The organism is Amycolatopsis sp. WQ 127309, assembly GCF_023023025.1.
Lineage (GTDB): Bacteria > Actinomycetota > Actinomycetes > Mycobacteriales > Pseudonocardiaceae > Amycolatopsis.
Genome location: NZ_CP095481.1, coordinates 5430823 through 5887457, shown reverse-complemented (window position 1 = coordinate 5887457; position 456635 = coordinate 5430823). Strand labels below are relative to the sequence as shown.

At 71.7% G+C, this 456635-nt stretch carries 422 protein-coding genes, 1 pseudogene and 1 riboswitch (2 of these 424 only partly in view); of the genes and pseudogenes, 177 read left to right on the top strand and 246 right to left on the bottom strand.

Annotation, left to right across the window (positions count from 1 at the left end):
- Together MUY22_RS27755 and MUY22_RS27750 are read right to left on the bottom strand one after the other, a co-directional pair.
- Positions 1-191, bottom strand: partial view of a TIGR01777 family oxidoreductase gene (locus tag MUY22_RS27755; protein WP_247049287.1) — the start only. 1168 nt of this gene lie to the left of the window's left edge; only the first 191 of its 1359 coding nucleotides appear in the window; it begins with the start codon at positions 189-191; the stop codon falls past the left edge of the window.
- A gap of 105 nt (positions 192-296) precedes the next feature.
- Positions 297-824 (bottom strand): hypothetical protein, encoded by a 528-nt coding sequence (locus tag MUY22_RS27750; RefSeq protein ID WP_247049285.1) that lies wholly within the window; start codon positions 822-824, stop codon positions 297-299.
- Positions 825-982: 158 nt separating this feature from the next.
- Here MUY22_RS27750 and MUY22_RS27745 point away from each other — a divergent pair, with 158 nt between their 5' ends.
- A complete protein-coding gene (locus tag MUY22_RS27745; RefSeq protein WP_247049283.1) occupies positions 983-2572 on the top strand; it encodes a cytochrome bc complex cytochrome b subunit in 1590 nt (529 codons plus the stop codon).
- Positions 2573-2585: 13 nt separating this feature from the next.
- Here MUY22_RS27745 and MUY22_RS27740 read toward each other — a convergent pair whose 3' ends face one another.
- The 3 genes from MUY22_RS27740 to MUY22_RS27730 form a co-directional block, all read right to left on the bottom strand.
- A complete protein-coding gene (locus tag MUY22_RS27740) occupies positions 2586-3437 on the bottom strand; it encodes a MerR family transcriptional regulator (RefSeq protein WP_247049281.1) in 852 nt (283 codons plus the stop codon).
- A 63-nt stretch (positions 3438-3500) separates the two neighbouring features.
- Complete coding sequence (locus MUY22_RS27735; RefSeq protein WP_247049279.1) at positions 3501-4373, bottom strand: oxygenase MpaB family protein; 873 nt, start codon at positions 4371-4373, stop codon at positions 3501-3503.
- 214 nt (positions 4374-4587) lie between these two features.
- Positions 4588-5967 (bottom strand): glycosyltransferase, encoded by a 1380-nt coding sequence (locus tag MUY22_RS27730; RefSeq protein WP_247049277.1) that lies wholly within the window; start codon positions 5965-5967, stop codon positions 4588-4590.
- Between the two features lie 53 nt (positions 5968-6020).
- Here MUY22_RS27730 and MUY22_RS27725 point away from each other — a divergent pair, with 53 nt between their 5' ends.
- The 3 genes from MUY22_RS27725 to MUY22_RS27715 all read left to right on the top strand — a co-directional run bounded on the left by MUY22_RS27725 (position 6021) and on the right by MUY22_RS27715 (position 10496).
- Positions 6021-8078 (top strand): glycosyltransferase family 4 protein, encoded by a 2058-nt coding sequence (locus tag MUY22_RS27725; RefSeq protein WP_247049275.1) that lies wholly within the window; start codon positions 6021-6023, stop codon positions 8076-8078.
- Positions 8079-8167: 89 nt separating this feature from the next.
- A complete protein-coding gene (locus MUY22_RS27720; protein ID WP_247049274.1) occupies positions 8168-10003 on the top strand; it encodes a GAF domain-containing SpoIIE family protein phosphatase in 1836 nt (611 codons plus the stop codon).
- A 127-nt stretch (positions 10004-10130) separates the two neighbouring features.
- Positions 10131-10496: an STAS domain-containing protein gene (locus tag MUY22_RS27715; protein WP_247049273.1), complete on the top strand. Its 366-nt coding sequence runs from the start codon at positions 10131-10133 to the stop codon at positions 10494-10496.
- 516 nt (positions 10497-11012) lie between these two features.
- Here the strand turns inward: MUY22_RS27715 and MUY22_RS27710 are convergent.
- Positions 11013-13838, bottom strand: coding sequence for a PQQ-dependent sugar dehydrogenase (locus tag MUY22_RS27710; protein ID WP_247049272.1), 2826 nt, complete (start codon positions 13836-13838; stop codon positions 11013-11015).
- Positions 13839-14052: 214 nt separating this feature from the next.
- Here MUY22_RS27710 and MUY22_RS27705 point away from each other — a divergent pair, with 214 nt between their 5' ends.
- A complete protein-coding gene (locus MUY22_RS27705; RefSeq protein WP_247049271.1) occupies positions 14053-14664 on the top strand; it encodes a TetR/AcrR family transcriptional regulator in 612 nt (203 codons plus the stop codon).
- On the opposite strand, the gene MUY22_RS27700 is transcribed toward MUY22_RS27705, so the two are convergent.
- Both MUY22_RS27700 and MUY22_RS27695 read right to left on the bottom strand, forming a co-directional pair.
- Positions 14661-15002, bottom strand: coding sequence for a UBP-type zinc finger domain-containing protein (locus MUY22_RS27700; RefSeq protein ID WP_247049270.1), 342 nt, complete (start codon positions 15000-15002; stop codon positions 14661-14663). The two genes, MUY22_RS27705 and MUY22_RS27700, sit on opposite strands and share 4 nt — an antisense overlap.
- Before the next feature lie 68 nt (positions 15003-15070).
- Positions 15071-16027, bottom strand: coding sequence for a YafY family protein (locus tag MUY22_RS27695; protein WP_247049269.1), 957 nt, complete (start codon positions 16025-16027; stop codon positions 15071-15073).
- Positions 16028-16138: 111 nt separating this feature from the next.
- Between MUY22_RS27695 and MUY22_RS27690 the strand changes: the two genes are divergently transcribed.
- A complete protein-coding gene (locus MUY22_RS27690; RefSeq protein WP_247049268.1) occupies positions 16139-16597 on the top strand; it encodes a nucleoside deaminase in 459 nt (152 codons plus the stop codon).
- A gap of 35 nt (positions 16598-16632) precedes the next feature.
- On the top strand, positions 16633-17595 hold the full coding sequence (locus MUY22_RS27685) for an isopenicillin N synthase family oxygenase (protein WP_247049267.1): 963 nt from the start codon (positions 16633-16635) through the stop codon (positions 17593-17595).
- Here the strand turns inward: MUY22_RS27685 and MUY22_RS27680 are convergent.
- Positions 17592-18143 carry a dihydrofolate reductase family protein gene (locus tag MUY22_RS27680; protein ID WP_247049266.1) on the bottom strand — a complete coding sequence of 184 codons (552 nt, stop codon included), beginning with the start codon at positions 18141-18143 and terminating at the stop codon, positions 17592-17594. The genes MUY22_RS27685 and MUY22_RS27680 overlap by 4 nt on opposite strands.
- 66 nt (positions 18144-18209) lie before the next feature.
- Positions 18210-19481 (bottom strand): diguanylate cyclase, encoded by a 1272-nt coding sequence (locus MUY22_RS27675; protein ID WP_247049265.1) that lies wholly within the window; start codon positions 19479-19481, stop codon positions 18210-18212.
- A 237-nt stretch (positions 19482-19718) separates the two neighbouring features.
- Between MUY22_RS27675 and MUY22_RS27670 the strand changes: the two genes are divergently transcribed.
- The gene (locus MUY22_RS27670; RefSeq protein WP_247049264.1) at positions 19719-20678 is read left to right on the top strand and encodes a chitinase; all 960 of its coding nucleotides are present in this window, start codon (positions 19719-19721) and stop codon (positions 20676-20678) included.
- Between the two features lie 167 nt (positions 20679-20845).
- On the opposite strand, the gene MUY22_RS27665 is transcribed toward MUY22_RS27670, so the two are convergent.
- From MUY22_RS27665 to MUY22_RS27615, 11 genes are all read right to left on the bottom strand, one after another.
- Complete coding sequence (locus MUY22_RS27665; protein ID WP_247049263.1) at positions 20846-21346, bottom strand: hypothetical protein; 501 nt, start codon at positions 21344-21346, stop codon at positions 20846-20848.
- Positions 21347-21485: 139 nt separating this feature from the next.
- Entirely contained in the window at positions 21486-23267 is a 1782-nt protein-coding gene (gene murJ / locus MUY22_RS27660; RefSeq protein WP_247049262.1) for a murein biosynthesis integral membrane protein MurJ, read from the bottom strand.
- Between the two features lie 97 nt (positions 23268-23364).
- Complete coding sequence (locus MUY22_RS27655) at positions 23365-23664, bottom strand: hypothetical protein (RefSeq protein WP_247064165.1); 300 nt, start codon at positions 23662-23664, stop codon at positions 23365-23367.
- A 140-nt stretch (positions 23665-23804) separates the two neighbouring features.
- Complete coding sequence (locus MUY22_RS27650) at positions 23805-24407, bottom strand: TetR/AcrR family transcriptional regulator (protein WP_247049261.1); 603 nt, start codon at positions 24405-24407, stop codon at positions 23805-23807.
- Positions 24408-24410: 3 nt separating this feature from the next.
- Complete coding sequence (locus MUY22_RS27645) at positions 24411-25244, bottom strand: NAD(P)-dependent oxidoreductase (protein ID WP_247049260.1); 834 nt, start codon at positions 25242-25244, stop codon at positions 24411-24413.
- A 9-nt stretch (positions 25245-25253) separates the two neighbouring features.
- Positions 25254-26420: an acyl-CoA dehydrogenase family protein gene (locus tag MUY22_RS27640; RefSeq protein WP_247049259.1), complete on the bottom strand. Its 1167-nt coding sequence runs from the start codon at positions 26418-26420 to the stop codon at positions 25254-25256.
- Positions 26417-28366, bottom strand: coding sequence for a biotin carboxylase N-terminal domain-containing protein (locus tag MUY22_RS27635; RefSeq protein ID WP_247049258.1), 1950 nt, complete (start codon positions 28364-28366; stop codon positions 26417-26419). Before MUY22_RS27635 ends, MUY22_RS27640 begins: the two co-directional genes overlap by 4 nt.
- Positions 28367-28373: 7 nt before the next feature.
- The gene (locus MUY22_RS27630; RefSeq protein ID WP_247049257.1) at positions 28374-29972 is read right to left on the bottom strand and encodes an acyl-CoA carboxylase subunit beta; all 1599 of its coding nucleotides are present in this window, start codon (positions 29970-29972) and stop codon (positions 28374-28376) included.
- Positions 29969-31117: an acyl-CoA dehydrogenase family protein gene (locus MUY22_RS27625; RefSeq protein ID WP_247049256.1), complete on the bottom strand. Its 1149-nt coding sequence runs from the start codon at positions 31115-31117 to the stop codon at positions 29969-29971. Before MUY22_RS27625 ends, MUY22_RS27630 begins: the two co-directional genes overlap by 4 nt.
- Complete coding sequence (locus MUY22_RS27620; RefSeq protein WP_247049255.1) at positions 31114-32805, bottom strand: acyclic terpene utilization AtuA family protein; 1692 nt, start codon at positions 32803-32805, stop codon at positions 31114-31116. Before MUY22_RS27620 ends, MUY22_RS27625 begins: the two co-directional genes overlap by 4 nt.
- Positions 32802-33593 (bottom strand): TIGR03084 family metal-binding protein, encoded by a 792-nt coding sequence (locus MUY22_RS27615; RefSeq protein WP_247049254.1) that lies wholly within the window; start codon positions 33591-33593, stop codon positions 32802-32804. The genes MUY22_RS27620 and MUY22_RS27615 overlap by 4 nt, the downstream gene beginning before the upstream one ends.
- A 140-nt stretch (positions 33594-33733) precedes the next feature.
- On the opposite strand from MUY22_RS27615, the gene MUY22_RS27610 reads away from it, so the two are divergent.
- The 8 genes from MUY22_RS27610 to MUY22_RS27575 all read left to right on the top strand — a co-directional run bounded on the left by MUY22_RS27610 (position 33734) and on the right by MUY22_RS27575 (position 46458).
- Positions 33734-34564, top strand: a complete 831-nt coding sequence (locus MUY22_RS27610) for an enoyl-CoA hydratase-related protein (protein ID WP_247049253.1) — start codon at positions 33734-33736, stop codon at positions 34562-34564.
- Positions 34561-35160 (top strand): acetoacetate decarboxylase family protein, encoded by a 600-nt coding sequence (locus tag MUY22_RS27605; RefSeq protein ID WP_247049252.1) that lies wholly within the window; start codon positions 34561-34563, stop codon positions 35158-35160. The genes MUY22_RS27610 and MUY22_RS27605 overlap by 4 nt, the downstream gene beginning before the upstream one ends.
- 374 nt (positions 35161-35534) lie before the next feature.
- Positions 35535-38516 (top strand): ribonucleoside-diphosphate reductase subunit alpha, encoded by a 2982-nt coding sequence (locus tag MUY22_RS27600; protein WP_247049251.1) that lies wholly within the window; start codon positions 35535-35537, stop codon positions 38514-38516.
- 13 nt (positions 38517-38529) lie between these two features.
- Positions 38530-39603: a ribonucleotide-diphosphate reductase subunit beta gene (locus MUY22_RS27595; RefSeq protein ID WP_247049250.1), complete on the top strand. Its 1074-nt coding sequence runs from the start codon at positions 38530-38532 to the stop codon at positions 39601-39603.
- A gap of 48 nt (positions 39604-39651) precedes the next feature.
- A riboswitch (cobalamin riboswitch) is annotated at positions 39652-39846 on the top strand.
- A 98-nt stretch (positions 39847-39944) separates the two neighbouring features.
- The gene (gene metE, locus MUY22_RS27590) at positions 39945-42203 is read left to right on the top strand and encodes a 5-methyltetrahydropteroyltriglutamate--homocysteine S-methyltransferase (protein ID WP_247049249.1); all 2259 of its coding nucleotides are present in this window, start codon (positions 39945-39947) and stop codon (positions 42201-42203) included.
- 195 nt (positions 42204-42398) lie between these two features.
- Complete coding sequence (locus MUY22_RS27585; protein ID WP_247049248.1) at positions 42399-43859, top strand: cytochrome P450; 1461 nt, start codon at positions 42399-42401, stop codon at positions 43857-43859.
- 237 nt (positions 43860-44096) lie between these two features.
- Positions 44097-45914: a diguanylate cyclase domain-containing protein gene (locus MUY22_RS27580; protein WP_247049247.1), complete on the top strand. Its 1818-nt coding sequence runs from the start codon at positions 44097-44099 to the stop codon at positions 45912-45914.
- An 82-nt stretch (positions 45915-45996) separates the two neighbouring features.
- The gene (locus MUY22_RS27575) at positions 45997-46458 is read left to right on the top strand and encodes a peroxiredoxin (RefSeq protein WP_247049246.1); all 462 of its coding nucleotides are present in this window, start codon (positions 45997-45999) and stop codon (positions 46456-46458) included.
- Here MUY22_RS27575 and MUY22_RS27570 read toward each other — a convergent pair.
- From MUY22_RS27570 to MUY22_RS27555, 4 genes are all read right to left on the bottom strand, one after another.
- On the bottom strand, positions 46455-46982 hold the full coding sequence (locus MUY22_RS27570; protein WP_247049245.1) for a GNAT family N-acetyltransferase: 528 nt from the start codon (positions 46980-46982) through the stop codon (positions 46455-46457). The two genes, MUY22_RS27575 and MUY22_RS27570, sit on opposite strands and share 4 nt — an antisense overlap.
- Before the next feature lie 41 nt (positions 46983-47023).
- Positions 47024-48229, bottom strand: coding sequence for an LCP family protein (locus tag MUY22_RS27565; protein ID WP_247049244.1), 1206 nt, complete (start codon positions 48227-48229; stop codon positions 47024-47026).
- 104 nt (positions 48230-48333) lie between these two features.
- Positions 48334-49587, bottom strand: coding sequence for a cyclopropane-fatty-acyl-phospholipid synthase family protein (locus MUY22_RS27560; RefSeq protein WP_247049243.1), 1254 nt, complete (start codon positions 49585-49587; stop codon positions 48334-48336).
- 95 nt (positions 49588-49682) lie between these two features.
- Entirely contained in the window at positions 49683-50375 is a 693-nt protein-coding gene (locus tag MUY22_RS27555; RefSeq protein ID WP_247049242.1) for an alpha/beta hydrolase, read from the bottom strand.
- Between the two features lie 130 nt (positions 50376-50505).
- Between MUY22_RS27555 and MUY22_RS27550 the strand changes: the two genes are divergently transcribed.
- Positions 50506-51234 carry an SIS domain-containing protein gene (locus MUY22_RS27550; RefSeq protein ID WP_247049241.1) on the top strand — a complete coding sequence of 243 codons (729 nt, stop codon included), beginning with the start codon at positions 50506-50508 and terminating at the stop codon, positions 51232-51234.
- Between the two features lie 117 nt (positions 51235-51351).
- Here MUY22_RS27550 and MUY22_RS27545 read toward each other — a convergent pair whose 3' ends face one another.
- Both MUY22_RS27545 and MUY22_RS27540 read right to left on the bottom strand, forming a co-directional pair.
- A complete protein-coding gene (locus tag MUY22_RS27545; protein ID WP_247049240.1) occupies positions 51352-53223 on the bottom strand; it encodes an ABC transporter ATP-binding protein in 1872 nt (623 codons plus the stop codon).
- Positions 53224-53320: 97 nt separating this feature from the next.
- Positions 53321-53764, bottom strand: a complete 444-nt coding sequence (locus MUY22_RS27540; RefSeq protein ID WP_247049239.1) for a MarR family winged helix-turn-helix transcriptional regulator — start codon at positions 53762-53764, stop codon at positions 53321-53323.
- 72 nt (positions 53765-53836) lie between these two features.
- On the opposite strand from MUY22_RS27540, the gene MUY22_RS27535 reads away from it, so the two are divergent.
- Both MUY22_RS27535 and MUY22_RS27530 read left to right on the top strand, forming a co-directional pair.
- On the top strand, positions 53837-54688 hold the full coding sequence (locus MUY22_RS27535) for an LLM class flavin-dependent oxidoreductase (protein ID WP_247049238.1): 852 nt from the start codon (positions 53837-53839) through the stop codon (positions 54686-54688).
- A gap of 75 nt (positions 54689-54763) precedes the next feature.
- Complete coding sequence (locus MUY22_RS27530; RefSeq protein ID WP_247064163.1) at positions 54764-56089, top strand: glycosyltransferase 87 family protein; 1326 nt, start codon at positions 54764-54766, stop codon at positions 56087-56089.
- Here MUY22_RS27530 and MUY22_RS27525 read toward each other — a convergent pair.
- The 5 genes from MUY22_RS27525 to MUY22_RS27505 all read right to left on the bottom strand — a co-directional run bounded on the left by MUY22_RS27525 (position 56076) and on the right by MUY22_RS27505 (position 63776).
- Positions 56076-56285, bottom strand: a complete 210-nt coding sequence (locus MUY22_RS27525) for a helix-turn-helix domain-containing protein (RefSeq protein ID WP_003071237.1) — start codon at positions 56283-56285, stop codon at positions 56076-56078. The two genes, MUY22_RS27530 and MUY22_RS27525, sit on opposite strands and share 14 nt — an antisense overlap.
- Before the next feature lie 178 nt (positions 56286-56463).
- Positions 56464-58092, bottom strand: a complete 1629-nt coding sequence (locus MUY22_RS27520) for an ABC-F family ATP-binding cassette domain-containing protein (RefSeq protein WP_247049237.1) — start codon at positions 58090-58092, stop codon at positions 56464-56466.
- A 147-nt stretch (positions 58093-58239) separates the two neighbouring features.
- Positions 58240-58890, bottom strand: coding sequence for an acVLRF1 family peptidyl-tRNA hydrolase (locus tag MUY22_RS27515; protein ID WP_247049236.1), 651 nt, complete (start codon positions 58888-58890; stop codon positions 58240-58242).
- An 88-nt stretch (positions 58891-58978) separates the two neighbouring features.
- A complete protein-coding gene (locus MUY22_RS27510) occupies positions 58979-61858 on the bottom strand; it encodes a S8 family serine peptidase (RefSeq protein ID WP_247049235.1) in 2880 nt (959 codons plus the stop codon).
- A 349-nt stretch (positions 61859-62207) separates the two neighbouring features.
- A complete protein-coding gene (locus MUY22_RS27505; RefSeq protein WP_247049234.1) occupies positions 62208-63776 on the bottom strand; it encodes a deoxyguanosinetriphosphate triphosphohydrolase family protein in 1569 nt (522 codons plus the stop codon).
- A gap of 82 nt (positions 63777-63858) precedes the next feature.
- On the opposite strand from MUY22_RS27505, the gene MUY22_RS27500 reads away from it, so the two are divergent.
- Complete coding sequence (locus tag MUY22_RS27500; protein WP_247049233.1) at positions 63859-64209, top strand: PASTA domain-containing protein; 351 nt, start codon at positions 63859-63861, stop codon at positions 64207-64209.
- On the opposite strand, the gene MUY22_RS27495 is transcribed toward MUY22_RS27500, so the two are convergent.
- Both MUY22_RS27495 and MUY22_RS27490 read right to left on the bottom strand, forming a co-directional pair.
- On the bottom strand, positions 64206-64841 hold the full coding sequence (locus MUY22_RS27495; RefSeq protein ID WP_247049232.1) for an SRPBCC family protein: 636 nt from the start codon (positions 64839-64841) through the stop codon (positions 64206-64208). The two genes, MUY22_RS27500 and MUY22_RS27495, sit on opposite strands and share 4 nt — an antisense overlap.
- Positions 64838-65191: a helix-turn-helix transcriptional regulator gene (locus MUY22_RS27490; protein WP_247049231.1), complete on the bottom strand. Its 354-nt coding sequence runs from the start codon at positions 65189-65191 to the stop codon at positions 64838-64840. The genes MUY22_RS27495 and MUY22_RS27490 overlap by 4 nt, the downstream gene beginning before the upstream one ends.
- A 137-nt stretch (positions 65192-65328) precedes the next feature.
- Here MUY22_RS27490 and MUY22_RS27485 point away from each other — a divergent pair, with 137 nt between their 5' ends.
- A complete protein-coding gene (locus MUY22_RS27485) occupies positions 65329-66990 on the top strand; it encodes a GGDEF domain-containing protein (RefSeq protein ID WP_247049230.1) in 1662 nt (553 codons plus the stop codon).
- On the opposite strand, the gene MUY22_RS27480 is transcribed toward MUY22_RS27485, so the two are convergent.
- Genes MUY22_RS27480 through MUY22_RS27465 form a run of 4 tightly spaced genes read right to left on the bottom strand, consistent with a single transcriptional unit; the run spans position 66987 to position 70628 of the window.
- Positions 66987-68168, bottom strand: a complete 1182-nt coding sequence (locus MUY22_RS27480; protein WP_247049229.1) for a sulfotransferase — start codon at positions 68166-68168, stop codon at positions 66987-66989. The genes MUY22_RS27485 and MUY22_RS27480 overlap by 4 nt on opposite strands.
- An 8-nt stretch (positions 68169-68176) precedes the next feature.
- On the bottom strand, positions 68177-68959 hold the full coding sequence (locus tag MUY22_RS27475; RefSeq protein ID WP_371827689.1) for an SDR family oxidoreductase: 783 nt from the start codon (positions 68957-68959) through the stop codon (positions 68177-68179).
- A gap of 2 nt (positions 68960-68961) precedes the next feature.
- Positions 68962-70152: a hypothetical protein gene (locus tag MUY22_RS27470; RefSeq protein WP_247049227.1), complete on the bottom strand. Its 1191-nt coding sequence runs from the start codon at positions 70150-70152 to the stop codon at positions 68962-68964.
- Complete coding sequence (locus MUY22_RS27465; protein WP_247049226.1) at positions 70149-70628, bottom strand: nuclear transport factor 2 family protein; 480 nt, start codon at positions 70626-70628, stop codon at positions 70149-70151. Before MUY22_RS27465 ends, MUY22_RS27470 begins: the two co-directional genes overlap by 4 nt.
- A 39-nt stretch (positions 70629-70667) precedes the next feature.
- Between MUY22_RS27465 and cysD the strand changes: the two genes are divergently transcribed.
- From cysD to MUY22_RS27450, 3 genes are all read left to right on the top strand, one after another.
- A complete protein-coding gene (cysD, locus tag MUY22_RS27460) occupies positions 70668-71600 on the top strand; it encodes a sulfate adenylyltransferase subunit CysD (protein WP_247064161.1) in 933 nt (310 codons plus the stop codon).
- Positions 71600-73411 (top strand): adenylyl-sulfate kinase, encoded by a 1812-nt coding sequence (cysC, locus tag MUY22_RS27455; protein WP_247049225.1) that lies wholly within the window; start codon positions 71600-71602, stop codon positions 73409-73411. The genes cysD and cysC overlap by 1 nt, the downstream gene beginning before the upstream one ends.
- Before the next feature lie 107 nt (positions 73412-73518).
- Positions 73519-74673 carry a serine protease gene (locus tag MUY22_RS27450; RefSeq protein ID WP_247049224.1) on the top strand — a complete coding sequence of 385 codons (1155 nt, stop codon included), beginning with the start codon at positions 73519-73521 and terminating at the stop codon, positions 74671-74673.
- On the opposite strand, the gene MUY22_RS27445 is transcribed toward MUY22_RS27450, so the two are convergent.
- The 3 genes from MUY22_RS27445 to MUY22_RS27435 all read right to left on the bottom strand — a co-directional run bounded on the left by MUY22_RS27445 (position 74670) and on the right by MUY22_RS27435 (position 77283).
- Positions 74670-75323 carry a response regulator transcription factor gene (locus tag MUY22_RS27445; protein ID WP_247049223.1) on the bottom strand — a complete coding sequence of 218 codons (654 nt, stop codon included), beginning with the start codon at positions 75321-75323 and terminating at the stop codon, positions 74670-74672. The two genes, MUY22_RS27450 and MUY22_RS27445, sit on opposite strands and share 4 nt — an antisense overlap.
- Positions 75320-76537, bottom strand: a complete 1218-nt coding sequence (locus tag MUY22_RS27440) for a sensor histidine kinase (RefSeq protein ID WP_247049222.1) — start codon at positions 76535-76537, stop codon at positions 75320-75322. Before MUY22_RS27440 ends, MUY22_RS27445 begins: the two co-directional genes overlap by 4 nt.
- 203 nt (positions 76538-76740) lie before the next feature.
- Entirely contained in the window at positions 76741-77283 is a 543-nt protein-coding gene (locus tag MUY22_RS27435) for a snapalysin family zinc-dependent metalloprotease (RefSeq protein ID WP_247049221.1), read from the bottom strand.
- A gap of 184 nt (positions 77284-77467) precedes the next feature.
- Between MUY22_RS27435 and MUY22_RS27430 the strand changes: the two genes are divergently transcribed.
- A complete protein-coding gene (locus tag MUY22_RS27430) occupies positions 77468-79411 on the top strand; it encodes an AarF/ABC1/UbiB kinase family protein (RefSeq protein ID WP_247049220.1) in 1944 nt (647 codons plus the stop codon).
- Here MUY22_RS27430 and lepB read toward each other — a convergent pair.
- Both lepB and MUY22_RS27420 read right to left on the bottom strand, forming a co-directional pair.
- Entirely contained in the window at positions 79335-80045 is a 711-nt protein-coding gene (lepB, locus tag MUY22_RS27425) for a signal peptidase I (RefSeq protein ID WP_247049219.1), read from the bottom strand. The genes MUY22_RS27430 and lepB overlap by 77 nt on opposite strands.
- An 83-nt stretch (positions 80046-80128) precedes the next feature.
- Positions 80129-80461: a YnfA family protein gene (locus MUY22_RS27420; RefSeq protein ID WP_247049218.1), complete on the bottom strand. Its 333-nt coding sequence runs from the start codon at positions 80459-80461 to the stop codon at positions 80129-80131.
- Between the two features lie 18 nt (positions 80462-80479).
- On the opposite strand from MUY22_RS27420, the gene MUY22_RS27415 reads away from it, so the two are divergent.
- Positions 80480-81274 carry a DUF4184 family protein gene (locus MUY22_RS27415; protein WP_247049217.1) on the top strand — a complete coding sequence of 265 codons (795 nt, stop codon included), beginning with the start codon at positions 80480-80482 and terminating at the stop codon, positions 81272-81274.
- Here the strand turns inward: MUY22_RS27415 and MUY22_RS27410 are convergent.
- From MUY22_RS27410 to MUY22_RS27380, 7 genes are read right to left on the bottom strand one after another with little or no spacing between them, the layout of a single operon-like run.
- On the bottom strand, positions 81264-81659 hold the full coding sequence (locus MUY22_RS27410) for a metal-sulfur cluster assembly factor (RefSeq protein ID WP_247049216.1): 396 nt from the start codon (positions 81657-81659) through the stop codon (positions 81264-81266). The genes MUY22_RS27415 and MUY22_RS27410 overlap by 11 nt on opposite strands.
- Positions 81656-82105, bottom strand: coding sequence for a Fe-S cluster assembly sulfur transfer protein SufU (gene sufU, locus MUY22_RS27405; protein WP_247049215.1), 450 nt, complete (start codon positions 82103-82105; stop codon positions 81656-81658). Before sufU ends, MUY22_RS27410 begins: the two co-directional genes overlap by 4 nt.
- The gene (locus tag MUY22_RS27400) at positions 82102-83403 is read right to left on the bottom strand and encodes a cysteine desulfurase (RefSeq protein WP_247049214.1); all 1302 of its coding nucleotides are present in this window, start codon (positions 83401-83403) and stop codon (positions 82102-82104) included. Before MUY22_RS27400 ends, sufU begins: the two co-directional genes overlap by 4 nt.
- Before the next feature lie 43 nt (positions 83404-83446).
- Positions 83447-84217, bottom strand: a complete 771-nt coding sequence (gene sufC, locus MUY22_RS27395) for a Fe-S cluster assembly ATPase SufC (protein WP_247049213.1) — start codon at positions 84215-84217, stop codon at positions 83447-83449.
- Positions 84218-84249: 32 nt separating this feature from the next.
- On the bottom strand, positions 84250-85422 hold the full coding sequence (gene sufD / locus MUY22_RS27390; protein WP_247049212.1) for a Fe-S cluster assembly protein SufD: 1173 nt from the start codon (positions 85420-85422) through the stop codon (positions 84250-84252).
- 2 nt (positions 85423-85424) lie between these two features.
- Positions 85425-86873, bottom strand: a complete 1449-nt coding sequence (gene sufB, locus MUY22_RS27385; protein WP_247049211.1) for a Fe-S cluster assembly protein SufB — start codon at positions 86871-86873, stop codon at positions 85425-85427.
- Positions 86870-87709: a metalloregulator ArsR/SmtB family transcription factor gene (locus MUY22_RS27380; RefSeq protein WP_247049210.1), complete on the bottom strand. Its 840-nt coding sequence runs from the start codon at positions 87707-87709 to the stop codon at positions 86870-86872. The genes sufB and MUY22_RS27380 overlap by 4 nt, the downstream gene beginning before the upstream one ends.
- Positions 87710-87852: 143 nt before the next feature.
- Between MUY22_RS27380 and mptB the strand changes: the two genes are divergently transcribed.
- The 5 genes from mptB (at position 87853) to MUY22_RS27355 (ending at position 93364) form a co-directional block, all read left to right on the top strand.
- Positions 87853-89484 carry a polyprenol phosphomannose-dependent alpha 1,6 mannosyltransferase MptB gene (gene mptB / locus MUY22_RS27375; protein ID WP_247049209.1) on the top strand — a complete coding sequence of 544 codons (1632 nt, stop codon included), beginning with the start codon at positions 87853-87855 and terminating at the stop codon, positions 89482-89484.
- Between the two features lie 6 nt (positions 89485-89490).
- Positions 89491-90417 (top strand): ABC transporter ATP-binding protein, encoded by a 927-nt coding sequence (locus MUY22_RS27370; protein WP_247049208.1) that lies wholly within the window; start codon positions 89491-89493, stop codon positions 90415-90417.
- A gap of 53 nt (positions 90418-90470) precedes the next feature.
- A complete protein-coding gene (locus MUY22_RS27365) occupies positions 90471-91196 on the top strand; it encodes an ABC transporter permease (protein ID WP_247064159.1) in 726 nt (241 codons plus the stop codon).
- A gap of 229 nt (positions 91197-91425) precedes the next feature.
- The gene (locus MUY22_RS27360) at positions 91426-92397 is read left to right on the top strand and encodes a heme A synthase (RefSeq protein WP_247049207.1); all 972 of its coding nucleotides are present in this window, start codon (positions 91426-91428) and stop codon (positions 92395-92397) included.
- 49 nt (positions 92398-92446) lie between these two features.
- Entirely contained in the window at positions 92447-93364 is a 918-nt protein-coding gene (locus MUY22_RS27355) for an acyl-CoA desaturase (protein ID WP_247049206.1), read from the top strand.
- A 225-nt stretch (positions 93365-93589) separates the two neighbouring features.
- Here the strand turns inward: MUY22_RS27355 and MUY22_RS27350 are convergent, their stop codons facing one another.
- Positions 93590-94783, bottom strand: a complete 1194-nt coding sequence (locus MUY22_RS27350) for a hypothetical protein (protein WP_247049205.1) — start codon at positions 94781-94783, stop codon at positions 93590-93592.
- Positions 94784-94980: 197 nt separating this feature from the next.
- On the opposite strand from MUY22_RS27350, the gene MUY22_RS27345 reads away from it, so the two are divergent.
- Entirely contained in the window at positions 94981-95163 is a 183-nt protein-coding gene (locus tag MUY22_RS27345; RefSeq protein ID WP_247049204.1) for a hypothetical protein, read from the top strand.
- On the opposite strand, the gene MUY22_RS27340 is transcribed toward MUY22_RS27345, so the two are convergent.
- Positions 95164-96027 (bottom strand): RimK family alpha-L-glutamate ligase, encoded by an 864-nt coding sequence (locus MUY22_RS27340; protein WP_247049203.1) that lies wholly within the window; start codon positions 96025-96027, stop codon positions 95164-95166. It lies immediately after the preceding gene.
- Positions 96024-96329, bottom strand: a complete 306-nt coding sequence (locus MUY22_RS27335) for a hypothetical protein (RefSeq protein WP_247049202.1) — start codon at positions 96327-96329, stop codon at positions 96024-96026. The genes MUY22_RS27340 and MUY22_RS27335 overlap by 4 nt, the downstream gene beginning before the upstream one ends.
- Before the next feature lie 95 nt (positions 96330-96424).
- Between MUY22_RS27335 and MUY22_RS27330 the strand changes: the two genes are divergently transcribed.
- The gene (locus MUY22_RS27330; RefSeq protein ID WP_247049201.1) at positions 96425-97396 is read left to right on the top strand and encodes a quinone oxidoreductase; all 972 of its coding nucleotides are present in this window, start codon (positions 96425-96427) and stop codon (positions 97394-97396) included.
- On the opposite strand, the gene MUY22_RS27325 is transcribed toward MUY22_RS27330, so the two are convergent.
- The 6 genes from MUY22_RS27325 to MUY22_RS27300 all read right to left on the bottom strand — a co-directional run bounded on the left by MUY22_RS27325 (position 97386) and on the right by MUY22_RS27300 (position 102805).
- On the bottom strand, positions 97386-97592 hold the full coding sequence (locus MUY22_RS27325) for a cold shock domain-containing protein (RefSeq protein WP_247049200.1): 207 nt from the start codon (positions 97590-97592) through the stop codon (positions 97386-97388). The two genes, MUY22_RS27330 and MUY22_RS27325, sit on opposite strands and share 11 nt — an antisense overlap.
- Positions 97593-97631: 39 nt before the next feature.
- Entirely contained in the window at positions 97632-98192 is a 561-nt protein-coding gene (locus MUY22_RS27320) for an FKBP-type peptidyl-prolyl cis-trans isomerase (RefSeq protein WP_247049199.1), read from the bottom strand.
- Between the two features lie 10 nt (positions 98193-98202).
- The gene (locus MUY22_RS27315) at positions 98203-100455 is read right to left on the bottom strand and encodes an ATP-binding domain-containing protein (protein WP_247049198.1); all 2253 of its coding nucleotides are present in this window, start codon (positions 100453-100455) and stop codon (positions 98203-98205) included.
- Positions 100456-100557: 102 nt separating this feature from the next.
- A complete protein-coding gene (locus MUY22_RS27310; protein WP_247049197.1) occupies positions 100558-101235 on the bottom strand; it encodes a hypothetical protein in 678 nt (225 codons plus the stop codon).
- Positions 101232-101819: a hypothetical protein gene (locus MUY22_RS27305; RefSeq protein WP_247049196.1), complete on the bottom strand. Its 588-nt coding sequence runs from the start codon at positions 101817-101819 to the stop codon at positions 101232-101234. Before MUY22_RS27305 ends, MUY22_RS27310 begins: the two co-directional genes overlap by 4 nt.
- A 5-nt stretch (positions 101820-101824) precedes the next feature.
- The gene (locus MUY22_RS27300; protein ID WP_247049195.1) at positions 101825-102805 is read right to left on the bottom strand and encodes a heme o synthase; all 981 of its coding nucleotides are present in this window, start codon (positions 102803-102805) and stop codon (positions 101825-101827) included.
- A 293-nt stretch (positions 102806-103098) separates the two neighbouring features.
- On the opposite strand from MUY22_RS27300, the gene tkt reads away from it, so the two are divergent.
- From tkt to pgl, 6 genes are read left to right on the top strand one after another with little or no spacing between them, the layout of a single operon-like run.
- Positions 103099-105198, top strand: a complete 2100-nt coding sequence (tkt, locus tag MUY22_RS27295; RefSeq protein ID WP_247049194.1) for a transketolase — start codon at positions 103099-103101, stop codon at positions 105196-105198.
- A gap of 10 nt (positions 105199-105208) precedes the next feature.
- Positions 105209-106321, top strand: coding sequence for a transaldolase (gene tal / locus MUY22_RS27290; RefSeq protein WP_247049193.1), 1113 nt, complete (start codon positions 105209-105211; stop codon positions 106319-106321).
- An 8-nt stretch (positions 106322-106329) separates the two neighbouring features.
- Positions 106330-107967, top strand: coding sequence for a glucose-6-phosphate isomerase (locus MUY22_RS27285; RefSeq protein WP_247049192.1), 1638 nt, complete (start codon positions 106330-106332; stop codon positions 107965-107967).
- A complete protein-coding gene (zwf, locus tag MUY22_RS27280; protein WP_247049191.1) occupies positions 107964-109487 on the top strand; it encodes a glucose-6-phosphate dehydrogenase in 1524 nt (507 codons plus the stop codon). Before MUY22_RS27285 ends, zwf begins: the two co-directional genes overlap by 4 nt.
- Entirely contained in the window at positions 109484-110551 is a 1068-nt protein-coding gene (gene opcA / locus MUY22_RS27275) for a glucose-6-phosphate dehydrogenase assembly protein OpcA (protein WP_247049190.1), read from the top strand. Before zwf ends, opcA begins: the two co-directional genes overlap by 4 nt.
- Entirely contained in the window at positions 110548-111324 is a 777-nt protein-coding gene (gene pgl / locus MUY22_RS27270) for a 6-phosphogluconolactonase (protein WP_247049189.1), read from the top strand. Before opcA ends, pgl begins: the two co-directional genes overlap by 4 nt.
- Before the next feature lie 928 nt (positions 111325-112252).
- On the opposite strand, the gene MUY22_RS27265 is transcribed toward pgl, so the two are convergent.
- Positions 112253-112813 (bottom strand): TetR/AcrR family transcriptional regulator, encoded by a 561-nt coding sequence (locus MUY22_RS27265; protein ID WP_247049188.1) that lies wholly within the window; start codon positions 112811-112813, stop codon positions 112253-112255.
- 127 nt (positions 112814-112940) lie between these two features.
- On the opposite strand from MUY22_RS27265, the gene MUY22_RS27260 reads away from it, so the two are divergent.
- Both MUY22_RS27260 and MUY22_RS27255 read left to right on the top strand, forming a co-directional pair.
- A complete protein-coding gene (locus tag MUY22_RS27260) occupies positions 112941-114074 on the top strand; it encodes an NAD(P)/FAD-dependent oxidoreductase (protein WP_247049187.1) in 1134 nt (377 codons plus the stop codon).
- Positions 114075-114364: 290 nt separating this feature from the next.
- On the top strand, positions 114365-115564 hold the full coding sequence (locus MUY22_RS27255; RefSeq protein WP_247049186.1) for a sensor histidine kinase: 1200 nt from the start codon (positions 114365-114367) through the stop codon (positions 115562-115564).
- Between the two features lie 793 nt (positions 115565-116357).
- Here MUY22_RS27255 and MUY22_RS27250 read toward each other — a convergent pair.
- The 6 genes from MUY22_RS27250 to MUY22_RS27225 all read right to left on the bottom strand — a co-directional run bounded on the left by MUY22_RS27250 (position 116358) and on the right by MUY22_RS27225 (position 121745).
- Complete coding sequence (locus MUY22_RS27250) at positions 116358-116702, bottom strand: RNA polymerase-binding protein RbpA (protein ID WP_247049185.1); 345 nt, start codon at positions 116700-116702, stop codon at positions 116358-116360.
- Positions 116703-116811: 109 nt separating this feature from the next.
- Complete coding sequence (gene secG / locus MUY22_RS27245) at positions 116812-117042, bottom strand: preprotein translocase subunit SecG (RefSeq protein WP_247049184.1); 231 nt, start codon at positions 117040-117042, stop codon at positions 116812-116814.
- 126 nt (positions 117043-117168) lie between these two features.
- The gene (tpiA, locus tag MUY22_RS27240; RefSeq protein WP_247049183.1) at positions 117169-117954 is read right to left on the bottom strand and encodes a triose-phosphate isomerase; all 786 of its coding nucleotides are present in this window, start codon (positions 117952-117954) and stop codon (positions 117169-117171) included.
- Positions 117954-119168, bottom strand: a complete 1215-nt coding sequence (gene pgk, locus MUY22_RS27235) for a phosphoglycerate kinase (protein ID WP_247049182.1) — start codon at positions 119166-119168, stop codon at positions 117954-117956. Before pgk ends, tpiA begins: the two co-directional genes overlap by 1 nt.
- A gap of 5 nt (positions 119169-119173) precedes the next feature.
- Positions 119174-120175, bottom strand: coding sequence for a type I glyceraldehyde-3-phosphate dehydrogenase (gene gap / locus MUY22_RS27230; RefSeq protein ID WP_247049181.1), 1002 nt, complete (start codon positions 120173-120175; stop codon positions 119174-119176).
- A 388-nt stretch (positions 120176-120563) separates the two neighbouring features.
- Complete coding sequence (locus MUY22_RS27225) at positions 120564-121745, bottom strand: winged helix DNA-binding domain-containing protein (protein WP_247049180.1); 1182 nt, start codon at positions 121743-121745, stop codon at positions 120564-120566.
- A 72-nt stretch (positions 121746-121817) separates the two neighbouring features.
- On the opposite strand from MUY22_RS27225, the gene MUY22_RS27220 reads away from it, so the two are divergent.
- Positions 121818-122462, top strand: a complete 645-nt coding sequence (locus tag MUY22_RS27220) for a LysE family translocator (protein WP_247049179.1) — start codon at positions 121818-121820, stop codon at positions 122460-122462.
- Between the two features lie 55 nt (positions 122463-122517).
- On the opposite strand, the gene MUY22_RS27215 is transcribed toward MUY22_RS27220, so the two are convergent.
- The 5 genes from MUY22_RS27215 to MUY22_RS27195 are packed head-to-tail and all read right to left on the bottom strand — an operon-like array spanning position 122518 to position 130391.
- Positions 122518-122847: a helix-turn-helix transcriptional regulator gene (locus tag MUY22_RS27215; RefSeq protein WP_247049178.1), complete on the bottom strand. Its 330-nt coding sequence runs from the start codon at positions 122845-122847 to the stop codon at positions 122518-122520.
- Positions 122844-123635 carry a TIGR03620 family F420-dependent LLM class oxidoreductase gene (locus tag MUY22_RS27210; RefSeq protein ID WP_247049177.1) on the bottom strand — a complete coding sequence of 264 codons (792 nt, stop codon included), beginning with the start codon at positions 123633-123635 and terminating at the stop codon, positions 122844-122846. The genes MUY22_RS27215 and MUY22_RS27210 overlap by 4 nt, the downstream gene beginning before the upstream one ends.
- A 37-nt stretch (positions 123636-123672) precedes the next feature.
- Complete coding sequence (locus MUY22_RS27205; RefSeq protein WP_247049176.1) at positions 123673-128130, bottom strand: hypothetical protein; 4458 nt, start codon at positions 128128-128130, stop codon at positions 123673-123675.
- 9 nt (positions 128131-128139) lie between these two features.
- Positions 128140-128940 carry a hypothetical protein gene (locus MUY22_RS27200; protein ID WP_247049175.1) on the bottom strand — a complete coding sequence of 267 codons (801 nt, stop codon included), beginning with the start codon at positions 128938-128940 and terminating at the stop codon, positions 128140-128142.
- Positions 128940-130391 carry a hypothetical protein gene (locus MUY22_RS27195; RefSeq protein WP_247064157.1) on the bottom strand — a complete coding sequence of 484 codons (1452 nt, stop codon included), beginning with the start codon at positions 130389-130391 and terminating at the stop codon, positions 128940-128942. Before MUY22_RS27195 ends, MUY22_RS27200 begins: the two co-directional genes overlap by 1 nt.
- Before the next feature lie 86 nt (positions 130392-130477).
- Here MUY22_RS27195 and MUY22_RS27190 point away from each other — a divergent pair, with 86 nt between their 5' ends.
- From MUY22_RS27190 to MUY22_RS27180, 3 genes are all read left to right on the top strand, one after another.
- The gene (locus MUY22_RS27190) at positions 130478-130912 is read left to right on the top strand and encodes a PPOX class F420-dependent oxidoreductase (RefSeq protein WP_247049174.1); all 435 of its coding nucleotides are present in this window, start codon (positions 130478-130480) and stop codon (positions 130910-130912) included.
- Positions 130913-130965: 53 nt separating this feature from the next.
- Complete coding sequence (gene hemF / locus MUY22_RS27185) at positions 130966-131910, top strand: oxygen-dependent coproporphyrinogen oxidase (protein ID WP_247049173.1); 945 nt, start codon at positions 130966-130968, stop codon at positions 131908-131910.
- Between the two features lie 164 nt (positions 131911-132074).
- Positions 132075-134150: a PQQ-dependent sugar dehydrogenase gene (locus MUY22_RS27180; protein WP_247049172.1), complete on the top strand. Its 2076-nt coding sequence runs from the start codon at positions 132075-132077 to the stop codon at positions 134148-134150.
- A 46-nt stretch (positions 134151-134196) separates the two neighbouring features.
- Here the strand turns inward: MUY22_RS27180 and MUY22_RS27175 are convergent, their stop codons facing one another.
- Positions 134197-134571 carry a hypothetical protein gene (locus MUY22_RS27175; RefSeq protein ID WP_247049171.1) on the bottom strand — a complete coding sequence of 125 codons (375 nt, stop codon included), beginning with the start codon at positions 134569-134571 and terminating at the stop codon, positions 134197-134199.
- Between the two features lie 577 nt (positions 134572-135148).
- A complete protein-coding gene (locus MUY22_RS27170) occupies positions 135149-135757 on the bottom strand; it encodes a TetR/AcrR family transcriptional regulator (protein WP_247049170.1) in 609 nt (202 codons plus the stop codon).
- Between the two features lie 83 nt (positions 135758-135840).
- Here MUY22_RS27170 and MUY22_RS27165 point away from each other — a divergent pair, with 83 nt between their 5' ends.
- On the top strand, positions 135841-136716 hold the full coding sequence (locus MUY22_RS27165; protein ID WP_247049169.1) for a sterol desaturase family protein: 876 nt from the start codon (positions 135841-135843) through the stop codon (positions 136714-136716).
- On the opposite strand, the gene MUY22_RS27160 is transcribed toward MUY22_RS27165, so the two are convergent.
- The 5 genes from MUY22_RS27160 to uvrC form a co-directional block, all read right to left on the bottom strand.
- Positions 136717-137760, bottom strand: coding sequence for a glucosyl-3-phosphoglycerate synthase (locus tag MUY22_RS27160; RefSeq protein WP_247049168.1), 1044 nt, complete (start codon positions 137758-137760; stop codon positions 136717-136719).
- A 168-nt stretch (positions 137761-137928) separates the two neighbouring features.
- Entirely contained in the window at positions 137929-138924 is a 996-nt protein-coding gene (whiA, locus tag MUY22_RS27155) for a DNA-binding protein WhiA (protein WP_247049167.1), read from the bottom strand.
- Positions 138924-139916, bottom strand: coding sequence for a uridine diphosphate-N-acetylglucosamine-binding protein YvcK (yvcK, locus tag MUY22_RS27150; protein ID WP_247049166.1), 993 nt, complete (start codon positions 139914-139916; stop codon positions 138924-138926). Before yvcK ends, whiA begins: the two co-directional genes overlap by 1 nt.
- A gap of 1 nt (position 139917) precedes the next feature.
- The gene (gene rapZ, locus MUY22_RS27145; protein WP_247064155.1) at positions 139918-140775 is read right to left on the bottom strand and encodes an RNase adapter RapZ; all 858 of its coding nucleotides are present in this window, start codon (positions 140773-140775) and stop codon (positions 139918-139920) included.
- Positions 140776-140816: 41 nt separating this feature from the next.
- Positions 140817-142790 carry an excinuclease ABC subunit UvrC gene (uvrC, locus tag MUY22_RS27140; RefSeq protein WP_247049165.1) on the bottom strand — a complete coding sequence of 658 codons (1974 nt, stop codon included), beginning with the start codon at positions 142788-142790 and terminating at the stop codon, positions 140817-140819.
- Between the two features lie 166 nt (positions 142791-142956).
- Here uvrC and MUY22_RS27135 point away from each other — a divergent pair, with 166 nt between their 5' ends.
- Both MUY22_RS27135 and MUY22_RS27130 read left to right on the top strand, forming a co-directional pair.
- Entirely contained in the window at positions 142957-143688 is a 732-nt protein-coding gene (locus tag MUY22_RS27135; RefSeq protein WP_247049164.1) for a trypsin-like serine protease, read from the top strand.
- Positions 143689-143760: 72 nt separating this feature from the next.
- Entirely contained in the window at positions 143761-144540 is a 780-nt protein-coding gene (locus MUY22_RS27130) for an exodeoxyribonuclease III (RefSeq protein WP_247049163.1), read from the top strand.
- Between the two features lie 57 nt (positions 144541-144597).
- On the opposite strand, the gene MUY22_RS27125 is transcribed toward MUY22_RS27130, so the two are convergent.
- From MUY22_RS27125 to rpe, 5 genes are all read right to left on the bottom strand, one after another.
- Positions 144598-144993 carry a PH domain-containing protein gene (locus MUY22_RS27125; RefSeq protein WP_247064153.1) on the bottom strand — a complete coding sequence of 132 codons (396 nt, stop codon included), beginning with the start codon at positions 144991-144993 and terminating at the stop codon, positions 144598-144600.
- A gap of 59 nt (positions 144994-145052) precedes the next feature.
- Positions 145053-145559: a 6,7-dimethyl-8-ribityllumazine synthase gene (gene ribH / locus MUY22_RS27120; RefSeq protein WP_247049162.1), complete on the bottom strand. Its 507-nt coding sequence runs from the start codon at positions 145557-145559 to the stop codon at positions 145053-145055.
- The gene (locus tag MUY22_RS27115; protein ID WP_247049161.1) at positions 145556-146890 is read right to left on the bottom strand and encodes a bifunctional 3,4-dihydroxy-2-butanone-4-phosphate synthase/GTP cyclohydrolase II; all 1335 of its coding nucleotides are present in this window, start codon (positions 146888-146890) and stop codon (positions 145556-145558) included. Before MUY22_RS27115 ends, ribH begins: the two co-directional genes overlap by 4 nt.
- Positions 146883-147524, bottom strand: coding sequence for a riboflavin synthase (locus tag MUY22_RS27110; RefSeq protein WP_247049160.1), 642 nt, complete (start codon positions 147522-147524; stop codon positions 146883-146885). The genes MUY22_RS27115 and MUY22_RS27110 overlap by 8 nt, the downstream gene beginning before the upstream one ends.
- Before the next feature lie 87 nt (positions 147525-147611).
- On the bottom strand, positions 147612-148283 hold the full coding sequence (rpe, locus tag MUY22_RS27105) for a ribulose-phosphate 3-epimerase (protein ID WP_247064151.1): 672 nt from the start codon (positions 148281-148283) through the stop codon (positions 147612-147614).
- A gap of 121 nt (positions 148284-148404) precedes the next feature.
- Between rpe and MUY22_RS27100 the strand changes: the two genes are divergently transcribed.
- The 4 genes from MUY22_RS27100 (at position 148405) to MUY22_RS27085 (ending at position 153039) form a co-directional block, all read left to right on the top strand.
- A complete protein-coding gene (locus MUY22_RS27100; protein WP_247049159.1) occupies positions 148405-149604 on the top strand; it encodes a sensor histidine kinase in 1200 nt (399 codons plus the stop codon).
- Complete coding sequence (locus MUY22_RS27095; protein ID WP_247049158.1) at positions 149601-150260, top strand: response regulator transcription factor; 660 nt, start codon at positions 149601-149603, stop codon at positions 150258-150260. The genes MUY22_RS27100 and MUY22_RS27095 overlap by 4 nt, the downstream gene beginning before the upstream one ends.
- A gap of 156 nt (positions 150261-150416) precedes the next feature.
- Positions 150417-151808, top strand: coding sequence for an alkaline phosphatase (gene phoA / locus MUY22_RS27090; RefSeq protein WP_247049157.1), 1392 nt, complete (start codon positions 150417-150419; stop codon positions 151806-151808).
- 106 nt (positions 151809-151914) lie between these two features.
- Positions 151915-153039: a serine hydrolase gene (locus MUY22_RS27085; RefSeq protein WP_247049156.1), complete on the top strand. Its 1125-nt coding sequence runs from the start codon at positions 151915-151917 to the stop codon at positions 153037-153039.
- A 93-nt stretch (positions 153040-153132) separates the two neighbouring features.
- On the opposite strand, the gene MUY22_RS27080 is transcribed toward MUY22_RS27085, so the two are convergent.
- The 3 genes from MUY22_RS27080 to fmt are packed head-to-tail and all read right to left on the bottom strand — an operon-like array spanning position 153133 to position 155974.
- A complete protein-coding gene (locus tag MUY22_RS27080; RefSeq protein ID WP_247049155.1) occupies positions 153133-153630 on the bottom strand; it encodes a flavoprotein in 498 nt (165 codons plus the stop codon).
- Positions 153627-155051 carry an RsmB/NOP family class I SAM-dependent RNA methyltransferase gene (locus tag MUY22_RS27075; protein WP_247049154.1) on the bottom strand — a complete coding sequence of 475 codons (1425 nt, stop codon included), beginning with the start codon at positions 155049-155051 and terminating at the stop codon, positions 153627-153629. Before MUY22_RS27075 ends, MUY22_RS27080 begins: the two co-directional genes overlap by 4 nt.
- Entirely contained in the window at positions 155048-155974 is a 927-nt protein-coding gene (gene fmt, locus MUY22_RS27070) for a methionyl-tRNA formyltransferase (RefSeq protein ID WP_247049153.1), read from the bottom strand. Before fmt ends, MUY22_RS27075 begins: the two co-directional genes overlap by 4 nt.
- Positions 155975-156114: 140 nt before the next feature.
- Between fmt and MUY22_RS27065 the strand changes: the two genes are divergently transcribed.
- Entirely contained in the window at positions 156115-157074 is a 960-nt protein-coding gene (locus MUY22_RS27065; protein WP_247049152.1) for a GNAT family N-acetyltransferase, read from the top strand.
- A 25-nt stretch (positions 157075-157099) separates the two neighbouring features.
- On the opposite strand, the gene ggt is transcribed toward MUY22_RS27065, so the two are convergent.
- The gene (gene ggt / locus MUY22_RS27060; RefSeq protein WP_247049151.1) at positions 157100-158899 is read right to left on the bottom strand and encodes a gamma-glutamyltransferase; all 1800 of its coding nucleotides are present in this window, start codon (positions 158897-158899) and stop codon (positions 157100-157102) included.
- A gap of 212 nt (positions 158900-159111) precedes the next feature.
- On the opposite strand from ggt, the gene MUY22_RS27055 reads away from it, so the two are divergent.
- From MUY22_RS27055 to MUY22_RS27035, 5 genes are all read left to right on the top strand, one after another.
- A complete protein-coding gene (locus tag MUY22_RS27055; RefSeq protein WP_247049150.1) occupies positions 159112-159936 on the top strand; it encodes a GH25 family lysozyme in 825 nt (274 codons plus the stop codon).
- Complete coding sequence (locus MUY22_RS27050) at positions 159837-160700, top strand: Crp/Fnr family transcriptional regulator (RefSeq protein ID WP_371827688.1); 864 nt, start codon at positions 159837-159839, stop codon at positions 160698-160700. Before MUY22_RS27055 ends, MUY22_RS27050 begins: the two co-directional genes overlap by 100 nt.
- Before the next feature lie 93 nt (positions 160701-160793).
- Entirely contained in the window at positions 160794-161618 is an 825-nt protein-coding gene (locus tag MUY22_RS27045) for a hypothetical protein (protein ID WP_247049148.1), read from the top strand.
- Positions 161615-163492 carry a hypothetical protein gene (locus MUY22_RS27040; RefSeq protein WP_247049147.1) on the top strand — a complete coding sequence of 626 codons (1878 nt, stop codon included), beginning with the start codon at positions 161615-161617 and terminating at the stop codon, positions 163490-163492. Before MUY22_RS27045 ends, MUY22_RS27040 begins: the two co-directional genes overlap by 4 nt.
- A complete protein-coding gene (locus MUY22_RS27035; RefSeq protein WP_247049146.1) occupies positions 163489-164658 on the top strand; it encodes a hypothetical protein in 1170 nt (389 codons plus the stop codon). Before MUY22_RS27040 ends, MUY22_RS27035 begins: the two co-directional genes overlap by 4 nt.
- Here the strand turns inward: MUY22_RS27035 and MUY22_RS27030 are convergent.
- The 15 genes from MUY22_RS27030 to pyrR form a co-directional block, all read right to left on the bottom strand.
- Positions 164655-166772 carry a primosomal protein N' gene (locus MUY22_RS27030; protein ID WP_247049145.1) on the bottom strand — a complete coding sequence of 706 codons (2118 nt, stop codon included), beginning with the start codon at positions 166770-166772 and terminating at the stop codon, positions 164655-164657. The genes MUY22_RS27035 and MUY22_RS27030 overlap by 4 nt on opposite strands.
- Before the next feature lie 116 nt (positions 166773-166888).
- Positions 166889-168091, bottom strand: a complete 1203-nt coding sequence (metK, locus tag MUY22_RS27025) for a methionine adenosyltransferase (RefSeq protein WP_247064149.1) — start codon at positions 168089-168091, stop codon at positions 166889-166891.
- Between the two features lie 93 nt (positions 168092-168184).
- Positions 168185-169405: a bifunctional phosphopantothenoylcysteine decarboxylase/phosphopantothenate--cysteine ligase CoaBC gene (gene coaBC, locus MUY22_RS27020; RefSeq protein WP_247049144.1), complete on the bottom strand. Its 1221-nt coding sequence runs from the start codon at positions 169403-169405 to the stop codon at positions 168185-168187.
- Positions 169398-169667: a DNA-directed RNA polymerase subunit omega gene (rpoZ, locus tag MUY22_RS27015; protein WP_005152353.1), complete on the bottom strand. Its 270-nt coding sequence runs from the start codon at positions 169665-169667 to the stop codon at positions 169398-169400. The genes coaBC and rpoZ overlap by 8 nt, the downstream gene beginning before the upstream one ends.
- Positions 169664-170332, bottom strand: a complete 669-nt coding sequence (gene gmk / locus MUY22_RS27010; RefSeq protein ID WP_247049143.1) for a guanylate kinase — start codon at positions 170330-170332, stop codon at positions 169664-169666. The genes rpoZ and gmk overlap by 4 nt, the downstream gene beginning before the upstream one ends.
- A complete protein-coding gene (gene mihF / locus MUY22_RS27005) occupies positions 170329-170646 on the bottom strand; it encodes an integration host factor, actinobacterial type (RefSeq protein WP_013224622.1) in 318 nt (105 codons plus the stop codon). The genes gmk and mihF overlap by 4 nt, the downstream gene beginning before the upstream one ends.
- Before the next feature lie 107 nt (positions 170647-170753).
- Positions 170754-171602, bottom strand: a complete 849-nt coding sequence (gene pyrF / locus MUY22_RS27000; RefSeq protein WP_247049142.1) for an orotidine-5'-phosphate decarboxylase — start codon at positions 171600-171602, stop codon at positions 170754-170756.
- A complete protein-coding gene (carB, locus tag MUY22_RS26995) occupies positions 171599-174913 on the bottom strand; it encodes a carbamoyl-phosphate synthase large subunit (RefSeq protein ID WP_247049141.1) in 3315 nt (1104 codons plus the stop codon). Before carB ends, pyrF begins: the two co-directional genes overlap by 4 nt.
- Positions 174913-175524, bottom strand: a complete 612-nt coding sequence (locus tag MUY22_RS26990; RefSeq protein ID WP_247049140.1) for a DUF4276 family protein — start codon at positions 175522-175524, stop codon at positions 174913-174915. Before MUY22_RS26990 ends, carB begins: the two co-directional genes overlap by 1 nt.
- Positions 175521-176678: an AAA family ATPase gene (locus tag MUY22_RS26985; protein WP_247049139.1), complete on the bottom strand. Its 1158-nt coding sequence runs from the start codon at positions 176676-176678 to the stop codon at positions 175521-175523. The genes MUY22_RS26990 and MUY22_RS26985 overlap by 4 nt, the downstream gene beginning before the upstream one ends.
- Positions 176675-177796 (bottom strand): glutamine-hydrolyzing carbamoyl-phosphate synthase small subunit, encoded by a 1122-nt coding sequence (gene carA, locus MUY22_RS26980; RefSeq protein WP_247049138.1) that lies wholly within the window; start codon positions 177794-177796, stop codon positions 176675-176677. Before carA ends, MUY22_RS26985 begins: the two co-directional genes overlap by 4 nt.
- A complete protein-coding gene (locus tag MUY22_RS26975; RefSeq protein ID WP_247049137.1) occupies positions 177793-178287 on the bottom strand; it encodes a transporter in 495 nt (164 codons plus the stop codon). The genes carA and MUY22_RS26975 overlap by 4 nt, the downstream gene beginning before the upstream one ends.
- Complete coding sequence (locus MUY22_RS26970) at positions 178287-179573, bottom strand: dihydroorotase (protein WP_247049136.1); 1287 nt, start codon at positions 179571-179573, stop codon at positions 178287-178289. Before MUY22_RS26970 ends, MUY22_RS26975 begins: the two co-directional genes overlap by 1 nt.
- A complete protein-coding gene (locus tag MUY22_RS26965; RefSeq protein ID WP_247049135.1) occupies positions 179570-180502 on the bottom strand; it encodes an aspartate carbamoyltransferase catalytic subunit in 933 nt (310 codons plus the stop codon). The genes MUY22_RS26970 and MUY22_RS26965 overlap by 4 nt, the downstream gene beginning before the upstream one ends.
- Positions 180499-181101 carry a bifunctional pyr operon transcriptional regulator/uracil phosphoribosyltransferase PyrR gene (gene pyrR / locus MUY22_RS26960; protein ID WP_256474682.1) on the bottom strand — a complete coding sequence of 201 codons (603 nt, stop codon included), beginning with the start codon at positions 181099-181101 and terminating at the stop codon, positions 180499-180501. The genes MUY22_RS26965 and pyrR overlap by 4 nt, the downstream gene beginning before the upstream one ends.
- A gap of 249 nt (positions 181102-181350) precedes the next feature.
- Here pyrR and MUY22_RS26955 point away from each other — a divergent pair, with 249 nt between their 5' ends.
- Positions 181351-181839 (top strand): transcriptional regulator, encoded by a 489-nt coding sequence (locus MUY22_RS26955; protein WP_020422358.1) that lies wholly within the window; start codon positions 181351-181353, stop codon positions 181837-181839.
- A gap of 97 nt (positions 181840-181936) precedes the next feature.
- On the opposite strand, the gene nusB is transcribed toward MUY22_RS26955, so the two are convergent.
- Genes nusB through MUY22_RS26940 form a run of 3 tightly spaced genes read right to left on the bottom strand, consistent with a single transcriptional unit; the run spans position 181937 to position 184087 of the window.
- Entirely contained in the window at positions 181937-182392 is a 456-nt protein-coding gene (nusB, locus tag MUY22_RS26950; RefSeq protein ID WP_247049134.1) for a transcription antitermination factor NusB, read from the bottom strand.
- Entirely contained in the window at positions 182392-182955 is a 564-nt protein-coding gene (gene efp, locus MUY22_RS26945) for an elongation factor P (protein ID WP_247049133.1), read from the bottom strand. Before efp ends, nusB begins: the two co-directional genes overlap by 1 nt.
- A gap of 55 nt (positions 182956-183010) precedes the next feature.
- Positions 183011-184087: a Xaa-Pro peptidase family protein gene (locus MUY22_RS26940; RefSeq protein ID WP_247049132.1), complete on the bottom strand. Its 1077-nt coding sequence runs from the start codon at positions 184085-184087 to the stop codon at positions 183011-183013.
- 133 nt (positions 184088-184220) lie between these two features.
- On the opposite strand from MUY22_RS26940, the pseudogene MUY22_RS26935 reads away from it, so the two are divergent.
- Positions 184221-184625, top strand: a pseudogene (locus MUY22_RS26935) (B-4DMT family transporter); the annotation flags it as partial.
- Positions 184626-185302: 677 nt separating this feature from the next.
- On the opposite strand, the gene MUY22_RS26930 reads toward MUY22_RS26935, so the two are convergent.
- From MUY22_RS26930 to MUY22_RS26885, 10 genes are all read right to left on the bottom strand, one after another.
- Positions 185303-186616, bottom strand: coding sequence for a beta-xylosidase (locus MUY22_RS26930; protein ID WP_247049131.1), 1314 nt, complete (start codon positions 186614-186616; stop codon positions 185303-185305).
- Between the two features lie 1177 nt (positions 186617-187793).
- Positions 187794-188711 carry a GNAT family N-acetyltransferase gene (locus MUY22_RS26925; RefSeq protein ID WP_247049130.1) on the bottom strand — a complete coding sequence of 306 codons (918 nt, stop codon included), beginning with the start codon at positions 188709-188711 and terminating at the stop codon, positions 187794-187796.
- On the bottom strand, positions 188708-189139 hold the full coding sequence (gene aroQ / locus MUY22_RS26920) for a type II 3-dehydroquinate dehydratase (protein ID WP_247049129.1): 432 nt from the start codon (positions 189137-189139) through the stop codon (positions 188708-188710). Before aroQ ends, MUY22_RS26925 begins: the two co-directional genes overlap by 4 nt.
- Positions 189136-190245, bottom strand: a complete 1110-nt coding sequence (aroB, locus tag MUY22_RS26915; protein ID WP_247049128.1) for a 3-dehydroquinate synthase — start codon at positions 190243-190245, stop codon at positions 189136-189138. The genes aroQ and aroB overlap by 4 nt, the downstream gene beginning before the upstream one ends.
- 7 nt (positions 190246-190252) lie before the next feature.
- The gene (locus MUY22_RS26910; RefSeq protein ID WP_247049127.1) at positions 190253-190777 is read right to left on the bottom strand and encodes a shikimate kinase; all 525 of its coding nucleotides are present in this window, start codon (positions 190775-190777) and stop codon (positions 190253-190255) included.
- Positions 190774-191961, bottom strand: coding sequence for a chorismate synthase (gene aroC, locus MUY22_RS26905; protein ID WP_247049126.1), 1188 nt, complete (start codon positions 191959-191961; stop codon positions 190774-190776). The genes MUY22_RS26910 and aroC overlap by 4 nt, the downstream gene beginning before the upstream one ends.
- Positions 191962-192256: 295 nt before the next feature.
- Entirely contained in the window at positions 192257-192859 is a 603-nt protein-coding gene (locus MUY22_RS26900) for an A24 family peptidase (RefSeq protein ID WP_247049125.1), read from the bottom strand.
- Positions 192860-193056: 197 nt separating this feature from the next.
- Positions 193057-193716, bottom strand: a complete 660-nt coding sequence (locus MUY22_RS26895) for an anti-sigma factor (RefSeq protein ID WP_247049124.1) — start codon at positions 193714-193716, stop codon at positions 193057-193059.
- Entirely contained in the window at positions 193713-194225 is a 513-nt protein-coding gene (locus MUY22_RS26890; RefSeq protein WP_305879311.1) for a sigma-70 family RNA polymerase sigma factor, read from the bottom strand. The genes MUY22_RS26895 and MUY22_RS26890 overlap by 4 nt, the downstream gene beginning before the upstream one ends.
- A gap of 4 nt (positions 194226-194229) precedes the next feature.
- Positions 194230-194598, bottom strand: a complete 369-nt coding sequence (locus MUY22_RS26885; RefSeq protein ID WP_247049123.1) for a hypothetical protein — start codon at positions 194596-194598, stop codon at positions 194230-194232.
- Between the two features lie 112 nt (positions 194599-194710).
- On the opposite strand from MUY22_RS26885, the gene MUY22_RS26880 reads away from it, so the two are divergent.
- Complete coding sequence (locus MUY22_RS26880) at positions 194711-195148, top strand: ubiquinol-cytochrome c reductase iron-sulfur subunit (protein WP_247049122.1); 438 nt, start codon at positions 194711-194713, stop codon at positions 195146-195148.
- Between the two features lie 75 nt (positions 195149-195223).
- On the opposite strand, the gene MUY22_RS26875 is transcribed toward MUY22_RS26880, so the two are convergent.
- Together MUY22_RS26875 and MUY22_RS26870 are read right to left on the bottom strand one after the other, a co-directional pair.
- Positions 195224-195679: a PTS glucose transporter subunit IIA gene (locus MUY22_RS26875; protein WP_247049121.1), complete on the bottom strand. Its 456-nt coding sequence runs from the start codon at positions 195677-195679 to the stop codon at positions 195224-195226.
- A complete protein-coding gene (locus tag MUY22_RS26870; RefSeq protein WP_305879310.1) occupies positions 195676-195993 on the bottom strand; it encodes a PTS glucose/sucrose transporter subunit IIB in 318 nt (105 codons plus the stop codon). Before MUY22_RS26870 ends, MUY22_RS26875 begins: the two co-directional genes overlap by 4 nt.
- A gap of 164 nt (positions 195994-196157) precedes the next feature.
- On the opposite strand from MUY22_RS26870, the gene MUY22_RS26865 reads away from it, so the two are divergent.
- From MUY22_RS26865 to MUY22_RS26845, 5 genes are all read left to right on the top strand, one after another.
- Entirely contained in the window at positions 196158-196943 is a 786-nt protein-coding gene (locus MUY22_RS26865) for a GntR family transcriptional regulator (RefSeq protein WP_247049119.1), read from the top strand.
- Positions 196943-198181 (top strand): PTS transporter subunit EIIC, encoded by a 1239-nt coding sequence (locus tag MUY22_RS26860; RefSeq protein ID WP_247049118.1) that lies wholly within the window; start codon positions 196943-196945, stop codon positions 198179-198181. Before MUY22_RS26865 ends, MUY22_RS26860 begins: the two co-directional genes overlap by 1 nt.
- Positions 198182-198219: 38 nt before the next feature.
- Complete coding sequence (locus MUY22_RS26855) at positions 198220-198486, top strand: HPr family phosphocarrier protein (protein ID WP_247049117.1); 267 nt, start codon at positions 198220-198222, stop codon at positions 198484-198486.
- 81 nt (positions 198487-198567) lie between these two features.
- Positions 198568-199383, top strand: coding sequence for a serine hydrolase (locus MUY22_RS26850; RefSeq protein WP_247049116.1), 816 nt, complete (start codon positions 198568-198570; stop codon positions 199381-199383).
- Complete coding sequence (locus tag MUY22_RS26845; RefSeq protein ID WP_247049115.1) at positions 199380-200867, top strand: alpha/beta hydrolase; 1488 nt, start codon at positions 199380-199382, stop codon at positions 200865-200867. The genes MUY22_RS26850 and MUY22_RS26845 overlap by 4 nt, the downstream gene beginning before the upstream one ends.
- Before the next feature lie 198 nt (positions 200868-201065).
- Here the strand turns inward: MUY22_RS26845 and MUY22_RS26840 are convergent, their stop codons facing one another.
- The gene (locus MUY22_RS26840; RefSeq protein WP_247049114.1) at positions 201066-201995 is read right to left on the bottom strand and encodes a D-2-hydroxyacid dehydrogenase family protein; all 930 of its coding nucleotides are present in this window, start codon (positions 201993-201995) and stop codon (positions 201066-201068) included.
- A gap of 113 nt (positions 201996-202108) precedes the next feature.
- On the opposite strand from MUY22_RS26840, the gene MUY22_RS26835 reads away from it, so the two are divergent.
- Positions 202109-202555, top strand: coding sequence for a hypothetical protein (locus MUY22_RS26835; protein ID WP_247049113.1), 447 nt, complete (start codon positions 202109-202111; stop codon positions 202553-202555).
- A gap of 25 nt (positions 202556-202580) precedes the next feature.
- A complete protein-coding gene (locus tag MUY22_RS26830; protein ID WP_247049112.1) occupies positions 202581-203240 on the top strand; it encodes a TetR/AcrR family transcriptional regulator in 660 nt (219 codons plus the stop codon).
- Here MUY22_RS26830 and MUY22_RS26825 read toward each other — a convergent pair.
- The 13 genes from MUY22_RS26825 to MUY22_RS26765 form a co-directional block, all read right to left on the bottom strand.
- Complete coding sequence (locus MUY22_RS26825; RefSeq protein ID WP_247049111.1) at positions 203227-204483, bottom strand: GrpB family protein; 1257 nt, start codon at positions 204481-204483, stop codon at positions 203227-203229. The two genes, MUY22_RS26830 and MUY22_RS26825, sit on opposite strands and share 14 nt — an antisense overlap.
- Positions 204484-204541: 58 nt before the next feature.
- Positions 204542-205372 carry a shikimate dehydrogenase gene (locus tag MUY22_RS26820; RefSeq protein ID WP_247064143.1) on the bottom strand — a complete coding sequence of 277 codons (831 nt, stop codon included), beginning with the start codon at positions 205370-205372 and terminating at the stop codon, positions 204542-204544.
- 16 nt (positions 205373-205388) lie between these two features.
- Positions 205389-207563, bottom strand: a complete 2175-nt coding sequence (gene mltG, locus MUY22_RS26815; RefSeq protein WP_247049110.1) for an endolytic transglycosylase MltG — start codon at positions 207561-207563, stop codon at positions 205389-205391.
- Entirely contained in the window at positions 207560-208021 is a 462-nt protein-coding gene (gene ruvX / locus MUY22_RS26810; RefSeq protein ID WP_247049109.1) for a Holliday junction resolvase RuvX, read from the bottom strand. The genes mltG and ruvX overlap by 4 nt, the downstream gene beginning before the upstream one ends.
- Before the next feature lie 31 nt (positions 208022-208052).
- Positions 208053-210713: an alanine--tRNA ligase gene (alaS, locus tag MUY22_RS26805; RefSeq protein WP_247049108.1), complete on the bottom strand. Its 2661-nt coding sequence runs from the start codon at positions 210711-210713 to the stop codon at positions 208053-208055.
- Between the two features lie 80 nt (positions 210714-210793).
- The gene (locus MUY22_RS26800; protein ID WP_247049107.1) at positions 210794-211099 is read right to left on the bottom strand and encodes a hypothetical protein; all 306 of its coding nucleotides are present in this window, start codon (positions 211097-211099) and stop codon (positions 210794-210796) included.
- Entirely contained in the window at positions 211096-211482 is a 387-nt protein-coding gene (locus MUY22_RS26795) for a DUF948 domain-containing protein (protein ID WP_247049106.1), read from the bottom strand. Before MUY22_RS26795 ends, MUY22_RS26800 begins: the two co-directional genes overlap by 4 nt.
- Before the next feature lie 161 nt (positions 211483-211643).
- Positions 211644-211886 (bottom strand): hypothetical protein, encoded by a 243-nt coding sequence (locus tag MUY22_RS26790; RefSeq protein ID WP_247049105.1) that lies wholly within the window; start codon positions 211884-211886, stop codon positions 211644-211646.
- Positions 211887-211890: 4 nt separating this feature from the next.
- On the bottom strand, positions 211891-212184 hold the full coding sequence (locus MUY22_RS26785) for a hypothetical protein (protein WP_247049104.1): 294 nt from the start codon (positions 212182-212184) through the stop codon (positions 211891-211893).
- Between the two features lie 297 nt (positions 212185-212481).
- Positions 212482-213330 (bottom strand): NAD(P)-dependent oxidoreductase, encoded by an 849-nt coding sequence (locus MUY22_RS26780; protein WP_247049103.1) that lies wholly within the window; start codon positions 213328-213330, stop codon positions 212482-212484.
- 113 nt (positions 213331-213443) lie between these two features.
- Positions 213444-213821 (bottom strand): VOC family protein, encoded by a 378-nt coding sequence (locus MUY22_RS26775; RefSeq protein ID WP_247049102.1) that lies wholly within the window; start codon positions 213819-213821, stop codon positions 213444-213446.
- A 148-nt stretch (positions 213822-213969) separates the two neighbouring features.
- Complete coding sequence (locus tag MUY22_RS26770) at positions 213970-215589, bottom strand: metallophosphoesterase family protein (protein ID WP_247049101.1); 1620 nt, start codon at positions 215587-215589, stop codon at positions 213970-213972.
- A 101-nt stretch (positions 215590-215690) separates the two neighbouring features.
- Entirely contained in the window at positions 215691-217067 is a 1377-nt protein-coding gene (locus MUY22_RS26765) for a replication-associated recombination protein A (RefSeq protein ID WP_247049100.1), read from the bottom strand.
- Positions 217068-217198: 131 nt separating this feature from the next.
- On the opposite strand from MUY22_RS26765, the gene MUY22_RS26760 reads away from it, so the two are divergent.
- From MUY22_RS26760 to MUY22_RS26750, 3 genes are all read left to right on the top strand, one after another.
- Entirely contained in the window at positions 217199-217894 is a 696-nt protein-coding gene (locus MUY22_RS26760) for a TetR/AcrR family transcriptional regulator (RefSeq protein WP_247049099.1), read from the top strand.
- Between the two features lie 31 nt (positions 217895-217925).
- Positions 217926-219137, top strand: a complete 1212-nt coding sequence (locus MUY22_RS26755) for a cytochrome P450 (protein WP_247049098.1) — start codon at positions 217926-217928, stop codon at positions 219135-219137.
- 61 nt (positions 219138-219198) lie between these two features.
- Complete coding sequence (locus MUY22_RS26750) at positions 219199-219927, top strand: metallophosphoesterase (RefSeq protein ID WP_247049097.1); 729 nt, start codon at positions 219199-219201, stop codon at positions 219925-219927.
- On the opposite strand, the gene MUY22_RS26745 is transcribed toward MUY22_RS26750, so the two are convergent.
- From MUY22_RS26745 to MUY22_RS26680, 14 genes are all read right to left on the bottom strand, one after another.
- Positions 219899-220765 (bottom strand): SGNH/GDSL hydrolase family protein, encoded by an 867-nt coding sequence (locus tag MUY22_RS26745; protein ID WP_247049096.1) that lies wholly within the window; start codon positions 220763-220765, stop codon positions 219899-219901. The two genes, MUY22_RS26750 and MUY22_RS26745, sit on opposite strands and share 29 nt — an antisense overlap.
- A gap of 1139 nt (positions 220766-221904) precedes the next feature.
- Positions 221905-223089 carry a phosphotransferase gene (locus MUY22_RS26740; protein ID WP_247049095.1) on the bottom strand — a complete coding sequence of 395 codons (1185 nt, stop codon included), beginning with the start codon at positions 223087-223089 and terminating at the stop codon, positions 221905-221907.
- A 353-nt stretch (positions 223090-223442) separates the two neighbouring features.
- Positions 223443-225221: an aspartate--tRNA ligase gene (gene aspS / locus MUY22_RS26735; protein ID WP_247049094.1), complete on the bottom strand. Its 1779-nt coding sequence runs from the start codon at positions 225219-225221 to the stop codon at positions 223443-223445.
- A 105-nt stretch (positions 225222-225326) separates the two neighbouring features.
- Positions 225327-225929, bottom strand: a complete 603-nt coding sequence (merB, locus tag MUY22_RS26730; RefSeq protein ID WP_247049093.1) for an organomercurial lyase — start codon at positions 225927-225929, stop codon at positions 225327-225329.
- Between the two features lie 340 nt (positions 225930-226269).
- Positions 226270-228198 carry an intein-containing Rv2578c family radical SAM protein gene (locus MUY22_RS26725; protein WP_247049092.1) on the bottom strand — a complete coding sequence of 643 codons (1929 nt, stop codon included), beginning with the start codon at positions 228196-228198 and terminating at the stop codon, positions 226270-226272.
- 59 nt (positions 228199-228257) lie between these two features.
- On the bottom strand, positions 228258-229670 hold the full coding sequence (gene sthA / locus MUY22_RS26720) for a Si-specific NAD(P)(+) transhydrogenase (RefSeq protein ID WP_247049091.1): 1413 nt from the start codon (positions 229668-229670) through the stop codon (positions 228258-228260).
- Positions 229671-229734: 64 nt separating this feature from the next.
- Entirely contained in the window at positions 229735-231048 is a 1314-nt protein-coding gene (locus tag MUY22_RS26715; RefSeq protein WP_247064142.1) for a glutamine synthetase, read from the bottom strand.
- Complete coding sequence (locus tag MUY22_RS26710; RefSeq protein ID WP_247064140.1) at positions 231045-232727, bottom strand: IucA/IucC family siderophore biosynthesis protein; 1683 nt, start codon at positions 232725-232727, stop codon at positions 231045-231047. The genes MUY22_RS26715 and MUY22_RS26710 overlap by 4 nt, the downstream gene beginning before the upstream one ends.
- A gap of 53 nt (positions 232728-232780) precedes the next feature.
- Positions 232781-234067 (bottom strand): lysine N(6)-hydroxylase/L-ornithine N(5)-oxygenase family protein, encoded by a 1287-nt coding sequence (locus tag MUY22_RS26705; RefSeq protein ID WP_247049090.1) that lies wholly within the window; start codon positions 234065-234067, stop codon positions 232781-232783.
- Positions 234064-235509, bottom strand: coding sequence for an aminotransferase class V-fold PLP-dependent enzyme (locus tag MUY22_RS26700; RefSeq protein WP_247049089.1), 1446 nt, complete (start codon positions 235507-235509; stop codon positions 234064-234066). Before MUY22_RS26700 ends, MUY22_RS26705 begins: the two co-directional genes overlap by 4 nt.
- A 187-nt stretch (positions 235510-235696) precedes the next feature.
- Positions 235697-236077: a hypothetical protein gene (locus MUY22_RS26695; protein ID WP_247049088.1), complete on the bottom strand. Its 381-nt coding sequence runs from the start codon at positions 236075-236077 to the stop codon at positions 235697-235699.
- 62 nt (positions 236078-236139) lie between these two features.
- The gene (locus MUY22_RS26690; RefSeq protein WP_247049087.1) at positions 236140-237090 is read right to left on the bottom strand and encodes an LLM class F420-dependent oxidoreductase; all 951 of its coding nucleotides are present in this window, start codon (positions 237088-237090) and stop codon (positions 236140-236142) included.
- The gene (locus MUY22_RS26685) at positions 237087-239198 is read right to left on the bottom strand and encodes a S9 family peptidase (protein ID WP_247049086.1); all 2112 of its coding nucleotides are present in this window, start codon (positions 239196-239198) and stop codon (positions 237087-237089) included. Before MUY22_RS26685 ends, MUY22_RS26690 begins: the two co-directional genes overlap by 4 nt.
- A gap of 20 nt (positions 239199-239218) precedes the next feature.
- Positions 239219-240073 carry a PPK2 family polyphosphate kinase gene (locus MUY22_RS26680; protein ID WP_247049085.1) on the bottom strand — a complete coding sequence of 285 codons (855 nt, stop codon included), beginning with the start codon at positions 240071-240073 and terminating at the stop codon, positions 239219-239221.
- A 162-nt stretch (positions 240074-240235) separates the two neighbouring features.
- Between MUY22_RS26680 and rocD the strand changes: the two genes are divergently transcribed.
- The 4 genes from rocD (at position 240236) to MUY22_RS26660 (ending at position 244927) form a co-directional block, all read left to right on the top strand.
- A complete protein-coding gene (gene rocD / locus MUY22_RS26675) occupies positions 240236-241468 on the top strand; it encodes an ornithine--oxo-acid transaminase (protein ID WP_247049084.1) in 1233 nt (410 codons plus the stop codon).
- A gap of 102 nt (positions 241469-241570) precedes the next feature.
- Entirely contained in the window at positions 241571-242929 is a 1359-nt protein-coding gene (locus tag MUY22_RS26670) for a DUF2252 domain-containing protein (protein WP_247049083.1), read from the top strand.
- A gap of 84 nt (positions 242930-243013) precedes the next feature.
- Positions 243014-244312, top strand: coding sequence for a cellulase family glycosylhydrolase (locus MUY22_RS26665; protein WP_247049082.1), 1299 nt, complete (start codon positions 243014-243016; stop codon positions 244310-244312).
- Between the two features lie 63 nt (positions 244313-244375).
- The gene (locus tag MUY22_RS26660) at positions 244376-244927 is read left to right on the top strand and encodes a phosphatase PAP2 family protein (RefSeq protein ID WP_247064138.1); all 552 of its coding nucleotides are present in this window, start codon (positions 244376-244378) and stop codon (positions 244925-244927) included.
- On the opposite strand, the gene zapE is transcribed toward MUY22_RS26660, so the two are convergent.
- Positions 244881-245900, bottom strand: coding sequence for a cell division protein ZapE (zapE, locus tag MUY22_RS26655; RefSeq protein ID WP_247049081.1), 1020 nt, complete (start codon positions 245898-245900; stop codon positions 244881-244883). The two genes, MUY22_RS26660 and zapE, sit on opposite strands and share 47 nt — an antisense overlap.
- 100 nt (positions 245901-246000) lie before the next feature.
- Here zapE and MUY22_RS26650 point away from each other — a divergent pair, with 100 nt between their 5' ends.
- From MUY22_RS26650 to MUY22_RS26600, 11 genes are all read left to right on the top strand, one after another.
- Complete coding sequence (locus MUY22_RS26650) at positions 246001-246735, top strand: dihydrofolate reductase family protein (protein ID WP_247049080.1); 735 nt, start codon at positions 246001-246003, stop codon at positions 246733-246735.
- The gene (locus tag MUY22_RS26645) at positions 246732-247292 is read left to right on the top strand and encodes an RNA polymerase sigma factor (RefSeq protein WP_247049079.1); all 561 of its coding nucleotides are present in this window, start codon (positions 246732-246734) and stop codon (positions 247290-247292) included. The genes MUY22_RS26650 and MUY22_RS26645 overlap by 4 nt, the downstream gene beginning before the upstream one ends.
- Complete coding sequence (locus MUY22_RS26640; protein ID WP_247049078.1) at positions 247292-247693, top strand: hypothetical protein; 402 nt, start codon at positions 247292-247294, stop codon at positions 247691-247693. Before MUY22_RS26645 ends, MUY22_RS26640 begins: the two co-directional genes overlap by 1 nt.
- 91 nt (positions 247694-247784) lie before the next feature.
- On the top strand, positions 247785-248222 hold the full coding sequence (locus MUY22_RS26635) for an Asp23/Gls24 family envelope stress response protein (protein ID WP_247049077.1): 438 nt from the start codon (positions 247785-247787) through the stop codon (positions 248220-248222).
- Positions 248219-248479 (top strand): hypothetical protein, encoded by a 261-nt coding sequence (locus MUY22_RS26630; protein ID WP_247049076.1) that lies wholly within the window; start codon positions 248219-248221, stop codon positions 248477-248479. Before MUY22_RS26635 ends, MUY22_RS26630 begins: the two co-directional genes overlap by 4 nt.
- Before the next feature lie 39 nt (positions 248480-248518).
- Positions 248519-248695: a hypothetical protein gene (locus tag MUY22_RS26625; RefSeq protein WP_013224542.1), complete on the top strand. Its 177-nt coding sequence runs from the start codon at positions 248519-248521 to the stop codon at positions 248693-248695.
- On the top strand, positions 248692-249042 hold the full coding sequence (locus MUY22_RS26620; protein ID WP_247049075.1) for a hypothetical protein: 351 nt from the start codon (positions 248692-248694) through the stop codon (positions 249040-249042). Before MUY22_RS26625 ends, MUY22_RS26620 begins: the two co-directional genes overlap by 4 nt.
- Positions 249043-249044: 2 nt before the next feature.
- Positions 249045-249581, top strand: a complete 537-nt coding sequence (locus MUY22_RS26615; RefSeq protein ID WP_247049074.1) for a DUF6286 domain-containing protein — start codon at positions 249045-249047, stop codon at positions 249579-249581.
- Positions 249578-250177, top strand: a complete 600-nt coding sequence (locus tag MUY22_RS26610) for an alkaline shock response membrane anchor protein AmaP (protein ID WP_247049073.1) — start codon at positions 249578-249580, stop codon at positions 250175-250177. Before MUY22_RS26615 ends, MUY22_RS26610 begins: the two co-directional genes overlap by 4 nt.
- A 26-nt stretch (positions 250178-250203) precedes the next feature.
- Positions 250204-251283: an ATP-dependent DNA ligase gene (locus MUY22_RS26605; RefSeq protein ID WP_247049072.1), complete on the top strand. Its 1080-nt coding sequence runs from the start codon at positions 250204-250206 to the stop codon at positions 251281-251283.
- Between the two features lie 69 nt (positions 251284-251352).
- Entirely contained in the window at positions 251353-252897 is a 1545-nt protein-coding gene (locus tag MUY22_RS26600; protein ID WP_371827491.1) for an alpha/beta hydrolase, read from the top strand.
- 107 nt (positions 252898-253004) lie between these two features.
- On the opposite strand, the gene MUY22_RS26595 is transcribed toward MUY22_RS26600, so the two are convergent.
- Entirely contained in the window at positions 253005-253247 is a 243-nt protein-coding gene (locus tag MUY22_RS26595) for a DUF2630 family protein (protein ID WP_247049070.1), read from the bottom strand.
- Positions 253248-253336: 89 nt separating this feature from the next.
- Here MUY22_RS26595 and MUY22_RS26590 point away from each other — a divergent pair, with 89 nt between their 5' ends.
- The gene (locus tag MUY22_RS26590; protein ID WP_247049069.1) at positions 253337-253711 is read left to right on the top strand and encodes a co-chaperone YbbN; all 375 of its coding nucleotides are present in this window, start codon (positions 253337-253339) and stop codon (positions 253709-253711) included.
- A 66-nt stretch (positions 253712-253777) separates the two neighbouring features.
- On the opposite strand, the gene MUY22_RS26585 is transcribed toward MUY22_RS26590, so the two are convergent.
- Both MUY22_RS26585 and pruA read right to left on the bottom strand, forming a co-directional pair.
- Positions 253778-254707 carry a proline dehydrogenase family protein gene (locus MUY22_RS26585; protein WP_247049068.1) on the bottom strand — a complete coding sequence of 310 codons (930 nt, stop codon included), beginning with the start codon at positions 254705-254707 and terminating at the stop codon, positions 253778-253780.
- 13 nt (positions 254708-254720) lie between these two features.
- Complete coding sequence (pruA, locus tag MUY22_RS26580; protein ID WP_247049067.1) at positions 254721-256349, bottom strand: L-glutamate gamma-semialdehyde dehydrogenase; 1629 nt, start codon at positions 256347-256349, stop codon at positions 254721-254723.
- Positions 256350-256474: 125 nt separating this feature from the next.
- On the opposite strand from pruA, the gene MUY22_RS26575 reads away from it, so the two are divergent.
- Both MUY22_RS26575 and MUY22_RS26570 read left to right on the top strand, forming a co-directional pair.
- A complete protein-coding gene (locus tag MUY22_RS26575) occupies positions 256475-258037 on the top strand; it encodes a CdaR family transcriptional regulator (protein ID WP_247049066.1) in 1563 nt (520 codons plus the stop codon).
- Positions 258038-258055: 18 nt separating this feature from the next.
- The gene (locus MUY22_RS26570; RefSeq protein ID WP_247049065.1) at positions 258056-258709 is read left to right on the top strand and encodes a maleylpyruvate isomerase N-terminal domain-containing protein; all 654 of its coding nucleotides are present in this window, start codon (positions 258056-258058) and stop codon (positions 258707-258709) included.
- 112 nt (positions 258710-258821) lie between these two features.
- On the opposite strand, the gene MUY22_RS26565 is transcribed toward MUY22_RS26570, so the two are convergent.
- Both MUY22_RS26565 and MUY22_RS26560 read right to left on the bottom strand, forming a co-directional pair.
- Positions 258822-259802 (bottom strand): LLM class flavin-dependent oxidoreductase, encoded by a 981-nt coding sequence (locus MUY22_RS26565; RefSeq protein WP_247049064.1) that lies wholly within the window; start codon positions 259800-259802, stop codon positions 258822-258824.
- A 48-nt stretch (positions 259803-259850) separates the two neighbouring features.
- On the bottom strand, positions 259851-260243 hold the full coding sequence (locus tag MUY22_RS26560; RefSeq protein WP_247049063.1) for a DUF6221 family protein: 393 nt from the start codon (positions 260241-260243) through the stop codon (positions 259851-259853).
- Positions 260244-260587: 344 nt separating this feature from the next.
- Here MUY22_RS26560 and MUY22_RS26555 point away from each other — a divergent pair, with 344 nt between their 5' ends.
- Positions 260588-261211, top strand: a complete 624-nt coding sequence (locus MUY22_RS26555) for a hypothetical protein (protein ID WP_247049062.1) — start codon at positions 260588-260590, stop codon at positions 261209-261211.
- A gap of 1 nt (position 261212) precedes the next feature.
- Here the strand turns inward: MUY22_RS26555 and ligD are convergent, their stop codons facing one another.
- Positions 261213-262238, bottom strand: coding sequence for a non-homologous end-joining DNA ligase (gene ligD / locus MUY22_RS26550; RefSeq protein WP_247049061.1), 1026 nt, complete (start codon positions 262236-262238; stop codon positions 261213-261215).
- An 87-nt stretch (positions 262239-262325) separates the two neighbouring features.
- Between ligD and MUY22_RS26545 the strand changes: the two genes are divergently transcribed.
- From MUY22_RS26545 to MUY22_RS26510, 8 genes are all read left to right on the top strand, one after another.
- Positions 262326-263000, top strand: a complete 675-nt coding sequence (locus tag MUY22_RS26545) for a TVP38/TMEM64 family protein (protein WP_247049060.1) — start codon at positions 262326-262328, stop codon at positions 262998-263000.
- Between the two features lie 118 nt (positions 263001-263118).
- Positions 263119-264786: a serine/threonine-protein kinase gene (locus tag MUY22_RS26540; RefSeq protein WP_256476002.1), complete on the top strand. Its 1668-nt coding sequence runs from the start codon at positions 263119-263121 to the stop codon at positions 264784-264786.
- A 53-nt stretch (positions 264787-264839) separates the two neighbouring features.
- Positions 264840-265145, top strand: coding sequence for a hypothetical protein (locus MUY22_RS26535; RefSeq protein WP_247049058.1), 306 nt, complete (start codon positions 264840-264842; stop codon positions 265143-265145).
- 19 nt (positions 265146-265164) lie between these two features.
- Complete coding sequence (msrB, locus tag MUY22_RS26530; protein ID WP_247049057.1) at positions 265165-265587, top strand: peptide-methionine (R)-S-oxide reductase MsrB; 423 nt, start codon at positions 265165-265167, stop codon at positions 265585-265587.
- 87 nt (positions 265588-265674) lie between these two features.
- Positions 265675-266595 (top strand): TIGR04222 domain-containing membrane protein, encoded by a 921-nt coding sequence (locus tag MUY22_RS26525; protein WP_247049056.1) that lies wholly within the window; start codon positions 265675-265677, stop codon positions 266593-266595.
- 66 nt (positions 266596-266661) lie between these two features.
- Positions 266662-267582 (top strand): TIGR04222 domain-containing membrane protein, encoded by a 921-nt coding sequence (locus MUY22_RS26520; protein WP_247049055.1) that lies wholly within the window; start codon positions 266662-266664, stop codon positions 267580-267582.
- Positions 267575-268375, top strand: coding sequence for a DUF692 domain-containing protein (locus MUY22_RS26515; protein WP_247049054.1), 801 nt, complete (start codon positions 267575-267577; stop codon positions 268373-268375). The genes MUY22_RS26520 and MUY22_RS26515 overlap by 8 nt, the downstream gene beginning before the upstream one ends.
- Positions 268372-268710 (top strand): hypothetical protein, encoded by a 339-nt coding sequence (locus tag MUY22_RS26510; RefSeq protein WP_247049053.1) that lies wholly within the window; start codon positions 268372-268374, stop codon positions 268708-268710. Before MUY22_RS26515 ends, MUY22_RS26510 begins: the two co-directional genes overlap by 4 nt.
- Positions 268711-268738: 28 nt before the next feature.
- On the opposite strand, the gene MUY22_RS26505 is transcribed toward MUY22_RS26510, so the two are convergent.
- Positions 268739-269314, bottom strand: a complete 576-nt coding sequence (locus MUY22_RS26505; RefSeq protein ID WP_247049052.1) for a TetR/AcrR family transcriptional regulator — start codon at positions 269312-269314, stop codon at positions 268739-268741.
- Positions 269315-269406: 92 nt separating this feature from the next.
- On the opposite strand from MUY22_RS26505, the gene MUY22_RS26500 reads away from it, so the two are divergent.
- The gene (locus MUY22_RS26500; protein WP_247049051.1) at positions 269407-270339 is read left to right on the top strand and encodes an NADP-dependent oxidoreductase; all 933 of its coding nucleotides are present in this window, start codon (positions 269407-269409) and stop codon (positions 270337-270339) included.
- 1 nt (position 270340) lies between these two features.
- On the opposite strand, the gene MUY22_RS26495 is transcribed toward MUY22_RS26500, so the two are convergent.
- From MUY22_RS26495 to hemE, 4 genes are read right to left on the bottom strand one after another with little or no spacing between them, the layout of a single operon-like run.
- Positions 270341-271678, bottom strand: coding sequence for a CoA transferase (locus MUY22_RS26495; RefSeq protein WP_247049050.1), 1338 nt, complete (start codon positions 271676-271678; stop codon positions 270341-270343).
- Entirely contained in the window at positions 271678-272370 is a 693-nt protein-coding gene (hemQ, locus tag MUY22_RS26490) for a hydrogen peroxide-dependent heme synthase (protein ID WP_247049049.1), read from the bottom strand. Before hemQ ends, MUY22_RS26495 begins: the two co-directional genes overlap by 1 nt.
- A gap of 57 nt (positions 272371-272427) precedes the next feature.
- Complete coding sequence (gene hemG, locus MUY22_RS26485; protein WP_247049048.1) at positions 272428-273828, bottom strand: protoporphyrinogen oxidase; 1401 nt, start codon at positions 273826-273828, stop codon at positions 272428-272430.
- Positions 273825-274895 (bottom strand): uroporphyrinogen decarboxylase, encoded by a 1071-nt coding sequence (hemE, locus tag MUY22_RS26480; RefSeq protein ID WP_247049047.1) that lies wholly within the window; start codon positions 274893-274895, stop codon positions 273825-273827. The genes hemG and hemE overlap by 4 nt, the downstream gene beginning before the upstream one ends.
- Before the next feature lie 88 nt (positions 274896-274983).
- Here hemE and MUY22_RS26475 point away from each other — a divergent pair, with 88 nt between their 5' ends.
- The 3 genes from MUY22_RS26475 to MUY22_RS26465 all read left to right on the top strand — a co-directional run bounded on the left by MUY22_RS26475 (position 274984) and on the right by MUY22_RS26465 (position 278348).
- Positions 274984-275547 carry a DUF3000 domain-containing protein gene (locus tag MUY22_RS26475; protein ID WP_247049046.1) on the top strand — a complete coding sequence of 188 codons (564 nt, stop codon included), beginning with the start codon at positions 274984-274986 and terminating at the stop codon, positions 275545-275547.
- 763 nt (positions 275548-276310) lie between these two features.
- Positions 276311-277027, top strand: coding sequence for a response regulator transcription factor (locus tag MUY22_RS26470; protein WP_033261886.1), 717 nt, complete (start codon positions 276311-276313; stop codon positions 277025-277027).
- 100 nt (positions 277028-277127) lie between these two features.
- The gene (locus tag MUY22_RS26465) at positions 277128-278348 is read left to right on the top strand and encodes an HRDC domain-containing protein (RefSeq protein WP_371827687.1); all 1221 of its coding nucleotides are present in this window, start codon (positions 277128-277130) and stop codon (positions 278346-278348) included.
- 153 nt (positions 278349-278501) lie between these two features.
- Here MUY22_RS26465 and MUY22_RS26460 read toward each other — a convergent pair whose 3' ends face one another.
- Both MUY22_RS26460 and MUY22_RS26455 read right to left on the bottom strand, forming a co-directional pair.
- Positions 278502-278675: a hypothetical protein gene (locus tag MUY22_RS26460; RefSeq protein ID WP_247049044.1), complete on the bottom strand. Its 174-nt coding sequence runs from the start codon at positions 278673-278675 to the stop codon at positions 278502-278504.
- A 320-nt stretch (positions 278676-278995) separates the two neighbouring features.
- Positions 278996-279655, bottom strand: coding sequence for a TetR/AcrR family transcriptional regulator (locus MUY22_RS26455; RefSeq protein WP_247049043.1), 660 nt, complete (start codon positions 279653-279655; stop codon positions 278996-278998).
- Positions 279656-280075: 420 nt separating this feature from the next.
- On the opposite strand from MUY22_RS26455, the gene MUY22_RS26450 reads away from it, so the two are divergent.
- From MUY22_RS26450 to MUY22_RS26415, 8 genes are all read left to right on the top strand, one after another.
- Entirely contained in the window at positions 280076-280909 is an 834-nt protein-coding gene (locus tag MUY22_RS26450; RefSeq protein WP_247049042.1) for an urea amidolyase associated protein UAAP1, read from the top strand.
- Entirely contained in the window at positions 280906-281541 is a 636-nt protein-coding gene (locus MUY22_RS26445; protein ID WP_247049041.1) for an urea amidolyase associated protein UAAP2, read from the top strand. Before MUY22_RS26450 ends, MUY22_RS26445 begins: the two co-directional genes overlap by 4 nt.
- Positions 281538-285065: an urea carboxylase gene (uca, locus tag MUY22_RS26440; protein WP_247049040.1), complete on the top strand. Its 3528-nt coding sequence runs from the start codon at positions 281538-281540 to the stop codon at positions 285063-285065. The genes MUY22_RS26445 and uca overlap by 4 nt, the downstream gene beginning before the upstream one ends.
- Complete coding sequence (locus MUY22_RS26435; protein WP_247049039.1) at positions 285062-286657, top strand: allophanate hydrolase; 1596 nt, start codon at positions 285062-285064, stop codon at positions 286655-286657. Before uca ends, MUY22_RS26435 begins: the two co-directional genes overlap by 4 nt.
- A gap of 30 nt (positions 286658-286687) precedes the next feature.
- The gene (locus MUY22_RS26430) at positions 286688-287917 is read left to right on the top strand and encodes a hypothetical protein (RefSeq protein ID WP_247049038.1); all 1230 of its coding nucleotides are present in this window, start codon (positions 286688-286690) and stop codon (positions 287915-287917) included.
- A 30-nt stretch (positions 287918-287947) separates the two neighbouring features.
- Positions 287948-288190, top strand: coding sequence for a hypothetical protein (locus MUY22_RS26425; protein ID WP_247049037.1), 243 nt, complete (start codon positions 287948-287950; stop codon positions 288188-288190).
- A 107-nt stretch (positions 288191-288297) separates the two neighbouring features.
- The gene (locus tag MUY22_RS26420; protein WP_247049036.1) at positions 288298-289530 is read left to right on the top strand and encodes a thiolase family protein; all 1233 of its coding nucleotides are present in this window, start codon (positions 288298-288300) and stop codon (positions 289528-289530) included.
- Positions 289530-291641, top strand: coding sequence for a 3-hydroxyacyl-CoA dehydrogenase NAD-binding domain-containing protein (locus MUY22_RS26415; RefSeq protein WP_247049035.1), 2112 nt, complete (start codon positions 289530-289532; stop codon positions 291639-291641). The genes MUY22_RS26420 and MUY22_RS26415 overlap by 1 nt, the downstream gene beginning before the upstream one ends.
- A gap of 61 nt (positions 291642-291702) precedes the next feature.
- Here MUY22_RS26415 and MUY22_RS26410 read toward each other — a convergent pair whose 3' ends face one another.
- The 4 genes from MUY22_RS26410 to MUY22_RS26395 form a co-directional block, all read right to left on the bottom strand.
- Positions 291703-292221 (bottom strand): permease-like cell division protein FtsX, encoded by a 519-nt coding sequence (locus MUY22_RS26410; protein ID WP_247049034.1) that lies wholly within the window; start codon positions 292219-292221, stop codon positions 291703-291705.
- Between the two features lie 40 nt (positions 292222-292261).
- A complete protein-coding gene (locus MUY22_RS26405) occupies positions 292262-293386 on the bottom strand; it encodes a cell wall metabolism sensor histidine kinase WalK (RefSeq protein WP_247049033.1) in 1125 nt (374 codons plus the stop codon).
- Complete coding sequence (locus MUY22_RS26400) at positions 293383-294060, bottom strand: response regulator transcription factor (RefSeq protein ID WP_247049032.1); 678 nt, start codon at positions 294058-294060, stop codon at positions 293383-293385. Before MUY22_RS26400 ends, MUY22_RS26405 begins: the two co-directional genes overlap by 4 nt.
- 237 nt (positions 294061-294297) lie before the next feature.
- Positions 294298-295812, bottom strand: a complete 1515-nt coding sequence (locus MUY22_RS26395) for a PucR family transcriptional regulator (protein WP_247049031.1) — start codon at positions 295810-295812, stop codon at positions 294298-294300.
- Positions 295813-295919: 107 nt separating this feature from the next.
- Here MUY22_RS26395 and MUY22_RS26390 point away from each other — a divergent pair, with 107 nt between their 5' ends.
- The 4 genes from MUY22_RS26390 to MUY22_RS26375 are packed head-to-tail and all read left to right on the top strand — an operon-like array spanning position 295920 to position 301309.
- Complete coding sequence (locus MUY22_RS26390; RefSeq protein ID WP_247049030.1) at positions 295920-297371, top strand: sodium:solute symporter; 1452 nt, start codon at positions 295920-295922, stop codon at positions 297369-297371.
- The gene (gene speB, locus MUY22_RS26385) at positions 297364-298308 is read left to right on the top strand and encodes an agmatinase (RefSeq protein WP_247049029.1); all 945 of its coding nucleotides are present in this window, start codon (positions 297364-297366) and stop codon (positions 298306-298308) included. The genes MUY22_RS26390 and speB overlap by 8 nt, the downstream gene beginning before the upstream one ends.
- A complete protein-coding gene (locus MUY22_RS26380) occupies positions 298305-299960 on the top strand; it encodes a thiamine pyrophosphate-binding protein (protein WP_247049028.1) in 1656 nt (551 codons plus the stop codon). Before speB ends, MUY22_RS26380 begins: the two co-directional genes overlap by 4 nt.
- Positions 299957-301309, top strand: coding sequence for an aminobutyraldehyde dehydrogenase (locus MUY22_RS26375; protein ID WP_247049027.1), 1353 nt, complete (start codon positions 299957-299959; stop codon positions 301307-301309). Before MUY22_RS26380 ends, MUY22_RS26375 begins: the two co-directional genes overlap by 4 nt.
- A gap of 5 nt (positions 301310-301314) precedes the next feature.
- On the opposite strand, the gene dxs is transcribed toward MUY22_RS26375, so the two are convergent.
- Entirely contained in the window at positions 301315-303231 is a 1917-nt protein-coding gene (gene dxs / locus MUY22_RS26370; protein ID WP_247049026.1) for a 1-deoxy-D-xylulose-5-phosphate synthase, read from the bottom strand.
- Positions 303232-303412: 181 nt separating this feature from the next.
- Here dxs and MUY22_RS26365 point away from each other — a divergent pair, with 181 nt between their 5' ends.
- Positions 303413-304882, top strand: coding sequence for an aldehyde dehydrogenase family protein (locus MUY22_RS26365; RefSeq protein WP_247049025.1), 1470 nt, complete (start codon positions 303413-303415; stop codon positions 304880-304882).
- 184 nt (positions 304883-305066) lie between these two features.
- The gene (locus MUY22_RS26360) at positions 305067-305492 is read left to right on the top strand and encodes a hypothetical protein (protein ID WP_247049024.1); all 426 of its coding nucleotides are present in this window, start codon (positions 305067-305069) and stop codon (positions 305490-305492) included.
- Between the two features lie 120 nt (positions 305493-305612).
- Here MUY22_RS26360 and MUY22_RS26355 read toward each other — a convergent pair whose 3' ends face one another.
- Together MUY22_RS26355 and MUY22_RS26350 are read right to left on the bottom strand one after the other, a co-directional pair.
- Positions 305613-306800, bottom strand: a complete 1188-nt coding sequence (locus tag MUY22_RS26355; protein ID WP_247049023.1) for a class I SAM-dependent RNA methyltransferase — start codon at positions 306798-306800, stop codon at positions 305613-305615.
- The gene (locus MUY22_RS26350; RefSeq protein ID WP_247049022.1) at positions 306797-308872 is read right to left on the bottom strand and encodes an APC family permease; all 2076 of its coding nucleotides are present in this window, start codon (positions 308870-308872) and stop codon (positions 306797-306799) included. The genes MUY22_RS26355 and MUY22_RS26350 overlap by 4 nt, the downstream gene beginning before the upstream one ends.
- A 147-nt stretch (positions 308873-309019) precedes the next feature.
- On the opposite strand from MUY22_RS26350, the gene MUY22_RS26345 reads away from it, so the two are divergent.
- Positions 309020-309685 carry a TrkA family potassium uptake protein gene (locus MUY22_RS26345; protein WP_247049021.1) on the top strand — a complete coding sequence of 222 codons (666 nt, stop codon included), beginning with the start codon at positions 309020-309022 and terminating at the stop codon, positions 309683-309685.
- Positions 309682-310338: a TrkA family potassium uptake protein gene (locus MUY22_RS26340; RefSeq protein WP_247049020.1), complete on the top strand. Its 657-nt coding sequence runs from the start codon at positions 309682-309684 to the stop codon at positions 310336-310338. The genes MUY22_RS26345 and MUY22_RS26340 overlap by 4 nt, the downstream gene beginning before the upstream one ends.
- 69 nt (positions 310339-310407) lie before the next feature.
- Here the strand turns inward: MUY22_RS26340 and MUY22_RS26335 are convergent, their stop codons facing one another.
- Together MUY22_RS26335 and MUY22_RS26330 are read right to left on the bottom strand one after the other, a co-directional pair.
- Entirely contained in the window at positions 310408-311130 is a 723-nt protein-coding gene (locus MUY22_RS26335) for a DUF3159 domain-containing protein (RefSeq protein ID WP_247049019.1), read from the bottom strand.
- A 9-nt stretch (positions 311131-311139) separates the two neighbouring features.
- Positions 311140-311520, bottom strand: coding sequence for an OB-fold nucleic acid binding domain-containing protein (locus MUY22_RS26330; RefSeq protein WP_247049018.1), 381 nt, complete (start codon positions 311518-311520; stop codon positions 311140-311142).
- A 105-nt stretch (positions 311521-311625) separates the two neighbouring features.
- On the opposite strand from MUY22_RS26330, the gene MUY22_RS26325 reads away from it, so the two are divergent.
- Positions 311626-312369 (top strand): alpha/beta fold hydrolase, encoded by a 744-nt coding sequence (locus tag MUY22_RS26325; RefSeq protein ID WP_371827490.1) that lies wholly within the window; start codon positions 311626-311628, stop codon positions 312367-312369.
- Between the two features lie 27 nt (positions 312370-312396).
- Here MUY22_RS26325 and MUY22_RS26320 read toward each other — a convergent pair whose 3' ends face one another.
- Positions 312397-313056: a DUF3710 domain-containing protein gene (locus tag MUY22_RS26320; RefSeq protein WP_247049017.1), complete on the bottom strand. Its 660-nt coding sequence runs from the start codon at positions 313054-313056 to the stop codon at positions 312397-312399.
- Complete coding sequence (dut, locus tag MUY22_RS26315) at positions 313056-313559, bottom strand: dUTP diphosphatase (RefSeq protein WP_247049016.1); 504 nt, start codon at positions 313557-313559, stop codon at positions 313056-313058. The genes MUY22_RS26320 and dut overlap by 1 nt, the downstream gene beginning before the upstream one ends.
- Positions 313560-313583: 24 nt before the next feature.
- Between dut and MUY22_RS26310 the strand changes: the two genes are divergently transcribed.
- Entirely contained in the window at positions 313584-314066 is a 483-nt protein-coding gene (locus tag MUY22_RS26310; RefSeq protein WP_247049015.1) for a DUF3093 domain-containing protein, read from the top strand.
- Between the two features lie 136 nt (positions 314067-314202).
- Here MUY22_RS26310 and MUY22_RS26305 read toward each other — a convergent pair whose 3' ends face one another.
- Complete coding sequence (locus MUY22_RS26305) at positions 314203-314511, bottom strand: DUF4193 domain-containing protein (RefSeq protein WP_086676737.1); 309 nt, start codon at positions 314509-314511, stop codon at positions 314203-314205.
- Between the two features lie 516 nt (positions 314512-315027).
- Here MUY22_RS26305 and cei point away from each other — a divergent pair.
- Positions 315028-315711 carry an envelope integrity protein Cei gene (gene cei / locus MUY22_RS26300; RefSeq protein WP_247049014.1) on the top strand — a complete coding sequence of 228 codons (684 nt, stop codon included), beginning with the start codon at positions 315028-315030 and terminating at the stop codon, positions 315709-315711.
- Positions 315712-315855: 144 nt separating this feature from the next.
- Here the strand turns inward: cei and MUY22_RS26295 are convergent, their stop codons facing one another.
- Positions 315856-316677: an inositol monophosphatase family protein gene (locus tag MUY22_RS26295; protein ID WP_247049013.1), complete on the bottom strand. Its 822-nt coding sequence runs from the start codon at positions 316675-316677 to the stop codon at positions 315856-315858.
- Between the two features lie 64 nt (positions 316678-316741).
- Here MUY22_RS26295 and ppgK point away from each other — a divergent pair, with 64 nt between their 5' ends.
- The 3 genes from ppgK (at position 316742) to MUY22_RS26280 (ending at position 320085) form a co-directional block, all read left to right on the top strand.
- Positions 316742-317509 carry a polyphosphate--glucose phosphotransferase gene (gene ppgK / locus MUY22_RS26290; protein ID WP_371827686.1) on the top strand — a complete coding sequence of 256 codons (768 nt, stop codon included), beginning with the start codon at positions 316742-316744 and terminating at the stop codon, positions 317507-317509.
- Positions 317510-317739: 230 nt separating this feature from the next.
- Entirely contained in the window at positions 317740-319131 is a 1392-nt protein-coding gene (locus tag MUY22_RS26285; protein WP_247049012.1) for an RNA polymerase sigma factor, read from the top strand.
- Between the two features lie 102 nt (positions 319132-319233).
- Positions 319234-320085 (top strand): LLM class flavin-dependent oxidoreductase, encoded by an 852-nt coding sequence (locus tag MUY22_RS26280; RefSeq protein WP_247049011.1) that lies wholly within the window; start codon positions 319234-319236, stop codon positions 320083-320085.
- Positions 320086-320174: 89 nt separating this feature from the next.
- Here the strand turns inward: MUY22_RS26280 and MUY22_RS26275 are convergent, their stop codons facing one another.
- The 10 genes from MUY22_RS26275 to malQ all read right to left on the bottom strand — a co-directional run bounded on the left by MUY22_RS26275 (position 320175) and on the right by malQ (position 338812).
- Positions 320175-320567, bottom strand: a complete 393-nt coding sequence (locus MUY22_RS26275) for a hypothetical protein (protein ID WP_247049010.1) — start codon at positions 320565-320567, stop codon at positions 320175-320177.
- 156 nt (positions 320568-320723) lie between these two features.
- Complete coding sequence (gene glgB, locus MUY22_RS26270) at positions 320724-322934, bottom strand: 1,4-alpha-glucan branching protein GlgB (RefSeq protein ID WP_247064131.1); 2211 nt, start codon at positions 322932-322934, stop codon at positions 320724-320726.
- A gap of 5 nt (positions 322935-322939) precedes the next feature.
- Positions 322940-324313 carry a phosphotransferase gene (locus MUY22_RS26265; RefSeq protein WP_247063536.1) on the bottom strand — a complete coding sequence of 458 codons (1374 nt, stop codon included), beginning with the start codon at positions 324311-324313 and terminating at the stop codon, positions 322940-322942.
- A 5-nt stretch (positions 324314-324318) separates the two neighbouring features.
- Positions 324319-326127: a maltose alpha-D-glucosyltransferase gene (gene treS / locus MUY22_RS26260; protein WP_247063535.1), complete on the bottom strand. Its 1809-nt coding sequence runs from the start codon at positions 326125-326127 to the stop codon at positions 324319-324321.
- A gap of 57 nt (positions 326128-326184) precedes the next feature.
- Positions 326185-328167: an alpha-1,4-glucan--maltose-1-phosphate maltosyltransferase gene (locus MUY22_RS26255; RefSeq protein ID WP_247063534.1), complete on the bottom strand. Its 1983-nt coding sequence runs from the start codon at positions 328165-328167 to the stop codon at positions 326185-326187.
- 258 nt (positions 328168-328425) lie between these two features.
- On the bottom strand, positions 328426-330573 hold the full coding sequence (gene glgX / locus MUY22_RS26250) for a glycogen debranching protein GlgX (protein ID WP_247063533.1): 2148 nt from the start codon (positions 330571-330573) through the stop codon (positions 328426-328428).
- A gap of 70 nt (positions 330574-330643) precedes the next feature.
- Complete coding sequence (treZ, locus tag MUY22_RS26245) at positions 330644-332359, bottom strand: malto-oligosyltrehalose trehalohydrolase (RefSeq protein ID WP_247063532.1); 1716 nt, start codon at positions 332357-332359, stop codon at positions 330644-330646.
- A complete protein-coding gene (gene treY, locus MUY22_RS26240) occupies positions 332356-334632 on the bottom strand; it encodes a malto-oligosyltrehalose synthase (RefSeq protein ID WP_247063531.1) in 2277 nt (758 codons plus the stop codon). Before treY ends, treZ begins: the two co-directional genes overlap by 4 nt.
- The gene (glgX, locus tag MUY22_RS26235) at positions 334629-336749 is read right to left on the bottom strand and encodes a glycogen debranching protein GlgX (protein ID WP_247064129.1); all 2121 of its coding nucleotides are present in this window, start codon (positions 336747-336749) and stop codon (positions 334629-334631) included. Before glgX (MUY22_RS26235) ends, treY begins: the two co-directional genes overlap by 4 nt.
- 86 nt (positions 336750-336835) lie before the next feature.
- A complete protein-coding gene (gene malQ, locus MUY22_RS26230) occupies positions 336836-338812 on the bottom strand; it encodes a 4-alpha-glucanotransferase (protein WP_247063525.1) in 1977 nt (658 codons plus the stop codon).
- 145 nt (positions 338813-338957) lie between these two features.
- On the opposite strand from malQ, the gene MUY22_RS26225 reads away from it, so the two are divergent.
- Positions 338958-340412: an amino acid permease gene (locus MUY22_RS26225; protein WP_247064127.1), complete on the top strand. Its 1455-nt coding sequence runs from the start codon at positions 338958-338960 to the stop codon at positions 340410-340412.
- Here the strand turns inward: MUY22_RS26225 and MUY22_RS26220 are convergent.
- The 3 genes from MUY22_RS26220 to MUY22_RS26210 all read right to left on the bottom strand — a co-directional run bounded on the left by MUY22_RS26220 (position 340390) and on the right by MUY22_RS26210 (position 342498).
- Positions 340390-341172 carry a hypothetical protein gene (locus tag MUY22_RS26220; protein WP_247063523.1) on the bottom strand — a complete coding sequence of 261 codons (783 nt, stop codon included), beginning with the start codon at positions 341170-341172 and terminating at the stop codon, positions 340390-340392. The two genes, MUY22_RS26225 and MUY22_RS26220, sit on opposite strands and share 23 nt — an antisense overlap.
- A gap of 128 nt (positions 341173-341300) precedes the next feature.
- Positions 341301-341684, bottom strand: coding sequence for a VOC family protein (locus tag MUY22_RS26215; RefSeq protein WP_247063521.1), 384 nt, complete (start codon positions 341682-341684; stop codon positions 341301-341303).
- 10 nt (positions 341685-341694) lie between these two features.
- A complete protein-coding gene (locus MUY22_RS26210; protein ID WP_247063520.1) occupies positions 341695-342498 on the bottom strand; it encodes a DMT family transporter in 804 nt (267 codons plus the stop codon).
- A gap of 341 nt (positions 342499-342839) precedes the next feature.
- On the opposite strand from MUY22_RS26210, the gene MUY22_RS26205 reads away from it, so the two are divergent.
- Positions 342840-343016 (top strand): hypothetical protein, encoded by a 177-nt coding sequence (locus tag MUY22_RS26205; protein ID WP_247063514.1) that lies wholly within the window; start codon positions 342840-342842, stop codon positions 343014-343016.
- Between the two features lie 168 nt (positions 343017-343184).
- On the opposite strand, the gene MUY22_RS26200 is transcribed toward MUY22_RS26205, so the two are convergent.
- From MUY22_RS26200 to MUY22_RS26180, 5 genes are all read right to left on the bottom strand, one after another.
- The gene (locus MUY22_RS26200) at positions 343185-344366 is read right to left on the bottom strand and encodes an ROK family transcriptional regulator (protein ID WP_247063512.1); all 1182 of its coding nucleotides are present in this window, start codon (positions 344364-344366) and stop codon (positions 343185-343187) included.
- Positions 344367-344377: 11 nt separating this feature from the next.
- Entirely contained in the window at positions 344378-345841 is a 1464-nt protein-coding gene (locus tag MUY22_RS26195; protein WP_247063510.1) for a sugar ABC transporter permease, read from the bottom strand.
- Positions 345842-345861: 20 nt separating this feature from the next.
- Entirely contained in the window at positions 345862-346635 is a 774-nt protein-coding gene (locus MUY22_RS26190) for an ATP-binding cassette domain-containing protein (RefSeq protein ID WP_247063508.1), read from the bottom strand.
- A 235-nt stretch (positions 346636-346870) separates the two neighbouring features.
- Positions 346871-348010 (bottom strand): sugar ABC transporter substrate-binding protein, encoded by a 1140-nt coding sequence (locus MUY22_RS26185; protein WP_247063506.1) that lies wholly within the window; start codon positions 348008-348010, stop codon positions 346871-346873.
- A 1234-nt stretch (positions 348011-349244) separates the two neighbouring features.
- Positions 349245-350981: a DEAD/DEAH box helicase gene (locus tag MUY22_RS26180; RefSeq protein WP_247063504.1), complete on the bottom strand. Its 1737-nt coding sequence runs from the start codon at positions 350979-350981 to the stop codon at positions 349245-349247.
- 209 nt (positions 350982-351190) lie between these two features.
- On the opposite strand from MUY22_RS26180, the gene MUY22_RS26175 reads away from it, so the two are divergent.
- Together MUY22_RS26175 and MUY22_RS26170 are read left to right on the top strand one after the other, a co-directional pair.
- A complete protein-coding gene (locus tag MUY22_RS26175) occupies positions 351191-352369 on the top strand; it encodes a YihY/virulence factor BrkB family protein (protein WP_371827644.1) in 1179 nt (392 codons plus the stop codon).
- Between the two features lie 88 nt (positions 352370-352457).
- Entirely contained in the window at positions 352458-355613 is a 3156-nt protein-coding gene (locus MUY22_RS26170; protein WP_247063502.1) for an efflux RND transporter permease subunit, read from the top strand.
- 287 nt (positions 355614-355900) lie between these two features.
- Here MUY22_RS26170 and MUY22_RS26165 read toward each other — a convergent pair whose 3' ends face one another.
- The gene (locus MUY22_RS26165) at positions 355901-356737 is read right to left on the bottom strand and encodes a hypothetical protein (protein WP_247063501.1); all 837 of its coding nucleotides are present in this window, start codon (positions 356735-356737) and stop codon (positions 355901-355903) included.
- Between the two features lie 182 nt (positions 356738-356919).
- Positions 356920-357162, bottom strand: a complete 243-nt coding sequence (locus tag MUY22_RS26160) for a DUF3039 domain-containing protein (RefSeq protein ID WP_247063499.1) — start codon at positions 357160-357162, stop codon at positions 356920-356922.
- A gap of 67 nt (positions 357163-357229) precedes the next feature.
- On the opposite strand from MUY22_RS26160, the gene MUY22_RS26155 reads away from it, so the two are divergent.
- The 4 genes from MUY22_RS26155 to MUY22_RS26140 all read left to right on the top strand — a co-directional run bounded on the left by MUY22_RS26155 (position 357230) and on the right by MUY22_RS26140 (position 360671).
- Positions 357230-358018: a sporulation protein gene (locus MUY22_RS26155; RefSeq protein WP_247063496.1), complete on the top strand. Its 789-nt coding sequence runs from the start codon at positions 357230-357232 to the stop codon at positions 358016-358018.
- 251 nt (positions 358019-358269) lie between these two features.
- A complete protein-coding gene (locus MUY22_RS26150; RefSeq protein WP_371827685.1) occupies positions 358270-358887 on the top strand; it encodes an HD domain-containing protein in 618 nt (205 codons plus the stop codon).
- A 9-nt stretch (positions 358888-358896) separates the two neighbouring features.
- Positions 358897-359802: a pseudouridine-5'-phosphate glycosidase gene (locus tag MUY22_RS26145; protein WP_247063494.1), complete on the top strand. Its 906-nt coding sequence runs from the start codon at positions 358897-358899 to the stop codon at positions 359800-359802.
- Positions 359799-360671: a carbohydrate kinase family protein gene (locus tag MUY22_RS26140; RefSeq protein WP_247063493.1), complete on the top strand. Its 873-nt coding sequence runs from the start codon at positions 359799-359801 to the stop codon at positions 360669-360671. The genes MUY22_RS26145 and MUY22_RS26140 overlap by 4 nt, the downstream gene beginning before the upstream one ends.
- Here MUY22_RS26140 and MUY22_RS26135 read toward each other — a convergent pair.
- Both MUY22_RS26135 and MUY22_RS26130 read right to left on the bottom strand, forming a co-directional pair.
- The gene (locus MUY22_RS26135) at positions 360668-361003 is read right to left on the bottom strand and encodes a DUF3099 domain-containing protein (protein WP_247063491.1); all 336 of its coding nucleotides are present in this window, start codon (positions 361001-361003) and stop codon (positions 360668-360670) included. The two genes, MUY22_RS26140 and MUY22_RS26135, sit on opposite strands and share 4 nt — an antisense overlap.
- A gap of 17 nt (positions 361004-361020) precedes the next feature.
- Positions 361021-362286 (bottom strand): amidohydrolase, encoded by a 1266-nt coding sequence (locus MUY22_RS26130; protein WP_247064123.1) that lies wholly within the window; start codon positions 362284-362286, stop codon positions 361021-361023.
- Between the two features lie 28 nt (positions 362287-362314).
- On the opposite strand from MUY22_RS26130, the gene MUY22_RS26125 reads away from it, so the two are divergent.
- The 4 genes from MUY22_RS26125 (at position 362315) to MUY22_RS26110 (ending at position 367990) form a co-directional block, all read left to right on the top strand.
- Positions 362315-363814, top strand: coding sequence for a methyltransferase (locus tag MUY22_RS26125; protein ID WP_247063490.1), 1500 nt, complete (start codon positions 362315-362317; stop codon positions 363812-363814).
- Positions 363811-364236 carry a D-aminoacyl-tRNA deacylase gene (gene dtd, locus MUY22_RS26120; RefSeq protein WP_247063489.1) on the top strand — a complete coding sequence of 142 codons (426 nt, stop codon included), beginning with the start codon at positions 363811-363813 and terminating at the stop codon, positions 364234-364236. The genes MUY22_RS26125 and dtd overlap by 4 nt, the downstream gene beginning before the upstream one ends.
- A 286-nt stretch (positions 364237-364522) precedes the next feature.
- Complete coding sequence (locus tag MUY22_RS26115; RefSeq protein WP_247063488.1) at positions 364523-365551, top strand: sigma-70 family RNA polymerase sigma factor; 1029 nt, start codon at positions 364523-364525, stop codon at positions 365549-365551.
- Positions 365552-366328: 777 nt separating this feature from the next.
- Positions 366329-367990 (top strand): fumarate hydratase, encoded by a 1662-nt coding sequence (locus MUY22_RS26110; protein WP_247063486.1) that lies wholly within the window; start codon positions 366329-366331, stop codon positions 367988-367990.
- Positions 367991-368060: 70 nt separating this feature from the next.
- Here the strand turns inward: MUY22_RS26110 and MUY22_RS26105 are convergent, their stop codons facing one another.
- From MUY22_RS26105 to MUY22_RS26090, 4 genes are all read right to left on the bottom strand, one after another.
- On the bottom strand, positions 368061-368744 hold the full coding sequence (locus tag MUY22_RS26105; RefSeq protein WP_247063484.1) for a hypothetical protein: 684 nt from the start codon (positions 368742-368744) through the stop codon (positions 368061-368063).
- An 85-nt stretch (positions 368745-368829) separates the two neighbouring features.
- Positions 368830-370254 (bottom strand): DHA2 family efflux MFS transporter permease subunit, encoded by a 1425-nt coding sequence (locus tag MUY22_RS26100; RefSeq protein WP_256475982.1) that lies wholly within the window; start codon positions 370252-370254, stop codon positions 368830-368832.
- 84 nt (positions 370255-370338) lie between these two features.
- The gene (locus MUY22_RS26095; RefSeq protein ID WP_247063479.1) at positions 370339-370776 is read right to left on the bottom strand and encodes an SRPBCC family protein; all 438 of its coding nucleotides are present in this window, start codon (positions 370774-370776) and stop codon (positions 370339-370341) included.
- 14 nt (positions 370777-370790) lie between these two features.
- Positions 370791-371282 carry a hypothetical protein gene (locus MUY22_RS26090; protein WP_371827684.1) on the bottom strand — a complete coding sequence of 164 codons (492 nt, stop codon included), beginning with the start codon at positions 371280-371282 and terminating at the stop codon, positions 370791-370793.
- Positions 371283-371385: 103 nt separating this feature from the next.
- On the opposite strand from MUY22_RS26090, the gene MUY22_RS26085 reads away from it, so the two are divergent.
- Positions 371386-371928 (top strand): MarR family winged helix-turn-helix transcriptional regulator, encoded by a 543-nt coding sequence (locus MUY22_RS26085; RefSeq protein ID WP_247063475.1) that lies wholly within the window; start codon positions 371386-371388, stop codon positions 371926-371928.
- On the top strand, positions 371925-372287 hold the full coding sequence (locus MUY22_RS26080; protein ID WP_247063473.1) for a hypothetical protein: 363 nt from the start codon (positions 371925-371927) through the stop codon (positions 372285-372287). The genes MUY22_RS26085 and MUY22_RS26080 overlap by 4 nt, the downstream gene beginning before the upstream one ends.
- Before the next feature lie 72 nt (positions 372288-372359).
- Here the strand turns inward: MUY22_RS26080 and MUY22_RS26075 are convergent, their stop codons facing one another.
- From MUY22_RS26075 to MUY22_RS26035, 9 genes are all read right to left on the bottom strand, one after another.
- The gene (locus MUY22_RS26075) at positions 372360-372878 is read right to left on the bottom strand and encodes a hypothetical protein (RefSeq protein ID WP_247063471.1); all 519 of its coding nucleotides are present in this window, start codon (positions 372876-372878) and stop codon (positions 372360-372362) included.
- A 49-nt stretch (positions 372879-372927) separates the two neighbouring features.
- The gene (locus MUY22_RS26070) at positions 372928-373725 is read right to left on the bottom strand and encodes an ABC transporter permease (protein WP_247063469.1); all 798 of its coding nucleotides are present in this window, start codon (positions 373723-373725) and stop codon (positions 372928-372930) included.
- A complete protein-coding gene (locus MUY22_RS26065; RefSeq protein ID WP_247063467.1) occupies positions 373703-374554 on the bottom strand; it encodes a 2-aminoethylphosphonate ABC transporter permease subunit in 852 nt (283 codons plus the stop codon). The genes MUY22_RS26070 and MUY22_RS26065 overlap by 23 nt, the downstream gene beginning before the upstream one ends.
- On the bottom strand, positions 374551-375612 hold the full coding sequence (locus MUY22_RS26060) for an ABC transporter ATP-binding protein (protein WP_247063466.1): 1062 nt from the start codon (positions 375610-375612) through the stop codon (positions 374551-374553). The genes MUY22_RS26065 and MUY22_RS26060 overlap by 4 nt, the downstream gene beginning before the upstream one ends.
- Positions 375609-376613: a 2-aminoethylphosphonate ABC transporter substrate-binding protein gene (locus MUY22_RS26055; protein ID WP_247063464.1), complete on the bottom strand. Its 1005-nt coding sequence runs from the start codon at positions 376611-376613 to the stop codon at positions 375609-375611. The genes MUY22_RS26060 and MUY22_RS26055 overlap by 4 nt, the downstream gene beginning before the upstream one ends.
- Entirely contained in the window at positions 376610-377275 is a 666-nt protein-coding gene (locus tag MUY22_RS26050; protein WP_256475981.1) for an HAD family hydrolase, read from the bottom strand. Before MUY22_RS26050 ends, MUY22_RS26055 begins: the two co-directional genes overlap by 4 nt.
- Complete coding sequence (locus tag MUY22_RS26045) at positions 377272-378390, bottom strand: TIGR03364 family FAD-dependent oxidoreductase (protein WP_247063462.1); 1119 nt, start codon at positions 378388-378390, stop codon at positions 377272-377274. The genes MUY22_RS26050 and MUY22_RS26045 overlap by 4 nt, the downstream gene beginning before the upstream one ends.
- Positions 378391-378495: 105 nt before the next feature.
- Positions 378496-378660, bottom strand: a complete 165-nt coding sequence (locus MUY22_RS26040) for a hypothetical protein (RefSeq protein ID WP_247063453.1) — start codon at positions 378658-378660, stop codon at positions 378496-378498.
- Between the two features lie 271 nt (positions 378661-378931).
- Positions 378932-379708 carry a GntR family transcriptional regulator gene (locus MUY22_RS26035; protein WP_247063452.1) on the bottom strand — a complete coding sequence of 259 codons (777 nt, stop codon included), beginning with the start codon at positions 379706-379708 and terminating at the stop codon, positions 378932-378934.
- A gap of 80 nt (positions 379709-379788) precedes the next feature.
- On the opposite strand from MUY22_RS26035, the gene MUY22_RS26030 reads away from it, so the two are divergent.
- The gene (locus MUY22_RS26030) at positions 379789-381003 is read left to right on the top strand and encodes an APC family permease (protein ID WP_247063450.1); all 1215 of its coding nucleotides are present in this window, start codon (positions 379789-379791) and stop codon (positions 381001-381003) included.
- A gap of 125 nt (positions 381004-381128) precedes the next feature.
- Positions 381129-381935, top strand: coding sequence for a trypsin-like serine protease (locus MUY22_RS26025; RefSeq protein ID WP_247063449.1), 807 nt, complete (start codon positions 381129-381131; stop codon positions 381933-381935).
- A gap of 61 nt (positions 381936-381996) precedes the next feature.
- Here MUY22_RS26025 and MUY22_RS26020 read toward each other — a convergent pair whose 3' ends face one another.
- A complete protein-coding gene (locus tag MUY22_RS26020) occupies positions 381997-383097 on the bottom strand; it encodes a nitronate monooxygenase family protein (protein ID WP_247063447.1) in 1101 nt (366 codons plus the stop codon).
- Positions 383098-383109: 12 nt separating this feature from the next.
- Positions 383110-384726 carry an acyl-CoA synthetase gene (locus tag MUY22_RS26015; protein ID WP_247063439.1) on the bottom strand — a complete coding sequence of 539 codons (1617 nt, stop codon included), beginning with the start codon at positions 384724-384726 and terminating at the stop codon, positions 383110-383112.
- Positions 384727-384789: 63 nt separating this feature from the next.
- On the opposite strand from MUY22_RS26015, the gene MUY22_RS26010 reads away from it, so the two are divergent.
- A complete protein-coding gene (locus tag MUY22_RS26010; protein ID WP_247064119.1) occupies positions 384790-385578 on the top strand; it encodes a crotonase/enoyl-CoA hydratase family protein in 789 nt (262 codons plus the stop codon).
- A 163-nt stretch (positions 385579-385741) separates the two neighbouring features.
- Here MUY22_RS26010 and MUY22_RS26005 read toward each other — a convergent pair whose 3' ends face one another.
- Positions 385742-385975: a hypothetical protein gene (locus MUY22_RS26005; RefSeq protein WP_247063436.1), complete on the bottom strand. Its 234-nt coding sequence runs from the start codon at positions 385973-385975 to the stop codon at positions 385742-385744.
- Positions 385976-386114: 139 nt separating this feature from the next.
- Positions 386115-387662 (bottom strand): acyl-CoA synthetase, encoded by a 1548-nt coding sequence (locus MUY22_RS26000; protein ID WP_247063434.1) that lies wholly within the window; start codon positions 387660-387662, stop codon positions 386115-386117.
- An 87-nt stretch (positions 387663-387749) separates the two neighbouring features.
- Here MUY22_RS26000 and MUY22_RS25995 point away from each other — a divergent pair, with 87 nt between their 5' ends.
- The 4 genes from MUY22_RS25995 to MUY22_RS25980 are packed head-to-tail and all read left to right on the top strand — an operon-like array spanning position 387750 to position 391535.
- Positions 387750-388727: a Zn-ribbon domain-containing OB-fold protein gene (locus MUY22_RS25995; protein ID WP_247063432.1), complete on the top strand. Its 978-nt coding sequence runs from the start codon at positions 387750-387752 to the stop codon at positions 388725-388727.
- Between the two features lie 7 nt (positions 388728-388734).
- Entirely contained in the window at positions 388735-389748 is a 1014-nt protein-coding gene (locus tag MUY22_RS25990; RefSeq protein ID WP_247063430.1) for a thiolase domain-containing protein, read from the top strand.
- Entirely contained in the window at positions 389745-390908 is a 1164-nt protein-coding gene (locus tag MUY22_RS25985; protein ID WP_247063429.1) for a thiolase domain-containing protein, read from the top strand. The genes MUY22_RS25990 and MUY22_RS25985 overlap by 4 nt, the downstream gene beginning before the upstream one ends.
- Positions 390909-390923: 15 nt before the next feature.
- On the top strand, positions 390924-391535 hold the full coding sequence (locus MUY22_RS25980; protein ID WP_247063428.1) for a TetR/AcrR family transcriptional regulator: 612 nt from the start codon (positions 390924-390926) through the stop codon (positions 391533-391535).
- On the opposite strand, the gene MUY22_RS25975 is transcribed toward MUY22_RS25980, so the two are convergent.
- Positions 391510-392529 (bottom strand): YhjD/YihY/BrkB family envelope integrity protein, encoded by a 1020-nt coding sequence (locus MUY22_RS25975; protein WP_247063424.1) that lies wholly within the window; start codon positions 392527-392529, stop codon positions 391510-391512. The two genes, MUY22_RS25980 and MUY22_RS25975, sit on opposite strands and share 26 nt — an antisense overlap.
- Before the next feature lie 113 nt (positions 392530-392642).
- Positions 392643-393434 carry a transglutaminase family protein gene (locus tag MUY22_RS25970; protein ID WP_247063422.1) on the bottom strand — a complete coding sequence of 264 codons (792 nt, stop codon included), beginning with the start codon at positions 393432-393434 and terminating at the stop codon, positions 392643-392645.
- Between the two features lie 41 nt (positions 393435-393475).
- On the opposite strand from MUY22_RS25970, the gene MUY22_RS25965 reads away from it, so the two are divergent.
- Positions 393476-394039, top strand: a complete 564-nt coding sequence (locus MUY22_RS25965) for a dienelactone hydrolase family protein (protein ID WP_247063420.1) — start codon at positions 393476-393478, stop codon at positions 394037-394039.
- Here the strand turns inward: MUY22_RS25965 and MUY22_RS25960 are convergent.
- Positions 394030-395256 (bottom strand): cytochrome P450, encoded by a 1227-nt coding sequence (locus tag MUY22_RS25960; protein ID WP_247063418.1) that lies wholly within the window; start codon positions 395254-395256, stop codon positions 394030-394032. The genes MUY22_RS25965 and MUY22_RS25960 overlap by 10 nt on opposite strands.
- Positions 395257-395499: 243 nt before the next feature.
- Between MUY22_RS25960 and MUY22_RS25955 the strand changes: the two genes are divergently transcribed.
- Positions 395500-396657 carry a steroid 3-ketoacyl-CoA thiolase gene (locus MUY22_RS25955; RefSeq protein ID WP_247063416.1) on the top strand — a complete coding sequence of 386 codons (1158 nt, stop codon included), beginning with the start codon at positions 395500-395502 and terminating at the stop codon, positions 396655-396657.
- 526 nt (positions 396658-397183) lie between these two features.
- On the opposite strand, the gene MUY22_RS25950 is transcribed toward MUY22_RS25955, so the two are convergent.
- Positions 397184-397681 (bottom strand): pyridoxamine 5'-phosphate oxidase family protein, encoded by a 498-nt coding sequence (locus tag MUY22_RS25950; protein ID WP_371827643.1) that lies wholly within the window; start codon positions 397679-397681, stop codon positions 397184-397186.
- 11 nt (positions 397682-397692) lie between these two features.
- A complete protein-coding gene (locus MUY22_RS25945; protein WP_247063414.1) occupies positions 397693-398958 on the bottom strand; it encodes a polyketide synthase in 1266 nt (421 codons plus the stop codon).
- A 151-nt stretch (positions 398959-399109) separates the two neighbouring features.
- Between MUY22_RS25945 and asnB the strand changes: the two genes are divergently transcribed.
- A complete protein-coding gene (gene asnB, locus MUY22_RS25940; RefSeq protein WP_247063412.1) occupies positions 399110-400894 on the top strand; it encodes an asparagine synthase (glutamine-hydrolyzing) in 1785 nt (594 codons plus the stop codon).
- Here the strand turns inward: asnB and MUY22_RS25935 are convergent.
- From MUY22_RS25935 to MUY22_RS25925, 3 genes are read right to left on the bottom strand one after another with little or no spacing between them, the layout of a single operon-like run.
- Entirely contained in the window at positions 400891-401274 is a 384-nt protein-coding gene (locus tag MUY22_RS25935) for a RidA family protein (RefSeq protein WP_247063410.1), read from the bottom strand. The genes asnB and MUY22_RS25935 overlap by 4 nt on opposite strands.
- A gap of 31 nt (positions 401275-401305) precedes the next feature.
- A complete protein-coding gene (locus MUY22_RS25930) occupies positions 401306-402205 on the bottom strand; it encodes an SDR family oxidoreductase (protein WP_247063407.1) in 900 nt (299 codons plus the stop codon).
- Positions 402202-402957, bottom strand: a complete 756-nt coding sequence (locus MUY22_RS25925; RefSeq protein WP_247063405.1) for an SDR family oxidoreductase — start codon at positions 402955-402957, stop codon at positions 402202-402204. Before MUY22_RS25925 ends, MUY22_RS25930 begins: the two co-directional genes overlap by 4 nt.
- 76 nt (positions 402958-403033) lie before the next feature.
- Here MUY22_RS25925 and MUY22_RS25920 point away from each other — a divergent pair, with 76 nt between their 5' ends.
- Genes MUY22_RS25920 through MUY22_RS25900 form a run of 5 tightly spaced genes read left to right on the top strand, consistent with a single transcriptional unit; the run spans position 403034 to position 407212 of the window.
- Positions 403034-403783: an enoyl-CoA hydratase family protein gene (locus MUY22_RS25920; protein WP_247063403.1), complete on the top strand. Its 750-nt coding sequence runs from the start codon at positions 403034-403036 to the stop codon at positions 403781-403783.
- The gene (locus MUY22_RS25915; RefSeq protein WP_247063401.1) at positions 403780-404643 is read left to right on the top strand and encodes a CoA transferase subunit A; all 864 of its coding nucleotides are present in this window, start codon (positions 403780-403782) and stop codon (positions 404641-404643) included. The genes MUY22_RS25920 and MUY22_RS25915 overlap by 4 nt, the downstream gene beginning before the upstream one ends.
- Positions 404640-405362 carry a CoA-transferase subunit beta gene (locus MUY22_RS25910; protein WP_247063399.1) on the top strand — a complete coding sequence of 241 codons (723 nt, stop codon included), beginning with the start codon at positions 404640-404642 and terminating at the stop codon, positions 405360-405362. The genes MUY22_RS25915 and MUY22_RS25910 overlap by 4 nt, the downstream gene beginning before the upstream one ends.
- Positions 405359-406402 (top strand): nitronate monooxygenase family protein, encoded by a 1044-nt coding sequence (locus tag MUY22_RS25905; RefSeq protein ID WP_247063397.1) that lies wholly within the window; start codon positions 405359-405361, stop codon positions 406400-406402. The genes MUY22_RS25910 and MUY22_RS25905 overlap by 4 nt, the downstream gene beginning before the upstream one ends.
- 9 nt (positions 406403-406411) lie before the next feature.
- On the top strand, positions 406412-407212 hold the full coding sequence (locus MUY22_RS25900) for an alpha/beta fold hydrolase (RefSeq protein ID WP_247063395.1): 801 nt from the start codon (positions 406412-406414) through the stop codon (positions 407210-407212).
- Positions 407213-407512: 300 nt separating this feature from the next.
- Here the strand turns inward: MUY22_RS25900 and MUY22_RS25895 are convergent, their stop codons facing one another.
- From MUY22_RS25895 to MUY22_RS25880, 4 genes are read right to left on the bottom strand one after another with little or no spacing between them, the layout of a single operon-like run.
- The gene (locus tag MUY22_RS25895) at positions 407513-408715 is read right to left on the bottom strand and encodes an amidohydrolase family protein (RefSeq protein ID WP_247063394.1); all 1203 of its coding nucleotides are present in this window, start codon (positions 408713-408715) and stop codon (positions 407513-407515) included.
- Positions 408712-410124, bottom strand: a complete 1413-nt coding sequence (locus MUY22_RS25890) for a sodium:solute symporter (protein WP_247063392.1) — start codon at positions 410122-410124, stop codon at positions 408712-408714. The genes MUY22_RS25895 and MUY22_RS25890 overlap by 4 nt, the downstream gene beginning before the upstream one ends.
- Positions 410121-410324 (bottom strand): hypothetical protein, encoded by a 204-nt coding sequence (locus MUY22_RS25885; protein WP_247063390.1) that lies wholly within the window; start codon positions 410322-410324, stop codon positions 410121-410123. The genes MUY22_RS25890 and MUY22_RS25885 overlap by 4 nt, the downstream gene beginning before the upstream one ends.
- A 4-nt stretch (positions 410325-410328) precedes the next feature.
- Positions 410329-411522: a M20 family metallopeptidase gene (locus MUY22_RS25880; RefSeq protein WP_247063388.1), complete on the bottom strand. Its 1194-nt coding sequence runs from the start codon at positions 411520-411522 to the stop codon at positions 410329-410331.
- 86 nt (positions 411523-411608) lie between these two features.
- Here MUY22_RS25880 and MUY22_RS25875 point away from each other — a divergent pair, with 86 nt between their 5' ends.
- Positions 411609-412637 carry an Lrp/AsnC family transcriptional regulator gene (locus MUY22_RS25875; protein ID WP_247063387.1) on the top strand — a complete coding sequence of 343 codons (1029 nt, stop codon included), beginning with the start codon at positions 411609-411611 and terminating at the stop codon, positions 412635-412637.
- A gap of 707 nt (positions 412638-413344) precedes the next feature.
- Here MUY22_RS25875 and MUY22_RS25870 read toward each other — a convergent pair.
- From MUY22_RS25870 to MUY22_RS25855, 4 genes are all read right to left on the bottom strand, one after another.
- Positions 413345-414307, bottom strand: a complete 963-nt coding sequence (locus MUY22_RS25870) for an SCO0930 family lipoprotein (RefSeq protein WP_247063385.1) — start codon at positions 414305-414307, stop codon at positions 413345-413347.
- A 46-nt stretch (positions 414308-414353) separates the two neighbouring features.
- Complete coding sequence (locus MUY22_RS25865; protein WP_247063384.1) at positions 414354-415850, bottom strand: DUF1996 domain-containing protein; 1497 nt, start codon at positions 415848-415850, stop codon at positions 414354-414356.
- Between the two features lie 324 nt (positions 415851-416174).
- Complete coding sequence (locus MUY22_RS25860) at positions 416175-416969, bottom strand: zf-HC2 domain-containing protein (RefSeq protein ID WP_247063382.1); 795 nt, start codon at positions 416967-416969, stop codon at positions 416175-416177.
- Positions 416970-416975: 6 nt separating this feature from the next.
- On the bottom strand, positions 416976-417539 hold the full coding sequence (locus MUY22_RS25855) for a sigma-70 family RNA polymerase sigma factor (protein WP_247063381.1): 564 nt from the start codon (positions 417537-417539) through the stop codon (positions 416976-416978).
- A 230-nt stretch (positions 417540-417769) separates the two neighbouring features.
- Between MUY22_RS25855 and MUY22_RS25850 the strand changes: the two genes are divergently transcribed.
- Genes MUY22_RS25850 through MUY22_RS25830 form a run of 5 tightly spaced genes read left to right on the top strand, consistent with a single transcriptional unit; the run spans position 417770 to position 421424 of the window.
- Positions 417770-418363 (top strand): hypothetical protein, encoded by a 594-nt coding sequence (locus tag MUY22_RS25850; RefSeq protein WP_247063380.1) that lies wholly within the window; start codon positions 417770-417772, stop codon positions 418361-418363.
- Positions 418347-419147: a DUF4142 domain-containing protein gene (locus MUY22_RS25845; protein ID WP_247063379.1), complete on the top strand. Its 801-nt coding sequence runs from the start codon at positions 418347-418349 to the stop codon at positions 419145-419147. Before MUY22_RS25850 ends, MUY22_RS25845 begins: the two co-directional genes overlap by 17 nt.
- Entirely contained in the window at positions 419140-419757 is a 618-nt protein-coding gene (locus MUY22_RS25840) for a ferric reductase-like transmembrane domain-containing protein (protein ID WP_247063378.1), read from the top strand. The genes MUY22_RS25845 and MUY22_RS25840 overlap by 8 nt, the downstream gene beginning before the upstream one ends.
- A 1-nt stretch (position 419758) precedes the next feature.
- Positions 419759-419989, top strand: a complete 231-nt coding sequence (locus MUY22_RS25835; protein WP_247063377.1) for a ferredoxin — start codon at positions 419759-419761, stop codon at positions 419987-419989.
- Complete coding sequence (locus tag MUY22_RS25830) at positions 419982-421424, top strand: NAD(P)/FAD-dependent oxidoreductase (protein ID WP_247063376.1); 1443 nt, start codon at positions 419982-419984, stop codon at positions 421422-421424. Before MUY22_RS25835 ends, MUY22_RS25830 begins: the two co-directional genes overlap by 8 nt.
- Before the next feature lie 406 nt (positions 421425-421830).
- Here MUY22_RS25830 and MUY22_RS25825 read toward each other — a convergent pair whose 3' ends face one another.
- The 4 genes from MUY22_RS25825 to MUY22_RS25810 are packed head-to-tail and all read right to left on the bottom strand — an operon-like array spanning position 421831 to position 425508.
- Positions 421831-422985: an acetyl-CoA C-acetyltransferase gene (locus MUY22_RS25825; RefSeq protein ID WP_247063375.1), complete on the bottom strand. Its 1155-nt coding sequence runs from the start codon at positions 422983-422985 to the stop codon at positions 421831-421833.
- The gene (locus MUY22_RS25820; protein WP_247063374.1) at positions 422978-423583 is read right to left on the bottom strand and encodes a TetR/AcrR family transcriptional regulator; all 606 of its coding nucleotides are present in this window, start codon (positions 423581-423583) and stop codon (positions 422978-422980) included. The genes MUY22_RS25825 and MUY22_RS25820 overlap by 8 nt, the downstream gene beginning before the upstream one ends.
- A 9-nt stretch (positions 423584-423592) precedes the next feature.
- Positions 423593-424369: an SDR family oxidoreductase gene (locus MUY22_RS25815; RefSeq protein WP_247063370.1), complete on the bottom strand. Its 777-nt coding sequence runs from the start codon at positions 424367-424369 to the stop codon at positions 423593-423595.
- On the bottom strand, positions 424366-425508 hold the full coding sequence (locus MUY22_RS25810) for an acyl-CoA dehydrogenase family protein (protein ID WP_247063368.1): 1143 nt from the start codon (positions 425506-425508) through the stop codon (positions 424366-424368). Before MUY22_RS25810 ends, MUY22_RS25815 begins: the two co-directional genes overlap by 4 nt.
- Positions 425509-425580: 72 nt before the next feature.
- On the opposite strand from MUY22_RS25810, the gene MUY22_RS25805 reads away from it, so the two are divergent.
- The 8 genes from MUY22_RS25805 to MUY22_RS25770 all read left to right on the top strand — a co-directional run bounded on the left by MUY22_RS25805 (position 425581) and on the right by MUY22_RS25770 (position 433346).
- Positions 425581-427077, top strand: a complete 1497-nt coding sequence (locus tag MUY22_RS25805) for a FadD3 family acyl-CoA ligase (RefSeq protein ID WP_247063367.1) — start codon at positions 425581-425583, stop codon at positions 427075-427077.
- A complete protein-coding gene (locus tag MUY22_RS25800; protein WP_247063366.1) occupies positions 427074-427913 on the top strand; it encodes an enoyl-CoA hydratase in 840 nt (279 codons plus the stop codon). Before MUY22_RS25805 ends, MUY22_RS25800 begins: the two co-directional genes overlap by 4 nt.
- Positions 427913-429046, top strand: a complete 1134-nt coding sequence (locus tag MUY22_RS25795; protein WP_247063365.1) for an acyl-CoA dehydrogenase family protein — start codon at positions 427913-427915, stop codon at positions 429044-429046. Before MUY22_RS25800 ends, MUY22_RS25795 begins: the two co-directional genes overlap by 1 nt.
- Positions 429043-429927, top strand: a complete 885-nt coding sequence (locus MUY22_RS25790; RefSeq protein WP_247063360.1) for an acyl-CoA dehydrogenase family protein — start codon at positions 429043-429045, stop codon at positions 429925-429927. Before MUY22_RS25795 ends, MUY22_RS25790 begins: the two co-directional genes overlap by 4 nt.
- Positions 429924-430859 (top strand): acyl-CoA dehydrogenase family protein, encoded by a 936-nt coding sequence (locus MUY22_RS25785; RefSeq protein WP_247063358.1) that lies wholly within the window; start codon positions 429924-429926, stop codon positions 430857-430859. Before MUY22_RS25790 ends, MUY22_RS25785 begins: the two co-directional genes overlap by 4 nt.
- Positions 430860-431003: 144 nt before the next feature.
- The gene (locus tag MUY22_RS25780; RefSeq protein ID WP_247063357.1) at positions 431004-432023 is read left to right on the top strand and encodes an acyl-CoA desaturase; all 1020 of its coding nucleotides are present in this window, start codon (positions 431004-431006) and stop codon (positions 432021-432023) included.
- Positions 432024-432033: 10 nt separating this feature from the next.
- Complete coding sequence (locus MUY22_RS25775; protein ID WP_247063356.1) at positions 432034-433095, top strand: MBL fold metallo-hydrolase; 1062 nt, start codon at positions 432034-432036, stop codon at positions 433093-433095.
- Positions 433092-433346, top strand: a complete 255-nt coding sequence (locus tag MUY22_RS25770; protein ID WP_247063355.1) for a Smr/MutS family protein — start codon at positions 433092-433094, stop codon at positions 433344-433346. Before MUY22_RS25775 ends, MUY22_RS25770 begins: the two co-directional genes overlap by 4 nt.
- A gap of 16 nt (positions 433347-433362) precedes the next feature.
- Here the strand turns inward: MUY22_RS25770 and MUY22_RS25765 are convergent, their stop codons facing one another.
- Positions 433363-433953: a hypothetical protein gene (locus tag MUY22_RS25765; RefSeq protein WP_247063354.1), complete on the bottom strand. Its 591-nt coding sequence runs from the start codon at positions 433951-433953 to the stop codon at positions 433363-433365.
- Positions 433954-434074: 121 nt separating this feature from the next.
- Positions 434075-435154 carry a hypothetical protein gene (locus MUY22_RS25760; protein ID WP_247063353.1) on the bottom strand — a complete coding sequence of 360 codons (1080 nt, stop codon included), beginning with the start codon at positions 435152-435154 and terminating at the stop codon, positions 434075-434077.
- A 150-nt stretch (positions 435155-435304) separates the two neighbouring features.
- Here MUY22_RS25760 and MUY22_RS25755 point away from each other — a divergent pair, with 150 nt between their 5' ends.
- Entirely contained in the window at positions 435305-435865 is a 561-nt protein-coding gene (locus MUY22_RS25755) for a TetR/AcrR family transcriptional regulator (protein ID WP_247063352.1), read from the top strand.
- A 7-nt stretch (positions 435866-435872) separates the two neighbouring features.
- On the opposite strand, the gene hsaB is transcribed toward MUY22_RS25755, so the two are convergent.
- Genes hsaB through MUY22_RS25730 form a run of 5 tightly spaced genes read right to left on the bottom strand, consistent with a single transcriptional unit; the run spans position 435873 to position 440969 of the window.
- Entirely contained in the window at positions 435873-436403 is a 531-nt protein-coding gene (gene hsaB, locus MUY22_RS25750; RefSeq protein WP_247063350.1) for a 3-hydroxy-9,10-secoandrosta-1,3,5(10)-triene-9,17-dione monooxygenase reductase subunit, read from the bottom strand.
- Between the two features lie 5 nt (positions 436404-436408).
- Complete coding sequence (hsaC, locus tag MUY22_RS25745; protein ID WP_247063348.1) at positions 436409-437323, bottom strand: iron-dependent extradiol dioxygenase HsaC; 915 nt, start codon at positions 437321-437323, stop codon at positions 436409-436411.
- Positions 437323-438171, bottom strand: coding sequence for a 4,5:9,10-diseco-3-hydroxy-5,9,17-trioxoandrosta-1(10),2-diene-4-oate hydrolase (hsaD, locus tag MUY22_RS25740; RefSeq protein WP_247063346.1), 849 nt, complete (start codon positions 438169-438171; stop codon positions 437323-437325). Before hsaD ends, hsaC begins: the two co-directional genes overlap by 1 nt.
- Positions 438171-439334 (bottom strand): 3-hydroxy-9,10-secoandrosta-1,3,5(10)-triene-9,17-dione monooxygenase oxygenase subunit, encoded by a 1164-nt coding sequence (gene hsaA / locus MUY22_RS25735; protein ID WP_247063345.1) that lies wholly within the window; start codon positions 439332-439334, stop codon positions 438171-438173. The genes hsaD and hsaA overlap by 1 nt, the downstream gene beginning before the upstream one ends.
- A gap of 33 nt (positions 439335-439367) precedes the next feature.
- Positions 439368-440969, bottom strand: a complete 1602-nt coding sequence (locus MUY22_RS25730) for an FAD-binding protein (RefSeq protein ID WP_247063341.1) — start codon at positions 440967-440969, stop codon at positions 439368-439370.
- Between the two features lie 101 nt (positions 440970-441070).
- Here MUY22_RS25730 and kstD point away from each other — a divergent pair, with 101 nt between their 5' ends.
- The 6 genes from kstD (at position 441071) to MUY22_RS25700 (ending at position 446573) form a co-directional block, all read left to right on the top strand.
- Positions 441071-442735, top strand: coding sequence for a 3-oxosteroid 1-dehydrogenase (kstD, locus tag MUY22_RS25725; protein ID WP_247063340.1), 1665 nt, complete (start codon positions 441071-441073; stop codon positions 442733-442735).
- Complete coding sequence (locus tag MUY22_RS25720) at positions 442732-443868, top strand: Rieske 2Fe-2S domain-containing protein (protein ID WP_247063339.1); 1137 nt, start codon at positions 442732-442734, stop codon at positions 443866-443868. Before kstD ends, MUY22_RS25720 begins: the two co-directional genes overlap by 4 nt.
- Complete coding sequence (locus tag MUY22_RS25715) at positions 443865-444122, top strand: hypothetical protein (RefSeq protein ID WP_247063338.1); 258 nt, start codon at positions 443865-443867, stop codon at positions 444120-444122. Before MUY22_RS25720 ends, MUY22_RS25715 begins: the two co-directional genes overlap by 4 nt.
- Entirely contained in the window at positions 444115-445161 is a 1047-nt protein-coding gene (locus MUY22_RS25710) for a ferredoxin--NADP reductase (protein WP_247063336.1), read from the top strand. Before MUY22_RS25715 ends, MUY22_RS25710 begins: the two co-directional genes overlap by 8 nt.
- Positions 445162-445170: 9 nt before the next feature.
- Positions 445171-446016, top strand: coding sequence for a MaoC/PaaZ C-terminal domain-containing protein (locus MUY22_RS25705; protein ID WP_247063334.1), 846 nt, complete (start codon positions 445171-445173; stop codon positions 446014-446016).
- A 104-nt stretch (positions 446017-446120) separates the two neighbouring features.
- Entirely contained in the window at positions 446121-446573 is a 453-nt protein-coding gene (locus MUY22_RS25700; RefSeq protein ID WP_247063332.1) for a riboflavin kinase, read from the top strand.
- A gap of 12 nt (positions 446574-446585) precedes the next feature.
- Here MUY22_RS25700 and MUY22_RS25695 read toward each other — a convergent pair whose 3' ends face one another.
- The 6 genes from MUY22_RS25695 to MUY22_RS25670 form a co-directional block, all read right to left on the bottom strand.
- The gene (locus MUY22_RS25695) at positions 446586-447095 is read right to left on the bottom strand and encodes a DUF5134 domain-containing protein (RefSeq protein WP_247064115.1); all 510 of its coding nucleotides are present in this window, start codon (positions 447093-447095) and stop codon (positions 446586-446588) included.
- A 182-nt stretch (positions 447096-447277) separates the two neighbouring features.
- Positions 447278-448447 (bottom strand): lipid-transfer protein, encoded by a 1170-nt coding sequence (locus tag MUY22_RS25690; protein WP_247063330.1) that lies wholly within the window; start codon positions 448445-448447, stop codon positions 447278-447280.
- Positions 448444-448830 carry a MaoC family dehydratase gene (locus MUY22_RS25685; protein WP_247063328.1) on the bottom strand — a complete coding sequence of 129 codons (387 nt, stop codon included), beginning with the start codon at positions 448828-448830 and terminating at the stop codon, positions 448444-448446. Before MUY22_RS25685 ends, MUY22_RS25690 begins: the two co-directional genes overlap by 4 nt.
- Positions 448827-449744 carry a bifunctional MaoC family dehydratase N-terminal/OB-fold nucleic acid binding domain-containing protein gene (locus tag MUY22_RS25680; RefSeq protein WP_247063326.1) on the bottom strand — a complete coding sequence of 306 codons (918 nt, stop codon included), beginning with the start codon at positions 449742-449744 and terminating at the stop codon, positions 448827-448829. Before MUY22_RS25680 ends, MUY22_RS25685 begins: the two co-directional genes overlap by 4 nt.
- Positions 449741-450895, bottom strand: a complete 1155-nt coding sequence (locus tag MUY22_RS25675; RefSeq protein WP_247063322.1) for an acyl-CoA dehydrogenase family protein — start codon at positions 450893-450895, stop codon at positions 449741-449743. The genes MUY22_RS25680 and MUY22_RS25675 overlap by 4 nt, the downstream gene beginning before the upstream one ends.
- Positions 450896-450900: 5 nt before the next feature.
- On the bottom strand, positions 450901-451947 hold the full coding sequence (locus MUY22_RS25670; protein ID WP_247063320.1) for an acyl-CoA dehydrogenase family protein: 1047 nt from the start codon (positions 451945-451947) through the stop codon (positions 450901-450903).
- Between the two features lie 86 nt (positions 451948-452033).
- On the opposite strand from MUY22_RS25670, the gene MUY22_RS25665 reads away from it, so the two are divergent.
- Together MUY22_RS25665 and MUY22_RS25660 are read left to right on the top strand one after the other, a co-directional pair.
- Positions 452034-452918, top strand: coding sequence for an alpha/beta fold hydrolase (locus MUY22_RS25665; RefSeq protein ID WP_247063318.1), 885 nt, complete (start codon positions 452034-452036; stop codon positions 452916-452918).
- Positions 452919-452927: 9 nt separating this feature from the next.
- The gene (locus MUY22_RS25660; protein WP_247063316.1) at positions 452928-453428 is read left to right on the top strand and encodes a nitroreductase family deazaflavin-dependent oxidoreductase; all 501 of its coding nucleotides are present in this window, start codon (positions 452928-452930) and stop codon (positions 453426-453428) included.
- Here MUY22_RS25660 and MUY22_RS25655 read toward each other — a convergent pair.
- Positions 453409-454797, bottom strand: coding sequence for a wax ester/triacylglycerol synthase family O-acyltransferase (locus MUY22_RS25655; protein WP_247063314.1), 1389 nt, complete (start codon positions 454795-454797; stop codon positions 453409-453411). The genes MUY22_RS25660 and MUY22_RS25655 overlap by 20 nt on opposite strands.
- A gap of 64 nt (positions 454798-454861) precedes the next feature.
- Here MUY22_RS25655 and MUY22_RS25650 point away from each other — a divergent pair, with 64 nt between their 5' ends.
- Complete coding sequence (locus tag MUY22_RS25650) at positions 454862-456094, top strand: alpha/beta hydrolase (RefSeq protein WP_247063313.1); 1233 nt, start codon at positions 454862-454864, stop codon at positions 456092-456094.
- Between the two features lie 133 nt (positions 456095-456227).
- Here the strand turns inward: MUY22_RS25650 and MUY22_RS25645 are convergent, their stop codons facing one another.
- Positions 456228-456635, bottom strand: partial view of an SWIM zinc finger family protein gene (locus MUY22_RS25645; RefSeq protein ID WP_247063311.1) — the 3' portion only. It continues 753 nt past the right edge of the window; 408 of the gene's 1161 nt are visible here — the last part of the coding sequence; the start codon falls outside the window, past its right edge; it ends in the stop codon at positions 456228-456230.

Below are 456635 nucleotides of genomic sequence, written 5' to 3'. Positions count from 1 at the left end.
TGGGCCGCGACCCAGCGCAGGCCGGCGGGCAGGTTCAGCCGCGCCCGGCCGTCGCGCAGGGAAGCGGCTTCGGCGCCGACCTTGACGGGCTGCCACGGCGGCGTCAGCCGCACGATCGCCCCGGGCAGGCCGTGCCATGCGAACACCTCGTCGAGCGGGGCGGCCACCACGGTGGAGTACTCGAACGACACGCGATCACCTCCACGACGCAACTATGATCCGGATACCTGCGAAGCGTAAGTCGCCTACCGGGCCGTCGCACTCCAAATGCGATGCAGATGCGATGCAAACCGGGTTCAGACTTCGGACAAACGTGGTCGCCGCGCCACCACCGGCGGCCGTGACCACGGGGTGCGGCCCCAGGGCTTGGCGACCGACAGCCACGTCATGGCCAGGAAGGCGACGATGTTGAGCGCCGCACCGTAGGCGAGCGGGCCCGCCACCGGGCTCTCGACGCCCGCGGCGGCCGCGGCGATGCTCTGCTCGACCCACACCCCGAGGCCGAACGTGCTGTAGCCGATCACGGCGACGGTCAGCACCAGCTTCACCAGGACCCACCAGAACCGCGTCAGTCCCCACTTCGTCAACGCCCCCAGCACGATCCCGCCGACCAGGGTGGTGAAGGCCGCCGGGATGACCACGAAGTCGTCGATGCGCTCGATCAGCCGGTAGGCGACCTCGCGGACGCCGGGCTCACCGGTGTACCCGGCGGTCATCGCGAGCACGACGTTGGCCGCGCCCGCCCCCAGCCAGCCGACGGACACCGCTACGTGCACGAACACCATCACCTGCCGCAGCCGCTTCCCGGCCGTCCAACGCCCCATTTCCCCATCGTGACCGACGGCGGTCACGCCCGCAGCGCGATCCGGCGAGGACGCGCCGTACTCGCTCCAACTTCGATGCACGGGCCCGCTCTTCGTTGCGCCGGCGAGGCGGCGGTGTGACGATCGCCGAGCGGGCAACCGCCGGAGGAGGGTCGCCGATGAGTTCACTCACCACGCCGACCAAGGGGTCGAGCGCGATCGAACGGGCGGCAGGCGACGCCGCGGACAACGCCGATCAGCGTTACCGCCTGGCCAAGGGCCTGCGGCACCAGATGAACAAGGTGTTCCCGACCCACTGGTCGTTCCTGCTGGGCGAGATCGCGCTCTACAGCTTCATCATCCTGCTGCTCACGGGTGTGTACCTGACGTTGTTCTTCGACCCCTCGATGCAGGAGGTCGTCTACCACGGCAGTTTCACGAACATGCAGGGCCTGGAGATGTCGCAGGCGTTCCGCACGACGCTGGACCTCTCGTTCGACGTCCGCGGTGGGCTGTTCATGCGGCAGCTGCACCACTGGGCGGCGTTGATCTTCGTGGCGTCGATGGCCGTGCACATGCTGCGGGTGTTCTTCACCGGTGCGTTCCGCAAGCCGCGTGAGGCCAACTGGGTGATCGGTGGTCTGCTGCTGGTCCTGGGCTGCTTCGAGGGTTTCTTCGGGTATTCGCTGCCGGACGACCTGCTCTCCGGTACCGGTATCCGGGCGACGTTGTCGGGGATCGTGTTGTCGGTGCCGGTGATCGGTACCTGGATCCACTGGGCGTTGTTCGGTGGGGAGTTCCCCGGCGACCAGATCATCCCGCGGCTGTACACGCTGCACATCCTGCTGCTGCCGGGGATCATGCTGGCGCTGGTCGGGGCGCACCTGGCGCTGGTCTGGTATCAGAAGCACACCCAGTTCCCGGGGGTGCGCCGCAAGGAGACCAACGTCGTCGGTGTCCGGATCATGCCGTACTTCGCCCTCAAGGGCGGCGCGTTCTTCGTGATCGTGCTGGGCGTGCTGACGTTGATGTCGGGCCTGCTCCAGATCAATCCCGTGTGGAACTTCGGGCCCTACAACCCTTCCCAGGTCTCCGCCGGGTCCCAGCCGGACTGGTATATGGGCTGGGCCGACGGTCTCCTGCGCGTCTGGCCGGCCTGGGAGCTCTACCTCGGCGACCACACCGTGCCGCCGGTCTTCTTCGCCGGCGCCATCGGCATCGGCGTGCTGGTGACGGTCCTGCTGAGCTATCCGTTCATCGAGCGGAAGCTCACCGGCGACCACGCGCACCACAACCTGCTGCAGCGACCGCGTGACGTCCCGGTCCGCACGTCCATCGGCGCGATGGCCATCACGTTCTTCCTCGTGCTCACGCTGTCGAGCTTCAACGACATCCTCGCCTTCGAGTTCGACGTCTCGCTGAACGCCCTGACGTGGGCCGGGCGGATCGGCCTGCTCGTGGGACCGCCGTTGGCCTACTTCGCGGCCTACCGGTTGTGCGTCGGCCTGCAGCGGGCCGACCGCGAGGTGCTGGAGCACGGCGTCGAAACGGGCATCATCAAACGGCTGCCGCACGGTGAGTTCATCGAAGTCCACCAGCCGCTCGGCGGCGTCGACCGCCACGGCCACGCGATCCCGCTCGAGTACCAGGGCGCACCGGTGCCGAAGAAGATGAACAAGCTGGGCACCGCCGGCCACGCCGTGCCGGGTTCCCTGCTGCGCCCGGACCCCGACGACGAAACCCGCGCCCTGCAACGAGAACGCCGGTGATCACGCCGGCCGATCAGCTGCTGTAAACGTCCAACGCCGCCGCGAACGACGGCGGGAGCGGCTCGCCCACCGTCGGCAGCCCGTGCCACCCCGGGCCCGCCGGGCGCACCGGCACCCCTTCGGCACTCAGGACGCGCAGGAACCGCACGTCGGCCGACTGCGCGGTCATCGACCACACCACGACGTCGCGCGGGGTGAACCGGGCGGACATCGCCCGCAGGACGTCGACCGAGACCGGCCCGCTCAGGAACGCCGCCGCGGCGCCGTCGTCGCTCAACGCCGCGCTGAGCATCTTGACCGGCAGTTCGTGCCGCTCGGTCGGGCCGCAGACGAACAGCACGGGCGCCGAGCCCGGCAGCGCGGCCGCCGGGGCCGCGTACCGGTCGATCGCCGCCGAAGCCGTGGTGGCCAGCGCCCATTCGGCCACCATCGCCTGGCGGTCGTCGTGCTCGGCCCAGCGTTCACCGATCACGCGCAGCACCGGCGCGACGACCTCGGTCCACGTCTTGGCCACGCCCAGGCTGGTGAAGGCGTCGTCGACCAGCCCGCCGATCGTGGGCAGGTCGAAGGACTCCGCGGCTTCGGCGAGCCGCTCCCGGCGGCGCCGGACGGTCGTCTCGGCGGCCGAGCGCGACAGCACGAGCCGGGCCGCGTCACGTGCGCTGGTCCCCTGCGCCTGCAGCGCCCGCATCCGGCGCAGCCGCTCGACGTCCTCCGGGGTGTACCGCCGGCGGTTGTTGTCCTCCCGCTGGGCGGCGCCGATCCCGTACCGCTTCTCCCACGTCCGCAGGGTCACCTGGGACACCCCGAGCGTCCGTGCCACCTCGCTCGAGCCGAGCGAACGTGCTTCGGACGTATCGGTCACGTCGTCTCCCCGTGTTCGCCACAGCATACGTTGCATCGCGGCTGCATCGCCGGACGAAGAGGCTCAGGAGCCGGGCTCCGGCGCGGTCATGGCCCAGCGCACCGCCTTGACCAAGGCGCCGGCCGCCAGCCGGATGACCGTGGCCTCCGCCACCGGCAGGTACGGCAGGCGCAGCCGGGCCCGGGTCCACACCGGCAGCATCCCGACCGCGGAAGCCGCGAGCACGGCGTACGGAACCCTGGCGGGCCAGGGAATCGGCGGGGTGACGAGCAGGAACCGAGCCGCTTGGCGCGCGTCCGCGCTGCCCCGCAGCTCCGGCCGGTACGCGGCCAGCGCCTGGTCGAGCTCGTCCCGCGTCCGGGGTGGTTCGAGGACGCCGAGCTTCTCGGCGACCAGCGCGGTCTCCGCGACGTAGCGGTCACATCCGGCCTCGTCGAGCGGATGTGCGCCGTAACGCTGGTGGGCGCGCAGGAAGCTGTCCGTTTCCGCGACGTGCACCCACTTCAGCAGGTGCGGGTCGTCGGCCCGGTAGGGCTGCCCGTCCTCGGTGGTGCCGCGCACGCGCCGGTGCACGCCCCGCACGACCGCGACGGCCCGCTCGGCGTCGTCGGTGGTGCCGAAGGTCGTCACGGCGAGGAACGTGCTGGTGCGCTGCAGCCGGCCCCACGGGTCGCCCCGGTACCCCGAATGGGCGGCCACCGCGGCCATCGCCGACGGGTGCAGCGACTGCAGCAGCAACGCGCGCAACCCACCGACGAACATGGACGTGTCGCCGTGCACCTGGCGGATCGCGCTGTCCGGAGCGAACCAGCGCGGTCCGGGCGCGTGGTGGATCCGGTCCCGGTTGCGTGGCCCGTCCGGGCCGGCCACCCGCGCGAAAAGCGCGTCGCGAGCCCGTTCCCGCACCTGCGCCACGCTGGTCAGCGACATCGTCATGGGCCCTGGTCTCCGTCCTGCCGAACCGTCCGGCCGAGTCACCGCTTCGATGCAACTGCGATGCAGATTCGACCCGCCGTCGGCTCTCCCGCATCGCCCGAGCGACCTGTCCCCACTCAGCCTACCTGCCGAAACCCGGCAGTCAGAACGTTCCGGCGGGGACTCCGCGGTGGATCACCGCCGCCCGGGCGCGGGCGACCGCCGGATCTTCCACCTAGATTTGCATCGTCCTTGGATCGACGGCCGGAAGGTGACTCATGGCCGAGAGCAAGCTTCGAGCGGCCTCGCGCGGGCCACGCCCGGCGAGCAGCCGGTGCGCCGCCGCCCGGGTTCGATGAGCCGCCGCGAGCACGTCGGTCATGGCCTCCGCGACCGCGTGCGGGGTCAGGCCGTGCGGGTCGAGCACGCGACCGGCCGGGATGCGCTCCAGGTCGTGGGCGACGGCGAACTGGTCGCTGGAAAACGGCAACGCGAGCGCCGGTACGTCCGCCGCGAGGCACTCGGTGAAGGTGTTGTTGCCGCCGTGGTGCACCACGGCGGCGACCCGGGGCAGCAGCGCCCGCTGGGGCACCTGGTCTTCGACCTCGACCCGGTCGTCCCCGGCGAACGCCGCCCGCACCGGCGCGACGCGGTCTCCGGCCGCCACCAGGACCGCGACGTCGGGGATCCGGAGCAAGCCGGTCACGACGGTGCGGAGCACGTCGTCGCGGGCCGACAGGAACGTGCCGAAGGAAACCAGGACGAGCCGGCGCCGCCTGCCGTCGGTCAGTCGGTCAACCCGGCGCACCCAGTCGTCGGTCAGGCGGGTCTGCCCGACGTCACTGCAGTGCCCGGCGAACCGCAGCTCCGGGCCGCGCGGCAGGTCGGGCAGCCACGGCAGCTCGGGGTAGTTGAACAGCACCGCCTCCGGGGACGTCAGGCCGAACGCGCTGGGCGGCGCCGGCCGCGACGGGGCGTGCTCGGCCAGGAACGCCGTGAACAGCTCGGTGAACAGCCGGTCGTTGGCCTCGGCTTCGGCGCGGAGGCGAGCCAGCTCCCCGGCGCCCGGACGGATCGCGTCCGGCCAGTACGGCGGCAGCCCGAAGAAGCGCCCGGGACCGTCAAGGACGTAGCCGGGGTGACCGGGGCAGTAGGCCGCCCAGCGGCGGCCGAGGCCGTAGATCGACAAGGTGACGGCGTAGGCCAGCTGGTCCACGAGGTACCAGTCCGGCCGGAACCGGTCGTCGAACTCCCGCACCGAAGCCAGCACCGCGGCGGGGTCGGGCAGCATGTCGGCCCGCCGGTGCCGGGCCTGGGCGAGCAGCGCCGGGATCGCGCCCGCTCGCGTCGCGTCGAGGAACTCGGCCAGCCGGGCCGCTCCGGCGGCTTCCTGCCGCGTGCGCTCGGCGATGCCGGTGTTGGCGTTGTCCCCGAAGGCGAGCACGCCGAAGGGCAGCCCGTGTTCCCCGGCGAGGCCCGCGAACGCCGGTGCGCACGCGAAAGTCACGTCGGCGCCCTCGGCCGCGAGCGCGGCGCCGACCGTCGCGAGTGGACGCGCGTGCGACGCGAACGGCGGGCTCACCACCGCGATCCGCGGTCTCGTGGACGCGTTCATCCGCACCTCCTCCGTCTCCCCCGACCCTACGGCCTGAGCACAGGAGCCCAGCTGTGACGATCTCGGCGACCACGACCACCACGTACCCCACCGACGCGGTGGCCCGGCTGCGCGCGCTCGGCCCCGGGGCGTCCCCGGACCGGATCGACGACGTCCGCCGCGCCCTGCACCCGTCGTTCGCCGGCCCGGCGCTGATCGAGTACGCCGGTGTCGCTCCGGCGCGGCGCGACCCGGACTCCGCATCGGCCGCCCTGCGCGCACTCGCGCGCGCACCAGTCACCCCGGCACCCGCCGAAGTCCTCGCGGCCACACCGGAAACCGGCGACGAGCTGACCGACTCCCTCATGACGGCCGTTGCCATGGACGTCTTCGGTGACGCTGTCGACGGACACGGCTCGGCGGCCGCCGCGGCGGCGATCCGCGCGGCGTCGGCCGGTGCGTCACCGCGGCGCCGGATCCTGCTGCTGGACCTCGCCGAACGCCACGCGCTCCGCTGTTTCCCGGTGCCCGAGGTGGTCGCCGGACTCGACGGCGACCGCGGCTACCAGCACGCGGCGTTGCGCTACCTGTCCCAGTGCGCCGGCGACCCGGCGGCGGCCGAAGCCATCGCGTCGATCCGCGAACGAACCGACGATCCCTACGACCGCGTGCTGGCCTCGATCTGCCTGGCCCGGCTGGCCGACGTCCCCACCGGCTCTCCTTTGTGGACGGTCCCGCCGCCGGACCGGCCGGGGCTGACCGTGGCCCAGTCGATGCTGCTGGGCTCGTTCGACCACCCGGGCGCCGGCGCCAGCGGCGGGCTGACGGTCCTGCTGCGCCACCTCGGGCACGCCCTCCCCCGCCGGCCCGGGATCGCCCGGGTGGTGACCCTGACCCTGCTGGGCCGGGACCGGCTGGCCGAGCGGCCCGCGCTGGCCGAGCCCGACGGGACCGGGCACGTGGTGCTGCGGCTCCCGGTGGACGCGCCGGGCGCGCCGGCCCAGATCGACCTGTCCCGGCACCGCCCGGCGATCACGTTCCTGGCCCGGCAGCTGCTGTGGCTCTCGGGCTGCACCCCGGACGTCGTCCACGTGCGGTACTCCGACGACGGATCCGCCGCGATCGCCCAGGCCGCCCGCGCGCTCGGCGCCCGCACCGTGTTCACCCTCACCGCCGACCCGCACCGCTCGCTCGCCGAGCGGCACGCCGCCACCGGTCCCGCGGATCCCGGCGCCGCCCGGTTCGACCTGCACCGGATGTACACCGCCGACCGGCTGGTCGCGACCGCGGACACGCTGCTGGGGCTGCCCGGCCGTCCCGGCGGCGAGCTCGCCGGGTACTTCCCGCGGCTGCGGGGGCGTGAACCGGAGTCCGTCGCCGAAGGGATCCCGCTGCTGCCCCGCGTGCCCACGGCCGAAGCCCGCCAGCAGCTGCTCGCCGAGTCCCTGTTCGCCCCGTCCCCCGGCCGGCCGCGGCTGGGCGACGCCGCCCGCGGCCTGCCGGTCATCCTGTCCGTGGGCCGGCTGCACCCGGTCAAGCAACAGGACCTGCTGGTCGAGGCCTGGCTCACGCGCGGCCTGCACCGGCAGACCGCGCTCGTGCTCGTCGGCGGCGACCCGGCCGCCCCGAGCGCGGAGGAAACCCGCGTCCTCGACCGGATCCTGGCCCTGTGCGCCGAGCACCCCGAAGCGGCCGGCCGGCTGGCGGTGCTGCCCGCGATGGGCAACGAGGACGTCCGCCTGATCGAGCACGGCGTCACCCGGTGGCTCCCGGCGCCGACCCCGCACCTCTACGTGTGCCCGAGCCGCAAGGAGGAGTTCGGCATCGCCGTGCTCGAAGCGATGGACGCGGGCCTGCTGGTGCTCGGTCCGCGCCGCGGCGGGCTCGGCCACTACGTCGAGCACGGCCGCAACGGGATGCTGGCCGACACCGCGACGCTGAGCCGGTTCGCCGACGGGCTGACGGCGTTCGTGCGCGCCGCGGCCGGTGATCCCGTCCGGGCGCGGGCCGCCGCGGCCGCCGGGCGCTCGACCGTGGCCCGGCGGTTCGGCATCGACCGGGTCGCCGGGCGCTTCGCCGACGTCTACCAGCACAGCGCCGCCGCGCCGCGGCACAGCGTCCCGAGACGGTGAAGACCCTGCGTGGCCGGGACCTCGGTTGGGTATTTGGTCCTCGTCACGGTCCTACGAGCGAGGAAATCGACGGTGCAGGTGCTGCTGCGATGACCGAAGACGACGACGCCCGCGCGTCGCTGGCCGATCCCGGCCGGCTGGCCGCGCTGGCCGAAACCGGGCTGGGCAACGAATCCGACGCGGCGCTCGACGCGCTGGCCGAACGCGCGCGGCAGCGCGTCGGCACCCCCGTCGCGCTGGTCTCCCTGGTCACGGACCGGGAGCAGGTCTTCCCGGGCCTGGCGGGCCTCGGCGAGCCCTGGGCGCACACCCGCCGCACGCCGCTTTCGGCGTCGCTGTGCCGGCACGAGGTGGTGACCGGTGCGCCGCTGATCATCGAAGACGGCGCCCTCGACCCGCGGTCGCGGGACAACCCCGTCGTCGCGGACATCGGCATCGGCGCCTACGCCGGGCTCCCGGTCACCGACGCCGCCGGCCGCGTCCTGGGCAGCCTGTGCGTCATCGACCACCAGCCCCGCCGGTGGCGCGAGGACGAGCTGGCCGTGCTGGCCGACCTCGCCCACAGCTGCTCCCTCGAGCTGCGGCTGCGCATCGCCACCCGGGACGCCCACCAGGAACGCGCCCGCACCGATACCGCCGAAGCCATGCTGCGCGTGGCGTTCACCCGCTCCCAGCTGCTGCTGACCGCGTCCCAGGCGCTCGCCCACGCCGACGACATCTCGCAGCTGCGCGAAATCGTCACCGACCTGGTCTCCGGCGACCTCAAACCGGCCTACGTCGGGCTCACCCTCACCGAAAGCGACGGTGACCTGCACCGCATCGACGACCCCCTGCAGGCGCTCGGCCCCGAGTCCGGCGACGCGTTCTCCCACGTCGAGGACGACACCCCGATCGCGCTCACCGCCCGCGAAGGGAACCCGCAGCTCTACCCCGACCCCGAAGCCATCGCCGCCGCGTTCCCCGAGACGGCGCAACACCGTTACGCCGAACTGGGCCTGCACGCGATCACCTGCGTCCCGCTGCCCGGACCGGACGGCGTCGCCGGCGTCCTGCTGTTCGGCTGGGACACCCCGCACGACGTCGACGTCCACGAGCAGGCCGTGATCACCACCCTGGCCGGCTACGTCGGGCACACCCTGGAACGCGCCCGCTTCGTGGAAGACCGCGTCACCGTCGCGCGCGAGCTGCAGGAAGCCATGCTGACCCGGCTACCGGACCTGGCCGGCGTGCGGCTGGCCGCCCGCTACCTGCCCGTCGGACGGCACGAGCAGGTCGGCGGCGACTGGTACGACGCCATCGACCTCAACGCCGTCGACGGCGCCGACCGCGACGCCGTCGCGCTGGCCGTCGGCGACATCACCGGCCACGACATCCACGCCGCCACGCTGATGGGCCAGGTCCGCAGCATGGGCCGGCAGGCGACCTGGGAGCGTCCCGCCGGAGCGCCCTCGGCCGTTCTCGCCGCGATCGAGCAAGCCTGCGTCGCCACCGGGGTCCGCGCGACCGGCACCGTGCTGCAGGCCCACCTGCGCCCCGACGCCGACGGCCGCTGGCTGATGCGCTGGGCCAGCGCCGGGCACCTCCCGCCGATCGTGCGCCACCCCGACGGCACCACCACGGTCCTGACCGGCGTCGACCTGATGTTCGGCTACCCCGAGCTGCGCGAGGTCCCGCTCACCGATCACCAGGTGCGGCTGCGGCCGGGAGACACCGTCGTGCTCTACACCGACGGCCTGGTCGAACGCCGCGGGAGCGACCTGGACATCGGCATCCGCCGCCTGCGGGACACCGTCGCCGCGCTGGATCCCGCCGACCCGGCCCGGTTCGTCGACGAAACCATCCGCCGCATGCTGGGCCAAGGCACCCCGCACGACGACGACGTCGTCGTGCTCGCCGCGCACCTCCCCGCCACCGATCGGCGGTGACCGGCCGGGCGCAGTACCGTCGGAGTCATGTGGCGACACGCCCTTGCCGGGGAGGTCGCCATCCCGCCCGTCTCGCGGACCGCGCACCGCCGGTCATCGCATCCCCGGCCTGGAACGAGGTCCGTCCGTGACCGCCCCGGCTTTTCTCGGCTCGATCACCTTGCTCGACGGAGCCGTCGTGCTCGCCTTCACCGGCGAACTCGACCTCGCGACCGCCCCCGAAGCCCGCACCATCGCCGCGCAGGCGCACGAGAAGGCCGCCGCCGAGGCGGGCAAGAGGCTCGTGATCGACCTGCGCGCGGTCACCTTCCTCGCGTCCGTCGGCCTGGAACTGCTCGCCGACCACCGCAGCCGGGCCGAGCACACCGGCGTCACGATCGCCCTGGTCGCCACCACGCGGACGGTCACCCGGGTGCTGGAGGTGACCGGCCTCGACACCCGGTTCACCACCTACGCCGACGTCGAGACCGCAGTCGCCGGCCGGCTGTCCTAGCCGGTTCAGCTGGACCTCTGGTGGTTGTGCCCGATGGTCGGCCGGGGTGAGTTGACGGACAAGGCGTGGGCGGTGATCGAGCCGCTGCCGCCGCCGCAGCAGGCGGTGGCCGGCGGTCGTCCGGGCCCACCAGCTCTGCGCTGGGGCCCGGAAAGGGGATGCAGCGAGCAGATCGAAGCCCTCGCCGTCGACGGGCGTGGCCCGCCGATGCGGTTCCTGCTCACCCCCGGCCAGACCGGCGACAACCCACAGCTGGTGCCGTTGCTGGACGGCATCAGCATCGCCCGCCGCGTCGCCAAGGGCTCCCGCGGCGGGCGACCACCACCTACAGGACAGCTCCTCGCCGGTCCAGGTCCGGTCCCGGATCTCCGGCATGTCCTCCAGGTGCTCCCGGATGTAGCCGTGGTGGCGGGCGGGGTCGTGCTCGCCGGGACCTTCACACCGTCCGATCGCGGCGGCCCGTCGCCGTGCGGCGGGCCGGCTCCGGAAGGTCCGGAGCCGCCCCGCCCGGCCCGGTCACCAGGGGCGGTCGACGGCCCCGCCGGCGAGCGTGAACGTGATGTAGCCGCCCTGGAAGTCGCTGCGGTACACCCCGTTCACCACGTACTCGTCGGTCTTCGGGTAGTGCAGGTAGGAGTTCTCCCACCCGAGCGCCGCCCAGCGCTTGCGGATCTCGCCCTTCACCGCGTGCGCGCCCGTGGCCACCGTGTAGTAGATCGAGTGGCCGAGGCTGAAGTGGTTGTACCGGCCCGCACCGTCCGGCGTGGCCCCCTCGTCGGTCGTCGGGTAGCCGAGGCCGCGCTCGTAGTCCAGCGCCGCCCACTTCTTGCGGATCTCACCGAGGATCGCGTGGGCACCGGTCGCGTTCGTGTAGTAGATCGAGCCGACGTTGCCACCCTTGACGAAGTGGTTGTACCGGCCGACGCCGTCCGGTGTGCCGCCCTCGTCGGTCGTCGGGTAACCGAGACCGCGCTCGTAGTCCAGCGCCGCCCACCTCTTCCGGATCTCACCGTAGAGCGCGTGCGCGCCCGTCGCGGCCGTGTAGTAGATCGAACCGACGTTCCCGTTGTTGACGAAGTGGCTGTACTGCGCCACACCGTCCGGAGTGGACGCGGTGTCGCTCGTCGGCGGCCCGAGGACGGCGTGCCCGCCGAAGGCGAGGTACTTGGCCAGCACCTGACCGGTGAGGAACTTCGTGCCGCCCACCGCACTCCAGTACAGCCGGCCGTTGGCGTAGGTCCGGTAGTGGACCGTGCCGTCGGTGACCTCGGTGCCGGTCGGCGTGCCGAGCTTCGTCCGCAACGCCGCGTCGGCGTCGTAACGCTGGTCGATCGGCGTCGCGTAGTTCGCCGTCAACGTCATGTCACCCGCGCCGACCGTGACGATCCACGTGGTGTCCGCCGGACCGCCCTGCCAGCCGGTGAACTTCGAGACGCCGTCGATGCCCAGCGGAGCGGCCTCGACGTCGAAGCTGGCCCCCTCGGCGACCATCGCCGTGTTGACGCCGCCCTCGACGGGGATGCTCAGCGCCGCGGGCTGCGTGCTGACCAAGGTGATCCGGTGCTCGCGGGGCCGCGCCACGTAGGTCTTCGCCGCGGTCACCCCGGCGCTGTCGGTCACCGTCGCGGTGAACTCCTGCCGGGAGTCCGGGTGCTCGGTGAACGGCAGGCCGAAACTCGCTCCCGTCCCACCGGCGCCCGGGTGCGAGTGGCACGTCGCCTCGCTCGGGCAGTGCCGCACCGCCGACGTCCACGTGATCGGCAGCGCGCCGTCTTCGGCGTCGGTCGCGGTGCCGCTCAGGCCGACCTGCTGGCCCACCGCGAACGTCGCGGTGTCGCCCGGTGTCGTCACGGTGAGCTGCGGGGTGTGGTTGCCGGGCGCGACCACGACGGTGGTCGTGCCGGTGGCCCCCAGGGGATCCCGGACCGTGAGCTTCGCGGTGAACGACTCCGTACCCGCCGCGTAGACGTGGGTCACCTTCGGACCGGCGTCGGCCGCCGTCGTCCCGTCGCCGAAGTCCCAGTCGTACTTCAGCAGGTCGTTGTCGTAGTCGACCGACGCGGAACCGTCGAAGGAGACCGTCCGCGTGTCCGGATCGGTGGTCGACGACGCGGCCGCCACCGGCGCGGTGTTGCCGGCCGAATAGGTCAGCCGCCGCAGGTTGCCGGACAGGATGTCCGCGAAGACGATGTCGCCGTTGACCGCGGCCGCGAACTTCGTCGGGCCGCCGATGCCGGTGAAGACCGGCGGGTTCTGCGGAGCCTGCGTGAGCTTGCCCTGGTCGTCGTACCGCATCGTCCAGATCTTGTTCGTGACGTAGTCGCCGAAGAAGTAGGACCCGCGGTAAGCGGCCGGGTAGCTCGATCCATTGTAGACGATGCCACCGGTGACGCTGTTGCCCTGCATCGCGCCGTTGCCGTGCTGGTACTCGAAGATCGGCGGCTGGTTCGCCACGCCGGCGCAACCCGCGAGACCGCTGTAGCCCGGCGTCGGGTGGTTCCCTTCCCAGCACGGCCAGCCCAGGTTGGCGCCGCGCTGCACGACGTCGACCTCTTCCCAGCTGTTCCAGCCGACGTCCCCGGCGACCGGCAGGCCGAGGTTCGGGTCGATGCTGAACCGGAACGGGTTGCGGAACCCGCGCGCGAACACCTTGCTCGCGGTCGAGCCCGGGTTGGCCGCGTCGTAGTACGGGTTCCCCGGCACCCCGTTGCCGTCGGGGGTGAAGTGGAGGATCTTTCCGTAGGGCTGGTTGACGTCCTGGGACCGCAGCGCCCCCGGGTCCACCTTCGCGAAGTCGCCGTTGTCGCCGATGGACATCCAGAGCGTGCCGTCGGCGGCGGCGATGACGCCGTTGATGCCGTGGACGTCGTAGTTGCCGGGCACCTCCAGCAGCGGCTGCTCGCCGCTCAGCGCGGTGGGCGCGCCCGCGGTGTCCACGGTGACCGTGAACCGCGAAAGGCGCATGACGAAGCCGCTGCCGACGTTGAGCGACCGCGTCAGGTACACACTGCGCGAGGTCGCGTAGTCCGGCGCGACGGCGACGCCCACCAGGCCGAGGTCGCTGACGGAACGGGTCGGCAGCGTCGCGATCGTCCGGCCCGTCCCGGTCGCGGGCACCCAGCGGACCCGGCCGTCCTTGGCCGTGGCGAGGACGGAGCCGTCGGGCAGGTAGGTGAAGTCGGTCAGCTGGTACTGGCCGAGTCCGGTGTCGGTGTCCCGCAGGACGAAGCCCGACGGCAGGGCCGCCGCGGCCGCCGCCGTGGACATGACGGGCAGTAACGCCCCGGTCAGCACCACCGCCACCAAAGCGTGACGAAGCGCTCGAAGCTTTCTCAAAGCCATGACGAGTCCCTTCCAGGCAGTCGTCTATCGCCCGAACCGGGACGCCGGTTGCACCCGGTCGAGCGAATTGACCTTTTCGTGACCACCTGACCGAAGGGCCCACCAGGATGTATCGCCGGAACCCTCTCGGCTAAGCGGGCGCTTACACTCGACACGACCGGGGTGCGCCGTCTGGTCCGTCACCCGTGGGTGTGGCGTCTGAGAGGATCACCCGATGACGATGTCCCTGTCGGCCGAGCTGTGGCCCGATGTGCAGCCCGAGACCGCTCGACGGCTGATGCTGGCGGGGGTCGAGGCGTTCGCCGAGCGCGGGTACCACGCCACGACGACCCGGGACATCGCCGGCGCCGCCGGGATGAGTCCCGCCGCGCTCTACGTGCACTTCCCGTCGAAGGCCGCGCTGCTGTTCGCGATCAGCCGGTACGGCCACGAGCAGACGCTCGCGCTGGTCGAGAACGTCGTCGCCAAGGTGTCCGACCCGGTCGAGCGGATCCGGCTGATCGTCGAGGACTTCGTCGCCTGGCACGCGCGGCGCCACACCGTGGCCCGGGTCGTGCAGTACGAGCTGCAGGCGCTGCCCGAAGAGGAGTTCAAGGTGGTCGCCGAGCTGCGGCGCGGGATCGAGCGGATCGTGCGCGAGGTGATCGCCGAAGGCGCCCGCGTCGGTGCGTTCACGGTGTCGGACCCGCACGTCGCGGCCCGGGCGGTGCTGTCGCTGGGTGTCGACGTCGCCCGCTGGTACAGCGAGCGCGCCCGCCAGACCCCGGCCGCGCTCGGCAAGGAGTACGGCAGCCTGGTGCTGCGGATGCTCGGGGTCTCGGCCTAGCCGTTGAGGTGCTGCTGCCAGTCGCCGGGCAGCCGGTCGGCCGGGCCGGGGATCGGCTGGTCCTCGGGGTGCGAGTCCGGGGCGGTCAGCTCGGGTCCTTCGCTGACCGTCTCGGTCTCGAAGTTCCAGAACCAGGACTCGCCGGGCTCGAAGCTCTGGATGTAGGGGTGCCCGGACGCCTTGAAGTGCGCGGTCGCGTGCTGCGACGGCGAGGTGTCGCAGCAGCCGACGTGCCCGCACTGCGCACACCGGCGCAGGTGCACCCACCACCCACCGGCGGCGTCGCACTCGAGGCAGCCCACCCCCGTTGGCGCGACCGACGGATCGATTCCAGGCACCGAACTCACAGTCACCCTCCGGGGTTTCCGACGACCACTCGTGACGAGCCTACCCGGCACGGCGCCCCTCAGCCGACGGCGCGCGCGAAGCGGTCGGCGATCAGCCGGAGCCGCTCCACCAACCCCTCCGGCGCCTCCTCGACGACGAAGTCGTACCCCCACTGCGCCAGGTGGAACGGCACCACGTCCAGGTTGTTCGCCCCGGTCCGGACGCGGCAGCTGTGGTCGTCGATCGGCTCCACCACGCCGCTCGTGGGCGAGATGCGCGTCGAGACCTCCGACGCCGGTGCGGCCACCCGCACCACCAGCTGGTGCGGGTACGGCGTGGTCGAGATCGAGCGCGACACGTACGCCGCGATGTCCTCGGCCGGCGGCTCGCGCGGGGTGAACCGGAAGCTGGCCGCCGGCTCGCCGGTGATCCGGTCGACGCGGAAGGTGCGCCAGTCCTGTTTGCCGAGGTCGAAGGCGACCAGGTACCAGCGCCGTCCGGTGTGGACCAGGCGCAGCGGCTCGACCGACCGCTCGGTCTCCGCGCCGGCGCGGTCGCCGTAGCCGAAACGCAGGCGCTCGTGGTCCCGGCAGGCCGAGGCGATCACGGTGAGCACCCCGGCGTCGACCGTCGGGCCGCCGCCCGGCAGCGAGACCGTGGCCGCCCCCAGGGCGCCGACCCGCGGCCGCAGCCGGGCGGGCAGCACCTGCTCCAGCTTCGCCAGCGCGCGCACGGACGTCTCCTCGATGCCGCTGACCGTGCCGTTCGCGGCCGTGCGCAGGCCCACCGCGACCGCGACGGCCTCGTCGTCATCCAGCAGCAACGGCGGCAGCGCGGCCCCGGCGCCGAGCCGGTAGCCGCCGGCGACCCCCGGCGTCGCGTGCACCGGGTAGCCCAGCGAGCGGAGCCGTTCGATGTCACGGCGGATCGTGCGGACGTCGACGTCCAGGCGCGACGCGAGGTCCGAACCAGGCCAGTCCCGCCGGGCCTGCAGCAGCGAAAGCAGCCTGAGCAGTCGCTCCGAAGTGCCGTACATGACACGCAGTGTGCCAGACATCGAGGACAGTTCCGGTCCTCGATCGGCCGGATGGTGCAGTCGGATGGTCAAACACTTGCCAGGCACGGCTCCGGGCGGTGAGAGTGGCGCATGCCGATCGACCCTGCCGCCCTGCTCGCCGTCGCCCGTGAGGAAGCCGAACTGGGCCGCGACGAGGGCGGCGTGCCGATCGGGGCCGCGTTGTTCGACGCCACCGGCACCCTGCTGGGCCGCGGGCACAACCGGCGCGTGCAGGACGGCGACCCGTCGACGCACGCCGAGACCGCGGCGTTCCGCGACGCCGGCCGCCGCCCCCACTACCGCGACACGATCATGGTCACCACGCTCTCACCGTGCTGGTACTGCTCCGGGCTCGTCCGTCAGTTCGGTATCGGGCGCGTGGTCATCGGCGAAGCCGAAACGTTCCACGGCGGGCACGACTGGCTGGCCGGTCTCGGCGTGGAGATCACCCTGCTCGACGACCCCGCTTGCACCGCGCTGATGACGGAGTTCATCGCCGCGCGCCCGGACCTGTGGTTCGAGGACATCGGGGTCGAAAAGTCCACATAGGACATTGCTGGGATATTTCTGTGCGAGGAGCACGTATGCCGTCATCCGTTCCGCTCGTGGATCTCTCGCCGTGGTTCACGGGCACGTCCGAGGGCCGGGCCGAGGTGGCCGAACAGGTCGACCGGGCCCTGCGGGAGTCCGGCTTCCTATTGGTCACCGGGCACGGCGTGCCGGACGACCTGCGCGCCGGGGCCCGTGAGCAGGCGCAGCGGTTCTTCGCGCTGCCCGAGGACGTCAAGCAGCGCTACGCCGTCACCGTCGGCGGCCGCGGCTGGCTGCCGCCCGGCGTCGAGGCCAACGGCTACGCCGAGGGCACCGAGACCCCGCCCGACCTGAAGGAGTCCTTCTCGGCGGGCGCCGACCTCGGCGTCGGCGTGGCCGAGATCGACGGGTTCTGGTTCCAGCCCAACGTCTGGCCGGACGAGGTACCGGGGCTCGCCGAGACGGCCACCGAGTACATGCGCCGGATGCGGGCGCTGTCGGACCACCTGCTGGAGATCTTCGCCGCGGCGCTCGGCCTGGCCGAGAGCCACTTCACGCGGCACACCGCGCACCCGACGTACACGTTCAACATCAACTGGTACCCGCCGATGACCCACGTCGGCGCACCGGAGCCCGACCAGTTCCGGATCGGCCCGCACACCGACTTCGGCACGGTGACGGTGCTCGACCGCCAGGCGGGCGTGGGCGGCCTGCAGGTCTACACGGCCGACGGCGAATGGGAGGACGCGCCGTACCACCCGGACGCGTTCACGGTGAACATCGGCGACCTGATGGCCCGCTGGACGGGCGACCGCTGGCGCTCGACCCGCCACCGCGTCCTGCCCCCGGCGCCGACGGCCCCGGACGAGGACCTGGTGTCCCTGGTCTTCTTCTACGAGACCGACCACGACGCGCGGATCACGTCGCTAGCGCCGCCGCTGGGCAAGCGGATCTACCCGGAAGTGATCGCGTCGGACTACCTGAAGGACAAGCTCGACGCGATCACCATGAGCTAGGCCGGCGCGTAGATCAGCTCGAGGACCCCCGACGGGAAGGCCGTGCTCTTCACCAGGCGCAGGTTCAGCGGCGCGTCCAGCTCGGGGAACAGGGCCGCGCCCCGGCCCGTGGCGGCGGGCAGCACCCACAGGCGGTACTCGTCGACCACGCCGAGCTTGATCAGCGAGTGCAGGAACTCGGTGCCGCCGGCGGCGACGAGGTCCTTGCCCGGCTCGGCCTTGAGCTTGGCGATCTCCGCCGCCGTGTCACCGCTCGCGATCCGGGTCTCGGGCCAGTCGTCGGCGGACTCCAGGGTGCGGGAGAACACGACCTTGGGGATCTCGTTCATGGCCTTGGCGGACGGGTGGTCCGAGGTGGGCCAGAACCCGGCCATGGCCTCGTAGGTGACGCGGCCCATCAGGAAGGCACCCGCCTCCCACAGCCCGTCGACGAAGTACTTCTCCTGCTCGGGATCGTCGACGCCCATCATGACGTCCCGGATCCCGTTGTCCGCGTCGGCGCTCTTGCCGTCGACCGAACAGTAGAACCCCAAGATCAGCTTCCGCATCAGGTGCCTCCTCGCGCGTGTTCCTCGGGCGAGACGGTAGGCAGCCCCGGCGGGGACGGGTCCCCGCTAGGCCGGATCCGCGCAGAACGTCCGGTTGCGCCCCGCGGCCTTCGCGCGCAGCAACGCCGCCTCCGCGGCCCGGAGCGCGTCGGCCAGCGGCTCGTCGGCCGCGCAGCCCGCGACGCCGATCGACACCGTCACGCCGACGAACTGCGGGCCGTCGCCCGACGCCTTCAACGCCACCAGCGTCGAGGCGATCCGCAGCCGGATGCGCTCGGCGATCGCCATCGCGTCGAACCGGCCGGTGCCGGGAAGCAGGACCGCGAACTCCTCGCCGCCGGAGCGGCCCACGAGATCCGCGGCGCGGACCTCGTCGCGGAGGGTGTCGGCGACCGCGCGCAGCACGGCGTCGCCGATGCGGGCGCCGTAGCGGTCGTTGAGCTGGCGGAAGTGGTCGAGGTCGAGCAGCAGCAGGGCCTGGCCGGGCCCGTGCCGGCCGAGGCGCGTGACCTCGGCTTCGGCCGCGCCGCGCCACGACGCGGCGGTCAGCACGCCGGTGCCGGGATCGAGGGTGACGTGCTCGCGGCGGCCGCGGCCCAGGCCGCCGCGGTGCAGCACGACGGTGGCGCCGGCCAGGAACGGCACGAACAGCGGGGCGGCCAGCGCGGCCCAGCCGAACAGGACGCCGAACGCCGTCATCGCGGCGTCGAAGGCGTGCCCCGGAGCGGCGTCGCGGGGCGGGCGGGGGCCGTCGGCGGCGGTCACGAGCGCGGCGTTCACGGCGAGGAACGCCAGCCCGGCGAGGACGAGCAGGGCGACGGTGCGGGCGTCGAGGGTCGCGGCGAGCGGCTTGACCCCGGTCGCGGTGAGGAACGCCCCGGCGACGAGTCCCGCCAGCGCGGTCGACGCGGCGCCGAACACCTGGCGGTACACGGGTCTTCTGCGGACCCGGAACCACTGGTGCAGCGCGGCGAGCACGACCAGCGCGACGGCGAGCCCGGGACGGAGCACGACCACCCCGGCGAAGACCCACGGCGTGTCGACGCCGGGCCCGAGCAGCGTGTCCTCGCGGTGGCGTTCCACCGGCCGCGACAGCTCCGCGGTGACCAGCATCCCGCCCGCGAGCAGGGCGAACGGCGGCAGCATCGAGGCGAGCGGCGGGAACCGGACGGCGGCGAGGGCCACGGCGGCGACGGCGAGCACGTCCACCACGACGACGAAACAGACCTGGGTCCGGCGGGGCAGGCGCCACAACGCCCAGCGCTGCAGCGGCACGGCGAGCAGGGACCGGCCGGGTCGGCGTCCCCCGCCGGCTGCGACCGTGGAATCCCCCACCATTTCGGCAAACTAGCCGGAATGCCGCCCCCTGTCACTCCGCCTTCAGGGGAATCTCACCTCGCCGCCGATTCCGGGACGCACGGGAGCCGCACGCGCACGGTGCGTCATGTTTCCGACCGAAGAAGGGTTGACACGCCACATTGGTCTAGTCCACTGTGTGGTGGCACAGCGCTCCTCCCGGGATGATCCCGCCGCCTCAAACCGGAGGTGCTCCATCCTTTCCGTTTGGAGGACCCCATGAAATCAGTGCGCCGTTTGGTGACCCTAGCGGTAGCCGCCGGAGCCGCGATGGCGACGGCGGTGGGCCTCGCCCCGCAGGCCATGGCCGCGGTCGACCCGGTGCTCGCATCCCCGTACCTGTACCAGTGGGGCGGCCAGACCAGCCCCACCGCGGCGATGTCCGCGACCGGGGTGAAAGCGTTTACCCTCGCGTTCGTGCTGTCCGACGGGACGTGCAACCCCAAGTGGGACGGCAGCCGTTCGCTGACCGGCTCGGACAAGACGCTGATCACGAACATCCGCAACGCGGGCGGGGACGTCATCCCCTCCTTCGGCGGCTGGTCCGGCACCAAGCTCGGCTCGAAGTGCACGTCGGCTTCGGCGCTGGCGGGCGCGTACCAGAAGGTCATCGACGCCTACGGGCTCAAGGCGATCGACCTGGACATCGAGAACACCGACGAGTTCCAGAACAACACGGTGCAGGACCGCATCCTCAACGCCGTCAAGCTGACCAAGCAGGCCAACCCGAACCTGAAGGTCGTCATCACCATCGGCACCACGACGACCGGCCCCGACAGCTACGGGAAGCGCCTGATCAACCAGGCCAAGGCGATCGGCGCCCCGGTCGACGTCTGGTCGGTCATGCCGTTCGACTTCTCCAGCGGCGGTGACATGGCCGCCCTGACGAAGTCCGCGGTCGACGGGCTGAAGAACCAGCTCAAGACCACGTTCGGCTACACCGACGACACGGCGTACCGGCACAGCGGCCTCTCCTCGATGAACGGCAAGACCGACAACGCGGGCGAGACGGTCACGGTCGCCAACTTCACCTCCATCCGCGGCTACGCGACGAGCCACCACCTGGGCCGCTTCACGTTCTGGGCCACCAACCGCGACTGCAGCGGCGGCGGCGAGTGCAGCGGAATCACCCAGGACAAGTACGCGTTCACCAAGATCGTCGCCGGTTACACCGGCTGACACAGCGCCCGTAGTGGGGCAGTCGAGGGCCCTCTCACCGGCATCGGGGTCGGTGAGAGGGCCTTCGCGGTTTCGTTGGTTCCCGCTCAGCGGGAAGTGCCGCCGGATTCGGTTTCCGCTGAGCGGGACCCGAATTTCGTTTCGCGGGCCGGCGGAACGCTGCGGCGTCAGCGGGTGTGACCGCCGTGGTGGTCGCCGCCGCCGTAGGTCGAGTAGCCCGGGTTCAGCGTGCTCAAGTCCACTGTGGTCGGTGGTGGCACCGTGGTCGTCGGGGGCGGGATCACCACCGTCGACACGGCAGGTGACGGCGTCGGCGTCGGTGTCGGCGTCCGCTGGGCCTGCATGACCACCGGGGACGGCGTGGTCGTCCGCGTGGGCACCGCGAGCGCGCTCGAGGACGGCGTGCCGGTGGCCGGCTGCAGCTGTGGGAAGGGCGTGGTTCCCGGGACGGGGTCGGGCCGCACCACCAGCGCGAGCACCAGCCCGCCCAGCACCACGGTCACCGCCGACGCCAGGGCGATCCGGCTCGCCACGCCGCCCGGCTCGCCGTTGCGCCGGGCCGCCACCCGGGCCGAGCGCGAGCCCGGCTTCTGCGGCCGGACCCCCGCCTGCCGGAGCAGTTCGTCGACCGAGACCCGGTCCCGCCGCCTGCGCGCGCTGCGCGTCATGAACGACCTCCACCCCTTCGCTGATCCCGCTGGATATTAGGAACCGGCGCCGGAATTGTAAACGTGCTGATCGCAGCCCTCTCGTTATCGTTTCGAGACGTCCGGAACGCGATTCCGGCCGTAGTCGTCAACAAGGAGTTCAGCGACGCAGCAGCCCCGCCACCCGGCGGGTCACGGGCGTGAACTCGGGCAGCTTCACCAGCGCCAGGAGGCCGAACGGCACCGCGATCCCGAGCAGGCCCTGGATCGGCAGCTTCACCCACGCCGCGGGGATCACGCCGAGCGAGCCCGGCACGGCGTAGCCGGCGAGCACCGCGGCCAGCACCCCGAGCCCGCTCACGCCCAGGGTGATGAGCCCGACCCGCAGCGAGCGGCGGCTGCGCAGGTGCCCGAGCCGCACCCACAGCCAGACCTGGCCGAGCACGGCGCCGACGACGAACCCCGCGCCGTTGACCAGCATGACACCGTAGACGATGTGCTCGCCGTCGAGCAGCCCGCGGCAGAGGAACAGCAGCGGGATCTTCACCGCGGTCATCACGAGCATGATCAGCGTGGGCGTGCGGGCGTCCTTCATCGCGTAGAACACCCGCAGCTGCAGCATCACCAGCGCGTACGGCAGCAGCCCGACCGCGGAGACGGCGAGGGTCTGGCCGAGCCGCTCGGCGTCGTCGAGGGTGCCGCGGCCCCAGGTGAAGATCGCGACGCCGATCGGCGTGCCGACGACGGCCAGCGCGGCGGAGATCGGCACGAACAGCACCGTGGAGATCCGGGAGGCGAGCGAAAGGTCGCCGACGAGCCGCGCGGTGTCGCCGTCCGCGGCGGCCCGGCTCATCCGCGGCATCAGCGCGGTCAGCAGCGAGACGCCGAGGATGCCGTACGGCAGCTGGAAGAGCAGCGACGCGTAGCTGTAGGCGGTGACGCCGCCGCCGGTGCCGCCGGTCAGCACCCGGGTCGTGACGACGAACCCGACGTGGCTCACCACGACGTACCCGAGGATCCACGCGGCGAGCCCGCCGAACTCCTTCATCCGCGGGTCGAAGCCCCAGCGCCAGCGGAACCGGAAGCCGGTGCGCAGCAACGCCGGGATGAGCACCAGCGCCTGCACGACGATGCCGAGCGTGGTGCCGAAGCCGAGCACGAGCAGCTTCGGGTCGCTCATCCGCACCGGGTTGAGCGTCAGCTCCCCCGGCATCAGCGCGAACACGACCAGGGTGGCGGTGACGACGACGTTGTTCAGCACCGGCGCCCAGGCCGGCGGGCCGAACACGTTCTGGGCGTTGAGGATGGCCGACATCAGCGCGAACAGGCCGTAGAACAGGATCTGCGGCAGCAGCAGGTAGGCCAGCGCGGTGGTGAGCCCCGGGTTGGCCTCCGCTGACGATTTGTCGACGTAGAGCGCGGTGAACAGCGGCGCGATGGCCACCGCGACGGCCGTCCCGACGGTGAGCAGCACCAGCGCCATCGTGAGAAGCCGCTGGGTGTAGGCCCGGCCGCCGTCGGCGTCGTCCTGCGAGCGGACCAGCAGCGGCACCACGACACTGGCCAGCACGCCGCCGAAGAGCAGCTCGAACACGATGTTCGGCAGGGTGTTGGCGACGGTGAAGGCGTCGTTGACGATCCCGGTGCCGACCACGGCGGCGAGCAGCAGCTTGGCGACGAAGCCGGTGATCCGGCTGACGGTCGAGGCGATCGCCATCCGCCCGCTCGAGCGGGCCAGCGAAGCGCCGGCCCCCTCGCTGCGACCGGCCGAAACCGGCGACGCGGGTGGCCTCGCGACGATCTGGGTGGCGAACTCGTCGTACGGCCGCCGGGAGACGTCGAGGTCGCGGGTCGGCCAGTGGTGGCCGCGCAAGTCACTGGGGAGGAAGATCGTCGCTTCCTCGTCCCCCGGCTTCGTGGCCGGGGGGTCCTGATCCGCCATGGCACCACACTGCCAGGTCAGGGCCCTGAGCGGGGACGGCGGTGGTCACCGAACGTGCGAGCGAACAGCGCGACGCTCAGTGACGGCGGCTCCGGGCTCAGGCGGCGAGGGTGATCTCCAGCGCGGCCCGCCCGGCCTCGGTCAGTTCGGCCGGGACGCGCCCGACGGCGCCGTCGGCGGCAGGGCGGACATAGCCGCCGTGGGCCAGCGCGTGCGCGGTCATCTGATCGCAACAGGCGAAACCGTCTACGAAGAGGTCCGGTTCGCAGCTGCACGACATCTCAGCACGCCCGGCTGCCACCGCCCTCAGCATCGCCATCGCGCGGTGGGTGAGCTCGACTCCTGAACCGGACACCGGACTGCCTTTCTGCTTCGTGAACCTGCTACTACGAGTCATCGTCCATTGGGCCAATTGTGTTAGCTACAGCACTAGGACGTTTACTAGACCTTGGCGGTTCCGGCCAGTCGGCGGAGCGGGCCTCGAGCGCGGTCAACGGGCCGGAAAGTGGCCTGGACCAGTGCGTCAGTGCCGCCAGGTCAGCTCGCGGCTTCAGCCATGCGGAGTTCGAGGGTCTGCGCCCACTCGCGGACGATCTGACGCCGCCGCCGGGTGTCGTCGGTCAGCAGGTTCGCCAGGCCCAGGCCGCGGGCGAGGTCGAGCGTGGCCTGGACCAGCTCGCGCACCCCCGGCCGGGACTCGTCGACGCCCAGCAGCTCGACGGTCACCCGGTGCGCCTCACGGCCGACCCGGGCCTCCAAGGGCACCAGGACGTCCCGGAGCGCCTCGTCCGTGGCCGCGACCGCCCAGAGCTGCAACGCGGCCCGGAACAGCGGTCCGGTGTACAGGTTCAGCACCATCTCGACGACCCGCTCGATGCGCGACGACCCGCTGGGCAGGTCCGCGGCCTGCGCGCGCAGTTCGTCGATCTGGGCCTCACCCAGGAGGTCCACCGCCGCCGCGACCAGGTCTTCCCGCGTCGGGAAGTGGTGCTGCGCGGCACCCCGGGAGACGCCCGCGCGTTCGGCGATCACGGCGACCGTGACCCCGTGCCAGCCGCGCTCGCCGAAGCTGTCGAGCGCGGCCTCGATGAGCCGCCGCCGGGTGGTGCGGCTGCGTTCCTGCTGCGGTTCGCGGAGCATCGGCTACGCCGGGTCGACCCAGAAGTCGAGCTGGAGGTCGTCCTCGGAGCCCCCGATCCGGTACTTCGCGAAGTCGGTGACCCCTTCGGCGCGCAGGACCTCGTCGTCGAGGAAGAAGTTCCCGGTCGCCTCGCGGCTCGGCTTGGTGAGGATCGCGTACGCGGCGTCGGCCATGATCTCCGGCGTACGGCTGCGGTCGGCCAGCTCGGCGCCGACGACGTTGCGGATCGCCGCCGTGTCGATCGTCGTGCGCGGCCAGAGCGAGTTGACGGCGACGCCGTCTTCGCGAAGTTCCGCGGCGAGACCGACGGTCACCAGGCTCATCGAGTACTTCGCGATGCTGTAGGCGAGGTGGCCGGCGGTGAACCACTTCTCGTCGAGGCTGATCGGCGGCGACAGCGTCAGGATGTGCGCGTTCGCCGAGGCCCGCAGGTGCGGGATGGCCAGCTTGGACAGCAGGAACGTGCCGCGCGCGTTGATGTCCTGCATCAGGTCGTAGCGCTTCATGCTGACCTGCTCGGTCGGCGTCAGGTCGATCGCGCTGGCGTTGTTCACGACGATGTCGATGCCGCCGAACTGCTCCACGGTCTTCGCCACGGCCGCCGCGACCCCGTCGTCGTCCCGGACGTCGCCGAGGATCGGCAGCGCGTGCCCGCCGGCCTTCTCGATGGCCTCCGCGGCCGTGTGGATCGTGCCGGGCAGCTTCGGGTGCGGTTCGGCGGTCTTGGCGAGCAGCGCGACGTTGGCACCGTCGGCTGCGGCGCGGATGGCGATCGCCTCGCCGATGCCGCGGCTGCCGCCCGACATGATGATGGTCTTGCCGTCCAAAGTAGACATGGCGCCCTCCTAGTAGGACTTGGGCAGGCCGAGGCTGTGCTGGCCGACGAAGTTGAGCACCATCTCGCGGCTGACCGGGGCGATCCGGCCCAGCCGGACGGCGGTGACCAGCGTGCCGAGGCCGTACTCGGTGGCCAGGCCGTTGCCGCCGTGGGTCTGCACGGCCTGGTCGGTGGCGCGGATGGCGACCTCGGCGGCGGCGTACTTGGCCATGTTGGCCGACTCCCCCGCGCCGAAGTCGTCGCCCGAGTCGTAGAGCGAGGCGGCCTTCTGGGTCATCAGCTTGGCCAGTTCCAGCTCGATCTTGATCTCCGACAGTGGGTGCGCGAGGCCCTGGTGGGCACCGATCGGCGTGCCCCAGACCTGCCGCTGGTTCGCGTAGGAGACGGCCTTGGCCAGCGCGTACCGGGCGATGCCGAGGGAGAACGACGCGCCCATGATGCGTTCCGGGTTGAGGCCGGCGAACAGCTGCGCGATCGCCGCGTCCTCCTCGCCGACGAGCGCCTCGGCCGGGAGCTTGACGTCGTCGAGGAACAGCGAGAACTGGTTCTCCGGCGCGACGATGTCCATCGGGATCACGGTGTACTCGAACCCGGCCGTGCCCGTCGGGAGGATGAACAGCGCGGGCTTGAGCCGGCCGGTCTTCGAGTCCTCCATCCGGCCGACGACGAGCACCGCGTCCGCCTCGTCGACGCCGGAGATGTAGACCTTGCGTCCACTGAGGACCCAGCCGTCGCCGTCGCGCTTGGCGGTGGTGGTGATCTTGTGCGAGTTCGACCCGGCGTCCGGCTCGGTGATGGCGAAGACCATCCGCTTGCTGCCGTCGGCGATGCCCGGCAGCCACTGCTTCTTCTGCTCTTCGGTGCCGAAACGCGAGATCACGGTGCCGCAGATCGCCGGCGAGACGACCATGAGCAGCAACGGCGAGCCCGCGGCGGCCAGCTCTTCGAGCACCGCGGCGAGGTCGGCGATGCCCGCGCCCCCGCCGCCGTACTCCTCGGGGATGTTGACGCCGAGGTAGCCCAGGCGGCCGGCCTCGTCCCACAGCTCGTGGGTCTTCTCGCCGGCGCGGGCCTTCTTGGCGTAGTACTCGTGGCCGTACTTGGTGCCCAGCTCGGCGACGGCCTTGCGGAGCGCGATCCGCTCCTCGGGCTCGATGAAGTTCATCGCGTTCATGCTTCTTCTCCTACCACCGCAAGGATCGTGCCCACTTCGACCTGCTGTCCCACTGTCACCGGCAGCTCCGTCACCACGCCGTCCGCGGGCGCCGCAATCCGGTGTTCCATCTTCATCGCTTCGAGCCACAGCAGCGGATCGCCCGCCTTGACCGGATCCCCGGCCTGCACGGCGAGCCGGACGACGGTGCCCGGCATCGGCGCCACCAGCGAGCCCGCCGCCAGCGCCGCGTCCGGGTCGGCGAACCGCGGTGCCGCCGTCAGCGCGACCGAACCGAGCGCAGAGTCCACATAGGACACGCCGTCGTGCCGGGCGACGCCGAAGGTGCGCCGCACGCCGGCGACGTCCAGGACGACCCGGCCGGGCTCGGCGCCGACCAGCTCGGCGTCGTATCCCACGGCGCGCAGCCCGTCCCGGCCGAGCGTGTAGACGACCTCGTACTCGCGGTCGCCGATCGAGAAGACCTTGCGCTGCCCGGCGGAACGGACGTTGCGCCAGCCACTCGGCAACCGCCCCTGTGTCGTCGCCGACGCCCGGTTCGTCGCGGCTTCCGCCAGCGCGGCGGCCAACGCGGACAGGCGCTCGGTGTCCACAGTGGCCAATGGCGCGGCCAGCGTGTCGAGGCCGTGCCGATCGAAGAACGCCGTGTCGGTCTCCCCGGCCAGGAAGGCGTCGTGCCGCAGGATGGTGACCAGCAGGTCGCGGTTGGTGACGACGCCGTGGATCTTCGTCGCCGCCAGGGCCTTGGCGAGCCGTCGCGCGGCCTCGGCGCGGGTCGGCGCCCAGGTGATCACCTTGGCCAGCATCGGGTCGTAGTGGACGCCGACGACCGAGCCGCTGATGAACCCGGAATCCAGCCGCAGCCCTGGTCCGTGGGTGAAGGAACGGTCCACATCGGGCACGTCGAACGTGTGCAGCGTGCCGCTCTGCGGCTGCCAGTTCGCGGCCGGGTCCTCGGCGTAGAGCCGGACCTCGATGGAGTGCCCGACGGTCGGCGGCGGATCGGCGGGCAGCCGTTCCCCGTCGGCGACGCGCAGCTGCAGCGCCACCAGGTCCAGGCCCGTGACGTTCTCGGTGACCGGGTGCTCGACCTGCAGCCGGGTGTTCATCTCCAGGAAGTAGAACCGCCCGTCCGGCCCGGCGAGGAACTCGACGGTGCCCGCGCCGACGTAGTCGATCGCCTGGGCCGCCTTGCGCGCGGCGTCGAACAGCTCCGCGCGCAGGGCGTCGTCGACGAACGGCGACGGCGCTTCCTCGACGACCTTCTGGTGCCGGCGCTGGATCGAGCACTCCCGCTCCCCCACCGCCCACACCGTGCCGTGCCGGTCGGCCATGACCTGGACCTCGATGTGCCGCCCGGTCTCCAGGTACCGCTCGCAGAACACGGTCGGGTCGCCGAACGCGGACGCGGCCTCCGCGCTCGCGCCTTCCACGGCCTCGGCCAGCTCGTCGAGGGAGCGGACCACGCGCATCCCGCGGCCACCACCCCCGGCGGACGCCTTGACCAGCAACGGAAGATCCGCGTCGGTCACCGAAGCCGGGTCCAGTTCGGACAGCACGGGCACACCCGCGGCGGCCATCAGCCGCTTGGACTCCACCTTGGAGCCCATGGTCTCGATGGCCTCCGGCGGCGGCCCGACCCAGGTCAGCCCGGCGTCGAGCACGGCGCGGGCGAACGCGGCGTTCTCGGACAGGAAGCCGTAACCAGGGTGGACGGCGTCGGCGCCGGTGTCCGCGGCGGCCTTGACCAGCAGCTCGGCGCGCAGGTACGTCTCGGACGGCGCGTTGCCGGGCAGCCGGACGGCCGCGTCGGCTTCCAGCGCGTGGGGTGCGGCGGCATCGGCGTCGGAGAACACGGCGACCGTGCCGATCCCGGCGTCGCGACAGCTGCGGAAGACGCGGCGGGCGATCTCGCCGCGGTTGGCGACCAGCAGGTTCTGGATCATCGCTCACTCACATCCGGAAGACGCCGAAGCCTTCGGCGCCCTTCACTGGTCCATTGTGGATCGCGGACAGGCTCAGCCCCAGCACGGTGCGGGTGTCGCGCGGGTCGATGATGCCGTCGTCGTAGAGCATGCCGGAGAGGAACATCGGCATCGACTCGGCTTCGATCTGGCCTTCCACCATGGCGCGCATGGCCTTGTCGTTCTCCTCGCTGTACACCTGGCCACGCGCCTCGGTGGCCGCGCGGGCCACGATGGACAGCACGCCGGCCAGCTGCGCCGGGCCCATCACCGCGGACTTCGCACTCGGCCAGGCGAACAGGAAGCGGGGGTCGTAGGCCCGGCCGCACATCCCGTAGTGCCCGGCGCCGTAGGACGCTCCCATGAGGACGGACAGGTGCGGCACCTTCGAGTTCGACACGGCGTTGATCATCATCGCGCCGTGCTTGATGATGCCGCTCTGCTCGTACTCCTTGCCGACCATGTAGCCGGTGGTGTTGTGCAGGAAGACCAGCGGCGTGTGGATCTGGTTGGCCAGCTGGATGAACTGCGCGGCCTTCTGCGACTCCTCGCCGAACAGCACGCCCTGCGCGTTGGCCAGCACGCCGACCGGGTAGCCGTGGATGTTCGCCCAGCCCGTCACCAGGCTCGGCCCGTAGAGCGGCTTGAACTCGTCGAAGTCGGAGCCGTCGACGACGCGGGCGATCACCTCGCGCGGGTCGAACGGCACCTTCAGGTCGGTCGGCACGATGCCGAGCAGGTCCTCGGCGTCGTACACCGGCTCGGCGTACTCCGGCTTCGGCGTCGGCCCCTGCTTGGTCCAGTTGAGCCGCTTGATGATGCTGCGGCCCAGGCGGATCGCGTCCTGCTCGTCGACAGCGAGGTAGTCGGCCAGGCCCGAGGTCCGCGCGTGCATCTCGGCGCCGCCTAGCGACTCGTCGTCGGACTCCTCACCGGTGGCCATCTTGACCAGCGGCGGGCCGCCGAGGAACACCTTCGCGCGTTCCTTGACCATCACGACGTAGTCCGACATGCCCGGCAGGTACGCGCCGCCGGCGGTCGAGTTGCCAAACACCAGCGCGACCGTCGGGCAGCCCGCGGCCGAGGCGCGCGTGATGTCCCGGAAGATCCGGCCGCCCGGGATGAAGATCTCCTTCTGCGTCGGCAGGTCCGCACCGCCGGACTCGACGAGGTTGATCGTCGGCAGCCGGTTCTGCGCGGCGATGTCCGCCGCCCGGTAGGACTTCTTGGCCGTCCACGGGTTGCTCGCGCCGCCCTTGACCGTCGGGTCGCTGGCCGAGACCAGGCACTCGACGCCTTCGACCACACCGATGCCGGTGACGAGACTGGCGCCGACGCGGTAGTCGCTGCCCCACGCGGCCAGCGGCGAGAGCTCCAGGAACGGCGAGTCCTCGTCGAGCAGCAGCTCGATCCGCTCGCGGGCGAGCAGCTTGCCGCGCTTGCGGTGCCGTTCGACGTACTTGTCACCGCCGCCGGCCACGGCCTTGGCCTGCTCGGTGTCGATCTCGGCGAGCTTCTCCAGCATCGCCTCGCGGTTGGCGCCGAACTCGGCGGCCCGCGTGTCCACTGTGGACCTCAGGGTGGTCATGAGGTGTATCCCAATCGCTTCGCGGCCAAGCCGGTGAGGATCTCGTTGGTGCCGCCGCCGATGCCGAGGATCCGGACGTCGCGGTAGTGCCGCTCCACCTCGGCCTCGCGCATGTAGCCGAGCCCGCCGTGCAGCTGGACGGCCTCGTTGACCACCCACTCGGCGGCCTCGACGGCGGTGTTCTTGGCGAAACAGGCCTCGGCGATGACCTCTTCACCCGACACGTGCCGGATCGCGGTCTGCCGGGCGTAGGTGCGCGCGACGTCGGTCTTGCGCGCCATCTCGGTGAGCTTGTGCTGCACGAGCTGCCGCGAGATCAGCGGCCGGCCGAACGTCTCGCGCAGCCGGCACCAGTCGAGCGTCAGGTCGAGCGCGCGCTGGGCGTGCGCATACGCCTGCACCGCAAGGGAAAGCCGTTCGGTGACGAACTGGGTGGCCACCTGGGCGAACCCGCTGTTCTCGGCGCCGACGAGGTTCTCGACCGGCACCCGGACGTCCACGTAGGACAGTTCGGCGGTGTCGGAGCAGAGCCAGCCCATCTTCTCGAGCTTGCGCGACACGGTGAACCCGGGCGTGCCGCGCTCGACGACGATCAGTGACAACCCGTGAGCACCCTCGCCGCCGGTCCGCACGACGGTCGTCACGAAGTCGGCGCGGCAGCCGGACGTGATGTACGTCTTGGCGCCGTTGATGACGTACTCGTCGCCCTCGCGGACGGCGGTGGTCCGGATCCCGGCGACGTCGGAGCCGCCGTCCGGCTCGGTGACGGCCAGCGAGCCGATCTTGTCCCCGGCCAGGGTCGGGCGCACCCAGCGCTCGATCTGCACGGGGTCGTTCGCCTCGGCGATGTGCGGGACAGCGATGCCGCAGGTGAACAGCGACGCGAACAGCCCGCCGGACCCGCCGGCGTAGTGCATCTCCTCGGCGACGACGAGCGCGTCGAGGTAGTTGCCGTCCCCGCCGCCGATCTCCTCGGGGAACGCGACGCCGAGCAGGCCCAGGTCGCCGGCCGTGCGGTGCAGGTCACGCGGCAGCTCACCGGCGCGTTCCCAGTCGTCGAGGTGCGGCAGGACCTCCTGCTCGACGAACCGGCGCACGGTCTTGCGCAGCTCGGCCCGCTCGGGCGTCCTAAAAGGATCGGTCACAGGAGCACCTCGGGGATGTCGATTTCGCGGGACCGCAGCCACTCGCCGAAGGCCTTGGCCTGCGGGTCGAACCGGGCCTGCGACGCGACGCCCTGCCCGAGGATGCCTTCGACGACGAAGTTCACCGCCCGCAGGTTCGGCAGCAGGTGGCGCGTCACCGGCAGGTCGGCGGTCTCGGGCAGCAGCAGCTTGAACTCGGCGACGGTCAGCCGGTGCACGAGCCACCGCCAGGCCTCGTCGGACCGCACCCAGACGCCGAGGTTGGCGTTGCCGCCCTTGTCGCCGCTGCGCGCGCCGATGACGCTGCCGAGCGGCGCCCGCCGCACCGGCCCGTGGTCGAGCGGTTCGGGCAGCTCGGGATCGTCCACATCGGACAGTTCCACAGTGGACGCCGAAGGCGCTATGTCGACCCGCATCCCGTCCGGCAGCACGGCGACGTGCGGCACCTTCCCGGCGTCCACGTAGGCCGCCGTGTAGACGCCGTACGGCGAGGCGTCCGACGGCGGGGCGGTGACGTGGAAGCCGGGGTAGCTGGCCAGCGCTAGCTCGACCGCGGCGCTCGTGAACGCGCGGCCGGCGACCTTCGGATCCGCGTCCTTGACGGCGACGTGCAGCAGCGCGCTCGCGGTCTGCTCGGTGTCGGCGTCGACGTGGTCGGTCCGCGCCAGCGTCCATTTGACGTCGGCGGGCGGCCGGTCCTTCAGCGCGCCTTCGAGCTGTTCCTTCACCAGCGCGGCTTTCGCGTCGATGTCGAGTCCGGTGAGGACGAACGTCGTCTCGTTGCGGAACCCGCCGAGCTTGTTCAGCGCGACCTTGAGCGTCGGCGGCGGCGCCTCGCCGCGGACGCCGGAGATCCGCACGCGGTCGGGTCCGTCCTGGCTCACCGAGAGCGTGTCGAACCGCGTGGTGACGTCCGGGCCGGCGTAGCGGGCGCCGGTGATCTCGTAGAGCAGCTGGGCGGTGACCGTGCCGGTGGTCACCACGCCGCCGGTGCCCGGGTGCTTGGTGATCACGCTGGAGCCGTCGGCCTCGATCTCGGCGATCGGGAAGCCCGGCAGGCCCAGGGCGTGCTCGGTGAAGAAGGCGTAGTTGCCGCCGGTGGCCTGGGCGCCGCACTCGATGACGTGCCCGGCGGCGACGGCGCCGGCGAGCGCGTCGTAGTCGTCACGGCCCCAGCCGAAGTGCGCGGCGGCCGGCCCGACGATCACCGAGGCGTCGGTGACGCGCCCGGTGACGACGACGTCGGCGCCCGCGTTCAGGCACTCCGCGATGCCCCACGCGCCGAGATAAGCGTTGGCCGTCAGGGGTTTCCCGAGATCCAGCTCGTCGGCGCGGGCGACCAGGTCGTCGCCTTCGACGTGCGCGATCTTGACGTCGACACCGAGCTTGTCGGCCAGCTCGCGCAGCGCGCCGGCCAGCCCGGCGGGGTTGAGCCCGCCCGCGTTGGCCACGATCTTGACGCCGTTTTCCTTCGCCAGCTCGAGGTTCTCCTCCATCTGACGGAGGAACGTCTTGGCGTACCCGCGGTTCGCGTCCTTCAGCCGGTCGCGGCCGAGGATGAGCATGGTCAGCTCGGCCAGGTAGTCGCCGGTCAGGACGTCCAAGGGCCCGCCGGTGAGCATCTCGCGCACGGCGGAGAAGCGGTCGCCGTAGAACCCGGACGCGTTCCCGATCCGCAGCGCGGTCATGCGAACTGCCCCGCTTCCCGACCCGACCCCGGAGGCCCGGCAAACGCTTGCGCGACGGTCAGCCACTCCTCGACGTCGGGGCCCTGCGCCACGAGGTCGGTGTCGGCCGGGTGCCGCCGCTGGGTGACGACCAGGCAGAAGTCCACGGCGCTGCCGGTGAGCCGCTGCTCGGCGTCCTCGGGCCCGAACGTCCAGGTGGTGCCGTCCGGCGCGGCCAGCTCGACCCGGAACTCCTCGGTCGGCGGGGCGAGCGAGTTGAGCAGGTAGGCGAAGTCGCGGGTCCGCGTGCCGAAGCGGGCGATGTGCCAGAGCCGCGCGGTGGGCTCGCGGCGCAGGCCGAGCGCGTCGTAGACGTCCTGGCCGTGCGCCCAGGTCTCCATCAGCCGCGCGGTCACCATCGAGGCCGCGCTCATCGGCGGGCCGTACCAGGGCAGCTTCTGCCCGTCCGGCACCGCGGCGAGGGCCTCGGCCAGCCGCGCCCGCCCGGCGCGCCAGCGGTCGAGCAGCTCCTCCGGTGACAGGTCGGCGCCTTCGGCCGCGGCTTCGTCGACGTAGTGCTCGCCGACGGTGAGCAGGCTTTCGACCTCGGCCTGCCAGTCCTCCGGATGGGCCGTGGCGATCAGGGCCTTCCCGTCGGTCCAGGTCAGGTGCACGATCTGGTGCGCGACGGTCCACCCCTCCGCCGGCGTCGCGCGCGCCCAGCCGGACGCGGGCAGGTCCGCCACCACGTCGTCGAGTGTCCGTGATTCCGCGTCGAGATCCCCGAGGATCACGCCGAGGTCCGCCATCGCCGCCTCCTTGCGTACTGCCGCCCAGCGTGGCACCGGCCTCGATAAAAATCAAGCACGCCTGATTGTTTCACCCCGGACGCTGCGGAGACACTATTGACATCTTGCCAGTAGTGTCGGTCTGCCTTAGTTTCATCGCCATGGCCGAGACCACCTACGCCGTCGCGGACCGGATCGCCACGGTGACGCTGAACCGCCCCGAGGCGCGCAACGGCTACACGATCCGGATGGCCGACGAGCTCGGCGCGGCGATGGACCGCGCCGACCGCGACGAGGACGTCCGCGTGGTGGTGCTGACCGGCGCGGGCCCGGACTTCTGCGTCGGCGCCGACCTGTCCCAGGGCGGTTTCGACTTCGACCCGGCGACCGGGCCGGACGCGGCGTGGCAGGAACCCGCCGGCCGCTGCTCGAAGCGGATCTTCACGATGAACAAGCCGGTGATCGCGGCGCTGCAGGGTGCGGCCGTCGGCGCCGGCAGCACGATCACGCTCCCCTGCGACTACCGGCTCGCCTCCGAGGACTCGCGGTTCGGCTTCGTCTTCACCCGCCGCGGCATCTACCCCGAAGGCGCGTCGGCCTGGTTCCTCCCCCGGCTCGTCGGCATGGGCACCGCACTCGACTGGATGATCAGCGGCCGCGTCTTCCCCGCCGCCGAGGCCCTCGCGAAAGGCTTGGTGCACAAGGTTTTCCCGACCGGGACGGTGCTCGACGAGGCGTACGAGCTGGCCCGCGAGCTGATCGCGAACACCGCGCCGGTGTCCGTCGCGGTCACCCGGCAGCTGCTCTACCGGATGGCGAGCGCCGACTCGCCGTTCCCGGTGCACGAACTGGACTCGCGGCTGATCGGCGGCCTGGGCACGAACGCGGACGCCGTCGAAGGGGTCATGTCGTTCCTGCAGAAACGGCCGCCGTCGTGGGGCCTGCGCGTCGACAAGGACCTGCCTGACTACCTCCCCTGGCTGGACGCATGACCGCCTACCCGCCGCAGCCCTGGCACCTCGTCGCGGACGCGCGCGTGTCGATCTGGCGCGTCCCGGTGGCGGACCTGCCCGCGGTGCCCGCCGAGCCGCTGGTGATCGCCGGGCACGCGTCCGTGTTCACGGCGTGGATCGACTACACGCCACCCGGCCGGCTCGCCTACCACGAGCTGCTGGCGGCGGTGGCGGTCAAGGGGCGCCGGGTGTCGTGCTCGATCACCGAGATCTGGGTCGACAGCGAGGTCTCCCTCCACGGCGGCCGCGATCTGTGGGCAATCCCGAAGGACCTGGCCACGCTGGACTTCACGAGCGGCCGCACCTTCACGGCCACGGCGGCCACCGCGGACGACTGGATAGCGACGGCGGCGTTCAAGGGCCGCGCCGGCTTGCCGGTGCGGCTGCCGACGTCGTTCGACGTCGTCCAGGAGCGAGACGGTCTCCTGCGGACGCCGGTCGGCGCGAAGGTCCGCCCGCGTCCGGCGTCGGCGGACTGGAGCTTCAACCCGACCGGACCGCTGGGCTACCTCGCTTCGCGACGCCCGGTGACGAGCCTCGAACTCCCCGCGTCCGAATTGCGCTTCGGCTCCTGACCGTCTTCCGGCGTGCCCTCTCGCGCCACCCGATCAAGCTCAGCCGGGCCACCGTCCCACGTTCCGCCCGGCCGAGCGGCGTGTCGGGCGCTCCAGGCCGCCCCGGTCGAGGCTCGAACCGGCCTCCGAACTCCCTGTTCCGGGGCCTGAGCAGCACCTCTCGGTGACCGCGTAACCCGCGAGGGTGAGACCGCGACACGCCACCCATTGGGGCACGTGCAGCCTCCAACCCCTACATGTAGTCTCTGTGGACCGGCAACGCCCAGCGACGGGGAGACCGCTGCAGAGTACTGCCGGGCAGCTTCGAAGAACTTGCAGCACATGGCCTCATGAGACCCTGTGGCGATCCAACGCGTCCAAATTTGGAGACACGCATGTCAGTCGAAACCGGTCAGCGGCCGCCCGCCGCCGCCGACTCCAGCCCCACCGCGATCCGGGTCATCCGGCGGGACGGCAGCGTGTCGCCGTTCGACGCCGGGAAGATCTCGGTCGCGCTGACGAAGGCGTTCCTCGCGGTCGAGGGCGGCGACGCCGCCGCGTCCTCCCGCGTGCACCACGTCGTCGCCGAGCTCACCGAGCAGGTCGAGACCACCCTGCTGCGCCACGCCGGTCCCGAGACCGCGCTGCACATCGAGCAGATCCAGGACATCGTCGAGCTCGCGCTGATGCGCGGCGAGCACCACAAGGTCGCCCGCGCCTACGTCCTCTACCGCGAGGAGCACAGCAAGGCCCGCAAGGCGACCGAGCCCACGACGCCCGCCGAGGCCACGCTGAGCGTCAAGGGCGTCGACGGCGTGCTGCGTCCGCTCGACTGGGCCCGCGTGTCCCACGTCGTGGGCGAGGCCGTCGCCGGGCTCGACGACGTCACCGCCGAGCCGGTGCTGGCCGAGGCCAAGCGCAACCTCTACGACGGCATCAGCGCCGACGAGCTCGCCCTGGCCCAGATCATGGCCGCCCGCGTGCTGGTCGAGCAGGAGCCGAACTACTCCTACGTCAGCGCCCGGCTGCTGCTGGACAAGCTGCGCGGCGAGGCCCTGAGCTACCTCGCGAAGAAGCCGCGTCTGGCCAGCCAGGACGAGATGGCCGGCGAGTACCCCGCGTACTTCCGCGACTACCTGCGCCGCGCGGTCGAGCTGGAGCTGGTCGACGGCGAGCTGCTCTCCTTCGACCTGGACAAGATCACCGCGGCCATCGAGGCCAAGCGTGACCTCGACTTCGGCTTCCTCGGCCTGCAGACGCTGTACGACCGGTACTTCCAGCACCACAACGGCGTCCGCTTCGAGCTGCCGCAGGCGTTCTTCATGCGCGTCGCGATGGGCCTGGCGATCCGCGAGGACGACCGCGAAGCCCGCGCCATCGAGTTCTACGAGCTGCTCTCGACGTTCCACTTCATGGCCTCGACGCCGACGCTGTTCAACTCGGGCACCACCCGCGCGCAGCTGTCGTCCTGCTTCCTCACCACGGTGGACGACGACCTGGACTCGATCTTCCAGGCGTACAAGAACAACGCGCTGCTGGCTAAGTACTCGGGCGGCCTCGGCAACGACTGGACCCCGGTCCGCGGCCTCGGCGCGCACATCAAGGGCACCAACGGCCAGTCCCAGGGCGTCGTGCCGTTCCTCAAGATCGCCAACGACACCGCCGTCGCGGTGAACCAGGGCGGCAAGCGCAAGGGCGCGGCCTGCGCGTACCTCGAGACCTGGCACGTGGACATCGAGGAGTTCCTCGACCTGCGCAAGAACACCGGTGACGACCGCCGCCGCACGCACGACATGAACACGGCCAACTGGGTGCCGGACGAGTTCCTGCGCCGCGTCGAGGCCGACGCGCAGTGGACGCTGTTCTCGCCGAACGAGACCCCGGACCTGCACGACCTCTACGGCAACGCGTTCTCGCAGCGCTACGCCGAGTACGAGGCGATGGCCGAGCGCGGCGAGATCAAGGTGTTCCGCAAGATCCGCGCGGTCGAGCTGTGGCGCCGGATGCTCACCATGCTGTTCGAGACCGGCCACCCGTGGATCACGTTCAAGGACCCGTGCAACCTGCGCTCGCCGCAGCAGCACGTCGGCGTCGTGCACTCGTCGAACCTGTGCACCGAGATCACGCTGAACACCAACAGCGAAGAGGTCGCGGTCTGCAACCTCGGTTCGGTCAACCTGCTCAAGCACGTCACCCCCGAGGGCCTGGACACCCAGCGCCTCGAGAAGACCGTGCGCACGGCCGTCCGCATGCTGGACAACGTGATCGACATCAACTTCTACACGATCCCGGAGGCGCGCCGCTCCAACCTGCGTCACCGCCCGGTCGGCCTGGGCATCATGGGCTTCCAGGACGCGCTGTTCGAGATCGGCGTCCCGTTCGCCTCCGCCGACGCCGTGAAGTTCGCCGACGTCTCCATGGAGCACCTCTCCTACTACGCGATCTCGGCCTCGACCGACCTCGCCGAGGAGCGCGGCCAGTACCAGTCGTTCGAGGGATCGCTGTGGAGCAAGGGCATCCTGCCGATCGACTCGCTGCAGCTGCTCATCGACGCCCGCCGCGGTGACGGCCTCGACGTCGACACCTCCACCACGCTCGACTGGGCGCCGCTGCGCGAGCGCGTCAAGACCGTCGGCATGCGCAACTCCAACGTGATGGCGATCGCGCCGACCGCGACGATCTCCAACATCTCGGGTGTCGGCCAGTCGATCGAGCCGCTGTTCCAGAACCTGTTCGTCAAGTCGAACATGTCCGGCGACTTCACCGTCGTCAACCCGCACCTGGTCCGCTCGCTCAAGGAGCGCGGGCTGTGGGACGAGGTCATGGTCAGCGACCTCAAGTACTTCGACGGCAGCCTCGGCAAGATCGACCGGGTGCCGGACGACCTGAAGGCGCTCTACGCCACGGCGTTCGAGATCGAGTCGAAGTGGATCGTCGACGCCGGTTCGGTGCGCCAGAAGTGGATCGACCAGGCGCAGTCGCTGAACCTGTACATCGCGGCGCCGAGCGGCCGCAAGCTCGACGAGCTGTACCGCTACGCGTGGCACAAGGGCCTCAAGACCACGTACTACCTGCGGGCGCAGTCCGCGACGCACGTGGAGAAGAGCACCCTGCGCGGCACCGACGGCAAGCTGAACGCCGTCTCGGCCGGCACGGCCGCCGCCACCGCGGCTCCCGCCGCTGCCCCGGCGGCTCCGGCGGCCACCCCGGCCCCGGCCCCGGCGCCCTCGCCGGCCGCGGCCGTCCCGGCGGTCCCGGTGACCGCCCCGGCCGCCAAGCCGGAGCCGAAGGAGCTGCCGAAGACGGACGTCGACTTCGTCACCACCGAAGGCGCCGCCTGCCGCATCGACGACCCCGACTGCGAAGCCTGCCAGTAAGGAACCCGAGAACATGACCAACGTGGAGACGACCGGCGTCACCGGCCTCGGTGAGATCGAGGTCGGGGCGGCCCGGATCAACGTCGACGACAAGCGCATGATCAACGCGCGCGCCGACGTCAACCAGCTGCTGCCGATGAAGTACCGGTGGGCGTGGGACAAGTACCTGGCCGGCTGCAACAACCACTGGATGCCGACCGAGGTCGCCATGCAGGCCGACATCGCGCTGTGGAAGTCGACCGACGGCCTCACCGAGGACGAGCGGCAGATGCTGAAGCGCAACCTCGGCTTCTTCGCGACCGCGGAGTCCTTGGTGGCCAACAACATCGTGCTCGCGGTGTACCGCCAGATCACCAACCCCGAGTGCCGCCAGTACCTGCTGCGCCAGGCGTTCGAGGAAGCCGTGCACACGCACACCTTCCAGTACATCTGCGAGAGCCTCGGCCTGGTCGAGGGCGAGCTGTTCAACATGTACCGCGAGGTTCCGTCCATTTCGGACAAGGACGCGTGGGCGCTGAAGTACACGCAGCACCTGGAGGACCCGGACTTCGAGACCGGGACGCCGGAAGCCGACACGGCGTTCCTGCGTGACCTCGTCGCGTTCTACGTGATCTTCGAGGGCATGTGGTTCTACACCGGCTTCGCGCAGATCCTCTCGCTCGGCCGCCGCAACAAGATGGTCGGCATCGCCGAGCAGTACCAGTACATCCTGCGCGACGAGTCGATCCACCTGAACTTCGGCATCGACTGCATCAACCAGATCAAGATCGAGAACCCGCACCTGTGGACCGAAGAGTTCCAGGAAGAGGTGCGCGGGATGCTGAAGGACGCTTGCGAGCTGGAGGTCGCGTACGCGCGTGACACCATGCCGCGCGGGATGCTCGGCCTGTCGGCGCAGCTGTGCGAGCAGTACATGCACTTCATCACCGACCGGCGCGCGCAGCAGATCGGCATCCAGCCGATCTTCGGCGAGACCGAGAACCCGTTCCCGTGGATGTCCGAGGCGATGGACCTGAAGAAGGAGAAGAACTTCTTCGAAACCCGCGTCATCGAGTACCAGTCGGGCGGCGCCCTCGACTGGGACTGAGTTCTCCGGCTAGGCTCGGCCACGCCACTGGTTCGCCAGGGCGTGGCCGAGCTTTGTTGTGCGTGAGGTCACACCCTGTCGAGGCAACAGGGAACCCGGTGTGAATCCGGGACTGCCCCGCAGCGGTGAGTGGGAACGAAAGCCGTCATGTAAGCACTGAGCGCGAGCTTGGGAAGCGACGGCCGGTAGGCACGAGCGGTACGCCCACGAGTCCGAAGACCTGCCCGTGGTGCGTGCGCCGACGGCGTGCGCGAGTCCGGGCCTCGTGGGATGGGCACGCACCGAAACGCTCGCCGCCGCGCGCGTCCGGACTCCTCGAACGAGCTCGCGAGGAGAGAGCTGTGACCGAAATCGGCACCACTGTGCTGGGCTACCCCCGGATCGGTCCGGACCGGGAGCTCAAACGCGCCCTCGAGCGCTTCTGGGCGGGCAAGAACGACGAAGCCGCACTGCTGGCCACCGGCCGTGAGCTGCGGGTTCAGACGTGGCAAGGACTGCGGGACGCGGGGCTGGACTCCGTCCCGTCCAACACGTTCTCGCACTACGACCAGGTGCTCGACACCGCCGAGCTGTTCGGCGCGCTGCCCGCGCGCTTCACCGGGCTCGGCCTGTCGAAGCTCGACACCTACTTCGCGGCCGCCCGCGGCGTCCAGGACGCCCCGGCGATGGAGATGACGAAGTGGTTCGACACGAACTACCACTACATCGTCCCCGAACTGGGCCCGGGCACGACGTTCGCGCTCACCGGCTCCAAGCCCCTGGACGAGTACCGCGAAGCCCGCGCCCTGGGCGTCGAAACGCGGCCCGTGCTGGTCGGGCCGGTGACGTTCCTGCTGCTGAGCAAGGGCGACGACGGATTCCGGCCGCTGGACCTGCTCGACGGCCTGCTCGACGCGTACGCCGACCTGCTGCGGCAGCTGCACGACGAGGGCGTCGAGTGGGTCCAGCTCGACGAGCCGGCGTTCGCCGGTGACCGCTCAGAAGACGAGCTGAACGCGCTCATCCGCGCCTACCACCGGCTGGGCAAGGAGACCGCGCGGCCGAAGCTGCTGGTCGCGGGCTACTTCGGCGGCCTGGGCCGCGGGCTCGGCGTGCTGGCCCGCTCCCCCATCGAGGCGCTCGCCGTCGACCTGGTCACTGATGAGTCCTTTGTGGACGCCGTCGCGGCCGAAGGGGCGTTGCGGGACAAGGAGGTCCTGGCCGGGGTCGTCGACGGCCGCAACGTCTGGCGCACCGACCCGCAGAAGGCGCTGAGCCGGGCCGCGACCCTGCTCGGCGCGGCGGCGAAGGTCAGCGTCTCGACGTCGTGCTCGCTGCTGCACGTCCCCTACGACGTCGCACGGGAGGACCTCGACCCGCGGCTCAAGGGCTGGCTCGCCTTCGCGAAGCAGAAGGTCGACGAGGTCGTCCTGCTCGGGAAGGCGCTCGCGGGCGAGGACGTCGACCTGACGGCGGCGCGGCACGTCGTCGCCGATCGCGCGTCGGCGGCCGAGCTGGCCGACGACAAGGTGCGCGCGCGGCTCGCGGACCTGCGGCCCGAGCACACCGTCCGCGCGCCGTACGCCACACGGGCCGCGGCGCAGCAGGCGGCGCTGAACCTGCCGCCGCTGCCGAGCACGACCATCGGGTCGTTCCCGCAGACCGTGGAGGTGCGCAAGGCGCGGGCCGCGCACAAGGCCGGCGCGCTCGACGACGCCGGGTACGACGACGCGATGCGCGCCGAGGTCGAGCGGGTCGTCCGGCTGCAGGAGGAGCTGGGCCTCGACGTGCTGGTGCACGGCGAGCCCGAGCGCAACGACATGGTGCAGTACTTCGCCGAGCGGCTGGCCGGGTTCGCCGCGACCGACCACGGCTGGGTGCAGTCCTACGGCTCCCGCTGCGTCCGGCCGCCGATCCTCTACGGCGACGTCTCGCGCCCGGTGCCGATGACCGTGGCGTGGGCCCGCTACGCCCAGGGCCTGACGCCGAAGCCGGTCAAGGGCATGCTGACCGGGCCGGTGACGATCCTGGCGTGGTCGTTCGTGCGCGACGACCAGCCGCTGGGCGACACCGCCCGGCAGGTCGCCCTGGCCATCCGCGACGAGGTCCACGACCTCGAAGCGGCGGGCATCCAGGTCATCCAGGTCGACGAGCCGGCCCTGCGGGAGCTGCTGCCGCTGCGTTCCCGCGACCACCAGGCGTACTTCGACTGGGCGGTGTCGTCGTTCCGGCTGGCGACGTCCGGGATCGCCGACGCGACGCAGATCCACACGCACATGTGCTACTCGGAGTTCGGCGAGGTGCTGCCGGCGATCGACGCGCTCGACGCCGACGTCACCAGCATCGAGGCGGCCCGCTCGAAGATGGAGGTGCTCGCCGACCTGACGGCGGCCGGCTTCGGCCGCGGCGTCGGGCCTGGGGTGTACGACATCCACTCGCCGCGCGTGCCGTCCCCGGCCGAGGTGGCCGGCCTGCTGCGGACGGCGACGGGCGCGGTGCCGGCGTCGCGGGTGTGGGTCAACCCGGACTGCGGCCTGAAGACCCGCGGCTACGCGGAGGTCGAGCCGGCGCTGCGCAACCTGGTCGAAGCGGCCCGGCAGGTGCGCACCGAGCTGGGCTGAGGCTCGGCGCGGGCCGCCGCCCCCGTCATCCAGTTTACCGGCGGGGTCCGACAGAACCGCGGCTCCAAAGCCGTGAAGGACTCCTTACCGGCTCTTAGCGCCGGTAAGGAGGCCTTCACGGCTCACCCGAAAAGACTGTTGTCAGGTGGTCAACAAGGGTGCATCGTGTGAGGGGTAGCCGATCTCGACGGGGAGATGGTCACCTTGACGCGCACTGTGGGCCGGGCCGCCGAAACGTTGCGTGAGCGCGTGCCCCCGCTGACCTCGCTGCCCCTCCCCCGCGCCGTCGACCAGCGGTGGCTGCGGTCGCGCTGGCCCGTGCAGGAGCTCGCGACGCCGCCCGCCGGCAGCGGCCTCAAGCCCGTGCTCGGCGACGAAGGCCCGCCCGTGGTCGGGCACATGCTCGAGATGATGCGCTTCGGCCCCGCGTTCGGCCTCCGCCGCCACGAGCTCTACGGCCCGGTGTCGTGGACCGGCGGGTTCGGCCGTCGGATCGTCGCGCTGTCCGGGCCGGAGGCGACGCAGATCGCGCTCGTCAACAAGGACAAGACGTTCTCGCAGGAGGGCTGGAAGTTCTTCATCGAGCGGTTCTTCGAGCGCGGCCTGATGCTGATGGACTTCGGCGAGCACCACCTGCACCGCCGGATCATGCAGGAGGCCTTCACCCGGGCGCGGCTCACCGGCTACGTCAACGAGATGGGCCCGGCTCTGCGCGAAGGCGTCGCGACCTGGGGAACGAGCGAGCGGCCGCGGCTGTACTGGTCGCTCAAGCAGCTGACCCTCGACGTCGCGACGCGCGTGTTCATGGGCATGCGCAGCGGCGCCGACTCGCACCGGATCAACCGCGCGTTCGTCAGCTCCGTGCGGGCCGGCACCGCGCTGGTGCGCGTCCCGGTGCCCGGCGGCCGCTGGTCGGCCGGGCTGCACGGGCGGAAGGTCCTGGAGCGCTACTTCGGCGAGACCCTGCCCGCCAAGCGGGCCGCCGACGGCGACGACCTGTTCGCCGCGCTCTGCCACGCCACCACCGAGGACGGCGACCGGTTCTCCGACACCGACATCGTCAACCACATGATCTTCCTGATGATGGCCGCGCACGACACGACGACCATCACCAGCAGCGCCATGGCCTACTACCTCGCCAAGCACCCGGAGTGGCAGGAGCGGGCGCGCGCGGAGTCGCTGGCGCTGGGCGACGACGTCCTCGACATCGACGCCATCGACCGGCTGGAGACGCTCGACCTGGTGATGAAGGAGGCGCTGCGGCTCGTCGCGCCGGTGCCGTCGCTGACCCGCCAGACCGTCAAGGACACCGAGGTCCTCGGGCACTACATCCCGGAGGGCACGCTCGTCGGCGTCTCGCCGACGGTGAACCACTTCGACCCCGGGTGCTGGACCGACCCGTTCCGCTTCGACCCCGAGCGCTTCGCCGAACCGCGGCGCGAGGACAAGTCGCACCGGATGGCGTGGATGCCCTTCGGCGGCGGCGCGCACAAGTGCATCGGGCTCCACTTCGGCGGTCTCGAGGTGAAGCTGCTGATGCACGAGATGCTGCGGGCGTACCGCTGGTCGGTTCCGGAGAGTTACACCGCGCGCTGGGACTACGTCTCGCTACCGGTGCCCGCGGACGGTCTCCCGGTGCGGTTGACCCCTCGCTGACCCGCCACCCGTCCGGGTACCGATACACATGGTGACACGATGTCACCAATCGTGGAGGTCTGTCACTCGTTCAGCCGGTAGACACCCCGTTACACACGTGATGGCGTGGCATCGGCCGCGGCCGATGGGTACCCCGTGCGGGTTCCCGAACACCGGCACCGCGCCTGAACTGGCCAGACCTGTGCGTGAAGAAGGTGGAGAGTGTCTGAGCCCGGTGCCGCGCCAGGGTTGGTGGACGTGGCCCGCAGGTGGGCGGCGACGCTCGCCGACACCAAAGGAGTAACGCTTCCCCCGGAAGAGCTCGAACAGCTCCTGCTCGGGGTCGCGACGGACGCGGTCGACCACGTCAGCTCGGGGCACGACGGGGCGCTGCTGCGGTTCAGCGCGCTCTACGCCGCGTCGCCGATGGGGATCGCGCTGGCCGACCCGGACGGCGGGATCGTCGAGGCGAACCTCGCGCTGGGGCAGCTGCTCGGGTGCCCGCCGGACCGGTTGCGGGGCCGGCACATCACCGAGCTCGGCTCGACCGGCCACGACGTCTCCCGGCTCAAGGCCGGGCTGGAGCACGTGAACACCGGGGTCGAGCGCTTCCGGGAGCGGATGCTGCTCGACCACGTCGACGACGGCAAGCTCTGGACCGACGTCACGCTCGCCCGGCTGCCCGGCGACCGGCCGGGTTCGGTGTACCCGGTGCTGATGGTCTCCGACGCGAACGAGCTGCACCTGCTGCAGGAGCGGCTGGTGCACCAGAACATCCACGACCCGCTCACCGGGCTGCCGAACGCGTCGTCGTTCACCACCAAGCTCGAAGCGGCGCTCGGCGCCGGCGCGCGTGACGACATCGCGCTGATCTACCTCGACGTCGACGGCTTCAAGGTCGTCAACGACGGCCTCGGTGCCGGCGTCGGCGACCAGGTGCTGCGCGGCGTCGCGGGCAAGCTGTCCGCCGTGTTCACCGGCCACCACGACGGGTTCGTCGCGCGGCTGTCCGGCGACGGCTTCGCGGTGCTGCTGCGCGGCGAGCTCTCCGCCGCCGAGGTCGTCGAGCTGGTCGAGCGCGCGCTGGAGGACCTCAACGAGCCGATCTACCTCGGCGGGCACGGCATCGGCGTGAGCGCCAGCGCGGGCATCGTGGTGCGCGCGGCCGTCGAAGACGGGGCCGCGGAGCTGTTGCGAGCCGCGGAGATCGCGTTGCACCGGGCCAAGGAGGCCGGCAAGGCGCAGTGGATGCTGTTCGACCCGGAGCTGGACGCGCGCGACCGCGGCCGCTACCAGCTGGGCGCGGTGATCGCCGGCGCGCTGGAGAACGGCGAGTTCTCGCTGGTCTACCAGCCGACGGTGAAGCTCGCCGACCCCGGCCGGATCGCCGCGGTCAACGCCGGGCTGCGCTGGAACCACCCGGAGAAGGGCGAGCTCGGCTCCGAGGAGTTCTACCCGCTGGCCCAGACCACGGGCATGACGGTCCCGCTCGGCCGCTGGCTGCTCGCCGAGTCCCTGGCCGCCACGGCCCGCTGGCGCACCCGCCTGGGCGACGCGGCACCGGACGTCTGCGTCCGCCTGCCGACGCGGCTGGCCATCGACCCGGACCTGGTGATGCTGGTCCGCGAGCAGCTGACCAAGCACGAGCTGCCGGCGACGGCGTTGCGCCTGTGCACCGACCGCGACTCGGTCCTCGACCCGCGCGGCGAGGTCCTGGACTCGTTCGCGGTGCTGGCCGACCTGGGCACGCAGCTGGTGCTGACCATCTCGGGCTCGGCGGACCTGGAGCTGATCCCCCAGCACGGCCTGCCGGTGAAGCACGTGATCCTGTCGGGCCCGGTGATCGACGCCCTGGACGCGGAGGAGCCGGCCGAGTCCGACATCCGCCACCTGACCCAGCTGGTCACCCGGGCCCGCGAGCTGCAGCTGCGCGTGGGAGCGGAAGGCGTCCGCACCCACGAACAGGCGGCGCGGCTGCGCCAGCTGGGCGTGCTGGCGGCCCGAGGCCAGTTCGCCAACGACTCCGCCACGGGCGACGAGGTGGACGAGCTGATCGCGAGGCACCCGGCCACCTGACGCGGATCTCGACCAAGCCGGTCGTACGTCGGCTCCGAAGGACGGGCAGGATGGGTTCTGCCGCCGACGAGAAGGGACCTCCATGGACGCCGGAGACCTCGCCCCCGATTTCACGCTGCCCGACGACCAGGGCCAGGAGCGCAAGCTCTCGGACTTCCTGGCCACCGGACCGGTGGTGCTGTTCTTCTACCCGGCCGCGATGACCGGCGGGTGCACCGCCGAGAGCTGCCACTTCCGCGACCTCGCCGCGGAGTTCGCCGAGGTCGGCGCGCACCGGGTCGGGATCAGCCCGGACGGCGTCACCAAACAGCGGCAGTTCTCCGCGGCCAACGACTTCGACTACCCGCTGCTGTCCGATGTGGAGGGTGAGGTCGCCAAGCAGTTCGGCGTGTGGCGCAGGCTCCTGCCCCTGCACGCGAAGCGCGCGACCTTCGTGATCGGCGAGGACCGCCGGATCCTCGAGAAGATCAAGAGCGAGCTGAACTTCACCGTCCACGCCGATCAGGCGCTGAAGGTGCTGCGGGAGCGCAACAAGGTCTCCTAGGCCTCGAGCCGCCACACGTGGTTCGTGCCGGTGCACGACGGCGCCAGCGGCTTCTCCGCCGGTTCCTCGCGCACCTTCGTGAACCCCAGCCGGGCGGGCAACGCCCGGCTGCGCGCGTTCAGCTCGTCGTGCATGATCTCGACGTAGCCGGCGCCGAGGCGGAACGCCTCCGCCGTCAGCAGCGCGACGCTCCGGGTCATCAGGCCGCGGCCGGTCCAGCCCCGGGCCAGCCAGTAGCCGATCTCGGCACCGCCGTCGCGCGTCATCACGCCGACGCCGCCCGCCACCTCGCCGTCGACGCCGACCGCGTACTCGTACGCTTCGGCGCTCTCCCAGCGCTTCGCGGTCAGCCGGAGGAACTCCGAGGAGTCGTCCGACGTGTAGCCACCGGTCGCCCAGATCAGCCACGGCCCCAGCTGCTCGAGGGAGCCGCTGACGAGCGCGGTCAAGAGATCGCGGTCGCCGGGGTGCCAGCGGGTCAGCGTCAGGTCACCGTCGCGGTAGGTCTCGGCCGGGGTCTCCATCGATCCATGGTGCCCCGGCCGGGACCCGCCGCGCGCGCCATTTAGTTCACGATGACCGAATCGGGCACCTCGGTGTCGTTCTTCAGCGCGTCGAACAGCTGCTTCGACTTGTTCTTGTCCCAGTTCTCCGCCGACCCGCTGGTCACCGGGACCGTCGTGGTCACCACGCCGCCGGAGGAGATGCCGCGCATCGCGATCGCCAGGCCGGCGAGGTTGTGCACGTGGTCGCCGGAGTCCATGGTCAGCGCGTCCGGCGCCGCGGACAGCAGCGGGAAGAAGTCGAACGGGTTGAGCAGCGTGCCGGGGCTGGCGATCTGGCTGACCAGCGCGCCGATGAACTTGCGCTGGTTGGCGACGCGGTCGAGGTCCGAGCGCGGGGTCGCGTCGCTGTGGCGCATCCGGACGAAGCCCAGCGCCTCGCGGCCGTCGAGGGTCTGGGGGCAGCCGGCCTTGATGCTGATGCCCGTCACCGTGTCGTTCATGTCCTTGTCGATGCACATCTCGACGCCGCCGATCGCTTCGACGATCTTCGCGAACCCGCCGAAGCCGATCTCCGCGTAGTGGTCGATGTGCAGGCCGGTGGCGCCTTCGACGGTCTGCGCGAGCAGCTTCGGCCCGCCGAGCGAGAACGCCGCGTTGATCTTGTTCGTGCCGTGGCCCGGGATCTTCACCTGGGAGTCGCGCGGCAGGGAGAGCAGCGTCGGCTTCGTGGAGTTGTCCGGCAGGTGCGCGACCATGATCGTGTCGGTGCGCTGGCCGCCGGCGGCCGCGACGTCACCCGTGGCGAGGTTCTCCTCGTCGGCCGTGGTGAGGCCCTCACGGCTGTCCGAGCCGACGATCAGCCAGTTGGTGCCGGCCGCGGCGACCGGACGGCCGTCGTAGTCGGCCAGCGCGTCGACGCGCTTGATCGAGAACTCCAGGTAGACCCAGATGCCGGCGAAGAACACCACGAACACCAGCAGCAGCGTCAGCAGGATCCGGCCGAAACCCCAGCGGCGACGCCGGCGCGGCGGCCGTGACGGCGGGTAGTCCTCACCCCGGTTCGGCGGTTGCTGACGCGGCGGCGGGCCCTGGGGCGGCATGTACTCCGGCTCGCGGGTGCCCATCGGGCGGGTGCGCTCGTCGTAGGGGCTCTGGCCCCGGCCGGGCAGCGGCATCATCTGCGCGCGCTGGTGGTCCCGGGAGCGGCCGGCGGGCGGCCGCGGCGGGGGCATCCGGCGGCCGCCGTCATCGCCACGGTACGTCATCACCCATCACCCAATCCCGATTCGGACAAACGTGTCTTCGTCAGTCAACCGCACGTCCTCGCAAGGAGGACGTGCGGCACCGGGGTCGGGTTGGCCGCGGGAGGTTACTTGTCGGTCACCTCGTAACCGAACTGGTGGACCTTGAGGTAGCCGGAGCGGAACCCGGCCTCGGAATAGGCCAGGTAGAACTCCCACATCCGGCGGAAGACGTCGTCGAACCCGAACCCGGCGATGTCGGTCCAGCGGTGCAGGAACCGTTCGCGCCACAACCGTAGCGTGTGGGCGTAGTCCTGGCCGAACTCGCGCATCCCGGCCAGCCTGAGCCGGGTGTTCTCCACCAGGCCGTCCTCGATCGAGCGCACCGACGGGATGATGCCGCCGGGGAAGATGTACTTGTGGATCCAGGTGTAGGCGCGCGACGACGCCATCATCCGGTCGTGGTCCATGGTGATGGCCTGCAGCCCGAACCGGCCGCCGGGGCGCAGCCGCTCGCCGATGGTCGAGTAGAACGCCGGCCAGTAGGACGCGCCGACGGCCTCGATCATCTCGACGCTGACCACGGCGTCGAACTGCCCGCTCGACTCGCGGTAGTCGCACAGCTTCACCTCGACGCGGTCGCCGAAGCCCGCCGCGACGATGCGCTCGGTGGCCAGCGCGCGCTGCTCCTCCGAGATGGTGAGCGACGTGACGGTCGCGCCGCGCGCGGCGGCGCGGATTGCGAGTTCACCCCATCCGGTACCGATTTCGAGGACCTCGCTGCCCGCGCGGACCCCGGCGTAGTCCAGCACGCTGTCGATCTTGCGGTGCTGGGCGGCGGTGAGGTCGTCGGCCGGGCCGAACAACGCCGAGGAGTACATCATCGACTCGTCGAGGAACGTGCCGAACAGGTCGTTCGACAGGTCGTAGTGCCGGTGGATGTTGGCCCGCGCGCCTTCGAGGCTGTTCTCCTCGGACGGCGGCTGGGTGCGCTCGGCGATCTTCCGGAACTTCTGCAGCACCGGCGGCACGAGCGTGGCCATCCGCGCCGCGAACGGCGTCAGCACCTCGGCCAGGTCGGACGCGACCCAGTCACCCGCCATGTAGGACTCGCCGAAGCCGATCTTGGCGTCGACGCCGAGGCGGTGGAAGAAGGCCTCCGGGCGCAGGATCCGCATCTCGGGCGCTTCCGGCCCGCCGTTGCCCAGCACCGTCCCGTCCGGGAACGTCACCCGGACGTCGAGCGGGCGGACCGCGCGGCGGAACAGGCTCGCGGCGATCCGCGCGCGCAGTGCGGAGTGCGGCGGGGCGGCCAGCCCCGGCCACCGGTTTTCGTCGGGGACGTCCTGAGTCGACGCGCGGTCGACACTCGAGGTGGTCACGGGTTCTCCCTCCGGCCGGCCTGGTGCGCCGGTGCTCGATCCTAATTGCCGCACCCCCGCGGCGCCCTTCGTCGAATGCCCTGTTCGGGGTGGTGTCACACGGGTATTCGGAGCCGCTCGGGTCCCGGCGCGGCCCACGCGCCCGTGAGTGTGTCGTCGGTGCTCCCGGCGATTACTTCCATTGTGAAAGCAATTGCCAGCCGGGTCCAGACGGAAGAGCGGCGAAGCATCGCGTGGCCCTCGTTGGCGATCTCGAACCGGGCCACCCGGGCGGCGACGCCCTCGGCGCGTTCGGCGAAGGCGTGGGACTCGACCGGGCTGGTCATCCGGTCGCGGGTGCCGTGCACGACGAGCACCGAGCGCCCGGCGACGGCCCCGACCGGCTCGCCCCGCGGCGTCCACGGGGCCAGGGCGCAGACCCCGCGCACGGCCGGGTCGTCGGCCACGCGCAGCGCCACCCGGCCGCCCATCGAGTGCCCGACCAGCACCACCGGCAGGCCGGGGTGGTCGGCGTGGATGCGGTCGAGGGCCCAGCGGGCGTCCTGGATCGGGTCCATGGCGGGTGCGTTCCAGCCGTAGCGGCGGTTGCGCAGCAGCCGCACCTCGACGCCGTGCTTGCGCCCGGCCCGGTGCAGGGCGCGCGCGATCGGCACCATCCGCAGGTGGGCGAGCTTCCAGGGCGGGACGCCGCCCGTGCCGTGCTCCGCGCCGCCGTGCAGCACGAGCACGACCGCTTCGGTCCGCCCGCGCGCCGGCCACACCGCCACCGCCGGTTCTGCCTCGCTCACCCACGCCCTCCCACTGTCCGGGACTCGCTACCCGCATCCGGATCAACCTGGATACGCCACCCGGCTATTCCACCGCGTACCACCATCTTCGCGGTAGATTCGGCGCCCGATCACCGACGGAAGGGTGGGTGTGGTGAGCGCCACGGACATCTCGGGCAGTGTCGCCAAGCAGCTGGCGGACGTCGAGCAGGCCAACGCCGAAGCAGTGCGGGCCGCGGCCGATCTGGTGCTGGGGGTGATCCGGGCCGACGCACTGGTCTATACCGCCGGCGCCGGGCACTCGCTGGCGGCCGTCGCCGAGACGTTCTACCGGGCCGGCGGGCTGGCGTGCGTCTACCCGCTGTACCACCCGGAGCTGCTGCCGCTGCACGGCGCGGTGCACAGCACCACGACCGAGCGCCGCACCGGCCTCGCCGAGGAGGTGCTCGCCGAGCGCGCGCCGGGCCCGGACGACGTGCTGGTCGTGTTCTCGACGTCCGGGTCCAACCCGTACCCGGTCGAGCTGTGCATCGGGGCGCGCGAGCGCGGCGCGGCCGTCATCGCCATCACGTCGCGGGCCTGTGTGGCCGCGGCGCCGCGGCGATCGTCGAGCACGCTGGTCGAGCAGGGCACCGTGGTGCTCGACTCGCTGGTGATCCCGGGCGACGCGAGCTACCCGCCGGACGCCCCGCGCACCGCGCCGCTGTCCACTGTGGTCAACGCGTTCCTGTGGAACCTCGTGCTGGCCCAGGTCTACGACCGCGGCACCGCCGAGGGCCTCGACGTCCCGCTGTGGCGCAGCTCCAACGTCGAGGGCGGCGACGAGGCCAACAAGTCCCTGCTGGCCAAGTACAGCGAGCTGGTCCCCCAGCTCCGCTAGCCGGAACCCGGAACTCGCGTGATCAGAGCCGTGACCCGCGTGATCAGAGCCGTAACTCGCGAGTTACGGCTCCAATCACGTGAGTTCCGGGCTCGATCACGCGGGTTCCGGGCCTGATCACGCGACGGCGGGTTCCTGGTCGGCGAACTGGGTGGCGTGGAGGGTCGCGTAGCGGCCGTTCGCGGCCAGGAGCTCGTCGTGCGTGCCGCGCTCGACGATCTCGCCGTGCTCCAGGACCAGGATCTGGTCGGCGGCGCGGACCGTCGAGAGGCGGTGCGCGATGACCAGGGCCGTGCGGCCCGCCAGTGCGTGCGTCAGGGCTTCGCCGACCGCGGCCTCGGACTCGGAGTCCAGGTGCGCGGTCGCCTCGTCGAGGACGACGACCTTGGGCTGCGCGAGCAGCAGCCGCGCGATGGTCAGCCGCTGGCGCTCACCGCCGGAGAGCCGGTACCCGCGCTCCCCCACCGTGGTCTCGAGGCCGTCGGGCAGGGAGTGCACCAGCTCGCCGAGCCGGGCTCGCTCCAGCGCTTCCCAGATCTCGTCGTCGGTGACGTCCGGGCGCGCGTAGGCCAGGTTGGCGCGGATCGTCTCGTGGAACAGGTGCCCGTCCTGCGTCACGACGCCGACGGTGTGCCGCAGCGAAGCGAAACTCAGGTCCCGGACGTCCACATCGGACACCCGCACCGTGCCCGAGTCGACGTCGTAGAGCCGCGGCAGCAGCGACGCGATCGTCGACTTCCCCGCGCCCGACGACCCGACCAGCGCGACCATCTGGCCCGCCTCGGCGCGGAACGAGATGCCGTGCAGCACCTCTTCGCCGCCGCGGTGGTCGAGCGTGGCGACGTCTTCCAGCGACGCCAGCGAGTACCGGTCCGCGGCGGGGTAACCGAAGCGGACGTCGGAGAACTCGACCGAAACGCCTTCCGAAGGCGGCAGCACCAAGGCGTCCGGCTTCTCCTTGATCATCGGGTCGATGTCGAGCACCTCGAAGACGCGCTCGAACGAGACCAGCGCGGTCATCACGTCGACGCGGACGTTGGCCAGCGCGGTCAGCGGCGCGTAGAGCCGGGTCAGCAGCAGCGCCAGGGCGACGACGGTGCCCGGCGCCAGCTGGCCGGTCAGCGCGAGGTACCCGCCGAGGCCGTAGACCAGCGCCTGCGCCAGCGCCGAGACGAGCGTCAGGCTGGTCATGAACCAGCGGGTCAGCATCGCGGTCCGGATGCCGATGTCGCGCACCCGCCCGGCGCGCACGCCGAAGTCGTCGGCCTCCTGCACCGGGTGCCCGAAGAGCTTGACGAGCGTGGCGCCCGGCGCCGAGAACCGCTCGGTCATCTGCGTGGTCATGCCGGCGTTGAGGTTCGCGGACTCCCGCTGCAGCCCGGCCATCCGGCGGCCGAGCCGGCGCGCGGGCAGCACGAAGATCGGCAGCAGCACCAGCGCGACCAGCGTGACCTGCCAGGACAGCGTGAGCATGACGGCCAGCGACAGCACCAGCTGGATGACGTTGGTGACCAGGCCGGACAGCGTCGCGGTGAACGTCCGCTGCGCGCCGATGACGTCGTTGTTGAGCCGGGAGACCAGCGCACCCGTGCGGGTGCGGGTGAAGAACGCGATCGGCATGCGCTGCACGTGCTCGAACACCGCGCGGCGCAGGTCGTAGATGATGCCCTCGCCGATGCGCGCGGACTGCCACCGCTCGATCAGGCCGAAGCCGGCGTCGGCGATCGCGAGCCCGGCGATCACGATCGCCAGCCAGATCACGACGGACAGGTCGTGCCCGCCGACGATCGCGTCGACCACCTTGCCGGCCAGGACCGGCGTCGTCACCGCGAGCACCGCCGAGATGACGGTGAACACGAGGAAGATCAGCAACGACCGCCAGTGCGGCCGGGCGAAGCGGGCGACGCGCTTGAACGTGCCGCGGGTCAGCGCCTTCGGCACGTCGTTGGCGCGCATCGCCGAGCTGAGCAGTGCCCAGGTGTTGTCCACGGGAGACCCCCAGTTCCAAAACCTCTACCAAAGCTGAGGTTTTCTTCGGATATGACCTGGACAACGCGGTCGCCGTCCGATTGCTTCCCGATCGCGTTCACTCGCCGCGAACGACCAGGTACAGCGCGGTGCGCAACTGCTCCGCGGTGTCGCCCAGGGGTGCCAGCAGGAGCGCCTCGGCCTCGCGCGTCGCTTCTTCGCCCACCCGCCGCACCCGCTCGCCCTCGTCAGTCAACCGGACGAGGCGCTTGCGCCGGTCACCGGGCGCGACCTCGCGCCGGACCAGGCCTTTCACTTCCAGCTCGTCGACGAGCGCGACCATCGTCGTCCGGTCGATCCCGAGCCGCGCCGCGCCGTCCTGTTGCGACTGCGCCGGCCCCTCGCCGAACAACGCGAGCAGCGCCAGCTGCCGCCCGGTGATCCCGAGCGGCCCGTAGAGCGGCTCGGCCAGCTCGGCCAGCCGCTGCTGGGCGTGTTTCAGCAGGTAGCCGAGCCGACGGCCGACGGCGGCCGGTGGACCGGTCTCGAGGTCGCTGGACATGCGAGAACCTTACCCCTACGCTGATCGTCAGTCTTACTGATGGTTTGTCACACTGATAATCAGGAGCACATCATGACCACCGTGGGCCTCAAGCCACCCCAGCAGCACATCGGCGTCACCGCGCTGCGCGAGATCTGGGCGATCGCCGACGACGGCGGGTTCGACGGCTGCTGGGTGTTCGACCACCTCGCCCCGATGGGCCCGGACCGCACCGGCGACATCTTCGACGGCTGGACCCTGCTGGCCGCGATGGCCGAGGCGACGAAGCGCGTGCGGATCGGCTGCCTGGTCTCCGGCAACACCAACCGGCACCCGGGCACGTTCGCGAAGCTCGCCACGACCGTCGACCACCTCTCGGGCGGCCGGCTCGACGTCGGCCTCGGCGCGGGCGGCGACGTCCTGACCGACACGATGATGGGCACCCCGACGCCGCCGGCGCTCGAACGCGTCGAACGGCTCGCCGAAGCCTGCGAAATCCTCCGTCTGTTGTGGACGCGCCCGGTGACGGACTTCGCCGGGAAGCACTACACCCTCACCGGCGCGCTCGGCGATCCGAAACCGGTGCAGCCGCATCCGCCGCTGTGGCTGGGCAGCAGCGGCGAAAAGCGCGGCCTGCGCGTGGTCGCCGAATACGCTGACGTCTGGCTCAACGCGGCACTTCCCGGCACCGAAATCGTCGAACTGCGACGGCTTTCGTCGGTGCTCGACCGCCATTGCGCGGATGTCGGCCGTGACCCGGCGGAAATCCGCCGGGCCGTTCAGTTCCGGCTGCCGTCCGATGCGGACAGTGCGCTGCGGCTCGCGGAGAGCTACGTCGCGGCGGGGTTCACCGAACTCGTCCTGATGCCGACGGGCCACGCCGACGTCGTCCGCGCGTCCGAGGAAGCCGCGAAACTGCTTCCCCGCCTGCGCGACCTCGGCTGAACCGGGCCGCGGGCCCCTCGGTAGCCTGACCAGGTGGAAACGGAGGCGGGCCTGGCGCCCCGGCAGGGGCGCGTCGTGCGGTTCTTCACGGCACCGGCCCACTCCCCCGGCCCCGGCCCGCTGAAGTGGGATCTGGGGTTCTACCTGGCCTGCCTGGCTTTCGCGCTGCCGACCGCGCTCGTCTCCGAGTTCTACGGCTACCGCGTCTGGGGCAACTTCGCGACGGCCGCGTACGGCTTCGGCGCCCTGCACAGCGGCCGGCTGCTGCTGTCCGCACGCACGGGCCGTACGCCGCGCGGCGTACTCGGTTCCCGCTGGTGCGGGATCGCCGCGGTCGCCCTGTTGGCCATGATCCTTCCGTTGGCAGTCCTCGTGATTCGCCGACTGACCGGAGTGGACTGGCTGATCACGCCGATCTCGTGGGCCGCCCAGCCCGAGGTCTGGGTGATCGAGCGGTCCGCGGATCTGCTGCTGCACCACGGAACCCCGTACGTCGACGTCACCGCGCTCGGCCGCCCGCCCGTGGTAAACGATTACACGCCCTACGGTCCGGTGATGACGGTCTTCGGCCTGCCGCGGGCGCTGTTCGGCGGCACCCCGCTGACCGACGCGCTCACCGACGCCCGCTGGATGTTCGCCCTCGCGGCCTGCGCGTGCGTGCTGGGCACGCTGAAACTGCTGAAGTGGCCGAAAGTCCCGGTCGGGGCCGCGCAGCTCGCGCTGGCCTGCCCGCTGACCGCGCTCACCTGGGCCGTCGCCGGCCCGGACCTGGCGATCGTCGGACTCCTGGTGCTCGCGTGCGCACTCGCCGCCACCGGCCGGGGTGCCTGGTCGGGAGTCGTGCTCGCGCTGGTCGTCAGCGCGAAGCTGATCGTCGCACCCGCGGCCGCGGTCCTGGCGGTGTTCGTGCTGGTACGCGGGAAGAAACGCCTCGACTGGCCCGCGCTCGCGCGGTTCGCCACCGCGCTGGTGGCCACGACGGCCGTGCTGCACCTGCCGGTGTACCTGGTGGACCCGGCGGCGTTCGTGGAGCACGTCTTCCGGTTCCCGCTCGGGATGGGTGTCGTGCGGTCACCCGCGGCGAGCCCGTTGCCGGGCCACCTGATCGCCGAAACCGGGGCGATCGGCCAGGTGGCGGCCTTCGTGCTGGTCGGCGCCGCGGCCGTGGCGATGCTGGTCTGGCTGGTGCGCCGGCCCCCCGCGAACGGCTCCGGCGCACTCCTGCGCATCGCCGTCGGACTCGGCGCGTTGATCCTGCTGACCCCGGCCACCCGCTACGGCTACCTGGTGTACCCCCTGGTCCTGCTCGGGGCGTACCTGGCGTTCCGCGTGGCCGAGGAGCCTGCTGCGACAGTTCCCACTGCGCCCCCCGCGCAGCAGTCCTCGCCTACTTCTTCTTGACCCTGGTGGCCCCACCGCGCCCCCGCAGCTGGACCCCGGACTCCGAGAGCACCCGGTGGACGAACCCGTAGGACCGGCCCGTGGACTCCGCGAGCGCCCGGATGCTCGAGCCCTTCTCGTATTTCTTCTTGAGGTCAGCGGCCAGCTTGTCGCGCGTGTTGCCGGTGATCCGCGCGCCTTTCTTGAGATCAGCCACGTCGATCGCCTTCCCGCCGAGAGTGTTCTGGGCCACATATCGGCCCCTGCCGGGGCAATGATCGAACACTGAGCGCCGGAATGCCAGACGACAGCCGTAAAACGACCGAAACTGCGATCACATTGGGCCATTCCAGTGCCTCACCGGCAGTGATCTTGCACCCGAATGGACGCACGGCTCACGCAAGCTGGACAAGTTCCAGATAGTCGGCCGACCAATGGTCCTCGGTGCCGTCGGGCAACAGGATGACCCGCTCCGGCTCCAGGGCCTCGACCGCGCCCGGGTCGTGCGTCACCAGGATCACGGCGCCGGAGAAACTGCGCAAAGCATCCAGGACCTGGGCGCGGCTGGCCGGGTCGAGGTTGTTCGTGGGCTCGTCGAGCAGCAACACGTTGGCAGCGCTGGAGACCAGGCCGGCCAGGGCGAGCCGGGTCTTCTCGCCGCCGGAAAGGGTGCCGGCGGCCTGGTCGAGTTGTTCGCCGGTGAAGAGGAACGAACCGAGCAGGTTCCGCAACTCCTGCGCGCCGGTGTCCGGAGCGAGATGTCGGATGTTTTCCCACACCGACGCATCATGATCAAGAGTTTCGTGTTCCTGTGCGTAATAGCCCAAACGCATTCCGTGACCCGGGACGACCCCGCCGGTGTCCGGCGTTTCCATTCCGCCGAGGAGCCGGAGCAAAGTGGTCTTTCCGGCACCGTTCAGCCCGAGCACGACCACCTTGGACCCGCGGTCGACGGCGAGGTCGACGCCGGTGAAGATTTCGAGCGAGCCGTAGGACTTCGACAGCCCCTCCGCGGTGAGCGGCGTGCGGCCGCAGGGCGCGGGTTCCGGGAACTTGATCCGGGCGACCTTGTCGGCGTGCCGGGTCTCGTCCAGTGCGGACAGCATCTGCTCCGCGCGGCGCGCCATGTTCTTGGCCGCCACGGCCTTCGTCGCCTTCGCGCCGAGCTTCGCGGCCTGCTGCTGCAACGCCGACGCCTTCTTCTCGGCGTTGGCGCGCTCGCGGCGGCGGCGCTTCTCGTCGGTGGCGCGCGCGTCCAGGTACCGCTGCCAGCCCATGTTGTACAGGTCGAGCTCGCTGCGGGTGGCGTCGAGGAACCACACCTTGTTGACGACGTCGGCGAGCAGCTCGACGTCGTGGCTGATGACGACCAAACCGCCGTCGTGCTGCTTGAGGAAGGTGCGCAGCCAGGTGATCGAGTCGGCGTCGAGGTGGTTGGTCGGCTCGTCGAGCAGCAGGATCGTCTCGGACTTGCCGCCGGCGCCCGCTTCGGCCGCGGCGAACAGGATCCGCGCCAGCTCGACGCGGCGGCGCTGCCCACCCGAGAGCGTCCCCAGCGTCTGGGAGAGCACCCGGTCGGCGAGGCCGAGGTTCGAGCAGATGCGCGCGGCCTCGCTCTCGGCGGCGTACCCGCCCTGCGAGGAGAACCGCTCCTCGAGCCGGGCGTAGCGGTTGATCGCCTTGTCGCGCTGGGCGTCGTCGACCAGCTCCGCCATCGCGGTCTGCGCCTTTTCCATGTCGCGCATCAGCTTGTCGAGGCCGCGCGCGGACAGCACGCGGTCCTTCGCGGTGACCGACAGGTCGCCTTCGCGCGGGTCCTGCGGCAGGTAGCCGAGCTCGCCGGTGCGGCGGACCTCGCCCGCGTGCGCCTCGCCTTCGCCGGCGAGGACCTTCAGCGAGGTGGTCTTGCCCGCGCCGTTGCGGCCGACGAGGCCGATGCGGTCGCCGGGCTGGATGCGGATGCTGACGCCGTCGAGCAGGATGCGCGAACCCGCGCGCAGCTCAAGGCCGGTGGCCGTGATCAAGGGAAACTCCCGGTAAAAGGGGGTGAGTGAAGGGCAGCGTCAAGCGGACCGGCCAGGTCTGACCGGTGCGACGGCTCACTCCAGAAGGATCTCCACGCGACCAGTGTACGGGGCGGCGTCCACGGGTTTCTCTCGACGTGTGCTGACTCACCCGTCGCGCAGCGTGATCTCCACTTCGAGGGCCCGCGCGGCGGCGTCTTCCAGGACGCTGCGCCGCGGTTCGCCGAGTTCCAGCACGCGCGGTTCCGCGCGGGCGAACAGCGGCGCCAGACGGCGGTCCTCGCGCAGCTCGTCGAGGGCCCGCCGGTCGCCGCCGAGCACGACGGCGTCCACTTCGGACAGTCGCGGGACGAGCACCTCGGCCGCGTCCCGCGCGGCCGCCTGCAGTGCGTGACGCGCCTGGCCTTCACGACGCCGGGCGAAGCGCTGCTGCGACCAGCCGCCGGCCGCGGACCGGCCGTGCACGAGGTGGCGGCCGGTGCGCGAGACCTCGATCCGGCCGTCGAAGGAAACGCCGACGCTGTGACTGCCGAGCCGCACCAGCAGAAGCGCGATCCGCCGCGGCACCAGCGCGTGCGCGACGAGGCCTTCGAGCGACGGCGCGACGAGGAGTCCGAAAGGGACGGTCGCGATCGCGGTGGTGCCGTCGCCCGCGACCACCCGGACCTCGGCGGGCGTGGCTTCGGTCGTCACGACGCCGTCGTGCCGCTGCGCGAACCGGGCGAACCAGCCGGCCAGGCGTTCCGGCGGGACCGTCACCGCGCGCCCGCCACCCGCGACTTCCCGTGCCTTCGCCACAACACCGCACGCTACGGCAAAAGCCGTGAAGGCCTCCTTACCGGCTCTTATGGCCGGTAAGGAGGCCTTCACGGACTTCAGTGCGAACTTACTGCGGGTGCACCGGCCCGTTGTTCGTCGCGCCGTGCACGTTCGACGGCCGGCCGGCGGCGGCCGGCTGGACGAATCCGTTGATGTGCAGGGCGACCGAGCGGATCGAGCCGACGTCGCCGCCGGCCGCGTCGACCACCCCGAACGTCCAGGTGCCGTCGACGACGGCCCCGGCCAGGCTACCGAGGGCGTTCGCCGGCTTGTACGAGCCGGTGAACGGCGCGTTGGCCGACGTCACCGTGCTGAACGCGACCGCCGCGTCGTCGGCGAACACGACCTTGCACAGGTTCTTGCCCGAACCGCCGTTGCGCTGGAACACCGTGGCCTTGGCCCCGGACGGCGAGGTCAGCGAGCCGACCAGGTCACCGACGTAGGAGTGGTTCAGGCCGACCGCCGTCGAGAGCGGGTCGGTGCTGCAGGTGGTGCCGTCCACGGAGAACGACACCTTCGCGGCGCGGCCGACCCCGGTGACCGGGATGGTCACCGAAGCGCCGACCGGGCTGTTGTCCGGGATCGCCACCGGCGCGCCGGTGTAGGCGAAGTCCTGCGCGACCGGCGACGGGGTGCCGACCGGGAGCGAGAACGTCGACGTCGTCGGCGAGTGCGCGCCGGCGAAGGTGACCTTGGCGTTCAGCACCACCGGCACGCCGAGCTGCTGGCTCGCCGGGACGGTGATGGTGAAGTCGTTGACGCCGGTCTGTCCCGGGCTGATGGTGCCGTAGGACTTCGAGCGCGGCGCCACGGTCACGCCCGGGGTCGGGCTGGTGAGCACGACGCTGGTGGAGACGGCGGCGCCGTCACCGTCGTTGGTCACCGGCAGGGTCACCTTGGCGGTGTCGCCCGGGTCGAGCGACGAGCCGCCGTCGGTCGGGGTGACCGTCGGCTGCTTGGCCACGGCGAGCGGCTGCGGGCTGGCGCCGGTGTAGGCGAGCACCTTGTCGGCGAGGATGACGCCCGAGCCGGTGACGTTGTCGCGGCCCGGGGTCTCGATGTCGACGGCGGTGTTGATCAGCGCTTCGCGGACCTCCGCCGGCGGCAGGCCGGGGTTGCCCGAGAGCACCAGCGCCGCGATGGCCCCGGCGTGCGGCGCGGCGGCCGACGTACCGAAGAACGGGCTGAAGCCGGTCACGCTGGTCTGGACGCCGTCGGCCGCGGTGATCTCCGGCTTGTTCCGGACCTCACCACCGGTCGAGGAGACGTTGCCCGGGGTGATCGGGGTGCCGTCGGCCTCGTAGAACACACGCCGCGGGCCGTCGGAGCTGAACCGCTCGGCCTTGGAGGTGCTGCTGAACGAGCCCGGGAACGGACCGGTCGGGTTGGCCGGGTCACCCGGCTCGAGGGGCCGGCCGAACGCCGCGGCCGCCGGGGTGGCGGCCACGCTGAAGGCGTCGCGCGCGGCCGAGTGGCCGACCGTCACGCCCGGGGTGTTGTAGGCCTTGAGGCCGTCCGCCGAGTCCTTGAACCGCCCGCGCAGCGCGGACAGCGACAGGTAACGGCCTTCACCGGAGAACTTCACGACGGCCAGGCGCAGGCCCGTGCCGCCGAACGCCGGCGTCTGCAGGATCTCGAACGGGTCCTGGGTGCCGTCCTGGACGTCCTGGCTGAAGTCCACGACCGCGCCCGCCGAGTTCAGCAGGTAGAGGTCGTAGTCGTTCGACGAGGCGCCGAGCGGGTCCGACCAGTGCAGCGTCACCGGCACGCCGGCCGAGGACGCGTCGGAGAGGGGCTCGTAGATCTGGTTGCCCGCCGCGCCGGCGAAGTTGTGCGCGACACCGGCGAACTTGCCGACCGACTTGCCCGAGTCGACGAAGTCGCCTTCCCAGTGCCCGGCGGTGCCGTCGAGGACGTTGCCCTCGTTGCCCGCCGAAGAGAAGTACAGCGCGCCGTTGGCCGTCACGTCGTTCACGGCCTGGGCGATGATCCAGTCCTGGAACGGGCTTTCCTTGAAGTAGATGACGTCGTCGACGATGACGTCGCAGTGCGACTCGAAGCGGAGCTTGCGGATGTTGTCCGCGAAGCTGGCGTCGGAGTTGAACGCCGACGCGAAGCCGAGCGCGGCGTTGGGCGCGAGGTCGTGGATGATCTCGAGCATCGCGGTGCCCTCGTCGCCGTCGCCCTCCTGCCCGGCGATGACGTCGACGTTCGGCGGCAGCTCACCCTTGGCCTGCGAGGTGGCCAGCGAGTCGACGCCGTCCGACAGGGCGCACGCCTTGACGCCGACGCCGGTGACGCCGAACTGCTGGCGGGCGATGTCGGCGTTGTGCGCGCGGTCGCCCTGGCTGGTCAGCGTGGCGGCCGCGGCGGCGCTGCGCTGCTGGGTCTTGCTCGTCAGGGCCTTCTGCAGCTCACCCGAGATGCGGGCGGCCTTCTGCTGCTTGGTCTCGGCGGCCTTGCCCGGCGTCGTCGCGGGGGTGGCCAGTTCGCGGGCGGTCAGGGCCTGGTCGGCCTGCTCGACGCGCTTGACGTCGCCGCGGGCGGCGATCGCGCTGACGGCGGCCAGCGGCACCTCGGCCCGGATGCTGCCGTACCGGTCGGACACCGCGCGGATACCCGCCCCGGCCTTGGTGAGCCCGGAGATGAGGTCCGGGGAGACCTTGGTCGCGCGGATGTCGACCAGCACCGTCCCGGTGTTCGAGACAGCGGCCCCGGACTGCAGTGCGTTCAGCTGCTTCCCCACGCCCTTCTCGGCGACGAGCAGCTTGCTGTCTACTTTGGACTCGGCCCCGGTCTTCCCGGCCTTGACGGCCTGGAGCGCGGCGATCTGCTGCTGCGCGGTGGCGGTGAAAGTGTCCGGTGTGGACGTGGTGGCGGCGCCCGCGGCGGGCGGCGACACCAGACCGAGCGCGGCGAGCAACGCCGCCGCTCCGGCCGTGAGCACAGTGGATCTCGATCTGGTGGAACGGGTACGACGCACGTGCGCCCTCCGATATCTCCAGGCGCGTGCCCCGACTCACGCTGACCGACGCCGGTGATCACCGACGGGACCAAGCTAAGTACTGTGAGTTCTCTGTAAGCATCAGCCGTTCGAGTGACATCGGATGGGTAATTTCCTGAATGGACCGTAAGTCGTAGGCCGTTCAGGGGAACGGTGCATCCGTTGCAGGAAGAACGAAACGGACCAGTTGCGTCAAGCGGGCCCACTGCACGGGACGGCCCGATCGGACAAGAACCGGACAGGACGCTTCAGCGACGCCGAATCGCCACCTACCTACAGCAACGCTCACCCATCAGAGGACGAACGAGTCCGACCACGGTTGGGCCGACCGGCCGGACAAAGCGTCCAAAAGGGTCACCGCCTGCTTGTCCGTCAACGAGGCCACGAAGTCCACCACCGCCCGGCCGCGCGCGAGGTTGCGCACCGCGTCCCGGCCGGTCACCGGCTCGCCCGTGGCGCCGACAAGCAGTTCCGGCGCGGTGCGGGCCAGGCCCGTGTACTCGGCGCGGGCCAGCTCGACCAGGTCGTGCAGGCGGCGCGGGAGGCGGGAGACCTCGTCACGGTCCAGCAGCCAGGCGTCGAGCGCGTCGACCAGGCTCGCGACCACGCCGGCCTGGCCGCGCTGGTGCAGCGCGAGGTCCGGGCGCAGCAGCACGAACCGCCGGTGCACGAACTTCAGCACCTGGACCTCGTGCCACTGGGCCGTCGCGAGCGTCACGTGACCGGCGCGGGTGGACGGCGACGCGACCACGAACACGCCGTCGACCAGCCGGGCGGTCCAGTTCGCGGAGAACGCCGCCGTTGCCTGCTCGGCCTCGGTCGAGCCGTCGAAGGCGCCCGCCAGCAGCCCGTCGACGAGCTCCGCGCGCACCCGCGCGACCGCCGCGGCGAAGGCGTCGTCGTCGACGATCCACGCGTCCTTGGCGTGCATCCGGCGGCGCAGGCGTTCCAGCGACCGGCCCGGCCGGCGCAGCTCGGCGTAGAGCGTCTCGTCGTCGAGCCCGGCCAGCTCGTCGGCGTGCAGCAGCCACTCCCCCAGCTCCGCCGCGACCGGCGCGTGCTGCAGAACGCCGATGCGGTGGAAGTCCTGCAGGTCGTGGATGGCGTAGGCGATGTCGTCGGCGGTGTCCATCACGGACGCCTCGACGGTCTGCTGCCAGCTCTCGACGCGCCCGGCGAACGCCGCGCGCGCCTGCTCGAAGTCGTCCAGCTCGGTGGCGTAGGCGGAAAACTTGGCCGCGCCGGTGCCCGGGTGGTCCTCCGGCTCGGCGGCGCCGCGCGGCGGGACGGCCATCTCCGACGGGTGCGGCGCGGGGTGGTGCAGCCGCAGCCACGGGTACTTGAGGACGGCGGCGCGCACGGCGGTCGTGAGGTCGAGCCCGATCGCCGACGGCCCGCGCACGTCGGTCGTGGTGATGATGCGGAACGACTGCGCGTTGCCCTCGAAGCCGTCGGCGAGGCCGAAGCGGTGGCGCGCGATGCGGTCGAGCGTCTGCTCGCCGAGGTGCCCGAACGGCGGGTGCCCGAGGTCGTGCGCGAGCGCGGCGGCCTCGGCGACGTCCGGGTCGCAGCCGCCCAGCTTCGCGGCCAGGTCGGCTTCGGGCCCGGCGGTGATCCGCTCGGCGATGGCCCGCGCGACCTGCGCGACCTTCAGGCTGTGGGTGAGCCGGTTGTGCAGCAGCCCGGCGCCGCCGGCGCTGACCACCTGCGTCACGCCGCCGAGCCGCGCGAAGAACGGCGACGCGGCGATCCGGTCGCGGTCGATCCGGAACGGGCTGCTCGCCAGGTCGGTGAACCCGCCGGCGTTGGCCACCGGGTCCCGTCGAGCCGCGCGGGGGTCCGTTTCGGTGCCGTGATCCATACGCCCGACCTTATCCGGCGTCACCTGAACGGCGGGCGCGTGGCGGCACGGGCGTGGGTACCCCTGGTTCGAGGAGGTCACCATGTCCCGTCCGCTGACCGCGGCTTTTGTCGTCCTCGCCCTCGGCCTGACGGCGTGCGGCGTGCCTCCGGGCGACCCGGGCCGCACCACCACGCCCTCGACGCCGGCGGCTCCGACGTCCGCCAAGCTGATCAAGGTCCCGGACGTCTCCGGCATGAACCACCAGGACGCCCAGAACGCGATGCAGAAGGCCGGCCTCTACAACCTGCGCGAGGTCGACGGCACCGGCCAGGGCCGCGCGCTGCTGATCGACCGCAACTGGGTCCAGACGGGCCAGGACCCGGCGCCGGGCACCGAGGTCCAGCCCGACGCGGTGATCACCTTGACGGCGGTCAAGACCACGGAGCGTTAGGCCTCCGGCGGGGTCGTGTACGCCGCCAGGGTGCGGTCGGCGGCCGCGCGGGCGTTGACCGGGTCGGCGCCCGCCGCGACGTCGGCCTGGTACCAGGCTTCGCTCGACGCCGTCATGAACTCGATGCCCGACGGCGACATCATCCAGGCCATCGCCGCTTCCGGGTCGACGGCCTTGCCGGGGTCGGCCAGGTGCAGGACCAGGCCGACCAGCATGCCGTCCCAGCCGACGCCGACCGCGCCCGGGCCGAACTCGTCCCAGCGGTCGTCGACGTGCGCGACGTGCTCCAGCTCGAACCGCGTGCCCGCGCCCTCCGGCGTCAGCCGCACCTCGATCCAGCTGACGGTGTCGCCGAACTCCCACGTCGCGGCGAAGCTGTGCGGCGGCTCGCAGCGCTCGACCGTGCCGCTCGCGTTGCCCTCCAGCTGGTAGTGCCCGCCGAGCTTCAGCTCGCCGCTGACCGGCAGGAACCAGCGCGGGATGCGCTCGGCGTTCGTGCAGGCGTCCCAGAGGTCGTCGACGTCGGTGTCGTAGACCTGGCTGATGGTCAGGACGCGGGCGTCCTTCGCGTCGATCACCCGGTCGCCGAGCGTCCGGCGGACGGCGCTGATCTGGTGGCTGGAGTCGATCACGGAGAGTCTCCTTCTTCTTCGCGGAGGCGCCGGGCGCGCTTGCCGCGGGCGATTTCGGTGGCCAGGGCGTCGAGGTGCGGGGTCCAGGACCGGCGGAACCGGTCGAGCCAGACGTCGACGTCGCGCAGCGGCTCGTGCCCGACCGCGTACAGCCGGCGCGTGCCCTCCTGGCGGACGAGCGCGAAGCCGTTGTCCCGCAGCACTTTCAGGTGCTGGGACACCGCGGGCTGCGAGATGCCGAACTCGGCCCGGATCACCTCGGTCACCGCGCCGGCGGCCCGCTCGCCGTCGGCCAGCAGCTCGAGGATGCGGCGGCGGACCGGGTCGCCGAGGACGTCGAACGCGTGCACCCGGCCAAGTTACAAGCGGCCACTTATATAAGTCAAGCGTGATCTAGTAACCCGATGTGCGTAACCCGGGTGCCGCTGCGATGAACATCAGCTGACATGGGTTTCGTTTCGGCGCGCGACCGGCGAGCATCGGGAGCGTGAAGTCGCCACGCGCGGTCCGCTTCGCTTTCCAGCCGCTGTACAGCCTCCACACCGGAGGCGTCGTGGCTCACGAAGCGCTGGCCAGGCCGGGCCACGGCACCGTCGCGGAGCTGCTGACGCAGGCGCGCCGCGAGGGCCGGCTCGCCGAGGTGGACCTCGGCCTCGCGATCGCCGCCGTCCGGCAGGACGAGACGTCGCTCCCGCTGCACCTGAACCTCTCCGCCCGCACGCTCGGCGCGCCACTGGCGATGTTCGACGACCTCCTGGCCGAGCTCGGCGACGCCGGGCGCCGCACCCGCGACGTCGTCCTCGAGCTCGGCCCGCCGTTCTCCCCGCTGCCGGCCGAGCGCGCGCTGAGCGGGATGCGGGCGCTGGCCGACCTCGGCTTCCGGCTCGCGCTCGACGGCCTCGGCCGCGGCGACCTGCCGCTGAGCCTGCTGATCGAAGCGCCGGTCGACCTGGTCAAGCTGGACCGCACGGTGCTGCGCGGCCTGCCGGACGACCCGGCGTCGGTCGCCGTCGCCGAGGCGATGCTGCACTACACCACCCGCACCGGCACCCGGCTGGTCGCGACCGGCCTGGAGACCGACGCCCAGCTCGACGCGGTCCGCGGGCTCGGCATCCGGATCGCCCAGGGCAACCTGCTCGCCCCGCCGACGGCGGCCGGCCCGGCGCCGGCGTTGCTCACCCGGGCCCCCGCCGTCGCCGCCCCCGGCCCCGCCCCGTGCGTCGGCGACTTCCTGCGCCCGGCCACGACGTTGCCGGAAACCGCGACGTGCGACGAGGTCCGCGAGGTGCTCGCGGCCGCGGACGCGCCGTCGGGCGTCATCGGCGTCGACGAGCTGAACCGGCCCCGCTGGTCGGTCGACCGGACGCGGTTCCTGGTCGCCGTCACCGGGCCGTACGGCCACGCGCTGCACGCGAAACGCCCGGCGGCGCGGCTCGCGGATGCCCCGCACACGATCGAAGCGCGCGCCGGGGCGATGGAGTTCCTCGAGCTGGTCACCGACGCCGACTGGGGCCGCACCGGCGACGACGTCGTGGTGGTCGACGACACCGGCCGCTGCCTCGGCGTCGTGCTGGTGACCGAGGTGGTCCGCGGCGTGGCCGAGGCGAAGGTCGAGGCCGCGGCGGCGCTCAACCCGCTGACCCGGCTGCCGGGCAGCGACACGGTGGCCCGCGACGTCGCCCGCCGCATCACGATCGGCGAGGCGTTCGTGGCCGCGTGGCTGGACATCGACGCGTTCAAGACGGTCAACGACACGGCGGGTTTCGCCGCGGGCGACGACCTGATCCGCGAACTGGGCGCGGCGCTGACGTCCCTGTCCGGCGGCTTGCGGCGCATGCGGGTCAGCCACGTCGGCGGCGACGACTTCCTGGTGGTCTGCGACGTCGACGAGATCGCCACGGTGGCGGGAGCACTGCTGGACCGCCGCTGGTCGGCGGACGGCCTCCCGGTGACGGTCTCGCTGGCGACGCTGGTCTGCGGAAGCGGCTCGATCCGGTCGTACCAGGAGGTTTCGCGGCTGCTGGCGCCGCTGAAGAAGCGCGCGAAGTCGGTGCCGGGGTCGAGCTGGGTGCTGAGCCGCCCGGGCGCGGAACGCGTGGAAGTACTGCGCGGCATCGGAACCCGCGGCCTGCAGGCCGCCGCCGGTTAGCCCTCTGCCGCGGCTGGTCGTGACCCTTGCACCGCGCGGTAGTCGGCGAAACGCTCGTCGACTTCCTCCGCCGTCAGGCCGAAGTCCGCCAGGCTGTACTTGTGCACTGGCTTCGCCGAGCCCGTGCGGCTCGCCTCGTGCACCGACGTCATCGCGGAACGCGCCGAAGGAGTCAGCGACAGTCCGAAGTGGTCGTACACAGTGGACACCGTCCCGATCGGGTCCGCCACGAAATCTTCGTACGCCACGTCGTAGAACTGCGCCGCGTCATAACGGGAACGGGCCGCGTGGAACTCGTCGGCGCCGCGGGCCCACAGATCCAGCTGCGAACGCCCGATCACCTCGCCGCGGAACTTCGTCGACCAGCCGTCCGCGGCCTTCTCCGCCAGGCTGCACATCGAGCCCATGATGGTGCGCGGCGCGCGGTGGGTCTGGATCACCAGCGCGTCCGGGTACGCCGCCATCAGCGCGTCCAGCGCGAACAGGTGGCTCGGGTTCTTGAGCACCCACCGTTTGCCCGCGTCCGGCAGCCCGATCAGCTGCAGGTTGCGGCGGTGCCGGGCGTAGGCGTCCGTCCAGTCCTGCTTCGCCAGCCAGCGCGAGTAACGCGGCAGGTGCGCGAGGCACTCGAACGACACCGACCGCATCGACTGCCGCAGCAGCTGCCAGCACTCCTCCACCTGGTCCGCGGACATGTGGTGCACCCCCATGAACTCCGGGTGCTCGACGTGGTGGCGCTCGTAGCCGGCCTGGATCCCTTGGAACACCGGGTTTTCCGCCCACGTCTCGCGCGGCGGCCGCGGCTGCGGGATCTCGGCGAGCCACACCTCGAGGCCCTGGTGCGCGGGGTCCTCGACGAGCAGCCGGTGCAGCGCCGTCGTGCCGGTGCGGGGCAGGCCGGTGACGAAGATCGGCCGCTCGATCGCCACGGAAGCCGACGCCGGGTGCTGCTTCCAGCCCGTCTCGCTGAGCAACCGAGCCACCAAAGCGCCGCGCAGCATCGCGCGGTGCACCTTGTTCCCGAACGGCGTCAGGTCCTCGTCGGCCGCGAACGACTCCAGCAGCACACGAAGGCCCTCGACGTACTCGTCGCCGCCGAAGTCGTCGAGCCCGGTGAGCTTCGACGCCGAGGCGTGCAGATCGTCGAACGTGCCCAGGTCGGCCCGGCCGGGGAGCATGGATCCTCCTAGTGGTGGTACTCGCCGCCGTTGACGTCGAGGCACTGCCCGGTGATCGCGCGCGCCATCGGCGAGGCGAGGAACACCACCGCGTCGGCGATCTCGTCCGGTTCCGGCAGCTTGCGCAGGTCGATCGTCGACGCCGTCTCGGCGTAGACCTCCTCCGACGTGATCCCGCGTTCCTTGGCCAGGTAGGTGAAGTACCACTTGAGGTTCGGCGCCCAGATGTACCCGGGCGCGACCGTGTTGACGCGGATGCCGTCCGGCCCGAGCTCGCTCGCGAGGCTCTGCGACAGCGACAGCAGCGACGACTTCGCCATCTTGTACGCGCCGAACGTCCGCCGCGAATGTCGCAGCACCGCCGAGTTGATCATCACCAGCGAGCCCTTGCTCTCCTTGAGCGCGGGCAGGAACAGCCGGGTCAGCCGCAGCACGGAGATCGCCGCGGTCTCGAAGCCCGCGCGGACGGCGTCGAAGTCCACAGTGGCCAGATCGGTCAGCGGCGGGACGGCGAAGGCGTTGTGCACCACCGCGTCCACCCGCCCGAACGCCTCGACGGCCTCGCTCACCAGGTTGGCCGCGGAGTCCGCGTCGTCGATGTCGGTCCGGACCGCGACGGCCCGGCGTCCGAGGTCGGTGACCTCCTTCGCGACTTCGGTGAGCCGCGACTCGGTGCGCGCGGCGAGCACGACGTCCGCGCCCGCCATGGCGCTGCGCACGGCGATCGACCGGCCGAGCCCCGGGCCGATACCCGAGACGACGACCACTTTGTCCCGCAACAACTCCGACACGCTCACCCCAGCATCCTGGCGGCGACGGCGTCCTGCCGGGCCGCGATCCTCGCCGCCCACTCCGCGGGCGTCACCCGCGCTTCCACGTGGTAAGGCAACCTTTCCGCCAGGTCGTCCACCTTGACGACCTCGACGACCGGGCCGTCGGCCGGGCCGAAGTCCCGCGCGATCCGCTGCCAGCGGATCTGGACGTACCCGCGGTCGTGCCCGGTGCGTTCCAGCCAGTTCGCCAGGCCGGGGTCGCGTTCGCTGATGACGAACCGGATCTTGCCGTCCGGGTCGACGCGCGCCTGGTCGGCGGTGAGGCTCGTCTGGTGGTTGATGTAGTCGAGCGAGACGTACCAGAGGCTGCCGAGCTGGATGCCCTGGTACGGCGCGTCGGCGCAGCGCGGGACGGTGACGATCATCGCCTCGTCGTCGCTCAGCTCGTAGTGCCCGGCCGAGGAGAACTGCGTGGTCAGCCCGCCCGGCGTCGAGCGCGGCTCGGTCATCGTGTTCACCGGCAGGTCGTCGTAGAACCACTTCGGGAAGGCCAGGAACGTCTTCAGCCGGCTCAGCAGGATCTTGCCGGTGACGCCGTAGCGCTTGGCCAGCGCCGGCCGGTCCGGCACCGGCGGCGCCTGCCCGGCGGTGTCGACGCACTGGATGCGGATCTCGCCACGCCGTTCGGTCGCCCAGTCGCTGTGGACCTCGCGCACGACGAGCATCGACGAACCGGCGCCGAGCGTGAAGTAGTTCGGCCCGGGGTTCTCGCGCGCCGGGCCGAACCGCAGCTCGAACCGGCCGTCTTCGCCGATTTCGATGGCCCGGTCGTCGAACGCGGCGAGGCTGTCGGGCACCACCACGGGTGAGTAGTCGCCGTTGAGGATCTGGAAGCTCAGGTCGGCGGTGGTCCCCCGGACGCCGGTGACCAGGTACTCGCGGTCGTCGCGGATGTTCGCGTTGAAGTAGAGCGTGTCCGGGTTGTCCAGCCCCATCTTCGTGTACGGCCCGGTGGACGCCGTGAAGTACGGGAAGTCGCGCTGGTAGGCCCAGGCCATCTGCAGCGACGCGCGAATGCTGCCGGCGAGGTAGTCGTACCCCTCCAGGAGGTCCTGCTCGGTCTTCACGTGCGGCGCGCTCGCGAGCAGGTTTTCGGCCTCGACGATCGCCTCGGCGAACGGCCGCGTCAGCGAGAACTCGTTCTCGATCATGCGGGCACGGCCCAGCGGTTGGCGAGCAGCCGGAAGCCCGCGTCGCCCTCCCAGGAGGTCATCGACTCGTACGTCCGCGTGTAGCCGATGTGCGTCATCCGCCAGGCCCCGTCGGTGTCACGGCGGTAGGTGTCCTCGTAGAACGCGGCGCCGTCGATGATCACCTTGTGGTCCGGCACGATCACCTTGTCGGTGAACGCCCACCGCCCGGTCGCGGTGTCGCCGTCGACGTCGATCTCGGGCTGACCTGCGTGGTGCACGGTGATGATGCCGTTGCCGAGACTCTTGGTGAGGAACTCGAGGATCGCGTCGCGGCCGGCGAGCCGATGCCCTTCACGACCCGTGGCGCGGGTCCCGTAGTCGGCCGTGGCGTCGACGGTGAAGGTGTCGGCCACCTCGTCCCACTGCTTCAGGTCGACCGCGCGCAGGTAGCGGTACTTCAGCCGGCGGATCTCTTCGAGTACGACCAGGTCCATCGTCACAGGGTCCCGCACCGCTTGACCGATGACAAGAACATGTTCTACTTTTTTCGAGTGTCCGTGACCTCGTACGAGCTGTCGCACCTGGCCGCGCTCGAAGCGGAGGCCGTGCACGTCTTCCGCGAAGTCGCGGCGACCTTCGAGCACCCCGTCCTGCTCTTCTCCGGCGGCAAGGACTCGGTGGTGATGCTGCACGCCGCCGCGAAGGCGTTCTGGCCGGCACCGCTGCCGTTCCCGGTGCTGCACGTCGACACCGGCCACAACTTCGACGAGGTGCTGCGGTTCCGCGACGAGACCGTCGCCTCCCTCGGCCTGCGGCTGCACGTCGCGAGCGTGCAGGACGACCTCGACGCCGGGCGCGTCGTCGAGGAGACCGGCCCGCGGGCCAGCCGCAACCGCCTGCAGACGGCCACGCTGCTGCGTGCGATCCGCGAAGGCGGCTTCGACGCCGTGTTCGGCGGCGCCCGCCGGGACGAGGAGAAAGCGCGGGCCAAGGAGCGCGTGTTCAGCTTCCGCGACGAGCACGGCCAGTGGGACCCGCGGGCGCAGCGGCCCGAGCTGTGGAACCTCTACAACGGGCGGCACCGGCGCGGCGAGCACATCCGCGTCTTCCCGCTGTCGAACTGGACCGAGCTGGACATCTGGCAGTACATCCGCGACGAGCGGATCTCGTTGCCGCCGTTGTACTACGCGCACCGCCGCGAGGTCGTCCAACGCGACGGCATGCTGCTCGCCGCAACCCGGTTCCTGTCTCTTGTGGACGGTGAGGTGCCGTACGAGGCAACGGTGCGGTTCCGGACCGTCGGCGACGCGACGTGCACCGGCTGCGTCGAATCGCCGGCGGCGACACCGTCCGAAGTGGTCACCGAGGTCGCCGCGACGCGCATCACCGAGCGTGGCGCGACCCGCGCGGACGACCGGATTTCCGAGGCGGGCATGGAAGATCGCAAGCGGGAAGGCTACTTCTGATGCAGCTGCTGCGGATCGCCACGGCGGGCAGCGTCGACGACGGCAAGTCCACGCTGATCGGCCGGCTGCTGTTCGACTCGAAGGCGATCTTCACCGACCAGCTCGCCGCCCTCGAACGCACGAGCCGCGAGCGCGGCGAGGACTACCCGGACCTCGCGCTGCTCACCGACGGCCTGCGCGCCGAACGCGAGCAGGGCATCACGATCGACGTCGCGCACCGCTACTTCGCCACGCCCAAGCGGAAGTTCATCATCGCGGACACCCCGGGGCACCTGCAGTACACCCGGAACATGGTGACCGGCGCGTCGACCGCCGACCTGGCGCTGGTCCTCGTCGACGCGCGCAAGGGCGTCCTCGAACAGTCGCGGCGGCACGCGTTCCTCGCGTCGCTGCTGGGCATCGGGCACCTGGTGGTGTGCGTGAACAAGATGGACCTCGTCGGCTGGTCGCAGGAGCGGTTCGACGAGATCCGCGAGGACTTCCGGCGGTTCGCGATGAAGCTCGACGTCGCCGACCTGACGTTCGTGCCGGTCTCGGCGCTGCACGGCGACAACGTCGTCCACCGCAGCACCAGCATGCCCTGGTACGAAGGGACTTCGCTGCTGCACCAGCTGGAAGAGGTGCACGTCGCCTCCGACCGCAACCTGATCGACGCGCGGTTCCCGGTGCAGTACGTGATCCGGCGCTCGGACTTCCGCGGCTACGCGGGCACCATCGCCGGCGGCGTCTTCAAGGCGGGTGACGAAGTCGTCGCGCTGCCGTCCGGGTTCACCACCCAGGTGCGCGCGGTGTGGGGCCCGGGCGGAACGCCCCTGGAAGAGGCGTTCACCGGGCAGGCCGTGACGGTCGAACTGGCCGACGACCTCGACCTGGGCCGCGGCGCGATACTGTGCCGGCCGGGCAACCGCGCGGAGGCGGCCCGCGAGGTCGACGCGCTGGTCTGCTGGTTCTCCGAGCGGGCCGAGCTGACGCCGGGCGCGACCTACGTCGTCCGGCACACGACCACCGAGACGCGTGGTTCCGTGGAGAAGCTCGACTACCGCCTCGACGTCACGACCCTGCACCGTGACGAGACGGCGGAGTCGTTGCGGCTCAACGATATCGGCCGGATCCGGCTGCGCACCCGCGCACCCCTGCTGTTCGACGCCTACCGCCGCAACCGCGCCACCGGCGGGTTCCTGCTGGTCGACGAGCACACCGGCGACACGGTCGCGGCCGGGATGATCACCGGCGCCGCGGCGTCCCCGGTCGTCTGGCACACCACGGCGGTGCGCCGCGAAGACCGGCCGACCCACGGCGCGACGGTGTGGCTGACCGGGCTCTCGGCGTCGGGCAAGTCGTCGGTGGCGGTGGAGCTGGAACGCCGTCTCGTCGCGGCGGGCCGTCCGGCCTACCTCCTCGACGGCGACAACCTGCGCCACGGCCTCAACGCCGGTCTCGGCTTCAGCCCGGCGGACCGCGCGGAGAACGTCCGGCGCGTCGCGGAGGTCGCCAAGCTGTTCGCGGACGCGGGTGTCGTCGCGATCGCGTCGCTGATCAGCCCGTACGAAGCCGACCGGCGGCTCGCGCGGGAGGCGCACGGCGACCTGCCGTTCGTCGAGGTCTTCGTCGACACGCCCCTGGAGACGTGCGAGGCGCGCGACCCGAAGGGGATGTACGCGAAGGCGCGCGCCGGGGAGATCACCGGGTTCACCGGCATCGACGCGCCGTACGAGCGGCCCGCGTCCCCTGACCTGGTGCTTCGTCCCGGCGACGGCGACCCGGCCGCGATGGCCGCGGCGATCCAGGCCCTGCTCGACGACGTCGGCTGACCGCTGCCCGTCCGGGCGGACTCGCGGTCCGGATGTATTTTTGCGGCCTTCGGCGCGCTCTTCCGGACGAACCGCACACGGCGGTTCGGACCTGCGAGGGAGCGACCATGACCGACGGACCGTGGAGCCAGACCCGGCTGCTCGAATTCGAGCCCGAAGACGAAGGCGAGGACACCCGGCCCTGGGGTGTGGTGACCGAGTCGGCCCACGCCCTGTGGACCGGCGGCGGACGCGACGTCGAGGTGGTGCGGAGCGCCGCGTACGACGGCGCGTTCACCCTGCGCACCGACGGGCCCGTCCTGTACGGCCTCCCCGGCGTCGAGGCGAACGAGGGCGAGGTCCGCACCCGCACCGCGGACCAGCGCGCGGACCGCGCTCGTCGTCAGGCCCGGACCGACGCCCCCACGGGCGCGCCGCACCGGCCGAAGGGCGTCCCGCTGGGCATCCACCCGAAGACGACGACGTCGCTCGGCCCGACGCGGCGCGGCATCACCTCCCGCGGCACGAAGACCCTGTTGTCGGAGAACCACAGCACGATCATCGACGGCGAGTCCCGGTCGCTGGTCTACCCGTCGGCGTACCCGTACACGGCGGTCTGCAAGCTGTACTGCAGCTACCAGCCGACGCCGGGCGGGAGCTGGGTCACCACGTCCGAGGCGACCGGCTACCTGATCGGCCGGAGCACGCTGATGACCAGCGGTCACGTGGGCCCGCCGACCAGCGGGCCGTGGCAGATCAAGGTCATCCCGGCGTGCTGGAACGGCCAGTCCGTGTTCGGCGCCGGGCTGGTCAGCTACGTCCGGAGCTACTGGTCGTGGAACTCGGACTCGGGCAGCGACATCAAGGTCTGCCAGCTGTGGGACCCGATCGGGGACAACGTCGGCTACTTCGGCTACCGCGGGTACAACAGCGCCTGGGAGGACGGGGACTACTGGACCATGGCGGGCTTCCCGTACGACGTCAGCCTGACGTCGATGTCGTACGAGCCGGCCATCGCCGTCCGCGACGACGACGACGGTGACGACATCACTGTCAACGGCACGAGCTACGACACCACCCAGGTCGAGAGCGACGCCGACGAGGCGTCCGGCGTCTCGGGCGCGCCGCTGTGGGGCTGGTGGGACGACGGCCCGTACGCGATCGGCGTGCACCACGGCGTCGAGCACGACGGGACGATCTTCGGCACGGAGACGCTCTCGTGCGCCTCCGGCGGCGCGGGCTTCACCCAGGCCGCGAGCTGGGCCCGCGGGATGTGGGGCTAACCCGCCGGCGTCACGAACCCGGAGTCGTAGGCGCGAACGACGGCCTGGGTGCGGTCGCGGGCCCCGAGCTTGGCCAGCACGTTGCCGACGTGGGTCTTCACGGTCTGGATGCCCAGGTACAGCTCGGTCGCGATCTCCACATTGGACAGTCTGGCGGCCATCAGGCGCAACACTTCGCGCTCCCGCTCGGTCAGCCCGGCACTCATCAGGCCGTCGCCCGCCGGCGACGGCGAGTGCCGGGCGGCCAGCTTGCGGATCGCCGCCGGGAAGAGCAGCGACTCCCCCGCCACCACGGTCCGGATCGCCGCGACGATCTCCTCCGGGCGGGCCCGCTTGAGCAGGAACCCGCTGGCGCCGGCGACGAGCGCGTCGTAGACGTAGTCGTCGTTCTCGAAGGTGGTCACCACGATCACCTTCGGCGGACTATCCACAGTGGACATCAGGTGCGTGGTGGCGCGGATCCCGTCCACCGCGGGCATCCGGACGTCCATCAGGACGACGTCGGGGCGCAGCCGGGCCACCAGCCCGGGCACCTCGGCGCCGTCGGCGGCCTCACCCAGCACGGCGAGGCCGGCTTCGCTGTCGATGATGGCCTTCAAGCCGGCGCGGATCAGCGGTTCGTCGTCGACCAGCAGCACCCCGACGTTCATCGCCCGCTCCCCCACGGCACCCGCACCACGACCTCCCACCGCTCGCCGGACCGCCCGGCCGTCAGCTCGCCACCGAGCACCGCCGCCCGCTCGGCCATCCCGCGCAGGCCCCGGCGGCCCGCCCGCGGCGTCGCGCTGCCGAGCGGGTTGCCGACCCGGGCGACGAGGCCGGTGGCCGCGACGTCGACGTCCAGCGTCACCGGGACCTCACCGGCGTGCCGCACGGCGTTGGTCAGGCATTCCTGCAGGATCCGGTAGACCTCGCGCGACACCACCGGCGGCACGGCGGCCAGCTCGCCGTCGACGCCGGCGGTGACCTCGGTGCCGGCCAGCCGCGTCGCTTCGAGGAGGTTCGGCAGGTTGGTCAGCGACGGCTGCGGCGTCCGGCCCGCGGCTTCCTCGCGGAGCAGCCCGAGCACGTGGTCGAGGTCGTCGAGCGCGGTGCGGGCGGAGTCCTCGATGGCGCCGAGCGCGCGTTCGGTGAAGTCCGGATCCGCGCGCAGGGTCCGCCGGGCGGCGCCGGCCTGGATCGAGACGACGCTCAGCGCGTGCCCCACCGAGTCGTGCAGCTCCCGGGCCAGCCGGTTGCGCTCGGCGAGCTGCTCGGTCCGCCGTTCCAGCTGCGCGATCCGATCGGCGGCGGTCATCCCGAGCAGCCTCTTCGCGACCCGCCTCAACACGGCGCCGATCACCCACACGGCGTAGATCAGCACCACAACGCCCACCGCGAAGACGACAGGGATCCACGCGGAGGCCCACCCCTTCGGCACCGTGACCTCGGCCTCGCCTTGGATCAAGTTGCCGGTGAACACGGCGCTCACGGAGAGCCCGAACGCGACGGGCGCGGCGAGGCTGACCAGGCTGACACCGCACCCGACGAGCACGTGCAGCGCGAACATCACAGCGGCCCGGACCCGCCCCGGCCGGGTGTGCGGTCTTGCGGGCGCACCCGGGGCGGGATTGTCGAGCAGCTCCCGGACGGCGGTGGACTCGAGCACGTGCACGGCGGGCAGGAACGCGGTCCCGGCCACGACGAGCAGCGTGACGAGGCCACCGATCCCGGCGGCCCGGTCCAGCGTGGTGGTGAAGGGCAGCAACGACGGCACGGCCACGGCGGCGAAGAGCAGGTAGGGCACGCTGATCGCCCCGCCGAGGACGAGGTACACCCAGCGGCGGTAGGTAGCCCTGCTCACCAGCGGCCGGAGTACACGCACAAGCCGATCTTCGCAGCTCGCGGGGCCGGGCGCTTCCCTCTCGCGATGGAGGCGCCCCGAGCCGAAAGCAGCCCCCACCCTCTCCGGGGGGTCGGCCCCGCTTCCAGCGTATCGGGACCCACCGACGGGAACGCCGGAAAGCCGCCGGCGGCGCCTGGTTGTCCACATCTCGACCACCCTGTGGGCAACCAGGCGCGAAGCGCCTAGTACGCGACCTGGCGGGTCTCCGCCGTGCGGGCTGCCGCGAAGCCGTTCCTCCACAGCGACTGGACCTTCGCCGCCTCCGCCGCGGACGGCTTCGCGTTCTTGCACGCCGTGCCCGGGCCGTGGCCGGACATCAGCTCGGTGCACGGGCCCGTGTAGTCGTCCGGCAGGCCGAGGTTGTGGCCCAGCTCGTGCGCGGCGATGCGCGTCGGGTCGAAGCCCTCGGCGACCTGGCTCGTGTCGAGGTAGATGTCGCCGCGGCCGTGACCGTTCGTGTTGGTGTACGAGCCGCCGCTGTGGATCTCGTGGAACACCACCGTGGCACCGCTGCTGCGCTTGACCAGCTTGACGTCGGTGACCACCGCGTTCCAGTTGGCCGCACCCTGGTCGATCTGGGCGAGGTAGTCGGCCGCGCCGGACGAGTTGTAGTACACCGTCGTGACCGCGGCGGGCGCGGCGGAAGCGGTGGTGAGCCCGGCGCCCAGGGGCACCGCGACCGCGGCGGCCAGCACCAGGACCCGGCCGAGCAGACGTCCGTTCATCGTGTCTCCTTTTGTCCGTTTAGAGAACACTTCACCGTAGTTCGCGCGGTCAGGTTAGAAGTCAACGGCAACCTCGGGCCACGGCCGAAAGTAGCTCCCTCGCGGGAGGGAGCCGGGTCCCGCCGCTGCGTGAGCCCGCCGATGACGCCGCCGTGGTCTGCTCGGCCACGGCGAAAGGGAACCGATGAACTTCTTGCTGGGCCTGCTGACCCTCCCCGTGTACGTCCTGGTGCTGTGGCCGCTGGTCGCCGCGTCGCGCCGGGTGCTCGGCGTGCGCGTCGGCGCCGTCCGCGCGCTGTGCGGCGCGGCGTTCGGCTGGCTCGTCGCCGGCGGGGTCGCGCAGGCGTTCCCGAAGTCGTTGCCCGGCCACGGCGCGGCGTTCCTCGGACTGCTGATCCCGTTGGCGGGCAGCGCTTTCCTCGCGACGCTCGTCTTCCTGTTCGTCGCCGAGATGGCGTTCCCGGGCGGGCTCGGCCTGGGCCGGCTCCGCGCCGCGTACGCCCGGGTTTCGCGCGCCCGCCGGTACTCGCAGATCAGCCGGATCGCGATCAAGCACGGCCTCGGCCGCTACCTCGCGGGCCGTCGCGAACCCGGCCTGGCGCCGGGGCGGCAGGCCAAGCTCGCCCGCTCGCTGCGCCGCGCGCTCGAGGAAGGCGGCGTGACGTTCGTGAAGCTCGGCCAGCTCCTGTCGACGCGCACGGACCTGCTGCCCGCGGTCTTCGTCGAGGAGCTCGGCAAGCTCCAGGACCAGGTCGCGCCCGCGCCGGCCAACGCCGTCCGGGCGGTCCTGGAGGCCGAGCTCGGCGGCTCGCCCGACGACGTCTTCGCCGAGTTCGACCCGGAACCCCTTGCGGCGGCGTCGATCGCGCAGGTCTACAAAGCACGGTTGCGCAGCGGCGAAGACGTCGTCGTCAAGGTCCAGCGCCCCGGGGTGCGGGAGCAGGCCGAACGCGACGTCGACATCGTCCGCCGCGTCGCCGCCGCTCTGGAGGAGCGGGCGGACTGGGCACGCTCGCTGGGCGTCGCCGAACTCGCCGACGGCTTCGCCACGGCCCTAGCCGAAGAGCTGGACTTCACCATCGAGGCCCGCAACATCGCCGCCGTGGCGGCCACTTCCGGCCCGGACGTCGCGCTCCCGACCGTCCACAAAGCACTGTCCACTGAGCGCGTACTGGTGATGTCCCGGTTGCGCGGCAAGCCCTTGGAGACGGCGCCGGCGGCCGAGCGCGACCGGCTCGCGAAGTCGCTGCTGCGCTGCCTGCTCGACCAGGTGATGATCGGCGGCGTCTTCCACGCCGACCCGCACCCGGGCAACCTCCTGCTGCTGACCGACGGCCGCCTCGGCCTGCTCGACTTCGGCTCGGTCGGCCGCCTCGACGCCGGGCTGCGCGGCGGCCTGCAGAACCTGGTGCTGGCCCTGGACCGCGGCGACCCGTCGGGTCTGCGCGACGGGCTCCTGGAGATCGTCGACCGCACCGGCGACATCGACGAGCAGCGCCTCGAACGCGCACTCGGCGCCCTGCTCGCCCGCCACTTCGGACCCGGCCGCACGCCGGACCTCGCCCTGTTCACCGGCCTGTTCCGGGTGGTCGCGGACTTCCGGCTGAGCGTCCCGCCGCCGGTGGCCGCGGTGTTCCGGGCGCTGGCCACGGTCGAGGGCACGCTGTCGGCGCTCTCGCCCGGCTTCGACGTCGTGGCCGAGTCCCGCGCGTTCGCCGTCGAGCAGGTCGGCGCCGGACTCCGCCCGGGTTCGCTGGGCCGCACGGCGGTCACCGAGCTGACGGCACTGCTCCCGGTCCTGCGCCGCATCCCCCGCCGCGTCGACCGGATCGGCGCCGCCCTGGAGGAGGGCCGGCTGTCGGTGAACGTCCGGCTGTTCTCCGACGAGCGCGACCGCGACGTGGTGACGAGCCTGGTCCACGAGGTCCTGCTGGCCTTCGTCGGCGCGGCAACGGGTCTGATGGCGGTGTTCCTGCTGACCGGCACGACCGGCCCGCGGCTCCTGCCGGAGCTCACGCTGAACCAGGCCTTCGGCTACAACCTGCTGGTGATCAGTGCGCTGGTGGGGTTAAGGCTGCTCTTCGTCGTCTTCCGGCGCTCCGGACAGCGCTCACGATCACGCCGATGAGCCCGGCGACGAACAGCACGATCCCGCCGGCGATCCACCAGCGCAGGGTGGGGATCGTGGAGTCGGAGTACGGGGTTCCGGGCAGGCCCGCGTCGGTGAAAGCCGTCGTCGGGGTCAGCGGCCGCGGGGTGATCACGGTGCCGGTCGCGACGACGAACCCGATGACCCCGGACAACCGCACGGGACCGCTGAACCGCGAGTCGTCGGAGTTGCCGCGGTTGTCGCCCTCGACGAAGATCGCGCCGGCGGGCACCTTGGCGGAGAATCCGAAGAGCGTGTCGTCGCCGGGGTTGAGGTAGGGCTCGGTGATCGGCTTGCCGTTGATCGAGAGGTGGCGATCGGTGCAGCAGGCGACGGTGTCCCCGGCGATCCCGACCACGCGGAAGACGCTGACCCCGTCGCGACTCGACTGGGCGAACGCGCGGCCGTCCACAGCGACGAGGTCCCCGCGGCGCACCTCGGTGTCGGTCGCCCGGCGCACGACGAGCCGGTCACCGGGCACCAGGGTCGGGCTCATGGGCGCGCTCGAGAGCGCGTAGGCCTCGTACCCCAGCATGATCCGGCCGACCCCGTATACCCCGGCAGCCACCCCGAGCACCGCGACGACGATCATCACCACCAGCACCTTGGACACGCCGGAGCGCTTCGGCGGAGCCGGTGGTGCGGGCGGGAAAGCGGGTTCGGTCACGAAGATCTATCGGGACACAGTGGACAGCGTTACCCCGTCCGCGGCGCGTACATAATCACCGCGACGCCCGCGAGACACAGCAGCGCGCCGATGACGTCGTAGCGGTCCGGGCGGTAGCCGTCCGCCACCACTCCCCAGGCCAGCGAGCCCGCCACGAAGACTCCGCCGTACGCGGCGAGGATGCGGCCGAACTGGGCGTCCGGCTGGAGGGTGGCCACGAAGCCGTACAGGCCCAGCGCCACGATGCCGCCGCCGATCCAGATCAGGCCGCGGTGTTCGCGGACGCCCTGCCAGATCAGCCAGGCGCCGCCGATCTCGAAGACGGCCGCCGCGAGGAACAGCAGGATCGACCGCAGGAGCACACCGGGATACTAGCTCCCGTGCCGTTCACGCTGAGTCATCCCGCCGCCGTGCTCCCGCTGGCGAGACGGCCGCTGGTGTCCTCGGCGCTCGTCGCCGGGTCCGTCGCGCCGGACGTCTTCTGGTTCGTGCCACGGCTTCCCGGCGTCGGCCTCACCAAGACCCACGAGCTGACCTCGGTCCTCTGGCTCGACCCGCTCCTCGCGCTGGTGATCCTCGCGCTCTTCCAGGTCGTCCTGAAGCGGCCCCTGCTGGCCCTGGCCCCGAAAGCCCTGGCCGAACGGCTCCCCCGCGACTTCAGCTGGAAACGACCGGGCTGGATCGCCCTGTCGCTGGTCATCGGCGCCGCCACGCACGTCGGCTGGGACGCCTTCACCCACGAGAACGACGGGTTCCCGTTCCTGCGGATCCCGCTCGTCACCGGCGTCGACGTCGGACGCCTGATCCAGCTCGTCAGCACGATCGCCGGGGCCGGGATCCTCGGCTGGTGGCTGCGGAAGTGGTACCGCGGCGCGCCCACCAAACCGGCGCCGAGAGCCACTCGCCACCGCGGGCCGGTGGTGGCGCTCCTCCTCGCCGGCGCGCTGGCCGGCGTCCTGACGAGCGTCCTGCCGTTCCTGGCCCACCACGACCCGATGACCCGCGCGGGCGTCGTCGGCAACGCGACCTACCTGCTCGCCACCGGCGCCTGCACCGGGTTCGCCGTCGCCCTCGTTGTCTACGCGCTGACCTGGCACGCGCGATATAAGTCGTTATACACAAAGCGGGCCACCCCGGAGGGTGACCCGCTCGATGCGACGAAAGTCAGACGGTGAAGCCGAGGGCGCGCAGCTGCTCTCGGCCGTCCTCGGTGATCTTCTCCGGGCCCCACGGCGGCATCCAGACCCAGTTGATCCGGAAGTCCTTGACGAGGCCGCCCGACGTCAGCGCGGCCGACGTCTGGTCCTCGATGACGTCGGTCAGCGGGCAGGCCGCCGACGTGAGCGTCATGTCGATCGTCGCGCTGTTGTCCGGCTCGACGCGGATGTCGTAGACGAGGCCGAGGTCGACGACGTTGATCCCGAGTTCCGGGTCGACGACGTCGCGCATGGCCTCCTCGACGTCCTCGAGCTTCGCGAGCTCGATGTCCTGCGTCGCGGTGGTCTCGGCGTCGAGGTCGGCGGCGGTGCGCCCCTCACGAGTGGCGGTCTCTTCGGTCATGCTTTCTCAACTCCACTGGTGGTCCGGGCGACGGCGTCCTTGAAGGCCATCCAACCGAGGAGGGCGCACTTGACCCTGGCCGGGTACTTGGCGACGCCCGCGAAGGCGATGCCGTCCTCCAGCACTTCCTCGTCCGGTTCGACCTTTCCCTTGCCCTGCATCAGTTCGACGAAGGCGTCCATGGTGGTGAACGCTTCCTCGAGGGTGTGCCCCACGACCAGGTCCGTCATGACCGACGTCGAGGCCTGGCTGATGGAACAGCCCTGGCCGTCGTAGGAGACGTCGGCGACCTTCCCGTCGTCGAGCTTGACCCGCAGCGTCACCTCGTCACCGCAGGTCGGGTTGACCTGGAACGACTCGGCGTCGAACGGGTCCCGCAGGCCGCGGCCGTGCGGGCGCTTGTAGTGGTCCAGGATGATCTCCTGGTACATGCTTTCCAGGTTCACTGTGTCACCTCTTGGGCCACCCCGAAGAACTTCTGGGCCTCGCGAACACCCGCGACCAGGGCGTCCACTTCGGACAGCGTGTTGTACAGGTAGAACGACGCCCGCACGGTCGCCTGCGCGCCGCACGCGCGGTGCAGCGGCCACGCGCAGTGGTGGCCGACGCGGACGGCGATGCCGAGGCTGTCGAGCACCTGGCCGGCGTCGTGCGGGTGCACGCCGTCGATCACGAACGACACGGTCGCGCCGCGGTCCTTCAAGTCGGTGGGCCCGACGATCCGGACGCCCGGGATGGCCCCGATGCCGTCGAGGGCGGCCGCGGCGAGCTCGTGCTCGTGCGCCGCGATCCGGTCCATGCCGATGGCCGAGAGGTAGTCGACGGCCGCGCCGAGGCCGATGGCCTGCGACGTCATCGGCACGCCCGCCTCGAACCGCTGCGGCGGCGGAGCGAAGGTGGAGCCCTCCATGCGGACCATCTCGATCATCGACCCGCCGGTGAGGAACGGCGGCATCGCCGACAGCAGCTCGGTACGTCCGTAGAGGACACCGATGCCCGACGGGCCGAGCATCTTGTGCCCGGAGAACACCGCGAAATCGACGCCCAGCGCGTGGAAGTCGACGGCGAAGTGCGGCACCGACTGGCAGGCGTCGAGCACGGTCAGCGCGCCGACGGCCTTCGCCTTCTCGACGAGCAGCGAGACGGGGTTGACCGTACCGAGCACGTTCGACTGGTGCGCGAACGCGACGACCTTGGTCTTCGAGGTGATGAGTTCGTCCACATCGGACAGGTCGAGCCGACCGTCCGCGGTCACCTTGAACCACTTCAGCGTGGCCCCGGTGCGCTGGCACAGTTGCTGCCACGGCACGAGGTTCGCGTGGTGCTCCATCTCGGTGATGACGATCTCGTCGCCCGGGCCGACCCGGAAGCGCGCGGCTTCCGGACCGGCCGTGGCGGCGTTGCTCATCGAGTACGCGACGAGGTTGATGCCCTCGGTCGCGTTCTTGGTGAACACCAGTTCCTCGGGGTCGGCGCCGACGAACTCCGCGACCTTGGCGCGCGCGGACTCGTAGGCGTCGGTGGCCTCTTCGGACAGCTGGTGCGCACCGCGGTGGACGGCGGAGTTCGACGTGAAGACGTAATCGCGTTCGGCGTCGAACACCGGCGTCGGGCGTTGCGACGTCGCCCCGGAGTCCAGGTACACCAAGGGTTTCCCGTCGCGAACGGTGCGCGACAGGATCGGGAAGTCGGCGCGCAGCGCGGCGACGTCCAGGGGAACAGAGCTGGCCGAGGTGGTGGTCATCGGGCCGACTCCTCTCGTTCTCGGTGTAGTACTGGGAAAAGCGTCAGAGCGCGGCCGGCTCGGGCTTGCCGGCGTACTTGACGTAGCCGTGCTCCTCCAGCTCGTCGGCCAGCTCCTTGCCGCCCGACTCGACGATCTGGCCGCCGGCGAAGACGTGCACGAAGTCCGGCGTGATGTGCCGCAGGATCCGGGTGTAGTGCGTGATCAGCATGACGCCGACCTCGCTCGAAGCCTTGTAGGCGTTGACACCCTCGGAGACGACGCGCAGGGCGTCGACGTCGAGACCGGAGTCGGTCTCGTCGAGGATGGCGAACTTCGGCTTGAGCAACGCCAGCTGCAGGATCTCGTGGCGCTTCTTCTCGCCACCGGAGAAGCCCTCGTTGACCGAGCGCTCGGCGAACTCCTGCGAGATCTCGAGCTTGCCCATCTCCTCCTTGACCTCCTTGACCCACAGGCGAAGCTTGGGAGCTTCGCCGCGGACCGCGGTGGCCGCGGTGCGGAGGAAGTTGGACATCGAGACGCCGGGGACCTCGACCGGGTACTGCATCGCCAGGAACAGGCCCGCGCGGGCGCGCTCGTCGACGCTCATCTCGAGGACGTTCTCGCCGTCGAGCAGCACCTCGCCGGAGGTCACCTGGTACTTCGGGTGACCGGCGATCGCGTAGGACAGGGTGGACTTGCCGGAGCCGTTGGGGCCCATGATCGCGTGGGTCTCGCCCGACTTGATCGTCAGGTTCACGCCCTTGAGGATCTCCTTGGCGCCTTCGTCGGTGTTGACCGAGGCGTGCAGGTCCTTGATTTCCAGGGTAGCCATTCTTCGTTTCCTAAAGTCTGCGGTGGACGGCGTCAGGCGCCAACGGCTTCGAGCTCGGCCTCGATCGCGGCTTCGAGGCGCTCGCGCACCTCGGGGACGTCGATCTTCACCAGGATCTCGTGGAAGAACCCGCGCACGACCAGCCGGCGGGCGGCTTCTTCGGCGATCCCGCGCGACTGCAGGTAGAACAACTGCTCGTCGTCGAACCTTCCCGTCGCGCTCGCGTGGCCGGCGCCTTCGATCTCGCCGGTCTCGATCTCCAGGTTCGGCACGGAGTCCGCGCGCGCCCCCGGCGTGAGCACCAGGTTGCGGTTGAACTCGTAGGTGTCGGTGGCCTCGGCCGCGGCCCGGATCAGCACGTCGCCGATCCACACCGTGTGCGCGCCCTCGCCCTGCAGCGCGCCCTTGTAGCCCACGCGCGACTTGCAGTTGGGCACCGCGTGGTCGACGAAGAGGCGGTGCTCCTGGTGCTGGCCGCCGTCGGCGAAGTAGACGCCGAGCATGTCGACGTCGCCGCCCTTGTCGGCGAAGGTCGCCGTCGGCGAGACGCGGACCAGGTCACCGCCCAGGGTGATCACGGTGTGCCGCAGCGCGGCGTCGCGGCCCAGCTTCAGGTGCTGCTCGGAGACGTGCACCGCGTCGTCGGCCCAGTCCTGGACGCTGACCACGGTGACCTTGGCGCCGTCGCCGATGACGAACTCGACGTTGTCGGCGTAGGTGCCGGAGCCGACGTGGTCGAGCACGACGACGGCTTCGGCGAACGCTTCGGCGCGGACCTGCAGGTGCCCGTAGGCGACCTTGCCCTCGCCCGGGCCGTGGATGCGCAGCACGGACGGCTTGGACGCCTTCGTCTCCTTGGGCACCGTCACGACGGTGGCCTTGGTGAACGAGGAGTAGGCCTGCGCGGCGATGCGGTCGCTCGGCACGCCGGCCTGGCCGAGGCGCGCGTCGTCGCGGCCGACGGTCTCGATGGTCAGCTCGGGGGCGGCGTCGAGGTCGAGGGTGATCTCGCCGGTGGCGGGCGCGCTGCCGTCGTGCAGGCCGCGCAGCCGCTTCATCGGCGTGAAGCGCCAGTTCTCCTCACGGCCGCCCGGGACCTCGAAGGCCTCGACGTCGTAGGAGGTGAAGCGCTCCGCGCGGGAGGCGGCCGGAATGACCGCCCCCTCGCGGATCGCCTCGGAAACGTTGTTCTCGGTAACCGACATGACTAGCCGACGGACCCTTCCATCTGGAGCTCGATCAGGCGGTTCAGCTCGAGCGCGTACTCCATCGGCAGCTCACGCGCGATGGGCTCGACGAACCCGCGCACGATCATCGCCATCGCCTCGGCCTCGTCGAGGCCGCGCGACATCAGGTAGAACAGCTGCTCTTCGCTGACCTTGGACACCGTGGCCTCGTGGCCCATGGACACCTCGTCGTTGCGGATGTCCACGTACGGGTAGGTGTCCGAGCGCGAGATCGTGTCGACCAGCAGGGCGTCGCACACGACGCTGGAGCGCGAGTGGTGCGCCCGCTTCGCCACGCGGACCAGGCCGCGGTACGAGGTGCGGCCGCCGCCGCGCGCCACCGACTTCGACACGATCGTCGAGGAGGTGTACGGCGCGAGGTGCTCCATCTTGGCGCCCGCGTCCTGGTGCTGGCCCTCGCCCGCGAACGCGACCGAGAGGACCTCACCCTTGGCGTGCTCGCCCATGAGGAAGACCGACGGGTACTTCATGGTCACCTTGGAACCGATGTTGCCGTCGATCCATTCCATGGTCGCGCCCTCTTCGCACTTGGCGCGCTTGGTGACCAGGTTGTAGACGTTGTTCGACCAGTTCTGGATGGTCGTGTAGCGGCAGCGGGCGCCCTTCTTGACGATGATCTCCACGACCGCCGAGTGCAGCGAGTCGGACTGGTAGATCGGCGCCGTGCAGCCCTCGACGTAGTGCACGTAGGCGTCTTCGTCGACGATGATCAGGGTGCGCTCGAACTGGCCCATGTTCTCGGTGTTGATCCGGAAGTAGGCCTGCAGCGGGATGTCCACCTTGACGCCCTTGGGCACGTAGATGAACGAACCGCCGGACCACACCGCCGTGTTCAGCGCGGAGAACTTGTTGTCGCCGGCCGGGATGACCGAGCCGAAGTACTCCTCGAACAGCTCCGGGTGCGTCTTGAGCGCGGTGTCCGTGTCCAGGAACAGGACGCCCTGCTTCTCGAGGTCCTCGCGGATCGAGTGGTAGACGACCTCGGACTCGTACTGGGCCGCGACACCGGCCACGAGGCGCTGCTTCTCCGCCTCGGGGATGCCCAGCCTGTCGTACGTGTTCTTGATGTCCTCGGGCAGCTCTTCCCAGCTCGTGGCCTGCTTCTCGCTGGAGCGCACGAAGTACTTGATGTTCTCGAAGTCGATCCCGGAGAGGTCCGCGCCCCAGTTGGGCATCGGCTTCTTCTCGAAGAGCTTGAGCGCCTTGAGTCGTGCTTCGCGCATCCACTCCGGTTCGGACTTCTTCCCGGAGATGTCGGTGACGACATCCTCGTTCAGCCCGCGACGGGCGCTGGCGCCCGCTACGTCGGAGTCGGCCCAGCCGAACGCGTACTTGCCCAGGGACTCGATGGTCTCTTCCTGGCTCAAGGGCGCGGTGGTGGGAGTGCGCTGCTCGGCAGCGGCAGTCATGCGGGTTTCCCTCCATTCGGGATCCGTGCTGTGCGCCCGGAGGGCAGCGGCTCCGCCGCCCTCGAAGGCTTTGTGCTGACCGGCTCGGGATGGGCCGGTTGACCCGCCGAAGCGGGTACGTGGGTGGTGCACGCGGAATCACCGCGTGCGATGGTCGCCAGCCGCTGGACGTGGGTGCCCAGCAGCTTCGCGAACGCCTCGGTTTCGGCCTCGCACAGCTGCGGGAACTCCGCGGCCACGTGGGCGACCGGGCAGTGGTGCTGGCAGAGCTGGGCACCGACGTTCTGACCGGCTGCCGGGGCGCCTACTTGACGGGTCGACGCAGCGTAGCCCTCCCTGGTCAGCGCGGTCGCCAAGGCCTCCGCGCGCGCCGCCGGATCACTCGATCCGGTGATCGCCAGGCGGTGCGGTTCGACCAGCGACGCCACGCGACGCTCGGCGAAGGCGCGTACGGCGTCTTCGCCCGCGTGCTCGGCGAGGAAGCGGATGGCGGAGACGGCCAGGTCGTCGTAGGCGTGCCCGAACCGGGCGCGACCGGCCTCGGTCAGCAGGAAGAGCTTGGCCGGACGACCCCGGCCACGGGGTCCGCGCCGCGGCGCGTCCCGGGTCTCGGCTTCGCCATCCGCGAGAAGCGCGTCCAGGTGCCTGCGGACGGCCGCCGGGCTGATCCCGAGCTGCTCGGCGACGACCACGGCGGTCATGGGACCCTGTTCCAGGAGCAGCCGGGCGACCTCACTGCGGGTCTTGCCCTCGGCGCTGACCTGCGACGGGACGGCGTTGACCGCGGTGCGGGGCGTGTCGCCACCCACCTGGTCCGCTGCCGCCGTCTTTTTCACAACACAAGTGTGTCTTATTTCCCGGCGGACGGCAAAGGCGGGGTCTTCGGCAGTGACCCGACTCACGCCGCACCGGCGGCGATACCCTGGCTCCCGTGGCTGTGGGCGAACTGGGTGAACATCCTGCACGGCAGGACCGGCAAGTGGCGGACATCGTCACCGGGAGTGCGCATCCGGTGACGCTGTCGCCCGTCGAGCCCCGGGTGCCGCTCCCCCTGGAGGGTGACGAGCGGCGCGCGCTGAACGTCGTCCGGCGGTTCGGCACGGTCGGGTCCCTCTTCCTCGCGCTGGGCTCCCTCGGCGCCGGCGCCGCGCCGGTGATCAACCCGGTGCAGGAGATCCCGGTGCTGCGGCTGTTCACCCGCATCCCCACCGTGTCGCTGGCCATCGCCATCTCCGGCATGGGCATCCTGGTGCTCAGCTGGCTGATGCTCGGGAAGTTCGCCCGCCCGGACCGCGCGCGGCTCGCGTCGCAGGGCCAGCTCGCCCGCACGATCGCGCTGTGGGTGCTGCCGCTGCTGGTGATCCCGCCGCTGTTCTCCCGCGACGTCTACAGCTACCTCGCGCAGAGCGAGATCGTGCACCGCGGGATGGACCCGTACACCCTCGGCCCGGCGCAGGCCCTCGGCGTCGCCGACCCGTTCACCGCGGGCGTGTCGAACATGTGGCGCGAGACGCCGGCGCCGTACGGCCCGCTGGTGCTGCGCCTCGGCGGCTGGCTCGCGCCGATCTCCGGCCAGAGCATCGCGCTGGGCGTGCTCCTGCAGCGCGTGCTCGCACTGGCCGGGGTGGTCCTCATCGTCTGGGCGCTGCCGCGGCTGGCCCGCCGCTTCGGCGTCCAGCCCGCGACCGCGTTGTGGCTGGGCGCGCTCAACCCGCTGCTGATCTTCCACTTCGTCGCCGGCGCCCACAACGACGCGCTGGCCATCGGCCTGATGCTCGCCGGGCTGGAGGTGGGCATCCGGCGGCTGCCGATCCGGGTCAAGGGCGACACGCCACCACCGCTGGCGCCGGGCGAGCTGCTGTACATAGGGCTCGGCGTCGCGATCATCACGCTCGGCGTGGCGGTGAAGGTGCCCGCGGTGTTCGCCCTGCCGTTCTTCGCCGTGATGGTCGCGCGCCGCTGGCACGGCAGGCTGAAGGACCTGTTCCTCGCCGGGGCGCCGATGGCCGCGTGGTTCGGCGTCGTGCTGGCCGTCGTCTGCTTCGGCTCCGGGCTCGGCTTCGGCTGGGTCGGCGCGACGTTCAACACACCGGGCCTCGTCCGCGCCTGGATCTCCCCCACCGCGGAGCTGGCGAACCTGTCCGGGGTGCTCGGCATCGCGCTCGGGCTGGGCAACCACACCAACGCGCTGGTGCCGATCCTCGGCGCGCTCGGCTACCTCGTCGCCGTCGCCATCACCTTCAAGTTCCTCTGGGACAGCTTCAAGTGGCGCTACCGGCCGATCATCGGCCTCGGCGTCTCGCTGGGCGCGGTGATGATCCTGCAGATCAACCTGCAGCCCTGGTACGTGCTGTGGGCGGTGATCCCGCTCGCCGCGGCCGCCGGGACGTCCCGGTTCCGGGTGGCCGCGACGGTGCTGTCCGCCGCCCTGCCGTTCCTGCTCCCGCCCACCGGCAGCACCTTCGACGGCCGCCCGTACGTGCTGCCGTTCGCCTACGTCGCGGCGATCGTCGTGTGCGGCGCGGGCATGCTCGTCGTGCGGCGTCTCGCGCCCGTCCTGCTCTCCAGGCCGTCCCCGCGGCTGCCCGCGCAGGCCGACGCCGTATCGTGACGCGATGTGAGTGCCCCCGCCGTCGAGATCACCGGGCTGGTGAAAAGCTACGGCTCCACCTGCGCGGTCGACGGTCTCGACCTGCACATGGAGCGCGGCGGCCTGCTCGCCCTGCTCGGCCCGAACGGGGCCGGCAAGACCACCACCGTCGAAATCTGCGAAGGCTTCCTGAAGCCTGACGCCGGCTCGGTGCGTGTGCTCGGCCTCGACCCGCACCGCGAGTCCGCCGCCCTGCGCCCCCGGCTCGGGATCATGCCCCAGGGCGGCGGCGCCTACCCCGGCGTGCGCGCCGACGAGATGCTCAAGCTGGTGGCCTCGTGCGCCGCGTCGCCGTTGGACCCCGCCTGGCTGCTGGACATCCTCGGCCTGGCTTCGGTGCGCCGGACGCCGTTCAAGCGCCTCTCCGGCGGCCAGCAGCAGCGCCTTTCGCTGGCCTGCGCGCTGGTCGGGCGGCCCGAGCTGCTGTTCCTCGACGAGCCGACCGCGGGCATGGACCCGCAGGCCCGGCGCCTGGTCTGGGACCTGCTGGCCGCACTGCGCGCCGACGGCGTCTCGGTCCTGCTGACGACCCACCTGATGGAAGAGGCCGAAGCGCTGGCCGACACCGTGGTGATCATGGACCACGGCAAGGTCGTCGTGTCCGGCGCGCCGCACACCCTGACGATCGACGAGAGCGGCACCGCGGGCCTGCGGTTCAAGGCCCGCACCCGGCTCGACACCAAGCTGCTGACGGCCGCGCTGCCGGAGGGCTACGACGTGCGCGAGTCGGCGCCGGGCACCTACGTCGTGGTCGGCTCGGTCGACCCGCAGGTCGTGTCCACGGTCACCGCCTGGTGCGCCCAGCAGGGCGTGCTGCCGGAGGAGCTGCAGGTCGGCCGGCGGACGCTCGAAGAGGTCTTCCTGGAGCTGACCGGACGGGAGCTGCGGGCGTGAACTTCGAGGCCGGCACCTTCACCCCCGCCCCCGGGCGCGGGTCGTTGACGCGGATGCTGCGGACGCACGCGCGCGTCGAGGCGAGCCTGACCCTGCGCCACGGCGAGCAGGTGCTGCTGACCCTGCTCATCCCGCTGGCCCTGCTGATCGGCCTGTCGCTGCTGGACATCCTGCCCGCGTCCCAGCTCGGCTCGACGTCCAAAGTGGACTGGATCACCCCGCGGATCCTGGCGCTGGCGGTGATGTCGTCGGCGTTCACCGGCCAGGCGATCGCGCTGGGCTTCGACCGCCGCTACGGCGTCCTGAAGCGGCTGTCGGCGACGGCGTTGCCGCGCTGGCTGCTGGTCGCGGGGCGGCTCATCGCCGCGCTGGTGGTGGTTCTCCTCCAGGCCGTGGTGATCGGTGTGGTGGCGGCGTTCCTGGGCTGGTCGCCCTCGGTTTCCGGACTTGCTTCGGCGGTCCTGCTGCTGGTGCTGGGGACGTTGGCGTTCGGTGCGCTGGGCGTGCTGCTGGGCGGCGCGTTGCGCGCGGAAGCCGTGCTGGCGCTGGCGAACATCGTCTGGTTCGTACTGCTGCTGGCGGGCGGCATCCTGCTGGCGCCGGCTGCGCTGCCTTCGGGGATGGCGGTGGTCGTCGAGCTGCTGCCGTCGGGAGCGCTGGCCGAGGGCATGCGCGCGGCGCTGGTGGACGGGTCGTTCGCGCTCGGGCCGATAGTGGTGCTGGTGGTCTGGGCGGTGGTGGCGGGCGCGCTGGCTTCGCGGACCACGAAGCTCACCTGACGCCACTTGTCCACACGGCTCGGGCGATGTGGACAACTTCGGGCAGCCGGGCTCCACGAGCCGGAAACGTCGGTGACCGGCGATAGACTGAGCCTGGGCTCGTCCCCCCGGGAAGGGTGGGGGCCGCGTCCCGGGCCGGACGTGACCTTGGTCCCTTGTGCCCGCGTCGCCGTTCTGGGCGCCGGGACCTGCCGAAAGCCGGATTCCGGGGCGCTCTACCATCGATGCCGTGCCGTTCACCAGCCTTGTCGCCCGCCTGCCGTATCCCTCCGCCGCGATCCAGCGGGCCGTCGGGATCGCCGCGGTCTTGGCGCAGGCGCTGATCGGCGTCACCGGCTCCATCGTGCGCGTCACCGGGTCCGGGCTCGGCTGCCCGACCTGGCCGCAGTGCGTCGCCGGCAGCCTCGTCCCGAAGCACGACTCGGGCATCGACGCGCTCAACCAGTGGATCGAGTTCGGCAACCGGATGCTGACCGGCGTCGTCATCGCCGTCGCCGCGATCGCCGTCCTCACCGCGTGGCGCGTCCAGATCGACCACCCGTCGCGCAAGCGCCTGGTGAAGCTGGCCTGGACGATGCCCGGCGGTGTCGTGCTGCAAGCCGTCGTCGGCGGCATGACCGTGCTGGCGAAGCTCGAGTGGTGGACCGTCGCGATCCACTTCCTCGCCACCACTCCCCTGGTCTGGCTGGCCGTCCTGCTGCTGCGCGCGTTCCGCGAGGGCGACGAGCCCGCTCGGTCGCTGGTCCCGGCGTCGGGCCGCAAGCTGCTGGTCGTGCTCGCCGTCGTGATGTGGCTCGTGCTCGCGGCCGGCACCACGGTGACCGGCGCCGGCCCGCACAGCGGCGACATCAACACCCACCGCCTCGCCGTCTCGGTCGAGACGCTCGCCCAGATCCACGGCGGGCTGCTCATCGCCTACCTGCTGCTGCTCGCGGTGTTCGGCCTGCAGCTGGTGCGCGCCGGCGCGCCGAAGAGCCTGTGGCAGCGCTACACCTGGGTCTGGGTGGTCGCGCTCGCGCAGGGCGGGCTCGGGTCGCTGCAGTACGCGCTGGGCGTGCCGGAGGCGATGGTGTCGTTCCACGTGCTCGGCGCGATGACGGTGATCGTCGCGACGGCGTCCCTGTGGACCGGCAGCCGCGACCGCGGTCCGGTCGTCTCCCTGACGGCCGCGCCGAGCGAACCGGAACTCGCCACCGCCTGAGCAACAGTCGGCCACGCCGCTGTAACTCGGGCAGGCTACGGTTCGCGCCATGACGACGCGCTCCGCGCCCAAGCCACTCATCTCCCACAGCCGCGGCACCGGCGAGATGATCGTGCTCAAGACTTTCCTGCTGGTGCCGTTCGCGGCGCTGCTCGTGGCCGTGCCGCTGGTGTGGGGCTGGGGCATGACCTGGGTCGACCTGATCCTCGCCGCGGTGTTCTACGTCTTCGCGACACTGGGCGTGACCGTCGGCTTCCACCGCTACTTCACGCACGGCGCGTTCAAGGCGAGCCGGCCGCTGCGGATCGTGCTGGCCGTCGCGGGCAGCATGGCGGTGCAGGGTTCGGTGATCTTCTGGGTCGCGAGCCACCGCCGTCACCACGCCTTCGCCGACCGCGAGGGCGACCCGCACTCGCCGTGGCTGTTCGGCACGTCGCCGTCGGCGCTGCTGCGCGGGTTCTGGCACGCGCACATGGGCTGGATGTTCGGCCGCGAGGTGACCAACGCCGACCGCTTCGCCCCGGACCTGGTGGCGGACGCGGACCTGCGTGTCGTCAACCGGTTCTTCTGGCTGTGGATCACGCTCAGCCTCGCCCTCCCCGCGGCCCTCGGCGGCCTGCTGACCTGGTCGTGGTGGGGCGCGGTGACGGCGTTCTTCTGGGCCGGCCTGGTCCGCATCGCGTTCCTGCACCACGTGTCGTGGTCGGTGAACTCGATCTGCCACCTGATCGGCGAGCGCCCGTTCGCCAGCCGCGACAAGGCCGCGAACTTCTGGCCGCTGGCGATCCTGTCGATGGGCGAGTCCTGGCACAACTCCCACCACGCGGACCCGACGTGCGCGCGGCACGGCGTGCTGCGGGGCCAGGTGGACGTCTCGGCCCGGGTGATCTGGGGCTTCGAGAAACTCGGCTGGGCGACCGACGTGCGGTGGCCGCGGGTGGACCGGCTGGCCGCGAAGCGCGTCTAGGCTTCCACCCGGTGCATACGCCTCCGCAAACACACACGGTAATCTCCTTTCGTGGAGCGTAGTGCTCCGCTGAACAAATCCATAAAGGAGACGGAAGCGTGTACCGACATCACCACAATCGTGGCGGTGGCGGCGGAGAAGGCGGTGGCAACACCGGCAACTGATCCAACGTCATGTCTCCAGGGAAGGGGAAGCCGCATCGGCCAGATGCGGCTTTCACTTCACTCAGGTTCGGGGCCATCTGAAGGCGATCCCGTACTCCTCTCGCGGATGGCAGTAGCTCTCGAAAGTGTGCTGTACGAACCCATCGCCAACGTCGAGTAGGCGCGGATCTCCCGTGGGCGGCCTACGCACTTTCTCCGCCTCGAGCTGCTCCGCGTACCACCAGCAGGCTTCAGGCAGGCATTCCTCGTCGAAGTTCACGCGGATCGTTAGCCCGGCGACGGGTTTGCCGTTCTCGAACCTCCCCCTAGTCACACCATGGTGGTCGATGTCCACGCCGATCCACCGCCGCTCTTCATCAAGTCGCATGTCAACGGCCTCCGAGATGAAGCTGTAGGACTCGTTCATCCGCAATTTCCGCCGGAACCGCAGTCTGGCCAGAAGAGGAGCGCCCGGGTATGCGCCGGGCGAGGCGACGAGACGACAGTTCCACAGGGCCTTGATGGGAATGTCGATGAGATTTCCGGACCAACCGGTCACGGCGTGTACGTCATAACCATCAAGACCATCTTGACGCGCCACAATGACTCGTTTGGTGAAGCGACGCAACGCCGTACGCCGATGCATCACGACCGTGACGATCATCCGCTCCACGAAGACCGGCTGCGCGCCCTCCGATGGAGCCCGGCCCCCCTCCGAACTCCCGGTTCCGGGCAAGGGTCCAGCCGTGGCCGATCGCCCCGCCTCCACGTAGGGCAACCAGGCTTCCCCTTCGAGGTGCGCGAGCTTGCGCACCACGGCGGTGCAGAGCATCTCGAGCGCACTCGCCCAGGCTCTGTTCATCGGTGTGTCCGACAGAGGCTCCCTGCTTCCGAACAGGCCACGCACCTTGGCCAGCTGACGAAACCGGTCCTGGAGGGTCGGCGCCCAGCTCACGCTGCCGTCCGGCACCGGCGGGAGCCGAAATGCGGCCAGCAGGGTGAAATGCTCACGCCGCTCCACCACCGAGCTCAACTTGCCGATCTCGTCGACGATGAGCCCCCAGATCGCCAGCGCGCGCGCCTCCGGCGAGGCCGCTGGCAGCGAAGCGGTCGGTTCAACGAGACAGCCGAGCATGGCACCGGAACCGCTCGACGAAGATTCGATCGCGCGCCGGAGAGCTCCCAGCAAATCACCGTCTTTTCGTCTGGCCAGTGATCCCAGCGCAGCCTTTTCGGGGGGCGTCCCCAGACCCTCCTGATCCAGTTGCGCCCTCACGATGCCTCCTCCGCCCCGACCAAGGCCGAACAAAGATCGACAAACTGCGGAAAACTCGAACAGCAACAAAGAGAGAAACCCGCTGCTCCGACAAACAGAAACATCTCCGCACCACCAAAGATCATTTCCGGTCCCGGCTCTCACGAGGCACGCTGGAGGCCAGTGCGTACTAGTACACCATAGAGAGGGGCAGTACAGTGAGCGATGAAGAGAGCCGTCGACCCTCGCCTCGCCGTGACGATTCCGGGAGCCTGCGCAAAGTGATCAAAGTCGGACTGACCGGAGTCGGCGGGCTCTACCTGGTCTCCGGATCGATCTCCGTCACCGTGATCGGGGCCGTCGTCGCACTCGCGCTGGCCGCCGTACAGGTTGTTCGATGACTAGGCCAGCTGCTGGCGCACCGCCGAGGCGAACCGCATCGCCGCGGCCGGGTCCGTCTGGCGGAAGCCCAGTGACGGCTCCGTCAGTTCCAGCTCCAGCAGCAACGGCTTGCCGTCCGCGCCGCGGACCAGGTCCACCCGCGCGTACAGCAGCTCCGCGCGGAGGATGCCCAGCAGCGCCGAAGCCGCGTCCAGGACGTCCTCCGCCAGGGCGATCGCGTCGGCCGGCGGCTCGGCCTTCGCCAGCTGCTCGGTCAGGTACAGCCCGGAGTCGTCCATTGTGGACCCGAGCATCGCGCTCTTGGCGAAGGCGTGGGAGTAGATGCCACCGAAGTACGACAGGGCCAGCTCGCCCTCGGTGTCCACACTGGACTGGTACGGCTGGATCAGCGCGGTGTGGCCGTCGGCGTGCAGGGCAGCCACGTGGGAAGACGCGTCCGCGCCGGCGTCGAACCGGGCCGCGCCGCGGGAACCCGCGCCGACCGAGGGCTTGACCACATACGCCGACTTGGGGAATGTGGCCGGCGAGCCCGGCTCGACCAGCGTGGTCGGGACGACCGGCACGGCCGCGTCCAGCAGCTCCGCCAGGTACGACTTGTCGGTGTTCCAGCGCACCACGGCCGCCGGGTTGTACAGCGCGGGCACCGACTCGCACCAGTCGAGGAACTCGCTGCGGCGCTCCGGGTAGTCCCAGGTGGCGCGCAGGATCACGGCGTCGGCCGCGGCGAAGTCGACGCGGGAGTCGTCCCAGGCCGCCCACGAGACGTCGAAGCCCAGCTCGGTCAGCGCCGCCGGGACGGCGTGCTCGTCGCCGTCGCCCTCGGGCAGTTCGGCGCAGCCGACGAGGATCGCGGTGCGGCTCACCGGCCGGCCATCTTGCGGCGGTGCGCGGCACCGATCTTGGTGGCCTTCACCGTCTCCGCGTCCCACGAAGCGGTTTCGAGGTCCTCGACGGCCTCGACCAGCGCCTCGCCGGTCGCGACGGCCGGCACGACGACGTCGCCGAGCGCGCCGTCAGCCCCGACCAGCACGACCCGGGCGCCGGCGCGGCCGATGTTCTCCACCACCGCGCGGGACGGCTTGCCGTGCGCCTTCACGAACTTGCGCGCCGCGGTCAGCTGGGCCGACGTCGGCGGGGTCGTCTTTTCCTCGGTTTCCTCAGCCACGCCCCGAACAATACGACGCCGGGCGCCGGAACGCGGAACAGCGTGGCGTCGGCCATAGTTGTCCCCGGTAGAAGCCCGACCCCCGAGGAGGACGCATGCCCACCGCAGTGCAGGTGACGAAGACCGGCGGCCCGGAAGTGCTCGAACCGGCCGAAGTGGACGTCGCGGCCCCCGGCGCCGGCGAGCTGCTGGTCGACGTCGCCGCGGCCGGGGTGAACTACATCGACACCTACCAGCGCCAGGGCATCTATCCGATGGAGCTGCCGTTCGTGCCGGGCCTGGAGGGCGCGGGCACGGTCGCCGAGGTCGGCCCGGACGTCGACGGCTTCGCGGTCGGCGACCGCGTGGCCTGGCAGGGCTCACTGGGCAGCTACGCCGCCCGCAAGCTGCTTCCGGCGCCGGTGGCGGTGAAGGTGCCCGAGGGCGTCTCCCTCGAGACGGCCGCGGCGACCATGCTGCAGGGCGTCACGGCCCACTACCTGGTCGCGTCGACGTTCGAGGTGAAGGCGGGCCACGACGTGCTGGTGCACGCGGCCGCCGGCGGCGTCGGCCTGCTGCTGGTGCAGCTGGCGAAGGCGCGCGGGGCCCGGGTCTTCGGCACGGTGTCGACCGAGGAGAAGGCGAAGCTCGCGCGTGAAGCCGGCGCCGACGAGGTGATCCGCTACGACCGCGACGACTTCGCGAAGGCGGTCCGCGACCTGACCGGCGGCGAAGGCGTGGACGTCGTCTACGACGGCGTCGGCAAGGACACGTTCGACGCCAGCCTGGCGAGCCTGAAGGTCCGCGGCCTGCTCGCGCTGTTCGGCGCGGCCAGCGGCCCGGTGCCGGAGTTCGACCCCCAGCGCCTCAACTCGGGCGGCTCGCTGTACCTGACCCGCCCGACGTCGGTGCACTACGTCCGCACGCGCGAGGAGCTGGACTGGCGCGCGAAGGAGCTGTTCGACGCGGTCCTGGCGGGCGACCTGACCGTCCGCATCGGCGGCACGTACCCGCTCGCCGACGCCCAGCGCGCCCACGAAGACCTTCAGGGCCGCCGGACGACCGGCAAGGTGCTGCTCATTCCGTGATCCGGACCGCGCGCCAGTGGAACCCGTCCTGCTCGGCGCGCTCGACGGTGAACTCGACCTCGGCGCCCACGGTCAGCTGCCGGAACCCACCCGGCCCGACGCCGCGGCTGCCGGGGTCGACCATCGAATAGTGCACCCAGACGGGGTCGTCGAAGCCCGGTGCTTCGACGACCCCCAGCCGTGATCGACGTGCCATTCGCGCACGCGACCGCGATGAGTGTCCACGGACCCGGGACTACGAGGCCGGGACCGAGACCGCATCCGTGACGAACACCAGCGTCTCGTTCGGCTGGATGCCCTGGCCGCCCTGGCCGTAACCGAGGTCCGGCGGGATGATCAGCAGCCGGCGGGCGCCCTGCTTGATGCCGACCAGGCCCTGGTCCCAGCCCGGGATCACCTGGCCCGCACCCAGCTGCAGGTCGAACGGCTCGCCGCGGTCGAACGAGCTGTCCAGCTTCTGCTTGTTCGACCAGGTCACCAGCGTGTAGTTCATCTTCAGGTCCTGGCCGGCCTTCGCGCCGTTGCCGGTGCCGTCGGACAGGTCCTTCGTGATCAGCTTCTTCGGCGGGTCGCAGTCGTCGGGGATGGTGATCGTCGGCGCTTCGCCGAACTTGCCCGTCGACTTGACGTCGTCGGCGGTGCACTCGCGGCCCTTGCTCTGGGGCGCCTGCGCGGCCGACGACGACGGAACGGGCGGCCCCGCCGGTGCGGCCGTCTGGGTCTTGGTGTCCTGGCCGCACGCGGCCAGCGACAGCGCCGCCGCGGCGACGACCACGATCTTCCCGATTTTCTGCATGCCCGCGAGACTAGCCAAGCACGGAGAGTGCCGGTACTTCGTCACCGGTCCGGACCACACCGAGTCGCCGGGTCGCCCGCGTCAGGGCCACGTACAGGTCGTTGAGCCCGCGCGGCGAACCCGCGACGACCTCGTCCGGCGCGACCAGCACCACGGCGTCGAACTCCAGGCCCTTGGACCGCTCGACCGTCAGCACGCTCAGCCGTTCGTCGAAGGCGCCGAGCAGGCCCGAAACCTCGTCGAACCGGCTCGCGGGCACCAGCACCGCGACCGTGCCACCGTCCACTGCGGACAGCTCCGCGGCCACCAGACCCGGCAGCTCCGCCGCGAGGTCGGCCGGGTGCGCGGACCACGGCGGGACGCCGCTCTCCCGCACCGACGACGGCGCGCTCAGGCCCGCGTCGACCTCGGCCAGCACCCGCGCCGCGACCGCCATGATCTCGGCGGGCGTGCGGTAGTTGACGGTCAGCTGCTCGAGCCGCCACCGGTCCTCGACGTACGGCGAGAGCACCTCGCCCCACGACCGCGCGCCACCCGCGGCGCCGGTCTGCGCGACGTCGCCCACGAGCGTCATCGACCGGTTGGGTGAGCGCCGCATGAGCAGCCGCCAGTCCATCGCGGACAGTTCCTGGGCCTCGTCGACGATCACGTGCCCGAACGTCCAGGTCCGGTCCTGCGCCGCGCGCTGGGCCGCGGTCAGCTCGCTGCGCTCCACCTGGCGTTCGGCGAACAGCTCGGCGTCCAGGACGTCCGAGACGCGCAGCAGCTCCTCGTCGATGATCTCCTCGTCCTGCTCGAGGATGTCGAGCACGCCCTCGGCGTACGCGCGGTCCTCGCGCTCACGGCGTTTGCGCTCGACGCGGGCCTCGGTGTCGTCGACGCCGATCAGCTCGGCCAGCTCGTCGAGCAGCGGGACGTCGGCGGGCGTCCACGCGGCGTCGCGGCTGCTCTCCAGCAGCGCGCGGTCGGCGTCGGACAGGTGCTTCCGGGCGGCGCTGTCGAGGCGTTCGCGGTCGGCGAACAGGTCGTCGAGCACGCCTTCCGGGGTCAGCACGGGCCACAGCTCGTCCAGCGCGGCGATGATGTGCTCGTCCGCGGCCAGCTCGGCGCGGATGTCCTGCAGGTCCTGACCGTCCAGGAGGTCCTCCCCCAGCTTCCGCGAGGCCTGGCGGGTCAGGGCGTCGAGGACGTCGGAGACGAACAGGCGCCGCGCCGGGTTGTGCGGGCGCCGCGAGCGCCGGGCGCGGGTCCGGGCCTCGGTGCAGGTCTTGCGGTCGAGCTTGAGGACGTCGTGCTCGTACTCGATCTCCAGCACCGGGTCGGGCACGCGCTGGCGGTCGCGGACGGCGGTGGCGAGGACGTCGGCCATGACCAGCCGGCCCTTGACCTCCGCGGTCTCGCGCCGCTCGGCGCCGTCGGCGTCCAGGCCCGGGTAGAGCTGCCCGACGGTGGCGAGCAGCACACCCGTCTCGCCCAGCGACGGCAGCACCTGGCCGATGTAGCGCAGGAACGTGCTGTTCGGCCCGACGACGAGCACGCCGCGGGTCGTGAGCTGCTGGCGGTGGGTGTAGAGCAGGTAGGCGGCGCGGTGCAGCGCGACGGCGGTCTTGCCGGTGCCCGGCCCGCCCTGCACGACCATGACCCCGCCGAGCGGCGCGCGGATGATCCGGTCCTGCTCGGCCTGGATGGTCGCGACGATGTCGCTCATCTCACCCGTGCGCCGCTGTTCGAGCGCGGCGAGCAGCGCGGCTTCGCCGGCGAGCCCGAGGTCCTGCCCCTGGTCGGCGGCGGCGAGGTCGAGGATCTCGTCGTCGAAGCCGGTGACCTTGCGGGTCAGCGACCGCAGGTGCCGCCGCCGGCGTACCCCGTCGGGCGACGCGGCGGTGGCGAGGTAGAAGGGCCGCGCGACGGGCGCGCGCCAGTCGACCAGCAGCGGCTGGTAGTCGTCGTCCTCGTCGAACAGCCCGAGGCGGCCGACGTAGGTGGTCTCCTCCGTGCTGCCGGGCACGAAGTCGAGCCGCCCGAAGGCGAGGCCCTGCTCGACGGAGCCGAGCTGGGCGAGCCGGTCGGTGTAGAGGGTGGTCGCGACGTCGCGTTCGGTGCGGGCCTGCGGGGTGCCGCCGGTCAGCCGCAGCGTCTCGTCGAGGCGCCGCTGGGCGTCGACGCGTTCGGCGTCGAGCTTGGTGTAGAGGGTGGTGACGTACGCCTGCTCACGAGCGAGCTCGGCGGCGTGTGTGTCGTCCGGCGAGACGGACAAGAGCATCCTGCTTTCGCCTCAAGGAAAAGGGCCAGCCAAGTTTAACGGCGACCACGGCGGGATCATTCCGGCCTGAGGTCGCAGTAGGGGTAGACCTCGGTGCGGGAGTCATCGGCGGCGGCGGGAGCGCCGACGTACGGGACGACCCAGGTCTCCCGTTCTCCGGCCGGTGCGATCACGGAAGACCACGGCGGTGTCGCGGCTGGTCAGGGCCCGGCAGTTCGTGGACGTCTCGCGGTAGTGGACGTCCACGCTGACCGGGTTGTCCGGGTAGAAGCGCAGAGTCCGGAGGTAGGTGGCGCCGACCGGCCCGAGACTGCCCACGGCGGCGCGCGGCACCCAGGCGTTCGGGCCCACGGTGGTTTCGGCTCCGGCCACGGGGATTTCCCGCCGGTAGGCACCAGTTCCCGCACCGATCCGCTGGCCGGGCAGGAGCAGGGGAACCTCGACGCTCAGCTCGCCGGTCGTCAGTCCGGGAAGCTCGTGGTGCGCGGCGTCGAACAACCGGAACCGCACCGGAATCCGGCGGGCGACCTCGGTGCTGGTGTTCTCCAGAATGGCCCCGAGACTGACCAGACCGGACGGGCTCTGGCTGAACCCCTGCTCGACGACCTTGATCCCGCCCGGCGCGGACGCCAGTGTGCTCGCGGGGGCCCGGTCGGGGATGTCACAGCTGTCGTCCGAGGCGGATCTGCCGGTCCAGGGCAGCTTGCCACCCGCCGAGACGACGATGGCGGCGAGGACAACGACAACGCCGAGCACGGCCAGCACACGGTTTCTGCTCATCCGAGGTCACAGTAGGGGTAGACCTCGACACCCGCCCCAAGAGTGACCGGCAGCTCCCGGTCCCCCGGCGCACACGACACCCGATCGGCGGGCAACCGTTCCGCGCCCACGATCCGACCGGCGGCGTCGCGGTGCAGGACCGCGGCGCCTCGGCTGGTCAGCGCCCGGCAGTTCGCCGAGTGGTAGCGGACGCCGCCCGGGACGACCGTGGCCGTCACCGGCGTGAAGCCGCCCAACGACTCCGGCGACAGCCAGGTCACCTGGCCGACGGAGCCGACCTCGGCCACGCCGATGCGGGCTCCCGGGGTGAGCAGCGGCACCACCACCGGCCCGACCGGGATGCGGTACGCGACCTGGGTGCTCGTGTTCTCCAGCACAGTGCCGGACGACGACGTCTCGGCGATGCGGATCCCGCCGCCACCGGGGGCCGCGTCGGGCGCCGAAGAGACCGCCGTGACGTGCGAAGGGATCGCGCAGCCGGTGCCCAGCAGTGTGTTCTGGTCCAGCGACACCTTGCGGCCGCCGATGTAGAGCAACGCCGCGAACAGGACGATCACGACCAGCGCGACGCCTGCGCGCCTCACCAGGATCAGAAAGGGAGGCCGAGCGTCGGCAGGCCGATGGCCGAGTCGACGGCCAGCGCCACGAACACGATCATCAGATACGTGTTCGAACGGTGGAACAGCGCCATCGGCTTCGTCTCCTCGCCGCGGCGGACCGCGGCCTGGAGGCTGTGCGCGTAGAAGAGGAACCAGCCGCCGGCGAGGATCGCGAACGTGCCGTACAGCCACGACGTCACCGGGAGCAGCAGCAGCGTCCAGGCCACCATCACCCACGAGTAGATGACGATCTGCTTGGCGACGTGCTGGGCGGTGGCCACGACCGGGAGCATCGGGACGCCCGCGCGCTCGTAGTCGTCGCGGTACTTCATGCCCAGCGCCCAGGTGTGCGGCGGGGTCCAGAAGAAGATGACGCCGAACATCACGAACGCCGGCCACTGGACGGTGCCGGTGACGGCCGCCCAGCCGATGACCACCGGCATGCAGCCGGCCGCGCCGCCCCAGACGACGTTCTGCGACGTGCGCCGCTTCAAGCCGAGCGTGTAGACGAAGATGTAGAAGAGGATCGTGGCCACGGCCAGCACAGCCGACAGCAGGTTGACCGTGAAGTAGAGCACCACGGCCGAGGCGACGCCCATCACCAAGCCGAAGATCAGCGCGCCGCGCCGCGGCACCGAGTCCTTCACCAGGGGACGCCGCTTCGTGCGGTTCATCACCTTGTCGATGTCCGCGTCGATCACGCAGTTGAGCGCGTTCGCGCTGCCCGCGGCCATCGTCCCGCCCAGCAGCGTGGCCAGTACCAGCCACGGCGAGGGGATCTGACGGCCGGCCAGGAACATCGCCGGGATCGTGGTCACCAGGAGGAGCTCGATCACCCGCGGCTTCGCCAGCGCGGCGTAGGCGCCGACGACCTGGCGGATGCTTCGCCGGTCACCGTGCGGTCGATCACCGGTCGGGTGCACGGCGCTGGTGTCCTCACTGCGTCCGTGCGCAGCGTTCACCAACGACATTTCACTCCCTGCGTCAGGTTCGGGCGGGCCCGTTGCCGGAGGCGTGTGGTGCCGCTGAAAACCGCCGGTCTGAACCCTCGAACGATGTTAGACGTGGTGAATCCCGTGGGTGATCGCGGGTCCTCGACGGGCTCAAGCACTAGGCTGGCCGGGTCGGGCCGCGATTGCCCCTGCGCAGGGTCGCGAGCAGGAATATCGTCCCTTCGGGATCGATTGAGATAGATGACCCCGCGCACGGGTAACCGGAACGAGGAAGACCAGCCGCAACCATCATGACCGGGAGTTGGAGTTCAGTGTCCGAAACCGCCCCTACCAGCGAGAACAACCCACTCCTGCGGCGCAACACGCCCGCCGACTGGACCGACACCGACACCCGCGCCGTGGACACCGTCCGGGTACTCGCCGCGGACGCGGTCGAGAACTGTGGCAGCGGCCACCCCGGTACCGCGATGAGCCTGGCGCCGCTGGCCTACACGCTGTTCCAGCGCACGCTGCGTCACGACCCGAACGACCAGAACTGGCCGGGCCGCGACCGGTTCGTGCTGTCGGCCGGGCACAGCAGCCTGACGCTCTACATCCAGCTGTACCTCGCCGGCTACGGCCTCGAGCTCGAGGACCTCAAGCAGCTGCGCAAGTGGGGCTCGAAGACCCCGGGTCACCCGGAGTACCGCCACACCGACGGCGTCGAGACCACCACCGGCCCGCTCGGGCAGGGCCTGGCGAACGCCGTGGGCATGGCGATGGCCGCCCGCCGCGAGCGCGGCCTGCTGGACCCGGACGCCGCTCCCGGCGAGAGCATCTTCGACCACTTCATCTACTCCATCGCCTCCGACGGCGACATCGAAGAGGGCGTCACCGCCGAGGCGTCGTCCATCGCGGGCCGCCAGGAGCTGGGCAACCTGATCGTCTTCTGGGACGACAACAAGATCTCCATCGAGGACGACACGAACATCGCCCTTTCGGAGGACACGGTCGCGCGGTACGAGGCCTACGGCTGGCACACCCAGTTCGTCGAGGGCGGCGAAGACGTCGTCGCGCTCGAAGAGGCCATCAAGAACGCGAAGGCCGAAACGGGCAAGCCGTCGTTCATCGCGGTGCGGACCGTCATCGGGTACCCCGCGCCGAAGAAGATGGGCACCGGCAAGGCGCACGGCGCCGCGCTGGGCGCCGAAGAGGTCGCCGAGGTCAAGAAGATCCTCGGCTTCGACCCGGAGCAGTCGTTCCAGGTCGAGGACGACGTCATCAAGCACACCCGCCAGGCGCTCGAGCGCGGCAAGGCCGCCCACGCCGAATGGCAGGAGAAGTTCGCGGCGTGGGGCGAGGCGAACCCGGAGCGCAAGAAGATCGCGGACCGGATGTCCACCCGCACGCTGCCCGAGGGCTTCGCCGACAACCTGCCGAAGTGGGAGCCGGACGCCAAGGGCGTCGCCACCCGCAAGGCCTCCGGTGAGGTGCTCAACGCGCTCGCCGAGCCGCTGCCGGAGCTGTGGGGCGGGTCCGCGGACCTCGCCGAGAGCAACAACACCACGATGAAGGGCGCCGACTCGTTCGGCCCGGAGAAGGCTTCCACGGACATGTGGAAGACCAGCCCGTACGGCCGGACGCTGCACTTCGGCATCCGCGAGCACGCCATGGGCTCGATCCTCAACGGGATCGCGCTGCACGGCGGCACCCGCCCGTACGGCGCGACGTTCCTCATCTTCTCCGACTACATGCGCCCGCCGGTCCGGCTGGCCGCGCTGATGAAGGCGCCGGTCACCTACGTGTGGACGCACGACTCGATCGGGCTCGGCGAGGACGGCCCGACGCACCAGCCGATCGAGCAGCTCTCCGCGCTGCGCGCGATCCCGGGCCTCAACGTCGTCCGCCCGGCGGACGCCAACGAGACCGCGTACGCGTGGAAGGCCGTGCTGGAGGACATCCACCACCCGTCCGGCCTGGCGCTCACCCGCCAGAACGTGCCGGTGCTCGAGGGCACCAGCGCCGAGGGCGTCGCCAAGGGCGGGTACGTCCTCGCGGACTCGGACGGCACCCCGGACGTGGTGCTGATCGGCACCGGCTCCGAGGTCCAGCTCGCCGTCGAGGCGAAGAAGGTCCTCGAGGCCGACGGCGTCAAGGCGCGCGTCGTCTCGATGCCGTGCGTCGAGTGGTTCGACGCGCAGGACGCGGCCTACCGCGAGTCCGTCATCCCGGCCGGTGTGAAGGCCCGCGTGTCCGTCGAGGCGGGCATCGCCCAGTCGTGGCACCGCTTCACCGGTGACGCCGGCGTGAACGTCTCGATCGAGCACTTCGGCGCCTCCGCCGATGCCGGCACCCTGTTCCGTGAGTTCGGGTTCACCACGGAAGCAGTCGTCGACGCCGCCCGCCGCTCGATCGCCAACACCAAGAACTGAAGGGGACACAATGAGCAACGACAAGCTCGCGCAGCTGTCCGAAGCCGGCGTATCGATCTGGCTCGACGACCTCTCGCGGGAACGCCTGAACACCGGCAACCTCGCCGACCTGATCCGCGACAAGCACGTCGTCGGCGTGACGACCAACCCGACGATCTTCGCCAACGCGATGTCGAAGGGTGACGCCTACGACGAGCGGACGAAGGAGCTCGCCGCCCAGGGCGCCGACGTCGAGGCGACGATCCGGGACCTGACCACGACCGACGTGCGCAACGCCGCGGACCTGTTCCGCGACGTCTACGCCGCCACGAACGGCGTCGACGGCCGCGTCTCGATCGAGGTCGACCCGCGCCTGGCCAAGGACACCGACAAGACGGTGGCCGAGGCCAAGGACCTGTGGAAGACCGTCGACCGGCCGAACGCGCTGATCAAGATCCCGGCCACCGAAGAGGGCCTGCCGGCGATCACCGCCACGCTCGCCGAGGGCATCAGCGTCAACGTCACGCTGATCTTCTCCGTCGAGCGCTACAAGAAGGTCATCGAGGCCTACTTCGCCGGGCTGGAGCAGGCGAAGGCCAACGGCCACGACCTGCGCGGCATCCACTCGGTGGCGTCCTTCTTCGTGTCCCGGGTGGACACCGAGATCGACAAGCGGCTCGACGCGATCGGCACCGACGAGGCCAAGGCCCTGCGCGGCAAGGCGGCCGTCGCCAACGCCCGGCTCGCCTACGTCGCGTTCGAGGAGCTGTTCGCGACGGACCGCTGGAAGGCCCTCGCGGCCGACGGCGCGCACGCGCAGCGCCCGCTGTGGGCCTCGACCGGCGTCAAGAACCCGGACTACTCCCCGACTCTCTACGTCGACGACCTGGTGGTCAAGGACAGCGTCAACACGATGCCGGAGAAGACCCTCGACGCCGTCGCCGAGCACGCCGACCTCCAGGGCGACCGGGTGTCCGGCCACGGCAAGGACGCGCAGCAGGTCTTCGACCAGCTCGAGGCCGTCGGCATCGACATCACCGACGTGTTCCTGGTGCTGGAGAACGAAGGCGTCGAGAAGTTCGAGAAGTCCTGGACCGAACTGCTCGACACCGTCACCGGCCAGCTGGAAAAGGCGAAGGGCTGAAGCACGACATGACGACAGGGGAAAAGACCGGCGTCGAGATCGTGGACGCCGAACTGGCGGAGCGCGCCGCGCCGCTGGCCGAGCGGCTGGTCGCCGACCAGGCCGCGTCGAAGCTGGCCGCGAAGGACGCCACGCTCTGGGGACCGGACGCCGAATCCGAAGCGTCGATCCGGCTGTCGTGGACGACGCTGCACAAGTCGTCCCGGCCGCTGATCGGCGAGATCGAGGCGCTGCGCACCGAACTGCGGTCCGAGGGCGTCGACCGCGTGGTGCTCGCCGGCATGGGCGGCTCGTCGCTCGCGCCGGAGCTGATCACCGGGACCGACGACGTCGCGCTGACCGTGCTCGACACGACCGACCCGGGCCAGGTCGCCGACGCGCTCGCCGGTGACCTCGAGCGCACGGTGATCGTGGTGTCGTCGAAGTCGGGCGGCACCGTCGAGACCGACAGCCACCGGCGGATCTTCGCGAAGGCGTTCACCGACGCGGGGATCGACGCCGCGCGGCGGATCGTGGTCGTCACCGACCCGGGCTCGCCGTTCCAGGCACTGTCCGAAAAGGAGGGTTACCGCAAGACCTTCCTCGCCGACCCGCACGTCGGCGGCCGCTACTCCGCGCTGACCGCGTTCGGGCTCGTCCCGGCCGGGCTGGCCGGCGCGGACGTCGCGCGGCTGCTCGACCAGGCCGCTTCGGCGGCCGAAGAGCTGGCTTCGGACTCGGTGGACAACCCGGCGGTCAAGCTGGCCGCCGCGTGGGCCGCCGCGCACGAGCAGGGCGCCGAGAAGGTCGTGCTGGCCGACTCCGGTTCCGGTATCAAGGGGTTCCCGGACTGGGCCGAGCAGCTGATCGCCGAGTCCACCGGCAAGGAGGGCACCGGCCTGCTGCCGGTCGCGGTCGAAGGCACGGAGGCACCCGGCTTCGCCGACGCGAAGGCCGACGCCACCGCGGTCTCCGTCGGCAGCCCGAAGGGCGCGGCGAAGATCGGCGTCACCGGCTCGCTCGGCGCGCAGCTGCTGCTCTGGGAGTTCGCCACCGCGCTCGCCGGGCGGCTGCTCGGGATCAACCCGTTCGACCAGCCCGACGTCGAGACCGCGAAGAAGGCGGCGCGCGCGCTGCTGGACGACCCGGAGAAGCTCAAGGGCGGCGAGACGGCGTCCACTGTGGACGGACCGGTCGAGATCTTCGGCAGCGAAGGCGTTTCGACCGACGGGAAGCTCGTCGACGTGCTCCGCGCGTTCTTCGCTTCCGCGCCGGACGCCGGCTACGTCGCGGTGCAGGCCTACCTGGACCGGCTCGACGACGCGTCGACGGCGCTGCTGCGCGGCGAGATCGCCCAGCGCACCGGCCTGCAGACCACGTTCGGCTGGGGTCCCCGGTTCCTGCACTCCACCGGGCAGTACCACAAGGGCGGCCATCAGAACGGCGTCTTCCTGCAGCTCACCGGCGCGGTGGAGCGGGACCTCGACGTGCCGGACCGGCCGTACACGCTGGGGCAGCTGCAGCACGCCCAGGCCCTGGGCGACGGGCAGGTGCTCGCCGAGCACGGCCGCCCGGTGCTGCGCCTGCACCTGACCGACCGCGCCGCGGGCCTCGCGGCCGTTGTCCGCGCGGTGCAGGAGGTCGCGGTTCAGGAGGGGGAAGCATGACCTGGAGCAACCCGCTGCGGGACGAGCGGGACAAGCGGCTCCCGCGCATCGCCGGGCCGTCCAGCCTGGTGATCTTCGGGGTCACCGGCGACCTGGCCCGCAAGAAGCTGATGCCCGCCATCTACGACCTGGCCAACCGCGGGCTGCTGCCCGCCGGCTTCTCGCTCGTCGGGTTCGCCCGCCGCGACTGGGAGCACCAGGACTTCGGCGAGCTCGTGCACGACTCGGTCAAGGCGCACGCGCGCACGCCGTTCAAGGAGTCGGTCTGGAACCGGCTCGCCGAGGGCATCCGGTTCGTGCAGGGCACCTTCGACGACGACGACGCCTTCGACCGGCTCGCGCAGACGGTCAAGGACCTCGACAAGGAACGCGGCACCGGCGGCAACACGGCGTTCTACCTGTCGATCCCGCCCGGCGCGTTCCCGGTGGTGACCAAGCAGCTGGCCCGCTCCGGGCTGGCCAACGCGGACGAGAACACCTGGCGCCGCGTCGTCATCGAGAAGCCGTTCGGCCACGACCTGAAGAGCGCCGAAGAGCTCAACGCGATCGTCAACGACGTCTTCCCCGAGGAGTCGGTGTTCCGCATCGACCACTACCTCGGCAAGGAGACGGTCCAGAACATCCTGGCGCTGCGCTTCGCGAACCAGCTGTTCGAGCCGATCTGGAACGCCAACTACGTCGACCACGTGCAGATCACCATGGCCGAGGACATCGGCCTCGGCGGCCGCGCGGGGTACTACGACGGCATCGGCGCGGCCCGCGACGTCATCCAGAACCACCTGCTGCAGCTGCTCGCCTTCACCGCGATGGAGGAGCCGCTGTCGTTCGACCCGCGGGCCCTGCGCGCGGAGAAGATCAAGGTGCTCTCGGGTACCCACCCGATCGGGCCGCTGGGCAAGACCACCGCGCGCGGCCAGTACGCGGGCGGCTGGCAGGGCGGCACGAAGGTGCCCGGCCTGCTGCAGGAAGAGGGCTTCGCGAAGGACTCGAAGACCGAGACCTTCGCCGCGGTGACCCTCGAAGTGCAGAGCCGCCGGTGGGCCGGGGTGCCGTTCTACCTGCGCACCGGCAAGCGGCTCGGCCGTCGCGTCACCGAGATCGCCGTGGTGTTCAAGCGGGCGCCGCACCTGCCGTTCGATTCGACGTCGACCGAGGAGCTGGGGCAGAACGCCCTGGTCATCCGGGTCCAGCCGGACGAGGGCATCACGCTGCGGTTCGGCTCGAAGGTGCCGGGGACCACGATGGAGGTCCGCGACGTCACCATGGACTTCGGGTACGGGCACGCCTTCACCGAGTCCTCCCCCGAGGCCTACGAGCGCCTGATCCTCGACGTCCTGCTCGGCGAGCCGTCGCTGTTCCCGGTCAACGAAGAGGTCGAGCTGTCCTGGAAGATCCTCGACCCGGTCATCGAGCACTGGGCCAAGGAGGGGGCGCCGGAGCAGTACCCGCCGGGCACCTGGGGCCCGCCGTCCGCCGACGAAATGCTGGAGCGCACCGGCCGGAAATGGAGGCGCCCGTGATCATCGACCTGCCGTCCACCACGACTTCGCTGCTCAACAAGAAGCTGGTGGAGATCCGCGAACAAGGCGGGCAAGTAGCGCTCGGCCGGGTGCTCACGCTGGTCATCGTGGCCGACGACGACAGCCACCTCGAAGCGGCGATCGAAGCGGCCAACGGCGCGAGCCGCGAGCACCCGTCACGGGTGATCGTGGTCGCCAAGGGCGCGCGCACCGCGTCGCCGCGCATCGACGGCCAGATCCGCGTCGGCGGCGACGCCGGCGCGAGCGAGGTCATCGTGCTGCGGCTCTACGGCCCGCTGGCCGCCCAGGGCCAGAGCGCGGTCGTCCCGCTGCTGCTGCCGGACGCGCCGATCGTCTGCTGGTGGCCCGGCGCCGGCCCGAAGGACCCGGACAAGGACCCGCTCGGCGAGCTGGCCCAGCGCCGGATCACCGACTCGGCCGCGGAGAAGAGCCCCGTCAAGTCGCTGACCACGCGGGCGAAGGCGTACACCGCGGGTGACACGGACCTGGCCTGGACGCGGCTGACGCACTGGCGCGCCCAGCTCGTTTCCGCGCTGGACCTGCCGCCGTACGAGAAGATCACCGCCGCGACGGTGACCGGCGAGGCCGACTCGCCGTCGACCGAGCTGCTGGCCGCGTGGCTGGCCGAGTACCTGAAGGTGCCGGTCAAGCGGGTCAAGAGCTCGGGCGCGGCCGGGATCACCTCGGTCACCCTGGAGCGGCGGTCGGGCGCGGTGGAGCTGCACCGGCCGGACGGGCGCGTCGGCACGCTGACCCAGCCGGGCCAGCCGACCCGGCGGATCGCCCTGCAGCGGCGCAGCACGCAGGACTGCCTGGTCGAGGAGCTGCGGCGGCTCGACCCGGACGAGGTCTACGAGGCGGCGCTGCACGGCCTGGGCAAGATCACGTCCGGCACGAACGGCAAGACGGGCGCGCCGGCCAAGGCGGACGTCACCTCGCCGGCCGCGGCGGGCGCTGGTGCTTCGCCGGATCCTGCGCCTGCACCGGCTAAGCCCAAGGCTCCGGCCAAGGCGGGTGCCAACGGCAAGAAGAGCGCTTCATGAGCAAGACCGAGGTCGTCGTCCACGCGAACCAGGACCTGCTGGCCGCCGCCGCGGCGGCCCGGCTGGTCACGCGGCTCGTGGACGTCCAGGCGGCCAAGGGCTCGGCGTCGCTGGTGCTCACCGGCGGCGGCACCGGCATCGCGGTGCTGACCGAGCTGCGAAACTCGAGCGCGCGCGACGCGATCGACTGGTCACGCCTGGACATCTACTGGGGCGACGAGCGGTTCGTCCCGGCCGACTCGGACGAGCGGAACGAGAAGCAGGCCCGCGAGGCCCTGCTGGACCACGTCCCGCTCGACCCGAAGCGGGTCCACGCGGTAGCGGCATCGGACGGCGAGTTCGGCGACGACCCGGACGCCGCCGCCGAGGCGTACGCGCGGGTGCTGGCGGACAACGCGGGCCCGGACGAGGGTGACGTCCCGACGTTCGACATCATGCTGCTCGGCCTGGGCGGCGAGGGCCACACCGCATCGGTGTTCCCGGAGTCCCCGGCGGTGTACGAGAAGGAGCGTTCGGTGGTGGCGGTGCGCAACTGCCCCAAACCCCCGCCGACGCGCGTTTCCCTGACGCTGCCGGCAATCCGCCGAGCCCAGGACGTCTGGCTGATGACAGCGGGCGAAGCCAAGGCCGACGCGGTAGCGCTGGCACTGTCGGGAGCGGACGAAGCCCAGCTCCCGGTAGCGGGCGCCCGAGGACACCGACGGACGCTCTGGCTACTGGACCGCACGGCGGCGGGCAAGCTCACGAAGGTGGACCAACCACCGACGGCTTGACGGTCGTAGGTTCCGTGAAGGCCTCCTCCCCCTTGGGAGGGGGCCTTCACGGCGTCTGGGGGCGCGGTGCAGTACGGCGTTCAGCGGCCGTTCGCGGTGTTCAGCGACCGTTCGCGGTGTTCAGCGACCGTTCGCGGCGTTCAGGGCACCGAAACTGTCGTGGCTCCCGGGTAGCGTGGGAAACGGGGGCTGCTCACTCCGCCCGCGCCCTCGGCGGGCCAGACTTTGCTCGCCAACCCACCGCGGTGCAAGCGGAACCCGCCACCTCGATCGGCTGCTCACTCCGCCCGCGCCCTCGGTCGGCCAAGCCTTTCTCACCAATCAGCTGCGGTCCCAGCGGAACTCGCCGTCCCGATTGGTCGCTCACTCGGTCACCAGGCCTTACTCACCCAGCCCGCCGCGATCCAAGCGAATCTCGCGCCCCGGTCGGCTGCTCACTTCGCCCGCACCCTCGACCACCCAGGCCTTGCTCGCCAACTCACCGCGATCCGAGCGGAACTCGCCGCCTGATCGGCCACTCCGGCCTGCACCCCCGCCGGCCAAACCCTGCCCACCAATCCACTGCGATCCAAGCGGAACTCGCCACCCCGATCAGCGGCCCACTCACTCCGGTCTGCACCCCTGCCAGCCAAACCCTGCTCACCAATCTGCCGCGATCCGAGCGGAACTCGCCGCCCCGATCGTCCGCTCACTCCGGCCCGCACCCTCGACCGGCCAAGCCCTGCTCGCCAACCCACCTCGGTCCGAGCGGAACTCCCCGCCCCGATCGGCTGCTCACTCCCCCGCACTCTCGGCTGCTCAGGCCTCTCTCGCCAACTCGCCGTGATCCAAGCGGGATTCGTCGCCCCGGTCGGCTACTCACTTCACCCGCCGGCCGGGCGTCGGTGACCTCGTCGCGATCCGAGCGGTCTCGCCTGCCCTGGCCCGCTCACTCCGTCCGCCAGCCGCGTTCCAGGCGGGCGAAGATCTCCTCTGCCGCCCGGCGGGGGTTCTCGTGGCCCGCGATCAAGTCCCGCGATGCCAGCGCGAAGCGGGCCAGTGCCGCGCACGCCACGTCGTTCTCCGGGGCGCCCGACTCCGCCGCGATCGCGCGGGCCAGCGCCGTCTCGTGGCGCATCCACATCCGCCTGCCGTACTCGCGCAGGGCCGGGGTGCTCTCCGTGAGGCGGAGGAACGCGTCGCCCGGGGCGGCGGCCACGTCGACCAGGATGTGCTTGCGCAGCGCGTCCACGATCGTGTGCGCCGGCGGCCGGCCGCGGACCGCGTCGACCAGCGCCGTCTCGATGTCGGCCTCCTGGTCGAACACCAGGGCTTCCTTGCTGGGGAAGTGCTTGAAGAGCGTCGTCACGGAGACGTCGGCGGCGTCCGCGACCTCCTTCACCCCGACCTGGTCGAAGCCGCGCTCGAGGAACAGTTCGAGCGCCGCGTCGGCCAGTGCCTTGCGGGTCTGCGCCTTCTTGCGCTCACGGCGCCCGATCACTTCCGTCATGTCCGCCAGTCTACGTGATGGTGGACTCACTTCAAAAGTGTAGTCATTGCACTTTCGTAGTGAATCTGCTTTCCTGAGTTCATCGCCGCCGGAACGAACCGGCGGCCCGAACTTCCAGGGGGAAGCCATGAACACCACCACCAGCAGCACCACTGCCACCACCAAGATCGCGATCGTCGGCGCCGGCCTCGGCGGACTCGCCTGCGCTCGCGTCCTGCAGCTGCACGGCCACACCGTCACCGTCTTCGAGCAGGAGGCCTCGGCCGACGCGCGACCCCAGGGCGGCACGCTCGACATGCACGGCGACACCGGCCAGGTCGCCCTCCGCACGGCCGGCCTGCACGAGACGTGGCGTGCACTCGCCCGGCCCGAAGGCCAGCAGATGCGCGCGGTCGACCCGCACACCACGAACGTCCTCGTGGACGAAATCCCCGCCGAGGACGACGAGTTCAAGCCCGAGATCGACCGCGGCCAGCTCCGCGGCCTCCTGCTGGACTCCCTCTCCCCCGGCACCGTCCGCTGGGGCCGCGCCACCGACGACGTCACGCTGCTGCCGGACGGCACCGCCCGGCTGCGCTTCGCCGACGGCACCACCGAGGACTTCGACCTGGTCATCGGCGCCGATGGCGCGTGGTCCCGCGTCCGCCGCGCCCTGACCGGCGTCCGGCCGGAGTACAGCGGCGTCGCGTTCGTCGAGTTCGGGCTCGACGACGCCGACCGCCGGCACGCCGCGCTGGCCGCGTTGACCGGCCAGGGCACGATGGTGGCGAAGACCGGCGGGAACGCGATCTTCGCCCAGCGCAACAGCAACGGCCACATCCGCGGGTACGCCGTGTTCCACGCGCCGGAGGACTGGCACGCCGGCTTCGCCTTCGCCGACACGAACGCGGTGCGCGCGACGCTGCTGCAGCGCTACGCCGGCTGGCACCCGGAGCTGCTCGGGTTCCTGCGCGACAACGACGGCGCGTTCACGCACCGGCCGTTGTACGTGCTGCCGGTGCCGCACGCCTGGACGTCGACGCCCGGCCTCACCCTGCTCGGCGACGCCGCGCACCTGATGCCGCCGCTCGGGGTCGGCGCGAATCTCGCGATGCTGGACGGCACCGAGCTCGCGACCGCGCTGGCGACGTCGCCGACCGTCGGCGAAGCCGTCCGGACCTACGAGGCGCGGATGCTGCCGCGCTCGATCGAGACGGCGAAGGCCTGCCAGGAGGGGCTCGTCCACCTTCTGAGTGACGGCATCCGGACGGCAGCGGCCTGACGACCTATGCCGGGCGCCCACGGAGAGGTAACGTGATTCCCACGATGTGGTCATCCCGGTGCACGCTAGGCAGTGACAGATCCACTGTCAGTAGTGCGCCGACGACGCCATCGCCCGAACGGCGCAATCAAATGCGGAATCCGGACGTCAATCCGCCAACGGCGCGTGAAACTTACCGTCTTCCCACGCAACCTCGTTAGCATCCGCACATTTGTTCTCTGCTGCGCGTCCCGATCGGGCCCTGAGCACCTCTCACCATCAAGTCCACAAGACGAATGGGGTCGCCAGCGATGAGTACAGAGGGACTCTCGATTCCAGGCATCTCGATCGCCGGCTCGGGGCCATCGGCCGCCGAGCGGGTGCGAAGGCGTGGTCTGAGCGCGTTCGGCTCGTTCCCCCGCCCCGCTGTGGTCATGTTCGCCATCGAGGCGGCCGCGGTCATCCTGGCCGTGCTCGACGTCTGGCTGGTGATCCCCGAGAAGGCCCAGCCCTACTCGATCTACCTGTCCGGCGCGGCCTGCCTCGCCGTGGTGTTCCGCCGCAAGTTCCCGTTCCTCGCCGTGCTCGTCGCCGTCCCCGGCTTCCTGGCCGGCTGGGCGCAGCTGGCGAGCATGATCACGCTCGGCATGCTCGCCACCCGCCGTCAGCTGCACTGGCAGACCTGGGTCGGCGCCGGGCTGGTGTGGACGTGCCGGTTCGTGCAGTGGCCGCTGGAGGACTTCGTCCAGCTGAGCTGGCGCGAGCACATCCTCGACGGCATCTACGGCGTCCTCGTCGCCGGCATGCCGATCGCGATCGGCATGCTCATCGGCGCCCGCACCGAGGTCGCGAACAAGCTCGCCGAGCTGGCCACGAGCCGGGACCGCGAGCGCCGCTTCCACGCCGACGCCGTCCGCGCCGAGGAGCGCGCCCGGCTGGCCCGCGAGATGCACGACGTCGTGTCGCACCAGATCACGCTGATCGCGATGCAGGCCGGCGCGCTGCAGGCCCAGACGACCGACGCCCGGGCGATGGAGACCGCGCAGGTCATCCGCGGCCTGAGCAAGCGGACCCTCGAGGAGCTGCGGTCGCTGCTGAGCGTGCTGCGCGCGGACGCCGACGACGACGGCCCGCGCCCCGGGATCAACGACCTCGACCGGCTGATCCGGACGTCGGAGGTCCCGGTGCACCTGTCCGTGGAGCACCTGCCGGAGGCCCTGCCGAACCAGGTGTCGGCGGCGGCGTACCGCACGGTGCAGGAGTGCCTGACCAACGTCCACAAGCACGCCCCGGGCGCGACGGCGACCATCCGCATCCAGGGTGAGCACGGCGCGCTCAAGATCGAGGTGCGCAACGAGCGCGCCCGCCGGGCCGGCGAGGGTCTGCCCTCGGGCGGCCACGGCCTGACGGGACTGGCCGAGCGCGCCCGCCTGCTGGGCGGCAGCTTCGAGACGTCCGGAACGGAGGACGGCGGTTTCCGGGTCCGGGCCCGGTATCCGCTGAGCCACTGAACGACTGGCCCGGCCGGCGCTGCTGACCCGGCACTGTCGATCCGGCGATGCTGACCCACCCGGCGCTGAGCAGCCCCCGATTCCAGCCTACGGGCGGGGGCCGACAACTCCGGATCCGACGAAGCCGCGAGCGGCGCATTCAGGTCGTTGAAGGCCTGAGTGCGCCGCTCGCGGCTTTCCGGTTTCCGGGGTTGTCGGTGCTCGCCGGTAGCGTGGAATCGGGGGCTGCTCGGGCGGCCCGGCGGCCGACGCACGTACTCGGAGAGTCGGCTCGCGTACCTGGAGAGTCGGCTCGCGTACCCAGGTGGTCGAGGTGCGTACCCAGGCAGTCGGGTCACGTACCTGGACGGTCGGGTCGCATACAGGAAGATCGGTTCACGTACCTAGAGTCGGCTCGCGGGTCTGGGGGTCGGCTCATGTGCTTTGGGAAGTCAGCTCACGTGATCAGGAGGCTGGCTCGCGTGATCGGGACGCCAGCTCGCGTGATTGAGAAGTCAACTCGCGTGTTTGAAGGGTCGACTCGCGCGATTGGGAGTCGACTCGCGTGTCTGAAGGGTCGACTCGCGCGATTGGGAAGTCGACTAAGTGTCTGAAGGGGCGACTCGCGTGATTGGGGCGCCGGCTCGCGTGATTAGAGAGTCGACACGACGTGAGGGCCGTGTCGTCTGCCAGGCACGTGAGGCGGCTGCCAGGCACGTGGGTCGAGCTGGCCTGGAGGGTTGGGCAGGGCCCTGGGCGCGCGAGAAGCCACCTCGAGGGGGTTGCTCCTCGGGGTGGCTTCCGGCGGTGGCGCTTAGATGATCTCCCGGCGCTGGCGCAGGCGTTCCAGGGCCTCGGCGAGGATGGCCTCGCCGTCGGCGTCGCTGCGCCGCTCCTTCACGTACGCCAGGTGGGTCTTGTAGGGCTCGGTCCGGGGTGCGGCCGGGGGGTTCTTCTCGTCCTGCCCGCCGGGGAGCCCGCAGCGGGGGCAGTCCCACTCGTCCGGGATCTCCGCCTCCAGGGCGAACGACGGACGGGCTTCGTGCCCGTTGGCGCACCAGTAGCCGACCCGGCGCCGTGGCGCCGACTCACCTCGTTCCGATTCGCCCGTAGGTCCGGCACCCACCCGGGTGCCCCGAATCGCGTTACCGCCAACCATGAATCCTCACACCTATGGAATCGGCGGCGCGCCCCCCAATAGGCACGCCGAATCGCTGCGCACCCCGCTGGTGTGACCCGGTCTCGATCGCCGGCGGGGGCGCCGGACGTCACACCTTGAGCAGCAGGCCCAGCCCGATGATGCTGATCAGCCACACCGCGCCCAGCAGCAGAGTGATCCGGTCGAGGTTCTTCTCGGCCACGCTCGACCCGGCCAGGCTCGACTGCATCCCGCCACCGAACAGCGACGACAGGCCGCCACCGCGCCCGCGGTGCAGGAGAACCGCCACCACGAGGAAGACGCTGGTGACGATCAACAGGATTTGCAGGAACAGCTTCATGTCATCCTCTGGGCTCTAGGAGAATGCAGGGGCACGGCATGGTCGTGACGACCACCACCGTACCCCTGGACTCGTCCACTGCTGTGTGACGGACCGGATACACAGGTTACCCGGTCGTGGCCTCGATCAGGGCAGCGGCCCGCCCGCGGCGAGTGCGCAGAGTTTCGTGAACTCCTCGCCGTCGAGGCTCGCTCCGCCGACCAGGGCACCATCGACGTTTTCGCAGGCCACCAGGTCACTGATGTTGTTCGCCTTCGCAGATCCCCCGTAAAGCACCCGGACGGACGAAGCGACCTCGTCGCCGTACTTCTCCTGGAGGGTGGCGCGGATGGCCTTGCAGACCTCTTCGGCGTCCGCGGGGGTGGCGACCTTGCCGGTGCCGATCGCCCAGACCGGCTCGTACGCCACGACCACGCCGCCGACCTGCTCGGGCTTGAGGCCCTTCAGTCCGTCGATCAGCTGCGTCGTGGTGTGGTGGATGTGCTCGCCGGCCTCGCGGACCTCGAGCTTCTCCCCGATGCAGAGGATCGGCGTGATGCCGTGCTTGAGCGCGGCCTTGACCTTCTTGTTGACCAGCTCGTCGGTCTCGGCGTGGTACTCACGCCGCTCCGAGTGCCCGACGGTGACGAAGCTGCAGCCCAGCTTGGCCAGCATCACGCCCGACACCTCGCCGGTGTAGGCACCGGAGTCGTGCGAGGAGATGTCCTGCGCGCCGTACGTCAGCGACAGCTTGTCGCCGTCGATCAGGGTCTGCACGCTGCGGATGTCGGTGAACGGCGGCAGCACCGCCACGTCGACCTTCGCGTAGTACTTCTCCGGCAGCGCGAAGGCGATCTTCTGCACCAGCGCGATCGCCTCGAGGTGGTTCTGGTTCATCTTCCAGTTGCCGGCGATGAACGGCTTGCGTGCCACTAGTTCTTCTCCTCCAGGGCGGTCACGCCCGGCAGTTCCTTGCCTTCGAGGTACTCCAGCGAGGCACCGCCGCCGGTGGAGATGTGCGAGAAGCCGTCTTCGGGCAGACCCAGCTGACGCACCGCGGCCGCGGAGTCGCCGCCGCCGACGACGGTGAACGCGTCGCTCTCGACCAGGGCTTCGGCGACGGCACGGGTGCCGCCGGAGAAGGCCTCGAACTCGAACACGCCCATCGGGCCGTTCCAGAACACGGTCTTGGCGTCGGCCAGCTTGCCGGCGAACAGCTCACGCGTCTTCGGGCCGATGTCCAGGCCTTCGCGGTCGGCCGGGATGGCCGTGGCCTCGACGACCTCGTGCTCGGCGTCGGCCGAGAACCCGGTCGCGGCGAGGACGTCGACCGGCAGCACCAGTTCGACGCCGCGCTTCTCGGCCTCGGCGAGGAAGCCCTTCACCTGGTCGAGCTGGTCGGCCTGCAGCAGCGAGTTGCCGACCTCGTGGCCCTGGGCCTTGAGGAAGGTGTACGCCATGCCGCCGCCGACGAGCAGCCGGTCGACCTTGGTCAGCAGGTTCGCGATGACGCCGAGCTTGTCGGACACCTTCGCACCGCCGAGCACGACCACGTAGGGCCGCTGGACGTCGTCGGTGAGCTTCTTCAGCACGTCCAGCTCGGCCAGCACGAGGCCGCCCGCGTAGGCCGGGAGCACCGAGGCGACCTCGTAGACCGAGGCCTGCTTGCGGTGCACGACGCCGAAGCCGTCGGAGACGAACGCGCCGCCCGGGACGAGCGCGCCCAGCTCGGCGGCCAGCTCGGAGCGGTCCACGGCGTCCTTGCTGGTCTCGCGCGCGTCGAAGCGCACGTTCTCCAGCAGGACGACGCCGCCGTCGGCCAGGCCGGCGGTCAGCGTCTTGGCGGACTCGCCGACGAGGTCGCCGGCCAGCGTGGCCTCGGCGCCGAGCAGCTCGGAGAGCCGCTTGGCGACGGGCGCGAGGGTGTACTTGGGGTCCGGCTCGCCCTTGGGGCGGCCGAGGTGCGCGGTGACGACGACCTTCGCGCCCGCGTCGGCGAGCTTCTTGATCGTCGGCAGCGCCGCGCGGACGCGGCCGTCGTCGGTGATGCGATCCCCGTCGAGCGGGACGTTCAGGTCGGACCGCACGAGTACGTACCGGCCCTGAACGCCCTCGCCCAGCAGGTCGTCGAGGTTCTTGACGGTCATCCGGCTCAGAGCTTCGAGCCGACGAGCTTGATCAGGTCCGCGAGGCGGTTGGAGTAGCCCCACTCGTTGTCGTACCAGCCGACGACCTTGACCTGGTTGCCGATGACCTTGGTCAGCGGCGAGTCGTAGATGCAGGACGCCGGGTCGGTGACGATGTCCGAGGACACGATCGGGTCGACCGAGTAGCGCAGGATGCCGGCGAGGGGGCCCTCGGCGGCGGCCTGGTAAGCGGCGTTGATCTCCTCGACCGTGGCGGCCTTCTTCAGGGTCACCGTGAGGTCGGTGGCCGAGCCGGTCGGCACCGGGACGCGCAGCGCGAAGCCGTCCAGCTTGCCCAGCAGCTCCGGCAGCACCAGGCCGATCGCCTTCGCGGCACCGGTCGAGGCGGGCACCACGTTCAGCGCGGCGGCGCGGGCGCGGCGGAGGTCCTTGTGCGGGCCGTCCTGCAGGTTCTGGTCCTGCGTGTACGCGTGGATCGTGGTCATCAGACCCTGCTCGATGCCGAACGAGTCGTTGAGGACCTTCGCCAGCGGGCCGAGGCAGTTGGTGGTGCACGAGGCGTTGGAGATGATGTTCTGCGAGCCGTCGTACTTGTCGTCGTTGACGCCCAGCACGACGGTCAGGTCCTCGCCCTTGGCGGGCGCGGAGATGATGACCTTCTTCGCCCCGCCGGCGATGTGCGCCTTGGCGGCGTCGGCGTTGGTGAAGAAGCCGGTGGACTCGACCACGACGTCGACGCCCAGGTCGCCCCAGGGCAGGTTGGCCGGGTCGCGCTCGGCGAGGGCCTTGATGGTCTTGCCGTCCACGACGATACCCTCGTCGCTGACGCTGACCTCACCCGGGTAGCGCCCCAGGATCGAGTCGTACTTCAGCAAGTGGGCCATGGTGGCGACGTCGCCGAGGTCGTTGAAGGCGACGACCTCGATGTCGTGGCCGCTGGCCTGCACGGCGCGGAAGAAGTTGCGGCCGATGCGGCCGAAGCCGTTGACACCTACGCGAACGGTCACTGCTGCCACTCCTCTGAGGATCGGCCGGAGTCCCGGCCGTGACTTGCGGGCTCGCGGCCACCCTAGCGTGCGGGCATGCGCGTCCCTGACTGCCCTGACGAGACTTCCACCACTTGGCGAACGGGTCAAGAATCGATTAAGAAGCCTAGTGGATTCCGGGTGATCGGTTCACGTGTTCTTCACCTGGACCACGGTGGACCGGGAAGGCGCGTGGTCCGGCGGTTCGGGCAGGCCGCACGCGGTGCGGGCCGCCACCCGGCTGGTACTGGCCGGTAGCCGGCGCACGCGACTGGATCGTTCAAGCCACCACCGCGATCGGCGGCGGCTCCGGCAGGCCGGCGCACTCCCGGGTGACGGGCTCGATTCAGAGCCGGGACGCCCATCGCGCTCACTCCGCCAGCTCCCGCTCCAGCGGCGTCCGGAACCGAGGGATCACCCGGACCACGCCGAACCACTTCGCGCTGCGGTCCGCCGCCGCCTCGATCGCCGACTTCTCCTCCGCGCCGACCTCCTCCAGCAGCCGGAACACCACCTCGCCCGATTCGCGCTGGGCCCAGCCGCCGACGATGCGGCCGTTGGCCCAGACCGTCGGGCCGACGTTGCCGAAGCGGTCGAACAGGGCCGCCTTGTGCGGGCCGAGGAACCAGTCGCGGTCCTGCCAGCCCATCGGGGTCGGGTCGAGGCACGGGAGGAACGCCGCCCACGTCGGCGGCTCGGGCACCGGCTCGAGGTCGTCGGCCAGCGCCACCCCCGGGACGCCGCCGAGGTCGACGTCCACGGTGTCGAGCTTGGCCAGGGCCTTCCGCGTCTGGCCGAGCGTCCAGCCCGCCCACCAGCGCAGGTCCGTCAGCGGGGCCGGGCCGTACGCGCGCAGCCAGCGCCGCGCCAGCTCGACGCGGGCCTCGTCCGCCTCCCAGGCCGCGAGGCCCTCGCCCACCCAGTCCTCCAGCGGGTGCCAGACGTACTGGGTGCTGAGCCAGGTGCCGCGCGGGCGGCCGCGGACGATCCGGCCGTCGACCGCCAGCTGGAACAGCACCCGGCTGGTGACGTTGCCGATCGCCTCGTACGGCTTGCCCTTCGACATCTGCAGCCGTTGCCGCAGCCGGGGTTCGGCCTCGCTGAGCTGCTGCGCGGTCGCCGAGCCGAGGCCGCGCAACGCGGCTTCGACCGCCGTTTCGACGTCGGCCAGCCACTTTCCGGGCTCCGGCACGTTCTCCGGGTAGCCCTGCTGGCCGAGGTGCTGCTCCAGCAGCTTCCGCTGTTTCGCCGCGATGTCCGCCGAACAGCCGGCCTGCACGAGGGCCGCGGTCTCCAGGCCGGTGACGAACACCGTGCGGCGCATGCCGAGCAGCCGCAGCACCGTGCGGTCGTCGTACAGCGCGCGCTCGACGTCGGCGACCGCGGCGCCGTCGAGCCGGGCGGCCGCCGAGAGGTGGACGGTCGCCGGATCGGTGGCGTGCAGGGCGACGACGCCCGCGACGGCGTCTTCGACCGTGGCCGCGGGCGCGGCAAGGTGGTGGCGGGTGCCGAGGCGAGCCCGGCGCTGGGCGGTGGAGATGGTCGGAGGCACCCGGAATTCCTACCACCCGGCACCGACGAAAACGCGTGGTCGGTCCGGCGCCCCCGGCGTTAACCTCGCGGCATGGTCTCCAGCGCGCACCTCGCGGCCTTCGCCGCACTGACGTTCCTGATGGTCGTGGTCCCCGGGCCGAGCGTGCTGTTCACGATCAGCCGCGCGCTGACCGTCGGGCGGCGCGACGCGCTCCTCACCGTCGTCGGCAACTCCTTCGGGGTGTACACGCAGGTCGTCGCGGTCGCGTTCGGCCTCGGCGCGCTCGTGACGACGTCGGCCGCGGTGTTCACCGCGATCAAGATCGCCGGCGCGGTCTACCTGGTGTACCTGGGGATCCAGGCGGTGCGCCACCGCCGCCGGCTCACCGACGCGATGGCCGCGCGGGCCGGCTCGGCGCCCGGCCGGGTGGTCACCGTGCTGCGTGACGGCTTCGTCGTCGGCTTCGCGAACCCGAAGTCGATCGTGTTCCTGGCGGCGCTGCTCCCCCAGTTCGTCGACCCCGCCGCCGGCTCGGTGCCGGCCCAGATGCTGGTGCTCGGCCTGTGCCTGCCCGCCATCGCGCTGGCCACCGACAGCGCGTGGGCGCTGGTCGCGGGCACGGCGCGGACGTGGTTCGCCCGCTCGCCGCGGCGGCTGGAGGCGGTCGGCGGCACGGGCGGCCTGGTGATGATCGGCCTGGGCACGACGCTGGCGTTCACCGGCCGCGGCGACTGACCGCGGATGTCCGTGAAGGCCTCCTTACCGGCTCTTATGGCCGGTAAGGAGGCCTTCACGGCTTTGCGGCCGGGTCGCGGAGTACCAGGGCGAGCAGGCCGGGGAAGGCCGCGTCGAATTCCGGGCGGCGCAGGCGGTTCAGGCGTCGCGGGCCTTCGTCGCGCTGCTCGATCAGGCCCGCCGCGCGCAGCACGCCGAAGTGGTGGCTGAGCGTCGCCTTCGCCACCGGGAGGTCGAACGTGCCGCACGCCTTCGTCCACTCCGGCACGGCCGCCAGCTCGCGCAGGATGCTGCGGCGGACCGGGTCGGCGACGGCGGCCAGCGCGTCCTGCAGCGGGACGTCGCCGGGGAGCACGTGGGTCAGCCCGCGCGCCCGCGCGGTCACCGCAGGGCCTCGGCCAGCCGCGCCCGCCACTCGCGGGGCAGCCCGTCGAGCTGGACGACGACCTGGTCGGCGCCCGCGGCCCGGTACTCCCGCAGCCGCGCCACGACGGCGTCGAAGTCACCCCACACGGTGACGCCGTCGACGAGCCGGTCCGACAGGTCCGCGACGTCGGCGTCGGTGAAGCCCATCCGGCGGAAGTTGTTCGCGTACCCGGGCACCCCGGCCAGGAACCGCAGCGAACCGCCTCGGACGGCCTCCCGCGCCGCGGCGGCGTCGGTCTCGGCGACGACGGTGAGCAGCACCGCCAGCTGCGCGTCCGGCCCGAGGAGCTCCCGCGCCGACGCGACGTAGTCCGTCGTCACCAGGAACGGGTACGCGCCCGCCGCGCGAGCCCGCGACAGCTCCAGCATCTTCGGCCCCAGCGCCGACAGGATCCGCGCGGACGCGGGCACGACGTCCTCGATCTCGTCGAGGTAGTCGTTCAGCGCGGCCAGCGGACGCGGGCCGTGCGCCCCGCCCAGCCCGGCGATGAACCGGCCGGCGGGCAGGTCGAGGTAGGCCTGGGCCACCTCGGCGGCCGGGACCCGGTCGACCGAGAGGATCCCGCTGGCCACCGGGATCCGCTGCGTCCCGTGGACGACCCCGGCGATCAGCGGCAGCGAGTTCCCCTGCCCGCCGGGCAGCCACAGCGTGTCGTAGCCCAGTTCTTCCAGTTCGACGGCGGTCGCGAGGGCGACGTCGGTCTCGGCGGTGTTCAGCGCGGCGCCCAGCGCCCCCAGCTTCGTCATGCGCGGGTGAACCTCCGGCCGCCGCCCGATGTTCCCGTCACGCCGGCTGTTCGTCCTCAGCGGAATCCGGCGCGTCCTCGACGCGGGTGAACATCCGCGTCGCCGAGAGCCGCGCGACGCCGTCCGGGTCGCCCAGGTCGTCGAGGGAGTTGCGGACCGTCGAGTCCACCGACAGGTACTTCCGGCCCGCGCGCAGGTCGGCGTCGTTGCGCAGCCGGACGATCAGCGGGAACTCCGAGAGCGCGCCCGCGTCGAACAGGCCCGTCGTGTAGATCAGCTGGACGCCCAGCGCCTCGGCCACCGCCCGCTGCAGCTCCAGCAGGTACCCGGCGGACGCGCGGCCGATCGGGTTGTCCAGGAACAGCACGCCGGAGTGGCGGTTGCGGGCCTTGCCGCGGTTGTTGGCGCGCAACGCCGCGAGGGTGCAGTAGAGGATGATCGCCGCGGTCAGCTGCTGGCCGCCCGAGAAGACGTCGCGGATCTCCGAGACGCGCTGGCGTTCGGTCCGCAGCACCGAGTCCGGCTTGAGCATGTCGACGCGGAAGCCCTTGGGCGCCGCGGCCCGGACGCCGCGCAGGACCAGGGAAAGCCCGTCGCGCTTGACGTCGCGGCCGTCCGCGGTCTTGCCGACGGCGGCCTCGTCGACGACCTCGCCGAGCTTCTCGGTGAGCGCGTTGTCCTCCAGCTCGTGGAACCGGATGCGCAGGAACTCCTGCCCGGACCAGTCGCCGAGGCCGTCCGGCAGCCGCGAGACGCGCTGGGCCGAGCGCAACGTCCGGAGCGCGCCGTCGACCATGCCCTGCAGGCGGGTGATGATGCCGCCGCGGTGCCGGTCGATCTGGGCGAGGTCGTCGGTGAGCGAGCGCAGCCGCGGCCGCAGCGCCTCCGCCCACTCGGCGGCGTGCGCGGGCAGCTGGTCGCGCTTGACCGAGATGACCTGCTGCCGCACCGGCGTGCTCAGCTTCTCGAAGCGCTTCTCCGTCGCGTATTGGGCCAGCTGGTCCGCGGCCTCGCGCACCCGCCGGTCGCCCGCGTCGGCGGCGTCCTGGGCCTCGGTGAGCGTCGCGTTGAGCCGCGTGTGCTGGGCGCGCGCGGTGTCGACGTCACCGTCGTAGGCGTCCGCGTCCTTGTCGGTGACGAGGTGGGCCAGGGAGTCGGCGAGCAGCGAGAACCCGGACGCGGAGCTGCGCGCGGAGTCCAGGGTCTCCTCGGCCGCCGCCCGGCGTTCCTGCAGCTCCTCCCACTTCCGCGCGGCCACGGACATCTCCAGCCCGGCGGCGTCGATCAGCTCCAGGCCGTGCTCGATGTCGCGCGGCTTGTCGCCGGAGACGCCGTTCTGCAGCGGCAGCACGTCCAGCTCGGCGCGCCGCGTCGAGACCAGCCCGATGGCCTCGGTCCGCTCGTCCTCCAGGCCGTCGACGACGCGGCGGGCGCGCGCGAGGGCCGCCGCGCGGGCGGACGCGTCGGAGCCGTCGGGCGTCTCCAGCAGCTCGGCGGCGGTCGAGCGGACGGCCTCGTCCAGCGACTCCACGGCCGAACCCGCAGCTGCTTCGGCCGACTCGGCCTGCTCCAGCTCGGCCCGCAGGTCGCTGCCGACCTCGACCTTCGCGTACGACTCGGACGCCGACAGGTAGGTCCGGCGCAGGGCGTCCACCGGCTCGGCCGGCACCGGGCCGTCACCCGCATCGGCCGCACCTGGTACCTCGGCGAGTTCCGCGCGGGCGGTGGTCGCGGTCCGGCGGTGGCCGTCGGCGGTGCGCTGCTCCTCCCCCGCCTGCTCCCGCAGCCGCGCGGCCTTGCCCGCGGCGTCGGAGGCCTGCAGGTCGGCGCGCTCGGCGACCTCGGTGGCGCGCTCGACGTCCTCGGTCCACTCCGCGATCCGGGCGCTCCTCGTGCCCAGCTCGCCGAGCTTCCGCGCCCGCTCCTCGGTCTCGGCCGCCGCGGCCCGCAGCTCCGGGACGCGCTCGCGCAGCGACGCCGTCTTTTCGCTCAACCGGGTGAACTCCGCGTCGGCCTGCTGCAGGGCCGTGCGCGCGGTCTCGCGCGCGGTCCGGGCCGCCTGGGCCTGCTCGGCGAGCGTCGCGACGGCGCCGGGCGGGTAGTCCTCGCGCCAGGTGGTGAGCTTCCAGGTGAGGGCGCCGTCGGCGGACAGCTTGGCGGACAACGCTTCCAGCCGCCGCTGCCGCTCGGTGTTGCGCCGGGCGACGGCTTCGCGCTCGGCGTCCGCGGCTTCCTCGTCGTACATCGCGGGGTTCGGCGGCACGAGGAACTCGACGCCGGGCGCGGCCGCCGCGTCGGCCAGCAGGGCCTCGGTGGTGCCGACGGCGATGATCGCGGACGGCAGCAGCCGCCGTGACGTCAGCACCTCGCGGGCGCGGTCCGCGTGGGCGGCGTCGTTGAGCAGGACGCCGGAAACGAGCTGCGGCAGGCTTTCCAGGACCTCGGCGCGCCGCCCGGCGTCCAGTTTGGACAGATAACGCCAGCCGGACCACGCGGTGATCCCGGCTTCTTCCAGGGCGTCCAGCGCGGCTTGGACGTCCTGCGGGGGCGGCAGCAGCCCGCCGGAGCCGAGCGCGGTCAGGGCCCGCTCGTCGGCGGACTCTTCCATCCGCAGCGTCGTCTGCTCCTTCTCGACGGACGCGCTCGCTTCGCGCAACCGTTCCAGCAGCACCGGAAGATCGCTTTCGAGGGCGACGTCGTCCGCGCCGAGCAGCTCGACCAGCCGGCCCTCGGCGGCGAGCGCGTCGGTGCGGCGGTGGGCCCGGTCGAGGTCCTCGGTGGCGCGCTCGAAGCGGTCCAGGGTGGTGCCGGCGAGCTGGTGGGCCTCGTTCACGTTCCGTTGCGCCGCTTGGAGATCCGCCGCGACGCGGTCCAGCTCCTGCTCGCGGCGGGTCAGCTCGGCGGCCGCGGCTTCGGCCGCCGAACGCGCCGCCCGGGACGCGTCGGCGACGTCGGCGCCCGACGGCAGCAGCCCGCCGCGGACGGCGTTCTGGACCTCTTCGCGCAGCTCGGTGATCCGGGTGGTCAGCCCGCGGGCCTCGGCACGCCGGCCGGCCGCGAGGTTCGCGGCCTCGTCACGTTCGGTCTGCGCCTTCTCGGCTTCGGCGCGCAACGCGCCCGCGTGCGCCTCGGCCTTGTCGGCCTGGCGCTGGGCGTCCTGCGCCAGCGACTGCAGCCCCCGGGCCAGCGCGGCCGCGGCGGTGTTGCGCGCCTGCAGGGCCGGACGGGCCTTTTCCTCGCGGTTGCCGACGAGCTCACGCAGGTCCTTGGCCTTGCGGGCGGCGTTGAGCTGGTTGAGCACGGTCGCCGTCTCACGCCAGGCCTCGGCCGCCGTCTTCGCCTCGCCCAGTTCGGCGTCGACGCGCTTGCGGGCCTCCTGGGCCTCGTCCAGGCGCAGCACGGCGACGAGGCGCCGCAGCTCGGTGACGCCGGCCGCCAGCCGCCGGTGGTCGCCCTCGGCGAGCTTCTCCGCGGTCTTGACCTCATCGACGTGGTCTTCGAGGCCCGACAGCCGGGCGTTCTCCAGCTCGTTGCGCGCGACGACGCGCCCGGCCAGCGCGGCCATGTCGGCCCGCGCGGCGCCTGCGATCTTCCGCGACGCCGCCGCCACGCCTTCTTCGGTGGCCAGCGGACCCAGCAGGTCGAGCGCGCCGGCGACGAAATCGCGTTCCGACAACAGGTCCCCGCGCTGGGCGAGGTTGTGCGAGTAGGTCGAGACGACCTCGGCGAGGTCCTTCGGCTCGTCCTCGGAGACGACGGCGCGCAGCAGGAAGTCGACGAACGCCTCGTCGGTGCCGAACGCGAACGCGTCCGCCGCTTCACCTTCGCCGGCGTTCATCGCGCGCTGGTAGCGGAACAGCTCGGTGTCGAGGCCGAGGGTGTCGAGCCGGCCGGTCCACTCGTGGTGGCGCCGGGTCCAGGACAGCTCCAGCTCGGGCTCGGCCAGCTGGGCCGCGGCGAGCTTGTCGTGGAAGCCGGACATCGTGAGCAGCCGGCCGTCCTGCGTCATCGGCAGCGAGTCGAGGGCCAGCGCCGACGTCGGGCGGAAGCAGTACCAGGAGTCGGCCAGGTTCTCCGAGTCCGAGGAGACGACGTGCCCGCGCCACTCGGAGACCTTGCCGGTGATGATCCGGTGACCGGTCTCGACGTGCAGCCACTCCAGCACGACGTGCGAGACGTCCTTGGCGGCGACGAACTTCTCGAGCACCTTCGTGCTCGTGGTGCCGACGACCTGTCGGCGGCCGGGCAGCATCACCGAGAAGATCAGCTTGATGAGGACGGACTTGCCGCCGCCGTTCTCCAGGAACAGCACGCTCGCCGGGGACGGGCGGCGCAGCTCGGCCGGCCCGGTGGCGTGGATGCCGGCGCTGAACAGCGCGTCCTGCTGGGGTGCGGTGATCTTGGCGCCGACGCCGCTGAAGTCGAGCACGACGTCCTGGTAGCGGGCGCCCGCCGGGCCCACGGAATGCAGGCGGACCCGCGAAAGCTCGTACATCTACTCCCCTTAGAGCGTGTCGGAGGACGTCGCGCGCAGCGTGCCCCCGTCGTTCGCGACGGCCACGACGTCCAGCGCGAGCAGGTCGTCGAAGGCGGCGTCGGCGGCGAGTTCGCGGACCTGGATCTGGTAGCGCGGTGTGGTGCGGTAGGTGCCGCCCTGTTCGTCGCTGACCGGGACCAGGAAGCCCTGGTCGGCCAGGAAACGGAGGGCGCGCGAGACCATGCCGCGGGTGGTGTCGGCGGCGAGGCGGCCGTCCTTGGTGGCCGCCGCGGCGGGACGCCTCGTGTACGCGCGCCAGGCCTGCTCCAGCTCGGGCGCGTCGGCCAGCGGGTCGTTGTTGGCCTCGGCCTGGGCGGCGCGTTCGTCGAGCATGCGGGCGGCTTCGCGGACCATCGCGTCGACCTGTTCGACGCTGACGCGGCCGATGTAGGTGTCGTTGGCGAGGTCGTCCGGGCGCGGGTAGCCGAGCGCGGCGGCGGCGAGGTGGATCAGGCCGTGCAGCACCTTCTCGGTGTCACGGCGCTCGCGGATCTTGGCCTGGCGGGCGTAGGAGTCCATCTTGATCTCGAACACGGACTCGTCGGTGGCCGCGAGCACCGCGCCGGCCTGCTGGTTGACTTCGAGGACCATCAGCCCGAGCCCGGAGGCGACGGCGTGGGTGAGCGCCTTGAACGCGTTGTCCTCGCCGTAGCGGCGCACGAGGTCGCCGTAGACGACGTCGCGGGCGGGCAGCTGCTTGGGCCGCATGCCGAAGGCGACCAGCCGGGCCGCGGCCTCGGCGTCCACGCTGCTGTGGGACAGCGCCATTACGCGACTTCCTCTTCTTCGTCGGCACGCTCTACAGCGGCGGTGGACAGGAGCAGGTCGGCGCCGCCGAAGTCCGGGTCGTCGAGCAGCGTGCCGTCGTCGACGGCGAGCAGCACCGAGCGGTCCCCCTGGCGCCGCGCGGCGCCGATCCCGGGACTGTATGCGTGGACGGCGCGCAGCGCGACCAGGGCCGCGAGGCCGGGCTGGCGGCTGCGGCGGGCCTCCTCGAGCAGGCCGGACAGCCGCCGCGGCACCTCGGGCAGGTGGAGCAGCTCGTCGGCGCGGCGCCAGACGTCGTCGCCGAACTTGTCGGTGACGTCGGCGGGCATCAGCTCCGGTTCCGGGATCTCGCCGACGAGCTGGTCGCGCTCGGGCGCGGGCCGCAGCAGCAGCGAGACCAGGGCCGACAGCGACGGCACGACCGGCGCGGAGATGCCCGCGACGGCGTGGAAGAAGTGCTCGGCCGGGGTGACGGCGTCGGCCAGCGGCAGCCCGAGGGCCGGCACCAGGAGCTGGCCGAACAGGTCGAGCGTCGCGCGCTGGGGCGGGCCGGAGAACTGCTGGCGGTCCTGCTCGGCGCGGAACACCGCGCCCGCGTCGGCCAGCCGCGACTGCAGGCGCGTGTGCCGGCGGATGCAGTCGCCGACGATGTCGACGAGCTCGGCCGCGCGGCGCTTGCGGTCGAGGTCCTCGGTCTCGTCGCGGGCGGTGGTGATGTTCTTGAGGATCGCGTTCTCGGCGCGGAAGCGGGCTTCGATGTGCCCGAGCGCGGTGTCGAGCAGCTCCGGGACCTCGCGTTCCCAGTCGACCGACCGGACGTCGCGGCGGGTCGCGTCGAGCTTCGCGCGCAGCACCTCGCCGTACTGGACGGTCCGGTAGCGGGCCTGTTCGGCGGCCAGCTTCGCGTCGGCCAGCCGGCCCCGCGCGATCAGGTTCTCGAGCTTCACCTCGGCCGCGATCTGCGCCGACTCGACGTCGGTGTCGAGGGCGCCGACGAGCACGTTGATCGCCTCGTCGGTGGCGCGCAGGTAGACCTCGCCGTCCCGGGCGGCCAGCTCGACCAGCAGCTTGAAGTCGAACTGGCGGCGCTGGTAGCCGCCCGGCCCCATCGAGCCGTAGACGCGCCGGAAACCGCGGTCGGTGGTGCCCACGTTGATCAGGTTGTCCAGGACCCACTTCGCGACGCGGACGTGCTCCTCCGGCATCCGCGACGGCGCCTGCTGCGCGATGAACGGCAGCAGCCGGTCGATGACCTCGTCGTGGCCGGCGCCGGTGTCGAAGTCCATCGCGATGGTGACCTGGTCGATCGTGTGCAGCGCGATCTCGGCCATCTGGTAGACCGTGGCGTCGGCCCAGTCGAGCTTCGCCTTCCGCGCGTCCAGGTCGTGCAACGGCGCGGTGCAGGCGAGCGCCTTCAGCCGGCGGGTCAGCCCCTCGTCGGCCAGTCCCATCGCGGCCCTGTCGTCGTCTCGCACAGCAGGCCAGGCTAGTCGGCCACCCTCTGCACACGCGCGGGTGACAGGTTAACGTCGCTCTCATGCGTGAGATGAGCCGTGACGAGTGGTGGCAGTTCGCGTCCGAAGGCACCCGGACGGGCATGCTCGGCCTGGTCAGGAAGGACGGCTCACCGATCGTGACGCCGATCTGGTTCCTCCTGAACGAGGGCCCGGACGGCGACGAGCTGATCTTCACCACCGGCACCGAGACCCTCAAGGGCAAGGCCATCGCGCGCGACGGGCGGATCTCGCTGGCCGTCGACGACCAGCGCCCGCCGTTCTCCTACGTGCAGTTCACCGCCGAGGCGCGGCTGACCCAGGACGACGACATGCTGGCCTGGGCGACGCGGCTGGGCAGCCGGTACATGGGCGCCGAGCAGGGCGAGGCGTACGGCAAGCGCAACGCCGTCCCCGAAGAGTCACTCGTCCGGGCGAAACTCACGAAGGTGATCGCCCGCGCGGACATCGCCGGCTGAACCCGCCGCCCACCTGCGGATCGCTGCTAATCTCGCGGTGGGGGTGGGGGTTCATGCTTTCAGGTGGGAACAGCAGGCGCGAAGCCGTGACGGCGATGGTGAACGCCGGGCAGCGCGAACTGGTCGCCGAGCTCGAACGGCTGGACCGCGGGGCCCGCTTCGGCCGGTCCGGCTGGGAGCGGCCCGGCGGTGGCGGCGGGCAGGCGCGGCTGCTGGAGAACGGGGACGTCTTCGAGCGGGCCGGCGTCAACTGCTCGGCGGTGCACGGCGCCCGCCTGCCCGAGGCGGTCGCGCGGCAGCACGGGCTGGATCCGGGCAGCGCGTTCTTCGCGACCGGGCTGTCGGTGGTGATCCACCCGCGCAACCCGTACGTGCCGGCGTTCCACGCCAGCTTCCGGTACTTCGAGTCCGGTGACACGTGGTGGTTCGGCGGCGGCGCGGACCTGACGCCGTGCTACGGCTTCGCGGCCGACGCGACGCACTTCCACCGCACGCTGAAGACGTACTGCGACACCTTCGACCCGGCGTTCCACGCGCAGGCCAAGCGCGCCTGCGACGAGTACTTCACGCTGCCGCACCGCGACGAGACGCGCGGGGTCGGCGGCATCTTCTTCGACCACCTGCACCCCGAGGGCCCGGACGGCTGGCACCGCGCGGCCGCCTTCGCCGCGGCCGGCATCGCCACGATCGCGCCCGCGTACCTGCCGATCGTGCGGCGCCGCAAGGACCTCCCCCACGGCGACCGTGAGCGGCAGTGGCAGCTCTACCGCCGCGGCCGGTACGTCGAGTTCAACCTGGTCCACGACCGCGGCACCCGGTTCGGGCTGCAGACCGGCGGGTACGTCGAGGCGGTCCTGATGGCGCTGCCGCCGTTGGCGCGCTGGGAGTTCGAGCTGACGCCGGAGCCGGGCAGCCCCGAAGCGGCGCTCGCGGAGTTCCTCGTGCCGCGCGACTGGGCGGGTGAAGAGGCCCTCCCGGAGACCCGGGTGGCAGGCTGACAAGGGGTTCGCGCTGGGCCGTCCGGGCGCATCCGCCCCGCTGAGCGGGACGCCGGTTTTCACCGTGGGTGAGGGCGGGTGTCCGGTATTGACACGACCCGCTCGGACAGTGTGTGATCTCCTCCATAGATAGGAAACTTTCCTAACTATTTCTGGAGGTCCCCGTGGCACCCCGCCCCCCGTGGCGCGTGGCTGTGGCCGGTACCGCCGTCGCGGCGCTCGGCTTCAGCGCGTTCAGCCCCTTCGCTTCAGCGGCCACCGCCGCGGCGACGGACTACGAGTCCGAGAACGCCGTGATCTCCCAGGGCGTCGTCGAGTCGAACCACGCCGGCTACTCCGGCACCGGGTTCGTCAACTTCGACAACGTCGCCGGGAGCTACGTCGAGTACTCGGTGAACGCGGCACAAGCCGGGACGCACACGCTGACCTTCCGCTACGCCAACGGAACCGCCGACAACCGGCCGGTGAAGCTGATCGTCGACGGCGGTGACAAGGGCACCGTCGACTTCCCCGCCACCGGCGCGTGGACGACGTGGCAGACCGTCACCGCGACCGTGCAGCTGACCGCCGGGGTCAACAAGGTCCGGACCACCGCGACCACCGCCAACGGCGGGCCGAACGCGGACAAGCTCACCGACACCTTCACCGCGCCGAGCGACAGCGAACCGCCGTCGCCGCCGTCGAACCTGGCCGCCTCGAACATCCTGCCGACCGCCGCGACGTTCTCCTGGACCGCCGCGACCGACAACGTCGGCATCGTGCGCTACGAGATCAACCGCGGCGGCAACATCCTCAAGACCGTCGGCGGGACCACGACTTCGGCGACCGTGGACAACCTGACGCCGAACACCGCCTACGACATCTCGGTGGGCGCGTACGACGCCGCGGGCAACCCGTCGCAGCAGAGCAACGTCGTCGCCTTCACGACACCGCCGAGCACCGACACGACCCCGCCGAGCGTGCCGGGGAACCTGCGCTCCACCGGCGTCACCGCGAACAGCGTTTCCCTGGCGTGGAACGCTTCCACGGACAACGGCGGCACGATCTCGGCCTACGACGTCTTCCAGGGCGCCACGAAGGTCGCGTCCACGACGTCGCTCACCTCGACGGTGACGAACCTGAACCCGAACACGTCCTACACGTTCACGGTCAAGGCGCGGGACCCCAACGGGAACAGCTCCGCCGCGAGCAACGCGGTGACCGTGAAGACGAGCGCGCCGGGCGGCGCCGGCGGCATCCCGGAGTACGACAAGGACATCACGAAGGTCGATCTCGGCTGGGCGGTGGACTTCCTGCCGAACGGCAACGCGCTGGTGACCGAGCGGGACCGGTTCGAGATCCTGCTCGTGACGCCGGCCGGTCAGAAGACCACGCTGGGCACGGTGCCGGGCGCGGTGACCACCACCGGCGAAGGCGGCGTCCTCGGCCTGGCGATCTCGCCGAACTGGGCGAGCGACCACGCGATCTACGTCTACCACACGGCTTCCGGCGACAACCGGATCGTGAAGATGACCTACGACGGCACCACGCTGTCCTCGACGTCGACGCCGGTGCTCACCGGGATCGCGAAGAACCGCTACCACAACGGCGGCCGGATCAAGTTCGGCCCGGACGGCAAGCTCTACGCCACCGTGGGCGACGCGAAGAACAGTGACAACGCGCAGAACAAGAGCTCGCTCAACGGGAAGATCCTGCGGCTCAACGCCGACGGAACCGCGCCGAGCGACAACCCGTTCTACGCCACCGGCGGCAACGCGCGGTACGTCTGGAGCTACGGCCACCGCAACCCGCAGGGCCTGGCCTGGGACTCGCGCGGCCAGCTGTGGGCGGCGGAGTTCGGCGAGAGCAGCCTCGACGAGCTCAACCTGATCCAGAAGGGCGGCAACTTCGGCTGGCCCAGCTGCGAAGGCACGCAGGGCAGCTGCAGCGGCTTCATCGCACCGAAGAAGACCTGGCCGACGTCGCAGGCCGGGCCGTCCGGCGTGGAGATCGTCAACGACTGGATCTACATCGCCGGCGTCACGGGCAAGCAGCTGTTCGCCACGCAGATCACCGCGGCGGGCACCGGCGTCGGCACGGTGTCGACGTTGTTCTCCGGCCGCTGGGGCCGGCTGCGCTCAGTGACGAAGACGCCCGACGGCGGGCTCTGGCTGACGTCCACTAACAACGACATGAACGGCGGCACGCCGAGCGTCCTGGACAACGTGATCGTCCGGCTGAAGTTCCCCGCCGCCCACTGACCGCGGCTGGGGTGACCGGAGCGGCGCCGGTCACCTCAGCCGCGCTTCACACCGGCTCGGCAGTGACCTGCACGAGGTGGGCGTCCACGTCGAAGCCGTGTTCCTCCAGCCGGCGCCGGGCGAGCAGGCGTTCGTCGGCGGTGAACAGCGCTTCGTACTCCGGCCGGAGCATCGTCGCCTCGGAGCTGCGGGCGAGCTGGTTCTTCTCCCAGAGCAAGGCGAACCCGCCGGCGGTCCCGGCCCCGCGCAGCAGCCGGCGCGCGGCCTCGACGCCGCCGTGCTCGCGGACCATTCGTTCGAACTGGAGCGGCCGATAGCCGTAGTCGGTGGCGAGGACCCGGCAGCCGTCGAGCAGGTCATCCGTGAACCGCCGGGCCAGCCGCCGATCCGCGACGGGGATGGTTTCGGGCAAGTCGGACATTCGACACCTCTCGACGGGACACCTATCCCTTTGAGTCGCACGGGACCCCCGTTTCGCTACGTCGCGAGGGCGAAAACTGTCGGTCCCTTCTGCAAAGGTGGCCCCATGCGCACCGCGGTCGACGGCGAAGCCCATGTCCACTATGGACAGATCTACGTGCACAGCGAAGGAGGTGATCCGTTCGAAGGCGACCTGACGGCGTGATTCGCCGGGCAGCGCAACGGGTTGTGCGGCGCTGCCTTCCCGGGCACGTTGTTCCTGATCACCGGCCTGCACACCGGAAACGTCGGCTTCACCGCCGAAGTCCACGACACCGTGCCACCTCGAACTGTCACCGGGCGACTACCGCGTGCGCTACAGCGGGTCCAGGATGGACGCGGGACGCGAGCGCGACACCCGGTTCGACGGCGAACCCGCGCTGGACCGTTGTCTGCTGCAGTTCTGGCTCGCACCACTGGCGCCTGACATCGTTATCCGGCAAGGCAGCGCGATCCCGGGTACTGGCACGGTTTCGCCCGGGTGCAGCCGGCTCCCGACCGCCGGGAAGAGCGCGAGTAACCGGCCTCGGCGGCTGACGTCACCAGCCGAACAGGCGGTCCATGATCCGCGCGCAGCGGTCGGTCATCGCGGCCGCGTCCTCGTCCGGGCGGTCGATCCACCAGCTGATCAGCGAGTCGACCACGCCGGTCCAGACCTGCGCGACGGCCTCGATGTCGACCGGGTCGGCCAGCCCGCGCGACGTCATCAGCTGCGTCGCGCCCACCACCGCGAAGGCGTCCAGGCGGTGCCGGTAGCCGGCGGCCGCCGTGGCGATGTCGCCGCTGGCGGGCACCGTCGCGTCGCGCAGGAGGCGCCACGCGTAGCGGTCGTGGTCGAACGTCGCGAAGATCGCCGAGAGCACCTTCAGCGGCATCCGGTCGGGCTCGCCGCCGGCCGCCATGGTCGTCGCGACACCCTCGGTCAGCCGGTCGCCCGCGCGGTGCAGGCAGGCGAGGTACAGGCCGTCCTTCGAGCCGAAGTACTGGTACAGCAACGGTTTCGTGACGCCGACCCGGCGCGCGATCTCGACCATCGACGCGCCCGCGTACCCGGCCCGGCCGAACTCCTCGGTACCGGCGACGACGAGCTGCGCCTCGCGCTCCCCGCGGGGCATCCCCTTGGTCCCGACCGGTCTTGACTCCGTCACGTCCGAGACCCTACCGTGCGTAAAGTGACCCGAGGGTAAGTTACCGTCAGGTCAGATCCCAGGGCTGGATCTTAGGAGGCGATGTGGCCGAGTTCCTGGCGCACCTGCGCGACCCCGTGCTGTTCGCGATCCCGGTGTTCCTGCTGTTCGTGACGATCGAGATCGTCGCCGTGCACGTGCTCGGCCACGACGACAACGTGCTCGGCTACAGCCCCGCCGACACCCGCACGAGCATGCTGATGGGCACCGTCTCGGTCGGCGTCAACGCGCTGTTCCGGCTGGTGATGCTGGTCGTCTTCGCGGCGTTGTTCGAGCTGGCGCCGGTGAGGTTCGACCCGCGCGACTGGTGGACGTGGGTGCTCATGCTGCTCGGCCAGGAGCTGGTGTTCTACGCCTACCACCGGGCGAGCCACCGCGTCCGGCTGCTGTGGGCCGGGCACCAGGTGCACCACTCGAGCGAGCACTACAACTTCTCGACGGCGCTGCGCCAGAAGTGGACCCCGTACTTCCAGCTGCCGTTCTGGTCGGTGCTGGCGCTGTGCGGCATCCCGCCGTGGATGATCCTGACCGGCCTGTCGATCGACCTCGTCTACCAGTTCTTCGTGCACACCGAGAAGATCGGCAAGCTGCCACGCTGGTTCGAGTACGTCTTCAACACACCGTCACACCACCGCGTCCACCACGGCAGCGACGCCGAATACCTCGACGCCAACTACGGCGGCATCTTCATCGTGTGGGACCGGCTGTTCCGCAGTTTCGTCCCGGAGGGCAAGCGCCCGACGTACGGCCTGACGAAGAACATCACCACGTACAACCTGCTGAAGGTCGGCTTCCACGAGTACGGCTCGATCCTGCGCGACCTGCGCCGCGCCCGGACGTGGCGCGAGCGCGCGGGTTTCGTGTTCGGACCACCTGGTTGGCAGCCCACCGAAACCCGCGCGCTCGCGACCGCCGAGTGACTAAGCGGTGTCCTGCAGGTCCAGCTCGTTCTCCGGGCGCAGCGTCACCGGCAGGCTCGCCAGTGGCGGGCGCTGCGGGGACGTCAGGTCCGTCAGCACCAGTTCCCGCTCGACGCCGCCGGAAGACGCGCCTCGCTGGAACTGGGCCAGCATCGTGGCCGGCGGGATGGCCGTCACCAGCCTGCCGTAGCGCTCCAGGCGGTCGAACAGCGTCTGCATGATCTGGCCCGACATGCGGCCCAGCGCCTGGGTGCTCTGGTGGCGGTGCACGCGGTGGCCGAGGTCGACCTGGGCCAGCGAGTCGAGCCCGCGCAGTTCGAGCAGGTCGATCAGGTGGCCGATCTCGACGCCGTAGTTGACGACGAACGGGATGCTCTCCAGCACCTCGCGCCGGCCCGCGTACTCGCCCGCGAGGGGCTGGACGAAGCCGGACAGCTCGGGCCAGAACATGTTGATCAGCGGCCGCGCGACGAGCTCGGTGACCCGGCCGCCGCCTTCCGGCTCGCTGCCCGCCGCGCCGTTGAGCGGGCGGTGGTAAAAGCCCTTGACGTAGGCCACCGACGGGTCGGTGAGCAGCGGGCCCAGCAGGCCCGTGACGTAGTCGGTGGTGAAGTCGTAGAGATCGCCGTCGACGAAGACCACGAGGTCTCCGGTCGTCGCGGCGACGCCCTTCCAGAGGGCCTCGCCCTTGCCCTGCAGCCCGTCGAGGGCCGGGAACACGGCGTCCTGCGCGACGACGCGTGCGCCGGCCGCCGCGGCCACCTCGGCGGTGGCGTCGGTCGAGTGGCTGTCGACGACCAGGATCTCGTCGACGAGCCGGTGGTGCTCGCAGAGTTCCTCGCGGATGGCGGTGACGATCGCGCCGACCGTCGCTTCCTCGTTGCGCGCGGGGATGACCACCGAGACGGTCGTGCCGCGTTTGGCCTCGACCAGCTGGTCCGCCGTCCAGTCGTCGGCCCTGCTGCTGCGCCGGGCGAGCCAGGTGCCGACCTCCGGCGACACCTGCAGCTGCGCGCGGTCATTGCTGTTCCGGCTCGTGCGCATGCGTTCCCCTTCCCTCGTTCGGCGTACTCCCTCCCGACCGAGGTTCGACGCGGCGCGTTTCGGCGACCACTCCCCCGTGCTACCGCGGTGTTACGAGTTCGGCGCCGCGGCACCGATCCCGTTAACCGCACGGACGGAAAACGACCTGACCAGCGCGGCGGCGCCGGGTCAGGCGTCTTCCTCTTCCTCGAGCATCTCCGGGGTGACCGCGGACTCGGTGTCCGGGATGCTCAGGTCCTTCGCCCGCTTGTCCGCCATCGCCAGCAGGCGGCGGATGCGGCCGGCGACCGCGTCCTTCGTCATCTGCGGGTCCGACAGCTGGCCCAGTTCCTCCAGGGACGCCTGCCGGTTGGACAGCCGGAGCTTGCCCGCGGCCAGCAGGTGGTCCGGGGCCGTGTCGCCGAGGATCTCCAGGGCGCGCTCGACCCGGGCCGCCGCCGCGACGGCCGCGCGGGCCGAGCGGCGGAGGTTCGCGTCGTCGAAGTTGGCCAGCCGGTTCGCCGTCGCCCGCACCTCGCGGCGCATCCGGCGTTCCTCCCACTGCAGCACGCTCGTGTGCGCGCCGAGGCGCGTCAGCAGCGCGCCGATCGCGTCACCGTCGCGGACCACGACGCGGTCGGCGCCGCGGACCTCGCGCGACTTCGCCTGGATGCCCATCCGGCGCGCGGCACCCACCAGAGCCAGCGCCGCCTCCGGGCCGGGGCACGTCACTTCCAGTGACGACGAACGGCCCGGCTCCGTCAGGGAACCGTGGGCGAGGAACGCCCCGCGCCACGCCGCTTCGGCGTCGGCCACGCCGCCGGACACCACGGCCGCGGGCAGCCCGCGCACCGGCCGGCCGCGCTGGTCGATCAGCCCGGTCTGCCGGGCCAGCCCCTCGCCGTCCTTGACCACGCGCACCACGTACCGGGTGCCCTTGCGCAGCCCGCCGCTGGCGGTGATGACGTGGACGTCGGAATGGTGGCCGTAGAGCTCGTGGATCTCCTTGCGCAGCCGTCGCGCGACCGAGCCCGTGTCCAGCTCCGCTTCGACGACCACCCGGCCGGCCACGATGTGCAGCCCGCCGGCGAAGCGAAGCAGCGACGCGACCTCCGCCCGGCGCGGCCCGATCTTCGTGATCTCCAGCCGGCTCAGTTCGTCCTTCACCGCGGCGGTCATCGCCATTACTGCCCCTCCCTGCCTTGTGCTCCTCCCCCGTGCTCCCCGCCCCTGCCGAGACCGAGAGCCTCCCGCATACACCTCGCGAGCGCATCAGGATCATGCCGTCCCGCCACTTCCGGGTCGGCCACCGCCCCCAGGTGCGCCCGGCCGCCGAGCCGCTCGGCCGCGCGCCGGAGATTCGCCGGGTCGGGGACCGAATCGCGGTCCGCGATCACCGCGTCCACCCGCAGATCGGGCGCGTGCTCGGACAGGACGTCCAGGTGCCGCTCCGGGGAGAACCCCGCGGTTTCCCCCGGCTGGGGGACAAGGTTGAGCACGAGCACCTTCGTCGCGGTGGTCTTGACGAGCGCGTCGTGCAGCCCCGGTACGAGCAGGTGCGGCAGCACGCTCGTGAACCACGAGCCGGGACCGAGGAACACGACGTCGGCCGCCAGCACCGCGTCCACCGCTTCGGCGCACGCCTGCGGCGGCCGCCCCGACCGGCCCGGCGTGTGCAGGCTCACGCGCTGCACCTGCCCCGGCGTCGAGGCCACCGCGACCTGACCGCGGATCGTGCGCAGCGCCGCCGGGTCCTCGCTGTCGAGGCCGCTGACCTCCCCCACGATCTCCAGCGGCTCCGGCGACATCGGCAGCACCCGGCCGGAGACGCCGATCAGCCGGCACGCCTCGTCGAGCGCCGCCACCGGGTCGCCGAGCACCTCGAACAACCCGGCCAGCAGCAGGTTCCCCACCGCGTGCCCGGCCAGCGCGCCGTCGCCGCCGAAGCGGTGCTGGAACACCTCGGCCCAGAGCGTGCCGCCGTCTTCCGCGGCGAAGGCGGCGAACGCCTGCCGGAGGTCGCCCGGCGGCAGCAGCCCGAGCTCGCGCCGCAGCCGGCCGGACGAGCCGCCGTCGTCGGCCACGGTGACGATCGCGGTGACGTCGGGAGTCACCCGCCGCACCGCGGACAACGTGGCGTGCAGTCCGTGGCCGCCCCCGAGGGCGACCGCCCGCACGTTATTCACGACCAAGGTCGCGGTGCACCACCTTCACGGCCATTCCGTCCTCTTTGGACAGACGCTGGGCGAGCTCGACGGACAGCGCCACACTGCGGTGCTTGCCACCGGTGCAGCCCACGGCGAGGGTCAGGTACCGCTTGCCCTCGCGCTTGTAGCCGGCGCCGATGAGCCGCAGCAGCTGGTGGTAGCGGTCGAGGAACTCCTCGGCGCCTTCCTGCGAGAGCACGTAGTTGCGGACCTCGCCGTCGAGGCCCGTGTGCTCGCGCAGCTCCGGGATCCAGAACGGGTTCGGCAGGAAGCGGACGTCCATCACCAGGTCCGCGTCCATCGGCAGGCCGTACTTGTACCCGAACGACAGCACGGTGACGCGGGTCTGCGTGCTCGCCTCGGAGCCGAACGCGTCCTCGATCTTGGCGCGCAGGTCGTGCACCGACAGCGACGACGTGTCGAGCACCAGGTCGGCCTCTTCGCGCAGCGGCTCCAGCAGCACGCGCTCCGCCGTGATGCCGTCGGCGAGCCGGCCGTCACCCTGCATCGGGTGGCCGCGCCGGACGGCCTCGAAGCGCCGCACCAGCACGGCGTCGGTCGCCTCCAGGAACAGCACGCGCGGCTTGTACCCCCGCGCGTCCAGGTCCTTGATCACCGAGGCGAGGTCGTCGGTGAAGGCGCGCGAGCGCACGTCCATGACGACGGCCACCTTGGTGATCGCGCCGCGCGCCTGCGCGCCCAGCTCGACCATCGTGGCGATCAGCTCCGGGGGCAGGTTGTCCACGACGAACCAGCCCAGGTCCTCCAGGCACTTGGCCGCGGTGCTGCGGCCCGCCCCCGACAGCCCGGACACGACCGCGACCTCCATGCCGGAGCCGCGGACATCTTCTTGCGCACTCACTGTCTTTCCTACTCCCCTGTCTTCGTGCCCTGGCCCACGCCGGACTCCCCGGCCAGCGCGGCGACCACGGCCTCCGCGGTGCGCCTGCCGAAGCCGGGCACCGCCTCGATCTCTTCGATCCGGGCCTGCTTGAGCTTCTTGACCGAGCCGAAGTGCTTGATCAGCGCGGTGCGGCGAGCCTGCCCCAGCCCGGGCACACTGTCCAATTCGGACGCCTGCAGCCGCTTGGAGCGCTTCTCGCGGTGGTAGGTGATGGCGAAGCGATGCGCCTCGTCACGCAGCCGCTGCAGCAGGAACAGCCCCTCCGACGTCCGGGGCAGGATCACCGGATCGGGGTCGGCGGGCAGCCACACCTCTTCGAGCCGCTTCGCCAGCCCCACCACGGAAATGTCGGTGATGCCCAGTTCGGCCAGGACGTCCGCGGCCGCCGTGGCCTGCGGACCCGCGCCGTCGACGACCAGCAGGTTCGGCGGGTAGGCGAACTTGCGCGGCCGGCCGGTCTCCGGGTCGAGGCCCGGCTTCGACGAGTCGATCGGGACGTCGGCGCCCTCGGCCGTTTCCTTGAGGTAGCGGTTGAACCGCCGCCGGACGACCTCGGCGATCGACGCGACGTCGCCCTCTTCGGCCGCCTCGCGCAACGCGAAGCGCCGGTACTCGGACTTGCGCGCCAGCCCGTCTTCGAAGACGACGAGCGACGCCACGACGTCACTGCCCTGGATGTGGCTGATGTCGATGCACTCGATGCGCAGCGGCGCGGTGTCGAGGGCCAGGAAGTCCTGCAGCTCGGTGAGCGCCGCCGACCGCGCCGTGAGGTCGCCCGCGCGCCGCAGCTTGTGCTGGGTGAACGCCTCCCCCGCGTTGCGCTGCACCGTCTCGGCGAGGGCCTTCTTGTCGCCGCGCTGCGGCACCCGCACCTGCACCCGCGAGCCGCGCAGCCCGGTGAGCCACTCCGCCAGCGCGTCCGCGTCCGCGGGCAGCTCCGGGACCAGGACCTCGCGCGGGACCGCCGGCCCGGCGTCGACGTTGTCGCCGGCCTCGAGCTCGGCCTGCTCGCCGTAGAACTGCGTGATGAAGTGGTCGACCAGCGCCGGGACGTCCATCTCCTCGGCCTTGTCGATGACCCAGCCACGCTGGCCGCGGACCCGGCCGCCGCGCACGTGGAAGACCTGGACGGCGGCCTCGAGGTCGTCGTGGGCGAACGCCACGACGTCGGCGTCCGTGCCGTCGCCGAACACCACGGCCTGCTTCTCCATGGCGCGGCGCAGCGCGCCGAGGTCGTCGCGCAGCCGGGCCGCGCGCTCGAACTCGAGCTCCCCGGACGCGGCCGCCATCTCGGCTTCGAGGCGCTTGATCATGCCGTCGGTCTTGCCGGCGAGGAAGTCGCAGAAGTCTTCGACGATGTCGCGGTGCTCATCGGCCGAGACCCGCCCGACGCACGGCGCCGAGCACTTCTCGATGTAGCCGAGCAGGCAGGGGCGGCCGATCTGGCCGTGGCGCCGGAACACCCCGGCCGAGCAGGTGCGCGCCGGGAACACCCGCAGCAGCAGGTCGAGCGTCTCGCGGATGGCCCACGCGTGCGAGTACGGCCCGAAGTACCGGACACCCTTCTTGCGCGCGCCGCGGTAGACGAACAGGCGCGGGAACTCCTCGTTGAGCGTGACCGCCAGGACCGGGTAGCTCTTGTCGTCGCGGTAGCGGACGTTGAACCGCGGGTCGAACTCCTTGATCCAGTTGTACTCGAGCTGGAGCGCCTCGACCTCGGTGGTGACGACGGTCCACTCGACGCTCGCGGCCGTGGTCACCATCTGCCGGGTGCGCGGGTGCAGGCCCGAGAGGTCGGCGAAGTAGGAGTTCAGTCTGCTGCGCAGGCTTTTCGCCTTGCCGACGTAGATGACCCGCCTGGTCGCGTCGCGGAACTTGTACACGCCGGGGGCATCCGGGATGCTCCCCGGCGAGGGACGGTAGGTGGTCGGGTCAGCCACGCCCCCAAGACTATGGCTCGCCACCGACAGTTCTCGCACGCCCCCGGTTCGCCCGCCGGAAGTAGGGTGATCGCCGCCTTCCGACCTTCGTCGGTGTACCCCGGCGTGACGCGGTGGTTACTTTCCGACCCAGCAGGTTCGGGTCCCATCCGAAAGGATCACCGCCGTGAGCTTTCTCCGTGTCCTTGGTGCCGCTTCAGCGCTCTCGATGGCCGCCGTCGCCTTGACGCTCGCCGGTGGCGCCGCCGCTTCGGCCGGCGTCCAGCCGAACATCGTCGGCGGCGGCACCGCCCCGACGGTCTCCTGGGGCGCCCAGGTGTACGTCAACACGCCCGGGCGCGACTTCCAGGGCTTCAACTGCTCCGGCACGGTCATCGCGTCGCGCTGGGTGATGACCGCGGTGCACTGCCTCGACGAGGACGGCTCGGGCATGCACGTCAAGGTTGGCACCAACACGCTCTTCTCCGGCACGCAGATCGCCGTCGACGGCAAGTACGAGTCCCCGAACGGCGACATCGCGCTGCTGCACCTGGCCTCGGCGACCAGCGCCGGCCCGATCTCGCTGGGCAGCGCCGACCCGTCGACCGGCAGCACCAACCAGCTCTACGGCTGGGGCCGCACCACGCCGACCGGCCCGCCGGCGTCGGCGCTGAAGGTGGCGAACGTCCAGGTGACCGGCCGGTCGTCGGACGCCTACGGCGGCCGCGCGATCCAGAGCGTCGGCATCAACGGCTCGGCCTGGAAGGGCGACTCGGGCGGCCCCGAGGTCTCGAACGGCGTCCAGGTCGGCGTCGCCTCGACGGTGCAGAACCAGAGCGGGACCAACACGCGCGGCACGAACAACTACGCGAGCGTGGCGTCGAGCCGGTCCTGGATCCGGACGACGGCCGGCGTCTGAGGTTCTTTACTCGAAAGGGGCGGCCGCTCGTGCCGCCCCTTTCTTGTCGGTGCTGTGTGGGATGCTCGCGGCATGCGGATCGCCACCTGGAACGTGAACTCCATCCTCCCGCGGCTGCCGCGCGTCCTGGACTTCCTGGAGAAGACCGCACCGGACGTGCTGTGCCTGCAGGAGCTGAAGAACACGACGGAGAAGTTCCCGGCGGCCGAGGTCGAGGCACTCGGGTACGAGGTGGCCGCGTACGGGCTGGGCCAGTGGAACGGCGTCGGGATCGTCTCGCGCGTGGGCCTGTCGGACGTGGTGCGCGGGCTGCCGGACGAGCCGGAGTACGACGGCGCCGCCGAGGCCCGAGCGATCGGCGCGACGTGTGGCGGCGTGCGGGTGTGGTCGGTGTACGTGCCCAACGGGCGCGAGCCGGACAACCCGCACTACGCGTACAAGCTGGAGTGGCTGGAGTCCCTGCGGTCGCTGGCGGCGTCGGAGCTGTCGTCCGAAGGGTCGTTCGCGGTGCTGGGCGACTTCAACGTCGCCCCGACGGACGCCGACGTCTGGGACATCACGCTCTTCGCGGAGTCGACACACGTGACGCCCCCGGAGCGCGAGGCCCTGGCGCGGCTGCGGAAGCTGGGCCTGACGGACGTCTTCCCGAGGCCGCTGAAGTACGACCACCCGTTCACGTACTGGGACTACCGCGGGGGCAACTTCCCCAACAACAAGGGCATGCGCATCGACCTGGTGTACGGGAACGAAGCGTTCACGAGCGCGGTCACGGACTCCTACGTGGACCGCGACGCCCGCAAGGGCAAGCTCCCGTCGGACCACGCACCCATCGTGGTGGACCTGACCCTCTGACCCACGCCGCCCTTGCGCCCCAATGTGGCGTTGGGGGCCGGTGCTTGGGACCGGTGGTCAGCCGCCGGTGGCTGTGCGGTGCAGTTTTCGCAGTGCCCGGACCGCTTCCACCGCTCGGGTGCGGTCCACCGACTGGACCGCCATCACCGCGTGGTACTCGTCCTCCGGCAGCTCCAAGCGCGCCCACGACGCGCCGTCCGGGAAGCTCACCGACAGCACCTCGGTCCACGCGAAACGTCGCGTCATCAGGACGTTGCGGACTTCGATGCCCTCGGCGTCGGCCCGGACGCGGGCGATCGCGAACAGCATCACGCCCGCCGCGAGCAGGATGCCGATGCCCACCATCGCCGCCTGGTCCGAACGCTGGAAGTGCACTCCGGTGTTGCCGTTGCGCAGCAGGATCGCCACCACGATGAACACCGCCAGCAGCGCCACCGCGAGCACGCTGCACATGATCAGCGCGCGGCGCGGCCGGATGACCAGGGTCGCCGACGAAGATGAAGTAGCCACGCTCACACGAAACCCCGCTCGGTCCACGGCTGGCGCAGGCTCCGCAGCGCGTGCGCCGTGTCGAGCGCCGCGACCGCGGCCTCGTAGCCCTTGTCCTCCTTCGAGCCGGGGCGGCCCGAGCGGTCCAGGGCCTGCTCCTCGGTGTCGCAGGTCAGGACGCCGTTGCCGACCGGGGTGCTCTCGTCGAGGGCCACCCGGGTCAGGCCCGCCGTCACCGCGTCGCACACGTACTCGAAGTGCGGGGTGCCACCGCGGATGACGACGCCGAGCGCGACGACGGCGTCGTGGTTGCGGGCCAGGGCCTGCGCCACCACGGGCAGCTCGATCGCGCCCGCGACGCGCACGACCGTCGGCTCTTCTTCGAGTTCGGCCTCGCGGGCCGCGGCCAGGGCCCGCTCCAGCAGCAGATCGGCGATGGGCGCGTTCCACTTGGTGGTGACGATGCCCAGCTTCAGCGACTTGCAGTCGGAGAGGTCCAGCTTGACCTCCGGTCGGCCTTCACCGCTCACAGCGTGCCTCCCTCGGGGTGCTCGGTGCCGGCGCCGACCTGGTCGTAGTGCTCCAGCTGGGCCAGGTCGTGCCCCATCCGGTCGCGCTTGGTCCGCAGGTAGCGCAGGTTCTCCGGGTTCGGCGAGATCGGCAGCGGCACCCGCCCGGTGACGCGCAGGCCGTAGCCTTCGAGGCCGATCCGCTTGGCCGGGTTGTTCGACAGCAGCCGCATGGTGCGGACGCCGAGGTCGCAGAGGATCTGCGCGCCGGTGCCGTAGTCGCGGGCGTCGGCGGGCACGCCCAGCGCGAGGTTGGCGTCGACGGTGTCGGCGCCGTCGTCCTGCAGCTGGTAGGCCTGCAGCTTGTGCAGCAGGCCGATGCCGCGGCCCTCGTGGCCGCGGATGTAGAGCACCACGCCGCGCCCTTCGGCGGCGACGGCGGCCAGCGCCGCGTCCAGCTGCGGGCCGCAGTCGCAGCGCAGCGAGCCGAAGACGTCGCCGGTCAGGCACTCGGAGTGGACGCGCACGAGGATGTCCTGGCCGTCGCCGATCTCGCCGTAGACGAACGCGACGTGCTCGATGCCGTCGAGCAGCGAGTCGTAGCCGACCGCGCGGAACGTGCCCGCGGACAGCGGGATGCGCGCCTCGGCGACCCGCTCGACCTGCTTCTCGGTGCGACGGCGGTAGGCGATCAGGTCGGCGATGGTGATGATCGCCAGGCCGTGGTCGGCCGCGAAGACCTCCAGCTCGTCGCGGCGGGCCATGTCGCCCTCGTCCTTCTGCGACACGATCTCGCAGAGCACCCCGGCCGCGTTCAGCCCGGCCATCCGGGCCAGGTCGACCGACGCCTCGGTGTGCCCGGGACGGCGGAGCACGCCGCCCTCCTTCGCGCGCAGCGGGACGACGTGGCCGGGACGGCGGAAGTCCTTCGCGGACGACGCCGGGTCGGCGAGCAGCCGGATGGTGTGCGCGCGGTCGGCGGCGGAGATGCCGGTGCTGATGCCGTCGGCGGCGTCGACCGTGACGCTGTACGCGGTGCCGCGCGCGTCCTGGTTCGTGTGGTACATCGGCGGCAGGTCCAGCCGGTCCGCCTCGGCCTCGGTCAGCGCGACGCAGACGTAGCCGGAGGTGTAGCGGACCATGAAGGCCAGCAGCTCCGGGGTCGCCTTTTCCGCCGCGAAGATGAGGTCGCCCTCGTTCTCGCGGTCTTCGTCGTCGACCACGACGACCGCACGGCCCGCCGCGATGTCCGCGATCGCCCGCTCGATGGCGTCGGCGTCGAACACCGCCCCGGTGCCGCACGGGGTCCAGCCCGCTTCGGGCTCTGCCGCACTCGACTCAGGCTCACTCATGACCGCTCCGCTCCTCTGTGCCGCCGCCGTCCCGATTCTGCACCTGGTCGCGGATGTGTGCCTCGGCCAGCTTTTCGACGTACTTCGCGACCACGTCGACCTCCAGGTTGACCAGGTCGCCGGCCTCGCGGCCGCCGAGCGTGGTCACCTCCAGGGTGGTCGGGATCAGCGCCACCGCGAACCGGTCGCCGGTGATCGCGGCGACGGTCAGCGAAATGCCGTCCACCGCGATCGAGCCCTTCTCGACCACGTAGCGCGCCAGGTGCTCCGGCAGCGCGAACGTCGTGACGCCGTTCTCGTCGCGCGAGAGGAACACGCCCGTCCCGTCGACGTGGCCCTGCATGATGTGCCCGCCGAGCCGGCCGCCGGCCGGGGTGGCGCGCTCCAGGTTGACGCGGTCGCCGACCGCGACCTTCGCCAGGCTGGAGCGCTGGAGCGTCTCATCGACGACGTCCACGGTGAACTCGCCGCCGGCGACGTCGACCACCGTCAGGCAGACGCCGCTGACCGCGATCGAGTCGCCGTGCCCGGCGTCGCTCGTCACCAGCGGCCCGCGCACCCGCAGGCGCGCCGCGTTCGTCACCTGCTCGACCGCGACGACCTCGCCGATCTCCTCGACTATGCCGGTGAACACGTCCGCTGCCTCCTCGTAGCCGGGTCCCTCTCCATCCAACACCCGAGGCGCTCGAAGGGCTTCTCCGCCCGCGCCTCGGGCGGGGATTCAGCCCGCTCGGAAGCGCGCGGCCTGCTCGCGCAGGGCGGCGACGGCCTTCCCGGGGTCGCCGGCGCCGTAGACGGCGGACCCGGCGACGAAGCAGTCGACGCCCGCTTCGGCGGCCTGCTCGATGGTCTCGGCGTTGATCCCGCCGTCGATCTCGACGACCAGCTTCAGGTGCCCGGTGTCGACCAGCCGCCGCGCGGTGCGGACCTTCTCCAGGACGTCCGCGATGAACGACTGCCCGCCGAAGCCCGGCTCGACCGACATCACCAGCAGCGTGTCGTAGTGCTTGAGCGCGTCTAGCCACGGCTCGAGCGCGGTGCCCGGCTTGATCGACAGGCCGGCCTTCGCGCCCGCGGCGCGCAGGTTCTTCGCCAGCGCGACCGGGTCCTTCGCGGCCTCGGCGTGCACCGTGACGTTGTAGGCGCCGGCCTCGGCGTACCCGATCGCCCAGCGGTCCGGGTCGTCGATCATCAGGTGGCAGTCGATCGGCACGTCCGTGCTCTTGAGCAGCGCCTTGACCACGGGCAGGCCCAGGGTCAGGTTGGGCACGAAGTGCGCGTCCATGACGTCGACGTGCACCCAGTCGGCGCGGTGGTCGCCGGGGCCGGCCACGGCGGCGATCTCCTCGCCGAGCCGGGCGAAGTCCGCGGAGAGGATGCTGGGGGCGATCAGGGGTCGGTCTGCCACATCCCGAGTGTAGGAGGCTCGCGCTAACGGTCGCTAACCGGTTGTGACCAGAATCTGGCTCCCGAGAGGGAGGTCACCCCGCCACCGGCCGCCCTACGCTCGCCGCATGTCCGGATTCCTCCTGTCCCTGACGCGGATCGGCAGCTACCGCAGCCTGCTCCACGCCGCCGCGGGCGCCGCCATCGCGGTGCCGGTGGCCCCCTTCGCCCTCGCCGTGGCGGTGTCGGTCGACGTCGACTCCCGGCTCCGCGCGCTCATCGCCCTGCTCGCCCTGGCCGTGCTGATGGGGCTGCTGGGCCTGCTGGGACCGGTGCGGCGCCTCGGCGTCGGCCTGGCGAACACGCTGCTCGGCACCGGCGTCCCCACGCCCGAGCGGCACCCGGGTGCCGGGGCGCGGCTGCGCTCGGGCCTGTGGCTCGCGCTGCACACCGCGGCCGGCGGCATCCTGTTCACCGTGCTGGCCTTCCTGGGGCTCGGGGTGCTCGTGCCCGCGGTGTGGCTGGCGGGTGGCCAGGACCGGATCTCGCTGTTCTGGTCCGACGTCCCGCTCGGGGCGTGGACGCTCCCGTTCGGGCTGGTGGCGGTCGTCGCGGCGCTGGTGCTGACGGCGGCCACCACCCTCGGCCTCCGCGTCGGCGCGGCCGCGCTGCTGGGGCCGTCCGCGGCCGAGCGCGCGGCGCTCGCCGAACGCCGCGCCGCCATGCTCGCCCAGCGCAACCGGCTGGCCCGCGAGCTGCACGACTCGATCGGGCACACGCTGACGACGTCGACGCTGCACGCGGCGGCGGCCGCCGACCTGGTCGAGGCGGATCCGGCCCAGGTCCGGCGCGCCCTCGGCACGATCGAAGAAGCCTCGCGCAGCGCCCTCGAAGACCTCGACCACGTCCTCGGCCTGTTGCGCGACGAGCCGGCCGCGAAGGAGCCGACACGCACGTTGACCGAGGTGGACGTCCTCGCCGTCCGCGCCCGCGACGCCGGGCTCGACGTCCGGCTGACCGTCCGCGGCCCGGTCGCCGCGCTGCCCGCCACGGTGTCGCGCGAGGGCTACCGGATCGTCCAGGAGGGCCTGACCAACGCGCTGCGGCACGCCGGGCCGGGCCGGGTGGACGTCCGTGTCGAAGCCGGGCCGGACCGCCTGGAGATCGCGGTCGTCAACCCCCTGGACGGGGAACGCGCACGCTCGGGACGGCACGGGCTGGAGGGGCTCGCGGAGCGCGTCGAGGCCCTGCGCGGCGAGCTGGCCGCCGGACCGGACGGCGAGCGGTGGCGGCTGAGCGCGACCATCCCGCTGCGGGCGGGCACGTGAGCCCGACCGTCCTGCTGGCCGACGACGAACCCCTGGTCCGCGCCGGTCTGCGGGCCCTGCTGGAGCAGCAGGGCCTGACGGTCGTCGGCGAGGCGGCCGACGGTGCCGAGGTGCTGCCCGCCGTGCGCCGGACCACGCCCGACGTCGTGCTGATGGACGTCCGGATGCCCGGCACCGACGGCATCGAGGCCACCCGGCAGCTCCTCGGCGCGCTGGCCGAGCCGCCGAAAGTCCTCGTCGTCACGACGTTCGACAACGACGACTACGTGCACGAGGCGCTGCTGGCCGGGGCCAGCGGGTTCCTGCTGAAGCGGGCGCGCAAGGAGGAGATCGCGCACGCCGTGCGGACCGTCGCCGCCGGGGAGTCGCTGCTGTTCCCGGAGGCGATCCGGCGGCTGGTGAGCGCGCGGACGCCCGGCGGGGCGCACGCGCGGGCGGCGAAGAAGCTGACCCGGCGCGAAGCCGAGGTGCTGCGGCTGATCGCCACCGGACTGTCCAACCAGGACATCGCCGCCGCGCTCGTGATCAGCCTCGAGACCGTGAAGACGCACGTGGGCAACATCTTCGGGAAGCTCGGCGCGGGCAACCGCAGCCAGGCCGTGGTCATCGCCTACGAAGCGGGCGTCGTCCGGCCGGGACACCTCGCCGGTCAATAACCGACGTGCTCCCGGTCACCCGCGGGAAGCCAGGTGTTCGGCCAGCCGCCACCTGCCGCTCACCTCGCGTCCGTGCACGGCACACGTGCAACCGGACTAATGACCCGTGTCCGGAATCCGGACCTTTACTTCCCGAAGTCCCCGAAGAGGAGAAACATGGCTTCGCTGCTCACCGGCCGCCGCCGCTGGCTGGTCGCGGGCGCGCTCGGCGCCGCACTGGTCGCCGCCGCCCCGGTCGCCCTGGCCGCCACCGGCTCCGGCCCCGCCGACGCGCGCTCGGCCGGCACCGGTGACCGCACCAATGACGTCCGCTCCGCGATCCAGGGCGGCAGCGCCCGCAACGTCATCCTGTTCATCGGTGACGGCATGGGCCAGTCGGAGATCACCGCCGCCCGCAACTACGAGCGCGGCGCCGCGGGCCGGCTCGCGATGGACGAGCTGCCCCTGACCGGCGACTACACGACCTACGCCGTCGAGCAGAACAACCCCGGCAAGCCGAACTACGTGACCGACTCGGCCGCGTCCGGCACCGGCTGGGCCACCGGCACCAAGTCCTACAACGGCGCGATCTCGGTCGACGCCTACGGCAACGACGTGCCGACGATCCTCGAGATCGCCAAGCGCAACGGCCTGCGCACGGGCGACGTCACGACCGCCGAGGTCCAGGACGCCACCCCGGCCGTGCTCGGCTCGCACGTCGTCAGCCGCGACTGCAAGGGCCCGGTCGAGACGACCGCCAAGTGCGCCAAGAACGCCAAGGAGAACGGCGGCCTCGGCTCGATCTCCGAGCAGCTGGTGCAGACCCGCCCCGACGTCCTGCTGGGCGGCGGCGCGGCGTACTTCGACCAGAAGGTGACGGCCGGCAAGTTCAAGGGCAAGACGGTGCTGGAGCAGGCCAAGGCGGCCGGCTACAACGTCGTCAGCACCGCGGCCGACCTGGCGGCGGCGAAGAAGGGCAAGCCGGTCCTCGGCCTGTTCGCCAAGAACAACCTGCCGGTGAACTGGACCGGCCCGGCGGCGGTGCACGGCGGCACCGCGCCGGCCCGCTGCACCCCGAACGCGGCCCTGCCGAAGGCCCAGCCGAAGCTGGCCGAGCAGACCCGCAAGGCGATCGAGCTGCTCGAGGACCGTCGCAGCGACAAGGGTTTCTTCCTGCAGGTCGAGGGCGCGAGCATCGACAAGCAGGACCACGCGGCCGACCCGTGCGGCCAGATCGGCGAGACGGTCGACTTCGACGCGGCGATCGCGGCGGGCACGGCGTACGCCCGCAGCCACCCCGACACCCTGGTGCTGGTGACCGCCGACCACGGCCACAGCAGCCAGATCGTCGAGCCGACGGCCACCCCGGGCCTGACCGCGACGCTCGTCACCAACGAGGGCGCGAACATGACCCTGGCCTACGGCACCGCGGAGACAGGCGGCTCGCAGTCGCACACCGGCACCCAGGTGCGCATCGCGGGCCTCGGCCCGCAGGCGGCCAACATCGTCGGCCTGACCAACCAGACCGACCTGTTCGGCACGCTGAAGCGGGCCCTGCGCCTGCGCTGACGCTTCATGGTGGGGCAGGCCCCCGGATCCATCGGGCGGCCTGCCCCAATGCCCCTGACGCCGGTGCTCCCTAGGTTGGGGAGACCGAGACACAGGGAGTCATTTCATGCGGAAATCCTTGCGCGGCAAGCAGATCGTCGCGTGCGGCACGCTCGTCGCGCTCCTCGCGGCGACCACCGCGGCACCGGCGCTCGCCGTCACCACGAATCCGCTGCAGCGGGCGCTCGACCGCGTCACCGCCCAGGGCGGCGCGCCCGGCGCCGAAGCCGTCGTCACCGACCACGGCCGCGTCACCGAGACGCGCAGCGGGACCGGCGACCTGACCACGGGGAAGCCGTACCCGCACGACGCGAAGTTCCGCGTCGGCAGCGTCACCAAGACGTTCGTCGCGACCGTGGTGCTGCAGCTCGTCGCCGACGGGAAAGTGCAGCTCGACGCGCCGATCGAGCGCTACCTGCCCGGCCTCGTCGCCGGCAACGGGAACGACGGCCGGCAGATCACCGTGCGGAACCTGTTGCAGCACACCAGCGGGCTCTACAACTACACCGACGACGTGCTGACGGCGGACCCCGAGTCCCTGCGCCACCGCGGTGCCGAGCCCGGCGAACTGGTCGCGATCGCGCTGCGGCACCCGCCGCTGTTCGCGCCCGGCCGTGGCTGGTCCTATTCGAACACCGATTACATCGTCGCCGGGATGCTCGTCGAGAAGGTCACCGGCCGCAGTCTCGCCACGGAGATCGACCGCCGGATCGCCCGGCCGCTCGGCCTGCGCGACACGGCACTGCCCGGCCGCGGCGACGAACACCTGCCGGCGCCGCACCCGCGCGGCTACCTGTCGCTCGGCGGGCCCCCGGCCGACTTCACCGACTTCGACCCGTCGATCGCCGGTGCCGCGGGCGGGCTCGTGTCGTCCGGCCGGGACCTGGACACGTTCTTCAGCGCGTTGCTGGCCGGCCGGCTGCTGCCCGCCGCGCAGCTCGCGCAGATGCGGCGCACCGTCCCGGCACCGACCGAACCCGGTGCCGACTACGGCCTCGGCCTGATCCGCCGCACACTGCCGGACGGCACGCCGTACTGGGGCCACGACGGAGGCATCTTCGGCTTCGCCACCTTGGCCGGCGCCCTCGACGGCGGCCGGGCCGCCGCCGTGTCGGTCAACGAGCTCCCCGCGCCAGACGGCGTGCAGCAGAACACCCAGACGGCGTTCGAGGTCGCGCTGGCCCGCAGGTAGCCGGAACTGTCGGTGCCACCCGGTAGCGTGGAAATCGGGGGCGGCGCCCCATGCGCTGTTCGGCGAAACGGCTTGTTCAGGGCAGTGACCGGCTCAGGGCAGCAGGTCCAGCGCCTCGGTCCACGGCCGCCCGGCGTCCAGGCGGTGCAGCGTCACCCCGGCCTCCGCGAGGGTGCCGAGGTGGCGCCGCCACGCCGGGTGGTGCACCCGGGTGTCCTGGATCTGGTAGGCCACGACGATCGTGATCCCGGGCGCGCCGAGGACGTCACCGAGCACGGTCAGCGCCTGGTTGTCCGCGATCCCGAGCGCCAGCTTCGCCACCGAATTGGCCGACGCGGGCGCGAACAGGAACACCGACGGGTCCGGGTGCGGCCGGGGCTCCCCCGGCAGCCGGGATGCGCTGCGCACCGGCAGGTCGGTCGCCGACTCGACCTCCGCCAGGGCGCCGGTCGACTCGAGCCAGCGCATCGCCGTCGGCGTCAGGGTGATCGCCGTCCGCCAGCCGCGGGCGGCGGCGGGCCGGGCCAGCTCGGCGGCGAACCGGACGTCCAGCCCGCCGCACGAGCCGGCGACCAGCCCGAGATCGGTCACGGTTTGCGCAGCACGGCGCAGAACATCGCGTCGGTGCCGTGGCGGTGCGGCCACAGCTGCACGTACGGTCCGTCACCGAGCTCGGGCACGCCGGGGAAGAACTCCCGCGAGTCCAGCACTTCGGCCTTCAGCCGCCGTGCCGTCTCGCCCACCACGCCCTCGGTCTCGGCCAGGTGCGGCGAGCAGACGACGTAGGTGAGCGCGCCGCCGGGCCGCAGCAGGGCGTAGGCCGCGGTGATCAGCTCGCCCTGCAGCTTCGTCAGGTCCGCGACGTCGGAGGGCTGACGCCGCCAGCGCGCCTCCGGCCGCCGTCGCAGCGCGCCGAGGCCGCTGCAGGGCGCGTCGACGAGGATCCGGTCGTAGCCCGGTTCCAAGCCGCTTTCGCGGCCGTCGGCGACGTGCACCTTCACCGGCAGGCCGATCGTGGCCTTCTCGACCAGCTTCGCGCGGTGCGGCGCTTTCTCGACGGCGTCCACGGTCGCGCCGCTCAACGCCGCGAGGGAGCCGAGCATGACCGCCTTGCCGCCGGGACCGGCGCAGAGGTCGAGCCAGCGCTCGTCCGAGCCCTCGACCGGCACCTTCGTCGCGGCGATCGCGCAGAGCTGGCTGCCCTCGTCCTGCACCGCGGCGAGCCGTTCGCGGATCGGCTCGGCGTCGGCCGGGTCGCCGGCGCCCGCGGGCAGGCGCACGCCGTAGGGCGAGTACGGCGCCGGGTCGCCGCCGGTGATCGCGGCCAGCTCGTCGGCGGTGATCTCGCCGGGGCGGGCGACCAGGTGCACTTCGGGCCGCGCGTCGTCGGCTTCGAGCGCGGCCTTGAGGCCGGCACCCTTGTCCCCCAGCGCTTCGGCGAACGAGCGGGCGATCCAGCGCGGGTGCGCGGTGCGCAGCGCGTACGCGCCGATCGGGTCGGTCGAGTCGTCCGGCGCCAGCTCGTCGAGCCAGGCGGCTTCGTCCTTTTCGGACACCTTGCGCATGATGGCGTTCGCGAACCCCGTGGCCCACGAACCGGCTTCGGCGCGCACGAGGTCCACAGTGGACGTCACCGCGGCGTGCTCCGGGATGCGCGTGCGCAGCAGCTGGTAGACGCCGAGGCGCAGCGCGTCCAGCACCGTGGGGTCGGTCTTGGCCAGCGGCCGCTCGGCGTTGGCCTCGATGACGGCGTCGAGCAGGCCCTGCGCCCGCGACGTGCCGTACGCCAGCTCGGTGGCCAGCGCGGCGTCCCGGCCGCTGATCCGCCGCTCGCGCAGCAGGTCCGGCAGGACGAGGTTGGCGTAGGCGTCCTTCTCGCGCACGGCGCGCAGGACGTCGAACGCGGCCTGGCGGGCGGCGTCCACCTCCGGCGGGCGGCGCGGGCTTTCCTTGCGCGGGGCCGGGTGGCTCCGCTGCGGCCGTGACGGCCGGCGTTCCCTGTTGTCGTTCATCGGAGGCGTTCTCCCTGCTCGATCCGTGTTCCGCGAGCCCAGTCGGTGGCCGCCATCCGTTTCTTGCCGGGTGCCTGCACTTCGCCGAGCCGCAACGGCTTCGTCGCCGTCCCGACCAGCACCCGCTTGCGTTCCAGCACGATCTCGCCCGGCGGCGGGCCGGGTTCGTCGACCACCGTGACCGGGCCGAGCTTCAGCCGTTCCCCGCGGAACTCCGCCCACGCGCCCGGCTCCGGGGTGACCGACCGGATCTGCCGGTCGACCGCCGCGGCCGGGTCGGCGAACGACACGCGGGCGTCGTCGACCGTCACCTTCGGCGCGTAGCTGAGCCCCTCGGCGGGCTGCTCCTGCGCGCGCAGGGTGCCGTCGGCGAGACCGTCCATGGTGGACAGGAGCAGCTTGGCCCCGGACTCCGACAGCCGGCCGAGCAGTTCGCCCGCGGTGTCGGTCGCGGCGATGGTCTCGGTGACCACGCCGAAGACCGGGCCCGCGTCCAGCTCCTTGACGATCCGGAAGGTCGAGGCGCCGGTGATCTCGTCGCCGGCGCGGATCGCGGCCTGCACCGGCGCGGCCCCGCGCCAGGCGGGCAGCAGCGAGAAGTGCAGGTTCACCCAGCCGAGCGACGGGATGTCGAGCGCGGACTGCGGCAGCAACGCCCCGTAGGCGACGACCGGGCAGGCGTCCGGCGCGAGCTCGGCGAGGCGCGCGAGGAAGGCCGGGTCACCGGCGCGGGCGGGCGTCAGCACCTCGATGCCGTGCTCGTCGGCGAGGGCGCCGACAGGCGAGCGGACGACGTGACGGCCGCGCCCGGCCTGGGCATCGGGCCGGGTCACGACGGCGACGACCTCGTGCCGGCCGGAGTCGAGCAGAGCGCGCAGGGCGGGGACCGCCGGTTCGGGGGTGCCGGCGAAGACGAGCTTCATCGGCCCACCACCGGCGGGAGCAGGGATTCAAGTGGCTGGAACATCGGGCCTGAGTCTAGAAGGCCCCGGTGATCGTGGCGCGCCCGCGCCCGCCGGAAACCCCGGCGACAGCCCGGACAGGCCCGGCTAGCGTCACCCGCATGCCCGGACGATCTTCCGCACCGACGTGGCGCCCGCTGACCCGCGAGGACGCGCGGGCGTCGGCCGACCTCCTCAACGCCATGGAAACCGCAGACCGGATCGGCGAGCACTACACCGCCGACGACACCCGCACCGAGCTGGCCGACCCCTACGCGGATCTGGAGCGCGGCAGCCTCGCGGCCTTCGACGGCGACACGATGATCGGCTACGTCAAGATCCGCTTCAAGCCGACCGCCGACGAGGTCCACCGGGTATTCCTGGACGGCGGAGTCCACCCGGCCTGCCGCCGCCGTGGAATCGGCACCACGCTCGTGGAGGCCGGGGTGGCGGCGGCGAAGGTGCTCCACGAGCTGCACCACCCGGGCGCGAAGCTCATGGTCGACGTCCACCGGCCCGGGCACATCGCCGGCCTGGCCGAGCTGATGCGGTCACGGAGCTTCACGCCGGTCCGGTACTTCCGGCGCATGGAACACCGGCTCGACGACCTGGCGCCGGTGGACGAGCCACGGATCGGGCCGTGGTCGGCGGCGACCGACGAGGACTTCCGGCGGACCCGCAACGCGGCGTTCGCGGACCACTGGGGCGCGGTGCCGATGCCCGCGGACATGTGGCGGAACAAGATCACCAACCAGACGTTCCGGCCGGACGCCAGCTTCCTTTTCCGGGACCCGGACGGGGCACCGGCCGGCCTGCTGGTGACCCTGTCCTGGGACGCCGACACCGAGGCGACCGGCCTCCGCGACGCGCACTTCATGGTCGTCGGGACGCGGCCCGAGCGCCGGCGCCGGGGCGTCGCGACGGCACTGCTCGCGCACGCGTTGCGCGCGGCGGCCGAGCAGGGGTACGACCAAGCGAGCCTCGTCGTCGACTCGGCGAGCCCGTCCGGGGCGTCGGGCGTCTTCGCGAAGGCCGGGTTCGAGCCGAAGACGCGCTACGTCCGCTGGGCGCTCGAAGCCTGAACCGGAGTGCCCAGCGGACGTACCGTCACCAGTGCGTGGGCCACACCACCTGGGCCGAGCCGATGCCGCGGCGGACCGGTTCCGCCGCCGCCAGCCAGCGGCCGTCGCGCAGCCTCTCGACTCCGGTGGCCGCGCCGATCTCCGCGGGTGCCGTCGAGAAGCCCTGGCCGCGGGCCCTGAGCGCCGCCGTCTCGGGCAGGTTCAGGAACTCCTGCTCGACCTGGGCCTGCGCCGAGTTCCGCTGCGACGCGCGCGGCGCCGCGATGGCGTCCTCCAGCGAGAGGCCGCGGTCGATCCGGCCGGTCAGCACCTGCAGCACCGTCGTGATGATCGACGCCCCGCCCGGCGAACCCGTCGCGAAGAACGGGCGGCCGTCCTTGAGCACGATCGTCGGCGCCATCGACGAGCGCGGCCGCTTGCCGGGGCCGGGCAGGTTCGGGTCGGGCACCCCCGGCGTCACCGGGGTGAACGAGAAGTCGGTCAGCTCGTTGTTGAGCAGGAACCCGCGGCCCGGCACGACGATCCCGCTGCCGCCCTCCTGCTCGATCGTCAGCGTGTAGGCGACGACGTTGCCCCACTTGTCGGCGACCGTGAGGTGGGTGGTGTTCTCGCCCTCGTACGGTGTCGGGGCGCCGGTGGTCCCCGCCTGACACGGGGTCGGGTGCTTCGGGTCGGCCGGGGCGACCGGGCTGGTCGCGGCCTTGTCCTTCGAGATCAGGCAGGCCCGCGAGTCGGCGAAGCGCTGGCTCAGCAGCTGCTTGGCCGGGACGTCGATCACGGCCGGGTCGCCGATCCAGCGGTTGCGGTCGGCGAAGGCGAACCGCGTCGACTCCAGGAAGTACTGCAGGTAGTCGGCCTTGCTCGCGTGCTTGAGGTCGTAGTTCTCGAGGATGTTGAGCGCCTCGCCGACGGTCAGCCCGCCCGACGACGGCGCCGGCATGCCGTAGACGTCCAGCCCGCGGTACTCGGCGTGGGTCGGCGTGCGCTCGATCGCCCGGTAGTCGGCGATGTCCCGGGCGGTCAGCTTGCCGGGCCGCACGTTCAGCGTCGAGGCGGGATCCTTCGGCGGATTCTGCACGGTCTTCGCGATGTCCGCGCCGATCGGGCCCCGGTACAGCGCGTCGACGCCGCCGCGCTCCAGCTGCGCGTACGTCGCGGCGAGGTCCGGGTTCCGGAAGACGGTGCCGGGCGCGGGCGGCGCGCCGTCCGGCAGGTACAGCGAGCGCGTCGACGGGAACGCGGCGAACCGCGCGGCGTTGTTCGCGATCTGCGTCTGGAACGTCGGGTCGACGACGAATCCCTTGCGCGCCAGGTTCTCCGCGGGCTTCAGGGTCTTCGCCAGCGACCGCGTCCCCCACTTGCGGAGGGCCTCGGACCACGTCGCGGGCGTGCCGGGGACGCCGACGCTCAGCCCGCTCGTGACGGCGTCGTTGAACGGCAGCGGCTGGCCGTTCTCGACGAAGAGGTTCGCGTCGGCGGACTTCGGCGCGGTCTCGCGGCCGTCCAAGGTGTGGACGCGGCCGGTCCTGGCGTCGTAGTAGACGAAGAACCCGCCCCCGCCGACCCCGGCGGAGAACGGGTCGGTGACCCCGAGCGCGGCGGCGACGGCGACGGCCGCGTCGACGGCGTTCCCGCCGTCGCGCAGGACCTGGGTGCCGATCGCGGTGGCGTCGGCGTCGATGCTGGCCACGGCGCCGCCGAAGCCGGTGGCGACCGGTGTCTTCGGGGTGGGCGTGGCGGCGGTGGCGGGTCCGGTCGCGACGGTCGTGAGGAGCGCGGCCGTGGCGGCGATGACGAGGGTTCGGCGACTCCGGAGCGCGGGCATGCGGGCGAGTCTGCCCCCTGCGCCAGGCCGCTTCAAGCGCCAAAGGGACCCCGGAATCCCTTTCGTCCGGTCCGTTGCCGATTCACGGGCTCGGCCGCAGCGGGAAATTGAATCACATGGAGCAGTGACATCGCCTACGAAGATGTAACAGACTCATGCCGCGCGGCCCTGCACAGCCGCGCACAGCGAGGGCAACCCGAAAGGAACGCACGATGACAGCACAACGACGGGGGTGGCGACGCCTGTTCGGCGCCGCACTCGCGGTCTCGACCTCCCTGCTGGTCGTGACCGCCACCGGCGCGAACGCGGCGCCGGGCCTCCCGGACCAGGACGCCACCGGCAACCACGAGATGGGCGCCGCGATCCGCGCCCACGACGGCGTCGGCGTCGCCCCGGCCGGCTTGGCCCCGGCGTCGGTGGACGCGAGCGTCCCCGGCATCGACGTCAGCTCGTACCAGGGCAACGTCAACTGGGCGTCGTACTGGAGCGCGGGCAAGAAGTTCGCCTACGTCAAGGCGACCGAGGGCACCGGCTACGTCAACGCGTACTTCAGCCAGCAGTACACCGGTTCCTACAACGTCGGCATGATCCACGGCGCCTACCACTACGGCCGCCCGGACTTGGCGGGCGGCGCGGCCCAGGCCGACTACTTCGTCGCCCACGGCGGCGGCTGGTCGAAGGACGGCAGGACGCTGCCGGGCACACTCGACATCGAGTGGGGCCCGAACAACGCGTGTTATGGAAAGACCGCGGCGCAGATGGTCGCGTGGATCAAGGCCTTCAGCGACGAGTACCACAAGAAGACCACCCGCTGGCCGGTCATCTACACGGCGACGAGCTGGTGGAGCCAGTGCACCGGCAACACGGGCGACTTCAGCTCGACGAACCCGCTGTGGGTGGCCCGGTATGCGTCGTCGGTGGGGACGCTGCCGTACAAGTGGGGCTTCTATACGTTCTGGCAGTACAGCTCCACGCCGCTCGACCAGGACCAGTTCAGCGCGGACATCTCGCGCTTGAAGGTCCTGGCCACCGGCTGACACCCGGGTCGGGAGCACGCCACGCGCCGGGCGTGCTCCCGTTCGGAGCCTTCTCCGGGACAAACACCTGGATCCCATTGTGCATACGGCACGTGAGCGGTATATCACCTTTCGTGACACGTGGATTTCGCGCACTCCTCGGAGAGAGCCGGTGGAGCTCATTGCTGGAGTCCGGCGCCAACCGCGTATACCCACCCGGGAGTCGCGTCTTCCGGCAAGGGGAACCCGGGTCAACCGTCCTCGCGCTCATCTCCGGCCGGGTGAAGGTGCTCGGCGGAGAACGTGACGGCGGGCAGCTGCTGATCACCTTGCGCGGTGCCGGCGATCTCATCGGCGAAGTCGCCGCGCGGCGACTGTCAGCGCGGACGGCCACCGTCGAAACGATCGATACGTGCACGGTCCGCGTGCTCTCCGGCGATCGATTCAACGCCTTCCTCAGCGAACACGACGGACACTCGGTCCTGACCGACTATCTGGTGACGAAGCTTTCCCAGACGGTCCCGTACCAAGTCGAACTCGTGCACTTCAGTCCCGAACGGAAGATCGCGCGGCTGCTGCTCGAAGTCGTGGCTCTCGCCGACCGAGCCGCTACGAACCCGGATCAGGTGCCGTTCTCCCAGCAGGACATCGCCGAAGCCTTGGGGCTCGCCCGCAGCACCGTCGCGCTTCACCTCCAGCACCTCCGCAAACTCGGCGCGCTACGGCCTGGGCGACGACTCGAGGTATCGAATCTCGAAACGCTGAAGACTTCCGCAGGAGTGTGACGCGCGCCACTTTCAGACTGTCCGGCGCCGGACAACCCCGCCTCCCGTTTGTCGGCACCCTCGTGTTCGCAGCCCGACTACGAGGAGTTCGCCGTGACGCCAGCAGCCGCAGAACTACCGCCCTACCGAGCCCTGCTCGCCGTCGACATCCGCGACTTCAGCGGTGTACTGGCCAAGGACCACGCCCGGATCACCGACGCGATACCCACGATCCTCTGTTCGGCGTTCCAGCGTTGCGGGCTCAGCGAGATCTGGCACCGACAGCGATTCGGTTTCGGCACCGGCGACGGCTACGCGCTCGGCCTCCCGTCCACGATGCTCCCGTTCCTGCTGAACCCCTTCCTCGCGGCACTGCAGGAAGAACTCGTCTACCGCAGCGAAGTGCACGCCGACCCGGTCCCGCTGCGGATGCGCGTCAGCGTCCACATCGGACCGGTCACCGACTCGGGAGCCGATCTGCTCAGCGAAGGAAGCGGGACGGCGCGCATCGAAACGCACCGGCTGCTCGACGCCGGACCGGTCCGCGAGCTCCTCAACCGCTCCGGGCCGATGACCCGCGTGGCGGCCATCGTCTCGGAACAGGCGTACCACGACGCGGTGCTGTCGGGGTACGCCGCGGACGCGCCCGAGCACTACGTCCCCGCACCGGTCGAGGTCAAGAAGCACCGGGGCATCGGCTACCTCCGCGTGCCCTCCCCCAGCGGCGACCTGCTCCGCGACGGCTTCCTCCCGCGAGTCTCCGACCCGGCGGACACGGGGGCGGTGGCCCACGACCAGCAGAACGGCGAAGCAACTTCGACCGGCTCCGGACCGCAGAACACGGTCAACACCCACGGAGGGCCCGGGTTCCTCCACGGCGGCACCGGCGACCAGAACTACCACGCCCCCGCGCCCCGCGACGACCACCACCGGCCATGACCGCCCCGCGGAACACCGTCGACACCGGCGGTGGTCCGGGGTTCCTGCACGGCGGCTCCGGGGATCAGCACATCACCTTTTACGCAGCGGGATTCCGGCGCCGGCGCGCCGACCGGTTCGTGTCGGACGAACACATCGCCTGGCTCGCCGCGCGTTACGTCAGCCCGGAAGCGCCGCACGGACCGCTGTTCGGCGAGCACCGCACGATCGTCGTCACCGGCCCCGACGGTGCCGGGCGCCGGACTGCCGCGCTGATGGCCCTCACCGACAACGCGACCTTGGACGCCGGACGGCTCCGCGAACTGCCCGACCGCGCCGAGGACGACGAGCGTCCCCTCGACCCGGCCGAGATCAGGCCGGGCGAGCGGCTGTTGCTCGACTTGACTCGTACGGACGACCAGCACGTCCGCGACCTCCGCCGCGATCTGGAGGCTTTCCGGCATGCTGTCGACCATCAGGACGCCCGGTTCGCCGTCGTAGTCCGGGGTGAGCAACGCGCGCTGCTGCCCGAGTGGAACGCGGCCATGGTCAAGTCCATCGGGCGTCCGCCCGGCAGGGACGTATTCGAGGCCTGCCTGTCGGCGGAAGCCATCCCGCTGCCCACCACGTTCCAGGTACCCGACAACCTCGAGCCGTACTTGGCCGGGTCTCCGGTGCGAGAGGTGGCCGACCTCGCTTTCCTGACCGCCGAGGCGGCTCGACGCGGCGCCCGCGACACGCTCGCCGATTGGATGCGCGAAGCAGTCGCGGCCCATGTCGGGCGCGGGCACCAAGCCGCTTTGCTGTTCCGCGAACACCAGGATCCCACGCTGCGCGCGTTGCTGGTGGTCGCGGCGTTCCTTCCCGGGGCGTCCCTGGACGACATGGTGGCAGCCGAAAGCGCCTTCACGACGATCGTGAAACCTCCTCGAGAGGAACGGCACAGCCTCGGTGGCAGCTACCTCGCGGAGCGAATGGAGAAGGTCAAGCTCCACGTGGACGGGCGCAGGGATGTCGCGTTCACGGAGCTGGCTCTGGACAAGGCGGTCCGAGCGCACTTCTGGACGTACTTCCCCGATCTGCGCGGCCAGGTGTCCGATTGGGTAGCGCATGTGGCGCCCCGGCTCGACATGGGATCCGCCACGGGCCTCGTTGAATACTTCGCCGAGCATGCCCTGGCGACCGGACCGATCGAGCCCCTGTATGCACTGGCTCGTCGCTGGTCGGAGGGCGCCGGTCCGAAACCCCTCGCGCTCCAGGTGCTCGACGCCGGCTTGCGCGACGACACCCGGGCGCCGGAGTTCCGGCGGTTCGTCTACGACTGGGCGCGGAAATCCCATACACCGGCCGGATTCGCCACGGTGATGATCGAAGCGTGCACCGTGACGATCGCCCCGGCACGGCCGATCCAGGCGATGGTGCGGCTGCACTACTTCACCCGCAGCGACGACGCGTCGGTGCGAGACCTCGCGCGCGAACGCCTGCTCGAACTGGTCTACCGGCGAAACTTCGAACGTTGGCTGATCCACCGATTGGCCACTGTCGTTCCGCATCCGCCCGACCGGGCGATCCTGCTGGGACTGCGCGTCCCCGGCTGGGTGGCAGCGGGTGACAGAACGAGAAACCACCTGCTGTCGCTCTGGCGGCCCTTGATGGCCGAAGGCATCGGAACGCTGCCCGAGGAGCCGGTCCGGGCCTGGCTTGCCGAACACCCACTTCTGCTCGTCGAGGCCTGCGACCAACAAGTTCGCTTGCTCAGCCGGCTCTACGCGTTCGCTCGCGACCAGGTTCGGACCGCGGACGAAGAGTCCCGCGAAGCCCGTCTGCGCAGTGCACTCGCCCTCCAGCACCACATCGACACTCGAATGACCGCTGCACGCCGAGGAGAAGCATGAACAAGAACACCACCGGTGCGATCGCCGTCATTGCCGGCGCTCTGCTCGTGCCGCTGGGCGCCGGCCTCGCCGCCGACTGGCCTTTGTGGCTGACCATAGTGCTGATGACGGGCGCGCTCGTCATCACGCTGCTCGTGCTGCGCGGTTGGTACGACCACCGCGAGCAAGCGGAGCTCCGCGCCGAAACCGAGTACCGGCGGCAGATGGCAGCTCAACAAGCGCCCCCGCCACCGCCGCCTCCGGCCCCTGTGGCGCCACCGAGTCACGAGGTATCCTCCGGATCGCTGCCCAGTTCGCTGGACGGCATCCCGTTCAGGTTCGGCTGCACAGTGCACTGGGGCCCGGCCACTGCCCGGCCATTCGACAGCCACACCGACCAGGCTGCGATAGCCGCGGCAGCGGTGGTGCAGCGAGCCCAGCAGATCAGCCGAATGCACCACCCGGAAGACGACACCGTCCTCCATGCACTGGCGGCTTCGCTCGGGCAGCCCGCCACCAGTCCCGACGGGCTGCTGTCCGTCTGGGCGACCGACGTGAAGGCCGGTGTCGGCCAAGAGCATCGCGAACATCTCCGGACACTGGACGCGCTGCGCCGGCAGCAGCAGGTGCAGGAGCGGCAGATCGAGCACCAGCGGATGATGCGTGCCTATCTGGGCGACGAGGTGCTGACCAGCGTCGGCAGCACCGTGGTGTGGTGGCTCGCGCGCACCGACGAGAACGTGCGCGAGACGGTCGACCTCATCGGAACCTTGGCGCGGTTGTCCGCGGCCGCCAACAATGCCGAGGTGGACGAGCTGTTCCGGCACCTGCTGCCGGAACACCTGCGTGAGCCGGCCCCTGCACCGGCGTTCTTCACGCCGCCGTTCAGCCCGCCAGAACCGGCTTTCACGGTCGAAGACGCCGAGCAGATGACCGAACCCCCGGCCGTCCACGCCGATCTGCTGCCTGATCCCGAGGACGCCGACAACGGCTTGTTCGGGCACCAGCTCGCCGATCTCGTCGAACAGCACGGCCACTCCGACAAGGCGCAGCGGGTACGCGAGAGCTACCGGACGATCGACGCGGACGAACCGGAGAATGGAACCAACTCATCGCACGCCCAAGGCGCTTTCTTCGACGGCGATCCGGACGCGAACGAGAACCGGGACTGGGGCGCCGGTGGCTAAATGAGTTCCATCGGGTCCAGCTGGATGCGGATCGGTTCTGTGGCCTTTCGCGCGTCGCGCCGGGCTGCGGCTGCGTGGATTGCCGTGGCCAAGGCTTTGCCTTCGCTGCGGGAGACCCGGACCAGCGCTCGCTCTCGCTCCGCGTTGCCCTCCTCGTCCACCTCGCCCAGCGGGACCGGGCCCAAGACTTCGCCGGAGGGAGGTAACGGGAGGTCGTCCAGGACGCCTGCCACCGCGTCCGGGGTGCCCTCGACGCTGGCCATGCGCATTGCCGGGGGGAAGCCCAGTTCCCGGCGCTCGGCCAGTTCCTGCGATGCGTGCCATGCCGGGTCCCAGCGGACCAGGGCCTGGACCACCGCCATGCCCGCCTCGGCTCCGACTATGATCCGGCCGCCCTGGGCAGAAGGGCGGACCAAGGCCGCCGCGGCCATCCAGCGGCGGAGGGTTTCCTCGCCTGCTCGGAGGTCCTGGCGGCCCAGCAATGCCCAGCCGTCCAGCAGCAATGCCGCGCCGTAGCCGCCTTCGGCCACCGGTTCCGCTCCTGGTGTGCACACCACCAGTGCGGGTTTGCCCGGCACCGAAGCGAGCACCTCGGACGCGCCCGACGTGCGGACCGGGATGCCGGGGAACGCCCGGCCCAGTTCCTCCGCCGTGCGCTTCGCGCCGACGATCACCGCTCGCAGGCGGACCGAACCGCACGCCGAGCAGCGGAACGCCGTTTCCGGGACGCCGCACCAGCGGCACGCGGGCGGTTTCGGCTGGCCGTCGATCGAACCTCCCGGCAACGCCAACGGGCCGGCGCAGCGGCGGCAGTGGGCCGATGTGCGGCAGTTTCCGCAGGCCAGGCCCGGTACGTAGCCGCGCCTCGGGACCTGGATCAGCGTCGGGACGCCCGCCGCGAACGCCTGGCGGGCCGCTTCGAACGCGACGGCCGGGAGGCGGGCGACGCGGGCCGCTTCGTCGCGGGCGACGTCGAAGTCCTCGCCGACCGGGGTGACGCGGGGGGCCGCCGCGCGCAGGTCCGTGCGGTCCGCCAGGACCGGGGCCGCCCAGCCCGACTCGACGAGCAGCTGCGCCTCGGCCGTCCGGGCGAAACCGCCCACCAGCAGGGACGCCTTCGCCGTGTGCGCGCGGTCCATCAGCACGTCGCGGACGTGCGGGTACGGCGCGTGCTGGTCCAGGTGCAGGTCGTCGCCGTCGTCCCAGACCACGAACAGGCCGGGCTCGGCGACCGGCGCGAACATCGCCGCCCGCGTACCGACCACCACCCGCACCGCGCCGCGCAGCACCGCGAGCCAGCGCCGGTACCGCTCGGCGGGGCCGAGCCCGGCGATCAGCGCGACCACGCCATCGGAGCCCACGAGCGACGCGCACGCCTCGTGCACCCGCGTCAGGTCGCGGTGGTCCGGCACGACCAGCACGGCGCCGTGCCCGGCCGCGGCGGCGGTCGCCGCGGCCTCGGCCAGCCGGCGCGGCCAGTCTTCGCCCGGCAGGGCCTGCCAGACGGCGTTCGCGGGCTTCCCCTCGGCCAGCGCCTCCAGGAACGCCGGGCCACGCTGGTAACGCGCCCAGGCCGTGCTGTCGGGCGCCTCCGGGAACGCGGCTGCCGGGGCGGGCGGCTCGCCTTCGACTTTCGCGTGCCGTGGCGGGATCGCGAGCCGCAGGACGTCCGAGAGCGTGCCGCCGTAGCGGTCGGCCACCGCGCGGCAGAGGGCGTGCAACGACGGCGTCAGCACCGGCTCGGCGGAGGTGACGCGGTCGAGGAAGGCCAGTTTGCTGCCGTAGTCGGTCGTTTCGGCGCGTTCGACGAGGTAGCCGTCGACCAGCTGCCCGGCGAACCGGACGCGGACCCGGCAGCCCGGTACCGCGGTCTCGTGCAGCTTCTCCGGCACGCGGTAGTCGAAGGTGCGGTCGAGGTGGGCCAGTGGGATGTCGACGACGATCCGCGCCACGGACCGTTCGGGCGCGGGCTGCTGGGCGCCCTTCGCCTTCTCCCCCGGCTTCAGCGCCTTGGCCGGCTTCTTCCGGGCACGCGACGGCACCGCGGCTTTCGCGGCGGCGGGCGGCGGCCCCTCGGGGAGCTCCCAGAGGGCGGCGGGCTCGGAACTGCTCACCCGGAGATCTCTACCAGACCCCACTGACAGACTCCGACAGCCCCGACGCCAGAACGCCGTGAAGGGCACCTTCAGGGGTTATCTGTCCCTGAAGGTGCCCTTCACGGCACTACGGATCAGGCTCCCGCGGCCGACTTCAGGTCCGCGGCGCGGGCGGTGCTCTCCCACGGCAGGCCCAGTTCCGGACGGCCGAAGTGGCCGTACGCGGCGGTCGGGGCGTAGATCGGGCGCAGCAGGTCCAGATCGCGGATGATCGCGGCCGGACGCAGGTCGAAGACCTCGGTGATGGCCTGCTGGATCTTCGACGGGTCCACCGTCTCCGTCCCGAACGTCTCCACGAACAGACCCACCGGCGCCGCCTTGCCGATCGCGTACGCCACCTGCACCTCAGTGCGCGTTGCCAGCCCGGCGGCGACGACGTTCTTCGCCACCCAGCGCATCGCGTACGCGGCGGAACGGTCGACCTTCGACGGGTCCTTGCCCGAGAACGCGCCACCACCGTGACGGGCCATGCCGCCGTAGGTGTCGACGATGATCTTGCGGCCGGTCAGGCCGGCGTCACCCATCGGACCACCGATGACGAAGCGGCCGGTCGGGTTGACCAGCAGCCGCGCGCTGGAGGTGTCGATGCCCAGGTCTTCGAGCTCCGGGCCGACGACGTGCTCCTTGACGTCGACGCTGAGCATTTTGTCCAGGTCGATGCCGTCGGCGTGCTGCGAGGACACGACCACGGTGTCGAGCCGCACCGGCTGGTCACCGGCGTACTCGATGGTCACCTGGGTCTTGCCGTCGGGACGCAGGTACGGCAGCACACCGTCCTTGCGGACCGCGGTCAGCCGCTTCGACAGCCGGTGCGCCAGCGCGATCGGCAGCGGCATCAGCTCCGGGGTGTCGGAGCAGGCGTACCCGAACATCAGGCCCTGGTCACCCGCACCCTGGCGGTTGATCTCGTCCTCATCCGACTCGACCCGCGACTCGTACGCGGTGTCGACGCCCTGGGCGATGTCGGCCGACTGCGACCCGATCGCCACGTTGACGCCACACGAGTTGCCGTCGAACCCCTTCGCCGACGAGTCGTACCCGATCCGCAGGATCACATCCCGCACGATCGTCGGGATGTCGGCGTAGGCCTCGGTCGTCACCTCACCGGCGACGTGAACCTGACCGGTGGTGATCAGAGTCTCGACCGCCACGCGGCTGCGCGGGTCCTTCGACAGCAGCCCGTCCAGGATCGAGTCGCTGATGGCGTCGCAAATCTTGTCGGGGTGCCCTTCGGTCACCGACTCCGAGGTGAACAATCTGCTGCTAGACGCGGTCACGGTGGCCGTCACTTCCTCACCTTGTCGTCGGATGCCCCGAAACTTAGGCACCCCTTACCTGTGCAAGCGTACTGACTATCGCTCGGGGGACAGTCAATGCTTCATGAAGCCCACCACAGCGTCCCACAGGGTGGACGCGAGCTCCGACTTCTGAGCCAGAGGTATAGGGATTTCCGTGCCGTCGGCGGCCAGCAGCCAGCCCGAGTTGTCCTCGGTGCCGAACGCCTTGCCGTCACCGACCGCGTTGACCACCAGCAGGTCGGCGCCCTTGCGCTTGAGCTTCACGCGGGCGTGGTCGAGGACGCTGCCGTGCTCGTCACCGGTCTCGGCGGCGAAGCCGACGACGACCTGCCCGCGGCGCCGGTTCCGCACCAGCTCGGCGAGGATGTCGGCGTTGCGGTCCAGGGTGATGACCGGGTCCGGCCGGTCGTCGGACTTCTTGATCTTGACCTCGGCCCGGTTCGCCGGCCGGAAGTCGGCGACGGCGGCGGCCATCACGACGACGTCGGCCGAAGCGGCCGCCTCGTGCACCGCGACCCGCATCTCCTCGGCGGTCGACACGTGCTTCACGGCGCTCCCCGCCGGGTCCGGCAGCGCGACCGTGTGCGCCGCGACCAGGGTGACCTCGGCGCCGCGCTGCGCGGCGACGCGGGCCAGCGCGTAGCCCTGCTTGCCGGACGAGCGGTTGCCCAGGTAGCGGACCGGGTCCAGCGGCTCCCGCGTCCCACCGGCTGAGACGACGACGCGGACGCCCTCGAGGTCGCGCGGCAGGGCGCCGGGTTTGGCCAGCAGCAGCCGGGCGAGATCGACGATTTCGGCGGGGTTCGCCAGCCGGCCCTTGCCGGTGTCGACGCCGGTCAGCCGGCCGGAGTCGGGCTCGGCGACCACCAGGCCGCGGGACCGCAGCAGCGCGACGTTGTCGCGGGTCGCCGGGTGCTCCCACATCTCGGTGTGCATCGCCGGGAAGAAGGCGATCGGGCACCGGGCGGTGAGCAGGGTGTTCGTCAGCAGGTCGTCCGCGATGCCGTGGGCGGCCTTCGCGAGCAGGTTCGCGGTGGCCGGGACGACGATGACGAGGTCGGCCTCCTTGCCGACGCGGACGTGCTGCACCTCGGGCACCTCGGTGAACACGCCGGTGTGCACCGGGTGGCCGGAGAGGGCTTCGAAGGTGGCCGCGCCGACGAAGTTCAGCGCGGCTTCGGTGGGTACCACGCGGACGTCGTGACCGGATTCGGTCAGTCCGCGCAGGACCTCACAGGCCTTGTAGGCGGCGATGCCGCCGCCCACGCCCAGGACGACGCGGGGGTTACTCACCCTCGGTGTGCTCGAGCAGGCCACCGTGGATCTCGCGCAGCGCGATCGAGAGCGGCTTCTCGCGCGGGCCCGGCTCGACGAGCGGGCCGACGTACTCGAGCAGGCCCTCGCCCAGCTGGGCGTAGTAGTCGTTGATCTGGCGGGCACGCTTGGCCGAGTAGATCACCAGCGCGTACTTCGAGCTGACCTTCTCGAGGAGGTCGTCGATCGGCGGGTTGGTGATGCCCTCGAGCTCTTCGTGCAGGGTCGCCTGAGTCGTCACTCGTGGTGCTCCGAATCCTCTGGTCTACCGGCGGCAAACTGCGCACCGGTAATCAAGCTTAGCAAGTGCTCAGCGGCCTCTCGCACGTCGGCGTTGACGAGGCGCTCGTCGAACTCCCCGGCGGCGGCCAGCTCACGCTCCGCTTCCGCCAGCCGGGTCTGCACCGCGGCCTCGCTCTCGGTGCCGCGCCCGGTGAGCCGGCCGACCAGTTCCTCCCACGACGGCGGCATCAGCATCACGAGCCGGGCCTCCGGCATCGCCACGCGGACCTGACGGGCCCCCTGGAGTTCGATCTCCAGGATCGCCGGCCGGCCGTCGGCGAGCGCCTTCTCGACGGGCTCGCGCGGGGTGCCGTAGCAGTTGCCCGCGAACTCGGCCCATTCCAGCAGCCGGCCCTCGGCGACCATCGCGTCGAATTCGACGCGATCGACGAAGTGGTAGTGCGCCCCGTCGATCTCGCCGGGACGCGGCTTGCGCGTGGTGACCGAAACGCTGAAGTAGATGTCGGGCTCCAGCTTCCGCAGTTCGCCCACCACACTCGACTTCCCGACCCCGGACGGCCCCGATACGACGGTGAGCCGGTGCCGGGGGATGTCCCCCGCCACCGGCTCACTGCCGCGGTCGGCGTCCCGGCTCACCGGGTAGTCACGACCGGCGCCGTTCACTCGCCGCTGAACTCGGCCAGCAGCGCCTTGCGCTGCCGGTCGCCGAGGCCGCGGAGACGACGGCTGGGGGCGATCTCCAGTCGTTCCATGGTCTGCTGAGCGCGGACCTTGCCGACGCCCGGAAGGGCCTCGAGCAGAGCCGAAACCTTCATCTTGCCGAGGACTTCGTTCTCCTCGGCCTGCTTCAGCACGTCGACCAGAGTGGTACCGCCCCGCTTCAGCCGCTCCTTCAGCTCAGCACGGATCTTGCGAGCAGCGGCGGCCTTCTCCAGCGCCGCAGCGCGCTGTTCCTCTGTCAGCTGGGGAAGTGCCACGTTTTCCTCCGGTAGTTCTCAAATCTGGGTGGGTGACGCGACGGTACCCACCCGTGAGCACCGGCCACAATGCGGGGGTGGCTGGTGGGACCCGCTTCCGAGGCCTGCTATTGGCCGTTTTCCTGCGGGTCGGCCAGCAGTTCGGCGACACGTTCGACCGCTTGGCGCAAAGCGGGTTGCTCCGGTCCGTGACGCAGCAGGTCACGGGACGATGCGGGCAACACACCAGGCAGTTCCGGGCCGAAAAGGGCCCGCAAATCGGCCACAGTGGCTCCCTGGGCCCCGAAACCGGGCGCCAGCACGGGTCCGTGGAGCCGCGAGAGATCGAGTTCGCCCGGCGAAACCGTCGCGCCGACGACGACGCCCACATCGCCGAACGGCTCCGCTCCGTCGTTGAACGCCGCCGCGGAATCGACGATTCCCTGTGCCACGGTGCGTCCGTCGGGCAGCCGCGCGTTCTGCACGGCCGCCGCTTCCGGGTTCGAAGTTCGCGCAAGCACGAAGACGCCGCGCCCCGCGGACACCGCCGTCTCCGCGCATTGGGCCAAAGAGCCGAACCCGAGGTACGGCGAAACGGTGATCGCGTCCGCCGCGATGGCCGCGCCGTCGGCCACGTACGCGGCCGTGTAGGCCGCCATCGTGGAGCCGATGTCGCCGCGCTTGACGTCCAGCAGCACCAGCGCGCCGGCTTCGCGCGCCGTTTCCACCACCCGTTCCAGCACCCGGACACCCGCGGCGCCGAAACTTTCGAAGAACGCCGACTGCGGCTTCACGATCGCCGTGTGCGCCGCCAGGACCTCGGTGGCGGACAGCGCGAACCGTTCCAGGCCCGAGACGTCCACCGGGAGCCCCCAGGCCTCGATGAGGCCCGGGTGCGGGTCGATCCCGGCGCACAGCGGACCGCGGGCCGCGACGGCCTTCGCCAGCCGCGCCCCGAACCTCTCCTGGGCGCTCACGACTTCGCCTTCAGCGCCGCCTGCAGCTCCTGCAGGGACTTGACCCCGATGTCGCCCCGGATCAGCGCCTCGATGCCGTGCACGGCCGCCGCGGCGCCCTGCACGGTGGTCACGCACGGGATGTCGCGCGACACCGCGGCGGTGCGGATCTCGTAGCCGTCGATCCGCGGGCCGCTGTTGCCGTACGGCGTGTTGATGACCATCTCGACGCCGCCCGCGAGGATGAGGTCGACGATGTTCGGCTCGGCCTCGCTGGAGCCCTCGTAGTGCTTGCGCACCACCGTGCAGGCGACTCCGTTGCGCCGCAGCACTTCCGCGGTGCCCGACGTCGCGAGGATCTCGAACCCGAGGTCCGCCAGGCGCTTCACCGGGAACACCAGCGAGCGCTTGTCGCGGTTGGCGACCGACACGAACACGCGCCCGGACGTCGGCAGCGAACCGTAGGCCGCGCTCTGCGACTTGGCGAACGCCTTGCCGAAGGAGACGTCGACGCCCATCACCTCGCCGGTGGACTTCATCTCCGGGCCCAGCAGCGAGTCGACGCCGTGGCCTTCGGGGGTGCGGAAGCGGTGGAAGGGCAGCACGGCCTCCTTCACCGCGACCGGCGAGTCGGCCGGCATCCGGCCGCCGTCGCCCTCGGCCGGGAGCACGCCGCTGCCGCGCAGGTCCTTGATCGTCGAGCCGGTCATGATCAGCGCGGCGGCCTTGGCCAGCGGCACCGCCGTCGCCTTCGACACGAACGGCACCGTCCGCGACGCGCGCGGGTTGGCCTCCAGGACGTAGAGGACGTCGTCCTTGAGCGCGTACTGGACATTGAGGAGCCCGCGGACGCCGACGCCGCGCGCGATCGCCTCCGTGGAGCGGCGGACGGCTTCGAGGTCGGTGTGCCCGAGCGTGATCGGCGGCAGCGCGCACGACGAGTCGCCGGAGTGGATCCCGGCCTCCTCGATGTGCTCCATGACGCCGCCGAGGTAGAGCTCCTCGCCGTCGTAGAGCGCGTCGACGTCGATCTCGATGGCGTCGTCGAGGAACCGGTCGACGAGCACCGGGTGGTCGGGGTTGATCTCGGTGGCGCGGCCGATGTAGCCGGCGAGGGTCTGCTCGTCGTAGACGATCTCCATGCCGCGCCCGCCGAGGACGTAGGACGGCCGCACGAGCACCGGGTAGCCGATCTCGTCGGCGATCCGCTTCGCGCCCTCGAACGACGTCGCGGTGCCGTAGCGCGGCGCGGGCAGCCCGGCCTCGCTGAGCACCTCGCCGAACGCGCCGCGGTCCTCGGCCAGGTGGATCGCCTCCGGCGGCGTCCCGACCACCGGCACCCCGGCGTCCGCGAGCCGCTTGGCCAGGCCGAGCGGGGTCTGGCCGCCGAGCTGGACGATCACGCCGGCGACCGTGCCGGACGCCTGCTCGGCGTGCACCACCTCGAGGACGTCCTCGAAGGACAGCGGCTCGAAGTACAGCCGGTCCGAGGTGTCGTAGTCGGTGGACACGGTTTCCGGGTTGCAGTTGACCATGACGGCCTCGAACCCGGCCTCCCGCAACGCGATCGCCGCGTGCACGCAGGAGTAGTCGAACTCGATGCCCTGGCCGATCCGGTTCGGGCCGGAGCCGAGGATGAGCACCTTCGGCTTCTCCGTCTGCGGCGCGACCTCGGTCTGCGCGTCGGGATCGGACTCGTAGGCCGAGTAGTGGTACGGCGTGTTCGCGGCGAACTCGGCCGCGCAGGTGTCGACGGTCTTGAACACCGGCCGCACGCCGAGGCGGTGACGCAGCGCGCGGACGCCGTCCTCGCCGGCCAGCTCCGGGCGCAGCGCGGCGATCTGGCGGTCGGCCAGGCCGGTGCGCTTGGCGCGGCGCAGCAGGTCGCCGTCCAGCACGGGCGCGTCGCGGACTTCGGCGCCCACCTCGCCGATGAGCGCGATCTGGTCGATGAACCACGGGTCGATGCCGGAGGCCTCGTGCACCTGCTGCACGGTGCCGCCCAGGCGCAGCGCGCGTTCCACTTCGTACAGGCGGCCCTCGTGCGGCACGCGCAGGGCGTCCAAAGTGGACTCCAGCGTGGCGCCTTCGGGGTCGGGCAGCGTCCAGAACCCGGTGGCCTTGGTCTCGATCGACCGCATCGCCTTGCCGAGCGCCTCGGGGAAGCTGCGGCCGAACGACATCGCCTCGCCGACGCTCTTCATCGTCGTGGTCAGCGTCGGGTCCGCGCCCGGGAACTTCTCGAAGGCGAACCGCGGGATCTTGACGACGACGTAGTCCAGCGTCGGCTCGAACGCCGCCGGGGTCGCCTTGGTGATGTCGTTGGTGATCTCGTCGAGCGTGTAGCCGATGGCGAGCTTCGCGGCGATCTTGGCGATCGGGAAGCCGGTCGCCTTCGACGCCAGCGCGGAGCTGCGCGACACCCGCGGGTTCATCTCGATGACGACCATCCGGCCGTCTTCCGGGTTGATCGCGAATTGGATGTTGCAGCCGCCGGTGTCAACGCCGACCGCGCGCAGCACGTCGATGCCGACGTCGCGCATCACCTGGTACTCGCGGTCGGTCAGGGTCATCGTCGGCGCGACGGTGACCGAGTCGCCGGTGTGCACGCCCATCGCGTCGACGTTCTCGATCGAGCAGACGACCACGACGTTGTCGCTGCGGTCGCGCATCAGCTCGAGCTCGTACTCCTTCCAGCCGAGGACGCTCTCCTCGATGAGCACCTCGGTGACCGGCGACTCGTCGAGGCCGGTGGACGCGAGCCGCTCGAGGTCCGCGGGCGTGTGCGCCATGCCGGACCCGAGCCCGCCCATGGTGAAGCTCGGCCGGATCACCACCGGGAGACCCAGCTCCTCGACGGTGTCGCGCACCTCGTCCATCGTGGTGCAGACGCGGGAACGCGGGGTCTCGGCCCCGACCTCGGCGACGATGTTCTTGAACTTCTGCCGGTCCTCACCGCGCTGGATGGCGTCGATGTCGGCGCCGATCAGCTCGACGCCGTACTTGGCGAGCACCCCGCGCTCGTGCAGCGCGACGGCGCAGTTGAGCGCCGTCTGCCCGCCGAGGGTGGCCAGGATCGCGTCCGGCCGCTCCACCGCGATGACCTTCTCGACGAAGTCCGGCGTCACCGGCTCGATGTAGGTCGCGTCGGCGAACTCGGGGTCGGTCATGATGGTGGCCGGGTTCGAGTTCACCAGGGACACGCGCAGGCCTTCGCTGCGCAGCACCCGGCAGGCCTGGGTACCGGAGTAGTCGAACTCCGCGGCCTGCCCGATCACGATCGGCCCGGAGCCGATCACCAGCACGTGCTGGATGTCCGTCCTCTTCGGCATCAGTTTCCTTCTTTCACCAGGCGCCGCAGACCGTCGCGGAAGACCTGAAAGCTCTTGGATCGGTTGTTCTCGATGTCCATGTGGGGCGCGATCTCGCTCGCCGCCCGGACCTTCTGGAGGCCCTTCCGGTGGTAGCCGTGCTTCTGCAGCACGTGCTCCAAGCCCTCCCACGCACCGCCGGAGACGTTCTCCGGGTCGCGGAACTTCGTCTGGCTTCCCAGGCTCGGAGGCACCTTGGGGTAGGCCGCGTGCAGCGCGGGCACGTCGCCGAGAAACCACGCTTCGAGTTCCTCGATCACGATGCGGAACAGCGTCGCGTCAGCGGGCAGCCCCGCTTCGCGCGCGATCTCGACAAGACGGTTCTTGAGCTCGGCGCAGTCGTCGTCATCCCGGTCGAGCAGGACCACGATCCGCAGGCCCGTTTCGGCCCAGTAGTACGTGTAGTCCCGGAGCCGGACGGGCAGCTTGCGCAGCAGATCGCTCTTCCCGTTGAAGGGAATGATCTCGAAGGCGATACCGGGAACGATCTTCGGGAGAAGAGTTTTCAGCGCCTCTTCCGCGGACGGTTCCTCGACGAGCACTTCGAGGCGGCTGGGAGCGAGAACGGTCACGGGCGCTCCCCGAGCGGGTCGCCGAACCGGAAGTACCCCTCGGTCCACAGATCGCCGAGTGCTCCCCCGGACTCGACCATGCGGACGACGCCCGCTTCGTCGGAGGCTCGTTTGACCTCGGCGTAGCCGTCGTGTCCCCGGTCGAACGTCCAGACCTCGTCCGGCCGCAACGCATCGACGAAGCGAGGCGCGTGAGTCGCGATGATGACCTGGTCGGCTCGCGCACCGCGCGCGTCTTCGGCGAGCGAATAGTGGAGGCGCGGGTGGACCTGGTTCTCCGGCTCCTCGATGAGAAGAACCGAGGCAGTCGTGCGCAAGGCCACCAGGTAGCCGAGCAGCAGCAGCGTGCCGTCGGAGATGTTCTCCGGGGCGATGAGGTCTTCCTTGCCCTGCTCGCGCAACCGAACGATCCAGGCGCCGTTGCCCTGCTGGAACGGTTCGATGTCTTCGAATCCCGGGACGTATTTCCGCAGCGAAGCTCGGATGGCCTCCCATTCGCGAGGGAGCCCGTCGCGGAGGCGCCGGACGATGGCCCCCACGTTCTGGCCATCAGGCTTGAGCCGGGACGTCTTGTCGTCCCTCGCACCTTTGCGCATTGCGTCAAGATTCAGGTCCGAGAGGCGAATCCCGGTTACGAACCGGTGGAATCTCTGGATCTCGGCGTCGCCGGCGAGCTGGCTCACCACGCTCACGCCGAGCAGGTCGGGGCCGGACAGGTCGAAGGTCTTCCACGCGGAAGCACGATCGACTCCGCCCACTCCCCGCTGGAAGCGCAGTAGGTCGTAAGGAGCCTCGGCACCCTCCGGCTGCCAGGTCAGCTTCTCCTCCGCCACGACCGGCTCGTCATCATCGTGCTCGATGACGAGCCGGTACACACCCACCGCGTTCACGATGCGGCAGGTCAGTTCGATCTCGACGGGACCGGCCGCGCCGTGAGTAACGATGTCGGTGGCACCCCCGCGCTCGTCCCATGTCGAGCGGAGCCCGCCACGGAGCGACTCGGCCAGGAAGTCCAGGGCGTCGAAGACCGTGGACTTTCCGCTGCCGTTCGGGCCCAGCAGCGCCGTCACCGCCGTCAGGCCGTCCAGCTCGACGTCCCGGAGTACCCGGTAGTTCCGGATCCGGAGCCGCTCGATGCCGGTCGTCAGCGTCACGACCGCTTCTCCATGAGCGTCACGAAATCGTCGAACAGGGGCGCCGCGTCGTGCGGGCCGGCCGCGGCTTCGGGGTGGTACTGCACCGAGAACGCCGGGACGTCGAACGCCCGCAGGCCCTCGACCGCGCCGTCGTTCGCGCAGTAGTGGCTTACCTGGGCCGCGCCGAAAGGCGACTCGAAGCGCTGCCCCGGCTCGCCTTCGAGGGCGAAGCCGTGGTTCTGCGCGGTGATCGCCACCCGCTTGGTCACGACGTCGATCACCGGGATGTTGATGCCGCGGTGGCCGTAGCGCATCTTGTACGTGCCCAGGCCGAGCGCGCGGCCCAGGACCTGGTTGCCGAAGCAGATGCCGAACAGCGGGATCTCGCGGCCGAGGACCTGCTTGGTCAGCTCGGTGGCGTGCACCGTCGTGGCCGGGTCGCCCGGGCCGTTGGAGAGGAACACGCCGTCCGGCTCGACCGCCAGGACGTCCTCCAAAGAAGACGTGGAGGGCAGCACGTGCACCTCGATGCCGCGAGCCACCATCTGGCGCGGGGTGTTGGACTTGATGCCCAGGTCCAGCGCCACCACCCGGAAGCGCGTCTCCCCCGCAGGCGAGACCACGTACGGCTGAGGCGTCGAGACCTGGCCGGCCAGGTCCGCGCCCTCCATCTTCGGGCTCGCGAGGACCTCGGCGACCATCTCCTCGACGGTGCCCAGCGCGTCACCGGAGAACACCCCGGCGCGCATCGCGCCGAGCTCGCGCAGGTGCCGCGTCAGCGAGCGGGTGTCGACCTCGGCGATGCCGACGATCCCCTGGTTCACCAGCTCCTCGTCCAGCGTCCGGCGAGAGCGCCAGCTGGACGGCGTGCGCGCGGGGTCGCGCACCACGTAGCCGTTGACCCAGATCTTCGCCGACTCGTCGTCCTCGTCGTTCCAGCCGGTGTTGCCGATCTGCGGCGCGGTCTGCACCACGATCTGCCCGTGGTAGGACGGGTCGGTCAGCGTCTCCTGGTAGCCGGTCATCCCGGTGCAGAACACCGCCTCGCCGAGGCTCCGCCCCCGCGCGCCGTACGCCGCGCCGCGGAACACCCGGCCGTCTTCGAGCACCAGTGCGGCCTGAGCGCGCGCGTTCACTGGGCACCTCCCTTGATCTTCAGCTCTTCGATCCAGTGTGGGTAGTCGTCGAGTTCGTCACCGCGGAAACCGGTGTCGAGCTCGGTTTCGCCGGCGCGCCAGGTGATGACCAGCAGGGCGTCGGTGCCCATCACCTTCCCGGCGATCTTCGAGTCCTGCCTGACCCCGGTGACGGCGTCGCGCGGGATCCAGAAGTCGGGGGCGCCGCCGCGTTCGACCGCGACGCCGCTTTCGTGCAGCCGCCAGACCGCGCCGGAGCGCAAGCCGGCGCCGCGGGTGACGACCCGGTTCTGCCACTCCCCCGCGATCGTCGTCGCGATGTAGACGCCGGTGGATTCGAGCAGGACCTCGCCGGGCTCGGCGGGGATCTGCTCGAACGGCGGCACCCGCACGCTCTGCGAGCGCGCTTTGCGGCGCCAGCCGAGGTACATGCCCCACAGGCACAGCAGGAAGAAGGCGACGATCGCCAGCACCAGCCACAGGCGTTCCATCAGCAGATCTTCCCGTCCCGGGCGGTGACCCGCCCGCGCAGCAGCGTCGCGGTCACCACGCTGGGCAGCCGCATTCCCTCGTACGGGGTGTTGGCCGCGATGCTGGCCAGCTCGGCACCCCGGACCGTCCACTCGGCGTCCGGGTCGACCAGGGCCAGGTTCGCCGGCTCGCCCACCGCGATCGGCCGGCCGTGGTCGGCCAGGTTCCCGATCTCGGCCGGCCGCTCGCTCATGACGCGGGCGACGCCGCGCCAGTCGAGCAGCCCGGTGCGGACCATCGTCTCGGCCACGATGGACAGTGCCGTCTGCAGCCCGAGCATGCCCGGCCGCGCGGCCGCCCATTCCGTGTCCTTGTCCTGCACCGCGTGCGGGGCGTGGTCGGTGGCGACGCAGTCGATGACGCCCTCCGCCAGCGCCGCCCGCAGCTTCTCGGCGTCCGATTGGGTACGCAGCGGCGGGTTCACCTTGTTCACCGGGTCGTAGGTCGCCAGGCGCTCGTCGGTGAGCAGCAGGTGGTGGGGCGTGACCTCGGCCGACACCTTCGTGCCGCGGTCCTTGGCCCAGCGCAGCACGTCCGCGGTGCCCGAAGTGGACACGTGGCAGACGTGCAGCCGCGCGTTGGCGTGCAGCGCGAGCAGGCAGTCGCGCGCCACGATGGACTCCTCCGCCGCGGCGGGCCAGCCGGTGTAGCCCAGCCGCGCGGCCTGCTCGCCCTCGTGCGCCTGGGCGCCGACGGTCAGCCGCGGCTCCTCGGCGTGCTGCGCGATGACGACGTCCAGCGCGGTCGAGTACTCCAGCGCGCGGCGCATCAGCAGCGGGTCCGCGACGCAGAGGCCGTCGTCGGAGAACACCTTCACCCGCGCCTGCGACGCCGCCATCGTGCCGAGCTCGGCGAGCCGCTCGCCCTTGAGCCCGACGGTGACGGCGCCGACCGGGTGGACGTCGACCAGGCCGACCTCCTGCCCGCGCCGCCACACGTGCTCGACGATCACGGCGTTGTCGGCGACCGGGTCGGTGTTGGCCATGGCGAACACCGCGGTGTAGCCACCGAGCGCCGCCGCGGCCGAGCCGGAGTCGATCGTCTCGGTGTCCTCGCGGCCGGGCTCGCGCAGGTGGGTGTGGAGGTCGACGAAGCCCGGCAGCAGAACCTGGCCCGCGGCTTCGATGATTTCGGCGTCTTCGGGGACGTCCACGGCGCCGATCGCGGTGATCACGCCGTCCTCGACGAGGACGTCGACGGGATCACCCTCGCCGTAGGGCCGGGCGCCCTTGATCACGGTGCTCACGCGGCGGCTCCTTCACTGGCCAAGAGGTGGTAGAGGACCGCCATCCGGACGTGCACGCCGTTGCGGACCTGCTCGGTGATGGCCGAGGCCGGGGAGTCGGCGACCGCGCTCGCGATCTCCATCCCGCGCAGCATCGGGCCGGGGTGCAGCACGACCGCGTGGTCCGGCAGCAGCTTCTGCCGCCGTTCCGAAAGGCCGTAGGCGATCGAGTACTCACGTGCGCTCGGAAAAAACCCGCCGTGCATCCGTTCGGCCTGGACCCTGAGCATCATCACCGCGTCGACCGCGGGCAGCTCGGCGTCGAGGTCGTGCGAGACGGTCACCGGCAGGCTTTCGACGCCGTAGGGCAGCAACGTCGGCGGCGCGACGAGCACCACTTCCGCGCCCAGGGCCGAAAGCAGGTGCAGGTTCGAGCGGGCGACGCGGCTGTGCAGCACGTCGCCGACGATCGCGATGCGACGGTCCTTCAAGGACCCGAGCCGCTCCCGCAGCGTCGCCGCGTCGAGCAGCGCCTGGGTCGGGTGCTCGTGGGTGCCGTCGCCGGCGTTGACCACCGACGTGCCGGGCTCGGCCAGCCACTCCGACAGCCGCTGGGCCGCGCCGCTGGCGGGGTGCCGGACGATCACGCAGTCGGCGCCCGCGGCGGCCAGCGTCAGCGCCGTGTCCCGCAGGGACTCCCCCTTGTTGACCGAGGAGCTGGACGCCGAGACGTTGATCACGTCGGCGCTCATCCACTTCCCGGCGATCTCGAACGACACCCGGGTGCGCGTCGAGTTCTCGTAGAACAGGGTGATCACGGTGCGGCCGCGCAGCGTCGGCAGCTTCTTGACCTCGCGGCCGAGCAGCGTGTGCTTCAGCTCGTCGGCCGTGTCCAGCACGGCCGTGGCCAGCGCCGGGTCGAGCCCGTCCGTGGCGAGCAGGTGCTTCACGAATCTTCTCCAGGGACTTCTTCGCTTGCGCGGAGCAGCACCGAGTCGCGGCCGTCGATCTCCGCCAGCAGGACCGACACGCCCTCGGTGCGGGCGGTGGGCACGTTCTTGCCGACGTAGTCCGCGCGGATCGGCAGCTCACGGTGACCTCGGTCGACGAGCACCGCCAGCTGCACCGCGCGGGGGCGGCCGTGATCACGGAGGGCATCGAGCGCGGCCCGGATCGTGCGGCCGGAGAACAGGACGTCGTCGACCAGGATCACCACCCGGTCGTCGATCCCGCCGGGCGGCAGCTGCGTCTGCTCGAGCGCGCGGGGCGGGCGGCGGCGCAGGTCGTCCCGGTAGAGGGTGACGTCGAGGGCGCCGGTCGGCGGGCGTACTCCGGAGAACTCGCCGATCTTGCCGGCGAGGCGGGTCGCGAGGGGGGTGCCGCGGGTGGGAATTCCCAGCAACACGGGCGGGGTAGTGCTTTCCGCACCGTTCGCGGTCTTTTCGATGACCTGATGGGCCATTCGGGCGATCGTGCGCGCGACGTCGCCGGCCGTCAGGAGCTCGCGCTCCCCGGCCGAACCAGCCGCGTCACGGGGTCGTGACGACACTGCGGACTCCTTCCCCGCCTCACCGGACGGGTCCTTAAAGGACGTCTGTTCCCCTGCTGGTCGGGGCTTTCGCACCGACAGTAGCAGGCACTTTGCTCAGCCTTACGGGTGGTGTGGCGTGATTCGCGACAAGCTGCTGCTTGACCTGGTGACAACAATGCGTAACCATTACTCTGAGTATTCGACTCTCAGAGTCCCCTGGACCGGTCACCTCGACCGGGAAGGGGGTGAAGAACGGAGAACGACCAGATGGGCGATTACGCCAAGGCGCTCGGGGCCAAGCTCCGCGGGATCCGCCAGCAGCAGGGCCTGTCCCTGCACGGGGTCGAGCAGAAGTCCGGTGGGCGCTGGAAGGCCGTCGTCGTCGGCTCGTACGAGCGTGGCGACCGTGCCGTCACCGTGCAGAAGCTGGCCGAGCTGGCCGACTTCTACGGCGTACCGGTGGTCGAGCTGCTGCCCGAGGGCCGGGTCCCGTCCGGCGCGGAGCCCGCAACCAAGATCGTGATCAACCTGGAGCGCCTGCAGCAGCTGCCGGCGGAGAAGGTCGGCCCGCTGGCGCGCTACGCGGCCACCATCCAGAGCCAGCGCGGCGACTACAACGGCAAGGTGCTCTCGATCCGGACCGAGGACCTGCGGTCCCTGGCGATCATCTACGACATGACGCCGGGCGAGCTGACCGAGCAGCTCATCGACTGGGGTGTCCTGCCGCCCGAGGCCCGTCCCGCCAAAGAAGACTGATCCACTGTGTGCTGCCGACGCAGTGAGCGTTCCCCGGTGGGGCACCGGAGACGCTCACTGAGCCGTCGGGGGGCATCAGCACACCAGTGTTCTTCCGTCAGAGCACCGCGCGCAGGCGGTCGGCGATCGTGCCGATCCGGCCCAGCACGCCGTTGACGAAGCGCGGCGAGTCGTCCGTGGACAGTTCCTTCGCCAGGCCGACGGCCTCGTCGATCGCGACCGGGTCCGGCACGTCCTCGGCCCAGAGCAGCTCGAAGACCCCGACCCGCAGCACCGCGAGGTCGACCTTCGGCATCCGCTCCACGGTCCAGCCCTGCGCGTGCTCGGCCAGCAGCTCGTCGATCTGCGCGCGCCGGGCGGTGACGCCCTCGACCAGGCTGATCGTGTAGTCCCCGATCGGGTCGACCTCGGTCGCGCCGACGCGGTCGGCCAGCAGCGTCACCGGATCGGTGTCGCGCTGCGCGGCCTCGTAGAGCATTTCCACGGCACGGCGGCGCGCCTGCCTGCGGCTGATCGCGCCGCCGCGGTTCGGGTGGGGCTTCGACGTCGGCATCAGCTGGAGACGCGGCCCAGGTAACGGCCGTCGCGGGTGTCGACCTTGATCTTCTCGCCGGTGGACAGGAACAGCGGGACCTGGATCTCCGCGCCGGTCTCCAGCGTCGCCGGCTTGGTGCCGCCGGTGGAGCGGTCGCCCTGCAGGCCCGGGTCGGTGTGCTGGATCAGGATCTCGACCGAGGTCGGGAGCTCGATGTAGAGCGCCTCGTTCTCGTGCACCGCGACCTGGACCTCGGTGTTCTCCAGCATGTAGTTGGCGTTGTCGCCGACGACCGCGGGCAGCACGGTGATCTGGTCGTAGGTGTCGCCGTCCATGAACACGAAGTCCTGGCCGTCCTTGTACAGGTAGGTCATGTTCCGGCGGTCCACCGTGGCCGTCTCGACCTTCGTGCCCGCGTTGAACGTCTTGTCGACCACCTTGCCGGTGAGCACGTGCTTGAGCGTCGTGCGCACGAAGGCACCGCCCTTGCCCGGCTTCACGTGCTGGAACGCGGTGACGGTCCACAGCTGGCCCTCGAGGTTGAGGACGAGCCCGTTCTTCAGGTCGTTGGTCGTGGCCACGAGCTTGCAGTCTCCTGTGTCGATCTTCGGGTCGATCTTCGGTTCGGGGCCGCCGTCAGACGACCACGAGGTTCTTGGTGCTCAGGGTGAGGAGTTCGGGTTCCCCAGCCCGCACGACGAGCGTGTCCTCGATGCGCACGCCACCGCGCCCCGCGAGGTAGACGCCGGGTTCGACGGTGACCGCCATACCGGCGGACAGTGTACCGACGCCCGTGGCGGCGAGACTGGGCGCCTCGTGGATCTGCAGGCCGACGCCGTGTCCGAGGCCGTGCGCGAAGTGCTCGCGGTGACCCGCGTCCGCGATCACCTTCCGCGCCGCGGCGTCCACTTCGGACACCTCGGCGCCCGGCGCGACGGCGGCGGCCCCGGCCGCCTGCGCGGTGTGCACGAGGTCGTAGACCTCCCGCTGCCAGTCCGCGGGCTCGCCGAGGACGAAGGTGCGGGTCATGTCCGAGTGGTAGCCGTCGACGGTGGCGCCGAAGTCCAGCTTCAGGAAGTCGCCGCGCTTCAGCTCGGCGTGGGTGGGCCGGTGGTGCGGGATGGCCGAGTGCGCGCCGGTGGCCACGATCGAGGCGAAGCTCGGCCCGGTCGAGCCGTGCTCCAGCATCCGGTTCTCCAGGTCGCGGGCCACGTCCAGCTCGGTCCGCCCGGGCCGCAGGCCGCCGGTGGCCACCAGGTCGTCGAGCGCGCGATCGGCCGCGGCGCACGCCTGCCGCAGCGCCTCGACCTCGGCTTCGTCCTTGACCAGCCGCAGCCGCTCGACCAGGCCGGGGGTCCTCGTCAGCTCGACGTGCTTCCGGAGGTCTTCGTACTCTTCGACGCTCACGTGCTGGCTCTCGAAGCCGACCTTCCAGTCCTTGGCGACGCCCTTGACGAGCGCGGCGGCACTGGCCCGGTCGACGACCGTCTCGAGGTCGGGCACCTCGGCGGCGGCCTGGGTGGTGTAGCGGCCGTCGGTGCAGAAGAGCGTCTTGCCGTCGCCGCCCGCGTACAGCAGCACGGCGGCGTTCGAGCCGGTGAACCCGGTGAGGTAGCGGATGTTCAGCAGGTCGGTGACCAGCAGCGCGTCGAGGCCCGCGTCGGTGAGCGAGTCCCGCAGCGCCGCGCGGCGGCGTCCATGGGTTTCAGGCACTTCCCCACCCTAGTGGGGGCGGGGTGGGACCTTCGTCGGTTCCGTCCCCGGCCTCGCGCCGGCCGCTAAGCGACTCGCCAGTAGGCGGCCTAGAATCCGCAGGATGAGTGCCTGGGTGTTGCGCGGACTCGGGATGGCGGTGCTGCACGGCGCGGCCATCACCCTGCTGGCCAAGTACGCGGTCTACCACCCCACGGACCAGACGCTGGTCATCTCGATCGCCCTCGCCGTGCTCGTCGGGGCCGCCGCGCTGTGGAGCGCGCTGGACGCCTGGCGCGACCTGCCCGAGCGCGGCAAGGTCTGGTTCATCTCGGCGCTGATCGCGGGACCGGTCGCCGGGATCCTGTACGTCATCGGCCGCGCGGTGTTCGTGGACCAGACGGGCGTTTCCGAACTGGGCGGCGCACTGACGGGCGGTGCCGCGTTCTCGGCGTTGCTGGTGCTGATCCCGGCCGGGCTGGGGTTGTTCGTCGGCGCCCGCATCGGCGGCCGCACGCAGCCTGAGGACGCCGAGTCCGACGCGGCCGAGCCCGCTGCCGCCTCCCGCCGCGTTCGGTCCGGCCGCGCTGGATCCGCCGATGCCGAACCGGTCGCCGCTCGCTCCGGGCGCCCGCGGCCCTCCGAACCCGGCAGTACACAGACCGGCCAGTCCGCCGACGCTCCCCGCCGCCCACGGCCCGGCCGCGGTCGACTCGGCGACGCGGAAGCCGAGACCACGCAATTCAGCCGTGTCCCAGCCGATTCCGCCGAGTCCGGCAGTGCGCCTCGCCTCTCTCGGCTCAGCCGGGGCAGCCGTGGCGAGGCCGGCACCGCCGAGTCCGATGTTGCCGAATCCGCTGGTGCTCAAGCCGGGCGGCCCAGCCGCGGCCGCCCCGGCGAGGCAGACGCCAGCACCGCTGAATCCGGCGTGGCCGAATCCGCCGGTGCTCAAGCCGGGCGCCCACGGCCCGGCCGCGCTCGGTCCGGCACTGACGAGCCCGCCGGCACTCCGCCCGGCGCGGCCGAGTCCGCGAGTACTCAGGCCGTCAGCATTCGGCCCGGCATTGCCGAGTCCGTCGGTGCCCAGGGCTCGCGGCCCACCCGAGGACGTCCCGGTGAGGCCAGCACCACCGAACCCGGCACCGCCGAGTCCGCCGATGCTCAGCCCGGGCGGCCCCGTCCCGGGAGGGCCCGGCTCGGCCGTCCGCAACCCGGCGTCGCGCCGTCTCCCCGGGTTCAGCCGCCGAGTGAGGGGCCCGGCGCGTAGCCGTCCCACTGCGCCGTCGTGACGGTGTGCGGTGGTGAGCCGTTGTTCAGCGCCACGCCGCCGTCCGGTACCCGCCACAGGCGGTGGTCGTCGAGGACCAGCGCGAACCCGCGTCCCGGTGTCTGCACCGCTTCGGCGCCCGAGCCGAGCCGCGCCGCGACCGGCAGCACCGCCACCGCGGGCGGCGCCTTGTCCAGCAGCTCGCCGGCCAGCGAAAGCGCCACCACGCGCCGGTCGACCCGCACCCGCTTGCCGGCCCGGACCAGGTCCATCGTCCGTTCCGGGGACGGCATGGTGACGCCGTCGAACGTCGCGGCCACCCGGCCGGGGTTCCCGCAGGCCTGGCTGCCGAGCAGGTCGAGGCCGTAGTGCCGCAGGCCGGTCGGCGCGGCCGCCCCGCCGATCGCGGTGGCGCGCACGACGTCGAACGGCACCCGGTCGCACGGGTCGGCCGTCGACAACGGCGCGTGACCGTCCGAGCGGCGGACCAGGCCCGGCCCTTCCTTCCACGGCCCGGCGATCACGACCGGCTGGAACGGGTGCTCGGTGAAGTCGGCCGTCCAGAACGTGAGCGTGGTGCCGTCGTCGGTCTCGTGCGCGATGACCCACGCGTCGAGCGCGCCGGCCCACATCAGGTCCGCGCTGAAGCCGTCGACCACCGAGCGCGTGCGCGGGGTGGCGGTCGACGCCACCGGCACGAACCCGCCGACGTCGAGCGCCTGCACCCCGGCGGCGAACGCCGGGTCGTGCGAGCGGAGCACGAACTGCCCGGCGCCGTTCCAGCCCGCCGCGCGGCCGGTGGTGTCGGTGAACATCAAGTAGAACCAGCCGTCGAGGTAGACGGCCGAGGGCTGGCCGGCGCCGTAGACGTTGGCGCGGTGCACGTCGTGCGACGGCCCGAGGATCGGCTTCCCGCCGGCCGCGCGGGTCCAGTGGACGCCGTCGGGGCTGGTCGCGAGCCCGACGGCGTTGCCAAGCGCGTGGTCGCCCGCCGCGCCGGTGTAGTAGAGGTAGTACGTCGAGCCGACGCGCAGCACCGACGGGTCGCAGGTGTGCATGCCGTCGAAGTTCCCGGGCGCGCCGGAGAAGACGGCGGCCGGGATGCCGCCGCCGGGCCCGGTGAACGGGCCGTCCATGGACTGCGCCTGGGCGTAGAGGATGTCGTCGCCGGGCGGGCCGGCGCCGCCGTACTGGCTGCACCACCACATCCGAGTCTGCCCGCGGTCGAGCATCACGGTGGGCCCGTAGTTGTAGACGGCATCCGCGCCCCCGGCGGCGATCACACCGCCACTCTGCCGGGGGTCACCCGAAGCGAGCTTGACATCGGTGGGCCGAGACGGGTCGGTGGTCTGCCCCCCCGCGATGGCGGGCTTGTCCCCGGCGGCTTGAGGCTGGGCGTAACCCTCGGTACAGCCCGCGAGCAGGAGCCCGGCCAGCACGCCGGCGAGAAGGGCACGAGCGGGTCGCCGACCCCCACGACGAAACGGGCTCACGACGCCGAAGTGTAGCGAGACTCAACCCACCCGAGTGAGGACACTCCCTGTCGACGGTCCCCCGATCGCGGTCGGTTGACGCTTGAAGATCGTTCGTCACAAGCCTCTCGCCAGCGGTTTTCGATCACCGGTCCGCGGACGGTCGCCGGTCCGGCCAGGTCACGACGCTCGATCGGCGGCCCCATCAACCGGACCGGCCTCGCCGAGGTGCGACGCCCTTTGGCAGACCATCTTGTCCTCGGGCTCGATGGGCGGGCATTCGCCACCTGCCCCAGCGGAGTCATGCACCGGGCAGACGGCTGTCCCGTCCGGAGGGCCAGGTCGATTCCCTCGGCCGGTGGCCTTCAATCGCCTGCTCGGCCGGGCCACCATCTTGGCGGGCGGGTTAGCCATCTTGCCGTCCACGGCGCCCGGCCGCCTGCGGCGCCTGGCCGACAGAGCCACTCCCCTGGCCCGCAGCCGTCGCCGCCCAAGTCACTTCTCCTGGCCGGCGGCTTTCGTCCCTGTCGCCGCCGACCCACTTCCTCGGCCAGCGGCATCCGTCGCCAACCCGCGCCACTACCTCGGCCGACGACCTTCATCGCCTGCCGGAGCCGCGCCACTACCTCGACCGACGGCATCCGTCGCCAACGAGAGCTATTTCCTCTGTTCGCGCTGAACCCGGCCGCCCACGCTTGCGGCCCGCGCGCCGCTGCAAGCCGCCCGCCGCTCTTGACCAGCGGCCTTCATCGCCTGCCGGAGCCGCGCCATTTGCCTTGACCGGCGGACTTGCCACCTTGCCGACCACGGCGCCCTGGCCGCCTGCGGCACCTGGCCGAACGAGCAACTCCCCTGCCCGGCGGCCGTCGCCGGCACAGGTCACTTCCCTTGGCCGGCAGCTTTCGTCGCCTGCCGCCGGGCCGCTTCCCTTAGGCGGTGGGGGTTTGCCATCTGACCGCGCGCGACACCCGGCCGCCGGGTGGCTGGGTCAGTTTCGTTTGGGTGGTGGGCCTTCGATCGCGACCAGTTCGACCTCGAAACCGGCGTTGTTCTCCAGGTAGGCCGCGTAGTGGGCGTCGCCGCCCGCGTGTGGGTAGCGGTCCTCGAACAGCGGGCTCCAGCCGTGGTCGGGCGCGCGGGCCGCCAGGTCGTCTACCTGCTTGCGGGTGTCCACGTGCAGTGCCAGGTGGTTCAAGCCGGGGCGGGTGCGCTCGTGGTTCGGCGCGCTCATGGCGGGTGATGCCTCGACCACCAGGTAGGTGGCACCCAGGCGCCAGCTGACTCCGGCGGGCCAGCGCTGGAACTCGCGCCAGCCCAGTTCGGCCAGCAGCCAGCCCCAGCTCCGCTCGGCCGCCGCGAGGTCCGGTACCCACAGTTCGATGTGGTGCGGGCGCCCGTGGGTGGCGGGCAGCGCGACCAGCACGCGGTGCAGGTCGCCGTAGTGGACGCCGCTGCCGACGTCGAGGAAACCCAAGCGCCCGGCCACTTTCCGGCTCGCCGCGTTGTTCTCGTGCACCAGCGCCCAGACCGCGGGCAGGCCGAGGCCGTCGAGCCCGTGGTCCAGCACCGCGCGGGCGGCCTCGGACGCGAGGCCCTGTCCGGCGTGCGCGCTCGCGACGTAGTAGCCCAGCTCGGGCACGCCGCCCGGCAGTTCGGACGACGGGCGCAGGTGCGCGACGCCGATGACCTCGCCGTCGCGCTCGATCACCCAGTGGCCTTGGCCGGCCGGGCCGTCGTAGGCCAAGCGGCGGTCCACCATGCCGCTCGCCGCGGCCGGGTCGGAGAAGTCCGCGGCGAAGTAGCGGCTCATCTCCGGGTCGGAGAACACCTTCACGACGCTCTCGCGGTCGGCTTCGACCAGCGGCCGCAGGGTGAGCCGCGCGGTGGTCAGCGTCGGCAAGCTCATGCCGGGTGGGCGGCGAGCCAGCGCAACGCCAACGGGTAGCCGTCGACGCCGAGGCCCGCGATCACCGCCGTCGCGATGTCCGACAGCACGCTGTGGTGCCGGAACTCCTCGCGCTTGTGGACGTTCGAGATGTGCAGCTCGATCAGCGGCGCGGACAGCTGGGCGGCGGCGTCGCGCACCGCGATCGAGTAGTGCGTCCAAGCGCCGGCGTTGAGGACCACCGGGTTGCCGCCGTCGGCGGCTTCGTGCAGCCAGCCGACCAGTTCGCCTTCGTGGTCGGTCTGCCGGACCTCGACCTCGATCCCGAGTTCCTCGCCGGCTTTCACGCACAGCGCGGCGAGGTCGTCGTGGGTGGTCGAGCCGTAGACCGACGGCTCGCGCTTGCCCAGCCGCCCCAGGTTGGGGCCGTTGAACACGAACGCCTTCACAGCAGCACACTCCCGCCGTTCTTCGGAGCGTCGGCGGCGATCGACGAGTACGCGGCCGCGAGCAGTGAAGGATCCGGGCCCTCGAGCCTTCCGGGTTTGCCGAGGCCGTCGAGGACGACGAACCGCAGCACGCCGGAGCGGGTTTTCTTGTCGCCCTTCATGGTTTCCAGCAGCTGGGACAGCGCGTCGGCGTCGTACGTCGTCGGCAGCCCGAGCAGCTTCAGGACGGCCGCGTGCCGCTCCGCCGTGGCGTCGTCGAGCCGCCCGGCCAGCCGGGCCAGCTCGGCGGCGAACACCAGGCCGACGCTCACCGCGGCGCCGTGGCGCCACCGGTACCGCTCGCGGCGTTCGATGGCGTGACCGAGCGTGTGGCCGTAGTTGAGGATCTCGCGCAGGTCGGACTCGCGCAGGTCGGCGGCCACGACGTCGGCCTTGACCTGGATGGACCGGCGGACCAGCTCGGCCAGCACGTCGCCCGTCGCGTCGAGCGCCGCTGCCGGGTCGGCCTCGATCAGCTCGAGGATCCGCGGGTCGGCGATGAAGCCGGTCTTGACGACCTCCGCCATCCCGGCGACCAGCTCGTTCGGCGGCAGCGTCTCCAGCGTCGCCAGGTCGACGAACACCGCGCTCGGCTCGTGGAACACCCCGACGAGGTTCTTGCCGGCCTCGGTGTTGATACCGGTCTTGCCGCCGACGGCGGCGTCGACCATGCCCAGCAGCGTCGTCGGCACGTTGACCAGCCGGACGCCGCGCATCCAGGTGCCCGCGACGAACCCGGCGAGGTCGGTGACCGCGCCGCCGCCGAGGCCGACGACGACACCGCGCCGGTCCAGCCCCATCCGGCCGAGCACCTCCCAGCAGAAGCTCGCGACGGTGAGGGCCTTGCCGTCCTCGGCGTCCGGGATCTCCACGCGGTGCGCGTCGAGGCCGGCCGCGACCAGCTCCTCGCGGATGGCCTCGGCGGTGGTGGTCAGCGTCGGCGGGTGGATCAGCGCGATCTTGGAGGCGTCGGCCAGCTGCGCGGTGAGCTCGCCGAGCAGGCCGCGCCCGACCACGACGTCGTAGGGGCGGGCGGTGGCGACGGTGATGCGCACCGGTTCGGACACGGGTGACTCACTCCTTGGCTTCGGCGGGGACGACGAGCCCCGCGGCGAGGTCCGCGACGATCTCGGCGGGGGTCCGGTCGTCGGTGACGACCTCGACGGTGGCGACCTCGCGGTAGACCGGCACGCGCTCGTCGAGCAGTTTCTTGAACGTGGCGCGGGGGTTCACCCCGGCCAGCAGCGGCCGCGCGCTCGACAGCCCGGTGCGCTGCACCCCGGCGGCGAGGCCGACGTTGAGGAACACGACGGTGTGCGCGGCCAGCCGGGCGCGGGTGCCCGGGGTGAGTGGCGCGCCGCCGCCGAGCGAGAGCACTCCGCTGTGCTCCGCCAGTGCGGTGGTGACCGCTTCCTCTTCCAGCGCACGGAAAGCGGCTTCGCCGTCTTCGGCGAAGATGTCGGAGATGCTGCGCCCGGTGCGGGCGACGATGTCGGCGTCACTGTCGCGGAAGACCAGGCCGAGCGTCTCCGCCAGCAGCGGCCCGACGGTGCTCTTGCCCGAGCCCGGCGGACCGACGATGACCGCGCGCGGGCTCACCAGCGCTCCTCGAGGGCCTTCAGGTACGCCTCGGCGTTGCGCTTGCTCTCGATCAGCGAGTCGCCGCCGAACTTCTCCAGCGCGGCGTCCGCGAGGATCAGCGCCACCACGGACTCCAGCACGACCCCGGCGCGCGGCACCGCGCAGACGTCGGAGCGCTGGTGGATGGCGACCGCGGGCTCACCCGTCCGGACGTCCACAGTGGACAGTGCCTTGGGGACGGTCGAGATCGGCTTCATCGCGACGCGCACGCGCAGCGGCTCGCCGTTGGTGATGCCGCCCTCCAGACCGCCCGCGCGGTTGGACCGGCGGGTGACGCCGACCGGGCCGGAGCCGCGGTCGATCTCGTCGTGCGCCTGGCTGCCCCAGCGGCGGGCGGTGGTGAAGCCGTCGCCGACCTCGACGCCCTTCATCGCCTGGACGCCCATCAGCGCGCCGGCCAGCCGCGCGTCGAGCCGGCGGTCCCAGTGGACGTGCGAGCCGAGGCCCGGCGGCAGGCCGTAGGCGATGACCTCGATCACGCCGCCGACGGTGTCGCCCGCCTTCCGCACGGCGTCGACCTCGGCGACCATCGCGTCGGTGCCTTCCTGGCTGAAGGCGCGCACCGGGCTCTCGTCGATGGCGGGCAGGTCCGCGGCGACCGGCAGCGGGCCTTCGGGCGCGTCCGCGCCGCCGATGGACACGACGTGGCTGAGGATCTCGACGCCCAGCAGCTGCCGCAGGTAGTTCCGCGCGACGGTGCCCAGCGCGGTGCGCGACGCGGTCTCCCGCGCGCTCGCCCGCTCCAGGACCGGGCGCGCCTCGTCGAAGCCGTACTTCTGCATGCCCGGCAGGTCCGCGTGGCCCGGCCGCGGCCGGGTGAGCGGTTCGTTGCGGGCGAGGCCTTCGAGGATCTCCGGGTCGACCGGGTCGGCCGCCATGACCTGTTCCCACTTGGGCCACTCGGCGTTCTCGATCTGCACGGCGATCGGGCCGCCCTGGGTGCGCCCGTGGCGGACGCCGCCGAGGAAGGCGATGTGGTCGGTCTCGAAGCCCATCCGCGGGCTGCGCCCGAACCCGAGCCGGCGGCGGGCCAGCTGCCCGGTGACGTCGGCGGTGGTGACCTCCACCCCGGCGGGCATGCCTTCGAGCACGGCGGCCAGCGCGGGTCCGTGCGATTCACCTGCGGTGATCCAGCGCAACATGTCCTCAATCCTGTCACGGGCGCCGAGGGGACCGGAGCAGCGCCCCGGCCCCTCCCGCAGAGACAGCAGGAAGGGACAAGCGCACACATCCGGACGGCGGATGGCCACTCCGCCGAAGGGTTGCCGCGGCGGGTGCGGGACGGGCTGCGCGAGCCCCGGCGGCGAGGGCGCGCGGAGTCACGCCGCGGGTGCGGAGGGCGGGACACGGCCCTCGATCGGACAGCCGCTATTGCGAGCCTGAGCCGGGCAGCCGCCGACCATGGTGAGCCGGCCGGACACAGGTGGCGCGACTCCGTCACAACGCGAGCGGGAACAGCACACACAGCCACGCCGCGGCGAGGAGGGCCGGGCCGTGCGGGACGCGGTCCTTCCGGCTGACAGCCGCAATGGCGAGGGTGATCAGCGCGGCCGCGAGCGTCGCCAGGATCAGGGCGGGCCAGCCCGCCGCGCCCAGGACGGCGCCCAAGCTGCCGGACAGTTTCACGTCGCCCGCGCCGAGTCCGGCCGGGGCGAGGTGGTGGATCGCCGCGTGTGCGCCGCCGAACAGGAGTGCGCCCGCCGCCGCTCGGATGGCGAGCGACGGTCCGCCGCCGCCCAGGGCGGCCGCGCCGATCGCGGCGCCGAAGAGGGGGTACGCGGGCAGGGTCAGCACGTCGGGCAACCGGAGGTGGCGCAGGTCGGCGAGGGTCAGCGGGACCGCGAAGACGGTCAGCAGTGCCGGGACCGGGAGCCACCAGCCGGGCCAGCCACCGGTCAGCCAGCGGACGGCGACGGCCGTGGCGCCGAGGGTGGTCAGACCGGCGGCGGTGGCGACCGGGATCGGGGCGGCCGCGCGCCTCAGGGCCCAAGCCGCGATCGGCACGGAGATTGCGGTGGCTGCGACGAGGAAGAAGATCACCTCACCAGCCTGCTGCGGGCGAGTTGACCAGGGCAAATGCCGGGCGTCACGAACGGTCCGTTCGCGACGTTCCGGCGTTGGTTTCACTCCTGTGGGCGACAGGCCGACACGGGCACCGCATGGTGGGCGAGCGGGAGCGGAGGGTGGCTCATCCGGGACCCCCTGCGTCCCGGATGAGCCACCGAGGCCTCACGAGCTCACAAACTCAGCCGCAGCAACGCTCGTCCGCTTCCACCGCGGACTTCCAGCGCAGCCATGTCCGGGGTCTTCAACGCCGTGCCCACCACGATGCGGGCCGTGTTGTCCGGCAGGGCCTTCCACGTTGCCAGCTGCGTCTCCTTGCCGTCGCGGCCTATTGCCACCAAGGCGTAGTCGCCGCCGCTGCGGCCGCCCGTGTAGCTGCATGACATGTCGACTTCGGTGCCCCACTCGTGGACGCCCAGGCGCGCGTCGGCGCGGACCGGGAACTGCCCCAGGGCCGTCAGTGCCAGCGGCTGCGGATCCAAGGCCGGAGCGGCGGGCGCGGGTAACGCCGCCACCACTCCCAGCGCCACGCACGCCGCCACCGCCACCGCGGCCGACACCGACGTCACCGCGTTGCGGATCCGGCGGCCGCGGCGCACCCGCTTCAGCACCGACGACAGCAGGTCCGGCGGTGGCGGACCAGCGTCCGCTACCGCGCTGACCTGCGGTGGGCCGCTCTGGGCCAACAGCCCCGGCAGGCCCGCCAGCTCACGCACCGCGGCGGCACAGCGCTCGCAGCCGCGCAGGTGCTGCTCGAAGCGCTGGCGGTCCTCGGGGGACAGCGCCCCGAGCACGTACGCGGCGTCGAACGACGCGAACGGGTCTTCACTCACTGGGTCACCCCCCTCTCCTCGAGCACCAGGCGCAGCGCGCGCAACGCGTAGTGCGTGCGCGACTTGACCGTCCCCTCGGCCACCCCCAGCCGCACCGCCGCGTCCGCGACCGAATACCCCTGGAAGTAGCACAGCACCAGCACCTCGCGGTGCCGTTCCGAGAGCTCCGCGAGCGCCTCGGCGACCAGCCAGCCCTGCACGGCGCGGTCGGTGCCGTCCGCGACGGCCCGCTCCGGCGGCTGGTCGGTCATCACCTCCGAGCGCGCCGACGCCGAGCGCCAGCCGTCGATGGCGATCCGCCGGGCGACCGTGAACAGCCACGCCCGCGCCGAGCCCTGGGACTGGTCCAGCACCGTCGTCGACCGCCAGGCCCGCAGCAGCGTCTCCTGGACGACGTCCTCGGCGCGGATCCGGTCCCCGGAGGTCAGGTGGAGCGCGTACGACCACAGCGCGGCCGCGTGCTCCTCGTGCAGCGCGCGCATCAGCGCGTCCTCCGCGACTTCGCCCACGGGGTCAGACCGCGACTTTGCGCCGGTCCTTCACGACCATCAGCGCCAGCCCGCCGATGATGCAGATCACCTCGGTGATCACGCCCCAGTACTCCGGCTGGCTGTTGAACTGGTCGTGGTTGCCGGCGAAGCCGACCGTCGCGGCCAGCACGTACGCACCGAGCGTCAGCGCCCCGAAACCGAACGCGCCCAGCGCGGGCAGCCAGTGCCGCCAGGCCAGCACGGCGATCGCGAGCACCAGCCCGGCGATCGCGTCCAGCAGGAACAGCGGGCCGACGATGCCCGGGTAGTCCTCCGTCCACAGCACGTAGTGCACACCCGCCGAACCCAGCAGCGCCACCGCCGTGACGATCCGCAGAACCCAACCCACCATGATCGTTCCTCCGCTCCACACCCACTCGGGTAATACACGGAACAGGGGGCGTTCCGGTTCACCCGCCCCGGTGGGAATTGAACCGAAGCGATGTCGATCTCGTTTAAGAGGCATGACTGCCGAACTGCACTCCCGCCGCACCGTCCTCACCACCGGTGCCACAGTCGCCGGTGTCGCCGTGGGCGCCGTCGCGCTTTCCGCCTGCGGATCCTCGGACGACTCGAAGCCGGGAACCGCCCAGGCGCCCATCGCCGCAGGTACCCCGCTCGTGGCGCTCGCCGACGTCCCGGTCGGCCAGGCCAAAGCGGCCAAGGCGCCGGACGGCTCCGACGTGATCGTGGCCCGCACTTCGGACTCGGCCGTCGCCGCGTTCAGCGCGATCTGCACGCACCAGGGCTGCACGGTCGCGCCGAAGGGCGCCGACCTGGTCTGCCCGTGCCACGGCTCGGTGTTCAACGCCCTCACCGGCGAGGTCAAGCAGGGACCGGCCAACAAGCCGCTGCCGGCCGTCGCGGTGAAGGTCGAGAACGGGAAGGTCGTCACCGGCTGACGGGCCGGGAGACAGCGAAGGGCCCTTGTGGACGGTGATCGTCCACAAGGGCCCTTCGTGTGTGACAAAAGCGACTCAGGCGTCCCAAGCGAACAGGCGCTCGCCCGCCGTGACGTCGCGGTCGCCGTCCAAACCGGACAGCACCTCCGCGCCGGCGTCCAGCGCGACGACGGGCACGATCGCCGAGTAGCCCGCCGCGGTCACCGCCTCCGGGTCCCAGCTGACGATCGGCTGCCCGGCCCGCACCTGCTCGTCCTTGACGACGTGCAGCGTGAAGCCCTCGCCCTTCTCCTTCACCGTGTCGATCCCCAGGTGCACGAGCACGGCCTGGCCGTCGTCGGTCTGGACGACGAAGGCGTGCGGGTGCAGCGTCTTGATCGTGCCGTCGACCGGCGAAACCGCGTCCGCACGGCCACCCGTCGGCTGGACGGCGATGCCCGGACCCACCATGGCCTGCGCGAACACCGGGTCCGGGACCTCGGTGATCGCCACCACGTGCCCGGCGACCGGGCTGAGGATCTCCAGGCTCACAGCAGGTCCTCGATGTCGCTGGCGATCGTGTCCGCCTCCGGCCCGACGATCACCTGCAGCGCCGTGCTCCCCATCTTGACGACGCCCATCGCGCCGGCCTTCTTCAGGGCCGCCTCGTCGACGAGGCCCATGTCCTCGACCTCGCACCGCAGCCGTGTGATGCAGCCCTCGACCTCGGTGAGATTGCCCGCGCCGCCGAGTGCCGCGAGGATCTTTTCCGGCCTGTCATCCGCCATCGCGGTCTCCTTGTTCACTGTTTGTTCCCAACCTGACGCGAACCGCGTGTCCACCTGTACTACGCCGTTCGTCGGCATGCACGCCGCCGCGGGCCACGAACGGATAACGGTGGGTTGACACCCGTCCGCGCGGCGGAGCATCCTGCCCCATCAGATCATTGGTCTAGACCGGAACGTACCAATGTTCCGGACCGGACGCGAGCACCGGTCCCCGGGGACCGAGAACGAGGAGGGTGACGCCGATGAGCGCGGCCGCGCACGTCCCGCCACCCGACCGGGTCGTCAACGGGCCCACGCCCAAGCACGCCCAGCTGCGGGAGATCCTCCGCCGCACGGTGGAGCGCGAGCTCCCGCCGGGCGCGCCGATCCCGTCGGAACGCGAGCTGGCGCAGCGCTACGGCGTGTCGCGGCTCACGGTCCGGTCGGCGATCGGCAAGCTGGTCGAGGAGGGCCTGCTCGCCCGGGTCCGCGGCAAGGGCACCTTCACCGCGGCCCGGCGGATGGAACTGCAGCTCTACCTGATGTCGTTCACCGACGACATGCGGCGGCGGGGGCTGACCCCGACGACCGAGGTGGTCTCCGCGGCCACCGAGGTCCCACCCACCGCCTCCGCGCACGCCCTCGGCCTGGCCGAGGGCTCCACCGCACACCACCTCGTGCGGTTGCGCCACGCCGACGGCGTACCCCTCGCCGTCGAACGCGGCTGGTACCACGCGGGCCGGGCTCCCGGCCTGCTCGAGCTCGACCTGACCCAGTCGCTCTACGCGCAGCTGGCCGAGACGTACGACGTGCGTCCCGACCAGGCGTGGCAGACGGTCTGGGCCGAAGGAGCGGACCGCGAGACGGCCCGGCTGCTCGGCATGCGCGCCGGCAGTCCCCTGCTCGTGTTCCGCCGGGTCTCCAGCGCGAACGGCGACCCGATCGAAGACATCACGTCCTGGTACCGGGGAGATCACTACCAGGTGACCATGCAGTTGGACCGGAACACCCCGGAATCCGGTACCCCACCCCACTATGGAGGTTCCTGATGAGCTCCACCACCGCGGAAGGGGCGACGAAGCGCAGCGGCAGCGGTCTTGCCGGTCTTCAGCGCTTCGGCCGTAGCCTCATGCTCCCGATCGCCGTGCTCCCGGCGGCAGGGATCCTGCTGCGTTTCGGGCAGGACGACATGCTCGGCAAGGACGGCCTGGGCTGGAACAAGGTCGCCTCGGTGCTGGGCGCCGCGGGTGGCACGCTGTTCAACTGGCTGCCCCTGCTGTTCGCGGTCGGCATCGCCGTCGGCTTCGCCCGCAAGGGTGACGGCTCGACCGCCGTCGCCGCCGTTGTCGGCTTCTTCGTCTTCAGCGCCGTCATCCAGGTGTTCGCCCCGCTGGCCGACCTCCCCGGTTACAAGGCCGGTGCGACCGAGCTCGCGCCGATCAAGTGGCCCTACTCCGTACTCGCCGGCGTCGTCGTCGGCATCGTGGCGGCGTTGCTGTGGCAGCGTTATCACCGCATCAAGCTGCCGGCCTACTTGGCGTTCTTCGGCGGCCGCCGGTTCGTCCCGATCATCACCGCGCTGGTCATGGTGATCCTCGGCGTGATCTTCGGTCTGGTCTTCCACTGGGTCGACCAGGGCATCCAGGCCGCCGGTGACGCGGTCACCGCTTCCCCGATCGTGGGTGGCGGCATCTACGGCGCGTTGAACCGGCTGCTCATCCCGGTCGGTCTACACCAGCTGCTCAACGTGCCGGTGTGGTTCATCTTCGACGGCGGCGACATCAACAACTTCGTCGCGGGCAAGCTGTCGGCGGGTGCCTTCACCACGGGCTTCTTCCCGATCTTCATGTTCGCGCTGCCCGCCGCGGCCCTCGCCATCTGGCAGACGGCCCGTCCGGCGCAGAAGAAGGTCGTCGGCGGTGTGATGATCGCCGGCGCGCTGACCTCGTTCCTCACCGGTGTCACCGAGCCGATCGAGTTCTCGTTCATGTTCGTGGCGTGGCCGCTGTACCTGTTCCACGCGGTCATGACCGGCACCTCGCTGGCCCTCACGAACGCGCTGGGCATCCACCAGAGCTTCAACTTCTCCGCCGGCGCGATCGACTACCTGCTCAACTTCAACGCCCCGGCCGCGCAGAAGCCGTGGCTGCTGATCCCGATCGGGCTCGTCTACGCGGTGATCTACTACGTGGTGTTCCGCTTCGTGATCACCAAGTGGAACCTGCGCACGCCGGGTCGCGAGGACGAAGCCGTCCAGGCCGACCTCGACGCGACGGCCGCGAAGTAAGATCGAGAACGACGTAACCCCGTAGCGAGAGGACGAACATGCCGGAGAAACGCGTCGCCGTCGCGAGCAAGGTGGGCCTGCACGCCAGGCCGGCCGCGCTGGTGGCGAAGGCGGCCGCGGCGCAGCCCGTCGCGGTGCAGATCGCCAAGGCCGGGGGAACCCCGGTGGCCGCCGGCAGCGTGCTCAACCTGATGACACTCGCCGCCGGATACGGTGACGAGGTCGTCATCAGCGCCGAGGGCGAGGGCGCCGAGGAGGCCGTGGAAGCGGTCGCCCAGCTGGTCGCCACCGACCTCGACGCCTGAGGAGACAACCACCGCGAAGGCCCCCGCACCGGTCCCCGACACCGGTGCGGGGGCCTTCGCGGCGTTTCGTAGGGTGGACGCATGGAAAGCGTGCGCCTGATCGACGAGTGGCCGGTGGACAACGCCGCGACGGCCGTGGTGACCGCAGACGGTACTGTCCGCGGCCGCCACGGCGACACCACGCGGAAGTTCCGGCTGGCCTCGGTCAGCAAGCCGCTGACCGCCTACGCGGCGCTGATCGCGATCGAAGAGGGCGTCGTCGAGCTCGACACCCCGGCCGGCCCCGAGGGCTCGACCGTGCGGCACCTGCTGTCCCACACCTCCGGGCTCGCGTTCGACGCGCACAAGGCGATGGCCGCGCCGGGCACCCGCCGGCTCTACTCCAACGCCGGTTTCGAGCAGCTGGCCGACGCGCTGGCCGAGCACTCCGGCATCCCGTTCGCGCGGTACCAGGCCGAAGCCCTGTTCGGGCCGCTCGGCATGACCGGCACCACCCTCGACGGCTCGCCCGCGTCCGGCGCGGAGTCCACTGTGGATGACCTGGTCGCGTTCGCCGCCGAGCTGCAGGCGCCGAAGCTGCTCGACCCGGCCACCGTGGCCGAAGCCACGAACGTCGTCTTCCCCGGCCTTTCCGGTGTGCTGCCCGGGTTCGGCCACCAGAAACCCAACGACTGGGGCCTCGGCTTCGAGATCCGCGACCACAAGAGCCCGCACTGGACCGGCGCGAACAGCTCGCCGCGGACCTTCGGGCACTTCGGGCAGTCGGGCACGTTCCTCTGGGTCGACCCGGACGCCGGGGCGGCCTGCGTCGCGCTGACCGACCGCGCCTTCGGGCCGTGGGCCGCCGACGTCTGGCCGCGCTACACCGACGCCGTGCTGGCGGACCTGGGCGCGTGAAACGGCTTCTCCTCGCGTCACTGCTCCTGCTCGCCGCCTGCAGCGCCCCCGAAGCCGCGCCGGCCCCGTCGTCGACGCCGCGATCGACGACGGCCGACGCTCCCCCGGCGCTCGGCACCAACGGCGCCGCGGTGCCCACGCTGCGCTGGACGCCGTGCCGCGGCGGCTTCCAGTGCACGCCCGCGGCCGTGCCGCTGAGCTACCGCGAGCCGAAGGGCCGGGCGATCACGCTCTCGGTGATCCGGCTCCCGGCGAGCGACCCGGCCCGGCGGATCGGCTCGCTGTTCTTCAACTTCGGCGGCCCGGGCACCGACGGCGTCGGCGAGCTGACGCGGTTCGCCGCGCGCTACCCCGACGAGCTGCGCGCCCGGTTCGACCTGGTGGGCTTCGACCCGCGCGGGATCGGCGGGTCGGCGCCGATCAGCTGTCCCGGCGCGGACCACCCGCCGGCGATCCCGTCGCCGCTGCGGCAGCCGGACGGCTTCTTCGCGGCCGGCGCGGCGCCCGGGAAGGCGTGCGCGGCCGGTTCCGGCGACCTGCTGAGCCACCTCTCGACGGCGAACGTGGCGCGGGACATGGACTTGCTGCGCCAAGCCGTCGGCGATCCGGCGCTGAACTTCTACGGCTACTCCTACGGCACCTACCTCGGCGGCACGTACGCGAACCTGTTCCCGGACAAGGTCCGGGCGATGACCCTCGACGGCACGCTCGACCTGGTCGCGAACGCCACCGGGAAACCGGGGCAGGAGCAGCAGCCGGTCGACGTCCGGGCCGACGTCGCCACCGCGCAGCAGCAGGAACTGGACCAGTTCTTCACGGTGTGCGCCGCGGCCGGGCCGAAGTGCGCGTTCTCCGGCGGCGACCCGAAGGCGAAGTTCGCGGGTGTCTTCGCCCACGCGTCGCGCGGGCCGGGCGTGTCCTCGCTGATGCGGACGATCGACAGCGCGTTGTACCAGTCCGGCCGGTGGAAACGCCTGGCGGAGACCCTTTCCGCGCTTCCGGCGGACTCCGGAGCCGCCGCGCCGGTGCTCGACCCGTACGTGCCGACGCACTCCCCGAGCTTCCTGGCCGTCCAGTGCGTCGACAGCGACAACCCCACGGCCCCGGCCGGCTACGCGGCGCTCGCGGCGAGCGAAAGCAAGCGGCAGCCGTACTTCGGGCTCGGCGCGGTGTTCTCGATGGCGCAGTGCGTCGACTGGCCCGCGCACGACGCCGACCGGTACACCGGCCCGTGGAACCGGGCGCGCAAGAACCCGGTGCTGGTGCTGAACAACCGGTTCGACCCGGCGACCCCGCTGCACAACGCCCAGGCGACGGCGGCCGAACTGGGCGACGGCCGGGTCCTGGTGGTCGACGGCTACGGCCACACGTCCCTGGACGTCCACAGCGCCTGCGCGACGGCGGCGGTGGTCCGGTACCTGGCGGACCTGGCCGTGCCGGCGGTGGGGACGAGCTGCGCCCCGGACACGGTGCCGTTCCCCTGACACCGCGGTCGTGAGCGGAAAACCGGGTTGGGACCCTGTTTCTCACTCACGACCCGGTTGTGCGCCGCGTTCAGCCGGATGGCCGCGCGGGGCAGGGTCCAACGGCCCTGCCCGGCGCGCGGGCCGGGTGGTGTCATCTAGGGGTGCGGGCCCGCCCGGGCCGGTGCGGGGACCTCGGGCCCCGGCGGGCCGCACGCCCTACTCCATGACGCGGATCGGGGAACCCGCCTGGTAGGCCGCGATGTCCTCGACCGCGTCGCCGTAGAAGATCTCGTAGACCTCCCGCGTGACGAAGCCGATGTGCGGCGTCAGCGTCGCGTTCTCGAGCGTCCTCAGTGGATGGTCCGCCGGGAACGGCTCGGTGTCGTAGACGTCGATCGCCGCGCGGATCGTCTTGCGCCCCAACGCGTCCAGCAACGCCGCCTCATCGACGATCGGGCCGCGCGAGGTGTTCACCAGCAGCGCCCCCGGCTTCATCGCCGCCAGTTCCTCGGCCCCGACCAGGCCGCGGCTGCGGTCGCTGAGCACGAGGTGGATCGACAGCACGTCCGAGCGGGCGAACAGGTCCTCTTTGGACACCGCGGTGACGCCGTGCGGCTCGGCCTTCTCCGGCGTCAGGTTCTGGCTCCAGGCGATGGTCTCCATCCCGAAGACCTGCCCGATCTTCGCCGCGCCCGCGCCGAGCCGGCCGAGGCCCAGCAGACCGAGCGTCTTGCCGTGCAGCATGGTGCCGACGCTCGTCTGCCAGCCGCCTTCGCGCATGGAGCGGAACTCCTGCGGCAGGTTCCGCGACGCCGCGAGGATCAGCGCCCACGTGTGCTCGGCCGTCGGCTCGCCGATGTACCCGGTGGCCGTCACGACGACGCCGTTGCGCCGCGCCGCCGCGACGTCGATGGCGGCGTTGCGCTTGCCGGTGCTGACGAGCACCTTGAGGTCGGGCAGCCGGTCGAGGACCTCGGCGGTGAACCGGGTCCGCTCGCGCATCGCGACGACGGCTTCGAACCCCTGCAACTGTTCGACGACGTCTTCCAGCGGCTCGGTGAAGACCGTGATGTCGGCCCCCAGTGAGTCCCAGTCCCCGAAGGTGAGGGCGACGTTCTGGTAGTCGTCGAGAATGGCGATCCGCATGATCTCACCGTAGCCCGGCGCCGCCCTTCCGGCCGACGTGACCCCGCTCTCTTGAACGCGTTCAAAACAAGGCCTACAGTCTGTCTTGAACACGTTCAAAACTTGGAGGGACCATGGAACCCGTCGTTGTCGCCTACGCGCTCTACCTGCTGATCAGCATCCCGTTGACGGTGCTCGTCGCCCGGACGCTCAGCAAGCACGGCCGCACCTTCCTCACCCAGGTCTTCGAGGACAGCCCCGGCCTGGCCAACGCCGTCAACCAGCTGCTGGTCGTCGGCTTCTACCTGATCAGCCTCGGTTTCGTGACGCTCTTCCTGACCAGCCGGGCCGACGTCGGCACCGCCCGCCAGGTGTTCGAGGTGGTCTCGGTGAAGGTCGGTGTCGTCGCGCTCGTGCTCGGCGTGATGCACCTGTTCAACGTCCTGGTGTTCAACGGCATCCGCCGCCGCCACCTCGCCCCGAAGGCCGCTCCCGCACCGCAGCAGCCGGTCTTCGCCGGCCGGCCCGTGCCCTACCCCGGCGCGCCGGGCCCGCAGGTCCCGCCCTTCCCCGCGCCCTGACGTGCCCGCCGCTAACGTGCAGACCGTGCCGAAGAGCGAGGAAACGCGGTCCCTGATCGTCACCACCGCCATGCGGTTGTTCACCGAGAACGGGTACGACCGCACGACGATGCGCGCGATCGCCGCCGAGGCCGGGGTCTCGGTCGGGAACGCGTACTACTACTTCTCCTCGAAGGAACAGCTGATCCAGGGGTTCTACGACGAGATCGCGCGGCTGCACCTCGACGCCGCCCGCGCGCGGCTCGGGCACGAGACCCGCTTCGCCGACCGCTTGAAGACGGTCCTGCTGTGCTGGCTCGAGCTGGCCGAGCCCTACCACCGCTTCGGGACGCAGTTCTTCGTCAACGCGGCCGACCCGGAGTCCCCGCTGAGCCCGTTCAGCGAGGAGTCCTCGGCCGCCCGCACCGCGTCGATCGAGCTCATGCGCGAGGTCGTCGACGGCTCCGACGTCAAGCTCGACCCCGAGCTGCGGGCGCAGCTGCCCGAGCTGCTCTGGTTGTTCCAGATGGGCGTGGTGCTCTTCTGGGTGCACGACCGCTCGGCCGGCGAGAAGCGCAGCAAGATGCTGGTCGAGCGCAGTGTCCCGCTGCTCGCCCGGCTGGCCGCGCTCTCCCGGCTGCGGGTGTTCCGCCCCGTCAGCCGGGAGATCGTCGACCTGATCCAGGACCTGGCTAAGCGGGATTGACCGCCCGGAAGTAGAGGAACCGCGGCTTGGTCCGCAGGTTCTTCGCCCACTTCGGGTCGGCTTCGTCGGCCTCGGGCACCGGCATCGGCTCGACCAGCCGGTCGACGGCGAACCCGGCGTCGCGGACCGCGCCGAACACCCAGCTCAGCGGCCGCCGGTAGAACCGGACCGGGTGCGGCCGCCCGCCGAGCCCGAAGTCGTCTTCGAGCAGCTCGACCTCGAAGTAGTTCTCCTTGTCGAACCAGTGCCAGTCCTCGCCGGGGTGGTGCACCGAGAACACCAGCGCGCCCCCGGGCTTCAGGACCCGGCGGAACTCGGCCAGGGTGGCGTCCCAGTCCTTCAGGTAGTGCAGCACGAGCGACGCGGTGATCACGTCGATCGAGCCGTCCGCCAGGTCGAGCGGCCGGGAGACGTCGGCGTGCTCGAACCGCGCGACGTCGCCGAACTTCCGGCGCGCGACGGCGACCATGCCCGCGCTGGCGTCGACGCCCACGACGTCGGCACCCCGCTCGGCCAGCAGCGCGCTCAGGTGCCCGGCCGCGCAGCCGACGTCCAGCACGCGCTTGCCTTCGACGTCCCCGGCCAGCTCCACGATCGCGGGCCGGTCGTAGAGGGCGTTGGTGACGGACTTCCCGGCGTGCTCGGCGTAGGCCTCGCTGTAGTCGTCGTACTGCTCGGCGCGGGCGCGGCCGAGGATCTCCTCGACCACCTCGGTCTTGGCGTCGGCGTAGTTCTGGACGTACTTCCACTCCCGCGCGGCCAGCTCGCGCTTCTTCGCGGCGTAGAGCTCCAGCTCTTCCGGGTGCGACCGCAGGCGGTCGCGGAAGAGCCGGTAGCGCGCCGCCTGGCCGTTGCCCGGCGAGTACGTGTGCAGGTTGACGTTCGTGTCCGGGCCCTTGAAGCAGCGGTGCTTCTCCCAGTCCGGCTCGCGGATGACGAGCCGGTAGCCCGCGCCTTCGAGCGCCGGGACGTAGAAACTCTCGTCGTCGGAGTCCGGCACCTCGAGGTAGATGTCGACGCACGGCTTGGCGCACAGGCCGGGCACCGACGTCGACCCGACGTGCTCCAGGGCGAGCACCTGCTCCCCCAGGGCACCGCGGATCCGCTCGGCCTCGCGTTCGAAGGCCTTCGGCCACTCCGGGTCGTAGTCGACGAGCGTCACGGTCGAGTCGAGCTTGGGCGGCTCACCGCCGACCCAGGCCCTCTCCAGCTGGTCGTCGTTCAGCGCTTCTTGGCTGGTCATTCCGGTAGACCCCCTTGTTCAAGGCAGTCGGCCAGAATATCAACCTGGGGCAAGCGGTTTACCCGATCGGCAGCGGCAGCAGGTTCCCGGTCGCCTCGCGCAGCGCGTCACGCATCGCCGCGCGCGGGGCCGGCCGGCCGGTGAAGTGCTCGGCCTGGCCGAACGCCTGGTGCAGCAGCATGTCCAGCCCGGTCGCGAGCTTGCCGCCGCGGACGGCGACGGCGTCGGCGAGCGGCGTCGGCCACGGGTGGTAGATGACGTCGAGCACGTGCGCGACGGCCGCGAGGTCGGCGACGTGCGCCAGGACCGCGTCCGGCGGGACGGTGTTCACCAGCACCGCGGCTCCGGCGGCCAGCGCGGCGAAGTCCGTTTCGGCCCACCGCAGCACCTCGACGTCGAGCGACGCCCGCTTCGCCGCGTCGAGGGTTTCGCCGGCCCGCGCGGGTTCCCGCACGACCAGCCGCACCTGACGCACACCCAGCGCCGCCAGCCCGACGACCGCCGCGGCCGCGGTACCACCCGCGCCGAGCACGATCGCCGTGTCCGACGGCGACGGCGTGTACCCGCCCGCCGCGCGCAGGGCGCCGGTGACGCCCTCGACGTCGGTGCAGTCCGCGAGCCAGCCCTTCGCCGTGCGGACCAGCGTGTTGGCCGCGCCGACCGCGGCCGCCCGCGACGTCACCTCGTCCGCGTGGTCCAGCGCCGCGCGCTTGCCCGGCATGGTGACCGAGAGCCCGGCCCACTCCGGGCCGAGGCCCCCGACCAGCGCCGGGAGCTCGTCGGCGGCCGTCTCGATGCGCTCGTAGGTCCAGCCGGTCAGGCCGAGCGCGGCGAACGCGGCGCCGTGCAGCACCGGGGACAGCGAGTGCGCCACCGGCTTGCCCAGCACGGCCGCCTTGCGCGGCTCAGATGACACCGCGTTCCCTGGCCAGGTCCCGGTTCTTGTTGTGCTCGTCGTTGGTGACCGCGAAGCAGGACAGGCCGTTCTTCTCGCACTTGACGAAGTAGACCCAATCGCCCGCGACCGGGTGCACCGCGGCCTGGATGGCCTCGGGGCTGGGCACCGAGATCGGCGTCGGGGTCAGCCCGGTGTTCTTGTACGTGTTGTACGGCCCGGCCTTGATCCGCTCGGTCTCGTCGGTCAGCAGGGTCGGCTTGTCCAGCACGTAGTTGACGGTGGAGTCCATCTGCAGCCGCATGTTGATCGCCAGCCGGTTGTAGATCACCCGGGAGAGCTTGCCGAAGTCGGCCTTCACCGCTTCCCGCTCGATGATCGAGGCGATGATCAGCGTCTGGTACGGCGTCATCCCCGGACCGGTCGACTGCGGGCTCAGCCCGGCGTTCTGGATCGCCTCGGTCGAGCTGCGGACCAGCTGGCCGATGATCTCGAGCGCGGTCGCCCCGGGCTTGACGTCGTAGAGCCCCGGCGCGATCAGGCCCTCCAGCCTGCGGTCCTTGCGGTCGGCCTTGTTGGCGTCGGCGACCGCCCAGTCGGGCACGCCGAGCGTCTTGAGGTCCGCCCCGTCGACGGCCTTGCGCAGGTCGTCGGTGGTCACGCAGGTGCTCTTGCCGTCGATCTGCGCGCACGACGCCTTCGCCATCAGGCTGTACACGCCGGGCGTGATCTTGCCGTCGGGCTGGGTGATGTCGTCGAACTGCGTGTACGGCCGGACCTCCAGCTGCCCGACCCGCGAGGTCGGCGCGACGATCCGGTCGACCGCGCTGGCCCCGGACATGTGCGACTTCATGACGTAGAAGCCGTGCTGGATCTTCGACAGCTTCGGGTTGTCCGCGCCGGCCTTCACGAAGGCCTTGCTGCTGGCGACGACGCCCGCCGTCGTGAGCTTGGCGCCGATCGCCGACGTCGAGTCGCCGTCGTCGACCTGGAACAGGACGTCGCCGTCGCCGGCGCCGTCGTAGTCCGCGTAGCCGAAGAACCGGTTGAAGCCGTAGTAGGCGCCGCCGGCGAGCAGGACGATCACCGCGACCGCGGCGATCCAGCCGAGCGCGCGCTTGCCCTTCTTCTTCCGGGGCTTCGCCGGCTCTTCCTCGTAGTCGTCGTAGTCCTCTTCGTACTCCGGCTCGCCGTAGCCGTCTTCGGCGTACTCACCGTCGTCGTCGTACTCCGCGTACTCGTCGTACTCGTCCTCGGCGAAGAGGGCGTCCCCGGCCGGCTGCTCCTCGCGCGGCGCGCGGACGGGCTCGAGCGCCGGGGGCGGCGCGGTCTGCGCGGGGATGATGTCGGTGACCGGCTCCTCGCGCACCGGCGGGGGCGGCGGGCGGCGCCGGCGCGGCGGCTCGGCGCCGGGCGCGGGCACGCCGGCAGGGCGGTCACCCGGCTGGCCGGACCGTCGCACGGGCGGTTGGACGGCGGCGGGCGGCTCGGCGGCCGCACGACGGCGCTGCGGAGCCTCGCTTTCGACCGGTTCCGGGGCGGCACGACGCCGTCTCGGGGCTTCGGCCGGCTCTTCGGGTTCCGGGCGACGACGCCGTGGCGCCTCGGCCACCTCTTCGGGTTCCGGGGCCGGACGACGTCGTCGTGGCGGCTCGGGAGCCTCTTCCGGCTCGGGAGCGCGGCGCCGGCGGGGAGCCTGGACCTCGGAGCCCTCGTCGAGACCGTGCCGGGCGTGGGCGGCGCGCGCCGGGGCGGCCCGGCGGGCCTGCGGGTCGAGCTCGTCGTCGACCGGGGGCAGCGCGTCCGGCGGTTCGAGCCGGCGACGGCGCCCGGTCGGCGGCGCGTCGCGGCGGGGGTCGGCGGCCGGGGGTTCGGCGGGCCGGCCCTGCCGGGACGGTTGCGGCAGATCGTGGTAACCGCTCGGCTGCTGCTGCGCACGCCGCGGGGGCACCTCGTGCCGGTCGCTCGGCTGCTGCGGCCGCCGGGACGGCTGGGGCAGCTCGTGGTAACCGCTCTGCGGCTGCTCGTGGTAGCCGCTCTGCGGCTGCGCACGGCGTTGTTCGGCCGCCCGCGGGTCGCGCGGGTCGGCTCGGCGGGGCGCGGGTCGGGCCGGCGGCGGGGCCGCGTCTTCCGGCTCCCGCAGCCTCCGGCGGCCTCGCGGGCGCTCAGGCTCCTCGTCGTTCATCGGTCTCCCTCCCGGGCGCGGTGCGCAGCAGCGGCGTCGATCCAGGCCTGCAGGATCTCGACGGCGGCGGCCTGGTCGACCACCGCTCGCTGCTTGCGGCCTTTGACCCCGCGCTGGGAGAGGATGCGGGATGCGGTGACCGTGGTCAGCCGCTCGTCGCCCAGCCGGACCGGCACGGGCGCGACGCGCCCGGCCAGACGTTCAGAATACGCGATCGCCAGCTCGGCCGCCGGACCCTGCCGGTTGGCGAGCGTGCGCGGCAAGCCCACGATCACCTCGACCACCTCGTGCTCGGTGACGAGGGCGGCCAGCTGGTCCAGATCACTGTCGTCGGTCGCATCGCGGGAGAGGGTAACCAATGGCGACGCGAGCACGGGGGCCGGATCGCTCAGAGCGACCCCGACCCGGACCGAGCCGACATCCACACCGAGGCGCCGGCCGCGGCCCGGATCGGACACTCCGGGCCGATCCGGACCCCGGTTTCCGCGGTTAACCAATGCCGGCGATCGCCGCGCGCAGGGCCGTGACCGCGTCGGCCGCGCCGGCCGGGTTCGTGCCACCGCCCTGGGCCATGTCGGGCTTGCCGCCACCGCGGCCGCCGATCTTCCCCGCGAACGACGGGACGAGCTTGCCCGCGGCGACACCCTTGTCCTGGGCCGCCTTCGTCGTCGCGACGACGAAGCTGAGCTTGTCGCCCGCCGGCGAGAACAACGCCACCACGCCGGGCCGCGAGCCGAGGCGGCCGCGCAGGTCCGAGGCGAGCGCGCGCAGGCCGTTGCCGTCGACGTCCGGGACGACCTCGGCGACGACCGTGACGCCGCCGACGTCCTGCGCCTTGTCGAGCAACGCGCCCGCCGAGCCCAGCACCTGCTGGGTCTTCAGCTGGGCGATCTCCTTCTCGGCGTTCTTCAGCCGGGTCAGGACGTCCTCGATGCGGCCCGGCAGCTCGTCCGAGGGCACCTTGAACGTGTTCGCCAGCTGTGAGACCAGCAGCTGCTCCTTGCGGACGTACTTCAGCGCGTCCGTGCCGACCAGCGCCTCGACGCGGTGCACACCGGAGCCGATGGACGCGTCGGAGACCAGCTTGACCAGGCCGAGCTGGCCGATCCGGTCCACGTGCGTGCCACCGCAGAGCTCGCGGGAGTACTCGCCCATGTCGACCACGCGGACGTCGTTGCCGTACTTCTCGCCGAACAGCGCGACCGCGCCCAGCTCGAGGGCCTTGTCCTTGGTCGTGGTGAAGCTGTTGACCTCGACGTCGGTCTGCAGGTAGTCGTTGACCTCCTGCTCGACCTCGGTCAGCACGTCCGCCGAGACCGAGCCGGGCGTGGTGAAGTCGAACCGCATCCGGCCCGGCGAGTTCAGCGAACCCGCCTGCGCCGCGCGCTTGCCGTAGGCGCCGCGGACCGCCGCGTGCACCAGGTGCGTCGCGGAGTGCGAGCGCTCGATGGAGAGCCGGCGGTGCGCGTCGACCGAGCCGGTGACCTTCGAGTCCAGGCCGACCTCGCCGTCCAGCACCTCGACGCGGTGCACGAACAGCCCCGGGACGATCTTCTGGACGTCCAGGACCTTCAGCTCGACGCCGTCGCCGAGCAGCACGCCGGTGTCGGCGACCTGGCCGCCGCTCTCGGCGTAGAACGGGGTGCGGTCGAGGACCAGCTCGGCCTTCTTGCCCGCCGAGACGCTGCGGACCGGCTGCCCGTCTTCGAGCAGCGCGACGACCTTCGCCTCGGCCTGCAGGTCGGAGTAGCCGAGGAACTCGGTCTCGCCGTGCTGCTCCAGGACCTTCCGGTACTCCGAGAGGTCGCCGTGGCCGGTCTTGCGAGCCGCCGCGTCCGCCTTCGCGCGGGTGCGCTGCTCGTTCATGAGCGTGCGGAAGCCGTCTTCGTCGACGCTCAGGCCCTGCTCGGACGCCATCTCCAGGGTCAGGTCGATCGGGAAGCCGTAGGTGTCGTGCAGCTGGAACGCCTTGTCGCCGGCCAGGACGTCACCGCCGCCGCGCTTGGTTTCCTCGGCCGCCATGTCGAAGATGCGCGAACCGCTGGTCAGCGTCGCGAGGAAGGCCTCCTCCTCGATCCGGACGACCTCGTTGATCCGGTCGAAGCCGCTGACGAGCTCGGGGTAGGTCGGGCCCATCGTGTCGCGCACGACCGCGGCGAACGACTGCAGCACCGGCTCGTGCACACCCAGCAGGCGCGAGGAGCGGACGATGCGGCGCAGCAGCCGGCGCAGCACGTACCCGCGGCCGTCGTTGCCCGGGGTGACGCCGTCGCCGATCAGCAGGACGCCGGTGCGGGCGTGGTCGGCGATCACGCGGAAGCGGACGTCGTCGGCGTGGTTGCCGCCGTAGCGGCGGCCGGAGAACTCCTCGGCGCGGCCGATCACCGGGCGCACCAGGTCCGTCTCGTAGACGTTCTCGACGCCCTGCAGGATCGTCGCGACGCGCTCGACGCCCATGCCGGTGTCGATGTTCTTCTTCGGCAGCTCACCGATCGGCTTGTGCCCGAGCTTGGGGCTCAGCTCGCCGCGGATGTCCTGCATGAAGACGAGGTTCCAGATCTCGATGTAGCGGTCCTCGTCCGCGACCGGGCCGCCCTCGCGGCCGTACGCCGGGCCGCGGTCGTAGTAGATCTCCGAGCACGGGCCGCCGGGACCGGGCACGCCCATGTCCCAGTAGTTGTCCTTGCCGTCGCGCACCTGGATGCGCTCGCCGGGCAGGCCGGTGAGCTTGCGCCACAGGCCGGCCGCTTCGGCGTCGTCCTCGTAGACCGTCGCCCACAGGCGGTTCGGGTCGAGGCCGTAACCGCCGTCGCTCTGGGGCTTGGTGATCAGCTCCCAGGCGTACTCGATGGCGCCTTCCTTGAAGTAGTCGCCGAAGGAGAAGTTGCCGGCCATCTGGAAGAACGTGTTGTGCCGGGTGGTCTTGCCGACCTCGTCGATGTCCGGGGTGCGCACGCACTTCTGCACGGAGGTCGCGCGCGGGTACGGCGGCGGCGCCTCACCGAGGAAGTACGGCTTGAACTGGACCATGCCGGCGTTGACGAACAGCAGGTTCGGGTCGTCGAGGATCAGCGGCGCGCTGGGCACGCGCGTGTGGCCCTTGCTCTCGTAATGGCGCAGGAAACGGTCGGTGATTTCGTGTGTGTCCACGGGTCAGGTCCTTGTGCTGGTGCCGGAGTACGGATGACGACGGCGGCGGAGCGGCTTCCGGGTCGCGAAGACGCGACCGGTCAGCCCTCCGCCCGGCGAGCTCGCCGGACGGGCCGCCGGGCTTCGGCGGCGTGCCGGCCCGAGGCCTGCGGCGTCACCACACCCGACCGCTGCTCGACCATCTCGTGCAACTCCTGCTCCCGCTCGCTCATGCCCGCGCGCACCTCGGCGCCGAACGAACCCACGGCGCCCGCCAGCTCGCGCACGGCGTCACCCAGGTTCGATGCTATCCCGGTGGGAGTGGCCTGACGAGCGGTTTCGGCGGCCTTGCGGGACAGCGCGACCCCGGCGACCACGCCGACGCCGAGCCAGAACAGCCGCTTCACTTCGCGGCCTTCTTCGCGGCCTTGGCGGCGTTCTTCTTCTTGCGCGCCCGGATCGCCTTGCTGAGCCCGTAGGACAGCGCGGCGGTCTTGACCAGCGGCCCACCCAGCGTCGCGGTGAACACCGACGTCAGCGCGGAGACGTTCCCGGTGACGGCCTGCGCGTTCGACGTGATCCCGTCCACCCGCTCGAGCTGGGCGTTGACGTGGGTGATCGTCTGGTTCGCGCCGACCAGCAGCGGGTCGGTGTTGCTGTTGGTGCGCTCGATCGCCTCGGTGGCCGCGTCCAGCGTCTTGCCGAGCTTGATCAGCGGGATCGCCAGCAGGACGACCAGCACCACGAATGCTCCTGCGGCGATCAACGCGGCGATCTGCCCTGCCGACACGGGCCCTCCTCGGTTCACTGGGACTTGGAGTCTTGGGTGCTGGTGAGGTTACCGCCTGGCCGGGTCCCCGACCGTGTCACCCCGGGCGGGCCGGAAATTGCGTCGACCGGGGTGCCGGCCGCGCGGTACACCTGAGCGATGGGACACGACGCCGGGCCCGGTCACCGGGTCCTCTCCGGACCGGCCGGAGCGGCGGCCGACGTGCTGGCCGCGCTGCCCGGCGCCGACCTGACGACGGTCCAGCTGGAGATCGCGCGGCGGCGCGCGGCCCGGCTGGCCGCCACCGACGTGCTGCGGCGCCACCGCACCGACCGGTTCACCGGGGCGAGCCCGCTGCCGTTCGCCCTGCTGCGCCGGGTCGAGGACGCGCTGCTGACCGCCGCGGACGGCTTCGAGCCGGTCACCCTGTCACCACTGATCCAGCTCGGCACGCATTCGGCGGTGGCCGGGCTGGCCCAGCACCGGGTGGTGGCCACCGGCCGGGGCACGGAGGTCGCGGCGGACCCGACGACCGGCCTGGCCCTGGAAGCGGCGGTCCGGCGCGCGGACGGCGCCGTCGTCCGGCTCGCGACGGTCCAGCGGGTGGTGCGCGCCCAGCCGGTCCCGGCCGGGCTGTTCGCGCACTTCGCGATGTTCGGCGCGGTGACGGCCGGGCGCGACACCGGCGACCTCGGCTTCGAGCGGCAGCACGCCGCCGAGCACGCGCGGCTGCTGGCCGCGGGGTGCCGCGCGCTGGGTGCCACGGACGTCGAGCTGGCGGTGACGGTGCTGGACCCGCGGTTCGAGGGTCTCCTCGACGACGCCGGCGTGCGGGTCCGCCCGTTCCCGGAACGCGCCGGCGGCCGCGGCGGCTACTACGAAGGCTTGTGTTTCAAGGTGTTCGCGTCCTTCGGCGGCGAACTCGCCGAGGTAGGCGACGGCGGCTTCACGCCGTGGACGCGCAAGCTGCTGGGCAACGCGAAGGAACGCCTGCTGACGAGCGGCCTGGGCGTGGACCGCCTAGCCACGCTCCTTGAGCACCGCGCGGTAGAGGGCCGCCATGTCCTCGTCGCCGTGGCCGGCTTCCACCGCCGTCTCCAGGTGCGACAAGACCGCCCGCGCGCCCGCCACGTCGACGGTGTCGCCCGCGGCCTCGACCACCAGGCCGGCGTCCTTCGCCGCCAGGGCCGCCGGGAACGACGGCTCGTAGTCGCCCGACAGCATCGCCGCGCCCTTCACGTGCGCGTAGCCGACGTCCAAGCCGCCGCCCTTGATCGTCTCCAGGAACAACGCCGGGTCCAGGCCCAGCGCGCCGGCGAGGCCGAGGCTCTCGGCCGTGCCGTTGGTGAGCGTCAGCACCCACGCGTTCAGCACCAGCTTCAGCCGGCTGCCCTGGCCGGCCGGGCCGAGCCAGCGCGTGCGGATCGCGACGGCGTCGAACACCGGCGTCGCGGCCGGGCGGGCCTCCTCCGGGCCGGACGCCAGGACCTGCAGCTGCGCCTGCTCCGCCGGCTGCCGGGTGCCGAGGACCGGCGCGTCGACGAACACCACGCCCGCTTCCGCCGCCAGCGCGGCGAGCCGGTCGGTCCAGTCGAGGCCGACCGTGCTCATCTGCAGCCACAACGTGCCCGAAGCGGGCGAAGCGGCTTCGAACGCCGACGCGACGGCGGGACCGTCGGCCAGCATCGTCACCAGGATGTCGGCGCCGTCCGCCGCCGCGGCGGCCGAATCGGCCACCGTCGCGACGTCGGCGAGGGGCTCGGCCTTCTCCCGCGTCCGGTTCCAGACGCGGACGTCGAGGCCCGCCTTCGCGATGTTGGCCGCCATGGCGGCGCCCATGATCCCGGTACCGAGGAACGCGATGCTCATGCGCCCATCGTGCCGAAGACTCCGCCGCCGCGCAGTCCACGGACGGATGAGCGAAGAGTTCCGTGCCACCGAAGGCTTCTACGGCAAGCACTTCGCGGCGGAAGTACCCGCGGTCAGTAGTCGCCGAGGAGGCAGAACGGGTGGCCCGCCGGGTCGGCGTAGACGCGCCAGCCCCGGCCGCCCAGGTCAGGGTCGAGCAGCCGGCCGCCGTACGCGAGGACCTGGTGGTGCGTCTGGGCGAGGTTGTCGACCTCGAAGTCGAGGTGGAACTGCTGCGAGTGAGCCGGATCCGGCCAGCGCGGCGGCTGGTGGCCGGGAGCGCGCTGGAACCCCAGGACCATGCCGTTCACGTGCAGGGTCGACCAGTCCTCGTCCACCCGCCAGCGGGGGTCCGGGAGATCCACCTCGCCGCCCATGATCGCTTGGTAGAAGTACGCGAGCACGACGGGTTCCGGACAGTCCAGGACGATGCACTGCAGCGTCGCGGGCACGGGGATGCCTCCTGCCTTCGCTGGGCCGCCCCCCTGTGTTCAGGCCGCCCCAAGCCGCGAAGCTTACGAAACCCGATGATCTTGCTGCCTCCGGCCCACGTTCGGTGCCCGCTCCCGCACGGGCCGTGCGGGAGCGGGCCCGCGATCCTCAGGCGTCGCCCGGGTCCGCACCGACCTGAGCCGAGCCACCGGGACCGCCGAAGCCGCCCGTCGCGGTGTGCAGGCCCGCGGTGCGGCGCAAGGAGAATCTGTCGATCTCGACGCCGTCGTTGCGCAGCGTCCGCACGGTCAGCGTGGTCTTCCGGCCGAACCACGCCGGCTCGACGTCGATCGCGAGGAACGAGTAGCCGGTGTAGCGCACGCGCGACCAGCCGACGGTCTCCGTCTCCTGCCCGCCGCCCTTCACCCAGTGGTAGCTGGTGAACTCGCCGTCGAAGGTGTCCGGCACCGGGAAGCTGTAGACGCTGCGGCCGCCACCGCCGCAGGTGGCGTAGACCGTGCCGTCGCGGTCCGGGTCGACGGTGTCGCCGATGGCGACCTTCTTCGTGACGCGGCCGCCGCGCAGCGCGTCGGTGCGCTCGTAGATGTGGTTGTGCCCGTTGACGACCAGGTCGACGTGGAACTGGTCGAACAGCGGCACCCACTCCTCCCGCACGCCGCCTTCGGACGCGTGCTGGTTGGTCGTCGAGTAGGCGCAGTGGTGGAAGAACACCACGACGAAGTCGACGTCCGGCTGCAGGCGCAGGTACCGCAGGCGCCGCTTGAGCCACGCCGTCTGGGAGCCGTGCGAGTAGCCGCGGTTGGCCGGGATCTCGTACGAGACGTCGTTGGCGTCCAAGGAGATCACGCCGACGTTGCCGTAGATGAACGAGTACACGCTCGGGCAGTCGGCCGGGCCGCTGCCGGGGAAGTCCCAGCGCTTGGTCTGGCCGCCGTAGCCGTCGGGCGAGTACAGCGCTTCCATGTCGTGGTTGCCGGTCGTGACCATCCACGGCACGGACGCGGCGACGCCCTCGATCTGGTTGTAGTAGGCGTCCCAGACCTTCGGGTCGTACAGGTCGTGGGTGCCGTCGGCGACCGGGCCGGGCGGCAGGCCCGCGCCGCTCGGGTCGGCGTAGGCGATGTCACCGGCGAGGAGGTGGAAGCGCGGGTGCTGCTTGGCGACCGCGCCGTCCTGGGCCAGCGCGGTCGTGGAGACACCCTGGTCGCCGAACGCGGTGAAGGTGAACTTCCCCGTCGGGAAGCCGCGCGCGGGCGCGGTGGTGAACGTCGAGAGCGCGGCGGGGCCGCCGTCGCCGTTCGCCGGGTCGTAGCCGTCGTGGCCGACCGCGTAGGTGTAGGTGCGGCCCGGCGTCAGGCGGCTCGCCTCGGCGTGCAGGTAGTACTGGTCGTAGGGCGCGATGACCCCGGCGACCTCGGAGTGCAGCGCCCGCGTCTCGGCCGGGATCCGGTGCCCCCACTGGTATCCGTGGCGGTCGTGGTGCTCGGCGACGCGCAGGAAGGGGTTCTTCACGCGCGTCGGCACTTGCCACGCGACGCGGACGTCCGTGCGCGGGTTGCGCCCGAAGGCCAGGTGACGCCCGGCCGGGGCGACCTTCGCGCCGTCGGCGTAGGCGGTGCCGGGCAGCAGCATCGGGCCGGCGGCGAGCAGGGCACCGGTGGCGGCGGCGCCCTTCAGCAGGGAACGACGGGAGAGGTACTCGTGCTGCTCGGCCATGGTGAGGCGGGCAGCCAGTGCGTCGGGAACGCCGACTCTCGGGATTTCCATGGGCCGGATGCTCGCCGACGCATATGCCCGCTTCGCGTCACCGAAGCGAACACCAGCCGTCCAACTCCCCCGGACTCTCCCAAGGGATTCCCAAGCCGCCTTTACCGCTCGCCGCGGATGGTCCGGCGCAGCTTCGGGACGCGCTCGGCGAGCGGGCGTTCCGCACCACGCTGCGTCGGCTCGTAGTAGTCCCTGCCGACCAGCTCGTCCGGCGGGTACTGCTGCGCCAGCACGCCTTCCGGGACGCCGTGCGGGTAGCGGTAGCCCTGGGCGTTGCCCAGCTTCTTGGCGCCCGCGTAGTGGCCGTCGCGCAGGTGCGGCGGGACGCTGCCGGCCAGCCCGGCGCGGACGTCGGCCAGCGCGGCGTCGATGCCGGTGACGACGGCGTTCGACTTCGGGGCCGTGGCCAGGTGGATCGTCGCCTGCGCGAGCGCCAGCCTGCCCTCGGGCATGCCGATGAACTGGACGGCGTGCGAGGCCGCGACCGCCGCCTGCAGCGCCGTCGGGTCGGCCATGCCGATGTCCTCGCTGGCGTGCACGACCAGGCGCCGGGCCAGGAACCGCGGGTCCTCCCCCGCCTCGATCATCCGGGCCAGGTAGTGCAGCGCGGCGTCGACGTCGGACCCGCGGATCGACTTGATGAACGCGCTGATGATGTCGTAGTGCTGGTCGCCGTCGCGGTCGTAGCGCACCGCCGCCTTGTCCACAGTGGACTCGACGATCGGCAGGTCGATGGTCTTCGCCTCGGTGGCCGACGCCGCGTCCGCCGCCGCTTCGAGCGCGGTCAGCGCGCGGCGGGCGTCACCGCCGGCGAGCCGGACGAGGTGGGCGCGGGCGTCCTCGGTCAGCGTCAGCTCGCCGCCGAGGCCGCGGTCGTCGGTCAGCGCGCGCTCGATCAGCCGCGTGATGTCCTCGTCGGTCAGCGGGCGCAGCTGCAGCACCAGCGAGCGCGACAGCAGCGGCGAGACGACGGAGAACGACGGGTTCTCGGTGGTCGCCGCGACCAGCAGCACCGTGCGGTCCTCGACCGCGCCGAGCAGGGCGTCCTGCTGGGTCTTGGAGAAGCGGTGCACCTCGTCGATGAACAGGACGGTGTTCTCGGTGTTGTACTGCCGGCGCCGCCGGGCCTCCTCGATGACCCCGCGCACCTCCTTGACCCCCGCCGAGAGCGCCGACATCGCGACGAACCGGCGTCCGGTGGCGATCGAGACCAGGTTGGCCAGGGTCGTCTTCCCGGTGCCGGGCGGGCCGTAGAGCAGCACGGACGCCGGAGCGGCGCCCTCGACCAGCCGGCGCAGCGGGGCACCTTCGCGCAGCAGGTGCTGCTGGCCGACGACCTCGTCGAGCGAGCGCGGCCGCATCCGCACGGCCAGCGGGGAGCTCGCCGGGTCCGCCTGCCGCTCGTCCGCGTTCGACGTCGTCCGCTCGGGCGGCGGCGCCACGTCGGCGTTCACGGTGAAGAGCTCGTCTTGTGCCACACGGATGACGTTAACCGACGCCACCGACAGAACCCTTGCCCCGGGGTTCGGGGGCGCGCTACCGTCGTGATGACCGGTTGACCGAAAGTGCGAATCCGGTCAACAAGTCAAACCCTCGACGGAAGAGCGGCATGAGCCATCCCAACCGCGAGCGCGGCGACCGCATCCTGGACGCGGCGGGCGAACTGCTGCTGCGCATGGGCTACCGCAAGGTGGCCGTCGACGACATCGCGCGCGCGGCCGGCATCGGCAAGGGCACCGTCTACCTGCACTGGCGCACCAAGGAACTGCTGTTCCAGGCGCTGATGATGCGGGAGTCGGCCGATCTGACCGAGGTCATCCTGGACGGGATCAAGGCCGACCCGGCGATGATCCTGCCGCACCGGATGATCTCGTCGTCGTTCCTCGCCACCCACCGGCGGCCGCTGGTGATGGCGATGATGCGCGGCAACGCGGAGCTGTTCGGCTCGCTCGGCGACCTCGCGCTGCGCAAGCAGCAGCAAGCGCTGAGCGGCCACTTCGAGGACGCCATGCGCCGGCACGGGCTGGTCCGCACCGACGTCCCGAACCTGGACTACGCGCTCAACGCCACGTCGATCGGCTTCTACCTGACCGACGTGGTGTCCGCCAAGTTCGAGAGCATCCCGATCGAGGAGCGGGCCGACGCCCTCGCGTACACGATCCGCGTCGCGTTCGAACCGCCCGGGGAACCCGATCCCGCGGCGGTCGCGAAGGTGGCCGCGGAACTCACAGCGGCGCTCGAGGAGCTCGTCTCGGGCTACCGGCAGGGGATCTACGCACACGATCCCACCGAGGATCCCGGCTGATCCCGGGCCCACCAAGGGAAAAGGGGCGGACATGACCACCACACTCGCCGACACCTGGGGACTGCACGAATCCCAGTTCTGGCTGCGGGGCAAGCAACCGGCCGAGCGCGTGCGGCACGCGGCCGACCTCGGGTTCTGGAACGTCTACGGGCACCCGGAAGCCGAAGAGATCCTCCGCGACCCGGGGACCTACTCCTCGGACACCACCCGGCTGGTGCCGAAGGAGCTGCTCGAGGACGTCGACCTGGCGGCGATGTCGGCGGGCAACCTGCTGCAGCTGGACCCGCCGCTGCACAACAAGATGCGCAAGCTCGTCAGCCGCGCGTTCACGCCGAAGGTCGTCGCCGACCTCGAACCGCGCATCGCCGCGGTGACGACCGAAATGCTCGACGAGGCCGGCGGTTCCGGCCGGCTGGAGCTGGTCGAGGACCTGGCCTACCCGTTGCCGGTGATCGTGATCGCGGAGCTGCTGGGCGTCCCCGCGAGCGACCGGCACCTGTTCAAGGGCTGGGTGGACAAGCTGCTCAACTCCTCCGAGCAGTTCTCGCTGAAGGAGCAGAGCGAGGAGAACCAGGCGTCGGTCAAGAAGTCGCTGGAAGGCCAGAAGGCGCTCGTCGAGTACCTCGGCGAGCACGTCGACGAGCGGCGCACCCGGCCGCGCGACGACCTGCTGACGAAGCTCGTCGAGGCGGAGCTCGACGGCGAGAAGCTGACCCGCAACGAGGTCGTCAACTTCGCGAACGTGCTGCTGCTGGCCGGGCACATCACCACCACGATGCTGCTCGGCAACGCCGTGCTGTGCCTCGACACGCACCCGGAGTGGGACGAGCGGGCCCGCGCCGACCGGGCCCTGGTGCCGCCGCTGATCGAGGAGTCGCTGCGCTACCTCTCGCCGTTCGCGGCGGTCGCCCGCACGACGAACCGCGAGGTGCAGCTGGGCGGCGCGACGATCCCGGCCGAGCAGATGCTCATGGTCTGGGTGGCGGCGGCCAACCGCGACGAGCGCGTGTTCGCCGAGCCGGACACGTTCGACCCGCTGCGCGACCCGAACCCGCACCTGGCGTTCGGCCGCGGCATCCACTTCTGCATCGGCGCGCCGCTCGCGCGGCTCGAAGGGCGGGTGGCGCTGAACACCCTGTTCGACCGCTACCCGGCGCTGCGCACGATCCCGGGTGAGCCGCCGAAGTTCCAGGTGAACCCGAACATGACCGGCGTGCGGGAGCTGCCGCTCACCACGGGCTGAACCGGTTGCGCCCTGGGCGAAACCACTCGCCCGGGGCGCGTCCGTGCCCGAGGGTGGGCGGATGCGGATAGCGGTGCTCTCGGACATCCACGGCGTCCTGCCGGCGCTGGAAGCGGTGCTGGCCGAACCGGACGTCGTCGCGGCGGACCGGATCGTGCTGCTGGGCGACATGCTCGCCGGGCCGATGCCGGTCGAAACCCTGGAGCGCCTGGTTTCCCTGGGCGAGCGCGCGGTGTGGGTGCGCGGCAACGCCGACCGCGAGCTGGCGGCGTCCGCGCGCGGCGACGGGAAGTTCGTGCCGGACCCGATCTTCCCGTGGGCGGCGCGGCAGCTGCGTCCGGGCGATCTGCCGGTCCTGGACGCGCTCCCGCTGACGGTCACGCTCGACGGCGTCCTGTACTGCCACGCGACCCCGCGCGACGACACCGAGATCGTGCTCGTCGACAGCTCGTTGGAGCGCTGGGCAGAAGTCCTGGACGGCGTGGTTGCGTCCACGGTGGTGCTCGGTCACACCCACATGCCGTTCACGCGGCTGGCGGACCGGCGGCTGATCGTGAACCCCGGCAGCGTCGGAATGCCTTACGGGACCGGGGGTGCACACTGGGCGTTGCTCGGCGACGGCGTCGAACTGCGGCGCACGCGGTACGACGTCGAGGCGGCGTGCCGGTTCCTGGTCTCGCACTGTGCTTATCCGGACATCGAGCAGTGGGCGGACTTCTTCGTCCGCAACCCGGCTTCGGACGCCGAGGCGTTGCGGGTGTTCAGCGCGTCCGGACCGAGTTCCACATGATGACCGCGGCGTAGGGCAGGAACTCGCGGCCGCGGCGCCACAGCCACGGAATCCCCTTCAGCACCAGCCATCCCACGTGTCCCGTGGTGCTCGGCTCGACCCCACCGCCGCAGGTGAGGCTCACCGGCTCCGGCACGTCGAACCCGGCGTCGGCGAGCAGCCCGGTGAAGCCGTCCGCGAGCATCCGGTGCCCCAGTTCGGAGGGGTGCAGCCGGTCGACGCTCCACGCCGTCAGGTCGTACGCGCCGGGCAGCCGGTCGAGGTCCAGGCAGGGCACGCCTTCGCGGGCGACGACGACGTCGATGGCCGCGTTCAGCTCGGCGACGCGGGCGCTGAGGGCGCGCTTGAGGGCCGGCGGGAGGCGGAACACCTTGCTGTGGTCGTGGAACCGGACGGGGATGACGGTGGTACCGACCGCACCGAGCCGCCGCACGACCTCGGTGAGATCGGCGGCGATGGCACCGGCGTCGAAGTCGGGCCGCAGGGTGTCGTTCATCCCGGCGACCACGAGCGCCACATCAGGCCGGTGCGCCACGGCGGCGGGCACCTGCTCGCCGAGCACACAGCGCATCCGGGCGCCGGTGAAGGAGGGATTGAGGTAGCCATCGGAACCGACCCCGAGCGCCGCGGCGACCAGCGGGCCGACACCACGCCACCCCCCACGCCGAGGCAGGGGATCCCCCAGCCCGACGGCGGTCGAGTCCCCGAGCACGACGAGCCGCCGCGCTCGCCTGAGCGCCGGGACGCTCGGGACGCTTGGGACCGCTTTGAGCGCGGGCCTGGAGGGTTCGGGACAGGGAGTGACTTCGATGCTGGTCACGGTCACGCCCAAAACCATCGGCCACGGAGACTCACCTGCGGTGAGGACGAGGTAAAGCGACCGCGACACCACGCCGAATTCTTGACACTCGGCTCACGAATGTCCGAAATGTCCCGCGCCTGACGCCTCCGCCCTCCCCTGCAGGGATTCCGGTGCAGTCGGTACAAGCGTTCGTCACGCGCCTTCCGGAACGGCCTGCACGCCACCGCGAGCGGCCATCACGGTGACGGAAGCGGCCGACACACCGCCCGAAATGGCCGACACACCGCCCGAAGTGGCCAACACGGCCCACGGCGACCGTCGGCGAAGCCGCCTGCCGGCCTGGTGGGCGCTCCGGTCGCGGCGTTGGCCGTTCCGGGGCCGCTGCCGTGATTGCCCAGGTCGCTGCGGTAGTCGCTCCAGGCGCCGTGTTGGCTGTCCCGGGCGCCGTGTTGGCTGCCCCGGGCGCCGTGTTGACTGCGCTCGTCCTCGCCGGGACCGCTCGAAGGACAACTTGGCCGGGCCCCACCCTCCCTGGGGGCCGACCCCGCATCCAGCGTATCGCCGGGGCCCGACGAAAAGGCCGGGAGAAGCCGTACACGGGCCGGCTTGTCCACATCACGGCCGGGCTGTGGACAAGCGGGGCCTGCCGTGAGTGGTTAGCCGGGTTGGAGCGGACCTGCTTTGGTGACCTGACGGTTCCCGGCTGCGGTTTGTGGTTGCCGAGGCTGGCGTGGTCGCTGGGGCATTGCGGCTGGGGGTCGTGAGTGTTTAGGAGGGGCAGAACACTCCCGACCGGTACCGGTGTGGCGCGTGTGACTTCTGGTACGGCGGAGCCGGCTTGCGGCGGCTGGGTGCCGGGCCTGCGTGATGCTGGCGAGCGGTATCCCGGTCGCGAGTTGGCGGCCGGGTTCCGACCCGACTGATCCCTCGCGTGGAGACAGAGCCGCGGAAACCGGAAAGCGCGCCGGGCTCGGCGAGCTGCGTGGCCGGCCGGGAGAACCGGCTGTTCGCCGACCGGCGCGGCCGGGCGTGGGCAAGTCTGGCCGGGGTCAGCAAGGTGCGAAGTCGGACGCCGGGCCAGGCGACCCGACACGCGGGGTCGGCCCGGGGGATCTCGCCACCGGGATCGCGGTCGTTGCGCCGCGCCAGCCCGTCCGAAAGAACCGGACGAACCGTCAGCGGAAGGCCGGGTAGAACGCCAGGTCCGCGTGCGGGCCCAGCCGTGCCGCCAAGGCCGCCGCCACCTTTGACGAGAACTCCGAGACCGCCGTCATGCGGACGTAGCCCGCGTGCTTGGCCAGGTCGCGCCACCACGTCACCAGGGCCGCCTCGCGGCTCACCGGGGCCGCGTGGCGGGAGAGGTCCAGGGCGCCCAGTTCCTCGCCCGTGATCAGCCAGACTCGCAGCAGCTCGCTCGACGTCAGGTGGCCGGCCAGCGCCTCGTCGTCGGCGAAGGCGGGCCACACGCCCGCCACCTCCGCGCGCCACGCCGCGATCATCGCCTCGCTCATGCCGGCGGGCAGCGCCAGCGCGTCCGGCCAGCTGGCGAACGGCAGCCGCAGGTTGGCGGCGTCGACCAGTGCCGACCGGACCCGGCCGTGCTCGAAGTCGAGGAACCGCACCCCCTCGCCGGTGACCAGGTTGTTGTCGGGGCTGAGCTCCACCGGGCTGAACGCGCGGAAGGCCGTCGACCGGGACTGCTCGACGGCGTGCGTGACCGCGTCGAGCACCGCTTCCGGCACCGGGGTGCCCAGCCGGTCCTGGATCAGCGACGGGACGCGCGCGCAGATCTCGTCGACGTCGTCGTGGTCGCACTTCGCCGGTCCGCCGAGCCGGCGCAGCAGGGCGTTGAAGTCGGCCTCGCGCCCGGCGGTGTTCGCGTGCAGCCGGCCCAGCGACCGGGCCCAGGACAGCAGCGCGCGCTCGGCGGCGCGGGAGTCGCGGGCGTGGAGCTTGTCCTCCAGGGTCGCCGTGCGACCGAGGTCCTCCAGCACGAGCACGCGGTCGCGGCCGTCGTGGGCCAGCAGTTCCGGGCACATCCGATCGTCCGGGGACAGCGCCGTGAACAGCTGGTAGCTGACCGCCTCCTGGGCGAACGAGTCCTCCTCGCCCGGCGCCGGACGATCCGGGTAGTGCTTGATGACCAGCGTGCGCGGCAGCGCGAAGGACGACGACACCACTCTCGCGCGGACGACCGTGGCCGGTCCGCTGCCCGCGAGGTCCTCGGGCGAAACCAGCGTGATCGCACTGCCGAACCGGCGCGAGAGAACGGACTCGCCCGCCGCGACCGCGGCGGCGATGTCCTGCTCGGCTCCTGCCCCGACCCCAGCGTCGCCGGTGGAGGAGGTGTCGACTGTCATTGTCACCGACCCTACTCGTGACTGAGCAACCATGACTACTGACATCCGGACAACAAGGGGCATCCCGCCCGGATGCGAGTCGCCCGCGACACCGCGGACGCATCCCCTGCCGGGAACGTTGCCCAGTTCCGCTCGGGATCAACACAATGGCCGCTGCTGCAACGATTCCGAGAACGCTCTCGCCGTACCGGCCCGCTGCTCGGGAACACGTGCCCACTCCCCCGCGGCCGCCGGTGCCGACGTTGTCGTCAGCGGACCGGCAAACACCGCACGACCAGCGACGGTACGCCGATCCGGAACACGGCGTCGAGCGTCACCGGGCACCCGCGAGACCCGCGGGTGCCCGGCGGCGATCAGTGCTGCGGGGCGGGGGCGGCCGGCTTCGCGTCGATGCCGGCCTCCTTGCGCTGCTGCGCGGTGATCGGCGCGGGCGCCGCGGTCAGCGGGTCGTAGCCGCCGCCGGTCTTCGGGAACGCGATCACGTCACGCAGCGAGTCGGCCTTGGCCAGCAGCATGACGATGCGGTCCCAGCCGAACGCGATGCCGCCGTGCGGCGGCGGGCCGAACGCGAAGGCGTCGAGCAGGAAGCCGAACTTCTCCTGCGCTTCTTCCTCGCCGAGGCCCATCAGCGAGAAGACGCGCTTCTGCACGTCGCCGCGGTGGATACGGATCGAGCCACCGCCGATCTCGTTGCCGTTGCAGACGATGTCGTAGGCGTAGGCCAGGGCGTTGCCCGGGTCCTGCTCGAACTTGTCGATCCACTCCGGGGTCGGCGAGGTGAACGCGTGGTGCACGGCGGTCCACTTGCCGGAACCGACGGCGACGTCGTCGCCGATGTCCTCGACCGGCGCGAACAGCGGGGCGTCGACGACCCACACGAACGACCAGGCGTCCTCGTCGATCAGGCCGAGGCGCTTGCCGATCTCGTCACGCGCGGCGCCGAGCAGCGGCTGCGTGCTCGCGGCCTTGCCGGCGGCGAAGAAGACGCAGTCGCCGGCCTTCGCGCCCGCGGCGGCGGCGACGTTCTCGCGCTCGGTCTCGGACAGGTTCTTGGCGACCGGACCGCCCAGCGTGCCGTCCTCGTTGACGAGGATGTACGCGAGGCCGCGCGCGCCGCGCTGCTTGGCCCACTCCTGCCACGCGTCGAGCTGGCGACGCGGCTGCGAAGCGCCGCCCGCCATCACGACCGCGCCGACATAGGGCGCCTGGAACACGCGGAACGGCGTGTCGGCGAAGAACTCCGTCATGTCGGTGATCTCGAGGTCGAAGCGCAGGTCCGGCTTGTCCGAGCCGTACTTGGCCATCGACTCGAGGTAGGTGATGCGCGGGATCGGCCGCGGGATCTCGTGCCCGATCAGCTTCCACAGCGCGGTGACGATGTCCTCGCCGACCTTGATGACGTCGTCCTGCTCGACGAAGCTCATCTCGATGTCGAGCTGGGTGAACTCCGGCTGCCGGTCGGCGCGGAAGTCCTCGTCCCGGTAGCAGCGCGCGATCTGGTAGTACCGCTCCATGCCGCCGACCATGAGCAGCTGCTTGAACAGCTGCGGCGACTGCGGCAGGGCGTACCAGGACCCGGGCTTGAGCCGGGCCGGGATCACGAAGTCGCGGGCGCCTTCCGGGGTGGAGCGGGTCATCGTCGGCGTCTCGATCTCGACGAAGTCCTGCTCGTGCAGCACCTCGCGGGCGGCGCGGCTGACCTCGCTGCGCAGCCGCATCGCCGCGGCCGGGCCGCTGCGGCGCAGGTCCAGGTAGCGGTGCTTGAGGCGGATCTCCTCGCCGACGTCGACCCGGTCGTCGATCGGGAACGGCAGCGGCGCGGCCTCGGACAGCACCTCGAGCTCGGTCGCGAGGACCTCGATCTCGCCGGTCGGGATCTCGGCGTTCGCGTTGCCGTCGGGGCGCTTCGCGACCTCACCGACGATCTTGACGCAGAACTCCGAGCGCAGCGCGTGGGCGCGCTCGGCCATCTCGCCCTCGCGGAAGACGACCTGGGCCACACCGCTGGCGTCGCGGAGGTCGATGAAGATGACGCCGCCGTGATCTCGCCGCCGGGCCACCCATCCGGTGAGGGTGACGGTCTGTCCGGCCTGCTCGGCACGCAGGGTGCCGGCGTTGTGAGTGCGGAGCACTGCGACTGCTCTCCTTCGACATGGGCGGTTCTCGCTGCCTGGAAAGGCTAACGAACCACCCAGCCTACGACGTCGGCAGGTTTGACTTGCTCCGCGGTCCCGGCGTCAGAGCACGAACTTGGGGCGGGCCTCCAGCGCGGCCACCAGCCGGTGGGCCTGGGCGAGGTAGGCGGCGACCTGGTAGATCCGCCCGCCGGGGTGCGAGACCAGCCAGTTCGCGGCCGCCGACGCCGATGCGAAGAACGGCTGCCCGGCGCAGGCGACGGCGTCCACGCGGTCGAGGTCGAAGCCGAGGTCGACCGCGGCGACGACGGCGGAGGCCGGGTCGGCCTGCAGGATCCCCCACGGGGTGAGCTCGATCCGGATGCGGGTGCCGGTGACCGGGCAGGTCGCGACGGCGTGCACGCGCTCGTTGGTCGCCAGGGCCAGCAGGAACATGTCGACGGAGCCGTCCGGGCCTGCCCCGAGGGTGCCTTCGGCGGGCTCGAGCCGCTGGTGGCTCCCGCGCGGCGCGGGTCCGGTCGAGACGAGGTCGCGGTGCAGGGTGAAGCCGATCAGCTCGACGAGCCGGCGCGCTTCGGCCGGGGTGACGCCGACGGTCCCGGCGAGCCGGTCGACGCCCACCGGGTGCCGGCCGGCCCGGGTCAGCTTCAGCGCGGCCCAGGCGAGCCGGGCCGCCGCGACACGGTCGGTCTGCGAGGTCGTCAACGTCCGGCTCCTTTCGGATCGATCCCTTCGACGTTAGGCGTCGGTGAGGGCGCCCGACAACGACACGATCGGACATTTTCCCGCAAGCACCCGACACCACCCGCCGGGTTACGGCGAACGGTGCAGTGTCACGGTTGTCGGGGGTGACGGCCTCACTCACACGGCCGCCCGGTGGGAGGATCACGTACCGCAATCGTGGTCCATAAAGGACAGTCAAAGGACTCGGTGCGGACGCTGACCCACTGGGCCATCAGAGTAGCCGGAATCGCCCAGCGAGCGGGAGCCGTCCCGCTGAGTGAGCACCGGACGCGCTCCGCCGTGACAGGGCACCGCGAGGCCGTCACAGCAACCGCAGCTGTTCGGCGGGCGGTACGTCCTCCCCCCGCGACGGCACCGGCGGCTCCGGCGGCTCCGGTGTCCGTACCTCGTACCCCGTCTTCGGGGCCAGCCCGTGCCGTCGCAGCAGCGGCGCCACCCGCTCGCCGAGCCGCTCGCGGTACGCCTTCTGCACGTAGCTGCCTTTCGCGTACAGCTCCCGGTAGCGCGGGACCAGCGCCGGGTACGTGCCCGCCAGCCAGCGGCCGAACCACTCGCGGGCGCCCGGGCGCAGGTGCAGCGGGATGACCGTGACGCTCGACGCGCCCACCTCGGCCAGCCGCGCGAACAGCGCGTCGAGGGCCTCGGCGGAGTCGGTCAGCCACGGCAGCACCGGCGCCACCAGTACCGAGCACGGCAGCCCGGCCTCACGGGCCTTGCGGACGAGCTCCAGCCGCGCCTGCGGGCTCGGCGTGCCGGGTTCGAGACGGTGCTGCAGCTCGCGGTCGAGCAGCGCGATCGACACGGCGAGGCCGACCGGGACGTCCGCCGCGACGCGCTGCAGCAGCGGCAGGTCCCGGGCCAGCACGGTGCCCTTCGTGAGCACCGACAACGGCGTGCCGGACCGCGCCAGCGCCGTGATGATGCCCGGCATCAGCCCGTAACGGCCCTCCGCGCGCTGGTACGGGTCGGTGTTGGTGCCCATCGCGACGGGCTCGCGCCGCCAGGACGGCCGGTTCAGCTGCGCCGCCAGCACCTGCGGGGCGTTGACCTTGACGACGACCTGGGTGTCGAAGTCGCGGCCGGCGTCGAAGTCCAGGTAGGTGTGGGTGTTCCGGGCGAAGCAGTTGTGCGACACCATGCCGTCGGCGATGAAGTCGCCGGTGCCGGTGGTGATGTCGAACAGCGGGAGCTGCAGGCCCAGCGGCTCGATCGCCTCGACGCGCCGCCGGCTGGCGCCGATCACCGAGCCGTCGAGCGAGCGTTTCCAGGCGACCGCCGGGTTGCTCAGGTGCAGGAACCGGAGGACCTCGCCGGCGCCGCCGAGCAACCGGACCTCTTGGCGCGTCGGGAACTTCGGCACTTCGTCGAGCTGGTGCGCGAAGCCGAAAGCGGTGAGCGCGGCCGCGAAGGCGTCGGCGATCTCCGGCTCGTCGTGCGCGACGGACAGCATCCCGCGGCCGTGGCTGCCGGCGAGGTCGAAGACGCCGGCGAGGAACCCGCGCCGCCAGTGCGCGTCCGGGTCGGCGGGCACCTTCAGGAAACCGACCGACGCCCCGAAGTCGGGCAGGTACTCCAGCGCCCGCGCGGCCGCGTCCGCCTCCGCGCCGAACCCGCCGGAGCGCAGCATCCCGCACAGGTAGCCGGCGCGGTAGCCGAGCGTCTCGTCGGGCGTCGGCGCGAACCGGCCGACGCCGATCAGCTCCGCCCCGGGGGTCAGGTGCGGCCGCTGGGCGGCGCCGAGCTTGCTGCCGGTGACGTGCTTCCAGCCCTTCGAGGTGAGGAACCGGTGATCGCCGCTCGCGACGAGCCGCGTGCCGTCGTCGAGGGTGACGCGGTAGGCGTCGCGCACCGTCGTCCAGTGCGCGAGCACCGTGGTCGGCACCAGCCGCCGGGCCGCGCCGTGGCCGCGGGTGCCGTAGATCGCGTCGCCGGCCTTCAGCTCCGACAGCGCTCGCGTCCGGCCGTCGGCGAGCAGGATCCGGGTGCCGCCCTCCAGGCAGTAGGTACAGGCGTGGGAGCAGCCGCGGTACGGGTTGACCGTCCAGCTGAACGGCACCCCGGAGCCGGCAGGCACCTTGTTCAGCACCGAGCGGGCGTTCACCTCGTGAAAGGTGACGCCGTCGAATTCCGGTGACCGCACGGAACGCACCAGGCCTTCCAGCCCGGGCAGTGCCGGCTCACCCTCCCCTGCTCGCTGCCGATCCCATCGCACCCCGGCAGTCGAACACATGTTCTATTGGGGTGTCAAACGCGTTCGCGGCGGGTGGGACGGGTGGTGCGGATGGGGCGTCAGGAGGTGAACCGGTCCAGGGCGCGGATCTTGTTGGTGGCGTCCAGCGCGGCCACCTTGTAGGCCTCCGAGAGCGTCGGGTAGTTGAACACCGCGTCGACGAGGTAGTCGACCGTGCCGCCGCAGCCCATCACCGCCTGTCCGATGTGGACCAGGTCGGTCGCGCCCGTGCCGAACACGTGCACGCCCAGCAGCTTCCGGTCCTTCGTGGACACCAGCAGCTTCAGCATGCCGTAGCTGTCGCCGGTGATCTGGCCGCGCGCGAGCTCGCGGTAGCGGGCGATGCCGACCTCGTAGGGCACCGACGACGACGTCAGCTGGGCCTCAGTCGCCCCGACGTACGAGATCTCCGGGATCGTGTAGATGCCGATCGGCTGCAGCGCGCCGAGGCCGTTCGCCGGCTCGCCGAACGCGTGGTAGGCCGCGAGCCGGCCCTGGTCCATCGACGTCGCCGCGAGCGCCGGGAAGCCGATCACGTCGCCGACGGCGTAGATGTGCGGGACCTCGGTGCGGTAGTGCTCGTCGACGACGAGCCGGCCGCGCTCGTCCGCGGCCAGCCCGGCCGCCTCCAGCGCGAGCGAGCCGGTCATGCCCTGGCGGCCGGCGGAGTACATCACGCCGTCGGCCGGGATGCGCTTGCCGCTGACCAGGGTGGTGATCGTCGCGTCGTCGGACACCGCGACGTCGGCGACCTTCTCGCCGAACCGGAACGTGACGCCGAGGTCGCGCAGCTGGAACTTCAGCGACTCCACGATCTCGGGGTCGCAGAAGTCGAGCATCTGGTCGCGCTGCTCGACCACGGTGACGCGCGAGCCGAGCGCGGCGAACATCGACGCGTACTCGATGCCGATCACGCCCGCGCCGACCACGACGAGCGACGACGGGATCTGTTCGAGCCGCAGGATCTCGTCGGAGTCCAGCACGCGGGCGGCGTCGAAGTCGACGTGCCCGGGCCGCGCGGGCCGGGTGCCGGTGGCGATCACGACGTAGTCCCCGGTCAGCGTCCGGCGGTCCCCGGCGTGCTTGCCGTCGACGACCACGGTGTGCGGGTCGGCGAACGAGCCGAGGCCGGCGACCAGGTCGACGTGGTTGCGCATCAGCTGGGCGCGCACCACCTGGACCTCGCGCCCGACCACGTGGTGGGTGCGCGCCAGCAGGTCGGCGATGGTGATGTCCTGCTTGACCCGGTAGCTGGCGCCGTACAGCTCGCGCTGGTTCATGCCGGTCAGGTAGAGCACCGCTTCGCGCAGGGTCTTGGACGGGATCGTGCCGGTGTTGACGCACACCCCGCCGACCATGTCGTGCCGGTCGACGACCGCCACCTTCTTGCCCAGTTTCGCGGCCGCGATGGCGGCCTTCTGCCCACCCGGGCCCGAACCGATGACGATGAGGTCGTACTCGTGCTCGCTCACGGTGTCGAGCCTGCGCACCCGGAGCCCGCCGCGCAACCCCCAGCGGGTGAAGAGGGGCGCACGGTCAGGCCCGGAGGGCTCCCCGGCGCCGCTGCCAGTCGGTCACCGCGTCCAGACCGGACTCGATCTCCTCCGTGAGCAACGCCGTCAGCTGCGCCGCGACGTCCACGCCGAGCAGCTTGCCGGCCCGGCCGTCCGAGATCAGCGCCAGCGCCTCCCACGGCGACGTCGCCAGCTCGGCCGCGGTCGTCCCGGCCGGCGGCGGCGTCAGGCCCTCCTCCAGCCCGAACCGCCCGGCCGCCAGCAGGGCCGCGACGACCAGGTGGGGCTGGGCGTCGGCGCCCGGGAAGCGGAACTCGAGGCGGCGGTTCGCCGCGGGCCCGGCCACGCGGACCGATGACGTCCGGTCGTCGTGGCCCCAGCGGATCTCGCGCGGGGAGAACGGCGCCGTCCGCAGCCGGACGTAGCCGTTCCACGTCGGCGCCCACACGGCCGTCAGCGCCCGCGCGTCCCGCAGCACGCCCGCCAGGAACCCGCCCAGCAGGTCCGGCCCGGAACCGTCCACGGCGGACAGTGACAGGTGGACGTGCCCCGAGTTGCCCTGGCCGGGCGCGGGCGCCGCGAGGTAGTCGGCGGTGACGCCGTGGCGCGCCGCGACCCGGCGGACGATCAGCTGCTGCAGCAGGACGTCGTCGCAGGCGGCGAGGGCGTCGCGGTGGCGCAGCACGATCTCGTACTGGCCCGGGTGGCACTCCGCGCGCGCCGACTCGACGCCCAGCCCGGCCTCGTCGAGCGCCACCCGCAGGTCGCGCAGCAGCGGCGCCAGGCGTTCGGTGCCGCCGACCGCGTAGTCGACGCCGTGCGCGGTGAGCGGCGCGCCGGCCGCGTCGCGGAACACCACCTCGTGCTCGATGCCGACCGACGGCACCAGCCCGAGCCCTTCGAGCGCTTCGAGCTGTCCGCGCAGCACCTCGCGCGGGGCCAGCTCCGCGGCCGGCCCGGACGGCCACTCGGCGTCGCACACCACCGCCCACGTCCGGTCGCCGAGCGGGATCGCGCTCGCCGCGTCCGGCCGCATCCGCAGGTCGCCGTAGCCTTCCAGGTAGCCACCGAGCGCGCCGGACTCCGGCAGCGCCGCGCGCTCGGGCGTCCACGCGAAGACGTAGCTGCAGACGCCGTAGCCGTCGGTGAGGACGTCGGCGGCGAACGGCGCGGCCAGCTCGACGGCGGCGAAGCGGGCGTGCGGGTCGGGCACCAGCAGGAGCAGCCGCGCGCCGTCCTCGGCGAGTACGCCGCGCAGCACACCTTCCCCGGTCACGGCCGCCGCGCGCCGGGCGGCCAGCGACCGCGGGCCGGCCGGGCGCGCGAACGGCGTCACCACGCGCCGCCGGGATCCGCGCGGTGCAGCGGGTTCGGCACCCGGCCGAAGCGGACGTCGAACTCGTCGTCGCGCTCCACCTTGTCGAAGCCCTGCCCGGCGAAGTGCTCGCGGTTGAGCGTGACGCGCTCGACGTCCGGCGCGAACAGCCGGCACGCGTCGAACCGCGCGGCGACGTCCGGGTTCTCGTCGCGGTAGCGGCCGACGATCTCGCGCACCGGCGCCCAGAACCTCGCCCGCGGCAGGCCCAGCTCGTCGAGGAGAACCTCGGCCCAGAACCGGAACTGCCCGGAGAACACCGAGCTGAACAGCGACTGCGCGAGCAGGTGCGCGGGCCAGCGCAGCATGTCGGCGGCCGCCTCGGGCGGGAGGCTTTCGTAGCTTTCGAGCTGTTCGTCGAGCAGGTCGACGCCCTGGGCGAAGTCCTTGATCAGCACCCGCTGCGGCACACCGGCGGCGTCGGCGACGAGGATCAGGTTCTGGCCGTGCGGGCAGAACCCGACGCCGTGGCGCAGCAGCCACTGCAGCAACGGCGTGAGCGTCAGGTCGAACAGCCGCGTCAGCCACGCCGCCGGGTCGCCGTCGCCGATCAGGTGGGCGAGCACCGAGACGCCGTCGGGCCCGCGATAAGGCAGTGCGGCGAACGAGATCGCGCGCTCCCCGTCCGCCAGGTGCGCGGTGAGGGGTTCCCGCCACAACGCGCCCAGGGTCTCGTGGAACCGGTACGGCAGCTCCTCCAGGTGCCCGAACAGCGGGTGCTTCACCGACACGCTCGCGACCTCGCCGAGCAGCCCGAAGCGGTACTTCTCGGCCAGCAACGGATCACCGGCGCTGACCCGGCGCAGCCACGACGTCACCGACGGCCCGGCGAGCGTGGCCGCGGAGTTGAGCCCCCGGTAGACGAGCGTGTTGCGCACCGACACCGCGGTCTTGACGTCGTGCCGGCCGGGCGTGCTGACGTTCGCGAGCGTCCGGACCGTCTGGTGCGCGCGGTAGCCGTCGGCGCTCTCGCCGAGGTCGATCATGACACCGGTGGCGAGCTCGGCGGCGTAGAGCGTGCCGAGGATTTCGTCAGCCTGCCACGGGTGCACCGGCACCCACACGTAGTCCTCGGGCGCCCGCCCGGCGAACTCCGCGCGCAGGTCGCCGAGTTCGGCGGCCAGCAAGGCGTCCCGGCTCAGCTCGTCGACGCAGCGGAACTCGGCGTGCTCGGGGTGGACGGCGAACCAGCGCAGCCGGACGTCGGCCCCGGCCTCCGGCGCGTAGCGAGCCCGGTCGAGCGCCGAGAAGCCGACGCGGCCCTTGTTGAGCACCAGCCGCGGGTGTCCGGTCAGGTGCCCGTCGGCGACGTTGTAGTCCATTGTGGACAGATTGGCCGCGGTCGGCGCACGGCACAGGCGGGCGGCCTCGTTGGCGACCGTCGCGGTCAGCTCGGCCAGGACGTCGGCCAAGCGCAACCCGCTGAGTCCCAACGTCTTCCGGGCGTCCACGACGAGCGTGCGCGGGTCGGTGGCCGGCTCGCCGGACCGGTGCGCGCTGCCCGGACCCACCGTCCACGCGTCGAAGGCGCCGCGCCGGGCCCGGAACGTGTAGACGACGCCGTCCGGCAGTTCGAGGCGGTAGGCGTCTCCGTCCGCGACCGGTTCCAGCATGTGCTCGTACGACAGCTCGCCGAGCATCTTGTGCGTGATCAGGGCACCGGCCGCGTGCCAGGCGTCGACCTCGCTGAATCTCACTTGTCCTCCAGGCCGAACGTGGTGAAGGCGGTGCGGTCGGGCAGCTCGTGCACGGTCTTGCCGCACACGGCGTTGAGGATCACGGCCGCCCGCCAGGCCCCCAGGCCGAGGTCGGGGGCGCCCGGCCCGTGCGTGTGCCGTTCGGCGTTCTGCACGAACAGCGGCCCCGGCACGTCGAGGGCGACGCGGTGGTCGGCGCCGACCACCAGCCGGCCCCGGTCGTCGCGGTGCACGGCGTCGCCGAGCCCGGCCAGCAGCGGCCCGGTCGGCGTTTCGGTGTAACCGGTGGCCGCGACGACGGCGGCGGTGCGCACGGTCCCGTTGCGGCCCTGCTGCGCGTGCCGCAGGCCCAAGTCGACTTGTCCATCCACAATGGACGCCGAGACGACCTCGACGCCCGGGCTCAGCACCGCGGCGGGCCAGCCGCCGCCGATGCTGCGGCGGTAGAGCTCGTCGTGGATCGCGGCGATCGTCTCGGCGTCGATCCCCTTGTACAGCTGCCACTGCGTGGGCAGCAGGCGGTCGCGGACCGCGCTCGGCAGGCCGTGGAAGTAGGCGGTGTAGTCCGGGGTGAACTGCTCCAGCCCCAGTTTCGAGTACTCCATCGGCGCGAACGCCGGGGTGCGGGCAAGCCAGCGGAGTCCGTCCACAGTGGACCGTGCGCGCAGCAGGTCGAGGACGACCTCGGCCCCCGACTGCCCGGACCCGACGACCGTGACGCTCTCGGCGGCCACCAGCGCGGCCCGGTGGGTGAGGTAGTCCGCGGAGTGCAGGGCGAGCGTGTCCGGGTCCGACACCAGGTCCCGCAACGGTTCCGGCACCGACGGCACCGACCCGACGCCGAGCACGACGGCGTCGGCCAGCACCGGTTCGGCGCCGGCGACCGTCAGCTCGAACGCCGCTTCGGCTTCGTTCCAGCGGACGCCGGTGACCTCGTGGCCGAACCGGCACGACGGCAGCCGCGCCGCGGCCCAGCGGCCGTAGTCGTCGTATTCGGCGCGCGGCAGATGGAACCGCTCGGCGAAGTAGAACGGCAGCAGCCGGCCGCGGTCGCGCAGGTAGTTGAGGAACGACAACGGGTTCGTCGGGTCGACCAGCGTCACCAGGTCGGCGAGGAACGGCACCTGCAGGCTCGCGCCCTCGACCAGCAGGCCCGGGTGCCACCGGAACTCCGGGCGGGCGTCGAAGAACACCGCGTCCAGGCCGTCGACCGGGGCGGCGAGCGCCGCGAGCGAGAGGTTGAACGGCCCGATCCCGATGCCCGCCAGGTGGTGGCGCCTCACGAAGCGACCGGGCTTTCCCGGTTCGCGACGAGCTCGGCGCCCGCGGTGGCGGCGATCCGGTCCAGCAGCGGGCGGTAGTCCTCGACGGTGGTGCCGGGGTGCAGCAGCGTCAGCTTGAGCCACAGCTGCGGCGCGCCGCCGGGGCCGGTCGGCAGCGCGGCCCGGCCGATCACGGCGGTGCCCGCCTCCAGCAGCGCGCGGCGCACCCGGGCGACGAGTTCGTCGGCTTCGGCGTCCGCGAGGTTCTCGGCGACGACCGGGCGCAGGACGACGGTGGACAGCTCCGGCGCGCCCCAGAGGCGCAGGCCGGGGTGGGCGTCGACGACGGCCGCGACCTCCCCGGCGGTGTCGCAGCAGTGCTCGACGAGCGCGCCGAGGCCGTCGGTACCGAGGGCACGCACGGTGACGGCCATCCGGAACGCGTCCGGCCGCCGGGACGTCCGGATCGAGCGGCCGAGCAGGTCCGGCAGGCCGGCCTCGGTGTCGTCGTCGGCGTTGAGGTACTCGGCCCGCACGGTCAGCGCGCCGAGATCGGCGGCCTCGCGGGCGGCGAAGAGCCCGGCCGCGACCGGCTGCCAGCCGAACTTGTGCAGGTCGAGCGCGACGGAGTCGGCCTGCTCCAGCCCGGCGAGCCGCGTCCGGAGCGCGGTGCTGCACAGCGCCATCCCGCCGTACGCGGCGTCGACGTGCAGCCGGGCGCCCGCCTGGCGGCAGATCCCGGCGATCTCGGGCAGCGGGTCGATCGTGCCGGTGTTGGTGGTGCCGGCGGTCGCGACGACGACGGCGGGCGTGCCCAGGTCGCGGAGGGTTTCGGCGAGCGCGGCCGGCAGCAGGCGATCGCCCTCGCACGCTACGACGACCGGCGCGGGCAGGCCGAGCAGCCAGGCCGCGCGGGCCACGCTGTGGTGGGCGTTGACGCCGCAGACGGGCCGGACGTGCGCGTCCCGCTCGCGGGCCAGCAGCAGCCCGAGCAGGTTGGATTCGGTGCCGCCGGTGGTCACGACGGCGTCCGGCGCGGCGGCGTCCGGGTAGCAGAGGCGGGCGATGCCGATGGTGAACTCGCGCTCCAGCTCGCTGGCCACCGGCGCCTGGTCCCACGAGTCCATCGACGGGTTGAGCGCGCTCGCCACGACGTCGGCGGCGACGGACACCGCGAGCGGCGGGCAGTGCAGGTGGGCCGCGCAGGCCGGGTCGGCGGGATCGGCCGAGCCCGCCGCGAGCAGCCGGCTGAGCTCCTCCAGCGCGGCTTCGGCGCCGACGCCGTGACGTGGCAGCGCGCCCCCCTCACCGGCGAGCGCCGCGGCCACCGCGGCGGGTCCACCGGCCGGCACCGGCCCGCCGCGTTCGGCGACCCCGGCCGCCATGCCGCGCAGTGCCGCCGGGATCAGCTCCCCGAGCCGGTCCGCGCCGCCTTCGCCCCCGGCCAGCCCGTCTGCCCGCATGTACCCCCGCCTTCCTTAGGGTTGCCTTGCCTACGCTGAGCAACAGTACGGCGACCGAGGGCTGTCTGTCACCCGGCCCCGTTCCAGCATGCGCGACCGAGCGGCGGGAACGCGTCGGCCATCGGGAGTAGGTTCGGCCCCGAAGGTGATCGGCGGTGACGACGGGCTGCGAGCGCGGATCGCCCGGCTAGTCCCGATCGGGCCGGCCGAGGCGCCGGCGGACGCGGTCCCGGGCCTCGATCAGGCGGGTCGCCCGGCCGTCTTCCCGGCCGGCGCGGCGGTCGAGCTTCCAGTCGAGGTAGTCGGCGAGCGCGGTGTCACCCCACTTGCGCTTCACCCGGCGACGCCGGGAAAGCAGCCGTTGTTCCGCCGCCTCCGCGCGGACGTCGTCGGGGTTGCCCGTCGCCGCGCGCAGGGTGAGGCTTTCGTGCGCGCGGTTGGACCGGCGCGCGAAAGCCTTGCTGCGCGGCAGGTTCTTGCGCGAGGACTTGGCGTTCTCGCCGTAGTCGTCGCGCCGGTCCTTCAGGTAGCTGAGCCGCTTCTTCTCCTGCGGCGTCTTCCTTCGCATCCGCCCAGGGAACACCCGGTCACCGCCGCGCGGCAACCGGGTTTCCCGTGGCCGGCGAAGGGTCAGCGCGGGGCCAGGGCCCGGACCTGCTCGAACGGGTCGCCGCCCGTGGGGAGCAGGGCGATGATCGGCGTCGTCAGGCCGTTGTCCACATAGGACTGGATCTGCTCCCGGCACGAGTCGAGGCTGCCGTGGACGATCAGGTCGTCCACCACCGCGTCCGGGATGACCTGGTTGGCCTTCTGGCGGTCGCCCGCCGCCCAGGCCTCGTGCATCGGGGCGAGGGCCTCGCCGCGGCCGAGCCACTCGTGGAACGCCGCGTACACCGGGACCGTGAGGTAGCTCGAGATCAGCATCCGGCCGAGGCCCCGCGCCGCGGCGGCGTCCTCGGTGGGGCAGACGAAGATCCGGGCCGCCAGCTCGACGTCCGGGCCGACGACCGAGCGCACCTTCGGCACGTCCGTCGGCGCCAGCCAGTTCGTGATCGCGCCGTCGGCCTCGCGCGCGGCGAGCTTGAGCATGCCCGGGCGCAACGCGGCCAGCATGATCGACGGCGGCGGGTCGGCCGGGCGCTCCAGGCGGAACTTCGAGACGGCGAACGTCTCGTACTTCTCGCTGACCTTCTCCCCCGTCAGCGCCGACCGCAGGAACCGCAGCGTGTCCCGCGACCGCGCGAACGGCGCTTCGAACGGCGCCGCGTTCCAGTTCGAGACGATCACCGGCGACGACGCGCCGATGCCGAGCACGAACCGGCCCGGCGCCAGCTCGGCCACGGTCGCCGCCTGCATCGCCAGCAGACCCGGACCACGCGTGTACACCGGCACGATCGCGGTGCCGAGCCGCAGCTGCGGCGCCCATTGCGACGCGAGCACGAGCGGCGTGAACGCGTCCGTGCCCGCCGTCTCCGCCGTCCACGCGTCGGTGTAACCCAGGTCCGGCAGCTGCTCGACCAGCTCGCGGTGCGCCGTCAACGGCACCCCGGTCAGCGGAATCGTGAGGCCCCAGCGGCTCATGCGGTCTCCTTCTCGACGGATTTGTCCACGACGGACAGCTCACGCAGGATCCAGTCCACCTGGGAGCGCATCAGGTTCTCCGCGACCTCTTCGGCCTGCGGCGTCATGTGGGTGGCCCCGGCCAGCGGCAGGAACACGTGCGAGCGGCCCTTCGCCAGCAGCGCCGACGACAGCCGCAGCGAGTGGGCGACGAACACGTTGTCGTCGGCCAGCCCGTGCACGATCAGCAGCGCGCGGCTCAGCTCGCCGGCGCTCTCGATCAGCGAGTTGTGCGCGTAGCTCGCCACCTCGTCCTGCGGCTGCCCGAGGTAGCGCTCGGTGTAGTGCGTGTCGTACAACGACCAGTCCGTGACGGGCGCGCCCGCGACCGCCGCGTGGAAGACGTCCGGGCGGCGCAGCACGGCCAGCGCGGACAGGTACCCGCCGTAGGACCAGCCGCGGATGGCGACGCGCTCGACGTCCAGCTCGGGGAACCGCGCGGCCGCCGCCTGCAGCGCGTCGACCTGGTCCTGCAGGGTGACGTCGGCGAGGCGGCCGTGGATCTCGCGCTCCCACACCGCGCCGCGCCCGGGCGTGCCGCGGCCGTCGGCGACGAGCACCGCGAACCCCTGGTCGGCCAGCCACTGCGACGTCAGGAACGCGTTGCGGCTCTGCAGCACGCGCTGGGCGTGCGGGCCGCCGTACGGGTCGAGCAGCACCGGCAGCTTGCCCTCGCTGGGCTCGTACCCGCGCGGCAGCAGCAGGGCGGCGCGCAGGCCGCGCTCCCCCAGCGTCAGCCAGGTCAGGTTCGGCACGATGTCCGGGTCCACAGTGGACGACGCGATCGCCACGGCCTCGGCGCCGTCGCGCAGCACCGAGACGCGCGGGCCGCTGTGCTCCAGGCTCCACGACGACAGCACGGTCACCGCGACGGATCCGGCACCGTGGTGCACGCCGTCCACAGTGGACACCCGGTGGATCGAACCGCCTTCGGTGCGGTAGACGTGGATCTGCGTCGAGTCCTCGTCGGACGCGCTGAAGAGCAGCTCGTCGCCGACGTCGAGGACCGCGCGCAGCTGCAGGCCGGCCGGGGTGACGGCGTCGTCGCCGACGTAGAGCCGGTGGTCGCCGTCGACCATCCGCTCGGTGACCAGGCGCCCGTCCGGCGTCCACGCCGGGACGCCGCCGACGATGTCGATCCAGTGCTGGTCGGTGGCGGTGTGCACGACCGACGTCGAGCCGTCGGTGACGTCGAGGGCGAGCACGTCCAGCCGCGTCTGGTCGCGCGGTTCGACGGCCAGCAGCGGCGCGCCGCCCGCCGACCAGTGCACCGAGGCGAGGTACTCCCACTCCCCCGGCGCGACGTCGACGCGCGAGCCGTCCAAGCCGAGGACAGCCAGCGTGACCAGGGCGTTCGTGGTGCCCGCGGCCGGGTAGGCGACGACGTTGGCCGGGTGCTGCGGGTTGGCCGGGTCGGCGATGGTCCAGCGCGGCACCGGGCCGCGGTCGGCGCGCTCGGCCAGCAGCGCGGCGCCGTCCGGGGCCCACCAGTAGCCGCGGGTGCGGTCCATCTCCTCGGCGGCGATGAACTCGGCGAGACCCCACGAGACGTCTTCGTCGTCCTCGCCGGCCAGCACCCGGTCGTCGCCGGTGGCCAGCTCCATGACGTGCAGCCGGCGGTCCTGCACGTACGCGACGTGCGTGCCCGTCGGGCTCGGCCGCGGGTCGATGACCGCGCCGTCGACCCGCAGCGTCACCTCGCCGGACGCGAGATCCAGGGTGTAGAGCTTGCCCGAGAGTGTGAAGGCCGCGACCGTGAAGCCCGCGTCGACGCCGTAGTGGACGACCCCGCCGCCGGTCTCGCGGGCCCGTTCACGCCGCGCCCGCTCCTCGGCCGGCAGCTCCTCCTCGCCGGGCAGCAGCTCGGCGGCGTCGACGACCTTCGTCTCGGCGCCGGTCGCGAGGTCGGCCGACCAGAGGCTGTGCCGCGGGTCGGTACCCGACTCCGACCGCAGGAACAGCACGCGCGAACCGTCCGGGGCGACCCGGAACGCCTTCGGCGCGCCGAGGGTGAAGCGCTGGGTACGGGCCTGTTTGCGGAGGAACGGGAGATCGTCGACATCGGTCACGCCCGCACTCTTCCAGACGCTCAGGCCGGTGCGCCAACACCCTTCAGCTTCGCCAGCTCGGCGTCGACGTCGTAGTCCGGCTGCGGGAACTTCGGGTCCAGCTCGGCGAGCGTCTCGATGAGCAGCTCCGCGACGGCCCAGTTCCGGTACCACTTGTGGTCGGCCGGCACGACGTGCCACGGCGCGTAGTCCGTCGACGTCTTCTTGAAGATGTCGGCGTAGGCCTTCTGGTAGGCGGGCCAGTGCGAGCGCGCCTCGAGGTCGCCCGGGTTGTACTTCCAGTGCTTCTCGGGCGTCTCCAGCCGGGCCTGCAGCCGCTTGAGCTGCTCCTCGGGCGAGATGTGCAGGAAGACCTTGACGACGGTGGTGCCGCCGTCGGTCAGCTCCTTCTCGAACGCGTTGATCTCGCTGTAGCGGCGGCGCCGCTCCTCCGCGCTGAGCAGTCCGGACACCCGCGGGACCAGGATGTCCTCGTAGTGCGAGCGGTCGAACACGCCGATCTGGCCGGGCACCGGCAGCTGCTTGCGGATCCGCCAGAGGTAGTGGTGGCGCCGCTCGGCCGCCGTCGGCGCCTTGAACCCCGAGTAGCGCACGCCCATCGGGTTGACCAGGCCGAGCACGTGCGAGACCGTGCCGCCCTTGCCCGAGGTGTCCATGCCCTGCAGCACCAGCAGGACGTTGCGTTCGCCGCCGCCGACGCCCTCGGCGTAGAGCGCCTCCTGCAGCGCGGACAGCCGCTCGCCCGCGGTGCCGAGCTTGGCGAGGGCCTTCGGCTTCTTGCCGGGCCCGACCGGCGCCGACCCCGGGTCCGGCAGCTCCCCGGTGATCCGCAGCGCGTCCCGGACCCGGCTTCCCTCGTCGTTCTTCTTGGCCATCCCGCGACGATAGCCAGTCGGGCGGCGGCTTTCCTGTCGACGCACCCGGCCGGGTGGCGCCGCAGCGATTCGGGGGTCCGATCCGCGGATTGCGCAACGAACAACGGGTGAAAGCAATGATTCCCGGCTGAACTCTGCGTCTGCGGACTCTAACCTGAACGCATGACGACGTTCGCCGGCCGGGAAACCGCCGCCCCCACCGCCGCGAGCTTCATCGCGCTCGACGAGCAATGGAGCACGCACAACTACCACCCGCTGCCCGTCGTGATCGCCGAAGCCTCCGGGGCGACGGTGACCGACGTCGAAGGCCGGTCCTACCTGGACTTCCTCTCCGGCTATTCAGCGCTGAACTTCGGCCACCGCCACCCGGACCTGATCGGCGCCGCCGTCGAGCAGCTCGGCCGCGTCACGCTCACGTCGCGGGCCTTCCACCACGACCAGCTCGGCCTGTTCTGCCGCGAGCTGGCCGAGCTGACCGGCACCGAGATGGTGCTGCCGATGAACTCGGGCGCCGAGGCCGTCGAGTCCGCGGTCAAGCTCGCCCGCAAGTGGGCCCACACGGTCAAGGGCGTGCCGGACGGCACCGCCGAGATCATCGTCGCCGACTCGAACTTCCACGGCCGGACCACCACGATCGTGTCGTTCTCGACCGACGAGACCGCGCGGGCCGACTTCGGCCCGTTCACCCCGGGCTTCGTCACGGTGAAGTACGGCGACGCCGCCGCCCTGCGCGACGCGATCACCCCGCGCACGGCCGCCGTCCTGCTCGAGCCGGTCCAGGGCGAGGCCGGCGTCATCGTGCCGCCGGCGGGCTACTTCGCCGACGTCCGCGCGGCGTGCGACGACCACAACGTGCTGCTGATCGCCGACGAGATCCAGTCCGGCCTGGCCCGCACCGGCACCGTGCTGGCGCTGGACCACGAGGGCGTCCGCGCCGACGTCTACACGCTGGGCAAGGCCCTCGGCGGCGGCATCCTGCCGGTGTCCGCGGTGGTCGGCAGCCGCGACGTGCTGGGCGTGCTGAAGCCGGGCGAGCACGGCTCGACGTTCGGCGGCAACCCCCTGGCCTGCGCGATCGGCCGCGCGGTGGTCAAGCTGCTGCAGACGGGCGAGTTCCAGCAGCGCTCCGCCGAACTGGGCGCCCACCTGCACACGCGCCTGACCGAGCTGGTCGGGAGCGGCCTGTCCGAGGTCCGCGGCCGCGGCCTGTGGGCGGGCATCGACATCGCGCCGGGCGGCCCCGAGGGCCGGGCGGCGTCCGAGGCCCTGGCCGCCCGCGGCGTGCTGTGCAAGGAGACGCACGACCGCACGCTGCGCGTCGCCCCGCCGCTGGTGATCACCCGCGAAGAGCTGGACCGTGGCATCGACGCCGTCGCCGAGGTCATCCGCCCCTGAACCCCGGTTGTCCGTGAATGCCACATCGAGGGACATAGTGTCCCTCGATGTGGCATTCACGGACTTCGGGAGCGAACCGGGCGGATCGGGCGTTGGGCGGGTATGGGATCAGGGGAATGGGTGGAGCGGCCGCTGGCCGGTGCGGACAGCGTCACGCCGGCCGAGCTGTACGAGCAGGGGAAGCGGCTCCGGGAGAAGACGCCGGTCACCGCGCACGACCACGAGGCCGCCGCGAAGGACCGGCCGACACCCGCGCAGTACTTCGAGGCCAGCGGCAAAGGACGGCTGCCCGAACTGGCGGAACTCCGGCGTGAGCGGATGCTCGCGTCTCCGTTCACCTTCTTCCGCGGTGCCGCCGGGCTGATGGGCGCCGACCTCGCGCGCACGCCCGTCTCCGGCCTCGACGCCCAGCTCTGCGGCGACGCGCACGCGGCGAACTTCGGGCTCTACGGCACGCCCGAGGGCAAGATCGTGATGGACATCAACGACTTCGACGAGACCGTCCCCGGCCCGTGGGAGTGGGACCTCAAGCGGCTCGCCGCGAGCCTGGTGCTCGCCGGCCGTGAGGGCGGCATCGGCGAGTCGGGCTGCCGCGAAGCCGCCGAGGACGCGGCGAGGTCGTACCGGCGGACCATCCGCGCCCTGGCCGAGCTGCCGTTCCTGCGCAGCTGGAACGCGCTGCCGGACTCGTCGGTGCTGTCGAAGGCCCGCGCGGACGAGCTGATCGACGACTTCGCCGACGCCGCCGAGAAGGCCCGCAAGAACGACAGCGCCAAGGTCGCCGCGAAGTGGACCGAGCGCGTCGACGACCACCGGACGGGCCTCGCGCGCCACCGGTTCGTCGAGGACCCGCCGGTGCTGACGCACGTCGACGAGCAGACCGCGGAGGCCGTCGCCGCCGGACTGGCGTCCTATGTGGACACCCTGCGTGAGTCACGGCGGACGCTGATCTCGCGCTACCGCCTCGCCGACGTCGCCTTCCGCGTCGTCGGCACCGGCAGCGTCGGGCTCCGCAGCTACGTCGCGCTGCTGCACGGCAACGACGACGAAGACCTTGTCCTGCAGGTGAAACAGGCGGCGTCGCCGGCGCTCGGGCCGTACCTGGACCTGCCCGCCGCCGAGCACGAAGGCCGCCGGATCGTCGACGGCGCCCGGCTCGTGCAGGCCGAGACCGACATCCTGCTCGGCTGGACCACGATCGACGGCGTTCCGTACATCGTCCGCCAGTTCCGGAACCTCAAGGGTGACATCGACCCGGCGGAGCTGGAGAAGGACCACCTCGACGACTACGGCCGGCTCGCCGGGGCGCTGCTCGCCCGCGCCCACACGCGGTCGCTGCACCCGCAGCTGCTGTCCGGCTACTTCGCCGACGACTCCGAGCTGGACGAGGCGATCGGCGCGTACGCCGTGCGCTACGCCGACCGGACGGAGGCCGACCACGCCGCCTTCTCGGGGACCTGACCGGACAGGAAGCCGGTCAACGCTGGAGAACGAATTCCCCGCCGTGCTAGATCTTCGTGAACGGGTGACGGCGAGGGAGGCGGCGTGGCGGATCTCAAACGGCGGTCGGTGCTCACGGGAGCGGTCGCGACGGCGTTGGCGGCCACCGCCGCGCCCGCACTGGCCGCCCCCAAGCGGCGGCCGTTCCGGCTGGGCGTCAACTACACGCCCTCGACGCGCTGGTTCCACATGTGGGAGGACTGGCGCGAAGCCGACCTGCGCCGCGACTTCGACGACATCGCCGCGCTCGGGCTCGACCACATCCGGATGATGCTGCTGTGGCCGGCGTTCCAGCCCGAGCCGCACCTGGTCAGCGGCGAGAAGCTCGACCGGCTGCACCGGTTCCTCGACCTCGCGGGCGCGGCCGGCCTCGACGTCGAGGTGACGGTCTTCAACGGCCACATCTCGGCCCGCTACTGGACGCCGAACTGGCTGCAGACCACGCCGGAGCCGGTGAACTGGTTCACCGACCCGGCGGCCCTCGACGCCCAGCGCGCGCTGCTCACGGCGCTGGCCGCGCGGATCGGGAAGCACCCGCGGTTCCTCGGGTTCGACCTGTCGAACGAGCCGTACTACTACTGGGACTCCTTCGCCGGCCTGGCGGTGACGCCGGAGCAGGCCGACGCGTGGGCGCACACCCTGTGCGAGACGGCGGAGAGCGTCGCGCCGGGAAAGGCGCACACGGTCGGCTGCGACCGCGCGCCGTGGGACAACGGCCGCTACTTCACCCGGGCAGGCCTGGCCGACGCGGGGAACGTCGTGGCGATCCACCCGTGGACGTCGTTCTTCGGCACGCTCAAGACGACGCCGCTCGGCGCGTTCGAGACGCACAACGCGGAGCGCCTGATCCAGGTGGCGCAGGCGTACGCGACGGACCCGGCGAGGCCGTGCTGGATCCAGGAGGACGGCGCGGCCCCGTCGATCCACTTCAGCGACGCGACCCGCCCGCAGTACGCCGAGTGGCTGTCCCGCTCGATCCGCAACGCGGCGTCGTGCGCGCACACGCTGGGCTTCACGTGGTGGTGCTCCCACGACGTCAACCCTGGTTTGGTCCCGAGCCTGAACCCGCTGGAGTACGACCTGGGGCTGTACACGAACGACCGCCGCCTCAAGCCCGCCGGCCGGGCGTTGAAGACGCTGGTGGCGGAGTTCGACCGCACCCCGCCGAAACCGGCGCCGCGGACGACGGCGATCGTCATCCCGGACGCGGACCCGACCCGGGGCTCGGACCGCTTCTTCGCACTGGCCGACGCCGGGACGCGGGTGGCGTTCGTGCTGCAGAGCCGAGCCGGCGACGCGAGCTACCTGGCGCAGCGGGGCATCACGGCGCTGGTACAGCCCTGACCAGGCCGTGGACAGCCTCGGGACTGGCCGGCGACTACCCTCGCGGGAGTGAGGACGATCTGGGTGCTCGCCGCCGGGTGCGGTCTGCTGGCCCTGCTGCTGGGGCTTCCGTTCGCCGGCGGTGACACGCCCGGTGCGCTCGACTCGGCCGCCGCGGGCGCCGTCGCGCACCTGGGGCCGGTGGCGGCGCGGATCCTGGTGCTGCCGACCGAGCCGTACGTCGTGTTCGCGCTGGCCGCCGTCGCCGTGTTCCTGTGCCTGCGCGCCGGGCGGCGGCAGGAAGCCGCGCTCGCGCTGGGCGGGCCGCTGCTGGCGATCCTGCTCAACACCTGGCTGCTCAAGCCGCTGTACGACCGGTGGAAGAACGGCACGCTCGTCTACCCGAGCGGCCACACCGTCAGCCTGGTCGCGGTGCTGACCGTGCTGGTGCTGCTCACGCGCAAGACCTACGTCGTCGTGCTGAGCGCCGTGGCCCTGCTCGCGGCCACCGCCGGGCTGATCGGCATGGGCTACCACTACCTCACGGACGTCGTCGGCGGCACGCTGTTCGCGGTCGCCGTCGTGCTCGTCACGTGGTCTGTGCCGCGTCGCGTGCCAGCGCCGTCAACCGGCTGATGGCGCGCAGGTACTTCTTGCGGTAGCCGCCCTCGATCATCTCCTCGGTGAACAGCGCCGGCAGCGGGTCGCCCGAGACGACGACCGGGATCGCGCGGTCGTAGAGGCGGTCGGCCAGCGCCACCAGCCGCAGCGCGACGTTCTGGTCCGGCGCCGGGTGGATGCCGCGCAGGTGCACGCGGGTGACGCCGTCCAGCAGCCGCCCGTACCGCGACGGGTGCAGCTCGCCCAGGTGGGCGCACAGCGCGTCGAAGTCGTCCACAGTGGACCCTTCGTGGGCCGCGACGGACGCTTCCAGCTCGTCGGCGGAGACCGGCGGGGGCGCGTCCGGCAGGCCGCGGTGCCGGTAGTCGGGGCCGTCGACGCGCACGACGCCGAACCGGGCCGACAGCGACTGGATCTCACGCAGGAAGTCCTCGGCGGCGAAGCGCCCCTCGCCGAGCTTCTCCGGCAGCGTGTTCGACGTCGCCGCGATGTACACCCCGGCGTCCATCAGCTCCTGCAGCAGCCGCGTGACCAGCGTGGTGTCGCCCGGGTCGTCCAGCTCGAACTCGTCGATGGCCAGGATCCGGTGCTCCGACAGCCGCCGCACGGCCTCGGGGAAGCCCAGCGCGCCGACGAGGTGGGTCAGCTCCACGAACGTGCCGTACGCCTTCGGGGACGGCGCCGCGTGCCACGCCGAAGCCAGCAGGTGGGTCTTGCCGACGCCGAAGCCGCCGTCGAGGTAGAGCCCCATCGGGCCGGACGGCGCCGAGGAGCCGCCGAAGAGCCGGAACTTCTTCTTCTCCGGTCGCGCGCCGATGCGGCCGGCGAACGCCGAGCAGGCCTCGACCGCGGCAGCCTGGCTGGGCTCGTCCGGGTTCGGGATGTAGGTGTCGAACCGCACCGCGTCGAAACGCGGCGGCGGCACCAGCGCCGTGATCAGCTCGTCGGCGCCGAGCACGGGACGGCGGTCGGTCAGGTGCGCGGGCATGGTCGCAGAGCCTATCCGCCGCCGCGGCGGCCCCGGATCACCGGTGAGTAGCCACATCCCCCGGTGGAGAACGGGTTTCCGGGCGTGCTGGGATGGTCGGGTGCGGAGCGTGTGGCCACCATCACCGGGCGAGCTGACCGGGGCCGACCTGGAGGCGATCTACGCCTACCCGGCGGCCCTCGACCGGTCGTGGGTCCAGGTCAACTTCGTCGCCTCCGCCGACGGCGCGGTCGAGGTCGACACGACGTCCGCGGGCCTCTCGCACGCCGCCGACCGCGAGGTCTTCCTGCTCGGGCGCGACCTCTGCGACGTCGTCCTGGTCGGCGCCGGCACCGCGCGCGCCGAGGACTACCGCGGGGTCCGGGCGAGCGCGAAGCGGCTCGAACGCCGGCGCCGTCTCGGGCTGGCGGACGTCCCGCCGATCGCCGTCGTGACGCGCACCGCGGACCTCGACCCGCACTCTCCGTTGTTCACCGACACGATCGTGGCCCCGATCGTGGTCACGACCACCGGCGCCGACACCGCGCACCTGGCCGGCGCCGAGGTCCTGCGCGCCGGGGACGAAGACGTCGATCTCGCGCTCGCGCTGGACCTGCTGGCCGGGCGCGGCCTGCGCCGCGTCGACTGCGAAGGCGGGCCGCGCCTGTTCGCCGGGCTGATCGCCGCCGACCTCGTCGACCAGCTGTGCCTCACCGTCGCGCCGCTGCTCGTGGCGGGCGGCGCCGGGCGCATCGCCGCGGGTCCGGCCCTCGCCGCGCCGCGCGCGCTCGCCCTGGCGTCGGTCCTGGTCGAGGACGGCTTCACGCTCCTGCGCTACCGCCGGGGTGGCGGATGACCGACGACGCCGCGCTGGTCGAACGGGCCGCCGGCGGCGACGAAGCCGCGTTCGGCGTGCTGGTGCGCCGGCACACGCCCCGGATGTACCGGGTCGCGCTGCGGATCACCGGCAGCGCCGCCGAGGCCGAGGACGTCGTGCAGGAGGCGTGGCTGGCCGCCTGGCGCTCGCTGGGCGCCTTCCGGCACGAGTCGGCCGTGTCGACGTGGCTCTACCGCGTCGTCACCAACGGCGCGCTCGCGATGCTGCGCCGCCGGAAGCCGACGATCTCCCTGGATTCACCCGAGCCCGCCGGTAAGTCCACCGTGGACAGCGCGCTGCTCGCGGCGGCCGAGCCCGGGCCGGAGGGGCGCGTCGTGCGCGCCGAGGAGGTCGACGCCGTGCTGCGCGCGATCGGCCGGCTCGAGCTGTCCCAGCGGGTGCCGCTGGTGCTGCGCGAACTGGAAGGGCTGAGCTACGAAGAGGTCGCCGAAGTGCTCGACGTGAACGTCGGCGCCTTGCGCTCCCGCCTGCACCGGGCCAGGGTGGCGCTGCTCGCCGAGCTGAGGGAGCGGTGATGGACCCGGAACAGGACCCCCGCTGGGACGCCGTGCGCGCGGCCGCCCGCCGCCGGGTGCCGACCCCGCCCGGCCTGGTCGAACGCGTGCTGCGCACGGTGGCCCGCGGCCGCCGGACGGCGGTGGACGTGCCCGGCGAGGAAGGCAGCCTGCGCGTGACCGAGCGGGTCGTCGGCCGCCTGGCCTCGGCGATCGCCGCCGCGCGGGCGCCGGCCGGCGTGCGGATCTCGGCCGTCGCGGTCGAGGACGACGTGGTCCAGGTGCTGGTGTCGGTCCGCTTCGGCCTCACCGCCGACGAAGCCGCCGAGACGCTCCGGCGGGAGATCACCGCGGAGCTCGCGCGGCAGCTGGGCGTGGCCACCGTGGTCAACGTGCACGTCGTCGACGTCCACCCCGACTGAAACATTCCCCCGAATGGGTGACCTTGCGTGAGAGCCCCGTGGTCGCGGGCATCGTAGGGACGACAAGACCGCTCGAAAGGAGCCTGCAGGCATGCATCCGGAACGGACCGAAAGCCCCGGCCTGGTGACCCCGCTCAACGAGGAGGGCGCCGCCGGCCGCACCACGATCTCGTCGCTGGTGGTGCAGAAGGTCGCCGGGATGGCCACCCGCGAGGTCACCGGGGTGCACGCGCTGGGCGGTGGCATGTCGCGGGCGTTCAGCGCCCTGCGCGAGCGCATCCCCGGCTCCGGCACGGTCACCACGTCCGGCGTGTCGGTCGAGGTCGGCGAGAAGCAGACCGCGATCGACCTCGACGTCGTCGTCGAGTACGGCGCGCGCATCGCCGACGTCGCCCGCGCGGTGCGGCGCAACGTGATCACCGCCGTCGAGCAGATCACCGGCCTCGAGGTGATCGAGGTCAACATCGCCGTCAACGACATCCACCTGCCGGGCGAGGACGAGCCCGAACTCCCGTCGCGGGTGGAGTGACCGCGCGGGGTGCTCGGGGGGCACGGGACGACCCGGAGGCCCGCGCGGCCTTCCGGGAGTTCGTGCGCACCCACCACCCCGACGTCGGCGGCGACCCGGCCGAGTTCGCCGAAGGGCTGGCGCGGTTCCGGGCCGGGCGGTCCGAAGTGGACGATCCCCGGTACGACGCGCCGATCCGCTTCGTGGTGAACCGCCGCGGGGTCGCCGCCGTGCTCGCGAAGCTCCGCCGGCGACGACGCCCGCCCCGCGTGAAATGACCTCCCCGCAAGAACTTCTCCCCGTCCTAGGAGGACAACGTGAACGCAACGCAGACCGGGCTCCTGGCCGGGCTCATCCTCGGCCTGGCCGCGACCCAGGGGTTCACCGCGTTCCTGGTGACCCTGGCCGTCGGGATCATCGGGCTGGTCGCCGGCCGGGTGCTCGACGGTGAACTCGACCTCGGCGAGCTGTTCGGGAAGGGCCGCGACAAGTGAGCCGGCTCCTCGACGTGCCGCGCGAGCTCGCCGAACCGGACGAGCGCGGCACCCTCACCATCGGCCACGCGGTGGTGCGCAAGGTCGCGCAGCACGCGGCCGACCAGGTGCCCGGTACCGCGCGGGCCGGCAAGAAGGGCGCGAACGCGCGGGTCGGCGGCCACGACAACGACGTCGACCTGGCGCTGGACTTGGCCCTGCACTACCCGGCGGCGGTGCGCGCCGTCGTCGGCGTCGTGCGCGAGCGGGTCGTCGACGAGGTCGAGCGGATCACCTCCTACCAGGTGCGGACCCTGGCCGTGACGGTGTCGGCGCTGCTGCCCGACTCGCCCCCGAGGGTGCGGTAACCGTGCGCCTGCTCGTCCGGCTCGTGTCCACCCTGCTCGGCCTGGCCTTCGCCGGCGCCGGGATCCTGCTCGCGCTCGAGGTCGGCTGGCACTGGTGGCGCCCGGGGTCCGGGCCGCTGCTGGTGCCGTGGCCGCGCTGGCAGGCCGGGCTCGCGGCCCTGGGCTGGGACGCCTACACCGTGCGCGCCGGCGCCGTCGTGCTCGCCGTCGCGGGCCTGGTGCTGCTGCTGTGCGCGCTGGCCGCCGGCAACCGCGCGGTCCGGCTGACCGACCCGGCGGACGAGGTCAGCGTCTCGACGTCCCCGCGGTCGCTGGCCCGGCTCGTCGGGCTCGTCGTGCGGGCGCAGGACAACGTCGCGGGCGCGACGGTCACCGCCAGCGCCCGCCGGGTCCGGGTCCGCGCGACCAGCCGGCTCGAAACCGAGGGCGAGCTGCGGCCGCGCCTGCTGGAGACCGTGGCCACGCTGCTCGACGACGTCCCGCTGGCCCGGCGGCCGAAGGTCAGCGTCGTCGTCGACTCGCCGAAGGACCGCCGATGAGCAAGTCAGTCGCCACGAAGGCGCTTTCCCGGTCGTACGCGGGCGAACGCGTGCTGACGTTCCTCGTCGGGCTGCTGGCCCTGCTCGGCGGCGCGCTGGCGCTGGTCGTCGGCGCGGGCTGGCTGGGCGAGTTCCGCGGCCGGCGGCCGCTGCTCGACCCGATGGCCGTCGAGTGGCTGGGCGGGCACGCCACGCCCGCTCGCATCGCCGCGATCGTGCTCGGGGTGCTCCTGTTCGTGCTGGGCCTGCGCTGGGCGCTGCGGTCGCTGCGCCCGGAGCCGCGGCCCGACCTGGCCCTCGACGACACCGAAGGCGCTGAACTGGTCGTCACGGCGGGCGCGATCTCCGACGCGGTCCAAGCCGACGCGGAGCAGCTCGACGGTGTCAGCCGCGCCCGGGTCCGCGCGGTCGGCTCCCGGACTTCTCCCGCGTTGCGCATCACCCTGTACCTGCACGAGGGCACCGACCTCAAGCGCGTCTGGGAGGACCTCGACCTGCGCGTGCTGACCAGGGCGCGCGAGTCCCTCGGCCTCGACGTCCTGCCGACGGCCGTGCGCCTCGAGCTCGACACGGGCCAGGCCAAACGCGTGCGCTGAGCGGCGTTGTTCCGCAGAATGCCGTCATGCCCCTACCGCTGCAGCCGCCGCTGAAGCCGATGCTCGCCAAGCCCGCCAAGGCCATCCCGGACTCCGGCGGGCTGCTGTTCGAGCCCAAGTGGGACGGCTTCCGCTGCATCGTGTTCCGCGACGGCGACGAGCTGTACCTCCAGTCCCGCGCCGAGAAGCCGCTCAACCGGTACTTCCCGGAGGCGGTCGCGCGGCTGCTCGAGATCCTGCCGCCGAAGGTCGTGCTGGACGGCGAGCTCGTCGTCGCGCGGGACGGGCGGCTCGACTTCGACGCGCTCACCCAGCGGATCCACCCCGCCGAAAGCCGCATCACGCTGCTGGCGGACGAGCAGCCCGCCGAGTTCGTCGCGTTCGACCTGCTCGCCCTCGGCGACGAGTCCTTCCTCGACGAACCGACGTCGGCCCGCCGCGAACGGCTCGAGAAGCTGGCCGACGGCCGCATCTCGCTCACCCCGGCCACCACCGACCCGGACACGGCGCGGCACTGGTTCCAGCTGTTCGAGGGCGCCGGCCTCGACGGCGTCATCGGCAAGCCGCTCGACGAGCCGTACGCCCCCGGCAAGCGCGTGCTGCTCAAGTACAAGCACCTGCGCACCGCCGACTGCGTGCTGGCCGGGCTGCGCTGGCACGTCGACGGCGGCCCGGGCGACCTCGTCGGCTCGTTCCTGCTCGGCCTGCACGACGACGCGGGCGTGCTGCACCACGTCGGCACGATCGGGTCGTTCCCGAAGGACCGCCGTCGCGAGCTGGCCGAGGAGCTGGCGCCGCTGATCACCGACGGCGAGGACCACCCGTGGGGCGGCCAGGCCACCGGCGAGGCGCAGCGGATCCCCGGCGGGATCACCCGCTGGCGCGCCACCGAGCACGAATGGGTGCCGCTGCGGCCCGAGCGCGTCGTCGAGGTGGCCTACGAGAACACCGAGGGCGGCATGCCGTCGCGGTTCCGGCACAACGCGCGGTTCGTGCGGTGGCGCCCGGACCGCGAACCCGCGTCGTGCGGCTACGGCCAGCTCGACGAGCCGGCCCGCTACGACCTCGACGCCGTGTTCCGCGGCCAGGTGGTGCGCACCCGCTAACCCGCGTCCCACACACGACGTGGAAAGCTCACAGGTGTTCCGGCCTTGATCTACGTGAGGACTTCGCCCGTGCGCCGCCGTTCCCGTCTGCTGGTCGCGCTGCTCGCCCTGGCCTCCGCCGCGGGCTGCGCCGCGGGGCCGTCGGTGCGCCCCGCGCTGGTCGAGAACGACGGCCCGGCGAAGTCGGCGGCGCCCAGCGCCACGCCGCCGGTCCCGCTGCCGCCGCTGGGCGAGCCGCAGTCGTCGACGCTGAAGTGGTCCGACTGCGACGACGACACCCGCCAGCGCATCGGCACCCCGCCGGTCCCGGACAGCCTGCACTTCACCTGCGCCCGCGTGTCGACCCCGGTCGACGCGCCGGGCGAGCCGCGCCGCTCGGTCATGCGGCTGCTGGCGCTCAAGGTCGGCGCCGGGCCGGTGCCGCTCGTCGTCGTCAACGACGTCGGCGGCGAACCGGGCACGATCTACGCCGCCCGCCTCGCCACCACGCTGCCGCCGGCGTTCCTGGAGAAGTTCTCGCTGATCGGCCTGGACCGGCGCGGCACCGGGATGTCGGGCGCCGTGCAGTGCGTGCCGGCCGAGATCCGGCACGACCTGATCGACGCCGACCCGGCGCAGGGCGGCCTCGCCGACGTCCTGGACGCCGCGCGCAAGGCCGGTCAGCAGTGCGCCATCGAGCTGGACGACACGCAGACCGCGCTGGACAGCTGGCGCGCGGCGGGCGACCTCGACGAGCTGCGCAAGCAGCTGGGCATGGAGCGGCTCGACGCGCTCGGCCGCGGCGACGGCTCGAAGGTGCTTGCGGAGTACGCCGTGCGCTTCCCCGGCCAGGTCGGCCGGATGGTGCTCGACGGCGTGCCCGACCCGGGCCCGGACTCGGCCGCGGTGCTCGACGCCGTCGCGGCCGGCGCCCAGTCCACTTTGGACGCTTTCGCGGCCGACTGCGCGGCCCGCGGGTGCTCGCTCGGCGACCCGAAGGCCGCCCTCGCCACCCTGACCGACCAGCTGCGCGCTTCGCCGCCGTCGAACGACGACGGGAGCGCGTTCGGCCCGGGCGTCGCGATGTTCGCCGTCTACTCCGGACTGACGCAGCGCTCGCGCTGGCCCGAGCTGGCCGACGCGATCACGGCGGCCAAGGGCGGGACCATCGCGCCGCTGGCCGCGTTCGCCGCGCCGGCGCTGCACGACTCGCGGGCCCAGCCGTCGCGGCTCGACTCCACGATCGCGACGCACTGCAACGACAGCCAGACGCGCCTGTCGGCCGACCAGCTCGACCAGGTCGTCGGCGGGATGCGCGCCAAGTACCCGCAGTTCGGCGCGGTCGTCGCCCAGGAGCTGGCGTGGTGCGGTCCGTGGCCGGTGCGGACCGAGCCGCTGCCCCCGGCGGGCGCCCCGGGCGCGCCGCCGATCCTGGTCACGGCCACCGCGGCCGACCCGGTCACCCCGCAGGTCGGCACCACCCGCGCGGCCGACCAGATGCCGTCCGCGGTGACGCTGACCTGGCAGGGCGCGGGCCACGGCGCGCTCGGCGCGTCCCCCTGCGTCACGGACGCGGCCCGCGGCTTCCTCATCGACGGCAAGATCCCCGCCGACGGCACCCTCTGCCCTGCCTGACCCCGTGACTCGCGTGATCCGGCACGTGACTCGCGTGATTGAAGCCGGAACTCGCGAGTTCCGGCTTCAATCACGCGGGATCCGGCTGGGATCACGCGAGTGACGGGTTACTGGCGGTAGGACTCGACCTCGGAGACCGGGCGGGCCTGGGCGTCTTCCGGGTTCTCGTGGAACTCGGTTTTCGCGCGGCGCTGCCGCAGCAGGTCCCAGCACTGGTCGAGCTGCTGCTCGACCGAGGTGAGCCGGTCCTTGTCGGTGCCGGCCAGGCCCACGCCCACCGAGCGCGACCGGAGCTCGTGCTCCTCCGCGATCAGTTCGTCGATCCGGCCCAGGATCTCGCTGTCGGCCATGTCTCCTCCTCGGGTCACGCGGGTTTCGCTCGTGCAGACGCTACCGCGCGCCCGGGAATTCCCGCCGCGCCCACGTCGTTGACCAGGTCATGAGCACCGTTGAGCTGACCGCCGAGAACTTCGACCAGACCCTCAATGACCACGAGTTCGTCCTCATCGACTTCTGGGCGAGCTGGTGCGGCCCGTGCCGTCAGTTCGCGCCGGTGTACGAGAAGGCGTCGGAGAAGCACGAGGACATCGTGTTCGCGAGCGTCGACACGGAGGCGCAGCAGCAGCTCGCGGCCGCCTTCGACGTCCGTTCGATCCCGACGCTCGCGATCATCCGCGACAAGACCCTGATCTACGCCCAGCCCGGCGCGCTCCCCGAGCCCGCCCTGGAAGAGCTGATCAAGCAGGCGCGCGACATCGACATGGCCGAGGTCAAGCGCAAGGCCGCCGAAGCCGAGACGGCCGAGCAGGCGTAGCGCCCGAAAAGCCGTGAAGGCCTCCTTACCGGCCGTAAGAGCCGGTAAGGAGGCCTTCACGGCATTTCAGGACCGGGTGGCCAGGCCGCGCAGGAAGAAGCCCAGGTTGGCCGGGCGCTCCGCGAGACGGCGCATGAAGTAGCCGTACCACTCGTCGCCGTAGGGCACGTAGACGCGCATCCGCGAGCCCGACGCCGCGATCCGCGCCTGCTCCTCCGGCCGGATGCCGTAGAGCATCTGGAACTCGTGGTCGTCGGACGACCGGGTGTTCTCGATCGCCAGCGCCGCGGCGATCTCGATCATCCGCGGGTCGTGTGAAGCCACCATCGGGTACCCGGAACCGGCCATCAGGACGCGCAGGCAGCGCACGTACGACTTGTCGACGTCGCCCTTGTCCTGGAACGCGGCCGACTCCGGCTCCGCGTAGGCGCCCTTGCACAGCCGCACCCGCGACCCCGGGCCGGACAGCTCGCGGCAGTCCTGCTCGGTGCGCCGCAGGTACGCCTGGAGCACCGCGCCCACCCACGGGTACTCGCCGCGCAGCTCCCGCAGGATGCCGAGCGTCGAGTCCGTGGTGGTGTGGTCCTCCATGTCGAGCGTCACCGTCGCGCCGACCGCGTCCGCCGCCGCACAGATCTTCCGGGCGTTCTCCAGCGCGACGTCCTCGCCGTTCGACGGCAGGAACTGGCCCACCGCCGACAGCTTCACCGAGACGTCGGCGCCGGAGGCGAGCCCTTCCGAGGCCAGCGCCGACAGCACGGCTTCGTAGGCCGCGACCGTCGCCGTCGCCTGCGCGGCGTCGGTGGTGTCCTCACCCAGGTGGTCGAGGGTGATCCGCCGGCCGTCCGCGGCCAGTTCCCTGGCCACGCGGACGGCGTCGGCGGTCTCGGACCCGGCCACGAAGCGGCGCACCACGGATCGCGTGGCGGGCACCGCTTCGACGAGCCGCCGGATGCCCTTCGAGCGGGCGGCGGCGAGCAACGGGGCACGCAGCATGACGGTCTCCCTCTCAGCCCTGGTGCGGGTAGCGCACGGAAGTCGGCGGGACGAAGGTTTCCTTGATGGAGCGCGGGCTCGTCCAGCGCTGCAGGTTGAAGATCGAGCCGGCCTTGTCGTTGGTGCCCGAGGCCCGCGCGCCGCCGAACGGCTGCTGGCCGACGACGGCACCGGTCGGCTTGTCGTTGACGTAGAAGTTGCCGGCGGCGAACCGCAGCGCCTCCGACGCCTTCGCCACGGCCGTGCGGTCGTTCGCGATGATCGCGCCGGTCAGCGCGTACGACGCCGTCTCGTCGACGAGCTTGAGCACGGCGTCGAAGTCGCCGTCCTCGTAGACGTGCACCGAGAGGATCGGGCCGAAGTACTCGGTCGAGAAGATCTCGTGCTTCGGGTTGTCCGAGACGAGGATCGTCGGCTGGACGAAGAAGCCGTCGGTGTCGTCGGCCACGGCGCCGGTGAGGATCTCCACCGAGGCGTCGCCCTTGACGCGGTCGAACAGCGAAGCGTGCTTGTCGAACGCGCGCCGGTCGATCACCGCGCCGCCGAAGTGCGACAGGTCGGTGACGTCGCCGTAGGACAGGGCTTCGGTCTCCGCGACGAGACCGTCCTTCACCCGGTTCCAGACGCTGCGCGGGATGTAGGCCCGCGACGCCGCGGAGCACTTCTGGCCCTGGTACTCGAAAGCGCCGCGGACCATCGCGGTGCGCAGGACGTCGACGTCGGCCGACGGGTGCGCGACGATGAAGTCCTTGCCGCCGGTCTCGCCGACCAGCCGCGGGTAGGAGCGGTACCCGGCGATGTTCGCGCCGATCGTGCCCCAGAGGTGCTGGAACGTCGCGGTCGAGCCGGTGAAGTGGACGCCGGCCAGGTCGCGGTGGGTCAGGGCGACCTCGGAGACGGCCTGGCCGTCACCCGGCAGCAGGTTGACGACGCCCGCCGGCAGGCCGGCCTCTTCGAGCAGCCGCATGGTCAGGTGGGCGGCGAACGACTGCGTCGGCGACGGCTTCCACAGCACGGTGTTGCCCATCAGCGCGGGCGCGGTCGGCAGGTTGCCGGCGATCGCGGTGAAGTTGAACGGCGTGATCGCGTAGACGAAGCCTTCGAGCGGGCGGTGCTCCAGCCGGTTCCACACACCCGGCGAGCTGATCGGCTGCTCGGTGAGCACGCGGCGGCCGAACTCGACGTTGAAGCGCCAGAAGTCGGCGAGCTCGCAGGCGGAGTCGATCTCGGCCTGGGTCGCGGTCTTGGACTGGCCGAGCATGGTGGCGGCGTTGATCGTGGCGCGCCACGGGCCGGTCAGCAGGTCGGCCGCGCGCAGCAGGATGGCGGCGCGGTCGTCGTAGGACAGCGCGCGCCACTCCGGCGCGACCGTCGCGGCCGCGGTGATGGCGTCGGTGGTGTCCTGCTGGGTGGCGCTGTGGATGGTGCCCAGCACGTGACGGTGGTTGTGCGGCTGCACGACGTCGATCTTCTCGCCGCCGCCGGGACGCTGCTCGCCCCCGACGGTGACCGTGAGGTCGACGGGTTCCGCCTGGCCCAGCCGCTTGAGCGCACCCTCGAGTTCCGCGCGCTCCGCGCTACCCGGCGCGTACGTCAGCACCGTCTCGTTCTTCGGGGCGGGGGTCTGGGTCACGGCGTCCACGGCGGCTCCTCTGCAGCGCTCTTCCAAGTCCTGATGCCCCGAACGGTAACCCCGGACACGTGTTCTGGGTTTGTCCGAACGGCTAAAATCACCGACATGAGCTTGTCCGATCGGCTGACCCGCAGGTGACGGCCGGGACGTCGCTGCGGCACGTGCTCGCCACCCTCGGCGAACCGCTGGTCGAGGTCGTCGTAGCGCCGCACGGCCTCGGCGTGCCGATCTCGGACGTCGTCATCCTCGACCCCGAAGACCCCTTGGAAGCGAGCCCCGGCGACCTGGTGCTGGTCATCGGCGCGCGCGGGCGGGCCGCGGCACCCGCGATCCGCGCGGCCGGCCGCGGTGGCGCGGCGGCCGTCGCGGTCAAAGGCACCGGCGGCTCCGAGGTCGCCGCGGACGCCGGCGTCGCCCTCCTCACCGTCGGCGCCGAAGCCCGCTGGGAGCAAGTGGAGTCACTCGCCCGTGGCGTCGTCGAGGCCGCCCGCGCGGGCGGCGAGGCGGCGAGCGGCGAGGTGCTCGGCGACCTGTTCGCCCTGGCGCAGACGATTGCGACCCTCACCGGCGGGCTCGTCAGCATCGAGGACACGGCCAGCCGCGTGCTCGCCTACTCCCGCGCCGGCGACGAGGTCGACGAGCTGCGGCGGCTGTCGATCCTCGGCCGCGAAGGCCCGGAACGCTACCTCGCGCTGCTCCGCGAATGGGGCGTCTACCAGCGGCTTCGCGCCGGTGAGGGGATCGTGCGGATCGACGAGCGCCCGGAGCTCGGCATCCGGCGGCGGATCGCGGCGGGCATCCACGCCGGCACCCAGCCGCTCGGCACGATCTGGGTCCAGGAAGGCGCCCAGCCGTTGACCGAGCAGGCCGAGCTGGCGCTGCTCGGCGCGAGCCGCGCGCTCGCCCCGCAGCTGATCCGCGCCCGCACCCTGCCCAGCCCCGAGCTGCGGCTGCGCGAGGACCTCCTGGCGAGCTTGCTGGAAGGCAAGCTGGACGCCGAGTCCGTCGCCGACGACATCGGCGCCGACCCGTCGCGGCCGGCGCAGGTGCTGGCGTTCTCCCTGGAGCGATCGGACAACCGGCAGCTGCGGCGCGCCGAGCTGGTGCACCTGATCGCCGTGCACACCGCCGCGTACCGGCGCAGCGCGCTGGTGAGCGTGATCGGCGGCCGCGTCTACGCGCTGCTGCCGGACCTGCCCGAGCACTCGGACGCCGCCGTCCTGGCGCTGGCCCGCGAGATCGCCGGCGCGGCCCGCCGGCACCTGGACGTCCCGGTCCGGGCGGCGCTCGGCGGCGTCGTGCCGCGGCTGTCCGACGCCGTCGCCTCGCGCGGGGACGCCGACCGCGTCCTGGCCACGATGGCGCGCGGGCACTGGCCGTCCGACGTCGCGTCGCTGGCCGACGTCCGCGCCGAGGTGCTGCTGTCGGAGGTGCTGGCCCACCTCGGCGACCAGCCGCGGATCCGCGACCCGCGGCTGACGGCGCTGGTGGCGCACGACGCCGAGCACGGCGGCATCCTCGTCCCCGCCGTGCTGAGCTGGCTCGACGCGTTCGGCGACGTCCGCGCCGCCGCCGCGGCGCTGAACGTGCACCCCAACACCGTCCGGTACCGCGTCCGGCGAGCGGCCGAAGTGTCCGGTGTGGACTTCGGCGACCCCGCGCAGCGCATCCTCACCCAGCTGCAGCTGCGGCTCTGAGTCGCTACCTTGGCCGACGTGGATCTCTTCTCGCGGTCGTGGACGGCGTTGCGCGCGGCGGTGGACGGTCTCGAGGGCGGCCAGTGGGCCCGGCCGTCGGGCTGCACCGGCTGGCTGGTGCAGGACCTGGTGTTCCACCTGGTCATCGACGCGCAGGACGTGCTGATCACCCTGGTGACCCCGACCGACGCCGCGCCGGACATGGACGCGGTGACGTACTGGCGGCCCGCGGACCTCCCGACGGGCGTCGACGCGGAAACGGCGTTCGTCCGCCGCGGCGCCGCCGCCTACCGCGACCCCGGCGGCCTCCGCCACCACTTCGACGACCTGGCTGCCGCCGCCGGCCGCGCGGCCGCCGCGGCGGATCCGGCGCAGCGCGTGGAGACGTGCGACCGCGTGATCACCGTCGCCGACTACCTCGGCGTCTACGTCGTGGAGTGGACGCTGCACCACCTGGACCTGGTCGCGCACCTGCCGGAGGTGGCCGAGCCGCCCGCGGAGGGGCTGGCGTACACCCGGCAGGTGCTGGAGGAGTTCGCCGGCACGACGATCAGCGACCGGCTGGACGACACGGACGCGCTGCGGGTGGTCACGGGCCGCCGCGCCCCGACCGAGGCCGAGAAGGCGGCGCTGGGCACTCTCACCGCCCGGCTGCCCCTCGTGCTCGGGTGATCGCGAGAACGCCGTCCTCGAATCCACGGACAATTGACGACACGTTGGCCATTCATCCGGATATTGATTCACCGACGCGGTATCACTCGAATTCGTCGACGGCTCACGGAATTCAGGCAGGAACGCGAAGATCGGCCAACTCGGCCAGGGCCGCGAAAGAATCCAGCCGCGCGGATTGGTCGTAGGCCGCCGTCGTGGCGAGGACTTCGTCGGCCGCGGTGGTCTCGAGCAGTTCGCCCAGCCGGTCGCCGGCTTCGGCCGGGGTGCCGGAGATCTGGCCGTCCAGGGTCTCCTCCAGGCGCCGGCGTTCGCGGTCGGTCATCGGCAGGGCCAGGACCTCCGCGGGCGGGGACAGCGGCGGGAAGACGCCGTGGGAGCGCGAATAGACCGTGGCCCAGGCCTCCGAGACGAGCAGGTGCCGGGCGTCGGCCGCCGTCTCCGCGACGGCGATGGCCGTCGAGACCACGACGTACGGCTCCCCCGCCCACGCCGACGGCCGGAACCCGTCGCGATAACGCGTCACGGCTTCCTTCAGGGCCTGTTCGCCGCGGACCGGCGCGATCACCAGCGGCAGCCCCAGCTCGGCGGCGAGGTCCGCGCCGGAGCCGGTGGCCAGCAGGAACGGCGCGACGCGGGCGCCCTCGGCCGGGTAGGCGTGCACGCCGGGATAGCCGTGCTCGCCGGTGAAGAACCCGAGCAGCTCCCGCACCTGCGCGCCGAAGTCGTCGGCGGCGTCCTTGCCGTGGCCGAGCGCCTCCCGGACCCCGCCGGTGAACCCGACCGAACGGCCCAGCCCCATGTCGATCCGGCCCGGGTGCAGCGCTTCGAGGACGCCGAACTGCTCGGCGACGACCAGCGGGCGGTGGTTCGGCAGCATCACGCCGCCGGAGCCGACGCGGATCCGCGACGTCGCCCCGGCGACGGCCGCGGCCAGCACGGTCGGCGCGGACCCGGCGACCCCGGGCACGCTGTGGTGCTCGGACACCCAGAAGCGGTGGTAGCCCAGCCGTTCGACGCCGGCGGCGAAGGCGACGGTGTCGCGCAGCGCCCGCGCCGGGGTGCTGCCGCGCCGCACGGGCGAACGGTCGAGCACGGAAAGCTTCACACCGGGTGCAACGCCCGGCGCGCGACGGGATTCCCGTCAGGGGCGCCAGCGCTCGCTGTAGTCCGCGTGGTCGGCGTAGGGCAGCGCCAGCAGGCGCAGCGTGAGGCACCAGTTCGAGCCGGCCTCGTCGGCGGGCACGTGGCAGGTCTCACACCAGTATTCGCTGCCGTAGAGCGGAAAGCCGGGGACCTTCTCGGACACCGTCGTGCGGTGGGCGAGCAGGATCCGCCGGGTCGCCTCGATCTCGTTGATCATCTGGTTGACGGCGTCGAGGTCCAGGTCGGTCAGCCCGCGGATCCGCTGCTCCACGGCGACCTTCGTCTCGCCGCGGTTCATCGTGTCGCCGCCCTTGGCCTTGTTGACGGCCTGCATGATCAACGCCTGCCGCGCGCCCACGCGCGCGGCGAGGAATGCGATCAGGTCGTCCACGAAGGGCCTCCCTCTGGTCGAGCCCGCCCCCGGCATTGTCCCGGGGAGTCGTCGATTCGGGACCGCACGTTACGCCGTTCGAGTCCATGATCGTGACGCCGAACTCGGCCGTGCAACATTTGTGACCCTATAGGCGACACCGCGCGCTTGGGTGATCACTCCGCGTTCTTTTCGGGCGGGAAACCGATAAAGGTTTTGACCACTTTCGCCGAGCGCGAGTGGCGCCCGGCACCCCTGTGGCGATGGTTACAGTCCGTGCCGGTTTTCGGCACGGACTGGTCTCGCTGAGTAACAACGCGATTGGTCGTGGCGTCTGTCCTCGCACACCGTCACGGGAGGAAACCATGTCCGTTCCGACTCCGACCGGCCCGCCGCTGCCGTACTACGCACCGCCCGCCCCCAAGCCGCCGCGCAAGAAGTGGCCGTGGGCCGTCGCCGCGTTGGTCGCCCTGCCGCTGCTGGTGGCCGGCATCGCCGTGGTGGTCGTGGTCGGCAAGGCCGCCTCCGGCCCGTGCCTGGACAAGGCGCAGCATGCCCCGTGCGCCGGCCCCGGCGGGACGTGGGTGTCGGCCGACGGCCAGGTGCGCCCGCGCGACGCCGTCGCCCCCGCCACCACCAGCCCGTCCATTCCCGAGCTGGTCGCGCCGACCAGCACCGAGCCCCTGCTGCCGGAGCCGGCGGCGAAGGACTACTCCGTCGCCCTCACCGTCGTGTCCAAGCAGTGCTTCGGCTCCGCGGGCTGCAACGTCGTCGTCGAGCCGAAGCTCAGCATGCTCGGCGCGAGCACCCTGCTGTGGGACTGCGACATCACCTACAGCATCTCGGGGGACGACTCCGGCGAGCTGATCGAGACCGCCTACTCCCAGGGCGGTTCCTCCTACCGCGTCGACCGCACCGTCATGTCCACCAAGAGCACCAAGGTCGCGCCCACGGCGACCGTGACCGGCGTCAGCTGCCGGAAACCCTGAGTCAGGCCTCCGGCTCCGGGCGGGCCTTGCTCGGCTGGACCCGCTTCGGCTCCCCCGGCATCTTCGGGTAGTCCGGCGGATAAGGCAGGTCGCCGAGCCCGTGGTCGCGCAGGTCGCGGTCGTACCACTCCAGTGCCGTCTCCAGGCCGAACGCCTTGTCGTCCAGGTGCGCGTGCAGGTCGCCGTGTTCGGCCAGGAAGTCCGGGACCGTCAGGACGTCGAAGTCGTCCGCATCGACCTCCGGCAGCATGTCCCACGTCAGCGGGGTGGAGACCGTCGCTCGTGGGGTGCCGCGGACCGACCAGCTGGAGGCGACCGTGCGGTCGCGGGCCGCCTGGTTGTAGTCGAGGAAGACGCGGCCGCCGCGTTCCTCCTTCCACCAGGAGATCGTCGCCTTGTCCGGGATCCGGCGCTCGACCTCGCGGCCCAGCGCGATCACCGCGTGGCGCACCTGGACGAAGTCCCACTCCGGGCGGATCCGGACCAGCACGTGCACGCCGCGCCCGCCGGACGTCTTCGGGTAGCCCGTCAGCCCGGCGGCCTCCAGCACCTCGCGGACGACCTGCGCGACCTCGACGGCGTCGGCGAACCCGGCGCGGTCCGGCGGGTCGACGTCGATCCGCAGCTCGTCCGGGTGATCGACGTCCGGGCGCCGGACCGGCCACGGGTGGAAGTCGAACGTCCCGAGGTTGGCCGCCCACGCGAACACGGCCGGCTCGGTCGGGCACACCTCGGCGGCCTTGCGGCCCGAGGGGAACGTGATCTCGGCGGTCTCCACCCAGTCCGGCGCGCCCTTCGGCAGGCGCTTGGCGTAGAACCAGTCGCCCTCGACGCCGTCGACGTAGCGCTTCAGCGTCGTGGGCCGCTCGCCGATCGCGCGCAGCAGCGGCTCGCCGACCGCCAGGTAGTACTCGACGACCTGCCGCTTGGTGATGCCGCGCTGCGGGAAGTACACCTTGTCCGGGCTGGAGACGCGGACGCTGCGCCCGCCCACCTCGTAGGTCACCGGGTCACCGTGCTTGGGCATGCGGCCACGCTAGCGGTGATCGCGCCGCCCGGCTCCCGCGAGAACGCCGTCACTTTCACGTGAAAGTGACGCTGTAACCTCGAACGGGTGTCCGGCCGCACCAAGATGATCGTCGCGCTCGCCGTGCTCGCCCTGTTCGCGGCGACCGCGGTGCTGGTGCCGATCCCGGGGCCGGCCGAGCTGCGCGCCTGGGCGGCGGCCACCGGCCCGGCCACCCCGCTCATCCTGTTCGTCGCGTACTCGCTGCTCACCGTGATCCCGATCCCGCGGACGGTGTTCAACCTGGCGGCCGGCCTGCTGGTCGGCACCGCGGCCGGGATCGCGATCGGGCTCGTCGCCACGACCATCGCGGCCGGCCTGTCGTTCGGGCTGGCCCGGCTGCTCGGCCGCGACCTCGTCACGCGGCACCTGCACCGCACGTCGGTGCGGGCGGTCAACGACCGGCTCTCCGACGGTGGCGTCCTGGCCATCACGTCGCTGCGACTCATACCCGTAGTGCCCTTCGCGCCCTTCAGTTACCTCTGCGGGGTGTCGTCCGTACGGCTGACCCCGTATCTGGCGGGTACGCTGCTGGGAAGCGTGCCCGGCACCGTCGCGGTGGTCGTGCTCGGGGACGTCTTGACCGGCGACACGCCGCCCGCGCTGCTCGCCTGTTACGGCGTCTTCGCGCTGGCCGGGGCGATCGGGCTGGTCAGGGTGTTCCGGAAACGGGCGCCGGTGGCACCGGTACCCGAACCGGAGCCCGCCGGTCCGGCTGGCTGACGCGAACAGCACACGGCCGCCCGCTACACTCGATCGGGTGCGCGAAGCGGGTACGCGCTGAGCAGGGTCACCATCACCGGGAATTTCGTCAGGAGCAGTCGCCATCGACACCGGTCAGCTGATCGCGGGGCACTACCGCCTCGTCGAGCACATCGGAAGCGGTGCCATGGGAGTCGTGTGGCGCGCGACCGACGTGCGCCTCGAGCGCACCGTGGCGATCAAGCAGATCCTGCCCCAGCCGGGCGTCTCCGAGACCGAGCGCGACAACATGCGCCAGCGCGCCATGCGCGAGGCGAAGAACGCCGCCCGGTTCCAGCACCCGAACGCCATCGTGGTGTTCGACATCGCCGAGCACAACGGCGACCCGTGCCTGGTGATGGAGTACCTCAACGGGCCGAGCCTCTCCACCATCCTCTCCGAGGAGGGCACGCTGCCCCTCGGCCGGATCGCGCGGATCGGCGAGCAGGTGGCGTCGGCGCTGGTCGCCGCGCACCGCGCCGGGATCGTCCACCGCGACGTCAAGCCCGGCAACATCCTCATCGACGAGACCGGCACCGCGAAGATCACCGACTTCGGCATCTCGCGCGCGGCCGGCGACATGACGCTGACGGCGACCGGCCTGATCGGCGGCACGCCCGCCTACCTCGCGCCCGAGCTGGCGCGCGGCGCCGACCCGGTGCCCAGCTCCGACGTCTTCGCCCTCGGCGCGACCCTCTACCAGGCCATCGAGGGCACCACGCCCTACGGCAACACGACCAACCAGCTCGCGCTGCTCTACGCGGCCGCCAACGGCCAGATCAACCCGCCGGTGCAGGCGGGCGGGGCCACCGCGCTGCTGATGAGCCTGCTGCGCAGCGAACCGGGCGAGCGCCCGTCCATGGCCGAGGCCCGCGAGCGGCTGGCCGCGCTGGCCCGGACCGAGCCGGGCGGCATGTCGGCGTCACCGCCGCTGCTCTCGGGTGGCGGGGGCCGCAGGCCCGCCGCTCCCCCGGCGGACAGCGGCGACCGTCCGCCGTGGCAGCGCTCCGATCAGCAGCAGGCACCGCCGTCACCGCCGGTCGGCACGCCGGTGCCCGCGGGCAAGGCGCCGTCGAACCCGCCGCGCCCGACCGCCGCGTTCATGCCGATGCGGTCCGCGGCCGCGCCGCCGAACACCCCGCCCAGGCCGGTTCCCGCGGCTTCGGCGCCGTCGGCCAGGGCGCCCCAGTACTCGTCGGGCACGGCCAAGCCGGACAACAAGCGCAAGTACGCGATCTTCGCGGGCGCCGGCGCCGCGGTGATCGTGGTCGCGGTGATCATCTTCGTGATGGTCAACTCCAGTGGCGGCGGCACGGGCGGCGACCAGACCGCCCAGTCACCGGGCGCCCAGACCAGCGCACCCGGCACCGCGCCGAAGAGCACCGGTGCCCCGAGCAGCAACTCGAACGTCTCCGCGGCGCTGGGCAAGACCCCGACCGAGAGCCGGCTCACGAACTACGGTTCGGCGGGCAACCTGATCATCGACTACTTCGGCGACCCGGCGAGCCACTGGAACCAGCTCACCCCGGCCGCTCAGGCGGTCTACGGCGACGAGCAGAAGTACCAGGACTACTGGGCCGACAACAAGAAGAACCTCGGCCTGGTCAACACCGCGCGCGCCGACTCGGGCGGCAACGAGGCCGACGGCGCGCTCGTGATGAACGTGAACGTCGCGGGCGGCAGGCACGGTTACCGGCTGGTCATCGTCGGTGGCCAGATCCTGATCGACGCCGACACGAAGATCGGCGCCTCGACCTCCGGCTACTGAGACTTAACGCGCCGCTGGTGGGCTGAGCGGTCCCGATGGCCTACCGTGGTGGTATGGCCGAGAGCGGAGCTTCGCCGCCGGGCGGGAACCCTCGCTTCCACGAGGACCTGGTCGGGCTGGACCCGTTTGACCCGGAGGCGCGCGCGTTCGCCGAGCACCTCGACCGGATCGAACGATCCGGTCCGAACTTCACGATCGAAGCCGCGCTCGACGGCGTCGCCGACTTCGCCGATTCCAGCAACCGCCTCGGTGGCCTGCGCTACTGGGTGTCCGCCCTGATCGTCGTGCTCATCGTCCTGGGAGTGATAGTCGCCGCATGGGACATCGTGGTGCACGCCCTCGCGTGGCTCGCGGCGTAACGTGGATCGGGTGAAAGGTATGAAACCCGTTGTCGGCGCCACCCCTCGCGTCGTGAAGTCCGAGCAGGAATGGCGGGCGGAGCTGGGCCCGGAGGAGTACGCCGTACTCCGCCAGGCCGGCACCGAACGGCCGTTCACCGGCGAGTACACCGACACCAAGACGACCGGCGTCTACGCCTGCCGCGCCTGTGGTGCCGAGCTGTTCCGCAGCGACACGAAGTTCGAGAGCCACTGCGGCTGGCCGTCGTTCTACGACCCGGCCGACTCCGACGCCGTCCTGCTCCGGGAAGACCGGGCCATGGGCATGAAGCGGATCGAGGTGCTCTGCGGCTCCTGCCACAGCCACCTCGGGCACGTCTTCGAAGGCGAGGGGTACGCGACCCCGACCGACCAGCGCTACTGCATCAACTCGATCTCACTGAAACTGGAACCGCAGTCCTAAACCGCAGTCCTAAATCCTCCTTAAGCCGGCAACCCTCCGCCCTTCCTCGAACGTAGTCTCCGCACACGGACGAGGGAGGGCGGAGTCATGACCGACACGTGGGGCATTCCCGGACCGCTGTTCACGGGCCTCTACCTGGGCCTGCTTCTCATTCCCCTGCTCTACGCGGTGGTGCGCACCAGCCTGCTGGCGCGCGGCCACGCGGGCGGGGCACCCCGGAGCGTCGAAGAGCTGGCCCTGCTGACGGGCGGGCCCGGCCGCGTCGGCGAAGTCGTCGTCGCGGGGCTGCTGGAGCGCCAGTTCGTCCGGATGGACGGCACCGGCCGGCTGCACCGCGTCACGGGCCGGCCGGCGGACGAACTGGGCCGCGTCGCGGTCGACCGCGTCGGCAAGACCGGCAGCTCGGTCGACCGGGTGCGCGCGGCCGTCTCCCAGCACCGGTCGGTGACCGAGCTGGCGGCCGGGCTGGTCGGCCGCGGCCTGCTCGCCGACACCCGGAAACTGCGGCTGACCTGGACCGCCACGTCGATCGCGTACTGGGTGCTGTTCGCGCTCGGCATCGCGCGGCTGGTCGCCGGGGCGAGCGCCGGCCACGCCGTCGGCTACCTGCTCGGACTGCTCGTGCTGAACCTGGTCGCGGCGGTCGTCGTCACCGTGCGGGCCGCGAACGCGCCGGAGGCGAAGGCCACCGGCGCCGGGCGCGCGGACGCCGAGGAGGCCCGCCGGACCGGGACGCTGACGTCCGGCGCGACCGGCACCGTCGCGAGCGGCGGGCTCGTCACCTACCCGGACAAGGACATCCGCGTGGCCGTCAGCCGGGCCACGCACGCCGCCGCCAAGACCTACGACCGCCGGGCGCGCCGCTCGCGCTGGGCGAGCGCCGGGGGCGGCGCGGCCGTCGGCTACTACGGCGGCAGTTCCTGCGGTGGGGGCGGCAGCTCCTGCGGCGGCGGTGGGGGTGGCGGCAGCTCCTGCGGCGGCGGTGGCGGCGGGGGCTGCGGCGGTTGAAACGCCGACGCGACCTGCTGCGTCTCACAGCTACGGTAACCGGCATCAACTGAGGGGAGACGGGCGATGGACGACCCGTGGGGCATCTCGGGACCCGATTTCGTGGTCCTCTACATCGCGCTGCTGGGCGCGGTCCTGCTGATCCGGCTCGTCGTGTCCGGCGTCATGGCCAGCCGCGCGATGCGCGCCGACCACGCCCAGCCCGGCCCGACGCCGAGTGTCTACCAGCTCGCGTTCCTGGCCGGCGGCCCGGACCGGGCGACCGACGCGGCGATCGCGGCGCTGGTCGAACGCGGCCAGCTGCGGGTCAACAGCTACCGGCAGATCAGCCAGGCCGGCGCACGCCCGGTGGAGCCGCTGGAGCAGGCGGTCGCCGACGTCGCGCAGCTGAAGACGACCGCGACGATCCGGGCGAAGGTCCGCGGCTCCGCGGCCATGCGGGCGCTGGAGGACGGCCTCGACCAGCGGGGACTGCTGACGTCCGCCGCGGCGCGGCGCCAGGCCCGGACGTTCGGCCTGGTCCTGCAGCTGGCCGTGCTCGCGCTCGGCGTGATCCGGCTGCTCAACGGCATCTCACTGGGCCGGCCGGTCGGGGTCCTGGTGTTCCTGGTGCTGATCGCGGCCGTGCTGACGATCGTGGCCGCGGTCCGGCGGAACAAGACCGGCGTGCGGCAGCCGTCGGCCGCGGGGCACCGCCTGCTCGGCCAGGCGCGCGCGGCGGCGTCCGGGCCGGTGCCGGCCGGGGCGCTCGCCGGCGGCGTGCTGCTCGGCGGCGCCGTCGCCGCGGTCGCCCTCGGCGGCCTGGCGATGTACCCGGACGAAGAGCTGAGCGCGGCCCTGATGCCGCCCGCGGGCGCGGTCGGCGGCGGTGGGTCGTCGGGGTCGTCGTGCAGCAGCGGGTCGTCGTGTTCGAGTTCGTCGTCGTGCAGCAGCGGTTCTTCGTGCGGTGGCGGCGGTGGCTGCGGAGGCGGGGGCTGCGGTGGGTGAGCTCGGCATCGGGATCGGCTGGCGGCACGAGCTCGACCTGTCCATCGCCCGGCTCCCGGGCGTGGACTGGGTCGAGGTCGTGGCCGAGAACCTGCACCACGACAACCTCCCGGAGACGCTCGTCGCGCTGCGGGAGCGCGGTCTGCCGGTGCTGCCGCACGCCGTCTCGCTCTCGCTCGGCGGAGCCGAGCCGCTCGACACCGGCCGCGTCCAGCACCTCGCGGAGATCGCGCGGGCGCTGGACGCGCCGCTGGTCAGCGACCACGTCTGCTTCGTGCGCGCGGGCGGGCTCGACTCCGGGCACCTGATGCCGCTCCCCCGCACCCGGGAGGCGCTGGACGTGCTGGTCGCGAACGTGCGCCTCGCGCAGTCCATTGTGGACGTCCCGTTCGCGCTGGAGAACATCGCCGCGGTACTGGAATGGCCGCACGCCGAGCTCACCGAGGAGCAGTTCCTCACCGAGCTCACCGAGCGGACGGACTGCCGGCTGATCATCGACGTCGCCAATCTGTACGCCAACGCGCGCAACATCGGCACCGACCCGGAGGCGTTCCTCGACGGCATCCCGTGGGAGCGCCTGGCGTACGTCCACATGGCGGGCGGCATCGAGCGCGACGGCGTCTACCACGACACGCACGCGCACCCGGTGCTGCCGGAAGTCCTCGCGCTGCTGGAAGAACTCCGCCGCCGGACGGACCCGCCGGGAGTCCTGCTGGAACGCGACGACGACTACCCGAGCGACGCCGAGCTGGCGGCGGAGCTGGCCGCGCTCCGGGGGGCGGTGACGGTGTGAGCCGCGAGGAGCTGGCGGCGCGGCAGGCGGAGCTGCTGCACGCCCTCTTGGCCGGCGGCGAGCCCCCGCCGGGTTTCGACCCTTCACGGTTGAAAGTGGAGGCGAACGTGTTGCGCCGCAAGCACGGCAAGGTGCTGGCCTACCAGCGCCCGGAGCTGGCGGAGACGCTGGGCGAGCGGTACGGGCCGTTGTTCGCCCAGTTCGCGGCGGGCCGCCCGAAGAAGGCCACGGAGCATTCGCACGCGTACGCGGACGAGTTCGTCACGTGGCTGATCGCGGCGGGCCACCTGCCGAAACCCAAGCGGGGCCTGGTTTCCCGGCTCCGGCGCCGCTAGCCGGCACGCCGGCCGCCGTCGAAGCGGCTCAGCCGGGCGGTGGCCGGAGGCCGTCCATCAACAGGTCAAGCAGGCGACCGGCCTTGGCTTCCTGCCCTGGCCGGGGCGCCACGGTGAAGATGCCGATGAGGGAAGCGGCGATGTCCTCGGCGGTGACGTCGGCGCGGAGGTCGCCCGCCACGCCGCCGGCGTCGAGGATCGTGGTGATGGCCGTCAGCAGCTCGGTCCGGGTCTGCGCGTGGGCGATCTCGCCGGCGTCGATCATCGCGAGCAGCGTGTCGAGCATGCCGTTCTTGGTCGCGATCCAGTCCCCGAACAGGTCCATCCAGCGCCGCATCGCGGCGGCCGGCGGCAGCGTCGCGGTCAGCTCGCGGGCGCCGGTCGTGAGCCGGCCGACCTGGTCGCGGTAGACCGCGTCGACCAGCGACTCACGGGTCGGGAAGTGCCGGTAGAGCGTGGCGATGCCGACACCGGCCTCACGGGCGATCGCCCGCATCGACGGCTCGGCGTCCGCCGCCACGAACACCCGGGTCGCCACCGCGAGCAGCTGGTCACGGTTGCGGGCCGCGTCCGCCCGCGGCACGCGTGTCTCTGCCTCAGCCAAAACGGATCACGCTCCGGTTGTGTTAGGGTCGTCCATGGAAACGGAGCATAGTCCGTTTCGCCGCGTTCTCTCGACCAAGGAGACAGACGTCCATGCAAGAACAGAGCAGGGCGGTCCGGCTCGACGCCTTCGGCGGCCCCGAAGTCCTCGAGGTCCGCGCGGTTTCCGCTCCGCAGGCCGGCCCGGGACAGGTCCGCGTGCGGGTCACCGCGGCCGGGCTGAACCCGATGGACTGGATCATGACCGCCGACGCGGACACCGCCGCCCGGTTCGGCTTGAGCCTCCCGGCCGGGTTCGGCACCGACTACGCGGGCGTGGTCGACCAGGTCGGCGCCGAGGTGACCGGCTTCGCCCCCGGCGATCGGGTGTTCGGGGGCGCGTTGTCCCGCGCCGTCGCCGACTTCGTGGTGATCGAGCCGGCCGGGGCGATCGCGGCGAACGAGGCGCACCACACCCCCGACGGCGTCGACGACCGCACCGCCGCCACCCTCGCGATCGCCGGCCGCACGGCATCCGCCGCCCTCGCCGTGGTCGCCCCGGGCCCGGACGACACCGTGCTGATCGGCGGCGCGGCGGGCGGGGTCGGGGTGTTCGCCGTCCAGCTGGCCCGGATCGCCGGAGCGCGCGTGATCGGGACGGGATCGGCGGCGTCGGCCGGTTTCCTGCGCGACCTCGGCGCCGAGCCGGTCGTCTACGGCGACGGCCTGGCCGACCGGGTCCGGGCCCTCGCCCCCGGCGGCGTCACCGCCGCCATGGACCTGCACGGGACGGAGACCGTGCACGTCGCACGGGATCTCGGCGTCCCGGACGGCCGCATCTGCACCGTCGCCGCGCAGGTCGACGGCGTGTCGGCGGCCAACGGCGCGAACGCCGCTCCCGGTGCCCTGGAAGAGCTCGCCCGCCTCGTCGCGGCGGGCCGGCTCCGGGTGCCTGTCGCGGCGAGCTTCCCGATCGAGCAGATCCGCCGCGCGGCCGAGCTGCAGGCCGGCCGGCACGTGCACGGCAAGGTCGTCATCGACCTCTAGGTCACGGCGTCCAGGTCGGCTTGTCGACACCGGGCAGGCGGGTCCCGAAGTCCCAGTGCGGTTCCGCGCCCGGCAGGCCGCCCGCCATCCGGACCCGGGTCAGCCGGCCGTAGCCGCTGTCGGCCTCTTCCAGCAGGTCGCTGAAGTCCACTTCGGACGACGCAGGATCCTTGCGGCCCAGGGAATCCAGCCAGCGGCCGGTGCCCGCGAGGGACAGCCGCACTCGCCAGGTGCCGCCGTCGGTGACCTGGCGGCGCAGGGCCGTCATGATCGCCGCCGCGGCGAGCCAGCCCGTGCCGTGGTCGAGGGCCTGGACCGGGAGCGGCGACGGCTCGTCTCCCCACGCGATGCCGTTCGACATCTGGACCAGGCTGTCGAACCCGCGCCGCCGGGCCCAGGGGCCTTCCCAGCCGTAGGCGCTCAGGTCCGCGATCACCAGGCCCGGCCGCAGCTCGGCCAGATCCGCGGGACCGAAGCCGATCCGCTCGAGCGCGCCCGGGCGGAACGACTGCACGAGCACGTCGGCCCGGCTGATCAGCTTCTTGAGCCGCGCGCGGCCGCCTTCGGTGTCGAGGGCGACGAACGCGGATTTCTTGCCCTGCCCGGTGTCCCGCACGAGCGCCTCGACGCGCGGCAGGTGCGCGGCCCCGACGTGCAGGACGTCGGCGCCGTGCGCGGCGAGCACCCGGCCGGCCACCGGGCCGGCGAGGACGTGCGTCAGCTCCAGCACGCGGACGCCGCCGAGCGGGCGGTCCGAGTAGAACAACGTCCGCTTCGGCGCTTCGCCGATCGGCGCGAGGTCCACCAGCGGCAGCGAAGCCACCGCTTCGCCCTGCGGGTGCGCCGCCCAGTCCTCGGGCGAGCGCAGCTCCGCGGCCGCTCCCCCGGCGCTGACGACGGCGTGCTCGACCTCGCGCGCGATGCGCCCGGCGACCGTCTTCGTCACGACGTCGCGGCTGCCGGGGACGCCGAGTCCCCAGCACACCGCGGCTTCGTGACGCGGGTAGTTGCAGTGCAGGCGGACCCAGCCGTCGGTCGTGCGGTAGTTGCCCGACAGCGGCGCCCACACGACCTCGGGCTCGATGCCTTCGACCCGCGAGAAGGCTTCGCTCGCGAAGGCCGCCGCCGCGTGGCGGGTGTCCGCCGTGACGACGCCGGGGTCGATCTCGCGCAGCTTCAGCAGTTCGCCGGCGGCCAGGGTCGCCGCCGCGATGGTCGTGGTCGCGGCCGCCGCCACCCGGTACGGCCCGGGCAGCACGTCTTCGGTCCCGGTCAGCTCGACCGGCCCCGGCGTCTCCCCGGTGAGGGTGTGCCAGACGCCGTCCAGGATCTCGGTCACTACGGCAGCGCCGCGACGAGCTCGGCGGGCGGCACGCGGGTGCCGGTGTAGAACGGGATCTCTTCGCGCACGTGCAGGCGCGCCTCGGTGCCGCGCAGGTGGCGCATGAGGTCGACGATCCGGTGCAGCTCGTCGGCCTCGAACGCGAGGATCCACTCGTAGTCGCCCAGCGCGAACGACGCGACGGTGTTGGCGCGCACGTCCGGGTAGTCGCGGGCTTCCTTGCCGTGGTCGGCGAGCATCTTGCGGCGCTCGTTCTCCGGCAGCAGGTACCACTCGTAGGAGCGGACGAACGGGTAGACGCAGATGAACTTGCGGGCCTCTTCCCCGGCGAGGAACGCGGGGATGTGGCTCTTGTTGAACTCGGCGGGCCGGTGCAGCGCGGTCTGGCTCCAGACCGGCGTCGACGCGCGCCCGAGCGGCGTCCGCCGGAACCCGGCGTAGGCGGCCTGGACCTGCTCGATCTCCTCGGCGTGCCACCAGATCATGTAGTCGGCGTCGGCCCGCAGCGCGGAAAGGTCGTAGACGCCGCGGACGACGACGCCCTTGGCCTCGAGCCCGTCGAGGTACTCGGTGGTCTCGCGACCGGCGGTCCCGCGGTCCTCACCCAGCCTGCCGGGCTCGATCCGGAAGACCGACCAGGTGGTGTACCGGATGGTGTCGTTGAGCTCGCTGAAGTTGACCCGCGCCATACGTCCATCCTGTCACCGAGGCCCGCAGGGCGCCCCCACGGGTAGCCGTGAGAGCACTCACGCGGAAAGGTGCGCGGCCACCCGCTGTGCGGCCGCTTCGGCCGTCGCCACGCACGCCGGCAGCCCGACACCGTGCAGGGTCGCGCCCGCCACGGCCAGGCCCGGGATCCCGGCGATCGCCTTCTCGATGCGCTCCACCCGCTCCAGGTGGCCGGTGCCGTACTGCGGCAGGCCGCCACCCCAGCGGGTCACCAGCGTTTCCACCGGTTCCGCCGTGATGCCCGTGAGACGCGCGAGGTCGTCGCGGACCACCCGGACCAGCTCGACGTCGTCCGCCTGCAACGCGCCCAGCTCGCCGAAGCGCCCCACCGAGCCGCGGACCAGGACCGGGCCCGTGCCGAAGTGCGCCCACTTGCGCGAAGAGAACGTGAACGCCTTCGCCGCGTACGGCACGCCCGCCGCGTCACGCTCGCCTTGGCCGATCAGGATTCCCGACGCCGCGGGCAGCTCCGTGCCGGGTGGCAGGGCCAGCGCGACCACCGCCATCGACGCCAGCTCGACCTCGCCGAACGCCGCCGACGCCGCGGGCACCAGGTCCGCGAGCAGGCGGCGGGCCGACGGCGCGGGCACCGCGAGGACCACCGCGTCGGCGTCGATCGTGTTCTCCGCGGGCGCGTGCGCGGTCGGCGCCGCGCCGATCCGCAGCCGCCAGCTCGTGCCGTTCCGCTCGATGTCGCACACCGGCAGCCCGGTCCGCAGGTCGGCGCCGGACAGCTCGGTCAGCCGGTCGACGACCGTGCCCAGGCCGCCGGGGACCGTGCCGAACACCGGGGCCGAGCTGGGTGACGCGGGCAGCTGGGACGCGGCCGCCGCGGTCAGCGACCCCGCGCCGGCGGCCACCGCCGCGGCCAGGCCCGGCATGGTCGCGCGCAGGCCGAGACCGTCGGCCCCGCCCGCGTAGACGCCGCCCAGCAGCGGGTCGACCAGCCGGTCGACCAGTTCGTCGCCGAACCGCTCGCGCAGCAGCGGCCCCAGCGGCACGTCCCCGCCCGGCAGCCGCAGCTCCGGCAGTGACGTCTCGGCCTCGACCGCGCGGCGCCCCGCCTCCGACAGCACCCCGGCGACCGACTCCGCCGACGCCGGGACACCCATCACGGTGCCCGGCGGCAGCCCGGTCACGGTGCCGCCGGCGTGGATCTTCGCGCGGGCGCCGGTCGGGTGGACGAGGTCGAGGCCCAGCTCGCGGACCAGCGCGAGCATCTCGGGCCGGCGGGCGAGGAACGCCTCGGCGCCGACGTCGTAGGGCACGCCGGCCAGCTCGGCCGTGCGCAGCTTGCCGCCCGGGGTCCGGGTCTTCTCGAAGACGACGATCTCGGCGCCGGCGCCGAGCAGCTGCCGCAGCCGGTACGCCGCGGTCAGGCCGGAGATGCCCGCCCCGACGACGGCGACCCGCGTCACAGCTCGTGCACCAGCCCGGCCACGCGGGTCAGGACCTCGGGGTCGACGCTGGGGAGCACGCCGTGGCCCAGGTTGAAGATGTGGCCGTCGGCGGCTCGTCCCTCGGCGACGATGCGGCGCACCTGGGCCTCGAGCACCGGCCAGGACGCGTACAGCAGCGCCGGGTCCAGGTTGCCCTGCACCACGGCCTTGCCACCGAGCCGCCGGACGGCCTCGTCGAGCGGGATCCGCCAGTCGACGCCGACGACGTCCGCGCCCGCGTCGCGCATCGCGGGCAGCAGCTCGCCGGTGCCGACGCCGAAGTGGATCCGGGGGACGCCGTAGGCGGCGACGCCGTCGAGGACCTTCGCCGAGTGCGGCAGCACGAACTCGCGGTAGTCCCGCTCGGACAGCGCGCCGGCCCAGGAGTCGAACAGCTGGATCGCGTCGACGCCGGCGTCGAGCTGCGCGCGCAGGAAGGTGAGCGCGATGTCGGCCAGCCGCCCGGCCAGCTCGTGCCACACCGCCGGCTCGGAGTGCATGAGCGCCTTGGTGTGCTCGTGGTTGCGGCTCGGGCCGCCCTCGATGAGGTAGCTGGCCAGGGTGAACGGCGCGCCGGCGAAGCCGATCAACGGCGTCTCGCCGAGCCGCTCGACCAGCAGCGCGATGCCGTCGGCGACCTTGCCGACCTGGTCGGGGACCAGCTCCGGCAGCGCCTTCACGGCGGCCAGGTCGCGCACCGGCGTCGCGACCACGGGACCGGTGCCCGGGACGATGTCGATGTCGACCCCGGCGGCCTTGAGCGGCACGACGATGTCGCTGAACAGGACCGCGGCGTCGACCTCGTGCCGCCGGACCGGCTGCAGCGTGATCTCGGCGAGCATCTCGGGGTCGAAACAGGCGTCGAGCATCGCCACGCCCTCGCGCAGCGCGCGGTACTCGGGCAGCGACCGCCCGGCCTGGCGCATGAACCAGACCGGCGTGCGCGCCGGGCGTTCGCCGCGCGCGGCGGCCAGGAACGGGGCTTCGGGCAGCTCGCGGCGGGCGGACGCGGGGGTCCGCTGCGGCAGAGGCGTGGTGGGAGACATCGTCTTCAATCGTGCCACGAGCCCGGTGGGGCCCTTCTCTCGGCGCGCCTCCGCCCGCAACAGGGCGTGCCCGCCCTAAAGTCGATGCGTGACCGCGACGACTCCAGTGCCCGAACTCTTCCGCGAAGCCGTCGCGTCGCTGCAGTCCGTCCGGCCCCGCCGGGAGGTGCTGCTCGAGCGGATGCGGGCGCCGCAGCGGCTCGCACCGTTCTCCTACGCGGTGAGCTGCGAGGTCGCCGGTCCCGCCGACGTGCTGGCCTCGGGCCGGCTGGTCCTGCTGCACGACCCGGACGGCCAGGAAGGCTGGGACGGTGTCCTGCGCCTCGTCATGTACGTGCGCGCGGAGCTGGACCGCGAACTGGCGACCGATCCCTTCCTCCCCGGCGTCGGCTGGTCGTGGCTGACCGACGCCCTCGAGGTGTCCGGCGCGAGCTGGAAGGCGCTGGGCGGCACGGTCACCGAGACGTCGTCGGCCCGCTTCGGCGACATCTCCGGCCCGGCCCGCACCGACGACCTCGAGCTGCGGGCGTCCTGGACGCCCATCGACGGCGCGCTGCTGCCCCACGGGCAGGCGTTCTGCCAGGTGATGGCGAGCGTCGTCGGCCTGCCGCCGGTCGGCGTGACGCTCTTCGGGCAGCGTCAGAACTCCTGAGCCGCGCCCTGCGGCCGTCCGGGCGATAGTCACCGGCGGGACCGCGACGACAGGTCCTCCGCGAGCGTCCGCCGGGCCGCGCCTTGTACGAATGTGAGCAAAATTCGCGTCCGCCGAACGACGTCCAACCCCGGGCGGCTCGTCCGGCGGCCGCTGAGCGGGCCGTCACGCGCCCGGAGTGGTCCATACAACACCAGACCCCGGCGGACCACCCGGAGCGTTCCCGAGGTCATTTCACGTCTCGCGCGGATGCCCCCGTTCGTGAGACAACGCCGTCACGCAGTGCGACAAGATCAACTTGCCCCGCGGTCGCCGCCGGAACCGGTGAACACCCTTCACGGGATACGGACAGTCACCACGGGCGGCTGCGAAAGCTCTTCTGAAGCCGTTTCACGAAGTTGATCATGCCCCGGCCGAGACCGCTTTCCGGAGCAGTCGGACCCCCGCGGAGCCCCCGGTCGGCGGACGCACCGGAAGGTGCACGGCCCATCTGCACGGCCATTTGGGCGCCGGTAACTTCTTTGCATCGTGTTCGCTGGGCTATCCGTTAGCAACCGGCCGTGTACTAGCCCGATCGTGTTACCACGAACCCCCTGAGTGACTGTTCGTTTGAGATAGATACCCATTCGATCCCCCCGCAGCGGCCTCAGGGCGGCTACAGTGCCTTCGACGACACCACTTTCGGTCTAAAGCTGGCGCGGCTGAACGGCCGAAGGTCCCGGTGCCGGTCGGGGGGCACGACCGACTCCAGGGAGGTAGTGACGTGGCTACCGTCGGCATTTCTCAGGCCGTCCGATCCACGCCAGCCGGTGCTTTGCCGGCGAGCATGGTTCCGCACCCGCGGGAAGAGCTTTTTTCCGTGTTGGTGGTCGATGACCACCCGCTGTTGAGGGAGGCAATCGCAGCAAGACTCGCACAGATGGGTGCGGGTACCGTTCACGAAGCCGCCACGGTGGCCGAAGCGAGGGCGCGAGCACAGGCCACAGGGCCCTGTGACCTGGCGATCCTCGATCTCGGACTGCCGGACGGCAGCGGCATCGAACTGGTTACGGAACTTCGTAGCCACGGGTGGCCGCGCGTGGTGGTTCTCGCATCTTCGGACGACCCGTACGCGGTCCGCTCGGCCTTCCAGGCCGGGGCCCAGGCGTACCTGCTGAAGTCCGCGTCGCCGGTCGTAGTGACCGATGGCGTGCGGCGTGTGCTCGAAGGCGGCGTTTACGCCGACCCGAGCGTGGCTCCGGTGCTCGCCACCGGGACCCGCGTCGCCGGCACCGACAACACCCCGCGCGAGCTTTCCGCTCGTGAGGTGGAGGTGCTCCAGCTGGTCGCCGACGGACAGTCCAACAAGGAGATCGGCGAGGAACTTTCCCTCTCCGCCCTCACCGTCAAGTCCCACCTGTCTCGGATCGGGCGCAAGCTCGGCACGGGCGACCGGGCTCAGATGGTTGCGCTGGCCATGCGAGCCGGCGTCATCCGCTGACGGATAGACGAACCTCCCCACGGGGCGGGCGCACCAGGCGCGGTACGCCCGTCCCGTAGGGTCGTCAACCATGGAAAGCGCAGAAGCCGAGGACGCCGGGATGGAGATCGAGTCCGCAGGCGGACCCGTGCTGCTACGCGAGCCCGCCGAGGGCACACCTCCGGTGGTCACCGACCGGGCCGCACTGCTCGAAGCCTGTGCGCGGCTCGCCGCGGGCACCGGAGCCGTCGCCGTCGACACCGAACGCGCGTCCGGCTACCGGTACTGGCCCAAGGCCTATCTCGTCCAGCTGCGACGTGAGGGTTCCGGCACGGTCCTGATCGACCCGACCGAGCTCGACGACCTCACCCCGCTGAAGAACGTCCTCAACTCCCTGGAGTGGGTGCTGCACGCGGCCTCCCAGGACCTTCCCTGTCTCGCCGAGCTGGACCTGCACCCGGCGGCGCTGTTCGACACCGAACTCGCCGGCCGCCTCGCGGGCTACGAGCGTGTCGCGCTCGGGACGCTCGTCGAGCTGCTGCTCGGTTACACCCTCGAAAAGGGGCACAGCGCGGCCGACTGGTCGAAGCGGCCTCTGCCGGTCGACTGGCTGAACTACGCCGCCCTCGACGTCGAGCTGCTCATCCAGCTGCGCGAAAAGCTGGAAGCGGAGCTGGGCGCCCAGGGCAAGCTGGAGTGGGCGCAGCAGGAGTTCGACGCCGTCCGCACCGCGCCGCCGCCCGCACCGCGGGCCGAGCCGTGGCGCCGGACGTCCGGGGTGCACAAGATCCGCAACCCGCGCGGTCTCGCCGTGGTGCGCGAGCTGTGGCAGGCGCGTGACGAGCTGGCCCGCAAGCGCGACCGCGCGCCGAGCCGGATCCTGCCGGACAGCGCGATCATCAACGCCGTCACGGCCGACCCGAAGACGGTCGAAGAGCTGCAGGCGCTGCCGGTGTTCAGCGGCCGCGTCCAGCGCAAGTACACCGCGAGCTGGCTGCGGCACCTGCAGGCGGCCAAGGCGCTGCCGGCGAGCGAGCTGCCGTCGCCGTCGCAGGCCACCGACGGCCCGCCGCCGGTGAACCGCTGGGCGGACAAGGACCCGGACGCCGCGGCCCGGCTGTCGGCGGCCCGCGCGGCCCTGTCGGCGATCGCGGAGGACCGCCGGCTGCCGGTGGAGAACCTGCTGCTGCCGGACCTGGTCCGCCGCACCTGCTGGCGGCCCCCGGCCCAGCTGGACGAGGACACCGTCGCCGACGTCCTGCGCGCGGGCGGAGCCCGCCCCTGGCAGGTCGAGCTGACGGCGTCGGCGCTGAGCAAGGCCCTCCACGCCGCGGCGGCCTGACGCCCAGCGCCCCAAACGCCCCAATGTGGCGTTGGGTGCGTCCAACGCACCCAATGTGGCGTTCGGTGCGTCCAACGCACCCAACGCCACATTGGGGCGCTCTCAGCCGACCGCTTCGCGGGCCGTGGCCAGAGCGTCGGTCATTCGGAGCGTCTACGGGTGGCCGGCTCCCAGCACCAGCTCGAAGCCTTCGACCGCGTACTCGTAGGCGATGACGGCGCCGGCCCACTCCGCGCGGCGGAAGTGCACTCGCGCCACCGTGCCCTGGGCCCACAACAGCACCGGGTGGCCTGGCGGGAACGGGCCTGCGGCCAGGATAGCCCGCACGTAGTGGTCCGCGTCGGCGAGGCGGTCCCCTCCAGCCGGGACAACCGCGCCGGCGCTTCGTCGACACGACCGGTCTCCGCACAGCGGTGGGCGATGCCGGACCAGGACATCAGCGTGCTCTGGTGCCGCGCGCCGAGTACCCGGCTCTGGTCCGCGACCAGCTCACGCAGCCACGCCTCGGTGGCCGAGTCGTGGAGGTCGAGCAGCCCTTCGCGATCTGCCGCCGCGCAGTTCCAGCGCCTCGGTGCTGTCACGCTTGCGTTTGCGGTCCAGTTTCGCGTGCAGCTACGTGATCTTGCCGCGGAGCCGCTGGACGTCCACTATTCGGTCGGCGTCGCCAGGAGGGCGTGGCCCCGCGCTCGCAGTTCTTCGGTCGGCTCCGGCAGCCCGGCCAGCCGGACGACGCCGTCGGCGCCTTCGCGCGTGTGGGCCTCGACGTCCAGCTCCGGGTCGTCGCGGCGGATCACCGCGATGCTCTCCACCAGGCCGAAAACGAGGTCCGTGCGGACGGCCGCCGGGACGATGCCCGCCGCCGCGAGCAGGTCGCCGTAGGCCGCCTTCAGCTCCGCGCGCTCGGCGCGGAAGCGGGCCAGGTTGGGTGAGCTGACCTCGGGCAGCAGGTACAGCGCGCCCAGGTTGTGCCGGGCGCCGCCGAGCAGGCCGATGTCCGCGTAGGCCAGGGCCCACAGCCGGACGGCCACCGGCGCGTCCCCGGCGACCAGCTGCGCGGCCAGGACCAGCGACGGGCGGACCGTCCCGGCCAGCAGCGCGGCGAGGATGTCCTCCTTCGCCGGGAAGTGGTAGTAGAGCGACGCCTGGCGCAGCCCGGCCCGCTCGGCGATCGCGCGGGTCGTCGTCGCCGCGTAACCGGCTCCGGTGAACAGCTCCCCCGCCGCGTCGAGCACGGCCTGCCGCGCGTCCGGGCGGTTCGCCGCCGCGCCACTCGCCCTGGGTCTGCCGACCCCCGCCCCTTTGACCACGGCGTTGATCCTGCCAGGTCCCCTTCCCGCACCTGATCACCGAGGTGGCGTTACGCCGGGGTGTCATCGTTGACGGCCGGTCGGCGGATCGGTTAACCGAGTGGCAACACCGTGGAGATCGTCACGCCCTGCCGTCGGCTTAATTTCTGTCGTACGATCGAAACCATGACACGGGGAGCGTCCATGATCGACGAGCCGGCCGGCTTCAGCCGGCCGCGGCAGCCGTCGCCCGCGGCCCGACGATGGTCGTGAACATCGGCCGGCGACGTGCGGAGATCTCCGATCTGTCCGGTTCGGGCGTCCTCGGACGCCCTTGTTCCCGCTAGAGTTCGTCGGCGGCGCGCTCGTGATCGGCGCGGTCCGCCGGCTGCGGCCACGCCCCGCTCCCGCCCTCGAACCCGCTACCCGAGAGGACGTCCGATGAGCACGACCGCGACCACCTACGGCGCGCGTGACCACGCCCGCGCCCAGGCGGGCACCGTCGTCGACACGATGCCGTCGATCCCGGCGAGCACGTGGCCGTCACCGCCACCGGGGGTCGCACCCGAGGCGCTGACCTGGGCCGAGACGGTCGCCGGTGGCGGGTACACGCACAAGGTGCTGGCCCGGGGCACCCGGCTGCGGCTCACCGACGTCGAGGGCGACGCGTGCGCGCACCTGCTGCTGTTCAACGCCGATCAGCCCTGGGAGCGGCTCAACGTCGCCGACACGGTGAAGGTGCAGTGGAACGCCTACCTCGGCGGGTCCGTGGCGCTGCTGTCGGACCAGGCCCGGGTGCTCGCGACGATCGTCGCGGACTCGAGCGGCCGGCACGACGCGCTGTGCGGGACGTCCACTGTGGACGGCAACACCGAACACTACGGCGACGGCGCCCCGCAGGGCCCCTCCCCCGCCGGGCTCCCGCTGTTCACGTTGGCCGCGGCGAAGAACGGGCTCGGCCCGCGCGATCTGCCGCCGAGTCTCTCGTTCTTCCAGGGCGTGCGCGTGGGTGCCGCGGGCGAGCTGGAGTTCACCGGCTCCGCGGGCGCCGGGAAGTCCGTCGACCTGCGGATCGAGATCCCGTCGATCGCGCTGCTCGTGAACGTGCCGCACCCGGTCGACCCGCGGCCGGGCTACACGGCGACCAAGCTCGAAGTGCTCGCCTGGCGCGATCAGCCGTCCACTCCGGACAGTCCCGAATGGACGCACACGCCCGAATCGCAGCGCGCTTTCGAGAACACCGCCGACTACCTGGCCGCGAGGGGGATCGCGTGAGCACCGCGTACGAGTCCCAGCTGGAGCTCACCTTCGACGTCCCCGCACGGGCGCCGTTCTCCCTCGTGCTGAAGCAGGGGCAGGAACTGTCGATCGTCGACCTCGGCGGCAACCAGGCCGTCGACTTCCTCTGCTACGACGCGAACGACACGGCGAAGCGCTACAGCGCCGCGGCGACGATCGCCGCGCAGCGCAACATCTTCCTGACCACCGGCAGCGTGCTGCGCACCCAGGAGGGCGCGCCGCTGCTGACCGTCGTCGCCGACACCTGCGGGCGCCACGACACGCTCGGCGGCGCGTGCAGCAAGGAGTCCAACAGCCTCCGCTACGGCCAGCACACCCGGTTCCAGCACGCCTGCGTCGAGAACTTCCTCGGCGAAGGCGCGAAGTGGGGGCTCGGCAAGCGCGACCTCGTCAGCAACGTCAACTGGTACATGAACGTGCCGGTCGAGGCGGACGGCACCCTCGGCATCGTCGACGGGATCTCCGCGCCCGGCCTGGAGGTCCGGCTGCGCGCCGAGACCGACGTCCTGGTGCTGGTGTCGAACTGCCCGCAGATCAACAACCCGTGCAACGGGTTCGACCCGACGCCGGTCCGGCTGGTCGTGACGGCTGCCGGAGGCGGGGTGTGAGACTGCTCGTCGCCAACCGCGGCGAGATCGCGGTCCGGATCCTGCGCAGCGCGAAGGAACTGGGCCTCGAAACCGTCGCGGTGTACTCGGACGCCGACCGCCTGGCCCCGCACGTGCGGCTCGCCGATCGGGCCGTCCGGCTCGGCCCGGCACCCGCGGCGGAGAGCTACCTGCGCTCCGACGCGATCATCGCGGCCGCGCTCGAGACCAGCTGTGACGCCGTCCACCCGGGGTACGGGTTCCTCTCCGAGGACGCCGCGTTCGCGCGGGCCTGCGAGGACGCCGGGCTCGTCTTCGCCGGGCCGTCGCCCGAGTACCTGGAGGTGTTCGGCAGCAAGCACACCGCGCGCGAGGCGGCGATCGCGGCGGGCGTCCCGCTGCTGCCCGGCACCGGCCTGCTGTCCGATGTGGACGAAGCGGTGGCCCGCGCGGCGGAGATCGGCTACCCGGTGATGCTCAAGGCGACCGGCGGGGGCGGCGGGATCGGGATGCGCGCGTGCGCCACGCCCGGGGAGCTGCGGCTCGCGTGGGACGACGTGCAAAGCATCGCGGCCAAGAGCTTCGCCAGCTCCGGGGTGTTCCTGGAACGGCTGGTGCGCCGCGCCCGGCACGTCGAGGTCCAGGTGTTCGGCGACGGCTTCGGCGAGGTCCTCGCGCTCGGCACGCGCGACTGTTCGCTGCAGCGGCGCAACCAGAAGGTCGTCGAGGAGTGCCCGGCGCCGGATCTGCCCGACGCCGTTCGCCGTCGCCTGGTCGACTCGGCCGTCGCGCTGTGTTCTTCGGTCGGGTACCGCTCGGCGGGCACGGTCGAGTACGTCTACGACCCGGAGCGCGGTGAGGCGGCGTTCCTCGAGGTCAACACCCGGTTGCAGGTCGAGCACCCGGTCACCGAGGCGGTGTACGGCGTCGACCTGGTCGCCTGGATGCTGCGGCTCGCCCAAGGCGACCGCGCGATGTTCCGGGCCGTGCCGGTGGCGCGCGGGCACGCCGTCGAGGCGCGCGTGTACGCCGAGGACCCGAGTGCCGGCCACCGGCCGAGCGCGGGCCTCGTCACGCGGTTCACCCGGCCCGCCGGCGCCCGGGTGGACACCTGGGTCGAGCCGGGCACGACCGTCACCACGCACTACGACCCGTTGCTGGCCAAGGTGATCTGCACCGGCACCGACCGCGCGGACGCCCTGGCGAACCTGCGCACGGCCCTCGACGAGACGCGCGTCGACGGCGTCGGGACCAACCTCGGGCAGCTGCGAGCCGCGGCCGCCGATCCGGCGTTCGGCGCCGCGACGCACGACACGTCCACTTTGGACGACGTCGAGGACGCCGAACCGCGGATCGACGTCGTGCGCGGCGGGACCATGACGACCGTGCAGGACTGGCCGGGCCGCACCGGGTACTGGCACGTCGGCGTGCCGCCGAGCGGGCCGATGGACGACCGTTCGCTGCGGCTGGGCAACCTCGCGCTGGGCAACCCCGAGGGCGCGCCCGGCCTGGAGTGCACTGTGGACGGTGTCGCGCTGCGGTTCTCGCACGCCACGCAGGTGTGCGTCACCGGCGCGCCGGCGACCGTCCTCGTGGACGGCACCGAGGTTCCCTTGTGGACACCCGTCGAGGTGCCCTCGGGGGCGACCCTCGACGTCCGGGCGTGCACGGCCGGGCTGCGCAGTTATGTGCTGCTGCGCGGCGGCGTCGACGTGCCGGAGTTCCTCGGCAGCACCGCGACGTTCACCCTGGGCCGTTTCGGCGGGCACGGCGGCCGTGCGCTGGCCGCGGGCGACGTGCTGCAGCTCGGCCCGGTGCCCGCGGATCCCGTCGTCGGGCCGGTGACCGATCGCCCGGACTTCGCGTCGCACTGGACGATCGGCGCGCTCGAAGGACCGCACGCGGCCCCGGAGTTCTTCACCCCCGAGGACGTCGACACGTTCTACGCCACGGACTGGCAGGTCCACTTCAACTCGGCGCGCACCGGTGTCCGGCTCGTCGGCCCGCGGCCGGAGTGGGCCCGCGCGGACGGTGGTGAGGCGGGGCTGCACCCGTCGAACATCCACGACACGCCGTACGCGATCGGCGCCGTCGACTACACCGGCGACCTGCCGATCCTGCTCGGTCCGGACGGCCCCAGCCTCGGCGGGTTCGTCTGCCCGGCGACGGTCGCCACCGGCGAGCGGTGGAAGCTCGGGCAGCTGCGGCCGGGCGACACCGTGCGGTTCGTGCCGATCGACGCCGATCACGCGGCGGCCCTGCGCACGCGGCCCGCGGCGGCGATCGAGCCGAGCCGGACCGCGCGCCACGACGGCGGTGTCCTCACACGACTGTCCTCTTCGGACGACGAGCCGGCCGTCACCTACCGGCGCAGCGGCGACGACAACCTGCTCGTCGAGTACGGCGAGATGAAGCTCGACCTGGCGTTGCGGATGCGGGTGCACGCCCTCGCCGAGCGGCTCGCGGCCGAGGGCGTCCCGGGGATCGTCGACCTGACGCCGGGCATCCGGTCGCTGCAGGTGCACGTCGACCCGGACGCGCTGCCGGTCGGCAAGGCGCTCGGCCTGGTGCGCGAGCTGGAACGCGACCTGCCGCCGACGCACGACCTCGTGGTGCCGAGCCGCAGCGTGCGGCTCCCGCTGTCGTGGGACGACCCGGCCACGCGCGAGGCGATCGAGCGGTACATGACGGGCGTGCGCGACGACGCGCCGTGGTGCCCGTGGAACATCGAGTTCATCCGGCGCGTCAACGGACTGTCCAGTGTGGACGACGTCTACCGGACGGTCTTCGACGCCGAGTACCTGGTGCTCGGGCTCGGCGACGTCTACCTGGGCGCACCGGTCGCGACACCCTTGGACCCGCGGCACCGGCTGGTCACGACGAAGTACAACCCGGCGCGGACGTGGACGGCGGAGAACTCCGTCGGCATCGGCGGCGCGTACCTCTGTATCTACGGGATGGAGGGGCCGGGCGGCTACCAGTTCGTCGGGCGGACCGTGCCGGTCTGGAACAGCTGGCGGGGCGCGCAACAGCCGTGGCTGCTGCGGTTCTTCGACCGGATCTCCTGGTACCCCGTGTCCGCCGACGAGCTGCTGGACCTGCGGGCGCGTTCGTCGGCCGGTCAGCTGGAGCTGGACGTCACCGACGGTTCGTTCGCCCTCGCCGATTACCAGGAGTTTCTGGCCGGCAACGCGTCGAGCATCGCGGACTTCCGGGCGACGCAGACGGCGGCGTTCGAGGCCGAGCGGCGGGCGTGGGCGGCGGCGGGCGAGTTCGACCCGAAGCCGGAACCGGTGACGCGCCCCCCGGCGCGCGTCGAGGCCCCGCCGGGCGGCCACGTCGTCGAGGCGCCGTTCGCGGCGACCGTGTGGCGGGTGGACGTCTCGGTGGGCCAGCGCGTCGAGGACGCGCAGCCGCTGGTGACCCTGGAAGCGATGAAGACGGAGGCGCGGATCCCGGCGCCGGCCGGCGGGAAGGTGGTCGACGTGCTCGTGTCCCCCGGTGACCAGGTGGCGCCCGGTACGCCGTTGGTGGTGCTGGGATGAGCCTTCTGGAGCGGGTGCGCGCGGCTTACCGGCGGATCGAGCAGGTCGACCGGCCGGAGATCTGGATCGACCTGCGGCCGGAAGCCGACGTGCTGGCCGAGGCGGCCACGCTGGAAGAGCGCGGGCTGCCGCTCTACGGGACGCTCGTCGCGGTGAAGGGCAACATCGACGTCGCCGGGCTGCCGACGACGGCGGGCTGCCCGGCGTACGCGTACCGGCCGGCCGCGGACGCACCGGTCGTGGCGCGGCTGCGGGCGGCCGGCGCGCTGGTGCTCGGCACGACGAACCTGGACCAGTTCGCGACCGGGCTGGTCGGCACGCGCAGCCCGTACGGCGCGGTCCGCAACGCCGTCGACCCGGCGTACGTCTCGGGCGGGTCCAGCTCGGGATCGGCGGTGGCGGTGGCTCTCGGGATCGCCGACCTGGCCTTGGGCACCGACACCGCGGGTTCCGGACGGGTACCGGCGGCGTTCAACGGGATCGTCGGGCTCAAGCCGACGCCGGGCCTGCTGCCGACCGAGGGTGTCGTGCCCGCGTGCCGCAGCATCGACTGCGTCTCGCTCTTCGCGCGGACGGTCGAGGAAGCGGCGTTCGCGCTGACGTGCCTGGCCGAGCCCGCGCAGGTCCACACGGGACGGTTCCGCATCGGCGTGCCCGCGGAACTCGGCCCGCTCGCGCCCGGCTGGGCGGACGCGTTCGCGGCGACGGTCGAGGACTACGCGGCGGCGGGCGCCGAAGTGACCACTGTGGACATCTCGGCGTTCCTGGACGCGGCGCACCTCTTGTACGGCGGCGCGTTCGTCGCCGAGCGCTACACGGCGGTCGGCGAGTTCCTGGAGTCCCACCCGGACGACTGCGACCCCGTGGTGCACGGCATCATCACCGGCGCCCGGGACATCCGCGCGCACCGGCTGTTCGCCGACCAGGACACCCTGGCCGGGCTGCGCACCGAAGCCCTGGCCACGCTGGCCGGCGTCGACGCGCTCCTGCTCCCGACGACCACCGAGCACCCCACCCTCGCCGAGGTCGCCGCCGATCCGGTCGCGGTCAACGCGCGCCTCGGCCGGTTCAGCAACTCCACCAACCTGTTCGGGCTGTCGGCCTTGGCGGTCCCGGCGGGGACGGTGGCCGGGCGGCCGTTCGGCGTCATGCTGGTCGGCGCTCCGCACGACGACCTGAAGCTGACGGCGCTGGCCTCGCTGCCGGGCGCGCGTGTCCCGATCGTCGTGGTCGGCGCGCACCTTCGCGGGCAGCCGCTGAACCACGAGCTGACGTCTCGCGGCGGCCGGTTCGTGTCCGAAGTGGACACAGCGGCTTCGTACCGGCTGTACGCGTTGGACACTGTGCCACCGAAGCCGGGCCTGGTGCGCGTCCCCGCGGACGGCGTGCCGGTGGCGGCGGAGGTCTGGTCGCTTCCCGTGCGGGGCTTCGGCGAGTTCGTCTCGCGGATCCCGTCGCCGCTGGCCATCGGCAAGGTCGAACTGACGGACGGCCGCGAGGTGCCGGGCTTCCTGTGCGAACCGTCGGCTACCGAAAGCGCGAAGGACATCTCCGCCACCGGCGGCTGGCCGGCGTACCTGGCGGCGCGATAAATCAGGTGCGCGCCGGGGCACACTGGAGTGGTGAAAGCTCTATCGTGCGGCCATCTCGCACCGGCCGCCGGGGCGCGTGTCTGCGCCCATCTGACCACCGACAACGGACCTGACTGCTTCCGCGTGCTCACCGGCGTCGCGACCCGGTACGACCTGCTCTGCAAGGCGTGCGCCGACCTCGACGCCCCCGAACTGCTCGACGCGTGCGTCGGCTGCTTCGACCGGGCCGAGGCCGATGCGGACCTCGGCTGGCGCGGCACCCCCGGGATCCTCCGGCACGACCGGGACCTCCGCGGCGCCTGGACGACGACGTCCTGCCCGGTCACCCCGCTGAACGACCAGTGCCTCGCGCCCCTGCCGGACGGCTGGCTCGCGCTCACCACGGAAGGCCTGGTCGAGATCGACGGCGAACCCCGGCTCATCGGGCCGGTCGACGTGCCGCCGGAACCCCCGCGCGAGTGGGCGGGCCACGTCCGCGGACCGGCGCTGTACACGAGCGGAGACGGCCGGTTCGCCGCCGTGGTCACCGACTACGGCAGCCACGGCGCGGTCGTCGACCTCGCCTCGGGCGCGGTGACCCTGGCGCTGGACCGGCAGGACTACCACGCCGACACGACCCGGTTCCCCGTCGCGTTCCTCGACGGCGGCACCGGCCCGCTGGTCGTCGCGGCCACCGACTGGAACCGGCTCGACGTCTTCGACGCCGCCACCGGCCGCCTGCTCACCGACCGCGTCACGACCCGTGAAGAGAACCCCGAGCACTACCTCGACTACTTCTTCGGCGCGCTGCGGCCGAGCCCGTCCGGGCGCGTCCTGCTCGTCGACGGCTGGGCCTGGCACCCGGTGGGGGTGCCGCTGGCGATCGACTGCGAGGCGTGGCTCGCGGGTGAGCGGCACGCGCCCGAACACGGGCGCATGCTCGCCGACCGCGGCTACTGCTGGAACCGGCCGATGGCCTGGGTCGACGAGAACACCGTTGCGCTGCAAGGCATCGGCGAGGACGAGCCGATGCTCGACGGCGTCGAGCTCCGCGACGCCGGGGCCGACCGCCGGATCGGGATGTTCGCCGGGCCCGCCGGCGCGATGTGGGCCCATCGCGGCCTGCTGCACGTCACCGCCGAGGCCGGGTTCGAGGTCTGGGATCCCATCACCGGCGCCCGGATCGGGTTCGCCGAAGACTTCCGGCCCACCGCGCACCGTGACGGCACCTTCGCCGAGCTGGGTAACGATCGGCTGCGGATCTGGTCGTCCGCTCGGTAACGACCCTCAGACTTCGCCGCGGGTGTGCCGATGAATCACGGACGACTCCCGGAAGCGGCCATGACGACGGCGACCACACCCCCGGGCGGCGACGTCTCGGGCTGGGACCGGACCGCCGGCGTCCTGCACCTCGCGTTCGCCACGGTGTTCTTCCTGAGCCTGGCCTGCTTCTGCCTGCGGCTGGTTCCCCGCGACGGCGAGCACTCCGAACAGCGAGGCGCTTTCTGGTGCGGGCGTTCGGGCTCGCCTGGCTCGTCAAGGGACAGACGATGACCCCGTGAGTGTGCCTTACCCCACTCGACCGGGCCACACCACTGGTTACCCACGGGTAACAAGGGCTACTCTGCGGCTGTCAACCCTGTCGACTTGATGGAGTATTCGTGGCCGCACCAGCAACGCCGCTTGCGCCGAACGCGCGAGGGGTACGCAACGTCGCCTTCGTCGAGGGGGTACGGACCCCCTTCGGCAAGGCCGGCGACAAGGGCATCTACGCCGGGACCCGCGCCGACGACCTGGTCGTCAACGCCATCCGGGAGCTGCTGCGGCGGCACCCGGAGCTGCCGCCCGAGCGCGTCGACGAGGTGGCCATCGCCGCCACCACGCAGATCGGCGACCAGGGCCTGACCATCGGCCGCACCGCCGCGCTGCTCGCCGGGCTGCCGAAGTCGGTGCCCGGTTTCGCCCTCGACCGGATGTGCGCCGGCGCCATGACGGCCGTCACGACCACCGCGTCCGGCATCGGCTTCGGCGCCTACGACATCGCGATCGCCGGCGGCGTCGAGCACATGGGCCGCCACCCGATGGGCGAAGGCGTCGACCCGAACCCGCGGATCATCGCCGACAAGCTGGTCGACCCGACCGCGCTCGTCATGGGCCAGACCGCCGAGAACCTGCACGACCGGTTCCCGGACATCACCAAGCTGCGCACCGACACGTTCGCCGCGCGCAGCCAGGAGCGCTACGCCGAAGCCGTCAAGACCGGCAAGATCGGCCCCGAACTGGTTCCGGTCGCCACGCGTTCGAAGGAACTGGGCTGGGGCCTGGCCACCGAGGACGAGCCGCCGCGGCCCGGCACCACCCTCGAGACCCTCGCCGGGCTGAAGACGCCGTTCCGCCCGCACGGCCGGATCACCGCCGGCAACGCCGCGGGCCTCAACGACGGCGCGACCGCGTCGCTGCTGGCCGACGAGGACACCGCCCGCGAGCTGGGCCTGCCTGTCGCGATGCGGCTGGTCGGCTACTCCTTCGCCGGCGTCGAGCCCGAGGTCATGGGCATCGGCCCGGTACCGGCCACCGAGAAGCTGTTCAAGCGCACGGGCCTCTCCATCGACGACATCGGCCTGTTCGAGATCAACGAGGCCTTTGCCGTGCAGGTGCTGGCCTTCCTCGACCACTTCGGCATCGCCGACGACGACCCGCGCGTCAACCAGTGGGGCGGCGCGATCGCCTGCGGCCACCCGCTGGCCTCCTCCGGCGTCCGGCTGATGACGCAGCTCGCGCGCCAGTTCGCCGAGCGGCCCGACGTGCAGTACGGCATCACCACCATGTGCATCGGCATCGGCATGGGCGGCACCGTGATCTGGGAGAACCCGGCGTTCGAGGGGGCGAAGTAATGACTTTCACCGCTGAAGAAGCGAAGGCCGCGTTCCCCGACGAGGTCGTCACCAATGCCGTCACGCGGCTGGTCAAGGTGCCCGGGCTCACCAAACCGGTCGCCCTGATCACCCTCGACAACGGCCACGACCACACCCGGCCGAACACCTTCGGCCCGCAGGGGCTCGTGTCGCTCAACACCGCACTGGACAAGGCGTTCGAGGCCGAGCCGGCCGCGATCGCCGTCACCGGCAAGCCGTTCATCTTCGCCGTCGGCGCGGACCTCTCGGGTGTCGAGTCCGTGAGCGACCCGAAGCTGGCGCGCGAGATCGCCCAGACCGGGCACGACGTCTTCCGCCGCCTCACCGAGACGAAGATCCCGACGTTCGGGTTCGTCAACGGCGCGGTCATGGGCGGCGGCCTCGAGCTGGCGCTGTCATGCCACTACCGGACGCTCTCGGAGAACACCGCCGCGATCGCGTTCCCCGAGGTCTTCCTCGGCCTGTTCCCGGGCTGGGGCGGCACGCAGCTGCTGCCGAACCTCATCGGGCCGGACGCCGCCGTCACGGTGATCATCGAGAACGCCTTGGCGCAGAACAAGATGCTCACCGTCAAGAAGACGGCCGAGCTGGGCATCGTCGACGCCGTCTTCGGCTCGGCGGACTACCTCGAGCAGTCGCTGCTGTGGCTGGCTCGCGTGGTCAACGGCGAGATCACCCCGGCCCGTCGCGAGATCGACCGCGGCGCGGAGTGGGACAACGCCATCGCGCGGGCCAAGTCCCTTGTGGACGGTCGCACGCACGGCGCGTCGCCGGGCGCGACCAAGGCCGTCGAGCTGCTGGAGCTGGCCCGCGAGAACGACCTCGACCGGGGCTACGCGGCGGAGACCGACGGCTTGGCCGAGCTGCTCATGTCCGACGTCCTGCGCGCCGGGCTGTACTCGTTCAACCTGGTCAACAAGCGCGCCAAGCGCCCGGCCGGCGCGCCGGACAGGAACCTGGCGCGCAAGGTGAACAAGGTCGGCATCGTCGGCGCCGGCCTGATGGCCAGCCAGCTCGCGCTGCTGTTCGTGCGCCGCCTCAAGGTGCCGGTCGTGCTGACCGACGTCGACCAGGCGCGCGTCGACAAGGGTGTCGGGTACGTCCACGACGAGATCGACAAGCTGCTGGCCAAGAAGCGCGTCTCCCCGGACGGCGCCAACCGGCTCAAGGCGCTGGTCTCCGGTTCGCTCGACAAGGCCGCGTTCGCCGACGCCGACTTCGTCATCGAGGCCGTGTTCGAGGAGCTGGGCGTCAAGCAGCAGGTGTTCGCCGAGCTGGAGCAGCACGTCTCCGCCGAAGCGATCCTGGCGACCAACACGTCGTCGCTGTCGATCACCGCGATGGCGTCGAAGCTGCAGCACCCCGAGCGCGTGGTCGGCTTCCACTTCTTCAACCCGGTGGCCGTGCTGCCGCTGCTGGAGATCGTCCGCGGCGAGCAGACCGACGACGCGTCGCTCGCGACGGCGTTCTCGGTCGGCAAGCAGCTGAAGAAGTCCAGCGTGCTGGTGAAGGACGCTTCGGCGTTCGTGGTCAACCGGCTCCTGCTGCGCTTCCTCGGCGAGGTGCTGGTGGCGGTCGACGAGGGCACGCCGTTCGAGGTCGCCGACAGCGCGCTCGAGCCGCTCGGCCTGCCGATGTCGCCGCTGACGCTGATGCAGCTCGTCGGCCCGGCCATCGCGCTGCACGTCGGCGAGACGCTGCACGAGGCGTACCCGGACCGGTTCACGGTCAGCGACAACCTCGCCAAGTTCGTCAAGGCGGGCAAGAAGGGCGTCTGGGTCTGGGATGCCCAGGGCAACCAGTCGCCGGACCCCGAGGTCGTCGAGCTGTGGACGCAGGGCGACAAGCCGTCGACGGCGGAGCAGGTGCGTGAGCGCGCCCTTTCCGCCATCGCCGAGGAGATCCGGATCATGCTCGACGAGGGCGTCGTCGCCGAGGCGCAGGACATCGACCTGTGCCTGGTCCTCGGCGCCGGCTGGCCGTTCTGGAACGGCGGCATCACGCCGTACCTGGACCGCTCGGGTGTGTCCGAGCGGATGAACGGCAAGCCGTTCCTCGCCCCCGGCGTCGCGTCGGTCCCGGCTTCCTGAGGTAAAGCCGTGAAGGCCTCCTTACCGGCTCTTATGGCCGGTAAGGAGGCCTTCACGGCTTTCAGTACTCGCCCTCCCGGGGGCACTTCGGCGGCGGTGCGGTGACCTTCAGCCGCGTCGCCGCCGCGTTCAGGTCGTTGACCTGCACCTGGTCGGCGTTCGGGAAGCGGGCGTGCAGCTCCCGCGCCCAGGCGTCCAGGTCCGTGCCGGGCACCGCGAGCAGCGACACCGACGCGGGCAACGCGTCCGGCGTGGTCAGCTGCAGCAATTCGGGCTGGTCCTTGAAGACGTCCTTGAACCGGGCGAACGCCTCCGCTTTGGTCTGGACGAACACCCGCCGCGCCTTCGGGTCGTCGCGGAACCTTCCCGCGGCGTCCCGCATCTCCTCGTCGGTCCGGAAGTACACCGCGACCGACGCGCAGAGGTTGTGCCCGGCCAGCGGCCCGGGGTTCGTGTCCACCGGCAGATCGGGCGGCCGCAGCAGCGCCGCGACGAAGAACGCCAGCCCGACCCCGGCGGCCAGGGCCACCGCGACGACCGGCACCAGGATCCGGGGCAACGACCGCGGTTTCGCGTCCACGCCAGGAATCACAGCACACCCGGCTCTTCGCGCGCGACCGCTAGCCGACGGGCAGGTGCACCGTCACCGCCAGCCCGCCGCCGACGATCGGCTCCGCCGCCACGCTCCCGCCGTGCGCCGCGACCGCCGCGCGGACGATCGACAACCCCAGTCCCGCGCCGAACCGGGCCGTGCGGGCCACGCCCGCGCGGCGGAACGGCTCGAACAGCTCCGGCACCGCGGCCGGGTCCACGAGGCCACCCGACGAGCGGACCCGCAGCACCGACCACTGCGGGCCCGGCTGGGTCGTGACGTCCAGCCAGCCGTGCTCGACGTTGTGGCGCACGGCGTTCTCCAGCAGGTTGCCCGCGATCCGTTCCAGCAGCGCGGGATCGCCGAACGTGGGCGCCGGCGCCATCGTGAACGACGCCCGGATCCCGCGCTGCTCGGCCTCGACGCGGGCCGAGCGCCAGGCGCGGTCGACGACCACCACCAGGTCCACCGGCTCGCGGACGCCGAGGCCCGCGCCGTCCGTGCGGGCCAGCAGCAGCAGCGAGTTGACGAGCTGGCCGGCGCGTTCGGTCGCGTCGCGGACCACGCCGCCCATCCGGCGCAGCTCGGCGACGTCGGCTTCCTCGTCGGCGAGCGTGACGTCCAGTTCCGTGCGGATCACCGACAACGGCGTCCGCAGCTCGTGGCTCGCGTTCGCGACGAAGTGGCGTTGCGCGTCGAACGCGGCCTGCAGCCGGTCGAGCATGTCGTCGAACGTGCCGGCCAGCTCGGCCAGCTCGTCGCGCGGGCGGACCTCGCCGATCCGCTCCCCCATCGACTCGACCGACAGCCGCCGCGCCGTGCCGGTGATCTCGCGCAGCGGCAGCAGCACGCGCGAGGTGAACGTCCAGGCGAGGATCGCCGCGGCCGCGACCACCAGCAGGAACGCCAGCGACCCGAACAGCAGCATCCGGTTGCGGGCGTGCACGCGCAGGTGCTCCGCGAGCGTCGAGGCGTCCACCTGGAAGCCGTCGACGACCACGGTGCTGCCCGGCGGCATCTGCGGGACCGCGTCGAGCGAGTCCCGTACCAGCGTCCAGGCCAGCCAGAGCAGCAGCAGGCTGACGGCGGCGACCAGCACGGTCGCCAGCAGGGTGATCCGGGCGCGGAGGCTGCGGGTGCCCGGCAGGTTCACGCGCGCGGCGTGCCGGGCTCCGGCACCCGGTACCCGGAGCCGACGACCGTCTCGATGATCCCCGGCTCGCCGAGCTTCTTGCGCAGCGTCATGACGGTGACCCGGACGGTCGTGGTGAACGGGTCGGCGTTCTCGTCCCAGACCCGTTCGAGCAGCTCTTCGCTGCTGACCACCGAACCGGCGGCCGAGAGCAGCACCTCGAGGACGCCGAACTCCTTGCGGGTCAGCTCGACCGGCCCGCTGGCGCGGCGCACGGTGCGCTTCGCCGGGTCCAGCTCGACGTCCCCGGCCGTCAGCAACGGCGGCGCGGCCGGCGTGGCGCGGCGGCCCAGCGCCCGCACCCGCGCGACCAGCTCGGGGAAGGCGAACGGTTTCGCGAGGTAGTCGTCGGCCCCGAGCGACAGCCCCTCGACCCGGTCCGACACCGAACTGCTCGCGGTCAGCATCAGCACCCGCGTCAGCTCGCCGGACGCGACGATCTCGCGGCACAGCTCGTCACCGGACATCCCGGGCAGGTCCCGGTCCAGCAACACGACGTCGTACCGCGTGACGGCGGCCTTCTCGTGACCGTCGTCACCCGTGAGCGCGACGTCCACCGCCATGCCTTCGCGGCGCAAGCCACGGGCGATCGCGTCGGCCAGGGGTTCTTCGTCCTCGACTACCAAAACTCGCACCGGACCACAATCCCATATTTTCCTGAGAGTGCCCTTTAAGGACCGTGTGCGTCGGGTGTGGCTCGGCCGGGAGGAGGTCGGCCCGAGCTCAGGAAGTCCGCCGCGGAGTTGAAGGTCCGGTCGATCGTCGTGCCGTTGCCGTCTTCGATGGTGGCGCCGGTCATTCCCGCCGGCCACCTGACCGGCGGCGGCCGAGTCGTCGCCGGACCGGCACGTGTTACGGCAGGCGTCGACCGGCTAGGTCACGTCATGTGTGGCCCAGCGCAGGGCGAACCACAGCCGCATCCGGGTCTCCGGGTCCGCCAGGTCCACGTCGAGCGCGCGTTCCACCTGGGCGATCCGGTGCCGGACGCTGTTGCGGTGCACGCCCAGCGCCGTCGCGGTCGCCTCCCAGCCGCCGTGGTGGGCCAGCCACGTGCGCACCGTCGGCACCAGCTCCCGGTCCCCCGCTCGGTCCAGGGCCAGCAGCGGTTCCAGGGTCCGGGCCGCGAACGCGCGGGACGCGTCCGGCGCCACCAGGGCGTCGAAGTCGAGCGGGCCGCTGCCGGCGAGCACCGGGCGGCCGAGGGCCACCGCGCGTTCCAACAGCAGCTCGACCTCCGCCACGGCTTCGGCCAAGCGTTCGGCCGGGACCGGCGACCCGGCCGCCGCGAGCCAGCCGTGTGCGCGCAGGTCCTCCAGATCTCCCGGTGACGGACCGGTGATCGCGACGAAACGCGGGCCGGGCCGGACCTCGACCAGCGGCGTGTCCAGCCGGGCGCGCAGCCAGTCCGGGCGCAACGCCACCTCGCCGGGCCCGCGGCGGTACGGCGTCCCGGCGACCAGCCGGCAGACGTCCGACCCCAGGACGGCCCGCGCGACGCCGTCGGCCGACGCCCGCCCGAGCAGCAGCCCGGTCGCCGCCGCGCCCAGTTCGGCCGCGTCCGAACCGGCGCGCCCGACCAGGCCGAGCAGGGCCGCGCCGACGGCGAGGATCGCGCGGTCGGCGCTGTCGAACCGGGCGGCGCGGCCGGTGACCACCAGGTGCGACGCCGTCGCCTGCGGGTAGACCGGCTGGACCACGACGAAAACGACGCCGTCGCCGCCCGTCAGCTCGGTCGTCGCGCTGCGGATCCCGCTCCCCGCCCGCACGGTGGCGACGAGCTCGCGCACCTCGGGCGGCAACGGCGCCGGCGCGTCGTGGGCCGAGGCCAGCACGTCCCCGGCGCCGACCAGCGCGACCCAGGACCGCAGCCTCTCCGCAAGCGCTTCCGTCAGCTCGCCGAGCCCGCCGCCCGCCGCGCGCGTCAGGGCTTCCCGGGCCGCGGTGATCCGCCGTTGCTCCCGCTGGCCCGCCTCGGTCAGCGCGACCGAGACGGCCCGGTTGATCGCCAGGAACGGCGTCCGCGGCGGCACCACCAGCAATGGCAGCCCGTGCCGCGCGCACGCCCGGCGCAGCGGCTCGGGCAGCGTCTCGGAGACGGTCGGGGTGAGCCCGAAACCGAGCGCCGTCACGCCGGCCTCGCGCAGCCCGCGCACGTACCGGTCGACGTCGTCGGGCAGGTTCACCCCGGCGGTGAGGATCAGCTCCTCGCCGATCAGGTACGGCGCGGGGTCCCGCAGCTCGCTGACGTGCGCCCAGCGCACCGGGGCGTCGAGCGCGCCCGGCCGCAGCGTCTCGGGGACGACGTCGAGCGCGAGCTCCCGGTTGCCGACGACGTCCCGTAACGGGACATTCACTTCGGTGGACCACGGATCCGCGTTCTGGGTCATTACGTCCTCACCTACAGCAGACGAAGGATCGATCGTCCCATGCCGCAGGAGTGGCCCGCGAACCTACGGTGACCCGAACACCACCCGAAGAGGTAAGGAGGACCGCCGTGACCGGGGACTATGTGGTCATCGCGCTCTACATCGCGGGGATGCTCGGAGTCGGCGGGTACGGCCTCCGGCTCGCGAAGACGAAGTCCGACTACCTCGTCGCCGGGCGGCGGCTGGGCTGGTTCATGTACTCCGGCACGATGTCGGCCGTCGTGCTCGGCGGCGCGTCCACCGTCGGCGGCGTGAAGCTCGGCTACACCTACGGCATCTCGGGCGCCTGGCTGGTGCTCACCATCGGCGTCGGCATCCTGGTGCTGCACGCGGTGTTCGCGCGGCGGCTGGTGCGGCTCAAGGTCTACACCGTCGGCGAGATGCTCGACCTGCGGTACGGCGGCAACACCAGCGCGGTGTCCGGCGTCGTGATGTGGGGCTACACCCTGATGCTCACGGTGACCTCGACGCTGGCCTTCGCCACCATCTTCAAGGTGCTGTTCGACCTGCCGAACTGGGCGGGCATCGCCGTCGGCGGCGCGATCGTGGTGCTCTACTCGGTGCTCGGCGGCATGTGGTCGATCACGCTCACCGACATCGCCCAGTTCGTCATCAAGACCATCGGCATCCTGGCGATCCTGCTGCCGGTCGCGATCAGCTCCGCCGGCGGCTTCAGCGGCATGAGCGAGAAGCTCGACGCGAGCTTCTTCAGCTTCACCTCGATCGGCACGGACACGATCGTCACGTACTTCGTGATCTACACCTTCGGCCTGCTCATCGGCCAGGACATCTGGCAGCGGGTGTTCACCGCCCGCACGCCGGCGATCGCGACGTCCGGCGGCATCACCTCCGGCGTCTACTGCCTGGTCTACGGCGTCGCCGGCGCGCTGATCGGAATGGCCGCCCACGCGCTCTACCCGGACCTCGGCAGCGCGCAGGACGCCTTCGCGACGATCGTCGAACGGCTGCTGCCGACCGGCGTCCGCGGTCTGGTGCTGGCCGCCGCGCTCTCGGCGATGATGTCGACCGCCAGCGGCGCGCTGATCGCCTGCGCCACCACCACGACGTCGGACCTGCTGACCAAGCTGGGCCTGAAGAACAGCGAGACCGGCGAGGTCCGCCGCAACCGGATCACCACGCTCGTGCTCGGCTTGGTCGCGATCGGCATCGCGATGATCGTCGACGACGTCGTCAACGCGCTCACCATCGCCTACGACATCCTCGTCGGCGGCCTGCTGGTGGCGATCGTCGGCGCGCTGTTCTGGAAGCGCGGCACCCGCCAGGGCGCGTACGCCTCGATGATCGCGGGCACGGTGTCCGTGGTGACGTTCATGATCATCGACGGCGTCGAGGCCAACACCCCGATCTACTGGGGGCTGGGCGCGAGCCTGCTGGTCTACCTGGCCGTCAGCTTCGCCACACCCCGCACGGCCGACTCGATCCTGACCACCTGGACCCGCCGTCTCAACGGCGAGGACACGTCCGTCCCACCCCGCGAACAGGAGCCTGCCAGTGCCTAACGTCGGACCCCTCGACTCGTCGCGGATCCCCCGGTTCGCCGGGTTCGCCACCTTCGCGCGGCTGCCGCGGATCGACCAGGTCGAGCGCGCCGACGTCGCCGTCGTCGGGGTGCCCTTCGACTCCGGGGTGTCCTACCGGCCCGGCGCGCGGTTCGGCCCGGCCGCCGTCCGCGAGGCGAGCCGGCTGCTGCGGCCCTACCACCCGGAGCTGGACGTCTCGCCGTTCGCCGAGATGCAGGTGGTGGACGCGGGTGACATCGCCGTCAACCCGTTCAACATCGGCGAGGCGATCGAGGTCCTGCAGCAGGAAGCCGAAGCGCTGCAGGCGAACGGGACGCGGCTGGTGACCGTCGGCGGCGACCACACGATCGCGCTGCCGCTGCTGCGCGCCGCGGCCAAGCGCCACGGACCGGTGGCGCTGCTGCACTTCGACGCGCACCTCGACACCTGGGACACCTACTTCGGCGAGCCGTACACCCACGGCACGCCGTTCCGGCGGGCGTCGGAGGAGGGCATCCTCGACACGAGCGCGCTGTCGCACGTCGGCACGCGCGGGCCGTTGTACGGCAAACGGGACCTCGAAGAAGACCGCCGCCTCGGCTTCGGCATCGTCACCTCCGGCGACGTCCTGCGCCGCGGCGTCGACGAGACCGTGGACGCGCTGCGGCAGCGGATCGGCGACCGGCCGCTGTACGTCTCCGTCGACATCGACGTCCTCGACCCGGCCCACGCCCCCGGCACGGGCACCCCCGAAGCCGGCGGGATGACCAGCCGCGAGCTGCTGGAGATCCTGCGCGGCCTGCGCGACCTCAACCTGATCGGAGCCGACGTCGTCGAACTGGCCCCCGCTTACGATCACGCGGAGATCACCGCCATCGCGGCCTCCCACGTCGCCTACGACCTGGTGAGCCTGCTGACCTTGGGGAAGAGCGCATGACGGACACCGAACGCATCGGCGGCGACGTCGTCGTCGAAACGCTGCGCGCCCTGGGCGCCGACACGGTCTTCGGCCTGCCGGGGCAGCACGCCCTGGGCCTGTTCGAAGCCCTGCGGCGCGCCGACGACCTGCGCGTGATCAGCGGGCGCGTCGAGAACAACCTCGCCTTCGCCGCCGACGGGCACGCCCGCGCGCGGCTCGCGGCGAACCCGGACGGCCCGGTCCCGGTGACGCCGCTCGTCGTCTCCACCGGCCCCGGCGCGCTGCTGACGTTGGCTTCCCTGCAGGAGTCCCGCGCGGCGTCGGTGCCGGTGCTCGGGATCTCCAGCCAGATCCCGGTGGCCGGCCTCGGCGGCGGCCGGCACGGTTACCTGCACGAGCTGCCGGACCAGCAGGCGAGCTTCGCGGGCGTCGTGAAGTCGGTGCACGTCGTGCGCCGCGCGAGCCAGATCCCTTCGGCCTTGCGCGAAGCCTGGACGTCGGCCTCGACCGCGCCCTACGGTCCGGTCTGGGTCGAGATCCCCCAGGACGTGCTGCTCGGCCCGGCCGGCGTCCCGCCGATCACGTCGGTAGCCGCCGCGCCCGTGCCACTCGCTCCGTTGCCCGAGCTGGTCACCGCGGCGGCGGACCTGCTGGCCGCGGCGTCGAACCCGGTCATCCTCGCCGGGGGCGGCGCGCTGCGGTCCGGCGCCCACGCCGAGCTGGCGGCGCTCGCCGAAGCTCTGCGCGCGCCTGTGCTGTCGACCTTCGGCGGCAAGGGCGTCTTCGGCTGGGACCACGAGCTGTCCGGGCAGTCGTGGCTGGAGGACTGGCACAGCACGGAGTTCCTCGCCGACGCCGACGTGCTGCTCGTGCTGGGCTCCGGGCTCGGCGAGCTGTCCAGCAACTACCGCGAGTTCGCGCCGCGGGGGCGCGTGATCCAGGTCGAGGCCGACCTGGGCAAGCTGGAGTCGAACTACCCGGGCCTGGGCATCCACGCCGACGTCCGCCTCACGCTGCAGGCGCTCCTGGAGTGGGTGCCGATGCGGCGTTCGGACGGTCGCGCGGAAGCGGCGGTCGCTTCCTTGCTGTCACGGGTGAAGTCGCGTTTGGACGGTCAGGATCTGGCCGTCGAACGCAAGCTCGTCGACGACGTCCGCGCGGCCGTTCCCGACGGCACGCAGACGTACTGGGACATGACGATCGCCGCGTACTGGGCCTGGTCGGTGTGGAACCCCGAAGGCGCGCCGATCCACACGGCGCAGGGCGCGGGCGGCCTCGGTTACGGCCTGCCGGGTGCGCTCGGCGGCGCGGCCGCGACCGGCGGGCCCACGCTGGCCGTGTCCGGTGACGGCGGCGCGATGTACAGCGTCGCGGAGCTGGCCACCGCCGTCCAGCACGGCCTGGACGTCACGTGGCTGATCGTCGACGACGGCGGGTACGGCATCCTCCGCGAGTACCTCACCGGCGCCTTCGGGCAGTCGACGGCCACCGAGCTGGCCCGGCCGGACTTCGTGTCCCTGGCGCAGTCTTTCGGCGTCTCCGCTCAATTGTCCACTTTGGACACCGTGGGCGCCGATCTCGCCGAGGCGTTGCGCACGCCGGGACCGTCCGTCGTGGTCCTGCCCGCCCTGCTGAAGATGTTCGAGCCGACCCACCTGGAGCAGTCATGACGCTCGACCTGACCGACCCGGCGACCGGCGAGGTGTTCGGCACCAGCCCGATCGCCACTCAGTCCGATGTGGACAACGCTCTCGAATCGGCCGCGCGGGCGTTCGAGGTGTGGCGGCGCAGCACCCCGGCGCAGCGGCAGCTCGCCCTGCTGAAGATCGCGGACGCGCTGGAAGCGCGTGCGGAAGAGTTTGCCGACCTGGAAGTGCGCGAGACGGGCAAGTTCCGGTCCGTCGTGCTGGAGGAAGAGATCCCGGAGTGCGTGAGCGCTCTGCGGTTCTTCGCGGGCGCCGCGCGGCAGCTGGAAGGCACCGCGGCCGGGGAGTACACGGCCGGCCACACGTCGGTGATCCGCCGCGAGCCGGTCGGGGTCTGCGCGCAGATCGCGCCGTGGAACTACCCGCTGATGATGGCGATCTGGAAGATCGCGCCGGCGCTGGCCGCGGGGAACACGGTGGTGCTCAAGCCCGCCGAGACGACCCCGTCGACGGCCGTGCTGCTGGCCGAGGTCGCCGCCGAGTTCCTGCCTTCGGATGCGTTCACGGTCCTGACCGGTGACCGCGACACCGGCCGCGCCCTGGTCAAGCACCCGATCACGGCGCTGGTCTCGATCACCGGGTCGACGCGGGCGGGCATCGACGTCGCCACCGTGGCGGCCGCCGACCTCAAGCGCACCCACCTGGAGCTGGGCGGGAACGCGCCGCTGCTGGTCTTCCCCGACGTCGACCTCGCCTCGACGGCCGAAGGCATCGTGGGCGCCGCGTTCTACAACGCCGGGCAGGACTGCACCGCGGGCAGCCGGGTGCTGGTGCACGCCTCGATCCACGACGACTTCGTTTCTTCGCTCGCGAAGACCGCTGCCGCGCAGACCCCGGGCGTCGACTACGGCCCGCTCAACAGCCGCGCGCAGTTCGACCGCGTCCAGGGCCTGCTCGAGCGGCTGCCGTCACACGCCCGCGTCGAAACCGGCGGGGTTCAGCACGGCGACCGCGGGTTCTACTTCTCCCCCACGGTGGTTTCCGGGCTGCGCCAGGACGACGAGATCGTCCAGGAGGAGATCTTCGGGCCGGTCGTCACCGTTCAGTCCTTTTCGGACGAAGACGAGGGTGTCGCGCTGGCCAACGGCGTGCCGTACGGGCTGGCGTCGTCGGTCTGGACGCGGGACCTCGCGACCGCCGCGCGCGTCTCGGCCGAGCTGGACTTCGGCTGCGTGTGGGTCAACACGCACGGCCCGCTGGTCGCCGAGATGCCGCACGGCGGCTTCGGCCACTCCGGGCACGGCAAGGACCTCTCGGCGTACGCCTTCGCCGAGTACACCCGCGTCAAGCACGTGATGACGCGGTTCGCCTAGCCCGGTCAGCTGCGGTTCGCGTCCTTCTTCTCCGCTGCCGCCTCCGCTGAGCCGATGCGGCCCGACGCCCACTCCGTCACCCGGCGGGCGACGTCCTGGGCGGTGAGGCCGATGCGGGTCAGGACCTCGTCGCGGCTGCCCAGGTCGTGGAACGTCTGCGGGACGGCCAGGTCGCGCAGCGGGACGTCGCACTCGGCGTCGCGGAAGACCGCCGCCAGGGCCGAGCCGAAGCCGCCGTGGCGGCCGCTGTCCTCGACCGTCACCACCAGCTTGTGCTGCTCGGCCAGTGCGACCAGCTCCGCGGGCACCGGCAGCACCCAGCGCGGGTCGACGACCGTGACGCCGATGCCCTGGTCGGCCAAGCGCGCCGCGGCGGCCAGGCCCAGCGTGGCGAACGCGCCCACCGTGACCAGCAGGACGTCGGCGCCCTCCTTCGGGCGGCGCAGCACGTCGACCGTGCCGAGCCGCTCGACCGCGGTGACGTCCGTGCCGACCTTGCCCTTGGAGAACCGCAGCGCGGTCGGGCCGTCGGCCACCGCCACCGCTTCGCGCAGCTCCTCGCGCAGCGTGGCCGGGTCGCGCGGCGCGGCGACGCGCATGCCGGGCACCATGCCCAGCAGCGACAGGTCCCACATGCCGTGGTGGCTCGGCCCGTCCGGCCCGGTGATCCCGGCGCGGTCCAGCACCAGCGTCACCGGCAGGCGGTGCAGCGCGACGTCCATCAGGACCTGGTCGAACGCGCGGTTGAGGAACGTCGAGTAGATCGCGACGACCGGGTGCAGCCCGCCCATGGCGAGGCCGGCGGCCGAGGTGACGGCGTGCTGCTCGGCGATGCCGACGTCGTACCAGCGATCCGGGAACGCCTCGGCGAACTTGTCCAGCCCGGTCGAGCGCAGCATCGCCGCGGTGATCGCGACGACGTCGTCGCGGTCGGCGCCGATCTTCGCCAGCTCGTCGCCGAACACGCCGGTCCAGCTGGGGCCCTTCACCGGCGGCAGGCCGGTCTCCGGGTCGATCGGGTCGGTCTGGTGCATCTGGTCGTGCTCGTTGTTGACCGCGGGCGCGTAGCCGTGGCCCTTCTCGGTGACCACGTGCACGATCACCGCGCCGCCGAACGCCTTCGCGCTCTGGAACGCCTTCTCCAGCGCGGCGAAGTCGTGGCCGTCGACCGGGCCGAGGTACTTCAGGCCGAGGTCGGAGAACATCGCCTGCGGGCTCAGCGCGTCCTTCAGGCCGGCCTTCGCGGCGTGCAGGGCGGCGTAGATCGGCTTGCCGACGACGGGGGTGTGCTTGAGGAGCTCGCGGCCGCCGTCGAGCAGGCGCTCGTACCCGGGCTGCAGGCGCAGCGCGGCGAGGTGGTCGGCGAGCCCGCCGATGGTCGGCGAGTAGGACCGGCCGTTGTCGTTGATGACGATCACGACCGGACGGTCCCGGTGCGCGGCGATGTTGTTGAGCGCCTCCCAGCACATGCCGCCGGTGAGCGCGCCGTCGCCGACGACGGCGACCGCGTGCCGCTCGTCGTCGCCCAGCGCGAACGCCTTCGCCAGTCCGTCCACATAGGACAGTGCTGAGGAGGCGTGGCTGCTCTCGACCCAGTCGTGCTCGCTCTCGGCGCGCGACGGGTAGCCGGTGACGCCGCCGGTCTGGCGCAGCTTGTCGAAGCCCTCCGCGCGGCCGGTGACGATCTTGTGGACGTAGGCCTGGTGCCCGACGTCCCAGACGATCGCGTCGCGCGGGGAGTCGAACACGCGGTGCAGGGCCAGTGTCATCTCGACGACGCCGAGGTTCGGCCCCAGGTGCCCGCCGGCCCTGCGGACCTTGTCGACGAGGAAGTCCCGGATCTCGGCCGCCAGTTCGCCGAGGTCCTCGACACTCATGCGCTTCAGGTCCGCCGGTCCGCTGACGGACTCCAGCATCGTCACTCGTCTCCACCTCGCTCATCCACGACCACGTTCCGGCCAGTCTACGGAGACCCGCCACCGAGGTTCCGCCCGCCGCGTCCGGCGTCACAGGCGGAGCGCGACCACCCGTCATCACGCGGGGTGAACCTCGTCTCCCCGCGCTGCTGTGGCGGTTACGCCGCGTGGCCACGAGAATGGCGGCATGGCGGACTTCTTCATCGGCGGCGACTGGGTGGACGCGGTGGCCGGCGGGCGGCGCGAAATCCGCTGCCCGGCCGACGGCACCCCGGTCGCGACGGTCGCCGAGGGCACCGCCGCGGACACCGAGGCCGCCATCGCCGCGGCGCGGCGCGCGTTCGACACCGGGCCGTGGCCCGGCACGCCCGCGCACCTGCGCGGTGACCTGCTGTTGCGCACCGCCGGCCTGCTGGACCGCGACGCCGAGGCGTTCGCCAGGGCCGAGTCGCTCGACACCGGCAAGCGCCTGGTCGAGAGCCGCTACGACATGGCCGACATCGCCGCCTGCCTCCGGTACTTCGGCAAGCTCGCGGCCCAGGACGCGGGCCGCGTCGTCGACACCGGCAACCCGGACGCCGTCAGCCGGATCGTGCACGAACCGGTCGGCGTCTGCGGGCTGATCACACCGTGGAACTACCCGCTGTTGCAGACCGTGTGGAAGATCGCACCCGCGCTGGCCGCGGGCAACACGTTCGTGCTCAAGCCCAGCGAGCTGACGCCGCACACGGCGATCCTGTTCCTGAAGCTGCTCACCGAGGCGGGCCTGCCGGACGGCGTCGCGAACCTGGTGCTCGGCGCCGGCGCCGAGGTCGGCGCGCCGCTGGCCGAGCACCCCGACGTCGACCTGGTGTCGTTCACCGGCGGCCTGGCCACCGGCAAGGTGATCGCGGCGACGGCCGCGGGCACGGTCAAGAAAGTGGCCCTCGAGCTGGGCGGGAAGAACCCGAACGTGGTCTTCGCCGACGCCGACTTCGAGACGGCGGTCGACTACGCGCTGACGGCGGTGTTCCTGCACTCCGGCCAGGTCTGCTCAGCCGGCGCGCGGCTGATCGTGCAGCGCGAGTGGCACGACGAGTTCGTCGCCGAGCTGGTGCGCCGGGCCGAGCGGATCCGCCTCGGCGGGCCGTTCGACGCGCAGGCGGAAACCGGCCCGCTGATCTCGGCGGCCCACCGGGCGAAGGTCGAGGCCTACGTGGCCGCCGCTCTGGCCGAAGGCGCCGTACTGCGGACGGGCGGCCGCCGGCCTTCGGATCCTTCCCTGGCCGACGGCTTCTACTACCTCCCGACGATCCTGGACGAGGTCCGGCAGGGCTCGTCGGCGGTCGTCGACGAGTCGTTCGGCCCGGTCCTGACGGTCGAGACGTTCACCGACGAGGACGACGCCGTCCGCATCGCCAACGACACCTGCTACGGCCTGGCCGGCGCGGTGTTCACGCAGGACGCCGGGCGGGCGCAGCGCGTCGCGGGCCGGCTGCGCCACGGCACGGTGTGGATCAACGACTTCCACCCGTACCTGCCGCAGGCCGAGTGGGGCGGCTACAAGCAGTCCGGCTTCGGCCGCGAGCTGGGCCCGGCGGGTTTGGGCGAGTACACCGAGACGAAGCACATCTACCAGAACCTGCGCCCGGCGCCGCAGCGCTGGTTCGCGGGCTGAGCTGTCGCCCGCCTCCCTGGTCAGCGTGGTGGCCTTCGGCGGGCGACTCGGTCGTTCACGACGGTCACCACGATGACCGGAGTGGCCACCACGGGGACCGGCTGTCGCCCGATCGGGATCCACCGAACGGCCCAGCCGCGGAAAGGCGACCGGAAAGCCGTTTCCGGCGTTTTATGCTGCCTGCGTGACGCGGTTTGCTTGGCGGGGGCCACGAGCGGCGGTGGTGGCGGTCACCGGACTGGGGGTGATCGCGGGCCTGACCCTGCGCACGGCCGAGTACCCCGGAGTCCTGCCCCTGGGCACGCCGGACCCGGAACTGGCCCTGGGCCTGCGCCTGGTCTGCGCCGCGGCGGTCCTGATCGCGGCGACGCTCGCGTACCTGACCTTCGCGCGCAAGCAGGACGAGCCCCTGGCGATGACCTGCCTGCCGGGCCTGGTCGTGACGGGCGTGGTGCTGCGCCACCTGGTGGTGACACTGCCGCACGTATCCCGCTTCCAGCCGGCGGCCCGCATCGTCCCGGGAGCCGGAGCGTGGGTGCTCCTGGTCTCGGGAGCAGCGATGACGGCGACCGGCCTGGCCGCGGCGTTCGCGGCACGCCGAGCGGCCTGAACCCGGCAACCGGCCGAGCCGCGACCCTCGAACGCCGCGTGGGGGTCCGCACCGCCGTAGCGCGATCGAAAGCGTCGAGAACAGTCACCAGGACAGTGTGACGACCACCACTGACAAAACTCAGGACAGCAGCGCCACGCACTCCACGTGGTGCGTCATCGGGAACGCGTCGAACGCGCGCAGCGCCGTCAGCGCGTAACCGTGCGACGTGAACGTCGCGAGGTCGCGGGCCAGGGCCGCCGGGTCGCAGGCGACGTACACGACGCGGTCCGGCTGGCCGGCCACGATCGACTCCACCACTGCCTTGCCCGCGCCCTTGCGGGGCGGGTCCAGGACGACGACGTCGACGGGCTTGTCCGCCGCGGACAGCACGTCCTCCACCCGCCCGGCCTGCCACGACACCTGCGGCAGGTCCGCGAGGTTGTGCTGGCCGTCGGTGACCGCGCGGCGGCCCGACTCGATCGCCAGCACCCGCCCGGATTCGCCGACCTGCGAGGCCAGCACCGACGCGAACAGCCCGACGCCCGCGTAGAGGTCCCAGGCCGATCCGCCCACCGGCGCTTCCGCCCACTCCGCCACGACCGCGGCCAAGGTGGACGCCGCCGCCGGGTGGACCTGCCAGAAGCCGTGCGCGTCGAGGCGCCAGTCGCGGCCCGCGGCGTGCTGCACGGCCACGCCGCCCGACAGCTGCCGGGCGCGGACCTTGCCGCGCACCGTCGACAGCTCGCGGACGTGGGTGCGGCCGTCGCCGTCGCTGGTCACCTCCAGCTCGCTGCCCGGGCGCCAGCGCCGCGCGAGGACGTCTTCGAGCTCGCCCGGGACCGCGATCGGGCAGTCCTCCAGGGCCACCACGCGGTGGCTGTGGTGGGCGCGCAGGCCCGCGCGCCCGTCCCGCCCGGCGACCAGCCGGACGCGGCTGCGCCAGTCCAGTGGCCCGCCGTCGAGGGCTTCGACGACGACCTCGCGCTCGATGCCGGCCAGCCGCTGCAGCTGCTCCGCGACCACCGCGGCCTTCAGCTCACGCTGGTACGACGGCGACGCGTGCTGCCAGTCGCAGCCGCCGCACGCGCCGGGCGCGGCGAGCGGGCACGGCGGTGTGACGCGGTCCGGTGACGGCTTGAGCACCTCGACCGCGTCGCCGCGGCAGAACGAGCCGCCGTTGTCCTCGGTGACCTCGACGCGCACGTGCTCGCCGGGCAGCGCGTGCCGGACGAACACCACCCGTCCGTCGGCGCGGGCCACGCAGTGGCCGCCGTGCGCGACCGCACCGACCTCCACTTCGAGTACTCGGCCTTGCCAGGACGTCATTCAGCGGGCTCCTTGGGTTTCGCATCGGGCTGGGAAACGGGCTTGGAAACGGGCTTCGAGACGGGGGTGACGGGCGGGACGCCGCCGGGTGAGAACCCGCGCCGGACGTCGCCCGCGGCGGGCCGTTCGTTCCGGACGCGCGCGGCCGCCTTGGCCGAGGACTCCAGCTGCCACGGCACGCTCGCCACGATCACGCCGGACTGGAACAGCAGACGGCCCTTGAGCCGCAGCGCGCTCTGGTTGTGCAGCACCTGCTCCCACCAGTGACCGACCACGTACTCCGGGATGAACACGGTCACGACGTTGCGCGGGTTGTCGCCGCGCACGCGCTTCACGTAGTCCAGCACCGGTTTCGTGATCTCGCGGTAGGGCGATTCGACGACCTTCAGCGGCACCTTGAAGTTGTGCGCGTCCCATTCGGCGGTGAGCCGGCGGGTGTCCGCGTCGTCCACGTTGACCGTGACGGCTTCGAGGACGTCCGGGCGCATCGCCTTGGCGTAGGCCAGCGCGCGCAGGGTCGGCCGGTGCAGTTTGGACACCAGCACGATCGCGTGGTTGCGCGACGGCAGCACGGTCGGGGTGTCGCCGAGGTCCTTCAGCTCGTCGGCGACGCGGTCGTAGTGCTTCCGGATCGCGGTCATCAGCACGAAGATCGCGATCATCGCGGCGATCGCGATCCACGCGCCCAGCAGGAACTTCGTGATCAGCACGATCACCAGCACGACGCCGGTGCAGGTGAGGCCGACCGCGTTGACCGTCTGCGAGCGCCGCATCCGCCGCCGCTTGGCGGGGTCGGTTTCCTTGGCCAGCAACCGGTTCCAGTGCCGGATCATGCCCGCCTGGCTCACCGTGAACGACACGAACACACCCACGATGTACAGCTGGATCAGCCGGGTCACCTCGGCGTCGAACGCGATGATCAGCACCAGCGCGAACGCCGCCAGGAACAGGATCCCGTTGGAGAACGCGAGCCGGTCGCCGCGGGTGTGCAGCTGCCGCGGCAGGTAGCGGTCCTGCGCCAGGATCGAGCCCAGCACCGGGAAACCGTTGAACGCGGTGTTCGCGGCCAGCAGCAGGATGATGCCGGTGGAGAAGGAGATGTAGTAGAACGCCGGCGGGAAGTCCGCGAACACCGCGTGCGCGATCTGCGCGACGATCGTCTTCTGCTGGTAGCCCGCGGGCGCGCCGGCGAGCTGCTCCGCCGGGTCCTCGGCGAACTTGACGTCGGTGATCGTGGCGAGCGTGATGATGCCGACCAGCATGGTGACGGCGAGCAGGCCCATCATCAGCAGCGTGGTGGCCGCGTTCTTCGACTTGGGTTTCTGGAACGCCGGGACGCCGTTGCTGATCGCCTCGACCCCGGTCAGCGCCGCGGCGCCGGAGGAGAACGCCCGCAGCACCAGGAACGCGTACGCGACACCCGCGAAGGATCCTTCGGCGCTCAGCGTGAACCCGGCGCTCTCGGCCTTCATCTGGGTGCCGGTCGCCGCCTGGACCAGGCCCCAGACGACCATGATCATGATGCCGATGATGAACCCGTACGTCGGGATCGCGAAGGCCTTGCCCGACTCGCGGATGCCCCGCAGGTTCAACGCCGTGAGCACCGAGACGATCACGATGGACGCCAGCACCTTGTGCTCGGCGACCCACGGGACGGCGGACCCGATGTTGGCCACACCGGACGAAGTGGACACCGCGACCGTGAGGACGTAGTCGACGAGCAGCGCGCTCGCGACGGTCAGCCCGAACTTGCCGCCCAGGTTCGTGTTGGCGACCTCGTAGTCACCGCCGCCGCTCGGGTAGGCGTGCACGTTCTGCCGGTAGGACGCGACGACGACGAGCATCACCAGCGCGACCATGATGCCGATCCACGGCGCCAGCGCGTACGCGGACAGCCCCGCGACGCTCAGCGTCAGGAAGATCTCTTCGGGCGCGTACGCCACGCTCGAGAGCGCGTCGGACGCGAAGATAGGCAGCGCGATGCGCTTCGGCAGGAGCGTGTGAGCGAGCCTGTCACTGCGGAACGGACGTCCGAGGACCAGGCGTTTCAGCACGGTCGGGAACTTCGACACCACCGGACAGTACAGCGGAGCGGCGCTTCTCCGTCGAGGGCGGTGGCGGGGAGGACGGTGGAGCTGACCGCCGGGGCGCAGGGTAGGTTCGGCGCTGGCATGTCGGGGTAGGTACGGACGGGAAACCGCCGAATGAGGAGGCAGGGCGTGCACGTGGTGATCATGGGATGCGGCCGGGTCGGCGCGTCCCTGGCCGCTGCGCTGGAGCGGCTCGGCCACGAGGTGGCCGTCATCGACAAGAACCAGCAGGCGTTCCGCAGGCTGGGCAGCGACTTCCACGGCCAGCAGGTCGTCGGGGTCGGGTTCGACCGCAAGGTGCTGATCTCGGCCGGGATCGAGCGGGCCGGCGCGTTCGCCGCGGTGTCCAGCGGCGACAACTCGAACATCATCTCGGCGCGGGTCGCGCGCGAGAACTTCGGCATCGAGCACGTCGTGGCGCGGATCTACGACCACAAGCGCGCCGCCGTCTACGAGCGGCTGGGCATCCCGACGGTGGCGACCGTGCCGTGGACGACCGACCGGTTCCTGCGCACCCTGCTGCCGGACGGCGTCGCGTCGGCGTGGCGGGACCCGTCGGGCAACGTCGCGATCCTGCAGCTGCCGCTGCACGAGGGCTGGGTCGGGCACTCCGTGAAGTCCCTGCAGGAGGCGAGCGGCGCGCGGGTCGCGTTCATCATGCGCTTCGGCACCGCCGTGCTGCCGGAACCCAAGACCGTGCTGCAGGCCGACGACGACGTGTGGGTGGCCGCGCGCTCCGGCACCGTCAGCGACGTGGGCAGCGTGGCCAACCGCGAACCGGAGGACGAGGCATGAGGGTCGCGATTGCCGGTGCGGGCGCCGTGGGCCGGTCCATCGCCGCCGAGCTGATCGACGGCAGGCACCAGGTGATGCTCATCGAGCGGGAGGCCGACCAGTTCGAGCCGCACACCGTCGAGCAGGCCGACTGGGTGCTCGGCGACGCCTGCGAGGTGTCGATCCTGGAGGAGTCCGGGATCGAGCAGTGCGACGTCGTGATCGCGGCGACCGGCGACGACAAGGCCAACCTCGTGGTGTCGCTGCTGGCGAAGACCGAGTTCGCGGTGAAGCGCGTCGTGGCCCGGGTGAACAACCCGGCCAACGAGTGGCTCTTCACCGACGCCTGGGGCGTCGACGTCGCGGTGTCGACCCCGCGGATGCTCGCGGCGATGGTCGAAGAGGCGGTCAGCGTCGGCGACCTCGTGCGGCTGATGACCTTCCGGCAGAGCAACGCGAACCTCGTCGAGCTCACCCTCCCGGAGGAGACGCCGCTGGCCGGGAAGCCGGTGAGCGAGCTGGACCTGCCCCGCGACGCGGCGCTGGTGACCATCCTGCGCGGCGACCGCGTGATCGTGCCGCAGCCGGAGGACCCGCTCGAGCCGGGCGACGAGCTGCTGTTCGTGGCGACGTCCGACGTCGAGCCGGAGATCCGCACGGCCCTGGGCTACTGACAAAAGCCGTGAAGGCCTCCTTACCGGCTCTTATAGCCGGTAAGGAGGCCTTCACGGCTTTGGGGAACGTCAGGCTTCGGGGGCCGCGTACTTTTCGCGGAGCCGGGCTTCGACCTCGGCGTCGGTCTCCGGGGCCGGCTCGTCCTCGGCCATGGCCTTGAGCCGCTTGTCGGACCGGCGCACCGCCCAGACGACCACCAGCAGGCCCAGCGCGTACAGCGGGTAGCCCATGGCGATCTTCGCGAAGGCCAGCCAGCCGGTGTAGTCCTCCTGGTAGAGCCACCGCTGCACGACGAACCGGGCGGCGAAGATCGCCGCCATGGCCAGCGTGGCGACGTCGTAGCCGTAGCGGGACGGCTTGTCCTTGCGCCACGCCTGGCCGGTGCCGTTGAGCATGTTCCAGACGACGCCCGCGATCGGGTAGCGCACCACCACCGACAGCACGAAGATGCCGCAGTAGACGAGGCTCGCGTAGATCCCGAAGAGGAAGAACCCCTTCGCGGACCCGGTGCGGTAGGCGATGAACGCCGCGATGGCGACGCCGAAGAACCCGGAGATCGCCGGCTGCAGCGGCTCCTTGCGCACCAGCCGCAGCACGGTGATCGCCACCGCGCTGCCGATCGAGGTCCAGATGGCCGCGGTCAGGCCGAAGAAGGAGTTCGCCAGGACGAACACGATCACCGGCAGCGACGAGTAGATCAGGCCGGACACGCCGCCCATCTGCTCCAGCAGGGTCGGCTGCGGTTCGTCCGCGTCTTCGGTCTTCTTCTCGCTCGGGGCGGGATCAGTCACGATAGGTGATCAACTCACTGGGCTCTGGAGTTCGTAATAGGGGTTGTACAGCACCTTCTGGCCGTCACGCGTGGCCATCCGGCCGCGCACCTTGATCGTCCGGCCCGGTTCGATGCCCGCGATCCGGCGGCGGCCGAGCCAGATTAGCGTCACGCCCTGTGTCCCGTCGAACAGCTCCGCCTCCAGCGTGGCGGCTTCGTTGGTCGGGCAGAGCTCGACACTGCGGAGTCTCCCCAGCACGGTGACCTCTTCGCCGGAGCGGCAGTCGCAGGCGCGCTGCGCGCCTTCGGCGTCCGACCTCATCGACATCTCGTCGGCGTCGAGATCCTCGACGTCGCTGGTCAGCTTGCGAACCAACCGGCTGAAGTAGCCGCCGTCTTTGGCGGACATAGGTGCTCCTGTGCTCCGGGGCCCCCGACTTGGTCTTTGCGGCCCGAACGTTTCCAGCGTACTGCGGTCCCCGTCAGGGAAACGCCTTTGCGCAAAGATCGCAACGTGACGTCCGCAATCTCCGCTCCCGCCGCCGTGCTGCTGCCCGGCACCGGCTCCGACGAGGTGTTCGTCCGCGCCGTCTTCGCCGGCCCGCTGCGCGCCCTCGGCGTCCCGCTCCTCACGCCGGCGCCGCCACCGGGGGCGACGCTGGCCGACGGCTGCCTGGCGATCCTCGACGCGCTGGCGGACGAACACGGCGAACTGCTCGTAGGCGGCATTTCGTTCGGCGCCCACCTGGCCGCGGAGTGGGCCGTGCGCAATCCCGGCCGTTGCGGGGGCCTGCTGGCCGCGCTCCCGGCCTGGAACGGCCCTCCGGGCCCAGCACCCGCGTCGCTCGCCGCGTCGCTGTCGGCGGATCTGGTGGCCCGTTCCGGGGTCGACGGCGCGCTGGCGCAGACGGCCGGCAGCCCGGACTGGCTGCGGGCGGAACTGGACCGCGCCTGGCGCCGGCACGGCGACGGCCTGGCGGCGAGCCTGCGCGTCGCGGCGGCCCGTCCGGCGCCGGCACTGGCCGAGCTGGCGGCGCTGAAGGTGCCCGCGGGCGTCGGCACGTGCACCGACGACCCGATACACCCGACGAAAGTCGCATCCGAGTGGGCCGCGACCCTGCCTCGAGCGTCTCTCGGCCGGACGACCCTGGCCGCGCTGGGCGCCGACCGCGAGTCACTGGGCCGCGCGACGGTGCTCGCCTTCCTGCGGGCCCTCGAAAGCCGTGAAGGCCCCCTTCCCGGCTCTTATGGCCGGTAAGGGGGCCTTCACGGCTTTTGTCGAGCGTCAGCCCTGTTGCTGGGCGGCGATGTGCTCCGCGACCGCCTCGGGGAGCGTGATGGTCAGCGGCGTCCGGACCGGCATCGGCGCGTCACCGCGGTCGACGATCGTGCGGCGGACGATGCCGCGCAGCACCTCCACCGCCGCCGCGGCCTCCGACTGCGGCCCGGCGATGACGCCGCGCAGCATCCAGCGCGGCCGGTCGATGCCGACGAAGCGCAGCGAGACGTCGCCGACGATGGCCGAGATCTCCAGGCCCCACGCGCCGCGGCCGATGTTGACCTTCGCGCCGTCGGCCCGCAGCTGGTCGGCCAGCTCGGTGCTGACCTCCCGCCACAGCCCGCCGGTGCGCGGCGCGGCGTACGCGCTGACCGTGATCTGGCCCTGCTCGGTGACGACGTGCACGGCCCGCACGCCGTTGGTCTCCGGGTCCATCTCGACCTGGACCTGCGACCCGTCGGGCACCGGCACTTTCACCGAGCCGAGGTCGATCCGCGGGACGCCGTCGTCCTCGAAGTCCGCGACGTCGAACGGGCCGTCGGAGACGTCCGACAGCTCGGAGTCCTCGCTGAACTCCTCGTCCTCGATCGTGTCGTCGGCATCGGGCGCGGCGTGCCGTCCCGCGGACCCGCCCTCGGTCCGCCGCTTGCGTCCGAAAATCCCCACTACTTCTCCGTTCCTTCCCCAGCCACGGCGCTCGCCGCGAGCGCGTCTGCTCCCAGTGTGGCGTGTCCGCCCGTGGAGCCGTAGCCGCCGGCGCCCCGTTCGGTCGCGCCGAGCTCGGCGACCTCGACGAACTCGGCGTGTTCGACCCGCTGCACGACCAGCTGGGCGATGCGGTCCCCGCGCGTGAGCTTCACCGGGTGCACCGGGTCGTGGTTGATCAGGCAGACCTTGATCTCACCGCGGTAGCCCGCGTCGATCGTGCCCGGGGTGTTGACCACCGAGAGGCCGACCCTGGCGGCCAGGCCCGACCGGGGGTGGACGAACCCCGCGAAACCCGGGGGGAGCGCGATCGCGACACCGGTGCCGACCACCCCGCGTTCCCCGGGTTCGAGCACGATATCCGAGGTCGTGACGAGATCGGCGCCCGCGTCGCCCGGTCGGGCGTAGGCGGGCAGCGGGACATCCGGGTCGAGCCGGGAGATGAGTACCTGAACGCTGGACACGGGCGGCGAGATTACTCTCTACCCGTGGGTGAATCAGCGAAGACGGCCTCGAGCGCCGCGGTCCGGCACTCCGAGCGGCTCTACGTCCCGTGGTGGGGCTGGCCGCTGCCGGTCCTGGGCGCGATCCTCTTGGCGGCCGAGATCGACCTCGGGTACCCGGGGATCCGGGCCTGGCTGCCGTACGTGATCGCGTTGCCGGTGGTGGTGGCGCTGCTGCTGTCGCTCGGCAAGTCCCGGATCCGCGTCACCGGCGGCGACGAGCCCGAGCTGTGGGTGGGCGACGCGCACCTGCCGCTGCGCTACGTCGGCGAGGTGGAGATCTTCGACAAGGATGCCAAGCGCAAGGCGCTCGGCCGCGACGGCGATCCCGCGGCGTACGTGCTGCACCGCGGCTGGGTCGGCCCGGCCGTGCGGATCCGGCTCACCGACCCCGCGGACCCGACGCCGTACTGGCTGTTCAGCACCCGGCACCCGGAGCGCGTCGCCGGACTGCTCAAGGGCGCCTGACCGCCCGGAGACGTGGAAGGGGGCCGGCCTGCCGGCCGGCCCCCTTGTCCCCAGCGCGCTTCGAGCCCTCCCTAGATCCCTCAGGGCTCTCCGTCGCGTCTGTTCGTCCCGAACCCTGGTCCGAGCTCCCGCGCCCTCAGGCGCAGTCGCGGCAGATCAGGCGTCCACCGCTCTCCTCGGCCAGCCTGCTGCGGTGGTGCACCAGGAAGCACACGGAGCAGGTGAACTCGTCCGCCTGCTTCGGCACCACCTTCACGGTCATGTCCTCACCGGAAAGCCCGGAGAGGTCGGCACCCGGAAGCTCGAAGTTCTCGGCGGTCGCGTCCTCGTCGACGTCGACGACGCCGGACTGGTTCTCGTTCCGCCGGGCCTTGAGCTCCTCCAACGAGTCTTCGGCCAGCTCGTCGGCTTCGCTGCGGCGCGGAGCGTCGTAGTCGGTAGCCATGTGTCCCTCACCCCTGCGATCAGCTTGTGTAGTCGTTTTCCCGGACCCTCGGGTGCGCCCGCGAGTCCGCCGTGCCGCTGGTCAACGTTCCAGGGCCGCTGTTTGTGCCCGACGGCCGGAGTGACCGAGGTCTCTCTCGTTTTGGGCCTCGTCCTGCGGCCGGAGCCCGGGAAGGGTAGCTCACGCCTTCGCGGCTTCTGCAACGAGTCAGACATTGCCGGGGATTCGTCACCCGACAGGGGGAACCCGCAGGTAAGACGCGTTGTCGTCCATTCGGGTTGCCCCCGGGTGGAGAACCTCACGGGGGGCCCGTGTCCGCTTGCCCCGGCCGACCCCCGCGTGGTGCGATCGCCGCACGGGGACGGGTCCTCGGGCAGCGCCCGGGACCACGGCGGGGCCCGGGAAACCGGCGGGGTGACCCGGACCCGCGCACGCGGGTCGCAGCGCCTAGGCTGATCGGCCACGACGGTGCCGACGAGCTGCCGTCGGGTTCTGGGTTCGGGAAGGGACGGGCAGGTGGCGTCGGGGAACGGCATCGGGGACCGTGCGGCGCGGCCGTACCGCAGGCACAAGCCGCTGCCGGCGCTGATCGTCATCGGCGTGCTGGCGCTCGGCGCGATCATCGTCTGGATCAACGCCGCGGTCGGCAAGGGCGACGTCGACGAGGCCGTCCGGTGCGACCCGCAGGCCAGCCCGCCGCCGGGTGTCACGTTCAGCACACTCCCCCACAACGCCCTCGACGACCGCGCGCCGGTGCCGCCGGACAAGGTCGCGGTGAAGGTCCTCAACGCGTCGAGCACGCGCGGTCAGGGCAGCATCACGACGACGGCGCTGCACGAGCTCGGGTTCACCAACACCGGCGAGCCGGCCAACGACCCCGCCTACGAGAACCGCGAAGCGAAGTGCCGCGGCCAGATCCGCTTCGGCGAGAACGGCATCACCGCGGCCCGCACGCTCGGCCTCGTGGTGCCCTGCGCCGAGCTGGTCCAGGACAACCGCAAGGACGCCAGCGTCGACCTCGTCACCGGCACCAACTTCGGCGACATCCGCCCGCGCGCCGAGGCCCGCCAGGTCCTCACCCAGCTCGCCGAGTGGTCCAAGGCCCACCAGGGCGGCGGCGGCAACGAGCAGTCGGCGGGCGCCCAGGCCCCGGTCATCGACCAGACGCTGCTGGCCTCGGCCCGCGACGTCCAGTGCTGACCCGCTGACCCGACCTCTGCGTACGCGACCCGACCCTCCAATCACGCGAGTCGACCCTCCAGACACGCGTGTCGACCCTCCGGACACGCGCGATGCCCTCACGATCACGCGTGTCCGGCCCTCAGAGGCCCCGCCACGGCCGTCTCAGACGTCCGCGGCCCCGCACTCCCCCAGCGCCTTCCGCAGCGGCTCCGCGATCGACGGCGCCGCCGCGTACGTCGCGTCCGCGCCGAGGTCCGGTGCCGCACCCGGCAGCACGACCGTCGCGCCCGCCTCCGCCGCGATCAGCGCGCCCGCGGCCCAGTCCCAGCGGTGCAGGCCGTGCTCGACGTACGCGTCCAGCCAGCCCGCCGCCACCGCGCACAGGTCGAGCGACGCCGCGCCGTTGCGGCGGATGTCGCGCACCCGCCCGAGCAGCCCCGCCGCGAACCGCGCCTGCCGCGTCCGCCGCTCCGCCGAGTACGCGAACCCGGTCCCGACGAGCGTCAGCTCCAGCCGCGACGGCGCCGAGACGCCCAGCCGGCGGCCGTCGAGCCACGCGCCCTGGCCGCGCGCGGCCGACCACACCCGCCCGCTCGCCGGCTCGACGACGGCGCCGGCCACCGACACCCCGCCGATCTGCGCGGCGACGGACACGCCGAACCACGGCAGGCCGTAGAGGAAGTTGACCGTGCCGTCGATCGGGTCGACGACCCACGTGACGCCGTCGTCGCCCGCGGTCCCGCAGCCCTCCTCGCCCAGCACCGGCTCGCCGGGCCGCAGTTCGGCGAGCCGGGCGCGGACGAGCCGCTCCGACTCGTGGTCGACGGCGGTGACCACGTCGGTGTCCGCGGACTTGGTGTCCACGGCGACCGACCGGCCCGCCGCCATCCCGGCCCAGGCCTCGCGGACCAGCTCGGCGGCGTCCGTCGCGACCTGCACCGCGACGCTTTTCAGCAACGACTCGTCAACTCCCACGTCCGCCATGTCACCACATCCGGTTAAAGTCTCCGAGGCAGGCTTCTGAATCGTGCGAGAAGGGACCACGTCCGTGGTGGAGGCGACCCGCCGAGGTTTCGGCATCGACATCGGCGGCAGCGGGATCAAGGGCGCGTTGGTCGACCTGGACCGGGGGCAGCTCATCGGCGACCGGATCCGGATCGAGACGCCCAAGCCGTCCACCCCCTCGGCGGTGGCGGACGTCGTCGCCGAGATCGTGGCGCAGGCGGGCTGGGGCGGGCCGGTCGGCGTGACCCTGCCGGCGGTCGTGAAGAAGGGCGTCGCGCACACCGCGGCCAACATCGACAAGCAGTGGATCGGCACCGACGCCGACGCGCTGTTCGCCAAGCGGCTCGGCGTCGGCGTCGACCAGGTCGCGATGCTCAACGACGCCGACGCGGCCGGCATGGCGGAGATCCGCTTCGGCGACCCCGTCGCGCGCACCGGCGTCACGGCGCTGCTGACCTTCGGCACCGGCATCGGCAGCGCGGTGTTCCAGGACGGCAAGCTCGTCCCGAACACCGAGTTCGGTCACCTGGAGATCGACGGCCACGACGCGGAGAAGCGCGCGGCCGCGTCGGTGAAGGACAACGAGGGGCTGACCTACCCCGAATGGTCCAAGCGGGTGCACCGTTATCTGACCGTGCTGGAAAACCTGATCTGGCCGGATCTGTTCATCGTCGGCGGCGGCGTCAGCAAGAAGGCCGAGAAATGGGTGCCGCTGCTGGACATCCGGACCCCGGTGCTGGTCGCGAAGCTGCTGAACAACGCCGGGATCGTCGGGGCCGCGGCCGCCGCGGCCGAGGGCATCCAGCACTAGACGGGCACGGGAACGGCGCTGGATCCGGGGCACGTTTCGACGCCGATTCGACACCTCCGGCCGGCCGGAGGGTGATCGCTTCGCGACGCATGCGCGTACCGTCGTTACAATGGAACACGGCCCACGGCTGCGGAGGCCAAAACCGCAGGCCGAGGCTGTTCCCCGAATGTGAGGCAGCAGTGGCTCCTAGTCCGCTGCTCGTCATGATCGACCGCTGCGAAAGGGCGTAAGTGGCAGCCGCAAGAACCGCAACCCGAGGCGGGACGAAGACAGCGACCGCAGCCGGCGAGCCGGCCGAAGAGGCAGCCACCGGGACGGCGAAGCCAGCGGCGCGCAAGACCACCACTGCCAAGAAGGCTCCGGCCAAGAAGGCACCGGCGAAGAAGCCCGGGACCAAGGGCGAGGACGGCGAGCCCGACGGTCCCGAGGGCATCGAAGGCGAGCTCGACTCGCCCGACTTGTCGGACCTGGAAGAAGTCGAGGTCGAGGTCGACGTCGTCGAGGAGACGGTCGCCGACACGCCGGAAGCCGACGACGATGACGACGACGAGGAATCCGACGAGGAGACCCCGGCGCAGCGTCGTCGCGGTGCGGCCGCCGACAAGGCGGCCGCGGCCAAGAGCTCCGACAACCCGGACTTCGTCTGGGACGAGGAGGAGTCGGAGGCCCTGCGCCAAGCGCGCAAGGACGCCGAGCTCACCGCGTCGGCCGACTCCGTGCGTGCCTACCTCAAGCAGATCGGCAAGGTCGCGCTGCTGAACGCGGAGGAGGAGGTGGAGCTCGCCAAGCGGATCGAGGCCGGGCTCTACGCCGCCGAGCGGGTGCGCACGGCCGAAGAAGAGGGCGAGAAGCTCGTCACGCAGATGCGCCGCGATCTCAAGTGGATCGTGCGTGACGGCGAGCGGGCCAAGAACCACCTCCTGGAGGCGAACCTCCGGCTCGTGGTGTCGCTGGCCAAGCGCTACACCGGCCGCGGCATGGCGTTCCTGGACCTCATCCAGGAGGGCAACCTCGGCCTGATCCGCGCGGTGGAGAAGTTCGACTACACCAAGGGCTACAAGTTCTCGACGTACGCCACGTGGTGGATCCGCCAGGCGATCACCCGCGCGATGGCCGACCAGGCCCGCACCATCCGCATCCCGGTGCACATGGTCGAGGTCATCAACAAGCTCGGCCGCATACAGCGTGAGCTGCTCCAGGACCTCGGCCGCGAGCCGACCCCGGAAGAGCTGGCCAAGGAAATGGACATCTCCCCGGAGAAGGTCCTGGAGATCCAGCAGTACGCGCGTGAGCCGATCTCGCTCGACCAGACCATCGGCGACGAGGGCGACTCCCAGCTCGGTGACTTCATCGAAGACTCCGAAGCTGTCGTCGCGGTCGACGCCGTGTCGTTCACGCTGCTGCAGGACCAGCTCCAGTCGGTGCTGCAGACGCTGTCCGAGCGCGAGGCGGGCGTCGTCCGGCTGCGCTTCGGCCTGACGGACGGCCAGCCGCGCACGCTCGACGAGATCGGCCAGGTGTACGGGGTGACCCGTGAGCGCATCCGGCAGATCGAGTCGAAGACGATGTCGAAGCTGCGTCACCCGTCGCGGTCCCAGGTGCTGCGCGACTACCTGGACTGATTTCCTTCGGTACCAACGAAGAACCCCGCCACGATCGTGGCGGGGTTCTTCGTTTTCCGGGATGGTGGGATGGAGATCATTTTCCGTCTTGAGGAGCCTCCATTGCAGATCGGCATCGGATTGCCGAACCAGGTCCGGGACATGCGCCCGGCCCTCCTTCCCGGCTGGGCCGCGCGCGCCGAGGCCGCCGGGTTCTCGACGCTCGGCACGGTCGGCCGGATCGCCTACCCCGGCGTGATGGACACCGTCGCGCTGGCCGCCGCGGCCGGCGCGACGTCGCGGATCGGCTTGGTCAGCAACGTCCTGCTCGGCACCGTGTGGCCGCCCGTGCTGCTGGCGAAGGAGATCGCCGGCATCGACGGCGTCTCCGGCGGCCGGCTCACCCTCGGCATCGGGATCGGCGGCCGGCCGGACGACTTCGTCACCGGCGGGCTCGGCCCGAAGGGGCTCGGCAAGCGGATCGACGCCGACCTCGAGGTCTACCGGGACGTGTGGAACGGCAAGCCGGTCGGCGGCGGGGACACCCCGGCGGTCCCGGCCGGCACGCGCGAGGTGCCGCTGCTGTTCGGCGGGTTCGCGCCCAACGCCCTGGCCCGGATGGCGAAGCACGGCCAGGGCTACGTCGGCGGCTCGATGCCGCCCGGGATGGTCGCCGACGCCTTCGACAAGGCTCGTGCGGCCTGGCGTGACGGCGGCCGCGAGGGCGACCCGCGGCTCGTCGCCATCGTCTACTACGCGCTCGGCGAGCCGGACACCGGCCGCGAGAAGGTCGGCGACTACTACAGCAACATGGGTGAGATGGCCAAGGTCGTCGTGGACAACGTCCGCACGACGCCGGAAGCCGTGCGGGCCGCGGTGAAGGAGTTCGCCGACCTCGGTGCGGACGAGCTGATCTTCAACCCGGCCACCGACGAGATCGACGACGTCGAGCGGCTCGCCGAGATCGTGCTGTGACACCGCCGGGACGTAGTCGTAGCAGGCGGCCGGTGGCCGAGACCAGTGGCGTCTACAAAGGACAGACGGCCGTACACGTCGCGTACGGCTCAGGGGACGGCCAGGCCGCGCTCCCGCAGTGACTGCTCGACGCGCAGGCGTTCGATCTCGCGGTCCATGCCCTCCGGCAGCTCGGCGAGCCGGTGCGGGACGCCGATCTGCCGGCAGGCCTGGGCGAGCAGCTCGTCGTAGGCCTGCCGGGTGCCGTACCGCCGCGCGGCCGAGGTGCCGGACGGGTAGTCGACGAGCAGCCGGTGCACCCGGCGCAGGTCCGCGGCGACCCGCTCGATCGGCGGCCCCTGCGGCTGCGGCTTCGCGAACTTCTCCCGCGCCCGCCGCAGCAGAGCCGGGGCGCGCAATGCGCACCAGAAGAGCACCGTGGGGATGATGCAGACCACGGCGAACAGGATCAGGTTCCCGAGGACGCCTCCGGCGCCGGCCATGCCCTCATCGTAAGCCCGCGACCCGCGCCCGCCGGACCCATTTCGGCGTCAACCCGCGTGATCGGACACGGGACTCGCGTGATCGGGCACGTGACCCACGTGATCAGAGACGGAACTCGCGAGTTACGGCTTCGATCACGTGGGTTACGGCTCCGATCACGGGAGTTCGGGGACCGCCGGGGGTGTCTCCTCGGCGAGCCAGAGGACTCCGGCGGGCGGGAGCTGGAGGATCGCCGAGGCCGGCTGGCCGTGCCAGGGTGAGGTGACCGCCTCCACCGCGCCCAGGTTGCCGACGCCCGAGCCGCCGTAGGCTTCGGCGTCGGTGTTGACCACCTCGCGCCAGCGGCCCGCGGCCGGGAGGCCGACCCGGTAGTCGTGGTGCGGGACGCCGGCGAAGTTGGCGACGCACGCCAGCCGCGAGCCGTCGGCGCCGATGCGCAGGAAGCTCAGGACGTTGCCGCCGGAGTCGTTGGCGTCGATCCAGGCGAAGCCCTCCGGCGAGGTGTCCTGGCTGAACAGCGCCGGCGTCGTCTTGTACACCGAGTTCAGCGCCCGCAGCAGGTCCTGGACGCCGCGGTGCAGCGGCTCGTCGAGCAGGTGCCAGTCGAGCGACCGCTGCTCGGACCACTCCTGCGGCTGGCCGAACTCGCCGCCCATGAACAGCAGCTGCTTGCCCGGGTGGGCCCACATGAACGCCAGCAGCGAGCGCAGCCCGGCCGCCTTGTTCCAGTCGTCACCCGGCATCCGGCCCCACAGGGATCCCTTGCCGTGCACCACTTCGTCGTGCGACAGCGGGAGGACGAAGTTCTCGCTCCACGCGTACACGAGCGAGAACGTCATCTCGTTGTGGTGGTAGGCGCGGTGGATCGGCTCGTGGGACAGGTAGCGGAGCGTGTCGTGCATCCACCCCATGTTCCACTTGAAGCCGAAGCCGAGGCCGCCCAGGTGGGTCGGGCGCGTGACGCCCGGCCAGGCGGTCGACTCCTCGGCCACCATCACCACGCCCGGGTGTCGCTTGTAGACGGTCGCGTTCAGCTCCTGCAGGAACCGCACCGCGTCCAGGTTCTCGCGGCCGCCGTACTGGTTCGGCAGCCACTCCCCTTCCTTGCGGGAGTAGTCGAGGTAGAGCATCGACGCCACCGCGTCGACGCGCAGGCCGTCGAGGTGGAACTCCTCGATCCAGAACAGCGCGTTGGCGACGAGGAAGTTGCGGACCTCGTTGCGGCCGAAGTCGAACACGAGCGTGCCCCAGTCGGGCTGCTCGCCGCGGCGCGGGTCCGCGTGCTCGTACAGCGCCGTGCCGTCGAACTTCGCCAGCGCCCAGATGTCCTTCGGGAAGTGCGCGGGCACCCAGTCGACGAGCACGCCGATCCCCCGCTGGTGCAGGCGGTCGACGAAGTAGCGGAAGTCGTCGGGCGAGCCGAAGCGGGACGTCGGCGCGTAGTACGACGTCACCTGGTAGCCCCACGAACCACCGAACGGGTGCTCCGACACCGGCAGCAGCTCGACGTGCGTGAAGCCCGTCTCGACGACGTAGTCGCCCAGCTGGTCCGCCAGCTCGCGGTAGTCCAGGCCGGGGCGCCACGAGCCGAGGTGGACCTCGTAGACGCTCATCGGCGCCGCGGCCCACTGGGTCGCTTCGCGCTGCGCGACCCACTCGTCGTCTTCCCAGCTGTAGGCCGTGCGCGTGACGACCGACGCCGTCGCGGGCGGCAGCTCGGTGCCGAACGCCATCGGGTCGGCCTTCTCCTGCCAGTTCCCGTCGGCGCCGAGGATCCGGAACTTGTAGCAGGCGCCGGTCCCGACGCCGGGCACGAACAGCTCCCAGATCCCGGACGAGCCCAGCGAGCGCATCGCGTGCCCGCGCCCGTCCCAGCCGTTGAAGTCGCCGATCACGCGGATGCCGCGGGCGTTCGGCGCCCAGACGGCGAACGACGTGCCCTCGACGGCCCCACCGGGCGTGTCGTAGGAGCGCACGTGCGCGCCGAGCGCCTCCCAGAGCCGCTCGTGCCGGCCTTCGCCGATCAGGTGCAGGTCCAGCTCGCCGACCGTGGGCAGCCAGCGGTACGGGTCGTCGGCGGTGACGCTGTGGCCGTCGTACTCGACTTCCAGGCGGTAGTCACCGGGGTGCTCCGGCACGGCGACGGCGAACAGCGCGTCGATCACCGGCTCCATCGGGTACCGGTGCTCGCCGACGCTCAGCGCGACGGCCTTGGCGCCGGGCAGCAGCGCCCGCGCCGCGAACCCCTTGCCCACGGCGTGCACGCCCAGCACCGAGTGCGGGTCGTGGTGCGAGCCGGCCAGCAGCCGGTCGATGTCGGCGGCCGGCGGGGCCGCGTCCGGCAGTTCTTCCGGTACCGCGTTCACGTTCTTCACCCATCTCCCCGCATGATCCGGGCGATCGAGGCGAGCGGGACGCCCAGCCAGTCGGGCCGGTTCGCGTACTCGTAGCTCACTTCGTAGATCGCCTTGTCCAGTTCGAACGCGCGCAGCAGCTCACCCTGGTCCCGGGGGTCCGCCGCGATCGCGGCGTAGCCCTCGCAGAACGCCGTGCGGTTGCGGGCCGACCACTCCTGCGCCCGCTCGGCCAGCTCCGGGTCGTCCGGCTGCCCGACCAGCATCTGCTGGGCGGCGTAGTCGAACGACCTCAGCATGCCCGCCACGTCGCGCAACGGCGACCTGAGCGCGTGCCGCTCCTCGACCGGGGCCGCGGGCTCGCCCTCGAAGTCGATGAGCAGCCAGCCGGTGACCGTCCGCAGCACCTGACCCAGGTGCAGGTCGCCGTGGATGAACTGCATCGAGACCGAGTCGGCGGGCAGCGTCCGGAGCGTCTCGAACGACGCCCGCAGCGCCGGCGCGTACGCGGCCAGCTCCGGGACCTGCCCGGCGACGGTCTCCAGCCGCGCGATCATGGCCTTCATCGTGCGGTCCAGCTCGTCGGCGTCGACACCCTCGGTGTCGAGCGCCGCGGCCAGGTCCGCGTGCACCTCGGCGACCGCGCGGCCCAGCCGCTCGGCCTCGCCGGCGAAGTCGCCGCCGACCTCCTCGGCGTGCCGCTCCGGGCCGGCCATCAGGTCGCGGACGCTGGTGGTGGCCATCGCCCAGCCGTCGACCGCGTCCGGGATGAACTGCTGGAGCATGCCGACCGTGGTCGGCTCGCCGTCCAGGTCGCCGGTGATCGAACCGAGCGGCTGCGCGATGTGCTTGCTGCCGACCTTCTGCAGCGCACGGTGCAGCAGCAGGTCCTTGTTCTGGCCCGGGGTCAGCTTGCGGAACAGCTTGAGGATGTACTGGCCGCCGTAGACCAGCGAGGTGTTGCTCTGCTCCGACGAGATCGGCCGGGCGCGCAGCCCGGTCTCCAGCTCCACGCCGGGCTCGTGCCCGAAGCCGAGCGCGCCGACGCGCCCCTCGCTCGCCATCAGGTCCAGCAGCACGCCGGTCAGGTCCGCGTCCGCGGACGCCTCGTAGGCGTTCAGGTCGCCGCCCGCGACGATCCAGCTGCCCGACGCGATCTCCGGCGGGTGCGTCCGCCGGCCGACCAGCAGCTGGTAGGGCTCGCGGCGGTCGCCCTGGATCACCTCGATGACCAGGTGCAGCAGCTGCGGATCGCCTTCGACCAGCTCGGTCACGCCGAGCGGCCGGACACCGGTCACCGGCCGGTCCTTGCCGGCGAACCAGCGCTGGGCCGGCAGCCACCGGGCCAGATCGCCGGTCAGTGCGTCGACCAGTTCACTGGTCTCGGACACGGAACTCACCTCGCTTCGCCTTCGTCTCCCGGGGTCGTCAGCTGGAACCAGTAGAAGCCGTGCCCCGGCAGCGTCAGCAGGTAGGACAGCTCCCCGATGCCCGGGAAGCGCACGCCGCCGGTCAGCTCGACCGGCACGCACCCGCGGTGCGCGGACAGGTCCAGCTCCACCGGCTGCGGGAAGCGGGAGAGGTTGTTCACGCAGAGCACCGTGTCCTCACCGCCGTCCGGGCGCCGCCACTGGCGCTTGTAGGCCAGCACGCTCGGGTTGGAGCCGCCGAGGTCGACGAACTCCCCTTCGGCGAAGGCGTGGTGCTGCTTGCGCACCTCGATCATCCGCCGGGTCCAGTTGAGCAGGGAGGAATCGTTGTTGGACTGGGCTTCGACGTTCAGGCCCTGGTAGCCGTAGACCGGGTCCATGATCACCGGGAGGTAGATCCGGCCCGGGTCGCAGGAGGAGAACCCGGCGTTGCGGTCCGGGGTCCACTGCATGGGTGTGCGCACCGCGTCGCGATCGCCGAGCCAGATGTTGTCTCCCATGCCGATCTCGTCACCGTAGTACAGAACGGGCGAGCCCGGGAGGGACAACAGCATCGCCGTGAACAGCTCCTGCTGGTTCCGGTCGTTGTCGAGCAGCGGGGCCAGCCGGCGGCGGATGCCGATGTTGGCCTTCATCCGCGGGTCCTTGGCGTACTCCGTGTACATGTAGTCGCGCTCTTCGTCGGTGACCATCTCGAGGGTCAGCTCGTCGTGGTTGCGCAGGAAGATGCCCCACTGGGTGCCGTCGGGGATCTGCGGGGTCTGGGTGAGGATCTCCGAGATCGGGAACCGGGACTCGCGGCGCACGGCCATGAAGATCCGCGGCATCAGCGGGAAGTGGAACGCCATGTGGCACTCGTCGCCGCCGACCGCCGGGTCGCCGAAGTACTCGACGACGTCGGAGGGCCACTGGTTCGCCTCGGCCAGCAGGATCCGGCCGGGGTACTCGTCGTCGACGACCTTGCGGCAGCGCTTGAGGAACTCGTGCGTGCGCGGCAGGTTCTCGCAGTTGGTGCCCTCCTGCTCGAACAGGTACGGCACGGCGTCGAGGCGGAAGCCGTCGATGCCCAGGTCCAGCCAGAACCGCAGGGTGTCGATCATGGCGTTCTGGACGTCGGGGTTCTCGAAGTTCAGGTCGGGCTGGTGGGAGAAGAACCGGTGCCAGTAGAACTGGCCGCGCACCGGGTCGTAGGTCCAGTTGGACGACTCGGTGTCGACGAAGATGATCCGCGCGTCGGCGTAGCGGGAGTCGTCGTCGCTCCACACGTAGTAGTCGCCGTACGGGCCGTCCGGGTCGCTGCGCGACTGCTGGAACCACGGGTGCGCGTCCGACGTGTGGTTGAGCACCAGGTCGGTGATCACGCGGATGCCGCGCCGGTGCGCCTCGTTCAGCAGGAACACGAAGTCCTCGACGCTGCCGAACTCCGGCAGCACGGCGCGGAAGTCGCTGATGTCGTACCCGCCATCGCGCAGCGGCGACGCGTAGAACGGCGGCAGCCACAGGCAGTCGATGCCCAGCCACGCCAGGTAGTCCAGCCGGCCGGCCAGGCCGCGCAGGTCGCCGGTGCCGTCGCCGTTCGAGTCGGCGAAGGCGCGCACCAGCACCTCGTAGAACACCGCGCCCTTGAACCACGCCGGGTTGCTCGGCGCCTGCTGCGCCGAGCGGAAATCCTCGGCCTGGGGTTCGACCAGCATCCCGTCGGCCGTCATGGCCTCACCGGTGTGCGGCACGCCCTCGAGCCCGAGCGCCGCGTCGGGGCGAGTCTCCTCCGCCATGTGTTCCACCTCGTCCCTCAAGTCCCGCACTTCCCGCACTTTCCCGCGTTTTCCCGTCTACCCGGCCAGCCGGCGCCGCACCGACACCACGTGGGCCACGGCCCGCCACGGTTCGAGCCGGACGAAGTTGGCCTGCCCCCAGTCCCAGGTGTCCCCGGTGACCTCGTCGTGGGCGATCAGCCGCTCGTGCGCCTCGAACCCGAGCGCGCCGGTGTCGAGCCACAACGTGCCTTCCTGCGGCCCGTACGGGTCGAGCGTCACGACCGTCACCACGGTGTCGCCGGTGGCCGGGTCCTGTTTGGAGTAGGCCAGCAGCGCGTCGTTGTCGATGTGGTGGAAGTGCAGGGTGCGCATCTGCTGCAGCGCGGGGTGCGCGCGGCGGACCGCGTTGAGCTTCGCGATCCACGGCTCCAGCGACCGGCCTTCGGCGAGCGCGCGGCCGAAGTCGCGCGGGCGCAGCTGGTACTTCTCGGAGTCCAGGTACTCCTCGCTGCCGTCGCGGACCGGGGCGTGCTCGAACAGCTCGTAGCCCGAGTAGACGCCCCACGTCGGCGCGATCGTCGCGGCGAGCGCGGCCCGCAGCGCGAACATGCCCGGGCCGCCGCGCTGCAGCGACTCGTGGAGGATGTCCGGGGTGTTGACGAACAGGTTCGGCCGGCCCTCGTTCCAGTGGTCCCGCAGGTCCACGGCGAAGTCGATCAGCTCCTGCTTGCCGGTCCGCCAGGTGAAGTACGTGTAGCTCTGGGTGAAGCCGAGCCGGGCCAGGCCCCACAGCCGCGCCGGGCGGGTGAACGCCTCGGCCAGGAACAGGACGTCCGGGTGGGCGTCCTTCACCGACTGGATCAGCCAGGCCCAGAAGTCCGGCGGCTTGGTGTGCGGGTTGTCGACCCGGAAGACCTTGACCCCGTGCTCGACCCAGACCAGGACGACGCGCAGCATCTCCTCGTAGACGGCCTTGGGGTCGTTGTCGAAGTTGATCGGGTAGATGTCCTGGTACTTCTTCGGCGGGTTCTCCGCGTAGGCGATCGAACCGTCCGGCCGGGTGGTGAAGAACTCGGGGTGCTTGAGCACCCACGGGTGGTCGGGCGCGGCCTGCAGCGCGAAGTCGAGCGCCACCTCCATGCCCAGCTCCGCGGAGCGGGCGACGAAGGCGTCGAAGTCGTCGAAGGTGCCGAGGTCCGGGTGGATGGCGTCGTGCCCGCCCTCGTCGGCGCCGATCGCCCACGGCGAGCCGACGTCGTCCGGGGTGGCGTCGAGGGTGTTGTTGGGGCCCTTGCGGTTCACCCGGCCGATCGGGTGGATCGGCGGCAGGTAGACGACGTCGAAGCCCATCCCGGCGACCCGGTCGAGCGCGGCCGCGGCGGTGGTGAACGTGCCGTGCACGGCCTTGCCCTCGGCGTCGAGGCCGCCGGTGGAGCGCGGGAACAGCTCGTACCAGGAGCCGTAGGCGGCGCGCTTGCGGTCGACCCACAGCTTGAGCGGCTTGCCCTTGGTGATCAGCTCGCGCACCGGGAACTCGTGCATGAGCTGGCGGACCTCCGGCGACAGCGCGGGCCCGACGCGCTCGGCGAGGCTCAGCTCGTCGTTGCGCAGCGCGACGACCGCGCCGGTGAGGAGCGCTTTCTCGGCCCGGCGGTCCGGCCGGCGCGAGACGCGCTCCAGCAGCCGGGCGCCGTTCTCGATGTCGTTGGCCAGGTCCGCGGGCCCCTGCCCGGCGGCGACCTTCACCTCGACGGCGTGTTCCCACGTCGCCCAGGGATCGCTCCAGGCGTCGATCCGGTAGGTCCAGAGCCCGGTGACGTCGGGGACGATCACCGCGGCGAACTCGTCCGGGTGGTCGGGTCCGCGCGGCGCCATCCGCGCCTGGCGCGTCAGGCGGTCGCCGGGACCGCGCCACGCGACGGTGGCCGCGACGGCGTCGTGGCCTTCGCGCCAGACCGTCGCGGTGACGGGAATGTGTTCCCCCACAACGGCTTTGGCCGGATACCGGCCGCAGCTCACGCTGGGGGAGACGTCGTCGATACCGAGCCGGCCGGTCATGGGCAACGCCCCTCGATCTATGGGTGTGGACGCAGGCGTCGTCAGTCTGCCCGACTCGATCACGCACGATCGAGGCAGGGCTCTCTTGTTCAATACCCAGACTCGTTCGAGTGAAACGCTTTCCGCGCAAAGGTTCCCGGCGGATGTCCGGCGGGTTACGGCCGGACGGCGGTGTACCCGGACAGCCGGTTCACGTACCCGGACAGTCGGCTCACTGTCCGACCCGCCAGGTACGCGAGCCGACCGTTCGGGTACGCGTCAGTAGGGTTCGGCCGGGGGTTCGGCCGCCAGGCGCGGGGCGCGCAGCAGGAGCAGGGAACGGGACTGGAGCGTCACCCGGCTCTTGGGCTCCAGCGGACCCGGGTTGCCCGGGCTGCCGTCGCCGGTGCTGGTGTCGAGGGTCGGCTTGAACGTCTCGCCGTACTCGCGGCCCGGCAGGACGACGTCCGTGGGCTCGTCGCCCGCGTGCAGCCACAGCAGCCACGAGTGGTCCGGCACCAGCGCGCCCTCGCGGTTGCGGGCCTGGCTGTTGGAGCCGTCGATCCACATGCCGAGCGTGCGGCGGTCGGCGAACCAGTCGCTCTCGCCGAACTCCTCGCCGTCCGGGCGGAACCAGACCAGGTCCGGCTTGCCGGTCGGCGTGGTCCGGCCTTCGAAGAACTCCGGCTGCCGCAGCGCCGGGCTGCCGGCGCGCAGCCGGACGACGCGGCGGGCGAACGCGAGCATCGTCTCGGCCTCGGTGTCCCCCGGCGTCCAGTCGAACCACGACGTCTCGTCGTCGAGGCAGTAGGCGTTGTTGTTGCCGTGCTGGGTGCGCCAGAACTCGTCGCCCGCGGTGAGCATCGGGGTGCCGGTGGACAGCAGCAGCGTCGCGAACAGGTTCCGCGCCTGCCGGGTGCGCAGCTCGCGGATCTCCGCGTCGCCCGTCTCCCCCTCCGCGCCGTGGTTCCACGAGCGGTTGTCGTTGGTGCCGTCGCGGTTGTCCTCGCCGTTGGCCTCGTTGTGCTTTTCGTTGTAGGACACCAGGTCCCGCAGCGTGAAGCCGTCGTGGGCGGTGATGAAGTTGATCGACTGCCACGGCCGGCGCAGGTTGTGGTCGTACAGATCCGACGAACCGGACAGCCGGTAGGCCAGGTCGCGGACGCCGGTCGCGCCGCGCCAGAAGTCGCGGATCGTGTCGCGGTAGCGGCCGTTCCACTCCGCCCACTGGGCGCCGAAGCCGCCGACGCGGTAGCCCTCGCCGGTCGCGTCCCACGGCTCGGCGATCAGCTTGCAGCGCGAGAGCACCGGGTCGGTGGTGATCGCGGTGAGCAGCGTCGAGGCGGCGTCGAACGCGCCGCCGCGCGGCCGGCCCAGCGTGCTGGCCAGGTCGAACCGGAAGCCGTCGACGCCGAGTTCCTGCGTCCAGTAGCGCAGCGAGTCGGTCACCAGCCGGACCACGGTCGGCGAGCCGGCCTCCAGGGTGTTGCCGCAGCCGGTGATGTCGGCCATGTGGCCGCGGTCGGTGTGCAGGTAGTACACCGGCGCGTTGAGCCCGCGGAAGCTCAGCGTCGGCCCGTCCGGCCCGCCCTCGCAGGTGTGGTTGAACACGACGTCGACGATCACCTCGATGCCGGCCGCGTGCAGCGCCGCCACCATCAGCCGGAACTCCTCGACCTCGTGGCCGGGCTCGCTGGCGTAGGCCGCGTGCGGCGCGAAGAAGCCGAGCGGCGAGTACCCCCAGTAGTTGTGCCGGCCGCCGCGGACCAGGGACGGCTCGTCGAGGAAGGTGTGCACCGGCAGCAGCTCCACCGAGGTGACGCCGAGCCGGGTCAGGTACTCGATGGCCACCGGGTGGGCCAGGCCCAGGTAGGTGCCGCGCAGCGCCTCGGGGATGAACGGGTGCTGCTGGGTGAAGCCCTTGACGTGCAGCTCGTAGATCACCGCCTCCTCGAACGGCACCTCCGGGTGCGCCCCGGTGTCCGGGCCGCCGGGCGAGGTGACGACCGACAGCGGCACGCTACCCAGCGAGTCCACTGTGGACATCGGGCCGCGGTCCGGGTCGCCGGTGAAGCCCTGGGCGGCGGTCAGGTCGGTGAGCTGCCCGGTGATCTGCCGGGCGTACGGGTCCAGCAGCAGCTTGTGCGGGTTGCAGCGCAGGCCGCGGGCCGGGTCGTAGGGCCCGTGGACGCGGTAGCCGTAGCGCTGCCCGGGCGTCACGCCGGGCACCAGGCCGTGCCAGACGCCGAACGTGCGTTCGGTGAGCGCGATCCGCCGCTGCGAGCCGTCGGCGTCGATCAGGCACAGGTCGACGGCGTCCGCGACGGCGGAGGTGATGGCGAACCGGACCCCGCCCGCCTCGGGGTGGGCGCCGAGCGGGAACGGGCGTCCGGCGAGGACGTGGTCGGCGGAGGGTCGGGTAGCCATTCCTGAATCGTCCCAGATCCCGGCCGGGGTGCGCGCGCCCGGCGGTCGAGTGGCCGCCGGGCAACCGCCGTCAGGGTGTCGTTTCGGCCAGGACGAAGGTCTCGGGCGGCAGGTGCGCGGCCCCACCGTCCAAGGTGGCCGGAGCCCAGGCGAGCAGCTCCTTCGTCGCCCCGAGCGGCAGCGTGACCTCGCCCGGGCCGAAGTTGCACGCCAGCCGCAGCCCGCCGCGCCGCAGCACCAGCCACGACCCGTCCGGCGCGGCGTCGATCCGCAGGTCGGGCGTCCACGGGTCGGCCAGCTCGGGCCGCTCGCGGCGCAGCCGGATCAACGCGCGGTAGAGGTCGAGGACCTCCCGGTGCTCCGGCTGGTCCACCTCGGCCCAGTCGAGCCGCGAGCGCTCGACCGTGGCCGGGTCCATCGGGTCGGGGACGTCGGTCTCGCCCCAGCCGTGCCGGGCGAACTCGCGACGACGTCCGGTGCGGACCGCCTCGGCCAGCTCCGGGTCCGGGAAGGAGGCGAAGAACTGCCACGGCGTGCTCGCCGCCCACTCCTCCCCCATGAACACCATCGGCGTGAACGGCGAGCAGAACAGGATGGCCGCGCCGCAGGCCAGCCGGCCCGCCGGCACGGTGGCCGAGAGCCGGTCGCCGGCCGCGCGGTTGCCGATCTGGTCGTGGTCCTGCAGGTAGGCGAGGAAGCGGTGGCCGGGCACGCTCCGGGTGTCCACCGGCCGGCCGTGGGTCCGCTCGCGGAACGACGACCAGGTACCGGCGTGGAAGAAGACGTCGTGGAGCACGCGCTGGAGCGCGTCCGGCGCGGCGAAGTCCGCGTAGTAGCCCTCGTCCTCCCCGGTCAGCCGGACGTGCATCGCGTGGTGGAAGTCGTCCGACCACTGGGCCTGCAGGCCGTAACCACCGCGCTCGCGGGGCGTGACGAGCTTCGGGTCGTTGAGGTCGGACTCGGCGATCAGCGTCAGCGGCCGGTTCAGCGCCGTCGACAGCGTCTCGACCTCGACGGCGAGCTGTTCGAGCAGGTGGACGGCCCGCCGGTCGAGCAGCGCGTGGACGGCGTCCAGGCGCAGCGCGTCCAGGTGGAAGTCGCGGAACCACGCGAGCGCGTTGTCGACGACGTACCGGCGGACCTCGTCCGAACCCGGCCCGTCGAGGTTGAGCCCGGGTCCCCAGTCGTTCTGGCCGGCGAAGTACGGCCCGAACCGGTCGAGGTAGGCACCGGAGGGCCCGAGGTGGTTGTAGACGACGTCGAGCGCCACGGCGAGGCCGCGCGCGTGCGCCGCGTCGACGAACCGCTTCAGCCCGTCCGGCCCGCCGTAGGGCTCGTGGACCGCGCCCCAGAGGACGCCGTCGTAACCCCAGCCCGCGGTGCCGTCGAAGGAGTTCACCGGCAGCAGCTCGACGTGCGTGATGCCCAGCTCCACCAGGTGGTCGAGCCGGTCGATCGCGGCGTCGAAGGTGCCGCCGGGGGTGAAGGTGCCGATGTGCAGCTCGTAGACGACGCCGCCGGCCAGCTGCCGCCCGTGCCAGGCGTCGTCGGTCCAGTCGAACTCCGCGTGGTCGTAGACGCGGGATTCTTTGTGCACGCCGTGCGGCTGCCACCGCGACCGCGGGTCCGGCAGCGGCTCGTCGGAGTCGTCGATCAGGAAGGCGTAGTTGATGCCCTCGGCTTCGGCGGACCACCAGCCGCCCTCGCCCCGGGTCATCTCGTGCACGTCGGCGTCGACCCGAACGCGGACGCGCTCGGCCGACGGGGCCCACACGGTGAACGTCATGCGTCTCCTCGCACGAGCAGGGCCACCGGGTAGCGGCCGAACAGCGTGGCCACGTCCGGGGTGGCGTCGCGGCCGGTCAGGACGTCGGTCCAGACGCCGTCGGGCAGCGGCAGGACGGTGTCGCGCCAGCCGCCCGCGGCCGCGAGGCCGATCGGCAGCCGCGTCACGGCGACGACCAGGCCGGGGCTGCGGGTGTAGGCCAGCACGTGGTCCGCGGCGACGCCCTCGGCGCGCAGCGGGCGGTAGCCGTGGAACAGCGCGGGGTGCTCCTGACGCAGCTTCAGCGCCTTGTGCGTCACCAGCAGCTTCGCGGCGCCCGAGGCGTCGATCTCCGGCTGCTCGCCGTCGATGACCCGGGCCAGGATCTCGCGGCGGGCCGCGTAGTCGACCGGACGGCGGTTGTCCGGGTCGACCAGCGAGAAGTCCCACAGCTCGGTGCCCTGGTAGACGTCCGGGACGCCCGGCGCGGTCAGCTGCACCAGCTTCTGGCCGAGCGAGTTGCTCCAGCCCGGGCCCTCGATCCGACCGACGAACTCCGCGACGTCGGCGGCCAGTTCGGCGTCGCCCATGACGTCGTCCGGCCAGGCCGCGACGGCCTTCTCGAACTCCTCGTCGTGGTCGGTCCAGCTGGTGCGCAGCTTGGCTTCCTTGGCCGCCTTGTCGAGGTAGTCCCGCAGCCGGGGCGGCTCGATCGGCCAGGTCGACACCAGCGTCTGCCAGGCCAGCAGGTTGAGCGACGGCTCGGCGATCCCCCGGCGCGCGGTCCAGCGGCGGACGGCGTCGGCGAACTCGCCGGGCAGCTCCGCCAGCACCGTCGCGCGGGCCCGGGTGTCCTCGGACCGCTTGGTGTCGTGGGTGGTCAGCGTGGTCATCGCGGCCGGGTGGCCGGCGTCGCGCGCGGCGGCGAGGCGGTGGAACTCCTCGACGTCCAGGCCGAACCGGTCCGGGTTGCCGCCGACCTCGTTGAGCGCGGCGAACCGGGTGTACCGGTAGAAGGTGGTGTCCTCGGTGCCCTTCGCGACGACCATGCCGGACGTCTGCTGGATCCGGGTGGCCAGCTCGCCGTCCGGCTCGGCGCGCACCTGCGTGTCGAGGGCGTCCAGCGCTTCACCCAGGTCGGGCCGGGCTTCCCGGGCCGCGGCGATGGCCGTCGCCCAGTGCTGTTCGCCTTCGGGCAGGTAGGAGCGGTAGACCGGGAACGCCACCATGGTCTCGGCGACGGCTTCCCGGGCGGCCTCGACGTCGCCGAACCGCAGCAGCGCCGCGATCCGCCGGACCTCGGCGACCAGGATCCGGTCGGTGACCAGGCGGCGGGCCTCGGCCTCGACGTCGTGGTAGCCGGTCCGGACGCCGAGCTCGTCCGCCAGCGCGGTGTACGCGGGCTCGGCGGCCGCGTCGACGAAGACCCCGGCGATCTCGCGCAGGGCGTCGTAGCCGGTGGTGCCGTCGACCGGCCAGGTCTGCGGCAGCGGCTCGCCCGGGTGCAGGATCTTCTCCGCGACGATCCACGCGCCGGGCGCGTTCTCCCGCAGCCGCCGGAAGTAGCCACCCGGGTCGGCGAGGCCGTCCGGGTGGTCGACGCGCAGGCCGGTGACGTCGCCGTCGGCGACCCAGCGCAGCACCTCGCCGTGGGTCTCGGCGAACACCACCGGGTCCTCGACGCGGACCGCGGCCAGGTTCGTGATGTCGAAGAACCGGCGGTAGGTCAGCTCCGCGTTGCCCCGCCGCCAGCCCACGAGCCGGTAGTGCTGGCGTTCGTGCACCTCCTGCGGCGTGCCGTCGCCGGTGCCGGGCGCGATCGGGAACCGGTGGTCGTAGTAGCCGAGCTCGTCGCCTTCGACGGTCAGCTCGCCGACGGCGTCCTCGTCGCCCAGCGCCGGCAGCAGGATCGGGCCGCGGTCCCAGTCGACGTCGAAGAAGGCGGCGTGCGCCGAGTCGCGGCCGTGCGTGAGCACGTCCCACCACCAGCGGTTCACCTTCGGCGTCTCCACCGACATGTGGTTCGGCACGATGTCGACGACCAGGCCGAGCCCGGCCTCCCGGAGCCGCTTGGACAGCTCCTGGCGGGCTTCCTCGCCGCCCAGCTCGGGCCGCGCCCTGGTCGGGTCGACGACGTCGTAACCGTGGGTCGAGCCCGGCGTCGCGTCGAGCACCGGCGACGCGTAGAGCGCGCCGATGCCCAGGTCGCGCAGGTAACCGGTCAGCTCGGCGGCGTCGGCGAAGGTGAACTCCGGGCGCAGCTGCACCCGGTAGGTCGACTCCGGAACCGTCATTCCGTCTCCGTCCGCTGCAGCACGATCAGGGACCGGGCGGGCAGCGTCAGCTTGCCGCCGCCCTCGATGGGCTCCGCGTCCGTGGGCTCGACCTCGCCGGTCGCGGAGTCGACGACGATCGTCCACGCCTCGCCGTAGCCGTTGCCCGGCAGCGTCGCGTCGATGTCCTCGTGGTGCGCGTTGAAGGCGAGCAGGAACGAGTCGTCCTCCACCGCCATGCCGCGCGGGTCGAGGTCGGGGATGGCCTTGCCGTTGAGGAAGACCACGACGGCCTTGCCGAAGCCGTCGTCCCAGTTCTGCTCGGTCATCTCCTCGCCGGTCGGGGTGAACCAGGCGATGTCGCCGAGCTTGTCGCCCTTGCCGACCGGGCCGCCCTGGAAGAAGCGGCGGCGGCGGAACACCGGGTGCCGGTGCCGGAACGCCGTCAGCCCGCCGGTGAACTGCACCAGGCCGGCGTTCTGCTTGGCCAGCTCCCAGTCCATCCAGGCGAGCTCGGAGTCCTGGCAGTAGACGTTGTTGTTGCCCTGCTGGGTGCGGCCGATCTCGTCGCCGTGCAGGATCATCGGCACGCCCTGCGACAGGATCACCGTGGCGAGCATGTTGCGCTGCTGGCGGATGCGCAGCTCGTTCACCTCGGGATCGTCGGTCTCACCCTCGACACCGCAGTTCCACGAGCGGTTGTCGTCGGCGCCGTCGCGGCCGTCCTCGCCGTTGGCCTCGTTGTGCTTGTCGTTGTAGGACACCAGGTCCCGCAGCGTGAAGCCGTCGTGCGCGGTGACGAAGTTGATCGAGGCGAACGGGCGGCGGCCGTCGTCCTGGTAGAGGTCCGACGAGCCGGTGATCCGCGACGCGAACTCGCCCAGCGTCGAGGGCTCGCCGCGCCAGAAGTCGCGGACGGTGTCGCGGTACTGCCCGTTCCACTCCGTCCACAAGGGAGGGAAGTTGCCGACCTGGTAACCACCGGGGCCGACGTCCCACGGCTCGGCGATGAGCTTGACCTGGCTCACGATCGGGTCCTGCTGCACGAGGTCGAAGAACGTGGACAGCCGGTCGACGTCGTAGAACTCCCGCGCCAGCGCCGAGGCGAGGTCGAAGCGGAAGCCGTCGACGTGCATCTCGGTCACCCAGTACCGCAGCGAGTCCATGATCAGCTGCAGCGTGTGCGGGTTGCGCACGTTCATCGAGTTGCCGGTGCCCGTGTAGTCCATGTAGTACTCGGGCGTCCCCTCGACCACGCGGTAGTAGGCCTCGTTGTCGATGCCGCGCATCGACAGGGTCGGCCCGAGGTGGTTGCCCTCCGCGGTGTGGTTGTAGACCACGTCGAGGATCACTTCGATGCCGGCCTCGTGGAAGGCCTTGACCATGCCCTTGAACTCCTGGACCTGGCCGCCCTCGCCGGGCATCGCCGCGTACGCGTCGTGCGGCGCGAAGAACCCGATCGTGTTGTAACCCCAGTAGTTCGTGAGGCCCTTCTCCTCCAGGCCGTGGTCGGAGACGAACTGGTGCACCGGCAGCAGCTCCACGGCGGTGACGCCGATCTTCTGCAGGTGCTCGACCACGGCGGGGTGGGCCATCCCGGCGTACGTGCCGCGCAGCGCTTCCGGCACGAACGGGTGATTCACCGTCATGCCCTTGACGTGCGCCTCGTAGATGACCGTCTCGTTGTAGGGCCGCCGCGGCTGGCGGTCGTTGCCCCAGTCGAAGAACGGGTTCGCCACCAGCGAGTACGGCACGCGCCCCGCCGAGTCGGCGTCGTTGCGCTCCTCCGGGTTGTCGAACTGGTAGCCGAACAGTGATTCGTCCCACTTCACGCCGTGCGAGACGGCCTTCGCGTAGGGGTCGATCAGGAGCTTGTTCGGGTTGCAGCGCAGGCCGCGGCTCGGGTCGTGCGGTCCGTGCACGCGGAAGCCGTAGCGCTGGCCGGGGCCGACGTTGAGCAGGTAACCGTGGTGGACGAAGCCGTCGACCTCTTCGAGCGCGTGCCGCGACTCGTTGCCTTCGCCGTCGAACAGGCACAGCTCGACCTGCTCGGCCACTTCGGAGAACAGGGCGAAGTTCGTCCCGACTCCGTCGTAGGTGGCGCCGAGCGGGTAGGGCGTTCCGGGCCAGGGCCGCACTGGTGTCTCCTCGAGCTTCGGGTGGTACCGGGGCGTCCGCACTCGCGGACGCTCATCACAGGGGGTCGTGCGCTGCCGTATACCCGTTATCCGGGCAACGGACGCGCCGCGGCCAGCGGCGCCACCGCGGCGCGCACTCCCCTCGCGGTGAAGAAGCCGTCGACGCTGACGGGAAGGGGAATCCGCCAGTTAGGGTACTGGTCGATGGTTCCCGGCAGATTCGGCTGCCGCACCTGGCCCGCGACGTCGGCCGGCGAGGTCAGCACCAGGCGGGACGCGGCCGAGGCCAGCAGCGTGTGCAGCGCGACGACCGGGTCGTCGTCCGGGATCCCTTCCCGGGCAAGGAGTTCCCACAGGGCTTGACGTTCCTCCGCGGCGGCCGCGCGTTCGGCCTCGACGCCGCGGTCCAGCAGCCCCAGCTCGGCGCGGACCCGGACGTGCTCGGCGGCCAGCCAGCCGGCCACCGTGGGCAGGTCGTGCGTGGAGATGCTGGCCATCGCGTCCGGGTCCCACTCCGCGGGCGGGGTGAACGGCTTGCCCGGCTCGTCCCAGTCGCGCTGGAACCACAGCACGGCCGAGCTGAGCATGCCGCGCTCGTGCAGCGTCTCGGTGACGACGTCCTCGACCGTGCCGAGGTCCTCCCCCACGACCACCGCGCCGGCGCGGTGCGCTTCGAGCGCCAGGACGCCGACCATCGCCTCGGCGTCGTAGTGCACGTACGTGCCGCGGTGCGCGGGCTCACCCGGCGGGATCCACCACAGCCGCCAGAGCCCGGCGATGTGGTCGACGCGGATGCCGTCGGCGTAGCGCAGCACGCCCCGGATGACGTCCCGCAGCGGCGCGTACCCGGCCTCGGCGAGCTTGTCCGGCCGCCACGGCGGCAGGTTCCAGTCCTGGCCCTGCTGGTTGAAGGCGTCCGGCGGCGCGCCGACCCGCACGTCGGCGGCGAAGACGTCGCGCCCGGCCCAGGTGTCGGCCCCGCCGGGGTGCACGCCGACCGGCAGGTCGTGCACGATCCCGACGGTCATCCCGGCGTCACGCGCGGCGCGGCGGGCCTCGGCCAGCTGCTCGCGGCAGAGGTGCTGGAGCCAGACGTAGAAGCCGACGCGATCCTTCAGCTCTTCGCGCGCTTCGGCGACTTCGGGGCCGGCCGGGTCGCGCAGCGGCTCGGGCCAGTCCCGCCAGTCGGCGCCGTGCTGCTCGGCGAGAGCGCAGAAGACGGCGAAGCCGCGGAGGTCGTCGTCCTCGGGCAGGTCTTCGACGCGGTGCGGCCAGAGCAGCTCGAGCGCGGCGCGCTTGGCCGTCCAGACGGCGTCGTAGTCGATCAGCTCGCCGTCGCGGTCCGGGGCCAGCGAGCGGACGGCCTCCTGCGTCGCGTCGTCGGCCCGCTCGAAGGTCTCGGTGGCGGTGACGCGCAGGTAGACGGGGTTGGCGAACCGGCGGCTCGCCGGCGAGTAGGGCGAGCGCTCCACGGGGTGGGCGGGGCTGAAGGCCTGGACCGGGTTGACCAGCAGCACGCCCGCGTCGAGCTCGGCGGCGGAGCGGGCCGCGAACGTCGCGAGGTCGGCGTAGTCGCCGATGCCCCAGGAGCCGGCCGAGTGCAGGGAGTAGAGCTGCAGCATCCAGCCCCAGGCGGGGTGGACGGCGGGCAGCTTCGCCGGGACGACGGCGAGCACGACGTCCTGCCCGTCGGTGACCACGCGGTGCCAGCCCAGCGGCAGGTCCGCCGGCAGCTCGCCCCGCACCCGCCGGCGGGTGCCGTCCTCGAGCACGACCTCGGCGTCCGTGCCGAGCGCCCGGGTGACGCCCTCCCGGACGACGATGGTCGGCGGCAGCGCGCCCGCCGGCCGGGCATCGCGCACGGCGGCCAGTGCGGCGCCGATCGCGTCCGCGCCGGTCGCGTCGACCCCGAACTGCCGCAGCACGGCGACGACGACGTCGTCGTCCACCTCGACCCACACCTGGTCCGAGTTCTCGTACCGGGTGGCGATGCCGTGGGCGTCGGCGAGCTCGTGCAGGGGGCTGCGGGCGGGGCGGTCTTCGGGGGGCGTCTCGGGGGGCACTGGCACAGCATTCCGGTGCCCGGCCGTTCGCGCCATCCGCACCCGCCGACATCACTCGGCACCGGCGGCGGTTGCTTCCTGCCGATCTGCGAAAAGGCTCGTGACCTTCTAACTTCTCTTCATGGGTGTGCGGAGAACGTTGAACGTGGACGAGGTCCTGAAGCGCCAGGACTCGGGTGAGCTCAAACGGCGGCTGCGCGGCCGCGACCTGATCGGGTTCGGCATCGGGATCATCATCGGGACCGGCATCTTCACCCTCGCGGGCGTCGAGGCGAAGACGCACGCCGGGCCGGCGGTGACGCTCTCGTTCGTGCTCGGCGCCGCCGTCGCCGGGCTGGCGGCGCTCTGCTACGCCGAGCTCGCGTCGAGCGTCCCGACGGCGGGAAGCGCCTACACGTACGCCTTCGCCACGCTCGGCGAGATCTTCGCCTGGATCATCGGCTGGGACCTGCTGCTCGAGTTCGCGCTCGGCGCCGCCGTGGTCGCCCGCGGCTGGTCCGGCTACCTGGCGAACCTGCTCGGGCTGTCGCCGGACTGGTTCGGCGAGGACGCGAAGGTCAACGTCGGCGCCGTCGCCATCATCGCCGTGCTGACCGTGGTCGCCGTGCTGGGGATCAAGGAGTCGGCCTGGCTGACTAACCTCCTGGTGTGCGTGAAGGTCGCCGTCTGCGTCCTGGTCCTCGCCGTGGGCCTGTTCTTCGTCAAGGGCTCGAACCTGACGCCGTTCATCCCGACGGCGAAGCCGCCCGAGGGCGGGTCGAGCGTGCTGGAGCAGCCGATCGTGCAGGCGGCGCTCGGCCTGGAGCAGTCCGTGTACGGCATCGCCGGCATGATCACCGCCGCCGCCGTGGTCTTCTTCGCCTACACCGGCTTCGAAGCGCTCGCGAACCTCGGCGAGGAGACGCTGAACCCGAAGAAGGACCTGCGGGTCGGCATCCTCGGCGCGCTGGCCGTCTGCGCGGTGCTCTACATCGGCGTCTCGATCGTCCTCACCGGGATGATCCCCTTCACCGACATCGACACGGGCGCGCCGCTGGCCGACGCGTTCGACAAGGTCGGCCAGCACTGGGTCGGCGCGCTCATCTCGCTCGGCGCGGTGACCGGCCTGACGTCGGTGATGATGGTGGAGCTGGTCACGATCGGCCGGATCGGCTTCGCGATGGGCCGCGACGGCCTGCTGCCCAAGAAGCTCGGCACCGCGCACCCGAAGTGGGGCACCCCGCACCGGATGACCATCGGCGGGGCGGTGCTGATCGCCGTGCTGGCCGCGTTCATCCCGATCTCCGAGCTGGCCGACATGGTGAGCATCGGCGCGCTGTCGGCGATGATCATCGTCGCGGTGGCCGTCCCGGTGCTGCGCCGCCGGCGACCCGACCTGGACCGGCCGTTCACCGTGCCGTTCTCGCCGGTGATCCCGATCGTCGCGGCGGCGGCGTGCTTCTACCTGATGCTGAACCTGAACGTGCTGACGTGGATCCGGTTCGCGGTCTGGCTGGCGCTCGGGCTGGTCATCTACTTCACCTACGGCCGCCGCCACTCCCGCTTCGCGCCCGGGAACGCCGACCGTGATCCCGACGTCAATCCCACGAAGACGGAGTGAGGCCCGCGGCGCGGACCGCCTCGCGGGCCACCGCGGCGCGGTCCGCGTCGACGACCACCAGTACCCCCAGCCCGGCCAGCGCCGCCGTGAGCCATTCGAGCGGCTGGTCGTGGATCCCGTTGTCCCCCAAGGATGGGTAAGTGTCCACAACGGACACCAGGGTTCCTTCGGCACCGATCCGGACACCCGCCAGGAGCACGAAGTGGCCACCCGGCGGCCGCCACCGCGACGTCCACAGTGGCGGGACGCCGGTGTCGAGGTAGTCGAGCAGCGCGCGTTCGGGGGTGTCGTCGGCGCCGAGCTCCGCACCGTCGATCCGGGCGATCACCGCGACGCGCGACAGGTCCCACAGCCCGGCCAGCAGAGCGAACAGCGACTCGGTGGTCCACTCCCCCGCCGCCGGCACCGCGGTCAGCGCACCGCCGGACAACGCCCCCACGGCCGTCGCCAGCGCGGACACCCGCGTACCCGCAGCGAGCGGATCGCCGACGACTCTCGGCGGCAACCGGAAGCCGGTCCGCCCCGGCTCGCCCGGAGGACGCACCGCCGGCCCGCGAACGGTCCCCGCGGCCGCCGCGACGGCGTCCTGGTCGAGCACGTCCACCCCGGCCGCCCGCAGCGCCGCGAGACCGCAGAACGCCGCGGCCAGCCCGTCCTTCTGCGGCAGCTCCGCCTGGGCGACCGCGGCCAGCCGGGCCCCGCCCGGCAGCCACCGCACCCCGGACAGGTCGAGCTGCCCGCCGTCGATCCCCGAAGACATCGATCCCCTCAGTAGCCTCCTGCCGCCGGACACGAGTATCCCCGGTCAGCGCCGATGACGGCCAGCACGATCCGGCGCCCATCGGCGGAGCTGCCGGCCGAGCGGCCCGCAACGTCGGCCTGATCAGCTCAGCCGGGCTGCTCGGCGACCAGCCAGCACAGGCAGAACGGGTGCCCGGCCGGGTCGGCGTACACCTGGTAGTCGTCTCCGGACGGGTTTCCGGCGGCCGGCTTCAGCACCGTCGCGCCGAGGGCCGTGACCTGCTCGTGCGCCTCGGGGAAGTCCTCGACCCACAGGTCGAGGTGCACCTGCTGCTTCGCCGGGCCGTCCGGCCACTGCGGCGGCGTGTGATCGGGGGCGAGCTGCACGCCGACCCGCGGGGCGCCGGCCACCAGCACCATGTGCCAGTCGCCGTCCTCGTCCACCTCGCCGTCGAGCACGCCCGCCCAGAACCGGCTCTCGGCCGCGAGGTCCGCCGCGTCGAACGTGACCACCTGGTGCTTGATTCGCATGGCCGGGAACCTAGCCCGGCGGCTCCGGGGACGGCCGGGAAGGGGCCTCACGTCGCCGCAGGGCCACGCCGGCCACCACCGCCAGGGTCCCCAGTGCCTCCGGCAGGGTCGGCACCTGGTGCAGCAGCAGGAAGCCCGTCACGCCCGCCGTCACCGGGAGCAGGGCCAGCAGCACCGCGAACCGGGCCTGGCCCAGGCGGCGCAGGACCACCTGGTCGAGCGCGTACGGCACCACCGTCGACAGCACGCCCACGCCGATGCCCAGCAGGAGCATGCGTGGCGAAGACCACACTTCTCCCGTGCCGAACGCCAGGGGCGAGAGCACGACCGTCGCCGCGGCGAAGCCGATCGCGAGGCTGTCGATGCCGTCGCCGTCGGTCGCCACCCGCTTGCCGATCAGGATGTAGCCCGCCCACGCGGCCGCCGCGGCCAGGGCGAACAGCACGCCCAGGGCACTGCCGGACAGCCGGACGTCGGCGATCGCCACCACCCCGGCGACCACCAGCAGCAGGGCCAGCACGTCGCGCCGGGTGCGGGAGCCCGCGGCGGCCACCACCACGGGCCCGGCGAACTCCAGCGCGACGACCGTGCCCAGCGGGAGCCGGGCGATCGCCTCGTAGAACAGCACGTTCATGCCCGCGGTCACGATCCCGAAGACGCACGCCAGCAGCAGCCGCCGGCCCCGCCAGGCCGCGCGCGGCGGCCGCCGCCAGGCCAGCAGCACCACCGCCGCGCCCAGGCACCGCAGCCAGGCCACCCCGGCCGGCGTCGCGTGGCCGAAAAGATCGACCGCGATGGCCGCTCCGGCGTACATGGAAATTCCGCTGAGAACGAACAACAGCGGGGCGGGTACCGCGGAAACCTTCCGGACCGGCGTCAAGGAACTCACGACTCCATGGTGCCTGACCACGGAAAATGTGACTCTCCGGGTAATCCACTCCTGCATTGCGGGATCCCGCTACGACATCCGGGGTAAATCGACGTGACTCGGGTCCCACCGGCGCGGGAACACTTGCGGGCCGCGAAACGTCTGGAAGAGTGGAAGCACGAACACCGCGGAGCCGGAGACGATCGCCGTAGCCGACATCAGTCCGAAGTGGGCGTAGCTGGATCGATGGCACCGGGCAACCGGTGCCGGGACGGAGGGAGACCCCCATGACAACGCCGACGCTCACCCGCCCCGAACTGACCGCCCTCGACCGCTGTGACCGGTGCGGGGCCGCAGCTCAGGTACGCGCCGTCCTCAAGGGCGGCGAGCTTCTCTTCTGCGGGCACCACGCCCGCGAGCACGAGGCCAAGCTCAAGGAACTGTCCGCCGACATCCAGCGGTAACGACCTAGACACACGCGAAGGCGGTCAGTGCGCACAGGCACTGGCCGCCTTCGTATTTCTCCAACCGGCACAGTCGACCGGCACAACTGCAAGTTGCCGATTGCCGCGCCGGAAATCACGGACAGGCCTCGGAATGCCGTGATTCCGGACACGAAACCGGACAAGAAGTCAGACAGAATCCAGCACGACTTCGAACGCGACTTCGGCGGCGCCCAAGAGCTTCACGTCGGCGCCCAGTGCCGAGCTGATGATCCGCGTGCCGCCGACCGCCCGGCTCACCAGGCTGCGCCGGCGCACCTCCGCGCCGACGTGCCGCAGGACCGCCTCCGGCAGCACCGTCAGCAGGTCGCCGAGGATCACCAGCTGCGGCCCGAGCAGGTTGACGACGTTGATCAGCCCGAGGGTCAGCCACTCGGCGAACTCCGCGAGCCGCGTCATCGCCGCTTCGGAGTCCCGGCCGAGCTCGCGCAGCTCGAACAGGATCGCGCCGCGCGGGGTGTCTTCGGCCAGCCCGAGCGCCCGGCACAACGCGGCCTCGCCGACCTCGGTCTCCCAGCAGCCGCTGCTGCCGCAGTAGCAGGGGCGCCCGCCGGGCCGGATCACCATGTGCCCGATCTCGCCGACGTAGCCCGCGCCGCCCCGCAGGGCCGCGCCTTCGGCGATGACGCCGCCGCCGACCCCGACGTCCGCCGAGATGTACACCATGTCGGAGGACCCGCGGGCCGCTCCGCGCAGGTGTTCGGCGACCGCGCCGAGCTCGGCGTCGTTGCCAACCAGGATCGGGATCTGCAGGACACCGCCCAGCCGCTCGCCGAGCGCGACGTCGGTCCAGCGCAGGTTGGGTGCCTCGTGCACGTACCCGTCCGCGCGCCGGACGACGCCCGGGACCGACACCCCGACCGCCACCGGGCTCACGTCGAGGTCGCCGGCCAGGACGGTCGCCGACTCGATGACGTGGGTGATGACCTCTTCGGGCCGGTTCATCCGGCCCCGCAGGTTCCAGCTGTTGCGGCCCAGGATCTGGCCGCCCAGCCCCACGAGCGCGATCGCGACGTGCTCGACCTGCAGGTCGACCGCGAGCACGACCGCCGCGTGCGGCTGGGGCAGGACCAGGAGCGAGGGGCGGCCCGCCCCTCGTCCCGGCCTCGGCACCTTCTCCTCGACGACACCGGCTTCCGCCAGCCCGTCGACGAGGGTCTTGATCGTGCTCCGGTTGAGCCCCAGCTCGGCGGCCAGGGTCGCCCGGGTGCTCGGCCCGCCGACGTGCAGCAGGCGGAGCAGGGTCGTGCGGTTGTGCCGGCGCACCTCGTCCGGTCGCGCGACGGGTGAGCTGGACACGGGCTTGATCATCCCATGCTGGTTCAGCGCGTCGACGCAGCCGCGCGGCGCCGCGACAGCGCGTCGACCGTGGCGGCGAGCAGGAGGACCAGGCCGGTGATGATGTTGACCACCGCGGCCGGCTGCTTGAGCAGGCCCAGGCCGTTGATGACCACCGCGATGACCAGGCCACCGACGACGGCGTCGGCCACCCGGCCCTTGCCGCCGAACAGCGACGTGCCGCCGATGACGGCCGCACCGACCGAGTACAGCAGCGTGTTGAGGCCACCGGACTGCGGGCTGACCGAACCGACCTTCGACGCGGCGACGATGCCGCCGATGGCCGCGATCGCCGAGCCGATGACGAACACGCTCGCCCGGATCTTCGGCACGTCGATACCGGCGCGACGGGCGGCTTCCTTGTTGCCGCCGACCGCGTACACGTACCGGCCGTACTTGGTCTTGTTGAGCACGTAGGTCCCGGCCACCAGCAGCACCAGCATGATCGGGATGACGTACGGGACGCCCTCGATCGTGACGACGGCCTTGTTCGGCGAGCGGTTGATCGTCAGCAGCCAGGTGCCCACCGCCGACAGCACGACGAGCGCGCCGACCTTGACCAGCACCAGCGCCGTCGGCTGCACGACCAGGCCGCGCTGGAGCCGCTTGAAGTGGCTGATCAGCGTGATCACGGCGAACCCGCCCGCGGCGACGAGGAAGAAGATCCAGCTGCCGAGGATGTTCAGGTTGCCGTTGGCGATCTTGTACAGGGTGTCCGAGTTGGTGATGCCGATCGTGCCGCCTTCACCGATGAACTGCAGCAGGACGCCCTGCCACACGATGAACAACGCCAGCGTCACGACGAAGGACGGCATGCCGATCTTCGAGACGAGGAAGCCGGTGATGCAGCCGATCGCGGTGCCGACGCAGATGGCCAGCAGGATCTCGAGCCAGGCGTTGGCCGGGACGCCGACCGCGACGAGCAGCAAGCCGATCAGCGACAGCACGGCGCCGGCCCAGATCCGCTGGTAGGCCGACAGCAGCATGGCCACGGCGAGGACCGCGATGAACGTGATGAACACGCCGGAGCCCAAGGTGCCCAGCAGGTTTCCGGCGTGCACGTAGTGCAGCGCCATCACCGACGCGGCGGTGCCGGAGGCCACACCGGCGGCGAGGTCGATCTCGCCGAGCAGCAGGACGAAGACGATGCCCATCGCGATGATGATCACGCCCGCGCCCTGCGGGAACACGTTGGCGATGTTGGACAGGGTGAAGAAGTTGTCCGACAGCGCGCTGAACAGGATGACCAGCACGAGCAGGCCGAACAGCGACGGCAGCGAGCCGAGCTCACCGGCCCGGATGCGGGCGAAGTAGTCGCGAAGCGCTTCACCGGTTGACATCGATGTCGTGTCGATGCCGAAGTCGGTGATCGCCGCGGTGGGGTTCTGGGTCTGCGCGAGCGCGTCGGCGGGTGAGCCGACTTCGTGCTTGGCAGGGGTTTCAGTCATGTCCGGTTCTTTCTTCCCGCTCACAGGACCACGGCTTCGGGCCGGGCCAGGCCGAGGTCACCGGAGCGACCCGCGGTGATCAGTTCCACGATCTGGCCGTGGCTGACGTCCTTCGTGTGCACCTCGGCGACGAGGCGGCCGAGGTACAGCACCGAGATGCGGTCGGCGACCTCGAACACGTCGGCCATGTTGTGGCTGATCAGCACCACGCCGAGGCCCTGCTCGGCCAGCCGGCGGACCAGGTCCAGCACCTGCCGGGTCTGCGCGACGCCGAGCGCGGCGGTCGGCTCGTCCAGCACGACGACCTTGCTGTTCCACAGCACCGACTTCGCGATGGCCACGGTCTGGCGCTGACCACCGGACAGCGAGGAGACCGGCGTCCGGACCGACTTCACGGTCCGCACCGACAGGGAGGCCAGCGTCTCGCGAGCGGCTTTCTCCATGCTGGCTTCGTCCAGCTTCCAGCTGTTCCCGCGCTCACGGCCGAGGAACATGTTCTGGACGATGTCGAGGTTGTCCGCGAGCGCCAGGTCCTGGTAGACGACCTCGATGCCGAGGTCGGCCGCGTCCTTGGGCCCGCGGATGTGGGCGTCCTGCCCGTTGAACCGCACGGCCCCCGAGTCGTACGGGTGGATACCGGCGATGCACTTGACGAGGGTCGACTTGCCGGCGCCGTTGTCGCCGACCAGGGCGGTCACTTCGCCCGCACGCACGTCGAAGTCCACGTCGTGGAGGACGTGGACGGGGCCGAAGCTCTTGTTCAGGCCCTTGATCTCGAGGATGGGCTCACTCATGGATGGCATTTCTCCGAATTTCTTATGCCCTGTGCCGCCGCTCCGCCGATCGGCAAGCGAGGAGTGGGGACCGGGCCGGGGCGCGCCGTCGGGGTGCGCGTCCCGGCCCGGCTGTTCATGGGTACTGCGCCGTTGGGTACCGATCCGACCACAGCCACGGCCGAATCGACCGTAGCAACGGTTACGTGCCGCTCAGGGGCGGCCTACTTTTGGCCGGATCGGTACCGCGAGCGGCTCAGGAGATGCCGAGCGAGGTGCACTTGGCGGCGAGGTCGCCACCGCAGATCTCGCTGGCCTTGACGTAGCCCTGGGTCACGACGGTCTTGATGTCCTTCTCCAGGATCAGGGTCGGCGTGAGCAGCACGGACTTGATGTCGCGGTTGTTCTTCGGGTCGTGGAGCTTGCCCGTCGCGATCGCGTCCGCACCGGCGGTGTCACCCTTGGCCAGGGCGGCGGCCAGCTTGGCGGTGGCCTCGGCCTCTTCCTTGATCGGCTTGAAGATGGTCAGGTACTGGTCGCCGCGCATGATGGCCATGAGGCCGTCCGCGGTGGCGTCCTGGCCCGTGACCGGGACCTTGCCGTTGAGGCCGTTCTTCTTGAGGATCGTGATGACCGCGCCGGCCAGGCCGTCGTTCGCCGCCACGACGCCGTCGACCTTGCCGCCGTTGCCCTGCAGGATCTGCTCGAAGGTCGTGCCGCCGAGCTGGTTGTCCCAGTCGTTGATCGGCTGCTTCTGGACCAGCTTCAGCGCACCACTGGTGAACAGCGGCTTGAGGACGGAGTCCTGGCCGGCCGTGAACAGCGTCGCGTTGTTGTCGGTCGGGGCACCCTCGATCTGGATGACCTGCGCGCCCGGGGTGGCCTTCAGCTTGTCCGCGAGGCCCTGGCCCTGCAGCTGGCCGACCTTCTCGTTGTCGAACGAGACGTAGTAGTCGGCGGAACCGCCGAGGCTCGGCCGGTCGTAGTCGATGACCGGGATGCCGGCGCCCTTCGCCTTCGCCTCGACGGCGGCACCGACGGCCGGGTCGGACGGGGCGATGATCAGGGCCTTGACACCGGAGCTGATGAAGCCGTCGGCCAGGGTGGAGAACTTCTGGGCGTCACCCTGGGCGTTCTGGATGTCGGCTTCGAAGCCCTGCGCCGTGAGAGCGGCCTGCAGCATCGGCTTGTCGAAGGCTTCCCAGCGGGCCGAGGTGGCGGTCTCCGGCAGGATGACACCGACCTTGCCGCTGGCGCCGCCCGCGGCGGCCGGAGCGGACGACGAGGCGGAGCTGCTCCCCGCGCCCCCGCTGTCCGAACTGTTTGCACCACACGCGGAGAGCACCAAGCCGGTGCTCACCGTGGCGGCGAGGAGGGTAAGGGTTCTGCTGCGCATCCTCGTTCCTTCCGGATCCAAGCATTGTGTCGATTCGGCCCGCGACTGCTGTCCCGGGCCTTGCGGGGCGGTGATCCGGAGGAGCCCCCGGCGCACCGACGCGCATATGTTGTGGGCGACAACATATGCCGCTGAGCGGCTGCGGGGAAGATAGCTGGATCGATTAAATGACACCAATTGGACACGGTTCGGCAACACAGGCTGACCGTCGCCCGGAAAGAGTAGATCCGCTGACGATGTGATCGCCACTACTCACCGTGTGTTACATCCAGGTTTCTTGACGGCGTGAAGGTGGCCCCGCCGCCTAAGTCCCGGACACCGAGCGTGGGCGCCGGCGAAGCCGTGGTGATCCCACCGACCCCTCCCGTTCCTGGTCGCCGACTTGCGAAACCTTTCGCCCGGACTGCCCGAAGTGTCGTCCGCCCGGGAACGGACGGGCAGGCCGGCGGTGACAGCCGGGCACACAGCGTCACAGGAACCGACCGGGCACCCCGAGAACGGACGGTGACGACGAACTTCAGCCTCTCGGGCGACACGGGAGGGTCGGAGGCGGCTCACGATGGAGTGACGGGGTGGTCCGGGACTGGCTGCGGCCGGGGGCCGATCGGCTGACCTGCGACAAGGGTGACGAGGACAGTTGGCGGGCTCCACGACCGGGGCCGGCTACGGCGGCGAAAGCAGTGGGCGAACGTGCGACCGGGCCGGCAAGGGCAGCGGGCAGACCCGGGACCGGGGCGGCGGAGCGGCGAGGCGGCCGAGGGACCCCCGCGGCACGACGAGGGGCCACTGGCGGCTCTCGCGACTGCGACGGCGAGGGCGGCGGACAGGCCGGCGGCGGCTCGACTGGCCGGGACGGGAGCGGGGCCGCTGCGGCCGGGACCGATCGGCTGACTGTGGCAAGGGGGCGACGAGGGCCACCGGTAAGCCCACGACCGGGGCGATGGAGGGCAGCGGGCGGAAAGACGGCCGGGCAGGCGAGAGCGGTGAGCAAACCGGCGGCGATTCGACTGGCTAGGGCGGGAGCCCCTGGGGGCGCCGCGGCGGCGGCGAGGGTAGCGGGCAGGCCGCGCCGGGGTCACATGATCAGCCGGACCCACACCTGGCCGCCTCGCGACCGTGCTCGGCTTTGAACCGGCCACCAGGACCAGCCCGACCGCACGCCCGCCCCGGCCGTCGGGCCGGACCCACCGGACCCCCAACGTGGCCACCAGAACCAGACCTCAGCACCGAGGCGTCACCAGGAGCGGAGGGTGACTATCCGTTCTTCCAGCTGTTCCATCGTCGCCATCGCGGTCGGCGGGCCGCCGCAGACTCGGCGTAGCTCGTTGTGGATCGCGCCGTGGGGCTTCTTCGTGCGGTGGTGGTACATGCCCACCAGGGCGTTCAGCTCCTTGCGCAACGTGCCCAGCCGCTCGCTCACCGAGGCCGAGCGGGCCGGCGCCGGGGCCTGCTCCTCGGCCTTCGGCTTGCGGCGCTTCTCGTCCGCGACCTGCTCTTCCTGCCGCTTGCGCAGCAGTGCGCGGACCTGGTCCGGCTCCAGCAAGCCCGGCAGGCCGAGGTACTCCTGCTCCTCGTCGGAGCCCGAGAAGACCGCCGTGCCGAAGGAGTTGCCGTCGTAGATGACCTGGTCCAGCTCGGCCGAGGCGCCCAGCGAGGTGAACGCCTTCTCCTCCTCGCCCGGCTCGTCCTCGGTGCGGTTGGCCTGGGCGAGCAGCTCGTCCTCCCAGCCCTCCTGCTCGCGGTGGGGCTTGCCCAGCACGTGGTCGCGCTGCGCCTCCAGCTCGCTCGCCAGCTCCAGCAGCACCGGCACCGACGGCAGGAAGACGCTCGCCGTCTCACCCTTCTTCCGGGCTCGCACGTACCGGCCGATCGCCTGGGCGAAGAACAGCGGGGTCGACGCGCTCGTGGCGTACACGCCGACGGCCAGCCGCGGGACGTCGACGCCTTCCGACACCATCCGGACGGCCACGATCCAGCGCTCGTTCGTCTCGGAGAACTCCTTGATCCGGCCCGAGGCCTTCGGATCGTCGGAGAGCACCAGCGTCGGCGTCTGGCCCGAGAGCCGCTCCAGGATCTTCGCGTACGCGCGCGCCGACTCCTGGTCGGTGGCGATGACCAGGCCGCCGGCGTCCGGCACGCTCTGGCGCACCTGCGACAACCGCGTGTCGGCGGCGTGCAGCACCGCCGGCATCCACTCGCCCGCCGGGTCGAGGGCCGTGCGCCACGCGCGGGCGTTCTGCTCCGCGGTCAGCGGCTCGCCGAGCCGCGCGGTGAACTCCTCCCCCGCACTGGTGCGCCACGAGGCTTCACCCGAATAGGCGAGGAAGACGACCGGCCGGACCACGCCGTCGGCCAGCGCGTCGGCGTAGCCGTACGAGTGGTCGGCCTTGCTGCGCTGGAAGCCGCCGGCGTCCGGCTCGTAGGTGACGAACGGGATGGCCGAGTCGTCGGACCGGAACGGCGTCCCGGTCAGCGAGAGCCGCCGCACGGCCGGGGTGAAGGCCTCGCGGATCGCGTCGCCCCAGGACTTGGCGTCACCGCCGTGGTGGATCTCGTCGAGGATGACCAGCGTCTTGCGGTTCTCGGTGCGCACCCGGTGCAGCGTCGGGTGCGCGGCGACCTGCGCGTACGTCAGCGCGACGCCGTTGTAGTCCGACGAGGTGACACCGGTGGTGTTGCGGAAGTTCGAGTCGATCTGGATCCCGGCCACGGCCGCCGCCGACGCCCACTGGTGCTTCAGGTGCTCGGTCGGGGTGACGATGGTGACGGCCTCGATCGTGCGGTCCGACAGCAGCTCGGCCGCGATCCGCAGGCCGAACACGGTCTTGCCGGCGCCGGGCGTCGCCACCGCGAGGAAGTCCTTGGGCCGCGTCGTCAGGTACTTGGTCAGTGCCCGCCGCTGCCACGCCCGCAGCGGGCGCGCGGTCGAGTCCTTCGCCGCGGGAGGCGCCCCGAGCTGCGTCCCCGTCATGCCGGTCCCCCCTCGCTCAACTGCCGCTCAAGTGCTTTGACGTGCGAAAACCCTCACTGTGGTACCGACTTCGGCGTCGGTTGCAGCGGTGAGGGCACTGGAGCGAGTCTACCGGCCGGGTCCGACAGTTCCGGGCACCGGCACGGGTGATGTCCCCCGACACGCCCGGGTGCAGGGGTGGTGACGAGCCAAATCTCCACGGATGGACCATGCTGGACACCGTCATGGGTGAGGTGCAGCCGTCCGCAGCGACGAAGGTGGCCCGCAAGGGGCCGTGGCGCCTCCTCACGCGCACGCTCGGCAAGGCCTGGGAGGGCAACATCTTCTCGGAGGCCGCGGAAGCGGCCTTCTGGCAGACGCTCTCGCTGCCGCCGCTGCTGCTGGGCCTGCTCGGCAGCCTGGGTTTCGTCGGCGAGTGGTTCGGCCAAGACGTCGTCGCGCAGGTGCACGACCGGATCATCGGCTTCTGCCGCACCGTCTTCAGCGCCAACGCCGTCCAGGACATCATCGAACCGACGGTGAACAGCATCCTCACCGTCGGCAAGGGCGAGATCGTCTCGATCGGCTTCCTCATCTCGCTGTGGGCCGGCTCGTCGGCGATGTCGTCGTTCGTGGACGCGATCACCGTCGCGCACGACCAGTACGGCGTCCGCAACGACGTCTGGCAGCGGATCTTCGCGCTGCTGCTCTACCTGTGCGGCCTGGTGGTCCTGGTGGTCGGCCTGCCGCTGCTGGCGATCGGCCCGGACCTGCTGCCCGAGTTCTTCCCGTCGGACTGGCGCCCGACCGTGTCGTCGTGGGTGAGCGCGCTGTACTTCCCGGCGCTCGGCGCGATGATCACCCTCGCGCTGACGACGTTGTACAAGCTCGCGCTGCCGCGGAAGCTGCCGTGGCACCGCGGGCTGCCGGGCGCGGTGCTCGCCATGGTCGTGTTCCTGCTCTCCTCGGTCGGCCTGCGCGTCTACCTGAACTGGATCACCAAGACCGGCTACACCTACGGCGCGCTGGCCGCGCCGATCGCGTTCCTGCTGCTGATGTTCTTCATCGGGCTGGCCGTGGTCGGCGGCGCGTACTTCAACAGCGCGCTCCAGGAGCTGTGGCCGGCGAAGGCGACCCGGCGCCAGCGCCGCAAGTGGCGCCGGCTGGAGATGGAACGCGCTTCCGAGCGGCTGCGCACCGAGGACGGGCGCAAGCTGTGGGAGCGCTCGACGACGCCGCTGCGCCGCCCGCGCGCCGAGGACGTGAACGGCGCCGCGGAGGCGCCCGGCGGCGAGGCACCGTCCGATGAGGACGGATCGTCGTCACCCAGCGCGCCGGAACCGGCACCCAGCGCTGCTCAGGGTGGGGGCTCATCCGAAGGGACCACCCGGAATCCACCCACAGGCTGAGTCGCTCCTCAGTTCGGACATGGCACGCTCAGCGGGTCACTGACGCAGGCGTCGGTCGCCGCGTCGTTCCCGAGGGGGTTCCCAAGTCATGTCCGTGCTGGCCAGATTGAGCCTGCGCAACCGAAGCCTGATCGGCCTGCTCGCGCTCGTCATCGTCGGCTTCGGTGCCTTCGCGCTGCCGCAGATCAAGCAGCAGCTGTTCCCGTCGCTGCAGTTCCCGCAGGCGCAGATCGTCACCGCGTACGCGGGCGCGTCCCCGGACGCGGTCGACAAGCAGGTCACCGAGCCCCTCGAAGGCGCGCTCCAGGGGCTCAAGGGCCTCGAGGAGCTGAATTCGACGTCTTCCGACGGGGTGTCGCGGGTCGTCGCGCAGTTCGAGTTCGGGACCGACATCGACGCCGCCGTCTCCCAGATCCAGCAGGCGGTGAACCAGGTCCGGACCCGGCTGCCGCAGAACTCCGAGCCTGCCGTGTCCGCGGGCAGCACCGACGACCTGCCGGTCGTGCTGGTCGCCGCCGGCACCGCCGGGGACCCGCAGCAGCTCGCCCCCGCGCTGACCGACCAGGTCGCGCCGGAGCTGCGCAAGATCGACGGCGTCCGCACGGTCACCGTCACCGGCGTGCAGCAGCCGCGGGTCACGATCACCCTCGACTACGCGAAGCTGGCCGCCGCGGGCGTCGACCCGACGTCGATCGCCACCGCGCTGCAGACCGCGGGCGCGGCCGTGCCGGCCGGGACGCTCACCGAGGGCGGCAAGACGCTGTCGGTCCAGGTCGGCGGCGCGCAGACCACTGTGGACACGATCCGCAACCTCTACCTCACGCCCAGCGCCGCGGCCGGGGCTTCCCGCGCGGGCGCTCCGGCCCGGGGTCCGGTGAAGCTCGGTGACGTCGCCGACGTCCAGACCGGGTTCGCCCCGCCGACGTCGATCACGCGCACCAACGGCAAGCCGAGCCTCGGCCTCTCGATCACCATGGTGGACAACGGGAACGCCGTCGCGATCTCCGACGCGGTGCGCGACAAGCTGCCCGACCTGGCGAAGAAGACCGGCTCCGAGATGAGCGTCGTGTTCGACCAGGGCACGCCGGTGAAGGACGCGATCAGCGGCCTGACCACCGAAGGCCTGCTGGGCCTGGCGTTCGCCGTCATCGTCATCCTGCTGTTCCTGCTGTCGGTGCGCTCGACGCTGGTGACCGCGGTCTCGATCCCGCTGTCGGTGATCGTCGCGCTGATCGCGCTGTGGACCGGCGACCTGTCGCTCAACCTGCTCACCCTCGGCGCGCTGACCATCGCGATCGGCCGGGTGGTCGACGACTCGATCGTGGTGCTGGAGAACATCAAGCGCCACCTCGCGTACGGCGAGGAGAAGCAGCGGGCGGTGCTCGACGGCGTCCGCGAGGTGGCCGGCGCGGTGACGTCGTCCACGCTGACGACCGTCGCGGTGTTCCTGCCGATCGCGTTCGTGGGCGGGTTCGTCGGGGAGCTGTTCTCGCCGTTCGCGATCACCGTGACGGTGGCGCTGCTGGCGTCGCTGCTCGTGTCGCTGACCGTGGTACCCGTGTTGGCGTACTGGTTCCTGAAGCAGCCCGCGATCCCGGCGGACGCCATCGAGGCCGAGCGGGCGCGCGAAGCCGCCGTCGAGAAGGAGCGCCGCGGCCTGCTGCAGCGCGCCTACCTGCCGGTGATCCGGTTCGCGACCAAGCGGCGGCTTACCGTCGTCCTGCTGGCGCTGCTGATCTTCGCCGGCACCGTCGGCCTCGCGACCCGGCTGAACACCAACTTCCTCGACCAGTCCGGCGGCACCACGCTGAACATGACGCAGAAGCTGCCCGCGGGCACCAGCGTCGAGGCCAAGGAGAAGGCCGCCACGGCGGTCGAGCAGGCCCTGGCGGCCGAGAAGTCCGTGCAGACCTACCAGGTCAGCGTCGGCGGGGGTGGCGCTTTCGGCGGCTTCGGCGGCGGCGGCACGTCGACCAGCATCTCCGTCACCGTCGCGAAGGACACCGACCTCGACGCGCTGTCGAGCCGGCTGCGTAACGAGCTGACGTCCCGGCCCGAGCTGGGCGAGATCAAGATCGGCGCCGACGCTTCCGGGTTCAACTCCGACCAGGTCTCGGTCACCGTGACCGCGCCGTCGGAAGCGGCGCTGAAGCCCGCGTCCGACCAGGTGCAGCAGGCGCTGCAAGGGGTTTCCGGGCTGACCGAGGTGACCAGCGACCTGTCCGTCGGCTCGCCGCGGGTGCAGGTCGAGGTGGACGCCGCCGCGGCCGCCGCGCGCGGGCTGTCGGCGAGCACCATCGGCCAGGTCGCCAACCAGGCGATCGCCGGGCGCACGGTGACGCAGCTCCCGGTCGACGGGCAGCGCACGGACGTCGTGCTCCGCGCCGGCACTGCGCCGGTGTCCGTGGACCAGGTCAAGGCCCTGCCGATCCCCGGCCCCACCGGCGTCGTCCGGCTGGACGAGGTCGCGAAGGTGTCCACTGTGGACGGCCCGGCGTCGGTGCACCGCACCGGCGGCGACCTCAGCACCACCGTGACGGCGAAGAACACCGGTGACAACCTGAGCAAGACGACCGCGGACATCCAGTCCAAGCTGGACGGCATCACGTTCGCCGGCGGCGCGTCGTACTCGCTCGGCGGCGTGAGCCAGGACCAGCAGGAGGCGTTCTCGAACCTCTTCCTGGCGCTGCTCGCGGCCATCGCGATCGTGTTCCTGATCATGGTGGCGACGTTCCGCAGCCTGATCCAGCCGCTGATCCTGCTGGTGTCGATCCCGTTCGCGGCGACCGGCGCGATCGGGCTGCTGCTGGCCACCGGCACCGCGCTCGGCCTGCCGTCGCTGATCGGGATGCTGATGCTCGTCGGCATCGTCGTGACCAACGCGATCGTGCTGATCGACCTGATCAACCAGTACCGCGCCGAGGGGATGAGCGTCGCCGACGCCGTCACCGAAGGCGGCCGGCGCCGGCTGCGGCCGATCCTGATGACCGCGGCGGCGACGATCTTCGCGCTCGTCCCGATGGCACTGGGCATCACCGGCCAGGGCGGCTTCATCGGCCAGCCCCTGGCGATCGTGGTGATCGGCGGCCTGGTCAGCTCGACGCTGCTGACGCTGGTGCTGGTCCCGACCCTCTACACGATGGTCGAGACCCGCAAGGAACGCCGCCACGCACGCCGCGAAGCGCGCCGGCACCCGGTCGAGGCCCCGGAGTCGGAGTCCCTGGACCCCGCCCCCACCGCCTGACCGCGTACACAGACGGACGACACGCCGCACCCGGCTCGCGGGTGCGGCGTGTCGTCCGTCGGATCACGCGAGTCGACCTTCCGGTCACACAGCTCCAAGCCGGAATTCACGTGATCAGAGCCGGAACCCGCGTGATCCAAACCGGATCTCGCGTGATCAGAGCCGGATCTCGCGTGATTGGGGCCGTGACTCGCGAGTTACGGCCCCAATCACGTGAGTCACGGGTCTGATCACGCGAGTTACGGGTTTGATCACGTGAGTCGCGGGTTTGATCACGCGGGTTACGGCTACTGCTTGAAGCGGTAGGTCATGCTGTCGAAGACGATGCAGATGCTCGGCGACATCACAATGACCCGCAGGGTGTTGTCCCGCTCGTCGAAGTCGAGGCCTTCGACCTCGAAGGTCCCGCTGCAGCCGCTGCGCAGCGGCAGCTGGCCGAGCGAGGTGACGTGGCCGGCGACGTCGGAGCCGTTGAGGCCGCCGGCGAGGTCCACCTGCAGCAGCGGCTTGGTCGTGCCGAAGAGGCTGCCGTCCGGGTCGTCGGACGAGCAGAGCAGCCGGGTCGCGGTCTGGAAGTCGCAGCCCTGGACGTCGCGGACCGGGTGGTCGAGCCGGATCGTCCCCGCCATCGGCAGGTTCTGCGCGGGGGTCGTGAACACCGCGCCGGGCATCGGGTGGACCAGGAGCCGGTCCATGGTGCCGTACTCGCCCTCGACCAGCCAGCGCGCGTCGGGCGAGACGGCGGCGAACGAGTTGTTGTTCGCCTCCCACGACTCGAGGCTGTGCTTGTAGTTCGCCCACGAGCCGTCCGGCGCCTGGACGCGGTAGAGCTTCCCGCCCCGGTCGTCGCGCTGGTAGGGCTCGACGTACCAGCCCTGCGCCGACCCGGGGTCGCCGATGTGGTTCCAGCCCTGGGCGTTCAGGTCGGCCGGGATGGTGCTGAGCCCGGTGTAGCGGATGGTGGTGCCCGACGGCCGCACGATCGTCGCGAGCCCCTGGCTCTCGTCGAGGGCGCGGGCCTGGTCCTTGCCGACCTCGGTCCAGCCGGTGACGGCCTGCGCCAGCGCGGGCGCGAACACGGTGAGCAGGGCGGCTACGGCGACGACGATCCCGGTTCTGCGCATGACGCCTCCGGTGGGAGTGGGAAACCTGGCGAACCCGATCTACCAGCACTCCCGGGCGTCGCGCACCCGTCTAATGAAGGGTTTTCACGTTTGACCCCGAGACTTGTCCTCTTTTGGACAAACCGCAGTCGGACATGGCTGAACCCCGGCGGACGACGTCAGCCGGGGTTCCGGGCGCGGGGTCACTCCCCCTTGCGCAGCCCGTCGAAGATCTCCTTGCAGGCCGGGCAGACCGGCGAACCGGGCTTCGGCGACTTCGTCACCGGGAAGACCTCACCGCACAGCGCCACCACGTGATTGCCCATGACCGCGCTCTCGGCGATCTTGGCCTTCTTCACGTAGTGGAACATCTTCGGTGTGTCGTCGTCGGTGGTCTCCGTGCCCTCGGGCGTGGTTTCCGGCTTCGTCAGCGTCTCGGTGCTCACCCGGCCATTGTGCCCCAGTCCCGCCGAAGCTCGTACGAAAGCCCCTCGGCCTGGCAGGATCGGCGGCATGTTCCAGAAGGTGCTCGCGACGTTCGGCTCGGGCGGAGCGAAGATCGACGCCCGCCTGCTCGACCGCACGGCCGCCCCCGGCCGCCCGGTGCACGGCGAGGTCCTGCTGCTCGGCGGCGAGGTCGACCAGGAGATCAACGCGCTGGGCGTGACGCTGCTGGCCCGCGTCCAGGTCCCCGGCGAGGACAAGACCGAAGACCTCCCGTTCGGCGCGCAGCAGCTCGTCGGCCGCGAGACCATCCGCGCCGGCCAGCAGGTGCGCGTGCCGTTCGAGATCCCGCTGCCCTGGGAGACGCCGGTCACGAGCGTCTTCGGCAAGCCCCTGGCGGGGACGGCGGTCGGCGTGCGCGCCGAGCTGGATCTCGCGGCGGCCGTCTCCGACCCGTTCGACGCCGACGCCGTCGCGATCGAGCCGCTCCCGGCGCAGAAGCGGGTCCTCGACGCGCTGGGCCGGATCGGTTTCGTCTACCACGAGGCGATCCTGGAGCAGGGCCGGATCAACGGCGCGAACCAGCAGCTCGCCTTCTTCCAGGAGATCCGCTTCGCGCCTTCACCGCGCTTCGCGAGTGTCTTTTCCCAGGTCGCGGTCACGTTCCTGACGTCGTCGGAGCGCACCGACGTCGTCCTGGAGGTCACCAAGCGGGTCCGGGTGAGCAAGACCGGCGGCTTCGGCGGCCGCGGCCAGGAGTTCCTCGGCCTGTTCACGATGAAACCGGATGTGAACTGGGAGAAGCAGCTCGACGACTGGTTCGACCAGGTGGCGCGGCCGCGCGGGATCTTCGACTAGCCGTGGAGACGCACCGTCCGTACATGCCCGGGTACGGGATCGCGCCCGCGTCGCCGCGGTCGATGAAGGCCCGCGACGTCGCCGCGGGCTCGGCGGTGTCGATCGCGACGGACGACCCGTACGAGCCGGACGTCGTACGAGGACGACTTCCTCGAACCGGCCGCCAACGCGTCGATGCGGCTGCGGCCGGAGAAGGTGATCGGGTTGCGAGAGAAGGACTTCACGAACACCCCGACGCGCTGGACGTTCCCGTGAAGTGGGCCGGAGCGATCGCCGCGCTCGGCGGCACGCCGGACGCCTGGCCCCGACTCGAAAGCTGTTACGGAGAGCCCCATCGCCGTTACCACACGCTCACCCACGCGGCCGCCGTCGCGCGTGACTCCGCCTGGCTGGCCGGCGGTCTCGGGGAGACCGACCGGGCCGTCGTCGCCGTCGCCGCGTGGACGCACGACGTCGTCTACGACGCGAACCCCGGCGAAGACGAGCGCGCGAGCGCGGCCTGGGCCCGGGAAGCGCTGACCGGGGTCGCCGAAGCGCACGTCGAGCGCGTCGAAGGCCTGATCCTGGCCACGATCAAGCACGACGCGCCGGCCGACGACCCTCTCGCCACCGCGCTGCTCGACGCCGACCTCGCCATCCTGGGCGCGCCCGAAGCGCAGTACGCCGGGTACGCCCAGGCCGTGCGCGAGGAGTACGCGAAGTACCCCGACGACGTCTGGCGCGAAGGGCGCATCGCCGTCCTCGAAGGCATGCTGGCGCGGACGCTCTACCGCAGCGAAGCCGCGCGGGCACGCTGGGCGAGCGCCGCGGAAGAGAACCTGACGGCCGAGCTGACCCGCTGGCGCCGCGACCGACCCGATCACCGATGATGGTTCCTCGTGACCACCCCACTCAACCTGCACGAAGAGGTCGCTTCCGCGCTGCGTGACGGGCACCCCGTCGTCGCGCTGGAGAGCACCATCCTGTCCCACGGCCTGCCGCCGGGCCGCAACCTCGACGTCGGCCGCCGCCTCGAGCGCGTGGTGCGTGACGGCGGTGCCGTCCCGGCCACCATCGCGGTGCTCGACGGCCGGGTCGTCGTCGGCCTCTCCCCCGCCGAGCTGGAACGCGTCTGCGCGCCGGACGCCGGGCTGGACAAGCTTTCGCTGCGCGACATCGGCCCGGCCGTCGGCCTCGGCCGCTCGGGCGCGACGACCGTGGCGAGCACGTCGGCGCTGGCCGCCGCGGCCGGGATCGGGGTGTTCGGCACCGGCGGCCTCGGTGGGGTGCACGTCGGCGCGTCGCAGAGCTGGGACGTCTCGGCGGACCTCGGCGTGCTCGCGAAGGTGCCGACCGTCGTGGTCTGCTCCGGCGTGAAGTCGGTGCTCGACATCCCGGCCACCCTCGAGGTGCTGGAGACGCACTCGGTGCCGGTGCTGGGCTACCGCACCGACGACTTCCCGGCGTTCTACCTCCGCTCGTCCGGGCACGCCGTGGGCCAGCGGGTCGACGACCCGGCGCAGGTCGCCGCCGTGGTCACCGCGCACCGCGCGTACGCGGGTTCCGGTGTCCTGCTGGCGAACCCGATCCCCGAAGTGTCCGAAATGGACAAAGAGCTGCACGACCGGCTGCTCGCCGGGGGCCTGGCGCTGGTGGCCGAGCGGGGCGTGCACGGCTCCGACGTCACCCCGGTGCTGCTGGAGCACTTCCACACCGCGAGCGGCGGGGTGAGCATCGACGCCAACGAGGCACTGGTGCTCGACAACGTGAAGCTGGCGACCGAGGTCGCGGTGGCGCTGGCATGACCGGGATCGTGGTGGTCGGCGACGCGGCCCTCGACGTGATCGCCCGGCACGACAAGCCGTTGCCGCACGGCGGCGACGCCCGCGCGAAGATCCGGTTCACCGGCGGCGGCTCGGGTGCCAACACGGCGCTGTGGCTGCGTTCGCTGGACGCGGACACGACGCTGCTCGCGCGCATCGGCGACGACCCGGGCGGCCGGCTGATCAAGGCCGAACTGGAGGCCGCGGGCGTGCGCTGCGCGTTCGCGGTCGACGCCGAGGCGCCGACGTGCTGCGTCGTGGTGATGGTCGACGCCACCGGGCAGCGGAGCATGCTCGCCGACCGCGGCGCCAACCAGCGCTTCGCGCCCGAGGACGTCACGCCGGAGGCGCTGGCCGGGGCGGGGCACCTGCACCTGTCCGGGTACGTGCTGCTCGACCCGCCGTCGCGGGCCGCGGGTCTCGCGTCGCTGGCGCTCGCCCGCGAGCTGGGCCTGACGACGTCGGTCGACCCGCAGGCGGCGGCGCACATCACCGACCCGGCGGCCTTCCTCGACGACGTCCGCGGCGTCGACCTGCTGATGCCGAACACCGAGGAGCTGGTCGCGCTGACCGGCTCGGCGGACCCGGCGTCGGCCAAAGAGCTGCTCGGGGCGGTCGGCGCGGTGGTGGTCACCGCCGGCCTGAACGGCGCGAGCTGGGTCGACGGCGGCGGCGTCACGAGCGTGCCCGCGATCGAGGCCGACTGCGTGGACTCGACGGGCGCGGGCGACGCGTTCGACGCCGGCGTGCTCACCGGCTGGCTGGCCGGAGAGTCCACAGTGGACGTCCTGCGCCACGGCGTGCGGCTGGGCGCGCTGGCCGTCGGGAAGGTCGGCCCGCAGCCCGGCTAGCCGTCGATGACGCGGTGGGTGGTGTGCTCGATCGCCGTCGGCTCGGCCTGGAAGCGGTTGACCTTCTCGGTCTTGCGCGGCGGGCTGTCGTTGGCGATCAGCACCGCGATCCACGGCAGCGGCACCGAGATCGCGAGGAACCCGAGCGCCAGCCACCACACGTGGTAGGTCAGCCCGGCGAGGATCAGACACGGGATGCGGCACGCCATCATGATGACGTACTTGCGCTTGCGAGCCCTGAACTGCTCTTCGTACGACGGGGCCGCCCCGGTGATCAGCACCGGGTCCGAGTCGTTGGCGGGCATGGTCACTGCACCACCTCCGCCGTCCATCGTCTCACCGGTGCGGCTCAGGCGACACCGGGGTGGGCCAACCGGCTCAACGCCGCGGTGACGAGCGTCTCGATGCCGGTGCGCAGGGTCGGGTGCAGCACCGGGGCGAACCGCGGCGAGTGGTTGGACGGGATGTCGCGTTCGAAGCGGCCTTCGGTCATCGCCGTGATCACCGTCTCCGGGTCGAACCCGCCGACCAGCCAGAACACCGACGGCGCGCCGGCCGCGCGGCCGAACTCGCTGAAGTCCTCACTGCCGGTGATCAGCGGCGCCGGCATGGTCACCTCGGGGCCGAAGTGGGCGAGGAAGACCTCGGCGAGCGCGTTGTTGGCCGCTTCGTCGTTCTCCGTGATCGGGTAGGAGCCGGACCGGACGATCTCGGGCGGCTTCGGCGCGCCGGCCGTGGCGGCCTCGCCGTTGACGATCCGTTCGACCGCGGCCAGCACGCGCTCGCGGACCGCCTGGTCGAACGACCGGACGTTGACCTCCAGGACGGCGTCGTCGGCGATCACGTTGCTCGCGGTGCCCACGTGCAGCGAGCCGACGGTGACGACGGCCGAGTCGGTCGCGGCGATCTCGCGCGAGACGATCGTCTGCAGCTTGAGCACGACGGACGCGGCCAGCACGGCCGGGTCGACGGTCGTCTCGGGGCGCGAGCCGTGGCCGCCGCGGCCGTGCAGGGTGATCCGCAGCGTGTCGGTGGCGGCCATGATCACGCCGGGACGGGTGAGCACCCAGCCCGCCGGGCCGGGCACGAGGTGCTGGCCGAACACGACGTCGGGCTTCCCGGCGATGTCGAACAGGCCGTCGCGGACCATCGCCGACGCGCCGCCCGCGCTCTCCTCCCCCGGCTGGAACACCACGAGCAGCGTGCCGGACCAGGCGTCGCGCCCGCGCGCGAGCAGCGTCGCGGCCCCGGACAGCCAGGTGGCGTGCATGTCGTGCCCGCAGGCGTGCATGACCGGGACGTCCGTGCCGTGCTCGTCGGTGCCGCGCTCGGTGCTCGCGTACGACAGCCCGGTCTTCTCCTCGACCGGCAGCGCGTCGATGTCGGCGCGCAACTGCACCGTGGGGCCCTCGCCGTTGCGCAGCACACCCAGCACCCCGGTGCCGGCGATGCCAGTGTGCACCTCGTAGCCGTCGTGCTCCAGCCGCCGGGCCAGCTCCGCGGCCGTGCGCGTCTCGGCGAAGGAGAGCTCGGGGTGGCGGTGGAGGTCGATGTACAGCGCTTCGAGTTCGGGCAGCGCCGCGTCGAGCGGGGTGAGGACGTCTTCGAGGGTCACAGGAGCCATCGTGGCAGCATTACCCACCGTGAGCACGCGAAGCGTACTGCCCGACCTGTCCGACGACGTCTGCGCGCGGCTGCGCGAGGCCTTCCGGCGCACCTCCTACGACGCCGACGGCGTGGTGGCCGCCCTCGGCGGCGCCGCACACGCGGCGCTGGGCCGCGGCGAGCCGGAACCGGCGGACCGGGCGAGCCGGGACGCGGGTGACCTCGGCACGCTGATCCGGCTGTTCCTGCTGGGCGGGACGGAACCGGAGACCGCCGTCAAGGCCGCGTTCGCGCCGCTGACGCCCGAAGACGCCGTGGCCACGGGCCTGCTCGACGCCGTCGCCGGCGGCTACCGCGCCGCCCTCGACGTCCGCCCGCACGGCGACGAGGAGGGCTCCTGGTGGGTCGTCTCCGATCTCGACGCCGACGTCCTCGGCGCGACCGTGCCCGAGGACCACGTCCTCGGCGTCGGGCACGCGTCGCTGTCGCTGATCCGCGCGACCACCCGCCGGCCGGTCGGCACCCTGCTCGACCTGGGCACCGGCAACGGCGTCCAGGCGCTGCACGCGACCCGGCACGCCCGGCGCGTCACCGCCACCGACGTCTCCGCGCGGGCCCTCGCGCTGGCCGCGGCGACGTTCCGGCTCAACGAGCTGGACGTCGAACTGGTGCGCGGCGAGTGGTTCGCGCCGGTCGCGCGGCAGAAGTTCGACCAGGTCGTCTGCAACCCGCCGTTCGTGGTCGGGCCGGCGCGCGTCGACTACACCTACCGCGACTCCGGGCTGGCGGGCGACGACGCGAGCGCGCTCGTCATCCGGCAGCTGCCGGGGTTCCTGAACGACGACGGCGTCGGCCAGCTGCTGGCTTCCTGGCTGCACACCGGCACCGAGGACTGGGCCGACCGGGTGAGCCGCTGGCTGCCCGCCGAGACCGACGCCTGGTTCGTCCAGCGCGACGTCGCCGACCCGGCGCTCTACGTCGGCACGTGGCTGCGGGACGCGGGCATCGACCCGCGCTCGCCCGAAGGCCGGGTGAAGGCGGCGGCGTGGCTCGACTGGTTCGCGGCCAACGACGTCCGGGGCATCGGCTTCGGCTTCGTGACGCTGCGCCGTGCGGCCGGGCGCACACCGACCGTGGTGTGCGAGGACCTGCGGCAGGCCTACGACGACCCGCTGGGCCCGGAAGCGGCGGGCTGGCTGGACCGCGTCGAATGGCTGCGCAATTCCGGTTCCCTACTTGATGTCCGATTTGTCGTACCCGACACCGTTTTGCTGGAAAGCGTCGAAGAACCGGGCGACGAGGGCTGGACGACGTCGATCCGGCGGCTGCACCGCACCGACGGCCCCGGCTGGCAGCACGAGGTCGACGACCTGGCCGCACGGCTGCTCGCGGGCTGCCGCGGCGCCCTGCCGCTGGAGGACCTCATCGAGCTGCTCGCGGCCGCTCAGGGCCTCGAAGCGGACGAGCTGGCCGCCGCCGCGCTGCCCGTCGTCCGGGAGCTCGTGCGGCACGGGATGCTCGTGCCGGCGGGGCGATGAGGGCGGTCGCGGCCCGCGTCACCCGGGCGGACGTGACGGTCGACGGCGCGGTGGTCGGCGCCATCACCGAACCGGGTTTGCTTGTGCTGCTGGGAATCCACGTCGGCGACGACGCGGCGAAGGCCGTGACGATGGCGCGCAAATTGCACGAGTTGCGCATCCTGCGCGACGAGGAATCATGCGCCACGGTGAATGCGCCGTTGCTCGTGGTGAGCCAGTTCACGCTCTACGGCGACACGAAGAAAGGGCGCCGGCCGTCGTGGACGCAGGCCGCCCGGCCCGAGGTCGCCGAGCCGTTGGTGGACGCCGTGGTCGCTGACCTGCGCGAGCGCGGCGCGCACGTCGAAACGGGGCGTTTCGGGGCGATGATGGCGGTCTCGAGCGTGAACGACGGTCCGTTCACCGTTCTCGTAGAGGTCTAGACCACTCTGGAGCGGTTCACTTCCTGACCGAATTCTCAAGGTCTTCTCAGGTTTCCCGGACCCTGATCCTTCTCAGGAAAAGCTCAGCATTGGTGGAGCAACCGGAGGGCTCCGGCAGCCGTCTCCTTTTCAGCGAGCCGGGAACGTTTCGGGAACCCGGAGCGTTGTGCCAGATGTCCAGCCAAGCCGGCCGGACCGGCGTACCGGGTTCCACAGGCCTCGGTCCGCGGGTACGCACCCGGCGTGACCCACCGCAGCACGTTCAGCCCGTGACCGGGGAGGCAGAATGTCAGTCCAGACTCTCGAACGCGAGTCGCGCGGGATTCGCGAACGTATTCCGAGCCAGTTCTCCGAGGAGCCGCCGAGCGCGGGGGCGCTCGCCGACGGCGACCTCGACGCCCCGAGCCCGGCCGCCGACCTGGTCCGCGTCTACCTCAACGGTATCGGCAAGACGGCGCTGCTGTCGGCCGCCGACGAGGTGGAGCTCGCGAAGCGCATCGAAGCCGGCGTTTTCGCCCAGCACATGCTGGACACCGGTGAAAACCTCACGTCCAAGCGCCGCACGGAGATGTCCGCCCTGGTGCGCGATGGGCACGTGGCGAAGAACCACCTGCTCGAGGCCAACCTGCGCCTGGTCGTCTCGCTGGCCAAGCGGTACACCGGCCGGGGGATGCCGCTGCTGGACCTGATCCAGGAGGGGAACCTGGGCCTGATCCGCGCGGTGGAGAAGTTCGACTACTCCAAGGGGTTCAAGTTCTCGACCTACGCCACCTGGTGGATCCGGCAGGCCATCACCCGGGGCATGGCCGACCAGGGCCGCACCATCCGCCTCCCGGTCCACCTGGTGGAACAGGTCAACAAGCTCGCCCGCATCAAGCGCGACCTGCACCAGCAGCTCGGGCGCGACGCCACGCACGAAGAGCTGGCCGCGGAGTCCGGCATCCCGGCCCACAAGATCTCCGACCTGCTCGACCACTCGCGTGACCCGGTAAGCCTGGACATGCCGGTGGGCGCGGAAGAGGACGCCCCGCTCGGTGACTTCATCGAGGACTCCGAGGCGACCGACGCCGAGAGCGCCGTGATCTCGGGCCTGCTGCAGGACGACCTGCGCCGCGTGCTCGCGACGCTGGACGACCGCGAGCAGCACGTCATCCGGCTGCGCTACGGCCTGGACGACGGCCAGCCCCGCACGCTCGACCAGATCGGCAAGCACTTCGGGCTCTCCCGCGAGCGCGTCCGCCAGATCGAGCGCGAGGTCATGTCCAAGCTCCGCCAGGGCGAACGCGCGGACCGGCTCCGCGCCTACGCCAGCTGATCCACGCTCTGGTCATCCACCTTCGGTGATCCACTTACGGTGATCCACCTCGGACGGGGCGGGCCGCGCACACTGTGCGTGCCCGCCCCGTTTTCGTGCCCGAACCCGCGATTGTTCCCGCAGTTCAGGGGCGCGATCGGAAAATAAGCCACCAAAATGAGGTTTCGGCCCTACATGACGCGGGTAGCAAACCTTCGCAACACCCGTTCGGCCGGATTGACTTATGACCTACGTCACGCCACTGTCGGGTGAAGGCCGGTGGGGTACGGCGACAAGCCTCGCGACTGGATGTGCACGCATCCGGGCGCTTTCCCCGGGAGGTCGGGTCCGTCGGGGTGGACCCGGCCTCCCGACCCAAACCCCAGGCGCCCGCGCAGTCGGCTCGCTTGCTCGGTCGGCTCACGTACCCAGATGATCGGCTCACGTACCCAGACGGTCGCCTCGCGTACCCGGACCGTCGCCTCGCGCACCCAGCCAGTCGGCTCGCGTGCCACACGGTCGCCTCGCGTACCCAGACCGTCGGCTCGCTCGGCTCCCTCCGCGCCGGACCGGGCTTTCCACAGCCCTGCCGTGATGTGGACAACCAAGCCCCGGCCGCCGCTTTCCCCGGGTTTCGTCGGGCGCTCCCGATAAACTGGACAAGGGCACGCCCCCCAGGGAGGGTGGGGGCGCGAGTGCGGGCCGTGGGGTGGCCCACAGTGGCCGGATGCCTCTGGGGCGTGGCCGTCGCACCTGCGTAGGGTGGACCGATCCCGGAGCTGGCAAAGGAGCCTGGCAGTGCCGTCCACCACCACTTTTCAGCACACCGAAGTCCTCCCGCTGGGCAAGGACACCACCACCGAGTACCGGCTGGTCACCGCCGAGGGCGTCGAGACCTTCGAAGCCGCCGGGCGGAAGTTCCTGAAGGTCGACCCCGCGGTGCTGACCACCCTGGCGCGCACGGCCATCACCGACATCCAGCACCTGTTGCGCACGTCACACCTGGCGCAGCTGCGCGCGATCGTCGACGACCCCGAGGCGAGCGGCAACGACCGCTTCGTCGCCATGGACCTGCTCCGCAACGCCGCCATCTCGGCCGGCGGCGTGCTGCCCATGTGCCAGGACACCGGCACCGCGATCGTCATCGGCAAGCGCGGCGAAGGCGTCCTCACCGGCGGTGACGACGAGCGCGCGCTCTCGCAGGGCATCTTCGACGCCTACCAGCAGCTCAACCTGCGGTACTCGCAGATGGCGCCGGTCAACTTCTGGGACGAGCGCAACACCGGCACGAACCTGCCGGCGCAGGTCGAGCTCTACCACAAGGACGGCCAGGACGACCCGGCCTACGAGTTCCTCTTCATGGCCAAGGGCGGCGGCAGCGCCAACAAGACGTTCCTCTACCAGGAAACGAAAGCCGTCCTGAACCCGAAGCGGCTCGCCCGCTTCCTCGACGAGAAGCTGCGCGGCCTCGGCACCGCGGCCTGCCCGCCGTACCACCTCGCGATCGTCGTCGGCGGCATGTCCGCCGAGTTCAACCTGAAGGTCGCGAAGCTCGCCTCCGCGCGCTACCTCGACACCCTCCCGCAGGAGGGCTCCGAGCTCGGCCACGCCTTCCGCGACCCGAGCCTCGAGCAGCAGGTCCTGGAGATGACGCGCCAGTTCGGCATCGGCGCGCAGTTCGGCGGGAAGTACTTCTGCCACGACGTCCGTGTCATCCGGCTCCCCCGCCACGGCGCCTCGTGCCCGGTCGGCATCGCCGTCTCGTGCTCGGCCGACCGGCAGGCCAAGGCCAAGATCACCGCGGACGGCGTGTTCATCGAGCAGCTCGAGCGCGACCCGGCGCGGTTCCTGCCCGAGGTCACCGAAGAGGACCTGTCGGACGACGTCGTGTCCGTCGACCTCAACCGGCCGATGGCCGAGATCCGCGCGCAGCTCTCGCAGCTGCCCGTCAAGACGCGGCTTTCGCTCTCCGGGCCGCTGGTCGTCGCCCGCGACATCGCGCACGCGAAGATCGCCGAGCGCCTCGACGCCGGCGAGGAGATGCCGGAGTACCTCAAGAACCACCCGGTGTACTACGCGGGCCCGGCGAAGACGCCGGAGGGGTACGCGTCCGGCTCGTTCGGGCCGACGACGGCCGGGCGGATGGACTCCTACGTCGCGCAGTTCCAGGCCGCGGGCGGCTCACTCGTCATGCTGGCCAAGGGAAACCGCTCGAAGCAGGTGACGTCGGCGTGCGAGGCGCACGGCGGTTTCTACCTCGGTTCGATCGGCGGCCCGGCCGCGCGGCTGGCGCAGGACTGCATCAAGAAGGTCGACGTCCTCGAGTACGCCGAGCTCGGCATGGAAGCCGTCTGGAAGATCGAGGTCGAGGACTTCCCCGCGTTCATCGTGATCGACGACAAGGGCAACGACTTCTTCGCCAGCACCGGCGATCCGGTGCTGCAGATCAGCTTCCGCTGACCAGAGCTGTTCAGGGGAAAGGGAAGGGAGCACCAGCCCGCCGCCAGTGCTCCCCTCCTTCCCTGCTCCCTCAGCCGACGCGCTCGATCCGCGCGCGCCGGATGAGGAACTTTCCGGGTTCCCGAACCTGCTCGAAGGCCGCGTTGTTGAGCAGCGCGCAGCTGCCCGACACCGACGTCACCGTCACGGTGGTGGACTTCGAGTTGTCGAGGTTCGTCACCTTCAGCTTGGTCCCCGCGGGGAACTGGTTGCTCGACGCCGCCGGCGCACCGGCCTCGCCCGAGAGCGTCACGGTCGAGCCGGCGCACACCACGTCGCCCGTCGCGGCACCGTTCTGGTTCTGCTGTTGCGCCGGAGCCTGCTGTGCGGGCGCCTGTTGCGCCGGAGCCTGCTGCACGGGCGCCTGCTGAGCCGGAGCCTGTTGCGCCGGGGCCGCCTGGCCGTTGTTCGCGACGACGTTCGCGGTGCACTCCGCGACCACCCGCCGTTGCTGGATGAGGTCCACCACCGCTTGGCGGTTGGCGATCCTCGCGGCCGACTGCGCGTCCGGGTTCGCCTGCTGGCCGGCGATGAAGTTCAGGTTGTTCTGCAGCGCGGTGTCGAGTCCCCCGCAGTTCTCCTTGGGTGCCTCGGCCGCGTTGCTCGCGGGGCTGCTCAGCGCGATCGCGGCCGCGGTGACGCCGGAAACGCCCAGCAGCGCGGCCAGTCCGATGGTCGCTCGCTTGCGGTGCCGACCACTACTCAACCGGGGCATGTTCCGTTCCTCTCTGATCACCACCTCATCCGGGAATACGGCCCGGTAACGAAGGTGGTTCACCGAGATGCGGGACTTTTTCGCCCTAGTTGCCCGAAGCCGAGGTCACGGGCTCGCCGAGGTGGTCCGGACCACTGACGCGCGCGGCGGTCGCCCGCGCCCACCGGCCGGTGGTGATCAGCCCCAGCGCGAACACCACCACTCCGCAGCCGGCGATGATCACCCAGCCGGTGCGGCCCGTCCCCGGCGGCAGCCCGTCGCTCGAGGCCACGACCACGCCGATCACGGCCACGCCGAGGGAGATCCCGATCTGGCGGCTGGTCGAGGCGACGGCCGCGGCGAGCCCGGCGCGCTCCCGCGGCATGCCGGACACCGCGGCGTTCGTGATCGGCGCGTTGAGCATGCCGAACCCGGCGCCGAAGCACACGTAACCCAGCATCAGCACGGGAATCGGGGTCGTCGGGCTGATCCCGGAGAGCACGATCCCCGACGCCGCGATTCCCGCCCCGGCGACGAGCAGCGGCAGCCGCGGCCCGCGCGCGCCGACCAGCCGGCCGGACAGCGGGGCGAACACCGCCGTCACCGCCGCCATCGGCAGCGTCAGCAGGCCCGCGTCCAGCGCGGACAGCCCGCGGGCGTCCTGCAGGTAGAGCGAGTTGAGGAACAGGAACCCCGACAGCGCCGCGAGCCCCGTGACGGCGGTCAGCGTCGCGCCGGAGAACGGCACGCTGCGGAAGAACTTCAGGTCCAGCAACGGATCCCGGCGACGGCGTTCGTAGGGCAGCAATACGGTCAGCGCCACCGCGGCGAGCACGAAACAGCCGACGATCTCCGGCGAACCCCAGCCGGCGCCGCGCCCTTCGATGATCCCGTAGGTGACCGACGCCAGCAGGACGATGACCAGCAGCTGCCCCACCGGGTCGAGCCGGCGCGGGTACGGGGACCGCGACTCGGGGACGAACACCGCCGTGAGCACGATCGCGGCCACCCCGACCGGGACGTTGATCCAGAAGATCGAGCGCCAGCCCGCCCAGTCGACGAGCGCGCCGCCGAGCACCGGCCCGACGGCCATGCTCAGCCCGACGACCCCGGCCCAGACGCCGATCGCGCGGGCGCGTTCGCGGGGTTCGGTGAAGATGTTGGTGACGATGGACAGCGCGACCGGGTTGAGCATCGAGCCGCCGATCGCCTGCAGCGCGCGGAACGCGACGAGCGAGCCGATGTTCGGCGCGATCCCGCACAGCAGCGAGCCGAGGCTGAACAGGGCCAGGCCGGTCTGGAACGTCCGGCGACGGCCGATGCGGTCCGCCGTCGAGCCCGAGAGCATGAGCAGGCTGGCCAGCACGAGCGTGTAGGCGTCGATCGTCCACTGCAGACTGGACACCGACGCGCCCAGTTCGCGGCGGATCGACGGCAGCGCGAGGTTCACGATCGTGTTGTCGAGCCCGACGATGAACAGGCTCATGCAGCAGACGGCGAGGACCACCCGCCGCCGGACCGGCTGAGGCACTACGCCCCCAAACTAGTTGCAAGTGGCAATATTAAGCACTGTACAACTAATTACCGGCCGGCCCGGGTGACGCGGACCACCCGGTCAGGCCGGGAACAGCTCCGTGAGCCGGGCCAGCGTCTTCTCGATGCCCTGGGCGTTCTTGCGCGGGAACGGGCTGAGGCTGATCGCGAGCGGGAACTTCGCCGTCGACCAGTCGAACGTCTCGGTGACCTCGGTGCGGCCGCCGTCGAGGGGTTCGAGGCGCCAGCGCCAGCGGTGGCCGTTGAAGTGGCGCCACGCGATCAGGCGGCCTTCTTCGTACTCGACCACGGTGTTGAGGACCTTGTAGGACGCGCCCATCTTCATGTCCATGCCGAACTTCGTGCCGAGTGCGAGCCGGTCCGGGCCCCCCGGCTGGGGCGCCCGGACCGTGCCCGATCCGTCGATGAGCGGGTGCTGGGCCGGATCGGCCAAGAGCCCGAAGATCTTCTCCGGGGTCGTGGCGACGATCGTGGTGCGTGAGACCTGACGGCTTCCCATCACCCGAGCCTAGATCACTTGGTCGTCTTGAGTACGACCGTGCGCTGGTCCAGCGGCGCGGCCAGCGCGACGGAGATCACCGGGAACCGGATGTCCATCGTGCACATCTGGCCGGTCTGCGCCTTCGTCTCGCTCAGGTTGACGACGACGCGGTCGCCGGCCTGCTCGGTCGCCTCGCCGAGGGCGTGGCCGCAGCCGCCCTCCTGGGCGCGGATGTTGAGGATCGTGCCGCCGTTGGCCGTCCACACCTCGTGCGGGTAGCTGGCGGGCAGCGCCGCCGCGTCGACCTTGTCCGGCGGCACCGGGGTACTGCCTTCGGGCACGGTGAGCCGGGGTTTGCCCGGCGGGTTCGCCGAGGGCGCCGTCGGCAGCACCGACTCGCTCGGCGACGTCGAAACGCTGCCGGAGGGGGCTGCGGAGTCACCGCCGGAAGCGGGCTGACTGGTGGGCATGTCCTGGCCGGCGCAGGCCGTCACCATCAAGAGGAGTGCGCCTGTCCCGACCACCTTCGCTGAGTACCTCATGCGTCCAGGACGGAACGGGTGCCGCACGGGGTTGCACGAAGATCGATGACAAATACGGAAGTACGTACTAATGTAGTACTTCATCATGAAGGACGTAGATTTCGCTCGTGACCTTGAAGACCGGCTGTTCGACCCCCGGGTCCGGGCCGCGCTCGGCGACTTCGCCGTCGACGACGACCTCGGCCCGCTGGAAGCGGCCGCAGCCGTCCGGACCGCCGCGCGCGGCCTGGACTGGCTGCGCTCGCACGGGACGGACAGCCGCGGGCTGAGCCCGGGCGCCCTCGACGTCCTGATCCGGATCGGCGGGAGCGAGGCCGGGATCAGCATCAAGGACCTGGCCGGCGCCGCCGGGGTGAGCTCGCGGAACGTGACCGGCCTGGTCGACACGCTCGAGCGGGGCGGGCTCGCCGAGCGCGTCCCCGCCCCGGCGGACCGGCGGTCCGTGCTCGCCCGGATCACCCCGGCCGGGCGGACGTGGCTCGAGGAGTTCCGGCGCCCGTCCCAGGCGGCCATGGCGGCCGTCTTCCGCGGCTTCACCCCCGGCGAAACCGCGCTGCTGCGGCACTTGTGCCTGCGTGTCGTGGAAAACCAGCACCACTTGGCCCGCTACCTGGAGGAACGGAAATGACGACCCGCGAGACTGTGCAGGCCTACCACCGGGCGAGGTTCGCCGGCGACGTGCCCGCCGCGGCCGCCCGCCTCGCCGACGCGTTCACCTTCGAAAGCCCCCTGCTCAGCGCCGACGCCGACGGTCACCTGGCCGGGCTCGTCGGCTTCCTCCAGGTGGTCTCGGGCGTGGAGATGATCAGCGAGCTGTACGGCGAATCGGAGGCCACGCTCGTCTACGACGTCCACACCGCGACCCCGGTAGGCACGCAACGCACGGCGGAGCACTTCCGCCTCCAGGACGACCGGATCGAGTCGATCACGCTGATCTTCGACGCCACCCGCTGGCACCCGATCATGGCCGCGGCCGCCGCTCGGTGAAAGCCGTGAAGGCCTCCTTCCCGGCTCTTATGGCCGGGAAGGAGGCCTTCACGGCTTTCGAGTACGCGGGCGTCAGCCTTGGCGGAGGACGACCGTGCGGGTGCCGAGGGGTGCGGCCAGCGTCAGCGGGATGCTGATCTCCCTGATGTAGTCCGGGCACATCTGGCCCTTCGTCCCGGTCGTCACCGCGATCAGCACGACCACCTGCGCCGCGCTCTGCTCGCCGACGTGGGCCGAGACGCGGCGGCAGCCGCCCTCCTCGGCGCCCAGCAGCACCGTTTTGCCGTCGAGGCTGCGGGTCAGCGTGCGCGGGTAGCCTTCCGGCAGCCCGCGCGCGTCGACCTGGGTCTCGGCGATGACGTCGTCACCCGGGGCGATGCCCTGCGTCGGACGGCCGACCGTGCCCGGAGGTGGCGGGTCGAACGTCGGCGTGACCGTCCCGGGCACCGTCGTCGAGGGCACCGGCACGGAGGTCGGCGTCGTCGCGGGCCCGGAGCTGCCAGGCGCCCCGGCCCCGGTCGAAGAAGCCCCGCACGCCGTCATCGTGACCAGCAGCAGGCCCGTCCCCAGCAGTTTCACCGCGTTGCGCATACCCCCAGGACGGAACGCGGGCCCGCCTGGTTGCACCGCGCCCGGAACGTCACCGATGGGCGGCTCGTCCCCGGACCAGGCCCAGCAGGCTGACGCCCACGAGCGTCACCACCAGCAGCAGCACCGTCGCCGCCGAGGCGAGGAACACCTGGCCGCGGTCGGTGAGTGCGAAGATGCTCGCCGGGAGCGTGCGCCAGTCCGGCGGGTACAGCATCATCGTCGCGCCCAGCTCCCCCATCGACATCGCCAGCGCGAGGCTCGCCGACGCCGTCATCGCCGGCAGCAGCACCGGGACGCGCACCCGCAGCAGCACCCGCGCCGGCGACGCGCCGAGCGACGCCGCGGCCTGCGCGAGCTGCGGGTCGACGCGGGCGAGCGCCGCGGAGACCGTGCTGTAGGCGAACGGCAGCAGGATCAGCAGGTGCCCGAGCAGCACGATCCACCGCGTCCCGTTGAACGCCAGCGGCGGCCGGCTGAACGCGACCAGCAGCGCCAGGCCGAGCACCACCGACGGCACCGCGATCGGCAGGTGGAACACCGTGTCGGTGAGCCGCCGCAGCCGCCGCGGCGCGGTCTCCGCCGCCAGCGCGGCCCACGTGCCGAGCAACACCGCCGCCGCGCCCGCGAGCACGCCCGTCTGGACGCTCACCGCCAGGCTCGCGAACGTCTCCCCCGACAACGCCTCCGTGTAGTGGCCGAGGGTGAACCCGCCCGGCAGCACACCGGTCCAGTGCCCCGCGAACGACGCGAGCACGATCATCACCAGCGGCGCCGCGACGACCACCGCGAACAGCACGCCGAACACCAGCCACAGCAGCGCCTTGCTACGCCGCGTCCACAGCAGCACCGCGACTCCTTCCCAGCACCCGGTAACTCCCGTACAGCAGCAGGGAGATCGCGACGTCGACCAGCGCGACGACGCTCGCCGCCGGGAAGTCGAACGTGACGATCCCCTTGCCGTACACCAGCATCGGCAACGTCGTGACGCCCTTCGCGCCGAGGAACAGCACGATCCCGAACTCGTTCAGCGCCAGCAGCAGCGTCAGGCACGCGCCCGAGGCCAGCGACGGCAGCGCCGCGGGCAGCACCACCCGCCACAGCACCCGGCCGGGACGCGCGCCCAGCGCCGCCGCGACGTCCAGCTGCACGCCCGGGACCTGGCTGAACGCCGCGAGCGCCGGCCGCATCACGAACGGCGTGTAGAACGTGATCTCGGCCAGCAGCACCCCCCACGGCGAGTACAGGAACCCGCCGGCGCCGAAGACGCCCGCGCTGCCGTAGAGGAACGTGAACGCCAGCGCGATGAGGAACGACGGGAACGCCAGCACGGTGTCGACCAGCCGCGACAGCGTCCGCGCCCCGGGGAACGGGACGAACGCGACGACGAGGGCGAAGAACGTACCGAGCAGCACGCAACCGGTGGTCGCGCCCAGCGCCAGCAGCACCGTCTGCCACGCCGCGTCCCGGAACTCCGCCGAGCCGAGCACCTCGGCCCACTTCGCCAGGCCGAAGCCGTTGTCCGTGGTGAGCGACTGGCCGGCCACCAGGACCAGCGGATACCCGAAGAACACGGCCACGACCACCAGCGGCGGCAGCAGCCAGAGCCCGCGGCCGCGCCGCCCGGACGCCCGCCGCGGCATCGGCGCGACGGTGGCTTCGAGCGCGAGCCCGGTCATGAGCCGACTCCGACCAGCGGGCAGCCGTCCGGAATGGACACTCCCACCGGGGTGCCCACCGCCAGCCCGGCGACGTCCGGGACCTCCGCGCGGATCGTGCCGCCGGTCGCCGCCAGTTCCAGGTCCAGGCGGTAGCCCGTGCCGCGCCACTGGACCGCGCGGACCAGCGCCGGGAGCGTGTCCGCGCCGGGTTCGCCGACGCCGACGCGGTGCGGGCGCACCCCGAGCGCCACCGGCTGCCCGGGGCTCAGCGCGCCGGTCGGCTCGGCGGTCAGCACCCGTTCGCCGAGCCGGACGGTCGACGGCGTCCCGGCGTGGATCACCTCGACCGGGATGAGGTTGGCCGCGCCGAGGAAGCTCGCGGTGAAGCCGTCGGCCGGGCGCCGGTAGAGCTGTTCGCACGGGCCGGTCTCGACCAGCCGGGAGTCGCGCATGACGGCGATCCGGTCGGCCAGCGCGAGGGCCTCGCCCTGGTCGTGGGTGACGTAGACCAGCGTCGTGTCCGGCAGTTCGGCGCGCAGCCGCAGCAGCTCCGCGATCATGTCCTCGCGCAGCGCGGCGTCCAACGCGGACAGTGGCTCGTCGAGCAGCAGGACGTCCGGCCGGATGGCCAGCGCCCTGGCGAGCGCGACCCGCTGCTGCTGCCCGCCCGACAGCTCGCGCGGGTACCGCCGGGCGTAGGCGCCCATGCCGACGAGGTCGAGGACCTCGGCGACGCGCGCGGCTACCTCGGCGCGCGGGGCCCGGCGCGCGTCGAGTCCGAAGGCGACGTTCGCGGCGACGCGCATGTGGGGGAACAGCGCGTAGCTCTGCACGACGACGCCGAGGCCGCGCCGGTGCGGCGGCAGGTCGGTGACGTCCTGCCCGGCCAGGAACACCCGGCCCGAGCTGGGCCGCACGAACCCGGCCAGCGCCTTGAGCGCCGTCGACTTGCCCGAGCCGGACGGCCCGAGCAGGGCCAGCGTCTCGCCGCGGGCCACGGCGAGGTTCAGCGAGTCCAGCGCCGTCGTCCGTCCGAAGTGGACGGATACGTCGCGGAACTCGACCGCCGGGGTCATCGGCCGACGGCCTTCTTGTACGCGGCGATGTCGGCGTCGAGCTTGCCGAGCACGGTGGTCCAGTCCGGCTGCCAGATGTCGACGCCCTGCAGCGCGGCCGTGATCTTGCCGGCGTTGGCGCCGGTCGCCGTGACGTCGGCGCGGGCGGGGATGCCGAACGCGTCGGCGGTCTTGGCCTGGACCGCGGGTGAGAGCAGGAAGTCGAGCAGCTTCTTCGCCTCGTCCGCGTGCGGCGCGTTCGTGACGAGCCCGGCGTAGTAGGGCAGCGCGAACGTCGAGCGCTTGCCCTGGGCGTCGGCCGGGAAGAAGACGTTGAAGCCGCCGCTCTTGGCGATCTCGGCGAGGTTCATCTGGACGTCGCCGTTGGCCACCAGCAGCTCGCCCTTGGCCACCTTCGGCTGCAGCTTGCCGGTGGACGACGACGGCCCGGCGTTGTTCGCCTCCAGCTTGCCGAGGTAGCCGAGCGCGCCCTGGTCGCCGAGGACGTGCTGGAGCTGCAGCAGCACCGCGGTGCCGTCGCCGGCCTCACCGGGCGTCGAGTACTGGACCTTGCCCTTGAGCTTCGGGTCGAGCAGGTCGTCCCAGGTCTTCGGGGTGGCGCCCGGGTTGTGGATGAAGCTGAGGTAGTTGTTCATCACCGCGAAGTAGCGGCCCTGCGGGTCCTTGTCCGCCACCTTGTCCCCGCCCGCCGGGGTGTACGGCTGCAGGAGACCGGCGACGCGCTGGATGAACGGCGGCAGCGTGACGAGGACGTCGGCCTTGGTGTTGGCCTTCTCCTTTTCGACGCGCGAGGCGACCTCGCCGGAGCCGGCCGTCACGGCCTCCACGGTGATGCCGGTCTGCTGCTTGAACTCCGCGAACCGGGCGGTGTACCAGTCTTCCAGTCCGTCCACTGTGTACACGGTGACGGTCTTGCCGCCGGCGGACGCGGCGCCGGTGCCACCGCAGGCGGCGAGCAGGCCGGTCAGCGCCACGGCGAGCACGGCGATGGTCTTTCTCATCGGTTTTCTCCTAGCACGGCGGGAAGTTCGCGAACGGAATCGAGGACGTGGGTGGCTTCGAGGAGGTCTTCGCGGCGGCCCGCGCCGGTGAGGACACCGGCGACGACCGACGCGCCCGCGCGGCGGCCGCACAGGACGTCAGAAGCCGTGTCGCCGACGACGGCGATGTGGCGTACGTCGGTGACTTCGAGCCGCAGCGCGGCGGTGAGGACGAGGTCGGGGAACGGGCGGCCGCGCACGCCGTCGCCGGGGGCGAGCGCGAGGTCGGCCAGGTCGCGCCAGCCGAGCGCGTCGAGGATGGCCAGCTGGGTCGCCGGGGCGAAGCCGGTGGTGAAGGCGACCTTGACGCCGTCCTCGCGCAGGCCGCGGACGACGTCTTCGGCGCCGTCGATCGGGGTGCACGCGCCGCCGCGCACGAGGTCGCCGTACGCGTCTTCGAACGCCGCGTTGGCTTGCTGCGCAAGGGTTTCGTCGTCGAGCAGGGCGCGGAAGACGGTGATCTTCGACTGGCCCATGGTGTCGACGACGTACTCGAGCATGCCCGGGTAGCGCTCGTCCGGCACGCCGATGGCGCGGATCGCTTCGGTGAAGGCGCGGACGACGAGGCCGTCGTCCGCGACGGTCGTGCCGGCCATGTCCAGGACGACGAGTTCGGTGGTCACAGGTTCAGCTCCTCGGCGGTGTCCTCGGCGATGGCGGGCGCGCAGGTCATGCCGCGGCCGCCCGGCCCGGTGACGAGGAAGGCGTTGTCCGCGACACGCTCCCGGTGCACGATCCGGCCGGTGTCGGTGGTCTGCGCGTAGACGCCGGCCCAGCGGCGCCGGATGCGCGGCAGCGGCCGCCCGAGCAGCGCGGATGCGACGTCGGTGAGGTGCTCGTACGGGTCTTCGGTGACGTCGAAGGCGAACGGCTCGTCGTACTCGTGGGTGTCGCCGATGGTCAGGGAGCCGTCGAGCCGCTGGACGAGCAGCAGCTGCATGCGGTGTTCCGCCGCGACGTCCCCCTGCGGCTGCGTGGCCGCCAGCGTGTCGAGGGCCGGACCGCGGTAGGCGGGGTAGTAGCGGAAGCTGTCACCGTCGGCGACGCTGGTGGTCAGCTCCTCGCCGAACGGCTCGGTCTGCGCCATCTGCAGCCGCACCTTGCGCACCGGCGGCTCCCCGGCGAGCTCGCGCACGAGCCCGCCGGTCCACGCGCCGGTGCAGAACACGACGACGTCCCCGTCGTGCCGCTCACCCCGGTCGTCGACGACGCCGGACGCGGTCAGGTGCCGGACCTCGCGGCCGGGTCGCCAGGTGTAGCGGCCACTGCGGGTGAGTTCGGCGCGCAGGGCGGGCTGGGCGACGCGGGGTTCGACGGCGGCGTCGCGATCGCACCAGAGCGCGCCGAGGAAGTCCCCGCGCAGCGCCGGATTCAGCGCCTTGGTCTCGGCGGCGTCGAGCAGCTTGTACCCGCGATCGGCGGCTTCCGCACCCGCGGCCACCTCCCGCGCCACCGCGAGCTCGGCCGCGGTCCGGACGACGGTCAGCGAGCCGTTCGCACGGAAGCCGAGCCCCGGGACACGCTCGCCGATCCGCTCCCACAGCGCCCGCGCCCGCAGCGCGGTGCCCAGTTCGGCGCCGGTGGCCCGGCCCCCGACCCAGACCAGGCCGAAGTTGCGCACGGACGCGCCCCGGGCCTCGGGTTCACGTTCGAGCTGGACGACGTCGTGGCCGCGTTCGACGGCCTGCCAGGCGTGCAGCGTGCCGAGCACGCCACCGCCCACGATGAGGATTCGCACGCCGCACACGCTCGCGGCCACGCGCCAACGGCGACTGTCCCGACGGCGAACACAGCGTGAAGCGCCACCGAATATTGGACCGGATGAGTTACCGTTCTGTTACCATCACGCCGGCGAGCCCGGCGAGCCCGGCGAGCCCGGCGAGCCCAGCGAGCCCGGCGAGCCCGGCGAGCCCAGCGAGCCCAGCGAGCCCAGCGAGCCCAGCGAGCCCAGCGAGCCCAGCGAGCCCAGCGAGCGCCGGGAGATGTCGAGCAGCCGCGTCAGGCTCACCGGACAGAACATCACTCGAGCCGGTTGTCCACAGCCAGGCCGTGATGTGGACAACGAGGCCCGGCAGCACACATTTCCGGCTTCTCGTCGGATGCCCCCGATACGATGGACTGGGGACGCCCCCCGGAGAGGGTGGGGGACGTTTAGGGGGGCGCGGCGGCCGCGAACTCGCGTGGGTGCGGCCGACTTCGATCGGTAGACCTCCGCGCAGGACAGCCGCCCGAGCGACGCAGCAGGTCAGTCCGCGCAGCAGGTCAGTCCACGCGGCAGGTCAGTCCACGCGGCCCAGGCGGGTCATGAAGCTCAGCCGGTCGCCGCGGTACAGCGAGCGGACCCGCTCGAACGGGGCGCCGTCCGGGCCCCACGACACGCGGTGCATCAGCAGCATCGGCAGGGCCGGGTTCGTCCCGATCAGCAGCGCCTCGCGCGGGGTGGCGAGCACCGTCTCGACGCGCTCCTCGGCGCCGTCGAAGACCACGCCGAGCCGCTGGCTCAAGCACGCGTACAGGGACTGCTCCGGGTCGAAGACGTCCATGAGCGTCGGAAACCGGGACGCGAGGAGATATGTCGACTCCAGGCCGACGCGTTCCTCGTCGGCCAGCAGGACGCGCTCGATGTGGATCACCTCGGCGTCCGACGTGACCTGCAGGTCGGCCGCCAGCGCGCTGCCGGCGACGCGCCGCTCCAGCGTCACCACGTTGCGGCCGGGGCGGATGCCCTGGCGCCGCAGGCCCTCGGTGTAGCTGACCAGGGCCAGCGGCTGGATGAGCTTCGGGCCGGCGACGTACGTGCCGCTCCCCTGCCGCCGGCTGAGCTTGCCTTCGAGAACCAGCTCGCTGACCGCCTGCCGCACCGTCGCCCGCGACACCTCGAACCGCTCGCACAGCTCCCGTTCCGTGGGCAGCACCGAGCCTTCGCCGAGTTCCGCGATCACCGCCAGCAGTTCGACTTTGACCGCGTAGTAACGCGGGACACGGCCGTGCTCGGGAATCCCGTCGAGCACGGGACCGTCGGCGGACAGGCGGGAATAACGCGAAGGGGCAGGCACGGAATCGACCCTATTGCCTCACGCCGACGCCGTGGTTGGCTGTGGCGCGTAACACGGCCGACACACGGAGGATCACCCGGATGCGCCCGGCACCACTGACTCGCCGGCTCGGCCTCGCCGACGCCGTTTTCCTGGGCCTGGGCTCGATGATCGGCGCCGGCGTGTTCGCCGCGTTCGCGCCGGCGGCGCACGCCGCGGGGGCCGGGTTGCTGCCCGCGCTGGTCGTCGCGGCCGTCGTGGCGTACTGCAATGCGACGTCTTCGGCGCGGCTCGCGGCGATTCATCCGGAATCCGGCGGAACCTACGTATACGGCCGGGAAAGGCTCGGTGAATTCTGGGGCTACCTCGCCGGCTGGGGATTCGTCACCGGCAAGACGGCCAGTTGCGCGGCGATGGCGCTGACCGTCGTCGCGTACGCCGCACCCGGGCTCGGGCAACCGTGGCGGAGCCTCCTCGCCGTCGCGGTGGTCGCCGCGCTCACCGCCGTCAACTACTTCGGCGTCCACCGCTCGGCGCTGGCGACGCGGGTGATCGTGACGGGCACGCTGCTCGTGCTCACCGTCGCGGCGGTGACGATGGGTGCCGGGCCGCACGCGGGCGGGCCGCTCGTCGCCTGGCCCGGCACCGGCGGGATCCTCGAAGCGGCCGGGCTGCTCTTCTTCGCCTTCGCGGGCTACGCGCGGCTCGCGACGCTCGGTGAGGAGGTCCGCGACCCCGCTCGCACCATTCCGCGCGCCATCCCGATCGCCCTGGGCGTCACCCTGGTCGTCTACGCGGCGCTCGCGGTGCTGCTGCTCGTCCGGCTCGGCCCGGCCGCGCTCGCCGCGAGTCCGGACCCGATCGCGGCCGCCGTCCCGGGCTGGTTCGCGCCGGTCGTCCGCGTCGGCGCGACGCTGGCGGCGCTCGGTTCGCTGCTCGCGCTCGTCCTCGGCGTCTCGCGCACGACCCTCGCGATGAGCCGCGACGGCCACCTCCCCCGGTTCCTCGCCGCCGTGCACCCGCGCTACGGCGTGCCGCACCGGGCCGAACTGGCCGTCGGCCTGGTCGTCGCCGTGCTCGCGGCGACGCTCGACCTGCGCGCCGCGATCGGCTTCTCGTCCTTCGCCGTCTTGAGCTACTACGCGGTCGCGAACGCGGCGGCGCTGACGCTGCGTTCGTCACGCTGGGTCGCTGTCGTCGGCCTGGTCGGGTGCGTGGTGCTGGCCTTCAGCCTGCCCTGGAAGTCGGTGCTGATCGGCGGTGGCGTGCTGGTGCTGGGCGCGTCGGCCTACGGCGTTCGCCGGATCCGCCGGTGAGAAATCACCCAACCGCCCGAAACATCCGAAGAAAGTCGGTTGTCCGGGTGTGCGGACACCTGGTGTAGTCGTGGGGCCGCCGTCGGCAACCGCTTCCTTTGTGGACACTGGAAGGACTGATCCCCTTGGCTCCCAAGCGCTGGTTCACCCTGCTCAGAAACGTCACCACCGCCGTAGCGGCCGTCGCCGCGGCCGCGTCGTTCGCCACCCCGGCGATCGCCACCGCCGCCCAGCCGCCGTCCACCGACGTCGTCGGCGGAACCCGGGCCGCCCAGGGCGAATTCCCGTTCATGGTGCGGCTTTCCATGGGCTGCGGCGGCGCGCTCTACACCAACCAGATCGTGCTGACGGCCGCGCACTGCGTCAGCCGCACCGGCTCGAACACGTCGATCACGGCGACGGTCGGCGTGGTCGACCTCAACAGCACGAGCGCCAAGAAGATCAAGTCGACCTACGTCTACCAGTCCCCCACCTACGGCACCTCGACCGGCGGCGACTGGGCGCTGATCAAGCTCGCGAGCCCGGTCACCGGCCTCTCGACGCTGCCGATCGCGTCGACGTCGACCTACAACACCGGCACGTTCACCGTGGCCGGCTGGGGCGCGGCGACCGAGGGTGGTGCTCAGCAGCGTTACCTGCTGAAGGCGACCGTCCCGTTCGTGGCCGACAGCACCTGCGCCGCCCAGGGCGGCAGCTACCCCGACCTGATCCCGAGCGCGGAGATCTGCGCGGGCAACCTGAGCGCGGGCGGCGTCGACACCTGCCAGGGTGACTCCGGCGGCCCGATGTTCCGCCGGGACAACAACAACGCCTGGATCCAGGTCGGCATCGTCAGCTGGGGTGACGGCTGCGCCCGGCCGCACGCCCCCGGCGTCTACACCGAGGTGAGCACGTTCGCGTCGAAGATCGCCGCGGCCGCCGCTTCCCTCTAGTCCAAAGCCGTGAAGGCCTCCTTACCGGCTCTTATGGCCGGTAAGGAGGCCTTCACGGCTTTCAGCGGGTCTTGTCCAAACGGGACAGTGCGGCTTCGTAGCCGGTCACCAGGTCCGCGACGACGTCGGCGACCGGGCGGACGCCGTTCATCCGGCCGACGATCTGGCCGACCGGCATCGACACCACCGTCGGGTCGCTCGCCGCGTGGATCCGGTTGTGCGCGTGGGAGACCAGCAGGTTCTGCAACGGCATCGGCAACGGCTCGGGCGCGTCCGCCGCGGCCCACGCCTCCGTCCAGCGCGTCTTCAGCAGCCGCGCCGGCTTGCCGGTGTAGATCCGCGTGCGGACGGTGTCGGACGACGTCGCCGCGACCAGTGCCTGCTGCATCGCCGCCGACTCGCCCATCGTCTGCAGGTACTCCTCGGTGGCGAGCCAGTACGAGCCCATCCAGACGCCGGACGCGCCGAGCGCGAGCGCCGCGGCGACCTGGCGGCCGGACCCGATCCCGCCGGCGGCGAGCACCGGCACGTCGACGGCGTCGACGATCTCCGGCACCAGCACCATCGACGCGATCTCGCCGGTGTGCCCGCCGGCTTCGTAACCCTGCGCGACCACGAAGTCGACGCCGTTCTCGACGTGCCGGACCGCGTGCTGGGCCTTCCCGGCGAGCGCGGCGACCGGGATGCCGCGGTCGTGGCACTGGGCGATGACGTCGGGTGGCGGCGAGCCCAGCGCGTTCGCGATCAGCTTGATCGGGTGGTCGAGCGCGACCTCGACGTGCGACCGGGCGACCGAGTGCAGCCAGCCCAGCACGCCCGCGCGTTCGTCGGTGTCGTCCGGCAGCGGCGGCACCGCGAGGTCGCGCAGCACGCGGTCGACGAACTCGCGGTGGCCGTCCGGGATCATCTTGGCGAGGTCGACCTGCGTGCCCTCGGCGGGGATCTTCGCCGGCATGACGATGTCGACGCCGTAGGGCTTGCCGCCGGTGTTCTCGTCCATCCAGGTGAGCACCCGGTCGAGCTCGGCCGCGTCGTTGAACCGGACGCAGCCGAGCACCCCGAGCCCGCCGGCGCGGCTCAGCGCCGCGGCGACGTGCTCCGAGGGCGTGAACCCGACGATCGGCAGGTCGATGCCGAGCCGGTCGCACAGCGATGTCCGCACTCGTGTTCCTCCTCAGACGGGCTGGGTCGTGGCCGGGTCGTGCTCGGCCGCGTAGCGCTGGGCCCACGGGTAGTCCGGTTTGCCGCTCGGCGAGCGGCCGATCTCGGCCGTCAGCCACACGGTGCGCGGCACCTTGTACCCGGCGACCTCGTGGCGGACGTGCTCGTCGATCCCGGCGAGGTCCGGCTCGGCGCCCTCCCGGAGCTGGATGACGGCGGCGACGCGCTGGCCGGTCCGCTCGTCGGGGATGCCGATGACCAGCGCGTCGAAGACGTCGGGATGGGACTTCAGCGCCCCTTCGACCTCTTCGGGGTAGACCTTTTCGCCGCCGGTGTTGACGCACTGGGAGCCGCGGCCGAGCAGCGTGACCGTGCCGTCCTCTTCGTAGCGCGCGTAGTCGCCGGGGACGACGTACCGGACGTCGCCGATGTCGACGAAGATCGTCTTGCTCTTCTCGGGGTCGCCGTAGTAGCCGAGCGGAACGTGCCCGCGGCGGCCGATCAGCCCGATCGCGCCGGCCTTCGGCTCGACGAGGTGGCCGTCGTCGTCGAGCAGGATGGCGTCCTTGCCGAAGCTGACGCGCGGGCCGGCGCTGTGGTCGGAGTCCTTGCCCACCATGCCGATCCCGGTGAAACCGCTTTCGGACGAGCCGATCGCGTCGGTGATGACGGCGTTCGGCACGAGCGCGACGAACTCCTGCTTGACCGACTGCGAGAACAGCGCGGCGTGGCTCGAGACCGCGACGAGCGACGACGCGTCGTAGTCGCCCTCGCGGAAGGCCTCGATGAGCGGGCGCGCCATGGCGTCCCCGACGATCGTGAGCACCTGGACCTTGTGCTCTTGCACGGCTTTCCACACCTCGTGCGCGTCGAAGCGCGGCACGAACACCACCGGGCTGCCGGTGAACAGCGCGCCGAAGGCGGCCCACTGCGCGGCGCCGTGGATCAGCGGCGCGGCGGGCAGGCGCGTCAGGCTGCCGGACTTGCCCTGCTCGGCGAGCGTCCACTCGTCGGGGACGTACTCGCCGGTGACGAAGTTGATGCCGCCGCCGAGCGCGCGCCAGATGTCCTCGTGGCGCCAGAGGACGCCCTTCGGGTAGCCGGTGGTGCCGCCGGTGTAGAGGATGTACAGGTCGTCGTTGCTGCGCTCTTCGAAGTCGCGGTCCGGGGACTGTTCCTTCAGCGCTGCTTCGTACTCGACGCCGCCGTAGCTCCCGAAGTCACCGTCGCTGCCGTCTTCGACGACGACAACGTGTTTCAGTTTCGGCGCCTCGGGCAGGACGGCCCGGACTTTGTCGGAGTAGCTTCTCTCGTGCACGAGCGCGACGAGATCGGCGTCCGTGAAGAGGTACGCGAGCTCGCCGTGCACGTAGCGGTAATTGACGTTGACGGCGATCGCGCGCAGCTTGTACGCGGCGATCATCGCCTCGAGGGCCTCGATCGAGTTGCGGGAGTAGACCCCGATGTGGGATCCGCGTCCCACGCCGTGCGCGGCGAGGTGGTGGGCGAGCCGGTTGGCCCGCGCCTCCAGTTCGGCGAAGGTGACTCGCCGGTCGCCGCACACGACCGCGACGCGCTCCGGCACGGCGTCGACGGCGTGCTCCAGAAGATCCGCGATGTTGAGTGCCACGCCCTCAAAGTAGAACATGTTATCGTTCTGGGCAATGGCACCGCGTTGTTGGAGGAGGTTTCGGTGGGTGAACCGCACGCGCTGGTTTCGCAGGACGGGCCGACGCTGATCGTCACGATGAACCGCCCGGAGGCCCGCAACGCGATCACGGGCGAGATGATGTCGATCATGGTCGACGCCTGGGACCGGGTGGATTCGGACGACTCGATCCGCAGCTGCGTCCTGACGGGCACCGGGGGCGCGTTCTGCGCCGGCGCCGACCTGAAGTCGATGTCGCGGAACTCGCCGTCCGAGTCGTTCTCGTCAGGTCGCTTTGATCCTTCGCGCATCCCAGGTCTCTTGAAGGGCCGGCGCCTGACCAAGCCGCTGATCGCGGCGGTCGAGGGCCCGGCGATCGCGGGCGGCACGGAGATCCTGCAGGGAACGGACATCCGGGTGGCGGGCACGTCGGCCCGCTTCGGGGTGTCGGAGGCACGCTGGGGCCTGTTCCCGATGGGCGGCTCGGCGGTCCGGCTGCCACGCCAGATCCCGTACACGGTGGCGGCGGACATCCTGCTGACCGGCCGTCACCTGTCCGCGGCGGAAGCCTTGGCGATCGGCTTGATCGGTCACGTGGTCCCGGACGGCCAGGCTCTGTCTCGCGCCCTGGAGCTGGCCGCACTGGTGAACGCCAACGGGCCGGTCGCGGTCCGGGCGATCCTGCGGACGATCCGGGACACCGAGGGTCTCCACGAGGAGGAGGCCTTCAAGCTGGACTCGCAGTACGGCATCGAGGTTTTCGCCTCGGAGGACGCGAAGGAAGGGCCACGGGCCTTCTCGGAGAAGCGGAAGCCGGACTTCCACAACCGCTGAGCCGGTATCACGCGTGACCCGACGGGCTTCACCCGTGATCCGAGGGGCATCACCCGTGATTGAGCGGGCATCACGTGTGATTGGCGGGGCATCGCGGTGATGCCCCTCCAGTCACGAATGATGCCCGCTCAATCACGCGCACCGAAGGCCGACGGGACGCCGTCTACCAGCCCATGTCCTTGGCGACTTCCTCTTGCGCTGCCGCGATTTCCTCGGTTGTCGCACCGGTGATGCCGGTGTCTTGTTCCAGCCGGGACAGCAGGTCGGTCAGCGCCTGCTTCTGCGCCGGGTGTGTGATCGGCACCGCGTCGAGGTCGGTGCTCATCAGCCAATCGAACAGCACGACGGCATCGGCACGCCACAAACGCACGGTGACGGTGGGCAGGTCCGTGTCCATGCGAACGATCCTGCCGGAACTCGCGTGACTGAGCACGTCACTCGCGTGATCGAAGACGTAAGCAACGTGATTGGGGCCGGAACTTGCGAGTTCCGGCCCCAAACACGTAAGTTACGGCCCCAATCACACGAGTTACGGGTTACGACACGTACTTGGCTCGCAGGTGGCGCTTGTACAGCTTGCCGTTCGGGTCTCGCGGCAGCTCTTCCAGGTAGTCGATCGACTTCGGGAGCTTGAACTTCGCCAGTCGCGTCGCCGCGTACGCCAGGAGTTCCGAGGTCAGCTCGGGAGACGGTGTGACTCCGGGAGCCGGCTGGACGACGGCCTTGATCTCCTCGCCCCAGTCCTCGTGCGGGAGGCCGAAGACCGCGACGTCCGCGACCGATGGGTGCATCACCAGCTCGCCCTCGATCTCCGCCGGGTAGATGTTCACCCCGCCCGAGATGATCAGATCCGCCTTGCGGTCGTGCAGGAACAAGTACCCGTCGGAATCCAGGTGGCCCATGTCGCCCAGGGTGAACAGTTTGCCGACGCGTGCGGCGGCCGTCTTGTCCGGGTCGTTGTGGTACGAGAACTCCGATGAGCCCATCTGCATGTAGACCGTGCCCGTCTCCCCGGGCGGCAGGGAAACACCAGCGTCGTCCAGGACCTTGATCGTCGAGCCCGGCCAGGGCAACCCCACCGAGCCCGGCTTGCGCAGCCAGTCCTCGCCCGAGATCACCGTGCCGCCGCCCTCCGTGGCCGCGTAGTACTCCGTGACCACCGGGCCCCACCACGCCAGCATCTGGCGCTTGACCTCCAGCGGGCACGGCGCCGCGCCGTGGATCATCACCCGCAGCGACGAAAGGTCGTACTGGGAACGCACTGAGGCAGACAGGCCCAGCAAGCGGCGGAACTGGGTCGGGACCATGTGGCTGTGCGTGACGTGGTGGCGCTCGATCAGGCGCAGCATGTCCTCGGCGTCCCAGCGGTCCATCAGCACCGCGGAATGCCCCAGCTGCAGCGAAATCGCCACGAAGTTCAGCACCGCCGTGTGGTACAGCGGTGAGCCGCACAGGTGGACGTGGTCGTCGTGCGGGCCGAGGCCGAACACGCCGAAGAACCACGTCGACGCCGCCGGCACCTCGTCCGGGTCGGTGCCCGTCAGCGGGCGCCGGACGCCTTTCGGGCGGCCCGTCGTGCCGGATGTGTACAGCATCGGCGAGCCCGCCGTACGCCGGGCGGGACGTCCGTCGCCTTCGCCGGCGCCCAGCTCCTCGATCCGGCGGAAGCCCGGGACGTTGCCGACCGCGAAGCGCGCCGAAGCGGGCAACCCGGCTTCGTCGGCCGCGGCGATGGCGACGTCGGCGAAGCGCTCGTGCGCGAGGAACGCCTTCGCGCCGCTGTCGCCGATGATGTACGCGACCTCCGGGCCGATCAGGTGCCAGTTGACGACCACGACGTACAGCCCGGCCTGGATCGCGGCGAAGTAGGCCGCCACCAGCTCGTCGCCGTTCGGCTGGAGCAGCACGACGACGTCGCCGACGTCGAGGCCCAGCTCCTGCAGCCCCCGGGAGTACCGGTTGGCCTTCGCGGCCAGCTCGCCGTAGGACACGCCGCGGCCGTCCGGGTCGACCAGAGCCGTCTTCTCGGGCTCTTCCGCGGCGATGTTCCACAGGCCCAGCGTCTTCGCGGCAGTCGTCGTCATACCGCAAATCTAGAACGCGTTCCACCTACAGGCAACCGTCCGGCGGTGAATCTTGCCGACGAATCGAGAACGTGTTTCACTCAAGCCGTGACCGAGACACCGCTGGCGGCACCTCTCAACATCGGCTTCGACTACACGCGCTCGACCGGGCCGGTGGTCGGGCGGTTCGTGAACGCGCTGCGTGAGCGCCGCATCGAAGGCATCCGCGGCAGCGACGGCCGGGTGCACGTCCCGCCGGTGGAGTACGACCCGGTGACGGCCGACCCGCTCAGCGAGTTCGTCCCGGTCGCCGAAGAGGGCACCGTCGTCTCCTGGTCGTGGTGCCCGCGCCCGCTCGACGGCCAGCCGCTGAGCCGCCCGTTCGCCTGGGCCCTGGTCAAGCTCGACGGCGCCGACACCGCGATGCTGCACGCCGTCGACGCCGGCTCGCCCGACAAGATCCACAGTGGACAGCGCGTCCGCGTCCGCTGGGCCGACGACACCGTCGGGCACATCCGCGACATCGCCTACTTCCTCCCCGCCGACGCCGCGGACACGACACCGACCGAGCTCGCGCCCCCGGTCGCCGAACGCGAAGAGGGCGCGCCGGTCAGCATCGTCATCACGCCGGTGCACCTGCGCTATCAGCACTCCGCGTCGCCCGAGGAGAGCCGCTACCTGCGCGGCCTGGCCGAAGGCAAACTGATCGGCCAGCGCTGCCCGGCGTGTCAGAAGGTCTACATCCCGCCCCGCGGCTCCTGCCCGACCGACGGCGTGCCGACCACCGACGAGGTCGAGCTCCCCGACACCGGCATCGTGACGACGTTCTGCATCGTCAACGTCCCGTTCCTGGGCCAGCGGCTCAAGCCGCCCTACGTCGCCGCGTACATCCTCCTGGACGGCGCCGACATCGCGTTCCTGCACCTCGTGCTCGGCTGCGACGCCAAGGACGTCCGGATGGGCCTGCGCGTGCGCGCCGCGTGGAAACCCCGCGACGAGTGGTGGACGTCGCTGGAGAACATCGACCACTTCGAGCCGACCGGCGAGCCGGACGCGGCTTACGAAACCTTCGCCCACCACCTGTGAGGTCCTGATGCCAGACGTCGCGATCGCGGGCTTCGCCCACGCGCCGAACGTCCGCGAGACCGCGGGCACCACCAACGGCGTGGAGATGCTCGTCCCCATCTTCGCCGAGGTCTTCGCGCAGACCGGACTGTCCAAGCAGGACATCGGGTTCTGGTGCTCCGGCTCCTCGGACTACCTGGCCGGGCGCGCGTTCTCGTTCATCGCCGCGGTCGACGCGATCGGCGCGTTCCCGCCGATCCACGAGTCGCACGTCGAGATGGACGCCGCCTGGGCGCTCTACGAGGCCTGGCTGAAGATCCGGATGGGCGAGGTCGAGACGGCGCTCGTCTACGGCTTCGGCAAGTCCAGCGCCGGGCAGCTGCGCCGGGTGCTCGCGCTGCAGCTGGACCCGTACGTCGTCACTCCACTGTGGCCGGACTCGATCTCGATCGCCGGCATCCAGGCGCGGCTCGGCCTCGACGCCGGACTGTGGTCCGAAAAGGACCTCGCCGAGGTCGCGGCCCGCAACCGGGACCTCGACGCCGCCGACCTGCTGGACACCCCGTACGTCGCGGACCCGTTGCGCGCGCACGACATCGCCCCGATCACCGACGGCGCCGCTGTGATCGTCCTGTCCACAGTGGAACGCGCGAGGGACATCGTCGAGCGCCCGGCGGTGATCGCCGGGATCGAGCACCGCGTCGACTCCCCCGTGCTCGGCGCCCGCGACCTGACGCGGTCGCCGTCGACCGAGATCGCAGCGAAGGCCCTCGACCTCGACGGCGTCGACCTCGCCGAGCTGCACGCGCCGTTCACGCACCAGGAGATCATCCTGCGCACCGCCCTCGGCCTCGAGGACAACGTGACCATCAACCCCTCGGGCGGCGCGCTCGCCGCCAACCCGATGTTCTCCGCCGGGCTCGCCCGCATCGGCGAAGCGGCGCGGCGGATCCACAGTGGAGAGTCCCGCAAGGCCGTGGCGCACGCGACGAGCGGCCCCGCCCTGCAGCAGAACCTCCTGGCCGTGCTGGAGGCACGATGACCAAGCAGCTCACGGCCGTGCTCGGCACCGGCCAGACGCACCACCGCGCCAAGCGCACCGACGTCTCGATGCCGGGCCTGCTGCGCGAGGCGATCGACCGCGCGATGATCGACGCCCAGGTCGGGTGGGCCGACATCGACGCCGTCGTGCTCGGCAAGGCGCCGGACCTGTTCGAAGGCGTCATGATGCCCGAGCTGTTCCTCGCCGACTCCCTCGGCGCGAACGGGAAACCGTTGCTGCGCGTGCACACCGCGGGCTCGGTCGGCGGGTCGACGGCGCTGGTCGCGGCGTCGCTCGTGCAGTCCGGCGTGCACCGCCGGGTGCTCACGGTGGCGTTCGAGAAGCAGTCCGAGTCGAACGCGATGTGGGGCCTGTCGATCCTGCCGCCGTTCCAGATGCCGGTCGGCGCCGGCGCGGGCGGCTACTTCGCGCCGCACGTCCGGTCCTACATCCGCCGCTCCGGCGCGCCCGAGCACATCGGCGCGATCGTCGCGGCGAAGGACCGCCGCAACGGCTCGCTGAACCCGTACGCGCACCTGCGCCAGGCGGACATCACCGTCGAGTCGGTGCAGGCGTCGCAGATGCTGTGGGACCCGATCCGCTACGACGAGACGTGCCCGTCGTCGGACGGCGCGTGCGCGATGGTGCTCGGCGACGAAGCCGCCGGGGACGCCGTCGAGGGTGGCGCCGCCTGGATCCACGCGACGGCGATGCGCACCGAGCCGACCACGTTCGCCGGCCGCGACCAGGTCAACCCGCAGGCCGGGCGCGACGCCGCGGCCGCGTTGTGGGCCGAGGCCGGGATCAAGGACCCGATGTCCGAAGTGGACGTCGCCGAGATCTACGTGCCGTTCTCGTGGTTCGAGCCGATGTGGCTGGAGAACCTCGGGTTCGCCGCGGAAGGCGAGGGCTGGAAGGTCACCGAAGCGGGTGAGACGGCGATCGGCGGGCGGCTGCCGGTCAACCCGTCGGGCGGGGTGCTCTCGTCCAACCCGATCGGCGCGTCCGGCATGCTTCGCTTCTCCGAAGCCGCGAAGCAGGTCATGGGCCGGGCCGGGGACTACCAGGTGGACGGCGCGCGCGTCGCGCTCGGGCACGCCTACGGCGGCGGGTCGCAGTACTTCTCGATGTGGGTGGTCGGCTCCGACAAGCCGCGTTGATACGCTCGACCCACCATGCCGAGACTCGCGGACCACGAACAACGCCGTCGCCAGATCGCCGAAGCCGTCTGGCGGATCGCCAGCGCGCGCGGGCTGGAAGACGTGTCGCTGCGCAAGGTCGCGGCCGAGGCCGGCGTCTCGCTGCGGCTCGTCCAGTACTACTTCGGCACGCGCAACGACCTGCTGCTCGGCGCGCTCGAGATCCTCAACAAGGTCGCCGAGGAACACACCCGCGCCGAGGTCGGGCCGGAGGCCGACGCGACACCGCGCCAGGTCCTGCGCACGATGCTGGTCGGGATGCTCCCGCTGGACGACGAGCGCCGCACGCGTTACCTCGTGCACCTGGCCTACTTCGTCCGCTCGCTGACCGACCCCGACCTCGCGACGGCGTTCAGCGCCGCGCCGCCGGAGCTGGAACGGCTGACCGCGGACCTGCTGGCCTGGGGGCAGCAACGCGGTGAGGTGCCGCCGGACCTCGACCTGATGCCGGAGGCGGAGCTGCTCCTTTCGAGCGTCGACGGCCTGCAGACCAGCATCATCCTGGGCCAGCGCACCCCCGAGGCCGTGTTCGCGCTGATCGACCACCAGTTGGAACGGCTGTTCAGTCTCTCGAACGTCGCCACTTGAGCGCGAGCAGCGTCCCGAGCACCCCGGTCACGACGCCGACCGCGGCCGGCACCGCGACCGGCGGGTCCACCACGATCACCGGCTTCAGCTCCACCGGCGCCGGCGGCTGCACCGGCTTGGGCGGCGCGTCCGAACCGGTGGCCGTCCAGGCCGTGACGTAGACGAGCATCCGCGCGATCAGCGAGATGAAGAAGATCAGGCCGATCACCGAGCCGAACGCGATCCCCGTCGGCGAGCTGCCGATCAGCCGCAGGTAGAAGCCACCGGCCAGCTTGAGCGCCTCGAAGCCGAGGGCCAGGGCGATCGCGCCGCGCACCGCGCTGCGCACGCCCACCGGCTGGCGCGGCAGCCGGGTCAGCACCCAGAGGAACACCAGCCAGTCGGCGGCCAGCGAGAGCGGCACCGAGGACGCGGACACGAGCTGGTGACCCCAGCTCGTGTCGTCGAGGCCGGCCAGCCGGAGCAGGTAGCTGCCGAGCGCGGTGCCGGAGATGGTGATCGTGAACGACACCAGCAGCGCCGCCGTCAGGCCGAGCAGCGCGAGCAGGTCGACGGCGATCAGCCGCGGCAGCGACTGGTCCGACCGGTTCTGCCCCCACAGCGCGGTGAGCGAGTCCCGCAGCGCGTTCATCCAGTTCCAGCCCGAGTAGAGGCCGATCACCAGGCCGAACGCACCGACGCTCGTCCGCTGGTCGACGAAGCCGGTGAGCAGGTCGGTGGCCTTGTCCCCCAGCCCGCCGGGCAGCGTGCTGACGATCGCGCGCACCATCGTGTCGAGCAGGTGCGGCTGGCTGGCCAGCACGAACCCGGCCACCGACGACGCCACCATCAGCAGCGGCACCAGCGACAGCAGGCTGAAGTAGGTGATCGACGCGACGTAGTGGTAGCCGCCGGTGTCGACGTAGCGGTTGGTCGCGCGGGCGATGTGGTCCAGCCACCGGTACCGGGCACGGGCCCGCGCCCAGGGGCTCGGGGCCTTGGGGGAACTCTTCACGGACACTGTCTACCCAGCGGAGACCCTCCTCGCGCACCCAACACGCACTCTTGCCACCCCATCACCCGCTCGCCGGACGTGCGGGGGCCTCGGAGTGACCTCGGCCAGGGGCGTCAGCTGAGCGCGACCAGCTCGGACCAGTCGTCCTGGGGCAGCTCGGCGTCCGTCGTCGCGAACACCGAGCTGCCCAGGAAGTCCAGGCTGCAGCCGAGGGTGGCCAGGAACGACGTGTCCGCGGCGTCGCGGCCGGTGGAGATGCGGAGCATCGTCTGGCGCGGCGCGAGGTGCGTGGCGTCGAAGACGTACCAGTGGCCGTCGATCGCGGCCTCGAACACGGCGTGGAAGTCCATCGGCGACAGCCCGGGCGCGTAGACGCCGACGTAGCGGGCCGGGATGTCGAAGAACCGGCAGAAGGTGACGCACACGTGCGCGAAGTCGCGGCAGACGCCTTCGCCGGCCAGGAGGGTGTCGATCGCGTCGTCGGTCGGCCGGGTGGCGCCGACGGTGTAGAGCAGCCGGTCGTTGACGTTCCGGACGATCGCGTCCACAGTGGACCGCGCGTCGGGGCGGCCGTACATCTCCGGCGTCGCCAGGCCGCCGATCCGGTCGGACGGGCAGTACCGGCTCGGCCGGGTGAACACGGCGATGTCGGCGAGGGTGACGGGCTCGGGCTCGGCCGCGGCCAGGTCGCGCTCGGCGTGGTAGGTGACGCGGTGCTCCCCGAGCGGCAGGTCGAAGACGTCGGCCCGGGTACCGTGCTCGAACAGGACGGCTTCGCTCCCGCCGTCCCAGGAGACGGTCAGGTCCTCGGTGTCGGCGTTCGCCGCCGCGACCGAGATCGCCGCCCGCCCGGGTTCGGTGACACGGATGGTGAACTCGACGTCGACACTCGCTCGCGGGGCCATCGCGCCATGATGACAGCCGGGCCGCGTGTGACCATCACGCCGTGGTGAACATCGTGGTCTTCCATTCGGTGCTGGGGCTCCGGCCGGTCGAGCTCGGCGCGGCCGAACGGCTGCGGGCGGCCGGGCACGACGTCGTCACGCCGGACCTCTACGCCGGCTCGACCGCGCCCACGCTCGAGGAGGGCTTCGCCCTGATGGACCACGTCGGCTGGACGACGATCAGCGGTCGCGCGTCCGACGCGGTGCGCGACCTGCCGCCCGCCACCGTGCTGCTGGGGGTGTCGATGGGCTGCGGCGTGGTCCAGGGCGTCCTCCCGGACCGTCCCGTCGCGGCGGGAGTCCTGCTGCTGCACGCGTTGGGGGCCATCCCGGCGTCGGCGCGCGCCGGCCTGCCGGTGCAGGTGCACGTCGCCGACCCGGACCCGATCGCACCGCCGGCCGAGGTCGCCGCCTGGCGAGCGGTCAACCCTGCGGCCGCGGTGTTCACCTACCCCGGCGCCGGCCACTTCTACACCGACGCCGAGGGTCCCGACCACGACGAAGCCGCGTCCGCCCTCACCTGGCAGCGGGTGCTCGGCTTCCTCCGGACGCTGCCTCAGGCGTAGCGGACCGGGTAGTGCTTGATGCCGTTGAGCCAGCTGGACCGCAGGCGCACCGGGGGTTCCGCTTCGGTGATGTCCGGCATCACGTCGGCGATGGCGTTGAAGATCAGGTCGATCTCCAGCCGGGCGAGGTTGGCGCCGATGCAGTAGTGCGAACCGGTGCCGCCGAAGCCGACGTGCGGGTTGTCCTCCCGCAGGATGTCGAACTTCTCCGCGTCCTCGAACACGTCGGGGTCGAAGTTGGCGGAGCTGTAGAACATCCCGACGCGGTCGCCCCGCTTGATCTGCGCGCCGCCCAGCTCGGTGTCGCGGGTGGCGGTGCGCTGGAAGGCGACCACCGGGGTGGCCCAGCGGACGATCTCGTCGGGCGCGGTCTTCGGGCGCTGCTCCTTGAACAGCTCCCACTGGGCCGGGTGGTCCAGGAACGCCTTCATGCCGTGCGTGATCGCGTTGCGCGTGGTCTCATTGCCGGCCACCGCGAGCAGGATGACGAAGAAGCCGAACTCGTCGGAGCCCAGCGCCTCGCCGTCGACGTCGGCCTCGATCAGCTTGGTGACGATGTCGTCCATCGGGCACTTGCGGCGGTCCTCGGCCATGTTCCAGGCGTAGCCGATGAGCTGGGTCGACGCTTCGAGGGGTTCGAGCTGGTACTCGGGATCGTCGTAGGCGACCATCTGGTTGGACCAGTCGAAGATCTTGAGCCGGTCCTCCTGCGGGACGCCGATCAGTTCGGCGATCGCCTGCAACGGCAGTTCGCAAGCGACGTCGGTGACGAAGTCGCCCGTGCCCTTCTTCTTCGCCTCGAAGACGATCTTCGCGGCGCGGTCCCGCAGCGTGTCCTCGAGCTTGGCGATCGAGCGCGGGGTGAAGCCCTTCGAAACGATCCGCCGCAGCTTGGTGTGCTGGGGCGCGTCCATGTTGAGCAGGACCAGCCGGTTCGCGTTGAGGCGGTCCTCGGTCATGCTCTCGTCGAAGCGGATGATCGCGGTCTTCTCGCTCGACGAGTAGAGCGTGCTGTCGCGGGAGACCTCCTTGACGTCCGCGTGCCGCGAGACGACCCAATAGCCGTCGTCACCGAAGCCCGCGGTGTTGTTCTTCTGGGGGTTCCACCACACGGGGGCGGTCCGCCGGAGCTCGGCGAACTCGGCCAGGGGCAGCCGATGGGCGTAGAGGTCCGGGTCCGTGAAGTCGAAACCGGCGGGGATGAGCGGAGCGGCCACGTTGCCTCCCACGGTTCGCCTTGTGAAACACGTTCTAAGCGGATTTAAGCATACGGTGTTAACAAGCGGAAGGGTGTTCAGTGAAACCTGTTAACTTGACCGATGAGGCCAGGTGAACGAGCGCTCACTCGGCCAAGATCGAGATCACGTCCGCGCTGCGGCGCCTTGCATCGAACGATAACTTGTTCTAATTTTTGGCTACTGAACAGTCTTCCCGACGAACTTCCCGACGAAGGGGACCAGATGGGCGTGCCGGTCATCGTCGAAGCCGTGCGGACCCCGATCGGCAAGCGGGGCGGCCTGCTGGCCGGCCTGCACGCGGCCGAGCTGCTGGGGGCCGCGCAGCTGGCCCTGCTGGACCGCGCCGGGATCGACCCGGCGCTGGTCGAGCAGCTGATCGGCGGCTGCGTCACGCAGGCCGGCGAGCAGTCGAGCAACGTCACGCGCACCGCGTGGCTGCACGCGGGCCTGCCGGAGACGGCGGGCGCGACGACGATCGACGCCCAGTGCGGCTCGGCGCAGCAGGCCACGCACCTGATCGCCGGCCTGATCGCGGCGGACGCCATCGACGTCGGCGTCGCCTGCGGGGTCGAGGCGATGAGCCGCGTCCCCCTGGGGACGAACCGCGCGGGCGGCTCCCCCCGGCCGGCGTCGTGGTCGATCGACCTCCCGAACCAGTACGGCGCGGCGGAGCGCATCGCGGTGCGCCGGGGCTTGACGCGCGCCGACGTCGACGCGTTCGGCGCGGCGTCCCAGCAGAAAGCGGCGGCCGCGTGGGCGGCCGGGCACTTCGACCGCGAGGTGGCGCCGGTGAAGGCCCCGGTCCTCGACGCGTCGGGCGAACCGACCGGCGAAACCCGGCTGATCACCCGGGACCAGGGCCTGCGCGCGACGACGGCCGAGGGCCTGGCCCGCCTCAAGCCGGTGGTCGAGGACGGCATCCACACGGCGGGCACATCGTCCCAGATCTCCGACGGCGCGGCGGCCCTGCTGCTGATGGACTCCACGCGCGCCGCGGCCCTGGGCCTGCGCCCACGGGCCCGGATCATCGCGCAGGCACTGGTCGGCGCGGAGCCGTACTACCACCTGGACGGCCCGATCCGCGCGACGGAGCGAGTGCTGACGCGCGCGGGCATGACGATCGCCGACCCGGACCTGTTCGAGGTCAACGAAGCGTTCGCCTCGGTGCCGCTGTCGTGGCAGCGGACGCTCTCGCCGGACGAGTCCCGAGTCAACGTCAACGGCGGCGCGATCGCCCTGGGCCACCCGGTGGGCAGCACGGGAGCGCGCTTGCTGACGACGGCGCTGCACGAGCTGGAGCGCCGGGACGCGTCGACGGCGCTGGTGACGATGTGCGCCGGCGGCGCGCTGGCGACGGCGACGATCATCGAACGCCTCTGACCCGCGGTCCCCAGCCAGCCACCGAGTTGGCCGCTCTCGCTGACGTGTCGGCCGTTCCGGTCGGCGTGTTGGCCGTCGCGGTCGGCGTGTTGGCCGTTCCGGTTGCCGGGTGACCGCTCCCGGCGGCGTGTCGACCGCTTGGGTCACCATGTTGGCCGTCGCGGTCGCCGAGTTGGCCACTCCGGTTGCCGAGTTGGCCACTCCGGTTGCCGGGTGACCGCTCCCGGCGGCGTGTAGACCGCCTGGGTCACCGTGTTGGCCGTCGCGGTCGGCGAGTTGACCGCTCCAGTCAGCGTGTTGGCCGCTCCAGTCAGCGTGTTGGCCGCTCCGGTTGTCAAGTTGGCTGCTCCCGCCAGCGTGTTGACCACTCCAGCCAGCGTGTTGGCCGCTCCAGTCGCCAAGCCGGCACTTCTGGTTGCCGAGTCGGCGATGCCCGCGCGGCCGAGGTGACCGCACGTCGCCATCTCAGCTCAGCTCAGCTTTGCCTTGCCGCCAAACGCATCCCTCCTCCGGCACCCGGCCTCCGTTACTCCACCACCTCCGCGGGACCGTTGCCCGGCCTCGCGAACTTCACCGTTCCCCGCCCCTCCCTCCAGCTCTCCACGAAGAGCGTGTCCTCGGCCACCCAGGTCAGCACGACCTCCCTGAGGTCCAGCCGGAACAGGTGGCACGGCTCGTCGTTTCCCTGCAGTGCCGCGATCTCCGCCTTGTCCGTCAGCTCCGCCACCACACCCGCCAGCTTCGCGTCGCCGCCCTCCTCGATGCCCGGGTACGCGTGGATCGCGAACCTGTTGTCCCGCCGCAGATCGCGGGCCTTCAGAGCGTCCAGCATCGACCCGATGTAGGCCTCCGCACCGCGGAAGTCCACCTCGGAGCCGCTCACCCGTGGTGCGCCGTCGCGGCGCACTGTGGCCAGTACATGCGACTTCTCCGCCGTGAAACGCGCGTGCACCCGCGAGGCCAGCGAAGGTGACTGCGCCGAGAACTCCTGCCAACTCGTCATGCCCAGCAGCGTCCCACCCACCACCGACAGTTTCAGAGCCCACCCACGACCAGGTGAACGAACGTCCCGGACAGCCCGTAGGTGCTGACCCCGGCCAACGCCCGCCCCGGGTGGGGCCATTCGGCTGGTGACGACGTGAGTTCCAGACCCGCCCAGGCGACCGCCGACGTCGGACGTGGGCAGTGCAGGGTGGCCGGAATCCGCCGTTCGCGGACCACCATCGCCGTCTTGATCAAGCCCGCCATGCCACCCGCCGCCTCCGGGTGGCCGATGTTCGACTTCACCGAACCCACCAAGCACGGCTGTCCCGGCGGCCGCCCGGTGCCGATCGCCTCGCTGATCGCCTGCAGCTCGATGACGTCGCCCGCCGGGGCCGCGTTGCCGTGTGCCTCCACGTAACCGAGCTCCGCGGGCGCGATCCCCGCCTGCGCGCACGCCCGGGCGATCACCTGCAGGTAGCCCTCCACCGACGGCGCGATGATCGCCTTGGCCGTGCGGCCCTTGCTCGCCTGGGCGCTGCCCAGGATCAGCGCGTGGACGCGGTCGCCGTCGGCCAAGGCCTGGCCCAGGCGCTTGAGGACGACGACGCCCGCGCCGTCGCTGCGGACGAAACCGTCCGCGTCCTCGTCGCCGAAACGGCAGCGTCCGGTCGGCGACAGCATTCCCGCCGCCGAATAGCCGAGCGTGTGGTCGGTGCCCAGGACCAGGCTGACGCCGCCCGCCACCGCCGTGTCGCACTCCCCCGTGCGCAGGCTCTGGCACGCGAGGTGCACGGCCAGCGTGCCCGACGAACACGCCGCGTCGACCGTGGCGCACGGGCCGCGCAGGTCCCACGCGTAGCTGATCCGCCCGGACGCCATGCTCCGCGCCGCCGCGCCCGCGATCGCGTACATGTCGGCCGTCCCTTGAAGACCGTCCCAGTGCTCGCCCGTGCTCTGGCCCATGAAGACGCCGATCTCGCGGCCCTCGATACCGTCGAGCCCGGCGTCGGCCAGCGCGTCGCGCGTGGTCGTCAGGAGGACGCGGTGCTGCGGGTCGAGCACCGCCGCTTCCCGTTCGCTCACGCCGAAGAACCCCGGGTCGAACTCTTCGGAGCCGAGGAAACCGCCGGCCAGGCTGACGAGCCGGCCGCGACGGCGGGGTACCGGGTCGTACAGCTCCGCCGCGTCGAACCGGCCGGGCGGCGCGGCGCCGACGACCGCGTCCACGCGCATGTCGAGCAGCTCCCAGAGCGCGTCCGGGCCGGCCGCGCCGGGGAACCGGCAGCCCATGCCGACGATCGCGATCGGCTCGTTCATCGTTCTCCTGTCGAAATTCGTCCACTGTGGACGGCGGATTCACTCGTCCGTGGCAGCGCGGGTTCCCGCGGCCGCGCACACCCTATGTGATCATTCAGGCCGCCCGGGTGATCGCCTCGGCGATCTCCCCTTCCCCGGAGGAATCCCCGTTATGTGTGGCATCGCGGGCTGGGCCGACCCCAGCTGCCCGCTCCCGGACGGCGGCATGACCGTGCACCGGATGACCGAGACCCTCGCCGCCCGCGGGCCGGACGACTCCGGTGTCTGGGCGGCCGCGCACGTCGCGTTCGGGCACCGCCGGCTCGCCGTGCTCGACCCCGCGAACGGCCGGCAGCCGATGGTGGCCTACGACGACCAGGACGAGGCCACGACCGTCCTGTCCTACAGCGGCGAGGTGTTCAACCACCGCGAGCTGCGCGTCGAACTGGAGCTGCTGGGGCACAAGTTCCGCACGCACACCGACACGGAAGTCGTGCTGCACGCCTGCCTGGAGTGGGGCACCGACGCCCCGCGACGGCTCGACGGCATGTTCGCCTTCGCCGTCTGGGACGCGCCGCGCCGCCGGTTGCTGCTGGTCCGCGACCGGCTCGGCGTCAAACCGCTCTGCTACGCGCGCCGCGGCGACGGCGTCCTGTTCGCTTCCGAGCCCAAGGCGCTGTTCGCGTCCGGCCTGGTCGCCCCGGCCGTCGACGATGGCGGCCTGCGCGACTTCCTGGCCTCGGTCCGCACCCCTGGGGTGACGCTCCACCAGGGCGTCCACGAAGTCCGGCCGGGCACGATGCTGCTGGTCGACGCCGACGGCGTCCGCGAGCGCCGGTACTGGTCACTGGACGCGCAGCCGCACGAAGACGACCTCGCCATGACCGTCGAGCGGATCCGCGAACTCCTCGAAGACATCACCGAACGGCACGTCCGGGCCGACGTCCCGCTCGGCGCGCTGCTGTCGGGCGGCCTCGACTCGAGTGCGCTCGCCGCGCTCGGCCAGCGGTTCACGACCGCGCCGCTGCGCACGTTCTCCGTCGGTTTCGCCGGCGAGTTCGTGCCCGACGCCCTGCGCGCCACGCCGGACGCGCCCTACGTCCGGGATGTCGTCGCGCACTGCGGGCTCGACCACCGCGACCTGGTGCTCGGGTCGGCGGCGCTGGCCGATCCGGCGGTGCGCCGGGCCGTCGTCCACGCGCGGGACGCGCCCGCGACCGGGGACATGGACACGTCACTCTTCCTGCTGTTCAAGGCGGTTCGCGAGCATTCGACGGTGGCGCTGTCCGGGGAGAGCGCCGACGAGGTCTTCGGCGGCTACCCGTGGTTCCACCAGCCGCTCGCCGACGGCTACCCGTGGCGTTACTTCGCCGGCCGCAGCGGGACGTACCTCGCGCTGCTGCGCGACGACGTGGCCGCGGAACTCGCCGTCGGCGCCCATCGCGAGGCGCACTACCGGCAGGCGCTCGCCGAAGTTCCGGTGCTGCCAGGGGAAACGGCCGAGCGGCGCCGGATGCGCGAGGTCGTCCACCTGCACCTGACGCGCTGGCTGCCGGACCTGCTCGACCGCAAGGACCGGCTCAGCATGGCCGTCGGCCTGGAAGTCCGGGTGCCGTTCTGCGACCACCGGCTCGTCGAATACGCCTTCAACGCGCCCTGGTCGCACCACACTTTTGACGGCCGGGAGAAGTCGCTGCTGCGGGCGGCGGTGGCCGACCTGCTCCCGCGCAGCGTCACCGAGCGGGTCAAGGCGCCCTACCCGGCGACCCACGATCCCGGCTACGACGTCGCGATCCGCGCGCAGGCCGCGGATCTGCTGGCCACGCCGAACGCGCCCGCGTGGACCTACCTCGACCCGGCGCGGCTGAGCGAGCGCCTCGCACGACCGGAAACCGACCGGGCGACGCGCGCGGGCATCGACTTCGCGCTCAACCTGGACCTCTGGCTCACGCGCTAACCGGGCAGGTGCGCGTCGACCTCGATCTCGATCTTCATGCGCGGGTCGGCCAGGCCGGCCTCCAGCATCGTCGCGGCCGGGCGGACCTCGGCGAACGCCTTGCGCAGCACCGGCCAGCACGGCTCGAAGTCCGCCCGCGACGGCAGCACGTACCGCACCCGGACGACGTCGGCGAAGGTGCAGCCGGCCTCGTGCAGCGCCGCTTCGATGGTGCGGAGGCACTGGGCGGCCTGCTCGACGACGTCGTCGGAGATCGTCATCGTCGAGTAGTCGAAACCGGTGGTGCCGGAGACGTACACGCGGCCGCCGTCGACGACCGCGCGGGCGTAGCCGATCTGTTCCTCGAAGGTGGAGCCGCTGAGAATGGTTTGACGCGCCATACGCGCACGTTAGCGGCCCGCGCCAACCGAATTATCCGGCGCCGTAGACCGGTTCCGGGTCCGCCGACTCCGCCAGGAGTTCGGCCACCACCGGGCCCAGCTCCACCGGGGCCCACCGCGCGCCCTTGTCGCGTTGCGGGCCGGGGCGCCAGCCGTCCGCGAGGCCGACGCGGCCGCCGTCCACCTCGAACACCCGGCCCGTCACCGACGAAGATTCCAGGCTGCCCAGCCAGACCACCAGCGGGGAGACGTTCTCCGGCGCCATCGCGTCGAAGCCGTCGTCGGGGGCGGCCATGTCGAACGTCGTCTCGGTCATCCGGGTCCGGGCGGCCGGGGCGATCGCGTTGACCGTGACGCCGTAGCGGCCGAACTCCGCGGCCGCGACCGTGGTCAGCCCGAGGATGCCCGCCTTCGCCGCCGAGTAGTTGCCCTGGCCGACGCTGCCGAGCAGGCCCGCGCCGGAACTCGTGTTGATCACCCGCGCGGCCCGCGTGCGGCCCGCCTTCGCCTCGGCGCGCCAGTACTCCGCCGCGTGCCGCAGGGGCGCGAAATGGCCTTTGAGGTGCACGCGGACGACCGCGTCCCACTCGTCCTCGGCCAGGTTGACCAGCATCCGGTCACGCAGGAAGCCCGCGTTGTTGACCAGGACGTCGAGGCCGCCGAAGGCATCCAGAGCCGCCCGGATCAGCGAAGCCGCGCCGTCCCAGGAAGCGACGTCGTCGGTGTTCGCCACCGATTCCCCGCCCGCCGCGCGGATCTCGTCGACCACGTCCTGCGCCGGGCCCGCTTCGCCGCCGCGGCCGTCCAGCGCCGCGCCCAGGTCGTTGACGACCACCCGCGCGCCCTCGGCGGCGAACGCGAGCGCGTGCGCCCGGCCGATCCCGCGCCCGGCGCCGGTGACGACCACGACGCGTCCTTCGACCAGCTTCATTCCTTCTCCTCCATCGCGTCTTCCATGGCACCGAGAAACGCCGGACGCTCGCCGCCGCCGTGCACCACGAGCCGCGCGCCGCTGACGTAGGACGCCAGCGGTGACGCCAGGAACACCGCGCACGCACCGACTTCGGCCGGTTCGGCGAGCCGGCCGAGCGGCACGGTCGCGCCGAGCGCCGCGGGGTCGCCGTACCCGTCGTCCGTGCGCACCATGCCGACGTCGAGCGCGTTGACCCGCACCTTCGGCGCCCATTCGACGGCGAGGGTGCTGGTCAGGTTGTCGAGCCCCGCCTTCGCCGCGCCGTAGGACGCGGTCCCCGGCGAGGGCCGCAGCGCGCTCACGCTGCTGATGTTGACGATCGCGCCGCCCCGGTCCTGGTGCTGCATCACGGCGTTCGCGGCGCGCGAGACGATCAGCGGCGCCAGGAGGTTCAGCCCGAGGACCTTCTCGTGGAAGCGCGGCGACGCCGTCGACGTGTCCGCGAACGGCGCGCCGCCCGCGTTGTTCACCAGGACGTCCAGCCGCCCGAAGCGCGCCACGATCTCCGCGACCAGGGCGTCGACGGCGTCCGGATCCCGGATGTCACAAGGGAAGAACGCCTCCCCGGGCGACGATTCCGGCGTACGCCGTGCGCAGGTCACGACCCGCGCGCCGGCCTGTTCGAAGGCGTGCGAGATGCCGAGGCCGACCCCGCGGACGCCACCGGTCACCAGGACGACCGCGCCGTCCAGGCCGAGTTCGAGTGTCACCTGCGACCTCCCGCTTTCGTCGTCCCGATGCTAACGTACCAAGCAAGTGCTAGGTTGTTAACCGCGAGAGGTGCCGATGACGGTTTCGACGCACACCCCGGAGCCCGGGATCGCCGTGGTCACCGTGACCGCTCCCCCGGTGAACGCGCTGACCGTGCGCGGCTGGTTCGACCTCGCCGAGGCCATCGAGAAAGCGGGCCGCGACCCGGCCGTGCACGTCGTCGTGCTGCGCGCGGAGGGCCGCGGGTTCAACGCGGGCGTCGACATCAAGGAGATCCAGCGCGACCCGGGGTACGACGCGCTGATCGGCGCGAACGAGGGCTGCGCGGCGGCGTTCTCGGCGGTGTACGACTGCCTCGTGCCGGTGATCGTTGCGGTGCAAGGATTCTGCCTCGGCGGCGGCGTCGGGCTGGTCGGGAACGCGGACATCGTCATCGCGGCCGACGACGCCGAATTCGGGCTGCCCGAAGTGGACCGTGGCGCGCTCGGCGCGGCGACGCACCTGGCGCGGCTCGTGCCGCAGCACCTCATGCGCGCCCTGTACTACACGGCGTCGAAGATCAGCGCGCAGCAGCTGCACCACCACGGTTCGGTGTACGCGGTCGTGCCGCGCGAAGAACTCGACGCAACCGCGCTCGGCGTCGCCCGGCAGATCGCCGCGAAGGACACGCGCGTGATCCGCGCGGCGAAGCAGGCCATCAACGGCATCGACGTCCAGCCCGTGCACCGCAGCTACCGGTTCGAGCAGGGGTTCACGTTCCAGCTCAACCTCGCCGGTGTCTCCGACGGCGCCCGGCAGGAATTCTTGGAGAAGGGAAAGCCTTGAGCGACAAGCGGATGAGCGTCGACGACGTCGTCGGCGAACTGCGCGACGGCATGACGCTCGGCATCGGCGGCTGGGGCTCGCGGCGCAAGCCGATGGCGCTGATCCGGGCGATCCTGCGGTCGCCGTTGAAGGAGCTCACGGTCGTCTCGTACGGCGGCCCGGACGTCGGGCTGCTGGCCTCCGCGGGTAAGCTGAAAAGGCTGGTCTTCGGGTTCGTGACGCTCGATTCGGTGCCGTTCGACCCGTGGTTCAACCGGGTGCGCGAAGCCGGGTCGATCGAGGTCACCGAGTACGACGAAGGCATTCTCGGCACCGGGCTTTCCGCGGCGGCGCAACGGCTTCCGTTCCTGCCGACGCGCGCCGGGCTCGGCTCCGACGTCATGACGTTCTCGCCGTCGCTGAAGACCGTCCGCTCGCCGTACGCGGACGGCGAGGAGCTGCTGGCCGTGCCCGCGCTGCGGCTCGACGCGGCGCTCGTGCACCTCAACCGCGCGGACGCCCGCGGCAACGCGCAGTACCTCGGCCCGGACCCGTACTTCGACGAGCTGTTCGCGCTCGCCGCCGACAAGTGTTACGTGTCAACGGAAAAAGTCATTCCCACCAGCGAGTTGACGGCGACGGCACCCGTGCAGAGCCTGCTGCTCAACCGCGCGAGCGTGCACGGCGTCGTCGAAACCCCGCGCGGCGCGCACTTCACGTCCGCCGCACCGGATTACGGCCGGGACGAACGCTTCCAGCGGCACTACGCGGCCGCGGCGAAGGATCCGGACGCCTGGCCGGCGTTCGCGGACCGGTTCCTGGCCGGCGACGAGACGGACTACCAGCGGGCCGTCACGCGGTTCGCGGAGGAGGCGGCATGACGCGCGCGGACGTCGCGGTCGTCGCGTGCGCGGAGCTGTTCCGCGGCGACGGCGAGATCCTGATCAGCCCGATGGGCTACGTCCCGGCGCTCGGCGCGCGGCTCGCGCGGCTGACGTTCGAGCCCGACCTGCTGCTGTCGGACGGCGAGGCCTACCTGCTCGAAAGCCCCGTCGGCGAGCCGGTGATCGAGGGCTGGCAGCCGTTCCGGAAGGTCCTGGACACCGTGGTGCCGCACGGGAAGCGGCACGTCGTGATGGGCGCCAACCAGGTCGACCGGCACGGCAACCAGAACATCTCCGCCATCGGCGACCACGAGAAGCCGAAGAAGCAGCTGCTCGGCGTGCGCGGCGGGCCGGGCAACACGGCCAACCACCGCACCAGCTACTGGGTGCCGCGGCACAGCACCCGGGTGTTCGTCGAAGACGTCGATGTCGTGTCCGGCGTCGGGTACGCGCGGGCACGTGCGGCGGGGTTGCGCTACCACGACGTCCACCGCGTGGTGACGAACCTCGGCGTCCTCGACTTCGGCGGGCCGGACCACGCGGCGCGGCTCGTGTCGGCGCACCCCGGCGTCACGGTCGGGGAGGTCGTCGCGGCGACCGGGTTCCCGCTGGTCACCGAGGGCGTCGCGGTGTCGAGGGAGCCGACCGGCGAGGAGCTGGAGCTGATCGCCCGGCTGGACCCGAAGTCGTTGCGGGAGAAGGAAGTTCCCGAATGAAGACGCGGCTGACCGAGCTGACCGGCGTCCGGCACCCGGTCGTCCAGACCGGGATGGGCTGGGTGGCCGGGCCGCGGCTGGTGTCGGCGACCGCCGAGGGCGGCGGGCTCGGCATCCTCGGGTCCGCGACGATGACGTTCGACGAGCTCGAAACCGCCGTCAAGGAGGTGAAGAGCCGGACGTCCGCGCCGTTCGGGGTCAACCTGCGCGCGGACGCCGACGACGCCGGCCGCCGCGTCGACCTGCTGATCCGCGAGAACGTCCGGGTCGCGTCGTTCGCCTTGGCGCCCAAGAAGGACATGATCGCGAAGCTGAAGGACCACGGCGTCGTCGTCGTGCCGTCGGTGGGCGCGGCGCGGCACGCCGAGAAGGTGGCGTCGTGGGGCGCGGACGCCGTCGTCGTCCAGGGCGGCGAGGGCGGCGGGCACACCGGCGGGGTGGCCACGACGCTGCTGCTGCCGTCGGTGCTGGACGCCGTCGACATCCCGGTGGTCGCGGCGGGCGGGTTCTTCGACGGCCGCGGGCTGGCCGCGGCGCTGGCGTACGGCGCGGCCGGGATCGGCATGGGCACGCGGTTCCTGCTGACGCGGGAGAGCACCGTGCCGGACGCCGTCAAGCAGGCCTACCTGGCGCGGGACCTGAACGGCACCATCGTCACCCGGAAGGTGGACGGCCTCCCTCACCGTGTGTTGCGGACGGGCCTGGTCGACGGGCTGGAGGCGGCCGGGACGCTCGGCGGGCTCGGCCGGGCCGCGGCGAACGCCGTCCGGTTCCGGCGGCTGAGCGGGCTCTCGTGGACGTCGCTGCTGCGCGAAGGCGTCCGGATGAAACGAAGCGGGCAGCGGACGTGGGCGCAGGTGCTGATGGCCGCGAACACGCCGATGCTGCTGCGCGCGGGGCTCGTCGACGGCGACCTCGGGGCCGGCGTGCTGGCGTCCGGGCAGGTCGTCGGGCTGCTCGCAGATCTCCCCCGGGTGGGTGACCTGATCGAACGGATCGTGGCCGACGCCGACGGAATCCTGCGCGGGCTGTGTGCTTGACTTTCCGGCATGATCTCGGAAAGCCGTTGCCCGGTGGAGGACGGTGAGCTCCAGGTCCGCCGCGGCGGTGAGGGGCCGGTGCTGCTGCTGATCGCGGGCGGTACCGGATCGGGTGACGCCTACCGGGCGCTGGCGAAGCACCTGTACGAGCACTTCACGGTCGTCACGTACGACCGGCGCGGCCACTTCGCCAGCACGGACACCACGACGGGCCCGGTCCCGGTGTCGCTGCAGGCCGACGACGCGCTGGCGGTGCTGAACCACGTGACGGCCGCGCCGGCCCAGGTGTTCGGCTCCAGCGCGGGCGCGCTGATCGGCCTCGACCTGGTGGCCCGCCACCCGGACAGCGTCACGACGCTGGTCGCGCACGAGCCCCCGGCGGTCCACCTGATGCCGGACGCGAGCGGCTGGCTCGACGCGGCGGCCGAGCAGGTCCGGTTGGCCCGTTCGGGTGACCTGATCGGCGCGGTGACCCGGTTCGCGGACGCGATCGCCGGGGCGGCGCTCCCGAACCTGCCCAACATCCGGCTGCCCCACGAGGCCGACTGGATCCGGCTGTTCGACCGCGAGCTGACACCGTTCTTCGACTACCTGCCGGACCTGCGCGCCCTGCGCCGGGCGAGCACGGAGATCCTGCCGGTGGCGGGCGAAGGCAGTCGAGGCCGGTACCACTACCAGCCGGCGAAGATCCTGGCGCTGGAACTGGGCTTGCCGTTCACGGAGACGCCCGGGGCACACCTGGCACCGCAACGAAACCCGGCGAAGTTCGCGGCGGCGTTGCGGGACCTGCTGGCCCCGGACGCGGCCTGACTCGTACGCCGTGTCGTCGCGTCAATCACGCGAGCCGGCGCTCAACAGCCCCCCGCCCTTCCCTTGGGGGGCGTCCCCAGGTCCAGTCTATCGGCGGAGCACGACAATCCGGCCGCGCGTGGCCTCCACGGCCGGAGTTGTCCACATCTGCCCCGGCCTGTGGACGACGCCGCACGGCGACCGAGCATCGGCCGTGCCCAGACGGACGACACACGTGTTTGTACGGACGACACGCGTGACCAGACGGACGACACGCGTGCTTGTACAGACGACACACGTGACCAGACGGACGACACGGCGTCAGACCACCCGGGTGCCGTCCTTCCAGACTTCACGGATGTTCGAAGCCAGCCCCGGGAAGTCGTACGGGTCCCCCGACACCACCACCAGGTCCGCCCGCATGCCCGCCTCGATGCGGCCCAGCTCGCCGTCCAGGCCCATGAGGCGCGCGGCCGACGATGTCGTCGCCTCCAGGACGTCGCCCGGGGTCATGCCGCACGCCGCCATCAGGGCCAGTTCCTCCAGGTTCGTGCCGTGCGGGCCGACGCCACTGTCGGTGCCCATCGCGATGCGGACGCCCGCCGCGTACGCGCGGCGCACCGAGTCGCGGTGGGCCTCCACCACCTCGCGGGCCTTCGAGACGACCGCCGCGGGCAGGTCGACGCCCGCGTCGGCGGCGCGGACCACGTTCACCGGGGCGATCAGCGTCGGGACCAGCCACGTGCCGTGGCCGAGCATCAGCTCGATCGCCTCGTCGTCCAGGTAGATGCCGTGCTCGATCGACCGCACGCCCGCGCGGACCGCGTTCTTGATGCCCGCCGACCCCTGGGCGTGCGCCATCACCGGCCGGCCCTGCATCGCCGCCTCGGCGACCAGGACCTCCAGCTCCTCCGGCGTGAACTGCGAGTGCCGCGGGTCGTCACGCGGCGAGAGCACCCCGCCGGTCGTGCACACCTTCAGCACGTCCGCGCCCGCGCGCAGCAGGGTGCGGGCGACGCGGCGCATCTCGTCGGGGCCGTCGGCCGTCGCGTCCGGGCGGCCCGGGTGCGGCACCAGCAGCGGGACGCACATCCCGGACGGGCTCCACGCGTCGCCGTGGCCGCCGGTCTGGCTGATCAGCCCGATCGAGATCTGCAGCCGCGGGCCCGGGATCAGGCCGTCGTCCACCGCCTGCTTGATGCCGAGGTCCGCGCCGGACGCGTCGCGGACCGTCGTGATGCCCAGCCCGAGCGTCGCCCACAGGTTCCGCGCGGCCTCGTAGAACTGGTAGGAAAACGGTTTCTGCACCCGCGCCAGCAGCCCGATGTCCGACACCGTGACGTGCACGTGGCAGTCGAACAGCCCCGGCAGCAGCACCGCGCCGGCGCAGTCGACACCCTCGTCGCCGTCCAGGTCCGTCCCGACTTCGACGATCCGGCCGTGCTCGACGGCGACGTCGGCCGCCGCCGGGTCCGAGCCGGTGCCGTCGAACACCGAACCGCCGGTGAACACCGTGCGAGTCACGCCGCCTCCTGGGGAGAAGCCTGTCGTTGGACCAGAGCGGCCAGGGCGAGGACGACGACGTTCGCGCCGAGCCCGACCAAGCCCACGTTGACGGTGCCGACCAGGTGAGTGTCCACAAAGGTCAGCCAGCTGACCACGAGCTCGCCGGCGATCAGCCCGGCGAGCACCGGGCCCTTGCCGACCGGCACGCGCCGGAAGAAGCCCAGCAGGTTGGCCGGGGCCAGCTGGACCGACCCCGAATAGGTGAGCAGCAGCAGGTTGGCCAGCAGATCCGGCCGGAAGATGCCGAGCACGAGGGCAAGAGTACTCGCGACCACAACCGTGCCGTGGTTGATCCAGAACTGCTTGCGGCCACTGCGGACACGGACTATGTTGCGCGCCACCAGCGACGAGATGCCGATCAGGATCCCGGCCGCCGGGACCATCGCGGTGGCCGTCGCGGCGACCACGACGACGCCCGTCACCCAGCCCGGCAACGCGTCCTTCGACAGCGTCAGCAGTACGCCGTTCGGGTCACTCCCCTTGGGCACCACGAGGATCGCGGCGAACCCGATGACCATCGGCAGCAGCAGGCACAGCTCGTACACCGGCATCCAGGCGTAGTTGCGCCGCAGCACCTTCGGGTCGCGCGCCGACATCAGCGCCGGCCACGAGTGCGGCAGCGTCATCAGGCCGACGCCGATGGCGCTGACCAGCATGCTCGTGATGAACCAGACATGATCGTTCGCTCCACTGTGGACGATCAGCTTCTCGGGGTGCAGCTGCTCGATCTTGTGGAACACGCCCGCGATCCCGCCGGCGAAGTGCGTCGGCACGGCGATGATGAGCACCACCAGCGCGACCAGCATGATGCCGTCCTTGAAGTAGGACGTCGCCGCGACGCCGCGCAGCCCGGCCCACAGCACGAACGCGACGATCAGCACGCTGCCGGTCACCATGCTGAGCGTGCCGGACGCGTTGTCGCCGGTGACCAGCCGCACGATCAGGCCGAGCCCGGTGATCTGCAGCTGCAGGTAGGGCAGCACGAACACGACGCCGAGCACCGCCGACAGCGTGCCGAGCGCCCGGCTGGAGTAGCGGTCCTCGAGGAAGTCGCCCTGCGTGAGGTAGCCGCGGTCCTTCCCCATCGTCCAGAGTCGCTTCGCGAGGAAGAACAGCACGACGTAGGCGATCGGCACGTACGGCAGCGCGTACATCGCGGCCACCCCGCCGGAGAACGCGAGCCCGGCCATGCCGAGGAAGGTGAAGGTGGTGAACACCTCGCCCGCCTGCAGGAACCACATGGTCATGGCGCCGAAGCGGCGGCCGCCGACGGTCCACTCCGCCAGGTCGGCGACGGGCCTGCGGCGGCCGACGAAGCCGAGCACGCCGATCAGGACGATGCCCACCAGGGTGAAGGTGAGGATCACGCGTCGTCCTCCTCCCCCGCCGCGCGCAGCAGGCGTTCCGACAGCAGCAGCGCCGGGGTGAACATCAGGCACCAGAACGCGCCCCACACGACCATCCGCGGCAGCCCGAGCCACAGCCCGGTCGTGTTGACGAACGGCAGGAACGGCATCAGGACCAGCGCGAGCACCGGGAGCAACGGCGGCCAGTGGTAGCGGCGCACGGCGTCACCCGGCCAGGAGCGCGAGCCGGCGGATCGCGAGCTCGGCCAGCAGCGCGGCGCCGTCGCCGAGCACGCTGTCGTCGAACCGCGCGCGCGGCGAGTGGTTGTCCGGCGCGGTCGCCGGGTCCGTCGGGCACGCGCCGAGGAACAGGTACGCGCCGGGCACGCGCTCGAGGACGCGGGAGAAGTCCTCCGACCCGGTGATCGGTTCGGCCATCTCGGTGAACCGCTCCGCGCCGAAGACGTCGCGGATGGTGGCCGCGACGAAGTCGTACGCGCCGGCGTCGTTGACCGTGGCCGGGTACTCGGGCTCGAACGTGACGTCGATGTCGAGGCCGTGCGCGGCGGCGATGCCGCGGCAGACCTGGACGGCGCGGTCGCCGACGCGCGCCGCCGTCTCCGGCGAGAACGACCGCAGCGTCGCCTCGAACACCGCGTCGTCCGGGATGATGTTGCGCCGGGTGCCGGCGTGGAACGTCCCGACGGTGACGACGACCGGGTCGAAGACGTCGAAGGCCCGCGTCACCATCGTCTGCAGCGCGGTCACCATCTCGCAGGCGGCCGGGATCGGGTCGCGCGCGTCGTGCGGGGACGAGCCGTGGCCGCCCTCGCCCCGCACCCGGACGGCGAGCGCGCCGGAGGCCGCCATGAGCGTGCCGGGCCGGGCGGTGAACTGGCCCTTCGCGTAGCTGGCGGCCGAGACGTGCAGGCCGTACGCGGCGTCGACGTGCTTGCCGGACGCCGTCAGGACGCCTTCCTCGATCATGTGACCGGCGCCGTCCCAGCCCTCTTCGCCGGGCTGGAACATGAACACAACGTCGCCGGGCAGGTCGGCTTTGCGGGCGCAGAGCAGCCGGGCCGCGCCGACCAGGCCCGCGGTGTGGAGGTCGTGGCCGCAGGCGTGCATGGCGCCGTCGAGCGTCGAGCTGAACTCCTCGCCGGTCGCCTCGGTCACCGGGAGCGCGTCCATGTCGCCGCGCAGCAGGACGGTCCCGCCCGGCTTGCCGCCGCGCAGGACGCCGGTGATCGACGAGAGGTTCTTGCCGACGCTCAGTTCGAGGTCGAGGCCGTCGAGCGCGGCGAGGACGCGCTCCTGCGTGCGCGGCAGGTGCAGGCCGATCTCGGGAATGCGGTGCAGGTCACGGCGCAGAGCGACCAGATCGTCGAGCAGGACGGCGGCGTCGGAGCGCAGGGTCATCCGCCGATCATGCGAGAGTCGAGCACAATGGCGGGAGAAAATCCTCAAAACCACCGTTTCGAGGGCTGATGAGCGAAGAATCCGCCATGTTGGACGAGCAGGACCTCAAACTGGTCGACGCGCTGCAGGCGGCGCCGCGGGCGTCCTGGTCGACGCTCGGGAACGCGCTCGGGCTGGGCGCGGTGACCGCCGCCCGGCGCTGGGACGGCCTCGTCGAGCGCGGGGACGCGTGGCTCACCGCCTACGCGGGCGGGGAGCTCACCGCGCAGCTCGCGCTGGCGTTCGTCGAGATCGACTGCGCGCCCGGCGCGGCGCTGCGCGTCGCCGACGTGCTGGCCGCCGACGTGCACGTCGTCACCGTCGAGTACCTCGCGGGGCCGTTCGACCTGCTCGCCCACGTCGTCGCGCCGACGTTGCGGGAGCTGGGCGCGCACGTCCTGGACCGGGTGACGGCGGTGCCCGGCGTGACGCGCGTGCGGACGGTGCTGTCACCGCGGATGTTCACCGAGGGCAGCCGGTGGCGGGTGCGGGCGATCTCGCCCGGGCAACGGGAAGCGCTGACGCCGAAGCCGGTGCGCCACCGCGCCCCGCTGCGCTTCGACGACGCCGACCGGGCGCTGATCCTGGCGCTCGGGGTGGACGCGCGGGTGTCGGCGGCGGCGCTGGCGGCCGAGCTCGGCGTCGGGGCGACGACCGTGCGGCGCCGGCTGGACGCGCTGCTGGCCCGGGGCGCGATCCGCGTCCGGTGCGAGATCGCGCGATCGGCGTCGCCCGCGCCGGTCACCGTGACGCTGTGGCTGCGGGTCCCGCCGGACAAGCTGGAGACGACGGCCCGGTCGCTGGCGATGCTGCCGGAGGTCCGGATGTGCGCGGCGGTGTCCGGCGAGGCGAACCTGATGCTGGTGGTGTGGCTGCCGACGCAGCACGACACGGTGGCGCTGGAGAGCCTGATGGCCGCGAAGCTGCCGTGGCTGGAGATCGCCGGGCGGGCCGTCACGCTCCGGAGCGTCAAGCTGATGGGCCGGCTGCTCGACTCCGCCGGCCGGGGCGTCGGCCGCGTCCCGCTGGACTTCTGGGCCGCGGTCCCCGTGCCGGAGCACGGGGACCGCAGCTGAGCCGGTCCGGAGGATGGGGGGTGAGGTGGAGGGAAGCATCCACCGGACCGGGGATTTCGGGGCCGGCGAGCGAGGGGGCGGTCGCCGGGGCCGGATCCGGGCGGAGCGTGGAAGTTCCGACGCCGGATGCGCGTGACCGGAAGCGGATCTCGCGTGACTGGGGACGTGACTCGCGTGATGGAAGACGTAAGTCGCGTGTCCAGAGGGGGATCTCGTGTGATTGGGGGGTCGGGTTGAGGGGTCCGGGCCGGCAGGTTGGGGGGTGAGGTGGAGGGAAGTCGCCTGCCGGGCCGGGACCTGAGGGGCGGGGTCTGTGCCCGCCGTTTCCTCCTTCGTTTGATCCCGCGGGGATCGTTGTGGGGTAAGGAATCCCGGCCCGGTGGACGTGGGGGGGGTGAGGTGGAGGGAAGACGTCCACCCGGCCGGGGCTCGGGGGCGGGACCGGGGGGTCCCGCGTATTTCAGGGGGTGGTGGTGCGGACCTGGCCCGGCGGACTTTGGGGGGGGGTGAGGTGGAGGAAGCGTCCGCCGGGACCGGGTCTCGCGTTACCGCACCGGCCTGGTGGGCAAGGGGGGTGAGGTGGAGGGGAAACACCCACCGGGCCGGAACTCACGACCGGGACCGTGGTCCCGGGTACTGCTACCGGCCCGGCGAACGGGGGGGTGAGGTGGAGGGAAGTGTTCGCCGGGCCGGGGATCGTGGGGCGGTCAGTACCCGCCGGGTGACGTCGCGACTGCCTGCTGGGCGTCGGGTCTGCGGGCCGGGTCGACCTTGCAGCCGCTGGGTTCCACGGCGTACCAGGTGTTCCCGACTCCGTGCCCGGTGGCTTCGCCGGGCGCGCCGTCCTTGCTGTAGGTGTAGACCGGCCAGCCGCCGACGGTCACCTGCATGGTGCCGTCCGGCCGCCGGATCCGGCCGATGAGGCCGGTGTCGACGCTCTCGGCGACGGTGATCCGGCCGTCCACCCGCACCGGCGGCCACGTCTTCGCGCAGGCACCGTCGCAAGTGGACTCACCGGAGTCCTTGCCGTCCTTGGTGAACAGGTAGAGCGTGTTGCCCGCCTGGTCGGTGAGCACCGGACCGAGGCCGCCGACGTCGGTGGTGCCGATCGTCGTCGGCTTGGCGGGTCCGGTGGCCGGGGAGCCGCTCTGGCCGGCTGCTTTCCCGCCGGTCGGGGTGATCGCCGCCCAGTCCGCGCTGACGTTCTGGCCGAGCGCGATGCCCCGGCCGGTGTCCTTGGCGTACCGGTAGACCGGCCAGCCGCCGACGGTCACCTGCCGCTGCCCGTCGGGTCGGGTGACCTCGCCGACGAGCTGCGCGTCCACTCCGGCGGCGAGCGCCGGGGCGTCGGAGACCAGCGGGGGCCACGTTTCCGCGCAAGCGCCGTCGCAGACGGCCTTCGGGGGCTTGGCGCTGTCCTTCGCGTACCGGTAGAGCGTGTGGCCTTCGGCGTCGGCCAGGACCGTGCCGAGACCCTCCACTGTGGACGTAACGAGCTGTACTTGGCCGGCACCGGCCGGAACCGTGCTCGCCGGTTGCTGCTGCTGAAGACCGAGTGCGGCCGGCTGAACGTTGCCGGACGTGGCGTACGGATTGGTCCCGCAGGCCGTGACCAGCGCGAGGCCGGCGACGGCGAGCAGAGCGGCAGCGACCGGGCGAGCACGGTTCACGACGTTCACCCTTCCTGGAGCGATGACCGGTGCAGGCGGTGGAGCGTTATTCCGCGCAGGCCTTGCCCGAGTTGACGCAGTTGACGAGGCGGTTCATGATCTTCTTGCTCATCACGTTGCCGAAGTCGTCGTGGTCGGAGCGCGGGTTGTGCTTCTCCTGCGCGAACGCGTCCACTTTGTACTGACCGTTCTGCTGGACGTCCTGCGGGACGTCGTAGACCAGCGTCACCTGCAGCTGCGGGATGTTCTTGAACCCCTGCGGGCACTTGCCCTGCTGGTCGGCGAACACCACGTGGGTGCGGTGGTTCGCGCTGTCGGTGTTCTTGCCGTCCCAGCAGTTCGGGAAGGCGTGGATGCGCTCGACCTTGCTGCCCGCCGGGCAGATCGGGTAGAGGTCGGTCAGCCGGTCCTCGAACCCGGTGCAGGTCCAGCTGGGCCGGGCGTTGGCCGGACCGTTGGTGCTCTGCTTGGCGTCACCGTAGAGGATCTTCAGGCCGAGCGGCATCGCGACGACGTTCCTCGCGCCACCGCCGATGAACTTCAGGGTCGCGGACTCCGGCTCGACGATCTCGCCGTCGTTGTCGCCGACCTCTTCGTTCGCACCCTCGGGGCCACCGAGCTCGCCGTCGGCCGGCGGTGCCGCGACGGTGCTGCTCTGGTTGCCGTTCTGGCCGCCCTGGTTCTTGCCGCCGCCGTTGTTGTTCTGGCCGCCGTTGTTCTGGCCACCGTTCTGGCCGCCGCGCCGGCGGTCCTGGCCCTGCTGCTGGTTCTGACCGTCCTGCTGCTGGGCGTTCTGGTCACCGCGCGTCGCGCCGCCACCGGTGTTCTTTTTCTTCTGCTGACCGTTCTGGTCCTGAGCGTTCTGGTCCTGAGCGTCGGGGTCCGCGTTCGGGTCGGCGGCGTTGGGGTCTGCGGCGTTGGGGTCCGCCGCCGCCTGGTCCTGCGCGTCCTGGCCCTCTCCGGCAGCGTCGGCCGCCTGGGCGTCCGCCGCGCTCTGGTCCTGCTGGACGTCGCCGGTCTTGCCCTGCTGCTCCTGCTCGGCCTGCTGGTTCTCGCTCTCGTTCGCCGCGTTATCCTCGCGGTCGATCCGGATGACCGGCCAGAAGTAGGCGGACTGGTCGCCGTTCTTGCAGGTGGTGTCACCGGCGAGCAGGCTCTTGAGGCTCGAGTCGGCGTCGGTGGTCACGTTGCCGACGTAGTCGTGCAGGTGCTGCGCGCCGTTCTTGATCCCGGGCTGGGCGATGAAGTTGTCCGGGTTGTGGTGGGCGCCGTCGGCGTTCGTTCCACAGTCGACGGTGAAGGAGCCCTGCGCACCCTTCTTCTTCAAGGCCGCGTTGACGTTGTTGCCGGCGGGAACCTTGTTGATGTCGATGAAGAACGACGGGTCTGCGGGGTCCGCGCTGGCCTCGCCCGTGCGGCCCGTCGAGACCGCGACGGCGAGTGCGCCGACGGCGATCGCCAGGCCGAGCGCGCCCATCGCGATCTTGGTTCGACGGGCAACACGATGCTTTCCCGTCACGGGGGACCGAGAATTCCGGGGCATGGACTAGTTCACCTCGTTCGTTATTCCGGGCGCGCCGAACAGCGCGGCAGCCCGGGCAAGAACTACCGATAATTGAGGTCGTGATTGGTGCGGAACCCGGGGGGAGTGCCGACCGGGGCCTGGCGCCGTGCGTTCCGGCGCCGCTGCCCGGTGCCACTCGGTTCCGGCTCGGGGGCTATCGGGTGCATCGGGGGATGCATTGGGGGATACGGACGCTGGTGGCGTGAGGTTCAAAAGCGACCAGCCCGTTATCTTTTCGTTATCTAACGCCGCGCAACCGGACAGCATTCACCCAGGTCACCGGGGATCAACCGCGAAAATGATTTAACGCTGCACCATGACGAGGACGGTGCCGTCCTCGCCACGGACCTCGAACCGGCCGATCTGGTCCATCGTCATCGACGTGGACCCCTGCAGCCGCAGCGGTTCGGGTGAGCCGGGGATGCCGAAGCCCTTGGGCGGCACCGACCAGCCGGTGACGACGCGCTCTTCGCCCGCGGCGGAGATGGCGACCAGCTGACAGTTGAGCGGCCCGACGATCCCGCGCAGCTCGAGCTCGACCCGGCTGCCCCACTCGACGGGCAGCACGGTGACGAGCGCGTTGACGGCCGACCCGCCGCTGCCGCGGCCGTAGGTCTGGCCGCCACCGGGCGGCCGGCTCGTCGACGCGGCCGACGGCGGTGGTGTGGACGTCGCGGGGACGCTCGTCACGGCGGACGCCGGCTTGCCGCTCGGCGCGGACAGGGAGGCGGGCGGGACGGCGTCGGCGGGCCGGACGGCGAGCGTCACGAGCGGCCCGGCGATGACGAGCGCGGCGGCCGCGGTGCCGGCGATGATGCCGGCCCGGCGCCGGCGTCGCCGCTTCACGGACGCCTCTTCCATCAGGCCGCGCAGCACGCGGGGCCCGGGGGCGAGGGTGCGCGGGCCGGGGGCGGGCATCGGGGGCTCGGGCCAGCTGCGCTTGACGAGGTCGAGCACGTCCGGCAGCTGGTACAGCTCGATCAGGTCGAGCTGGCAGTCGGGGCAGTTCATCAGGTGGGCTTCGAACTGGTTGTTCTCGGCCTCACTGAGGACGCCGAGCACGTACGCGGCGACGTCGGTGTGTGCGGACCCGGCCACCTCAGCTCACCCCCGCTCGCGCAACGCTCGGCGCAGGGCGCGGACGGCGTGGTGGATGCGGGACTTGATGGTGCCCGGGGGCACGCCGAGGGTCGCGGCGACCTCGTTCACGGTCCGATCGCGCAGGTAGGTCTGCTGGATGGCCTCCCGCTGCTCGGGCGAAAGCCCCTGCAGCGCCTCGTAGACGATCATCGCGGCGAGCGTGCGGTCCGACTCGTCGGACACCGTGATCGCGTCCGATTCGATCTCTTCGAGCTCCTGGGGACGGACGCTGCGGCTGCGCCAGCCGTCGATGACGGTCCGCCGGGCCACCGTGAACAACCACGCGCGCAGCATCTCCGGCCGGCGGTCCAGCTTGTCCGCGTTCCGCCACGCCTTGATCAGGGTCTCCTGCACGACGTCTTCGGCCCACTGCCGGTCGTGGCCGGTCAGCCGGAGCGCGAACGCCATGAGGGACCCACCGAACTCCTGGTAGAGCGCCTTCGCCAGATCATCGGAGGCGTCGTTCGGCTCGACAACCACGCCTTCTTGATCTTCGACGGGTCTCAGCGCTCGAGTGTGCCGTCCCACGCGGGACATCCTGGTGTGCCGGAGCCCCGGCGTCCAGTACCAAATGAGCCCGAAAGTTTTTTGAACCGTTTCCGGACCGTGTCCGTATCCCCTACCGAAGACCCCCGACAAGGCGTTGTCCCCCGCAACGCTCCGCATCCACCCCGGACCAGTCGTCCACAGTGGATCTTCCGCGCGCTTTTTCGTTGCACCCCCGGCAACAGCGCGTAGTCATGCCCCACGGAGGAGCAGTGATCCGCATTCCCCGACCGGTGGTCCCCGCCGCCGTGTGCCTCACCGCACTCGCTCTGCTCACCGCCTGCACCGCCGGCGCCGCGACCACTTCCGGCGGTTACGCCGCAGGTGGGGGCGCCGGCATGCAGATGCCCGGCCAGCAGGCCCCGATGACCCTCGCCATGCCGCAGCCGATCACGGCCAACCCGAACGACCCCGCGAAGAGCCAGATCCGCGCCGCCAAGACCTTCGACCTCGGGCTCATGCTCGTCGACGGAACCGGCTACACGATCTACCGCTACGACCGGGACTCGTCCGACCCGTCCCGGTCGAACTGCACCGGCGCCTGCGCGACCAAGTGGATCCCGGTCAACGTCGGCGGCCCCGCGCCGATCGACGTCGACCCGTCCCTGATCGGGCAGCTCACCCGCGACGACGGCAGCCAGCAGCTCACGCTCGCCGGCTGGCCGCTCTACCACTTCACCGGCGACAGCGAACCGGCCGACACGTCCGGCCAGGGCGCCGAGCAGGCGTGGTACCCCATCGCGCCGGACGGCAAGAAGATCACGCTCACCCAGGACGAGTGGAGGCAAAATGCGTTCGGCCTCTGAGTTCGCCGCGCTGGAGCTCGACCCGCCGTCGCCCCTCGAACGCTCCCGGCCGCTGGTCCGGATCCTGTTCGTGGTGGTCGCGGTGCTGACGCTGCTCGCGCCGGGCTCCGCCTCGACCGCCCAGACCACGGCGGTCTCCCCCACCGACTCGGTGCTGCTGACCAAGGTCCGCCAAGCGGGTCTGTGGGAGATGCCGTCGGGCATGATGGCCATGCAGAAGGGCAGCCCGCTGGTCAAGGAAGTCGGCTTCGCGATCATGATGGATCACGGCCGGCTCGACGTCGCGACCCGCGCGCTGTCGGCGAAGCTGAACTCGCCGGTGCCCGACCAGCCCTCCGACGAACAGCGCGGCTGGCTGCTCGAAGAGATGAACGCGGCTCCCGGCCCGGCGTTCGACCGCGTCTTCGCCAACCGGCTGCGCGCGGCGCACGGCCAGGTGTTCGCCGTCCTCGCGCAGCTGCGGGCCGGCACCCGCAACGACGACGTGCGGGCGTTCGCGACCGTCGGCAACCAGGCCGTGATGCGGCACATGACGATGCTCGAGAGCACCGGGATGGTCGACTACACCGCCCTGCCCGAGCCCGCGGTGTCCACCACCGCGGCGCCCGCCGGGGCCCCCCTCGGCCTCGACACGTCCCAGATCGCCGTGGTGGCGGCGCTGTTCCTGCTGGTCGGTGGCGGCCTGTTCTACGTGCTGCGCCAGATCAAGGGCAACCGCAACCGCGGCCGCACCCGGACCTCGTCCCGGCCCGCCGGAGTGAGAACCGGGGGCAGTCATGGTTGAGACCTGGCACGACGCGACGATCCTGATCACCCAGCAGTTCCAGCCGAAGACCGACCCGGCGGCGCGCGGCCTCGCGGCGTTCGCGGCCCGGGCGTCCTACGCGGCGATGATGCTGACCCTCACCTGGGGCGTGCTCACCGCCACGGGCTGGGTGCGTTCGGTCACCGGCCGCAAGGCGCTGCGCAGCTCGCACATGGTCCTCGCGACCGGCACGCTGATCTTCGGCGGCATCCACGCGCTGGGCTTCTTCTACCTGACCATCCAGCCCTACAGCCTGCAGTACCTGTTCCTCCCGTTCCTGTCCGGCCAGGAGGTCCGGCACAGCATCGGCATCGTCGGTTTCGAGGTCATGGTGGCCATCGCGCTCACCGCCGGCCTGCAGCGGTTCACCTCCTACCGCCGCTGGCTGTGGCTGCACCGCTGCGCCTACCCGGCCGTCGCGCTGACCGCGTTGCACGCCTGGTTCGGCTCGATCGCCAACGGTCACCTCGCGGTCGTCTGGCTGGGCGGCATCACGCTGCTCATCCCGGCCGCGACGCTGTCGCTGCTGCGGTTCATGCCGGCCCGCACCCTCGAACGCATCGGACTCGTGGAAGAGCAGGTGGCTTGACATGCCGCTCCGTTTGCCCGGTGGCGGGCCCCGGATCAGCGTCGACAACGACCGCTGCGAGCTCTACGGCATCTGCGCCATGGAGGCGCCGGACGTGTTCGACCTCGGCCAGGACGGCCGGCTGCGCTTCCGCACGCGGCTGCTGGACGAAACCACCATGGAACAGGCGAAGATGGCCGCTCGCTGCTGCCCGATGCAGGCGGTCGTGATGAGAGGGGACCTCGATGGCTGACGGCGACCGGATCGTCATCGTCGGTGCGGGTGTCGCGGGGTTGCGCGCCGCGGAACGACTGCGGGAACAGAACTTCGACGGCGAGATCGTGCTCATCGGCGACGAGGCCCGGCGCCCCTACCACCGGCCGATGGTCTCCAAGGCCTTGGTGATGGGGACCGAACGGCCCAGCGACGTGGGCCTTTCGCACTACCTGCCGGACCTGGACGTGCACTGGCGCCTCGGCGCCCGCGTCACGCACCTCGACACCACCGAGCGGGTCGTGCACCTGCCCGGCGGCGAATCCCTCTGGTACGACGGCCTGATCGCCGCGACCGGCGTCTACCCGCGGCACCTGCCCGGGTCGCCGCGGCACGACCCGCGCGTGCGGATCCTGCGCACGGTCGAGGACTCGATGGCGGTGCGGCGCTGCCTCAACGCCAGCAAGAAGCCGGCCGTCGTGATCGGCGCCGGCCTGATCGGCAACGAGTTCGCCGCGAGCATGCGGCACATCGGCCGGGACGTCACGCTGATCGGCCACGCGAAGGCGCCGCTGCACCGCTTCGGCGACCGCGTCTCGAGCGGCGTCGTCGAGGCGCACCACGAGCACCGCGCGAAACTGTCGATGAAGAGCGAAGTGCGGCACTGGATCAGCACGAAGGACACCGTCGGGCTGCACCTGACGAACAACCAGCTGCTGGTCGCCAGCGTCGTCGTGCTCGCCATCGGCAGCGTCCCGTCGGTCGACTGGATGCGCGGCTCCGGCCTCGACATCAGCGACGGCGTGCTGTGCGACTCGAAGCTGTTCGCCGAGGGCGCGTCCGACGTCGTCATCGCCGGTGACATCGCGCGCTGGCCGAACCTGCGTTTCGACGAGACCCCGCGGCGGATCGAGCACTGGATCAACGCCGTCGAGTCGGCCCGCCACGCGGCGGACAACCTGCTGCTGGGCCAGTCGAGCGCCAAGCCGTTCACCCCGCTCCCCCGGGCGTGGTCGACGCTGTACGACACGCGGCTGCAGATGTGCGGCATGCCTTCGCTGGCCGAAGACACCGTGACGCTGGCCGACGGCATCACCGGCTTCATCCGCGACGGCCGGCTCGTCGGCGTCTCCTCGTGGGACAAGCCGCGGGCCATGCTCGACTGGATGGCCGAGCTGGACCGCCGGCTGCCCGCCCCGGACTTCGTCCCGGAGCCGGAGCCCGCTCCCGCGGCGGCCGAGGTCCCGGTGGTCGAACCGTCGATCGCGGCTTTGGCGGCCGAGGTGCCGCCGGAGTTCGAGAGCGGCTTCGACGCCCAGGCCTTCGAGCGCGAGTTCGAGAGCGAGTTCGCGAACAACATCCCGACGACGGCGTTCGCCGCGCAGTCCCTGCCCGCGCCCCCCACGACGGCGTTCGCCGCGCAGTCGCTGCCGGCGGGAGCGCTGCCGACGATGGCCATCCCGATGGGGAGGTAGAAGACGGGGGCGAGGCTGCGCGCGGCGGCCCTCGTCCCTCGGCCGGTCACCACACACCCTCCGCGGCTGGGTGGCGTGGTGACCGGCCCCCACAACAGCGTCCCCCTGCCCGCCTCGCGCCCGGACTCGGGCCGAGCGTCCGGCGGGCCAGGAGAGGGCCATCCCGAGGGAACCCGACACCCCTCGAGGTGGCCTTCTTCCGGCTCGCCGGACGGGGGTCCGGGGTCGTGCGCCACGGCGGTCGGCACGACGCTGTGGCGTGTGCCTCGTGAAGGCCTTCCCGCCGGAAGGGTATGCCGGCGGGAAGGTCTTCACGGGGACTGAGTGCACAATCGGGGTTGCACCGGCCAGGGCCGGTTCGAGGGAACGGGAACCCTCGAACCGGCCTTCGCTGTGTCCGAGGGCGTCAGGTCAGGTTTTCGACGATCGTCACGTTGGCCGTGCCGCCGCCTTCGCACATCGTCTGCAGCCCGTAGCGGCCGCCGCGGCGCTTGAGTTCGTGGACCAGCGTCGCGAACAGCTTCGTGCCCGACGCGCCGATCGGGTGTCCGAGCGCGATCGCGCCGCCGTTGACGTTCACCCGGGACGGGTCGGCGCCCGTCTCGTCGAGCCACGCGAGGACCACGCTCGCGAACGCCTCGTTCACTTCGAAAAGATCGATGTCACCGATCGTCAACCCGGTGCGACGCAACGCGTGCGCGGTCGCCGGGATCGGGCCGGTGAGCATCCAGACCGGGTCCGCCGCGCGGACCGACAGGTGGTGGACGCGGGCCATCGGCGTCAGGCCGTGGTCGCGCACGAATGACTCGGACGCGATGAGCGTCGCGCTCGCGCCGTCCGAGATCTGGCTCGCCACCGCCGCCGTGATGCGCGATTCCGGGGACAGCGGGTTCAGGCCCGCCATCCGTTCCAGGGAAGTGTCGCGGCGCGGTCCTTCGTCCTTGCCGAATTCTCCGTAGGGCGCTATTTCGTCGTCGAACAATCCGCCATCGGACGCCGCGGCCGCGAGCTGGTGACTCCGCAGCGCGAATTCCTCCATCGCGACGCGGGAAATGTCCCAGTGCCCGGCGATCATGTCCGCGCTGCGGAACTGCGACACCTCATTCGCGCCGTAGCGTTCCTGCCAGCCTTTCGAGCCGGAAAACGGATCCTCGAACCCGTGTTCGCGCCCGGCGAGCATCGCCGCGCCGATCGGGATCGCGCTCATGTTCTGCACGCCGCCGGCCAGCACCAAGTCCGCCGTGCCGCTCAGCACGGCCTGCGCCGCGAAGTGCACCGCCTGCTGGCTCGAGCCGCACTGCCGGTCGACGGTCACCCCCGGCACGTGCTGCGGGTACCCGGCCGCCAGCCACGACGTCCGCGCGACGTTGCCGGCCTGCGGGCCGAGGGTGTCGACGCAGCCGAAGATGACGTCTTCCACCAGTTCGGGGTCGACGCCGGTGCGCTCGACGATCGCGCGGATCACGTGCGCGCCGAGGTCGGCCGGGTGGACCGCGCTCAGCGCTCCGCCGCGCTTGCCGACCGGCGTCCGCACCGCGTCCAGGACATACGCTTCAGCCACGTCGCCTCCGCTTGGTCGTTCCGATGCCGTCGAGCAGGATCCCGAGGTACTGCTCCGCGACGTCCTGCGCGGTGAGCGCGCCGTCGGGGTTGTACCAGCGCACGGCCACCCACACCGTGTCGCGGATGAAGCGGTAGGTCAGCTCGACGTCGAGGTCCGCGCGGAAGACGCCGTCCGCCACGCCGTCGGTGAGGATGCCGTTCCACAGCTTGCGGAACTCGGCGTTGCGGTCGTTGAGGTAGGCGAACCGCGGCAGCTGCATGAGGTGCTTGGCCTCGTTCTGGTAGATCGCGACCTGCGCCGGGCGCCGGTGGATCGAGTCGAACGACGCCACGACGACCGCTTCGAGCGTCTCGCGCGGGCCGAGCCTCTGGGCGACGATCTCGGCGTAGGAGCCGAACAGCTCGTCGAGGAAGCCGGTGAGGATCTCGTCGGCCATCGACTCCTTGGAGTCGAAGTGGTGGTAGAGGCTGCCCGAGAGGATGCCGGCGGCGTCGGCGATGTCGCGCACGGTGGTGGACACGTACCCGCGCTCGGCGAACAGCCGCGCGGCCAGGTCCAGCAGCTCCGCACGGCGGCTGTTCTTCACGGGACTCATCCAGGCACCTCACGCACGTTGCGAACTCACGGACACGACCTCGCCGGTGAGGTAGGAGGAGTACTCACTGGCCAGGAACACGATCACATTCGCCACTTCCCACGGCTCGGCCGCCCTCCCCGAAACCTCACGGGCGGTCAGTTCTTCGAGCAGCTCGTCGCTGGTCACCTTGGCCAGGAAGGGGTGCATCGCCAGGCTGGGGGCGACGGCGTTGATCCGGACGCCGAGCGGCGCGGCGTCGACGGCGGCGCACCGCGTCAGGGCCATCACGCCCGCCTTGGCCGCCGCGTAGTGCGCCTGCCCGCCCTGGGCCCGCCAGCCGAGCACGGACGCGTTGTTGACGATCGCGCCGCCGTCCCCCTGCGCGGCGAACCGGCGCAGGGCCGCGCGGGTGGCGCGGAAGGTGCCGTTGAGGGTGACGTCGAGGACCCGCGTCCACTCCTCGTCGGTCATGTCCACCAGCGACTTGGTGCCGCCGAGCCCGGCGTTGTTGACGACGACGTCGATCCGGCCGAACCGCTCGGCACTGCCGTCGATCAGCGCCTGTATCTGGTCCTCCTGAGTGACGTCGCAGGGGATCGCGTGGACGTCGCCGAGGTCCGCCAGCTCCGCGGCCTTCTCGCCGAGGCGGCGTTCGTGCCAGTCGCTGACGACGACCTTCGCGCCCTCTTCGAGCGCGCGTTTCGCGGTGGCGGAGCCGATCCCGGTGCCGGCCGCGGCGGTCACGACGACCACCTTGTCCCGCAGCAGGTTCGCGCCCTCGGGGTACTTCGGGACGGTGATCACGGGCGCGCCTCCCGGGGCAGGCCGAGCACGCGCTCGGCGATGATGTTCCGCTGGATCTCGTCGGAGCCGCCGTAGATCGTGTCGGCGCGGGTGAACAGGTACAGCCGCTGCCAGTCGTCGAGGCCGCCGGGCGTGAGCATCCCGGCCGCGCCGCGGATCGCCATGGCCAGCTCCCCGAGGGCGCGGTGCCAGTTCGCCCAGACGAGCTTCGCGACCGACGCCGTGCCGGGGCCGGTGTCGCCGAGCGTGCGGACGGCGTGCGCGCGCATGACTTCCAGGCCGAGCCAGGCCCGGTCGACGCGCTCGGCGAGCACCGGGTCGTCGAGCGCGCCGCTGTTTTTCGCGAGGTCGGTCAACGCCGTCAGCTCGCGCCGGAAGCCGACCTGCTGGCCGAGGGTGGCGACGCCGCGTTCGAAGGCCAGGGTGCCCATCGCGACGCGCCAGCCGTCACCCGGCTCCCCCACCGCCAGGTCGCGCGCGGTGCGGGCGCCGTCGAAGAAGACCTCGTTGAACTCCGCCGTGCCGGTCAGCTGGACGATCGGGCGGACGTCCACTCCGGACTGTCGCATCGGGACGAGCAGGTAGGACAGTCCCTGGTGGCGTTTCGAGCCGGGTTCGGTGCGGGCGACGACAAAACACCAGTCGGCGTGCTGCGCCAGCGACGTCCAGACCTTCTGCCCGGTGACCACCCACTCCTCGCCGTCGAGCCGGGCCGACGTCGAGACGGCGGCGAGGTCGGAGCCCGCGCCGGGTTCGGAGTACCCCTGGCACCAGAGTTCTTCGGCGGCGACGATCGGCGGCAGGAAGCGGCGCTGCTGTTCTGGGGTGCCGAACGCGATGAGCGTCGGGCCCAGGAGTTCCTGGCCGAAGTGCCCGACCTTGGCCGGGGCGTCGGAGAGGGCGTACTCCTCGTGGAAGACGACCTGCTGCTCGAGGGTCGCACCGCGGCCGCCGTGCTCGACGGGCCAGCCGACGCAGTTCCAGCCGCCGGTGGCCAGTTCTCGTTCCCAGGCCAAGCGCTCGTCGAACGCCTCGTGCTCGCGGCCGGGGCCGCCGCGGCCGCGCAGCTTCGCGAAGTCGCCGCGCAGGTGTTCGGCCAGCCAGGTCCTTACTTCGTCACGGAAGTCTTGGTCGGACACCGTCACCTCCTCTGGCCAAAACCGGGGCTCCTGCGTAGGCTACCCTACCAAGCACTTGCTAGGGAGGCCGTGATGACGGAGACCGTCCCGGCGGCGCTCGACGCCGCGGCGGAGCGGTTCCCCACGCGCGAAGCACTGGTGGACGGCGACGTCCGGCTGACCTGGCCGGAGCTGGCTTCGCGGGTGCGGCAGTGCGCGAACTTCTACGCCGCCGCGGGGATCGGGCCGGGTGACCGCGTCGCGGTCTGCGCGCCCAACACGTGGCACTGGCCGGTCGCGGCGCTCGGCGCGCACTACGCCGGCGCGACGCTGGTGCCGATCAGCACCCGGTTCACCGCCCGGGAAACCACGGACATCCTGACCCGGGGCGGCGTCTCGGCCCTCGCCGTCACCGGGACGTTCCTCGGCGCCGACCGGCTCGCGGCCCTGACCGAACGCCCGCCCACGGTCCTGCGGATCCCGGTCGAGGGCCCGGAAGACCCGGTCGACGGCGTCACCGAATGGGCCGCGCTCGACAGCTTCGACGACACCTTCACCAGCCCCGCGCGGCCGGACGACGTCAGCGACATCCTCTTCACGTCGGGGACGACCGGCCGCAGCAAGGGCGCGATGTCGTCGCACCGGCAGGCCCTCGGCGTCGCCGCCGCGTGGGCCGAGTGCGGCGAGCTGAGCGAACACGACCGCTACCTCGTGATCAACCCGTTCTTCCACAGTTTCGGTTACAAGGCCGGGATCCTCGCCGCGACGCTGCACGGCACGACGCTCGTGCCGCAGCGCACCTTCGCCGTCACCGAGACCCTCCGGCTGATCCAGGACGAGCGGATCTCCGTGCTGCCGGGCGCGCCGACGATCTTCCAGGTCCTCCTCGACGCCCCCGACCGGCCGTCGTACGACCTGTCGACGCTCCGGCTGGCCGTCACCGGCGCGGCGACCGTCCCGGTGGCGCTCGTCGAACGCATGCAGGCCGAGCTGGGTTTCGACCTCGTCCTCACCGCGTACGGGCTCACCGAGGCCGTCGTGGCCACGATGTCGCTGCGCACCGACCCGCCCGACCTGATCGCCCGGACCGTCGGCCGGCCTGCCGCCGGGTTCGAGGTCCGCCTCGGCGAGCGTGACGAAGTGCTGCTGCGCGGGCCGAACGTGATGCTCGGGTACCTCGACGACCCGGCCGCCACCGCCGAGGCGATCGACGACGACGGCTGGCTGCACACCGGCGACGTCGGCGTGCTCACCGAATCCGGGCACCTGCGGATCGTCGACCGGATCAAGGACATGTACATCTGCGGCGGCTTCAACGTCTACCCGGCCGAGGTCGAGCAGGCGCTCGGTTGGCTAGACGGCGTGGCCGAGGCCGTCGTCGTCGGCGTGCCGGATCCGGTCTACGGCGAGGTCGGCAAGGCCTACGTCCGGCTGCGGCCGGGCGTCATTCTGTCCACAGAGGACGTCATCGACCACTGCAAGGCCAACCTGGCGAACTACAAGCGGCCCCGGCACGTCGAGTTCCGGGACGAGCTGCCGCGCACGCCGTCGGGCAAGGTGCTCAAACGAGTTCTGCGGGAGGAAGCATGAGCGACATCGGCGAGGAGGTCACGTACGAGGTGCGCGGGCCGGTCGCGGTCGTCACCCTGAACCGGCCCGAGTACCGCAACGCGCAGAACTCGGCGATGACCTACGCGCTGGACGCCGCGTTCACCCGGGCCGTCGACGACGACGGGGTGAAGGTGATCGTCCTGGCCGGCGCGGGCAAGCACTTCTCGGCCGGGCACGACATCGGCTCACCGGGCCGCGACGCGGACGTCTCGTTCGAGCGCAAGGCCGTGATGTGGTGGGACCACGTCGACGCGGCGGGCGGTGACCAGCGGTTCGCGCGGGAGTCCGAAGTGTACCTGGGGATGTGCCGCCGCTGGCGGGAGATCCCGAAGCCGACGATCGCGTCCGTCCAGGGCGCGTGCATCGCCGGGGCGCTGATGCTGGCCTGGGTGTGCGACCTGATCGTCGCGTCGGACGACGCGTTCTTCGCCGATCCCGTGGTGCGCATGGGGATTCCCGGCGTCGAGTACTTCGCGCACCCGTGGGTGCTCGGGCCGCGCCGGGCCAAGGAGGTTCTGTTCACCGGCGAGCGCTTCACGGCCCAGCAGGCCCTCGACTGGGGCATGCTCAACCGGGTCGTCCCCCGCACCGATCTCGAAGAGGAAACACTCAAGCTGGCCACGAAGATCGCCGAGATGCCCCGGTTCGGCCTCGCACTGGCCAAGAAGGCCGTGAACCAGGCCGAGGACCAGATGGGCCTGCGGTCCGGAATGGACAGTGTGTTCGGGTTGCACCACTTCGCGCACGCGCACAACGCCGAGACCGCCGGCGACTCCCTGGCCGGGCTGGACGCCCGGTCCATGCGGGACCGCTGATGGACCTCGACCTCTCCCCCGGCGTCCAGGCGTTCCGCGACGAAGCCCGCGCATGGCTGGCCGCGCACGTTCCCGCCGAGCCGCTCCCCTCGTTCGACACGCCGGAGGGTTTCGCCGCCCACCGCGCGTGGGAGGCCGGGCTGGCCGACGCGCGCTGGTCGGTCGTCTCCTGGCCGGCGGAGTACGGCGGCCGCGACGCGAGCCTCCTGGAGTGGGTGCTGTTCGAGGAGGAGTACTACGCGGCCGGCGCGCCCCTGCGCGTCAACCAGAACGGCATCTTCATGCTGGCGCCGACGCTCTTCTCGCACGGCACCGACGAGCAGCTGGCCCGGATCCTGCCGAAGATGGCGCGCTCCGAAGAGGTCTGGGCGCAGGCCTGGTCCGAGCCGGAGGCGGGCAGCGACATCGCCGCGCTGCGCAGCACGGCGTCGCGTGTGGACGGTGGCTGGGTCCTCAACGGACAGAAGACGTGGAGCTCCCGGGCGGCCTACGCCGACCGCGCGTTCGGCCTGTTCCGCAGCGACCCCGAAGCCGAACGCCACCGCGGCCTGACCTACCTGATGGCGGACCTGCGCGCCGACGGTGTCACGGTACGCCCGATCCCGCAGCTGGACGGCGAGCCGGGGTTCGCCGAGATCTTCTTCGACGACGTCTTCGTGCCGGACGCCGACGTCATCGGCGAGCCCGGCGCCGGCTGGAAGGTCGCGATGACCACGGCCAACAACGAACGCGGCCTGTCGCTGCGCAGCCCCGGCCGGTTCCTCGCCGCGGCCGATCGGCTGACGGCGCTGTGGTCCGGCGCGGGCCGTCCCGAAGCCACCGCGGACCGGGTCGCCGACGCCTGGATCGGCGCCCGTGCCTACCAGCTCTACACGTTCGGCACGGTCACCAAGCTCGCCGAGGGCGGGCAGCTCGGGCCGGAGTCGAGCGTCAACAAGCTCTTCTGGTCGCACCTGGACGTCGAGCTGCACGAGACCGCGCTCGACCTGCTGGGCCCGGCCGCCGAGCTGCGCGGCCCCTGGAGTGACGGCTGGCTGTTCTCGCTGGCCGGCCCGATCTACGGCGGCACCGACCAGATCCAGCGCACGATCGTCGCCGAACGCCTGCTCGGCCTGCCCCGGGAGGACCGATGAGGTTCGGATTGACCGCGGAGCAGACGGCGTTCGCCGCGTCCCTGCACGACCTGCTGTCCACATCGGACGACTGGCCGAAGCTCGCCGAGCTGGGCGTCACGGCCCTCGGCATCCCCGAGAAGCACGACGGCCTCGACGCCTCCCCGGTCGACCTCGTCGTCGCGTTCGAGGCGCTGGGTCACCACGGCGTCGCGGGGCCGTGGACCGACACGGTGGCCGTGCTGCCCGCGCTGCTCGACGACCCGGTGCTCGCCTCGGTGGCCTCCGGCGAGACGCGAGCGTCGGTGGTCTTCGCCCCGCACGTCCCCTACGCCCTCGACGCGGACACCGCGGACCTGCGCGTCCTGGTGGACGGCACGCGCCTGAAGACCTTCACCCCGGGCCGGGAACTGGCTTCGGTGGACCCGTCCCGGCGGCTGTTCGAGGCCGTCCCCGGCGACGACCTCGGCCCGGCGCTGGACCCGGCGCGCGCGTTCGACCTCGGCGTCCTCGCGACGGCGGCGCAGCTGCTCGGGGCCGGAAACCGGCTGCTCTCGACGTCGGTCGGCTACGCCGGGCAGCGCCGCCAGTACGGCCGCGAGATCGGGAAGTACCAGGCGGTCAAGCACCTGCTCGCCGACGTCGTCACGGCGCTGGAGCTGGCCCGGCCGCTGCTGTACGGCGCGGCCGTGACCCTCGCCCCGGAGGACATCTCGGCGGCGAAGGTGGCGTGCGGCGACGCGGCGTTGCTCGCGGCCCGCACCGGACTGCAGGTGCACGGCGCGATCGGCTACACGGCCGAGCACCCGCTCGGCCGCCGGCTGCTGCGGGTCCGGGCCCTGACCACGGCCTGGGGCACCGGCGCGGTGCACCGGCGGCGCGTCCTGGCGGCCGTCGGATGACGCCCGAGCAGGACGAACTCCGCGCCACCGTCCGGAAGCTCCTGGAACGGGAAGCCACGCCGTGGCCGGCCCTCGTCGACATCGGCGTCCCCGCCCTGGCGATCCCCGAGGAGCACGGCGGGCTCGGCGCCGGGCTCACCGAACTCCGGATCGTCGCCGAAGAACTCGGCCGGGTGCTCTCGGACGTCCCGTTCCTCGGCTCGGCCGTCGCCACCCAGGCCGTGCTCGCCACGGGAGACGAGCGGCTGCTCCCCCGGCTCGCCGAGGGTGCCGTCGCGGCGCTGGCCTGGACCGGCGAAGACGGCCGCTGGGAGGCCGCCGCGTGCCGAGGTGATTTGTCGACTGTGGACGGACGCGCACACTACGTCCTGGACGGCGACACCGCGTCGATCCTGCTGGCCGTCACCGGAGACGGACTGTACGAAGTGGACCCCGCCGACGCCGTCCGCGAGCACGTCCCGTCGCTCGACGAGACGCGGCACTTCGCCACCGTGACGTTCGACCACGCGCCCGCACGCCGGCTCGGCCCGCTGGATCCCGGCCCGCTTCGGGACTTCGCGTGCCTGGTCCTCGCCGCCGAGCAGACCGGCGCGGCGGCGCGAGCGCTCGAACTGACCGTCGAGTACACCCGGCAACGCCACCAGTTCGGCCGCCCGATCGGGAGCTTCCAGGCGCTCAAGCACCGCATGGCCGACCTGCACGTCCTGGTCGAGACGGCCCGCTCGGCGGCCTACGCGGACCTGCCGGCGGTCGCCAAGGTGCACTGCTCCGAGGTGCTGTCCGAGGTCGCGGCGGAGATGATCCAGCTGCACGGCGGCATCGCGATCACCTGGGAACACCCGGCCCACCGCTACTTCAAGCGCGCGCACTCGTCGTCCCACCTCTTCGACGCCCCCCACCACCACCTCCCCCGGGCTCGCCCAAAGCCGTGAAGGCCTCCTTACCGGCCATAAGAGCCGGGAAGGAGGCCTTCACGGCTTTTCGGCCTACCAGACCGGCCGGTAGGGCTGGCCCCCCGAAGTGCCCACCGGCGCGCAGGATTCCGGTCGGTGGTGTCCGCGCGAAGACTCGGGGGCGTGACCACAGACAACCTCGTGCACACCGGCAGCGACTTCGCCCGGCTGAGCCACCGCATCTCCGCCGCCGGCCTGATGAGGCGCCGGCCCGGTTACTACACCGCCCGGATCGCCGTCGTGACCACGCTGTTCGCCGCCGGCTGGGTCGCCTTCGCCTTCCTCGGGAACTCGTGGTGGCAGCTGGCCGTCGCCGCGTTCCAGGCCGTGATGTTCGGCCAGATCGCGCTGCTCTCCCACGACCTCGCGCACAAGCAGGTGTTCCGGCGCCGGCGGCCGACCGAGATCGCCGGGATGATCGCGGGCAACCTCGGCGTCGGCATGAGCTACGGCTGGTGGATGGACAAGCACACCCGCCACCACGCCAACCCGAACCACGAGGAGCTCGACCCCGACGTCGACCCGGACATCCTGGTGTGGTCGAAGGACCAGGCCCGCGCCAGCCGCGGCGTACCCCGGTTCATCGGGCGCTACCAGGCGTTCCTGTTCTTCCCGCTGCTCACCCTCGAAGGGCTGAACCTGCACTGGTCCGGCATCCGCGCGGTGCGCAAGCCGGGCCTGCGCCACCGCGGCGTCGAGGCCGCCTTGCTCGCGCTGCACTTCGCCGTCTACTTCAGTGCATTGATCACGGTGCTGTCGCCGGGCATGGCGTTGCTGTTCTTCGCCGTCCACCAAGGACTGTGGGGTGTCTACATGGGATCGATCTTCGCGCCCAACCACAAGGGCATGCCGACGCTCACCGGGCGCCCGGAGCTGGACTTCCTGCGCAAGCAGGTGCTGACCTCCCGCAACGTCCGCGGCGGCGCGGTCGTCGACGTCGCCCTCGGCGGCCTCAACTACCAGATCGAGCACCACCTGTTCCCGAGCATGCCGTCGCGGCACCTGCGCCAGGCGCAGCCGATCGTCCAGGGGTACTGCGCCGAGCTGGGCATCCCGTACCTGCAGACGAGCCTGGTCGAGTCCTACCGGCAGGCCCTCACCCACCTGCATGAAGCTGGGGCGCCTCTCAGGAACCGTTCGTAGACTCAAGGACATGAGGAAGAAGATCGCGGCCTTGCGTGACCTGCCGGCGGCGTTCGGTGCGAAGGCCGCCGGCGCCCGTGCCGAGCGGGTCCGCCGCTCGCCGCAGTTCGACGGCAAGGTGTTCCGCAACGTCGCACCGCGGCACCCGATGACCGCGGCGTCGATGAGCACCATCTTCCGCGAGATGTTCTTCGGCACCGACCGTGAGCTGCGCAAACCGGCCGGTGCGATCCCGTTGGTGAAGGCGGCGCCGGTCGAGACGGCCGAGGGCCTGCACCTGACCTGGTACGGCCACGCCTCGACGCTGGTGGAGCTCGACGGCGCCCGCGTGCTGCTCGACCCGGTCTGGAGCGACCGCGTCTCGCCGGCGACGTTCGCCGGCCCGCGGCGGCTGCACGAGCCGCCGGTGCCGCTGTCCGGGGTCGGCCGGGTGGACGCCGTCGTCATCTCGCACGACCACTACGACCACCTCGACCTGGCGACGATCCGCTCGCTGATGACGTCGACCGCGGCGCCGTTCCTGGTACCGCTGGGCGTCGGCGCGCACCTGGAGCGCTGGCACGTCCCGGCCGACCGGATCATCGAGCTGGACTGGCACGAAGAGGCGACGGTGGCCGGCGTCCGGTTCATCTCGACGCCGGCCCAGCACTTCTCCGGCCGCGGCATCACGAACGACGACACGCTGTGGACGTCCTGGGCCCTGCTCGGCCCGGAGCACCGGGTCTTCTACACCGGCGACACGGGCTACTTCGACGGCTTCGCGAGCATCGGCGCGGAACACGGCCCCTTCGACGTCGCCCTGGTCCAGATCGGCGCGTACGCCCCGCAGTGGCCGGACATCCACATGACGCCGGAGGAAGGCGTGGCGGCGGGCCTCGACGTCCGGGCGAAGCTGCTGGTCCCGGTCCACTGGGCGACGTTCTCGCTGGCGATGCACCCGTGGGGCGAGCCGGCGGACCGCGTCTGGACCGAGGCGAAGGCGGCGGACATCCCGCTGGCGATCCCCCGCCCGGGTGAGCGTGTGGACGTCGGCGAGCCACCGGCGGTCGACGGCTGGTGGCAGGCTCTGTGAAGCTGAAGCTGGACCTCCACGACATCTACAACCGCGGCGGCGAGATCGACAAGGCGCTGCAGGGGATCATCGACGAGGCCGTCGCGAAGAAGGCACCGCTCGTCGAGATCATCCCCGGCAAGGGCTCCGGGCAGCTGAAGAAGCACGTCCTGCGGTTCCTGGAGCGCAAGGACATCAAGGCGCTCTACCACCGGATCGAGAAGGACAAGGACAACTTCGGCCGGGTCTTCGTGCACTTCCGCTGGAAGTGACGCCCAGAAGTGACGTTCAGAACCGGCTGTCGTGGCGGGCTTGCGCCCAGGCCCGGTCCCACGCCGCGGCGCGGAGGCGGCCCAGGACGAACCGGGCGAAGCCGTAGAGCGCGGCCAGCGCTCCGGTGACGGCGACCCAGAGCAGGATCGCCGCGAACACGCCGTCGGCCGCCGAAGTGGCCGGCGAAAGCGGCTCGGTCGTCAGCTCGCCGCGCTGGTCCAGCCACACCGGCACGTGCGTGCCCTTCGGGCTGCCGGAGTCGGCGAGGACGTCGCCGGTGTGCCGGGTGCCCCGGGCGTCGAACCAGGCCGCCGGGACGGTCGTCTGGTCGGCCGGCGAGCCGGCCCCGTCGGTGCTGTAGCTCTGCGTGGCGGCCGCGGCCAGCGAGGTCGCCGTCGCGGGATGGCGCGTGGTGCGCTCCTGCTCGGCGCGGGCGGTCTGCGCGGCGTAGGTGTCGGAGCCGACGGCGGCGGCGAACGGCAGCGTCAGCAGCGCGCCGGCGACCAGCAGGAGCAGCAACGCGGCTTCGACGCGGTCACCGAACCGGGCGAGCGGGTTGCCGCCGGGGAACAACCGGCGCCGGAACCGGGCGATCCGACCCTGCATGCGCGGCACACTCCTCCCCGGGAACAGACTCTGCGCCCTCAGTGTGCGCGCGAAGTGTCGGCTTTCTCTCGTGAATGGGACGCGGCCCACCTCTGAACCCCGGCACAACCACCCGCCCGAGCTAACCGGCCGCGATCGCCGACCACAGCGCGTGAGCGACTTCCGGCCCGTGGACGTCGGTGTGCCCGCGCACGAACCCGTCGGCCTGCAGGTTGTGCGGCACGCCCGGGCGCCACGCGTAGCGCCCGCCGACCGGCAGCAGCTCGCCCGGCACGGCTTCGGCGGTCCCCTGGGCGCCGTCCCGCCCGATGCTGCCGTAACCCAGCCCGGTGACGCGCGACGCGATCTCGAACGCGACCCCGGCGACCAGGTCGTACGCGGTGTGCGTGACGAGGATCGGGCCGGTCACGACGTGCGCGTCGAGCACGCCGCGGAACACCCCCGAGCCGGCAAAGGCGTGATGCGACAACGTCGCCTGCAGCAGGGTGAGCGTGCCCAGCGTCCCGGCCGGCCGGGCCAGCGCGGCCGCGGTGACCAAGCGGCCGCCGAAGCCGTGCCCGACCAGGTGAACGCGCAGGCCGGGCCGGGCGACCGCGCCGAGCAGCGGCGCCAGGCCGTGCTCCCCCACCTCGCCCGCGCGCGCCTTCATCTCGTAGTACGTCAGGTAGTCGAGCAGCTGCCGCGCGGCCTCGACGAACCCGGAAGCCGGTTTCGCGAGCCGGTCCATCACGGTGCCGCCGGGCAGGGTCAGCAGCTCCGTCGACGCGTCTTCGCGGTCCTGCGCGGCAGGGGCGGCGACCGACAGGAGCGCGGCGGCGAACGCGGTCCGCGCGGTCGAGCGGGCCGCGAGCGCCGGGACGAGCTCGGCCGCCGCGTCGATGGTGCGCCGGTGCTCGGGCACCAGCTCCCGCAGCAGGTCGAGCCGCTCCCCGAGACCGGCGGACTCGGCGAACTTCCGCGACGGCCACAGCACGCAGGCGAAGGCGAGGGGTCCGTCGCAGACCGAGCGCAGCGAGGACGCGAGATCGGCGTACAGGTGCCTCGCCGTGACGGGGTCGTCGTCCCAGCCGTGGCTCAGCACGACGAGGTCGGTGGTCGCGCGGTCGGCGGCCAGCTCCCGCACGGCCGCACCCCGGTCGCCGGCGAGCCCACCAGCGCGGTCGAACCCGACCTCCGCGGCCGGGAAACCGGACAGCTGCACGAACTCCTCCTCGGGCGGCGACGACCCTGTGAAGTCGCCTTCTCGACGGCCGGTGTTACCGCTCGGCCCGGCCGGGCGGGCTGCTCGGCACCGCTCCCCGGGTTAAGCTGACAACTGTCCGGTTACTTCGCGAGGAAGGGCGGTGCCGCCGTGCCGGGTCGTGAGCGCCGGTCGGACGCGGTCGCCAACCGCGACCGGATCGTCGAGGCCGCGCGGGCCGAGCTGAGCGAGTCCAACGGCGCGGCCGCCGACCTGAAGCTGCACCGGGTCGCCAAGGCCACCGGCGTCGGGCAGGGCACCCTCTACCGGCACTTCCCGACCCGCGAGCACCTGCTGGCGGAGGTGTACCGGTACGAGCTGACGCAGCTCGTCGACGCCGTGGCGCCGCTGCTGGCCGGGCACCCGCCGCTCGAGGCCCTGATCGCCTGGCTCGATCGGCTGGTCGAGTACGCGCGGGTCAAGCGCGGTGTCATGGCGGCGATCGAGGCCTCGGCGTGGCAAGACCTTTACGCGGGCCAGCACCACCGGCTCGACGAAGCACTCGAAACGCTGCTCCAGCGGGGAAAAGCCGTCGGTCAGGTACGCGACGAGGTCGACGCGGCGGACGTCATCCTGCTCCTGGGCGCGCTGTCGCGGGTGCCCGAAGCCGAGTGGGACACGCGGGTGCCCAAGATCGTGGCGGTGATCGTCGACGGCCTCCGCCCGCGGTGACGCGGGTTCAGAGCCAGTCGTCCGGGCGGGGCCACGGCATCAGCGCGGCGAGCGCGTCCCGCGCCGGCTCGGTGACCGAGTACTGCCCCCGGTGGAACAGCAACGGCCGCGCGTCCGACGGCGCGCCCAGCGCCGTGACGCGCCCGATCACCACGTAGTGGTCACCGGCTTCGTGCACCGCTTCCAGCTCGCAGTCGATCCACGTCAACGCGCCTTCGAGCAGCGGCGCCCCGGACGGCGCGGGCGTCCAGCCGAAGCGGGCGAACTTGTCCTCACCACGAGCGCCGAACACCGCGCTGACTTCCTGCTGGTTCTCGGCCAAGACGTTGATCGCGAACCGGCCGGCCGTGGCGAGCACCTGCCAGGTGCGGGACGTCTTCGCCGGGCAGAACAGCACGAGCGGCGGGTCGAGCGACAGCGCGGCGAACGACTGGCAGGCGAACCCGGCCAGCGTGTCGCCGTCGCGGCCGGTGACGACGGTGACGCCCGTGCAGAAGTGCCCGAGGACGCTGCGGAACGCGGTCCGGTCGACCGCCATCGCCGTCACGGCGCGCCGGGCGGCCGGGCGCCGACCGAGAAGTCGTGGCCCCACAGGGAAACCGCGGTGCTCTCGCGAGCGATCCAGTTCTCGTCGTCGACCTGCCGGCCTTCACAGCCGAACTCGATGTCGAACCCGCCGGGGGTCTTCATGTAGAACGACAGCATCAGGTCGTTGACGTGCCGGCCGAGCGTCGCCGACATCGGTACCTTGCGCCGGATCGCGCGGTCGAGGCACAACCCGACGTCGTCGGTCTGCTCGACCTCGACCATCAGGTGCACGATCCCGCTCGGGGTCGGCATCGGCAGGAACGCCAGGCTGTGGTGACGCGGGTTGCAGCCGAAGAACCGCAGCCACGCGGGCGCGCCGTCGGCGGGCCGGCCGACCATCTGCGGCGGCAGGCGCATCGAGTCGCGCAGCCGGAACCCGAGGACGTCGCGGTAGAACCGCAGCGAAGCCTCGTCGTCCTTTGTGGACAGGACGACGTGGCCGAGGCCCTGTTCGCCGGTGACGAACCGGTGCCCGTACGGGCTGACCACCCGACGGTGCTGCAGCGCGACGCCGTGGAACACCTCCTGGGTGTTGCCGGACGGGTCGTCGAAGCTGATCAGCTCGTCGACGCGGCGGTCGGCCAGCTCTTCGGGCGTGCCTTCCTTGTAGGGCACCGAGGCACTGTCCAAACGCGACCGGATCTCGGCCAGCTCGGCGGCGTTCGCGGCCTCCCAGCCGGTGGTCGTCAGCCGGTCGGCGTCGCCGGGCGAGATGACGAGCCGGGCCGGGAAGTCGTCCATGCGCAGGTAGAGCGCGTCGGGGTTCTCCCCCTTGCCCTCGACCATGCCGAGCACCTTGAGCCCGTATTCGCGCCACGCGGCCATGTCGGTGGCTTCGACGCGGAGGTAGCCCAGTGACCGGATGCCCATCAGGAACTCCCGAGGAAGTCGAGGGCCAGCCGGTTGAATTCGTCGAACTTCTCCAGCTGGGCCCAGTGTCCGCAGCCGCCGAACACGTGCAGCTGCGCGCGCGGGATGGTCTTCAGCGCGACCAACGCGCCGTCGAGCGGATTGACGCGGTCTTCGCGGCCCCAGATCAGCAGCACGCGCTGGCGCAGCCGGTGGGCTTCGCGCCAGAGCATGCCCTCTTCGTAGGTTTCGGGCTGGGCGAACGACATCCCCATGGCCCGCATCGCGGCGAGCGACTCGGGGGTGTTCGCCGCGGCGAACCGGTCGTCGATCAGCTCGTCGGTGATGAGCGCCTGGTCGTGGACCATGATGCGCAGGAAGGCTTCCATCCGCTCGCGGCTGGGTTTCGCGCCGAACTTCCCGAGGTTCTTGACGCCTTCGGTCGGGTCGGGCGCGAACAGGTTGACGCTCAGCCCGCCCGGCCCCATCAGCACGAGCCGGCCGGCGCGCTTGCCGTGGTTCAGCGCCAGCCGCACGGCCGCGCCACCGCCGAGCGAGTTGCCGACGAAGTGCGCGGTTTCGACGCCGAGCGCGTCCATCAGGCCTGCGACGGCGTCCGCGCTGTGGCGGAAGTACTGCGGGTGCGCGGTCGGCTTGTCCGACCGGCCGAAGCCGGGCTGGTCGACGGCGATCGTCCGGTAGTGCTTGGCGAACTCCGGCAGGTTGCGCCCGAAGTTGCTCCACGCCGACGCGCCGGGCCCGCCGCCGTGCAGCAGGATCACCGTCTCGGCGTGCTCGGCGCCGGCCTCGTGGTAGTGCAGCTTCAGGCCCCCCGCGACCTCGGCGTACTTTCCCTCGGGCCCGGCCATCAGTACATCGCGTTCTCGACGGGGAGCCCGAAGGCCCCGGTGCCGTACATGACGTAGGCGCGCTCGGCGTCGTTGGCCGCGTGCACCCGGCCGGCGTGCGCGTCACGCCAGAAGCGCTGGATCGGCGTGCCGCGCTGGATGGCCCGGCCGCCGGAGTTCTCGAAGAGCCGGTCGATCGCGCCGATCGCGCGTTCGGTGCCGCGCACCTGGTCACGCCGGACGCGCAGCCGCAGGTCCACCGGCAACCGTTCTTCCCGCTTGGCCAGCTGGTACAGCTCGTCGATGTTGCGGGTCAGCTGCAGCCACGCGGCGTCGATCTCGCTGGCGGCTTCGGCGATCCGCACCTTGGCGAACGGGTCCTCTTTGGACTGTTCACCGGCGTACGCGGCGCGCACCCGCTTGCCCTGGTGCTCGACGTGCGCGTCGTAGGCCCCCTGGGCCATGCCGATGATCGGCGCGGTGATCGTGGACGGGTGCACCGACCCGTACGGCAGCCGGTACAGCGGCCCGGGGTTGACGGCCTGACCCGGCACCTTGCACTTGGACGTCGCGATGAAGCTCAGCGCCCGGTGCTGCGGGATGAAGACGTCTTCGACGACGATGTCGTTCGACCCGGTACCGCGCAGCCCGACCGTGTCCCAGACGTCCACAATGGAGTAGTCCGCGATCGGCAGCAGGTACGTGCAGAAGTCGACCGGCTTGCCGTCCTTGAAGGCCGGCCCGCCGAGCAGCACCCACGTGCAGTGGTCGCAGCCGGACGAAAAGCTCCACCGGCCGGAGAGCCGGTAGCCGCCGTCGACCACCTCGGCCTTGCCCATGGGGGCGTACGACGAGGAGATCCGGACGTCCTCGTCGCCGCCCCACACCTCTTCCTGCGCCTGAGCGTCGAACAACGCCACGTGCCACGGGTGGACGCCGAGGATGGAGGCGACCCAGCCGGTGGACCCGCACGCGCTCGCGATCAGCTTCACCGCGGTGTAGAAGCTCACCGGGTCGGCTTCGAAGCCGCCGTAAGGCTTCGGTTGCAGCAGCTTGAAGAACCCGGTCTCCTGCAGGGCCTTGACGGACTCCTCGGGCACGCGGCGCGCGTCCTCGGTGTCCTGGGCCCGTTCCCGCAGGACCGGCAGGAGGTCCCGGACCCCGGCGATCACCTGCTCGCTCATGCGCGTTCCTCTCTCGCGTTCACTCACGCAAGACTAGAACACGTTCTCGTTTTTGTCGAGAACACCCTGCGCCAAGGCGGAGTTGATCCCCGCCCTGCGGCCGGAAAACACGCAGTCGGCCAGCGAGAGACCACTGACGTAGGACCTGGAACAGATTCCCACCGCGGTGCGCCCGGCGGCGTACAGGCCCTTGATCGGCACACCCCCGGCGTCCCGGACCGCGCCGGTGTCCTCGTCGACGACCAGGCCGCCGAGCGTCAGCATCGGCGTCGGGTAGCCGAGGTTGGGCCGCACCGAGACGTCGATGAGCGAGAACGGCGGGTTGTCCAGGCGCCGGGCGAACTCGGCGGGCTTGCCCATCGGGTCTTCGGCGCCGTGATAAGCCTCGACGCTCGCGCGCAGGCCCGGGGGGTCGACACCGGCCTTGCGCGCCGCTTCTTCGACCGTCGCGCCGACGACGCGCCCGCGCCGCAGGAGGTACCGCAGCTGCAGACCCTGGAACCACTGGCTCTGCTTGGTGCCGTCACGCCGGGCCTCGGCGACGATCGGCGCGTCGACCAGCAGCCAGCCCTTGCTGTCGTGCCGCTCGATCAGCCGCTCGCCGACGGCGGCGCCGTAGCGCGACTCGTCGATGATCCGGCGGCCACCGGCGTCGACGATGATCCCGCCGAGGAACGCGCTCGGCGGCGTCACGAACCGCCACGCCGAGATCCGGCCGAGTTCCGCGGTCGCGCCCCCGGCCTCGACACCCAGCCGGATGCCCGAACCGTCGTCGGCGGCGGTGCCCAGCGGCAGGCCGCCGCGGTAGGCGGGCGCGTGCTCGCGCACCATCGCGCGATGGGCGATGAACCCGCCGGCGGCGAGGATCACCCCGCGCCGCGCGGTGATCCGCAGCTCGCGGGCGTGCGCGCGTTCGAGCCGTTCGACCCGGCGGTGCAGGGGTTTCCGCAGCGCCGGGACGTAGATGCCGGGCTTGGCGGAATACGACGCGAGCCGCCGGTGCCGGGCCTTCACCGACGCCGGCGCGTCCCGCAGGCTGTCCGCGACGACCCCGGTGATGCCACCCTGGTCGTCGTGGATCAGCGAGCGCACCCGCGTCTGCGGCAGCACCCGGATCTCCCGGCGCCGCACGGCTTCGGCCAGCCGCGTCATCAGCATCTTCCCGGACGTGCCGGGGCCTTTGACGCGGTGCCCGCGCGGGGCCGGTTTCGCCGCGTCGCGGAACCCGCCGGCGGCCTCGCTGCCGGAGTAGTACAGGTAGAACTCGTCACTCGGGTACGACGTCTTGTAGGGGCAGAGGCTGCCTTCGAACGGGACGCCGTTGCCCTCCAGCCAGGTGACCATCTCGCGGCTGTCCTCGCAGAACCGCCGGAGCGTCTTCTCGGAGACGACGTCCCCGGCTTCGAGGCGCAGGTATTCGTACATCGCGTCGACCGTGTCGTCGACCCCCGCGTCCAGCTGCTGGCGGGTGCCGCCGCCCGCGTAGACCACGCCACCGCTGACCGCACTGGCGCCACCACCGGCGAAGCGCTCGACGATGACGACGTCCGCACCGGCGTCGGCGGCTTCGAGGGCGGCGCACGCGCCGGCCGCACCGAACCCCACGATGACCACGTCCGCGACGAGTTCGTCCATGGTTCGCTACCCTAGAACTGAAACACGTTCTCGTCTATGGTGGCCGAAAGCGACCCTCAACTGGATACTTGTCTTGTGGAACACGTTATAGGTGAGGTGGCATGACGGAGCAGTTCGACGTCGTCGTGGTCGGCAGCGGCGCTGCCGGGATGACCGCCGCGCTGGCCGCGGCTCACGGCGGCCTGAGCGTTGTCCTCCTGGAGAAAGCGGCCTGCTTCGGCGGCTCGACCGCGCGCTCCGGTGGCGGGGTCTGGCTGCCGGGCAACCACGCGTTGCGCGCCGCCGGGATCGACGACCCGCCCGAACGGGCGCGCGAGTACCTCGCCTCGATCGTCGGGGACGTCGTCCCGGCCGTCCGGCGCGACACGTTCCTCGCCCACGGCCCCGAGGTGCTGCGGTTCGTCTGCGACCACACGCCGCTGAAGTTCCGCTGGGTCCGCGACTACAGCGACTACCACCCCGAGGCCCCCGGCGGGCGGCCCGGCGGCCGGTCCGTCGAGCCCGTCGCCCTCGACGGCCACCTGCTCGGCGACGAGCTGGCGCACCTCGAACCGCCCTACAGCGCTCCCCCGCTCGGCGTACCGATCACCCAGGCCGACTACCGCTGGCTGAGCCTGCTCCTGCGGCACCCCCGCGGGGTAGTCCGGCTGCTGTCGCTCGGCACCCAGTGGCTGGCCGGCCGGATCCGGCGGCAGCACCCGCTGGCCATGGGGCAAGCGCTTGCGGCCGGCCTGCGGATCGGCCTGACCAGGGCGAACGTCGAGGTCCGGCTCAACACGGCGCTGGTGGACCTGCAGGTCGAAGGCGACCGGGTCACCGGGGTGGTCACCGCGCAAGGAGTCATCGCGGCCCGCCGCGGCGTGATCCTCGCCAGCGGCGGCTTCGAGCAGAACCTCGAGATGCGCGAGAAGTACCAGCGCGCGCCGATCGGCACCGACTGGACCGTCGGCGCGGAGGCGAACACCGGCGACGGCATCACCGCCGGGCTCAAGCTCGGCGCGGCCCTCGACCTGATGGACGACGCCTGGTGGGGCCCGACCCTGCCGCTCACCGGCGGGCCGTGGTTCGCGCTGGCCGAGCGCTCGCGCCCGCGCTGCGTCATGGTCGACGCGCGCGGGCAGCGGTTCGTCAACGAGTCGGCGCCCTACGTCGAGGCCGTGCACGCGATGTACGGCGAGGGCGACGGCCCGGGCGAGCACATCCCGACCTGGCTGGTGTTCGACCAGCGCTACAAGGACCGGTACATGTTCACCGGCGTCGGGCCGCGCCAGCCGCTGCCCGGCCGCTGGTTCAAGGCCGGGATCGCGGTCAAGTCGTCGTCGCTGGCCGGGCTGGCCGGGAAGATCGACGTCCCGGCGGATGCGCTGGAAGCCACGATCGAGCGCTTCAACGGCTTCGCGCACAAGGGCGTCGACGAGGACTTCCAGCGCGGGCTCAGCACGTACGACCACTACTACGGCGACCCGCGCAACAAACCCAACCCCAGCCTCGGCCCGCTCGACAAGGCGCCGTACTACGCGGTGAAGATCGTGCCCGGCGACCTCGGCACCAAGGGCGGGCTGCGGACCGACGAACACGCACAGGTCCTGCGCGAGGACGGCTCGGTCGTGCCGGGCCTGTTCGCCGCGGGCAACGTCAGCGCGGCCGTGATGGGCCGCACGTACGCCGGGCCCGGCGCGACCATCGGCCCCGCCATGGTGTTCGGCTACCTTGCGGCGACGCGGCTGGCGCACGAAGATCAGAGGACCACGGGAGGGCAGCGATGACGCAGGAATCGGTACGCACCATCTACGCCGGTGAGCCACCGACCCGGTTCGCCCGCGGCTGGCACTGCCTGGGGCTGGCCGAGCGCCTCCGCGACGGGAAACCGCACGCCATCACGGCGTTCGGCACCAAGCTGGTGGTGTTCGCGGACTCGAAGAGCGACCTGCACGTGCTCGACGGCTACTGCCGGCACATGGGCGGCGACCTCACCCAGGGCACGGTCAAGGGCGACGAGATCGCCTGCCCGTTCCACGACTGGCGCTGGAACGGCAGCGGCAAGTGCGTCGCGATCCCCTACGGCAAGCGGGTCCCGCTGCGCGCGCGAACGCGCTCGTGGCAGACGCTGGAGCAGAACGGCCAGCTGTTCGTGTGGCACGACCCGGAAGGCAATCCGCCGCCGGCCGAGCTGGCGATCCCGCGGATCGAGGCGGCCTACAGCTCCGAGTGGAGCAACTGGACGTGGGACTCGATCTTCATCGACGGGTCCAACTGCCGTGAGATCATCGACAACGTCGTGGACATGGCGCACTTCTTCTACATCCACTACGCCTACCCGACGTACTTCAAGAACATCTTCGAAGGCCACATCGCGACGCAGTACCTCAACACCAAGGGCCGCCCGGACATGGGCATGGCGTCCAACTACGGCGGCGAGGACAACCTGCTGCGGTCGGAGGCGTCGTACTTCGGGCCGTCGTACATGATCAACGACCTGGTGAACTCCTTCCAGGGCTACGAGATCCAGAGCGTGCTGATCAACTGCCACTACCCCGTGTCGCCGACGTCGTTCGTGCTGCAGTACGGCATGAAGGTCAAGAAGCAGGACGGGCTTTCGGACGAGCACGCCGACAAGATCGCGTCGAAGCTGGCGAAGGGCATCGGCGCCGGGTTCCTGCAGGACGTCGAGATCTGGAAGCACAAGACGCAGATCGAGAACCCGCTGCTGTGCGAAGAGGACGGTCCGGTCTACCAGCTTCGCCGCTGGTACCAGCAGTTCTACGTCGACGCCGCCGACGTCACCGAGGACATGACCCGGCGCTTCGAGTTCGAAGTGGACACGTCGAAGGCGAACGAGGCGTGGTCGGCCGAGGTGGCGGAGAACCTGGCCAGGCAGAAGGCGGAGGCCGAGGTGTGACCACGTCGGAGACCGTCGAGTTCCTGACCGGCGGGCTGCGGCCGCACGAGTGCCGCGCCTGCGGGACCTGCGTGCTGGTGAAGAAGAACAGCATCAGCCACACCAGCATCCAGTGGACCACGAACGCGGCCGAGAGCTGCCCGGTCTTCGCCGACGCCGACCGCCCGACCGCGTTGCTCGACACCTGCCCGAAGCTGTCGGACAGCATCGACGACGCGGTGCGCGAAGGCACGCTGGCGGTCGCGGATGGCTGAGCGGGTCTACACCCTGACGGTCGCCGACGTCGTCGTCGAGACGCCGGACGCGCGTTCGGTGGTGTTCGAGATCCCCGGCGAGCACGCGTCGGCGTTCTCCTACACGGCCGGGCAGTTCCTGACGCTCCGGATCCCCAGCGAGCGGACCGGCTCGGTGGCGCGGTGCTATTCGCTGTCGAGCGCGCCGCACGAGAACCGCGTCCAGGTGACGGTCAAGCGCACCGACGGCGGGTACGGGTCGAGCTGGATCTGCGACGAGCTGCGGGCCGGGATGACCCTGGACGTGCTGGCGCCGGCCGGGGTGTTCACACCGTCCTCAGTGGACGAGGACTTCCTGCTCTTCGCCGCGGGCAGCGGGATCACGCCGGTGATGGCGATCCTGAAGACGGCGCTGGAGCAGGGCTCCGGCCGGGTCGTGCTGGTCTACGCGAACCGCGACGAGGCGTCGGTGATCTTCGCCGGCGAGCTGACGTCGCTGGCGAAACGCTACGGCGACCGGATGGTCGTCGTCCACTGGCTGGAGAGCGTCCAGGGGCTGCCGGACGTGCCGCAGCTGCGCGGCCTGGCTTCCGCGTACCCGGCGCACGAGGCGTTCCTCTGTGGTCCGGCGCCGTTCATGGCGGCCGTGCGGGAGGCGCTCGGGCAGCTCGGCGTGCCGCGGAACCGGGTGCACGTCGAGAAGTTCACGTCGCTGTCCGGGAACCCGTTCGACGCCGTCGAGGAGCCGGTCGCCGAGCCGGAGCCGGAGCCGGACTCGGACGAGGCGCCCGCGTCGCTGACCGTGACGCTCGACGGCGAGACGCGGTCGATGGCGTGGCCGCGCCGCCGCAAGCTCCTGGACCACTTGCTGGAGGCGGGTCTCGACGCGCCGTATTCGTGCCGCGAGGGACAATGCAGTGCGTGCGCGTGCCGGATCGAATCGGGTGAGGTGAAGATGCTGCACAACGAGGTCCTCGACGCCGAGGACATCGCGGACGGCATCGTGCTCGCCTGCCAGTCGCTGCCGGTCACCGACGACGTCTCGATCAGCTACGAATAGGAGCACCGCGTGCCCATCGATCCCGCCGTCGCGATCGGCGCCGAAATCGGGGAAGTGAGCTTCGCCTGGACGTCGTCGGACGTGCTGCTCTACCACCTGGCGCTGGGCGCGGGCCCGGACGAGCTGCGCTACACCTACGAACGTGACCTGGTCGTCGTCCCGACGTTCGCCACGGTCGCGGCCAACCTGCGCGTGTTCGAGCCGCCGGCGGTGTCGTTCCCGGGGGTCGAGATCGACCTGGCGAAGGTGCTGCACGGCAAGCAGGAGATCACCCTGCACGGGCCGATCCCGGTCGAAGGCAAGGCGGTGGCCCGCTCGCGGGTCGCGGACGTCTTCGACAAGGGCAAGGCGGCCGTGATCATCCAGGAGGTCGACGTCACCTCGTCGGACGGCAGTCCTCTGTGGACGGCCCGGTCGAGCATCTTCGCCCGCGGCGAAGGCGGTTTCGGCGGGTCACGCGGGCCGTCGGACCGCATCGAGTGGCCCACGCGCGAGCCGGACGCGGTGCTCGAGACGCCGACGCTGCCGCAGCAGGCGCTGCTGTACCGCCTGTGCGGCGACCGCAACCCGCTGCACGCGGACCCGGCGTTCGCGGCGGCGGCGGGCTTCCCGCGGCCGATCCTGCACGGTTTGTGCACCTACGGCGTGGTCGCCCGGGTCCTGATCGACGAGTTCCTCGACGGCGACCCGTCGCGGGCCGGGTCGTTCGCGACGAAGTTCGCCGGCGTGGTGTTCCCGGGCGAGACCCTCCGGACCCGGGTCTGGCGCGAGGACGACCGCCTGCTGGTGACGACGTCGGCCGTCGAGCGCGACGACGCCCCGGTCCTGGCGGACACGGTCCTGACGTTCGCCTAGCGGGTCTGCCGGGGCGTGGCCCGCGTCACTCGCGTCCAAGTGGTGATCGACCCGTCGTGCGCGCGCTAACGTGGACGGGAGCGACCTCGGGAGGACGGAACACGATGCCGGAATACTTCGTGGTGCGGGGCACCGTCGAGCACGGCGACGAGCGCGGCCGGGAGCTGGGCTTCCCCACCGCCAACGTCGCTCTCCGTGACCAGGACGGGTCCGTCGGCGACGGTGTGTGGGCGGGCTGGGTGCAGCGCGGGGACGGCACGCGCATCGCCGCGGCCGTGTCCGTCGGGCGGCGGCCGACCTACTACGGGGCCGACGGCTACCGGCTGCTCGAAGCGCACCTGCTGGACTTCACCGGCGACCTCTACGACGAGACCCTCGTCGTCTGGCTCGGCGCCCACCTGCGGGACCAGCAGGCCTACGCCTCCGCCGAGGACCTCGTCACCGCGCTCAAGAACGACATCGCCGTCGCGACGCAGTGGACCGCCGGCCACCCCGCCGCCGCGCTGCCCGAACCCGGCGACAGCCCGCTCGGCGAGGTCCGGCACATCCCCGAATAGACGGCTGGACGGTCACAGGGCCGCCGCGAGGAGCATGTAGCCCATCCCGGCGCCCATCACCACCCGACAGGCCGCGCGCGAGGCGTGCCCGGACACCGACACCACGGGACCGCGCACCATGAGCACGCCCGTGCGCGCCGCGTCGACGACGAAGTAGGCCGCGGCGGCCACCGCGACCAGCGGCACCGCCAGCTGGGCGTCCATTGTGGACATAGTCAGCCACGGCCCGTGCGCCATGCCGTCGTGGGGCATCGCCGTGACCATGTAGAGCATCGCCACCGCGGACAGCGCGTGGTGCGCGCAGCCGGACCGGCGGCCGCGCCACCAGCTGACGGCGAACCAGCCCGCCGTCAGCACCAGGACCGCCTGCCAGCCGGCCGCCGGGATCGGGCCGCCGACCGGCGAGAGCATCGCCACCATCGCCACGACCAGCAGCAGCTCGGCCAGGTCGCCGTTGCGGACGCCGTGACCGAGGCGGACGTAGTCGAGCCGGACGAGCCGCAGCACGCAGGGCAGCACCATCGCGGCGAAGACCGCGGTGAGCGCCCAGTCCACGCCGGCCACTACGGGACGGCCGGCGGCTCGGCGGGTTCGCGCATGACGGCCTCACTCTGCGTCGCGGACAGTCCCTCCACCGTGACATCCGGAGCGAACCGGCACCAGCCGTCAAAGAGGTGACACCCGTTGACCCACCAGGGGGACCGTCAGTCACTCGTGAGGACGAGCCCGCTCGTCGGCACGCCGGTGCCCGCCGTGACCAGCACCCGGGACGCGCCCGGCACCTGGTTGACGGCGTCCCCGCGGATCTGCCGGACGCCCTCCGCGATGCCGTTCATGCCGTGGATGTAGGCCTCGCCGAGCTGGCCGCCGTGCGGGTTCAGCGGCAGCGCGCCGTCGAGCTCCAGCGCGCCGTCGGCGATGAAGTCCTTCGCCTCGCCGCGGCCGCAGAACCCCAGCTCCTCCAGCTGCATCAGGACGTACGGCGTGAAGTGGTCGTACAGCACGGCGACGTCCACATCGGACGGTGCCAATCCGGACTGGGCCCACAGCTGCCGGCCCACGACGCCCATCTCCGGCAGCGCGGCCAGGTCGTCGCGGTAGTAGCTGGTCATCACGTACTGGTCCGGCCCGCTCCCCTGCGCGGCCGCGGCGACGACCGCCGGCGGCCGGGCCAGGTCGCGAGCGCGTTCGACGCTGGTGACGACCAGCGCGACCCCGCCGTCGCTCTCCTGGCAGCAGTCGAGCAGGTGCAGCGGCTCGGCCACCCAGCGCGACCCCTGGTGCTCGGCCAGGGTGATCGGCCGGCCGTGGAACCAGGCGTTCGGGTTGGTCGCCGCGTGCTTGCGGTCGAGCACCGCGATCCGGCCGAAGTCCTCGCTCGTCGCGCCGTAGTCGTGCAGGTACCGCTGGGCGACCATGGCGACCGTGGCCGCCGGGGTCGCGATGCCCATCGGGTAGTGGAAGGCGTTGTCCACACCGGACGAGTTGACCTGGCCGGCCGCGGCCGAGGACACCTGGCCGAAGCGCATGCCCGAGCGTTCGTTGAACGCGCGGTAGGCGACCACGACCTCGGCGACGCCGGTCGCCACCGCCATCGCGGCCTGCTGCACGGTCGCCGCCGCCGCGCCGCCGCCGTAGTGGATGCGGCTGAAGAACTTCAGTTCGGGGATGCCCAGCTCGCGGGCCAGCGCGATCTCCGCGTTGCCGTCCATGGTGAAGGACACGAGCCCGTCCACTTCGGACGGTGCGATCCCGGCGTCGGCCAGTGCCTGCGACACGCATTCCGCGGCCAGCCGCAGCTCGGTGCGTCCGGAGTCCTTCGAGAACTCCGTCGCGCCGATGCCGGCGATGGCCGCCTTGCCCGAGAGCGTCACGGCAGCGTCACCTCCACGGTCCCGGCGACGTGCTCGCCGAGACTGTCCACACCGGACACCACGACCACGGCGTCCCGGCCTTCGCACGAGACCACGCGGCCGGTGAACGTCAGCGTTTCGTAGGCGTAACACGGCACGCCGAGCCGGATCTTGATCGACCGGATCAGCGCTTCCGGCCCGGCCCACGCCGAGACGAACCGCTGCACCAGGCCGGTGTCGGTGAGGATGTTGAGGAAGATGTCCTTCGAGCCGCGCCGCACCGCGGCGTCGCGGTCGTGGTGGACGTCCTGGAAGTCGCGGGTGGCGAGCGCCGTGCTGACCACGAACGTCGGGGTCGCCTCGATCGTCAGCGGCGGCAGTTCGGTTCCTTCGGTGACGGTCATCGGGCCACCTTCCAGGCGGGCAGGGTCAGGTCGTCGTCCACGGTGACAAAAGCGGCTTCCACGGGGAGTCCGATGTGGACGTCGTCCGGAGCCGCGTCCAGCAGTTCGGCCATTACGCGCACGCCCTCCTCCAGTTCCACGAGGGCCACGACGAACGGGAGGTCCTTGCCCGGCACCGGCGGGTGGTGGTGCACCACATAGCTGAACACCGTGCCGCGGCCACTGGCCACGACGTAGTCCGGCTTGGCGTCGAGGTCACCGTCCGGCGGCATCGGGCCGGGCGGGTGGCGGAGCGTCTCGCCCCAGCGCTGGATCCGCAGCTCCCCCGCCTTGAGACCGTCCCAGAAGAACTCGGTGTCCTTGCTGATCACCGGCCGCAGCACCGGCGCCGGCGGCGGTTTCGGCGCGGGCGGGCGGAACTTGAGCACCCGGAACATCATCTCCGCCACGGCTTCGCCCTCGACGTACCAGGTCACGCGCGTGGTGACGAACCAGCCTTCGCCCAGCGCGGTCTTCTTCGGCCCGACCACGCTTTCCAGCGCCGTCCGCGCTTCGACCTGCTCACCGTGGCGCAGGTAGCGGTGGTAGGTCTGCTCGGAGTTGGTCGCGACGACGGAGGTGAACCCGGCCTCGTCGAGCAGCTCCATCATCAGGCCGAGCGGGTCGTCGCTGCCGCGCAGCGAGTTCAGGCGGCCCATCGTCCACACCTGGGCCATCGCCGGCGGGGCCACGAGTCCCTTGTGGACACTCTTCGCGGCGAACTCCGCATCGACGTACACCGGGTTGTCGTCGCCGATGGCCTCGGTCCAGTTGTTGACCATCGCCTGGTTGACGGGGTCGCGCGCCAGCCTCGGCGCGCACTCGCCGCGAGCGGCGATCCGGCCCGCGGTATCGATGATGTCCTGGTCGTTCATCGTCGCACCCTCGGCAGTCCCAGGCCGATCGAGGAGATCAGCTCCCGTTGGATCTCGCTCACCCCACCGCCGAACGTCAGCACGATGTTGCGTTTCGCCTGCAGGTCCAGCCATTCCGCCAGCTCCGCGGTGTCCGGGTCGGCCAGGTCGCCGTGCCGCCCGATCAGCTCCTCCATCGACCGGCCGATGCGCTGGATGACCTCGGAGCTGAACACCTTGGTCGCGGACGCGTCGGCGACGACGACCGGCGCGCTCGCGGCGGACGCGGCGACCTGCCAGTTCAGCAGCTCGTTGACCCGCGTCACGGCGAAGGCGTCGGCCAGCACGGCCCGGACGTCCGGCAGGTCCAGCAGCGCGTGCGCGGCGGCCCAGGTCCGCACCCGGTCGTACAGGCCGCCGATCCGGCCGGCCGGGCCGAGCATGACCCGCTCGTGGTTGAGCTGCGTCGTGATCAGCCGCCAGCCCTCGTTCTCCTTGCCCACCAGGCGGTTCACCGGCACGCGGACGTCCGAGTAGTACGTCGCGTTGACGTGGTGGGCGCCGTCGCAGGTGATGATCGGCGTCCACGAGTAGCCGGGGTCGCTCGTGTCCATGATGAGGATCGAGATGCCCTTGTGCCGCGGCGCGTCCGGCGCGGTCCGCACGGCGAGCCAGAGGTAGTCGGCGTCGTGGCCGCCGGTGGTGAAGATCTTCTGGCCGTTGACGACGTACTCGTCGCCGTCGCGCACCGCCGTCGTCCGCAGCGCGGCGAGGTCGGTGCCGGCCTCGGGTTCGGTGTAGCCGATGGCGAAGTGGATCTCCCCGGCCAGGATCTTGGGCAGGAAGAAGGACTTCTGCTCGTCGGTGCCGTACTGCTGCAGGGTCGGCCCGACCGTCTGCAGCGTCACCGACGGCAGCTGGACGTCGGCGCGCGAGGCCTCGTCGACGAACAGGTGCTGCTCGATCCCGCCGAAACCCTGCCCGCCGTACTCCACCGGCCAGCCGACGCCGAGCCGGCCGTCGCGGCCCATCCGCCGGACGATCTCGCGGAACACCGGCCCGTGCCGTTCGCGGCGCATCGCCTGGCGTTCCGCCGGGCTGATCAGCCCGGCGAAGTACTCGCGCAGCTCGGTGCGCAGCTCCCGTTGCGCCGCGGTCAGTTCGACGTGCATCCCGCTCACCCCGCCACTCGTTCGCTGAGCCTGCCGAGCCGGTGCGCGGTGCCGCCGAGCGCCCGGCCGAGGTCCTTCACCTGCGACGAATACCGGTGCAGCGGATAGGTTTCGTCGACGCCGACGCCGCCGTGCAGGTGGTGGCAGGTCGCGAGCGCGACCGGGGCCTGCTCGGCGAGCCAGTAGGCGGCGACGTCCAGCTCGGCATCCGCGTCGAGGCCCGAAGCCAGCCGCCACACCGCCGACGTCACGGCCAGGTGCACGGTCCGCGCGGCGACGTAGACGTCCGCGATCTGGCCGGCCACCGCCTGGAACGTCGCGAGTGGACGGCCGAACTGGACCCGCTCGCCGACGTGCTTCACGGTCAGCGCGAGCGCCCCGGCCAGCAGGCCGTCACCCAGGGACAGCGCGCCGGCCAGCGCGAACCGGTGCAGGGTCGCGATCGCGCCCCGGTCGGCGAGCAGATCGGACTCCTCGACGACGACGTCGTCCAGCCGCACGGTGTATTCCGGCGGCCCGGCGGAGGTGCGCGTCGGGACCAGCGTGACGCCGTCGGCGCGCGGGTCGACCAGGAAGACGGCGGTGCCGCTGGGGGTCGTCACGGGCGTCAGGATCCGGACGGCCTCGCCGGCGTACGGGACGGCGGTCTTCAGGCCGCTGAGCAGCCAGTGGCCGTCACCCGCCCGGGTGGTCGTCGCCGGCTGCCTCACGAGCGGCGCGGACGGCTCGTGCAGCGCCGCGGTGAGCAGCGTCTCCCCCGTCGCGACCTGGGGCAACAGCTCCGCGCGCTGCCCGGGCGTGCCGAGCGCCGCCACCGGCAGCACCCCCAGGGCTAGCGCGGCGCAAGCGGGCACGGGCGTGGCGGCGCGACCGACCTCGGTGAGCACCTGCGCGACTTCGGCCACGCCCAAGCCGTCACCCTCCAGGTCGGGGGGCAACGCCAGGGCGAGCAGGCCCGCGTCGGCGAGTGAGCGCCACGGGTCGTCGGCGCTCAGCACCTTCGCGGCGAGTGCGCCGATCTCCGTCTGCGTATCGTCAAGAGTGAAGTCCACGCCTGTCCTCCGGATCGGCGCAATACTGAAACCTGTTCTAGTCTTAGCCGTAAACGTCCTGGACGGCAACCCCTTGGAGGAGCGGAATGCCGGTGATCGAACCGGGCGGCGCGGGCTGGCGCGCGACCCGGCGGCTGGTCACCGTGCCGCCGACCGCCGGGGTGCCCGACCCCGTCCCCCTCGACCTGCCCGGCCGCGGCAGGACGGTCGTCACCGACGTCGGCCCGCGGCACGCGCCCGCGCTCCTGCTGCTGCACTCGGTCGCCTGCACCGGCTTGCTCACCTGGTACCCGGCCCTCGACCGGCTGGCGCGGCACTACCGCGTCGTCGTGTTCGACCAGCGGTGGCACGGCCGGGGCAGCCGTTCGCCGGAGTTCCGGCTCGCCGACTGCGCCGCCGACGTCACCGCCGTCGCCGACGCGCTGGGCATCGGGGAGTTCGCCGTCGGCGGCTACTCGATGGGCGGGATGGTCGGGCAGCTCGTGGCCCACGCGGAACCAGAACGTGTTACCGGATTGGTGCTGTGCTCGACGGCGGGCAACTTCCGCCGCGGCCTGCGCCAGCGCGTCGCCCTCGACGTCTTCGGCCGGACGTTGACGCGGCTGCGCGAACGCATCCGGCTCGGCACGATCCCCGGCGAGCCGCGGCGCGAGCAGCTGGCCCGGCTCGAAGACCACCGGTGGGCGCTGCGCGAGTTCCGCTCGACCACGCCGTGGGAGATCGCCGTCGCCCTCGACGAGATCGGCCGGTTCGACTCGACGCCGTGGCTGCACACCCTGCGGTTGCCGACCGCGGTCGTCGTGACCACCCGGGACCGGTTCATCGCCCCGGACCACCAGCGCTCGCTCGCGCGCCGGATCCCGGACGCGGCGACCTACGAAGTCCCGGCGGGGCACGCGGCCTGCGTGCTGGCCGCCGCCAAGTTCGTGCCCGCGCTGCTCGCGGCGGTCACGTCCGTGCACGCTCGCTAAGGAGTTCACATGGGACGCTTCAGCCTGCCCGACGAGGCCCCCGGCGGCCTGGACTCGCCGGTGACGGCCAAGGTCATGAAGTACGGGGCGAGGGCCCAGGTGGCCGTCTTCCGGCTGACCGGCGGGCGCGTCGGCAGCACCTGGCGGATCGGCGCCGGCTTCCGCAAACCGGTGCCGACGCTGCTGCTGGAGCACCGCGGGCGCAAGTCCGGCCGGCTGTTCACCACCCCGCTGCTGTACCTGCGTTCCGGCGACGACGTCGTCCTCGTCGGCTCCCAGGGCGGGCTGCCCCGGCACCCGCAGTGGTACTTCAACCTGATCGCGCACCCCGAAACCCGCATCCACCTCAAGGGCCGTCGCGACGTCGCCGTCACGGCGCGGGTCGCCGGGCCGGCGGAGCGCGCCGACCTCTGGCCGCGGCTGGTCGAGCTGTACGCCGACTTCGCGAAGTACCAGGCGTGGACCGAGCGGGAGATCCCGGTGGTGGTGCTCAGCCCGGCGCGGCCTTGAGCAGCTGCGCGAGGGCCTCCGGGAGCGCGTCGGCCAGCGGCCACAGGTCCTTGACCAGCTCGCGCGCGCCGATCAGGCCGACGTGCACCTTGCCCGCGTTGGACAGCACGGTGACGTTCAGCCCGGCGCCGTGGAAGACCGGCCCGAGCGGGTAGAGCCCGGTGATCCGCGCGCCGAGCAGGTACAGCGGCATCGGCGGGCCGGGCACGTTCGAGACGACCAGGTTGTGCACCACCGGGTGCTTTTCGGCCAGCCGCAACGCCGAATAGGCGCGCACGGCCATGCCGAACGCCGTCGCCGCGGAGAACTGCGCCCAGTCCTGCAGCATGTCGGCGTCGATGTCGTGGTGGTGATCCTTCGACAGCCGGTTGGCCTCGGCGAGGAAGAACACGCGCGCGGCCGGGTCGGCCAGGTGCGTCGGCAGGGAGGCGAAGAACGCCGAGACCTTGTTGCTGCCGTGGTCGCGTTCGGTCCGGTCGTGCACCGACACCGGGACGGTCGCGACCAGCGGGTCCTCCGGCAGCTCGCCGCGCGCGTCGAGGAACTCCCGCAGCGCCCCGGCGACGAGCGCGAGCACGACGTCGTTGACCGTGACGCCGAAGGCGTTCTTCACCGCCTTGACGTCGTCGAGCTCGAGCTGGGCGAACGCCACGCTGCGGTGGCCGGTGATCGTGCCGTTGAGCGACGTCCTCGGCGCGGTGAACGGGATCGGCATCCCCTTGCCGCGCAACGCTTTCCCGAGCCACCGCGGCACGAGCTCCAGCAGATCCGGCAGCAGCCGGGCGACCTCCAGGGGTCCCTTCACGACGTTGAAGACGCTGGAACGCAGGATGTCGAACGCGGCCGGGACGCCGGAGTTGGCCCGCTCGGTGACCTCGGGCGCCGGCGCGTCGGGTTCGAGGCCGGCGAGGTAGGTGATCAGGCTGGCACCGCTCACGCCGTCGACGCTCGCGTGGTGCATCTTCAGCAGCACGGCGATCTCGCCGTCGGCCAGGCCTTCGATGACGTAGAGCTGCCACAGCGGGTAGGCGCGGTCGAGCTGCTGCCCGGCGATGTGCGCGCAGAGTTCGGCCAGCTCGACGCGGTCGCCGGGAGCGGGCACGCCGATGCGGTGGACGTGGTGATCGAGGTCGAAGTCCTCGTCCTCGACCCACACGGGGTGACTGAGGTTCCAGAGTGGATTGTGCAGTTTGCGACGGAATGCCGGGATCACCCGGACGCGTTCTTCCAGGCGCTGCTTGAGCTTCGCGAAGGTGTAGCCGCCGGGGACGGTCGAGCCGTCGAGGGTGAGCAGCCCGCAGACGTGCAGCACCTGCGACGACGTCTCCAGGTACAGGAAGCTCGCGTCGAGGCCGCTCAGTCTCTGCATGGCGCCAGCCTAAGCCACTTCCCGTGAGCGGCGCGTCACCCTACTCGTCGGTACCATCACTGGGGTGCAGCCGAACTTCCTGATCCGCCGCGCGGTCCAGCTCGGCCTCGCCGCGAACGCGCTCCGCCCGCTGCGAGCGCGTTCGACGTCGATCCCGGCGTTCTTCGCCGGCTGGCTGACGAGCGAGCTGGCGCCCCAGTTCCTGGCGTTGACGGCCGCCGACACGGCGGTCCACCTGGCGCGGCACGGTGCTCGTGACCGGTCCACTCGCGTCGGGCTCGCGCTCGCCGCGGCCACGGCCGTCGGGCTCGGCGCGTCGATCCGCACCGGCCACGGCGCCCGCGACGAGATCGAGCGCGCGCTTCGGGAAGCCCTAGGCGACGACTACGCGGACGAGCTGGGCCGCTCCGACCTGGGCCTGCCGTGGGGCGAGCTGGCGCTGCCGTTCCGGATGGGCGCCCCGGACGTTCGGGTGGATCGCAACATCGCCTACGCCCCGGGCGGTAAGCGGTTCCTGCTCGACGTCTACCGCCCCTTGGAACCGGTGACCGGCGCGCCCGTGCTGCTGCAGGTCCACGGCGGCGCGTGGGTGATCGGCAACAAGGAGGAGCAGGGCCGGCCGCTGATGCGCTACCTGGCGCGCCGCGGCTGGGTGTGCGTCGCGATCAACTACCCGCTCTCCCCCGCGCACCGCTGGCCGGCGCACATCGTCGCGGCGAAGCGGTCGCTGGCGTGGATCCGCTCGGAGATCGCTTCCTACGGCGGCGACCCGGATTTCGTCGCGGTGACCGGCGGTTCGGCGGGCGGGCACCTGTCGTCGCTGCTGGCGTTGACGCAGAACGACGCGGCGTTGCAGCCGGGCTTCGAGGACGTCGACACGAGCGTCCAGGCGTGCGCGCCGCACTACGGCGTCTACGACTTCGCGGCGACGTCCGGCTCCCCCGCGAGCAAGTACCGCTTGGAGGGCCTGCTGGCGCGGCGGGTGTTCGCGGCCGACCGGGACCCGGTGAAGCACCTGGACGACTACATCGCGGCGTCCCCGTTCGACCGGGTTTCCTCGGAGGCACCGCCGTTCTTCGTGATCCACGGCCGCGACGATTCGCTCGTGCCGGTCCGGGAAGCACGCGAGTTCGTCCGGCGGCTGCGGGAGAAGTCGCCGAACCCGGTGGCGTACGCGGAGCTGGCGGGCGCGCAGCACGCGTTCGACGTGTTCACGTCAGTTCGCAGCGCGCACGTGGTCCGCGGGGTCGCCCGGTTCCTGGACCACACGTACCTGCGGTGGAAGGCCGCTCAGTAGCCGCGTCTCCGCTGATCCCGAACGCCCCAATGTGGCGTTGGGTGCGTCCAACGCACCCAATGTGACGTTCGGTGCGCCCAACGCACCCAACGCCACATTGGGGCGCATGAGCCGCCGGCCGTGCGGGTGCCGCTCAGTAGGCCAAGTCCACCGGGCTCGCCGAGGGCGGGCCGTCGAGGCGCCACTCCGCGCCCGACCGCACGAACCGGTACCAGCGGGCGTCACGGCCGTAGCGGAGCTGCCGGTCGCCCTGGGTGAGCCGGTTGCGCCAGATCCGCGGGGTGCCCGGGAAGCCCGCGTCGGCCAGGATCGCCTGGGCTTCGGCGAGCGGGCCGGGGCCGGGCTGCCAGGTCTCGCGCAGCGCGGTCAGGCCGCCGCGGCCGGCTTCGCGCCAGGCCGCCGCCCAGCGGGCCAGGTCGTGTGGCGGGACCTCGGCCGCCTCGGCCAGCGCGGCGACTTCGGGGGCGGACCGGCCGGCCGCGCGGCGGGTGAGGTCCTCTTCGAACGTCAGCTCCGCGGCCGTCGCGCCGCCGATCAGCAT

Excerpts from the sequence above, each read along its gene's own strand:
- MUY22_RS27620 (WP_247049255.1), bottom strand. The coding sequence starts at position 32,805 with ATGACCGCGCTGCGGATCGGGAACGCGTCCGGGTTCTACGGCGACCGC.
- MUY22_RS26680 (WP_247049085.1), bottom strand. The coding sequence starts at position 240,073 with ATGGCCAAGAAGAACGACGAGGGAAGCCGGGTCCGGGACGCGCTGCGG.
- MUY22_RS26305 (WP_086676737.1), bottom strand. The coding sequence starts at position 314,511 with ATGGCTACCGACTACGACGCTCCGCGCCGCAGCGAAGCCGACGAGCTG.
- MUY22_RS27450 (WP_247049224.1), top strand. The coding sequence starts at position 73,519 with ATGACCGACGGACCGTGGAGCCAGACCCGGCTGCTCGAATTCGAGCCC.
- MUY22_RS26535 (WP_247049058.1), top strand. The coding sequence starts at position 264,840 with ATGGCCGAGAGCGGAGCTTCGCCGCCGGGCGGGAACCCTCGCTTCCAC.
- MUY22_RS25945 (WP_247063414.1), bottom strand. The coding sequence starts at position 398,958 with ATGAACGAGCCGATCGCGATCGTCGGCATGGGCTGCCGGTTCCCCGGC.
- MUY22_RS27745 (WP_247049283.1), top strand. The coding sequence starts at position 983 with ATGAGTTCACTCACCACGCCGACCAAGGGGTCGAGCGCGATCGAACGG.
- MUY22_RS26005 (WP_247063436.1), bottom strand. The coding sequence starts at position 385,975 with ATGGACACGGACCTGCCCACCGTCACCGTGCGTTTGTGGCGTGCCGAT.
- MUY22_RS26115 (WP_247063488.1), top strand. The coding sequence starts at position 364,523 with ATGTCAGTCCAGACTCTCGAACGCGAGTCGCGCGGGATTCGCGAACGT.
- mltG (WP_247049110.1), bottom strand. The coding sequence starts at position 207,563 with ATGAACGACGAGGAGCCTGAGCGCCCGCGAGGCCGCCGGAGGCTGCGG.
- MUY22_RS27630 (WP_247049257.1), bottom strand. The coding sequence starts at position 29,972 with ATGACCACCCTGAGGTCCACAGTGGACACGCGGGCCGCCGAGTTCGGC.
- MUY22_RS25700 (WP_247063332.1), top strand. The coding sequence starts at position 446,121 with ATGCCGGAATACTTCGTGGTGCGGGGCACCGTCGAGCACGGCGACGAG.
- MUY22_RS27325 (WP_247049200.1), bottom strand. The coding sequence starts at position 97,592 with ATGGCACGTCGATCACGGCTGGGGGTCGTCGAAGCACCGGGCTTCGAC.
- MUY22_RS26955 (WP_020422358.1), top strand. The coding sequence starts at position 181,351 with ATGGGCGATTACGCCAAGGCGCTCGGGGCCAAGCTCCGCGGGATCCGC.
- MUY22_RS26700 (WP_247049089.1), bottom strand. The coding sequence starts at position 235,509 with ATGCGGGCAGACGGGCTGGCCGGGGGCGAAGGCGGCGCGGACCGGCTC.
- MUY22_RS27575 (WP_247049246.1), top strand. The coding sequence starts at position 45,997 with ATGGACGCCGGAGACCTCGCCCCCGATTTCACGCTGCCCGACGACCAG.
- MUY22_RS26340 (WP_247049020.1), top strand. The coding sequence starts at position 309,682 with ATGAGGGTCGCGATTGCCGGTGCGGGCGCCGTGGGCCGGTCCATCGCC.
- MUY22_RS26275 (WP_247049010.1), bottom strand. The coding sequence starts at position 320,567 with ATGGCCGGCGCCGGAGGCGTCCTCGGGAACCTGATCCTGTTCGCCGTG.
- MUY22_RS25980 (WP_247063428.1), top strand. The coding sequence starts at position 390,924 with ATGCCGAGACTCGCGGACCACGAACAACGCCGTCGCCAGATCGCCGAA.
- MUY22_RS26840 (WP_247049114.1), bottom strand. The coding sequence starts at position 201,995 with ATGCGGATCGCCATTCTCGACGACTACCAGAACGTCGCCCTCACCTTC.
- MUY22_RS25820 (WP_247063374.1), bottom strand. The coding sequence starts at position 423,583 with ATGAGTCCCGTGAAGAACAGCCGCCGTGCGGAGCTGCTGGACCTGGCC.
- MUY22_RS27055 (WP_247049150.1), top strand. The coding sequence starts at position 159,112 with ATGACAGCACAACGACGGGGGTGGCGACGCCTGTTCGGCGCCGCACTC.
- hsaC (WP_247063348.1), bottom strand. The coding sequence starts at position 437,323 with ATGGGCATCCGGTCACTGGGCTACCTCCGCGTCGAAGCCACCGACATG.
- MUY22_RS26205 (WP_247063514.1), top strand. The coding sequence starts at position 342,840 with ATGACAACGCCGACGCTCACCCGCCCCGAACTGACCGCCCTCGACCGC.
- MUY22_RS27065 (WP_247049152.1), top strand. The coding sequence starts at position 156,115 with ATGCCCGGACGATCTTCCGCACCGACGTGGCGCCCGCTGACCCGCGAG.
- sufB (WP_247049211.1), bottom strand. The coding sequence starts at position 86,873 with ATGACTGCCGCTGCCGAGCAGCGCACTCCCACCACCGCGCCCTTGAGC.
- ggt (WP_247049151.1), bottom strand. The coding sequence starts at position 158,899 with ATGCCCGCGCTCCGGAGTCGCCGAACCCTCGTCATCGCCGCCACGGCC.
- MUY22_RS26200 (WP_247063512.1), bottom strand. The coding sequence starts at position 344,366 with ATGATCAAGCCCGTGTCCAGCTCACCCGTCGCGCGACCGGACGAGGTG.
- rocD (WP_247049084.1), top strand. The coding sequence starts at position 240,236 with ATGACGACGTTCGCCGGCCGGGAAACCGCCGCCCCCACCGCCGCGAGC.
- MUY22_RS26095 (WP_247063479.1), bottom strand. The coding sequence starts at position 370,776 with ATGGGAAGCCGTCAGGTCTCACGCACCACGATCGTCGCCACGACCCCG.
- sufD (WP_247049212.1), bottom strand. The coding sequence starts at position 85,422 with ATGTCGGTTACCGAGAACAACGTTTCCGAGGCGATCCGCGAGGGGGCG.
- MUY22_RS26215 (WP_247063521.1), bottom strand. The coding sequence starts at position 341,684 with ATGCGAATCAAGCACCAGGTGGTCACGTTCGACGCGGCGGACCTCGCG.
- MUY22_RS27115 (WP_247049161.1), bottom strand. The coding sequence starts at position 146,890 with ATGAGTGAGCCTGAGTCGAGTGCGGCAGAGCCCGAAGCGGGCTGGACC.
- MUY22_RS26740 (WP_247049095.1), bottom strand. The coding sequence starts at position 223,089 with ATGACAGTCGACACCTCCTCCACCGGCGACGCTGGGGTCGGGGCAGGA.
- MUY22_RS26220 (WP_247063523.1), bottom strand. The coding sequence starts at position 341,172 with ATGTCTTCGGGGATCGACGGCGGGCAGCTCGACCTGTCCGGGGTGCGG.
- hemF (WP_247049173.1), top strand. The coding sequence starts at position 130,966 with ATGCTTTCAGGTGGGAACAGCAGGCGCGAAGCCGTGACGGCGATGGTG.
- MUY22_RS26140 (WP_247063493.1), top strand. The coding sequence starts at position 359,799 with ATGACCGGGATCGTGGTGGTCGGCGACGCGGCCCTCGACGTGATCGCC.
- hemQ (WP_247049049.1), bottom strand. The coding sequence starts at position 272,370 with ATGGCGCGGGTCAACTTCAGCGAGCTCAACGACACCATCCGGTACACC.
- MUY22_RS25695 (WP_247064115.1), bottom strand. The coding sequence starts at position 447,095 with ATGGTGCTGCCCTGCGTGCTGCGGCTCGTCCGGCTCGACTACGTCCGC.
- hemE (WP_247049047.1), bottom strand. The coding sequence starts at position 274,895 with ATGTCTCCCACCACGCCTCTGCCGCAGCGGACCCCCGCGTCCGCCCGC.
- MUY22_RS25685 (WP_247063328.1), bottom strand. The coding sequence starts at position 448,830 with ATGACCGTCACCGAAGGAACCGAACTGCCGCCGCTGACGATCGAGGCG.
- MUY22_RS26595 (WP_247049070.1), bottom strand. The coding sequence starts at position 253,247 with ATGGCCGACAGCGAGATCCTGGGCCGGATCGACGAACTGATCGCGGAG.
- MUY22_RS27285 (WP_247049192.1), top strand. The coding sequence starts at position 106,330 with ATGACGACAGGGGAAAAGACCGGCGTCGAGATCGTGGACGCCGAACTG.
- MUY22_RS27735 (WP_247049279.1), bottom strand. The coding sequence starts at position 4,373 with ATGACGATGTCGCTGACCAGCGTGGCGCAGGTGCGGGAACGGGCTCGC.
- MUY22_RS27190 (WP_247049174.1), top strand. The coding sequence starts at position 130,478 with ATGCGTGAGATGAGCCGTGACGAGTGGTGGCAGTTCGCGTCCGAAGGC.
- MUY22_RS25905 (WP_247063397.1), top strand. The coding sequence starts at position 405,359 with ATGAAGACGCGGCTGACCGAGCTGACCGGCGTCCGGCACCCGGTCGTC.
- MUY22_RS25920 (WP_247063403.1), top strand. The coding sequence starts at position 403,034 with ATGACGGTTTCGACGCACACCCCGGAGCCCGGGATCGCCGTGGTCACC.
- MUY22_RS27640 (WP_247049259.1), bottom strand. The coding sequence starts at position 26,420 with ATGAACGCGATGAACTTCATCGAGCCCGAGGAGCGGATCGCGCTCCGC.
- MUY22_RS27465 (WP_247049226.1), bottom strand. The coding sequence starts at position 70,628 with ATGGACCTGGTCGTACTCGAAGAGATCCGCCGGCTGAAGTACCGCTAC.
- pgl (WP_247049189.1), top strand. The coding sequence starts at position 110,548 with ATGAGCAAGACCGAGGTCGTCGTCCACGCGAACCAGGACCTGCTGGCC.
- MUY22_RS26055 (WP_247063464.1), bottom strand. The coding sequence starts at position 376,613 with ATGAGAAAGACCATCGCCGTGCTCGCCGTGGCGCTGACCGGCCTGCTC.
- MUY22_RS27040 (WP_247049147.1), top strand. The coding sequence starts at position 161,615 with ATGACCGCCCCGCGGAACACCGTCGACACCGGCGGTGGTCCGGGGTTC.
- phoA (WP_247049157.1), top strand. The coding sequence starts at position 150,417 with ATGGCTTCGCTGCTCACCGGCCGCCGCCGCTGGCTGGTCGCGGGCGCG.
- MUY22_RS27710 (WP_247049272.1), bottom strand. The coding sequence starts at position 13,838 with ATGGCTTTGAGAAAGCTTCGAGCGCTTCGTCACGCTTTGGTGGCGGTG.
- MUY22_RS27695 (WP_247049269.1), bottom strand. The coding sequence starts at position 16,027 with ATGTACGGCACTTCGGAGCGACTGCTCAGGCTGCTTTCGCTGCTGCAG.
- MUY22_RS25910 (WP_247063399.1), top strand. The coding sequence starts at position 404,640 with ATGACGCGCGCGGACGTCGCGGTCGTCGCGTGCGCGGAGCTGTTCCGC.
- MUY22_RS27075 (WP_247049154.1), bottom strand. The coding sequence starts at position 155,051 with ATGAACGACAACAGGGAACGCCGGCCGTCACGGCCGCAGCGGAGCCAC.
- MUY22_RS27195 (WP_247064157.1), bottom strand. The coding sequence starts at position 130,391 with ATGGGACTGGCCGACGAGGGGCTGACCCGCCGGCTGAAGGCGCTCGCC.
- treS (WP_247063535.1), bottom strand. The coding sequence starts at position 326,127 with ATGGCGGAGGAGACTCGCCCCGACGCGGCGCTCGGGCTCGAGGGCGTG.
- MUY22_RS27655 (WP_247064165.1), bottom strand. The coding sequence starts at position 23,664 with ATGACTCGTAGTAGCAGGTTCACGAAGCAGAAAGGCAGTCCGGTGTCC.
- MUY22_RS27645 (WP_247049260.1), bottom strand. The coding sequence starts at position 25,244 with ATGTCTACTTTGGACGGCAAGACCATCATCATGTCGGGCGGCAGCCGC.
- ligD (WP_247049061.1), bottom strand. The coding sequence starts at position 262,238 with ATGCCCAAGCACGGTGACCCGGTGACCTACGAGGTGGGCGGGCGCAGC.
- MUY22_RS26330 (WP_247049018.1), bottom strand. The coding sequence starts at position 311,520 with ATGTCCGCCAAAGACGGCGGCTACTTCAGCCGGTTGGTTCGCAAGCTG.
- MUY22_RS27600 (WP_247049251.1), top strand. The coding sequence starts at position 35,535 with ATGTCAGTCGAAACCGGTCAGCGGCCGCCCGCCGCCGCCGACTCCAGC.
- MUY22_RS26075 (WP_247063471.1), bottom strand. The coding sequence starts at position 372,878 with ATGCGCAACGCGGTGAAACTGCTGGGGACGGGCCTGCTGCTGGTCACG.
- MUY22_RS26825 (WP_247049111.1), bottom strand. The coding sequence starts at position 204,483 with ATGACCAGCCAAGAAGCGCTGAACGACGACCAGCTGGAGAGGGCCTGG.
- MUY22_RS27675 (WP_247049265.1), bottom strand. The coding sequence starts at position 19,481 with ATGGTGGGGGATTCCACGGTCGCAGCCGGCGGGGGACGCCGACCCGGC.
- zwf (WP_247049191.1), top strand. The coding sequence starts at position 107,964 with ATGACCTGGAGCAACCCGCTGCGGGACGAGCGGGACAAGCGGCTCCCG.
- MUY22_RS26450 (WP_247049042.1), top strand. The coding sequence starts at position 280,076 with ATGAGCACGACCGCGACCACCTACGGCGCGCGTGACCACGCCCGCGCC.
- MUY22_RS27125 (WP_247064153.1), bottom strand. The coding sequence starts at position 144,993 with ATGTGCAGCGTGCTCGCGGTGGCGCTGCTGGCGGTGTTCATCGTGGTG.
- MUY22_RS26435 (WP_247049039.1), top strand. The coding sequence starts at position 285,062 with ATGAGCCTTCTGGAGCGGGTGCGCGCGGCTTACCGGCGGATCGAGCAG.
- dtd (WP_247063489.1), top strand. The coding sequence starts at position 363,811 with ATGAGGGCGGTCGCGGCCCGCGTCACCCGGGCGGACGTGACGGTCGAC.
- MUY22_RS27720 (WP_247049274.1), top strand. The coding sequence starts at position 8,168 with ATGACCGAAGACGACGACGCCCGCGCGTCGCTGGCCGATCCCGGCCGG.
- MUY22_RS25955 (WP_247063416.1), top strand. The coding sequence starts at position 395,500 with ATGGGCGTGCCGGTCATCGTCGAAGCCGTGCGGACCCCGATCGGCAAG.
- MUY22_RS26355 (WP_247049023.1), bottom strand. The coding sequence starts at position 306,800 with ATGACGTCCTGGCAAGGCCGAGTACTCGAAGTGGAGGTCGGTGCGGTC.
- MUY22_RS25665 (WP_247063318.1), top strand. The coding sequence starts at position 452,034 with ATGCCGGTGATCGAACCGGGCGGCGCGGGCTGGCGCGCGACCCGGCGG.
- cysD (WP_247064161.1), top strand. The coding sequence starts at position 70,668 with ATGTTCTACTTTTTTCGAGTGTCCGTGACCTCGTACGAGCTGTCGCAC.
- MUY22_RS25730 (WP_247063341.1), bottom strand. The coding sequence starts at position 440,969 with ATGGACGAACTCGTCGCGGACGTGGTCATCGTGGGGTTCGGTGCGGCC.
- MUY22_RS27650 (WP_247049261.1), bottom strand. The coding sequence starts at position 24,407 with ATGCTCCGCGAACCGCAGCAGGAACGCAGCCGCACCACCCGGCGGCGG.
- asnB (WP_247063412.1), top strand. The coding sequence starts at position 399,110 with ATGTGTGGCATCGCGGGCTGGGCCGACCCCAGCTGCCCGCTCCCGGAC.
- MUY22_RS26525 (WP_247049056.1), top strand. The coding sequence starts at position 265,675 with ATGACCGACACGTGGGGCATTCCCGGACCGCTGTTCACGGGCCTCTAC.
- sufC (WP_247049213.1), bottom strand. The coding sequence starts at position 84,217 with ATGGCTACCCTGGAAATCAAGGACCTGCACGCCTCGGTCAACACCGAC.
- MUY22_RS27595 (WP_247049250.1), top strand. The coding sequence starts at position 38,530 with ATGACCAACGTGGAGACGACCGGCGTCACCGGCCTCGGTGAGATCGAG.
- MUY22_RS26870 (WP_305879310.1), bottom strand. The coding sequence starts at position 195,993 with ATGCCGACGAACGGCGTAGTACAGGTGGACACGCGGTTCGCGTCAGGT.
- MUY22_RS27130 (WP_247049163.1), top strand. The coding sequence starts at position 143,761 with ATGCGGATCGCCACCTGGAACGTGAACTCCATCCTCCCGCGGCTGCCG.
- MUY22_RS26605 (WP_247049072.1), top strand. The coding sequence starts at position 250,204 with ATGCCCCTACCGCTGCAGCCGCCGCTGAAGCCGATGCTCGCCAAGCCC.
- kstD (WP_247063340.1), top strand. The coding sequence starts at position 441,071 with ATGACGGAGCAGTTCGACGTCGTCGTGGTCGGCAGCGGCGCTGCCGGG.
- MUY22_RS25930 (WP_247063407.1), bottom strand. The coding sequence starts at position 402,205 with ATGAAGCTGGTCGAAGGACGCGTCGTGGTCGTCACCGGCGCCGGGCGC.
- MUY22_RS26190 (WP_247063508.1), bottom strand. The coding sequence starts at position 346,635 with ATGAGTGAGCCCATCCTCGAGATCAAGGGCCTGAACAAGAGCTTCGGC.
- MUY22_RS27265 (WP_247049188.1), bottom strand. The coding sequence starts at position 112,813 with ATGACGGAAGTGATCGGGCGCCGTGAGCGCAAGAAGGCGCAGACCCGC.
- MUY22_RS26465 (WP_371827687.1), top strand. The coding sequence starts at position 277,128 with ATGGAGATCGAGTCCGCAGGCGGACCCGTGCTGCTACGCGAGCCCGCC.
- secG (WP_247049184.1), bottom strand. The coding sequence starts at position 117,042 with ATGAAGCTGTTCCTGCAAATCCTGTTGATCGTCACCAGCGTCTTCCTC.
- MUY22_RS25775 (WP_247063356.1), top strand. The coding sequence starts at position 432,034 with ATGAGGAAGAAGATCGCGGCCTTGCGTGACCTGCCGGCGGCGTTCGGT.
- cysC (WP_247049225.1), top strand. The coding sequence starts at position 71,600 with ATGCAGCTGCTGCGGATCGCCACGGCGGGCAGCGTCGACGACGGCAAG.
- MUY22_RS26175 (WP_371827644.1), top strand. The coding sequence starts at position 351,191 with ATGCTGGACACCGTCATGGGTGAGGTGCAGCCGTCCGCAGCGACGAAG.
- MUY22_RS27220 (WP_247049179.1), top strand. The coding sequence starts at position 121,818 with ATGGTCTCCAGCGCGCACCTCGCGGCCTTCGCCGCACTGACGTTCCTG.
- msrB (WP_247049057.1), top strand. The coding sequence starts at position 265,165 with ATGAAACCCGTTGTCGGCGCCACCCCTCGCGTCGTGAAGTCCGAGCAG.
- MUY22_RS26395 (WP_247049031.1), bottom strand. The coding sequence starts at position 295,812 with ATGACCCAGAACGCGGATCCGTGGTCCACCGAAGTGAATGTCCCGTTA.
- MUY22_RS26135 (WP_247063491.1), bottom strand. The coding sequence starts at position 361,003 with ATGGACGGCGGAGGTGGTGCAGTGACCATGCCCGCCAACGACTCGGAC.
- MUY22_RS25720 (WP_247063339.1), top strand. The coding sequence starts at position 442,732 with ATGACGCAGGAATCGGTACGCACCATCTACGCCGGTGAGCCACCGACC.
- MUY22_RS26500 (WP_247049051.1), top strand. The coding sequence starts at position 269,407 with ATGCAAGAACAGAGCAGGGCGGTCCGGCTCGACGCCTTCGGCGGCCCC.
- MUY22_RS25785 (WP_247063358.1), top strand. The coding sequence starts at position 429,924 with ATGACGCCCGAGCAGGACGAACTCCGCGCCACCGTCCGGAAGCTCCTG.
- MUY22_RS25875 (WP_247063387.1), top strand. The coding sequence starts at position 411,609 with ATGTTGGACGAGCAGGACCTCAAACTGGTCGACGCGCTGCAGGCGGCG.
- MUY22_RS25970 (WP_247063422.1), bottom strand. The coding sequence starts at position 393,434 with ATGGCCCCGCGAGCGAGTGTCGACGTCGAGTTCACCATCCGTGTCACC.
- MUY22_RS27610 (WP_247049253.1), top strand. The coding sequence starts at position 33,734 with ATGGCCGAGACCACCTACGCCGTCGCGGACCGGATCGCCACGGTGACG.
- MUY22_RS27470 (WP_247049227.1), bottom strand. The coding sequence starts at position 70,152 with ATGATCGAGAACGAGTTCTCGCTGACGCGGCCGTTCGCCGAGGCGATC.
- MUY22_RS26750 (WP_247049097.1), top strand. The coding sequence starts at position 219,199 with ATGCGGATAGCGGTGCTCTCGGACATCCACGGCGTCCTGCCGGCGCTG.
- MUY22_RS27540 (WP_247049239.1), bottom strand. The coding sequence starts at position 53,764 with ATGTCCAGCGACCTCGAGACCGGTCCACCGGCCGCCGTCGGCCGTCGG.
- whiA (WP_247049167.1), bottom strand. The coding sequence starts at position 138,924 with ATGGCGATGACCGCCGCGGTGAAGGACGAACTGAGCCGGCTGGAGATC.
- tal (WP_247049193.1), top strand. The coding sequence starts at position 105,209 with ATGAGCAACGACAAGCTCGCGCAGCTGTCCGAAGCCGGCGTATCGATC.
- MUY22_RS27175 (WP_247049171.1), bottom strand. The coding sequence starts at position 134,571 with ATGTCCGACTTGCCCGAAACCATCCCCGTCGCGGATCGGCGGCTGGCC.
- MUY22_RS25830 (WP_247063376.1), top strand. The coding sequence starts at position 419,982 with ATGGCTGACGGCGACCGGATCGTCATCGTCGGTGCGGGTGTCGCGGGG.
- MUY22_RS27035 (WP_247049146.1), top strand. The coding sequence starts at position 163,489 with ATGAACAAGAACACCACCGGTGCGATCGCCGTCATTGCCGGCGCTCTG.
- hsaB (WP_247063350.1), bottom strand. The coding sequence starts at position 436,403 with ATGGCGGTCGACCGGACCGCGTTCCGCAGCGTCCTCGGGCACTTCTGC.
- MUY22_RS26085 (WP_247063475.1), top strand. The coding sequence starts at position 371,386 with ATGAAGGACGTAGATTTCGCTCGTGACCTTGAAGACCGGCTGTTCGAC.
- MUY22_RS26865 (WP_247049119.1), top strand. The coding sequence starts at position 196,158 with ATGAGCGCGGCCGCGCACGTCCCGCCACCCGACCGGGTCGTCAACGGG.
- rapZ (WP_247064155.1), bottom strand. The coding sequence starts at position 140,775 with ATGGAGGTCGCGGTCGTGTCCGGGCTGTCGGGGGCGGGCCGCAGCACC.
- MUY22_RS27665 (WP_247049263.1), bottom strand. The coding sequence starts at position 21,346 with ATGACGCGCAGCGCGCGCAGGCGGCGGGACCGGGTCTCGGTCGACGAA.
- MUY22_RS25765 (WP_247063354.1), bottom strand. The coding sequence starts at position 433,953 with ATGCAGGGTCGGATCGCCCGGTTCCGGCGCCGGTTGTTCCCCGGCGGC.
- MUY22_RS27200 (WP_247049175.1), bottom strand. The coding sequence starts at position 128,940 with ATGGCGCTGTCCCACAGCAGCGTGGACGCCGAGGCCGCGGCCCGGCTG.
- MUY22_RS27605 (WP_247049252.1), top strand. The coding sequence starts at position 34,561 with ATGACCGCCTACCCGCCGCAGCCCTGGCACCTCGTCGCGGACGCGCGC.
- MUY22_RS27505 (WP_247049234.1), bottom strand. The coding sequence starts at position 63,776 with ATGGATCACGGCACCGAAACGGACCCCCGCGCGGCTCGACGGGACCCG.
- MUY22_RS26060 (WP_247063466.1), bottom strand. The coding sequence starts at position 375,612 with ATGACCCCGGCGGTCGAGTTCCGCGACGTATCCGTCCACTTCGGACGG.
- MUY22_RS26295 (WP_247049013.1), bottom strand. The coding sequence starts at position 316,677 with ATGGCGGACGTGGGAGTTGACGAGTCGTTGCTGAAAAGCGTCGCGGTG.
- pgk (WP_247049182.1), bottom strand. The coding sequence starts at position 119,168 with ATGACCGTCAAGAACCTCGACGACCTGCTGGGCGAGGGCGTTCAGGGC.
- MUY22_RS27500 (WP_247049233.1), top strand. The coding sequence starts at position 63,859 with ATGTCCCGTCCGCTGACCGCGGCTTTTGTCGTCCTCGCCCTCGGCCTG.
- MUY22_RS26365 (WP_247049025.1), top strand. The coding sequence starts at position 303,413 with ATGGCGGACTTCTTCATCGGCGGCGACTGGGTGGACGCGGTGGCCGGC.
- MUY22_RS26105 (WP_247063484.1), bottom strand. The coding sequence starts at position 368,744 with ATGCCCCGGTTGAGTAGTGGTCGGCACCGCAAGCGAGCGACCATCGGA.
- MUY22_RS26185 (WP_247063506.1), bottom strand. The coding sequence starts at position 348,010 with ATGCGCAGCAGAACCCTTACCCTCCTCGCCGCCACGGTGAGCACCGGC.
- MUY22_RS26695 (WP_247049088.1), bottom strand. The coding sequence starts at position 236,077 with ATGCGAAGGAAGACGCCGCAGGAGAAGAAGCGGCTCAGCTACCTGAAG.
- MUY22_RS27670 (WP_247049264.1), top strand. The coding sequence starts at position 19,719 with ATGAAATCAGTGCGCCGTTTGGTGACCCTAGCGGTAGCCGCCGGAGCC.
- MUY22_RS27160 (WP_247049168.1), bottom strand. The coding sequence starts at position 137,760 with ATGCGCACGAGCCGGAACAGCAATGACCGCGCGCAGCTGCAGGTGTCG.
- MUY22_RS27085 (WP_247049156.1), top strand. The coding sequence starts at position 151,915 with ATGCGGAAATCCTTGCGCGGCAAGCAGATCGTCGCGTGCGGCACGCTC.
- MUY22_RS27690 (WP_247049268.1), top strand. The coding sequence starts at position 16,139 with ATGCCGATCGACCCTGCCGCCCTGCTCGCCGTCGCCCGTGAGGAAGCC.
- MUY22_RS27410 (WP_247049216.1), bottom strand. The coding sequence starts at position 81,659 with ATGACCGAAGAGACCGCCACTCGTGAGGGGCGCACCGCCGCCGACCTC.
- MUY22_RS26585 (WP_247049068.1), bottom strand. The coding sequence starts at position 254,707 with ATGCTGCGTGCCCCGTTGCTCGCCGCCGCCCGCTCGAAGGGCATCCGG.
- MUY22_RS25795 (WP_247063365.1), top strand. The coding sequence starts at position 427,913 with ATGGACCTCGACCTCTCCCCCGGCGTCCAGGCGTTCCGCGACGAAGCC.
- MUY22_RS26520 (WP_247049055.1), top strand. The coding sequence starts at position 266,662 with ATGGACGACCCGTGGGGCATCTCGGGACCCGATTTCGTGGTCCTCTAC.
- MUY22_RS25990 (WP_247063430.1), top strand. The coding sequence starts at position 388,735 with ATGCCAGACGTCGCGATCGCGGGCTTCGCCCACGCGCCGAACGTCCGC.
- MUY22_RS27100 (WP_247049159.1), top strand. The coding sequence starts at position 148,405 with ATGTCCGGATTCCTCCTGTCCCTGACGCGGATCGGCAGCTACCGCAGC.
- zapE (WP_247049081.1), bottom strand. The coding sequence starts at position 245,900 with ATGCCCGCGCACCTGACCGACCGCCGTCCCGTGCTCGGCGCCGACGAG.
- MUY22_RS26080 (WP_247063473.1), top strand. The coding sequence starts at position 371,925 with ATGACGACCCGCGAGACTGTGCAGGCCTACCACCGGGCGAGGTTCGCC.
- MUY22_RS26380 (WP_247049028.1), top strand. The coding sequence starts at position 298,305 with ATGACGGACACCGAACGCATCGGCGGCGACGTCGTCGTCGAAACGCTG.
- MUY22_RS27255 (WP_247049186.1), top strand. The coding sequence starts at position 114,365 with ATGAGTACAGAGGGACTCTCGATTCCAGGCATCTCGATCGCCGGCTCG.
- MUY22_RS27300 (WP_247049195.1), bottom strand. The coding sequence starts at position 102,805 with ATGTCGTTGGTGAACGCTGCGCACGGACGCAGTGAGGACACCAGCGCC.
- MUY22_RS26770 (WP_247049101.1), bottom strand. The coding sequence starts at position 215,589 with ATGGAAATCCCGAGAGTCGGCGTTCCCGACGCACTGGCTGCCCGCCTC.
- MUY22_RS27570 (WP_247049245.1), bottom strand. The coding sequence starts at position 46,982 with ATGGAGACCCCGGCCGAGACCTACCGCGACGGTGACCTGACGCTGACC.
- MUY22_RS26880 (WP_247049122.1), top strand. The coding sequence starts at position 194,711 with ATGACTGCCGAACTGCACTCCCGCCGCACCGTCCTCACCACCGGTGCC.
- MUY22_RS25660 (WP_247063316.1), top strand. The coding sequence starts at position 452,928 with ATGGGACGCTTCAGCCTGCCCGACGAGGCCCCCGGCGGCCTGGACTCG.
- MUY22_RS25710 (WP_247063336.1), top strand. The coding sequence starts at position 444,115 with ATGGCTGAGCGGGTCTACACCCTGACGGTCGCCGACGTCGTCGTCGAG.
- MUY22_RS27250 (WP_247049185.1), bottom strand. The coding sequence starts at position 116,702 with ATGGTTGGCGGTAACGCGATTCGGGGCACCCGGGTGGGTGCCGGACCT.
- MUY22_RS26860 (WP_247049118.1), top strand. The coding sequence starts at position 196,943 with ATGAGCTCCACCACCGCGGAAGGGGCGACGAAGCGCAGCGGCAGCGGT.
- MUY22_RS27635 (WP_247049258.1), bottom strand. The coding sequence starts at position 28,366 with ATGATCCAGAACCTGCTGGTCGCCAACCGCGGCGAGATCGCCCGCCGC.
- MUY22_RS27365 (WP_247064159.1), top strand. The coding sequence starts at position 90,471 with ATGCTGCGGACGCACGCGCGCGTCGAGGCGAGCCTGACCCTGCGCCAC.
- MUY22_RS26670 (WP_247049083.1), top strand. The coding sequence starts at position 241,571 with ATGGGATCAGGGGAATGGGTGGAGCGGCCGCTGGCCGGTGCGGACAGC.
- MUY22_RS26000 (WP_247063434.1), bottom strand. The coding sequence starts at position 387,662 with ATGACGACGACTGCCGCGAAGACGCTGGGCCTGTGGAACATCGCCGCG.
- MUY22_RS26780 (WP_247049103.1), bottom strand. The coding sequence starts at position 213,330 with ATGAGCATCGCGTTCCTCGGTACCGGGATCATGGGCGCCGCCATGGCG.
- MUY22_RS26725 (WP_247049092.1), bottom strand. The coding sequence starts at position 228,198 with ATGTGTTCGACTGCCGGGGTGCGATGGGATCGGCAGCGAGCAGGGGAG.
- MUY22_RS27315 (WP_247049198.1), bottom strand. The coding sequence starts at position 100,455 with ATGCTCTTGTCCGTCTCGCCGGACGACACACACGCCGCCGAGCTCGCT.
- MUY22_RS26755 (WP_247049098.1), top strand. The coding sequence starts at position 217,926 with ATGACCACCACACTCGCCGACACCTGGGGACTGCACGAATCCCAGTTC.
- MUY22_RS26610 (WP_247049073.1), top strand. The coding sequence starts at position 249,578 with ATGAGCAAGTCAGTCGCCACGAAGGCGCTTTCCCGGTCGTACGCGGGC.
- hsaA (WP_247063345.1), bottom strand. The coding sequence starts at position 439,334 with ATGAGCGAGCAGGTGATCGCCGGGGTCCGGGACCTCCTGCCGGTCCTG.
- MUY22_RS26690 (WP_247049087.1), bottom strand. The coding sequence starts at position 237,090 with ATGAGCCGCTGGGGCCTCACGATTCCGCTGACCGGGGTGCCGTTGACG.
- MUY22_RS26415 (WP_247049035.1), top strand. The coding sequence starts at position 289,530 with ATGACTTTCACCGCTGAAGAAGCGAAGGCCGCGTTCCCCGACGAGGTC.
- MUY22_RS25835 (WP_247063377.1), top strand. The coding sequence starts at position 419,759 with ATGCCGCTCCGTTTGCCCGGTGGCGGGCCCCGGATCAGCGTCGACAAC.
- MUY22_RS27705 (WP_247049271.1), top strand. The coding sequence starts at position 14,053 with ATGACGATGTCCCTGTCGGCCGAGCTGTGGCCCGATGTGCAGCCCGAG.
- MUY22_RS27355 (WP_247049206.1), top strand. The coding sequence starts at position 92,447 with ATGACGACGCGCTCCGCGCCCAAGCCACTCATCTCCCACAGCCGCGGC.
- MUY22_RS27320 (WP_247049199.1), bottom strand. The coding sequence starts at position 98,192 with ATGCAGAAAATCGGGAAGATCGTGGTCGTCGCCGCGGCGGCGCTGTCG.
- MUY22_RS27480 (WP_247049229.1), bottom strand. The coding sequence starts at position 68,168 with ATGCTCCCCGGCCGGGCCGACCTGGGCACGTTCGACGATCTGCACGCC.
- MUY22_RS25935 (WP_247063410.1), bottom strand. The coding sequence starts at position 401,274 with ATGGCGCGTCAAACCATTCTCAGCGGCTCCACCTTCGAGGAACAGATC.
- MUY22_RS26925 (WP_247049130.1), bottom strand. The coding sequence starts at position 188,711 with ATGAGCTTGCCGACGCTGACCACCGCGCGGCTCACCCTGCGGCCGCTG.
- MUY22_RS26850 (WP_247049116.1), top strand. The coding sequence starts at position 198,568 with ATGGAAAGCGTGCGCCTGATCGACGAGTGGCCGGTGGACAACGCCGCG.
- MUY22_RS26375 (WP_247049027.1), top strand. The coding sequence starts at position 299,957 with ATGACGCTCGACCTGACCGACCCGGCGACCGGCGAGGTGTTCGGCACC.
- MUY22_RS25655 (WP_247063314.1), bottom strand. The coding sequence starts at position 454,797 with ATGCAGAGACTGAGCGGCCTCGACGCGAGCTTCCTGTACCTGGAGACG.
- MUY22_RS27210 (WP_247049177.1), bottom strand. The coding sequence starts at position 123,635 with ATGACGAAGCTGGGGGCGCTGGGCGCCGCGCTGAACACCGCCGAGACC.
- MUY22_RS26165 (WP_247063501.1), bottom strand. The coding sequence starts at position 356,737 with ATGCGCAGAACCGGGATCGTCGTCGCCGTAGCCGCCCTGCTCACCGTG.
- MUY22_RS27205 (WP_247049176.1), bottom strand. The coding sequence starts at position 128,130 with ATGTACGAGCTTTCGCGGGTCCGCCTGCATTCCGTGGGCCCGGCGGGC.
- MUY22_RS27685 (WP_247049267.1), top strand. The coding sequence starts at position 16,633 with ATGCCGTCATCCGTTCCGCTCGTGGATCTCTCGCCGTGGTTCACGGGC.
- carB (WP_247049141.1), bottom strand. The coding sequence starts at position 174,913 with ATGCCGAAGAGGACGGACATCCAGCACGTGCTGGTGATCGGCTCCGGG.
- MUY22_RS27400 (WP_247049214.1), bottom strand. The coding sequence starts at position 83,403 with ATGACCACCACCTCGGCCAGCTCTGTTCCCCTGGACGTCGCCGCGCTG.
- MUY22_RS26425 (WP_247049037.1), top strand. The coding sequence starts at position 287,948 with ATGAATCACGGACGACTCCCGGAAGCGGCCATGACGACGGCGACCACA.
- MUY22_RS25675 (WP_247063322.1), bottom strand. The coding sequence starts at position 450,895 with ATGCACGTCGAACTGACCGCGGCGCAACGGGAGCTGCGCACCGAGCTG.
- MUY22_RS26975 (WP_247049137.1), bottom strand. The coding sequence starts at position 178,287 with ATGGAACGCCTGTGGCTGGTGCTGGCGATCGTCGCCTTCTTCCTGCTG.
- MUY22_RS26710 (WP_247064140.1), bottom strand. The coding sequence starts at position 232,727 with ATGCTCGGCGAGCTGTCGTACGAGCACATGCTGGAACCGGTCGCGGAC.
- MUY22_RS27565 (WP_247049244.1), bottom strand. The coding sequence starts at position 48,229 with ATGACGTACCGTGGCGATGACGGCGGCCGCCGGATGCCCCCGCCGCGG.
- MUY22_RS26855 (WP_247049117.1), top strand. The coding sequence starts at position 198,220 with ATGCCGGAGAAACGCGTCGCCGTCGCGAGCAAGGTGGGCCTGCACGCC.
- MUY22_RS26760 (WP_247049099.1), top strand. The coding sequence starts at position 217,199 with ATGAGCCATCCCAACCGCGAGCGCGGCGACCGCATCCTGGACGCGGCG.
- MUY22_RS26170 (WP_247063502.1), top strand. The coding sequence starts at position 352,458 with ATGTCCGTGCTGGCCAGATTGAGCCTGCGCAACCGAAGCCTGATCGGC.
- MUY22_RS27730 (WP_247049277.1), bottom strand. The coding sequence starts at position 5,967 with ATGAACGCGTCCACGAGACCGCGGATCGCGGTGGTGAGCCCGCCGTTC.
- MUY22_RS26640 (WP_247049078.1), top strand. The coding sequence starts at position 247,292 with ATGGACCCGGAACAGGACCCCCGCTGGGACGCCGTGCGCGCGGCCGCC.
- MUY22_RS27310 (WP_247049197.1), bottom strand. The coding sequence starts at position 101,235 with ATGAGCAGAAACCGTGTGCTGGCCGTGCTCGGCGTTGTCGTTGTCCTC.
- murJ (WP_247049262.1), bottom strand. The coding sequence starts at position 23,267 with ATGGCGGATCAGGACCCCCCGGCCACGAAGCCGGGGGACGAGGAAGCG.
- nusB (WP_247049134.1), bottom strand. The coding sequence starts at position 182,392 with ATGCCGACGTCGAAGCCCCACCCGAACCGCGGCGGCGCGATCAGCCGC.
- MUY22_RS26885 (WP_247049123.1), bottom strand. The coding sequence starts at position 194,598 with ATGGTGGGTTGGGTTCTGCGGATCGTCACGGCGGTGGCGCTGCTGGGT.
- MUY22_RS25805 (WP_247063367.1), top strand. The coding sequence starts at position 425,581 with ATGACGGAGACCGTCCCGGCGGCGCTCGACGCCGCGGCGGAGCGGTTC.
- MUY22_RS26645 (WP_247049079.1), top strand. The coding sequence starts at position 246,732 with ATGACCGACGACGCCGCGCTGGTCGAACGGGCCGCCGGCGGCGACGAA.
- MUY22_RS26155 (WP_247063496.1), top strand. The coding sequence starts at position 357,230 with ATGTTCCAGAAGGTGCTCGCGACGTTCGGCTCGGGCGGAGCGAAGATC.
- MUY22_RS26745 (WP_247049096.1), bottom strand. The coding sequence starts at position 220,765 with ATGGTTTTGGGCGTGACCGTGACCAGCATCGAAGTCACTCCCTGTCCC.
- MUY22_RS27430 (WP_247049220.1), top strand. The coding sequence starts at position 77,468 with ATGAACTTCTTGCTGGGCCTGCTGACCCTCCCCGTGTACGTCCTGGTG.
- MUY22_RS27435 (WP_247049221.1), bottom strand. The coding sequence starts at position 77,283 with ATGAACGGACGTCTGCTCGGCCGGGTCCTGGTGCTGGCCGCCGCGGTC.
- MUY22_RS27615 (WP_247049254.1), bottom strand. The coding sequence starts at position 33,593 with ATGGCGGACCTCGGCGTGATCCTCGGGGATCTCGACGCGGAATCACGG.
- MUY22_RS27585 (WP_247049248.1), top strand. The coding sequence starts at position 42,399 with ATGGTCACCTTGACGCGCACTGTGGGCCGGGCCGCCGAAACGTTGCGT.
- MUY22_RS26195 (WP_247063510.1), bottom strand. The coding sequence starts at position 345,841 with ATGACTGAAACCCCTGCCAAGCACGAAGTCGGCTCACCCGCCGACGCG.
- MUY22_RS26210 (WP_247063520.1), bottom strand. The coding sequence starts at position 342,498 with ATGTACGCCGGAGCGGCCATCGCGGTCGATCTTTTCGGCCACGCGACG.
- MUY22_RS26590 (WP_247049069.1), top strand. The coding sequence starts at position 253,337 with ATGAGCACCGTTGAGCTGACCGCCGAGAACTTCGACCAGACCCTCAAT.
- treY (WP_247063531.1), bottom strand. The coding sequence starts at position 334,632 with ATGACGGTTCCGGAGTCGACCTACCGGGTGCAGCTGCGCCCGGAGTTC.
- MUY22_RS27260 (WP_247049187.1), top strand. The coding sequence starts at position 112,941 with ATGAACACCACCACCAGCAGCACCACTGCCACCACCAAGATCGCGATC.
- MUY22_RS27680 (WP_247049266.1), bottom strand. The coding sequence starts at position 18,143 with ATGCGGAAGCTGATCTTGGGGTTCTACTGTTCGGTCGACGGCAAGAGC.
- MUY22_RS27445 (WP_247049223.1), bottom strand. The coding sequence starts at position 75,323 with ATGAACGTCGGGGTGCTGCTGGTCGACGACGAACCGCTGATCCGCGCC.
- MUY22_RS25865 (WP_247063384.1), bottom strand. The coding sequence starts at position 415,850 with ATGCCCCGGAATTCTCGGTCCCCCGTGACGGGAAAGCATCGTGTTGCC.
- MUY22_RS25680 (WP_247063326.1), bottom strand. The coding sequence starts at position 449,744 with ATGAACGACCAGGACATCATCGATACCGCGGGCCGGATCGCCGCTCGC.
- treZ (WP_247063532.1), bottom strand. The coding sequence starts at position 332,359 with ATGACGTTCACCGTGTGGGCCCCGTCGGCCGAGCGCGTCCGCGTTCGG.
- fmt (WP_247049153.1), bottom strand. The coding sequence starts at position 155,974 with ATGAAGCTCGTCTTCGCCGGCACCCCCGAACCGGCGGTCCCCGCCCTG.
- MUY22_RS25800 (WP_247063366.1), top strand. The coding sequence starts at position 427,074 with ATGAGCGACATCGGCGAGGAGGTCACGTACGAGGTGCGCGGGCCGGTC.
- aroC (WP_247049126.1), bottom strand. The coding sequence starts at position 191,961 with ATGTTGCGCTGGATCACCGCAGGTGAATCGCACGGACCCGCGCTGGCC.
- MUY22_RS25985 (WP_247063429.1), top strand. The coding sequence starts at position 389,745 with ATGACCAAGCAGCTCACGGCCGTGCTCGGCACCGGCCAGACGCACCAC.
- MUY22_RS26635 (WP_247049077.1), top strand. The coding sequence starts at position 247,785 with ATGCATCCGGAACGGACCGAAAGCCCCGGCCTGGTGACCCCGCTCAAC.
- hsaD (WP_247063346.1), bottom strand. The coding sequence starts at position 438,171 with ATGGCCGGGCCCGAGGGAAAGTACGCCGAGGTCGCGGGGGGCCTGAAG.
- MUY22_RS25845 (WP_247063379.1), top strand. The coding sequence starts at position 418,347 with ATGCGTTCGGCCTCTGAGTTCGCCGCGCTGGAGCTCGACCCGCCGTCG.
- glgX (WP_247063533.1), bottom strand. The coding sequence starts at position 330,573 with ATGGCTACCCGACCCTCCGCCGACCACGTCCTCGCCGGACGCCCGTTC.
- MUY22_RS27535 (WP_247049238.1), top strand. The coding sequence starts at position 53,837 with ATGACCACCGTGGGCCTCAAGCCACCCCAGCAGCACATCGGCGTCACC.
- MUY22_RS25900 (WP_247063395.1), top strand. The coding sequence starts at position 406,412 with ATGATCTCGGAAAGCCGTTGCCCGGTGGAGGACGGTGAGCTCCAGGTC.
- MUY22_RS26065 (WP_247063467.1), bottom strand. The coding sequence starts at position 374,554 with ATGACCGGGCTCGCGCTCGAAGCCACCGTCGCGCCGATGCCGCGGCGG.
- MUY22_RS27750 (WP_247049285.1), bottom strand. The coding sequence starts at position 824 with ATGGGGCGTTGGACGGCCGGGAAGCGGCTGCGGCAGGTGATGGTGTTC.
- MUY22_RS25790 (WP_247063360.1), top strand. The coding sequence starts at position 429,043 with ATGAGGTTCGGATTGACCGCGGAGCAGACGGCGTTCGCCGCGTCCCTG.
- MUY22_RS25840 (WP_247063378.1), top strand. The coding sequence starts at position 419,140 with ATGGTTGAGACCTGGCACGACGCGACGATCCTGATCACCCAGCAGTTC.
- MUY22_RS27330 (WP_247049201.1), top strand. The coding sequence starts at position 96,425 with ATGCCCACCGCAGTGCAGGTGACGAAGACCGGCGGCCCGGAAGTGCTC.
- MUY22_RS25880 (WP_247063388.1), bottom strand. The coding sequence starts at position 411,522 with ATGACCCTGCGCTCCGACGCCGCCGTCCTGCTCGACGATCTGGTCGCT.
- MUY22_RS26030 (WP_247063450.1), top strand. The coding sequence starts at position 379,789 with ATGCGCCCGGCACCACTGACTCGCCGGCTCGGCCTCGCCGACGCCGTT.
- MUY22_RS26255 (WP_247063534.1), bottom strand. The coding sequence starts at position 328,167 with ATGACCGGCCGGCTCGGTATCGACGACGTCTCCCCCAGCGTGAGCTGC.
- MUY22_RS26180 (WP_247063504.1), bottom strand. The coding sequence starts at position 350,981 with ATGACGGGGACGCAGCTCGGGGCGCCTCCCGCGGCGAAGGACTCGACC.
- MUY22_RS26835 (WP_247049113.1), top strand. The coding sequence starts at position 202,109 with ATGGAACCCGTCGTTGTCGCCTACGCGCTCTACCTGCTGATCAGCATC.
- MUY22_RS26555 (WP_247049062.1), top strand. The coding sequence starts at position 260,588 with ATGTCCGTTCCGACTCCGACCGGCCCGCCGCTGCCGTACTACGCACCG.